Below are 394,410 nucleotides of genomic sequence, written 5' to 3' on the forward strand. Positions count from 1 at the left end.
GCGTAGAGCACGGCGATGCAGGCGCTCTCGGTCGCGGTGAACCAGCCGAAGACCTTGCCGCCGATGATGATGACCGGCGTCATGAGCGCGGGCAGTGCGACGAAGGCGGCGACGAAGGCCTCCCGGAGCCCGGACCGCGGATAGGTCGGGTAGCCGCGCGCCTTCGCGTAGGCGTGCACGGTTCCCATCTGGACGGCCGCGATCAGCAGGCCCGGCACGACGCCCGCCAGGAACAGCGCGCCGATCGAGACCGTGAGCACGCCGCCCCAGACGATCATCAGGATCGAGGGCGGGATGATCACCGCCAGCACCGCCGAGACCGCCGTGATCGCGACCGAGAAGCTGTCGTCGTAGCCTTCCTTGCGCTGCGCCTCGATGAAGATCTTGGACTGCGAGGCGGCGTCCGCGGTCGAACTGCCCGAGATGCCCGCGAAGAAGAACGACAGCACGACGTTGATCTGCGCGAGCCCGCCCGGGAAATGCCCGACCAGCGCGCGCGACAGCCGCACCAGGCGGTCCGTGATGCCGCCCACGTTCATCAGGTTGGCCGTCAGCAGGAAGAAGGGCACCGCCAGCAGGATGAAGGAATTGTAGGCGTTGAAGGTCTCCTGCATCAGCGTCATGGCGCCGAGGCGGGGCTCCAGCATCAGCACCGGCACGCAGGCGAGGCCGAGCGCCACCGCGACCGGGATGCGCAGCGCCAGCAGCGTGAAGAAGACCCCGAACAGGATCCAGGCTGCCTGCCCCGAGGCGAGCGTGTTGCCGCCCATCAGCCCTGCTCCCCGCGCATCAGGACGCGCATGTCGTCGACCAGCCTTTCGCCCGCGAACAGGATCCAGGAGAAGCCGAGCACGGGCCAGGCCAGATGGATGAGCCAGAGCGGCAGTTCCGCCAGTTCGCTGATGCGGAACCAGGCGAAGTCCACGAACTCGATCCCGAACCACAGGAAGACCGCGCCGAAGAGCAGGCCGAAGAGCCCCGATACGATGCCCATCGCTGCCTTGGGGCGCCCGGTCAGCTCGGGCCAGAGGTCGACGATGAAGTGGATGCCGTCGCGCTGCCCGACGATCGCGCCGATCATGATGGTCCAGACCAGCAGGAAGCGCGCCATCTCCTCCGTCCAGATGTAGTGCGGCAGCAGGTCCGTCTGCCGCGAGAAGACCTGCATCGCGACGGGGAAGACCAGGATCAGGACGGAGACGGCCAGCAGGACGGAAAGCGCGCGCGCATAGATGTCGGCGGCCTTCCGCACCAGGCCGCGGGGGCTGGTCGGGGGCATGGAGTGCTCCGATGCGAAGGAAGGCGGCCGGCCCGGGGCGGCGTGGCCCCGGGCCGGCGCGGGATCACGAGGAGAGCGCGTTGATGCGGGCGTAGATTTCCTCGGCGCCCACCTCGCGCGCATAGGCGGCCATGACCGGGTCCACCGCGCTCTTGAGCGCCGCGCGTTCGGTGAACTCGATGCGGCGGAGCCGCCCGGCGGTCTCGAGCGCCTGCAGCTTCTGGCCGTCCTCGCCGCTCTCGGCCTGGCGGCCGAAGGTCGCGGCTTCCTTGCCCGCGCGCTTCACCGCCTCCTGCAGCGCCGCCGGCAGGCGGGCCATGGTCTGGCTCGCGAAGCAGAGCGGGCGGATCGTGATCGCGTGCTGCGTCATGATCAGGTTGGGCGCGACTTCATAGAAGCGCATCGCCTCGACGCCCGCGGCCTCGTTCTCGCCGGCCTCGATGACGTTGTTCTGGATGCCGTTGTAGACCTCGTTGTAGGCAATGACCGAGGGCGACATCCCCGCCGCCTGGAAGGTGCGCGACCAGATCGGCGCGCCCTGCACGCGGACCTTGAGGCCGCGCAGTTCCGCCATGTTGGTGATGCGCTTGTTGGCGAAGATGTTGCGCACGCCGCCGCCGGCATAGCCGATCAGCGCCACGCGCGCGCGGCGCTCGATCTCCTGCGCCACGGGGGCGAACAGGTCCTGGTCGAGCACCTGGTTCCAGTGCGCGAGGTCGCGGAACAGGAAGGGCGCGTCGACGAAGGGCGCGGCGCGGCTGAAGGTCGACATGTGGGCGGGGGAGACGATGGCGTAGTCCACCGCGCCGCGACCGGCCGACATATACTCGAAATACTGCTTCTCGAGGCCGAGGGTGCTGTTCTTGTGCAGCACGAAGTTCACCGGGCCGGCGGTGTAGTAGCGCTTCACCAGTTCCTCGAACCGCACCAGGGCGCGGGTGAAGACATGGTCGTCGTTGAACTGCGACGCGCCGTTCAGCGTGATCGCGGCCTGCGCGCGCGCGACATGCGGGCTGGCAAGCAGCGCCGCGCCGGCGGCGGCACCGCCCAGCAATTGCCTACGGTTCATGGATCGCCTTCTCCCTTTTCCGATGCCGGCTTGGCGCCGGCTGTGGCGCGACTATAGGGGCGGAAGCGTCGGCATGGGAACCGTGCGGTTACCACCCCCCCTTCCCGCGCCCGCGCCGACGGCGGAGACTGCCGACCGCAACGGAGGGAACCGCATGAATCGCCTCGACCTCGAAGGCCGCGTCGCGATCGTCACGGGTGCCGCGCGCGGCATCGGGCTTGCCATCGCGCGGCGCGCGGTCGCCTCGGGCGCCGCGGTCGCGGTGTGGGACATGGACGCCGCCGCGGCCGCCGAGGCCGCCGCGGCGCTTGGCCGCGCGTCGGCCCATGTGCTCGACCTGACCGACGAGGGCGCCGTCGCCGGCGCGCTGGCAGCCACGCTGGCAGCCCATGGCCGCGTCGACATCCTGGTGAACAACGCCGGCATCACCGGCGGCAACGCGCCGTCCTGGGAATTGCCGGTCGCCGAATGGAGGCGCGTGGTCGAGGTGAACCTGGTCGCGCCCTACCTCGTGTGCCGCGCGGTGGTACCGGCGATGATCGCGACGGGCTACGGGCGCGTCGTGAACATCGCCTCGATCGCGGGCAAGGAGGGCAACCCGAATGCCTCCCACTACAGTGCGTCGAAGGCGGGGCTGATCGGCTTCACGAAGTCGCTCGGCAAGGAACTGGCGAAGACCGGCGTGCTCGCCAACTGCATCACGCCGGCGGCCGCCGAGACCGACATCTTCCGCCAGATGACACCCGAGCAGGTCGCCTGGATGCGATCCAAGATCCCGATGGACCGCTTCGTGACGGTGGACGAGATCGCCGCCATGGCCTGCTGGCTGGCCAGCGAGGAATGCTCCTTCTCGACCGGCGGCGTCTTCGACATCTCGGGCGGTCGCGCGGTCTACTGAACCTCGGCCAGGATCGGCAGCAGGTATTCCGCGAACAGCGGCGGGTTCTCGGTGAAGGGGAAGTGGCCGATCCCCTCCATCCGCGTGAAGCGGGCGCCCTTGATCCTCGCAGCCGTCGCCTCGCTCATCTCGGCCGTGCAGGAATAGTCGTACTCGCCGGTCAGCATGAACAGCGGGCAGCGCGCGGTGTCGATCCGGTGCACGCGGTCGCGCGCGTCCCACTCGCCGGAATAGAAGCCGATGTCGCGGTCGAAGGTGGCGTAGCCGCCCTGGGAATACTGCCACCAGATGGCGGCGGCGCACTCCGCCGGGGATTGCGGCGCCATCAGCCCATGGATCCATTCGGGCACGAAGATCGCCTGGTTGATGCGCGGGTCGTCCGCCCAGGGGCTGCGCCGCCCGGGGACGTGGTCGCAGGCCTCGCAGGCGATGATGGCCGAGAAGGCCTCCGGATGGCGCAGCGCGACCTCGAGGCAGATTTCGCCGGACATCGACGCGCCGAGCAGCACGGGCCGATCGAGCCCCGCCGCCTTCACGACGCCCATGATGATCTCGACGTAGCGGTCCGTCGTCAGGCGCCAGGACCCCGGCGCCTCGGCCGGCGGCGGGCTCTTGCCGTGCCAGGGCATGTCGAAGGCGGTGATGCGCCAGTCCTTCGTGATGCGCGCATCGGCCATCAGGCCGTGCGCCTGGCGGTTGTCGGCGCCGGCTGTGTGCAGGACCAGCAGGTCCCTGCCCTGCCCGGCCTGCTCGGCGTAGATGCGCCAGTCGCGCCCATCCGCCGCGACATCGAGGTAGCGGCCGGTCGGGTCGGCAGCCGGCATCGCGGGCAGCGCCGGGCGCGGGAAGGCCGGCACGGGCCCGTTGCCCCGCAGCACCAGCCAGCGGCCGATCTCGAGCACGCGGCGCGCCAGGTGGCAGTGCCGCAGGAAGGCGATCTCGTCCCCCGTCACGGCGAAGCCCGGCACGCGGTGGCGCATGGCGAAGATCGCGTGGTGGTGGCGCGGCGGGATGGGCAGCAGGTGCTTCGCCCAGATCTCCGGCGACGCCTCGAGCGCGAAGGCGGCTTCGCCCGCCGCCTCGCCGAAGGCGAATTCGGCGCGGGCATCGCCGCTGACGACCGCGAAGCGGATGGCCGCGCCGCGGCGCCATTCGCCCAGCACCGCATCCCCGGCGCAGGCCGCCTGCCAGCGGGCGACGAAGCCGTCCCATGCGCCGCCCTCGGGCCAGCCTGCCATGCGTTCCTCCGTGCCTTGTTCGGGCAGGAGGATGTCAGCGGCCCGCGGGCCCGGCAACCGGCGTTGCCAGCCCCCGCCCGCCCGCGCACATTGCCCGCCGTCCGGCACCAGCCAATGAGGAAACGCCCATGAGCACGTCCCCCAAGATCGCCGTCGTCACCGGTGCCGGCACGGGCGTTGGCCGCGCCGCCGCGCTCGCCCTGCTGGGCGGCGGCTGGTCGGTCGTGCTGACCGGGCGGCGCAAGGAACCGCTGGAGGAGACCATCGCGATGGCTGGCGACGCCGCGCCGCGCGCCATGGCGGTCCCCGCCGACGTCGCCGATCCGGCCTCGGTCGATGCGCTGTTCGCGGCGGTGAAGGCGAAGTTCGGCCGGCTCGACATGCTGTTCAACAATGCCGGCCAGAACGTCCCCGGCATGCCCTTCGAGGACCTGACGCATGCCGACTGGTCGCGCGTGGTGGCGGTGAACCTGACGGGGTCGTTCCTCTGCGCGCAGGCCGCCTTCCGCATCATGAAGGACCAGACGCCGCAGGGCGGTCGGATCATCAACAACGGCTCGATCAGCGCGCATACGCCGCGACCCGACAGCGCGCCCTACACCGCCACCAAGCACGCCATCACGGGGCTGACCAAGTCGCTGATGCTCGACGGGCGCAAGTACGACATCTGCGCCGGGCAGATCGACATCGGCAACGCCGCGACGCCGATGACCGCGCGCATGGCCAAGGGCGTGAAGCAGGCGGACGGCAGCACGGCGGTCGAGCCGACGATGGACGTGAACCATGTCGGCCAGGCGATCCTGCACATGGCGAACCTGCCGCTCGAATCGAACATCCTGACCATGACGATCAAGGCCACGAAGATGCCGTTCGAAGGGCGCGGCTGAACCCAGGCCGGGGGCGGAGGACCTCCGCCGCAGTTCGGCGTGCGTCGACCCGGCCACAGGCCGGCAGGGCAGCGGGGGGTGGATGGCATCGCGGGGAGCGTCGCCCGCCCCGCCCGTCCTCGCGGTCGCCCCGTTGCCGTGGGGGGGGCGTGGATCGCTATGCGCCCTGCATGAGCAGGGTTTTCGCTTCGCACCGCCACCCTGGGCCCGGCGCCGATGCTACCCGGCCAGGGGCACGACCTTGCCGGCCAGCCGGCCCAGGTCGTTGTGCGCGAGTTCGATGCCCTGCAGCGTCGTTCGCGTGACGCAGCAGTCGCGGACGACGGCCTCGCCCCCATACAGGACCAGCCGCACCCGGTCGCCCGGCCGCAGGCCCGCGACGCCGCCGACCACCGCATGCGTCGCCGACAGCATCCGCAGGACGCCATCGCGCCGGCGCCAGCCGATCAGGACCGAGCAGGGCTCGTCGAAGCTGTAGTGAAGGAAGGGATCCGCCGCGGTGCTCGCCGTGGCAAGCCCGGCATCGGCCGGTTGCAGCGCCGCCTGGGCGGGCATCGTGGTCATGCGTGGGGCCTCCTGCCGCCAGGGCGCATCGATCGCGCCACGCGCCATCATGCGCCGCGCCGGTTAACGGAGCGTTGCGTTCCGACCGCGGCCTCGGCCCTTCCGCGGGCCGGCGAGGCATGGCGCTCCGGGCGGCGGACGCGCGGCGCCGCCCGCGACGTCACGCCGCGAGGGCCGGGCTCTGCGCCGCGTCCGCCACGTCCTCCCAGCGCAGGTCGCCGGCGTAGCGATGCGCCAGGCGCCCTTCCGCGTCGATCGCGAAGAGATGCAGCCACCGCTTGTCGAACAGCGCCCGCACGCCCTCGTGCCGCGCGAGGATGTCCGTCATCGCCTCGCGCGGCGCCTCGATGCAGACGGTCAGGCGGAGCGGGTCGTGGACCAGCCGCTCGCCGTCATGCACCGACTGCCAGGGCAGGCCAGCGCGCATCGGGCCGCCGTTGCCCTCCAGCACGCCGATGCCGCCCACCACGTTGTGCAGCAGCTTGTTGCCGGACCCGAAGGCCTCCGGCGCGACGGCCGAGCCGTAGTATTGCAGGCTGATCCAGCTCGCGACGACGACCGGCGCGGTCATGATCAGCTCGAGCACGCCGAAGCCGCCCGCGTCGTCCTGCACCCAGTCGTAGTCGTGCAGGAAGGCGCGCCCCTCGAGGCTGCGCCCCGCCGTCCGCCGGCGCGGCGCCGCGATGAAGGCCTTGCAGCCCGCGAGGCCCCATTCGGGCCTGACCTCCGCCCAGTCGCGCGCGCGCCGCGCGATGTCGCCCGCCCCCGATGCCCGCGGCAGGCGCAGCGCGCGCTCGCCCTGCGCCACCACGCCCGCCGCCGCGAGCCAGGCGCGCGCCCGCGCGATGTCGGGCGCATGGCCGGGTGCGGGCGCGTCCTCGGCATAAAGGCTCACCGCATCCGTCGTCGTGTCGTGCAGCGCCGCCACGAACAGCGTGTCCTCCGGCACGGCGATGCCGCGCGCCAGGAGGCCCGCCCGCACCTCGGCGTCGTTCAGCAGCGCCGCGAGCAGCCGCGCGTTCACCTCGCCCGAATAGCCGCCGCAGGCGCCGCAATGGAGGCCGCTCGCATGCGGGTTGTTCACGACGTTCGCGCCATGGCCGGCCAGCAGCACCAGCCGCGCGAAGCCCTCGGTCAGCGACATCGCGCGCAGCACCGTCTCGGCCGCGCCGATGCGCGCCGCGGGGTCGAGCGCCGGGTCGAAGCGCGGCGCCGGGTCGTCCCGCGCCGGCATCCGGGCCAGGCCGAGCGCATCGCGCAGCAATTTTCCCGCATAGACCGGCCCCATCGCCTCGACGAAGGCGAAGGAGGAGACGGCGGCCAGCCGGAACCGCCCCCAGGCGCGCCGTGCGCGGGCCGCGTAGCGCGCGGCGAGGTCGGCCCGCGCGCTGCCCGCATCGCCGGAACGGGTCGATGCGGTCGGGTTCAGCAGCACGGGCAGGCGCAGTTCCTCGACGTCCGAGGCGAAGCGCCGGTGCCGCGCCGAGACGCCGAAGAACCCCGCGAAGCCGAGCGTACGGATCGACGGGTCGAGCGATTCCAGCGCGCGGCGGAACACCTCCGAGCGGACATCGATGCAGAAGGCGGCCTGCAGCGCCGGGCGGGTATCGGCCGGGGCGGGCGCCGGCGTCGCCAGCGTCCGGGCCAGCTCCCGCTGCGCGGCGCGCTCGGCCGCTTCCTGCAGGATGGCATCGACGAGTTCGGCCTCGCCTGGCGCCACCGGCGCTTCGTGGCAGCTGCGCGCCTCGGTCCAGGCGACGCCGATCGCCGCCTCGTGCCGCAGGAACAGAGCTTCCTCCCAGAGCAGCCGGATCGCGAGGAGATCGGCGATGGTCGTGTCCGTGCCGCCCGCCAGTTCGGCGCGCCAGAGCCGGTAGCGCGCGTATTGCGCCCAGCCGCCGAGCGAGAACAGCAGCCGGTGGAAGTAGTCCGCGGCCGCTGCGGGGCCGAGGCCGAGCCGGCTGGCGGCCCGCGCGATGGCCTCGCGCGGATCCGCGGGCGCATCGGCCACGAAGGCGGCGAAGCCCGTGAGGCCCATGATCTCGGGCGTCAGGTCGTGCGTCGCATGGGCGCGGAAGGCCGCCCAGGCGCGCCGGTCGCGCGGCGCGGCCCAGAGCGCCTGGCCCTCGTCGAAATACCCGGCCGCCCAGGCGCCGATGCGTTCGTCGACCAGGCCCGGCCAGTCCATGCCCGTGGCCCGCGCGGCGAGGTCGGCGACCGTCGGCACCGCCGCCGACGCCGGCCGCTCCCGCGCGGCCGCGGCCTTCAGCGCGCGGACATCGGCCGGCCTGCCCGCATGCGGGCAGGCGGCGAGCGCGCCGGCGAGGTCGGCCTGAGTGATCTCGCCCGAGGCGATGCGCCCGAGATACCAGCCGCGCGGCATCGCGACCGGCACGCCGCCGATGCGCCCGAGCCGCGCCCCCGCCTCGGCCAGCGTCTCCTCCGCCTGGCCGAGGAACGGGTTCACAGCGACATGGGACGCGAGCGGCCAGAGCGGCGGGATGCGGCGGGAGGCAGCGTCCACGGCGGCGTCCAGGCCCGTGAGCGGGGCCGACTGCAGGATGGCGTCGATCGTCATGGTCGCGGTCTCCTCTCGGGTGTCAGGCGGAAGGCCGGCCGGCCCAGTTGCCGACGAGGCGGTCGAAGACGGCATTGGCATAGAGCCCGTTCGCGAGGTGCACACGCAGCCCCGCGGCCGCCGGGTGGCCCGACCAGAGCGGGAACATCGCCTGCGCGACCGCGACCAGCCCGAAGCTCAGCACGGCGAGTGCCAGCAGCAGCCATTCGAGCGGCCCGGGCGCCGGCGTCGCGGGCAGCACGCCGGCCGTCAGCCATTCCGCGCCGGTCTGCAGCGCGAAGTAGCTGACGGAGGCCGCGACGGCGAAGGCCGCGGTGCGCCGCGTCAGGATCGCGGGCGCCGCATCCGCCAGCCCCTGCGCCAGCAGGTAGGCGACGCCGAGGATCAGGATCGCGCCGAGCGTGATCGCCTGCGCCGACTTCGCATCGAAGCCGAAGGCCAGACCGATCAGCGCATAGATGGCAAGCGCCAGCACGAAGGCGCGGCCGACCGCGCGGCCATCCGGGATGGCGACGGGGCCGGGGCGGCGGATTGCCGCGACCCTCTCCACCGCGCCGCCGGAGGCGAGGAAGGCATGCGCCTTGTAGAGCGAATGGGCGACGATATGCAGCAGCGCCAGCGGAAACAGCGCCAGGCCGCATTGCATCACCATGAAGCCCATCTGCGCGATGGTCGACCAGGCGAGCGAGGTCTTCACCGCCGGCTGCGCCAGCATGGCAAGGCCGCCGAGCAGCGCCGTGAAGCCGCCCAGGATGACGAGCACCGCGAGCACGCCCGGCGCCAGCAGCAGCACGTCGGCGAAGCGGATCAGCAGGAAGCCGCCGGCATTGATGACGCCCGCATGCAGCAGCGCCGAGACCGGCGTCGGCGTCTCCATCACCTCGGTCAGCCAGCCATGCGTCGGGAATTGCGCCGACTTCAGCACCGCCGCCAGCGCCAGCAGCGCCGCCGCCCAGGGCGCGATGGCGGGCGACGCGCCTTCGCGCGCGGCGGCCAGGATGGTCCCGATGTCGAGCGTGCCATGGCCGAAGGCCAGCAGGGCCGCGGCGCCCAGCAGCGCCGCATCCCCCGCGCGCGCGACGACCGCCTTCTTGCGCGAGGCGCGGATCGCCTGGACGCGGTCGCCGTAGAACAGCAGCAGCCGGTGCAGGCAGAGGCTGGTCGCGATCCAGGCGGCGACGAACAGCGCCAGGTTGCCCGCCTGCACGAGCAGCAGCACGGCGGCGAGCGTCGCCGCCATCCAGCCCATGAAGGCGCCCTGCCGCGCCTCCCCGTCGAGGTAGGCGCCGGAATAGCGCAGCACCACCCACCCAACGAAGGCGACCAGCACGAGCATGACCGCGCTGACGACATCGAGGCGCACCGAGAGCCCGACCCCCGCGATTCCCAGCAACGGGCTCGTGCCGCCGCCCAGCCAGGCGAGCAGCGCCGCCGAGACGATCGCGACGAGAAGCGCGAGCAGCGCCGCGGCCTCCATCCGCCGCGCCAGGCCCGCCGGGCGGCGACCCGGCTGCCGGCGCGCCAGAAGCGCGGCGCCCAGCAGGATGGCGGGCGCCAAAAGGGGGATGAGGGCATGGAACATGGCAGGTCGATTCCCCGGGCGATGCGACGCGGTGCCGGCTTCTAGGCCGCGCAGAACCATCGGAAAAATACATTGTCTTGGGTTTGTCGTTCTGTTTTATGGAACGTCATGGCCGAGCTGAACTTCCATCACCTGCGCTACTTCCAGACCGTCGCGCATGAAGGGAACCTGACGCACGCGGCGGCGCGGCTGAACGTTTCGCAATCGGCGGTCTCGACCCAGATCCGCCTACTGGAGGACAGGCTCGGCCAGGCGCTGTTCGAACGGCGCGGGCGGGCGCTCCACCTCACCGAGGCCGGCCGCATCGCGCTCGACCACGCCGACGCCATCTTCGCGACGGGACGCGAGCTGCTCGCCACGCTGCAGCAGCGCGGGGGCACGCGGCGGGCGCTGCGCGTCGGCTCGCTGGCGACGCTGTCGCGCAACTTCCAGCTCGCCTTCCTCCGGCCGGTGCTCGGCCGCCCGGACGTGGAAGTGATCCTGCGATCGGGCAGCGCGGCGGAGCTGTTCAGCGCGCTGGCCGCGCTCCATCTCGACCTCGTGCTGACGAACCAGGCGCCGCCCGCCGATGCGCTGACCGCCTTCATCGTCCGCCGGCTCGACGAACAGCCGGTCAGCCTGATCGGCGTGCCGAGCCTGTGCCCGCCGGGCCTCGGCCTCGCCGAGCGCCTCGCCGTCGCCGCGCTCATCCTGCCAACGGCGGCGAGCGGCCTCAGGGCGGGCTTCGACGCGCTGGCCGACCGGCTGGGCGTGCGGCCGCAGATCGCGGGCGAGGTGGACGACATGGCGATGATGCGGCTGCTCGCCCGCGAAGGCGTGGGCCTCGCGGTGCTGCCGCCGATCGTGGTGCGGGACGAGCTCGCGAGCGGCACGCTGGTCGAGACCGCGCAACTGCCGAACCTGACCGAGACCTTCTACGGCGTCACGGTCGAGCGCCGCTTCCCGAACCCGCTGCTGGCCGAGCTGCTCGACGCGCCGGCCCGGCCCTGAATTGCGGCCCCGCGTTCAGCGCCGCCGGAACCTTCGCGCCAGGTAGAGCACCTCCCCGCTTTCGAGCGCCCCGCGCAGCTTCGAGCCCCGCATCCCCGCGAATTCCCCGAGGATCCCGCGCAGCGGCGCGAAGCGCGCGATCTCACGCGCCTTCTCCGCCTCCATGGCATCGAGCGCGGCCAGCACGCCCGCGTTCAGCACCGCCTCCGCCTCCGGCACCAGATCCGGGTGGTCGAAGGCGCGCGCGGTCGCGGGCAGCATGGCGCGGCCGCGCATGTCGGCCCATGTGAGCCAGCCGCCCGGCCGCAGCACGCGCGCGGCCTCGGCCACGAAGCGATCCATCCGGCCGTAGCAGTGGGATGATTCGATGTTGACCACGACATCGAAGGATGCATCGGGGAAGGGCAGCGCCTCGGCATCCCCGGTTCGGAAGTCGAGGCACGGCACGCCGGGATTGAGCGCCCGCGCGCGCGAAACCGTGGCGCCGGACAGGTCCACCCCCGTCACGCGCGCCACGCCCGGCCGGCGCGCGAGCCAGGCCGCGCCGCCGCCATGCCCCGAGCCCACCTCCAGCACCGCCGCGCCGTCGAGCGGCAACCCCGCGAACGCCTGGTGATAGAGCCCGATGAAGGCGCGTTCCGCCTCATCCGCCGCGTCGAGCGCGAAGGGCACGCCCGGCGGCAGGTAGCCGTAGTTCATGAAGCGCCAGCGCGGCCGTCGCCAGAGGCTGGAAATGGCCGTGTAGGTCCCCTTCCACGCCGCGCGGCGCAGCCCCGGCAGCGCGCCGGTCTCGGTCGCGCGCAGCATGCGCGCGAAGATCGCGCTGCCCATCAGGCGGGCACGGCCGGCGGGTCGTCCCGCAGCAGGCGCCGGCCCTCGGCGACCAGCCCGGCATCCGCCGCGCCGCCGCCGCCCGGATAGCCAGGGCGCATGTAGGCGAACCAGGGCCCGACCAGCCCGCGCAGGAAGCCCGGTCGGCCGAACAGCAGCCAGGCGAGGCGGAGCCGCGTGCGGAGCCCCGTCCGCACCCCCGTCGCGCGCAGCATGACGTGCATGTTGCCGATCGCGAGCCAGATCATCTGCGCGAAGACCGCGTTCAGCACCGCGACGCGCAGCAGGTAGCGCTTCCAGGGCGCGAGCCCCGTCGGCGCCGCCCGTAGCACGCGGAGCGCGACGGCGGAATGCTCCAGCTCCTCCAGCGCATGCCAACGCCAGAGGCGCCGATAGGCCGGCGCCGCGGCGTCCATCAGTTCCGGCCGCTTCAGGATGAACCGCGCGAGGCTGTAGGTGACCTGCTCGATCGCGCAGGTGGACATCAAGCGGAGCACCGGCCCGATCTCGCGGCCGAGCATCCGGTTCAGCCGCGCCTCCATCCCGGCCACGTCGTAGCCGAGGGCACCGAGCGCCGCGTTGTAGGCTTCGTGTTCCCGCGTGTGGAAGGCTTCCTGCACGGCATAGCCGCGGATCTCGGCCTGCACCTCCGCGTCGTCGATGTCGGGCGCGTAGTGCTTGAGGGAGCGGATGAAGAAGCGTTCCCCCTCCGGCAGCATCACGGCCAGCGCATCGACCACCACGGACATCATGAGGTCGCCGCCGAACCAGGCGCGGTCTGCCTGCGCTTCGATGCCGAAGCGGATGTCGCGGGCGATGATCTCGTCTGCGGGGCTGGTCATTCTGTCGTGACGCTCGAAGGGTCGGCCGGGGATACCATGCCGATCCCTACCGGGTCATGACCGAAGGCGCCGGTCAGGCGCCGGCCAGCGCGCGCTTCGCGACCTCCGCCAGGTAGCGCGCCGCGGTCGGCAGGATCTCGTCGTTGAAGTCGTAGCGCGGGTGGTGCAGCTCGCGCCCGCCATCGGCAGGTCCGTTGCCGATCCAGACGAAGGCGCCGGGCACCTCGCGCAGGAACCAGGCGAAATCCTCCCCGGTCATGGCGGGCGCCAGGTCGCGGCGGCATTCGGTCACGGCTGAGGCGGCGGCGGCAGCCAGGTCGCGCTCGGCCACCGTATTGGCCGTCACGCCAACGCCGGCGCGGAAGGAGAAGGCGGCCGTGACGCCGAAGGTGGCCGCGACGCCATCCGCGATGCGCGCGAGACCGGCCTCGATGATCGCCTGGTCCTCGTCGCGCAGCCAGCGGGCGGTGCCCTTCAGCGTGACGCGGGCAGTGATCTGGTTCTGCGCCTCGCCGCCCTCGACCACGGTCACGCTGACGACGCCACCGGCCAGCGGGTCGAGGTTGCGCGCGACGATCGACTGGATCGCGACGATCGCGTGGCCGGCGGCCACCATCGGGTCGCGCGTCAGATGCGGCAGGGCCGCGTGGCCGGCATGGCCGTCGAACACGATCTCGAACCGCGCGCCGGCCGCCATCACGGCGCGGTCGTGCACCGCGACGGTGCCGGCGGGCAGGCCCGGCCAGTTGTGCCAGCCGAAGATGCGCTCCATCGGGAAGCGCTGGAACAGCCCGTCGGCGATCATGCTGCGCGCGCCACCGCCGCCTTCCTCCGCCGGCTGGAACACGAGGCGGACGGTGCCGGTCCAGGCAGGGTCGTCGAGCAGCATCCGGGCGGCGCCGAGGAGCGCCGTGGTGTGCCCGTCATGCCCGCAGGCGTGCATCACGCCGGGATTGCCGGATTTCCAGGGGAGGTCCTCGTTCTGTTCCTGGATCGGCAGCGCATCCATATCGCCGCGCAGCCCGACCGAGCGGTTGCCGCCGCCCCGCCGCAGGGTTGCAACCACGCCATGTCCGCCGACCTTCTCCTGGATGTCGGCCACGCCCATCTCCCGCAGCCGGGCAACGACGAAGGCTGCCGTTTCGCCCTCATGCAGGGTCAGGCCGGGGTTCGCGTGCAGATGGCGGCGCCACGCGGTAAGGGTCGCGGGAAGATCGTTGCTCATGATGCCTGAACCCTATCCCGCCGTTGCGCGGAGCACCATCGCCCGCGGCGCCCTGGCCGCGCTGGCGCTGCTGCTTGCCTGCCGCACGCCCGCGGCGCAGGAACAGGCGGCGCCGCCCGACCCGCCGGGCATCCCCTACGAGGCCGATTTCGCCGCGCCCGAGGATCTCGCCGCGCTTGCCCGCGGCGTGGCGCAGACCGTGACGCTGCGGGACCGCGCGCCGACCGACGCCTTCGGGCTGATCGGCCGGGTGCGCGCCGACCTGCCCCGGCTGCAGGAGGCGCTGCGCGCCGAGGGCTATTGGGGCGGCAGCGTCGCCGCGACCATCGCCGGCCGCCCGCCCGAGGACCCTGCCCTGCCCGCCCTGCTGCAGGGCGCGACCGACCCCGTCCCGATCACCTTCACCCTGACGCCCGGCGAGCGCTACGCCTTCGGGCGCATCGGCATCGCGGGCAGCCCGGCGCAGGCCGTCGCTGCCGCGCGCGCGGCGGCGACCGAGGCCGGGGCAATCGAGGGCGAGCCCGCCCGCACCGCCGCCGTCATCGGGGCCGAGGACGCGATGCTGGCCGCGCTCCGCCGCGCCGGGCATCCGCTGGCCGCCATCGACGACCGCCAGGTGCTGGTCGACCACGACCGCCGCGCCATGGACGTCGCCTGGCGGCTCGCCCCCGGTCCGACCGCGACCTTCGACCGGCCGAGCGTGAGCGGCCAGGTCCGCACCAATGCCGGGCTGATGGAACGGACCGCCGCCCGCCGGATCGAGGGCCGCGACTATTCGCCCGAGACGCTGGAACGCGGCCGGCGCGCGCTCGCCGCGCTCGGCGTCTTCGACAGCGTCCGCGCCGAGCCCGGCACGGCGCTGACGCCCGATGGCCACCTGCCGGTCAACTACGCCGTGTCGGAGCGGCCGCTGCGCGCCATCGGCGGCAACGTCTCCTACGAGACCAATTTCGGCCTCGGCCTCGGCGCCTACTGGGAACACCGCAACCTGTTCGGCGGCGCCGAGCGCCTGCGCCTGGAGGCGGAGGCCGCCCGGCTCGGCGAGAGCAACGCCGAGAACTTCACCTACCGCGCCTTCGCCACCCTGACGCTGCCCGAGATCTGGCGGCAGGAGGCGCGGCTGACGGCGCGCGTCGGCGCGGTGCGCGAACGGCTCGAAGCCTATGACCGCGACGCGGTGCTGGCCTCGGCGCTGGCCGAGCGCGCGCTGACCGAGCGGCTCGCGCTGCAGGCCGGCCCGCTCTATGAGGCCGGGCGGATCGGGCGCTACGGCAACCTCGACGACTTCGCGCTGGTGGGCTTCGTGGGCGGCGTCCGCTGGGACAGCACGACCAGCCTGCTCGACCCGACCTCGGGCCAGCGCGCGAGCCTGACCGTCACCCCCTTCTACGAACTGAACGAGGGCACGGTCTTCACGCGCATCCTGGCGACCGGCAGCGCCTATTTCGACGTCACCGGCGACGCGCGCGGCGTGCTCGCGCTGCGCACCGCGATCGGCGCCACCCTCGGCGCGACGCGGGACGAGATCACGCTCGACAGGCGCTTCTATTCGGGCGGCGGCGGCTCGGTGCGCGGCTACACCTTCCAGTCCATCGGCCCCCGCGATTCGGGCAACAAGCCGCTCGGCGGCGCGAGCGTGCTCGAAGTCGGCGCCGAGTGGCGCCAGCGCATCTCCGGCCCCTGGGGCATGGTCGCCTTCGTCGATGCCGGCACGGTCGGCGAGGACAGCGTGCCCGGCACCGGGGATATCCGGGTCGGCGTGGGCCTCGGCCTGCGCTACCTGACCGCGATCGGGCCGATCCGCGTCGATGTCGGCGTGCCGCTCAACGCCGACCGCGGCGACGCGGCCTATGCGCTCTATGTCGGCATCGGTCAGGCGTTCTGAGCATGCTGCGCGCGCTCCGCATCCTCGGCCTCACGCTGCTGGCGCTGCCCGTCCTGCTGCTGTTCGGCCTGACCGGCGCGCTGGTCTTCGCCAACAGCGAGGCGGGGCGCGCCATGATCGCGCGCCTCGCCGGCGACCTCGTGCCGGGCCTCACGATCGAGGGGCTGCGGGGGCCCTTCCCCGCGCGCCTCGGCGTCGCGCGCCTCGTCATGCGCGATGCCGAGGGCGCCTGGGTCGAGCTGGAGGACGCGCGCATCGTGCTCGACCTGCCGGCGCTGCTGCGGCGCGAGCTGCGGATCGAGGCCGTGACGGCGCGCCGCGTCGCGCTGCACCGCCTGCCGCCGGCCGACCCCGACGCACCGCCGCCGCCGCCGCCCGACCCCGATGCGCCGCTGATCCCGGCCCTGCCCGACCTGCCCGTGGCGCTGCGCCTCGACCACCTGGCGGTGGAGCGGGTCGAACTCGGTGAAGCGGTCGCCGGCATGGCGGCGGTGCTCTCGGTCGAGGGCGAAGCGGCGCTGGCCGGCGGCGCGCTCTCGGCACGGCTCGAGGTGCTGCGGCGCGACGCCCCGGCGGAGCTGCGGCTCACGCTCGACCTCGCCCCCGGCGCCGACCGGCTGACGGCACGCCTCGATGCCACCGAGCCCGCGGGGGGCCTCGTCGCGACGCTGCTCGGCGTGCCGAATCGCGCGCTCGCGGCGCGGCTCTCGCTCGACGGCCCCGCCAGCGGCGCCCGCCTGACGCTGGACGCATCGCTCGGCGCGGACGCGACGGTCACGGCCGAGGGCGAGGTGCGCGCCGCTCCGGACGGCTCGGCCGGTGCTGCGCTGACGCTGCGCGCCGCCGCCGCGCCGCTGCTGCCGGCGGACCTCCGCGCCGCGGCGATGCCCGTCGAGGTGACGATCGACGCCGCGCTCGATGCCGCGCAACGCCTGGCGCTGCGGCGGCTGGAGGTGCAGTCGCCGGCCGGCCGCGCGGAGGCCAGCGGGAGCGTCGACCTCGGCGCCGACACGGTGGATGTCGTGCTGCGGCTCGCGCTGGCCGAGAGCACCGCGCTCGGCCCTCTGCTGCCGTCCGCCGCGCGCTGGCGCGCGCTGACCGTCGAGGCGCGCGCGACCGGCGCGATGGCGGCGCCGCAGGTCGCGCTCGACCTCGCGGTGGAGGGCTTCGGCAGCGACACGCCGCAGATCGCCGCGGCGCTCGGGGAGACGCCGCGCCTCACGCTGCGCGCCGCGCTGCCGGATCGCATCGATACACTGACGCTGGAGGGCGGCGCGCTGCGCCTGACCGCCGAGGGTGCCGTCGGCGAGGTCCTGGACGCCACCATCCGCGCGCGTGTCGCCGACCTCGCGCCGCTGGTGCCGGGGCTGGCCGGCGGGCTCGCCGCCGAGGCGCGGCTGACCGGCCCGCGGACCGACCCCTCGATCGCGGTGACCGCGCAGGGCGAGCGGCTGGAGCGCGACGGCCAGGTGGTCGAGGCGCCGGAGCTGGTGCTCAACGTCGCGACGCCGTTCTCCGCCCCGCGAGCCGACGGGCGGCTGTCGGCGCGCTATGCCGGCCTGCCGGTCACGCTCGACCTCCGAGGCCGACCGGATGGCGCGCGGCTCCGGCTCGAACGGCTGGTCGCGGAGTTCGGCCCGGCCCGGCTGGAGGCGACCGGCCTGCTCGACCCCGAGGCCGCGACCTTCGCCGGCGAGGCCGCCTTCGAGGCGACGGACCTCTCGGCCTTCTCCACGCTGGCCGGCACGCCGCTCGCCGGGCGCGTCACGCTCTATGCCGCGCTGTCGGCCGAGGGCGGGGTGCAGGGCTTCGACGCCGTGCTCGACGTGCCGCAGGCGAGCGTCGCCGGCACGCCGCTCGGCGCGCGGCTCACGGCCGCAGGCACGCTGGCCGCGCTGGAGGCGGCGCTGGAGGCACGCGCGATGGATGCGCGGCTGACCACGCGGCTGCGGGTGACCGAGGCCGCCGGCGCGCGGCGGCTCGAGATTCCGGACCTGCTGCTGCGCCGCGGCGTCGACAGCCTGCGGCTGGCCGCCCCCGCGCGGGTCGTGATCGGCGCGGATGGCGGCATCGCGGTGGAGGCGCTGGCGCTGACGACAAGCCGCGGCGGGCAGCTCGCCGCCGAAGGGCGCTGGGGGCCGGAGACGGCGGACCTGCGCGCCACCCTGAGCGCCCTGCCGCTCGCCGCGATCACGGCCTTCGCCGCGCCGGACCTCGAGGCGCAGGGCACGATCGGCGCCGAGGCGCGCATCACCGGCCCCGTCGCCGACCCCTCCGCGCGGTTCCGGCTGGAGGCGACCGGCCTCGGCGTGGCGATGGAGGCGGCGCGCGGCCTGCCGCCGGCGCGGCTGCTGCTGGAAGGCACGGCCGGGGCGCGCGCGGCGGAGGTCAGTCTCGACGCCTCGGCCGGCCAGGTGCTGCGCGCGAACGGCATGGCGCGGCTGCCGGGCGGCTTCGCGTCGGGCGCGCCGCTCGCCGCGCGCATCGAGGCGACGGCGGATCTCGGTGCGCTGGCCGGGCCGATCCTCGCGGCCGGCGCGCAGCGCGTGACCGGGCGCGCGACCCTGACCGCCGAGGCCTCGGGCACGCTCGGCGCGCCGCGCATTTCCGGGCGCGCGACACTCGCGGACGGGTCCTTCCGCGACCTCGCGCAGGGCGTGACGCTGACCGGCATCACGGCCGCGCTGGCCAGCGACGGGGAGCGCGTGACGATCGAGCGCTTCGAGGCGCGCACGCCGGGCGGCGGGACGATCGGCGCGGAGGGCACGCTCTCTCCCCTGGCGCCGGGCCTGCCGGCGGAGGTGACGCTGACGGCGCGCAATGCCCGGCCGCTCCGCTCCGACCTGGTCTCGGCGGTGTTCGACGCCGACCTGCGGCTGGCCGGGCAGCTGCTGGAACAGGCGCGGCTCGAGGGACGGGTGGTCGTGCAGCGCATGGACGTGACGGTGCCCGAGCGGCTGCCGCAATCGGTGCAGACGCTGGAAGGCGTGCGCGAGCGCGGCGACCGGCCCGCAGGCACGCCGCCGCTCGACCCGCCTCCGCCGCCCGGCGCGCCCGCGGCGCTGCCCGACATCGCGCTGGCGGTGGAGGTCGCGGCGCCGCGCGCGGTCTTCGTGCGCGGGCGCGGCATCGACGCGGAATTCGGCGGCACGCTCAATGTCGGCGGCACCGTCGCGGCGCCCGAGGTCACGGGCGGGCTCGCGCTGCGGCGGGGCGAGATCTCGATCTTCGACCGCCGCATCGCCTTCCGGCGCGGCACCATCGCCTTCGATGCGGGAACGCTGGTGCCCACGCTCGACTTCCTCGCCTCCGCCCGTGCGCGGGAGGTGACGGCGAACGTGACCGTGACGGGGCCGGCCTCCGATCCGAAGCTGGAATTCTCCTCGACGCCCGAGCTGCCGCAGGACGAGATCCTGGCACGGCTGCTGTTCGACCGGCGGGCGAGCGAGCTCAGCCCCTTCCAGCTGGCGCAACTCGCGCAGGCGCTGGCCGGCGCGGCCGGGATCGAGACGCCGGGCGCCGGCGGCATCCTCGACCGCATCCGGCGCACATTGGCGCTCGACCGGCTGGCGGTGGGGGAGGACCGCCCGACCGATGGCGGGCGCAGCCAGGGTGCGACGCTCGAGACCGGGCGCTACGTGGCGGACGGCGTCTACCTTGGCGTGCGGCAGTCGAGCGAGGGGGGCGCGCCGCGCGTCGGCGTGCAGATCGACGTGCTGCCGCGCGTGCGCGTCGAGGCCGAGACCGGCGGCAACAGCGCCGCCGGGGACCGGGTCGGCCTGTCCTTCGAATGGGAATACTGACCCCTACGGCCTGACGTAGCCGAGCCAGTCCCACCAGGTCGCCGTCAGCAGCAGCACGAGCCCGTAGCCGATCAGCGTGATGACCACGCCCGAGCGCGTGAAGTCCCGCGCCCGGAAGGTGCCCGTGCCGAAGGCCACCATGTTCTGCGGCGCGCTCACCACCAGCATGAAGCCGAAGGAGACGGTGAACTGCAGGATCATGGTCAGCCCGACCACGTTCACCGGCACTCCCGCGCGCGACACCTCCTGCAGCACGGAGATCACGATCGGGATGAAGGCGGCCGCGAGCGCGGTGGCCGAGGCGAAGCCCAGATGCACCACGATCAGGAAGGCCGCCATCACCGCCACGACCACGAAGGGCGTCGCCTGGCGCAGCGCGAAGCCGTCCACGATCAGGTTCGCGAGCCAGGCGGCGCCGCGCGTCTGCACCAGCACCGTGCCGAGCGCGATGCCGACGGCGAACAGGATCAGCGTCCCCCAGGGCACCGCGGCCTGCGCCCGCTTCCACGACATCACGCCCACGCCCGGCAGCAGCAGCACCGTCACCGCGAGGATGGTGGAGGAGGCGGTATCGAGCGGATGCAGCCGGCCCTCGGTCGCCCAGAAGCCGAGCAGCAGCAGGCCGGCCAGCAGCACGCGCTTCTCGGCCCCGCTCATGGGCCCGAGGGCGGCGAGGTCGCGCGCCACGGCCTCCCGGCCGCCATTGGCCGGCATCGCCTCCGGCGTGTGGAACCGCCAGAGCACGACATAGAGGACCGGCACCATCAGCAGCCAGAAGGGCGCGGCGGCGATGAGCCAGTCGAACCAGGTGACGGTCGCGCCCGGCACGGCACGGCCGATCAGGCCGAGGAAGGTCGCGTTCTGCGCCGCCGCCGTCAGCACCCCGACGTTCATCACCGAGCAGACCTGCGCCGAGCCGATCATCAGCAGCGACGCCAGCCGGCTGTCGCGCTGGATGCCGAAGGCGGCGATGATGCCGAGCACGATCGGCACCACCGCCGAGACGCGCGCGGTGGCCGACGGCACGAGGAAGGCGAGCAGGACGCCGACCAGCAGCACGCCCGCGAAGATGCCGCGCGGCCCGGTGCCCACGCGCGCCAGCGTGGCCAGCGCGATACGCCGGTCGAGCCCTGTCGCCGTCACCGCCGCGGCGAAGACGAGCGCGGCGCCGACCAGCGCCACTGCATTGTTGGCGAAGCCCGCGATGGCCCAGTTCCGCGCCGTCGCGATGCCGACGAGGCGTTCCGCGTTCTGCGGGTCGGGCGCGGTGCCGACCAGCAGGATGACCAGCGCCGCGATCAGGAAGGCCGAGACCGTCAGGTCCACCGCCTCGCTGACCCAGAGAACGACGGCAAAGAGCAGGATGCCGATGGCGCGCTGCCCCGCAACCGGCAGCCCGGCCAGCGGCGGCGCCAGCACGACGCCCGCCAGCACCGCCAGCGCGAGGCCGAGGCCGATCCAGCGCCGTGCCCCGTCCCCGTTCTCCGCCGCCGTCGCCGCCATGCCCGCCCCTCCCCCGACCCTGCGCGGGCGGAGCCTCGGCTCAGCGGGGCCGGCGCGCCTTGCGGCGCATCAAGCGGGCGGGTCGCCCAGCGCCGCCATCACCGCCGCGCGCTTCTCCATCCACCAGCCATGCTGCGGCGGCCAGGGGGCGAAGACCTCCTCGGTCGTGCCGGGCTCGAGCACGCCGCGCGCCATCAGCGCCCAGTTCGGGTTGGCCATGGCCTCGCGGCCGATGGCGACGAGGTCGGCCTCCCCGTTCGACAGCACCGCCTCGGCCTGGTGCGGGCCGGTGATGAGGCCGACGGCCATGGTGGCGATGGCCACCTCGCGCCGGATCTCCGCCGCATAGGGCACCTGGAAGCCGTAGCCCCGCGGCACGCGCTTCGACCCGGTGGCCGAGCCGCCGATGCCGCCGGAGGAACAGTCCACGACATCCACGCCGAGCGGCTTCATGGCGGCCGCGAAGGCAAGGCTGTCCGCCATGTCCCAGCCGCCGTCCAGGCCATCGACCGCCGAGATGCGCACGAAGACCGGCCGGTCCTCGGGCCAGGCCGCGCGCACGGCGCGGATGACGTCGAGCGGGAAGCGCATGCGCCCGGCGAGATCGCCGCCATAGGCGTCGTTGCGCGTGTTGGACAGCGGGCTCAGGAACTGGTGCAGCAGGTAGCCATGCGCGCAATGGACCTCCACCGCCTCGAACCCGCAGGCGCGGGCGCGGCGGGCGGCGGCGGCGAAGGCATCGGCGATGCGCGCCATGCCGGCGGCGTCGAGCGCGGCGGGCGTCAGGAAGCCTTCCCCGATCGGCTGCGCGACCGCCGAGACGATGTCCCAGGTCACCTCCCCCTTCGCGAACTGATCGGGGCCGAGGGGCCCGTTCCCTTCCCAGGGGCGCTGCATCGACCCCTTCCGCCCGGCATGGCCGAGCTGGATGGCCGGCACCGCACCCTGCGCACGCACGAAATCCACCACCCGCTTCAGCGGCGCGATCTGGTCGTCGTTCCAGAGGCCGAGGTCGCCATGGGTGATGCGCCCGTCGCGCAGCACCGAGACCACCTCGCTGAACACGAGCCCGAAGCCGCCGACGGCGAAGCGGCCGAGCTGCACCAGATGCCAGTCGTTCGCCATGCCTTCGCCGGCCGAATACTGGCAGAGCGGCGGCACCACGGCGCGATTCGGAATGGTGAGGCCGCGCAGCGTGAGCGGCGAGAAGAGCAGCGAGGACATGCGGGGCGTTCTCCCAGGGTCGTCGGGGCCCCAGCATGGGACGCCGCGGCGCCGGCGGCCAGGGAACGCGGCGGGGCGCCGCGCGCGGCGCCGGCCGGGCTTACTCCCTGTTGCCGCTCGGGTTGCCGTCCAGGCCGACCTCGCCGGACGCGGCGGGATGGCCGGATACCACCAGCAGCGTGGGGCGGCTGGTGATCGGCAGCTTGTTCCAGGCCGCGTAGAAGCGCGGCGCATCCTCGGGCAGGATGCCGATGCAGCCCTGCGTGCCGAGGACATTGCCGTCCGGATGGATGCCGAGCCCGCCGCGCTCGATGAAGTCGATGCCGATGCTCTCGAAGCTGCCGCCGCCCTTCAGCCGCACCGTCTTGCTCACGGATTTCATCACCAGCGCGGGCTCGAGCGGGATGAAAAAGCCCATCTCCTTCGGCTGGCCCTTGCCGGTATTGCCGGTCGGGATGCGCATGCCCTCGTTGTCCGGGAGATTGACCAGGTTCTTCACCTTCACGGCATAGAGCCCCGCCTCGATGCCGCCATTGCCCCAGGGGCCGGTGCGGGCCGCGAATTGCTCGCCGCCGAGCGTCAGCACGCCCTGTTCCATCTTGCCGACGACACGCGAGGTCGGCGGCGTGCCCTTCCCCGCCCTTCCCCGCGAGATGACCGTCGCCGCCGAGAGCTTCTTGAAGGTGAAGGTGACGCTGGTGTCGGCCATGGTCCTCTCCGGGTGCTGTCGGTCGGCGGCGGCGCCGTGTCGCCGCTGCGTCCGGTTCTGAGAGATACCGCACCGCCGGCCCGCAGCGATCTGAAATCCTTCGGGCTGGCGCCATGGGCGTCGCCGCAGCGTCCAGGGATGGCGCCTCTCGACCGCTGCGGGAGTTCATCCCCGCCACGCCCGGCGCCTTGGCGAACGCGCGCCGCTACCCCGCCATATGCCGCCGGCGCAGCAGCCGCGGCAGCAGCCCATCGACCGGCCCCGCCAGCACCGACACCGCCCAGGCCAGGCCGGCCACCAGCACGATGGCCGGCCCCGTCGGCACGTCGGCATGGTAGGAGAGCAGGATCCCCGCGAGCGACGACCCGAGCGCGATGCCGACCGCGGCATAGGCCATGCCCGCGACCTCCGCCGCCCAGTGCCGCGCCGCGATGGCCGGCAGCATCATCAGCCCCACCGCCATCAGCGTCCCCAGCGCCTGGAAGGCCGAGAGCACGTTCAGCACCACCAGCGCCTGGAACGCCAGGTGCCAGGCGCCGCCACGCGCGCCGGCGGCGGCGGCGAAGGACGGGTCGAAGCATTCCAGCACCAGCGGCCGCCAGGCGAAGGCGAGGACGACCAGCGTGAGCGTCGCGACGCCCGCCATCAGCAGCAGCGCGGCGTCATCCACGCCGAGCACGTTGCCGAACAGGATGTGCGACAGGTCCGCCGCCCCGCCGCCGCCCATCGAGATGAGCGCGACACCCGCGCCCAGTGCCACGAGGTAGAGCGCGGTCAGCGTCGCGTCCTCCCGTCCCCCGGTGGCGCGGGAGAGCGCGCCGGCGCCGACCGCGACCAGCAGCCCCGCGACCAGCCCGCCGAACCAGAGCGCGGGCGCCGAGAGCCCCGCCAGCAGGAAGCCGACAGCGACGCCCGGCAGCGCGCCATGCGCCAGCACGTCGGCCGTCAGGCTCATCCGCCGCAGCACGAGGAAGACGCCAAGGACCGGCGCCGAGACGGACAGCGCGAGGCAGCCCACCAGCGCGCGGCGCAGGAAGCCGAATTCGGCGAAGGGGGCGATCAGGAGGTCGTGCATGGCGGATCCGAAGATGGGCTTCGCCCCTCTCCGGGCCTCACCCCACCAAAGGCCGACGGGCCTTTGGAAACCGATGATTGGTGCGGCGCCTCGAAAGGTCGGCGCCAAGGTGATGGTTTCCAAAGGCCTTTCGGCCTTTGGCCGGAGGGGTTTGGGGAGGGCGGAGTCCTCTCCAAGGGAATCTTCGGTTTGGGGAAGGCGGAGCCCTCCCCGTCGTCACGCCGCCCGGTGGCAGTGCTCCGCCTCGTCCGACCAGGCCTCGGCCATCATGCGGGCGCGGAGCCGGTTGGCCGCGCTCAGCGCCTGCTCCGTCGGGCCCCAGGCAATGGCATCGCGCGCGATCATCAGCGTGTCCGGGAACTCGCGGGCGACGAGGTCGAGGTCGTGCAGCACCGCGACGACGGTGCGCCCCTGCCCGTGCCAGTCCCGCACCAGGCGCAGCAGGTCGGCCGAGGTCTTGGCGTCCACGGCGTTGAAGGGCTCGTCCAGCAGCAGGATGTCGGCGTCCTGCACCAGCAGGCGGGCGAACAGCAGGCGCTGCGTCTGCCCGGCCGAGAGCGAGCCGACCGCGCGGCGCTCGAAGCCCCCGAGACCGACGGCGGCGAGCGCATGCTCCGCCCGGTGCCGGTCCTCGGTGGAGGCGCCGCGGAAGGCGCCGAGGCGCGGCCAGAGGCCCTGCATCACGACGTCGCGGCAGGCGATGGGAAAGCCGCGGTCGAGCGCGGCCAGCTGCGGCAGCAGCGCGATGCGGGCCGTGCCCTCGGCGGCGATCCGCCCGCTGTCGGGCTTGTGCAGCCCGGCGAGTGCGCGCAGCAGCGTCGTCTTGCCGGCGCCGTTCGGGCCGACCACCGCGGTCAGGCTGCCGGGCGCGAAGCGGCCGGAGACATGGTGCACGGCCGGGCGCCGGCCATGCGTCAGGGTCAGGTTCTCGAGCACCAGGCCCGCGGGGCTGCGGCGCGCGTTCATGCCGCCATGGCCCAGAGCACGGCCCCCCACACCACGGCCGCCACGCCGGCGGCCAGCAGCAGCCGGGGGGCCGCGCCGGAGGACAGCGCCAGGGGATCGGGGAAGCGGGACATGATACGATATGATGTAACATGAAGGCGACGCTGGGCAAGGTGCGCGCGGCGCCTTATCTGCGCGGACCATGCAGGGCAGCCCCGCGACCGACCCCGATGCCGACCTTCGCCGGAGCCTCCGGCGCCACCGGCTGCTGGCGACAGGGCTGCTCGTCGGCATGGGAGGCCTGCTCGCCTACACCTACCGCCTGCCGCCCGGCTACTGGACCGAGATGCTGCAGGCCAGCGCCAAGGCCGGGGTCGTGGGCGGCCTGGCCGACTGGTTCGCGGTGACGGCGCTGTTCCGCCGGCCGCTCGGCCTGCCCATCCCGCACACGGCCATCGTGCCGCGGCAGAAGGAAAGGCTCGGCCGCGCGCTCGGGCGCTTCGTCTCCTCGCATGTCTTCACGGAATCCGAGGTGCGGCGCGTGATCGCGCGGCTCGACCTCGCGCGGATCCTGCAGAGGTTCCTGGCGGACCCCGAGACGTCCCGCCCCGCCGCGGTGGCGCTGGCCGGCAGCCTGCCACGCGTGCTCGAGAGCCTGGAGGACGGACGCGCCAAGCGGCTGCTGGTGCGGCTGCTGCCGCGCATCGTCTCGGGCCCCGCCGGCGCCCGGCTTGTCGCGCGCGTGCTGCGCGCCTTCGTCGCCTCCGGCCGGCACCAGGAGGTGTTCAGCCTGGCCGCGACGCAGGTCAAGCTCATGCTGGCCGAGCGGGAGGAGACGCTGCGCACCGCCATCGCCGCGCGCATCCGGGCAGAGGGCGGCGCGGTGATCGGCTGGCTGGCGGGTGCCACCGTCGCCAAGCGCGTCCTCGCCGCCGTGAACGCGGAACTCGAGAAGATCGAGCCGGAGGATTCCGACCTCCGCGCCGCCTTCGCCGCCTGGCTGATGGCCGAGATCGATCGGCTGGAGACCGACCCCGAGCGCGCCGCGGCGATCGGCCGCGTGCTGCGCGAGGCCATGGCGAACCCCGCCGTGACGGCATGGCTGATGGATGTCTGGGCCCGGCTGCGCGCCGCGCTGGTGGCCGATGCGGCGCGGCCCGACGGGCGCACCGTCACGCTCATCGCGGGCTTGTTCGGCAACGCGGGCACGCTGCTGGCCGAGGACCCGGCGGCGCGCGAACGGCTCAATGGCGGCGTCGAGGGCGTGCTGCTGCGGCTGCTGCCATCCGCCCAGGCGCAACTGTCGGATTTCATCGCGGGCGTGGTCGGAAACTGGGACGCGGCGGCGATCGCCGACAAGATCGAACTGCGCGTCGGGCGGGACCTGCAATACGTGCGGATCAACGGCACCCTGGTGGGGTTCCTGGCAGGCGGCGCGCTGTTCGCGCTGCTGCATCGGCTGGCCGGCGGGGTGGCGCATTGAACGCCGCGGTGACCGTCATGGTGGAAGGTCGGGGGAGGAGAACCTCCCCCGAAGCCCCCTCCCTTCTTTGGCACTTGGCGACCGACCTCTCAGGACCTGCGCCAGGCGCCAAGGAAGGTTGGGGGGGAAGTTCTCCTCTCCCCCTGGCCTTCCGGTCCCACGACGGGGCCGACGGACAGCCAGCGCCGTGCTTCCCCGGGGGCGGATCCTGGCCTAGGCTTGGATAATTCCGCCTCCGAGGAAACGACCATGACGCTCCGCCGCCGCAGCCTCCTTGCCGCGGGTCTCCCAGCCGTCGCCGCGGCCACGCTTCCGGTCGGTCCCGCCGCCGCGCAGCAGCGCTTCGCAAGCCTCTACATGTTCGTCCCCGCCGGCCCGGGCGGCGGCTGGGACGGGCTCGCCCGCGCGATCGAGCAGGTGGCGCGCACGGCCGGCCTGGTCGGCAACTTCCAGTTCGAGAATGTCGGCGGCGCCGGCGGCATGGTCGGGCTGCCACGCTTCGTGGCGCAGCGGCGCGGGCGCGGCGATGCGCTGATGGTGGGCGGCTCGGTCATGGTGGGCGCGGGCATCACCAACCGCTCCCCGGTCACGATCAAGGACGTGGTGCCGGTCGCGCGCATGACCGAGGAAGTGGGCGTGGTCGTCGTGCCCGCGAATTCCGAGTTCACCACGATCGCGCAGCTGATCGCGGCGCTGCGCGCCAATCCGGGCGGCGTCGCGGTCGGCGGCGGCTCGGCCGGCGGCACGGACCACATCACGCTCGGGCTCATGCTGAAAGCACTCGGGCGCAACCCGCGGGAGGCGTCCTACGTCGCCTTCGCGGGCGGCGGACCGGCCCAGGCGGCCATCATGGGCGGCCAGGTCAAGGCCGGCATCTCCGGCTATTCCGAATTCGCCGAGCAGATCCGGGCCGGGCGGATGCGGGCGCTGGCCACCACCGGCGACAGGCGCTCGACCGCCGACCTGCCGACGCTGAAGGAAAGCGGGCTCGACGTCGTGACCGCCAACTGGCGCGGCGTGTTCGGCGCGCCAGGCATCAGCGCCGCGCAGCGCCAGGCGCTGTCGGACCTCATGAGCGCCGTGCACACCCTGCCCGCCTGGCGGGAGATGCTGACCACGCGCGGCTGGGACGACGCCTTCCTGACCGGCACCGCCTTCGGCGAATACCTCACGCGCGACATCGCCGCGACCGAGGGCGTGCTGCGCGACCTCGGCCTCGCCGGCTAGTCGCGCGTCGGTGCGCGGTCGCGGGGGCGCGGACCGGGCAGATCTCGGCGCGGCGCTGTTCGTGCTCGGCCTCGGGCTGGTGGGCGTCTGGCAGGCGCTCGCCATCCCGGTCTCGCCGCTCTATGCGCAGGTCGGGCCGAAGCTCGTGCCGTGGCTGGTCGCGGCCGGGCTGCTCGTGCTCGGCGCGCTGCTGACCGTCCATGCGGCGCGCGGCGGCTGGTCCCGCGGCATCGAGGACTTGCAGGACGCGGCGCCGGCCAACCGCCGGGCGCTCGGCCTGATGCTGGCGGGGCTGCTCGCGAACCTCGCGCTGATCGGGCCCTTCGGCTTCACCGTCGCGGCTTCCGCGCAGTTCGTGCTGGTGGCGGCGGCCTTCGGGAGCCGGGCGCATCTGCGCAACCTCGTCATCGCCTTCGTCGTGGCCCTTGGCGCCTATACGGTGTTTGTGAAGGTGCTCGGCGTGAACATCGGCGCGGGCGTGGTCGAGGGCCTCGTCTTCGGAGCCCCGGAATGACCGGGCCGCGCCACCCCCCGGGCCGCGCAGACGGCCCCGCGCACAAGGCACGCGACGGCGCGGGCGCCCCGGCGCGGCGGCGCGGAGGGCAAGCCACCGGAGGTGTCACGCCGGAGGCGTGCCTGCGGCACCACGCCCGCCGCCTGAGGGCAAGGTAAATGGACGCGATCTCGGGCCTGGCACTCGGCTTCGGCAATGCGCTGACGCTCGCCAATCTCGGCTGGGCGCTGCTCGGCTGCTTCCTCGGCACCGCGATCGGCGTGCTGCCGGGCATCGGCCCCGCGCTGACCATCGCGCTGCTGCTGCCCATCACCTTCACGGTCAGCGCGACGGGCGCCTTCATCCTGTTCTGCGGCGTCTTCTACGGCGCCATGTATGGCGGCTCCACCACCTCGATCCTGCTGAACACGCCGGGCGAGAGCGGCTCCATCATCACCTCCCTCGAAGGGGCGAAGATGGCGCGGAACGGGCGCGCGGGGCCGGCGCTGGCCACGGCGGCGATCGGCAGCTTCGTGGCCGGCACGGTCGGCACGCTCGGCATCGCCTTCCTCGGGCCGCTGATCGTGGACTACGCGCTGCTGCTGGGTCCGGCCGAGTATTTCTCGCTGATGGTGCTGTGTTTCGTCACCGTCTCGGCGGTGCTGGGGGGCAGCGCGCTGCGCGGGCTGACCAGCCTGTTCTTCGGGCTGATGCTGGGCCTGGTCGGCATCGACCTGCAGACCGGCCAGCCGCGCCTGACCTTCGGCATCGTGGAACTGCTGGACGGCGTCAACGTCGTGCTGGTGGCGGTCGCGCTGTTCGCGGTGGGGGAGACGCTCTACCTCGCCTGGCGCTACGTCGAGGGCGAGCAGAAGGTCCTGCCCGTCGGCTCGATCATGATGTCGAAATCGGACTGGAAGCGCAGCTTCTGGCCCTGGGTCCGCGGCGCGGGCCTCGGCTTCCCCTTCGGCGTCATGCCCGCCGGCGGCACCGAGATGCCGACCATGCTGAGCTACTACGCCGAGCGGAAGCTCGCCTCGCCCGAGGCGCGCGCCGAATTCGGCACGACCGGCGCGATCGAGGGCGTGGCCGGGCCGGAGGCCGCGAACAACGCCGCCGCGGCCGGCGTGCTGGTGCCGATGCTGACGCTGGGGCTTCCCACGAGCGCGACGGCGGCGATCATGCTGAGCGCCTTCCAGTCTTACGGCATCCAGCCCGGGCCGCTGCTGTTCACGACGCAGGCGGAACTGGTCTGGACGCTGATCGCGAGCCTGTTCGTGGCCAACGTCATGCTGGTCGTGCTGAACCTGCCGCTGGTCGGGCTCTGGGCGCGCATCCTGAAGGTCCCGCAGCCGCAGCTCTATGCCGGCATCCTGGTCTTCGCGACCATCGGCACCTACGGCATCAGCAATTCGGTCGTGGACCTCATGCTTCTCTATGGCATCGGCATCATCGCGATGTTCATGCGCCGCTTCGACTTCCCCGTGGCGCCCGTGGTGATCGGCATGATCCTCGGGCCGATGGCAGAACAGGCAATGCGCCAGGCGCTGACCATCAGCCAGGGGGACTGGACGACCTTCGTGACGCGCCCGGCGAGCCTCGGGATCCTGCTGGTGGCCGTGGCGGCGCTGGTCGGGCCGCGGCTCTACGGCGCCTGGCTGCGCCGCGCGGCGGGCTGAGGGTTCAGGCCCGGCGCCGCCCGACGCGGGCGAGGCCGAGCCCGAGCCCGACCAGGGCACCGACCGGCAGGCCGACCACCGCGCCGAGCCCGCCGAACACGCCGACGCCGATGGCGCAGTTCCCGCTGCCCACGCAGCTCGGGTTCAACGCCGAATTGCCGAGCCCGAACACCACCCCGAGCGCGAGCCCCGCCGCCAGGCCGAGGACCGCGCCGAGCAGGATGCGGAGCAACACGCCCCCCACGCCGATCGGCCCCGGCGGGCGGCGCTGCGGCATGGCCGCGAAGCCCGCCTGTTGCACGGCACCGAGCAGCGCGTGGTGCGGCGCGGCCGAGGCGATGGCGACCAGCCCCTGCGACCAGTCCCACCAGGTCCGGGCAGCCGGATCGCAGCGACGGATCGCGGCTTCCACCGCCGCGTGGTCGGCCGGGTCGCGCAGGTCGCGCAGGACCAGGACCAGCGCGCCGTCGGGCGGCGCGTCATGCATGGGCGCGGCTCCGCGCCGCCGCGGCGGCACAACGGGAATTGCGAGCCATGACCGGCCGTCCCTCCGGAATTTCCCCCGAGCCTGCGGCGCGGCACCGTCGTGGGCAAGCGCGGCAGCCATCCCGAGGCGTGGCTTCGCCGCAACAGGGTTGCCCCAATCGCACATCACGTGCGGTCAAGGATAGGTCCAGCAGGCTTATGCAACCCATACGGGAACAAAATCTTGTGCCTGCAATCACATGAACCCCCCACGGGTTGTGTTTGGGTGGCACCTCCGGATCGCATCGCAAGGCTTTGATTTCAAACACTTCGTCTGCTTATCCTTGGATGCTCGATCGACTTCGGGGGAAAGCGACGAATGAAGACCGCCCTGGTGGACTCACTGCATCGCGAGGAGCAGACGATCCTCGATCACCTGAACGCCTCGCTGCCGTTCCGGCGGCTCGAGGAGATCCGCCGCCTGCTCGCGCTCTATGACGCGCCGACGCCGGTCGGCGCCGATCTCGACGCCGTGATCTCGCGCAGCGTCACGCCGCCCGGCGGCGGCCGGGACGTCCTGCGCGGCATCGGCGCCGCGATGCGCGAGGCGCGGTCCGCCTGACCCGCACGGGGCGTCGGGCACGGCCGCTGGGGGGCGGCCGATCCCGGACACCCCGCCGGCGGAGTTGGCACTGGGGCAATCGCCGATCGGACGGAAACATCCGATCGGATGTCCCGCTTGGGAAAACATCGATTCCAGAGCGGCTTATGCCCGATCGACGGAACCGCGCAGCGGTTCCATCCGATCGGGCGCTGCTCTAGTGTCGGGGGCATGAGCGGCTTCACCCTCTCCGTCCTCGACCAGTCCTCCGTCGCCTCGGGCCGCACGCCCGGGGAGGCGATCCGCGAGACCCTGGCGCTCGCGCGGCATTGCGACGCGCTCGGCTTCCGCCGCTACTGGTGCGCCGAGCACCACAACAGCGCCTCCCACGCCGGTGCGGCGCCCGAGGTGCTGATGGCTGCCATCGCGGCCACCACGCCGCGCATCCGCGTGGGCAGCGCGGGCGTGATGCTGCCGCATTATTCGAGCCTCAAGGTCGCCGAGCAGTTCCGCGTGCTGGAGGCGATCGCGCCCGGGCGGATCGACCTCGGCGTCGGGCGTGCGCCGGGCTCGGACGGGCGCACCGCCTTCGCGCTGAACCCGAACGCCAACCAGGCCGCCGACCGCTTCCCGGCGCAGGTCATGGAAGTGCTCGGCTGGCATGGCGACGGGCTGCCCGAGAACCACCCCTTCCGCAGCATCGTGGCGCAGCCGGCAGTCGATACCCGGCCGGAGATGTGGATCCTCGGCAGTTCGGACTACGGCGCACAGGTCGCGGGGTATTTCGCCCTGCCCTACTGCTTCGCGCATTTCTTCAGCGACGGCGGCGGGTCCGAGCAGGCGATCGCCGTCTACCGCGAGAGCTTCCAGCCCAAGCCCGGCATGCCGGGGCGCCTGGCGGCGCCGCATCCGGCGCTCGGCGTCTATTGCCTGGTCGCGGACAGCGAGGCCGAGGCGCAGCGTCTGTTCCGCTCCCGCGAATTGTGGCGGCTCAAGCGGGACCGCGGCCTCTATCTGCCGCTGCCCAGCGTCGAGGAGGCCGAGGCGCACGCCTATTCCGACCTCGAGCTCGCGCGGCTCGAACGGATGCGGGCGGCAGCGATGGTCGGCACGCCGGAACAGGTGAAGGCAAAGCTCGAGGAGCTGTCGGCCGCGCATGGCGGCGTCGCGGAATTCGCCGTCATCACGCATTGCCACGATGCCGCGGCGCGGCGCCGGTCCTATTCCCTGCTGGCGGAGGTCTTCGGCCTCCAGGCAGGTGGCGTGCCGCTCGCTGCGGAATAGGCCGCGCCGGGGTCGTTCAGCGGCGGATCACGACGAAGCGTACGCCCTGCGGCGGCGCTGTGCCGTCGCGACGCGCGCGCCGGGCCCGCCACCAGAGCGAGCCCGCACCGACCGCGCCGGCCAGGATCGCGAGCGGCAGCAGGATGCCGATCGCGAGCAGCGCCAGCCCGGCCAGCAGCAGGCCCGCGCTGCCCGCCGCCACCAGGATGCCGAGGGCGCCCAGGCGCGCCAGCACGCGGTCCAGCGTGCCCGCGGGCTGCGTGGCGGGGGCCGCGTCGCGGAATTCCCCTTCCGGCGTCATGTCGATCACGGGTGGGCGTCGGTTCGTGCTCATGGCCTTCCTGACGTGGCCCGCGCCCGGATCGCGGTCAAGGCCTGTCACACTCCGTGACGCAGCGCGTCCAGCCGGGCAAAGAGGTCTGCCATCGGCAGGCCCGTCAGGTCGTGGTGGTCCTCCCCCGCCACGGCGGCGCGCTGCTCGGCGGGCAGGTGGTCGATCACCGCGCGGGCGACCGGCGGCGGGGCGACGACGACGACGCTGTCGATGCCGCCCGCGCGCAGCGCCGCGGCGAGGTCCCCGGCGATGCTCCGCGCCAGGTCGCGCTTGGCGTGCTCCTTCGGGCTGTCGTCGATGCCGTCGAATTCCATGGCGCTACGCTGTCCGGAGCCCGCGGATGGGAAGGTGCGGCCGGGCTTGTCCTCGCCGAGGGCCGAATCCGGGCGCCTGGCGTCGGGCTCATCCCATTCCATCACGGGATCGTAGCCGCTCTCGGCCAGCCGCTTGCGGTAGCCCTTGGCGCGACTGCCATTGGCCACCAGGAACAGGCGACGGGCGTGGCTGCCCTCGCGGGTCGTCTCGCGCATGGTCATGTCGATCCTCCATTGGGACGCAGCATGGCGTGGGCGCCGGCGCCCCGCCTTGATCCGCGACAAGGACGGAGCGTTCAGTCCGGCCGGACGATCAGGGTGGTGCCGTCCACGCCCTCGACCCGCACGCGGGTCCCGGCGGGGGTCGCGGCGACGTCCTTCGGCAGCCGCGCCGTCCAGTCGCTGTCGCCGAGCCGCACCCGCGGCCCAGCCTGGCCGGGTTCGATCAGCACGCCGAAGCGTCCGACGATGCCGGCATCGGGCGTGTTGACGCGCGGGCGCGGGTGCTCGGACCGGCGCAGCCTGAGCGCCACGGCAATGCCGGCCGCGAGCAGCGCGATGAAGACCGTGACGGTCGCCCAGAAGGGCGGCGCCGCGGCGAACAGCATGAGCCCCGTGCCGATCGCGGCGATGCCGATCCAGAGCAGAAAGACGCCCGGCAGGAGCAGTTCCGCGCCGAGCAGCACCAGCCCGGCGAGGATCCAGATCAGCGCGGCGTCCATGGCGAGGGCGCCTCCGGCGCAGGGGCGGCGGGCGGGCGCGGGGTCCCGGGCGGGCGCGCCGGGAAGGTGCCGTCCGGCCCGCGCAGCAATTCCATCGCCTGGGTGATGCCGCCGGCCAGCGCGCTGCTCTCCATCGGCACGATCACGAGCTTCTGGGCGGTGTTGCCCGCCAGCACCTCGAACGCCTTCACGTACTTGTCGGCGATGAAGTAGCGGAGCGCGTCGGTGCCCGCGCCGGCGGCGACCTCGGCCACCATGCGGGTCGCGTTCGCCTCGGCCTCGGCCGAGCGCTCGCGCGCCTCGGCATCGCGGAAGGCGGCTTCCTTGCGGCCCTCGGCCTCGAGGATGAGGGACTGCTTCTCGCCCTCGGCGCGCTTGATCTCGGCCTCCCGCTCGCCCTCGGCCTTGGCGACGGTCGCGCGGCGCTCGCGCTCGGCGGTCATCTGCAGGTTCATGGCGCGGATCAGGTTCTCGGGCGGCTCGATCTTGCGGATCTCGACGCGCGCGATCTTGACGCCCCAGGGGTCGGTCGCGCCGTCCAGGATGGCCAGCAGCGACGAATTGATGCGTTCGCGACCCGACAGCGTGGCGTCCAGCTCCATCTCGCCGATCACGGCGCGGATGTTGGTCATGGTCAGCGCAGTCAGCGCAACGTTCAGGTCCTGCACCGCATAGGCCGCCTTCGCCGGGTCCATGACGCGGTAGTAGACGATGCCGTCCACCGCGACCGTCGCGTTGTCGCGCGTGATGACCGACTGCTCGGGGATGTCGAGCACCTGTTCCTGCACGTTCACCCGACGCCCGACCCCGTCGATGAAGGGGATGATGAAGTTGAGCCCGGGGTCGAGGATGCGCGTGAACGCGCCGAAGCGCTCGACGGTCCAGACCTCCCCCTGCGGGACGGTCCGGATGCCGCGCGTCGCCGTCAGCATGGCCAGGACCAGCAGGACGACGAGCACGATGGTGGGCGCGGAGATGAATTGCAGGATATCCATGGCGCAGAGGTTACCCCGACGCCACGCGAAACGGAACGGCGCCCTTGCGACCTGGCGCACAAGGCGGAACCATGGGTGCCGCACCAGGGGGAAGCGGACATCCATGCGGGGCAGCAACGAGCCATTGACGGTGGACCTCGGGGGTCTGCGCGTCGCGATCAGCGCGGGCGCGGGCGGCATCGGGCGGGTGATGGCCGATGCCTTCGCCGCCCGCGGCGCGCGCCTTTTCGTCTGCGACGTGGATCCCGAGGCGCTGGCCGCCTGCCCGCACCCCGCGATCCGTGCCGACATGGCCGACGCGGCCGCCTGCGAGGGCTTCGTCGATGCCGCGGCGGCGCATCTCGGCGGGCTCGACGTGCTGGTGAACAATGCCGGCATCGCCGGCCCCACCGCACGGGTCGAGGACGTGAGCGCCGAGGCGCTCGACGCCACGCTGCAGATCGACCTCGCCTCCATGTTCCATTGCGCGCGGCGGGCGGTGCCGCATCTGCGCGCGGCCGGCGGCGGGTCGATCGTCAACCTTTCCTCCGCCGCCGGGCGCTTTGGCTTCGCGATGCGCAGCCCCTATGCCGCGGCGAAATGGGGCGTGGTCGGCTTCACCAAGTCGCTCGCGATCGAACTGGGCCCCGACGGCATCCGGGTGAACGCGATCTGCCCGGGGCTGGTCGCGGGGGAGCGCATCCGCCGCGTCATCGAGGCCAAGGCCCAGGCGCAGGGCGTCTCCTTCCGGGAGAAGGAGGCGGAGCTGCTGCGCGACGTCTCGATGCGCTGCTACGTCACGCAGCACGACATCGCCAACATGGCGCTGTTCCTGTGTTCGCCCTTCGGGGCCACCGTCTCGGGCCAGGCGCTGGCCGTGGACGGCGACATGCAGCGCCTCGGATGACGCCATGACCCGCCCTGCCAACCTGCTGTTCATCCTGTCGGACGAACACAACCCGAAGGCGCTCGGCTGCGCCGGGCACCCGTTCCAGGAGACGCCGGCGCTCGATGGGCTGGCCGCGCGCGGCACGCGCTTCACCGCGGCCGTCACTCCGTGCCCGATCTGCGTGCCGGCGCGCGCGGCCCTTGCGACCGGCCGGTCGATCGCGGCGATGGGCCGGCACAACGACAACGCCGACCCCTATGACGGCACGATCCGGTCCTGGCACCACGCGCTGCGCGACGCGGGCCACCGCGTCGTCTCGATCGGCAAGCTGCATTTCCGGGGGCTGCCGGGGGACGACCACGGCTTCTCGGAGGAACGCCGCGCCATGCACGTGGTCGACGGCGTGGGCGACCTTCTCTCCCTGATCCGCGACGAGACGGCGCCGAAGCGCAAGGGTGCCGCGAAGATGGCCGGCGCGGCGAAGCCCGGCGAGAGCGACTACACGCGCTACGACCGCGACATCGCCGCCGAGGCGCAGATCTGGCTGCGGGAGGAGGCGCCGAAGCACGACCGGCGCCCCTGGTGCCTCTTCGTCAGCCTGGTCACGCCGCATTTCCCGCTGACCGCGCCGCCCGAGCATTTCTACCGCTATCTCCGCGACGACATCCCGCTGCCGAAGCTGCACGCGCCCGAGGCCTGGCCGCGCCACCCGGCGATCCAGGACTACCGCGCGACCAACGCCTATCACGAGCATATCCACGACGAGGCGACGCTGCGCCGCATGATGGCGGGCTACCACGGGCTCGTCGCCTTCATGGACGAGCAGGTCGGCAAGATCCTGCGCTGCCTCGAGGAGACCGGGCTCGGCGCCAGCACGCGCGTCCTCTACGCCTCGGACCACGGGGATTCGATCGGCGCGCGCGGGCTCTGGGGCAAGTCGAACATGTACGAGGAGAGCGTCGGCATCCCGATGATCCTGGCCGGCCCCGGCGTGCCGGAGGGGCGCAGCGTGGCCACGCCCGTCTCCCTGACCGACGTCTTCGCGACCGTGGTCGAGGCGGTCGGCGCCGAGGCACCGGCGGCGGAGACGCTGTTCGCCATCGCCACCGCGCCCGACGACCCCGACCGCGCGGTGATCTCGGAATACCATGCGACCGGGTCGCGCCAGGGCGCCTTCATGATCCGCACGGCGCGCTGGAAATACGTGCGCTTCGTGACCTACCCGCCGATGCTCTTCGACCTCGCCGCCGACCCGGAGGAACTGACCGACCTCGGCGCCGACCCGGCGCATGCCGAGGTGCGGGCGGCGCTGGAGGCGCGGCTCGTCGCGATGCTGGGGGAGGATCCGGCCGCGCTCGACGCGCGGGCGAAGGCGCGCCAGGCGCAGATCCTGGCGGCGCATGGCGGGCGGGACGCGGTGATCGCGCGGGGCGAGATCCCGTATTCGCCGCCGCCCGGGGTGGCACCGGCCTGGTCCTGAGAGCCTGGAAATGAGGGGGACACGGGAACGTCTCCCCCCACGGGTCCCATCGACGTTGTCGCGCAACGCCGGTGGGCGCCCGTCCTGGGAGGCCGGCGCCAAATGACAAAGAAGGGAGGGGGATCGGGGGAGGTTCCCCTCCCCCCACCTTCCGACCGCCGGACCGGCCCTACCGCCCGAACAGCAGCGCCGCCGCGCTCTCCGCCATCCCGGCATTGGAATGCCCGACGCCCGGCACCGTCGCCACGCGCCAGGCGAAGGGCGCACCCGCATCGGCCGCGGCTCGGCGGGCCGCGTCGAAGAAGTTCCAGCCGCGCGCGAAGCGGTGGCTGCCCTGCGCCACGGCCCAGGGCTGGCGCGGCAGGCTCGAATGGTTCGGGTCGGTGTCGGCTTCGCCCAGTTGCAGGATGACGGGGCGGCCGAAGACCGCGCGCAGCACCTCGGGCCGCGCCAGCGTGCCGCCGAGGCCCTCCGGGAAGGGTCGGTCGAAGCGCGGCAGGGTGTAGGATCCGGAATTGGCGACCACGACCGCCTCGGCCACCGGCGCGCCGGTCAGCATCATGTAGCGGTGCACGAACTGCGCCCCGGCGGAATGGCCGAAGAGGGCGAAGCCCGCCCGCCGCGCGCCGGCCTGCTCCATGGCGGCGCTGACCACGCGGTCGAGGGCGGGATAGGTCCAGGCCTCCGGCGGCGTCGCGCGCCCCTCCGCATCGATGAGGTTGCCGAAATTGTAGAACCGCACGCCGGGGAACTTGGCCTGCGAGAATTCCGGCACGAGAAGCAGGAAGCCCTGCTGCTCGGCCAGGTCGCGCCAGTCGTCGCGATATCGGTCCGCGTCGCGCCGCAGCCCGTGCATGACGACCACGACGCGCCCGTCCGGCACCCATGCGGCCGGGCGATGGTACCAGACCGGCATGGGCTCGGTCGTCGCGCCGGCGGCTTCCGGCACCTCGAGCCGTCCGCTCCCGCCCGTGACGCGCGCGGACGCGACGCCGGGCAGCGCGAGCGCCAAGATGAGCAAACGACGCCTGTCCATGCTGCCCGATTCACCCTGGCGCCGGCGGGACCGGCCACCTCTCCATGCTGGGCGTCGATCTGGCGACGCGGGATGCGCCGCGTCAAGACGCGCCAAGCCTACAATGCCCGCATCCGGTTGTTGCGCGGGTTCCGTTCCACCTCGGCCAGGCCGAGCACGGCCAGGACCGGCGGCACATAGACGCCGAAGCGGCCGCGCAGCCCCTTTTTCAGCCCGTACCAGCCACCCGACGGGTTGCCGGGATCGCGGCCCCAGGCCTCGACGCTGTCCGCGGGTGCAGGCTTCTGCTCGTCGGTGCCGCCGAGCAACACCCAGTCGCCGCGCGCGCGCAGCATGGCGTGCAGGTCCTCGATGCAGCGCAGGCGGTAGCGGAGTTCGGTCTTGCCCACGCGCACCACGAGCGCGGGCGGGTCGGCCGCGGGATCGCGCCAGGCGGCAAACGCCGACCCGCCGCTCGGCGTCACCAGGCTCCAGGGGCGATCCGGCGTGCCGTCGGGTTCCGAGGTCATGGCCCGTTTCCTTCCGCGCGCCCGTGGATCAGTCGACCTGCGCACCCGACAGCCGGACTGCCTCGCGCCACTTCGTGTCCTCGCTGCGGAGAAAGTCGCGGAAGCCCGCCGCATCCATGCCGACCGCGATCGTGCCGTCGGCGGTGGTGCGGGCGCGGAAGCCGGGCTCGGCGAGCGCGGCGCGCACGGCGGCGTCGACCTTCGCCGCGGCGTCCTGTGGCGTGCCCGCGGGCGCCACCAGGCCGAACCACGACACCAGGTCGAAGCCCGGCAGCACCTCGGCGATGGTGGGCACGTCGGGCAGCGCGTGGTTGCGCCCGGGCGAGGTGACGCCGAGGCCGCGCAGCCGGCCCGCCTTGACCAGTTCTGTCGCCGTCGCAAGCGTCGGGAAGCCGAACTGCACCGTGCCGGACATCACGTTGTTGACGATGTCGGGCGCGCCGCGGAAGGGCACGTGCGTCGCCTGGACGCCGGCGCGCGCCTTGAACATCTCGGCCGCGAGATGCGCGCCCGAGCCGTTGCCGCCCGACGCGTAGCTCTGGTCGGGCCGCGCCTTAAGCCCGTCGATCAGCGCCTGCAGCGTGGCCGGCCCCGTGGTCGGCGCGATCAACAGGTGCGGCATGGCGAAGGCGAGCACGACCGGCACGAAGTCCCGGAACGGGTCGAAGCCGAGCGTGCGGCGATAGAGCGCCGGGTTGATCACCAGCGAATTGGTGCCGAGCAGGAAGGTGTAGCCGTCGGGGGCCGCGCGGGCCGCGACCTCGAAGCCGATGTTGCCACCCGCGCCGGGGCGGTTCTCGATGACGACCGTGCCGCCGATCGCGGGGCCGAGGCGTTCCGAGAGGTGGCGCGCGATGACGTCGGGCGCGCTGCCGGGGATGAAGGGCACCAGCAGGCGCACGGGGCGGGTGGGCCAAGCCTGGGCGCGCGCGGCGGGGGCGGCGAGCACGGCCGCGCCGCCCGCGATCAGGGTTCTGCGACGCATCATGGTGTCCTCCCGCCGCGGTCGCGGGGACCGCCGCGGGTAGCCTTGCGCCTTCAGGCCGCCCGGGCAAGCGGGCGCGACATCCGTGGCGCGGGCGGGTAGGGTCCGGGGCGATGATGGAACCCCTCGCCTCCCTCGACGACCTCGCGCCCGGCATGGCCTGGGACCTTGGCACGCTCACGCTCTCGGCGGAGGAGGTCGTGGCCTTCGCGTCGAAATACGATCCGCAATACTTCCACCTGGATGCCGAGGCGGCGCGGGAGAGCATCTTCGGGGAACTGGTGGCCAGCGGGCTGCACACTCTCTCGGCCGTCTTCGGCCGGGTGATGGGCTCGGGGCTGCTGGCCGGCATCTCGATGGGCGGCAACCAGATCGACACGAAATGGCCCGCGCCGCTCCGCCCGGGGGAGGAGATCGCGATCCGGACCGAGGTGCTGGAGGTGCGCCCGTCGCGCAGCGGCCGTCCGCTCGGCGTCGCGAAGCTCCGGCACACGGGCCGGCGGACCAGCGACGGGGTCGTCGTGATCGAGGCGGTCGGGACACATTTCCTGAGGCGCTGAGGCGCCTCAGCGGCAGGAGCAGGACGCGCCGATGCTGCTGAAGTTGCGCCGCGCGAAATTCTCGGCGTCCGACCGGTAGTCGAATTTCGGCCCCATCTGGCAGAAGGAGGAGCCGCGGGCGATCCGCATCTGGTCCGGGTCGCGGCTCTCGACCGCGATGCGGCCGCTGTCGCAATAGACCCAGTAATTCGCGAGCGCCGCGGCGGGCGCCAGGATGGCGGCGGCGAGCGCCAGGGCAACGAGGCGGGTCATGGCGGCGCCCTCAGCGGCACGAGCACGGGCGGCCGGCGCCGCCGAAATTGTTCCGCGCGAAATCCTGCGCCGAGGAGAGGAAGCCGAAGCGCGGCCCCATCTGGCAGACGCCCGAGCCGCGCGCGATGCGCATCTGGTCGGGGTTGCGGCCGTCCACCTCGATCCGGTTGTTGGCGCAGTAGACGTAGTAGTCGGCCAGCGCGGTGGCCGGCGCCAGCAGCACGGCGGCGACGGCGGCAGCGAGCAGGGTCCTCATGGCGGCGGTCCTCCCGATGCGGCCTGCCGGGACGCAGGCCGACGCGCAGGATGGGATCGCGCGGCCGCCCGCTGCAACTGGCCTGTGTAACGAAAACGGCGCGGAGGGCTTCCCCTCCGCGCCGTGCCGTGAAGCGTTTCAGGCCGCGAGGATCAGGCCGACTTGGCCATGATCTCCTCGGCCACGTTGCGGGGCACCGGGTCGTAGTGGTGGAACTGCATCGAGAACGACGCGCGGCCCTTCGTCATGCCGCGCAGGTTCGAGATGTAGCCGAACATCTCCTTGAGCGGCACGTGCGCGCGCACGATGACCGAGGTGCCCGCCATGTCCTGCGACTGGATCACGCCGCGGCGGCGGTTGAGGTCGCCCACCACGTCGCCGACATGGTCCTGCGGGGTGGTGACCTCGACGTCCATGATCGGCTCGAGGATCACCGGGCCGGCCTTCTTCATGCCTTCGCGGAAGCAGGCCTTGGCCGCGATCTCGAACGCCAGCGCGGACGAGTCGACATCGTGGTACTTGCCGTCGACCAGCGCGTACTTGAAGTCCACGGTCGGGAAGCCGGCGAGCACGCCGGTGTCGGCCTGCACCTTGATGCCCTTCTCGACCGCAGGGATGTATTCCTTCGGCACCGCGCCGCCGACCACGCCGTTCACGAACTCGATGCCCGTGTTGCGCTCCTTCGGCTCGAACACGATCTTCACTTCCGCATACTGGCCCGACCCGCCCGACTGCTTCTTGTGGGTGTAGGTCTCGGTGTGCGGCTTCGTGATCGTCTCGCGATACGCCACCTGCGGGGCGCCGATGTTGGCGTCCACCCCGTATTCGCGCTTCAGGCGGTCCACGATGATCTCGAGGTGCAGCTCGCCCATGCCGGACAGGATGGTCTGGCCGGTCTCCTGGTCGGTGCGCAGGCGCAGGCTCGGGTCCTCGCCGGCCAGCTTCTGCAGGCCGAGCGTCATCTTCTCGACGCCCTCCTTGGTCTTCGGCTCGACCGAGATGTCGATGACCGGCACCGGGAAGGCCATGCGCTCGAGGATCACGGGGTCGTCGTTCGACGCCAGCGTGTCGCCCGTGCCGGTGTCCTTCAGCCCCACGAAGGCGGCGATGTCGCCGGCGGAGACTTCCTTGATCTCCTCGCGCTTGTCGGCGTGCATCTGGAACATCCGCCCGATCCGCTCGCGCGAATCCTTGGTGGTGTTCTGGATCATGTCGCCCTGCTTCAGCGTGCCGCGATAGACGCGCACGAAGGTCAGGTTGCCGTACTTGTCGTTGATGATCTTGAATGCGAGGCCGGCAAACGGCGCGTCCGGGTCGGCCGGGATGTGGCGGCGCTCCTGCGTCTCGTCGAAGCCCTCGTCCGGCGCCACCTTGATGCCGGGCACGTCGACCGGGCTCGGCAGGTAGTCGATCACGGCGTCGAGCAGCGGCTGCACGCCCTTGTTCTTGAACGCCGTGCCGCAGAGCACCGGGCGGAACTCGCCGCTGATCGTGCCCTTCTTGATGCAGCGCTTCAGCGTCGCGACGCTCACGTCGCCCTTGTCGAAGTATTCCTCCATCGCCGTCTCGTCGACGCCGACGCAGGTGTCGATCAGGATCTGGCGGAACTCGGCCGCCTTCTCCTTGAGGTCGTCGGGGATCGGCGCATCGTGGTAGGCGGCGCCGAGCTCGTCGCCCTCCCAGATGATCGCCTTCATCTCGACCAGGTCGACGACACCCTTGAAGGTGTCCTCGATGCCGATCGGCAGCTGCAGCGTCACCCAGTTGATGCCGAGCTTCTCGGTCAGCGTCGCCGCCGCCTTGTAGAAATCGGCGCCGGTGCGATCCAGCTTGTTGATGAAGATGATGCGCGGGACGTTGTAGCGGTCGGCCAGGCGCCAGTTCGTCTCGGACTGCGGCTGCACGCCGGCCACGCCCTCGATGATGAAGATGGCGCCGTCGAGCACGCGCAGCGACCGGTTCACCTCGATGTTGAAGTCGATGTGGCCCGGGGTGTCGATGACGTTGATCCGGTGGTCGTTCCACACGGCGGTCACGGCGGCGGAGGTGATCGTGATCCCCCGCTCCCGCTCCTGCTCCATGTAGTCGGTCGTCGTGTTGCCCTCGTGGACCTCGCCGATCCGGTGGGACTTGCCGGTGTAGTAGAGGATGCGCTCCGTCGTGGTCGTCTTGCCGGCGTCGATATGCGCCGTGATGCCGATGTTCCGGATACGATCCAGCGGTGTACGCGCCACGATGGGCCTCCATAAGCAGAAACGGGCGCCCGCGCCGGAGCATAGGCTCCGCGCCGCCCGCAAGGGTTCTCGCCGATCAGTCGGTGCGGGTATCTGCTCTGTCCGGTCGGTCTTTGCAAGCGCAACATGCCACGACCCCGGATGCGGCCCGGGGGCGTCACGATTCGTTGCGTGCGGGAGACGGCGGAATCGCCTAGAGAATCCAGGGCATGGAGACCGCCCCCTTCGTCGCCGCGCTGCGCTTCGGCCAAGGCCGGCGTCCGGGCGATGCCCTGCCGGGCGACCCGCGCGCCTGGCTCGCGGCGCAACTCGCCCCCGGCCTGCCCGGCCCCACCCTGCCCGAGGGCCAGCCCGCAACGCTGCCCGAGATCTTCGCCGCCCAGCGCGAGGACAACGAGAGCGCCCGCGCCGGCATGGGCCGGCCCAACCAGCGCCGGATCATGCTGGGCGAATCGCATGCGGCCCTGGTCCATGCCGCGGCCAGCCCGCATGGCTTCCGGGAACGCCTGGTCGCCTTCTGGGCCAACCATTTCACCGTCTCCCGGCAGAAATCGGGCCTCTATGTCGGCCACCTGGTGCGGGAGGCGATCCGTCCGCACGTGACCGGGCGCTTCGACGACATGCTGGTCGCGGTGGCGCGTCACCCGGCCATGCTCTCCTATCTCGACAACCAGGGCTCGGTCGGGCCGAACAGCCGCGCCGGCCAGCGCGCGCGCCGCGGCCTGAACGAGAACCTGGCGCGCGAGATCCTGGAACTGCACACCGTCACCCCGGCCGCCGGCTACACGCAGCAGGACGTGACCGAATTCGCCAAGGTCCTGACCGGCTGGTCCTTCGCGCCGCAGCAGCCGCCCTTCGGCTTCGTCTTCCGCGACCCGGCCCACGAGCCCGGCCCCAAGACCGTCATGGGCCGCGCCTTCCCCGAGGGCCAGGAGGGCGGGCTGATGGCGCTCGCCTGGCTCGGCCGGCATGAGGCAACGCATCGCCACCTGGCCGCCAAGCTGGTGCGCCACTTCGTGGCCGACGAACCGCCGCCGGCCGCGGTCGGCCGTATCTTCGCCGTTCTGCGGGAGACCGGCGGCGACCTCGGCGCCGCCGCCCGCGCCCTGGTGGACCTGCCCGAGGCCTGGGACCCGCCGCTCGCCAAGCTGCGCACGCCGCAGGACTTCGTGCTGGCCACGCTGCGCGCGGTCGAGGCGCCGCCCGAGGCCGCGGAACGCGCCTTCGGCGCGCTGCAGTACCTCGGCCAGCCGCTCTGGAACGCGCCGGCGCCGATCGGCTGGCCCGATGTCGCACGGGACTGGGCGGCGCCCGAGATGATGATCCGGCGCATCGAATGGGCGAACGCCATCTCGGCCCGCGGCGCCGGGCGCGACGCCGCCGAACTGGCCGCGGCCGTGCTCGGCCCGCTGGTCCGTCTCGATACGCTGCGCGCCTCCGCCCGCGCGGGCTCGGCACGGGAAGCGCTGACCCTCGTCCTCACCAGCCCGGAGTTCCAGCGCCGATGAGCGCCCACCTCCCCGCCCTGGGCCGCCGGGCCCTGCTGCTCGGCCTCGGCGCCGCGATCGCCCTGCCGCAGGCGCGCGTCGCCTTCGCCGATGCCCCGGGGGAGGCGCGCTTCGCCGTCGTGCTGCTGCGCGGCGGCCTCGACGGGCTGTTCGCCGTGCAGCCCTATGCCGAGGCCTCCTTCGGCGAGTTGCGCGGACCCCTCGCCCTGCCCGAGCCGGGGCAGGAGGGCGGGCTGCTCGACCTCGGCGGGCGCTTCGGCCTGCATCCGGGCATGGCGAACACCCACGCCATGTACGCGGCGAACCAGGCGCTGATCGTCCATGCGGTGGCCGGCAACTGGCGCACGCGCAGCCATTTCGACGCGCAGGACCTGCTCGAATCGGGCGCCGACCAGCGGCTGGGCAGCGGCTGGCTGAACCGCGCGCTGGGCGCCCTGCCGCGCCGGCCCGGGGCGCAGAACACCGGCCTCGCGGTCGGCACCGACCTGCCGCTGCTGATGCGCGGCCAGACCCCGGTCGGCACCTATGCGCCGCGCGGCATGGGCGCGCCGGCGCCCGACCTGCTGGCCCGCGTGGCCGAGTTGCACGCCGCCGACCCCGTGACCGGCCCCGCCATCGCCGAAGGGCTGCGCGCGCGCGGCTATGCCGCGACCACGCTCGGCGACGATGCGCGGGCCCGGCCGCAGCCGGGCGGCGCCTTCCGCGCCCTCGCGATGGCTGCCGGGCGGCTGATGGCGCAGCCGGACGGGCCGCGCATCGCCGCCTTCGAGCTCTCGGGCTGGGATACCCATGCGCAGCAGGTAAACCGCCTGAACGGGCCGCTGTTCCAGCTGGACGAGGGGTTGGGCGCGCTCAAGGAGGCGCTCGGCGAGCATTGGCGCCGCACCGCGGTCCTGGTGGTGACCGAGTTCGGCCGCACGGTGCGCGTGAACGGCACGGCCGGCACCGACCATGGCACGGGCGGCGTGGCGTTCCTGCTGGGCGGCGCGGTGGCGGGCGGGCGCGTGGCCGGGGACTGGCCGGGCCTCGCCGAACGCAACCTGTTCCAGAACCGCGACCTGGCGCCGACGACGGACCTGCGCAGCCTGGCCAAGGGGCTGCTGCGGGATCACCTGAAGCTGCCGCCGCAGGCCGTCGCGCGCGCCTTCCCGGGCAGCGAGGCGGCGGCGCCGGCGGGCGGCCTCGTCATGGGCTGAGACCTGGCGCCGGGCGGGCCGAAAGGCGGAACGTCGCGCGCTTGGGATGAGACCTGGTGCACGAAGGTTTCGCCTTCGCGCCCCTCAGGCGCCGGGCCGGCCGCAGTCGCGGCCCTTGGCTTCACCGGACGACCGGTGGGCCGCAGTCGTGGCCTCGGTCCTTCGGGCCGCAAGGCGGAACGTCGCGCGCCTGGAATGAAGCGCCTCACGACCCCCGGTAGGTCGTGTACGACCAGGGCGTGCAGAGCAGCGGCACGTGGTAGTGCCCGCGCCCGTCGGCCAACCCGAAATTCACCGCCACCACATCCAGGAACAGCGGCTCCGGCGCGATGCCGCGGCCCTGGAAATAGGCGCCGATGTGGAAGCGGAGCTCATGCCGCCCGGCGCGGAAGGTGCCCGGCGGCAGCAACGGGTCCCGCGTGCGGCCATCGGCGTTGGTCACCGTCTCGCACAGCATCGCGGGCTCGGGGTCGAGGCGCCAGAGCTCGATGCGCACCCCCTCCGCCGGGATGCCCTGGGCGGTGTTGAGGACGTGGGTGGACAGCGTCCCGGGTCCGTTGCCTGTCATGATGGGTGCTCCCAGGGGGTCAGAAGCTCATGCCGATGCCGACGGAGGTGCCCGTCACGCCGCCATCGCCATAGAAGTAGCGCGCCACCAGGCGGACGCGACTGAGGTAGATGCCGACCGCGCCGACCTCGTAGCGGCCGACATCGACCTCGATCCCGCCGCCGGCCTTGACCGCCCATCGGAAGCCGATCGTGTCCGCCTGCTCGCCAATGTAGTAGCTCGCGGTGCCGTCCAGCACCCAGCGCACCGGCCGCCCGAAGGCCTCCCAGCCCGTCGGCCAGCGGTAGCGCGCCCAGAGGCCGATGGTCTGCGCGTCGGACCGCCCGCGCGCGGCGGGCACCGTGTCGCCCACCGTCTGGAGGTCGAGATACGTGTAGCGGAGCTCGACATCGATGTCGCGAGCCGGCTGGTAGTCGTAATAGGCCAGCATCAGCGAGCCGCCGAGCCCGAGCACGTTCACGTGCCGGTCCGACAGCGCCGCGATGTCGCGGTCCGTCCGGAACTGCACGAAGCGCGCAAAGAGCGATGCGTCCGAGGCCGCGTAGCCGCCCGCGACGTTGAAGATCGGCCGCAGCCAGAGGTATTCGCCGATCCGGATGTCGTAGCCGACGCCGATCGTGGCGGCGACGTTGTTCCAGCGCAGCGGCGTCCGGCGCGCGCTGGTGCCGGTGAAGACCGCGCGCGGGTCGTAGCGCGCGTAGCCGCCGTAGAACTCGGTGAACAGCGGGAAGCTCTCGCTCCAGGTGAAGCCGAAGCCGAACTGGCTCAGCGTCAGGGTGGAGGAGCCGAGGTCGCCGCTGACGTCGCTGCGGTTCACCGTCAGCGAATTGGCCGAGCCGTCGGGCGTCATGTTGTAGCCCATGAGGCCGAGCACGCCGGGGCCGCGGCTCGCGAGGCTAGCGCGGATCGCGTCGACGCGGGCCAGCACGTCGTCGAGGCGGTCGCCCGTCGGCTGCGCGGCCGCCGGCGCGGCCAGCAGCGCCGCCGCGACGGCGAGAAGGGCAACCGCCGTCCTCATGGCGCGGGCGTGGATGCGGACGGGGGCTGGGGCGTCCCGCGCGGCAGGGCGAAGGCGGTCCGGCGCAGGCGGTCCTCCTCGGCGCGGATCCGCTGCACCACCTCCTCGCGCGTGATGCGGCCGGCCTCCTCCGTGAGCAGGGCATGGCCCATGCCGATGCGGCGGATGGCGGCGGCCTCGGGGCTGCCGGGCGCGTCGCGCTCCAGCGCGCCCGACAGGGCTCCCACCAGCGCCTGCACGTCGGGGTCGAAGGTCCGGATGGCATAGCGCAGGTCGGGCGCCTGCCAGTTCTGGCGTGAGGCGAGGCGGAGCGTCCGGCCGATCCCGGCGACCGCCGTGCCGCCCGCGGCATCCGCCCGTGCCGCGCGCGGCGCGAGGTCGGTGAAGGGATCCTCGAGGTAGGGCAGCACGCCATCATCGGCCATGCGGCCGAGCGCTGCGAGGTAGGTCGCCAGCGCGTCCCGCATCGCGAGCGTGCCGTCGGCCGCCTCCGCCGCCGTGCCGGCGGGCGGGACCACGGCGGGATGGTCCGCGACGAGGCTCGCGACCCGCGCCCAGTCCCGGACCGGCGTGTAGTCCGGCGCGCTGCAGGCGGCGAGCAGCGCGAGCGCCACGCCAGCGAGGATCCGCCGCATCACGGCTGCACCACCCGGGCGACGGCGCCCGCGGCACCCGCCCGCCGCGCGACGGACGGGTCGGGCGGCAGCAGCAGGGCCAGGCGCAGCAGCCGGTCCTCGGCGGCCTGGACCTGCCGCGCGACCTCCCGCGCCTCGATGTGACGGGCCTGGGCGGCGATCATGGCGTGGTCCTCGGCAATGGCGGCGAGCAGGCGCAGGTAGACGGCGCGGTCGGCATCCGCGCCTTCGGCCGCGCCGAGGCCCTCCCTCAGAGTGGCGAGCAGCGCCTGCAGCGGCGGGTCCGCGGCGGCGACGAAGGGCGGCAGGCGGAGATCCTCGACGACGCGCGCCGGATAGGCGCTGTTGGCGCGCGCGTCGGGGGCGAGGTTGGCGTCCCGCGCGGTAGCGAGCACGGCGCCGAGCCCGCCGATCGCCGCCTCGGCACGGGCATCGGGGGCCGCACGCGCGCGGATCCGGGCGAAGGCGGCATCGTCGAAGGTCAGGCGCTGCTCGGGCCGCGCCAGGACCGACACCGCATAGAGATAGGCCGCCAGCGCCTCCTGCTGCGCCAGCAGCGCATCCTCGGAGGGCATGAGGCCGGGGCGGTCCGCCGTGACGCTCGCGGCGCGGGCCCAGTCGCGGAGCGCGGTGTTGGGCGGCAGCGCGCAGCCCGCCAGCAGGACCAGCAGCAGCGCGGCGCGGCCGGGGCGGAGGAACGGGGCCAACGGGCGAGGTCCTTTGCGGCGGGCCGGCAGCGCCTGGTGCTGGGCAGGCACGTTCCTCCCCCTGTAGCGGGGCGGGCGGCGCGGCGGCAATCCCCGGGTCACGCTATTCGGCGGGCGCGCCGGCGGCCACCCAGGCGAGCAGCTTCGCGCGTTCCTCCCCCGTGATCTCCGTGAGGTTGCCGGGCGGCATCGCCTCGGTGCCGATCTGCTGGCGCATGGCGGCGGCCCAGCGGCGGATCTGCTGCGGGGTTTCCAGCATCACTCCCTTGGGCGGCGCAGCGAAGGCCTCGTCGGTCGGGCGCGCGGCATGGCAGGACACGCAGCGCGCGGCGACGATGGACTGCACCTCGGCGAAGGGCGGTGCCTCGGCGGCGGTGCCGGTGGCGCGGTCGGGCGCGCCGGCCCAGATCAGCAGCGCCACCACCGCCGCCGCCGCGCCGGGCAGCCAGACGGGGTTCTTCCCCTTCTGCCGCAGCACGAAGAACTGGCGCGTGAGCGCCCCGGCGAGGCCGATCGCCAGCAGCACCACCCAGTTCCACTGCCCCTGGTAGGTCATGGGGTAGTGCGGCGAGATCATGATGAACAGCACGGGCAGCGTCAGGTAGGTGTTGTGCACGCTGCGCTGCTTGCCCCAGCGGCCGTATCTGGGGTCCGGCGCGTCGCCCTTCTGCATCGCCGCGACCATCTTCCGCTGGCCGGGGATGATGACCATGGCGACGTTCGCGACCATAATGGTGCCCGTCATGGCGCCCACCTGCAGGAAGGCGCCGCGACCGCCGAACACGTGGCAGGCGACGAAGGCCACGACCGCCAGCGCACCCGCGCCGATCGCGCCCAGCAGCGCCTCGTTCTCCCCCAGCCGCGACCGGCAGACCTGGTCGTAGGCGACCCAGCCGCCGGCCAGCATCGCCGCGCTGACCAGCACCGCGACCCAGGGGGCCATGTCGAGCACGGCCGGATCCACCAGGTAGGTCGAGGCCTGCCCCCAGTAGATCAGCACGAACAGCGAGAAGCCGCTGATCCAGGTCCAGTAGGCCTCCCATTTGAACCAGTGGAGGCGCTCGGGCAGGCGTTCCGGCGCCAGCAGGTATTTCTGCTTGTGGTAGAAGCCGCCGCCGTGGATCGACCATTGCTCCCCGGACACGCGCGGATTGCCGTCCTTCGGCCGGTCGAGTTGGTTGTCGAGGCCGATGAAGTAGAAGGACGTGCCGATCCAGGCGACGCCCGTGATCAGGTGCAGCCAGCGCAGCAGCAGGTTGGCCCAGTCCGAGAGGTAGGCAGCATCCATGTCGCGTCCCCGCGCGGCCGGCGGGCCCGCTGCGCCGCAGCATGAGACGCCGGCCCGCGCCGCGGCAAGGGGGCGACGCGCCCTTGCCGCGGCGCAGCGAAGCGGGCAGGAAGCGCGGCCCCCATCCCCCCGCCCGGTGCCCGCCCATGTCCCCTGCCCGCCTCTCCCTGCCCAAGGACAAGATCCGCATCCTGCTGCTCGAGGGCATCTCGGACAGCGCCGTCGAGCGACTGGCCGAGGCCGGCTATGCGAGCGTGAAGCGGGAGGCCAAGGCGCTCGACGGCGCGGCGCTCATCAAGGCGGTCAAGGGCGTCCACATCCTCGGCATCCGGTCCCGCACCCAGGTCACGGCCGAGGTGCTGGAAGCCGCCGACCGGCTGATCGCGATCGGCTGCTTCTGCATCGGCACCAACCAGGTGGCGCTGACCGAGGCGGCGATGCGCGGCGTGCCGGTGTTCAACGCGCCCTTTTCGAACACCCGCAGCGTCGCGGAGCTGACGCTCGCCGAGATCGTGATGCTGATGCGCGGCATCTTCCCGAAGTCGAACGCCGCGCATCGCGGCGACTGGGACAAGTCGGCCGCCAATTCGTGGGAGTTGCGCGGCAAGACGCTCGGCATCGTGGGCTACGGCAACATCGGCAGCCAGATCAGCGTACTGGCGGAAGCCTTCGGCATGCGCGTGATCTACTGGGACCACACCGGCAAGCTGCCGCACGGCAACGCGCAGCCCATGGCGTCGCTGCATGCGCTGCTGGCCGCCTCAGATGCCGTGACGCTGCACGTGCCCGAGACGCCCGACACGGTGAACCTGATCGGGGCCGCCGAGATCCGCGCCATGAAGCCGGGCGCGGTGCTGGTGAACAATGCGCGCGGCACTGTGGTCGACCTGGACGCGCTGGCCGCGGCTCTGCGCGACGGCCACGTGCTGGGCGCCGCGGTCGACGTCTTCCCGGTCGAGCCCTCGGGGAAGGACGAACGCTTCGTGAGCCCGCTGCAGGGCCTGCCCAACGTGATCCTGACGCCGCATATCGGCGGCTCGACCGGGGAGGCGCAGTGGCGGATCGGCGAGGAGGTGAGCCGCAAGCTGGTCGAGTATTCCGACACCGGCGCCACCTTCGGCGCGGTGAACTTCCCGCAGGTGCAGCTGCCTGCCCGCGCCGCCGGCGCGCGCTTCCTGCATGTGCACCGAAACGTGCCCGGCGTGCTGCGCCAGGTGGACGAGGCCTTCGCCCGGCGCAGCCTCAACATCACGGCGCAGTTCCTGCAGACCAGCGGCGGGGTCGGCTACGTGGTCATCGACAGCGACAATGTCCGCACGCAGGCCGAGGACCTGCTGGCGGAGCTGCGCGCCATCGAGGGCACGATCCGCGCGCGGCTGGTCTACGAGCGGCGCTGATTCCGGGCGGGGTGGCCCGCCCGGCGCCGGTCGTTCAGCGGATCGGCATGGCGTACATCAGCCCGCCGCGCGTCCAGAGGTCGTTCACCCCCCGCTGCAGCCCGATGGGCGAGCCGCGGCCGAGGTTGCGCTCGAAGATCTCGCCGTAGTTCCCCACCGCCTTGATGGCGTTGTAGGCCCAGCGCCGGTCGATCCCCATCAGCGGCCCGTGGTCGCCCGAATTGCCGAGCAGGCGGCGGATCGCGGGGTTCGGGCTGGCCAGCATCTCCTCCACGTTGGCCTGGGTGATGCCGAGCTCCTCCGCCTCGATCAGCGCGAAGACCGTCCAGCGGACGATGTCGAACCACTGGTCGTCGCCGTGCCGCACGGCGGGCGAGAGCGGCTCCTTCGAGATGATGTCCGGCAGGATCGTGTGCTCCTCCGGGTTGCGCAGCGCGGAGCGGATGCCGGCCAGCTGCGAGGCGTCCGTCGTGAAGGCGTCGCAGCGGCCGCTGATGTAGGCGTTGCGCGTCTCCTCGTTCTGGTCGAACACCAGCGGCTGCACGGCGATGTTGTTCGACCGCGACCAGTCCGCGAGGTTCAGTTCGTTCGTCGTGCCCGAGGTCACGCAGATGGTTGCGCCGGCCAGGTCGCGCGCGCGCGCGACATTGGCCGAGCGGCGCACCAGGAACCCCTGCCCGTCGTAGAAGGTGACGGCGGTGAAGTTCAGCCCGTTCGCGGTGTCGCGCGTCTGCGTCCAGGTCGTGGTGCGCGGCAGCACGTCCACCTGGCCCGACTGCAGCGCCGGCAGCCGCGCCTGGGAGGACAGCACGACGAAGCGCGCCTTGCTCGCATCGCCCAGCACGGCCGCGGTGACGGCGCGGCAGGTGTCGGCGTCGAGCCCGCGCGTGACGCCCTGGCTGTCGAGCGTACTGAAGCCGGGCGCGCCCGGATGGGAGCCGCAGATGACGGCGCCGCGGTCTCGGACGGCGGAGAGCGTGGGGCCCGGGCTCGCGGTCTGGGCGAGCGCGCCGCCGCTGAGCAGCAGCGCGGCGCCGATGGCGGCCGTGATTCGCATGGTGTGATGCCTCCCTTGCTTGCGTCGGCGTCGAGGTTAGGCGGGAAAGCGCCCGGGCGGGAAGTCAGGCGGGCCCGCGCGCCACGGCCCGCTGCCAGGCGAACACCAGCGCCAGCGCGCCGCAGCCGACGGCCAGGCGCGTCCAGTCCGGCACCGAATGGGCAAAGGCGACGGCGAGCCCCGTCGAGCCGACGACCACCCGCGCCACAGGCCCGAGCGGGCGCACCAGGTAGCCCGCATAGCCGGCCGTGATCAGCACCAGCGCCGTGACCTGGATGCCGGTCGCGCGGAAGGTGTGCAGCAATTCGCCCTTCAGCATGATCCCCGGGTCGTAGATGAAGGCGAAGCCCACGGTGAAGCCCGCGACCGCGAAGCGCGCCGCATGCAGCCCGGCCATCATCGGGCTCGACTTCGAGATGGCCGCGGCGGCGAAGGCGGCGGCGGCCACGGGCGGCGTCGCATCCGCCAGCACCGCGAAATAGAAGACGAACAGGTGCGCCTGCAGCGGCTCGACGCCGATGTAGCGGCCGAGTTCCAGGATCTGCGGCACGCCGATCGCGGCCGCGATGATGTAGGACGGCGTGGTCGGGATGCCCATGCCGAGCACGATCACGGTCAGCGCCAGCAGCACCAGCAGCAGCGCGAGGCTGCCGCCCGACATCTCCTTGATGATGCCACCGAAGGCCACGACCATGCCCGTGGCCGTGAGCGCCGAGACGACGACGCCCGCCCCGGCGATCGAGACCGCGAGCGGCGCCATGGTCAGCCCCGCATTCTCGAGCGCCTTCAGGATGTCGCGCCAGCTCATGCGCGTGCGCGCGCGCAGCCAGGATATGGCGACCATCGCGAGGCTCGCGCAGAAGGCTGCGTAGTTGCCCGACCAGCGTTCCACCATCAGCCAGACGATCAGCGCGATCGGGAAGGCCAGGTGGCTGTCCGCCAGAACCTCCCGCCAGGCGGGAATGTCGCGCAGGTCCATCGGCTGGATGCCGAGACGCTTGGCCTCGAAATGCACGGCGCAGAGGATGGCGAAGAAATAGAGGACGGCGCCGATCGCGGCGGCGACGATGATGTCCCCGTAGGCGATGGAGGCGATCTCGGCCATCACGAAGGCGGCCGCGCCCATCACCGGCGGCATCAGCGCGCCGCCGACCGACGCCGCGCTCTCGATCCCCGCCGCGACGCCGGGCTTGTAGCCGGTGCGCATCATCACCGGGATCGTCATCGAGCCCGTGGTGATGACGTTGGACACCGACGAGCCGCTCATGGTCCCGAACAGGCCCGAGGAGATGACCGCGACCTTGGCCGTGCCGCCGGAATAGCGCCCCGCGACGGCGGCGCCGAAATTCGAGAACAGCCGCCCCGTGCCGCTCGCCTGCATGAAGCTGCCGAAGATGATGAAGACCGCGATGGTGGTCGCGACGATGCCCGTGAGCGGCCCGTAGACGCCGCCCGCGGTCGGCACGAGCCATGCGGCCTCCACCACCTCGGGCACCGAGAAGGGGCGCGTGTTCAGCACGCCGGGCAGGAGGTAGCCCGTGAACATGTAGAGGATGCAGATCGCGACCATGACGGCGAGGCCGGGTTCCACCGCGCGGCGGATCGCCTCCAGCAGCGTGACCAGGCAGACGATCCCGAGCGCCATCATCGTGGGCGTGAAGGGATCGACGTATTCCATCCGGTCGTTCACATCGCCCGCATTCCACAGCACCCAGGCATGCGGCACCGCGGCGGCGGCGAACCAGAGCCAGTCCACGACGCTCGGCCGATGCTGGGGCGAACGCCGCTTGAAGGCCGGGTAGAGGAGAAAGAGCGGCGGCGTGAAGACGATCAGGTGGATCGCGCGCATCTCCACCGGCGCGGGGAACCCGAAGCCGCCGAAATAGAGATGCACGCCGGCCCAGAAGGCCAGCCACAACGTGACTGTCCCCCTGAGCCAGCCCGGAAGGTCGCGCACGCGGTGTCCGCGTCAGGCCGGCGGGTTCGCGCCCGCCGCCCGGAACGCGGCCGCGGCGCCGGGGTGGAACGGCACGCCGCGGTAGCCGACCGCCTGCTCGGGCGTCCAGCCGCCCATGCTGGCGTGGATGTTGGCCAGGCGCTGGCCCTTGTTCCTGATCAGCGTCGCCGTGATCTTCTGCACCACCTCGGCCGGGATGCTGTCATGCACCAGGATGACGCTGTCCATCATCGTGACCGGGATGTCGCCGCTCATCATGGTGGGGTAGGTGCTGCCGGGCAGCGTGCCCTGGGCATAGGCGTATTCCTGGGTCAGGTGGTCCATGATGTCGCGCGGGAAGGCCACCATCTGGCCGCCGCGGCGGCCGCGCGCGATTTCCTGCATCAGCGCCGCCGGCTTGGCGAGCGCCACGTAGATATAGTCCACCTGCCCGTCATTGTAGGCGGTGCCGAGGTCGGCGTAGGACCCGTTGAGGTAGCGCCCGCCTTCCTCGCGGATCTTGTCCGGGCTGCTGCCGAGGAACTTCAGGATCCGCTGCAGCGTCATCTCGTCGGTGCTGCTGCGCTGCGGCGCGCCGATCTTGAGGCCACGCTGCGTCAGGATCGCGCGCATGTCCGAGGGGCCCGCGCCGGTGTGGCGCAGGAAGTGGTGCTCGGTCGGCGAATAGCCGGTGCCGAGGCAGCGGATGCGCTCGTGCTTCGCCCGGTACGGCTCGGCGCCCGTGACGGCCGAGGCGGCAAAGGCGTCGATGCCCCAGCCGATCTGCGACTGGTTGTTGTTGATGCGCGTCGGGTTCGCGAGGCCGCCGCCCGGCACGACGCGGATCTGGATGTCCGCGTTCTCCTCCCGGATCAGGGAGGACAGGCCCGCGGCCATGGTGTACCAGCCCCCGCCGAGCGACCCCGCCACCCATTCCAGCGTCGTCTGCGCCGATGCGGTGCGGATGAAGGGCGCGGCGAGCGCCGTGCCGGCGACGCCCGCGACGAGCGCGCGGCGGCGGATGATCGGGGACATGCGGGCCTCCTCTGCCTTGAACCGGGGCGAGTATGGGCGCGGTTGTCACGCGACGGCAACGCCCGCACGGACCCGAGGAAAGCGGTTGCGCCCTCCGCCCGGCCGGGTCGACCATGACACACCCCCGATCCGGAGCCCCGCATGCACCGCCGGTCCTTCCTTGCCGTCGCCGCCCTGGGCCTCCATCGCCCGGCGCTGGCCCAGGGCGCCGCCGCCCATACGCTGCGCTTCATCCCGCAGGCCGACGTCACCGCGCTCGACCCCATGTCCACCACCTCCTAAGGCGTGCGCAACCACGGCCACATGTGCTGGGACACGCTCTATGGCCTCGATGCCGATTTCGTGCCGCGGCCCCAGCTGTGCGAAGGCCACGTGGTGGAACCCGACGGGCTGCGCTGGACCTTCACGCTGCGCGAAGGCATCCGATTCCACGACAGCGAGCCGGTCCGCGCCGAGGACGCCGTCGCCTCGATCCGCCGCTGGATGCCGCGCGACAGCCTTGGCCAGTCGCTGGCCGAGCGGCTGGACGACATCGCGGCGCTCGACGATCGCCGCTTCGCCATCCGCCTGAAGCGCCCCTTCGGGCCGATGCGGGCGGCCCTCGGCAAGCCGTCCTCCTACCCCTGCTTCGTCTTCCCGCGCCGTTTCGCGGAGGTGGACCCGGCGCGCCCCTTCACCGAGGTGGTGGGCTCCGGCCGCTATCGCTTCGTCGACGAGGAACGACTCTCGGGCGCACGCGCCGTCTATCACCGCTTCGAAGGCTACCGACCCGCGCCGGCCGCGCCGAGCCTGCTCGGCGGCGCCAAGCTCGCGCATTTCGAGCGCGTCGAATTCCGCATCATGCCCGATGCCGGCACCGCCGCCGCCGCGCTCCAGGCCGGCGAGAGCGACTGGTGGGAACAGATCGCCGCCAACCTCCGACCCGTGCTGCGCCGGCAGTGCGAGATCGTCATGCAGCGCGTCGATTTCGGCGGCCTCAACGCCATGCTGCGCTTCAACCACCTGCATCCGCCCTTCGACGATCCCGCGATCCGCCGCGCCCTGCCGCCGATCGTCGACCAGTCGGACTTCATGCAGGCGGTGGCGGGCTCCGACCGCGCGCTCTGGCAGGACGGCGTCGGCGCCTTCCCGCGCTCCTCGCCGCTCGCGAACGACGAGGGACTCGCGGCCGTGACCGGCCCACGCAGCGCCGACCGCGCCCGCGCCGCCCTCGCCGCCGCCGGCTATGGCGGGCAGAAGGTGACGGTGCTGCACCCGACCGATGTCGCGAAGAACAACGCCATGACGACGGTGCTGACCGACACGCTGAAGCGCGCCGGCCTCGATGCCGAAAGCGCCACCTCCGACTGGGGCACCGTGCTGCAGCGCCGCGCGCGGCGCGAACCGTCGGGACAGGGCGGCTGGAACGCGCTGGTGGTTGTGTTCGGCGGCATCGACCTCGTCAATCCGGGCCAGCACCCGCTGCTCCGCGCGAACGGGCTCAACGGCTGGTTCGGCTGGCCGGCCAGCACGGCGCTCGAGGCCCTGCGCGAGGCCTGGATCGAGGTGCCGGACCTCGCCGCGCAACAGGCCTTCGCGCGGCAGATCCAGGCGCAGTCCTGGGTCGACCTGCCCTTCATCCCGCTCGGGCAGTTCTTCACGGACAGCGCCTGGCGGCGCGGCATCTCGGGCGTGCAGCGGGGGATGACGCTGCCGATCAACGTGCGGCGCGGGTGACGGTGCGCACGCTCGGGGCGCCTCCTGCGAAACCAGGGACGTCCCGCGCGCCATGACCACAGCGACACCGCCGACCTCGAACGCCGCCAAGCGCTTCGCCCGCGCCATCGAGGACGCCGAGAACCTCCTCAAGCATTTCGACACGCTCAACGCCAGGCCGCCGAAGCCCGATGTCGAGGTCCTCAAGCGTGCCGGACTGATCATGGCCATGACGGCCTGGGAGACCTACGTCGAGGACCGGGTGCAGGAGGCCGCCGAAACGCGAATCGATGCGGTGCCCGATGCCACGATCCAGGCATTCGTTCACGCGAGGCTGACAGAAGACATCAACAGGCTGCACAACCCAACGGCCGAGAAGACGCGTCAATTGTTCAAGGACTATGCTGGCGTCGATCTCGGTGCATCCTGGTCCTGGAACCACTACGACAAGGAGAGGGTCACGAAGGACCTCAACGGCTATCTCAAACTCCGCGGCACCATCGCACACCGTGCCCGCGTGATCGAACCTGGGCCGACCAGGGCGCAGCCGGTGAAAAAGCAGGACCTGCAGACGGCAATCCGGTTCCTGAAGGACCTGGTCGCCGCGACCGAGAAGGCGCTTGCTCCGAACGCACCCTGAAGCACCGCACCGTGGCGATGCCGAAGCGTCGGCGGGCGGTCCGAACGGTGAAAGCGTCAGCACCGCATCGCAGCAAACACCTGCGTCGGCGCGACGAATTCCTCCTGCGCGGCGACGGTCAGGATCTCGCGCGACCCAGCCTCGGCCGTCCGGCGCAGCAGCCCGAAGACCGACGACGCCGCTGCCGCCAGCGCCACATCTGCCGCACCGCTGCGCAGCCGATGCAACAGGAACAGAGCCGCGATCGCATCCCCCGCGCCGTTGACCGCCAGCGGCAGCATGGGCGTGGCCAGCCGCCAGAACCGCCCGTCCTCGCCGGCCAGCATGCCGATCTCGCCCTCGGGCGTGTCGGCCAGGCGCAGCGAGGTGACCAGCACGCAGCGCGGCCCGCGCGCCTGCAGCGCCGCGACCGCCGCCTTGGCCTCGGCCAGCGTGGTGACGCGGAGGCCGGTCAGCCATTCCAGCTCGAACTGGTTCGGGGTGACGATGTCGGCCGCGGGCAGCGCCTGGTCGCGCAGGAACTCCGGGATGCCCGGGCGGACGAAGACGCCACGCCCGACATCGCCGATCACCGGGTCGCAGCACCAGAGCGCCGCGGGGTTGGCCGCCTTCACCCGCCGCGCGGCATCCAGGATGGCGGCGCCGATCTCGGCCGATCCCATGTAGCCCGACAGCACCGCGTCGCAGCGTGGCAGCGCGCCGCGTTCCTCGATCCCCTGGACGCAGTCGGCGATCAGCTCGGCGCCGAAGACCTGGCCGCGCCACGCGCCGTAGCCGGTGTGGTTCGAGAACTGGACCGTGTGGACGCCCCACACCTCGGCGCCCAGGCGCTGCAGCGGGAAGATCGCGCTCGCATTGCCGACATGGCCATAGGCGACCCAGGACTGGATGGACAGGATGGACGGCATCGCGAACCCCGCGGGCGAAGGGCGCGGACGCTAGGAAGCGCGGGAAGCGCGGTCAATCCGCCCTGGCGCCTTGCGCCGCACGGCGTGTCGCGTCCATCCTGCGCCACCGGAGCCTGGGACCAACCCGGCGCCGAACCCCTGAGGGAGGGACCCCCATGACCGCATCGCTCACGCGCCGCGAGGCGCTGGCAGCCGGCTTCGGCACCGTCATCCTGCCCGCAACGCTCTCCGCCCAGCCGGTCGCGAAGCCGGCGGAACTGAAGATCGGCGTCACCACCTTCCTGTCGGGCCCCGCATCCGTCTTCGGCGTGCCGTCGCGCCGCGCCTGCGAGATGCTGGTCGAGCAGATCAACGCCGCCGGCGGCATCGCCGGCGTGCCGCTCCGCCCGATCTTCGTGGACGAGGGGCCGGGCACCGACCACCTGGTAGGGGAGTTCCGCCGCCTGGTGCAGAGCGAGGGCGTGTCGGTCATCATGTCGGCGATCTCGTCCGGGTCCTGCCTCGCCTGCACGCCGCTGTCGCGCGAACTGTCGAAGGTGACCATCCTCTGGGACTGCGGCACGCAGCGCATCTTCGAGGAGGCGAACTACGACTACGCCTTCCGCACCCAGGGCTACGCGACGCCGGAGGTGCTGGCGCCGCTGTTGTATACGCTGCGCAAGAAGCCGGATCTGCGCACCGTCGCGGTGATCAACCAGGACTACGCCTGGGGCCGCGATTCCTGGGAGATCTGGAAGACCGCGATGGACGCCGTGAAGCCCGGCGTGCGCGTGGTGGCCGAGATGTTCCCCCGCTTCGGCTCGACCGACTTCTCGACCGAGATCACGCGCCTGCTGGCGCTGCGCCCGGACGTGGTGTTCTCCACCTCCTGGGGGGGCGAGCTCGTCACCTTCATCCGCCAGGCAACCGAGCGGCGCCTGCATGAACGCACCACCTTCGTCCTGCCGGTGGCCGAGGCCTCGCTGCAGATCCTCGGGCGCAACATGCCCGAGGGCCACGTGATCGGCGCGCGCGGTGACCACTGGAACAACCACCCCTCCCCGGCCAACCCGGCGCTGTTCAATTCCTTCGTCTCCGCCTACCGGCAGAAGTTCAACGAATACCCGATCTATCCCTGCCACCACATGGCGCAGGCGGTGTGGGCGCTGAAGGCGGCGCTCGAGAAGGCGGTCGCGGCCAAGTCCGGCGGCTGGCCGTCCGATGCCGAGCTCGCCGCCGCCTTCCGCGGCCTGACCTTCCCGACGCCCACCTCGACCATCACGCTGCGCGCGGATGGCCAGGGGCTCGAGGACCAGATCGTGGGCCTGTCGCATTTCGACAGCCGCTTCCCCTTCGCGGTGCCGAAGGAGATGATGCGCTACCCTGCCGCCCAGGTCTCGGCGCCGGCGGGGCAGAAGAGCGTGGACTGGCTCAAGACCCTGACGCCCGCCATGGTCCAGCAGGCCGGCGCGGCACTGTAGCGGGGCACGCGCGATGGCCGAATGGCTCCAGGACAATGGGCTGCTGCTCGGCCTCGCGCTGCTCGACGGGCTGTCCTCGGCGGGGCTGATCTTCCTCGTCGCGGTCGGGCTCAACCTGGTGTTCGGCGTGCTGCGCATCGTCAACGTCGCGCATGGCTCGCTCTATGCCATCGGCGCCTACAGCGCCGCCTCCATCGGCATCTTCGCCGCCAGCCTCGGCCTGCCGGCCTGGGCGTCGCTGCCGCTGCTCGTGCTCTCGGCCGCGCTGGTGGGCGCGGTCCTGGGGCCGCTGATCGAACGCCTGCTGCTGCGCCGCATCTACGCGCAGGAGGAAGTGGTGCAGCTGCTCGTGACCTTCGCGCTCTTCATGATCCTCGAGGACGTACAGAAGATCGTCTGGGGCGTGCAGCCCATCCACCACGATGCGGCGATGCGCCTGCTCGGCAATTTCGACGTGCCCTTCGGGGCCGACTTCATCCCCTTCACCGCCTACCAGCTGTTCGTGCTGCCGGGCATTGCGATCTTCACGCTGGTGGGGCTCGCCTGGTTCCTGCGCCGGACGCTGACGGGCCGCGTCATCGTCGCCGTCACGACCGACCGCGAAGCCGCGACCGCGATGGGCATCGACGCCACGCGCGTCTACCTGCTGACCTTCACGGCCGGGGCGGCGCTGGCCGCGCTCGGCGGCGCGCTGTCCTCCCCCACCGCGGCGCTGGTGCCGGGGATCGGCGCGCAGACCATCGTGCTCTCCTTCGCCGTGGTCGCGACCGCCGGGCTCGGGCAGATCGAGGGCGCGGCGCTGACCTCGCTCATGATGGGCCTCGGGCGCTCGATCGCCGTCTACTTCGAGCCGGAACTGGAAGTGGTCGTGCCCTACATCATCATGGTGCTGGTGCTGCTGGTCCGCCCACAGGGGCTGTTCGGCGTGATCGAGACGCGGCGGGTATGAGGCGCACCGAGATCCTTCTCGCGCTGGCGTTCGCCGGCGCCATCCTGGCCGCCGCCATCGCGGCGCCGTGGCTGCGCTTCGTGCTGACCATCGCGCTCGCCAAGGGCATCGCGGTTACCGGCATCCTGCTGCTGCTGCGCGCGGGGCAGGTCTCCTTCGGCCATGCGCTCTACATCGCCTTCGGCGCCTATACCGTGGCGTTCCTGGCGCCGGTGCTGAACGACGCGGTGCTGCTGCTGGGCGCGGCCGCCGGGCTGACCGGCCTGCTCGGCCTGCTGGTCGGGCTGTTCGTCACGCGCTACCGGCAGATCTTCTTCGGCATGCTGAACCTGGCGATGTGCATGGTGTTCTATTCGCTGCTCGAGAAGCTCTATCACTTCACCAAGGGCAGTGACGGCATCCGGGTCGAGGTGATGCCGATCGCCGGCCAGGCGCTGGAGCGCGTCGCCTACGAATGGACCATCTTCGGCATCGCGCTCGGCCTCGCGGTCGTGGTGGGCGTGCTGCTCCGGCTCTACCTCGCCTCCCCGATGGGCGAAGCGCTCAAGGGCATCAAGACGCGCGAGACCCGGCTCGAATTCATGGGCGTGCCGGCGCGCGGCGTGCTGCTTTCCGCCTATGTCATCTCGGCCGTGGTGGGCGGGGTCGGCGGCGCGCTGATCGCCATGACGTCGCGCCACGTGACGCCGCTGCTGTCCTACTGGACCGCGTCGGGGGAACTCGTCTTCATCGCCATCCTGGGCGGCGCGGGCGGCGTGCTCGGGCCCTTCCTCGGCGCCGCGGCCTATGAGCTGATCCGCGTCTACGCGGCGGCCTCCTTCGCCGATGCCTGGCAGATGATCCTGGGCGCGTCGCTCCTGCTGGTCATCCTGTTCGCGCCGGGCGGGCTCTGGGGCCTCGCGGCGCGCGCCGGGGGGCGCGGGCGATGACCGACGCGCTGCTCAGCGCCCGCGGGCTGCGCCTCGCCTTCGGCGGCGTGCGCGCGGCGGACGGCATCGACCTCGACGTCATGCGGGGCGAGTTCCTCGCCATCATCGGCCCGAACGGCGCGGGCAAGACCACCTTCATCAACATGACGACCGGCTACCTGAAGCCGCAGGACGGCGAGATCCGCTACGAGGGGCGGCGCATCACCGGGATGTCGCCCCGCGCCATCGTGAAGCTCGGCATCGCGCGGTCCTTCCAGCTGCCGCAGCTGTTCCTCGAGCACACGGTCGAGCAGAACCTCGCCATCGCGCTCGCCGCGCGGCACGGCATCTGGTCGCCGCTGGCGCCCCTGCTGCGGCCCGGCTACCGGGCGGAGGCGCGCGACCTGCTCGACCGCTTCGGCCTGGCCGCGCTGGCCGATGCCCGCGCCGATGCGCTGAACGAAGGGGCGCGCAAGCTCGCCGACATCGCCATGGCGGTCGCGCTGAAGCCGCGCCTGCTGCTGATGGACGAGCCCACCTCGGGCGTCGCGGCGTCGGAGAAGATGCACGTGGTCGAGACGCTCGCCCGCGTGCTGCGGGAGGCGAAGGTGACGGCCGTCTTCGTCGAGCACGACATGGACGTGGTCGAGCGCTTCGCCGACCGCGTCGCCGTCTGGAGCCAGGGGCGGATCGCGGCGCTCGGCCCGCCGCAGGAGGTCCTGGCCGACCCCACCGTGCAGCACGAGGTCATCGGCATCGAGCGCCACGCGACCCCGGGGGACGCGCATGCTTGAGCTCGCGGGCGTCTCGGTCTCGATCGCCGGCGTGCCGGTGCTGCGCGAGGTCTCGCTGAAGGTGCCGGCCGGCGGCCGCGTGGCGCTGATCGGCCGGAACGGCGCGGGCAAGACCACCACGCTGCGCACGCTGATGGGCCTGGTGCAGGCGTCCGCAGGCCGCGTCGTCATCGACGGGGAGGACGAGACGCGCCTGCCGCCGCACCACCGGCCGCGCCACGGCATCGGCTATGCGCCCGAGGACCGGCGCCTGTTCGGCGCCTTCACGGTCGAGGAGAACATGCTGCTGCCCGCGCAGGTGCTCGGCCTGCCGGCCGCCGAGACCCGCACGCGGCTGGAGCGCGTCTATTCCCTGCTGCCGGAGCTGACGGACCTGGCGCCGCGCAAGGCCGCGGGGCTGTCGGGCGGACAGGGCAAGATGGCCGCGCTCGGCCGGGCGCTGATGGTGGGCACCCGCGCGGTGCTGCTGGACGAGCCCTTCCAGGGCCTGGCACCGGCGCTCGCCATGCGCTACGCCGATGCGCTGAAGCGCCTGCGCGCCGCTCTGCCCGACGTCGCGATCCTGATCACCGAGAGCAACCCCGAGCTGCTGCGCCCGCTGGTCGAGCGGACCTACGTGATCGAGCGGGGCGAGATCACGGCGGGCTGAACGTGCGGGGCGGCCCGTCCCAAGGGCCGGATGCGCCAGGGGGCCCGGGCGGCGCCGGCCTGACCGGCACCGTCGATGCCGTCGTTCCATGCAGCGGCCTGTTCAATTGCTTTGACGCGCCGGAGTCCCGGCGCCTAGCGTCGCCGCCGATCACGAAGCCGCAAGTCGGCCCCGGTCGGTGACCGCAGCCGAAGGTTCCCGCAACCGGAGGTTCCACCATGTTCCGTCCGTTCCTGGCCGGGCTCGCGATCACCACGGGATTGTCCGTCCTGCCGCCGGACCCGGCGCGCGCCCAGGCGCCGCAGCCCGCCCCCAGCATGACCCACCGCGTGCTCGGCACCGTCAACTTCCCGGTGCAGTGCTCCGCGCAGGCGCAGGCCGAGTTCAACCACGGCATGCTGCTGCAGCACTCCTTCTGGTACCAGGTGGCCGCCGCCTCCTTCCAGGAGGTCCGCCGCCTCGATCCTGGCTGCACCATGTCCTATTGGGGCGAGGCGCTGGCGCTGCTGACCAACCCCTACGCGCCGCCCTTCGCGGCGAACCTGCGCCAGGGCCGCGCGCTGCTCGCCGAGGCCCGGCGCCTGGGCGCGCGCACCCCGCGCGAGGCCGCCTATGTCGAGGCCCTCGCCCTGGTCTTCGCCGGCGACGACGCGGCCGGCCATCGCGCCCGCCTGATCGCCTATCGCGACGCCATGGGCGCGCTGCGCGAACGCTTCCCCGACGATGCCGAGGCGACGATCCAGTACGCGCTGCTGCTCGGCGTCGCCTCCTCGCCGGCGGACCGCACCTACGCCGACCAGCTGCGCGGCGCCGAGATGCTGGAACGCGAGCTGGTGCGCCAGCCCGAACATCCCGGCATCGTCCACTACCTGATCCACCTCTACGACTACCCCGCGCTCGCGGGCCGCGGCGTGCGCTTCGCCGAACGCTACGGGCGCCTCGCCGCCGACGCGCCGCACGCGCTGCACATGCCCTCCCACATCTACACGCGCATCGGCCGGTGGGAGGATTCGATCGAGAGCAACACCCGCGCGGCGAACCTCGCCGAGCGCGCGGGCGAGGCCGACGACACGCTGCATGCGCTCGACTACATGGCCTATGCCTACCTCCAGACCGGGCGCGACGCCGAGGCGGCCGAGATCCTGCGCCGCGCCCAGGCCTTGAGCACGACGGGCCCGACCCGCGCGGCCTACGGCTTCGCCATGGCGGCGATCCCGGCGCGCTACGCGCTCGAGCGCGGCGCCTGGTCGGAGGCGGCGTCCCTCCCGCTGCGCCCGGCTGCGGCGCCGAACCTCGCCTATACGGAGGCGCAGACCCACTTCGCCCGCGCGCTCGGCTTCGCGCGCGGCGGCCGCCCGGCCGAGGCGACGCCCGACATCGCGGCGCTGGCGCGCATCGCCGAGGCCCTCGCGCCGCGCGACGCCTACTGGTCCGGCCAGGTGGCGATCCAGCGCGACGCGGCGACGGGCTGGCAGGCCTTCGCGGCCGGCCGGCGCGAGGAAGGCCTTGCCCTGCTGCGCGCCACCGCCGAGCGCGAGGCGCGCACCGACAAGCACGTCATCACCCCCGGCCCGCTCGCCCCGGCGCGCGAGCTCTACGCCGAGGCGCTGCTCGAAGCCGGCCAGCCCGCCGCGGCCCTGGCCGAGTTCGACGCGGTGCAACGCACCGAGCCGCGCCGGCTGCGCGCCATTGCCGGCGCGGCGCGCGCGGCCGATGCCGCGGGCGACCGCGACGAGGCACGGCGCCTCTATGCCTCGCTGCTCGACGTCGCCGGGAATGGCGACCCGACGCGCACGGAGATCGCGGCCGCGCGCAGCTATCTCCGGCAGTAGCCGCGGATCGCCCGCGCCATGGGCCGGGGGCGCGGGCCCTTGCGCGTGACCGGTGTTTCCACTAGATCGGCCGCTCCCGCGCCCGGCCCAAAAGGGCGCGCCATTGCTGTTGCGAGCGCCCCATGAAGTCCGACATCCATCCCGACTACCACGAGATCAAGGTCATCATGACCGACGGGACCGAGTTCACGACGCGGTCCTGCTACGGCAAGCCGGGCGACAGCATCCGCCTCGACGTCGATCCGAAGTCGCACCCGGCCTGGACCGGCGTGCAGCGCGTGATGGACACGGGCGGACAGATCGCGAAGTTCAACAAGAAGTTCGCCGGCATCGGCGCCCGCAAGAAGGGCTGATCTTCGCCCTCAGGCGCCGGGCGCGGGCTCAGGCCGTTTGGCTTGCGCGCCATGCGCCGGTGCGCTGGAAACCGCTGATGGTCTGGGCGCGGTCGCGCCTTGCGCTCCCGGCCCGAGGCCTTGCCTCGGGCCGTTTTTTGTTTCGCGCCGATTCTTCACGCCCCGCCCGCACCCCTTGAACGGCGCCCGGCGACGAAATACCTCAAGCATGCTGGCGGTGCCCTCCAGGGGCCGTCGGCGTGGACCGGCAGGGTCGCCCGACCGGGGGCCCGCGAGACCGGATCCGCAACGTCGAACCTTGCTACCGCAGGAGGTTCCATGAACGCGATCGACTTCTCCCCCCTGTTCCGCACCGCCATCGGCTTCGACCGACTGGCGCGCCTGATGGACAGCGCCCGCACGGTCCCCGAGGCGAACGGCTACCCGCCCTACAACATCGAGAAGACCGGCGATGACAGCTACGTGCTGACCATGGCCGTGGCCGGTTTCTCCGAGGCGGACATCGAGATCACCGCGCAGGAGAACACGCTGACCGTCGCCGGGCGGCCGCAGCCGCAGCCCGAGGATGGCCGGCGCTTCCTGCACCGTGGCATCGCCGGGCGCGCCTTCGAGCGCCGCTTCGTCCTGGCCGACCACATCGTGGTCGAGGGCGCGGACCTCGCGAACGGGCTGCTGCACGTGGCGCTCAGGCGCATGGTGCCCGAGGCGCTGAAGCCGCGGCGCATCCCGGTGCAGCCGGGCCGGCCGGTGCTCGAGGCCGGGCAGCCGCAGGCGGCCTGACCGCCCGAAGGTCGGGGGAGGAGAACCTCCCCCGAACCCCCTCCCTTCTTTGGTACTTGGCGCCGGTCCTGGACGGTCCAGCGCCAGGGAACAAAGAAGGTTGAGGGGGGTCCGGGGGGAGAAGTTCCCTTCTCCCCCCGCCTTCACGTCCCGCAGAAGGTCGCCCGCACCCTCTCCTCCTCCCGCGGCGGCAGGGTGAAGCGGTCGCCCGCCGGGCGTTCGTCGAAGGGCCGGCCGATCTCGGCCAGCAGCGCCTCGAAGGGTGCCAGGTCGTCGCGTTCCGTTGCGGCCGCCAGCGCCTCCTCGACCAGGTGGTTGCGCGGGATCACGGCCGGGTTCACGGCCCGCATCGCCGCCGCAGCCGTCCCGGGCTCGCGCGCGAGCCGCGCCTGCCAGCCCTCGGCCCAGCCGTCGAAGGCGGCGGGGTCCGCGAACAGGGCGCGCACGCCTTCGGGCCGGCCCTCGGCGGCGTCCGCCAGGCGCCGGAAGGTCAGGGTGAAGTCCGCCCCCTGGTCCGCCATGCGGGCGAACAGGTCCTGCACCAGCGACTCGTCGCCTTCCTGCGCGGTCCCGATGCCGATCTTGCCGAGCAGCCCCGCCCGCCAGGCGGCGCCGAAGGCCGGCGCAAAGCTGGCCAGCGCCGCGCGCGCGAGGTCGAGCGCGGCCTCCTCCTCCGCCGCCAGCAGGGGCAGCAGCGCCTCGGCCAGCCGCGCCAGGTTCCAGTGTGCGATCGCCGGCTGGTTCGCGAAGGCATAGCGCCCGCCATGGTCGATCGAGGAGAACACCGTCTCCGGATGATAGGCATCGAGGAAGGCGCAGGGGCCGTAGTCGATCGTCTCGCCGCTGATGGCGCAATTGTCGGTGTTCATCACGCCATGGATGAAGCCCACGAGCATCCAGCGCGCGACGAGCGCCGCCTGGCGCGCCACCACGCCCTCGAACAGCACGAGCGCCGGGTTCGCGGCCGTGGCGGCGGCCGGGTCGTGGCGCGCGATGGCGTGGTCGGCCAGCACGCGCAGCGCATCCGAGTCGCGCCGCGCGGCGAAGTACTGGAAGGTGCCGACGCGGAGGTGGCTCGCGGCCACGCGCGCCAGCACGGCACCGGGCAGCGCGTCCTCCCGCAGCACGTGCTCGCCCGTCGCGACGGCGGCCAGCGCCCGTGTCGTCGGGATGCCGAAGGCGGCCATCGCCTCGCTGACCAGGTATTCCCGCAGCACCGGGCCCACCGCCGCCCGCCCGTCCCCGCGGCGGGAGAAGGGCGTCGGCCCCGACCCCTTCAGCTGGATGTCGCGCCGCGCGCCGGCCGGCGTGACCACCTCGCCCAGCAGGATGGCCCGGCCGTCGCCGAGGCTCGGCGTGAAATGCCCGAACTGATGCCCGGCATAGGCCTGGGCGATCGGCTCGGCGCCCTCGGGCATGGCGTTGCCGGCCAGCATGGCAAGGCCGGCGGGCGAGCAGAGCCAGGTGGGGTCGAGGCCGAGTTCAACCGCCAGCGCCCGGTTCAGCCGCAGCAGCCGCGGCGCGCGGACCGGCGTCGGCGCCAGGCGGGCGAACAGGCGTTCGGGCAGGCGGGCGTAGGAATTGTCGAAGGCCGGGCGGGTTCCGGCGTCGGGCGGGGGGATCGGGGTGTCCGGCATGGTCCCTCGCAGATCGCGCCGCGAAGGCGGCGGCACAACCCCCTTCAGGGCTTGCGGAAAAAAGCCTCCGCCGCCGCGCGGTGGCCCTGGCGGGCGGCGATCCCGGCCTCGGCGCGGGCGATCTCGGCGCGCAGTTCCGCGATATAGTCCTCCAACTGGGCCACGTCCCACCCGTCGAAGCGCGGCTTCTCCAGGACCTGGCGCCGGCGCGGCAGGTTGTCGGCATCGGGCTCGGTCATCTTGCATCCTTTCCGATCAGGGCTTTGACCCTGCTGTCCCGCATCATTATACGAAGCCGCTCATTGTCGCGGGGGTTCGCTCCTGCCCCTCCCCCGGCCACCCGAGGTCCGCCCATGCCCCAGCCGCTCATGCCGAAGGCCACCGCCGTGTGGCTGATCGACAAGACGTCGCTCTCCTTCGATCAGATCGCCGAATTCGTGAACATGCACCCGCTCGAGATCCAGGCGATCGCGGACGGGGAAGTGGCGCAGGGCATCGTGGGCTTCGACCCCATCGCGTCTGGCCAGCTGACGCGGGAGGAAATCGCGCGCTGCGAGGCCGACACCGCGGCGCGGCTGCAACTGCAGGAAAGCACGCTCGTGCTGCCGAAGCAGCGCAGCAAGGGCGGCCGCTACACGCCCGTGTCCAAGCGCAACGACCGGCCGGACGCCATCGCTTTCCTGCTGCGCAACTTCCCGGCGCTGCCCGATGCGGCGGTGGCCAAGCTGCTGGGCACGACGAAGGACACCATCGCCAAGGTACGCGACAAGACCCACTGGAACAGCGCCAACATCAAGGCGCGCGACCCGGTGATCCTCGGCCTCTGCACCCAGGGCGACCTGAACGCCGCGCTGGGGGCGCATGGTGCCGCGCCGGCCGAGCCGCCCGCGGCCGCCGACGACGCGGCCTGATAGCCCCCGGCGCGGCAAGGCCGCGCCGGGCAGGCCCCTTCAGTGCATGCGGTCCGTCAGTGCACGCGGTGGTGCCGGAGCCGCTCCATCTCCTCCTTGAGCCGCAGCTTCTCGATCTTCAACCGGGAGAGTTCCATTGCATCCGGGGCAGGACGGCGATCCTCGTCCATGATCCGGCGCTCGAGGGCGGCATGGCGTTCCTCGAGGGAGGCAATCCGGGCATCAAGCGGCATGCGTGGCGCATCCTCATCCAGTGGCACGCCCCGGCAGGATGCCGGGGACGCGTGGGCGGGTCCGGGGAACGGACCCGTCGGAACCGGGGGCGCGACTGCCGGGAAGGGCCTGTCGCGCCCCGGCCCGGGCATGATAATGGGCTTTGCCGTGCGAATGCATCCTGAACTTCGTCCATCCCATACGCCCCGGGGCTGCCGGCCATGATCGCCGACCGTGACGCCATGCTCCGCCGCCTGCACGAGTTGCGCAGCGAGCACCGCGACCTCGACACCGTCATCGCGCGGCTCGACGGGTCCGCCGTCGACCAGCTGCAGCTGCAGCGCCTCAAGAAGCGGAAGCTGATGCTGAAGGACGAGATCGCCTGGATCGAGGGCCGGCTGGTTCCGGATATCATTGCGTGACCCTCATTCGTCGGGCGGCCGGCATCCGCCGGCCTTGGCTTCGCGCCGCGCCGTGTCGCGCGGTGACCGGCGGATGGTCCGGGCGCGGTCGCGCTTGGCGCTCCCGGCCCGAGGCGTCGCCTCGGGCCGCAGGAATGATGTGATCTTTTCAGGCAGGTTCCGATGACAGAGGTTCCGGGCGCTGCGCCCCTGGTCGGCATCATCATGGGCAGCCGCTCCGACTGGGAGACGATGCGCCACGCCGCCGAGACGCTGGAAAAACTCGGCGTGCCGCATGAAACGCGCGTCGTCTCCGCCCACCGCACGCCGGACCGGCTCGCGGCCTATGCCAAGGGCGCAGCGGGGCGCGGGCTCAAGGTCGTGATCGCGGGCGCCGGGGGGGCCGCGCACCTGCCGGGCATGGCGGCGTCGATGACCGCGCTGCCGGTGCTGGGCGTGCCGGTCGAGAGCCACGCGCTCAAGGGCATGGACAGCCTGCTGTCCATCGTCCAGATGCCGGCCGGCATCCCGGTCGGCACGCTGGCGATCGGCCGCGCGGGCGCGGTCAATGCGGGGCTGCTCGCAGCGGCTATCCTGGCGACCGCCGACGCCGCGCTGGCCGCCCGCCTCGACGCCTGGCGCGCGGCGCAGACCGAGGGCGTGCCCGAGGACCCGGCATGACCGGCGCGCCCCTGCCGCCAGGCGCGGTCATCGGCATCCTGGGCGGTGGGCAACTCGGCCGCATGTCGGCGCTGGCCGCGGCGCGGCTCGGCTATGCCTGCCACGTCTATGCGCCGGACGACGACAGCCCGGGCATGCAGGTCGCGGCGCACCGCACCGTCGCCGCCTATGAGGACCGGGACGCCCTGGCCCGCTTCGCGGCATCGGTCGCCGTCGTCACCTTCGAGTTCGAGAACGTCCCCGCCGCGGCGCTTGAGGCGCTGTCGGGCCTGGTCGCGTGCCGCCCGGGGCTCGCCGCGCTCGCCACCTGCCAGGACCGCGTCGCGGAGAAGGCCTTCCTGGGCCGCATCAGTGTGCCCGTGGCGCCCTGGCGGGCGGTGGAGACCGAGGCCGACCTCGCCGCCGCGGTCGCCGCCCTCGGCCTGCCGGCGGTGCTGAAGACGACGCGCCTCGGCTATGACGGGCGCGGCCAGGCGGTGCTCCGCACGCCGGAGGACCTGGCGCCAGCCTTCGCACGGCTTGCGCCGAAGCCCCTGGTGCTGGAGGCTTTCGTGCCCTTCGCCGCCGAGATCTCGGCGATCGCCGCGCGCGGCGCCGATGGCACGGTCGCCGTGTTCGACCCGGCCGAGAATCGCCACGCGCATCACATCCTCGACCTGTCCTTCGCGCCGGCGCGCGTGCCGGCGGCGGTGGCGGCGGCGGCGCGCGCCCACGTCGCGGCGGTGGCCGAGGGGCTCGACCTCGTCGGCGTCGTGGCGCTCGAGATGTTCCTGCTGCCCGACGGCACGCTGCTCGGCAACGAGATCGCGCCGCGGCCGCACAATTCCGGCCACTGGACCATGGATGCCTGCGCCGCATCGCAGTTCGAGCAGCACATCCGCGCCGTCGCCGGCCTGCCGCTGGCGCCCGCTACACGGCACCACGACGCGGTGATGAAGAACCTGATCGGCCCCGAGGGCATGGCGGCCTGGCCGCGGCTGCTCGCGGCGCCGGGCGTCGTGCCGCACCTCTATGGCAAGGCGCAGGCGCGCGCGGGCCGCAAGATGGGCCATGCGACGCGGCTGCTGGCCCCGGGCACGCTGGCGGCCGCGCCCGAGTCGGACGTGCTGGCGGGCCTTCTCTGACGCGCGCAGGCGCCGGACAATCGCGACGTGCGGGAGAAGCCTGCACTTTTTGGTGACGCTTCGCGTATAGTTTTCCGATCGTGACCAGAATGGCCGCCCCCCGCCTCCCCGCCGCCCGCCGTCCCGCTGCCCGCCCCGCCGGCCACGGGATTGCCGCCACCGCGCTGCTCGGCCTGCTCGCGGCCACGCCGCCGGCCGCGGCGCAGTTCGTCTCGGGCCCCTACATCGCGGGCGGCGCGGGCGTGAACCTCGTGCCGGACACCGACCTCAACCTCGACAGCGCGGCCATTTTCGGGCTCGGGCGCGCGGGCTACGGCGCGTCGGGCTCCGTCGGCTTCGACCCCGGCTTCGGCGGCGTGCTGAGCCTGGGCTGGGGGTTCGGCAACGGCCTGCGCGCCGAGATCGAGGGGAATTTCCGGTCGAACGGCGTGGACAGCGTCTCGGGAGTCGCCGGCTGGGCCGCGTCGGGCGTCGCCGCGGGCCGGCAGGACAGCTGGGGCGTGATGGGCAACGTGCTGCTCGACCTCGGCATCTTCGGGCCCGTCATCCCCTATGTCGGCATCGGCGCCGGCTATGTCGTGACGGACTGGAGCGGCGTGCGCGGCGTCGGGCAGGACGGCGCGCTCGGCTTCCGCGTGAACGACAGCGACGGGCGCTTCGCCTACCAGGGCATCGCGGGCCTCGCCTTCCCGCTGGGCTTCGCGCCGGGGCTCGCGGTCACGGCGGAGTACCGCTTCCTCGGCACGCTGCAGCCGCAATTGCAGGCGCGCTTCGACAACCCGACGACGGGCGCGCCCGTCGCCCGCGGCGTGGTCGAGCCCGATGTCTTCAACCACTCGCTGCTGCTCGGCCTGCGCTACGCCTTCGGCCAGCCCCCCGCCGCCGCCGCGCCGGCCGCCGCGGCACCCGCACCCAACCGCACCTTCCTCGTGTTCTTCGACTGGAACCGCGCCGACCTGACCGAGCGCGCCCGCCAGATCATCGGGGAGGCCGCGCAGCAGGCGCGCGCCCAGCGCAGCACGCGGATCGAGGTGGCCGGCCATGCCGACACCTCGGGCAACCCGCAATTCAACCAGGTGCTCTCGCGCCGCCGGGCGGACACGGTCGCGGCGGAACTCGTGCGCCTCGGCGTCCCGAGGGAGGAGATCGCCGTCACCGCCTTCGGCGAGACTCAGCCGCTGGTGGCGACCGCCGACAATGTCCACGAGCCGCAGAACCGCCGCGTCGAGATCGTGATCCGGTAGGGTCCGCTCCCGTCGGCGGCACGGCCCGCCGGGCATGAAAAAGGGCGGCGCGAGGCCGCCCTTTTCCGTTCCGATGCGGGGGGTTCAGCGCCGCGCGGTGCGCCGGGCCGGGGCCGCGGCGGCCGCGGTGCACTCGGCCGCGGTGTAGGTCTGCGGGATGTTCCGCTCGGCGGCGAACTTCGCGAGATCGGCGCCCGGGGTCGCCAGCGCCTGGCGGAACAGCGGGTCCGCGTCGCGGCAGAAGAAGGTGCCGCTGCGGATCGCGTCCTCGGAATGCTCGTTCGCCATTTCCGTGTTGTAGCCGTCGAGCTGCGTGCGGCCGCGGCCGCCGAAGCTGCGGGTGAAATGCGCGACGGCGGCGCGCTCGGCGGCGCCGAGCTCGCCCGTGAAGCGGCGGATGAACTGGTTGTAGCTCTCGCCCTTCTGGCAGTTCAGCGCGGTCACCATGAGGTAGGTGCGCAATGCGCGGATATCGAGCGCCGAGCGTTCCTCGGGGCGCAGACATGCATTGGCCAGGGCGGGACCGGCCAGGAAGATACCGCAGAGCGCGGCAAGGAAGGTGCGGGACTTGGTCATCGGGCGCCTTGCGCTCCCTTCTGGCTGGATGGGTCGATGCCGCCCGCGACTCGCCGCGAATGACCGATTCGACCCGATCTGCGGCTCATAGCCCGGCCGGCGCCGTCAAGGAAACGCTTTTTTGTTTCAACAGCAAGCTGAACCAAAGGCTTGCACGGCAGCGTGAAGACGCCGCCGTAACGTCAGGCCGCGCGGGCCGCCGGCGCCTTCCGCCGGCAGCGCCCGAGGCGCGCGAGATCTGCCAGGCGGCGGTCGAGGAAGTCGAGTGTCGGACCGATATCGTCCGATTCGTCGCGCAGCCAGAAGGCCAGCGTGGCCGCGTAGACGGCGCCGAGGCTGGCGCGGCGCGTGTACCAGGAGAAGTCGGCCGACCGGTCGCCGGCGGCGTACCACATGGCGCTCGTGGTGCGGGCGGCGCTGCGCAGGCCGATCCCGGCGTTCCAGGGCAGCGCCAGCAGCGCCAGGGCCTGGCGCACGGCATCGCGGTGCGGCGCCGCCTGGCGAAGCCGCGTCGCGATCAGCAGGCGGATGCGGTCGGGCGTGCGCAGGTCCGACAACTCGCCCGCGGCCTCTGCCATGTCCCGGTCCGCGAGGTCGAGCCACGCCTCGACGGCCGAGACCGCGCCGCGCGGGAACAGGAAGGCGGTGTCCTCCGGCGGCAGGCCGGCGTCCTCGAGCCCGGCCGCGATGGCGCGGCGCGTCCAGCCCATGGCGGGGACCAGCGGCAGGATGGCGCGGATGGCGGCGTCGCGCTCGGCGCGGTCGGCCTCGGTCATGGTGGTCATGCGTCGTCCTCCTTCGCGGCCACGGCCTGCTGGGCGGCGCGGGCGAGTTCCTCGGTGAAGCCGAACTGCGACAGGTCCTCCATCCGCATCGGATAGAGCACGCCGTCCAGGTGGTCCGTCTCGTGCTGCATGACGCGGGCGACGATGCCGGCGGCCTCCCCCTCCACCGGCCTGCCCGCGATGTCGAGGCCACGGAAGCGCAGCCGCGACCAGCGCGGCACGGCGCCGCGCAGGCCGGGGATGGACAGGCACCCTTCCCAGCCGGTCTCGACCTCCTCCCCCACCGGCTCCAGCACCGGGTTGACCAGCGCCGACACGCCGCCCGCGGCGGTGCGCCAGACGAACAGGCGCAGCGGCACATGCACCTGCGGCGCGGCGAGGCCAATGCCGCCGGCGTCCTCCATTGTCTCGGCCATGTCGGCGACGAGCCGGCGGATCTCGGGGGCGGTCGGGTCCTCCACCTCCTCGGCGCGCAGCAGCAGGACGGGGTGGCCCATGCGGGCGATCTTCAGGATGGCCATGGCGGTCCGGGCGCGGGGAAAAGGAGAGCGTCATCCCATATAGGGTCCGTCGCGCGCATGGGAGGGCTTCCGACGCGCCGCGAATCCATGCTAAAGGCTGCGCCGAAGCGGGCCGGGCGACCGGCCGCGCTGCCTTTCGTGCTTTCTTCCACTCAATCGCGCAGGAGGTTGCGCCGCGTGCAAGTCGTCGTTCGGGACAACAATATCGACCAGGCCCTCAAGGCCCTGAAGAAGAAGCTGCAGCGCGAAGGCGTCTTCCGCGAGATGAAGCTTCGCCGCCACTACGAGAAGCCCTCCGAGCGCCGTGCGCGCGAGGCCGCCGAGGCCGTCCGCCGCGCCCGCAAGGTGGAGCGCAAGCGCCTGGAGCGCGAGGGCTTCTGAAGCCCGGCCGCCGCCCCCGACAAGGGCGGCCCTGAGAAAGCCGAAGCCGCGGCGCGGGGGATGCCCCGCGGTCCGCGGTTTTTGCTGTTTCTCGTCTGCGGGATGCTGTCCCTGACTGACGGGCGGGGGGAGAAGGGAACTTCTCCCCCCACACCCCCCTCAACCTTCTTTGTGCCCTGGCGCCGGCCTCGGACGGCCTGGCGCCAGGGGACGAGGGGCGGAGGGCCTGGGGTCCCGGATCGGCGGAACTGCTCATCCCCCGACCGTCCCGGACTACCCGCCCAGCCTGTCCTTCACGGGAACCCCGCCCTTCAGGATCATGGCGAGGTGCGCCCCCTGGTCCTGCAGCAGGCCGAGATCGGCCAGCGGGTCGCCATCGACCACCAGCAGGTCCGCGAGATAGCCTTCCGCCACGCGGCCGAGCCGCCCCGCCATGCGCACCACCTCGGCGCCATGCACCGTCGCCTGGCGCAGCACCTCGGCCGCCGGCAGCGCCTCGGCGCGGATCAGCAGTTCCTCAGCCTGGTATTGCTTGGGCGCGCGGAACAGGTCGGTGCCGAGCGCCATGCGCACCCCGGCACGGCGCGCGATCTCGAGCGAGCGGGTGCCGGTCGCCAGCACCTCGCGCGCCTTCTCGAGGTGGAAGGCCGAGATCCCGACCTCGGCGGCATGCTGCACGACGCGCCGATAGACGACCAGCGTCGGCACCAGGATTGCGTCGCGGGCCGCCATCAGCGCGGCCGAGGACTCGTCCAGGAAATTGCCGTGCTCGATGGTGCGAACGCCGCAGCCGACGGCGCGCGCGATGGCAGTCGGCGTGTAGGCGTGCGCCGCGACGTACTTCCCCGCCCGCGCCGCCTCGTCCACCACCGCCTCGATCTCGGCCAGCGCGTACTGGTCGTAGTCGACCGGATCGGCCGGGCTCGAGATGCCGCCCGAGGCCATGATCTTGATCTGGTCGACGCCGCGGCGGATCTCCTCCCGCGCCGCGCGGCGCACCGCGTCCACGCCGTCGGCGACCACCATCATGTTGGCCTCGGCGCGCAGCGCGCAGGCGGGGCAGGCATCGGCGGGGTTGCGCATGTCGCCATGCCCGCCGGTCTGGCTCAGCGGCCGGCCGGAGACGAACATGCGGGGGCCGGGGAACAGCCCCTCCTCCACCGCGCGCCTGAGCCCCGCATCGGCGCCGCCCATGTCGCGGATCGTAGTGAAGCCGCGCGCGAGCGTCTGTTCCAGCAGCCGCGCCGCGCGCGCGGTCACGAGCGACGGGAACAGCGTTGGATAGGGCACCATGCCGTCGGCGCAGACATGCACGTGGCAGTCGATCAGCCCGGGCATGACGGTCCGCCCGCCGAGGTTCACCACGCGCGCGCCACCTGCCGCGAGGCCGGGCGCGACGGCCGCGATCCGCTCGCCCTCCAGCAGCACGTCGGCATGCACCAGCGCGCCGGCGGCGACATCGAGCACGGCGCCGCCGCGCAGCAGGGTCCGCATCGCGCGCTCAGCTCGCGCGGATGTTCGCTTCGCGGACCAGGCGCTCGAACTTCGCGTGCTCGCGCACCAGCATGGCCTGCACCTCGGCCGCGGGCGGCAGGGTCGCGGCGGGAATGGTGCCGACGCTGCGAAGCTTCTGCTGCACCGCCGGCGTGGACAGCACCTTCGTGTAGGCGCCGTGGATGCGCGCCAGCGCCGCATCCGGCAGCCCGCGCGGCGCGACCGCGATGTACCAGCTGTCCATGTTCGCCTCGGGCACGCCGGCCTCGGTCAGCGTCGGCACGTCGGGCAGGTCCGGCGAGCGCGTCGAGCCGATGGCGGCGACCGCGCGCATCGTCCCGCTCTGGATGTGCTGCTTGGCGAGCCCCGTGCTCAGCACCGCGAGGTCGAGACGCCCGGCCAGCATGTCGAGGATGCCGGGCGGCAGCCCGCGATAATCCACCGCCGTCACCTGGAAGCCCATGACGCGCTGCATGAGTTCCATCGACATGTGCGCGAAGCTGCCATTGCCGGCGCGGAGGTAGTTGAGCTGCCCCGGCCGCGCCTTGGCCAGCGCGGCCACGTCCTGGATGGTGCGCGCGGTCGAATCGCCGCGCACCACCACGACCGAGACGCTGTGCGAGACCAGCGACAGCCCCTGGATCGCCTCCACCGGGTGGAAGCCGGACGGCGTCAGGATGGGCGCCACGATGTTGCCGAGCGACGCCATGAGCCAGGTATGCCCGTCGGGTGCCGCCTGCACGAGTTGCTGCGAGCCGATCAGCCCGCCCGCGCCGGTGCGCACGTCGATCACGACCGGCTGGCCCAGTTCGGCCGCGAGTTCGTCGGTGTGCGTGCGCATCACCAGGTCGACGATGCCCCCCGCCGGGAAGGGGCAGATGAAGCGGATCGGCCGGCTGGGGAAGGCCTGGGCCAGCGCGGGGCGGGCCAGCGGCAACAGGGCGGCGGCGCCGAGCAGCGCGCGGCGCGGCATGAAGGCGGTCATGGGGGGGAGACTCCTTCCTGGGGTTCGACGAAGCGCAGCACGGTGACCAGGCCGCGCTGCATGTGGTGGCGGAGCTCGGCGCGCATCGCGTCGAGGTCGGGGCCGAGCGCGTGGCGGAGGTAGTCGTCATGCGCGTCGCGGCGCGGCCCCGGCCGGCCATGCGCGCGGTGATGCGCCGCCCAGTAGAGCGTGAGCCGCCCGCGGATCGCGCCCCAGGCCTGCAGCAGCAGCCCGTGCCCGGCGGCCTCGTAGACAACGCCGTGCAGCGCAAGCTCGGCGGCGATGCTGGCTTCGTCGTCGCCGGCGTCGATCGCCGCCGTCAGCGCGGCGTGGCGGTCCGCGAGCGCGGCGCGGAAGGCCGCGTCGCGCCGGTCCCAGGCGGTCTCGAAGGCGAAGGCCTCGAGCGTGGCGCGGAGCGTGTAGAGCTCCCGCGCGACGGTGGCGTCGAGCGGAGCCACGGTCACGCCGCCCCAGGCCCGCTGCTGAACGAGCAGCCCTTCGTCGAGCAATTCGCGGATGGCCTCGCGCAGCGGCGCCCGCGAAATGCCGAGCGCGCGGGCCAGCGCCGCCTCGACCACCGGCGCGCCGGGCGCGAGCCTTCCGGCCAGGATCGCGGCGCGCAGCGCATCGGCCGCGCCCTCGCGCAGCGTCACGCGCGGCAGGGGCTGCGAGCCGATGGCGGCGGCGCCGGTCATGTCGCCGCGCGGTCCTTCAGCGCGTCGTACAACCCGCGCAGCCGCGCCGTGACGGGGCCGGGCAGCGCGGCGGGCAGCCTGCGGCCGTCGATGGCGGAGACCGGCGTGAGGCCGCCGAAGGTGCCGGTCACGAAGGCTTCCTCCGCCGAATAGACGTCCTTCAGCGCGAAATTGGCCAGACGGATGGGGATCCCGTTGTCGCGGCAGAGCGCAATGACATTGGCCCGCGTGATGCCCTGGAAACAGAAATCCCCGGTCGAGGTGCAGACCTCCCCGCCGCGGACGAAGAAGAAGTTGGTCGCGTTGCAGGACGAGACGAAGCCGGCCGGGTCGAGCATCAGCGCCTCGTCTGCGCCGGCCTTGATCGCCTGGATCAGCGCGGTGATGAGGTTGAGCCGGCTGTGCGAATTGAGCCGCATGTCGAACATGTCCGCCGGCGAGCAGCGGATGGTGCTCGTGAACAGGCTGAGCCCCTGCGTCATCAGCGCCGGGTTGGGCTGCTTCCATTCGGCGACGATCACGACCGTGGCCGGCCCGATCGTGTGGCGCGGGTCCTGGTTCGGCGTCTTCTTGAGGCCGCGCGTGACCATGAGCCGGACGTGGACGCCGTCCTGCATGCCGTTGGCGTCGAGCGTCGCCTGCAGGGCGGCGACGACCTCGGCGCGCGTCAGGCCGATATCGAGGTCGATGGCGCGCGCACCCTCGAACAGCCGGTCGAGATGGGCGTCGAGGAAGACCATCCGCCCCCTGTGCAGGCGCACCCCTTCCCAGACGCCGTCGCCGAGCACGAAGCCGGCATCGAAGACCGAGACGCGCGCTTCGTCCCGTGGCACGAGCGCGCCGTTGACGTAGACGCGGACGGCCGCGTTGCGCGGGTCGGCGGGGAAGTCCTGGCTACCGGCCATGGGCGGCGTTCGGCGAGGGAGGCGACACGGGCGAGGCGTCCTGGAGGGTCTTTGACGACTGTCGACAGTAGGGTGCGGCCGAGCGCAGGGTCAATGACGGGCGGCGGGCCCCCGGCGCGGGCCGCAGGGGCGGCCTGGGCCGGATCGGATTGCGGGCAGAAGGCGGGGGGAGAAGGAAACGTCTCCCCCCGCCCGGCCTCGACCTTTCGTGTCCGTTGGCGCCGATCCATGGGGGTCCCGCAGCGGCGCCGTGGCACGCTGGGGCTTCCCCACCACCGGACCCTACGAGCGCACCCCCCCAGGACGGGATCAGCACCAGGCACCGGTGCCCGGCGTATCAGGCCACCGGCGCGTCTCCGACGCGCATCCCGGGCACGAAGCGCCGGATGGCGCCGCAGCCATCCGCCTTTGCCTGCCGCACCGCGAGATGCGCGGCGCGCAGCAGCCCCGCGGCATCAATCGCGTCATCGGGATAGATCGCGACGCCGACCGACGTGCCGATCACGACGCTGTGGCCATCCAGCAGGAACGGACGGCGCAGCACCTCGACCATCCTGGTGCTCACGGCCAGCGCGGCGGCACCGTCGCCCATGTCGTCCACGATCAGCGCGAAGGCGTCGCCACCGATCCGCGCGGCCAGGTCGCGTGCGCGGGTGCAAAGCCTGATCCGTTCCCCCACCGCCCGCAGCAGCGCATCGCCGACGTCGCGGCCGAAGGTGCCGTTCACTGCCCCGAAGCGATCGATGTCGAGCGTCACGACGGCGACGGCGCCGCCGGCGAGCCATGCATCCGCCACCGCGGCCTCGACCGCGATCAGGAAGGGCTCGCGCCGCAGGAGGCCCGTCAGGCCCTCGATGATGCCGTTGGGCGGGGCCGGAGATGCGGCGCGGGGGCGCAGGAGGCCGTAGGTCATGATGCGGCCCGAGTATCGGGACGCATCCTTAACAGGCTGCCAACAACCCCCGGCGCGTGGCGCGCGCCGGGGGCGGCAGGCGCTACCGCTGCAGCGCCTGCACGATCTCCTGCGTCACCTTCTTGGCGTCGCCGAAGAGCATCATGGTGTTCGGGCGGAAGAACAGCTCGTTCTCAACGCCGGCGTAGCCGGACGCCATGCCGCGCTTGATGAAGAACACCGTCTTGGCGCGCTCCACGTCCAGGATCGGCATGCCGTAGATGGCCGAGGACTTGTCGGTCTTGGCCGCCGGGTTGGTCACGTCGTTGGCGCCGATCACGAAGGCCACGTCGGCGTCGGCGAACTCGGGGTTGATCTCCTCGAGCTCGAAGACCTCGTCGTAGGGCACGTTGGCTTCCGCCAGCAGCACGTTCATGTGGCCGGGCATGCGGCCGGCCACCGGGTGGATGGCGTACTTGATCTCGACGCCTTCCTTCTTGAGCAGGTCCGCCATCTCCCGCAGCACCTGCTGGGCCTGCGCGACTGCCATGCCGTAGCCGGGCACGACGATGATCTTCTGCGCGTTCTTCATCATGTAGGCAGCGTCTTCCGCGCTGCCGGCCTTGACCGGCGGGCGGTCGGTGTCGCCGCCGGCGGCCGCCGTGCCGCCTTCCGACCCGAACCCGCCCAGCAGCACGTTGATGATGCTGCGGTTCATGCCCTTGCACATGATGTAGGACAGGATCGCGCCCGAGGCGCCAACCAGCGCGCCGGTGATGATGAGCAGCAGGTTGCCGATCGTGAAGCCGATGCCCGCCGCCGCCCAGCCCGAATAGCTGTTCAGCATGGACACCACGACCGGCATGTCCGCGCCGCCGATCGGGACGATCAGCAGGAAGCCGAGCGCGAAGGACAGGATCGCGATCAGCCAGAACAGGATGCCCCAGCCCGTCAGCGTGAACAGCAGGATCAGCACCGCCAGCAGGATGCCGAGGCCTAAGTTCAGCTTGTGCTGCCCCTCGAAGGTGATGGGCGCGCCCGACATCCGCCCGTCCAGCTTCAGGAAGGCGATGACCGAGCCCGAGAAGGTGATGGCGCCGATCGCGAGGCCGAGCGACATCTCGAGCAGCGAGGCGGTCTTGATGTTGCCGCGGATGCCGATGCCGAAGGATTCGGGGCTGTAGAACGCCGCTGCCGCTACGAACACCGCCGCCATGCCGACCAGCGAATGGAAGGCGGCGACCAGCTGCGGCAGCGCCGTCATCTGAATGCGCTGCGCGACCACCGTGCCGATGGTGCCGCCGATGGCGAGGCCCGCCACGATCAGCATGAAGCCGCCGAAGTCGATGCCGCCCTTGAAGATGGTCGCGACGATCGCGACGCCCATCCCGATCATGCCGTAGGTGTTGCCCTGCCGGCTGGTCTCGGGATGGCTCAGCCCGCGAAGCGCGAGGATGAAGAGGACCGACGCCGCCAGGTAGGCGAAGGTCGAGAGCGTGACGCCCATGGCCTCAGCTCCCCTTCTTCTTGAACATGGCCAGCATACGTCGCGTCACCATGAAGCCGCCGAAGATGTTCACCGCCGCCAGCGTCACGCCGAGGAAGCCGAAGACGCGCGCCGCCGTGCTCTCGGCCATGCCGGCCGCCAGGATCGCGCCCACCACGATCACGGAGGAGATGGCGTTGGTCACGCCCATCAGCGGCGAATGCAGCGCGGGCGTGACGTTCCACACCACGTGGTAGCCGACGAAGCAGGCGAGCAGGAAGATCGTCAGCAGATACAGGAAGGGAGAGACCGCCTCGGCGGCCGGGGCCGCGGCCTCGGCCATGCGGCGCGCCGTCTCGGCGAAGGCGGCCGCGCGGTCGGCGATCCCCTGCGCCTGTGTGGCAAGTTCAGTCGGGTTCATCTGTCGGTCCCCCTCACGCCGCCGGCTTCATCTGCGGATGCACCACCGCGCCGCCGCGCGTGAGCATGACACCCTTCACGATATCGTCTTCCTCCGGGAGCTTCGGGGCCTTGGCCTCCTTGTCCCAGAAGGTCGAGAGGAAGGTCAGCAGGTTGCGCGCATAGAGCGCGGAGGCCGCCGCCGGCAGGCGTCCCGGCCAGTTCGTGAAGCCGAGGATCTTGACGCCGTTCGGCGTCACGACCTGCTTGCCGGGCTTGGTCAGCGCGCAGTTGCCGCCGGCATCGGCCGCGATGTCCACCACGACCGATCCCGGCTTCATGGTGGCGACCATCTCGGCGGTGACCAGGGTCGGCGCCTTGCGGCCCTGCACCAGCGCGGTGCAGACGACCACGTCCTGCTTGGCGATGTGGGCTGCCACCACCTCGGCCTGCTTGGCGTAGAACTCGGCGCTGAGCTGCTTCGCGTAGCCGCCCGCGGTCTGGGCGGCCTTGCTCTCCTCGTCCTCGTAGCCGACGAAGGATGCGCCGAGGGACTTGATCTCCTCCTTCGCCGCGGGGCGCACGTCGGTGGCGGAAACCCGCCCGCCGAGGCGCCGCGCCGTCGCGATGGCCTGCAGGCCGGCAACGCCCGCGCCCATGATGAAGACATTGGCGGCGGGCACCGTGCCGGCCGCCGTCATCATCATCGGGAAGCCCTTGTCGTAGGCGGTGGCGCCCTCGATCACCGCGCGGTAGCCCGCGAGGTTCGCCTGGGACGACAGCACGTCCATCGACTGCGCGCGCGTGATGCGCGGCAGCAATTCCATCGAGGCCGCGTCGATGCCGGCCTCGGCGTAGCGCGCCGCGGCCGCGGCGTCGGCGGCCAGCGTGCCTATCAGCAGCGCGCCGCGCTCGACCGCGGCCAGCGCGCCGTCCTCCGGCGCACGCACCACCAGCACGATCCCCGCGCCGGCCAGCGCGGCGGCGGCATCGGCCGCGAGGCTCGCCCCCGCTTCGGCATAGGCGGCGTCGGGCATGCCGGAGGCATCCCCCGCCCCCTGCTCCACCGCCACCTCGAGCCCCATGCCGATGTATTTCTTCACCGTCTCGGGCGTCGCGGCGACGCGGGTTTCCCCGCTCCGCCTTTCCTTCAGGATCGCCACACGCATCCGGGATACCCCCCACGCGCCACAGGAACCGGCGCAGGTAAACGCAAGGCGCCGGGGTGTCCAGCGCCCAACTGAAGACATGCAAGGCCCGCGCCTCGGTCAGGAGGCACGGGCCGGTCGCGTCAAGGAGGGCCCGGCAGCCGGATTTTCAAGCCCCGGCCGGGTGCGGGTCGGGCAACCCGGCCTCGGCAAGCGCCGCCTGTTGCCGCCGCGCCAGCACCTCGCCGTCGAAGCCCTGGACCAGTTCCTGGAACAGGTCGTGCCAGTTGAGCTTCGCGCCGAGCCTGAGGAAGACCGAGCCCAACCCGATCGCCGCCCGGTCCATCAGCGGGAATTCCCGCGGCACCCGCACGCCGCCGGTGCGCTTGAGCCCGGCATGGACCTGCTCCGCGATCCGGCGGCCGTATTGCGGGTCGTCGTTCACCTGGATCGGGCGCACGCGGTCGTCGAGCAGCGGCTCATAGAGGAACTTCGCCCAGATATTGAGCACCTCGATCGTCTCGCGCTTGAGGTTCTGGAAGCCCCAGATGCGGTACGCCTCGGCCGCCTTGTCGAAGTCGTCGTCGCGGATCGCCTCGAACAGCATGATCACGCCGCCGATGAAGGACGGCGGGAAGATCCGCACCACCCCGAAATCGAGCAGGTTGATCCCCCAGCCGCCATTCTCCGGCGCATCGGCGCGCACCTGGTAGTTGCCGAGATGCGGGTCGCCATGGATCACGCCGTAGCCGTAGAGCGGCACGTACCACGCGCGGAACAGCGCGCGCGCGTAGGCCGCGCGTTCCTCCTCCGGCGGGTCCTCGTCGATTCGGGCCTGGATGGCGCTGCCGTCGAGCCACGTCATGGTCAGCAGGCGCTTCGTGCAGAATTCTTCGACCGGCACGGGCACGCGCACGCCGGGCACGCCCGCCAGCATCCTGCCATAGAGCTTCTGCTGCGCGGCTTCCCGCTTGTAGTCGAGCTCCTCCCGCAGGCGCTCGGAGAGCTCGACGTAGGCCTCCTCGTTCTCGAGCGTGCTGTCCATGCGCCGGTAGATCGACAGCGCGAGCTTGAGCTGCCGGAGGTCGGCGTCCACCACGCTCGCCATGTCCGGGTATTGCAGCTTGCAGGCGACGCGCGTGCCGTCGTGCAGCGTCGCGCGGTGAACCTGGCCGAGCGAGGCGGCGGCGGCGGCCTCGCGCTCGAAATTCGCGAACTTCCCTTCCCATGCGGGGCCAAGTTCGCTCGCCATGCGCCGGCGAACGAAGGGCCAGCCCATCGGCGGCGCGTTGGCCTGCAGCGTGGCCAGTTCCCTGGCGTATTCCGGCGGCAGCGCGTCCGGCACGGTGGACAGGAACTGCGCGACCTTCATCATCGGGCCCTTGAGGCCGCCGAGCACGGCCTTCAGGTCCTCGGCATTCGTCGCCTGGTCGCCCTTCACGCCGAACAGGCGCTTGCCCGCGTAGCGCGCCGCGATGCCGCCGACGGCGCCGGAGGTGCGCAGCATCCGCCGCGCCTCCCCGAAGAGGGTCGAGCCTTCCTTGTCAGCCATCGTCGCGCTCGAGTTCGTCGATGAATCCGGCGATGACGTCGAGCCCCTTGGCCCAGAAGGCGGGGTCGGCGGCGTTCAGCCCGAAGGGCGCCAGCAGCTCCTGGTGCCGCTTCGTGCCGCCGGCGCGGAGCATCTCGAGGTACTTGGCCTCGAACTCCGGCACGCTGCCGTCGCGGTAGACGCCATAGAGCGCGTTCACGAGGCAATCCCCGAAGGCATAGGCGTAGACGTAGAAGGGCGAGTGCACGAAATGCGGGATATAGGCCCAGTAGACGCCGTAGTCGGGCGTGAACTCGAAGGCGGGGCCCAGGCTCTCCACCTGCACCTGCATCCAGAGCTCGGCGATGCGCTCGGAGGACATCTCGCCCTTGCGGCGCTCGTCGTGCAGCAGCGTCTCGAAGCGGTAGAAGGCGACCTGGCGGACCACCGTGTTCAGCATGTCCTCGACCTTGCCGGCCAGCATGGCGCGGCGGCGGCGCGGGTCCGCCTCGGCGTCGAGCACGGCGCGGAAGGTCATCATCTCCCCGAACACCGAGGCCGTCTCGGCCAGCGTCAGCGGCGTCGACGACATCAGGTAGCCCTGCCCGCCCGCCAGGATCTGGTGCACGCCGTGGCCCAGTTCATGGGCCAGCGTCATCACGTCCCGCGACTTCCCGTGGTAGTTCAGCAGCAGATAGGGGTGCGCCGAGGGCACGGTCGGGTGCGCGAAGGCGCCGGACGCCTTGCCCGGCCGCAGCGCCGCGTCGATCCAGGGCTTGTCGAAGAAGCGCCGGCCGATCGCGGCCAGGTCCGGGCTGAAGGCGGCGTAGGAAGACAGCACGCGCTCCACCGCCTCGGGCCAGGGGATGTGCCGGTCGTCCTCGTCGGGCAGCGGGGCGTTGCGGTCCCATTGCTGCAGCTTCGGCAGGCCGAGCCACTTGGCCTTCATCGCGTAGTAGCGGTGCGACAGGCGCGGGAAGGCGTCGCGGACCGCGCCCACCAGCGCGTCCACCACCTCGTCCTCCACCATGTTGGACCGGTTGCGGTAGGAGCCCGGGCGCGGATAGCGGCGCCAAGTGTCCTCGATCTCCTTGTCCTTCGCGAGCACGTTCGTGATCAGCGAGAACAGCCGCGTGCGCTCCCCGAAGGCGGCCGAGATTCCCTCGGCCGCGGCCGCCCGCTTCGCCCGGTCGCGGTCCGACAGCAGGTTGAGCGCGGCGGAGACGGTCAGCTCCTCCTCCGATACCTTCACCTTCATGGTCGCGACGGTCTCGTCGAACAGCCGCACCCAGGAGGAGCGGCCCGCGACCTCCTTCTCGTGCAGCAGCTTCTCGAGATCGTCCGAGAGCTGGTGCGGGCGGAAGACACGCAGGTCGCGCAGCCAGGGGCGCCAGCGCCCGAGCGCGGCCGAGCCGCCGACCTTCTGCTCGAGCGCCGCGTCCTCGAGCCGGTTCAGCTCCAGCGTGAAGAACAGCAGGTGGGAGGAGATGGTCGTCACCCGCTCCTGCGTCGTCTGGTAGAAGCGCCCGTTCGCGGGGTCCTGCGCGTCGCCGCTGAACACCAGCCCGGCATAGGAGGTGACGCGGCCGAGGCGTTCCCACATCGCCTCGTATTCCGCGATCGCCTGCGCGAGCGCGTCGCCGCCGAGGCCGCCGAGGCGGCCGGCGAGCCGCGCCTCGAAGGCGCGGGCCTCGGTCTCGGCACGGTCGAGGTCGGCGGCCAGCCGCGGGTCGTCCGGCGCGGCATAGAGGTCCGAGAGGTCCCAGACGGGCAGCGCGGCGTCGTGGCCGGCGGCGGCGTCCAGCGGGGCGAGGGCGGGGGCGGGGAGATGCGTGCGGGTCACGCAGCCCATATAGGCCAAACGCCGGCATGGCCAAGCGGCGCGGCGCCCTCTACATCGGCGAAGGGGACGGCCGAGGGGAAAAGGGGACGCGATGCCCTACGCTGACGGAGGCTGGCCGACGCTGCCGGCGATGATGCTGGCGCGCGCCGCCGAATGGGCCGACCGGCCGCTGTTCCGCCACTGGCAGGGCGGCGCCTGGCAGAGCCTGCGCTGGGGCGACTTCGCGCTGCAGATCGCCTCGGTCGCCGCCTTCCTCCGCGCCCGCGGCATCGGCCCCGGCGACCGCGTGATGCTGGTCAGCGAGAACCGGCCGGAATTCCCGATCGCCGATACCGCCATCATGGCCCTGGGCGCCATCACGGTGCCGACCTACACGACCAACCTCGCGACCGACCACGCGCACATCCTGCGCGATTCGGGCGCGCGGGCGGCCATCGTGTCGACCGCGAAGCTGGCCGAGCGCGTGCTGGAAGGCGCGGCGCTCGCCGAGGGGCTCGACCTTCTCGTCTGCATCGAGCCGCCGCCCGCGCAGGACGGGCTCACCTGCCATGACTGGTCGGAGGCGCTGGCCGCGCCGGGCGACGTCGCCGCCCTGCTCGCGGAATGCGAGGCCGCGGCGCCGGACAGCCTCGCCTGCCTGATCTACACCTCCGGCACCGGCGGCCTGCCGAAGGGCGTGATGCTGCCGCATCGCGCGCTGCTCGCGAACCGCGCAGGCGTGCTGCCGCTGGCCCGGCGGCTCGAGCTCGACGGCAAGCCGTACCTGTCGTTCCTGCCGCTGTCGCATTCCTACGAGCACACCGTGGGCGGCTTCCTGCTGCCCTCCCTCGGCATGGAGGTGGTCTATTCCCGCGGCGCCGACCGCCTGTCCCACGAATTCACCGAGATCGCGCCCGCCGTCGTCACCGCCGTCCCGCGGCTGTTCGAGGTGCTGCGCGGGCGCATCCTGGCCGGGCTCGAGAAGGAAGGCGCCTTCAAGCGCGCCCTGTTCGACCGCGCGCTGGCCCTCGGGCTGCGCCGGATGGACGGGCCGCCGCTCGGCCTGCTCGACCGCCTGCAGGACGCGGTGCTGGACCGCCTGGTGCGGGAGAAGGTGCGCGCCCGCTTCGGCGGGCGGCTGCAGGCGCTGGTCTCGGGCGGCGCGCGGCTCGACCCCGACCTGTCGGGCTTCTTCATCGCGCTCGGCCTGCCGGTGATCCAGGGCTACGGCCAGACCGAGGCCGGCCCCGTGGTCAGCGTCAACCTGCCCTGGGCGAACCGGCGCGAGACGGTCGGTCCCCCGCTCGCGGGCGTCGCCTGCCGCATCGCCGAGGACGGGGAAGTGCTGATCCAGGGCGACCTGGTGATGACCGGCTACTGGAAAAACCCCGACGCCACCACCGCAGCGCTGAAGCCGCCGCCCGGCGAGACCGGCGCCTGGCTGCACACCGGCGATGTCGGCGTGATCGAGGGCGGCTACCTCCGCATCACCGACCGCAAGCGGGACTTCATCAAGACGCTCGGCGGCGACATGGTCAGCCCCGCCAAGCTCGAGAGCCTGCTGATGGCCGAGCCCGAGGTCCATCAGGCGCTGGTGGCGGGCGAAGGCAGGCCCGCCCTGGTCGCGCTGATCGTGCCGGCCGAGGGGATGGAGGGTCGGGTCGCCGATGCGGTGCGCCGCGTCAACGCGAAGCTGCCGACCATCGAGCGGATCCGGCACCACGCCGTGACCGAGCCCTTCACCATCGAGAACGGCTTGCTGACGCCGACCATGAAGGTGAAGCGGCGGATGGCGATCGAGGCGCGCGCCGCGGCGATCGAGGCGCTGTCGGGCTGAACGCCCTCGCCAAGGCAGGCGGCAGACGCCCCCGACTTCGGCACCAGGAGACAAGGAAGGGAGGGGGTTTGGGGGAGGTTCCCCTCCCCCGACCTTCCCGCTCCGCGGGCGCCCTGCGCCAGACCCGCCCCTGGACCGCGTCCGGGCAATGCGCGAGCGTCTGCCCATGGTGACCTCCCCGACCGCCGCCCTCACGGATATCTGGCAGCAGGCCGGCCTTGCGCCCGCCATGCGGCCCGCCGTCGCCCTCTCCGGCGCCGATCCGCTCGTGCCCTCGACCTTCGCGCTCGGCGCCGCGGCGCTCGCCAGCATCGGCGCGGCCGGTGCCGCCGCCGCCGCGATCCACGCCGCCCGCGGCGGCCCCGCGCAGCGCGTCGGCGTCGCGATCGACCACGCGCTCGCCGAGTTCCGCTCGGAACACCACCTCCGCATCGATGGCGCGCCGGTGCATGAGGGCTGGGACCGCATCGCCGGGCTGCATCGCTGCGGGGACGGGCGCTGGCTGCGCCTGCACACGAACCACGCGCACCACCGTGACGCCGCGCTCGGCGTTCTCGGCTGCGCCTACGACCGCGCGGCCGTGACGGCTGCGCTGCAATCCTGGCGCGCCGCCGACGCCGAGGACGCGATCTACGCCGCGGGCGGCGTCGCCACCATGACGCGCGGCGCGGCCGAATGGGCCGCGACCCCGCAGGGCGCCGCCGCCACCGCCCTGCCGGCGCTGGTCATCGAGCGCATCGGCGAGGCGCCGCCGACGCCGCTGCCGCCGCTGGCCGGGCGCCCCCTCGAAGGGCTGCGCGTGCTCGACCTGACGCGGGTCATCGCGGGGCCGGTGGCCGGGCGCACGCTGGCGGCGCATGGCGCGGAGGTGCTGCACGTCACGCAGCCGGGCGGCCCGTCGATCCCTGCCCTCGTGATGGACACCGGGCGCGGCAAGCGCTGCGCGGCGCTCGACCTGCGCGACCCGGCGCAGCGCGCGACGCTCGCGGGCCTCGCCGCCGGCGCGGACGTGTTCCTCCAGGGCTACCGCCCCGGCGCGATCGCGGCGCATGGCTTCGCGCCGGATGACCTCGCCGCGCTGCGCCCGGGGATCGTCTGCGTCTCGCTCTCGGCCTGGGGGCATCTCGGCCCCTGGTCCGGCCGGCGCGGCTTCGATTCGCTCGTGCAGAACGCCAACGGCATCAACGACGACGAGGCGGCGGCTGCCGGCGAGGACACGCCGCGTCCCCTGCCCTGCCAGGCGCTCGACCACGCCTCGGGCTACCTGCTCGCCTTCGGCGCGATGGCGGCGCTGCTGCGGCGGGCGGAGGAAGGCGGGTCGTGGCTCGTGCGCGTCAGCCTGGCCGGCACCGGGGAATGGATCCGGCGGCTCGGGCGCATCGAGGGCGGCCTTGCCGCGCCCGGCACGCCCGACCCGGAGGCGCTGGGCTGGATGGAGGAAGGCGACAGCGGCTTCGGCCGCATGCGCGCGCTGCGGCACGCGGCGATGCTTTCCGCGACGCCCGCGCGATGGGCGCTGCCGGCGATGCCGCTCGGCAGCCATCCGCCTGCTTGGCTGCGCGGCTGAGGCGGCGCGCCGTGGCCGGCCCGGACCCCGTCGGCGCGGCCATCGCGACGCTGGTGCCCGAGACGCTGGCCGCCTTGGCCCGGCTGGAAGCGGCGGCGCGCACACTGGACCCGGAGACGCTCGGCGCCCTGGCCGCGGCGTTCGACGGCGCGGGGGAGCCGCTCCGCGCCGCCCTCGCCGCCTCCCGCACCGCGCCGTGGCCGGATGGGCTCGTGCCACTGCGCGCCTGCCTCGAAGGCGCCGCCGCGGCGGCGCTCGGCGGTCTCGATGGCCTGGCGGCCCTGACCGATGCGCCGGACCCGCTGCGCGCCGCCGCGCGGGCGCTGCGCGCCCATGCCGAAGGCTGCGAGGCGATCTATCCGCTCGCCGCCTTCATCCCGGCCGTGAGCGAGCATTTCCTCGACCCGCCGGCGCGCGCGGACCGCGACCTCGCGCTGCGCCTCGCGGCCGTGCAGCCGGGGCGGGACGGCGCGGGCTCGCTGCATCTGGGCGGACCGCCCGGAACGCGCGGCGGCGCGGCGCTCTATGTCCCGGAATGGCTGGACCCGACGGCGCCGGCGCCACTCGTCGTCGCGCTGCATGGCGGCAGCGGGGACGGGCGGCGCTTCCTCTGGGCCTTCCTGCGCGCGGCGCGCAGCCGAGGCTGGGTGGTGCTGGCGCCGACCGCCGCCGGCCGCACCTGGTCCCTCGCCGAGCCCGAGGCGGATGGCGCCGGCATCCGGGCCCTGGTCGCGCAGGCGGCGGCGCTGCGGCCCCTGCTGCCCGCGCCGCGGCTGCTCGCCGGCATGAGCGACGGCGGCACATTCGCCTATACCTTCGGCCTCGGCGCGGGGGCGGCGGACTTCACGCACCTCGCGCCCGTCGCGGCGGCCTTCAACCGCTTCGTCATGGGCTTCGCGAACCCCGCCCGCGTACAGGGCCTGCCGGTCCGCATCCTGCACGGCGCGCAGGACTGGATGTTCCCGGCCGAGACCGCCCGCGACGCCGCCGCGGCGCTCGCGGCCGCCGGGGCGCGCGTCGCGCATCGGGAAATCGAAGACCTGGCGCATGCCTGGCCGTCGGAGGAAACCGGGGCGATCCTCGACTGGTGCGCCGCGCCCGGCTGATCAGGCCGTGACAGCGCTCCGCCCGGGAATCGCGCCGCCGCGCAGCGCCCCCGCCTCGACCCGCCCCCACTGCACCCGGTGCCCTTCCGGCAGGGCACGGCCGAACGGGACCGAGAGCCAGATCCGCAGCAGCACCCGGCGCTGCCCGGCCGCTGCATCGTCCGCATAGGCGGTGCGGCCGTGATAGGTGACGTGCTGGTTCAGCAACTGCAGGTCGCCGGGCGTGAAGGGCGCCTCGGCGCACAATTCCTCCGCCAGCGCGGCCAGCATGTCCATCGCCTCGACCTGCGCGGGCCGCGGCGGCGGGACGCCCGGCTCGGCATGCGCCATCTCGACGTAGGTGCGGCTGTATTGGCTGGTGAAGGCGCCATCCGGACCGCGCGCGAAGACCGGCATGCGGAACACGCGGTCGGCATGATCCGCGCCTTCCTCGTCCGCCGGGCGCATGCGCCAGAAATCCTCGTACAGCACCGCGAGCAGGTCGGGCCGGTGGCGCGCCATCTCGTCGTGGATCGCGACGGTCGAGACGACGCGCGACACGCCGCCCGCGATTCCGTTCGACGCGGCAAGCAGCGCCAGCACGTCGCACTTGTCGGTATGGAAGCGCAGCGGCCCGGTCGAGCGCGAGCGCGCCCGCGCCGAGGGCAGCGGCCCCGCGCCGTCGCCCGTCACGGCGATGCCCTGCCCGGTCTCGTCCTTCACCTCGGCCAGCACCTCGCCGGCGGTATTCTGGAACAGCGGCGTGCCGAGGGCGCAGCAGAAACCCCAGAACAGGCGCCGCAGGTCCTCGGGCGCGATGCGCCCGACCGGCAGTCCCGACAGGCGCACGACGCCCGCGCCATGCTCGAGTTCCGCCGCGACCTCGGCGAGCAGGGGCGCGAGGTCCGGCAGGGGGAAGTCCGCGTGCCCGAAGCCGGGCGGGCTGAGCCCGGCCTGCCGCGCCGCGGCGACCGCCCGCTCCAGCGCCGCGATCTCGGCCTCATCCAGGCGACGCGGCCAGAAGCCCCGCGCGGCAAGGTCCGCACCGCGCCACGCGGCGGCGCCGCCGATCGGGGCATGGGGGTGGTCCATGGCGGCCTCCTTGGGGCGGACGCGAGCCTCCGCCCGGGCGGCGGGGCGGTCAACGGCAGGCAACGTCGCGGGCGGAGAACCTCCCCCGATCCCGCGCCCTTCCGTGTCACCTGGCGCCGGACCTCCGGGGTCCGGCGGCGGGGCGCGTCAGTCCGGCAGCACGCTTGCATCCAGCGCCAGCACCGCGCCCATCCACATCGCGTGGCGCAGGTGGTCTGCCTTCTGGCGGCCGGTCTCGGGGTGCACAAGCACCGCAAGCCCGTCCCGGTTCAGCGCCAGGAAGGGTACCAGCGCGGGGAACAGCGCCGGCGCGAAGGCAACCTGGTACATCGCCTGCGGATGCGGGCCGACCGGCACCTCGTGCCAGCGGCCGAGGACCGCGTCGGGAAACGCCGCGGCGATGCCGTCGCGCAGCCTGGCGGCGGCGTCGCGCGTCGCGGCGTCGAAATAGACATGCGCGTGCCAGCCCTTGATCGCATCGGGAGGGGCGAACACGCGCGCGCCCCTCACATGCCGAGCGCGCGGCGATAGAGGTCGAGCAGCGTCTCCTGCTCCTCCACCTCGGCGGGCTCCTGCTTGCGGATGCGCAGGATGGCGCGGATCACCTTGATGTCGAAGCCGGCGGACTTGGCTTCCGCCATGATGTCCTTGATGTCGGAGGAGAGCGCCTTCTTCTCCTCCTCCAGCCGCTCGACGCGCTCGATGATAGAGCGCAGCCGGTCGGCCGCGATGCCGCCCACCTCGGTGTCGTCCTGCTTCTTCGCCGCCTGTGACATCGCCCTGCCCGCCGTCTGAAGGGAGGCGGGTTTAGCCCTCGGGGTGCGCGCCATCAATGCTTGCCCTTCAATGGCCGGGATTGGCGGCGGCGAAGCGCGCCTTCTGGTCGGCGCTCGCCTCGGTCTGGTGCTTCGCCTGCCAGTCCTTGTAGGGCATGCCGTAGACGATCTCGCGCGCATCCGGGGTTTCCAGCGCCTGGCCCGCCTCCCCGGCCGCCTCCTGGTACCAGCGTGACAGGCAGTTCCGGCAGAACCCGGTCAGATTCATCATGTCGATGTTCTGCACGTCGGTGCGCTCGCGCAGGTGCTGGACCAGCTTGCGGAAGGCCGCGGCCTCGATCCTCTCGCGCGCCGTGGCGTCGAGGGCTGCGGCGGCGCCGAGCGCCAGGTCGGCTTCGGGCTGGGGTGCGGGCATGGCGTGTGTCCCTCCTCGGTCCGCGCCTAGATGGCCCATCCGGGGCCGCTACGCCATAGCTCCGCCGGCGCCTGCACCATGGGCCGGCGGGCTCGACATGATCGTTGTGGACAACGCCGCTTACCTGTTACGATAACGGTCGAATGATCAGCTAGGATCCCATCCGTGCATGCCGGGCGCGGCAAGGTCCGATCCAGCCGTTCCGCTCTCCCGGGGATCGCAACGTGCAGTTGGGCGGCCGATCCCCGCGTCTGTCGGGGTGGCGGCGCCCGAGGGAACCGACCATGCCGATCAGCCTCGCCAACTGGGCCGCGCCAGTGACCCTGCAGCAGATGACGACGTTTCTTCAAACGGAGCCGGCAATACAGAAGCTGAACTTCGAATTCGCCGGGATCAGGATCTGGCCGGAGGCCTACTCGAAGCACCTGGTCAACGCCCTGTCCCGCGGCGACATCCAGTGCGTGGGCACGAACTTCATCGAGGACGGCGCGTCCGGGTCGTACAGCCCGGAACTCGACATCTTCAAGATGCGCTATTCGTTCAACCTGAAGAAGGTCGGGGACCAGGCGCTGACCATCCACGAGTTGACGCACGCCTTCCTGGACCTGACCGCCCAGACCGGCGTGACGCGAAAGACCTCGGAGGCGATCTCGTACCTGGCCCAGGCGACCTTCCTGGAGATCAACGGATACGACCCGCTCGGAAACGTAAAGGACATCCTCAACGTCGCGCTGCCGATCGCCCAGTTCACGGTCATTCCCGGAAACTACAGCGTGCGTGCCGCCGATGTCGCGGCGCTCGAAGCCGCGGTCGCCGCGAATCCACTCTACGCCGGCAGGGCCTCGGAGATCTTCCTGGCGAACGGCTTCACGCGCGGACGGCTCGCTTCCCTACAGCGCCTGGTGGCGGGCTCCCCGGCCAGATAGGCACCCACCCGCGGGGCGAAGGAGAGGGTCGGGCCCGGGCCGGGCCGCGCGATGACCGCCGGGCGCGGGCCGGCTTTCGGGCAACTGGCCAAGCATCACGCGCATGGCCCCTGCGCCGCAGCGACGCCATACTGCGCGCAGAGGGGAAATTCCTGCGCATGGCCTTCACCGACGCCGCGGCGCGCGCCGCGCTCCGCCGCCTGTTCGACGCCGCAATCGCCTCGGCCGACCCGCGCACGGTGCTCGCGCGCCACCTGCCGGAGCGGCCCAAAGGCCGCGTGCTGGTGCTGGGCGCCGGGAAATCCGCCGCCGTCATGGCCGCCGCGGTCGAGGCCGCCTGGCCCGAGGCCGACCTCGCGGGCCTCGTCGTCACCCGCTACGGCCACGGCCACCCGACCAGCCGCATCGAAGTCGCGGAGGCCGCCCACCCCGTCCCGGACGAGGCCGGCGCGGCAGCGGCGCGGCGGATGCTCGACCTTGCCGCCGCGGCGGGGGCCGGCGACCTCGTGCTGTTCCTGGTCTCGGGCGGCGGGTCGTCGCTGACCACGCTGCCGGCGCCGGGGCTGACGCTGGCCGACCTCGTTGCCGTGAACCGCGCGCTGCTCGCCTCGGGTGCCACGATCCACGAGATGAACTGCATCCGCCGCCACCTCTCGGCCTTCTCGGGCGGCAGGCTGGCGGCGGCGGCGCATCCGGCGCGGGTCGTGACGCTCGCGATCTCGGACGTGCCGGGGGACGACGCGACCGTCATCGCCTCCGGCCCCACCGTGCCCGACCCGTCCACCTTCGCCGAGGCGCGCGAGCTTGTTGCCCACTACCGCATGACGCTGCCCGAGGCCGTCACGGCGCATCTCGCGGCGGCGGCCGAGGAAAGCCCGAAGCCCGGCGACCCGCGCCTGCCCGCGCCCGACTACCGCTACATCGCGACGCCGCTGATGGCGCTGGAGGCCGCCGCGGCGGAAGCCCGCGCGCTGGGCCTGGCGCCGGTCATCCTGGGCGATGCGCTGGAGGGCGAGGCGCATGAGGTCGGCACCGTGCTGGCCGGCATCGCCCACGCGGCCCGCGCGCATGGCCATCCGGCGGCGGCGCCCTGCGTGCTGCTCTCGGGCGGGGAGACGACCGTCACCATCCGCACCGACAATCCCGGGCGGGGCGGGCGGAACGCCGAATGCCTGCTGGGCTTCGCGCTGGCGCTGGCCGGAACGCCCGGCATCTGGGCGCTGATGGGCGACACGGACGGCATCGACGGGTCGGAGGAGAATGCCGGCGCCATCGCCGCGCCCGACACGCTGGCGCGCGCGCGGGCCGTGGGGCTCGACCCGCGGGCGCTGCTGGCCGGGCATGACAGCCACCGGCTGTTCGCGACGCTCGGCGACCTCGTGACCACGGGGCCGACGCTGACCAACGTCAATGATTTCCGGGCGATCCTGGTGGGGTGAACGCAGGAGGTCGGGGGAGGAGAACCTCCCCCGAGCCCCCTCCCTTCCCTGGCACTTGGCGCCCATCCTCGAAGATGCGGCGCCAAATGCCAAAGAAGGTTATGGGGGGTCCGGGGGGAGAAGTTCCCTTCTCCCCCCGCCCTTTCCCTACCGGTCGCCGTACCCGCCCGGATGCGCCTCCCGCCAGGCCCAGGCGGTGCGCACGATGTCCTCCAGGCTGCCCAGGCGCGGCGTCCAGCCCGTCTCGGCGCGCAGCCGGTCGGATGCCGCGACCAGCACCGTCGGGTCCCCCGCACGGCGTGGCCCGACCGCATGCGGCACCGGCCGGCCGCCGACCCGCTCCACCGCCGCCAGCACCTCCTTCACCGAGGCGCCGCTGCCGCTGCCGACATTGTAGCGGCAGGACCCATGCGTCTCGAGCCGCGCGAGCGCGGCGAGATGGGCCTCCGCCAGGTCGGTCACGTGCACGTAGTCGCGGATGCAGGTGCCGTCCGGCGTCGGGTAGTCCTCTCCGAAGACCGTCAGCGGCGGGCGGCGGCCGAGTGCGGCGTCGATCGCGAGCGGCACGAGGTGCGTCTCGGGGTCATGGTCCTCCCCGGCCCGTCCCTGCGGGTCGGATCCGGCCGCGTTGAAATACCGCAGCGCGGCGACGCGCAGGCCGTGGATGCGCTCGGCCCAGGCGAGCCCTTCCTCGACCATGCGCTTGCTGTCGCCATAGGGGTTCGACGGCGCGATGCGGCAGGCCTCGTCGATCGGCACGCGGTCGGGGTCGCCGAAAAGCGCGGCGGTGGAGGACAGCACGAAGCGCAGGCAGCCCGCCTTGATCGCGGCCTCGGCCAGGCGAAGCGAATGGGACACGTTCTCCGCGATGTAGTGCAGCGGGTCGCGCATCGAGGCGCCGACGATGGACAGCGCGGCGAAATGCAGCACCGCGTCGAAGCGCCAGGCGGCGAAGACCTCCGCGACCCGCGCCGAATGGGCGAGGTCGGCCTCGACCAGCGTGGCCCCGGCGGGCACCGCCGCGCGGTGGCCCTGGCTGAGGTTGTCGAGCACCACGACCTCATGGCCGCGGTCGAGAAGGGCCAGCACGGCATGGCTGCCGACGAATCCGGCACCGCCGGTGACGAGGTAACGGGCCAAGGGGTCCTCCGCGGGCGTGCGGCCGCGAAGCCCGCACGGGATGATTTCAGCGGCGCACGATCTGCTCTAGCAATCGGGCATGGGCAAGGCATGGATCGGCGCCGTCATGGCGCTGCTGGTTCCGACGATGGCGGCGGCACAGGGCAATGGCCGCGCGGCGCCCTGGGGCGCCGTGTCCACCCCCGCGCCCGGGCCGGCGCGGGTGATCGGCGGCACCGGGCTCGGCTGCATCGCGGGCGCCGTGCGCCTGCCGGACGAAGGGCCGGGCTGGCAGGCGGTGCGCGTCTCCCGCAACCGGCACTGGGGGCATCCCGACACGGTCGCCTGGGTGCAGGCCCTGGCCGCTCGGGCGCAGGAGGCGGGCTTCCCGGACCTCTGGATCGGGGATCTCGCGCAGCCGCGCGGCGGGCCCATGACCTACGGCCATGCCAGCCACCAGACCGGGCTCGATGCCGACATCTGGCTCGATGTCTCGCCGAAGCCGCGCGTGCCGGCGGCGGCGCGGGAGGATGTCCGCGTCGCCTCCCTGGTGCTGCCGGACGAGACCGGCGTCGATCCGCGCCGCTTCACCGACCGCCACGCCGCGCTGATCCGCCTGGCCGCCCAGACGCCGGGGCTCGACCGGCTGCTGGTCAACCACGCGATCAAGCGGGAACTCTGCCGCCGCCACCGCGGCGAGGCCTGGCTGCGCCGCGTGCGCCCCTGGCGGGGCCACGATTCGCACATGCACATCCGGCTGCGCTGCCCGGCCGGCCAGACGGAATGCCGCGACATCCCGCCGCCGCCGGCCAGCGACGGCTGCGACGCGAGCCTCGACTGGTGGCTGAGCGAGGAGGCGCGCAACCCACCGCGCCGCGCGCCATCCGGCCCGCCGCCGCCGCTGCCGGCGGCCTGCGCCGGCGTGCTGGCGGCGCGCTGAAGCGGCGCTACCAGCGGCGCGCCGGGCCGCAATCCAGGTGGACGAAGCCGTTGCCGCGATAGAGCCCGACGCCGCCGGTCTGCAGGTCCGCCGCCAGCCGCGCGATGCCCATGGGCTGGCGCCCCGGCAGGCGCACATCGGCCGCCATGCCCGACATGTGCAGCGACACGCGGGAGACGCGGCGAGATTGCCGGGACCGCGCCGCATTCGTCTCGGGCGCGCGGTAGCCGCTCAGCACGTCCCACGCCTCATTCGCATCGAGGCGACGGGCGATGGTGTGCAGCACGTCGAACAACCGGGGGTCCATGGGCGTCGTCTCGTCGAGCCCCGGGTCGCGGAACACGAGGTCGAGGCGGCGCAGCGCGTCGCGGTCGTAGCGGCCGTCGCGCCAATAGACGCCGTCGAAGGAATCGCCCGTCTGCATGCGGCGCACGCTGAGCGAGCGCGTCGCGGCCCCCTGCGCCAGCGCCGCCGGCGTCACGACGAGTGCGGCGAGGCAGGACAGGCCCGCGCGGACCACTTCGCGCCGCTTCGCCACCGCCGGGTCGCAGCAGGGGCAGTCGAAGCGATGGAACAGGCGCGCCATCGCTCAGCGCGCCTGGGTGCCGCGCGCCGCCCCCCCTTCGGAGGACGCGATCCGCTGCCGTACCGGGCGGTCGAGCGCGCGGGCGTAGTCGGCATCGAGGCCATAGATGTCTGGACGCATGATGACCTGGCCCCCTTCCACGACGACAGTGGTGTAATGGAGCCGCACCAGGATGGAGCGCGCCATGGGCACGGTCCGGGTGACGCGGCTGGAGATGGCGCGGCTCATCTGCGCCTCATCCCAGCCGGACATGCCCGAGAAGGCGTCCGAAAGCAACTCCATGGGCTGCGCGAGCCGGATGCAGCCGGAGGAGAAGGCCCGCTGCCCGCGCGTGAACAGGTGCCGGTCCGGCGTGTCGTGCATGAAGATCGCTTCGCTGTTCGGCATCACGAACTTGATCTGGCCGAGCGCGTTGCGCTCCCCGGCATCCTGGCGGATGAAATACGGGAAGTAGTTGCGGTTGTAGTTCGTGAAGTCGATCTCGGTGGCATCGACCGGCACGACCTGCCCGTCCACGCGCTGGAACATGCGGTAGCCACGCGCCTGCATCCCCGCCGGGTCGCGGCGGAAGCGCGGCAGCAGGTCTTCCCGGGCGTTGCGGTCGGGCGCGCCCCAGGGCGGGTTGAACTGCACCGCGGTCATGCGGACGTTCAGCATCGGCGTCTGGCGGTCGCGCCGGCCGACGATGACGGCCATCTCCCGCATCACGCGGTCGCCTTCCAGCAAGCGGAGCTGGAAATGCGGCACGTTGACCTCGATGCGCCGCTCGGCGATCGGGCGCCCCTGCCCGCGGCGCATGTCGAGCGCCACGCGAAGCTGGTCGATCTTGGCCTCGACCGGCGTGTTCAGCACGGTCCAGGTGATGCTGCCGACGCGGCCATCGGCCTCGAGCCCCTCGCTCGCCTGGAAGGCGCGCACCGCGGTCTGCAGGCGCGCGTCGTAGAGCGGGCTGGCGGCGGCCTCCCCGGTCGCGATCGCCGGGTCGAACATCGCGAGGCGCGCGCGCAGCTGCGGCACGCGGGCGGCATCGGTGGCGCCGGGCTCGAGTGTCCGGGCCAGGTTGCCCGTGATCCGCGGCCAGCCGCCGGCGGCCGCGACGGCGCGGTGGCGGGCAAGCTCCGCCTTCAGCGCACGGGCTTCGGGCGGCAGGTCGGCGGCGCGGGAGATGACCTCGGCCGGCTCGCGCGCCGAGGCCAGCTCGGCCATCCAGCCCGCCAGGTCGACCGAGGACGGGTCCCGCCGCAGGTCGACGCGCCCCCGCAGGCTCGCGACGCGGCCGAGCAGGAGGTCCACCAGCGCGGCCTGCGCCGCACGCAGCGTATCGGCCCGGAATCGCGCCGGCTCCGCGGCCGCGGAGCCGGCCGCCGGCACGCCATAGAGCGACGGGTCGAGGCCATCCTCCGGCAGCCGGGCGAGCCGCTCGGCAAGGCGCGCGATGGCGGCCTCCGAGGCCACCTCCGACACGATGGCGGCCGGATCCGCGCCGAAGCCTTGCGCGACGGCGGGCAGGGCGAGGAACGACGGGGCGGTCAGCAGGGACAGGGCAAGAACGTGGCGCATGGGACGTGTGTAGGCCGCGGCACCGCCGATTCCAAGAATCCGGTGCGCCAGCGCAGCGTTACGCATCGGGCTGTTGCAGGGATTCCGCACTTCCGGCCAGGAGCGCCACGCTGACCGGCTTGTAGGGCGCGCGCGGGCGGAGCGGCGGCACGGCGGCGGGCGCCAACCCGCGGACCTCGGCGATCAGCGCGGCCACGGTCGGCGCGCACATCCGGCCCTGACAGGGCCCCATGCCGCAGCGCAGATAGGCCTTCAACTGGTTCGGCCCGGTCGCGCCGAGCGCGGCAGCGCGGCGGATCGCGCCGGCGGTCACCTCCTCGCACCGGCAGGCGATCGTGGCGTCGGCAGGCGCCAGCACCTCGGGCGGCGGCGCATAGAGGGCATCGAGGAAGGGCCGGAGCGCGAGCGCCGCCCGGCGCGTGGCCAAGGGTGCCGCGATCCGGGCCGCGAAGGCGTCCTCCGCCAGCGCGCCCGCCCGCCGCGCGGCATCGAGGCCGGCGAGCCGCCCGGCCGCCGCCGCCGCTTCCCAGCCGCCGATACCCGCGCCATCGCCCGCCACCGCGACCCGCGGGTGGGAGGAAGCGCCGAATTCGTCCGCCACGGGCCGCCAGCAGGCCTGCGCGGCATCCCAGGCATGATCGAGCCCGATGGCGCGCGAGACATGCGTCGCGGGGATCACGCCCTCATGCAGCAGCAACGTGTCGCAGGGGGCGGAGCCGCCGTCCCAGGCGACCCGCGCGACGCTTCCCTCTCCCTCGGCGCGCAGGCCGCGGACGCCGCGCACGACACGGACGCCATGCCGCCGCGCCTCGGCCATCAGCGCCAGTCCCTTGCGCAGCATCCCATGCCCCGCGAGCAGCCCGGCACCGGCCCGCATCGCCGCGGCGGCCACGGAGGTCCGGCGCGTCTCCAGCACCAGCGGCGCGGCGCCGGCGCGGGCAAGCTGCACGGCCAGGAGCCACGCCAGCGGCCCCTGCCCCGCCAGCACGATGCGCCCGGACGGCACGGCACCGGCCGATTTCAGCAGGATCTGCGCCGCGCCCGCCGACATCACCCCGGGCAGGGTCCAGCCGGGGATCGGCACCGGGCGTTCCTGCGCCCCGGTCGCGAGCAGCACGCGCCGCGCCGCGACCTCCTGCGACGCGGCGTCGGTCGCGAGCGACAGCACGCCCGCATCGGGGTCGAGGTGCCAGAGCGTCGTCGCGGGCCGGTAGTCCACGCCCGCCGCACGGAAGGCAGCGATGAGCGGCAGGCCGGGGGCGATGTCGGGGCCGGGCGCGGGATCGGCGGCGGCGGCCTCGGCGGCGCGGAAGACCTGGCCGCCGGGGGCCGGGTTCTCGTCGACCACCAGGACCGAGAGGCCCTGGGCACGGGCCTCGATCGCGGCGGCCATGCCGGCGGGGCCGGCGCCGATGATGGCGAGGTCGTGCGGGGTCATGGGGCGCGGGTGTCGAGAGGGGCCTTGCCCCCCTCGGGCTCCCCCCACCAAAGGCCGAAGGGCCTTTGGGAACCGATACTTTGGCGCGGATTGGGGGCGCGTGCGTCGGTTTCGGACAAATCGCGGTCGGCACGGCGGGGATCGGGGATCCGCGGCGACGGGCTCGGCAGGGCGCGGTTCCACGACATGGCGGCAGTATCCAGGAATTTTTTCCTTCGCTCAATCCCGAAGTGCCAAGTCATGGTTTCCAAAGGCCTTTCGGCCTTTGGCGGGTCCAGGGCGGCGCCCTGGCCGGGAGGTTTGGAGGGGCGGAGCCCCTCCGGCAGCGCGCCCGCCGCCCTCACGGCGCCACGCCCCGTGCCCCGCCCTGCCGTTCGATCCGCATCCCCGGCGTGACCGCGACCATGCAGGCCTGCCGGTTCGTCACCCCGTCGATGACCGCCAGGCAGTCGAAGCAGACCCCCATCATGCAGTACGGCGCCCGCGGGCTGCCCGAGATCGCGGTCTCCCGGATCGAGGGCAGCCCCGCCAGCAGCACCGCCGCCGCCGCCGAGGCACCCTCCGGCACCCAGACGGGCCGGCCTTCCACCATCACCTCGACCGTCGCGGGCCGCGCCTCAGGCCGCGTGCGGAACATCGAAGCGCTTCGCCGAGAAGGGTGCGAGGGAGGGGTCGAGGCTGCCCGCCGCGACCATCGGCGCGAAGATCCGCGCATGGGCCCCGGCCAGCGTCACGCCGGAATGGCAGTTCGCGGTGAAGGCGCCGGGGAAGCGGTCCGACTGGTCGTAGATTGGCAGCCCGTCCGGCGCCATGACACGCAGCGCCGACCAGGCGCGGATGACCTGCAGGTCGGCGATCCAGGGGAAGGACAGCGCGGCGCGGCGCGCGATCTCGGCCATCACGGGCGGCGACTGGCTTGTGTCGAAGCCGACCTCCTCCATGCTGTCGCCGAGCATGATGGTGCCCTCCCCGGTCTGGCGGATGGTGGTGGTGGGCATGGGCAGGACGGGGCGGGCGCGTTCCGTCACCAGGATCTGGCCGCGCTGCGGGCGAACCGGCGCCGCCAGGCCGAACAGCGGGGCGAGGTCGGCATTGCCGAGGCCCGCGGCGAGCACGATGCGCGGCGCAGCGAAGGCGCCGGCCGCGGTCTCGACCCGGAAGTCATGCGGCGCCGCGCTGCCGGCGGTGACCGTTGCGTCCGGGATGTAGGCGCCGCCGGCCGCCGTGAAGGCGCGGTGCAGCGCCTGCAGCAGCGCGAGCGGGCTCGCATGCCCGTCATAGGGAGTCCATGACGCGCCGACGACCGCGGGGCCGAGTCCGGGCAGCATGTCGCGCAACTCGGGTGCGCGGATCATGCGGTGGTCGAAGCCATGGTTGCCGGCCTCGGCCTGCATCCGGGCCATCTTGGCCGCGCGGTCCTCGAACTCGGCCTCGCTCAGGCAGAGATGCACGCCGCCCGGCTGGTGCAGCGCCAGGTCCAGCCCCGTGCGGGCGGCGAGGTCGGCCGCGAGCGCCGGCCATGCCTCGGCCGAGCCCCGCGTCCAGCGCTGGTACCAGGGCGCGCCGAAGCCCTTCGACTGCACCCACACCAGGCCGAAATTCCCGCGCGATGCGCGGTGCGCGATGTCGCCCTCGTCCAGCAGGACGGTGGCGACGCCCTGGTCGGTGAGCCCAAGCGCGATGGCGGCGCCGACCAGGCCGCCGCCCACCACGATGGCTTCGAAGGGCCTGGGTTGCATCCCGGCATGGGAAGGGGCGCGCGGCGCCGCGTCAACCGGCGCCGTCGCGCAACCGGTCACTGCCAGCGCCCGCCGGAGCCGACCAACAGCAGCATGAAGAAAAGGACGAAGCCCACCGCCGGCAGCGCGAGAACCAGCAGCAGCGCATTGGCCGCAGCGATGCGGCCCCGGCGGCCAAGCGCGATGCCCCCGCCGAGCACGACCGCCAGGGTCGCGAGCGTTCCGAACCAGAGCAGGCCGTTGAAGGACGAGACGGTGCCGTCGCCCAGCCCCTCCAGGAAGAACCAGGCGAAGACCAGCGCGACGAGGGCATCGATCCCGAGCAGGATTCGGTGGAACACCATGCGGCCGAGGCTGCGCCCGGCGGGCAGCCTCGGCAAGCGCGCTTAGGTTGACGGGAGGGGGCCGGCGGCGCGAGCCTTCGCCACCAGCCGGAGGATGCCATGAGCCCGCTCGACGCCCCGCGCGACCCGCGCAACAGCGACCTCGAGGCCGCGCTGGCCGAGGCGCGGGAGGCCTACACCGCCGCCCGCCCGGCCAGCGCCGCGATCCACGCGAAGGCACGCGAGGTGATGCCCGGCGGGAACACCCGCACCGTGCTGTTCTACACCCCCTTCCCGACCGCCATGGTGCGCGGCCAGGGCGCGCGGGTGTGGGACGCGGACGGGCGGGAGTATCTCGACCTCTGCGGCGAATACACCGCGGGGCTGTTCGGGCATTCCGAGACGCGCATCCTGGGTGCCGTGAAGGCGGCGATGGACCGGGGCGTGAACCTCGCCGCCGTCGGCGAGAACGAGGGCCGCCTCGCGGCGCTCATCTGCGGGCGGTTTCCCTCGGTCGAGCAACTCCGCTTCACGAATTCCGGCACCGAGGCGAACATCATGGCGCTGGCCGGCGCGCGCGGCTTCACCGGGCGGACCGAGGTGCTGGCCTTCCGCGGCGGCTACCATGGCGGCGTCTTCACCTTCCCGGTCGGCGTGCCGACCAGCCCCGTGAACCTGCCGATCCCGATGCGCTTCGCCGACTACAACGACGCGGACGGCGCGGCGGCGGCGATCCGCGAAGCCGGCGACGCGCTGGCCGCGGTGATCGTCGAGCCGATGCAGGGCTCGGGCGGCTGCATCCCGGCGACGCGCGAGTTCCTGGCGGCGCTGCGCGCGGCATGCTCCGAGACCGGCGCGCTGCTGGTGTTCGACGAGGTGATGACGAGCCGCCACGGCTTCGGCGGCCTGCAGGGCCGCATGGGTGTCACGCCCGACATGACGACCTTCGGCAAGTACATGGCCGGCGGCATGTCCTTCGGCGCCTTCGGCGGCCGGCGCGACGTGATGGCGGTCTTCGACGGACACCGGCCGGGCGCCATGCCCCATGCCGGGACCTTCAACAACAACGTGCTGTCGATGGCCGCCGGCTGCGTCGCGATGGGGGAGATCTTCGGCGCGGCGGAGGCGGAGGCGCTGTTCGCGCGGGGCGAGGGGCTGCGCGCGGCGCTCAACGCCGCCTGCGCCCGGCACGGCGTCGCGATGCACTTCACCGGCATGGGCTCGATGATGAACCCGCACTTCCGGCCCGCGCCCGTCACCGCGCCCTACAAGGCCGGCGTCGAGGAGGAGCAGATGCGCGAGTTGTTCTTCTTCGACATGCTCGCGGCCGGGATCTACCTGGCGCGGCGCGGCATGGTGGCGCTGATGCTGCCGGTGACGGAGGCCGACTGCGCGCGCTTCGTCGCCGCGGTCGAGGAATTCTGCGCGGCCCGGAAGCCGGTGCTGGCGGCGGCTTGAGGAAGGTCGGGGGAGGAGAACCTCCCCCGATCCGGGACCCCACGACGTTGCTGCGCAACGCCGAGGGGACCCCAAGCCCTCCCTTCCTTGGCACCTGGCGCCGGTCTTGGGCGGTCGGGCGCCAAGTGGCAAGGAAGGTTGTGGGGGGTCCGGGGGGAGAAGTTCCCTTCTCCCCCCGCCTCACCGCCCGCCGCCGACCGGCAGGCAGGCCGCCGTGATGTAGGACGCCGCATCGGAGGCCAGGAACAGGATCGCCTCCGCGACCTCCTCCGCCGTCCCCGCGCGGCCCATCGGCACGCCGGGGGACAGGCGCTCGATGCGGTCGGGCTGGCCGGAATTCGCGTGCAGTTCCGTGGCGATCAGGCCGGGGTTCACGGCGTTCACGCGGATGCCCTCCAGCGCCACCTCGCGCGCCAGGCCGACGGTGAGCGTGTCCACCGCGCCCTTGCTCGCGGCGTAGTGGACCCACTCCCCGCCGCTGCCGAGTTCCGAGGCGCGGGAGGAGACGTTGACGATCGTCCCGCCCTGCCCGCCCCGCTTCGTGGACATCCGCCGCACCGCTTCACGACAGGACAGCGCCAGGCCGATCACGTTCGGGTCGAACACGGCGCGCCACTCGGCCTCCGTGGTGTCGGCCAGCAGGCGCTTGCCGCCCGTGATGCCGGCATTGTTCACCACGACGTCGAGGCGCCCGAAGGTGCGCGTCGCGGCGTCGAAGGCCGCGACGATGTCCGCTTCCTTCGCCGCGTCGCCCTTGGCCAGCACGACGCGCGCGCCGGCCGCCTCGCAGGCGGCGCGCGTCGCCTCGGCGCGGGCGGTGTCCGACAGGTAGGTCAGCACCAGGTCGTGGCCGCGCCGCGCGGCCAGCAATGCCGTCGCCGCGCCGATGCCGCGGCCGCCGCCGGTGATGAGCATGACCTTGCGCGCCATCGTCGCCTCCATTCGTTCAGCCGGTCATCATCGGGACCGCGCGCCGCCTGTCCAGCCTGGACGCCTCCGACGCCGCGGGCGAGCATCGCGCCAGCCGAGGAGACGCCGCGTGACCCTGCCCCCACCCGAGACCTATTCGCCCGCGACCTTCCGCCCGCTGACCTTCCACGACGCGGTGCCGCGCTTCCGCGACGGGTCGGACACGCCGCGCGCGTGGCTCGAAGGCTGCCTCACGACGATTGCGGCGCTGGAGCCGCAGGTCATGGCCTTCGCGAGCCTGGGCGAGGACGCCGCGCGCGCCGCCGCCGACGCCAGCACCGCCCGCTACCGCGCGGGCGCGCCCCTGTCGCCGATCGACGGCATGCCGGTCGGCATCAAGGACCTGCTCGAGACGCGCGACCTGCCGACCGAGATGGGCAGCGCCTTCTACAGGGGGAACCGGCCGGGCCGCGATTCCGCGCTCGTGCAGGCGCTGCGCGCGGCGGGCGCGGTCATCGTCGGCAAGACCGTCACGACGGAACTGGGCATGTCGCATCCGGGGCCGACGCGCCATCCCTTCGACCTGCGCCGGACGCCGGGCGGGTCGTCCTCCGGCTCGGGCGCGGTCATCAGCGCGCGGATGCTGCCGGTCGCGATCGGCACGCAGGTGCTGGGCAGCGTGATCCGCCCGGCCTCCTTCAACGCGAACTGGGCGCTGAAGCCGACGCAGGGCGGCCTCAACAGGGGCGAAAGGCAGGGCTTCAGCCAATCGACCGTCGGCATCCATGCCGGCTGCGCGGAGGACATGTGGGCCGTCGCGGTCGAGATCGTGAAGCGCGTCGGCGGCGACCCCGGCGCGCCGGGGATGTATTTCACCGCCGAGGCGCCGCCGCCGCCCCTGAAGCCCCGGCGCCTCGCGGTGCTGGAGACCGAGGGCTGGCCGCTCGCCGAGCCCGCCGCGATCGCGGCCTTCGAGCGGGCGCTGGACGCGCTGCGCGCCGCGGGCGTCGCGATCCTGCGCCGCGGCGACCACCCGCTGCTGGAGGTGCTGGAGCAGCGCGTGATGGGCGCCATGGCGCTCGCGACCGATGTCTGCGCCTACGAGAGCGCCTGGTCGGTCGCCAACATGATGGCGAAGAACCCCGATGCGCTGAGCGAGAGCCTGAAGGCGCGCTTCGAGCTCGGCTGTTCGGTCACGCTGGCGCAGTACCGCGCCAGGCTGCACCAGCGCGACGAGATGCGCCGCGCCCAGGCTGCGCTGGCCGGCGAGGTCGACGCCTTCATCGGCCTGCCCGCCTGCGGCCCGGCGCCGCTGCCCGGCGACACGGGCGGCTCGACCAACCGCATCCTGCACACGACGGGCAACCCGATCATGAACACCGCCTCCTCCGGCCTCGGCTGCCCGGTCGTGACGGTGCCGCGTATGGCGGTCGGGGGGATGCCGCTCGGCATCGCGGTGACGGCGCAGCCGCACCAGGACGAGCGCGCGGTCGCCATTGCGCGCTGGATCGCGGACGCCATTCCGCCGATCATCGCGTGACGATCCGCGGAGGAAACGCATGAACGAGGTCCTGGTCACCGACGATGCCGGGCTGCGCACCATCCGGCTGAACCGGCCGGAGAAGAAGAACGCCCTGACTCGCGCCATGTACGCCGCGATGGCCGAGGCGCTACGGGAGGCCGCCGCGAGGCCGTCGGTGCGCGCGGTACTGATGACCGGCGGGACGGAGTGCTTCACCTCCGGCAACGACGTGGCGGACTTCAAGGCGCGCGGGGACCAGGCGGCGGACGTGCCCTCGCCCGCGCGGGAGTTCCTGGCGGCGCTGCGGGCCTGCCCGAAGCCGGTGGTCGCGGCCGTCGCGGGGTATGCGGTCGGGATCGGCACCACGCTGCTGCTGCATTGCGACTTCGTCTATGCGGCGGAGAACGCCATCTTCCGCATGCCCTTCGTCGATCTCGGCCTGTGCCCGGAGGGCGGCTCCTCGCTGCTGGTGCCGCAGCGCGGCGGGCAGTTGCTCGCGAACGAGTTGCTGATGCTGGGCGATGCCTTCCCGCCCGCCACCGCGCTGCGAGCGGGCGTCGTCAACGCCGTGGTCCCGGTGGACGAGATGATGGCGACGGCGGAAGGCGTGGCGCGTCGCCTCGCCGCCAAGCCGCCGGCGGCCATGGCGACCACCAAGCGCCTGCTGCGCCAGGCCGGCGAGGCGGCACTGACCGCCCACATGACCGAGGAATTCGCCGACTTCAGCGCGCTGCTGCGCGGCCCCGAGGCCGCCGAGGCCGTCGCCGCCTTCCAGGAAAAACGCAAGCCCGACTTCTCCCGCTTCCTGGCGGCGGAGTGACCCGCATGTTCCGCGACGACCTGTTCAAGGGCGCCCGCGTGCTGGTGACCGGCGGCGGCACCGGGCTCGGCCGCATGATGGCCGAGCGGCTGCTCGACCTCGGCGCCGCGGTCGAGGTCTGGGGCCGGCGCGGCGAGGTGGTGCAGGCCGCGGCCGACGCGATGAACGCGAAGCACCCGGGCATGGCGAGTGCCCGCGCCGTCGACATCAAGGATCCCGAGGCGGTGGAGGCCGCAGTCGCCGCCATGTGGGCGGAGGGCAGGCCCGCCACGCATCTCATCAACAACGCCGCCGGCAACTTCATCAGCCGCACCGAGGACCTCTCGCACCGCGCCTTCCACGCCATCGCCGACATCGTCTTCCACGGCACCTTCCAGGTGACGCAGGCGGTGGGGAAGCGCTGGATCAAGGACGGGACCGGCGGGTCCGTGGTGTCGATCATCGTGACCTGGGTGCGCACGGGCGCGCCCTTCGTCGTGCCGTCGGCCATGTCCAAGGCGGGGATCGACGCGATGACAAAGTCGCTGGCGGTGGAATGGGGGCGGCACGGCATCCGGCTGAACGCCATCGCGCCAGGCACCATCCCGACCGAGGGGATGTTCGCCCGCCTCCGCCCCGGGGAGAACAATCCCGAGCAGCGCCTGGCGGAGAAGAACCCGATGAAGCGCATCGGCACGCCGCAGGATATCGGCGACCTCGCCGCCTTCCTGCTGACCCCGGTCTGGATCAACGGGGAGACCATCGCGCTCGATGGCGGGTCGTGGCTGTCGGGCGGCGGTGGGTTCCAGGACTACCTCGCCTGGACCGACGAGGACTGGGCGGCGGCGCGAGAGCGCATCAAGGCGCGCAACGCGGCGGACAAGGCGCAGCGCGGCTGAGCGGAACCCCATCGCGCACCATTCGCTTTAGGGTTGCATGCCGCGCCGGCGCGGATCGATGCTTCCTCCAACGACAAGGCCCGGAGGAGGAAGCGCATCATGGAATTCGGCTATTTCACCATGCCGTCCCACCCGCCCGAGCGCGGCCTGAAGGAAGGGCATGACTGGGACCTGCAGGTGTTCCGCTGGCTCGACGCGATGGGCTTCTCCGAAGCCTGGGTCGGCGAGCACCACACCGCGCCCTGGGAACCCCACCCCGCCCCCGACCTGCTGATCGCGCAGGCGCTGCTGCAGACCAAGCGACTGCGCATCGGCCCCGGCGGCTTCCTGCTGCCCTACCACCACCCGGCGGAACTCGCGAACCGCGTCGCGATGCTCGACCACCTGTCCGAAGGGCGGCTGATGTTCGGCGTCGCGGCCTCCGGCCTGCCGTCGGACTGGGCGATGTTCAACGTCGATGGCATGTCGGGCCAGAACCGCGACATGACGCGCGAGGCGCTCGACATCATCCTGCGCATGTGGACCGAGGACGGGCCCTGGCACCATGAGGGCAAGTACTGGAAGGTCGACAAGCCCGACACGATGTTCGGCTTCCTCAAGCCGCACATCAAGCCGTTCCAGAAGCCGCATCCGCCGATCGGCGTCGCGGGTCTTTCGAAGAACTCCGACACGCTGAAGCTGGCCGGGGAGAAGGGCTTCCTGCCGCTCTCGCTGAACCTCAACCCGGCCTACGTGTCCTCCCACTGGGACAGCGTCGAGGCCGGCGCGCGCAAGTCCGGCCGCACGCCCTGGCGCGGCGACTGGCGCCTGGTGCGGGAGGTCTTCGTGGCCGAGACCGACGAGGAAGCATGGCGGCTGTCGGTCGGCTCGCACATGGGCCGGATGATGGGGGAATACTTCCTCCAACTGCTCGCGCAGTTCGGCTTCAAGGAATACCTCAAGCACAGCCCCGAGGTGCCGGATTCCGACGTCACGGTGGACTACTGCGCGAAGCACAACTGGATCGTCGGCAGCCCGAAGACCGTCGCCGAGAAGATCGAGCGCATCTACGAGGAGGTGGGCGGCTTCGGCCAGCTGCTGGTCTTCGGCTTCGACTACCTGGAAAGCCCGGAGGCGTGGAAGACCTCGCTCGGCCTGCTGCAGAGCGAGGTGCTGCCGAAGGTCAAGCATCTGGTGCCGCCGCGGCAGGCGGCGCTCGCCGCCGCGCAGTAGTTGCCGGGGCGCGGTCCGCGCCGCATCCTCCCGCACCCGGAGGACGCGCGCATGACCGCACACCTGCACCAATGGCCTGCCCAGGGCCGCGTCCACCACGGCGCGGCCCTGGCCGAGGCGCTGCCACGCGAGACCGCCGACGCGGCGCGCATCGTCCTCGTTACCACGCGCTCGCTGGCCGGCGGCGCGCTCGCAGCCTCGGCCGCCGCGGCGATCGGCGACCGCCTGGCCGGCACCTTCGCCGCCATGCGCGCGCACAGCCCGGTCGAGGACGTGCTGGCGCTGGCCGCGCTGCTGCGGGAGCAGGAGGCGGACCTCGTGGTGGCGCTCGGCGGCGGGTCGGTGATCGACGGGGCGAAGGTCGCCTGCCTCGCGGTCTGGCGTGGGATCACGGAGGCGGGCGCGCTGGTCGCGGCCGCCGGGTCGCGCGGCGCGGCGCCGGGCTTCTGGGACGGCGCGCCGCCGGCGCCGCGCATCGTCGCCGTGCCGACGACCCTGTCCGCGGCGGAGTTCGCACCGCATGCCGGCTACACGGACCTCGCGGCCGGCCGGAAGCATCGCGCGATCGACCCCTGGATGGTGCCGCGCGCGGTGATCATGGACCCGGCGGCGACGCTGGAGACGCCGGCGGAACTGCTGCTGTCCTCCGGCATCCGCGCGCTCGATCATGCGGCGGAACGCTGGTGCTCGACCGCGCCGCAGCCCTTCTCCGACGCCGTGTCCCGCCAGGCGATGCTGATGCTGGCGGACAACCTGCCGCGCATCCGCCACCACCCCGGCGACCTCGCGCCCCGCGCGGCCGCGCAGCAGGCGGCCTGGCTGTCGGTGATGGGGGGCTGGGCGGGCGTGCCGGTCGGCGCCAGCCACGGCATCGGCTACATCCTGGGCGCCGCGCGCGGCGTGCCGCACGGCATCACATCGTGCCTCATGCTGCATGCGGTCATGCGCTGGAACGCGCCGGTGAACGAGGCGCGCCAGCGGGACGTGGCGCACATCCTGGGCGGCGAGGACGCGGGGCCGGCGATCGAGGCCTTCGTGCGCGGACTCGGCCTGCCGACGCGGCTCGCCGAACAGGGCATCGCCGAAGCCGACATCCCGGACCTGGCGCGGCGCTGGACCGGGGATGCGCCGATCGCGACCAACCCGCGGCCGGTGCGAAGCCAGGACGACGTGGCGGCGATCCTCGGGCTGGCGCTGTAGCGGGGCGCGCCTCGGGCAAGGCAGAGCCCCCCGCCCGTCCCCGCTAGAACCGCTCCGCCGAGAACGGCGCGAGGTCGATGTTGGGCTTCTCCCCCGCGATCGCCGCAGCGACGATTGCACCCGTCGGCGCCGACCCCGTCAGGCCCAGATGCCCGTGGCCGAAGGCGCACCAGATGCCGTCCCAGGTCTTGAGCGGCCCCATCACGGGCACGCTGTCGGGCAGGCAGGGGCGGTGGCCCATCCAGGTGGTCGCGCCATCCGTGCGGACCTGCGGGAAGACCGCCCTGAGGTCGTCCAGCAGCAGCTGCGCGCGCGCCTCGTTGGGCGGCGCGTCCAGGCCCGCGATCTCGACCGAGCCCGCGACGCGCAGGCCCTCCTCCATCGGCGAGATGAACACCTTGCGGTCGGCGGGCGAGAGGATGCGGCCGGGCGTCACGCCGGCATCGGGCAGCATGACGTGGTAGCCGCGCTGGGTCTCGAGCGGGACCTTGATGCCGAGCGGCGCCAGCAGCCGCGCCGACCAGGCGCCGGCGGCGAGCACGACCTGCGTGGCGGGGATGTCGCCCGCATCGGTGCGCACGCCGTCCGCGCGCCGTCCGTCCATGCGGATCGCGCGAACCTCCGCCTCGCGGATCTCGCCGCCCATGCGGCGCACGCCCTGCGCCACGACCTCGGCGAAGCGCGCGGGGTTCACGCAGGACCCGTGGTCGGGGAGGAAGACGGCGCGGGTATAGGCGGGGGCGACATCGGGTTCGAGCGCGGCAAGCCCCGCGCGGTCCAGCACCTCGATCCGCAGCCCGTGGCGGCGGCGCAGCTCGAGGCCCGCCGCGTCCTTCGCCATCTGCGCCTCGTCCCGATAGAGGTACATCTGGCCCTGCTCGCGGATGAGGTCGGTGGCGCCCTCGGCGGCCAGGATCTCCTTGTGCCGCTCCAGCGCCCCGAACAGCAGGGCGGCGAGCGCCTCCGCCACGCCCTCGACCCGCGACGTGCGGGCGGAGGCCACGAAGCGCAGCAGCCAGGGCGCCGCGTGCAGCCAATAGCGGAGCGGGATGTGCAGCGCGCCGGCGCGGTCGGTCAGCATCCTCGGCACCTGGCGGAGAACGCCCGGCATGGCGAGCGGCGCCACCGAGCCGTGGCTGATCGCGCCGGCGTTGCCGGTGGTGGCGGCGTGCGGCTTCCGCGCCTCCAGCACCAGCGGCGCGAGGCCGCGCCGCGCCAGATGCCACGCGACGCAGAGGCCGACGATGCCGCCGCCGATCACGACGATCCGGGGCTGGTCCGATGCAATGTCCATGGGCGCCATGCTGGCGCAGCCGGGCGCCGTGCGGAAGCCGGCGCATGTTGACGGGCGCTCCGCCGCATCGCACCGTCCGCGCCAACGAACCCCGAGGAATGTCCCATGCGGATCACGCCCAACAATGCCGGGCTCGGTGCGCGCGTCGAAGGCATCGACCTGTCGCGTCCGCTTGCCCCCGAGGATTTCCGCACGGTGCTGCGCGCGCTCGGCCAGTATGGCGTGCTGTGCTTCCCGGGGCAGGACCTCGATGCCGCGGCGCTGTCGGCCTTCGGGTCGCGCTTCGGCGACCTCGAGGTCAACGTCGCCAACCTCTTCCACGCCGAGGGGCATCCCGAGGTGATGCACCTGTCCAACATGAAGGACGCGGCGGGCAAGCCCATCGGCCTGTCGGATGCCGGGCAGGGCTGGCACACCGACATGTCCTATTCGCGGGAGATCGCGCTGGCCAACGTGCTGCACGCCAAGCGCGTGCCGCGGCGCGACGGGAAGCCGCTGGGCTGCACGCAGTTCCGCAACATGCACGCCGCCTATGACGACCTGCCGGCCGAGGTGAAGCGGCGGATAGAGGGACGCACGGCGATCCACGACTTCCAGAAGTTCTGGGACATGATGCGGATCCGCCCCGGTTCGATCCGCGGGCCGCTGACGCCCGAGCAGCGCGCGAAGAAGCCGCCCGTGCCGCAGCCGCTCGTGCGCATCCACCCGATCACGGGCCGCCCCGTGCTCTACTGCAATTCCGGCTACGCCATGTTCGTCGAGGGCATGGACCGTGCCGAGAGCGACGCGCTGCTCGACTACCTGTTCCGCCACCAGGCGCAGGAGAAATACCTCTACAGCCACGAATGGACCGAGGGCGACGTGCTGATGTGGGACAACATCGGCACCGTGCACAACGCGGTGGCCGACTACGGGCCGGAGGAGCACCGCTTCATCCTGCGCGTGCAGGTGATGGCGAGCCTCGACTACGCGGCGCTCGCGGCATGAGGCTCGCCACGCTGGAAGGCGAGGTGCTGGCCGGTCTGGTGGGGGAGGAGGTCGTGGCGCTGCGCCCGGCGCTGACCGCGGCGATGCGCGCGGCGGGCGAACCCGACACCGCCGCTTCCGTCATCCCGGACGACATGGTCGCGCTGATCGGCGACGAGGCGGCGATGGTCGCGGCCGGCCGCGCGCTCGCCTTCGCCGCCCGTGCGGAGAACGCGGCGCTGCGCCGACCGCTTGGCGCCTTTCGCCTGTTGGCGCCGCTGAAGCCCGGCAAGATCCTGGGCGTCGGGCGCAACTACGGCGACCACGCGAAGGAGGTCGGCGGGCCGAGGCTCGAGATGCCGCGCATCTTCCTGAAGCCGACATCCTCGGTGGTCGGCCCGGGCGCCGCGGTGCGCATCCCGCCCGCGGTGGCGAAGCCGGACTGGGAGGTGGAGCTCGCAGTCGTGATCGGCCGGCGGGCGCGCGACGTGACGGAGAACGCCGCACTCGACCATGTTGCCGGCTACACGGTGCTGGACGACGTCAGCGCGCGGGAATTCCAGTTCGACGTGCCGCTGCCGATGACATCCTTCGCCAAGGGCATGGACGGGTTCTGCCCGATGGGCCCCTGGATCGCGACGGCGGACGAGGTGGGCGAGCCCTGGGCGCTGGATGTGCGCTGCTGGCTGAATGGGGAGGAGGTGCAGCACGGCAACACGCGCGACCTGATCTTCCCCGTGGCCACGCTGATCGCCTTCCTGTCGCGCTACATGACGCTCGAGCCCGGGGACGTGATCGCGACGGGCACGCCGGCCGGCGTCGGGCATTTCCGCGACCCGCCGCGCTACCTGAAGCCGGGCGACCGGCTGCGCATGGACGTCGAGCGCGTCGGCGTGCTCGAACACTCGATCGCTTGAGAACCACCGGGGGATACGACCGATGATCCGCAGAACGCTTCTCGGCGCCGCGCTGGCGCTGGCCGCGCTGCCGGCGCTGGCGCAGCCGCGCGCGCCGGGCACCGACTATCCGAACCGGCCGGTGCGGGTGATCGTCGCCTTCGCCCCCGGCGGCAATGCCGACATGAATGCGCGCATCATCTCGCAGGCGCTGTCGACGCGGCTCGGCCAGCAATTCGTGGTCGAGAACCGCCCCTCGGGCGGCGGGACCGTGGCGTTCGAGACGGTCGCGCAGACGCAGCCCGACGGCTACACGCTGCTGGTCGGCGCGCTCGGGTCGCATACGCTCAATGTCGGGCTCTATGGCGAGAGGCTGCGCGTGCATCCGCTGACCGGCGTGGACCACGTCACCATCTCGAGCCATTCGCCGATCGTGCTGGTCGTGCACCCCTCGATGGGCGTGCGCACGCTGGCGGAGTTCCGCGCCAAGGTGGCCGAGGGTGGCGGGCAGGTGCCGTTCGGCTCGTCGGGCAACGGCTCCACGGGGCACATCGCCTCGGCGCTGCTGCTGCACCTGGCGGGCGTGCAGGCGACGCACGTGCCCTATCGCGGATCGGCCGCGGCCTTCCAGGATCTGCTGGCGGGGCGGACGATGTTCCAGTCCGACACCGTCTCCTTCGTCGCGCCGCATATCCGGGAGGGTCGCGTCATCGGCATCGCCATCGGCACGCCGCAGCGCAACCCGATGGCGCCCGACGTGCCGACCGCGGCCGAGGCCGGCCTGCCCGGCTGGCAGGCCACCACCTGGACGCCATGGTCGGCGACGCTCGGCACGCCCGCGCCGATCCGGCAGTTCCTGTACGAGCAGATCGCCGAGGCGCTGAAGATGCCGGAAGTGCGGGACCGCATCATCGCGCTCGGCAACACCATCCCCGAGGGCATGACGCCTGACGCCACGCGCGCCTTTATCGCCGCCGAGATCGAACGCTGGGTGCCGGTCGTTCGGGCCTCGGGCGCGCGGGTGGATTGAGGAGAGCGGGGGGAGACGGGAACTTTTCCCCCCGCACTCTTTCTTGTCGTCTGTAGCCCGACTTCCGAGGTCCGGTCCCAAGAGACAACGAAGGGAGGGGGGCGGGGGAGGTTCCCCTCCCGCGCAACTTCAACAGGCCTTCACGCCCCCCAAAGCGCGCGGTCCCGCCAGGGTGCCGGCACATCGAGCGTGCCGGCGATGGGCGGCGCGACGGCCGCGTCGGGGCGAAAGCCGAAGCGGCCGTAGTAGGCGGGATCGCCGAGGACAAGGACGCGCGCCACGCCCTCGGCCGCCAGTCGGCGCAGCCCCTCCCGCAGCAGCGCGCCGCCGATGCCCTGGCGCTGGCGCGCCGGTGCCACCGCCAGCGGACCCAGCAGTGCGACACTGTCAGCCCGGCCGGTGACGCGGCAGCGTGTGAAGGCGACATGGCCCGCGAGGTCGTCGCCCGCGAGCGCCACGATGGAGAGTACGTCCCCGCGCCCGGCCAGCGCCCGTACCAGCGGCACGAGGTCCTCCCGCGGGAAGGCGGCGGCGTACAGGGCGGCGAGGTCGTCCGTCTCCGCCGCCGGACGGATGACAACGCCTGGCTGCATCCGCTTCAGTCCCGGACGTCGGTGCGAAACACCTTGCTCACGATCTTCCAGCCCTGCTGCGTCTTCAGGAACACCAGGTAGTCGGTGAAGAAGCGCGGCGGGATCTGGCAGGCGACCTTGGCGACGGCGGTCTCCGGCCCCGACTGGTCGAGCATCAGCACCCGGTCGTCGCGCGCCAGGCCCTTGGCCTTCGGGCTTTCGCGGGTGCGGACCCAGTCGAACCATTGTTCGCGCGGCAGGTCCTGCACCACGCCGTCCTTGTCGGAATATAGGTGCGCGCAGGGGTGGAAGGCGGCGTCGAGCTTGGTGGTGTCGCCTTCGTGCAGGCCGTCGAAATAGGTCTGCAGCACGGCCTCGATGGCGGCGATGTCGGTGGCGGGCATGGCGGGGCCTCCCTTGGCGTGGCGGCGCATCCTGGCGCGGAACGCGGGGCGTTTACAGGGGGCGCGGGGCGGGGGATTGTCGCGCCCCGGAGGAACCCGCCCATGACAATCCGTCGCCGCCCGCTGCTGCTGGCCGCCGCCGCGCTGGCCGCGCCCGCGCCGCTTGCCGCGCAGGCCGCCTGGCCCGCCCGCCCCGTGCGTCTGGTCGTGCCCTATGCCGCGAGCGGCGGCACCGACATCCTGGCCCGCGCCATCGCCGAGGCGCTGCGCCCCTCCCTCCCCCACCCCATCGTGGTCGAGAACCGCGCCGGCGCGGCGGGTGTGATCGGCTCCGAGGTCGTGGCCCGCGCCGAGCCCGACGGCCACACGCTGCTGATGGTGGTCAGCACGCATGTGATGAACCGCTACCACCTGCCCTCGCTGCCCTATGACCCGATCCGCGACTTCACGCCGGTCGCGATGCTGACGCGCAACACGATGGTGCTGGTGTCAGGCGCCAACCAGCCCTTCGACAGCCTGCGCGCCATGGTCGACTTCGCGAAGCGCAACCCGGGGCGCGTCGGCACCGGCAGCACGGAGGCGCTGTCCTCCTTCATCGGGCAGGAACTCGCGCGCCGCGCGGGGATCGAGACGCCGGACATCGCCTATCGCTCGGGCGGCCTGCTGATGAACGACATCGTGGCCGGGCACCTGCCCGCGGGCTGGACCAGCACGGTCAGCGCCACGCCGCATATCGGCACCGGGCGCGTGCGCGTGCTGGCGGTCTCGACCGCCACGCGCACGCCCTTCTTCCCCGATGTGCCGACGGCGGCCGAGCAGGGCGTTGCGGAATTCGACCTCTCGGGCTGGGTCGCGATGCTCGCGCCCCCGCGCATGGAGGCCGCGCTGGCCGGGCAGATCGGCGCCGCGGTCGAACGCGTCTTCGCCGATGCCGGCTTCCAGGAGCGCCTGCGCACGCTCGGCGTCGAGCGCGACTTCCGCCCGCCCGCCGCGCTGCTGGAGGCCATGCGGCGCGACGACCAGATCTGGGCCGCCGCCGCACGGGCCGGCCACATCCGACCGCAGCAATAGGACCGACACGTCATGGCCAATCCCGCCCTCCGCCGCGCCTTCGAGGCGAAGCGCTTCATCGTCGCCCCCGGCATCTTCGACATGATCTCGGCCAAGGTCGCCGATGGCATGGGGTTCGACTGCCTCTACGGCACCGGCTTCGGCACGGTCGCCTCGCATCTCGGCGTCGCCGATGCCGGCATCGCGACCTACACCGACATGGTCGCGCGCATGGGGCAGATGGCGCGCGGCGTGAAGACGCCGATGATCGCCGATGCCGATACCGGCTATGGCGGGCTGCTTAACGTGCGCCACACGGTGATGGGCTACGAGGCCGCCGGCATCTCGGGGATCCAGTTGGAAGACCAGGAGATGCCGAAGAAGTGCGGCCACACGCCCGGCCGCCGCGTCATCCCGGCCGAGGAGATGGCGCTCAAGATCAAGGTGGCCGTCGAGGCACGCACCAGCCCGGACTTCCTGATCGTGGCGCGCACCGATGCGCGCACCACGCTCGGCCTGGATGAGGCGCTGCGCCGCGGGCGGATGTTCGAGGAGGCCGGCGCCGACGTGGTGTTCATCGAAAGCCCCGAGAGCGAGGAGGAGATGCGCGCCATCGGAAAGGCGATCCGCAAGCCGCTGCTGGCCAACATGGTCGAGGGCGGGCGCACTCCGATCCTGCCGGCGCAGACGCTGAAGGAGATCGGCTATTCCATCGCGATCTATCCCGCGGTCGGCTTCCTCGCCGTGGCCGCGGCGCTGGAGCGTGCCTATGGCCACCTGAAGCAGCAGGGCGACAGCCTGGCGCTGGGCGAATCCTACGGCTTCAAGCGCATGACCGAACTGATGGGCTTCCCCGAGGTCTGGGACTTCGAGACGCGCTGGGCGCAGCAGCCCGCAAAGGCCGCGGAATGAGCGCGCTTCCGGGCGTCAAGGCGCTGGTCTTCGACACCTTCGGGACAGTCGTCGATTGGCGGGGCGGCATCGCGCGCGATGCCCGCACCTTCCTCGCGCGCCATGGCCGCGCGGATGTCGACCCGCACGGCTTCGCCGATGCCTGGCGCAAGCGGTACCAGCCGGCGATGGAGGAGGTGCGCTCCGGCCGCCGCCCCTTCACGCGGCTCGATGTGCTGCACCGGGAAAACCTCGACCTGGTGCTGCGCGACCATGGCCTCGACCCGGACGCGCTGCCGGCCGACGACCTCGACTGGCTGAACCGCGCCTGGCACCGGCTCGACCCCTGGCCGGATGCGATCCCCGGGCTGCTGCGGCTGAAGGCGCGGTACTTCATCGGGCCGCTGTCGAACGGCAACATCCTGCTGCTGGCCAACATGGCCAAGCGCGCGGGCATCCCGTGGGACGCGATCCTGGGCGCCGAGCCGGCGCGCGCCTACAAGCCGCAGCCGGAAGCATACACGCGCACGGCCGAGATCCTGGGCCTCGCGCCGGGCGAGGTGGCGCTGGTGGCAGCGCACAACGGGGATCTCGCGGCGGCGCGCGATGCGGGCCTCGCCACCGCCTTCGTGCTGCGGCCGCACGAGCACGGTCCGGGCCAGCGCACGGACACGCGCGCCGAGAGCGACTGGGGCGCGAGCGTGAATTCCTTCGAGGAACTGGCCGACCGGCTGGGCTGCTGAGCGCCCGGCGCGATCGCCGGGGCTACCAGCAATTCGCCCCGGCTGACGAGGAACGCGGCCAGAGGCCATGCCTCGGGCCGGGAGCGCGAAGCGCGACCGCGCCCAGACGTCCCGCGCCGCGAACTCGACAGCGCGTGGCGCGCAAGCCCAGCCGCCGCATGGCGGCGCCGGCGCCTGGGGCAAGAAAAAGGCCTCGCCGGCGCCTGAGGCCTCAATAAAACTCCTACTCCGCCCGGATGTTCCCCTCGCGGATCACCGGCGTCCACTTGGCGATGTCGCCCGCGATCAGCCTGCCGAAGTCGGCCGGCGAGCCGCCGATCACCTCGGCCGCCTGCCGGTTCTCGACGAAGGTCTTCACCTCGGCGCTGGTGATGATCGCCTGGAACACGCGGTTGATCTGCTGCACCAGGCCCGCCTCCATGCCGGCCGGGCCGACGATGCCGTGCCAGGTCATCGCCTCGAACCCCGCGAACTGCGTGGCGACGGCCGGCACGCCGGGCAGCGCCGGCACCGGGCGCGGCGTCCCGATGGCGATCGGGCGCGCCTTGCCGTCGCGGATGAAGGGCAGCGCCGTCGAGACGGAGGGGAAGGTGAAGTCCGTCTCGCCGGCCAGCAGGCTGCGCAGCACGTCGGCGCCGCTGCGGTAGTGTACGGCGGTGAACTTCACGCCCGCGCGGCGCGCCAGCATCTCGGGCGCCAGGTGCGTCACGTGGCCGACGCCGGGGGAGGCGTAGGTCAGGCCGTCCGGCTTGCTCCGCGCGAGGGCCAGCAGGTCGTCCAGCGTGCGGACGGAGGATTCGCTCCGCACGATGATGACGATCGGCAGGTTCACGAGGTGGATGATCGGCGTGAAGGCCGTGGCCGGGTCGTAGATCAGGCTCGGCTGCAGGACCTTGCCGATGGCATTGGCGCCGAGGTCGGCCATCATCAGCGTCGTGCCATCCGGGCGCGCCTGCGCGGTGAACTGCCCGGCGATGGTGCCGCCCGCGCCGGAGCGGTTCTCGACCACCATGGTCTGGCCGTTGGAATGCGGCCCGAAGCCGTTGGCCACGGCGCGGGAGAGGGTGTCGACCGCGCCGCCGGCGCCGAAGGGCACAACCAGACGCACCTGGGCGGTCGGCCAGGCGGCCTGCGCGCGGGCGAGGCTCGGCAGGCCGGCGGCCAGGGCGAGCGCGCCGAGCGCGCGGCGATCGAGGGCGATGGTCATGTGTTGTTCCTCCCGTGGACGATCGTCCTCATCTGCGGGGACGACCCCGGCTGTCAACAGCGCGCGGCCGGTGCAGGATGGCGCCCGACCCCGGAGGAGCCCGCCCATGACCTGGTCCATCGTCGCCCGCGACCCCGCAACCGGCGCCTTCGCGGTCGCCGTCACCACCTGCAACCTGGCGGTCGGCGCGTCCTGCCCGTTCCTGCGGACCGGCGTCGGCGCGGTGTCCACGCAGTCCATGAGCAACCGCTACCTCGGCCCCGCCGTGCTGGAGGGCATGGCGCGCGGGCTGCCGGCGCAACTGGCGCTGGATGCCGCGCTGGCGGGGGATGAGGGGCGCGGCCTGCGGCAGATCCACGCAGTCGATGCGCAAGGCCGCGTCGCCGCCCATACCGGCGCCAATTGCGTCGAATGGTGCGGCAGCCTGGCCGGCGAGGATTTCAGCGTCGCCGGCAACATGCTGGCCGGCGCGGCGGTCGTGGCCGCGACGGCGGAGGCGATGGCGAAGGGCACCGGCCTGCCGCTGCCCGAGCGCATGATGGCGGCGCTGCATGCCGGCCAGGCGAAAGGGGGGGACAAGCGCGGCACGCAGTCGGCCGCGCTGATGCTGACCACGACCGAGGACTTCCCCGACATCAACCTGCGCGTCGACGATCATGCGGCGCCGCTGGTCGAGCTCTCGCGCCTGCTGGCCTTGTGGCGCGAACAGGCGGAGCCGACGCTGCACACGCGCCCGTCGCGCGCCAACCCGGCGGGTCTCGTCGACCTCGACGCGATCGAGGCGGGCTGGCGGGCCCGTGGGATGGATCTGCGCCTCCCCCGCTGAGGGCTTGCGCCGCGGCCCGCGCGGCGGCAGTCAGGCGCCACGACACGGAGAGAGATGATGCGCCAGCACAGGATTGCCGCCATCGGCGGAGACGGGATCGGGCCCGAGGTGATCGCGGCGGGCTGTCGCGTGCTGGAGGCGACCGCCGCCGCACAGGGCGGCTTCGGCGTCGCCTTCCAGACCTTCGACTGGGGCAGCGAGATGTATCGCCGCACGGGGCTGATGATGCCCGCCGACGGGCTGCGGCAGCTGGAAGGCTTCGACGCGATCTTCTTCGGCGCCGTCGGCGCGCCCGACATCCCCGACCACATCACGCTCTGGGAATTGCGGCTCGCGATCTGCCAGGGCTTCGACCAGTACGCGAACGTGCGGCCGACGCGCCTGCTGCCCGGCGTGCGCGGGCCGCTGCGCGAGGATCTCGGCCGGCAGATCGACTGGGTGATCGTGCGCGAGAACAGCGAGGGCGAATACGCCGGCGTCGGCGGCCGCGCCCATCGCGGTCTGCCCATCGAGGTCGCGATGGATGTCGCGGTCTTCACGCGGGAAGGCGTCGCCCGCATCTGCCGCCATGCCTGCGAGGTCGCGATGGCGCGGCCGCGCAGGCACCTGACCGTCGTGACGAAGTCCAACGCCCAGCGCCACGGCATGGTGATGTGGGACGAGGTCTGCGCCGAGGTCACCGCGCAATACCCCGGCCTCACGGTCGAGAAGATGCTGGTCGATGCCATGACCGCGCGCATGGTGATGAAGCCGGGCAGCGTCGACACCGTCGTCGCGACCAACCTGCATGCCGACATCCTGTCGGACCTGGCGTCCGCGCTGGCGGGTTCGCTCGGCATCGGCGCGACGGGCAACATCGACCCGCAGCGGCGCCGACCCTCGATGTTCGAGCCGATCCACGGCTCGGCCTTCGACATCACCGGCAAGGGCATCGCCAATCCGCTCGGCGCCTTCTGGACGGCGTCGATGATGCTGGAGCACCTCGGCGAGGCGCCGGCCGCGCAGCGCCTGATGCGCGCGGTCGAAGCCGTGACGGCGCGGGGCGACGTGCTGACGCCCGACCTCGGCGGAACCGCGACGACCGCGCAGGTGACCGACGCGGTGATCGCAGCGCTGGCGGGCGCCAACGCGTAGCGGGTTGCGTCCCGTCCGTTTTCGTCGTCTGCTCGTCTTCCGGGACTACGCCGCGCGGCAAGCAACGACACAGGGAGACGGACGATGATGCGCACCAGCATCGCGGCCGGGCTGTTCGCGCTCGCGGCTATCGCAGCGCAGCCCGCCCGCGCCCAGGACAGGGTCCTGCTGCAACTGGATTGGATTCCGACCGGGGAACACGCGGCGTGGTTCGCGGGCGCGGCCCGCGGCGCGTGGCGGGACCAGGGGATCGAGATCTCGCTGACCCGCGGCTACGGCTCGGGCGACACGGTGAACAAGGTCGCGGCCGGCACGGCCCCCTTCGGCGTCGCCGACATCAGCGCGGTGATGGCCGCGCGCGCGCGGCAGGGCACCGCCGTGCGCAGCATCATGCAGATCTACACGCATTCGCCGCACTCGCTGTTCGTGCTGCGGTCTTCCGGCATCACGAATTTCCAAGGGCTCGAGGGGCGGCGCATCGGCATCACGCCGGGCAACAGCCACCGTCTTTACTTCCCCGAGGTCGCGCGCCGCGCCGGCACCAATCCCGACCGCATCACCTGGGTGAACACCGATGCATCCGCCATGGCGGCGTTGCTGATCAGCCGGCGCATCGACGCCGCGCCCTTCTTCGCCATCCACCACTACTACCAGAACAAGGCGGCGCAGCGCGCGGGGGAGGAGATCGTGGTTCTGCCCTTCGTCGAGACGGGCTTCGCCATCTACGCCACCACGCTGATGACGACCGACGAGGTGATCCAGCGCAACCCCGACCTGGTGCGGCGCTTCCTGCGCGGTGCGTCCAACGCGCTGACCTGGACGGAGGCGAACCAGGCCGAGGCCTGCCGGCTGCACGTGGCCCGCAACCGGGAGGTGGAGCAGGACGACTGCGAAGGCTCGCTGCGCGCGACCATGACCTACGTCTTCAACGACCACCAGCGGCAGACCGGGCTCGGCCGGCAGGACCCGGCGCGGATGCGCTTCACCTGGGAACAGATCGCGGCGTCGCAGCAGCTCGACGCGGCCTGGGACTACCGCCAGGCGATCGACCTCAGCCACCTGCCGTGATCCGCTTCCAGGGCACGGGCAAGACCTTCCGCGGCCGCGACGGGACGGCCGTGGAGGCGCTGCGCGACATCTCGCTCGAGGTCGCGGCCGGCGAATTCGTCGCCATCGTCGGCGCCTCGGGCTGCGGCAAATCGACGCTGCTGCGCCTCGCCGCCGGGCTCGCGGCGACGAGCACCGGGGAGGTCACGCTGGACGGCGCCCGCGTCACCGCGCCGCGGGCCGAGACCGCCATGGTGTTCCAGGCCGCGACGCTGCTGCCCTGGGCGGATGTGCTGCGCAACGTCACCTTTCCGCTGCGCCTGATGGGGCGCGTCGCGCCCGATACCGAGGCCAAGGCGCGCGCGCTCCTCGCGACCGCCGGGCTCGCCGGCTTCGAGACGAAGCTGCCGCGGGAGTTGTCGGGCGGGATGCAGCAGCGCGTCGCGATCTGCCGGGCGCTCCTGCAGGACCCGCGCCTGCTGCTGATGGACGAGCCCTTCGGCGCGCTCGATGCGCTGACGCGGGAGGAGATGTCGCTCGAACTTCTGCGCCTGTGGGAGGCGCGGCGCATGGCGGTCCTGTTCGTGACGCATTCCATCCCCGAGGCGGTGCTGCTCGCCGACCGCGTCGTCGTGATGTCGCCGCGGCCCGGCCGGATCGTCGACGTGGTGGAGGTCGGCCTGCCGCGCCCGCGGTCCTTCGACCAGGAAGGGTCGGACGAATTCCAGCGCTGCGCGCGGCGCATCCGCGAACACATCTTCGGCCAGCGCGCCGACCGCGCGGCCTGACGCCATGGCCCGCTTCCTTGCCGCGCTGCCCGCCTGGATCGCCGTGATCGGCCTGTTCGCGGCCTGGGAGGGCGCGGTCCGCTTCTTCGGGATCCGGGAATTCCTGCTGCCCGCGCCCTCCGTCATCTGGACCGCGACGGTCGCGGTCTGGCCGATGGTGCTGGAACATGCTTGGGCGACGCTGGTCACGGTGCTGCTGGGCTTCGCGGCCTCCGTGCTGGTCAGCCTGCCGCTGGCGATGCTGATCGCCTCATCCCGCGCGATCTCGGCCGCGATCTACCCGCTGCTGGTCGTCACGCAATCCATCCCGAAGGTCGCGCTGGCGCCGATCCTGATCGTGGCGCTCGGCGCCAACGAATTGCCGCGCATCATCGTGACGTTCCTGGTGGCGTTCTTCCCGCTGGTGGTGGCGTCCGTCGCGGGGCTGCTGGCAACGCCGCCGGAACTGGTGGAACTCGGCCGCGCCTGCCGCGCGGGGCGCATCCAGGAACTGCTGCGCATTCGCCTGCCCTTCGCCGTCCCCTTCGTGTTCGGCGGGCTGAAGGTGGCGGCCGCGCTGTCCGTCGTCGGCGCCGTCGTGGCGGAGTTCGTCGGTGCGGATGCCGGGCTCGGCTACCTGATCCAGACCTCGATGGCCTTCTTCCGCACGCCGCTCGCCTACAGCGCGGTGGTGATCCTGGCGCTGATGGGCATCGTGCTGTTCCAGGCCGTGTCACTGGCCGAGCGCATCTTCTTCCCCTGGTCGAGCGGGTCCGAGCATTCGGCCCCGCCCGCCGCCTGAGCCGAGAGACCCCGACCATGGCCGAGACCGAAGCCGGCACCATCCTCATCAAGGGCGCGCTGCTCGCCGATGCGGGCCTGCGACGCGCCGCGCCCGCCGACGTGCTGGTGAAGGACGGCGTGATCGTCGCCGTCGGCGCCGGTCTCGCCGCACCGGGCGACGCGAAGGTGGTCGATGCCGCCGGATGCCTGATCCATCCCGGCCTGATCAACGCGCACACGCACGGCCATGGCGGCCTCGCGCGCGGGCAGGGCGACAAGTGGACGCTGGAGCTGCTGCTGGCAGCCGCGCCCTGGATCGGCGGCAACCGCGCGCTTGCCGACAAGAAGCTGACGACGCAGATCGTGGCCGCCGAGATGGTGCTGAAGGGCTGCACCGCGGCCTACGACCTCTACTACGAATTCCCGGTGCCGACGGCCGAAGGGCTCGACGCCGTGGCCGAAGCCTACCACGAGGTCGGCATGCGCGCCGTGGTGGCGCCCATGGTCGCCGACCGCACGTTCTACGAGGCGATCCCCGGCCTGTATGACGCGCTGCCGGCGGCCTTGCAGGCGCGCGTCGACAGGCTCCGTCTGCCCGCCTGGGAACGCACGCTGGACGCGATGCGGGGCCTGCTGAAGGACTGGCGCTGGGGGGCGAAGGACATCCGCGCGGCGGTGGCGCCGACCATCCCGCACCATTGCTCGGACGCCTTCCTGTGCGGCTGCCGCGACCTCGCGCGCGAGTACAAGGTTGGCCTGCACAGCCATGTCGGCGAGAGCAAGGTGCAGGCGCTGACCGGCATCCGGACCTATGGCAGGACGCTGGTCGGGCACATGGACCATCTCGGCCTCATCGGGCCGGACTTCGTCGCCGCGCACGCCATCTGGCTCGACGACGACGACCTCAAGCTCATGCGGGACAAGGGCGCATCGCTGGCGCACAACCCGGGGTCCAACATGCGGCTCGGCAACGGGATGTTCCGCTTCCGCCGGGCGCGCGACATCGGCGTCAATGTCGGCATCGGCACCGACGGCGCCAATTGCTCCGACAACCAGAACATGTACGAGGCGATGCGCTACGCCTCCATGCTGTCCAAGGTGCAGACGCCCGACCCACGCCACTGGGCCGGCGTCGAGGAGATCTACGCCGCCGCGACGGAAGGCTCCGCCCGCGCGCTTGGCTTCGAGGACATCGGCGCGATCGCGCCGGGGATGAAGGCGGACATCGTCTTCCTCGACCTCGGCTCGATCAACTGGATCCCGCACAACTGGTCGGTCAACCAGGTGGTGCACACCGAGGACGGCACGGGCGTACGCCATGTCATGATCGGCGGGCGCTTCGTGGTGCGCGACCGGCGGCTGCTGACGCTCGACCTCGCGAAGCTGGCCGTCGAGGCGGAAGCGGCGCGCGAGCGGCTCGAGGCGCTGAACGCGGAGTTCAAGGACCTCTACGAGAAGCTCGAGCCCGTCGTCGCGTCCTTCTGCCCGGCCTTCGCCGCGCAGCCCTATCACCTGCGGCAGTATCTCTGCGACGCGCCCAACTGAGGACACGCCCATGGAATTCATCGACCTCAGCCGCGAGATCTTCCACCGCACCCAGACGCATCCGAGCCACCCGCCGGTGGTGATGACGGTCTGGAACGACCACAGCGAGAAGAAGCACGCGGGCAACACGGTCTTCAGCAGCAAGGCGATGTCGATCGCCTTCTCGGACCATGCGGGGACGCATGTGGACGCGCCGGTGCATTTCGACCCGCGGCCCGGTGCCGCCTCGATCGACGAGGTGCCGCTCGAGAAGTTCTACACCAGCGCCTTCTGCATCGACCTCTCGCATGTCCCGCTCAAGACCGCCGCGACGCTCGAGGAGGTGCAGGCCGCGGTCGCGAAATCCGGCCAAGCCATCCAGCCGGGCGACACGGTGCTGGTGTGGATGGCGACGAACGAACGCCTGCTCGGCAAGCCCGGCTACCTGCACGATTTCCCAGGGCTTTCGCTGCCCGCCATCCATTGGCTGGCCGACCAGGGCATCGGCATGTTCGGCGTCGAGGCGATCAGCCCCGCGCCGGAGGGCGAGCCCAATTTCCAGGCGCACATGGCCTGCGCGGAACGCGGCATCACGCACATGGAATGCCTCGCGAATCTCGACCAGCTGGTGGGGCGCGGGCGGTTCCGCTTCATCGGGTTCCCGCTGAAGATCCGCGGCGGCACGGCGAGCCCGATCCGGGCCGTGGCGCTGTTCGAGTAGGGCGCGTCGCGGAGGGGCGCCGCCCCTCCGCACCACCCCGGCAAAGGCCGAAGGGCCTTTGCAAACCAATACCTGGTACCGGTTTCCAAAGGCCTTTGGTGGGGAGGGTGCGGGAGGTGCAAGGCCCCTACCGCCGTCAGCGCTTCGCGCCGATGAACCGATGGATCTCCGTGTTGTCCACCGTGGGGCCCAGCGCGGCGACCGCCCCGGCCCAACGGTCCCGGCACAGCGCCAGCAGCCCCGCATCGAACCCCGTCTGCGCCGCGATGCTGCCCGCCGTATCGAGGTCCTTCCGCATCAGCCCGAGCTGGAACCCGCCCGCGTAGCGACCGCTGATGATCTCCTGCCGGGACTTGGTCTCGGTCGCGATGTTGCGGCCGGAGGACGCGTTCATCACGTCCGTCAGGATGCCGAGGTCTAGGCCCAGCGCCTCCCCCATCCGAAGCGCCTCGGCCGTTGCGAGCAGCCCCGCGGCGTAGACGAAATTGTTCAGCGCCTTCATCGCATGCGCGCTGCCGACGGCGCCGGTGCGGATGATCGCCTCCCCCATGCCGCGCAGCACGGGCTCCGCCTTGGTGAAGGCGGCGTCGTCGCCGCCCACCATGATGGCGAGCGTGCCTGTCCTGGCCTTCGCCACGCTGCCCGAGACCGGCGCATCCACCAGCGCCGCGCCGCGCGCGGCCGCCGCCTCGGCCAGGCGCCGCGTCTCGCCAGGCTCGGAGGATCCCATGTCGATCACGAGCATCCCCGGCCGCAGCGCCGCGAGCAGCCCGCCCTCGCCGTCCATGACCTGCGCCACGATGCGGCTGTTGGGCAGCATCAGCACGACGATGTCGGCCGCCGCCGCCACGGCGGCGGGATCCGGCGCGAAGGCCACCGCGCCGGGGGGCGCGCCCTCGGCCAGCGCGGCGCGCGCCGCATCCGAGGTATCGCAGCCGAGCACCCGGAAGCCGCGCGCGACCAGGCTGCGCGCCATCGGCAGCCCCATCATGCCGAGACCGATGAAGCCGACCTGCCGTTGATCCATCCGCGTTCCCTCCTGCGTCCTTGCGCGGATGGTCGGCCGCGCCACGCCGCAAGGCAAGGTCAGCCGCGCGTCAGCAGCAGCGCGCCGGATGCATGCATCTCGGCCGTCCATCCGGCGCCCAGCAGCGTCGTGGCGTCGAGCTGCGTGACAATGGCCGGGCCCGCGAAGCGCGCTCCGGGGCCCAGCCGCGCGCGGTCCAGCACCGGCGCCTCCACCGGCCCGCCGGCCAGCAGGATGATCTGCCGCCCCGTCTCGGCGCCCGCCGCGTCGCCGCCCGCGGGCGGGCTCGGCGCCGGGGCGGGCAGCAGGCCGGCGGCCTCGACGCGCAGCGTCACGATCTCGACCGGCACCTCCGGCAGGTCGAAGCCGTAGAGGCCGCGATGCGCGGCGCCGAAGGCCGCGCCCAGCGCCGCCGGGTCCTGCCAGGGGATGGCGAGCTCATGCCCCTGTTCCTCGTAGCGCATCAGCGCGACGCGGCGCGTGCGGCGGTCGGCCGCGGCGACCTGCTCGAGGTCGAACCAGGCGGCGGCCTCGGCCTCCAGCGCGCCGAAGGCCGCCTCGATGTGCGCCGTGTCGGCACCGTCCAGCGCGGTCGCGATGCTGCGCGTGAATTCCGCCTTGAGGTCGGCCGCCAGCAGCCCCTGCGCACAGAGCACGCCCGGCGCCGGCGGCACCAGCACGCGCGTGATGCCGAGCAGCTCCGCCAGCGCGCAGCCATGCAGCGGCCCCGCGCCGCCGAAGGGCACCAGCCAGAAGTCGCGCGGGTCGTGCCCGCGCTCGACCGAGACGACGCGGATCGCGCCCACCATGTTGTTGTCCGCGATGGCGAGGATGCCGCGCGCCGCCGCATCCGGTGCGAGGCCGAGCGGCGCCGCGACGCGCGCGACCGCCGCCCGCGCGCGTTCGGCGTCGAGCGCCATGCGGCCGCCGAGCAGCGAGAGCGGCAGGTGGCCGAGCACCACATGCGCGTCCGTCACCGTCGCCTCGGTGCCGCCGCGCCCGTAGCAGGCGGGGCCGGGCTCGGCGCCGGCGCTCTGCGGGCCGACCGTCAGCGCGCCATCCGTGCCGATGCGCGCGAGCGAGCCGCCGCCCGCGCCGATCGTCACCATGTCCACCATCGGCAGCGGCAGCGGCCAGGGGCCGACGCGGCCGGTCTGCGTCAGACCGACCTCGCCCTTGGCGATCAGGCAGATGTCGGCGCTGGTGCCGCCGATATCGACGGTGATGAGGTTCCCGATCCCCGCCGCCGCGGCCACCGCGCGCGCGCCGACCACGCCCGCGGCGGGACCCGACAAGGCGGTCTGCGCCGGCGCGCGGCGGATCGCCTCCGCCCCCGCCACGCCGCCGTTCGACTTCATCAGCAGGAGCGGCGCGGCGATGCCGGCCTCGGCGAGCCGCGCCTCGAGCCGCGCGATATAGGTCGAGACCGCGGGCATCACCGCGGCGTTCAGCACGGTCGCCATGCTGCGCTCGTATTCACGCACCACCGGGAAGACATCGACGGAGCAGGTGATCGCGAGGCCCGGCACCTCCTCCGCCAGGATCGCCACGGCGCGGCGCTCATGGGCCGGGTTGGCGAAGGCATGCAGGAAGCAGACGGCGATGGCGGCGACGCCCGCCGCCCTGGCCGCGCGTGCGGCGGTGCGCACGGCATCCTCGTCCAGCGGCGCGAGTTCGGCGCCGTCCGCGGCGATCCGCCCACAGGCCTCGAACACCAGGGATGGCGGCACGGGACGCTTTGGCTTGATCCAGGCCCAGAGGTTGTCGCGCCGAGGCAGGTCGGCGCGGCCGATCTCGAGCACATGGCGGAAGCCAGCGGTGGTCAGCAGCGCGGTCGGCGCGGTGCGGCCTTCCAGGATCAGGTTTGTCGCGACGGTCGTGCCGTGCAGCACGCGGCCGGTCTCCTGCGCCTGCCGTCCCGCGGCCTCCAGCGCGATCCGCACGCCGGTCACGAAGGCCTCCGACGGGTCGCGCGGCGTCGACGGCGTCTTCGCCGTCCAGGCCTCGCCCGTCGCGGCGTCCTGCAGCGTCACGTCGGTGAAGGTGCCGCCGATATCGACCGCGACGATCAGGTCACGCGACGGCATCGCGGTATCCCTTCCGGTGGAACGGCCCGGCCGCCGGGCGCGTGGCGCGCAGCGCCGCCGTCGCCGCCGCGTCCACCGCGCCGTCGCGGATGACGACGCCATAGTCGCGCTCGGCGCGCGCCACGGAGACGAAGCCGCCCCGCACATCCTCCAGCACCTGCGCCTGCGGACGGTCGTGCGGATGGCCCCAGCCGCCGCCGCCGCCGGTCTCGATGCGGAAGACATCCCCGCGCCGGAGCATCGTGCCGTCCGACAGCGGCGCCAGCAGGCGCTCGCGATCCGTGCCGGGGTTCACCACGGCGCGGCCCGATCCGCCATTCATCCCGCCGGCCACGCCCCAGGGCGGGTTCAGCACGCTGTCGATGCGCACGGCGAGCATCGCCTCCTCGGCCATCACCTCGAATTCGCGCACCACGCCGCAGCCGCCGCGGTAGCGCCCGGCGCCGCCGGAATCGAGGTTCAGCCCATATTCGCGCAGCCGCACGGGATAGGAGAGTTCCATGAACTCCGCCGGGTAGTTCTCCTGCGCGACGAAATAGACGGCGTCGGTGCCGTCGGCGAAGGGGCGGGCGCCATAGCCGACGCCGATGCCGTCGCTCAGCAGGAAGCGCTTGCCCTCCGCCGTGCCGCGCAGCGCGATGACCACATAGGCGGAATGCGCCGCCGGCGCCTGGCCGCCGCGCGCCACGGCCACGAGGCCATGCAGCGCAGCCAGCAGCCGCATCATGGTCAGCCCGCGCAGGCCGAGCGGCGCGGGCGGGCGCGGCGCCAGCAGCGAGCCCTCGCGCAGCCGCACCTCGTCGATCGCGTGCGGCGCGCCCGCGTTCAGCACCTGCCCCGCCTGCCCCTGCAGCACATAGAGGCCGAGCGCCATCCCCGGCACGTCCGGGTGCATCAGCAGGTTCACGGGGCCGGGCGCCTGGTCGTCGGTTTCCGTCGCGTCGAAGACGAAGCGGTCGTCCGGCGTGCGCGTCAGCGCCAGGCGCAGCGTGAAGGGCCCGTTCCCGTGCCCGTCCGTGTCGATGGCATCGGCGAAGCGCGTCGTGCCGACCGGAAAGATCGCCTTGAGCTGCGCGCGCACCGTCGCCTCGGTGCGCGCGAGCAATTGCCGGAAGGCATCGGCCAGCACGCCGGGGCCGAAGCGCCCCGCCATCTCGGCCAGCCGCTTCTCGCCGAGCCGCACGGCCGCCATCAGCGCGCGCGTGTCGCCCTGCGACTGCGTCGGGAAGCGGGAATTGCGCCAGAAGGTCCGCAGCAGGTCCTCGTTCGTCTCGCCGCCCCGCATCAGGCGGACCGGGGGCACGATGATGCCTTCCTGGAAATGGTCGGTGGCGTCCGGGCTGATCGAGCCGGGACGCAGCCCCCCGATGTCGGAGAAATGCGCCCAGCCCATCACGAAGCCGACGCGCCGCCCCTCGTGGAAGGCGGGTGCCAGGAAAACCTGGTCGTTGGAATGCGAGACCGCGCCGCGGCTGCCGTAGCAGTCATTGTACCAGTAGAGGTCGCCCTCCCGCATCCCGTCGATCGGGTAGTGCGCGGCGACGGGGGCCACGATGTCGCCGAAGATCGGCAGGTCGCTGCCGACCGCCATGGCGCCCTCGGCGTCGAACAGCGCGGTGTAGAAATCCTTCTTCTCACGGATGAAGGCGGACATGGCGGTGCGTTCGAGCAGCGCCTCCATCTCGGCCTGCGCGGCGCGCGCGGCGCCGCGGATGATCTCGAGGGTGACGGGGTCGCAGGTCGTCATGGGCGGGGCACCGCGGGAGGGGGTGAACGGCACGTCGGTCATCACGCCACCTCTCGCCAGCGCAGGCAGGCCACCGCATGGTCCGGGCCGGCGGCCTCGCGCACCGGCACGGTATGCGCGCAGGGTTCGCGGGCCTCGGCGCAGCGCGGATGGAAACGGCAGCCGGGCGGAACCGCGGCCAGGCTCGGCGGGTCACCGGGCAGCGACGGCCCGCTCTCCCGCCCGTCCAGGTGCGGCGCGGCGGCCAGCAGCGCACGCGTGTAGGGATGGCGCGGCGCGGCGAACAGCGCGGCGGCCGTGCCCTCCTCCACCACCTGCCCGAGGTACATCACGGCGACACGGTCGCAGACCCGCCGTACCACGGACAGGTCGTGCGAGATGAACACGTAGGTCAGGCCGAAGCGGGCGCGCAGGTCGCGCAGCAGCCGCAGCACCGCGGCCTGCACGGACAGGTCGAGCCCCGCCGTCGGCTCGTCCAGGATCACGACCTTGGGCCGCAGAAGCAGGATGCGCGCGAGCCCGATGCGCCGCTGCTGCCCGCCCGACAATTCATGCGGGTAGCGGTCCGCGAGCGCGGGATCGAGGCCGACGGCGGCAAGCGTCTCGGCGATGCGCGCCTGCTGTTCCGCGCGCGCCGTCACGCCATGGATGGCAAGCCCCTCGGCGAGCGTCGCACCCACGCGCCACCAGGGGTCGAGCGCCGCGCCGGGGTCCTGGTGGACATACTGCACCGCCTCCCGCACCCGGCGCGCCGCGCGCGGGTCGAGGCCGGAGACACGGCGGCCTTCGAGCCTGATCTCGCCGGCGCTCTCGCGCTGCAGGCCGAGCAGCGCGCGCGCGAGCGTGGTCTTGCCGCAGCCGCTCTCGCCCACGATGCCGAAGGTCTCGCCCTCGGCGATGGAAAGGTCGACACCATCCACCGCGCGCACGCCGGCGCGGTGGCGCAGCAGGCCCCGCCGCGCGCCGAGCTCGACGCGCAGGGCCGAGCAACCGAGGATCTCAGCCATCCGCCACCTCCGGCAACGGATCGGCGTGCCAGGGGCAGGCGACGCGATGGCCGTCCGGCAGCGTCACGAGCGCGGGCGGCTCGACCGGGCAGCCGGACCGGATGATCGGGCAGCGCGGATGGAAGCGGCAGCCGGAGGGCTGCGCCGTCGCCGCCGGCACCGTGCCCGGGATGCCGAGCAGGTCCGTCGCCCGGTCCGGATGGCAGGCGAGCAGCATGCGCGTGTAGGGGTGGCGCGGCGCGTCCAGCACCTCCCGCGTCGGCCCGGCCTCGATGACGCGGCCGGCGTAGAGCACCGCCACCTCCTCGCACACATTGGCCAGCACGCCGAAATCATGCGTGACGAACAGCAGCGAGAGCCCGCGCTCGGCGACCAAGCCGCGCAGCAGCGCCAAGATCTCGCGCTGCGTCGTGACGTCCAGCGCCGTCGTCGGTTCGTCCGCGACGACCAGCGAAGGCTCGCAGGCGAGCGCTGCCGCGATCAGCAGCCTCTGCCGCTGCCCGCCCGAGAACTGGTGCGGATATTTCCGCAGCGCGGCCTCGGGGTCCGGCAGCTGCACGGCGCGGAACAGGTCGAGGATCCGCGCCCGATGCCCGGCGCGCGGGCCCTTCGCATGGCGGCGCATGATCTCGAGGATCTGGTCCCCCGCGCGGAACACGGGGTTCAGCGACAGGTAGGGATCCTGCGGCACGAAGCCGATCCGCCCGCGGGCGGAGGCGGCACCGTCGGCGAGGATGTCACGACCTTCGAACAGGATGGCGCCGCGGGGCGGTTCGGCGCCGCGCGGCAGGATGCCGAGGATGGCGCGCAGCAGCGTGGACTTGCCGCAGCCGCTTTCGCCCACCACGCCGACCGTGCCGCCGCGCGGCACCGTCAGCGCGACATCGTCGAGAATGTCGGCGAGCCCGGCCTCCGTGCGCAGCCGCACGCCGAGGCCGCGCACCTCCAGCACCGGCACGCTCATCGACGGGACCGCCGGAGCCGCGGGTCGGCCGCGTCGCGCAGGCCATCGCCGAGCAGGTTGAAGCCCAGCACCAGCAGCAGGATCGCAAGCCCCGGGAAGGTCGGGAACCACCAGGCCTCCGGCAGATGCTGCCGCGCCTCGGCGACCGCGAGCCCCCAGTCGGGCGAGGGCGGCGCGGCGCCGACGCCGAGGAAGCCCAGGATCGCCGCCGTCAGGATGGTGAAGCCCATGCCGATGGTGGCGCGCACCAGCACCGCCGGCGCCGCGTTCGGCAGCACGTGCAGGAACAGGATGCGCGCGGGGCTCGCGCCGATGCCCGCCAGCGCATCCACGAACAGGGATGATCGCAGGCGCCGCGTCTCGGCGAAGACGGTGCGCGCGAAGAAGGGCCAGTAGGTCAGCGCCAGCGCCACCATCGCGGCCGTGATGCCGGGCGCCAGCAACTGGCCCAGCGCGAGCGCCAGGATCAGCTGCGGCACGGCCAGGAACACGTCGGTCACGCGCATCAGCGATTCCGACAGCCAGCCTTCGCGCCAGCCGGCCGCGAGGCCGATCGGCACGCCGATCGCCATGGCGGCGAGCACGACCGTGACCGCGACCGCCAGCGCGTTGCGCGTGCCGAGGATGACGCGGGAGAGGATGTCGCGCCCGAGATTGTCCGTGCCGAACGGGAACTCGGCCGAGGGCGCGCGCAGGCGCTGCATGATGTGGCTCTCGAAGGCGTCGTCCGGATAGGGCGCGATCCAGGGCGCGAAGGCGGCCACGATCACGGCGAACAGCACGATCAGGAGGCCGAGAAACGCGACGGGGTCGCGCGCCAGCAGGCGGAGCGCCGTCACTTCGCCTCCTCCGCCACGCGCGGGTCGATCAGCGCCTGCGCCACGTCCACCGCGACGTTCACCACCGCATAGACCACGCCGACGACCAGCGTGACGGCAAGCAGCGCCTTGTAGTCGGCCGACAGGATCGCCTGCACCGCATAGGTGCCGAGGCCCGGCCAGTCGAAGATCGCCTCGACCGCCACGGCGCCCGAGATCAGCGCGCCGAACAGCAGCCCGACCTGCGTGACGACCAGCGTCACGGCGTTGCGCAGCACGTAGATCGCGGCCAGCCGCACGCGCCCGTAGCCGGCGGCCCGCGCGTAGAGCACGAAGTCCTTCTGCAGCGTCTCCAGCACGCCGGACCGCGTGAAGCGCGCGATGGTGGCAAGCCCCGGCAGCGCGAGCGTGACGGCGGGCAGCGCCAGGTGCCGCAGCGCGTCGACGAACATGTCCGGCCGGCCGGCCACCAGGGTGTCGATCAGCAGGAACCCCGTGACACGCGGCGGCGGCCCCAGCGCGACATCGACGCGCCCGCGCAGCGGCAGCACGTCGAGGTCCATCGAGAAGACCAGTTGCAGCATGATCGCGAGCCAGAAGGACGCGACGGCCAGCCCGCCCACCGACAGCAGCCGCACCAGGTGGTCGATGGGCCCGTTGTGGTTCAGCGCCGCCACCAGGCCGAGCGGCACGCCGAGCACGGTCGCGAGGAACAGCGCCGCGAAGGTCAGCTCGAGGGTTGCCGGCAGGCGCTGCGCGATCTCCTCCGAGACCGGCCGGCCGGAGAAGATGCTGCGCCCGAAATCACCGGTCAGCACCTGGCGCAGATGGATCCAGGCCTGTTCCAGGATCGGCCGGTCGAGGCCGTATTGCGCGCGGATCTCGGCGATCAGCGCCGGCGTCGCGCCATCCCCGGCGAGCGTCGCCGCCGGGTCGCCGGGAATGACGCGGGACAACACGAAGGTCAGGATGACCAGACCGAACAGCGCCGGCAGCGCGAGCAGCAGCCGGCGCAGGATGTAGCGCGCCACCCGGCGCGCTCAGTTCGCCAGCGACATCAGCCGGATCTCGCCGCCCGAACCGACAGGGGAGAAGCTGTAGCCCTGCACGCGCCGCGTCAGGCCGCGCAAGTTCAGCGTGTTGTAGACCCAGATGTCCGGGCTGTCGGCCACGATCCGGCGCGTCGCGTCCTGATAGAGGCGCTCCCGTTCGGCGCGGTCGAGGCTGGCGCGGGCGCGGCGGAGCAGCGTGTCGACCTCGGGGTTCGTGTACCAGGCGCTCGCCTTCCAGGTGCCATGGAACTGGCTGTCGTACATCTGGCCGACCCAGTTCTCGGGATCGACGAAATAGGTCGAGACCCAGTGGATCCACATGTCGGGCGTCGTGTCGGCCGCGCGCGTGGCCGAGGTGATGTTCGCCCAGGTGTTCGGCACGATGCGAAGGTTGATGCCGATGCGGCGCAGGTCCGCCTGGAACATCTGCGCCGCCTGCGTCGTCTGCTCGAGCTCCGACTGGATGTGGATCTCGATCTCGCGGCCGATCGGCGCGCCGGCGGCCCGCGCCCGGTCGCAATGCTGGCGCGCGGTCTCGAGGTTGAAGGCGTAGGGCGCCAGGTCCGGCGGATTGCCCCAGAGGTTGTTCGGGTTGGGCCCGCCGTTGCGCACGACCAGGCCGCGCAGGATCACCTCGTTGAAGCCCTGGTAGTTGAAGGCATGCGCGAAGCAGAGCCGCGCGTCGCGGTTGTCGAAGGGGGGCTTGCGGTTGTTCATGCGGATGATGAAGACGCGCATGCTCTCGTCGCGCGCGACGCGCGTGCGGGCGTTGCGGTCGACGCGCTCCACCTGGTCGGTCGGCAGGTAGCTGTCGGTCGCGTCGATCTCGCCGCGCAGCAGCGCCAGCACGCGGGTCGAGGTCTCGAGCACCGGGCGGGCGCGCACCTGCTCGACCGGCGCCTGGTTGTGCGACCAGCCCATGAAGTGGCCGGGGAAGCGCGCCATGTCCATCGAGACGCGCGTCTGGTAGTTCGCCGGATCGACGCGGTAGGCGCCCGATCCCGCGCTGTTGTTCGCGAGCCATGCCGCGCCCCAGTCGTCATTGACCACATGGGGCTGGATGGCGCGCTGGTTCACGATCGCGACCAGCGGGATGGCCGCGAGGAACGGCGCATAGGGCGAGGTCAGCACGAAGCGCACCGTGCGCGGCCCGGTGGCCGTCACGTTCTCCGGCGGCAGCACGGGGCGGAAGGCGGCGGCCGGCGCGCGGTTCATCGCGAGCAGCCGGCGGAAGGAATAGACGACGTCCTCGGCCGTCATGTCGCTGCCGTCGTGGAACTTGATCCCCTGCCGGAGCGTGAATTCCCAGGTCAGGCCGTCGGCGCTCGTGGTGTGCCCCTCGGCCAGCCAGGGCACGAGGTTCGGCGGGTTGCCCTGGTAGCGGTACAGCCCGTCGTAGACGTTGAGCAGCACGAACTGGCTCGGCACGTCGAAGATCGCATGCGGGTCGAGCGTCGCGGGCAGCGTGTCGCCCCAGACCAGCGGGCGCTGCTGCGCGGCGGCGGGGACCGGCACGGTTGCCATCGGCAGGGCCGCGACGGCGGCGGCGAGGACAGCCGCGCGAAGCTGACGGAAGCCCATCACGCATTCTCCCTTGTTCTGACGCCGGGGCATCAGAACCCCGTCCGGAGGGGGGCGCAAGCCCCCGGCCGGCGCAGATCCGGCCGCGCGGCGCGCGAACTGCCGCGCTTGCCGGCAGGCTGCCTGCCGCGCGGTCAGCCGGCCCAGCGCGGCTTGCGCTTCTCGCGGAAGGCGGCGATGCCCTCCCGCGCTTCCTCGCCGGCCGCGCAGCGCGCGAAGGCCTGGGCGCCGGCCTCGGCATAGCCCACGGGCGAAAGCGGGCCGAGCGCCGCGATCAGCGCCTTGGTCTCGGCGAGCGCCAGCGGCGCGCCCTCGGCGATGTCGGCGACGACGGCGCCGACCGCCGCATCCAGCGCGGCGCGATCCGCCACCACCTGCTGCACGAGGCCGAGCCGCCCCGCCTCCGCCGCGTCGATCACGTCGGCGCGCAGCACCATGCGCGTCGCCGCGCTGCGGCCCATGCGGCGCACCAGCCAGGGCAGGATCTGCGCCGGCACAAGGCCGCGCCGCACCTCGGGCGCGCAGAAGCGCGCATCCGACGACGCGATGGCGATGTCCGCCGCGCAGACCCAGCCGAGCCCGCCCGCATGCGCCGCACCCTCGATCGCCGCCACCACCACCTGCGGCAGCGCGGCCAGCCGGACGAAGCGTTCGCCCGCGCGGCGGTTGCGATCCTGCGCCGCGGCAAGGCGCTCCGCCTCATCCGCCTGCGACCCCACCTCCGTGAGGTCGAGCCCGGCGCAGAAATGACCGCCCGCGCCCGACATCACCACCACGCGCAGCGACCGGTCGACGGCCAGTTCGTCGAGCGCGGCGTCCAGCGCCTCCCCCATCGCGCCGTTCATCGCGTTGCGCCGCGCGGGGCGGTTCAGCGTCAGCCGCGCGACCGGGCCCTCGCGCGTCAGCAGTACCGTGTCGTTCATGCGTTCCCCCTCCGTCACGGTCGCGGAGGATAGACCGCGCCGCGCAAGGCGGCGATACAGGCGCCCGCAACGCGGGAGGATCAGCGCATGGCGGATCGCATCGACCTCGGCATCGTGGGCTTCGGGATCATGGGGGAGCGCCTCGCGCGCTTCGCCACGCAGCACGACCAGGTCCGCCTGGCGGGCGTGTGGGACCCGGCGCCGGAGGCCGCGTCGCGCCTCGCCGCCGCCGTGCCGGGCGTCGCGATGCTGCCCTCGGCCGAGGACGTCATCGCCGCGTGCGACTGCCTCTATGTCGCCTCGCCGCCCGCCTTCCACCTGGCGCATGCGAAGGCCGCCTTCGCCGCGGGCAAGGCGGCGTTCCTGGAGAAGCCGCTGGCGACCGACGTGGACGCCGCGCGCGCCTTCGTGGAGGCAGCCGAAGCCTCGGGCGCACGGGGCGCAGTGAACTTCCCGATGGCGTCCTCGCCGGCCGTCGCGCAGCTTTCCGCGTGGCGGGAGGAAGGCGCGGTCGGCACGCCGCGGGAGCTTGCCATCACCCTCGCCTATGCCGCTTGGCCAAGGTCCTGGCAGCGCGACGCGGCATCATGGCTCGACCGGCCGGAACAGGGCGGCTTCACGCGGGAGGTGCTGTCGCATTTCCTGTTCCTGACGCGCCGGCAACTGGGCCCGCTCGCGCTGGAAGACGCGCGCGCCACCTTCGCCGTGCCGGGGCGGTCCGAGACCGCCATCGCGGCGCGGCTCTCGGCCGGCGGCGTGCCGGCCACGATCTCGGGCGGCGTCGGCACCACGCTGGCCGACGACCACAACACCTGGATCCTGGAAGGCCCGGCCGGCGCGATCCGACTGCGCGACTGGTCCTATGCCGAGCGCCGCGGCGCCGACGGCGTGTGGTCCGCCGCGCAGGACGCGCTGCCGAACGAACGCATGCGCCCGATGGTGCTGAAGCGGCAGCTGGACGGCGTCGCCGCCATGACCCGCGGCGAGGCGCATCACCTGGCGACGCTGCGCGAGGCCTTCGAGGTGCAGGCGGTGGTCGAGGGGATCCTCGCGCGGGGTGCGTGAAGGGCGGGGGGAGAAGGGAACTTCTTCCCCCGGAACCTTCGTTGTCACCTGGCGCCACACCTCCAAGGATCGGCGCCAAGTGACAAAGAAGGGAGGGGGATCGGGGGAGGTTCCCCTCCCCCGACCTTGCTGCCCGTCAGTACGCCGCCGCCCACCCATCCCGCCGCGGGTCGGACCCCGCCATCCGCACGCCGTTCTCCAGCACGCGGATCGCGGCGACGCTGCACGGCCCCTCGAGGTCGCCCACCACCTTCACTTCGTGCCCGCGTTCGCGCAGCCCGGCGATGGTGGTCTCGCCGAGGCCGCGCTCGACCGTCAGCACCTCCCCGCCGCCATGCGGGTAGTTGCTCTCCTGCCCGGGCTGGGAGGAGGTCCAGCGCGGCGCCTCGACCGCCTGCTGCGGGTCCATGCCGAAGACCGCGGCGGCGACCAGCACCTGGAAGTTGATCTGCACCTGGTTGTCGGCGCCGGGCGTGCCGAAGGCCATCCAGGGGCGGCCGTCCTTCATCACCATCGGCGCGTTCATCGTGTGCCGCACGCGCCGGCCGGGCGCGAGCGCGTTCGGATGCCCCTCGTCCAGATGCCAGTACGCCATCCGGTTGTTCAGCAGGATGCCCGTGCGCGCGCCCGTGACGCCCGAGCCGAAGGCCGAGTTGATCGACTGGATGGCCGAGACCGCGTTGCCCTCGGCATCCACGACGCAGAAATAGGTGGTGTCGGCCTCCGCCATGGCGCGGACCGGAAGGCGCGCGGCGCGCGGCCCGATCGCGGCGGCATGGGCGGCGATGCGCGACGCGGAGAACAGCGCGGCGAAATCCGGCGCCTCGCGCCCGGCCTCGGCCTCGCGGTCGAGGAAGGCGCGCTTCTTCGCCTCCACCATCAGGTGCACGAGCTCCGCGCTGCCCCAGCCAATCGCGGCGAGGTCCCGGCCCTCCACGATGGCCAGCATCTGCAGCAGCGCGAAGCCCATGGAGGGTGCGGGGGTCTGGCGCACCTCGAAGCCACGCCAGGGAATGGCGACGGGCTCGCCGCGCAGCGCCGCGACGGCGGCGAGGTCCGGCCCCGCGACCAGCGCGCCCGCGTCGTCGAGATCGGCGGCGAGGTCGCGCGCCAGCGCGCCGGCGAAGAACTCCTCTGCGCCGCCGGCGGCAAGCCGTTCCAGCGTCGCCGCCAGCGCCGGCTGCGCCACGACGGCGCCGAGCGCCGGCGGCGCGCCGTCAGCGGGCAGGAAGATCGCGCGGCTGGCGGGGCAGGCGCCGATCCGCCGCGCATTGTCGGCGGCGAATTTGCGCAGCATGTGCGTCGCCGCGAAGCCGTCGCGCGCCGCCTCGATGGCTGGGCCGAAAAGGGCGCCCCAGGGCCTGCCGCCATGCGCGGCGTGCAGCGCGGCGAGCCCCGCGAGCTTGCCCGGCGTCTGCACCGAGAGCGGGCCGTCGATCGGGATGCCGCCCTCGGCGCGGTAGCGCGCGATGGTGGCCGCCGCCGGTGCCTGGCCCGTGCCGGCGAAGGTCTCGGCGCGTCCCGTCTTCGCCGACCAATGGTGGTAGAAGCCGTCGCCGCCGAGGCCCGACATGTGCGGCTCGACCACGCCGAGCGTGAGCGAGACTGCGACCGCCGCATCGGCCGCCGAGCCGCCGGCCTTCAGCACCTCCATCCCCGCGGCGGTCGCGACGGGGTGGTTGGTCGCCACCGCGCCGCGGCGGCCCATGATCAGCGGACGATGCGCGCGCATGGCGCTCAGCCCGCCTGGCGGACGCGGTCGGCGATCGGCGCCCAGCGCTCGACCTCGGCCCGCACATGCGCGGCCGCTGCCGCCGCAGAGGTGTCGGGCCAGGTGTCCACATTCGCCGCGCGCAGCCGCGCCCGCACGGCGGGGTCGGCCAGCGCGCGCATCGCCGCGGCCTCGAGCGTCGAGACGATCGCCGGCGGCGTGCCGGGCTTCGCGAACAGCACCTGCCAGGCGGTCAGCTCGTAGCCCGCGATGCCGGCGCCCGCCATGCTCGGCAGCCCGGGCACGAGCGGCGACGGCTCGCGCGAGGTGACGGCGAGGCCCCTCACCTGCCCGCCCTGGATCAGCGGCGCCAGCATGGTCGGGCTGTCGATGGTCAGCTGCATCCGCCCCGCGACCAGGTCCTGCACCGCGAGCGCCGCCGTGCGGTAGGGCACGATCGTGTAGTCCACGCCCGTCATCTGCTTCAGCAACTCGCCCGCCATGTGGTTGGTGGCGCCGGGGTTGGTCGAGCCGAAATTCGCCGCGTCGCCGCGCTGGCGCAGCCACGCCATGAGCTGCGCCACATCCTGCGCCGGGACGGACGGGTGCACCGCCAGCACGAAGGGCTGCCGCCCCACCAGGGCGACCGGCACGAAGTCGGTGATCGGGTCGTGCGGGAAATCGGGCCGCAGCGCCTTCATCACCGGGTGGTTGTTCGTGCCGATGAACAGCGTGTAGCCGTCCGCCGCCGCGCGATGGAAGGCGGCCGCGCCGATCGTGCTGCCGGCGCCCGGCACGTTCTCCGGCACCACGGGCTGGCCGAGCTGCGTGCTCAGCGCCTCGCCGATGATGCGACCCGTTATGTCGGTCACGCCGCCCACGCCGACGGGGATGACGAGGCGGATCGGCCGGCTCGGATAGCGGTCCTGCGCGAGGGCGGGCACGGCGAGCAGCGCGGGTGCGGCAGCGAGGAGCGAGCGTCGGAGCATGATGGAACCCTCCCGGGGGCGGTTGGCGGCGAGGCCACGTTACGCCACCCTGTCGCCTTGGCCAGCCCCGGGGGATCCGCAATGCACCAGGTTACGCTCCAGGAACCCTTCCGCGCGCTGTTCTACGCGCCCTTCTACGCGGCGCTGGCGCGGGGCGCCTATGCCAGCGAGGGCGTCGAGGTGCGGCTGCTACCGGGCACCGTGCCCTCGCTCGCCAAGGACAGCGTGCTGGAGGGAATCGCGGACCTCGCCTGGGGCGGGCCGATGCGCCTGCTGCTCGCGCACGACAAGGACCATGCCTGCCCGCTGCGGCTGTTCGGCGCGGTGGTGATGGGCGATCCGTTCTTCCTGGTCGGGCGCGCGCCGCGGCCGGATTTCCGGCTGGCGGACCTCGCGCGCCTGACGCTCGGCACGGTCAGCGAGGTGCCGACGCCCTGGTGGACGCTGCAGGACGACCTGCGTCGCGCCGGCATCGACCCCGACGCCGTCGCGCGCGTGACCGACCGGAGCATGGCCGAGAATGCCGCCGCCGTCGCCGCCGGCACGCTCGATGTCGCGCAGCTCTTCGAGCCGCTGGTCAGCGCCATGGAGATCGCGGGCACCGGCCATGCCTGGTACGCGCAGGCGAGTCGCGGCGCGACCTCCTACACCGCCTTCTACGGCCGCCTCGACGTCATCGAGGCGAAGCGCCCGGCCTTCGAGGCGATGGTGCGCGGGCTCGCCGCGACGCTCGCCTGGTTCGCTGAGGCGGGCGCAGCCGAGATCGTCTCGACCATCGCCCCCTTCTTCGAGGGCCTGGACCGCGAGGCCGCCGCGCGCGCAGTCGACCGCTACCGCGCGCTCGGCGTCTGGACGACCGACCCGCGCTTCCCGCCGGAGGCGCTGGCGCGGCTGGAGGCAGCCATGCTCTCGGCCGGCGCGATCACCCATGCGCCCGGCTTCGCGGGGCTGGTGGCGGAGGACGTGACCGCGCGCGCGCTCGCCCCCTGACCCTTGCCGCGCGTCCGCCGCGGCCCAAGGTGGCGGGCATGATGCGCGTCCTGATCCCGTTCCTGATGCTGCTGCCGGCCTGCGCGGCGCTCGACCCGCGCCCGGTCGCGGTCGATCGGCGGATCGCCGCCCTGCCCGCCGCCGGCGCCGCGGTCGAGCAGCCGGTCACCATCCGCTGGAACGACCACATGGTCCCGTGGGTGGAGGCGGCGACTGATCGCGACCTGTTCTATGCGCTCGGCCTCGTGCACGGGCACCTGCGGGGTGCGCAGGTCGCGCTGCTGCGGCTGGCCGCGCGCGGACGGCTGTCCGAGGCGGCGGGACCCTTCGCGGCGGATATCGACCACGCGCTGCGCATCCTGGACTTCGGCCGCGCCGCGCCCGCCATCCGCGCGGCCTGGCCAGAGGAGACCAGGCGCCTGATGGCCGCCTTCGTCGCCGGCCTCAACCACGCGACCATGACCGGTGCGGCGCCGCCGGAATTCGCGCTGCTCGGCCTCAGGCCCGAACCCTACACCGAGGACGACCTGCTCGCGATCGGACGGCTTGCGGGAACGGACGTGAACTGGCTCCGCTACTTCGCGCTGCTGCCCGCGCGCGGCACGCCGGGCTTCGCACGGCTGTGGGAACGCACGGTCGCGGCCGGCTCCTCGGCGCCCGAGGCGGCGCTCGCAGGCCGGCGCCTCGCCGTGATCCGAGAGATCCTGGCCGGCACCTCCCGCGCCGGGTCGAACACCGTAGCCGTGGCAGGACGGCGCTCGGCGAGCGGCGGCGCGCTGATCGGCTCGGACCCGCATCTCGGGCTGAACCTGCCCAACCTCTGGCTGGCGGCGGGGATGCGATCCCCATCCTTCCACGCGGTCGGGCTGATGGTGCCGGGGCTGCCCATCATCGGCGTCGGCCGCAATGCCGAGATCGGCTGGGGCGGCACCAACATGCGCGCGGCGTCGTCCGACCTGTTCGACGTCTCGGCCCTGCCACCGGAGGATTTCCGCACCGAGACCGTGCGCATCGGGCAACGCCTCTGGTTCGCCACGACGCGCCAGGTGCGCATCACGCCGCACGGCCCGGTGCTGACCGATGCCGAGGTGGTGCCGCGCCGGGAGGGTGACGTGATCGCGCTGCGCTGGGTCGGGCACGAGCCGACCGACGAGATCACCGCGCTGCTGGCCGCGGCGCGCGCGCGCAACGGGCGTGACTTCCGCGCCGCCTTCGACCGCTTCGGCGTCTCGGCGCAGAACATGCTGTGGGCCGCGCGCGACGGCAGCATCGGGCAGTTCTACGCGACCACCATCCCGTCCCGCGCCGGCGCCGCGCCGGAAGACCCCGTGCTCGATGCGCGCGACCCGGCCGCAACCGCGCCCTGGGGGCGCCTGCTGCGCACGCCGGACCTGCCCTTCGTCGTGAACCCGCGGGAGGGCTTCCTCGCCAGCGCGAACAACCGGCCGGAGCCGCTCGGTGGCCGGGCGCCGCCGCCGATGGGCTTCTTCTTCTCGGACAGCGACCGCGTCGAGCGGCTGCGCGAGATGCTGGTCGCGCTGCCGCGCGCGACGCCGGCCGACATCATGGCGATCCAGACCGACACACGGTCCCCCCGCGCGGGGCGGCTGGCGGCGGCGTTGCTGGCGCGACTGGACGACGTTGCCGAGGCCGCGCCCATCGCCGCCGCGCTGCGCGGCTGGGATGGCGACTACCGCGCCGATAGCCGCGCGCCCGTGGCCTTCGAGGTGCTGCTCGCGCGGCTCGTGCCGCGGCTCGCGGAGGCGGGGCGGCAGGACGCCACGGGCAGCCGCCGCGCGCCGGAAAGCCAGTGGAACTTCATCACGGCCTTCCTGCTGCCCGACCTCGACGCGCTCGATCCCGCGCAGCGCACGGCGCTGCTGCGCGACGCGGCTTCCGAGGCGGCGGCGGATCTCGCCGCGCTCGGCACCTGGGGGGACATGCATCGCCTGCGCGTCTCCCACTGGCTCGTGAACCTGCCGGTGGTGGGCGGCGCCTTCGCCTATGACGGGCACCCCGTCGGCGGTTCGCGCGAGACGCCGATGAAGACCAGCCACGGCCTGGTGACGCAGCGCCACAACGCCGCCTTCGGCTCGATGGCGCGGCATGTCAGCGACATGGCGGACCCGGACGCCAACTGGTTCACCCTCTGGGGCGGGCAGGATGGCTGGCTCGGCTCGGCCGCCTTCGCGGACCAGGTGCCGCTCTGGCTGGAACGCCGGTCCATCCGCATCCCGCTGACGCCGGCGACGGTCGCGGCGGAATTCCCGCGCGTGACGCGGCTCGACCCGCCATGACGCCGCCCTTCGACGCGACGCCCTGCCTCAGGCTGGTCGCGGCGCGTCGCGTCAGGCAGTTGCGCGCCATGGAGCCGGCCGCGACGCAGGCGGCGCTGCTGCTCGGACTCGTGCGCCGCGCGGCCGGCACGCGCTTCGGGCGCGACCACGGCTTCGCGGCGATCCGCAGCGTCGCCGACTTCCAGCGCGCAGTGCCGCTGCGCGGCTACGAGGCGCTGCACGACGCCTACCTGCGGGACGCGCTGCCGGTACTGGACGACGTGTTGTGGCCCGGGCGTACGCCCTACCTCGCGCTGTCCTCGGGCACCACCTCGGGGCGCACCAAGCACATCCCGGTGACGCGGGAGATGGTGCGCGCCAATCGTGGCGCCGCCCTCGACGTGCTGGCCTGGCACCTCGCCGCGCATCCGCGCGCGCGCCCCTTCGCAGGGCTGTCCTTCATGTTGGGCGGCTCGACGGCGCTGGAGGAGGTGGCGCCGGGTGTGCGCGCCGGCGACCTGTCGGGCATCGCGGCGCACGAGGTGCCGGGATTCCTCCGCCGCTGGTCCTGGCCGCCCGAGGAGATCGCGCTGATGGCGGCCTGGGACGCGAAGCTCGACCGGCTGTCACGCGAGGCGCCGGTCGGCGCGATCCGCGCGTTGTCGGGCACGCCCTCCTGGCTGCTGGTGCTGTTCGAGCGGCTGGCCGCGCTGCACGGCACGCCGCCGCTCCCAGCGCTCGAACTGCTGATCCATGGCGGCGTCGCCTGGGCACCCTATCGCGACCGCCTGGCCCCCTACCTGCCGCCGGGCTGCGCAACGCGGGAGGTCTATCCCGCGAGCGAGGGCTTCGTCGCCATCGCCGACCGCGGCGACGGGGAAGGGCTGCGCCTCGTCCTCGACCGCGGCTGCTTCTTCGAGTTCGTCCCGGTCGAGGAGTTGGCTGCGGCGGCGCCGACGCGCCACTGGGCGGCCACGGTCGAGCCGGGCGTCGAGTATGCCGTCGTCGTGTCCTCCTGCGCCGGGCTTTTCGGCTACGTGCTGGGGGACACGGTGCGGTTCCTGGAGCGCGCGCCACCGCGGCTGCTGGTGACGGGGCGGACCTCCTGGACGCTCTCGGCCTTCGGCGAGCATCTCGATGGCGCGGAGATCGAGGCGGCGCTGCTGGCCGCGGCGCGGGAGGCCGGGATCGCGGTCGCGGAATACGCGGTCGGGCCGGAATTCGACGGCCATGCCGGGCGGCACCGGTGGTGCGTGGAGGCGGCGGACGCCGCGCCGCCCGATGTCGCGGGGCGGCTGGCCGCGGCGCTCGATGCCGCGCTGCGCGCCGAGAACGACGACTACGCCGCGCACCGGGATGGCGGTCAGCTCGGCCCGCCCGCGGTCGTGCTGCTGCCGCCCGGAGCCTTCGCGGGCTGGATGCGCGCCGAGGGCAAGATGGGCGGGCAGCACAAGGTGCCGCGCGTGATGGCGGACCCGGACCGCTTCGCCGCCATGGCGGCGGCGCTCAGCGCGCCGCCGCCAGCATCGCCCGGATGATGTCGAGGCAGCGGCCGCACTGCGCCGCGCAGCCGCAGGCGGCATAGACCTCGCCCGGCCTGCGCGCGCCGGTCGCGATCGCCGCAGCGACCACCGCGTGCGTCAGCCTGTTGCAGTCGCAGAGGACATCTTCCGGCGCCATCCCGCGCAGGATGGCGCCGGGCGCGGGGTCAGCGCCAGCCCGCGCGCTGCATGACCTGCAGCGCCTGCGGCGCCATCGCGCCATAGCGCTGCGCGTTCAGCGCATCCGCACGGAAGGTGCCGAAGGCGGCGAGCGCCGGGTGCGGCTGCACGTCGGCCACCACCGGGTATTCGAAGTTGCCGTTGGCGAACATCTCCTGCGCGCGGGGGCCGGACAGGTACTCGATGAACTTCAGCGCCATCTCCTTGTTCGAGGATGAACGCACCACGCCGGCGCCGGAGACGTTCACATGCGTGCCGCGGTCGCCCTCGGCCTGGTTCGGGAAGATCACGCCGATCTTCTCGTACAGCGCCTTGTCGGCGGCGCGGTCGGAGGCACCGAAGCGCGCCAGGTAGTAGGTGTTCGCGATGGCAAGGCTGCCGACGCCGGCGGCCACCGCCTGGAACTGCGGCGTGTCGCCGCCCTGCGGCGGGCGGGCCAGGTTCTGCGCGATGCCGCGCGCCCAGGCCTCGGCCGCCTGTTCGCCATTGGCGACCATGACGCTCGCCATGAGCGAGGTGTTGTAGGGATGGGCCGAGGTGCGGACCAGGATCTGGCCGCGGAACTCGGGCTTCGCCAAATCCTCGTAGCGCGCGACGGCGGGCCGGCCGCGGGACTTGTCGTACATCACGACGCGGGCGCGGCGGGAGACGCCGTACCACTGGCCCTCGGGGTCGCGCAGGCTGTCCGGGATTCGGCCGGCGAGCAGGTCGCTGCGCGTCGGCGCCAGGATGCCGGCCGCGACGGCGCGCGCGAGCCGCGCGCCATCCACCGTGATCAGCACGTCGGCCGGCGTGTTCGCGCCCTCGGACTGGATGCGGGCGATCAACTGGTCGGCATCGCCCTCGATCAGGCGGATGCGCAGGCCGGTCTCGCGCGTGAAGCCATCGTACAGCGCGCGGTCGGTGTCGTAGTGGCGGGACGAATAGAGGTTGAGCGTGCGGTCCTGCGCCAAGGCGGGCCGCGCCAGCAGCGTGGCGGCGGGAAGGGCGAGGAGGTGGCGTCGCAGCATCGGATGACCCCGTTGGTTGGCGGAGGTGGTGGTACTGCAAATGAGAACCGCTCGCAAGATGAATTGCGAACGCTTCGCAAAATCGTCAACCCGCCGGCACGGCGCCAGGAGCGGCCTCCGACCCGATGGGGTCATCCGGCCGGAGGTCCCGCCCCGGCCGAGCCCGGCCCGCGCCGACGGCACCGCCCGGTCGGGCGCCGGGCGACGGCAGGATGCGCGACCGCATGCACCGCCGGGGCTTCAGGGCGCGGCCCGGCACGCCATCCATCCGGGCGGACGGATGGCGCCTCAGCGCTGCAGCCCGCGCAGGAACCTCGCCCGGCCGCCGCCGCCCGCCATCAGGAAGGAATGGTCCGAGCCGCTCAGCAGGAAGCGGGCACCGAGCGCGATGTAGTCCGGCGCCACCTTCTCGTCGTAGACGCCGCCCATGCCCATGTGCTTGCCCTCCGCCTGGCAGGCGCGGGCGACCTGGGCATAGGCATCGCGCACGTCGGGATGCCCGATCTGCCCCGCGATCCCCATCGAGGCCGTGAGGTCCGAGGTACCGATCATCAGGCAGTCGACCCCGGGCACCGAGGCGATGGCGGCGGCGTTCGCGACCGCGCGCGGGGTCTCGATCATCACGGTGATCAGGACCTCGCGGTTCAGTTCCGCCTGCGCCGCGGCGGTGTCCGCCACCACGAAGCCGTACTGCGCCGGCGGCCCGCCCCAGGACCGCTCGCCCAGCGGCGGGTAGCGGAAGGCGCGCACCACGGCCTCCGCCTCATCCCGCGTGTCGACGTGCGGCACGACCACGCCCATGGCGCCGTTGTCGAGGCAGCGCGTGCCCTCGAACAGCGCGTCCTTGCAGCAGCGCACGATGGGCGTGACGCCCTGGCTGAGCGCGGCCATGCACATGCGCGTGGCGTCGTCGACGCTCATCGCGCCGTGCTCCATGTCGACGAACAGCCAGTCGAAGCCCGACGCAGCCGCGATCATGCCGACCGCCGGCGTGCGCAGGTGGTGCACGCCGAAGCCGAGGGCGAGTTCGCCCGCTTCGAGGCGGCGGCGCGCGAGGTTGGGTGCGATCGGCATGGTTCGTTCCCCCGTGGTTCAGGCGGGGGAGCGCACCACGCGGCCAGGGGGCGGTCAATCCGCCGGGCGGACGCTCATGGCCAGCGTGTACTGGTCGATGCGCGGCACCATCGCGAGCCCCTGCCGCGCGCCCCAGTTGTTCACCTGCAGCAGCAGCGGCTGCATCACCGCCTCCGACAGCGCGAGGTCCGTCGCCTGGCGCAGCAGGGCAAGCCGCCGCCCGCGGTCCAGCTCCGCGCCCGCCGCGACCAGCAGGCGGTCGAGCTCCGCGTTGGAATACCGGATGCGGTTCGCCGCGCCGAGCCCCGTCTCCCGCGAGCGCGTGCCGAGCTGCGGCACGAGCGTATAGAGCGGCTCCCCCGTCTGGTTGCCCCAGGAGGAGAGGAAGACCGGCAGCTCGTAGCGGTTGCGCCGCGGCGTGAAGACCGCGTGCGGCATCATCTCGACCACCGTCGCCACGCCGATCCGGCTCCACATCTGCGCGATCGCCTGCACCTGGCGCGCCGCGTTGACGATCCGGTCGTTCGAGGTCGCGAGGGTCAGCCGGAAGCCGTTCGGGTAGCCGGCCTCGGCCAGGAGGCGGCGCGCGCCGTCCGGGTCGTGCGGCTCGACGGGAATGTCCGGGAAGTGGCCGAAGAAGCCCTCGGGCAGGAACTGCCCGGTGGCGATGGCCTGGCCCTCGTTGATGCGCTCGACGATCGCGCGCCGGTCGATCGCCATGGACAGCGCGCGCCGCACCCTTACATCGCCCAGTGGATTGGCGGTGAGCGCGGGGGCGCCCTCGGCCGCGCGGATCAGCCCGGTCGCGAGCGCGGCGTCGGTCCGGTCGAAGCCCAGGAAGACCAGCCGGTTCGACGACACGGTGAACAGCTGGAAGCGGCGGTCCGCCGCGAGCCGCGCGACGTCGGAGGACGGCACGTCGGCGATCAGGTCCACATCGCCCGACAGCAGCGCGGCCACGCGCGCGGGCGGGTTGGTGACGACGCGGAAGCCCACGCGCTCCCAAGGTTGCGGCGCTTCCCAATGGGTGTCGTTGCGGGTGAAGTGGATCTCGGTGCCGGGGGACCAGCGCGCGAAGCGATAGGGGCCGGTGCCGACCATCGCCCTGCCGGAATTGTAGTCCTCGGTGCCCGCGCCTTCGCCGTGCCGGCGGGAGACGATGAAGATGTTGGAGAGGTTCGACATCAGGAGCGGCGCCGGCGCGCGCGCCGTGATGCGGAGCGAATGCGGCCCCGTCACCTCGACCGTGCCGATCTCCCGCGTGTAGGTGCCGTAGGAGCCCGGGCTGTTCGGCACGTTGCCGGCCCGGTGCAGCGAGAAGGCGACGTCATCGGCCGTGAAGGGCGTCCCGTCGTGCCAGCGCACGCCCTCGCGCAGGCGGATCTCCCAGACGCGGCCATCGATGGTCGTCGCCTCCCGCGCCAGGCGCGGCTGGAGCTGCATGAGGTGATCCGGCGCGTGCAGCGTCTCGAAGACATGCGTGGCGGTGGCGCTGTTCTGCGCATGCGCGTGGTAGTGCGGGTCGATCGCGGTGGGCGCGGTGGCGAGGCCGATGGCCAGGCTTTGCGCCCCGGCGGAGGCGGCGGCAAGGACCAGGGCGGCGGCGAGCGGGGCGGCACGCATGGCGGGATCCTCCGGCTGGAACCTTCGCCGTCATGGGGGACCACGCCATGGCATGCGTCAACCGGAGCGCTTCTCCAATAGCGCCATCACCGCCTCCAGCCGGTCCGCCTCCTCCACCGGCTTGTCGCGCCGGATGCGCGCGATGCGCGGGAAGCGCAGCGCCACGCCGGATTTGTGCCGCGTGCTCAGTTGTGCCGCGTCGAAGGCCACCTCGAAGACGATGCCGCGCTCCACCTCCCGCACCGGGCCGAAGCGGTTCACCGTGTTGTTGCGGATCCAGCGGTCGAGCCAGGCGAGTTCCTCGTCCGTGTAGCCGGAATAGGCCTTGCCGATCGGCACCAGCTCCCCGTCGTCCCGCCAGACGCCGAAGGTGTAGTCGGAATAGAAGCTGCTGCGCTTGCCGTGCCCGCGCTGCGCGTACATCAGCACGGCGTCGACCGTCAGCGGGTCGCGCTTCCACTTCCACCAGAGGCCCTTCACGCGCCCGGCGACATAGGGCGCGTCGGCGCGCTTCAGCATCAGCCCCTCGATCGACGCGGCGCGGGCGCCGTCCCGGATGCGGGACAGCGCGTCGAGGCTGTCGAAGGGCACCAGGGCGGACAGCTCCATCCGCGCCGGCGCCGCGCGCGCATGCCAGGCTTCGAGCCGCGCCCGGCGGGCGTCGAAGGGCAGCCCGCGCAGATCCTCGGCACCCTCGAACAGCAGGTCATAGAGCCGCACCGCGGCGGGGAAGTCGCGCTGCATGCGCGCGGTCACGCCTTTGCGGTTCAGGCGCTGCTGCAGGTCGGCGAAGGGCGCGACCTCGCCGTCGCGCACCACCAGCAATTCGCCGTCCAGCACGCCGTGGAACTCCATGGCGGCCAGGATCTCGGGGAAGGCGCCGGAGATGTCCTCCCCGCCCCGCGACCACAGCCGCCGGCCGCCCGGCCCGGCCGTGATCTGCACGCGGATGCCGTCCCACTTCCACTCCGCGCGCCAGTCGGGCGCGTGCAGCGCCGCGAGGTCGGCCGCCTCCAGCGGATGGGCCAGCATCAGCGGGCGGAACACCGGCGTGTCGCGTGGGTCAGGACGGGGTGCCGCACCTTCCAGCCAGCGGAACAGCGGCGCATAGGGGGGTGCGACGCCGTGCCAGACTTCCTCGATCTCCTCGACCGGCCGGCCGGACCATTCGGCCAGCGCCACGCGCGCGAGCCGGCCCGAGACGCCGACGCGAAGCCCGCCCGTCACCAGCTTGATCAGCGCGAGCCGCCCGCCGGCATCGAGCGTGTCGAGCCAGCCCGCGATCAGCGCCGGGATCCCGGCCCGGGGCGTCGTCTCGAGCGCCTCGACCACCTCGGCCAGGGTCGGCGGCGGCGCGTTGGTGGCCTCCTCCATCGCCTGCGATTCACGCTCCGCGCCTGTGGCGCTGCGCGATCGCAGGCCCGCCCGCGGCTGCCAGACCAGCGCCAGCGTCTCCGCCAGGTCGCCGACATAGTCGTAGGACAGCCGCCACAATTCCGGATCGATCCGCGCCGCGCCCAATTCGCGGATCACGCCCGGCTTGGCGACGGCGAAGACCAGTTCATCGGTCATCGCCGCGAGGCCGATTCCGCGCTCCGGGTCCGGCTGGTCCGCGAACCAGCGCCCGAGCAGCGACAGCTTCGCGTTGCGCCCGGGCGTGAAGACCAGGCGTTCGAGCAGTTCGGCGAAGGCGGGCAGGCTCATGCGGCGGCCTCGGGCGCGGCGTCCTCGTCCTCCTCGCCGCGGCCGACCAGATGCAGGGCGCGGCCGCGGATGCCGCGCTGCGCCAGCGCGTGGATCAGCGCGTCCTCCCGCCCATGCGTCACCCAGACCTCGGGCGCCTGGACGTCGTCGGCCGTGGCGAGCAATTCGTCCCAGTCCGCGTGGTCCGAGATCACCAGCGGCAATTCGACGCCGCCCTGCTTCGCGCGCTGGCGCACGCGCATCCAGCCCGAGGCGACGGCCACCACCGGTTCCGCCAGCCGACGCGCCCAGCGGTCCGCCACCGCCGAGGGCGGCGCCAGCACGATCGCGCCGCGCAATTCGTCCTTCTTCGCGACCGTCGCGGCGCGGAGGTCGCCAAGCTTCACGCCAAGCGATTCATAGACGCGGCAGAGCGCGACATGCGCGCCGTGCAGGTGGATCGGGCGGTCCCACCGGGCTTCCCGCAGCAGCGCGACCAGCCGCTGGCACTTGCCGAGCGAATAGCAGCCGACGACGTGCGTCCGTTCGGGGAACAGCGCGACGGAGCGCAGCAGCCGCGCGATCTCGGCCTCGGCCGGCGGGTGGCGGAACACCGGCAGGGCGAAGGTGGCTTCCGTCACGAAGACGTCGCAGGGCTCGGGCTCGAAGCCCGCCGCGGTCGGGTCGCGGCGGCGCTTGTAGTCGCCCGAGACCACGGCGCGGGACCCCCGCCATTCGAGGCAGACCTGCGCCGAGCCCAGCACATGACCCGCCGGGCGCAGCCAGAGCCGCACGCCGTTCACGTCGAGAACCTCGCCGAGCGCCAGCGCCTGCTGGGTCGCACCGGCCCTGCCCTCCCCCATGCGCTGCGTCATGATGGCGAGCGTCTCGCGCGTCGCCAGCACATGGGCGTGGCCGGGGCGGGCATGGTCGGAATGGCCGTGGCTGACCACGGCGCGCTCCACCGCGCGCGTCGGGTCGATGTAGAAGCCGCCCGGTTCGCAGAACAGGCCGGACGGAGTGACCTTCAGCCAGGTCTCGGGATGGGGGGATGTCACGGGGCGCATATTGGGCGGCTTCCCGGAAGCGGGAACCGCCGCCATATTGCCCGCCGAATGAGAACATTGCCAGAACCTTTCGCCGGCTGGTTCGCGTCGCGCGGCTGGACGCCGCGGCCGCACCAGATGGCGCTGCTGCAGGCGGCGCAGCGCGGGGAGCACGCGCTGCTGCTGGCGCCGACCGGCGGCGGCAAGACGCTGGCGGGGTTCCTGCCCTCGCTCGTGGATCTGGCGGCGAACCCGCGGGACGGGCTGCACACGCTCTACATCTCGCCGCTCAAGGCGCTGGCGGTCGACATCGCGCGCAACCTGACCCTGCCGGTCGAGCAGATGGCCCTGCCCATCCGCATCGAGACCCGCACCGGCGACACGCCGGTGAACCGCCGCGCCCGGCAGCGGGAACGCCCGCCGCAGATGCTGCTGACGACGCCCGAGAGCCTGACGCTGCTGCTCTCGCTGCCCGATGCGCCCGCGCTGTTCGGCGGCCTCGGTGCCATCATCGTGGACGAGGCGCATGCGCTGGCCGGCACCAAGCGCGGCGACCAGCTGGCGCTCTGCATGTCGCGGCTCGCGACGCTGGCGCCCGGGGCGCGGCGCGTCGGGCTCTCGGCGACCGTCGCGCATCCGGAGCCGCTGCGCGCCTGGCTGTCGCCGACCGCGCGGCCCGATGACGTCCGGCTGATCGAGACGAAGGGCGGCGCCGCCCCGGTGTTCGACCTGCAATTGCCCGAAGGGCGCCTGCCCTGGGGCGGGCACATGGGCCTCGCCTCGGCGCCCGAGATCTACCGGCGGATCGAGGCGGCGCGCGTCACGATCGTCTTCGTCAACACGCGCGCCCAGGCGGAACTGGTGTTTGCCGCGCTATGGCGGCTGAACGAGGCGGCGCTGCCGATCGGCATGCACCACGGCAGCCTCGAGATCGGGTTGCGCCGCAAGGTGGAGGCCGCGATGGCCGAGGGCCGGCTGCGCGCGGTGGTCGCGACGGCCTCGCTCGACCTCGGCATCGACTGGGGCGACGTGGACCAGGTGGTGCAGGTCGGCGCGCCGAAGGGCGTCTCGCGCCTTCTGCAACGCGTCGGCCGCGCCAACCACCGGATGGACGAACCCTCCCGCGCCGTGCTCGTGCCCGCCAACCGCTTCGAGGTGGTGGAATGCGTCGCCGCGACGGAGGCCGCCGCGGCCGGGGAACTGGACGGGGAGCCGCCGCGGCCCGGCGGGCTCGACGTGCTGGCGCAGCACGTGCTCGCCATGGCGTGCAGCGCGCCGTTCCACCCGGATGCGCTCTATACCGAGGTCACGCGCGCGGGCCCCTATGCCGCCCTCGCGCGCCGCGACTTCGACGACGTGGTCGGCTTCGTCGAGGATGGCGGCTATGCGCTCGCCGCCTATGACCGCTTCCGCCGGCTGTTCCGCGATGCCGAGGGGATGCTGCATATCCGCGGCCAGGCGGCGGCGCGGCAGTTGCGCATGAACCTCGGCACCATCGTCGAGACGCCGATGCTCAAGGTCCGCATCCGTGGCGGCGGCGTGGTGGGCGAGGTGGAGGAATGGTTCGTCTCGACGCTGGAGCCCGGGGACTGCTTCCTGTTCGGCGGCCAGGTGCTGCGCTACGAGCGGCTCGACCCCGCCGCCGTCATCGTCTCCCGCGGCGGGGAGGGCGAGCCGCGCGTGCCCGTCTATGCCGGCACGCGCATGCCGCTGACGACGTATCTCGCCGCCCGCGTGCGCGCCATCCTGTCCGACCCGCGGCGCTGGACGCACCTGCCCGAGCCGGTGCGCGAATGGCTGCGGCTGCAGCGCCTGAAATCCGAGCTGCCGCCGCGCGACGGGCTGCTGGTCGAGACCTTCCCACGCGGCGGCAAGTGGTTCCTGGTGGCCTACACCTTCGAGGGGCGGCTCGCGCACCAGACGCTGGGAATGCTGGTGACGAAGCGGATGGAGCGGCGCGGGCTCGGCCCGCTCGGCTATGTCGGGACGGACTACGTGCTGACCGTCTGGTCCGCCTTTCCGCCGACCGAGATGGACGACCTTTTTGCCGAGGACATCCTGGGCGACGAGATGGAGGAATGGCTGGCGGAATCCTCGATGCTGCGCCGGACCTTCCGCAACGTCGCGACCGTGGCCGGGCTGCTCGAGAAGAAGCACCCGGGCCAGGAGAAATCGGGCCGCCAGATGACGATGAATTCCGACCTGATCTACGACGTGCTGCGCCGCCACCAGCCCGACCACATCCTGCTGCGCGCGACGCGGGCGGAAGCGGCGCAGGGGCTGACGGACGTGGCGCGCATCGCTTCCCTGCTGGCCCGCGTGAAGGGCCGCATCCGCCACCGCGCGCTCGACCGCGTCTCGCCGCTGGCGGTGCCCGCGCTGATCGAGGAAGGGCGAGAATGGGTGGCCGGCGGCGCCGAGGACGCGCTGCTGGCCGAGGCCGCCGCGCTGGTGGCGGATGCGACCGGTGGCGCCGAGCATTTCGCCGAGACGCTGGCCGAGGTGACCGAGGCCGTGCCGGTCCGCGGCACCTCCGTCGCACGGGAGAAGCGGCGGTCGAAATGGCGGCGCTCGGCGCCGCGCATGGTGACCGGCTGATGGCCGCGGCCCCCCTGCACATCGCGGGCGAGAGGCTGATGCTGGACCCGGCCGGCGTGCTGCACTGGCCGGCGCGGCGGCTGATGTGCGTGGCCGACCTGCATCTCGAGAAGGGCAGCGCCTTCGCCGCCCGCGGCCGCCTGCTGCCGCCCTGGGACACGCGGGAGACGCTGGCGCGCCTGGTGCCGCTGCTCCGCCTCTATCGGCCGCGGCGCGTCGTGTTCCTGGGGGACAGCTTCCATGACGACGACGGCCCGTCGCGTCTGGCGGCGGCGGATCGCGCGGCGGTCCTGCACGCGCTGGCCGGGATCGAGGCCGTCTGGGTCGCCGGCAACCACGATCCCTCGCCGCCCGCCGGCCTGCCGGGCATGGCGGCAGCGGAACACGCCGAGGGGCCCTTTGTCTTTCGCCATGTCCCGGCGACGCGCGCGAAGGGCGAGATCGCGGGCCACCTGCATCCGAAGGCAGCGGCGCCGACGCGCGCGGGCGGCATCGTGCGGCCCTGCTTCGTGAGCGACGGCGCGCGCGTGCTGATGCCGGCCTTCGGCGCCTTCACCGGCGGCCTGGACGTGGCAGACCCTGCGATCGCGTCGTTGTTCCCGCGCGGGGGTCGCGCCTTCCTGCTCGGCCCCCAGCGCCTCTATGCCTTCCCGCTGGCGCCCGGACGGCGGGCGCCGGCGTTCAGCGGCTGAACCCCGCGTCCGCGCCGAGCATCAGGACCGTGAGGGCCACATGCAGGCGCCGGACGGCGCCGATGTCGCCATCCTCATGCGCCTCGGCCAGGCAACGCTCGAGCGCGGCGACCGCGACGGCGAGAGGCGCCGCCGCGCTGCCGCCGCGACGTGCCGCCGCACGGAGGTCAAAGAGCGCGGCGGGCTCGACAACATGGTTCATAAAGGCATCCCCCGGTGGAACGACGCACGGACCGGCATCCCCAAATGCCGACCCGCCGACGCGCTGCCGGATCATGCGCCTACCGATTCGCACGCCACAATCGCGCTCACGCCCGCGTGTGGCCGATGCGTGCATCTCTGCCGCAGGTGTTGCATCAACGACTCACCCCCCCGGCGGGCGACGGCAAGTCCAATGCGCCGTGGTGCAGGGTCGGAGAATATTTCTCTCCAAGGTTGCAAACGCGCCCCTCAGGTCGATCAAACCGCATGGACAGGGTGCCGGCGAGCCACCGGAGATGCCGCCGGGGCGGCAACGCGATCCGCTGCCGCGAGACAGACGGCGGCGGCGCAATCGGGAACAGCACCAACCAGCCCATAACGCCTTGATATGCGTGAAAGTTTTCCTTGCACACGTCTACGCGTTCGCGAGATCGTGATCGTACGCAAAGCGGTCGCCCCCCGTCCGCAGCGCCTGTCCCTCAACCGCCGTCCCGACGCCCGGACGGCTCCGAACGCCCAGGAGCCGCCCCCCCGGCCATGGCCTCGCTCATCCACGACACCCACGCCCCGGCGCCCGGCACCAGCGCGGACGAGGCCGGCAGCATCGCCGCCGCCTGCTGCGACCGCTGGGCCGACGGCGCCAACCGCCCTGCCCTGCTGCACCTGCGGGCCGACGACACGGTCGAGCGCATCGGGTTCGACGCGCTGCGCGACGCCTCGCTCCGATTCGCCCGGGCACTGGCCGCGCGCGGCGCCGGGCGCGGCGCGCGCGTCGCGATCCAGCTGCCGCAAGGGCCGGAGGCGCTGGTCGCGCTGTTCGCGGCCGACCGCCTGGGCGCCATCGCGGTCCTGCCGGGTCCCGCCGCGGGCGGCGCCGTCCTGGCCCGGCGGCTCCAGGCCACGGGCGCCATGGCGCTGGTGACCGACGCGGCGGGCCTGGCCGACCTTGAGCCGGCCCTGCACCTGGCGCCGTCGCTCCGCCACGTGTTCTGCACCGATGGCGAGCGCGCCGGCGCGCTCGGCTTCTGGGCCGAGGCGCAGCACGCCGCGCACCGGGCGCCGTGCCGCGCCGGCGGCCCGGGTGCCGCGGCGCTGCTGCTGCTCGGCGCGGACGCGATGGGCCGCGAGCGCGGGGTGCTGCATGCCGCGCGCTCGGTGCTGGCGCAGGAGGCGGGCTTCGTCGCCCGCTTCGGGCCGCCCGGCGACAGCCCGGACCCAGTCTGGACCGCGCTGCCCTGGGGGCGCTGCGGCGGCCTGCTCGATGTCGTGCTGCCGGCGCTGGCGCTCGGCGTGCCGGTGGTGGCGCACGACATGCCGGCCTTCAACCCGGGACGGGCCCTGGAGGTCGTCGCGCGCCTCGGCGTCGGCGGCGCGCTGCTACCGCCCGAGGCGCTGTTCGCGCTGCGCGATGCAGGCGCCGCGTTGCCCACCGGGCACAGGCTCCGCCGGATCGTGACTCAGGGCGGCGCGCTGCCGCCCGGATTGCTCGACTGGGCAAGGGCGGCGCTCGGCGTCCCGGTGACGGATTCCCTGGTGCGCCCGGAATGCGGCGTCATCCTCGTGACCACCCCTGGGGTCGCGCCCGGGGCCGCCGGCGCTTACCCGCCGCCCGGCCGGGAGGTCGCCGCGGTCGATGCCGCCGGCCGGCCGCTGCCTGCCGGCCAGCCCGGGCGCATCGCGCTGCGCCGGCCGGATCCGGGCCTCTTCCTTGGCCATTGGGGGGATACGCCCGCCGCGCGCCCCACCCGCGGCGGATGGTTCGCGACGGATGCGACCGGGACCGTGGGCGCCGACGGCGGCGTGCGACTGGCCGCCGCGGCCTGCGAGGGCTCGGCGCCCGAGACACTGGAAGCCTGCCTCCGCGGCCATCCGGCCGTGGCCGGCGCGGCCCTGCTCCGTCCCGGCGCGCCCGAGGCCGACGGCCCGGCCACCGCCATCATCGTTCCGCGCCGCGAGGCGCTGCCCGGCGCCGGGCTGGCGGCGGAACTGCGCGACTTCATGCGCGCGCGCTTCCCGGACCGACTTTGCCCGCGGCGGATCGCCTTCGCGCGCGACCTGCCGGAACACCGCAGCGGGCTGCCGCTGGCGGCGCTGCTCGAAGGCACGGCGGGGCTCGGCGCCGGCGCGCCGCCGGCCTGAGGCCGGCCCGCGTACGCGGCCGCAGGACGTCGTCGAGGATGTGAGGTTCGGGAACGACAACCTCGACAACCTCCTCCGGCACCAGGGCCCGGGCAAGCTGCGCACCGGTCAGAGGGGGCGGACGGCCGCGCGTGGCGGTTCCAGCGGAGGATGCCGCATCGAGGCCGGATTGCGGGGCATGCCCTCGTCGCCCGCATGCGCCGCCTGCTCGCCATCCTCGGGACAGGTCAGCCATGGCGAAGCGCTCGACCGAAAAGACGGCCGCTCGACCTTCCTTCGATGTTCGCGTTTGGCAGGACGGGGCGGCGGGCGCAGGCCGAAAGGCGCCGCGTCAGCGCGGCCAGCGCGGATGCAGGTCGTCGATCACGACGGCATGGCGATGCCGGAAGCCGTCGGGCCCGGCCTCGATCGGGCCGCCGCCGGCCTCGCGGTGCGGATGCTCCGCCGGCAGCCCGGCATGGCGATGCTCGACCTCCGCCGGGTCGCCCCGCGGCCACAGGACGACGGCCGCGCCCAGCCCCGCAATGGCCGGCAGCGCCAGCACCAGGAAGGTCGGGCCCATCCCGGCCGCGGCGCCGAGCCAGCCGGCCAGCGGATAGGCCACCAGCCAGCAGGCATGGCTCAGCGCGAAATGCGCGGCGAACAGCGCCGGCCGGTCGCCCGCATGGGCCGATCGGCGCAGCAGCCGCCCGCTCGGCGTCAGCACCAGCCCGTTGCCGAGGCCGAGCAACGCCCAGACCGGCAGCAGCACCGGCCAGGACGGCGCCAGCGGCGCGACCAGCAGCCCCGCCACGAGCAGCACGCCACCCGTCAGCATCGCCGCGCGGTCGCTGACCGACCCGCCGAGCAGCCGCGGCAGCGCCAGCGCAGCCACCATCGACCCGAAGCCATAGGTCGCGAGCGTCCAGGCCACCTCCCGCTCGCCCAGCCCGAAGCCGGCCCGGACCAGCACCACGGTGTTCACGATCACCATTGCCCCCGCCGCCGCGACCGTAAGGTCGAGCGCCAGCAGCCCGCGCAGCCGCGGCGTCGCGAGGAAGATGCGCGCGCCCCGCGTCGTGCGCCCGAGCGCGCCTTCCTCCGTCGTCGGCGGCTTGGAGGACGGCAGCACGACCGACACCACCAGCACCGCCGAGGCGAGGAAGCCCAGCGCATTCAGCCCGAACAGCCAGTGGAACCCCATCACGCCGAGCAGCGCCGCGGCGATGGCGGGGCTCATCAGCGCCTCGAGGTCGTAGGCGAGGCGCGAGAGCGACAGCGCCCTGGTGTACTCGCCTCCTCCGGCAGGACGTCCGGGATGGTCGCCTGGAAGGTCGGCGTGAAGGCGGCCGAGCCCGCCTGCAGCAGGAAGATCAGCAGGTAGACCTGCCAGATCTCCGTCACGAAGGGCAGGCACAGCGCGACCGCCGCCCGCAGCACATCGAGCGCCACCAGCAGCGCGCGCCGCGGCACCAGATGCACGAAGGCGCCCGCGACCGGCGCGATGCCGACATAGGCGACCATCTTGAGCGCGAGCGCCGTGCCGAGCACCGCGCCCGCCTCCGCGCCCGCGAGGTCGAAGGCGAGCAGCCCGAGCGCCACGGTGGCGAGGCCGGTGCCGAGCAGCGAGAGCAGCTGCGCCGCGAACAGGTGCCGGTAGGTCCGGTCGGCCAGGGGGCTGAGCATGGGCGGGCCTTCGCTCTGGGTGGGCCCTGCGCGCGGCGCGGCGCGCAGGGCTGTCGGGCGCGGCGCCTCAGGGGCGGATCACGCGCTGGTAGTCTCCGTTGGTGCGCAGCGTGACCGTCACGTCGCGGCCCGACCGGTTGCGCCAGAACCAGCCATGCGTCCCGTCGAAGGCCGCCGTGAAGTCGCCCTGCTCACCGGAGCTGCCGCGGCCGTTGCGGTAGCTGTGGGAGAAGTTGCGCGGCGGATTTGGCGGTTCCCCGTGCAGGTCGAAATTGACCGGCCCGGTCGCCGACCAAGTGTAGGCAACGCGCGCGCCGCGCCGCATCTCGAGCTTCACCTCGAGCCCCTGGTTCGGGCGCAGCGCGATGGTCGTCTCGTCGCTGCGCGCCGCCGGGGCGGCCTGCGCCGCGGCCGAACCGATCACGAGCCGGGCGAAGACCGTCCCGATCAGGCTCGACCGCTGGTCGGGCGCGGCGGCCGGTGATGTCGCGGGGGCCGATGCCGGCTGCGGCTGGCTCGCGGCGCGGTCGGCGGCTGCCTCGGCGGCGAGCTGCATCTTGATCTCGCCCATCTCGGTCAGGCCGAGCGGGCGGCCGATGCCGGTCGGGTCGATGCCGTATTCGGCCGGCAGCACGATCGTGACGAGGATGCCCGCCGCCGCCACGACGGCGATGGCGGTGGAGCGCAGCAGCTGCCGCGAGGACGGCAGTTCCGCACGGGTCGGAAGGTCGGTGTTGTACATCTGCATGCTCCTCAGGAGACGAACCAGCCGGTGAGCTGAAAGCCGATCAGCACGAAGCCGGCGGTCATCATGACGACGTTGGCGGTGTAGGCATGGCGCAGGAAGGCAGGGCTGCGACGCCAGAAGCCCATGACGATCAGGATCGCGGCGAGCGCGAGCAATTGCCCGACCTCGACGCCCACGTTGAACGCGAGCAGGTTCGGCACCAGCCCGTCCGGCGAGATGTCGTATTCGAGGATCTTCGAGGACAGGCCAAAGCCATGGCAGAAGCCGAACACGAGCGTCGCCAGCCTGGTATCCGGCTGATGGCCGAACCAGCGCTGGAAGGCGCCGAGGTTGTCGAGCGCCTTGTAGACGATCGAGAAGCCGATGATGGCATCGATGATGTAGCTGTTGATGCCGATGCCGAAATAGACGCCGGCCAGCATCGTGGTGGAATGGCCGAGCGCGAACAGGCTGACATAGATCGCAATGTGCTGCAGCCGGTACAGGAAGAAGATCACGCCGAACAGGAACAGGATGTGGTCGTAGCCGGTGACCATGTGCTTGGCGCCGAGATAGACGAAGGGCAGCAATTGGATGCCCGAGATTTCCTTGATGTAGCCCTTGTCACCCTCGGCGACGGCGTGGGCGAGGGCTTGCGTCGTGGCAAGCGTCAGGCAGAGGCACAGCAGGGCCGCGAGGCGCCATGGCGTGCGCGTCAGGAGGCGTGCTCCTGGCAGGGTCAGGTTCATGTCGAGGACCGTTCGATACGGGATGCGGAGCGTCCGGGGACGGCGGAACGGCGCTTCACGCGGCCGGGCGCGGCGGACGCTCCAGCCGGGCCGTGAGGCGGGGTGTCAATTCATCCGCGGGCGCCATGGAGGGCGGGGCGCGCGCGGCGCCGCGCAACGGCCCGCCGCCCCCGGCGGGCATCGTGGCCTCATGCAGGTGGTCGGCCGGGCCATGGTGATGCCCGTGCCCCGCCCGGCGCGAAGGATCGGGCTCCGCCGCGGCATCGTGGTCGTGGTCATGCCCGTGCGGCGCCGCTTCGTCCGCGGATGTCGCGCCGAATGCGCCGAGCGCGATACAGGCGGCGAGCAGGAGACTGGCAAGGACACCGATCTGCGACCAGCGGTGCAAACGCCTCAACCCCTCCTGTCCGGCCGGCATCATCCGGCCGACGCGGACAGGTAGCATCGGGGACGGGTCGATGCCAGGGGCTCGGCGCGGCACCGCGACCGTGCCGCGCATCCGATCTCGGCGTCCGAGGGCGGCGTGGGGGCGCCTCAGCGCGCCGCCTGCGCCCGGATCCTGTCGGCCAGCCGCGCCACCGTCGCCTCGACCAGCCCTTCCTCCTCCGCCTCCGCCATCACGCGGATCACGGGCTCGGTGCCGCTGGCGCGGATCAGCACGCGGCCGCGCGCGCCGAGGGCTGCTTCCTCCGCCGCGATCGCGGCCTTCACCCCTTCGTCGAGCAGCGGCGAGGCGCCGGCGTAGCGCACGTTGACAAGGCGCTGCGGCAGGGGCGCGAAGCAGCGCAGCGCCTCGCTCGCCGGTCGGCCTTCCTCGACCAGCACCGCCAGCACCTGCAGCGCGGCGATCAGCCCGTCACCCGTGGTGCCGAATTCCGGCATGATCATGTGGCCGGACTGCTCGCCGCCGAGGTTGCAGCCCACCTCGCGCATCCGCTCGCCCACATAGCGGTCGCCGACGGCGGTGCGCAGCAGGCCGAGCCCGCGCGCGGCCAGGAACCGCTCGAGCCCCATGTTCGACATCACCGTCGCGACCACGGCGCCGCCGCTGAGCCTGTCCTGCGCGTGCCAGGACCGCGCGATCAGCGCCAGGATCTGGTCGCCGTCCACGACCTGGCCGGTCTCGTCGGTCAGCACCACGCGGTCGGCGTCGCCATCCAGCGCGATGCCGAGGTCGGCGCGCCGTTCCTGCACCAGCGCCGCCAGCTGCGCCGGCGCCGTCGAGCCCACGCCGCGGTTGATGTTGAAGCCGTCGGGCGCGACGCCGATCGGCACCACCTCGGCCCCCAGTTCCCAGAGCACCGTCGGCGCGACCTTGTAGCCGGCGCCATGCGCGCAATCGACGACGATGCGCAGGCCCTCGAGCGTGCGGCCGCGCGGGAATGAGGCCTTCGCCGCCTCGATGTAGCGGCCCGGCGCGTCGTCCAGCCGGCTCGCGCGGCCGAGCCGGCCGGCCGGCACCAGCGCGGCGGCGAGGTCGCCGGCCATCAGCGCCTCGATCGCCATCTCCTGGTCGTCGGTCAGCTTCAGCCCGTCCGGGCCGAACAGCTTGATGCCGTTGTCCTCGTAGGGGTTGTGCGAGGCGCTGATCATCACGCCGAGATCGGCGCGGAGGCTGCGCGTCAGCAGCGCGATGGCGGGCGTGGGGAGCGGGCCGACCAGCACCACGTCCATGCCCGCGCCGACGAAGCCCGCGGTCAGCGCGGGTTCCAGCATGTAGCCCGACAGCCGCGTGTCCTTGCCGATGACGACGCGGTGGCGATGCGCGCCCCGGTTGAAGTAACGCCCGGCCGCCTGGCCGAGCCTGAGCGCGGTGGCGGCGTCCATCGGCGCGGTATTGGCGGTGCCGCGGATGCCGTCGGTCCCGAAAAGGCGTCGCGTGTTCGACATGAAGACCCTCGTGGCCAGCCCCTGCATGCTCGCGCCGGCTCGGCGCAGCCTCTACAGCCGGCGTGGATGGCGGTCCACGGTCTCGCATTGCGGGCCCCGCATCCCCATCTTCCGATTGCTAGCCGCAACCTGACAGCCAGTGGAGGTTTTCCATGCTCAAGGTAGCCGCCCTCGCCTTCATTCCCATCGTCGCGGTCCTGCTCGGGACCCTCGCCATCCTCGTGACGTCGTTCCCGTCGTTGACGCGGGATTTCACGACCGGCGCCAGCCTGATCTACGGCGGCGCGGCGCTTTGCGTGCTCCTCGCCATCCCGCTGGCCTGGCTGGTGGCACGGCGCATGCTGCTGCGGCGCGAGAAGCGCCTGCTCGACGCGGCGGCCGGTCGCGGCGCCTGACGCGCGGCGGCCGGGCCGCCCGGTTTGGCGGCATCGGGCCGCCATGCTCTCCTGCCCCGCGCATGAACGGGGAGGAGCATTGCCGATGATCGCACCGCCGACGGAACAAGGTCCCGGTTTCCACCACCGCCGCGTCGGCGACATCGTCGTGACCTGCGTCAGCGACGGCTTCCTCGAAGGCTCCATGGCCGTGCTGCAGAACATCACGGTCGAGGACTCCTCGGCCATGCTCCGCGCCGCCTTCCGGCCGGTGCCGCGGCAGACGCAGCTCAACTGCTACCTGATCCAGGCCGCCGGGCGCGTGGCGCTGGTCGACACCGGCGCGGGGGTGCACATGCAGAAGACCTCGGGCCTGCTGCCGCGCAGCCTGGCCGCCGCCGGGGTCGCGCCCGCCGACATCGACACCGTGCTGCTGACCCACATGCACCCCGACCATTCCAACGGCCTCGCGGGGCCGGCGGGCGAAGCGCTGTTCCCCAATGCGGAACTCGTCATGCACGCGGCGGAGCCCGCCTACTGGATGGACGAGGCGATCGAGGCCGAGGTGATCCGCAGCGGCCAGGGCGTGACCTCGACCGGTCCCTATTTCCCGATGGGGCGCCGCCAGATCGCCCCGTACCGCGACCGCACGCGCCTCTTCACCGGGGGCGAGGTCTTCCCCGGCGTCACGGCCGTGCCGCTCCCCGGCCACACGCCGGGCCACACGGGCTACCTGGTCGCCTCGGGCGCCGAGAGCCTGCTGATCTGGGGCGACATCATCCACGTGCCCGAGGTGCAGGTCGCGCGGCCCGAGGTGACCATCCAGTTCGACGTCGACCCCGGGCAGGCGGCGACCATGCGGCGGCGGATGCTGGACATGGCGGCGAGCGAACGGATCCATGTCGCGGGGATGCATCTCCACTTCCCCGGCACCGCGCACATCCTGCGGGACGGCGACGGGTTCAGGCTGGTCGCGGATGCGTGGAGCGACCGGCTTTAGCGGGCGCGGGCGGGCCGGCGCGGGGAAGGTCGCGGGAGGAGAACCTCCCCCGAGCCCGGACGCCAAGCCCTCCCTTTCGTTGCCACCGGACCCCCAGGGCCGGCGCCAGGCGCCAAAGAAGGTTGAGGGGGCCCGGGGAGAGAACTTCCCTTCTCCCCCCGTTCTTGGCCGACCGCTCATTCATGGCGCTCGAAGGTTTCACCTTCGTGCCCCTCAAGCGCGGGCGGGCCGCATCCGCGGCCCTTGGCTTCGCCGGACAACCGGCGGGCCGCAGTCGCGGCCTCGGCCCTTCGGGCCGAACGTCGGAACTTCGTGCGCTTGGTATCAGCCCTCGGGCGCGCGCCCGGCCGCGCAGGCGCGCCAGACCGTCAGCGCCTGAACCGTCTCGGCCACGTCGTGCACCCGCAGCACCGAGGCGCCGCGCGCCGCCCCGGCCAGCGCCGCGGCGATGCTGCCGGGCACGCGCTGCCCCGCCTCCTCCACGCCGCTCAGCGTGCCGATGAAGCGCTTGCGGGACGCCCCCAGCACCACCCGGCAACCCAGCGCGGCCAGCAGCGGCAGCCGGTCGATCAGCGCCAGGTTGTGCGCCAAGGTCTTGCCGAAGCCGATGCCGGGATCGACCGCGATCCGCCCGCGCGGGATGCCGAGCGCCTCGCAGGTCGCGATCCGGTCGCGCAGGAAGCCCGCGACCTCGAGCGCCACGTCGTCGTAGGACGCGCGGGACTGCATCGTCGCCGGGTCGTCGCCCGGCATGTGCATCAGCACGACCGGCGCCTGCGACTTCGCGAGCAGTGTCAGTGCCGCCGGGTCGTGGCGGAGCGCCGAGACGTCGTTGACGATCTCCGCCCCGGCGTCGAGCGCGGCCTGCATGGTGGCGGCGTTGCGCGTGTCCACGCTGACCGGCGCGGCCTTCGCCAGTTCGCGCACCACCGGCAGGATGCGCGCGATCTCCTCCGCCGCGTCGATGGCGGCCGCGCCGGGCCGGGTCGATTCGCCGCCGACGTCGAGGATGTCGGCCCCGGCCGCCAGCATCGCATTGCCGGCGGCGATGGCGACCGCCGGGTCGAAATGCCGCCCGCCATCCGAGAAACTGTCCGGCGTCACGTTCACCACGCCCATCACCAGCGGCCGGTCCGAGGCGAGGCCCGCGAAGGGCACGGGCCGCTGCGCGATGGCGTGCATCGCGTCGTGCCAGTCCTCCGGCACCTCCTTGATCGGCCCGACGCCGAGATCCTCGCCGTCCTCGATCAGGCGCACGAAGGAAAAGGCGATGTCGCCGCCCTGCAGCGGCAGCGCGAAGCCCTCCCGCAGCGCGTGGAAGGCGACGGGGCCGGTCAGCAGGCCGAGCGGCTCGACGAAGCGGCCCGCGGTCATCGGCGCATCGGCGAGATGAAGCGCCAGGGCTCGCTTTCCTGGCCGATGTTGGTCGCAACCTCGATCAGGCAGGGTGCGTTGGCGGCGAGCGCCTCGCGCAACGCGACGCGCAGCCCATCGGCATCCGCGACACGCCAGGACCTGACGCCGAAGGCGCGCGCATAGACTTGGAAGTCGGGGTTGGTCAGTTCGGCGCCGGCGTGCCGGCCCTCGAACAGCCGCTTCTGGTCGCGCAGCACGTTGCCGTAGGCGCCGTTGTTGAACAGCACCGTCACCAGGTTGATGCCGTAGCGCACGGCGGTCGCGAGGTCCGATCCGCCGAACAGGAAGCCGCCATCGCCCGTGACCGCCACCACCGCGCGGTCCGGATGCGCGACCTTGACGCCGAGCGCCGTCGGGAAGCCTGCGCCGAGCGTGCCCGAGAAGCCCGAGGTGATGAAGCTGCGCGGCGTGTGCATCGGCAGCCCGAACCAGGAGACGTAGCCGACCTGCGTCATCTCGTCGCAGAAGATGCCGTCCTCGGGCAGCGCGTCGCGGATCGCCTCGATGAAGGACATCTGCGGCTGCAGGCTCAGGATCTCCTCGGCGATCGCGGCCTTGGCGGCGGCGATCGCCGCCGCGCGGCCAGGGTCGGCCTTCGCGGCGACGGCAGCGGCCAGCGCGCGCGCGCCTTCCGCGCTATCCGCCACGATGCCGAGGTCGACGGGCAGTCGGCGCATCTCCGCCGGGTCGATGTCGATGCGCGCGACCTTCAGCCCCGCGGGCAGCCCGCCCCAGCGCGCCGTCGGCACGTCGAGCCGCGTGCCGAAGGCGACCAGCAAATCAGTCCCTGCCCAGAGCCGGTAGCCCGCCGGCACCGTCAGTCCGAGCGGATGGCGGTCGTCCATGATGCCGCGCCCGCTGCGGAAGGCGACGACCGGCGCGCCGGTCTTCTCGGCCAGCGCGCGGATCTCGGCCGAGGCATCCTGCGCGCCGCCGCCCACCCAGATCATGGGCGCGCGCGCCGCGTCCATCATGGCGGCGAGGCGCGCGATCCTCTCCGGGTCCGGCACAGGGTTGGGATGCGGCGGCAGCGGGTCGCGCGGCGTGACCTCGGCCACCGCGGGCATCTGGTCGAGCGGCATCTCGAGCGCCACGGGGCTGCGTCGGCCCGACATCATCTCCTGGAAGGCGCGCGCGATCTTGGTCGGCGCCTCGGTCGGGTCCTCGATGCGGTCGGCGTGCTTGAGCAGCGTGCGCAGCGTCGCGAGCTGGTCCGGCAGTTCGTGCAACTGGCCCCGCAGCCGCCCGATCATCGCCGACGGCACCTGACCGGTCAGGCACATCACCGGCGCATTGACGCCCCAGGCGGTGGCGAGCGCGGCGGTGGTGTTGAGCACGCCTGGCCCCGGCACGACGGAATAGACGGCGGGCCTGCCGGTCGCGCAGGCATAGCCGAGCGCCATGTAGGCGGTGGTCTGCTCATGCCGCGCATTGATGACGCGGATGCGGTTGGCGTTGCGGGCCAGCGCGTCGAACAGCCCGTACATCTGCACGCCCGGCAGGCCGAAGACCGTATCGATCCCGTGGCGGAGCAGGCTGTCGACGATGGCGTCCCCGCCGGTCATGCGCGGCATGCGGTGCTTCCCCCTGGGTGTGCGGGCAGAGAGCAACAGGGGCGACGTTTCGCGTCAATCGTGCCGGAGGGGCGCTGCCCCTCCGGACCACCCAGCCAAAGGCCGAAGGGCCTTTGGAAACCGTGACTTGGCGCCGGGCATGGAGCACGCGCCAGAGCGGCCGCGGGGCACAGCGCGCCCCGAAGAAACGTTCGACCGAGGTGCCCGGCATGTCCGCGGACCTTGCGCGCAACCGCGGTGCCCGGCGCCAGGTATGGGTTTGCAAAGGCCCTTCGGCCTTTGCCGGGTCCAGGGCGGAGCCCTGGCCGGGAGGTCCGGAGGGGCAGCGCCCCTCCGCGACCCTTCAGGTCGCCGGAGCCGCCCCCGGATTGAGCCCCGGCGGCCGCGGCGTCGTCGGCCGTCCCGCCGCCGGCACGGACCCGCGGCCCGTGTTCACCGGCTCGTCCGGCCGGTTGCGCACGACCGGCTCGCCGCGGATCACCTGCTTGATCTCATCGCCCGACAGGGTCTCGTACTCCAGCAGTCCCTTGGCCAGCAGGTGCAACTCGTCCATGTGGCCCGACAGGATCTCCTTCGCCCGGCCATAGGCGCCGTCGATGATGGCGCGGATCTCGCTGTCGATCTTGCGAGCCGTATCCTCGGAGACATTCTTGGTCTGCGTCACCGAATGGCCCAGGAACACCTCCTGGCTGTTGTCGCCGTAGGCGATCATGCCGATCACGTCCGACATGCCCCATTCGGTGACCATCATGCGCGCCTGGTTGGTCGCCATCTTGATGTCGCCCGAGGCGCCGTTGGACACCTTGTCCGGGCCGAAGATGAGTTCCTCCGCGACGCGCCCGCCCATCGCCATGGCGAGTTCGGACTTCAGCTTGGACTTGTGCTTGGAGTAGCGGTCGCCCTCGGGCAGCGACATCACCAGGCCGAGGGCGCGGCCGCGCGGGATGATCGTCGCCTTGTGCACCGGGTCGCATTCCGGCTCGTGCATCGCGACCAGCGCGTGGCCAGCTTCGTGGTAGGCGGTCATGCGCTTCTCGGCCTCGGACATCACGAGGGAGCGGCGCTCGGCGCCCATCAGCACCTTGTCCTTGGCCGCCTCGAATTCCGCCATGCCGACCGTGCGCCGGCCGGTGCGCGCGGCCAGCAGCGCCGCCTCGTTCACGAGGTTGGCGAGGTCGGCGCCCGAGAAGCCCGGCGTGCCGCGCGCGATCACCTTCGGATCGACGTCGGAGGCCAGCGGGACCTTCCGCATGTGCACGCGCAGGATCTTCTCGCGCCCGTTCACGTCGGGGTTCGGCACGACCACCTGGCGGTCGAAGCGGCCCGGGCGCAGCAGCGCGGGGTCGAGCACGTCCGGCCGGTTGGTGGCCGCGATGATGATGACGCCCTCGTTGCTCTCGAAGCCGTCCATCTCGACCAGCATCTGGTTCAGCGTCTGCTCGCGCTCGTCGTTGCCGCCGCCGAGGCCGGCGCCGCGATGGCGGCCGACCGCGTCGATCTCGTCGATGAAGATGATGCAGGGCGCGTTCTTCTTGCCCTGTTCGAACATGTCGCGCACGCGGGACGCGCCGACGCCCACGAACATCTCGACGAAGTCGGAGCCGGAGATGGTGAAGAAGGGCACGTTCGCCTCACCGGCGATCGACCGCGCGAGCAGCGTCTTGCCGGTGCCCGGGGGGCCCACCAGCAGCACGCCCTTCGGGATCTTGCCGCCGAGGCGCTGGAACTTCTGCGGGTCGCGCAGGAAGTCCACGATTTCCTCGAGTTCCGCCTTGGCCTCATCGATGCCAGCGACGTCGTCGAAGGTCACGCGGCCCTGCTTTTCGGTCAGCAGCTTGGCCTTGGACTTGCCGAATCCCATGGCGCGCCCGCCGCCGCCCTGCATCTGGCGCATGAAGAAGATCCAGACGCCGATCAGCAGCAGCATCGGGAACCACGACATCAGGTAGTGCAGCAGCGGGTTGACGTCGCTTTCCTCGGGCCGCGCGACCACGCGCACGTTCTTCTCGGTCAGGCGGGACACCAGGGCCGGGTCTTCCGGCGTGTAGGTCTGGAAGGTGCGGCCGTCGCTCAGCGTGCCCGACAGGGTGCGGCCCTGGATCGAGACCTCGCGGACATGGCCGGCGTTCACCTCGTTCAGGAAGTCGGAATACGCCACCTGCTGCGCGCCCTGCCGCCCGCCGCCCGAAGGCTGGAACAGGTTGAACAGCGCCACCAGCAGCAAGGCGACGATGACCCAGAGCGCGAGGTTCCGGCCGAAATTGTTCACGTGCGGTTATCCGTCTCCGAGCCGGGCGGATCGGTCCGCCGGCTGTCGTCACTACAGATAAGGTCGGGTTGACCACCCTTGAATGGCTCGCCCGAAAACTCCCCCCGGCCGCCCGGCTCGAACACCAGGCGGAACGGATGGCAATCCAGTTCGGAAGGATAGTCCAGCGCAGGGACCGCGGCCAGCACGCCGTGCGGGTCGCGCAGCGCGGGCAGGCTGCGGAGCACCGCCGCGGGCAGGCCACGGCCCGGCATCCGGCCCGCCTCCGCCCCCAGCGCACCGATCGAGACCCCCTCCCGCCCCGGCCCCGCCAGGCGGAAGCGGCCATCCCAGACCGCGCCCGGCCGGGCCGGCACCGCCGCGCCCATCATCCCGGGGTCGCGCGCGAGCAGCCAGCGCCCCCCGGCGGCCGGCCGCAGCCAGGCGCCGCCGAGCGTGCCCGCCCCGCGCACCAGCAGCGCCGCCACCGCCGCAGGCCCCGGCGCGAAGCCACCGCCGCCGATGACGGCCACCAGCCGCGCCAGCGCCGCCGCGGCGGTCGCATCGGCGCCGAGCGCCCGGGGGACGATCCAGGCGAAGCCTTCCGGACGGATCTCCGCCGCCAGCGCCAGCCGCGCGGCCACCTCCGCCTCCGCGCGCGCCCGGCGCAGGCCGAAGGCCGCCGCGGCGACGCCGAGGGCGGCGATGCCCGGCCCCTCCCCGCCCGGATCGGCCAGCGCGCGTCGCAGCCGGATGCGGGCGAAGCGAAGGTCGGCGTTGGACGGGTCCCGCACGGGGGCGATGCCGGCCGCCGCCAGCACCGCCTCCAGCGCCGCGGGCGGGACGCCCAGCAGCGGGCGCAGCAGCAGCGCGGGCCCGGCATCGCGCGTCGGCGCCATGGCCGCGAGCCCGGCCGGGCCGCTGCCGCGCAACGCCCGGAACAGCAGGGTCTCCGCCTGGTCGGCGCGATGATGGCCGAGCAGCAGCCAGGGTCGCCCCGCCGCCGCCGCCGCGCGCGCCAGCGCCGCGAGCCGCGCCGCCCGTGCCCGCTCCTGCAGCCGCGGCCCGCCCGGCAGGCCGAGCGGCAGGACCCGCGCCGCGATCCCGCGCGCGGCAAGGCCCGCGGCGACGCCAGCCGCCTCCGCACCGCTGTCCGGCCTGATCCCATGATCGATGACGAGCGCCAGCAGGTCCCCGCCCCGCGCCCGCGCCCAGTCGTCGGCCAGCAGCGCCAGCGCCAGGCTGTGCGGTCCGCCCGAGACCCCGGCCGCGAGGCGCGGTGCGCGCCCGAACGGCCCGAGCGGCGCCATCAGCGCCGCGAAGGCCTCGGGGCTCAGGCGCGCGCTATCCCCATGACGGCGTCAGCGGCACTGCGCGCGGCGGCGCGCGTCCGCCACCCGCCGCGCCAGCGGCGCCGCGAGTTGCGTGTATTCCGAGCGAAGCTGGTCGAGCGTGTCGCAGGCCTCGCGCCGGGCGCCGAAGCCCTGAAAGGAATTGGCGAGGCCGAGCAGTGCCTCCGGCGCGCGGGACGACCGCCGGTTGGCGCTGTAGGCGTCGTTGAAGGCGAGCGCGGCGTTCTGGTACTGGCGCCGACCGAGCAGCGCTTCCCCCAGCAGGATGTTGGCGTCCTGCGCGCGGGGCCCCAGGCGGCCGCGCAAGGCCTCGCGCGCCGCGGCCTCGGCGGTGTCGAAATCGTCCCGCGCCAGGGCCGCCTGGCCCTCGGCGATGGCGCGTTCAGCGGTTCGCGGGGCGCCCTGTGCGGGCTGCGCCGGCGTTGCCGCCGGCGCCTGCGGAGGGCGCGCGGTGCCGCCGCGGCCGCCCCCTTCCAGCTGCTGCAGCCGGAAATCCATGTCGCCGCGCAGTTTCTCGACATCCTCGGCCAGGCGGCGGTTGGTGTTCTCCGCCACTTCAAGGCGGCCGCGCAGGCGGCGCACCTCCTCCTCCAGCTCGCCGACGCGGCCCAGCAGCTGCTGCACGGTCTCCTGCGGCGCGCCGCCGCCGGCGCCGCGCGGGGCGACCGGCACGGGGGACGGCGCGGCGCCGCCGCGGCGCAGCAGGTCGAGGTCGCGGCGCAGCTCCAGGATCTGGTTCTGCAGCGCGATGCCCTCGCGGCTGTCCAACTGCGCCGCGGCCGGCAGCGGCGCCAGCAGCGGCAGGGCGATCAGGGCGAGGCGGAGCGGCGCGCGCATGGCGGCACGGCTGGCCCGGCCGGGGCCGGGCCGCCTCCCTTACTGGACGACCGAGACCGCGCGGCGGTTCTGCGCCCAGGACGCCTCGTCCGAGCCCAGCGCCGCCGGCCGGTCCTTGCCGTAGGAGATGGTCGACAGCCGCGCGCCGTTGACGCCGGAGGCGACGAGCACGTCGCGCGCCGCATTGGCGCGGCGCTGGCCGAGCGCCAGGTTGTATTCGCGCGTGCCGCGTTCGTCGGCATGGCCCTCGACCTGGATGCGGACCTCGGCGTTGCGGCCCATCCATTCCGCCTGGCGGCTCAGGATCGGGCGCTGGTCGCCGCGGACCACGCTGCTGTCGAAGTCGAACAGCACGCGGTCGCCGACATTGGCCACCAGGTCTTCCTGGCTGCCGGGGCGGATGGTGCCGCCCGCGCCGGTCTGGGCCGCGTTCTGGTCGGTGGACGAACAGGCGGCGAGCAGCGCGAGGGCGGCAGCGGCGCTGAGCAGGCGAGTGGTCATGGCAGGGGCCTCCAGGGGCGGGACTGAGGGGGGGCGGCTAAGCACTCGCCGCGGGCAGGGTCAAGCGCGGGCCCGCGGCGCATCAGGACAGCAGGGGCGACCAGGCGGGGTCGGTCGCATCGGTCGGCGTCGGCACCGGGCGCTCGTTGAAGCCGGCGATGTCGATCGAGACGATGCGCGCGGAATATCCGCCGCCGCGCGAATCCGTGGCGCGCGTCTCGCGGTGGAACATCAGCACGCGGCCGTTCGGCGCGAAGGTCGGGCCTTCCATGGCCCAGCCTTCCGAGAGGATCCGCTCCCCCGAGCCGTCCGGGCGCATCACGCCGATGGCGAAGCCGCCGCGGCCGAATCGGGTGAAGGCGATGAGGTCGCCGCGCGGCGACCAGACGGGCGTCGCGTAGCGTCCGTTGCCGAAGGAGATCCGCCGCGGCGACCCGCCCGAGGCGCTCATCACGTAAAGTTGCTGGTCGCCGCCGCGGTCGGAATTGAACACGACCTGCGTCCCGTCGGGGGAGAAACAGGGGGAGACGTCGAGCCCGCCGCCGCTGGTCAGCTGCCGCTCGCTCCGGCTGCCGAGGTCGACCACGTAGATGTTGGCATCCCCCCCACGCATGGCCGAGAGCACGACCGCGTTTCCATCCGGCGCGAAGCGGGGCGAGAGCGTCATGCCGGGGAAGTTGCCCAGCACCTGCTGCCGGCCCGAGCCGATGTCGAACAGCACGACGCGCGGCTGGCCGCGGTCCTGGTACGACATGAAGGCGATCCGGTCGGCCGAGGGGTGGAAGCGCGGCGTCAGGGCGCTGAAGCGCCCGTCGGTCAGGTAGCGGTGGTTCTCCCCGTCCTGGTCCATGATGGCGAGGCGGCGCGTGCGCCGGTCGCGCGGCCCGGTCTCGCTCACATAGACGACGCGCGTGTCGAAATAGCCCTTCTCGCCCAGCAGGCGTTCGTAGATCACGTCCGAGATCAGGTGCGCGATGCGCCGCCAGTTGGCCGCCGGCGCCGAGAAGGCGGTGCCCTGCAGCTGCGTCTCGGGCAGCACGTCCCAGAGGCGGAACTCGACGCGCAGCCCGCCGCCCTGTTCCAGCACGCGGCCGGTCACCAGCGCCTGCGCACCGATCAGGCGCCAGTCCTGGAAGCGCGGCGTCTGGGCCGCGCTCTCGGCGGTCTGGATGAAGGCCGCACGGTCCACCGGGCGGAACAGCCCGGAATTGCGAAGGTTGGCCTGCACGACGCGGGCGATGTCGCGGCCGACGCGGGCGGCCTCGCCGGTGCCGGCCAGGTCCGGGACCGCGACCGGGATCGGGTCGGTGCGCGCGCGCATCACGTCGATCACGGCGCCCGCGGGAGCCTGGGCGGCGGCGGGCAGCGGCACGGCCATGATGCCGGGCGCCACGAGCCCGGCGCCCGCGCCGAGCAGCACGCGGCGCCGCGTGGGGGCGAAGGGGGAGGCAGGGTTCATCGCACGAGGCCCCTCGGGTTGAAGCGGAAGATCGAAGCCATGACGGTCTGGTACTTGGCCGGCGGCACGCGGAGCGGGTTGCACTGCGGCGACATAAGGGCACGGCGCGCCGATTCGTACACCGAACGCGCGCGCGGGTCGGCGGGCGGCGCCCCGTTCGGCACGACATTGCGCACCACGCCCTGGCTGTCGAGCGTGACGCGGAGTTCGACCACGATCTGGTCGAGCCCGAGCATGCCGCGGTCGACGTTCCAGCATTCCGCGATCTGGTCCGCAAGGCCGCGGATCTCGCCCTGCGTCAGCGCCGCCGTGCCGGTCGGGCTGCCGCCGCCCTGGCGCGGCGCGCCAGAGGGGTTGGGCCGCGCCTGCGGCGGGCGGTCCTGCTGCTGCGTGGTGCGCAGGCGCTCGAGCGTGTTGAGCACCGACTGGCTGCGGTCCTGCGGCCGCGCCACGGGCGGCGTCTGGCCGGTGCCGGCCTGCTGCGCGGGCTCGGGCGGCGGGGGCGTGGGCGTGGGCGGCAGGGGCAGCGGCGGGTCGGGCCGCGGCGGCGCGGCCGCCTGCTGCTGCTGGGGCGGCGGCGGCACGGGTGGCGGCGGCACGGGCTGGGTCTGGCGCGGCGCGGGCGTGGGCTCGGGCGTCGGCGCCGGGGGCGGCGCGGGCGGCGTCGGCGGCGCGCGGTCGGGCGTCGGCTGCGCCGGGGCGGGCGCCGGGGCGGGCGGCGGCGGTGGTGGCGGCGGGGGCGGTTCGGCCGGCCGGTCGCGTGGCGGCTCGGGCGCCGGGGGCTCGGGCGTCGGCGGCGTCTCGGGCGCGTCGGGGGCGGGCGGCGCGGGGGTCGGGCTCGGCACGTCGGCCTGGGCCAGCAGCGGCGGCCCGGGCGAGACGAGTTCGACCGCGATGCCCTGCTCGACCGGTTCCGGGATCGGCCGGGCGAGCGCGAACAACGCGCCGACCGCGAGGATCGTCACGTGCAGCACCCCCGAGACGGCCGCCCAGCGATGAAGCCGGGAGCCGTCGGGCCGGGGGGGAGCGATCACCCCGCCGCCTCCTGCCTCAGCCGCGCGGCTGCCCGGCGGCCGGGCGGCGCGGGGCTGCGGGGGCGGTCGCGGCGCCGGCCGGCTGCTCGGCCAGCAGCGCCACGCGGGTGAAGCCGGCCGCGGCGATGATGCCCATCACCTCCATCACGCGGCCATAGGCGATGGCGCGGTCGCCGCGCACGAAGATGCGCCGTTCCGGCTGGCCCTGCGGCTGCTGGCCGACGATGGCGCGCAGCCGCGGCACCAGTTCCTCGGTCGACACCTCGGTCTCCTGCAGGAAGACGCGCCCCTCGGGGTTCACGCTGATGGTCAGCGGCTCGGTTTCCTGGTTGATCGGGGAGGCCGCGGTGCGCGGCAGGTCCACCGGCACGCCCACCGTCATCAGCGGCGCGGCCACCATGAAGATGATGAGCAGCACGAGCATGACGTCGACCAGCGGCGTCACGTTGATCTCGGCCATCGGGCGATAGCGGGACCGCCGGTCCCGCCCGCCGCCGTTCAGCGCGCCGGCCATTTCGTTATTCCGCCGCGCTCGCGGCCGGTGCCGCGGTGTCGTTCGCCGCGACCTCGGTCTGGCGGGACAGGATGGCGCCGAATTCGGTCGCGAAGCTTTCCAGCCTTGCGGCGAAGCGCGCGAGGTCGGTGTTGAGCTTGTTGTACGCGAGCACCGCCGGGATGGCCGCGATCAGGCCGATGGCGGTGGCGAACAGTGCCTCGGCGATGCCGGGGGCGACCACGGCAAGGTTGGTGTTCTGCATCCCCGCGATGGCGGTGAAGGAATTCATGATGCCCCAGACCGTGCCGAACAGGCCGACGAAGGGGGCCACCGACCCGACGGAGGCCAGGAACACCATCCAGCGTTCCAGCCGCTCCATCTCCCGCCCGATGGTCACGCCCATGGCGCGCTCCACGCGTTCGCGCGCGCCGCCGAGGACGCTGCCCTGCCCGGCGCTCCGGCGCCATTCGCGCATCGCCGCGCCGAACACGGCGGCCAGCGGATGGGTGGGTTCCTCCCCCTCGCGCGCATAGAGGTCGTCGAGGCTGCCGCCCGACCAGAAGCGGTCCTCGAAGGCATCGGCCGCGCGGTTCGCGCGCCGGATGCCCGTGACCTTGTCGAAGACGATCGCCCAGACCCAGATGCTGGCGACCAGCAAGCCGATCATGACGGCCTTCACCACCCAGTCCGCCTGGAGGAAGAGCCCCCAGAGGGAAAGGTCGTGCGCCGCTGCCCCGAGCGCCTGGGCGGTCACGCTGCTGTCCACGCCTGATCTCCTTGCCTCGCCCCGACGTTCCTTGTTCCGTCGCGGGCGCCGGCGGCCGCGGCCGCCATCCTTACCTTGCGGGCGCCGCCCCTGCCGCCTCCGGCAGGACCAGCCCCTTCAGCACCGACCGCCAGGGTTCCGGCAGCGGCACCGGCCTCAGGCTGTCCTGGCCGACCGAAACCAGGCCGACCCGGAGCGCCGCGAGTCGGTCGCCCGGTGTGCCCGGCCCTTCCTCCGCCATGCGGACGGTCTGGTCGAGCAGGATCTGGGCGCCGGTCACCCGCCGGATGGCGGTCTCCACCACCACCCCGTCATCCAGCCGGGCGGGGCGCAGATACTCCACTTCGACGCGCCGCACCACGAGCAGCGCGCGATGACGTTCTATCATCAGATTGTGTGGCAACCCAATGGCACGCAAGGATTCCGTCCGCGCGCGCTCGGCCCAGTGCAGATACCGGGCGTGATAGGCCATGCCGCCCGCATCCGTGTCCTCGAAATACACGCGCAGGTTGAAACGGTGCACCAGGTCCTTCGCCGATGGCGCGGAGGTGCTCACGAATCATTGTCCGGCAGCAGGTCGAGCTGGGCCGACATGCCGGCCGGCGGCGCGAATCCGAGGTGGCGCCAGCCGGCCTCCCCCAGCATCCGCCCGCGCGGCGTGCGCAGCACCAGGCCTTCCTGGATGAGGAAGGGCTCGACCACTTCCTCGAGTGTGTCGCGGCCTTCCGCCAGCGCGGCCGCCAGGGTCTCGATCCCAACGGGGCCGCCGCCGTGATGCTCGGCGATGCGCCGGAGGTAACGGCGGTCCATGGCGTCGAGGCCGAGCGCATCGACCTCGAGCCGGTGCAGCGCGGCATCGACCATGGCGCGGTCGGCGGCGCGGTCCTCGACCATCGCGAAGTCGCGGATGCGGCGCAGCAGCCGGCCCGCGATGCGGGGCGTGCCGCGGGATCGCTTCGCGATTTCCAGCGCGCCGTCGTCCGACAGCGCGAAGCCGAGCTTGCGCGCGCCGCGCGCGACGATGCCGTGCAACTCCTCCGCCGTGTAGAACACGAGCCGGAGCGGGATGCCGAAGCGGTCGCGCAAGGGCGTCGCCAGCAGCCCCGCGCGCGTGGTCGCGCCGATCAGCGTGAAGGGCGGGATGTCGATGCGCACCGTGCGCGCCGCCGGCCCCTCCCCGATGATGAGGTCGAGGCAGAAATCCTCCATCGCGGGATAGAGGGTTTCCTCGATGGCGGGCTGCAGCCGGTGGATCTCATCCACGAACAGCACGTCGCGCGGCTGCAGGTTGGTCAGGATGGCGGCGAGGTCGCCCGAGCGCTGCAGCACGGGGCCCGAGGTCGCGCGGAAGCCCACGCCCAACTCCCGCGCCACGATCTGCGCCAACGTGGTCTTGCCGAGGCCGGGCGGCCCGTGGAACAGCACGTGGTCCATCGGCTCGGCGCGCGCACGCGCGGCGGCGATGAAGACGCCGAGATTGTCCCTGAGCGCCCGCTGCCCGGTGAAGTCGGCGAGCACCTGCGGCCGGAGCGCGTGCTCGCCGTAGTCGTCGTCCTGGCGCTCGGGGTCGGTCAGGCGCTCGCCTGCCCCGCCGGAGGGCGGCGGGGTCATCGCGCCATCTCCTTCAGCCCGTCGCGGATCAGCGCATCGAGCGTGGCACCCTCACCCAGGCGCTTGCCCGCGCGCGCGATGGCGGCCGCCGCCTGCGGCTGCTTCCAGCCGAGGTTGACGAGCGCCGAGACGGCATCGGCCTCCACGCCCCCCGCCGCCGCCGCGACGTCGAGCGCGCCGGTGCCGTCGGCCTCGGGCGTTGCGCGGCCGACAGCCCATTTCTGCATCGCGGGCTCGTCGACGATGCGGTTGGCCGTCGCGGCGCCGAGGCCCTTCACCTCCGACAGGCGCTTGCGTTCCTTGCCCGCGATGGCGCGCGCGAGCCCCTCGGGCGTGAGGGAGGAGAGCACGATCAGCGCCTTCTGCGGGCCGACGGTCTTGACCTCGATCAGGGCGCGGAAGGCCTCGCGCTCCGCGGCGTCGGCGAAGCCATAGAGGGTGATGGCATCCTGGCTGACGCGGGTTTCCACCAGCAGGCGGTGCACGCTGTCGCGGCCCGACAGGGCATCGAGCGTCTTACGCGAGCAGGCGACGAGATAGCCGACGCCGTTCACGTCCAGCACGCAGCCGCCGTCATGCGTGCTGTCCACGCGGCCCTTGAGGGCGCCGATCATGGCAGGCGACCAGAGAGGGGCCTTGCCCCTCTCCGGACCTCACCCCACCAAAGGCGGAGGGGCCTTTGGAAACCGACACCTGGCACCTGGCGCCAAAGGATGGTGTCCAGAGGCCTTTCGGCCTCTGGCGGGGTGGTCCGGAGGGGCAGCGCCCCTCCGGTGGCGCGCATCGGGTTCATGCCGGCTGATACCCGCGCGCCAGCGCCGCCCGCGACTGCCGGTGATGCGCGTGGCAGATCGCGACGGCCAGCGCATCCGCCGCATCCGCGCGCTTGAACGTCACGCCGGGCAGCAGGTGGCGCACCATCGCCTGCACCTGGTCCTTCGCCGCGTGGCCGTTGCCCACGACGGCGCGCTTCACTTCCATCGCGCCGTATTGCGCGACGGCAAGGCCCGCCAGCGCCGGCGCCAGCACCACGACGCCGCGCGCCTGGCCGAGCTTGAGCGCGCTGTCGGGGTTGCGCGCGACATAGGTGTTCTCGACCGCGGCTTCCTCGGGCACGTGCAGGTCGATCACGGCGGCGAGGCCCCGATGCAGCGCGAGCAGCCGGTCGGGCAGTTCCTCGGCCGGGGTGGTCGAGATCACGCCCTCGGCCAGGAAGCGCAGGCGGAAGCCGTCGTGTTCGATCAGCCCCCAGCCGGTGTGCTGGAGGCCGGGATCGAGGCCGAGGATGCGAATCGGGCGCCGCGTCATGGCGCGGGGGTTCTAGCAGATGCGGCGCGCGGGGGCGCTCAGCCGAGCAACCACCAGGCGCATCCCGCGGCGGCCGCGACCCAGAGCGCGACGATGGCGGCCGCGCCCGCCCGGCTGACGGGCCGCGCGGCCGCGGCCTCGGCGCGCGCGCGGCATTCCAGCAGCACCTCGGCCGGCACCAGCCGGATGGCGAGCAGGATGCCGAGCGGCAGCAGGATCGCGTCGTCGAGGTAGCCCAGCACCGGCACGAAGTCCGGGATCAGGTCGATGGGCGAGAGCGCATAGGCCGCGACGGCGACGGCGAGGCCCTTCGCGTACCAGGGCGTGCGCGGGTCCCGCGCCGCGAACCACAGCGCATGGACGTCGCGCCTGACCGCCCGCGCCCAGCGCTCCAGGCGCGCGAGCACGACGCCTCAGGCCGCCGAAAGCCGCTCGGCTGCCGCCGCGTCCACCTCGAAATTGGCCGTCACCACCTGCACGTCGTCGTGGTCATCCAGCGCGTCCACCAGCTTCAGCACGTCGCGCGCGCGGTCCTCGTCGAGGTCGATGGTGGTGGTCGGCCACCATTCGAGCTTCGCTTCCTGCGCTTCCCCGAAGCGCGCTTCCAGCGCGTCGCGCACGGCGGCGAAATCCTCGACCGAGCAGGACACCTCGTGGCCCTCGGCGTCGCTCTCGACATCCCCGGCGCCGGCCTCGATGGCGGCGTCGAGCATGGCGTCGGCGGTCGCGGCCTCGGCCTTGTAGCGCACGACGCCTTTGCGCTCGAATTGGAAGGCGACGGAGTTGGTCTCGCCGAGCGCGCCGCCATGCTTGCCGAACATCGAGCGCAGGTCGCCGCCGGTGCGGTTGCGGTTGTCCGTGAGCGCCTCGACGATGATGGCGATGCCGTGCGGGCCGTAGCCCTCGTAGCGCACTTCCTCGTAGCCCTCGCCCTGGCCGGCCTCCGACGCGCGCTTGATGGCGCGGTCGATCGTCTCGCGCGTCATGTTGGCGGTCAGGGCCGCCTTCACGGCCGCGCGCAGCCGCGGGTTCATCGCCGGGTCCGGCAGGCCCATCCTGGCCGAGACCGTGATCTCGCGGATCAGCTTGCCGAAGGCCTGGGCGCGCTTGGCGCCCTGGGCGGCCTTGCGGTGCATGACGTTCTTGGCGTGCGAATGGCCGGCCATGGCCGCTTCTCTCTCTCGAAATCCGGTGATCGGGGGTGCGGGGCTTCTAGCCGCCGCCCGCGTCCGGGGGCAAGCATGGGGCTGGCGGACCGGCCACAGGCCGGGCCAGACTGCGCCCATGGACACCCATGCCGCCCCCGACCCCTTCGCCGTGACCACCGAGGCCCGGCTGCGCGAACTCTACGACGCCCCGCTCGAGGGCCCGCTCAAGAAGGTCACGCACCGGATCGAGGCGACCGCGCGCGCCTGGATCGCCGCCTCCCCCTTCTGCATTCTGTCCACCGTCGGCGCGCGCGGCGTGCATGCGACGCCACGCGGCGACGCGCCGGGCTTCTGCGCGGTCGAGCCCGACGGCACGCTGCTGCTGCCGGACCGGCGCGGCAACAACCGGCTGGACGCGCTGCGCGATATCCTCGAGGACCCGCGCGTCTCCGTCATCTTCTTCGTCCCCGGCGCGTCGGAGGTGCTGCGCGTGCACGGGCGCGCGCGCATCACGGCCGACCCGGCGCTGACGTCCCGCTTCGTCGAGCGCGGCAAGGCGCCGGCCACGGTGCTGGCGGTGCGCGTGGAGGAGCTTTTCATGCAATGCGCGAAGTCGATCATGCGATCGCGCCTCTGGGGCGGCACGCCGCGGCCGGAAGCGCTGCCGACCATGGGGCAACTGATCGCCGCGCATCGTGCGGACGGCCAGGTGGATGCGGCCGACTACGACCGAGAGGCGCCGGAACGGCTGAACCAGACGATGTATTGAAGGCGGGGGGAGAATCCCGCACCCCCGTGCAGCACCGGCGCCAAATGCCAAGGAAGGGAGGGGGCTCGGGGGAGGTTCCCCTCCCCCCACCTTCCTACAGCAACCCCCTCGCGATCCCGCCATCCACGTTGACGGTCTGCCCCGTCACGTACCCCGCGCGCGGGCTGCTCAGCCAGACCACCATCGCCGCCACCTCCTCCGGCGCGCCGAAGCGGCCGAGCGGGATCTCGTGCGCGAATTCCGCGATCACCGCCTCGGCGGTCACGTTGCGCTCGGCCGCCATCTTCGCCGCGCGGTCGGTCCAGAGCCGCGTCAGCGTGCGGCCAGGTGCCACGCAGTTCACGCGGATGCCCTCGGCCGCGTATTCGCCGGCCAGCGTCTTGGTCAGGCCTAGCAGCCCGGCCTTGTGGACGTTCGACACCACCTGGTTCGGATAGGGCATGCGCGACGCCGCGGCGCCCAGCAGCACGACCGAGGGTGCCCTGCCCTTGCGCAGCAGCGGCAGCGACGCCCGCACCACGCGCACGGCGCTCAGCACGTTGAAGGTGTAGTTGCCGATCCAGTCCGCGTCGCTCAGCGCCTCGAAGCCCGACCGGATCGAACCACCGACCGCGTCCACCAGCGCATCGAGCGCGCCCCAGCGCGACGCGACCTCGGCCAGCAGCCGGTCCGCGCCGTCCTCGGTGGTGATGTCCGCCACCGCATGTGCGGGGCGCCGGCCGGTGGCGGCGCCGATGCGCTCGGCCGCCGCCGCGATGCCGGCCGGATCGCGCGACGCGATCATCACCTCCGCGCCGTCCTGCGCCAGCAGTTCCGCCGTCGCGAAGCCGATGCCGGCGGAGGCGCCGACCACCAGCACCCGCCGTCCCTGAAAGCCGAGATCCACCGCGTCCTCCCCCATCCACAAGGCCGCGGACCATGCTGAAGCGCGCCGCCGCGATCAAGCCGCCCCGTTGACGGCGCCGTGAAGCGGCGTCTACTTGCCCGCACTTCCAGCCGCGGCGCCGCCGTGAGCAGGGACAAGACGGGAGACGAACCAGAATGACCGCCACCGGGACGCCCATGCTCCGTCGCCGCGCGCTGCTTGCCGCCGGCACGGGCCTCGCCCTGGCCGCGCCCGCCGCGCATGCGCAGGCCTACCCCGACCGCCCGCTCACGATCCTCGTGCCCTTCGCGACCGGCGGCTACAATGACCGGCTGGCGCGCGCGATGGCGCCCTTCGTGCAGAAGCACATCGGCCAGCCGGTCACGGTGATGAACCGCCCGGGCGGCGGCACCGTGCTCGGCAACACCTTCTTCCTGCAGCAGCCGGACGACGGCTACATGGTGATGGTGCATTCCGCCGGCCCCTACATCCCGGTCTCCATCCTGACGCGCAACGCTCGCTACAAGGCGGACGACTTCTGGATGATCAACCTGCCGTCGCGCGACCTGACGCTGATGGCCTGCGCCACCGGCAAGCCGACGCAGAGCGTGGACGAGGTGGTCGCCAGCCTGAAGCGCGACCCACGCAGCCTCTCGGTCGGGCTGCAGCCGGCCTCGGCAGACCTGATCAATTTCGCGCTGTTCTGCCAGGCGCACGGCATCGACCGCTCGGCCGTCCGCGTCGTGACCTATGACGGCGGCGGGCCTGCCCGCAACGCGGTGGCCGGCGGGCATGTCGATGTCGGGCTGGTGGGCGGGGAAGGCTTCCTGCCCATCAAGGACCGCATCCGCCCGCTGCTGATGTTCACGGACGCCAAGGATTCCGAATACCCCGACACCCCCATCCTGACCGACCACGCCCGCGCCGCCGGCTTCGAGCCGCAATTCGTCGAGGGCTCGCAGCGCGGCTTCGTCACGTCGAAGCGCTTCGTGGACGCGCAGCCGGAGCGCTACCGCATCCTGCTCCAGGCGATCGAGCGCGCGACCAAGGACCCCGAATGCGTGACGACGCTGGGCGGCCAGCAGCTCGCCACCACCTGGTACGGGCCGGAGGCGTCGAACCGCGCCTATCTCGCGACGGCCGCGCTGATGGAGCGCTACGCCGACCTGCTGCGTTCGCGCTGAGACAGGGCGCATGACCCAGGGGGAGGCGCGCCGGCAGGTCGCCTGGGCGGAGCTCGGCTTCGTCACGGCAATCGCGGCCGGCGTGCTCGCCTTCGTGGTCGAGGCGCGCGGCGTCTCGCGCGACCCGCAGAACCTGCTGCTGCTGCAGCCGACGGCCTGGCTGGTGCTCGGGCTCTGGGCCGTGCTCGCCGCAGGCTGCGTGACGCGCCGCGTCGACCCTGCGGCGCCCCGCGAAAGCCGCGCCGACCTCGCGCGCGTGATCGGCATGGTCGCGGCCTTCGGGCTGTTCATCCTCGGGCTCGAGGAGGTCGGCTACGACGTCGCGATCCTCGTCTTCGTCCTTGTCGGGCTGATCATCGGGGGCGAACGGCACCCGGCGGCGCTGATCCTGTTCCCGCCGATCTTCACGCTGGCGGTGATCCACGGCTTCCGCCTGCTGATCCCCTACCCCTTCCCGACCAGCGTGCTCTGAGATGATCGACACCGTCGCCTTCGGCTCGGCCGTCGCGATGCTGGCCGGCTCGCTCGACGCGTGGCTCTGGGTCGTGCCCGGGCTGCTGATCGGGCTGGTGTTCGGCGCGCTGCCGGGGATCTCGGTCTCGATGGCGATGGCGCTGGTGCTGCCGGCGACGCTCTACATGGAATTCCTGCCGGCGATCATCTTCCTGACCTCGGTCTATACCGGGGCCGGGTTCGGCGGCTCCATTCCCGCGGTGCTGATCAACATCCCCGGCACGTCATCCGCCGTCGCGACCACCTTCGACGGCTACCCGATGGCGCGGGCCGGGAAGCACAACGAGGCGCTGGGCGCGGCGCTGTTCGCGTCCTGCATCGGGGTGCTGATCTCCTACATGATCCTGCTCGTGCTGGTGCAGCCGCTGGCGGAGGTCGTGCTCCGCATCGGGCCATATGAGATGGCGGCGATCGGCATCTGGGGGATGGTGCTGCTGGGCTCGATCGGCGGGTCTTCCGTGTCCAAGGGGATGTTCGCCGCGGGCCTCGGCATCCTGTTCGGCACGGTGGGCATGAACACCGCGGGCTACATGCGGGGCGACATGGGCATCCCCTGGCTGCTGGATGGCATTCCCACCATTCCCGCAATGGTCGGGCTGCTGGCCGCGAGCCAGTTGTTCGCGCTGGTGAACGCGAAGTTCATCGTGGAAGCCGAGGGCGACCGCGGCATCAGCCTGCGCCGCATCCTGGCCGGCGGCGCGATGGTGCTGAAGAACCCCGTCACGCTGCTCCGCGGCACGGCGATCGGCGTCTTCGTGGGCGCGGTGCCGGGCATCGGGTCGTCCATCGCGAACCTGCTGTCCTATGGGGAGACGCGGCGCACCTCGGCCGACGCCGAGACCTTCGGCACGGGCAATGTGAAGGGCGTGATCGCCGCGGAATCGGCCAATTCCAGCAGCGAGGGCGGCTCGATGGCGACCATGCTGGCGCTCGGCATCCCGGGCGGCGGCGCGACGGCGATCCTGCTCGCCGCCTTCGCCATGCACAACGTGATCGGCGGCCCGCGCTTCATGGAGCAGAGCCGGGACGTGGTCTACGCCATCATCCTGTCGAACTTCGCGCAGGCCGCGGTGCTGGTCGTGGTCGGCACGATCTTCGTCTATGGCGCCAGCACCATCGTGCGGCTGCCGCTGCGCTACCTGATCCCGTCGGTGCTCGTGGTCTCGACCATGGGCGCCTTCGCGATGGAGGGCTCGATCGCGGGGCCGATCACGCTTTATGTCTTCGCGGTGCTGGGCTGGCTGCTCTCGCGCTACGGCTTCCCGGTGGCGGCCGTGGTGGTCGGACTGCTGCTCGGCCGGCTGATCGAGACCGAGATGCTGCGCGCCTGGCAATTGGCGGGCGGCGACCTCTGGCGCGTGCTGGACTACCCCTGGGCGCTCGGCATCCTCGGGCTGATGGTGCTGTCGCTGGCACTCTCGCTGCGACGGGACCTCGCGAAGCGGCGCGCCCTCAGGGCAGCGGCATCGCCGGGCTGAGGCCGCCGCCCATGCGCAGCGGCTCCGCGCGCCGCGCGAGGCCCGTCGCGTCGTCGGTCTCCACGAACAGCCCGCAGACCGTGGCCTCCCCTTCCGCCGGCGCCAGGCGCTCGGCGGGCACCTTGCGCCAGAAGCGGATCGACGCGCCGCCCTTGCCCATGCCGATCACGCTGTCGTAGTCGCCGCACATGCCGGCATCGGACTGGAAGGCGGTGCCGCCGGGCAGGATGCGCGCATCGGCCGTCGGCACATGGGTGTGCGTGCCGATGACAAGGCTGGCGCGGCCGTCGAAGGAATGGCCCATGGCCTGCTTTTCGCTGGTGGCTTCCGCGTGGATGTCCACCACCGCCGCCTGCACGCTGCCGCCCGTGCCGAGGCTGTGCTGCGCGAGCACCGCCTGCACGGCGCGGAAGGGGTCGTCGAGCGGTTCCATGAAGAGCCGCCCCATCGCCTGCACGACCAGCGCGTGGCGGCCGCCCGGCACCTCGACCACCGCCACGCCGCGCCCGGGCGTGCCCGGCGGGTAGTTGAGCGGGCGGATCAGGCGCGGCTCCTCCTCGATGTAGGGGATGATCTCCTTGCGGTCCCAGGCGTGGTTGCCGAGCGTCAGCACGTCCGCGCCGGCCGCGAACAGCGCGCGCGCCATCTCGGGCGACAGGCCGAAGCCGTGCGAGGCGTTCTCCGCGTTCACCACCACGAGGTCGAGCGCCAGGTCGCGCCGCAGCGCCGGCAGCGCGGCCACCACCGCGTCCCGCCCGGACCGCCCGACGATGTCGCCCAGGAACAGGATCCTCACGCCGGACCCATGCAGACCACCACGCCCGTCTCCGTCGCCACGCGATCGAGGCGCATGTCGTTCGGCCCCGCCGGCACCTCCTGCATCTCCTGGCCGGCATAGGCAACCCCGATGGCGGTGGCGCCCGGCAGCGCCGCCAGCGTGCGGTCGTAGTAGCCGCCGCCGTAGCCGAGCCGCCGCCCCGCGCGGTCGAAGGCGAGCAGCGGCACGAGCAGCCAGTCCGGCACGACCTCGGGCGCGGCGGGCAGCGGCTCGCGCGTGCCCATGGGCCCGTGGCCGAGCGCATCGCCCGGCGCCCAGCGCCGGAACCGGAGCGGCTGCCCGCGCCTGGGCGTCACCGGCAGGCAGAGCGCCTGGCCGCGCGCGTGCAGCGCATCCAGCAGCGGCCGGACGTCGATCTCGGGCCCCATCGGCCAGAAGGCGGAGACCATGGCACCCGCTGGCGGCGGGCAGTCCCGCAGCACGATGGCGGCGAGCGCCTCTCCGGCCCCGGCGGGGTCGATCGCGGCGCGGCGCGCCAGCGCCACGCGTCGCGCCTCGGCCTTCATCTCGGCGAGCAGCACGTCGCAATAGGGAGCGCTGTTACTCATGCGGCATCACCACCCGACACCCGCGTCCGGACGGACCGCACCGGCGGCGCAACAGCGCGCGGCGCGGAAGCCAAGCCGGCGGATGCCGGCGCCGGCGACTGAGGCACAAAACAAGTGGCGAGATACAAACCCATCTCCCGAGGCCCTGCCTCGGGAATTGAAGTGCGGAGCCGCCCTGGCCGCTGGCGTCTCATCCTCCCAAGGCCTGCTTTCGCAGGTGGGCACCAGGTACCCGGACCAGGGTCCGGACAGAGCCAGTTCCCGGAGGATGTGCATTGGCCCCGGGGATGAAGTGCCTGGGCGCACCGGGCAGCCCCGCCACCTGAACCTAGGCGCCCTCGAGGGTCGCTGCAATGTTCTCGATCGCTTCCGCCACGCGGAGCAGCCGCGCGGCCAGCGCCGGGTCCGTTGCGGGCGCCGCGGGCGTCGCCGCCACCGCGCCGCCGGCCTTGAGCGCCGAGACCTCGGATTGCAGGTCCGACGTCTCGTCGGCCAGTTGCAGCGCCGCCAGCAGCAGCATCCGTGTCTCGCCGAACTGCATGCCCATGGCCTTGAGCGCGCCGATGCGGCGGTCCACCTCGGCCGCCATCTCGGTCAGGTGGCGTTCCTGCCCGTCCTGGCAGGCGACCGGGTGGGAATAGCCGCCGACGCGGACCGTGACCTGCGCCATCAGACGTCCTCGCCCAGCACGTTGCGCAGGCGCGCGATGGTCGCGTCGAGCCGCGCGGCCAGCGCCGCCACGGCCGCGGGGTCGACACCCGGCGCCGCGCCTTCGGGCGCCGCGGGCCGAGGCCGTTCCGCCAGGGCGCGCGACAGGCGGTCAACCGCCGCTTCCAGTCGCGTCGTGGCCTCCGCCACCGGGTCCGCCGCCTCGCTCATCCGCCCCCTGGGGATTCGTCATGCCCTTGCCCCGCAGGCACCGGCGGGACTACCCGAAAGCCTTGGCAGAGAGGGGCCTCGGGGTCAACGGTGACAGAACGCTTCAGCATGCCGGCGGTGACCGTGCACGGGCTGCACCAGGCCGAGGCCGCGCTCGCCGCCGCCGGGCCGCGCGGCGTGCTGCTGCTCTCGGCGCCCGGGGCGGTGGGCTTTGCGGGGCCGGCCTGGTTCCTGGCGCTGGCGGCCGAGGCGTCGCGGCGCCATCCCGGCCGGCGGATGGCGGCCGCGCTCGACTGCGCCGATGCGCCCGGCACGGCGCTGGCAGCGCTGCGCGCCGGGGCCACCATCGTGGTGCTGGACGGCGCCTGCCCCGCCTTCCCCGCCCTCACCGCCGCGGCGGCGGAAGCGGGCGCCCGCCTGCTGCCCGGACGCCCGCGGGCGCTCGACCTCGGCCGCCTGGACCTCCGGCGCCGGGCCGACCTTGCGCGCCTGGCCGCCTGGCTCGCCACGGAAGCGCCACAGGACGGCGCGATACCCCCGGCCCCGTGACAGGCCGGCCCGCCTGCGTTATCGCGCGGCACGGCCAAGACCGCACCCGAAGGAAGGACGCCACGATGAAGCTGACCCGCCGCGTGAAGGAAATCCTCTCCTGGTATGAGAGCGACAATCCCGGGACCAAGGCTAACCTCGCCCGCATCCTGATGCAGGGGAAGCTCGGCGGCACCGGGCGCATGGTCATCCTGCCGGTGGACCAGGGCTTCGAGCACGGCCCCGCGCGCTCCTTCGCGCCCAACCCCGCCGCCTATGACCCGCACTACCATTTCGAGCTGGCGATCGAGGCGGGGCTCAACGCCTACGCCGCGCCGCTCGGCATGATCGAGGCCGGCGCCGCGAGCTTCGCCGGCGCCATCCCGACCATCCTCAAGGTGAACAGCAGCAACAGCCTGTCCACCACCAAGGACCAGGCCGTGACCGGCTCCGTGTCGGATGCGCTCCGCCTCGGCTGCTCGGCGATCGGCTTCACCATCTACCCGGGCTCCGAATATCAGTTCGAGATGATGGAGGAGCTTCGCGAACTCGCCGAGGAAGCGAAGTCCGTCGGCCTCGCCGTCGTGGTCTGGTCCTATCCGCGCGGCCCGATGCTGGACAAGGTGGGCGAGACCGCCTTCGACATCTGCGCCTATGCCGCGCACATGGCGGCCCTCATGGGCGCCCACATCATCAAGGTGAAGCCGCCGATGGAGGCACTCTCCCTCGACGCCGCCAAGAAGGTCTACATCGAGCGCAAGATCGACGGCGCCGACATGGCGGCGCGCATCCGCCACATCGTGCAGGCCTGCTTCAACGGCCGGCGCCTCGTGGTGTTCTCGGGCGGCGAGGCCAAGGGCGCCGACGCCCTGCTGGCCGAGGTGCGCGCCATCCATGCCGGCGGCGGCAACGGCTCCATCGTCGGGCGCAACGCCTTCCAGCGGCCGAAGGAGGACGCGCTGAAGCTGCTCGCCTCCATGATCGAGGTCTACAAGACCAAGGCCTGACGACCGGACGCGGGCGTACCGGACGGGGCGCCCGCATCCGCCGCCGCCCGTCCCGCGTAGGGCGGGCATGATCACCGCCGCCATCCGCCTCGCCGCCCTCGTGCCGATCATGGCCGGCGGCGGCGGCGCCATCCTCGGCCCCGGCTTCCTCGGCGAGGCCGCCGGGCCCGCAACCGCCAGCCATCTGCGCTATTTGTCGGGGCTGCTGCTCGGCCTCGGGCTGCTGGCCTGGTGGTGCGCCGGCGCGCTCGACCGCAGGCGGCCGCTGTTCGAGGCGCTCTGCGCCATGGTGGTGCTGGGCGGCCTGGCGCGGCTCGCGGGCCTGGCCGCCGAGGGCGCGCCGCCCGCCCCGCATGTGCTGGCGCTGGCGATGGAACTGGGCATCGTCCCGGCACTCTGGCTCGCGACGCAGGCCCGCTGGGCGCGGCGCGTCATGGCCGGGGCGTCGCCGCCGGGGCTCGACGGCGCCGGGGAGGTCGGCCAGAAAGCGCCCCTCGGTCGCGACGGCGCGACGCGGGGCGGAGGACGGGCATGACGACCGGAGATGGCGCCGCGGCTAAGTGCCGCCTCTACCTCATCACCCCGCCGCGCCTCGACCCCGCCACCTTCCGCGACACCCTCGCCGCCGCGCTCGACGCCGGCGATGTCGCCTGCCTGCAGCTCCGCCTGAAGGACGCGACGACGGACGAGGTGAAGCAGGCGACTGAGGCACTGATGCCCGTCGCCCAGGCGCGCGACGTCGCCTTCATCCTGAACGACGACGCGGCGCTCGCCCTGCGCCTCGGCTGCGACGGCGCGCATCTCGGCCAGACGGATGGCGACCACGCCGGCGCGCGCGCTTTGCTGAAGGACCGCATCCTCGGCATCACCTGCCACGCGTCGCGCCACCTCGCCATGGAAGCGGGCGAGATCGGCGCCGACTACGTCGCCTTCGGCGCCTTCTTCCCGACCGGCACGAAGGAGACGGTGCACACCGCCGGCACCGACCTGCTCGAATGGTGGTCGGAGATGATGGAGATCCCCTGCGTGGCGATCGGCGGCATCACGGCCGCGAACTGCGCGCCGCTGGTGCAGGCGGGCGCCGATTTCCTGGCCGTGGTCGGCGCCGTGTGGAACCATCCGGAGGGTGCGGCGGCCGGCGTGCGCGCGATGAACGCCGCCATCGCCGCCGCATGACCCGCCCGGCGCTGGTGCCCGAACTGCTGGTCACGGACCTCGCGGCCAGCCTCAGCTTCTGGTGCGGCCTGCTCGGCTTCGCCGTGGTGTACGACCGGCCGGAGGACGGCTTCGCCTGCATCGAGCGCGACGGCGCGCGCGTGATGCTCGATACGATCGACCGCACGCGGGACTGGGTGGCGGCGCCGCTCGCGGCGCCCTTCGGGCGGGGCATGAACCTCGAGATCGCGGTCGCCTCGGTCGCGCCGCTGCTGGCCGCGCTCGACGCTGCCGGATGGCCGCTGTTCCTGGCGCCGGAGGAGAAATCCTACCGCGTCGGCACGGGCGCGGTGCGGGTGCGGCAATTCATCGTGCAGGACCCGGACGGCTACCTGGTGCGGTTCTCGGAGAACATGTCCCGGTCGGGGTGAAGGCGACGCGGGAAGATGATGCCAACGGCACGAGAATTCGGCTCGTGCCGAGGCCGCGAATGCGGCCCGCCGGAACTCCGGCGAAGCCAAGGAAACCTGAGTTTTCCGACCGGCGTCCGAGGGCAGGAAAGAACGAATGCCGGCGATCGAGGAATTCGGGCGCCGGTATGAGGTCGGGGGAGGAGAACCTCCCCCGATCCCCCTCCCTTTTCTGGATGTCGGGCGCGGGTGGGCAGGACGGCGAGGTCCGATCCCGGTGGCGCGGCAGCAACCTTGGCGCTAACGGCGCCCGTCCGCTTCACCGTCGCCGCGCCAGCGGAACTCGGCCACCTCCGGGTCCAGCGCGCCCGTCGCGGCACCCGCCAGCGCATCGGCCAGCGCGCCGATCTCCGCGCGCAACTCCAGCACCTCGAGCCATGCCGCCGGGATCGCCGCCTCGCCCCACAGCGCGCCGAGCAGGTTCCCCACCATCGCCGCCGTGCTGTCGGAATCGCCCGAATGATTCGCGGCCAGCCGCACGCCATCGGCGAAATCCTCGGCAACCAGCGCACATGCGACGGCGATCGCCAGCGCCTCCTCCGCCACCCAGCCGCCGCCCAGCGTCTCCAGCGCCTCCGCCGAGGGGCGCCCGCGCGCCGCCAGTGCCCGCGCCGCCGCCAGCGCCGCCTCGGTCTCGGCCGCGCCCTCCCGCCCCGCCAGCACGGCATCCGCGGCCGCCAGCGCCGGGCCGAGCGGCACGCCCGCCCGCAGCCCCGCGATGGTCGCGGCGAAATGCCCGGCCGGCAGGATGCCGCTGACATGGCCATGGGTCAGCGCCGCCGCCTCGCAGCCCAGCCGGAAGGCCTCCTCCGGCGTGCCGGGATGGGTCGGGAACAGCCCGCAGGGCGCGACGCGCATGACGCCGCCGCAGCCCTTGCTGTCGTTGCGCGCGGGCTCGCCGAGCCGCGTCGCGGCCAGCAGCGCCGAGAGGCAGGTGTTTCCCGGCGCACGGCGGCTGTTCATCTCGGGCAGCCGCGCGAGCCCGCCGATCCCGGGCGCGGCGAAGGCTGGCGCCTCCCCCTGCGTGCGCAGCCAATCCAGGTAGGCCGCGTGCATCATCGAGGGCGGATGGCAGATGCCGCGCAGCGCGCCGCGCCGCCAGGCGAGCAGCAGCCCCTCGGCGGTGAACAGCGTCATCTGCGTGTCGTCGGTGATGGCGCCGACCCGCCCATAGGCGGGCGCGAAGTCGCGGATGCCGTCCGGCCCGAAGCGCGCGCGGATCTCGTGAAGGCGCAGGAACTCGACCGGCGCGCCCAGCGCATCGCCGACCGCGCCGCCCAGCAGGCAGCCGCGGACCCGGTCACGCAGGCCGGGCGTGCTCATCGGTCGGTCAGGCGCAACTCGATGCGCCGGTTGCGCGCGAAGGCGGCCGCGCCGTCCCCCGGGTCGATCGGCTGCGTGTCGCCGAAGCTCGCCGCCGCGACGCGGTTGGGCGCCAGGCCCTCGGCGATCAGCAGCTGCGCCACCGCGATGGCGCGCGCCGCCGCGAGTTCCCAGTTGTTCGCGAAGCGCCCGCCGCGGATCGGGCTGCGGTCCGCATGCCCGTCCACGCGCAGCAGCCAGGGGATGTCGGAGGGGATCCGCGGTGCGATCTCGAGCAGCACGCGCGCCAGGTCGCGCACCTGCCGGCGCCCTTCGTCGGACAGCTCAGCCTGGGCCGGCGCGAACAGCACCTCCCCCTGGAAGACGAAGCGGTCGCCCACGATCCGCACCTCGGGCCGCTCGCCCAGCACTTCGCGCAACCGGCCGAAGAAGTCCGACCGGTAGCGCTGCAGTTCCTCGACCCGCTGCGCCAGCGCGGCGTTGAGCCGGGCGCCCAGCGTCGCGATCGTCGCCTCGCGGTCCCGCCCCGTGGCCTGCTCCAGGTTGAGCGCGGCGGACAGGCGCGCGATCTCCTCGCGCAGGCGGGACACCTGCGCGGTCAGCAGCGCCACCTCGGCGCGCGCGCTCTCGGCGAGCCGCGTCTGCTCGGTGGCCTGCGCCTCGGCCAGGCGGCGCTGTTCCTCGGCGAAGCCGGCGCGGCGCGCGGCGTCCTCGGCCGCGCGCTCGGCCGCGCCGGCGCGGATCGCCGCCGCCGCCGCCTGTTCCGCCGCGCCGCCCGCACGGGCCAGCGCGGCGGCCACCGCGCCCTCGGCATCGGCGCGGCGCGCCGCCGCTTCCCGCGCCTCGGCCGCTGCCTGGGCCGCGGCGGCCTCGGCCAGGCCGCGCGCGCGCCGCGCCTCGGCGGCCGCGGTCTCGGCGGCGCGGGCCTCGGCTTCGCGCGCCGTGCGCTGGCGGGCAGCCTCGGCGGCCTCGGCGACCGCCGCCAGGCGGGCTTCCTCGGCACCGGCCAGGCGCTGCAGCGCCGCGCGTTCCGAGGCCGCGAGCGCGGCGCGCTGGCGTTCCAGCTCCGCCATCGCGGCCGTGGCCTGCGCGGCGGATTGCTCGGCGGCGCGGCGGTTGCGCTGGTCCTGCTCGGCCTGGGCCATGGCGGTGCGCACGCGCGCTTCCAGCTCGTCGCGCAGCGCCGTCAGCGCCTGGACCTCCCGCGTCATGCGCGCGAGGTCGGACAGCCGCGCCTCGATCGTCGCGCGGTCGGCGCGCACCTGGCGGTCCATCGCGGCCGCCTCGGCCCGCAGCGCCTCGATTTCCGAGCGCGCGGCGGCGAGGCGGGACGCAGCCTCGGCGGCGCTGCGCTCCAGCGCGGCGCGGCGCTGCTCGGCCTCGGACAGGCCGCGGCGCGCCTCGGTCAGGTCGCGCGCGGTGCGGGCGGCATCGGCGCCGGCGGTCTCGGCGCGGGCCAGCGCCTCCCCCAATTGCCGTTCCAGCGCGGCGACGCGTTCCTCGGTGCCGCGCCCGGAGAGGCCGAGGTCGGCGAGGCGCGCGGCGAGGCGGTCGCGTTCCGCCACGGCCGCGTCGCGCTCGGCGCCGAGCCTTTCGCGTTCCTCCCGCGCCTGGCCGAGGCTGCGCAGCGCCGCGTCGCGCGCGGCGGCGGCGAGCGAGAGTTCGGCCACGGCGCGCGACGCGGCGCTCCGCATCTCCTCCGCCTCGCCGCGTTCCAGCGCCAGCATCTCGGCCAGTTCGGCCACCTGCCGGTTCAGCCGGTCGAGCGCCCGGTCGCGCGAGCCCAGCGCGACCGAGAGGAACCCCTGCGCCAGCACGAAGACCAGCAACACGAAGATGATGACCATGAGCAGCGTGGACAGCGCGTCGACGTAGCCCGGCCAGGCATCGAGCCCGCCGCGCCGCCTGTCCTTCTGGCGCGCCATGCGGCGTCAGCCCCGCGCCCGGGTGGCGGGCGCCGAGGGCCTTCCGACCCTTGGCGAGGGGTCCAGGGGGGCGGCGCCCCCCCGGATGCGCGGCGTCACCGCCCCTGCTCCCCGCCGATCGCCGCGATGGTGCGGGTCAGCACCTTGATCTCGTTCCGCAGCTCGGAGGTCGCCTGGATGCGCCCCTGCGCCACTTCCTCCGCCATGCGGGCGAGGTGGAGGTCGAGGCTGCGGATATGCCCGCGCGTCTCCTCGTCGATCGCGCCGGCGGCCTGGCCCTCGGCGATGCGCGTCAGCGCGGGGCCGAGATTCGCCTGGCCCTCCGCTACCCGCAGCATCAGGCGGTTGTTGGCGCGCATCTGCTCGGTCAGCACGGTCAGGCGCTCGGTCAGCGTGATCAGCGCCTGGGAGGTGGCGGCGCGCGCATCCTCCCCGCGGCCGAGGATCGCCTGCAGGCGCTCCATGTTCTCGGCCGTCTGCTCGAGCAGCGCGGTGACATAGGCGGGGACGTTGCCCTCGCTGTCCTGGCCGATGCCGGACGACAGGCGCGTCAGGCCCGCGAGCCATTCCTCGAGCTCGTTCGTGAAGCGGTTCTGCGCCTGGCCGGCCGTGAGGTCCATGAAGCCCAGCACCAGCGCGCCGGCGAGACCCAGCATGGAGGTCGAGAAGGCCGTGCCCATGCCCTCCAGCGGTCGCGCGAGACCTGTCTTCAACTGGTTGAACAGCTGGTTCAGGTCGCCCGAGCCGACGCTCATGGTCTGGATCACGTCCGCGACCGAGGAGATGGTCAGCAGCAGCCCCCAGAAGGTGCCGAGCAGGCCGAGGAAGATCAGCAGCCCGGTCATGTAGCGGGACAATTCCCGCGTCTCATCCAGCCGGGAGACGATGCCGTCCATCACCGAGCGCAGCGCGATGGCCGAGAGCGAGACGCGTTCCTGCCGCCGCGCCGCCAGCATCGACGCCATCGGCGCCAGCAGCCGGGGCTGCACCGCGGCCTCCCCCGTGCCGCGGACCGAACGGAAGCCCTCGAGCCAGGCGACCTCATGCCGCAGGGCCAGCACCTGGCGCAGGTTCCAGACGATGCCCGAGACGAGCACCGCCAGGATGATCCCGTTCAGCACCGGATTCGCGGCGAAGGCGACGGCCAGCTGCTCGGACAGCACGAGGGTCACCACCGCCACGAAGGCGAGGAAGCCCAGCATCCGCCAGAGATAGACCTTCGGCTGCGTCATCGCCCGCGTGCCTCCGCAGCCGGGCTTGCCACGCCGGGCGGCAGCACGTCCACCCGGTCCACGCCGGCGCCGACGCGGCCCAGCGGGCGCAGGTCGATCCGCGTCGGGTCGAGCCCGCCGGCGACGAGCGCCGCCTTCACCGCCTGCGCGGCGGAAAGCGAGGCGCGCCGCGCCATCGAGGCGTCGTTGATGGGGCCCGAGACCTGCGCCTCCACCGCCACGCGCCCGGCCGGCAGGGCGGCCAGCGCCCGGCCGAAGGCGGCGAGCGCCGCAGATTGCGCCGGGTCGAGCCGGCCCGGCGCGCCCGCGACTCGGAGCGCGCCGCCGGGCAGCGCGGTCATGCCGGGCGGCAGCGGCGGGCCGTCGGGCGGCACGGAGGGCGCGAGCGGCGCGCCTTCGGGCGCGAGCCGCGGCGGCGGCGGCGGCGCGGGCGGGGGCTCGGGCGGCAATTCCGCCGGCAGGTCCTGCGCGCGCGCCGACCCCGCGCAGGCCAGCAGCACGAGGGCCGCGCGGCGCCTCATCCGGCCTGGCGCGCCTGCACGGCGGCGATGCCCTCGGCCACCACCTCCCGCAGCTTCGGATGCAGATGCGGGTTGCCGGCCACGACGTTGCCGTGCGCGTAGGCGTCGCCGCCATCGGGGTCGGTGACGAAGCCGCCGGCCTCCTTCACCAGGATCAGCCCGGCGGCGATGTCCCACTTGTTCAGGTTGAGCTCCCAGAAGCCCTCGTACCGGCCGGCCGCGACCCAGGCGAGGTCGAGCGCCGCCGCGCCGAAGCGCCGCACGCCCGCGACCTGCGGCATGATGCGGTTGAGCACGGCGCTGAATTCCGCCTTGCGCGGCACACCGCCGAAGGGGATGCCGGTGGCGAAGACCGCGTCCTTCATCTCCCGCCGGCCGGAGACGCGCAGGCGCTTGTCGTTGAGGAAGGCGCCGACGCCCTTCTCGGCCCAGAACAGCTCGTCCGAGGCGGGGTTGTAGATGACGCCGGCCATGATCTCGGTGCGGCCGGGCTCGATGCGCTTCTCGATGCCGACGCTGATCGCCCAGTGCGGGATGCCGTGCAGGAAGTTCGTGGTGCCGTCGAGGGGGTCGACCACCCAGCGCCATTCCCAGTCCTCGGAGCCGGAGGCGCCCGATTCCTCCATCAGGAAGGCGAAGGCGGGGCGCGCCTTGGTCAGTTCCTCGCGCAGCGTCTGCTCGGCACGGAGGTCGGCGGTGGAGACGAAGTCGGACGGGCCCTTCACGCTGACCTGGAGCTGCTCGACCTCCCCGAAGTCACGCAACAGGCGACGCCCGGCCTTGCGGACGGCAGTGGTGACGACCTGCATGGCAGGCGAGAGGCGCGCGGAGATCGGCGACATGAACGGGGGACCTTGCGGGGAGAAAGAGCGAGGCAACGGGTAGCGGATGAGGGGAGTTCAGGCCAGGGGGCGCGGCCCCCTGGACCCCCGCCGGGGGCAGACGTGTCCCCGGACCCGCGGAAACCCGAGGTTCAGCAGCGATGCGGCGGGGGCTGCTGGCCGGCAGGAACGCCGGGGATCCAGGGGCGGCACTCGCCGGGAGGCGGGAGGTGCCCATGCGGCACGCGTGGTGCCGCCGGCACGGGCACCCAGCCGGGGGCGCGCGGCGGCGGCGGGACGGGCAGGAAGACCGCGCCGCGCGCGTCGCGATCGCGCCGGCCATTGCCGCTTTCGTCCTTCCAGGGATCGGCGGCCGCGATGCCCGGGACGGCAAGAACCAGCCCCAGGCAGAGCGAAAGGAACCTGCTGCGCATCCGATGCCTCCTTGTTCGTCCGCATGCATATGAGGACGACACGGCGCGACTCGGGCGCCGGCGAGGCATCAATGCGACGGCGGGCCTGCCGTGCGCGCCTTATTTCGCGCGTTCGTAATAGGTGCCGTCGGTGGTCTTCACGACGATCTTCTCCCCCGCCGTGATGAAGGGGGGGACCATGACCTTCACGCCGTTCGACAGGATGGCGGGCTTGTAGGAGGAGGAGGCGGTCTGGCCCTTCACGACGGGGTCGGCCTCCACGATTTCGAGCGTCACGAGCTCGGGCAGGTCCATGGAGACCGGGTCGCCCTCGATGAGCTTGACGTTCACGGTCATGTTTTCCTGCAGGTAGGGCAGGCGGTCGCCGAGGATGTCCTTCGGCACCATGGTCTGTTCGAAGGTCTGCGGGTCCATCAGGACCAGGTTGTCGTCGTCGGCGTAGGAGTAGGTGAATTCCTTGTCCTCGGTCGTCAGGCGTTCCACCGTGTCGGCCGTCCGCCAGCGCTGGTCCTTCTTGGCGCCGGTCTTGACGTTGCGCATGTCCACCTGGATGACCGCGGCACCCTTCCCCGGGATCATGATGTTCTGCTTGAGGATGGTGTAGCGCTGGCCCTCGAACTCGATGACCATGCCGGCACGCATTTGGTTGGCTTGCATCTTTGCCATTGGAGGGCCTGCATACTGAGGTTACGGACGGCTTCAGGGCCGCCACATCCCGGCGGTGTAGGGTGATGCCGCCATTTGAGCAACCTAGTGAGCCGCAGGAATATGGTCTGCGCAAACTCAAACCGTTGCCGCCGAAAACAATCCATCGTACCCTAACAATTGATAGGCTGCGGAAATTTTTATGTACCGAAGGGCAAATAAATGAATACATCGGTTAGGAGTAACGAAAAAATGGAAGACGAACCACCAAAATGCGGCGTAATAATGCCGATTTCTGCCATTGATGGTTGCACTGCTGAGCATTGGATCGAAGTAAAGACAATAATTTTTGAGGCGATCAAGGCGGCAAATTTTGTGCCGAATCTTGTAAGCGATGCTGATGATATCGGCGTCATACAACGGCGCATAATTCAAAATATATTTGATAATGAAATGTGCGTATGTGATGTAAGCGGAAAAAATCCAAATGTAATGTTTGAGTTGGGGATGCGACTCGCGTTCGACAAGCCAGTTATTATTATCAAAGACAATAAGACAGACTACAGTTTTGACACATCACCTATCGAGCATGTTTCGTATCCGAGGGACCTTCGATTTGCACAAATTCTTTCATTTAAGGAAGCCCTTCGAGGAAAGATCTCCGCCACATACGAGAAAGCAAAAAGTGATCCGAAATTCACAAGTTTTTTGAAGCATTTTGGAGAGTTTGAAGTCGCCAAAATCGACAAGCGGGAGGTCTCTGGACAAGATTTCCTTATCGAAAAAATTAATCTACTGAGTGAAGATATGCGGACTTTTCAACGGCATGTCCGAACCGAAATTAGGCGGTCCTATCTTTCAGAGCCACGCTCTGCAATTGAACGAAGCAGGCGAACATTTGAACCTCCCGGGAGTTCGCGTCCGATTGATTTGCAGCCTGAAAAGGGTGAGTCGGCGTTAGAATTCATCCATATTCCAAATGATCGGCTGCGTCATATGAATGCAAAGGAAATTCCGGAAAAGGCTTTTCTTGTCCAGCTGCTAGATGGAATAGAGGGAGTAAAGGTAAACCAGACACCAAATGGCGTTATGATTGCAATAACTGGTGACATTGATGCGGACGGAAATCGCCAGAAAATTAAAGAAATATTTGGTGATGAACCCACACCATTTTAGCCTTGTTATGAGTGTTTGGTAATTTTACTTTTTGGCTGTGTCGCGATGTAGAGGCCCGGCATCAGGCTCCCCTTAATCCTCAACACCCCACCGCTCCCACAAACCCCTCCGCCGCATGCGCCAATATCGCCCGGTCCCGAGTCACCACCGGCACCCCCATCGTCTGCGCCGTCGCCACGATGAACCGGTCCGCCGGGTCGGCATGGAACCCGCCGGGCAACGCGCTCGCCCGCCACATGATCTCGCGCGTCAGCGGCGCCTCGCGCAGCCCCGGTGCCGCGAACACGCGCGCGATCCATGTCTCCGGGTCCGGCAGCAGCACCAGCGGCGCCCGCTGTCCCCGCGGGCGGCACAATTGCCCGATCTCCCATGCCGTCGCGGCCGAGACATAGGCCCCGTCGCCCATCGCCGCCGCCCGGATGGCCGCGCGCCCGGCCTCGCTCATGGCCTCCCCCTGCGCCAGCCAGATCACCGCGCAGGTGTCGAGCAGGACCGCGCTCACCGATGCAGGATGCCCAGCTCCGCATCCGTGGGCGCATCCCCCCCGGTCGGCGCCGTCAGGTCGAGGTCGGGCGGAATGATGACGCTGCCGCGCAGGAACCCGTGCAGGTCCCCCGCCGAGGTCGCCGGCGGCTTCGTCACCACCGCCACCACCCTCCCCCGCTTCGTGACGTCCAGCCGCGCGATCGTGCCGTTGTTCACCTGGTCCAGCAGATCGAGGCACTTGGCCTTGAACTCGGTCGCGTTGACCTCGCAGACCTCTCCCATGACCACATCTCCTGACCAGTCATATTATATGGTCATATAACGCATCGCGCGTGCCCCCGCATCCAAATTCGGCGGGGTCCGGGGTGACCCGGTCACCCCGGCGGGGGTTGGGGGCGGCGCCCCCAGACTTCCCTACCATCAAGGACAAAATGCCTATACACTGCCCGCCATGCCGACCGGCACCCCCGCTCCGAGCCTGCCCATCCCGCCTCCGCCCGGAGTCCGCCCCCGGCGCATTTGTCCGAAACCTGCATTCCCGCGGAAAACCGGGGCGCTACGCACGCACCGGCTTCTTCCCGCCCCCGCCCGGCGTCTCCCGCACGAACACCGGCATCGCGAACCCCGGCACCCGCCCGCGCAGCGCCTGCACCAGCGCCACCCCCTCCGCGTCCGGCACGGCGAACCGCGCCGTCCCCGGCGCCGCGTCCAGCGCGTGCAGGTAGTACGGCCGCACCCGTGCCCGGATCATCGCGCGGACCAACCCTTCCAGCGCGTCCGCGGAATCGTTCACCCCCCGCAGCAGCACGCTCTGCCCGAGCAGCGGCACGCCGCCATCGGCCAGCCGGGCCAGCGCCTCGACGGCAGGAACAGAGAACTCCCGCGCGTGGTTCGCGTGCACCGCCACGAACACCGGCTTGCCGGCCGCGCGCAGCGCCGCGACCAGGGCCGCGTCCACACGCCCGGGGTCGGCTACCGGCACGCGCGTGTGCAGGCGCAGCGTCTCGATGTGCGGCGCCGCGCCCAACCGGGCCAGGATCGCGCCGAGGCGGCGCGCGCTCAGCATGAAGGGGTCGCCGCCGGTCAGGATCGCTTCCCGCACCGCGGGCGTGCGTTCGAACCAGGCGAGCGCCGCGTCCAGTTCCGCGTCCGTCAGCACGCCGCCGTCCGGGCCCACCACTTCGCGCCGGAAGCAGAAGCGGCAGTAGACCGGGCAGGCGAGCAGCGGCTTCAGCAGCGCCCGGTCCGGGTAGCGGTGGACCACGCCCTTGACCGGGGTGAAGGGGCCGTCGGCCGTCGGGTCGTCGGTCTCGCCCGGGGCGGTGATGAGTTCCGCGGGGTCGGGGATGTATTGGCGCGCGATCGGGTCGGCCGGGTCGGCGGGGTCGATCAGGCGGGCCACGTGGTCGGTCACGGAAATGGCGTAGCGGGTGGCGACGGCGGCGGCGCCGGCCTCGGCCCCGGGCGGGATCAGGCCTGCGGTGCGAAGGGCGCGCGCGGTCCGCAGCGTCGGTCCCTGGCGTGGCGTGGTTCCGTCCGGCATGGTCGGGGGCCGTACTGCAACCCCCTCGGCCCCGCAATGCCCGATGCTCCCTGGCGGCCTGGTCGCTTGGCCGCGCGCCTGCCCTTCCTCGACCGGCGCGCCGCGCTGGTGGCGGCGACGCGCGCCTTCTTCGCCGCCCGCGGGTATCGGGAGGTCGAGACCCCCTGCCTGGTCCCCGCCCCCGGGGCGGAGGTGCATATCCGCGCCTTCGAGACGCGGTTCGACCCGCACCTGGGCGCGGGCGCGGCGCGGCCGCTCTGGCTGCGGACCTCGCCGGAGCTTGCCATCAAGAAGCTGCTGGCGGGCGGCTGCGGGCCGGTCTTCGAGTTCGCGCGGGTCTGGCGGAACGGGGAGGTCTCGGCCCGCCATGCGCCGGAATTCACCATGCTGGAATGGTATGGCCCGGGCCTCGGCTTCGAGGGGCTGATGGAGGAGACGGAGGCGTTCATCCGCGCCGTCTGCCCGCCGGTGGTCGAGCATGGGGGGGTGCGGACCGACCTCGCCCTGCCGTTCGAGCGGCTGACGATGCAGGACGCCTTCGCGCGGCACTGCAACGGCCTCGACATCCTGGGGACGGAGGGGGATGCGGCGCGGCTGCATGCGGCCGCCGCCGCCGCCGGCCTGCCGCCGCGGCCGGATGAGGGGTGGGAGGACCTGTTCTTCCGCCTCCTGCTGGAGCGGGTGGAGCCCGCGATCGGGCGAGGGCGGGCGACGTTCCTGACGCATTGGCCGGCGCCCCAGGCGGCGCTCGCCCGGCGCGACCCGGCCGATCCGCGGGCGGCGCTGCGGTTCGAGGTGTTCGTGGCCGGGATCGAATTGGCCAATGCCTTCGACGAATTGACCGACCCGGCCGAGCAGCGCGCCCGGTTCGAGGAGGCGAACGCGGAACGCCGCCGGATCACCGGGGCGCGGGGCTGGGAGGTGGACGAGGACTTCCTGGCCGCCCTGGAACACGGCCTGCCGCCGACCGCCGGGATCGCGCTCGGTTTCGACCGGCTGGCCATGCTGGCGGCCGGCGCGCCGCGGATCGAGGACGTGCTGTGGCTTCCCGTGTCTTGACCCCGCGCCGCCCCCTCGCGTCTAAAGGCCCGGCCGGGACAGGTCACGGGAACGGATGGCGATCGGATCGAGATACAGCCGCGAGAGGCGTCGTCGGCGCGGGCAGTTCGTGCTGCGGCTGTCGAAATGGCTCATCGTGCTCGGCGTGCTGGCCGCGCTTGGCATCGCGGCCTACCAGAGCGGGCTCGAGCTCGCGCGGACCGAGGTGGACCGGCTGCAGGGGCGGCTCGACACGCTGGGCGGCGAGTTGCGCGACGTCAGGCTGCGCAACACGCAGCTGGATGCGGAGTTGCGCCAGGCGCGGACGGCCAACCAGGCGCTGCAGCGCCGGTATGACCAGGATGTGCCGCAGGGGGATGCGGCGGCGCTGTTTTCGTTGGCGCAGCAGCGGATCGGCGCCGGCATTCCCCGCGCGCGGATCGAGCAGGTGCTGCGCGACGCCGCCCCGGTGCGCCGCTGCGAGGGCCGCGGCACCGCGCGCCGCTTCGCCATCGCCTATGGCCGCGTGCCGGAGGGCGCCGGAATCGAATTGGCCGACGGCATGGTGCGCGTCGTGGTGAGCGCGCCGGCGCCGAACGACGACCTGGCCACGGCGGCGAGCGTGGTGGTCAACGTGGCCGGGCAGGACCCGGTGACGCTGACCGGCCTGCCGCAGCGCCATCCGGTGGTGCTGGGCAATGCGGAGCTGCTGCTGGAGGTGAGTGCGAGCACCGTGCGCGGCTTCGCCTCCGCGACCATCGCGAGCTGCGGGAGCTGAGGATGCGCGCGGCGCTGCCGATCCTCCTGGCGCTGGCCGCCTGCGGGCCTTCCGCCGACCGGCAGGAGGCCGCGCGCGGGGCCGCGCTGGCCGAGGCGGCCTGCGCCGCCTGCCATGCCACGGGCCGGACGGGGGCGAGCCCGCGGGCGGACGCGCCGGCCTTCCGCGACCTGCACCGCCGCTACCCGGTGGACCAGCTGGCCGAGGCGCTGGCCGAGGGCATCGTCGCGGGCCATCCCGACATGCCGCAATTCACCTTCACCGAGGCCGAGGTCTCGGCGCTCGTCGCGCATCTGCGCAGCCTCGAGCGGTAGGGGTGCGCGGCCCGCCGCCCGAGGGACCAACCTTCGCGCGGCGCCCCGGCACGGGCCGGGCCGTATTGTCCGGATCAGGCCGGCACGTCGCCGCGGAGCGTGATGCGGTGCATCTCCCGCCGGTGGCCGTGGTAATCATTGACCGGATAGTGCTGCACCGCGCGGTTGTCCCAGAGCGCGATGGAGCCCGGCGCCCAGCGGAAGCGGCAGGTGAATTCCGGGCGCGTGACATGGGCGAACAGGAAGTCGAGCAGCGGCTTCGATTCCTCGACCGTCCAGCCCTCGAACTGCGAGGTGTGGCCGAGGTTCACGTAGAGCGCCTTCCGGCCCGTCTCGGCATGCGTGCGCACCACCGGGTGGATGCCTTCCAGCACCTCGGCGTTGGTGACGGCGCCGCGTTCCTTCTGCCGGTCCTCCCGCGTCTTGGACGCATCGGCCTTGCGGGACGAATTCACCGCGCGCAGCCCGTCCAGCGTCGCGCGCAGCCCGGGGGAGAGTGCGTCGTAGGCCGCACGGGCATCGGCGAAGATCGTGTCGCCGCCGGCCGGCGGCACTTCCCGCGCCAGCAGCATCGTCGCCATGGGCGGGCGCTCGAGGTAGGCGGTGTCGGAGTGCCAGACGCCGCCGAAATTGATGCGCTCGTGCGGTTCCTTGATGACGGGCGTGATCTCGGGGAAGCCGTCCAGCCCGCGCACAAAGGGGTATTCGACCGGCGTGCCGAAGCGGCGCGCGAAGGCGAGGAAGCGTGCGGGTTCCATGGCGGCGTCGCGCAGGAACAGGACACCGTGCTCGAGCCAGGTGCCGCGGAGCTCCGCGATGGTGCCGTCGTCGAGGTCGCGGCCGAAATCGATGCCCGAGACCTCCGCCCCGCAGGAGCCCGAGGCGCGTGTGACGATGATGCGCTGAGCCGTGATGGACATGCTTCCCTCCGTTCGGCGCGCAGGCTACGCCGCGCCCCGGAGCCGCGCCAGCATCGCCCCCGCGTCCTCGCGCGGCAGCGCGTAGAAGACGAAGACATAGGGATCGGACGCCTCGAACACCGATGGATCCGGGGAGGCGCGCTGCATCGTCGCGCGGTCGAGCGCATCCAACGGGTGCCAGGCACCGTCCAGCTCGAACAGCACCTCGTAGCCGAGCGCATCGAGGTAGGCCGGCACCGCCCATGTGCTGCCCTCCCGGTGGCGTTCCTCGACCTCCAGCGTAATCACCGGGCGGCAGCGCAGCAGCGTCTCGCGGCTACCGCGCAGGATCTCGTATTCCGCGCCCTCGGCATCGACCTTCATGCCGGTCAGGTCCGTCAGGCCGAGATCATCAAGGCGCAGCAGCGGCACCGCGAAGCGCTCGACCGTCACGCGGGCCGAGAGATGGGCCGCGTAGTCCTTGGCCGTGCTCGCCCATTGCTCCTGCGCGACGCCGTCCAGCACGGGCATGGCCAGCGTGATCTCCCCCGCATGATCGCCGAGTGCCGCGGCCCGGCATTCGACCTGCGGCGGCACCTCGCCGAAGGCGTCCCGCAGCGCCGCCTGCAGGCGGGCGAAGGCGGGCGGCAGCGGCTCGAAGGCCAGCACGCGGCTGGCGGGCAGGCGCGCGAGCGGGATGGTAATGAGCCCGTCATGCGCGCCAACATCGACCAGCGTGCCGGGCCGGTGCAGCAGGGTGTGGAAGGTCATCTCATCCATGGCCCGACGGCCATATCAGGGCCGGTGCCATCGCCCCAGCATTTTTCGCCGCGCGCGGCGCGCCGGGCGCTATCCTGCGCATGCGCCACCGCTGCAACACGGAGGAAGCCGCGCATGACCGATCGTGCCCGGCGCGCCCTTTTCGGCGCCGCGCCGCTGGCGATAGGGGCGATGCCCGCCCTGGCGCAGCCTGCGCAAGGCCAGCCCGGCCGCACGACGCCCGAGGCCTTCGGCGCCGCAGGCGACGGCCGCGCCGATGACGCGCCTGCGCTGCAGGCAGCGATCAGCGCGCTCGGCGCTGCGGGCGGGATCGTGCTGCTCGGTGCAAGGACCTATCGGATCGACCGTGGCATCGTGCTCGACCCGACGCGCGTGTCGCTCAGCGGCGCACGGGCGGTGCTCGACGGCAGCCGCCTGCCGGACAGCGCCGCCTTGCTGACCCTTACGACGCCGGGCGGTGCATCGCACTACGACCACGCGCCGCAGGTCATCGAGGGGCTCGTGCTGCGCGGCCGTAGCGGCGCGTCCCGCACGACCGGGATCGCACTCGCGACCGCGGTCGAGGGGCTGTCGAGCCGGATCGCGCTGCGCAACGTCTCGATATCCGGCTTCGGGACCGGCATCGCGTTCGGTGCGCGAGCCTATCTCTGCCAAGGCTACAGCCTTCAAGTCCATGCCTGCGGCACGGCGCTCGCCTTCACGAGCAGCGAAGATGCGGGGGAGAACATCTCCTTCCATGGCTGCAGCTTCTTCAATTCGGACCTGGCGGTCGCCAACCGGGCCGGGGCCATGGCGACCTTCTTCGGCTGCGCCTTCGACTATTGCCGGCAGTGGTTCCTGGGCAGCGGCCTCAACCAGTTCTACGGCTGCTGGTTCGAGAAGCACCGCCCGCTGGCCGCGGAGGACATTCCCTTCGACCTCGTCTCGGGCGAGCTCATGCTGCAAGGCGGAGGCATCCAGATCTCCGGCGTCGGCTGGGAGGAGGGCAACCGCAACAGCCACATGTTCATGATCCGCGACAGGCTCGCGCGCGTGGTGCTGCGCGACTGCTTCGCGTGGAACTGGCGTACCGCATCCGGCGTGCTCGCGGGCGGGGAAGGCCGCATCGTGATCGACGGCCTGTCGGGCCACGGCAACCGCCACGTGCCGGCGGTCACGAAGGACGACCGCCGCCACAACGTGTTCGGCGATGCCGGGCGCTTCGCCGGGCCGTCGCTCGACCTGCCCTGCTGGATCACCGGGCAGGGCGCGATCCGCGAGAGCGCGCAGGCGCTGCGCTGGGAAGCGGACGGCCGTGCCTATGCCCGTGCCGAGGCGGCGCTTTCCACCGAGCGTCCGCGCAGCGGCGGGCGGTGCCTGCGCATCCTGAAGGGCATAGGCCCGGGGACGGGGTTCGCGCTGAATGTCGCTGCGCCCATCCGCCCCGGACAGGGCTTCGGCGCGGCGCTCTGGTACCGATTGGCGGGTCCCGGCCCGCTCGGTCCAGTCTGGTTCCAGATCTTCTGGGCGCGGCACCTGGCGACCGACGCGGACGGTGCGATGCGCTTCGGGGAACGACAGTTCTGGGGGGAGGTGCAGACGCCGCGGGAGGACTCCGCGCTTGGCGAGTGGCGGCAGGTGCGCTTCAACAGCCGCGCCCTGGATGCGACTGCGGCCGCGCCGGAGGAAGCGCCAGACTGGGCGACGCATGTGCTTCTGGTCGTCTCCCTGGTCGCGGCCGGCGCGGGGACAGAGCTGTTCCTCGACGATGTCGGCGGTTGGCTGATGTAGCGCCGGGCCGCTGGACCCGTTCGCGCACGCCACGCGTATCCGTCCTGCGACGCCCCGACCCGGGCAATGAAGAAAGATCGACGATGCGGCATGTCGCGACGGCGCTGGCGGCGGCCGCGATGCCAACCGGCACTGCGCGCCCGGAGGACTACGACGCCTGGCCGCCCCTGCCCCCGGTCTCCGAGAGCACCGGCGGCGGCGGCAACATGATCGGCGAATACGAGCCTGTCGTGATCGGCGCCCATTGCCTGACGCGCTTCACCGCCACGACGCCGGACGGCACGGTGTACCGCAACGTCGTGCTGTTCGACGCGGTGCCGGCGCAGGGCGGCGTGCTCTGCACCAACGGCGCCTGGCGCGCGCTCGACGGCGATGCCGAGGGCACGACGCCCTTCCGCGTCTTCATCCGCGACGGGGTGCGCCGGCGCGCGCCCTGACGCGGCGCTGGGCTTCGCGGCCCGGACGGTCCAGAATGGCGCAGCAGCAGGGAAGGCCACGCGATGCAATTGTCGCAACTGATCTATGCGTCCCGCCCCTTCGGCTTCGATGCGGGCATGCTCGACAACATCCTGGTGGCCGCCCGACGCCACAACGCGCGCAACGGCATCACGGGTTCGCTGGTCTGCCGGCGCGACCTGTTCCTGCAACTGCTCGAGGGCCCGCGACTCGCGGTGACCGCGACCATCGGGCGCATCATCGCCGACGACCGGCATGTCGAGGTCGCGATCCTGCATTGCGGCGACGCCACCGAGCGCATGTTCCCCGACTGGAGCATGCGCGACGACCCGCCGCAGTCCTGGATGTGGCCGGCCGATGAGGTGCGCTCCGGCGTCATCGGGGAGACGACGGCGGCGGATGCGATCGCGATCTTCCGGCGGCTGTCGGGCATGGCCCCGGTGGCGTAGCGCGCCGGGCGTCATGCCGGCGGCCGACGTCGTCGACCACTGGCATTCGGTCTTTCCTGTCCTCAGGCGCGTCGTGCCGGAGGCATGCCCATGGCGTGGCGCGGAGCCCTCCGGTTTCCGTGGCATGGTGCCAAGAGCACGCCTTCGGCGTGACGCCGGACGTCAGGCGGGCCGCAGGCGCGGCCTCGGCACGGCGTGAAGTCGCGTGCCGGGCGGTTCATACCAAGCGCACGAAGTTCCGACGTTCGGCCCGAAGGGCCGAGGCCGCGACTGCGGCCCGCCCGGCGTCCGAGGGGCACGAAGGTGAATCCTTCGTGCGCCAGGTCTCAGATCATCCGGGCCTCGAAGGGCGGCATGAGGTCGGGCGCCTCGAACTCCACCACCCAGAGGTCGGGATCGCGCTTCACCTGGCGCTCGACATAGGCGTCGGCGAGCGCCTCCTCGACCGGCGCGGCCCCGGTGCCGCGCAGCCAGGCCGGGCGGCCTTCCGCGTCGCGCGCCTGGGAGAGCACGACGACCCCGTCCCGGCCCCGCAGCACGGCCAGGATGCCGCCCGAATCCGGGTCCCCCTTGCGCAGCACGGCGGCCGGCCGGCCCGCCATGTCGGACAGCCGGACGGCCATCGACACCCAGATGCCGGCCTTGACCTTGGCTTCCATCAGCGGCGCCCCGGCGGGCAGCGGTCTGGACGGCGGGCGGGTGAGGTCAGGGCGGGCGGCATGGCGCGACCCTGCCACGCGAGGCCCCTTGCCGGAAGGCGCGGCGCGCGCCATTCACCGCGCGGCGATCGAGGATCCCGGCATGAGCGAACGAAAGATGACGGAAGCGCAACGCGCCTACGAGGCGGAGCGCGCGGCCAAGGCGGGCATGAGCCTCGAGAAGTGGCTCGCGCAGAAGGACAAGCGCGCCGCGGCGCGCGCGAAGGAGGCCGAGACGGCGGCGCCCAAGCCGGCAGAGCCCGCGAGGAAGCCCGGCTTCTTCGCCCGCCTGCTGGAAAAGGCGCAGAAGCCGCTCTGACCGCCGCGCCCGGCTCAGCGCGGCGCGGGCGGCGTGGGTCGCGGCAATTCGCGCTCCGCCGCGCAGGAACAGACGACGGTGCCGTCCGCCAGCGCGTTGGGCAGCGTCGGCTCCCCGCAATGCGGGCATTCGACCGGGTCGCGCGTCGTCCCCATCTAGATCATCCGCATCAGCGTGCCGTCGCGGCGCAGCGCGTGGTGGAAGATCGCCGCGCCGATATGGGCGGCCAGCAGCAGCACGAGCAGATAGCCGCCGATGGTGTGGATCCAGGACAGCACGCCCGCGAAGCCGACCGAAGCCTCCATGAACTTCGGAAGGTCGATGAAGCCGAGATAGGCCGTGCGCCCCTGCATCGGGAAGCCCCAGGCATTGGTGGCGAGGAAGCCCATCACCGGCTGGATGATGAGCATGGCATACAGGCCGTGATGCGTGGCCGTGGCGGCGATGCGCATCGGCGCGGGCAGGGTGGCGGGATGCGGCGGCGGCGGGTTGCGCAGCTTCCAGAGGATGCGCGCGATGGCGACGAGCAGGATGGTCAGTCCCGCGCTCTCATGGATGGCGTAGAAGCCCATCTTGTAGGCGCCGTCCGCCTCCCCGGTGATGAACTTGATGACGAAGCCGGTCGGCAGCGCGATGGCCATGAGCCCGACCGTGATCCAGTGGAACCATTTGGCCGTGCTGCCGTACTGGCCGTCCGGGTGGGCGGCGTCCTGGCCGGGAAGCGTGGCTGCGGGGGCGTCCATCGTCGGTCTCCGGCGGATCGGGTTGGTATCGTAACGCAGGCGGGGCGTCGGCGCACGTGCGGATGATCGCGGCCCATGCCGACTGGAGCACGGATCCGCGCAAGCGCTGGGTCTCGGTCGCGCGGCGCGGCGCCGGCGGCTGGCGGGCGGAGGCGCCGGCCCCGGTCGGCGACCCGGCGGCGCGCGTCGCGGCGCTGCTGGCCGAGGGCGTGCCCGTGGCTGTCGGGCTCGACCTGCCGCTCGGCGTGCCGCGCGGCTTCGCGCAAGGGCGGCCGGAGGCAGGGTTCGTGCCCTTCCTGGCGGGGCTTGCCGCCGCGCCCGGCTTCTTCGACGTGGCGGCGACGCTGGAGCAGGTCTCGCCCGCGCGGCCCTTCTACCCGGCGCGCGGCATCAAGGGCATGACGCGGGCGGCGCATGCGGCGGCGCTCGGGCTCGGCGACGCGGCCGGGCTCACGCGGATGTGCGACCGCGCGACCGCCGAGCGCCCGGCCGGAGCGCCTGTGTTCTGGACGCTCGGCGCGAACCAGTCGGGCAAGGCGGCGATCGCGGCCTGGCGGGACTGGCTGGCGCCGGGGCTCGCCGCCGGGGCGCCCTATGCGCTCTGGCCCTTCGCGGGCGGGCTGCACGGGCTGCTGGCGCCGGGCCGCGCCGTGCTGGCCGAGGTCTATCCCGCTGAGGCGCTGCGCCATTGCGGGCTCGTGCTGCGCGGGTCGAAGCGGGTGCGGACGGACCGGGCGGCGTTGGCGGAACCGCTGCGGGACGCCATGGCGGCGCGGCGCGTCGCACCCTCGGCCGCGCTGCGCGCCATGGTGGCCGACGGCTTCGGCGCCGATGCCGCCGGCGAGGACCGCTTCGACAGCGTGATCGGCCTGCTCGGGCTGGTCGGCGTGCTGGACGGGCTCAGGCCCGACTTCGTGCCGCCGGACGATGCGGTGCGGCGGTGGGAGGGCTGGGTGCTGGGCCAGACCGCGCTGCCGCGGGCGTAACGCGCACCGCCCGGCCGGCGAAAGGGGGAAGGAGATCGGCAGGAGAGCGCCATGCAGCACGACCCCCGCGGCACCGCGATCACGACCCCGAGTGCCGTCGCGGCGCGGGAGCTGGAGGCCGCGGTGATCGCGCTGCTCGGCCAGAAGGCGGAAGGCGGGGCGCGGCTTGCCGCGGCGCTGGCCGCCGACCCGATGCTGGTCGCGGGCCACGCCATGGCGGGCTTCGCGCAGATGATGTCGGCGCGCCGGCCGATCATGGCGGAAGCACCCCGCAGCCTGGCCCGCGCGCGCGACGCGCTGGAAGCCCGTGGCGGCACGCCGCGGGAGCGGGCCCTGACGCAGGCGCTCGCCGCCTGGGCCGAGGGCGGCGACATGGAGCGCGCCGCGGCCGGACTCGAGGCGATCGCGCAGCAGGACCCGCGCGACGCGCTGGCGCTTCGTCTCGCGCATGGCATCCGCTTCATGCTGGGCGACGCGCCGGCCATGCGCGCGGCGCTGGAAGCCGCGCTGCCGCGCTGGGACCCCGCGCTGCCGGGCCACGCCTACATGCAGGGCTGCCTCGCCTTCGCGCTGGAGGAGACGGGCGAGCCGGAGGCCGCCGAGACGCTCGGCCGCCGCGCCGTGGCCGCCGAGCCGGGCGACCTCTGGGGCGCCCATGCGGTGGCGCATGCGCTGGGCGCGCAGGGGCGGATGCGGGAGGGGCTGGCCTGGCTCCGCTGGCTCGAGCCGCATCTGGCCGGCGGCAGCAACTTCGTGCGCCACGTCCATTGGCACCGCGCGCTGTTCCACCTGGCGCTCGGGCAGGAGGACGCCGCGCTCGCGCTGCACGACGCCAAGGTCTGGGCGGAGCCGAGCGAGGATGTGCGCGACCTGATGAACGCGGCCTCGCTGCTCTGGCGGCTGGAGGCCGCGGGCGTCGCGGTGGGTGCCCGGCGCTGGCAGGGGCTGGCCGACATCGCGGAGGCGCGCGCGGCCGACCGCGCCTGGGCCTTCGCGGACCTGCACCATGTGCTCTGCCTTGCGGCCGCCGGGCGGCGGGAGGCGCTGGCGCGGATGCTGGCGGGCCTGGCGCGGCATGCGGGGTCGGAGGCCGACAGCCAGGCGCGCGTGCTGGCCGCGGTCGGGCTCGCCGCCGCGCGCGGCGTGGCGGCGGCGGTGGCGGGCGAGGCAGCGGAGGGCGCGCGGCTGCTCGACGCGGCCATCCCGCGCCTGCACGCGGCCGGCGGCAGCCACGCGCAGCGCGAGCTGTTCGTGGCGATGCGCGACCAGGCCGCCGAGCGGGCGCGTGCCGCGGGCCGGCAGCGGGGGTGACGCGGCGGCGGCGATGGGCGATGACATGCCCCGGTCATCGGGGGCAGGCACCATGCGCATCGCGGTCATCACCGACATCCACGGCAATGCGGCGGCGCTGGAGGCGGTGCTGGACGACATCGCGGCGCGCGGCGCCGACGCCACGCTCTGCCTGGGCGACATCGCATCCGGCGCCGGCTGGCCACGCGAGACGGTGGAGCGCCTGCAGGACGCGGCCATTCCCTGCATCAGAGGCAACCACGACCGCTGGATCAGCGAGCACGAGCCGGCGCGGATGGGCATGCAGGACCGCATCGCGCATGAAGGGCTGACGGGGCCGCAGCGCGGCTGGCTGATGGGCCTGCCGCTCACGCTCTCGCCCGCCCCCGGCGTGCTGGCGGTGCACGGCACGCCGGACTCCGACGTGCAGAACCTGATCGAGGAGGTGGTGGCCGAGCGGCTGCGCCCGGCGCCGATGGCCGTGCTGCGCGAAAGGCTCGGCGCGGCTGGCATGGCCGCGCGCGTCGTGCTCTGCGGGCACAGCCACCGCACGGGGATGGTGCAGGTGCCGGACGGGCCGCTGGTGGTGAACCCGGGCAGCCTCGGCCTGCCGGGCTTTCGTATCTCCCGCGAGCCCGCCCACCGGCAGGAGGCCGGCACGCCGCATGCACGCTACGCCATGGTGGATGTCGCGGGGGCGCGCGTGGCGGTCGAGCTGCTCGCGATCGGCTACGATTGGGAGCGCGCGGCCCGCCGTGCGGAGGAGCACGGCTTCAACGCCGCCTGGCCGCACGTGATCCGCACGGGGCTGCTGCCGGAAAGCGCCTGAGGCGGGTCGCTCAGCGCCGCTCGATCCTGACGCCGCTGCCGGTGATGGAGATGTCGACGCCGTCCTGACGGCGGTCCTGCATCAGCCAGATGCCGCCGCCGATCGCCGCTGCGACGACGAGCCCGGCCAGGAACCAGACGAGGTTCGGTTTCATCGCATGCTTCCTTGCGTCGCGCCGGTCACGGCACGGCCGGGCGATGGAGCCCCGGCGCCGCCGCCGCCAGCGTGGCCAGCCGGGCGCACAGCTCGAAGGTCGGCATCGCCACGCCCTTCTCCGCCGCCATCTGCAGCGGCACCGTGAACAGCGCGTCGACCTCCATCGCCCGCCCCAGTTCCAGGTCCTGCAGGATGGACGGCTTGTGCGCGATCATCCCCGACCGCCGGATGCGCTGCTCGGCCGAGGTCGCGAGGTCGTGCCCGTAGGCCAGCGCCAGCGCAGCACCTTCCTCGGCGATGCGCACGCCGGCGGCGAAGACCGCGGGGTCGGCGAAGCTCGTCATCATGTCCTGGCGCGACAGCAGGCAGAGCGGCCCGCTGGTCAGGTTGCCCATCAGCTTGCCCCAGACGCGGTGGCGGATGTCGGACACCACCGGCGTCGGCATGCCGCCCGCCTGCATGGGGTCCGCGATCATGCGCGCGCGGTCGCTGATCGTGCCGTCCGGCTCGCCGAGGAACAGCCGCAGGTCGGCATGTTCCGACGAGACGACACCGGGCTCGACCACCGCGCTCGCGGAATAGATCACGCCGCCCAGCGTGCGCGCGATGCCGACATGGCGCTCGATCTCCCCGCCCGGGTCGAGCAACGTCAGGCGCCGCCCTTCCATCTCCCCGCCATGGCGGAGGAAGTACCACCAGGGGATGCCGTTGGTGACGAAGGCGACCGGCGTGTCGGCGCCCAGCAGCGGCGCGATGGCGCGCGCGGCGGCGGGCAGCGCCGGCACCTTGGTCGTGACCAGCACGGCATCCACGGGGCCGATCGCGGCCGGGTCGGATTCCGCCTGCACGCGGACGTTCTTCACGCCGTCATGGGCGCGCAGCGTGATGCCCTTCGCGCGCACCGCCTCCAGGTGCGGGCCGCGCGCGACGATCGAGACTTCCGCGCCGCCGAGCGCGAGCCGGGTCGCGAGGTGGCTGCCGATGGCGCCGGCGCCGAAAACGCAGATGCGCGTCACGGCGCATGGTCCCGGAGCTGCGCGCACATCGCCGCACCCGCCGCGATCAGCCGTTCCGCGATGGCCGCGCCATGCGCGGCGTTCGCCCCGCGCGGGTCGGGCGCAGCGACGCCGCCGGGCGCCACCTCCTCCACCCACATCGGCACGGCGAAGTCCACGCCATGCGCGCGAATGGCGCCGAAGCCCGTCGGCGGGGTGCCGAGATAGGGGCCGGTCGCGTGCTTTTCCCGCGCGCGGTCGGGGCGGCAGAGATCTGGACGGAGATACATCGTGACCGACGCGACGGGATCCCCGCCGTGGCCGAAGGAGGTCGCCGCGCCGCCGAGCTCCCCATGCAGCCGCCCGGCCTCCCGCCACAGGTGCAGCGAGGGCACGATGACGCCGTGGCGGTGGCGGATGGCGCGCGCCGCGGCCTCGGCCGGCGCGATGGTGCCGGCGTGGCCGTTCACCACCATGATCCGGCGCGTGCCGATGCGGATGAAGGCCTCGGCCATCTCCTCGATCACCGCGGTCAGCGTCGGCACGCTGAGCGTGATGCCGCCGGCGACGCCGGCGAAGAAATCCTCGCCGCCGAAGGGGATGGCGGGCGCCACCAGCGCATCGGCACCTGCCAGGCGGGCAGCGGCGGCGATGCGCGCGGCGATCTCCTCGGCGACCACATAGTCGCCCATCGGCAGCGCGGGGCCGTGGGTTTCCAGACTGCCCATGGGCAGCAGCGCGACGGCGCCGGCGGCCAGGCGGTCGGCGACCTCGGGGGCGGTGAGTTCGGCGATGCGGTCGGTCATGGCAACTCCGGAAAGGAAAGGTCGGGGGAGGAGAACCTCCCCCAAGCCCCCTCCCTTCTTTGGCACTTGGCGCTGACCGCGGAAGGTCGGGCACCAGGTGACAAAGAAGGTTGTGGGGGGTCCGGGGGGAGAAGTTCCCTTCTCCCCCCGGTCTCGTCAGGACAGGATCTCGACGGCAGCCCGCGACAGCGCCTCCACGCCGAGCGCGATGCATCGCTCGTCGGGCTGGTAGAAGGCGTTGTGCAGCCGGTCGTCGCGCCCCGGCGCGCCGGAGCCGATGCGCAGTTGGAAGGCCGGCGCGCGCGCGGCGAACTCGGCGAAATCCTCGGCGCCCATGGAAGGCTCCCCCTCCTCCGGCGCTGCGCCCATCTGCAGCGTCACGGCGGCGAGCACAGGCTCCAGCACGCGGTCGTCGTTGACCAGCGGCGGCACCTTGCGCGCATAGGTCATCTCGCAGCGCACGCGCATCGTCGTCTCGAGCCCGGTGGCAAGGCGCTTCAGCGCGGCTTCCGCCGTGTCGCGCGCATCGGCGTGCAGCGTGCGCACCGTGCCCTTCAGGTGCACGCGCTCGGGGATGATGTTGTAGGTCGTGCCGCCCTGGACCATGCCGACCGTGACGACCGCCGGGTGCAGCGGCCGGATCTCCCGGCTCACCACGGTCTGCGCCTGGGCGATGAAATGCGCCGCGGCCACGATGGGGTCGACCGCCGCGTAGGGGTGCGCCGCATGGCCCGACTTGCCCTGCACCACCAGGTCGAAGCGGTCCGACGCGGCGAGGCAGGCGCCGCGGACATAGCCGAAGGTGCCGACCGGCATGTCCGGGTGGTTGTGGAAGCCGAGCGCCATGTCGACGCCATCCGCGGCGCCGTCGGCGATCATGGCGGCGGCGCCTTCCAGCACTTCCTCGGCCGGCTGGAACAGGAGGCGGACGGTGCCCGCGATCTGCGGCGCCATCTGCTGCAGCACGGCGGCGACGCCGAGCAGCGTCGCGGTGTGGATGTCGTGGCCGCAGGCATGCATCTGGCCGTCGATCGTGCTCGCGAAGTCGACAGCTGATTCTTCATGGATCGGCAGCGCGTCCATGTCCGCGCGGATGGCGAGCGTCGGGCCCGGCCGCCCGCCCTTGATCTCGCCCACCACCCCCGTGACGCCCACGCCCGTGCGGTGCGGGATGCCGAGCCGCGCGAGCTCGGCCGCGACGATCCCGGCCGTGCGCGTTTCCTGGAAGGCGAGTTCGGGCACGCGGTGGATGTCGCGGCGCAGTTCGACCAGCCGAGGCCCGATGGCGGCGGCGGCGTCGCGGATCGCGCGCTCGGGATCGTTCGGCAGCATGGGCGGATCCTGGTGCAGTGGCGGTGCCGCGAGCATAGGTCGGGGGCGACCGGTTACAAGACGTGCCGCCCCGATAAGGCCGCCCTGGCCGCTTGCGGCCCCTCGGACTGCATGCGATAGGCAGCACGGGAGTTCGGGGGAGGCAGGATGACCTGGAAACTTGGTCGACGCTGGCTGCTGGCCGCGGCTGTGCCGGCCGTTGCGGCAGCGCGTGGCGCATCGGCGCAGTCCTGGCCTGCGCAGAACATCAGGCTTGTCGTGCCCTTCGCGCCCGGCGGCACCACCGACATCGTCGCGCGCCTGCTCGGCGCCGGGCTCCAGGAACGCCTCGGCGTTTCGGTCGTGGTCGAGAACCGCGCCGGCGCCGGCGCCACGGTCGGCAGCGAGACGGTCGCGCGCGCGGCGCCCGACGGGTACACGCTGGTCGTCTCGAACATCGCGAGCCACGGCATCAGCCCGCATGTCTACCGCAACCGCATGCGCTACGACGCGGTGACCGACTTCACGCACATCGCGCTGGTCGTGACCAACCCGACCGTCTGGGTGGCCAACCCAAATTCCGGCATCCGCACGCTGGCCGATGCGGTCGCGCGGGCGCGGAGCGCGCAGGGCCTCGACGTCGCGACCTCGGGCGCTGGCTCGTCGAACCACCTGATGGTGGTGCGCATGGGGCAGCTGATCGGCAAGGAGCTGAACCACATTCCCTTCCGCGGCGCGGGGCCAGCCATGCAGGCGGTGATCGCGGGCCAGGTGCCGATGATGTCGGACAGCCTGCCGTCCGCCAGCTCGCATATCCGGCAGGGCTCGGTGGTGGCGGTGGCGATGGCGTCCGCCCAGCGGCACAGCGCCTTCCCCGACGTGCCCACCTTCCGCGAGCAGGGCTACGACCTCGCCAGCGATTCCTGGTTCGGGCTCTCGGCGCCGGCCGGCTTGCCTGCGCCGATCGTCGAGCGGCTGAACCGCGAGACGCGCGCCTTCCTCTCGACCGAGGCGGTGCGCGCGAGGTTCGCGGAACTCGGCGGCACGCCGGGCGACATGACGGCCGCGGATTACGCGGAATTCGTAAAGCAGGAGGTGGCGAAGTGGGCGCCCCTCGTGCAGGCTTCTGGCGCATCGGCGGATTGACGCAGGGCGACGCGGCTTGGCGGCGCCGATATCTCAGGGGTGGATGAACGAGCATGAAACTGAACGCCAAGGACCTGATCTCGGCGGGTCTGCTGATGTCATTCGCGGCGGTCGCGCTGTGGCTGAACCTCGACCATACGCTCGGCTCGGCCCGGCGCATGGGCCCGGGCTACATGCCCATGCTCGCCTTCTGGATCCTGATGGGGCTCGGGGGCATCACGCTCGTGCTCGGCCTGTTCAATGGCCCCGACCCGATCGAGACCTGGACGCCGTCCGAGGTCTGGTTCCTGATCGGCGGCGCAGCAGCGGGCACCGTGGCCGGGCTGGCGGCGGCGAGGATGCCGGGCTTCGCATCGGTCGGCTGGAACCCGCTCGGGATCGGCCTCTTTGTCGGCTGCATGGTGGCCAGCATCGTCCCGTCGTGGCGGCCGCTGTTCCTGGTCAGTGGGGCCTTCACGCTGTTCGGCATCGTGCTGGAGCCGCTCGGGCTGATGGTCGCGATCAGCATCTCGGTGATCCTCTCGTCCTTCGCGGACAAGACGCACACGCCGCTCGGCGTCGCGGGCCTGGTCGTGTTCCTCTGCGTGCTGTGCTGGGCGGTCTTCATCTACGAGCTCGACATCCGCGTGCCGGTCTGGCCGCAGTTCTGAAGGCAGGGAACGGACCGTCATGGATCTCATCCAGAACCTCGGGCACGGCTTCGGCGTCGCGTTCACGCTGAACAACCTGCTCTTCTGCTTCATCGGCTGCATCATCGGCACCGCCATCGGCGTGCTGCCGGGCATCGGACCGGTCGCGACCATCTCCCTGCTGCTGCCGATCACCTTCGGCCAGCCGGCAACCACCGCCATCATCATGCTGGCCGGCATCTACTACGGGGCGCAGTACGGCGGCTCGACCACGGCCATCCTGCTGAACCTGCCAGGGGAGGTCAGTTCGGTCGTCACGACCCTCGAAGGCTACAAGATGGCGCGCAACGGGCGCGCCGGCGCGGCGCTGACCGTCGCGGCCTGCGGGTCCTTCTTCGCCGGGTCGGTCGCGACCATCCTCGTCGCCGCCTCGGGCCCGCTGCTGACGCAGGTGGCGCTGTCCTTCGGCCCGGCCGACTACTTCTCGCTGATGTTCCTCGGCCTGATCATCTCAGCCGTGCTCGCGCAGGGCTCGGTCGCGAAGTCGATCGCGATGGTGGCGCTCGGCGTCTCCCTCGGCATGGTCGGCACGGACGTCCAGACCGGCCAGCAGCGCTTCACCTTCGGCATCCCGGAACTCTCGGACGGCGTCGGCTTCGTCTCGATCGCCATGGGCATGTTCGGCATCGCCGAGATCATCATCAACCTCGAGCGGCCGGAATCGCGGTCGGTCATGTCGGGCAAGGTCGGCAGCCTGATGATGACGCGGGCGGAGGTGCGGCGGTCCATCCCATCCGTGCTGCGCGGCACGGCGGTGGGCTCCATGCTCGGCATCCTGCCGGGCGGCGGGGCGGCGCTGTCCTCCTTCGCGTCCTACATGATGGAGCGCAAGCTCTCCTCCCACCGGCACGAGTTCGGCTCGGGCGCGATCGAGGGCGTGGCGGGGCCGGAAAGCGCCAACAACGCGGCGTCGCAGACCTCGTTCATCCCGCTGCTCACGCTGGGCATCCCGGGCAACGCCGTGATGGCGCTGATGGTCGGCGCGCTCATCATCCAGGGCATCCAGCCGGGCCCCCGCATGGTGGAAGCGCAGCCCGACCTGTTCTGGGGCCTGATCGCGTCGATGTGGGTCGGCAACCTGATGCTGCTGGTCATCAACCTGCCGCTGGTCGGCATGTGGGTGAAGCTGCTGGCCGTGCCCTACCGCTACATGTACCCGTCCATCATGATCTTCTGCGCGATCGGCGTGTATTCGCTGCAGAACAACGTGTTCGACGTGTACCAGACGGTGGTCTTCGGCATCTTCGGCTACCTCTGCTCGAAGCTCCGGCTGGAAGGCGCACCGATGCTGATCGGCTTCGTCCTCGGCCCGATGATGGAGGAGCACCTGCGCCGCGCCATGCTGCTGTCGCGCGGCGACTGGGGCGTGTTCATCGAGCGGCCGATCAGCGCGACGCTGCTTGCCATCGCGGCGATCGCGCTGGCCGCGATGCTCCTGCCCAACATCCGCAAGAGCAAGGACGCCGCGCTGCAGGAAGGCGGCTGACGCCGCGGCGCCGACACAGGACGGCAAGGCCGGGGGGGGGGGAAGGAAACTTCTCCCCCCCTTGTCATTCGCCCCCCCCACCTTCCGGGCCCGGCGCCAAATTCCAAGAAAGGGAGGGGGATCGGGGGAGGTTCTCCTCCCCCGACCTTCATCGACCATCCCCGCAGGTCAAGCCATGCGCCCTTCGCATCAGCCCTTCGGCCGCGGCAGGCTGAAGACGCCGCTGGCGCGCAGCACCGGCACGCCGTCGGCCAGGAAGCGACCGTCCACGAACATCAGCCGCGCGGTCCGCCGCAGCAGGGCCGGACGGCATTCCAGCCAGGCGCCGAGCGGCGCCGGCGCCAAGTAGTCGGTGACCAGGCTCACCGTGATGAAGTGGCCGGGCGTGCCCGCCTGCTCCGCGCCCCCGATGCCGAGCGCCAGGTCCGCGAAGGTCGCGAGCATCCCGCCATGCGCGACATCCTGGCTGTTGCAGTGCCGGCGTTCGATCCGCAGGCCGAAGGTGGCGCCGCCGTCATCCGGGCGGCGGAAGATCGGGCCGATCGGCTCCAGGAAGGGCCCGCCCGCCCGGCGCGGCGCGAAGCCCGGCGGGATGGCGCCTGGCGCCTCCGCCCCGTCCGCCGCCCTGCCATCCGCCATGCCCAACCTCCGCCGACGGTGCCCCGGGGGCAGGGCCGTCTTTTCTTCGCCCCGATTGCGTCGCATAGGACGGGATCGTCAGCAACCGGGCCTTCGCCGACATGAGCGCGCACGACACATCGATCCTTCCCGTGATCCTCTCCGGCGGCACCGGCACGCGGCTCTGGCCGCTGTCGCGGGAGGGCTACCCGAAGCAGTTCTGGCCGCTCGCCTCGGACCGGCCGATGCTGGCCGAGACCGCCGCGCGCGCCGAGGGCGCGGGCTTCCTGCCGCCCATGGTCATCTGCAACGAGGCGCATCGCTTCCTGGTGGCCGAGCAACTGCGCGGCCACGGCGCGCGCATCGTGCTCGAGCCCGCCGGGCGCAACAGCGCGCCCGCCATCGCCGCCGCCGCCCTGCTGGCGGAGGAAGCCGGCCCGGGCACCGTCCTCTGGATCATGGCCGCCGATTCGGCCATCACCGACGTGCCCGCGCTGCATGCCGCCCTGGCCCGTGCCGCTGCGGCGGCGCGCGCCGGGCGCATCGTGACCTTCGGCATGCAGCCGACGACACCCGAGACCGGCTACGGCTACATCGAGGCCGGCGCGGCCCTGCCCGGCCTCGAGGGCGTGCACGAGGTGGCGCGCTTCGTCGAGAAGCCGGACGCCGCGCGCGCGGCAGAATTCCTCGCCGGCGGCCGGCATCTCTGGAATTCGGGGATGTTCGTGGCCACCGCCTCGGTGCTGCTGGCCGAGCTCGAGCGCCACGAGCCGGCGCTGCTGGCGGCCGTGCGCGCCTCGGTCGAGGGGGCCCGGCGCGACATGGACTTCGTGCGCCTGGCGCCCGAGGCCTTCGCCGCCGCGCCCTCCATCAGCATCGACTACGCGGTCATGGAGCGCACGCAGCACGCCGCCGTCGTGCCCGCCGCGATCGGCTGGTCCGACATCGGCTCCTGGGACAGCCTCTGGGAGATCAGCGCCAAGGACGCCGCGGGCAACGCCGCGACCGGGCCGGTCGAGCTGCTGGACGCACGGAACTGCATCGTCCGCAGCGAAGGCATCCTGACCGGCGTCGTCGGGCTGGAGGATGCGGTGGTGGTGGTGACCGACGACGCGGTGCTGGCGATGCACCGGTCCCGCGCGCAGGACGTGAAGAAGCTGGTCGACGCGCTGAAGGCGCGTGGCCGGAAGGAGGCGACGGAGCACCGCCGCGCCTACCGCCCCTGGGGCCACTACGAGGGCCTGATCCTCGGCGAGCGCTTCCAGGTGAAGAAGATCCAGGTCCGCCCCGGCGCCAAGCTCAGCCTGCAGAAGCACTTCCACCGCGCCGAGCACTGGGTCGTGGTCTCAGGCACCGCCATCGTGCGCCGCGACGAGGAGGAGATCCTGCTGCGCGAGAACGAGAGCGTCTACCTGCCGCTCGGCTGCGTGCACCGGATGGAGAACCCGGGGATGATCCCGCTCGTGCTGATCGAGGTGCAGTCGGGCTCCTACCTCGGCGAGGACGACATCGTCCGCTTCGAGGACACCTACGGCAGGGCGTAGTTTCTTGCCCTCAGGCGGCGGGCGGCGGCTGTCCGGCCGCCTTGCCTACGCGCCCTGGGCTGCCGCGCCGGGGACCACGGGCGGGATGGGCGCGGTCGCGCTTCGCGCTCGCGGCCCGATGTGGGGCATCGGGCCGGGTGGGGGCGTGGCGCGCCCCCGCGCCCGCGCTCAACCCGCCCCGGCGACCGGCTCCGTCGCCGCTTCCCGCAGCACGCGCAGGATCTCGGCCCCGTAGCGCTCGACGCGCGACCGCCCCATGCCCGGCACCTCCAGCAACGCGTCGATCGAGGCCGGCCGCCGCGCCGTGATGGCGCCGAGCGTGCGGTCGTCCGCCACCACATAGGCCGGCACCGACTGCGCCTGCGCCACCGCGCGCCGCCACATGCGCAGCGCCTCGAAGACCGGGTCGCCCGAGGACACCGCCGGCGCGGCCACGGCGGCGCGGCGGGACGGCGGCTGCACCGTCTCCTCGCGCAGCATCACCTTGTCCTCCCCGCGCAGCACGGGGCGGGCGGCCTCGGTCGCGACCAGTTCCCCGTGGTTCTCGACCGCGACATCCAGCACCCCGCGCGCGACGAGCTGCCGCGCGACGCCGCGCCAGGCACTGTCACTCACATCGCGGCCGATGCCGAAGGTCGGCAGCCGGTCATGCGCGAATTGCGCGACCTTGTCTGTCATGCGCCCGCGCAGCACGTCGACCACGTGGCCCACGCCGAAGCGCTGCCCGGTGCGCACCACGGCCGAGAGCATCTTCTGCGCCGTGACGGTGCCGTCGAACAACCGCGGCGGCGTGCGGCAGACGTCGCAGGCGCCGCAGCGCTCGGCCGCCGGCTCCTCCCCGAAGCAGCGCAGCAGCATCGCACGGCGGCATGTCGCGGCCTCGGCGATCGCGATCATGGCGTCGAGGCGGGCGCGCTCGACGCGCTTCTGGTCGTCCGATGCCGGGCTTTCGGCGATGCGGTGCCGCGCGATCGCCATGTCGCCGGCGCCGAACAGCAGCAATGCCCGGGCCGGCAGCCCGTCGCGCCCGGCGCGGCCGATCTCCTGGTACCAGCTCTCGGGGCTGCGCGGCAGGTCGAGGTGGGCGACCCAGCGCACATCCGGTCGGTCGATGCCCATGCCGAAGGCGATGGTCGCCGCCATGATGACGTCGTCCCCGCGGGAGAAGCGCCGATGCGCGTCGCGCTTGGCGCCGGCATCCATGCCGGCATGGAAGGCGAGCGCGTCGTGCCCGTCGGCGCGGAGCCATTCGGCGGTGCTCTCGGTCTTCGCGCGACTGCCGCAATAGACGATGCCGCAGCCGCCCGCCGCGCGCACCAGGGCGCGGAGCTGGCCGCGCTCGCTCTCGCGCGGCGCCGCCTCGATGAAGATGTTCGGCCGGTCGAAGGACGCGCGGAAGACCGGCGCGTCGTCCAGCCCGAGCTGCCGGCGGATGTCGTCCACCGTGCGCGGGTCGGCGGTCGCCGTCAGCGCCAGGCGGGGCACGCCGGGGAAGCGCTCCCCCAGCACGCCGAGGCCGCGGTATTCCGGCCGGAAATGGTGCCCCCACTGGCTGACGCAATGCGCCTCGTCGACCGCGAACATCGCGATCCGCAGCGCATCGAGGCGCTGCAGCGTGCCATCCAGCGTCAGCCGCTCGGGCGAGACATACAGCAGCTTGAGCCGGCCCTCCCGCAGGTCGCGCAGCACGCCGCGCGCTTCCTCGGGCGGCAGGTCGGAATGCAGCGCGGCGGCGGCCACGCCCTGCTGGCGGAGTGCCGCGACCTGGTCCTCCATCAGCGCGATCAGCGGCGAGACGACGACGCCGACCCCGTCCCGGCACAGCGCCGGCACCTGGAAACAGAGGCTCTTGCCGCCGCCCGTCGGCATGAGCACGAGCGCGGAGCCGCCCTCGGCGGCATGGCGGATGATCTCCTCCTGCCGCCCGCGGAAGCCCTGGTGCCCGAAGACGCGGCGGAGGACCTCCCGCGGGTCCTCCGTGGTCATGCTCAGCCGCCCGCGCGGATCTCGACGCGGCGGCTCTCGGTCGGCACCGCCTCGAAGGGCACGGGGCCGCGCGCGACGATCCGGATGCGGTCCCGCGCGACGCCGTTGGCGGCCAGCGCGTCGGCAACCGCCTGTGCCCGCGCCTCGGACAGGGCGCGGTTCTGCGCCGTGCTGCCCGCGGGGCCCGCGAAGCCCAGGACCGTGACCGGACCGGTGCCCTGCCGGGCGGCGGCGGCGGCGCGGCGCACCACCTCGATCGCCTCGCCTTCCAGCGTCGCGCTGTCCTCGGTGAAGAAGACCGTCACCGCCGGGCGGGGCGCTTCGGTGGCGCAGGCCGCCGCCAGCAGGGCGGGGGCGGCGGCGAGGAGGTGGCGGCGGCGCATCGGGTCGACTCCAGGGTTCGCGATGCGCCTTGGTCGCGCGAAGCGCCCTTCCACGTCAACGGGCGCCTCGGGTCCTCAGGAACCGTTTAAGAATGCGCCTTCGGGCGCATTCCGATGTCCGGCACCGGCGCGCTCCCCCACCCGGCCAGCCAACGACAGTATCCAGGATGGGTGGCCGGGTGGGGGTGTGGGCCGGTGCCGGCACGCTCAAACGGTCTCTCAGCGCGAACAGGCCGCGCCGCCCAGCACGCAGAACTTCGCGCAATGGGGATGGTTCAGCGCGACGGGGCGGGATGCCTCGGCCAGCGTCGCGCCCAGTTCGAAGCGGGCGTCGTAGGGCAGCAGGGTGCAGGCCACGACCGCCGGGCCCGCCGCGCCCCTGCGCTTCACCACCATGCGCGACGACGCGCACATCATCTGGCCCGGCGCCTTGCCGAGGATGCCCCAGCAGGCCTCCGTGATCTCGGGGACGTCGACCTCGTCATCCATCTCGGGGAAGAGCATCAGCGCCACCGGGTCCGTCGCTTCGATCGCGACGCCGTGCGCGGCGAACAGCGCCGCATACCCCTGCCGCATGGCTGCCTCGTCGCCGCCGCCGAAGCCGGCGCGGCCGGCGACGTGCAGCGCGAAGCCATGGCGCGCGAGCCAGGCGAGACCCTCCATCGTCCTGGCGAAGGTCCCCTCCCCGCGCTCGAGGTCGTGCAACGCGGATTCGTGATGGTCGATCGAGACGCGCAGCGTCAGCCGCGCGCCGAATTCCTCGCGCAGCGCCAGCAGCGCCGCGGCATGGTTCATCATCGGCTTCATGGCGTTGGTCAGCACGAGCGCCCGGTGCCCGCGGACCAGCACGTCGCGCAGCATCGCGGGCAGGTCGCGGTTCAGGAAGGGCTCGCCGCCCGTGAAGCCCACCTCATCGAGCGGCGCGCCCATCGTTGCGGCCTCGTCCAGGTAGGCCGCGACCTCGGCGGCCGTGATGTAGGCCAGCGCGTCGTTCTTCGGGCTGCTCTCGATGTAGCAGTTGCGGCAGGTGATGTTGCAGAGCGTGCCTGTGTTGATCCACAGCGTCCGCAGCCCTTCGAGCGCCACGGCCGCGCGGCGCTCACCCTTCGCGGTCAGGACGGGGTTCTGGAACTTCGCGGGGTCCAGCGGCTTCGGCCTCGCAATGACAGTCGCGTTCAAGGGCGCGTCTCCGGCTTGATTGATCCAGGGCAAGGCATGGCCGCGACGGCGGCCGTAGATGCGGCGCGTCCGACCCGGGCAGGCGACGTGCCGCCGGGCGGTCTGGCAAGGAAGGAGAACGTCATGGCCTCGCGTGATCCCGTGCCTGATAAAGCGTCTTCGCCGGATGTCTTCGGGACGTTACAGCGCGAAGTGAACCGGGTTTTCGATCAGATGTTCGGCGGCGGCCCGGCCGCAAGGTTCGGCGCCTTCGCGCCTTCGCTCGAGATGAAGGAAGGCGACGGCGCCCTGGTCGTCACGGCCGAATTGCCGGGGATGGAGGAGAAGGACATCGAGCTCTCGGTGGACGGCGACATCCTGACCATCTCGGGCGAGAAGAAGCAGGAGAAGGCTGAGGAGAAGGAAGGCTTCCACCTCTCCGAGCGCAGCTACGGCGCCTTCCGCCGCAGCGTCCGCCTGCCCTTCGGCCCCGACCCGGCCAAGGCGGAGGCGTCCTTCGAGAAGGGCGTGCTGCGCGTGACCCTGCCGCGCCCGCCGGAAGCCGCGCCGACCACGCGGCGGATCCCGATCGGGGGCGCGACGGGGGGCTGACGGCTGGACGGGCGGGGTAGGAGAGACTTCTCCCCCCGTACCCCCCCTCAGTATTCTTTGCCATTTGGCGCCCCGCCTTCCAGGACCAGCGCCAAATGACAAGGCAGGGAGGGGGAACGGGGGAGGTTCTCCTCCCCCGCGCTTCACCAGCCCTTCGGGAAGCCCAACACGCGACGGAAGCCGGGCCGATCACCCCGCCGCCGCGATCGCCCGGCCGCCGACCAGCCGCAGGATGCGCCCCGGCCGCTCCACCCCGGTCAAATGGTGCAGGATCAGGATGACGCTGCGCCCGGCCGTCGCCTCGTCCAGCGTTTCGAGGAAGGCGCGCTCCGTATCGGCGTCGAGGCCCGCGGCGGGCTCGTCCAGGATCAGCACCGGCGCCGCCGAGAGCAGCACGCGCGCCAGCGCCAGCCGCCGCGCCTGCCCGCCCGAAAATCGCACCCCGCCTTCCCCGCACATCGTGGCGAGCCCGTCCGGCAGGCCGCGCACCACCTCGCCCAGCTGCGCGCGGTCGAGCGCGCGCCAGAGCTCCGCATCCGCGGCCTCGGGCGCGGCCAGGCGAAGGTTGGCCGCGATCGTGTCGTCGAACAACCGCGCATCCTGCGTCAGCCAGGCGATGCGGCGGCGCACCTCGGCGGCCGGCAACGCGGCGATGTCGACCCCGCCCAGCGTGATGCGCCCGGCCTCGGGGGCCGCGAATTTCAGCAGCAGCGCCGCCAGCGTGGACTTGCCCGTGCCCGAGGGGCCGAGCAGCGCCACCCGCGCCCCCTCCGGAACCTCGAGGTCGAGCCCCTCGAACACGCGGGGCCGGTCCGGCGCCCAGGCGAAGGTCACGCCCGAGACCTTCAGCGCATGGCCCTTGGGCGGCGCGGCCGGCGCGGCGGGATCGGGCACGGGCTCGGGCGTGTCGGCGGCCTCGAACAGGCGGCGCGCGCCGGCGCCGGCGGCGGCCAGCGCGGCGCCCGCGCGCGGCATCAGCCCAAGCGCCTCGGCCGCCGCGATGGCCAGGAACACCGCCATCAGCCCGGCCGCCAGCCCGTCCTGCCCCGCGGCCAGCGCCCAGGCCAGGCTGCCGAGCAGCGCCGCCTGCACCAGCAGCGACCCCGAGGCCCCGCCCCAGGCGGCACGCCGCGCCAGCGCGCGCTGCGCGGCGGCGAGCGCGGCACCCTCCGCCGCCACGCGGGCGGCGGCGCGGGCCTCGCCATTGGCGGCCAGCGTGTCCTCGATGCCGGTCAGCGGGTCCACCACGGCGCTGCGGAGCGCGCCCTGCGCTTCGGCGACCTGCCGGCCCGCCTCGGCGGCGGCGGGTGCCAGGACCAGCGGCAGCACCAGCGCGGCGGCCAGCGGCGCGGCCAGCAGCGCGGCCAGCAGCGGGTCGGTGGCGCCCACCACCAGCGCCATCGCCAGGATCACGGCCAATGAGGCGGCCGCCGGCACGATCACGCGCAGATAGAGCCCGTCGAGGGATTCGACATCCGCCACCAGCCGCCCGAGCAGATCCCCCGCGCGGCGCAGGCCGAGCCCGGCCGGCAGGCGCTCGGCCAGCCGGCCGAAGAACCAGACCCGCATGTCGGCCAGCGCCCGGAAGGTCGCCTCGTGCGTCACCAGGCGGTCGAGGTAGCGCGCCACCGGCCGGAACAGCATCACCGGCCTGAGCCAGATCAGCGCGGCAAGCCCGAGGCCCGCCAGCGCCACGCCGCCCGCCTGCCCGTCCACCACCGCGCCCGCGATGACGCGCCCCGCCAGCACAAGCAACGCCAGCCCGGCCAGCGCCGAGCAGACCGCCGCCACCACGCCGGCCGCAAGCCAGCCCGTCCGCCCGCGCCAGAGGCCGAGGATCCGGAGCAGGTCGCGCGCCATCCTCAGTTCCCCGCCATGCGGTCGGCCGCCGCGCCCGCCGCGCCGAGGTCGAGCGTGCGGCCGAAATAGCCCCGCGCGGCGCGCGCATGCGTCGCCACGATCGCCGTGCGCCCGACGCAGAGCCGGCGCAGCGCGTCCAGCACGGCGGCTTCCGTCCCCGGGTCGAGATGGGAGGTCGGCTCGTCCAGCAGGATCAGCGGCGTGTCGCGCAGGAAGGCGCGCGCGACCGCCACGCGCTGCGCCTGCCCGCCCGAAAGGCCAAAGCCGCCCTCCCCCACCAGCGTGTCGAGGCCCTGCGGCAGCGCATCGGCGAATTCGGCCACCTGCGCGGCGCGCGCGGCGGCCTCGACCGCGGCGTCGTCGGCCTCGGGCCGGGCGAAGCGGATGTTCTCCCGGATCGTGGCGCGGAAGACGTGCGCGCGCTGCCCGACATAGGAGGACAGGCGGCGAAGCTCGGCCGGCTTCAGCAGCGTCACGTCATGGCCGTTGATCGCGACGCGCCCGCCATCGGGCCGGCGGAAGCCCATCAGGATGCGCAGCACGGAGGTCTTGCCGGACCCGGACGGGCCGGTCAGCAGCAGCGTCTCCCCCGGCAGCACGCGGAAGGACAGGCCGTCGAGCGCCGGCGCGCGCGAGGCGTCGTACGACAGCCGCACCTCGTGGAAGGTGACCGTGACCTTGGGCGGCACTTCCTCGAGCAGCAGCCCCGCCGGCTCCGGCGCGCCGAGCAGCGGTGCGAGGTCCGCCGCGGCGCCGCGCGCCGAGAGCTGTTCGTGATAGGCGGCCGAGAAGGCGCGCAGCGGCGCGAAGAACACCGGCACCAGCAGCAGGCAGAACAGCGCCTCGACCGGCGCCGGATGCGTCCCCGCCACCAGGTGCCCATGCCGATAGGCGAGCGAGGCGAGCGCGATGGCGACGATGAGCTCCATCGCGCCGGTCGCGACGAAGGCGAGCCGCAGCACGCGCATGGTGCGCGACCGCAATTCCTCGGCCGCGGCGGCGAGCCGCCCGGCCTCGGCCTGCTGCTGGTTGAACAGCACGAGCACCGGCAGGCCGCGCATGCGGTCGAGGAAGCGGCCCGAGAGGCGCTGCAGCGCCGCGAATTGCCGCCGGCTGGCCACGCCCGCGCCGATACCGCTGATCGCCTGCGCCACCGGCACCATCAGCCCGGCGCCCAGCAGGATCAGCCCGCTGACCGGGTCCGCCAGCATGGCCACACCGGCCACCATCAGCGGCGCCAGCAGCGCGAGAGCTGCCGCGGGCAGCCAGCGGGCGAAGTATCCCTCCAGCACCTCGATGCGCTCGACCACCAGCGCGCTTTTTTCGCCGACCGCGCGCTCGTCGGCCGGGCCGGCGGCCAGCAGGCGGCCGAAGGCGGCGTCGCGCAGCCGCGCCTTCGCCTCCTCCCCCGCCGCGATCTGCGCGCGTTCCTGCGCCATGCCGAGCGCCGCCATGGCCAGCGCCAGCACGCCGGCCGCGATCAGTTCCGCCCAGCCCGCATCCGCGCGGCCGAGCAGCGTCGCCAGCAGCCGCGCGATCAGGAAGGCCTGCGCGACGCCGCAGGCGACGATGCCGAGGCCGAGCAGGATCGGGGGGATCAAGCGGGCACGGGCCTGCCGCGCCTCCCTGGCCAGGAGGGGTGCGGCGCCGGACTCCGCACCCGGCGGAAGGGAAGCCATGACCCGAGATTAAGGGATGATTGGCCGCCCCGCCACGGGCTGTCTTGCCAGCGTGACATTCCGTCGCCATCAAGGCGGGATAGGAGGCCCCGATGCTGCCGACCCATGGGCGCTACGACTACCACCCCTGGCCGGGGCGCCCGTCCTATGCCTGGCCGGACGGCGCGCGGCTCGCGGTCTATCTCGGCGTCAACCTCGAGCATTTCGCCTTCGGCGAGGGGCTGGGCGCGGAACTCGCGCCGGGCGGGCCGCAGCCCGACGTGCTGAACTTCGCCTGGCGGGACTACGGCAATCGCGTCGGCGCCTGGCGGCTGCTGGCGCTGCTGGACGAACTGGCCCTGCCGGCGACGGTGCTGCTGAACAGCGCGATGTACGATCACGCGCCCGCGCTGGTCGCGGCGCATCGCGCGCGCGGCGACGAGATCGCGGGCCACGGCCGGACCAATTCCGAGCGCCAGTCCGTGCTGGAAGAAGCCGCCGAGCGCGCCCTGATCGCCGAGAGCACCGCCGCCATCGCCCGGCACGAGGGGCGCGCCCCGCGCGGCTGGCTTTCCCCCTGGATCGCGGAAAGCCGCGCCACGCCCGACCTGCTGGCCGAATCGGGCTATGCCTACACCCTCAACTGGTGCGCCGACGACGCGCCCGTCTGGATGCGGACGCGGGGCGGGCGGCTGCTCGCCATCCCCTACCCGCAGGAGGTCAACGACATCCCCTCCGTCGTCGCGCGGAAGGACGGCGCGGCGGATTTCGCCGACATGATCGTGGACGATTTCGAGGAACGCCGCCGCCAGGTGGCCGACGGGCAGCCGCAGGTCATGGGCATCGCGCTGCATCCCTACATCGTGGGCCAGCCCTTCCGCATTCGGCAGCTGCGCCGGGCGCTCGCGCATGTCGCGGCGCGGCGGGACGATGTGTGGATCACGACCGCGGGCGGCGTGCTCGACCACGTGCTGGCGCTGCCGCCCGGCATCATCCCGGGAGACGTCGCATGATGCCCGGCAGACGATGTTCCGACCTGCGGGCCGAAGGCCCGGGCGCCCGGACGGGCGCCGCGGCTTGTGCCGCGCAGCCAAGCCGCGCGGATGCGCGGCGCCCGGCGTCTGAGGGGGACGAAGGTGAAACCTTCGTCCGATCGTCATGAGACGCCCCCTTCTCGCCGCGCTGCTGCTGCTCGGCGCCTGCGCCACACAGCCGGGCCCGGACACGCCCCGCACGGTGGGCCAGGTGGACCTCGCGCGCTATGCTGGCACCTGGTTCGAGGCGGCGCGCTTCCCGACCAGCTTCCAGGACAGCAGTCGCGTGCGCTGCGAGGGCGTGAGCGCCACCTACACGCAGCGCCCGGACGGGCGGATCGGCGTCGTCAACCGCTGCCGCAACGCACTCGCCGGCGGCGCCGAGCGCGCGGCCGAGGGCGTCGCCTACAGCGCCTCGCCGGGCAACGACCGGTTGCGCGTGTCGTTCTTCTGGCCGTTCTTCGGGGATTACTGGGTGATCGGGCTGGACCCGGACTACCGCTGGGCAGTCGTCGGCGCGCCGGATCGCGACTTCCTCTGGATCCTGTCGCGGGAGCGCGAGATGGCACCGGCCGACTACGCGGCGGCGGTCGCGACCGCGGCGCGGGAAGGGTTCGACACGGGGCGGATCAGGCGCACGGCGCCCTGAGCCGGGATGGGCGTTAAAGGTCGGGGGAGGGGAACCTCCCCCGAGCCCCCTCCCTTCTCTGGAACTTGGCGCCGGTCCTGAATGGTGGGGCACCAGGTGCCAAGGAAGGTTGAGGGGGGTGCGGGGGGAGAAGTTCCCTTCTCCCCCTGCCCTCAACGACCCGGCAGGATCACGAGCTCGAACTCGCCCGGCCCATCGCCCAACACGCCGGCGCGCAGCACGAAGAGGCCCTTCGCCGCGGCGCCGAGGTCGAGGCGGGACGCAAGGCCGCCGCCGCCGTCGTCATCCTCGGCCACGGTGCGCCCCGTCTCGTCGAGCAGTTGCAGCACGGTGTCGGTGCCGTCGCGCAGGTCGCGCGTCAGCGCCGCCTGCACGCCCGGCGCCAGCCGGAAGAACGCAGCCTGTCCACGGCGCAGGCGGATCGGCACGGTCGCCCCGGGCGGGAGCGGGGGGGCCGTGGCGGCCGCCTCCCGGGTCAGCGGGAAGGTCGCCGCGATGGGCGCATCGGCCTCGACCGCCAGGTCGAAGGCGCCGGTCGCCTCGCCCAGCAGGCGCGCGCGCACAAAGATCGGCCGCCGCTCGGACCCCGCCACCTCGAGCCGGGAGGCGAGGCCGCCGCCGCCATCGTCGTCCTCCGCCATCTCGCGCCCGTCGCCGTCGAGCAGCGTCAGCACCGTGTCGGCGTTGCGGCGAAGGTTGCGGGTGACGACGGCGATGTCGCCCTCCGGCAGCCGGAAGAAGGCCTCCTGGCCACGCCGCAGCACGATGGGCACGCTCTGGCCGACGGCCAGCGGCGCGGCGGAAGCGGCCTGGCGGAGGCTCGCCGGGAAGGTCGGCGCCGGGGTCGTATCGGGCTCGACGACGAGCTCGAAGGCGCCCTCGACACCCAGCACACGGGCGCGGACATAGAGCGGCCGGCGCTGCCCGCCGGGCACTTCGATCCGGGAGGCGAGGTTCTCGGCCCCGCCATCGTCGTCCTCGGCCAGTTCGCGCCCGTTGCGGTCATGCAGGGACAGCACCGTGTCCGTGTCGCGCTGGAGCCTGCGCGTCAGCACGACGAGGTCCCGGCCGCCAGGCAGGCGGAACCAGGCGTCCTGCCGGCCCGCAAGGCGCACCGCCACCGGCTGCCCGACGGCGAGCTCGGGCCGTGTCGCGGCGTCCGTCAGGCTGCGCGCGGGTCCGTTCGGGTCGGCGGGCGGCGCCTGTTCGAGGACGATCTCGAACCGGCCATCGCCGTCCTCAAGCAGGCCGACCCGCAGGAACAGCGGGCCGGCCTGGTCGGCCCCGATCTCGATCCGGGAGGCGAGGCCCTCGGCGCCGCCGTCGTCGTCCTCGTCCAGCACGCGGCCCTGGGCGTCGACCAGCGCCATGACCGTGTCCGTGCCGCGCGCCAGGTTCCGGGTCTGGGCCACGAGGTCGCCCGCGCCCTCGGGCAGGCGGAAGAAGACCGTCTCGCCGCGCCGGATCGCCACGGGAACGGCGGCGCCGGGCGCGAGCGCCGGGCGCGCCGCGGCCTCCGCCAGGTCGAGCGCGGCCGCCGGCGCCGCGGCGGCCGAGGGCGCCTTCACGGGCGGCGCGGTCTGGCTCCGGGCAGGGGCCGCGACCAGCACGACGCCCAGCGCCGCAAGGGACAGGAAACCGGCACGGCGCGGCCCGGGGATGGGTAGGGTTCGCATGGCGGGCTCTCCTGGTGGCAGGGGCGGCAGGGTTGACCCGGCGGCGTCGCGCGGTCAACCGGACGGCGCAACGATGCTGCGCCGCCCGATGGTGCATCCGCGCCAGGGGCCGGGACGCTCCGGCGACCGATGCCCGGGCGCCGTTCGATCGCCGTTCGCGTGGCCGGCCCCGGGAAGCGAACGCATGCCGCCGGACGGGCACGGGGTGCGCGCCGGCGTCGATCCCGCTGGAGCGATAACCCGCTAGCCGAGTTCGAAACTCGTGATGCCGTAGACGTGATCGCGCGGAATCCCCGGCGGGGTCCCCGCATACATGCGCGCCGTCTCGAAGGCGGGGGCCATGCCAGCGGCCTCGGCCATGGCGATGGCATCCCGGTTGGGCTCCGGCAGGTCTAAGAAGACCGGCCCGCGCGGCGCGGCGGCCAGCAGCGCCGCGAAGATCGCCCGCGCGGCGTCGGGCGTCGTCGCGAACAGCGGGCCGATCTTGGACCCCTCCCGGCACGGGCGCAGCACACCCAGGCCCTCGATCCCCGCCGCGCCGGCCGCGACGCGCGCGACATGGCCCGGCGCGGCGAGCCAGCCGCGCAGGAACGCCTCGCGCGGCGCCGGGAAGAAGCGTCGGTCGAAGGCCGCGATCTCGTCGAAGGGAAGGTCCGCGGCCGGCCGCGGCTCCGGCCCCGCGGACACCACCGGCGGGCGGGGCGCAGCGGCGCCGTAGCGGATGTTGCGATGCGCCAGGACGAAGCCCGATCGCGCATAGTTCGCCTGCTGCGCCACCACGCCGTCGAGCCCGACCGTGCCGGGTGCCAGGCGCGCCATCGCCGCCCGCCACAGCGCCATGCCGTGGCCCTGCCCGCGAAAGCCCGGGCGGACGATGTAGAAGCCGAGGAAGCCGAAGCCGTCCGGATATCGCACGGCCGAGACGCAGCCGACGGGCTCGCCCGCCACCTCGGCCACCAGGAAGCCGCCGGGGTCGGCCGCGTGGAAGCAGGCGGCGTCGTGCAGGCCGGGATTCCACCCCTCCGCCGCCGCCCAGTCGAGCGCGAGGGCGATCTCCGCCCGCGCCATGGCGCGGATCGTGGCGGTGCTCAATGCATCACGTCCCCGCCATTGGGGGAGAGGCAGGCGCCCACGTAGAAATCGCCGCCCGGGCCGGCCAGCAGCAGGGCGGTGGCGGCGATGTCCTCCGGCCGGCCGAGGCGGCCCGCGGGCAGTGCAGCCTCGATCGCGGCGCGCCACTCCGGGCCGCGGGACTGCGTCAGCGCGGTATCCACGGGCCCCGGGGCGATGCTGTTGACCCGCACGCCATGCGGTGCGGCTTCCAGGGACAGGGATCGGGTGAAGGACAGGATCGCACCCTTCGCCGAGGTATAGGGCGTCAGCAGCGGCGCCCCTTTGAACGCGAGCTGCGAGGAGAGGGTGATGATCCGCCCCCGCCCGCGCGCCTTCATCCCCGGATAGACCGCCTGCGCGGCGGCGACCGTGTGCATGAAATGAACATCCATGACGCGGCGGAACGTCTCCTCGGGGAGCGTCTCGAAGGGGCCGCGGATGTTCATGCCGGCATTGGCCACGAGGATGGAGCACGGGCCGAGCGTGGCCTGCGCGTCGTCGATGAAGCCGCGCAGCCGGGCGGTGTCGGCGACATCGAACCCGGCATGGTGGACGCGCCGGCCAAGCGCCGCGACGGCGGCGGCGGTCTCGGCCGCGCCGTCGGGGTCGTCGAGGTGGCAGAACGCGACGTCGGCCCCGGCGGCGGCGAAGGCGCGCAGGATGGCGGCGCCGATGCCGCGGCTGCCGCCGGTGACGATCGCGACCTCTCCGGCCAGGTCAGGCATGCGCTCTCCCCCGAATGCTGCGCCGCATCCTGCGCGCATCGGCGCGGCGCGGGCAACGGGGCGGCCGCTACGCGGCGGCGCCGCGCGCGACGAAGGGCCCGTTGCGCCAGGCCGCGCCTGGCTTGCCATAGCGGAAGGGCGCCCCCGCCGGCGTCGTGACGCGCCCGCCCGCCGCCTCGAGCACCGCCTGACCCGCCGCGGTGTCCCATTCCATGGTCGGGCCGAAGCGCGGGTAGAGGTCGGCCTCCCCCGCCGCCACCAGGCAGAATTTCAGCGAGGAGCCGACCGAGCGCAGCCCCGCGATCGGGAGGCCGGCGAGGAAGGCCTCGGTCTCGGCGTCGCGGTGGGACCGGCTGGCGACGGCCACGAGCCCCTCGGCCGGGGGCGGCCTCGCCGCGAGCGGGCGGGAGGCGCCCTCCCCCGTCGCCCGGCAGCCCGCCCCGGCGCCGGCCGCGCCCCACCAGAGCCGCCCGCGCGCCGGCGCCAGCACCACGCCCACCACCGGCGCGCCATCCTCGATCAGCGCGATGTTCACGGTGAATTCGCCATTGCCCGAGAGGAATTCGCGCGTGCCGTCCAGCGGATCGACAAGGATGAAGGCGCCGGCGGGCGGCGCCTCGGCGCGCGCGGCGTCCTCCTCCGAGACCACGGGGAATTCGGGGCAGGCCTGCGCCAGGCCGGCCAGGATCGCGTCGTGGGCGGCGAGGTCGGCTTCCGTCAGCGGGCTGCCGTCGGACTTGGCTTCGGCGCGGGCGCCGCCGTACCACGCCATGATGCGGGCACCCGCGGCCTCGGCGATGGCCGTGAAGGATTCGGCAAGCCGGAGCCGGGCAGAAGGTGTCGTGCTCATCCGTCGCGGCATCCGCTTGTTCGCGCCCCGCAACTTGCGCGAGGGTTGTCGCCATGGGAAGAGCGCGCGCTGTGCCGCGGGCGGCCCTCGCCGCGGCTTCGCCCGCCCGAGGACGCCGTGACGAGCCCCATGCCGACAACGAAGCTGCCGCCGCACCTCGCCCGTCTGGAAGCGGAATCGATCGCCATCATCCGCGAGGTCGCGGCGTCCTTCCGCAAGCCGGTCATGCTCTACAGCATCGGCAAGGATTCGGGCGTGATGCTGCATCTCGCGCTGAAGGCCTTCGCGCCGGGCAAGCCGCCCTTCCCGCTCATGCACATCGACACGACCTGGAAGTTCCGGGAGATGATCGCCTTCCGCGACGCCATCGCGAAGCAGGTCGGCATGGAGTTGCTGGTCCACACCAACCAGGACGGGCTCGCCCGCGGCATCAACCCGATCGCGTCGGGATCGGCGCTGCACACGCAGGTGATGAAGACCGAGGCGCTGAAGCAGGCGCTCGACCTGCACGGCTTCGACGCCGCCTTCGGCGGCGCGCGGCGCGACGAGGAGAAGTCCCGCGCGAAGGAACGCATCTTCTCCTTCCGCGGCCCCGGCCATTCCTGGGACCCGCGGGCGCAGCGGCCGGAGCTCTGGAACCTGTTCAACACCCGCATCCGCGACGGCGAGAGCATCCGCGTCTTCCCGCTGTCGAACTGGACCGAGCACGATGTCTGGGACTACGTGCTGGCCGAGGACCTGCCCGTCGTGCCGCTCTATTTCGCCAAGCCGCGGCCGGTCGTGAAGCGCGCCGGCACCTGGATCATGGTCGATGACGCGCGCCTGCCGCTCGAGCCCGGCGAGACGCCCGAGATGCGCATGGTCCGCTTCCGCACCCTCGGCTGCTACCCGCTGTCCGGCGCGGTCGAGAGCACGGCGGCGACGCTGCCCGAGATCATCGCCGAGATGCGTGCCGCCAAGACAAGCGAGCGCCAGGGCCGCCTGATCGATTCCGACGAGGAAGCCTCGATGGAGAAGAAGAAGCGCGAGGGGTATTTCTGACATGACCGCGCAGCACGCCCCCGCGCAGCATGAACTCCTCCGCTTCCTCACCTGCGGATCGGTGGACGACGGCAAGTCCACGCTGATCGGCCGCCTGCTCTACGACAGCCAGCTGATCTTCGAGGACACGCTGGCCGCCATCGCGCGGGACAGCCGCAAGCACGGCACGACGGGGGAGGACATCGACCTCGCGCTGCTGGTGGATGGGCTTGAAGCGGAACGCCAGCAGGGCATCACCATCGACGTCGCCTACCGCTTCTTCGCGACACCCCGGCGGTCCTTCATCGTGGCCGACACGCCGGGGCACGAGCAGTACACGCGCAACATGGCGACGGGCGCGTCCGGCGCGTCCCTCGCCGTCATCCTGATCGACGCGCGCAAGGGCGTGCTCACGCAGACCCGCAGGCATTCCTACATCTGCTCGCTGCTCGGCATCCGCGACATCGTGGTCGCGGTGAACAAGATCGACCTCGTGAACTTCAGCGAGGAGACCTTCGACCGGATCGTGGGCGACTACGTGACCTTCGCCGCGGGCCTCGGATTCCGGTCGGTCATGCCGATCCCGATGAGCGCGCGCTTCGGCGACAACGTCACGATCCGCTCGGGCAACACGCCCTGGTACCACGGGCCGACGCTGGTGCAGCACCTCGAGGAGGTCGACGTCAGCCAGGACCTCGGCGCCCGGCCCTTTCGCTTCCCGGTGCAGTGGGTGAACCGGCCGAACCTGGACTTCCGGGGCTTCGCCGGCACCATCGCCTCGGGCCGCATCGCGCCGGGCGACCAGGTGGTGGTCGCGGCCTCCGGCAAGCCGACCCGCATCGCGCGCATCGTCACCGCCGATGGCGACCTCGACGCCGCCGAGGCCGGCCAGGCGGTGACGCTGACGCTGACGGACGAGGTGGATGTCGCCCGCGGCGACGTGCTGGTGCGCGCCGCCGAGCGCCCGGCCGTCGCCGACCAGTTCGCCGGCCACCTGCTCTGGATGGACGAGGAGGCGATGCTGCCCGGGCGCTCCTACCTCATGCGCATCGGCAACATCTGGACGCCCTGTTCCGTCACCTCGATCCGCCACCGCGTGGACGTCAACACGCTGGAGGAACACGCGGCGCGGCGCCTGTCGCTGAACGAGATCGGCTTCTGCAACTTCTCGGCCGGGCAGGCGGTGCCGCTCGACCCCTATGCGGAGAACCGCGCGACCGGCGCCTTTATCCTGGTCGACCGCTTCACCAACCGCACCGCCGGCGCGGGCATGGTCGCCTTCCCGCTGCGCCGCGCATCCAACATCCACCACGAACACTTCACCGTGGACAAGGCGGCGCGCGCGGCGCTCACGGGCAACCGGCCGATGGTGCTGTGGTTCACGGGCCTGTCGGGGTCGGGCAAGTCGACCATCGCCAACATCGTCGAGCAGGCGCTGCACCAGGCGGGCCGCGCGACCTACGCGCTCGACGGCGACAACATCCGCCACGGGCTCTGCCGCGACCTCGGCTTCACCGCCGAGGACCGTGTCGAGAACATCCGCCGCGTGGGCGAAGTGGCGAAGCTCATGCTCGACGCGGGCATGGTCGTGCTCTGCTCCTTCATCTCGCCCTTCCGGGCGGAACGGCGGATGGTGCGCGACCTGCTGGCCCCGGGCGACTTCGTCGAGGTCTTCGTGGACACGCCGATCGAGGCCTGCATCGCGCGCGACCCCAAGGGCCTCTATGCCCGCGCGCAGGCAGGCGAGATCAGGAACTTCACCGGGATCGACAGCCCCTACGAACCGCCCGAGAACGCTGAACTGCACATCCCGACCGCCGGGCGGACGCCCGAGGATTGCGCGGCCGAGGTTCTGGACCGGCTCAGGGCGGCCGGCGTGGCGGTGTGAGGGGCGTCGGCGGCCACGCCTGACAGGGCGGGGGAGAAGGGAACTTCTCCCCCCGCACCCCCCTTCCACCTTCTTTGCCACTTGGCGCCCTCCGCCGAGGTCCGGCGCCAAGTGCCAGAGAAGGGAGGGGGATCGGGGGAGGTTCCCCTCCCCCGACCTTCAACGATGGTCCCGCATCAGGCCGGCCAGCCGAATCCCAGGCCGGGGTCGCCCGCCAGCGGATCCGGCCCGTCCGACAGCGCAACCGCCAGCGCGACGCCAGCAGCCGCCGACAGCGCGCCCAGGCGTCGGCGCCAGTCCGCCGCCACCTCCGGCAGCGCGCCCTCGGCGGCGTCCACGCCGCGGCCGAAGGCCTCGGGCAGCGCCGCCAGAAGGCGGAGCAGCAGCACGGCATCGCGCGGCGAGAGCCCGCCCGGCAGCGCAAGCCCGCCCCCGCCCCGCAGCGTGACACGGAGCGCCGCCCCGCCCGGCGGCGCGAGCGCCACCTCCAGCGCGTCGTCGAGCCCGCCCAGCGCGACCGTCAGGCGCGGCAGCGCGGTCGGGCCGAGCCGCGCGCCCTCGAGGTGCATCTCGGCGCCATCCCGCGACAGCACGAGGCGCGCGCGGCCGGTCGCGACCGGCAGGCGTTCGGCCAGCAGCCGCCGGCCGAGCAGCAGCGCCGCTGCCTCCGAGCCCGCTTCCGGCCCGTCCTCGGTCGCCTCGATCGTGAGCGTGGAGAGACGGAAGCCGACGCTGCGCATCCGCTGCCCCGGCGCGGGCAGCTGGATCATGCGGGCGGGCTGGAACCAGAACTCGGCCAGCGTCCCGCCCGCCATCGCCGCGGCATCCCAGGCGATGTCGAGCACGCCGAAGGCGCCGAGGCGCCGCGGTGCCGCGGCGACGGGCCGGCCGTTCAGGAAGACCGCGATATCGGGCGGCGCCTCCCCGGGCTGGAGCACGAGCAGCGCCTCGGCCCGCCCGGCGCCCGGCGGCGCGGGGGCGCGCAGGGTGGACAGCCGCCCCGGCCCGCTCCAGCGGAAGCCGACGGTCCCGGGCAGCAGTTCCGCCTCGTGCCAGCCGCTGCCATCGACCGGGTGCAGCAGGTCCACGACGATGCGCCGCGTCCAGGGCGCGGTCATGCCAGCCTCCAGGCGTCGCGCTCGAGGATGCGCACTACCTCCATGCCGAAGCGCGTGCCGGCGACGCTCATCATCTCCTCCACGCCATAGGCCTCCCCCAGATGCGGCGTCGCGGCCATCAGCAGGTCGACCGCCGCTTCCGCCACCGGGTCGAGGCCGAGCGCGCCGAGCGCTGCGCGCCGCGGCGCCAGGTGGCCGACCAGCACGGCCAGCGCGCGGCGCCGCGCGGGCTCGCTCCAGGCCTCCCGGTGCGCCAGGTGGCGCAGGCCCGCGCATTGCACGACGGCGACCGGCACGCCCTGCAGCACCGCGTCGAGCAGGATCCAGTAGTCCCACCACGGCACGCCGAAGGCGAAGCCCGTGAGGTCGAGCCCCGCCGCGACGCCGCGCGGCATCAGCATCAGGTCGTAGCCGTAGCGGTAGAAGGGCCCTTCGGCCTGTGAGGCATGCAGCACGTCCATGCGGTTGCAGGCGACGATCCCGCCCCGCGCGCGGTCGAGCAGCGCCGCGCGGCGGCCGGCATCGAGGTCGAACAGGATGTCTGCGTTCACCAGGCCGACCACTGGCGCGCCGGTCGCGCAGGCGGCGGCCAGCGCATCCGCGATCCAGGCACCGGGGCGCCCATAGGCGGCGGCGACGCCGGGCGCCGCGGGCGCGGGCTCGATGCCGGGGGGCAGCGCGGGCGCTTCCTCGGGCGGGTTCAGCGTCAGCACGCGCCAGCCCGGCGCGGGCCAGGACGCCATGCAGGCGGCGAGCCAGTCGCGCCCGGCCTCGGCGCCGCCCGGCCCGGTCCGGCGCAGGACGGGCGGGACGGAGGTGGCCAGCGCGACCTCAGTCACGCGCATCCATGCGGCGGAACTTCGCCTGGTTCCACGCGATGCCGAGCGCGCGGAAGGCATGGCCCGGAATGGTGCGCAGCCGCGTCTCGACCGGGGCGGCGATCTCGCGCAGCGCCGTGCCGTTCGACGCGCGCGCCATCTCCCGCCCCAGCGCCACGGCCAGCGCCACGCCTCGCCCGTTGCAGCCGGTCCAGGAGAGCACGCCGGGTGCCAGCTCATAGACATGCGGCATGCGGTCCGCCGTGCCGGCGACATAGCCCCACCAGGTGTAGTCGAAGCGAAGGTCCTCCCCGATCTGCGGGAAGACGCGGCGGACGCGTTCGGTGATGCGCGCGCGGATGCGGCCGTCCCAGCCGAAGGGCACGATCAGCCCGCCGCCGGTCACGAGGCGCCCATTCGCGTCGAAGCGGTAGAAATACAGGTCGCCCCGCGTGTCCGACAGCGCATGGCCTTCCGGCAGGATGGTCTTGCGGATGTTGTCCGACAGCACCGAGGTCGCCATCTGGTACGACCGCACCGGCACGATGGTGCGCTTCAGGCCGGGCCAGACATCATCGGTATAGGCATGCGTCGCGACGATGACGCGGTCGGCCGTGACGCGCCCCCGCGGCGTCGTCACGACCCAACCGGCCGGCGTCTTCTCGATGCCCGTGGCGGGGCTCGCGGTGTGCACCGCGGCGCCGGCGCGGATCGCGGCATCGGCGAGGCCGCGCGCGAGGGCCAGCGGGTTGATCCGCCCGCCGGTCGCATTGCCCCAGCCGCCGAACCAGTGGTCGGTGCCGGTCAGCGCCGCCATCTCGGCGCGCGAATACATCCGCACCGGTGCGCCGCGGCGGCCCCATTGCGCGGCGCGCTTCTCGGAGACCTTCAGGCGGCTTTCGCGATGCGCGGGCTGGATCCATCCGTTCTGCACGGCCTCGGCCGCGATGCCGTGCCGGCGGATCAGGTCGAAGGTCAGCGCGGCGCTGTCGCGGATCAGGCCGACCAGTTCCTCCCCCTTGTCGCGCCCGCCATGTTCGGGCGCGACGGAGGCCACGATGTCGTCGGGGTCGAGGCGCGAGAGGGTCGGGATGACCTGGCCGTTGTTGCGGCCCGATGCGCCCCAGCCGATCTCGGCGGCTTCGAGCAGCGTCACGGGCACGCCGGCCTCGGCCAGGTGCAGCGCGGCCGAGAGGCCGGTGAAGCCGCCGCCGACCACGGCGACGCCGGTCCGCGCATCGCCCATGAGCGGCGCCGTCGCGGGCGCCGGCGGCGCGGTGGCGGCCCAGAGGCTCGGCGGCATCGGAGGCGATATGGCTGTCATGCCGCTTTCCTTCCGGTGAACAGGACCGCGGCCAGCATGCCGCCGACGGCCACCGCCGCGCCGCCCCCCTGCAGCCAGGAGATCGGTTCGGCCAGCACGAGGGCGGCGAGCACAAGCGCGGTCACGGGCACCATGATGGACAGGGTGGCCGCGCGCGTCGGTCCGAGCAACTCCACCGCCCGCGCATAGAGGAACATCGACAGCGCGCCGAGCACGATCCCCTGCATCGCGAGGTGCAGCAGCAGCGCGCCGGTCGGCAGGTCCAGCACCGGGGCAAGTCGGAAGGGCATCCAGACCGGCAGCACCGCCAGCGCCGAGACGATGGTGACGGCCGCCGTGGCCGGGATGGCCGGCACCTGCCAGCGCCGCAGCAGCAGCGTGAAGACCGCCCAGGTGCACCCCGCGCCGAGCAGCAGGATATCGCCCCGCCAGGCGCCCGGATGGGCACCCGCCACGCCGTCCCAGCCGATCATCAGCACGCCCGCCGCCATGACGGCCAGTGCCGCGGCGCGCCCGCGCGTGGGCTTCTCCCCGATCAGCCAGACGGCGAGCACCGCGCCCGCGATCGGCACCGTCATCGGCGCGATGGTCCCGCCATGGGAGGCCGGCGCCCAGACGAGCGCCCAGAGGAACAGCAGCAGGTTCGGCGCGCCGCCGAACAGCGCCAGCGTCACGAGGCGCCGCGCCCCGATGCGCGCCAGCGTGGCGCGCGCCCGCCAGGCGAGCGGCGCCAGCACCACCGCAGCGGGCCCGTAGCGGAAGGCCGCGAGGTCGAAGGGCGAGAACCCCTGCCCCGCCAGCGCCGGCCGCGCGACCACGGCATGCCCGCCCCAGATGAGCGAGGCGGCGACGCCGAGTGCGAGGCCGAGCAGGATCTTCGGGTTCATCGCGCCGAGCCTGCCCTGCCGCGGCGCGCGGCGATACCGCCCGCGCCGGCGGGCCAGCCATGCCGCGCGGCGTCAGGCGGCGAGGATGCTGTTCAGGTCCGTGCAGAACCGGCCATAGGGCAGGCCATAGGCATGGATGGAGACGGCGGTCTCGGTGCCGAGGTTGGCCAGCCGATGGATCGCATCCGCCCGCGCCGGCCCGTGCGAGGTGTCGCCCGGGCGGCGGAGCGCGAGGCCGGTCGGCACGGGCGGATCGCCGGGGGCGTAGAAGGTCTCAGTCAGCAGGCCGCGATGGAAGCCGACGGCACACCAGGCACGGTGCGCATGGACCGGGGACATCTGGCCGGGGCGCCAGACGAGGGCGGCGACGGCCCAGCCTTCGGCTTCCTGCTCGTGCAGCAGGTGGCGGATGTAGGTCTCGGCCCGGCAGGGACAGTCACGGCCGAGCAGCAGCGTGGGGTCGGCCGCGTAGTGGCCGAGGACCTCGGCCACCGCGGCGGAGGGATCGCCGGCGGCCTCGCGCAACGCGTCCGATATGCCGGAAACCATGGCGTCGAGGGCGGTGCGGGCGGCGATGACGTTCATCGGCGGGGCTCCTCCGGCCGGTCCGGCGCACGCCGGAGAAAATGCCTGATGTCCAAGCATAACAGCCTGCCATAATATTCTTCAAGATTGAGTTTTGTGGGAACCATACTCTCTCCCGCTGGGGCACCAGAGATATCCCTCCCTTCTCGTCCCGCGCGCAGGCGCCCGGCGCACGGGCGCCGCCCGCGGGACCGTGCCGCCGGGGCAAAGGGGTGTCCGATCGGCGGGGTTGCGCGGCCCGTCAGGCCTGCGGAATGATCAGAAGGGCCTTGGCGTGATCCGGCGCGACGTCGATCACGAGCGGGTTCGATCCCGCGAACGCCGTCCGCCCGACGATGCTGGCCGGAACGCAGGCGCGGAATGCCGCGTCGTACCGGTCGACATCGGCCGCACGCGCGATGAACAGCTTCGCCCCGCCCTGCATCAGCGTGCCCTGGCGATCGACCAGGGCGAAGGCGCGCAGGCTCCGGTCGCGATCGAGCAAGGCGCCGGCGGCGAGCGTGATGTCCGGATACCAGGGATGCAGGACGTCATCGACGACGATCACGCCACCCGCGCCGAGCGCCGATGCCGACAGGCCGAGATCGTGCAGCGCCGCCGCCCGCGTGTGTTCGCCATCGACGTGGACGAGGCGCGCCGGCGCGCCGAGCAGGGCCGCCCATGCCGCGGCATCGATGTCGGCGGAACTGCCGCGGTGCAGGCGGAGGCGGTCCTCGGGCAGGTCGAAGCGGCGCCAGTTCGCGCGAAGCTCCGCCTCGAAATCACGGGCCCCGTCGATGAAGAGATCGACGCCGATCACCGTCTCGTCCGCCTGGGCGGCGAGGCCGAAGCCGATCAGCGACTTGCCGAGGTAGGTGCCGATCTCGGCGATCGGCCCATGGATGCGGTCGCGCCGCTGGACCTCGAGCACCGTCAGCAACGCGAAGGCGCTTCCCCGCGTCAGGAAGCCGCGGACCTCGTTCATGCCGGTATCGAAGTAGTCTATTGCGGCCTTGAGCGGCCGCGCCGGCTGGGATCCGCCCATGATGCCGGCTCCAGAAAAGCGCCCCCGGAGGTCACGGCCTCCGGGGGGTGCCGACGCGCATCAGCGGCTGTAGAACTCGACGACCAGGTTCGGTTCCATCTGGACCGGATAGGGCACGTCGGACAGCTTCGGCGCACGGAGGAACTTGCCGCGCATCGCGCGGTGGTCGATCTCCATGTACTCGGGCACGTCGCGCTCGCCGGACTGGGCGGCGTCGAGCACGGCGACCAGTTGCTTCGACTTTTCCTTCACCTCGATCTGGTCGCCGTCCTTGACCAGGTAGGAGGGGATGTTCACGCGCTTGCCGTTCACGGTGATGTGGCCGTGGTTCACGAACTGGCGGGCGGCGAAGGGCGTCACGGCCAGCTTCATGCGGTAGACCACCGCGTCCAGCCGGCGCTCCAGCAGCTCGATCAGGTTCTCGGAGGTGTCGCCCTTCCGGCGCACGGCCTCGTCGTAGTACTTGCGGAACTGCTTTTCGCCGATGTTGCCGTAGTAGCCCTTGAGCTTCTGCTTCGCCATCAGCTGCACGCCGAAGTCGGTCGGCTTCTGCTTGCGGCGCTGGCCGTGCTGGCCGGGGCCGTATTCGCGCTTCGCGATGGGGGACTTGGCGCGGCCCCAGAGGTTCACGCCGAGGCGGCGGTTGATCTTGTACTTGGATTCGGCGCGCTTGGTCATGCGCTTGGTCCCCGCCGCGTTGCGCGGTCGGGCCTTCTTGCTGCGTGCCCCGAGGGGCTGTTGTCCCGGTAGGCCCCCGCCCGCGACTGGACGGCGACGGGCGCAGGCCCCGAAGGCCTGTCCACGTTCCCGGAAGGAAGCGGCGCTATAGGGGGGCGCGGGCGCGGTTGTCAAACGCGCGACCGGGCGGGCCGGGCCGCAGGTCCTCCGGACACCATGGTGCCGGGTTCCGAGGGCCTTTCGGCCCTCGGCGGGGTGGGTCCGGGAGGGGCGGCCCCCTCCCGGTTCCCCATTCCAAGCCGGGCGCAGTTGCTCTACTGCGCCGCCATGGTCACGCGCGAAGAGATCCTGGTCCTCGGCCTCACGGCCGGGGTGGTCGGTTCACTGGTCGGCGGGTTGATGCTCGGCATCGGCCTCGGCCTTGTCATCAACGGCGCCCATGCCGGCTGGCTGCTCGTGCTGCCGGCGGCGCCGGCGGCAGGCGGGCTCGGCCTGCTGCTGGCGCGCAAACTCGCGCGGAAGCTCAATCCGGGCTGATCCCGGCGCGGCGGATCAGGTCCCGCTTCACCGCCATATCGCGCGCGATCATCGCGGCGAAATCCTCGGGCGAGGAGACGTGGACGGTGTAGCCGTTCGGCGTCAGGTGGCGGTCGCGCACGGCGGGCACGGCCATCGCGGCGGCGATCGTGTCGCGGATCGCGCGCAGCATGGCGGGCGGGGTGCCGGCCGGCGCCAGCACGCCGAACCAGGTGCGCGGGTCGATGTCGTCATGCCCGGCCTCGGCGAGCGTCGGCACCTCGGGCAGTTGCGGCAGGCGCGTCGGCCGGCCGACCGCCAGCGCGCGCAGCGTGCCGGCGTCGAGGTGCTGGCGGGAGGAGGCGACGCCCGCCAGCGTCATCTGCACCTCGTTCGCGAGCGTCGCGACGACGGCCGGCGTCAGGCCGCGATAGGGCACGTGCGTCATCTGCACGCCCGCCTTGGCGGCGAGCCCGCCGAACAGCAGGTGCGGCTGGCTCGCCGTGCCATAGGACCCGTAGTTGAGCCGCCCTGGCGCGGCGCGCGCCGCCTCGACCAGCCCCGCCATGTCGCGCGCGGGGACGGAGGGATGCACCAGCACCATCTGGTGCACGTCGAGCAGCCAGGTGACGGGCGCCAGGTCGCGCACCGGGTCGTGCGGCAGGTTGCGGATCAGGTTCGGGTTGCCGGTGATGGAATTGTCGGCGGTCAGCAGCAGGGTGTGCCCGTCCGGCGCCGCCTTGGCGACCGCATCGGTGCCGGGGACGGTGGCGCCGCCGGGGCGGTTCTCGATCACGACAGGCTGGCCCCAGGCGGCGGAGAGCTGCTCGGCCAGCGCGCGGCCCAGCGCATCGAGCCCGCCGCCCGGCGGGAAGGGCACGACAATGCGCACCGGGCGCGACGGGAAGCCCTGCGCGCGCGCCACGGCAGGAAGCAGAAAGGCAGCGGCAGCGAGTGCCCGGCGGGAGAGCGTCATGGCGTGAACCCCAGGAAGGTGCGCAGCAGCCCGAGCGTCATGGCCGGCGCCTCGATCTCCGGAAGGTGCCCGATGCCGGCCGGATGTTCCAGCCGGGCGCCGGCGATGGCGGCCGCGACGGCGGCGCCGACCTCGGGCGGGTTCACGCGGTCCTCGGTGCCGGTGACGACGAGCGTCGGCGCGGCGATGCGGGGCGCGAAGTCGGCGACGACATCGGCGACATCCGTCGCGCGCGCCGCCGGCATCAGCCCGCGCGCATCCGTCGCCGCCACCATCCCCTGCACCAGCGCGGCCACCGCGGTGCCGCTGCCGGGTGCCACCAGCGCCTGCCAGCGGGTGCGCGCCAGTGCGACGCCGCCCGCCTCGATCGAGGCCGCACGCATCGCGAGCATCCGCGCGCGTTCCCCATCCCCCTTCCATCGCTGCCCGCGCGAGGTGCCGAGCAGCGCGAGCCGCGCGACGCGCCCCGGATGCCGCGCCGCCAGCGCCGCGCCGATGAGCGAACCGAAGGAGGAGCCAATGACATGCGCCGGCCCAGCGACGCCCAGCGCATCGAGCAGCGCGGCGGCAACATCGGCGTAGTCCTCCGCGCGCGGCGCGTCCGACGCGAAGGGGTCCGACATCAGATAGCCCGGCGCGTTCCAGGCGATGACCCGCGCGACAGGCGAGAGGCCCGCGAGGACGAAGCGCCAGCCCATGCTGTTGGCGCCGATGCCGTGCAGCAGCAGCACCGGCGGCCCCTGACCCGCCTCCATGAACGACAGCCGCGGCCCGGCCAGGCCGAGCGCGGCGGCGTCCACCTCCACGAAGCGGAGGTCGGGCAGCGGGGGCACGGGCGTGCCGTCGGGATGCGCGTTGGTCATGCGGGATCTGTCCAGGGCAGCGGCGGGTCGGGCGTCTCGGGCCGGCCGCGGCGCATGCGGCCGCGGGAGAGTTCGGTGACGACGCCGTGCAGCGTGCGCAGTTCCTGCTCCGTCACCTCGCCGCGCTCGAACCAGTGGCGGAGATTCCGCACCATCCCGGGGCGCTTCTCGGCAGTGTCGAGGAAGCCCGTCGCGTCGAGTTCGGCCACCAGCCGGTTCAGGAAGATGTCGAGTTCGCCCTTGGTCGCGACGCGCGTCTCGTTCGTCATGAGCGCGCGGGGCGGCGTGGCCTCGGCCGCGGTCCACCATTCATAGGCGAGGATCATCACCGCCTGCGCCAGGTTGAGCGACATGTGCGCGGGGTTGAGCGGGTAGCGCACCAGGGTGTCGGCGCAGGCCATGTCCTCGTTCTCGAGCCCCGCGCGCTCGGGGCCGAACAGCACGGCGGCGCGGAGGTTGCGCGCGGCGATGGCGCGCAGGTCCTCGGCCGCCGCGCGGGCGGTATGGACGGGGATGACGATGTGGCGCGGCCGCGGGCAGGTGGCGAGCACGCGATGGCAGTCGGCGACCGCGGCCGGCACGCTGTCGAAGACCTGCGCGGCATCGAGGATGGCATCCGCGCCGGAGGCGGCGGGATAGGCGTCCGGCTGCGGCCAGCCGTCGCGCGGCGCCACGATGCGCAGGTGGAACAGCCCGCCATTGGCCATGGCGCGCGCCGTGCTGCCGATGTTGCGCGCCATCTGCGGGCGGACGAGGACAATGACGGGGCTTTCGCCCGCCGGCGGCGTCAGCGCCGCGCGCCCATCCTTCCGCCCGCCGGTCACGCGCGGCGCCAGGTGGTGCCGCCCGGCCCGTCCTCCAGCAGGACGCCGCGGGCCTTGAGGTCGTCGCGGATGCGGTCGGCCGCCGCGAAATCCCGAGCCTTCCGGGCGGCGAGGCGGGCGGCGATGGCGGCCTCGATCTCGGCCGCGTCGTCGCCGCCCTGCAGCCAGGCGGCGGGGTCGTCGGTCGCGATGCCGAGGATGCCGGCGGCCTGCCGGAAGGCCGCGGCCGCGACGCCCGGCGCGGGCGGCGCCGACAGCCCCGCGCGCTCCATCGGCAGCGCGGGCGAACCCCCGACGGTGACCGCGTTCTCGAGCGTGCGCAGGTCGCGCAGGCGGGCGAGCGCGAGCGGCGTGTTGAGGTCGTCCAGCAGTGGCGCCAGCGCCCAGTCGGCCAGGCGCGCGGCGGTCTCGCCGCCCGGCGCGGCCGGCGCGCGGGAGAGCATGGCGTAGTGGTCGTCGAGTTCCGCCTTGGCCTCCGCGAGCCCCTCCATCGTGAAGTCGAGCGAGGCGCGGTAATGCGTGCGCAGCAGCAGCAGGCGGAAGGCCTCCCCGGCCCAGGGGCCCTCAGCCAGGATGTCGCGCACGGTCATGAAGTTGCCGAGCGACTTCGACATCTTCTCCCCGTTCACGAGCAGCATGCCGTTGTGCATCCAGTAATGCGCGAAGGCGTGGCCGGGGAAGGCGCAGACGGATTGCGCGACCTCGTTCTCGTGGTGCGGGAAGATCAGGTCGTGGCCGCCGCCATGGATGTCGAATTCGGCGCCGAGGTGCTTCCACGACATGGCGGAGCATTCGATGTGCCAGCCAGGCCGCCCGCGCCCCCAGGGGCTGTCCCAGCCGGGCGTCGCGTCGTCGGACGGCTTCCACAGCACGAAATCCCCGGCGTCACGCTTGTAGGGCGCGACATCCACGCGCGCGCCGGCGAGCAGTTCGTCCGGGCTGCGGCCCGAAAGTTTCCCGTAGTCGGCGAAGGACGGCACGCTGAACATCACATGCCCGTCGGCGGCATAGGCGTGGCCATTGGCGATCAGGCGCTCGATCAGCGCGATCATCTCGGCGATGTGGCCCGTCGCGCGGGGCTCGACATCCGGCGGCAAGGCGCCGAGCGCCGCCATGTCGGCGTGGAAGTCGGCGGTGGTGCGGGCGGTGATGGCGGCGATCGGCTCGCCGCTCTCGCGCGAGCGGGCGTTGATCTTGTCGTCCACGTCCGTGATGTTCCGGGCGTAGGTGACGCGCGGATAGAGCCGCTTCAGCAGCCGGTAGAGCACGTCGAACACCACGACCGGCCGCGCATTGCCTAGATGCGCGAGGTCGTAGACGGTCGGGCCGCAGACATACATGCGGACATGGGCCGGGTCGATCGGGACGAAGCGGCGCTTCGAACGCGCGGCGCTGTCGTGGAGCATCAGGTCTGTCATGGCGGTCCGTCGTCGGCGGAGGTCTGGGGCGTCACGCGAAGCGCGCGGGACATCTGCATGCAGGCGCGCGGGGAAGGACCTTCCCCGGAAGGGAAGTTCAACAACAGGGCGCGGCTGCGCGGGGCCTGGACGCGGACATGGGTTGCTTTGTGCGCCGATCCCCGGTCGGATTCAAGCGCCGGCCGAGATGCGCAGCCGGAACGCCGCCCTGTCCCGCCCGATCAGCGGCAGCAGGGTCGCGAGGTCCGGGCCGTGCTCCTCCCCGGTCAGGGCCAGCCGCAGCGGCAGGAACAGCGCCTTGCCCTTGCGCCCCGTCGCTTCCTTCAGCGCGCCCGTCCAGGCGGACCAGGTGGCGCCGTCCCAGGGCCCGGGCGGCAGGGCGGCCAGCGCGGCGGCGAGGAAATCATGCTCGCCCTCCTGCAGCGGCGGCACGATGGTGCCGCGCACGATGTCGAACCAGGGGCGGGCTTCGCGCAGCAGGTCGAGGTTGCCGCGCACCGCGAGCCACCAGGCCTCGTCCGCGCCCTCGGGCAGCCGGTCCCGGACCGCGTCGAAGGGCGCTTCGTGCAGCACGCGGCGGTTCAGCACGAGCATCTGGCGCGTGTCGAAGCGCGCCGTGGCATGCGAGACGCGGGTGATGTCGTAGGCGGCGACGAGGTCGCGCGGCAGCCCCGGCACCGGGTCGGCCGAGGTGCCGAGCGCGGCGAGATACCCCGCCAGCGCCGCCGGCTCGATGCCGTCCTTGCGCAGGTGCCGGAGCGAGATCGAGCCGAGGCGCTTGGACAGCGCGCCGCCGGCCTCGTCGGTCAGCAGCGGCAGGTGCGCGAAGGTCAGGTGCATAGGGTTGCCGCCAAGCGCGGCATAGAGGTCGAGCTGGATGCCGGTGTTGGTGACGTGGTCCTCGCCGCGGATGACGTGCGTCACCGCCATCTCGAGGTCGTCCACGACCGAGGTGAAGGTGTAGAGCGGCGAGCCGTCCGCGCGCACCAGCACGGGGTCGGAGATGGCGGAGAGCTTCACGCTGCGCTCCCCCAGCACCAGGTCGCGCCAGCCGACCGTGCGAGGCGAGAGCATGAAGCGCCAGTAGGGCTGCTTGCCATTGGCGATGGCGCGGGCGACCTGCTCGGGCGTCATGCGCAGCGCCTCACGGTCATAGAGGGGCGGCTTGCCCTCGCGGCGGCGGCGCTCGCGCTTGTAGGCGAGTTCCTCCTCGGTCTCGAAGCAGGGGTAGAGGCGGCCGGCGGCCTTCAGGCGCTCGGCGGCGGCGGCATAGCGATCGAGCCGGTCGGACTGCGCGACGCGCTCATCCCAGTCGAGGCCGAGCCAGCGGAGGTCTTCCTCGATCGCGGCCGCGAATTCAGGCTTCGAGCGTTCGAGGTCGGTGTCGTCCAGGCGCAGCACGAAGGCGCCGCCGTGCCGGCGCGCATGTAGCCAGTTGGCGAGTGCGACGCGGGCGTTGCCGACATGCAGCAGGCCGGTGGGGGATGGCGCGAAGCGGAGTTTCATCGGTTGGGATCGAGTGCCTGGTAGTCGGTGTCGGCGCGGCGCGTGGCCGGGGTCGCGATGCAGTGGTCGAGCCAGGGCGCCAGGGTGAAGCCCGGCGCCATGGCGTATTCGCCGAACATCATGAAGGCCTGCCGGAGCGCCGCGGGATCGGGGTAGGCGGCGCGCAGGTGCTCGACCTGGTCGCGCACGAAGCGGCGGGCGTATTCGGCGGCGGCTTCCTCCGTGCGGAAGCCGTCCACCGTCCATTCCTCGTCCGGGTCCTGGTAATGGGCGAAGTCGCCGCAGAGGACGGCGTGGGTCACGCCTCCTCCTCCTCGTCGCCCTCGTCGCGGCGGGGGTCGAGGATGCGCCAGTTGCGTTCCTCGGCGTCGCGCACGGGGGTGTCGGCAAAGTCCTTCAGTTCCGACCGGCTTACCCAGGCGTCGTCGCCCGCGCCCAGCACCTCGGCGTCCTCGCCATAGGCGAACCAGGCGTCGAGCACGGCCTTGGCGTCAAGGCCGGGGGCGCGGCAGCGCTCGACGGAATCGCGGACGTAGCGGCGGGCGAAGGCGTTGGCGTGCTCGATGCCGGTGAAGCCCGTGACGGTCTCGACCGGCTCGGATCCGTTGGCGCCGGACAGGTCCATGATCTGCACGGCGCATTCGCCGCGGGGGAAGACCTCGGCCTCGAATTCGCCGGTCATGACACCAGCGCCGTAAAGCCATTGGTGATCGGATACCGGCGGTCGCGGCCGAAGGCGCGCGCCGTGATCTTCACGCCCGGCGGCGCCTGGCGGCGCTTGTATTCCGCGCGGTCGAGCAGCTTCCAGACGCGCAGGACCGTCGCGCGGTCGAAGCCTTCGGCCACCAGCGCATCGACCGACTTCTCGCCCTCCACCAGCCCTTCCAGGATCGCGTCCAGCACCTCGTAGGGCGGCAGGCTGTCCTGGTCCTTCTGGTCGGGGCGGAGTTCCGCGCTCGGCGGCTTGGTGATCACGCGCTCGGGCATCACGGCGCCGGTGGGGCCCAGCGCGCCCGCCGGCACATGCGCGTTGCGCCAGCGGCAGAGCGCGAAGACGGTCGTCTTGTAGACATCCTTCAGCACCGAATAGCCGCCCGCCATGTCGCCGTAGATGGTCGCGTAGCCGGTCGACATCTCGGACTTGTTGCCGGTGGTCAGCAGCATGTCGCCGAATTTGTTGGACAGCGCCATCAGCGTCACGCCGCGGATGCGGGACTGGATGTTTTCTTCCGTGATGTCGGGCGGGCGGTTGCCGAAGGCGGGCGCGAGCATCGCGCCGAAGGCCGCCATCGCGGGGCCGATGCCGATCGTGTCGTACCGGATGCCGAGCAGCCGCGCGCATTCGGCGGCGTCCTCCAGGCTTTCCGTGCTCGTGTAGGGCGATGGCATCATCACGCAGCGCACGCGGTCGGCGCCCAGCGCATCGACCGCGACCGCGGCCGAGATGGCGGAATCGATGCCGCCCGACAGCCCCAGCACCACGCCGGGGAAGCCGTTCTTGCCGACGTAGTCGCGCAGGCCCAGCACCATCGCGCCGTAGATCTGCTCAAGCCGCGGCAGGGGCTTCACGACGGCCCCCTGCGCGGCGACCAGCCGGTCGCCTTCCCGCCGCCATTCGGTCAGGCGCACCTCCTCGGCGAACATCGGCAACAGGTGCGCGAGGCCGCGGTCGGGGTTCATGACGAAGGACGCGCCTTCGAAGACCAGCTCGTCCTGGCCGCCCACCTGGTTGACGAAGACGAAGCCGAGGCCCGTCTCCACCACCCGCTGCACGGCGAGGTCGATCCGTGCCTCGTGCTTCTCCGCCTCGAAGGGGGAGCCGTTGATCGCGATCAGGATCTCGGCGCCCGTCTCGCAGAGCGTCTCGGAGACGCTCGGGAACCACCAGTCCTCGCAGATCATGAGGCCGAGGCGGAAGCCGCGGAACGGCACCGGGCCGGGCGCGGGGCCGGCGTCGAACACCCGCTTGTCGTCGAAGACGCCGTAATTCGGCAGTTCGTGCTTGGCGCGGTGCGCGACGATCCGCCCGCCATCCAGCAGGAACAGCCCGTTGTGCAGCAGGTCCCCGTTCCGCCAGGGGCCGCCGACGACCAAGCCCGGGCCGCCATCGGCGGTCTCGGCGGCGAGATTCGCGATCGCTTCCTCGCAGGCCGTCACGAAGGCGGGCTTCTTGACCAGGTCCTCGGGCGGGTAGCCGGCGATGGAGAATTCCGGCGTCACCACCAGGTCGGCGCCGAGGCGCGCGGCCTCGGCGCGCGCGCGGCGGATGCGATCCGCATTCGCGAGGATCGCGCCCTCATGCGGGTTGATCTGGGCAAGCGCGATCTTCAGCGTGTGGGCCATGGTGCGCGGAACCTAGGGAGCGGGGGGCACAGGGTCAACGCGCGCCGCCCATGCCGAGCAGCATCCCCGCCGAGACGAGCACGATGGCCAGCAGCGCCGGCAGGCCGAGCGCCTCCCCCAGCAGCGGCACGCCCGCGAGCGCGACCAGCCCCGGCACCGCCGCCCCGATCATGGTCGTGACCGCCGGCCCGAGCGCCGCGACCGAGCGGGTGAAGAGGATGCCCGCGAGCACCGCCGCCCCGCCGCCCTGGAAGGCCGCCTGCCCCAGCAGGGTGCCCCAGGCGGCGCCGGACATCCCGGAGGGCAGGAAGAACCACCAGACCGGCAGGTAGAGGGGCGCCGCGGCCAGCCCGATGGCCACGGTGGTGTCGAGCGCCGGAAGCCGCCAGCGCTGCACCAGGAGCGTATAGACGCCCCAGGAGGAGACGGCGGCGAGGAACAGCAGGTCGCCGCGCCAGGCGCCGGCCCAGTCCCCGCCGGACAGCCCGGCCAGGGCGAGGCTGCCCAGCGCGATCAGCCCGAGCCCGAGCGCCTGCCGCCCGCCGATCCGGCTCATGCCCACCAGGAGGCCGAGCAGCGCCGTGACCGCCGGCAGCCCCGCCGCCATGACCGTCGCCCCGTGCGCCGCCGGCGCCAGGTGGTAGCCGGCATAGGCAAGCAGCGGGAAGCCAAAGCCCGCGAAGGCCAGCACGGGCGGCAGGCGGCGCGGCGCGATCCGCGGCAGGCCGCGCAGCGCGACGAAGGGCAGCACGCAGAGGAAGGCGCCGCCGTAGCGCAGCGCGGCAACGTCCCAGGAGGTCAGCGTGTCCCGCACCACGAAGCGGGAGACGAGGTGGAATGCCGCCCACACGACCAGGAGCAGGCCGGCGCAGAGCCAGCCGACACGCCGGTCCTGCGCCGCGCTGCCGGTCATCGGTCGCGCGGCCGGCCGCGCCTCAGGCCGGGGATCCGTTCTTCCGCCGTGCCTCGCCGTGCCGGAGCAGGAACTCGCGGCCGACCTTCACGCGCGGGACGCCGTCGTACTCGACGATGTCCGCCGTGGCGTAGGTCTCGCTCCAGGCGTCGGGGATGAAGGACCCCGTGCCGACCACGTCGATCGGCGCGCGGGCCTCGGCCATGACGCGGCACTTGCCGACGCCGAAGCCGGAGGAGGCGACGATGCGCACCTTGGGGAAGCCCGCCTGGTCCAGCGCCTCGCGCATCTTCCAGATGGCGGCGGCCGAGACGCCGGTGCCGACCAGGTGGCGCAGTTCCGTCTCGCTGCGGTAGCGGCGGATCGCGCCCGGCGCGTGGCGTTCCAGCACGGCATAGGATTCCGCCGGGTCGAGCCCCTCGAGGAAGCGCCCGCCATGGGTGTCGAGGCGCATCGCCAGCCGCCCCTCGGCGGCCAGCGCCGGGAAGCGCTCGGCCACGGCCAGCGCATCCGTCACCTCCCGCCCGAAATAATCCACCAGCACGGTCAGCGGCTGGTCAGGGAAGGTCTCGTGGAACATCTCGGCGGCGCGGAGCGTGCTGCCGGCGTAGCCGATCAGGGCATGCGGCATCGTGCCGAAGCCGGCCTTCTGCCCGAACCAGTGCGCCGTCGCGTCGTTGGCGTTGCCGATGAAGCCCCGCGCCCCTTCCTTCTGCGCGGCGCGGGAGCCCACGGAGGCGGCGTAGGCCATCATCTCCTGCATCTCGGCGCCCGCGCAGTGGCGCGCCTCCATGGCGAGGAAGGCCACCTTCGGCAGCTCGGCGCACATCTGGTAGGCGTTGTGCGCCGCGACGCAGGCGGCGCCCAGTTTCTGCAGCAGGATGGTCTCGAGGTCCGACAGCGCGACGAAGGACCCGGTGATGTAGAGCAGCGGGTCGCCCGCGCCGACCCACTGGCCTTCATCGTGCATCACGTCGATGCGCACGTCGGTGCCGCGCGCGGCGGCGACGGCGCGCAGCCAGTCCAGCATCAGCCGCGGCGCCGAGACCACCGGGCGGCGCAGGAACACGGCGTAGGTGACGCGCGCATCGCCGAAGCGGGCCACGATCTGCTTCGTGCGCGTGAAGTAGCTGTCGGTGCGCGCCGTGATGTGGGCGTCCGAGGTCTCGGCCGGCGCCGCGGGCCCGTCCCGCCGTGCCAGCCCGGTGGCGAGCGCCGCGCCCAGCGTGCCGCCGCCGAGCGGGGCGGGCTTGTTCATTGCGCCGCCTGGGCGGGCGCCGCCTGGCCGGCGCCCTTGCGCGCCTTCAGCTCCTCGGCGATCAGGAAGGCGAGCTCGAGCGACTGCTCGGCATTGAGCCGCGGGTCGCAGGAAGTCGCGTAGTTGGCCGCGAGGTCCGTCTCGCTCAGCCGGTGGGCGCCGCCGAGGCACTCCGTCACGTCGCTGCCGGTCATCTCGACATGCACGCCGCCGGCGATGGTGCCCTCGGCCGCATGGACGTCGAAGAAGCCGCGCACCTCGGCCAGGATGCTGTCGAAGGCGCGGGTCTTGTAGGCGCCGACGGTCGTCGTGTTGCCGTGCATCGGGTCGCAGAGCCAGGTGACGTTGCGCCCGGCGTCGCGCACGGCGCGCACCAGGGGGGCCAGCTTCGCCTCCACCTTGTCGTGCCCCATGCGGGAGATGAGCGTGAGCCGCCCCTTCTCGTTCGCCGGGTTCAGGATCTCGGTCAGGCGCACGAGTTCGGCCGCGTCCATGCTGGGCCCGACCTTCATGCCGATGGGGTTCCTGACGCCGCGCAGGAATTCCACATGCGCGCCGTCCGGCTGGCGCGTACGGTCGCCGATCCAGAGGAAATGGGCGGAGCACGCATAGGCGTCGCCGGTGGTGGAATCGACGCGCGTCAGCGCCTGCTCGTAGGGCAGCAGCAGGCTCTCGTGGCTCGTGTAGAAGTCGGTCTCGCGCACCTGGGGCAGGTCCGACATGCCGCAGGCCTGCATGAAGTTCAGCGTCTGGTCGATACGGGTCGCGAGGTCGTCGTACCGCCCGGCCAGCGGGCTGCGCGCCACGAAGCCGAGGTTCCAGCGATGGACGTGGTGGAGGTCGGCATAGCCGCCCGTCGCGAAGGCGCGCAACAGGTTCATGGTGCCGGCCGACTGCATGTACGCGAATTCCATGCGCGCCGGGTCGGGGATGCGGGCCTCGGCCGTGAAGTCCGGGCCGTTCACGATGTCCCCGCGATAGGAGGGCAGCGTCACGCCGTCCTTGGTCTCGGTGTCGCTGCTGCGCGGCTTGGCGAACTGCCCGGCCATGCGTCCGAGCTTCACCACCGGCACCTGGCCGCCGAAGGTCAGCACGACCGCCATCTGGAGCAGCACGCGGAAGGTGTCGCGGATGATGTTGGCGGTGAAGTCGCCGAAGCTCTCGGCGCAGTCGCCGCCCTGCAGGACGAAGGCCTCGCCGTCGCCGGCGCGCGCAAGTGCTGACCGGAGGCGCCGGGCCTCGCCTGCAAAAACCAGCGGGGGAAATCGCGCGATCTTCCCTTCCATGGCGGCAAGCGCCGCCTGGTCCGGATAGTCCGGCACCTGCCGGATCGGCATCGCCCGCCATGAATCGGGGCTCCAGCCTCGCGCGGTCATTGTCTGGCACTCTCCCTCAACGAAGTCGGGCACCATAGCCGCGCGGCAGGGGATGGGGGAAGCCGCGCCGGCATGGCAGGGTGGCGGCTCAGCCATGGCGGGGGATCGGGGCGATGGACGGCAAGGACGCGGCGGCGATCCTGATGCAGGGCGCGGTGCAGGCGGGGAAGGTGCCGGGCATCGCGATCGCGGCCGGCGGGCGGGAGGAGGCCGGCTTCGCGGCCGGCTTCGGCGTCCGGCGGCTCGGCGCGCCGGAGGCCATGGCGCCCGACACGGTGGTCTGGATCGCGTCGATGACCAAGGCCATCACGGCGACGGCGGCGATGCGGCTGGTCGAGGCCGGGCGGCTCGCGCTCGACGCCCCGGCCGCCGAGGCCGTGCCGGCGCTGGGCGCCGTGCAGGTGCTGGAGGGGTTCGACGATGCCGGCCGGCCGCGGCTGCGCGCGCCGAAGCGCCCCGTGACGCTGCGCCACCTGCTGACCCATACCTCGGGCTTCGGCTACGACATGTGGAGCGGGGAGCTCGGCCGATACCGCAAGGCGACCGGCACGCCAGCCGTCACCACCTGCCGCGATGCCGCGCTCGGCCTGCCCTTGCTGTTCGACCCCGGGGAGGGCTGGACCTACGGCATCGGCATCGACTGGGTCGGCAAGATGGTGGAGGCCGCGAGCGGCGAGCGGCTCGGCGCGCATCTGGACCGCACGCTGTTCGCCCCGCTCGGCATGGCGGACACGGCCTTCCGCCTGCGCGACGACATGCGGGCGCGGCTCGCGCCGGTCCATGCGCGGGCAGCGGACGGGTCGCTGGCGCCGATCGCGCTCGAGGTCGAGCAAGACCCGGAATTCGAGATGGGCGGCGGCGGGCTCTATTCCACGGCGCGCGACTACCTCGCCTTCGCGCGCATGATCCTGAACGGCGGGCGGCATGGGCGCGACCGCCTGCTGAAGCCCGAGACGGTGGCCGAGATGGCGCGCGACCAGATCGGGCCGTTGTCCGTCACGCCGATGAAGACCGCCGCGCCGGCGGCGACGAACGACGTGGATTTCTTTCCCGGCCTGCCCTGCGGCTGGGGCCTATCCTTCCTGGTCAACCGCAAGACGACGCCCGAGGGGCGCTCGGCCGGCGGGCTGGCCTGGGCTGGGTTGGCCAACACCTACTACTGGATCGACCATGGGCGCGGCACGGCGGGGGTGTTCCTGACGCAGGTCATGCCGTTCTTCGACGCGAAGGCGGTCGGGCTGTTCCGGGCGTTCGAGGCGCGGATGAACGGGCTGTGAGGGGGCATGGGGGGCTCCGCCCCCTCTTCGCCTACTCCGCCGCCTGCGACCGCGTCGCGAAGAACCGGTTCTCCGGCCTCGGCAGCCCGAGGTGCTCCCGCAGCGTCGTGCCTTCGTAGTCCTGCCGGAAGATCCCGCGCCGCTGCAGTTCCGGCACCACCCGGTCGACGAAGGCGTCGAGCCCTTCCGGCACGAAGGGGAACATCACGTTGAATCCGTCGCAGGCGCGGCTTTCCAGCCATTCCTGCATCTCGTCCGCGATGGTCTGCGGCGTGCCGACGATGGCGGCGCCGCCGTAGCCGCCCAGGCGCTGGGCGAGCTGGCGGACCGTCAGGTTCTCGCGCCGGGCCATGGCGATGGCCCGCTCGCGGCCGGATTTGCTGGCCTCGGTGTCCGGTATCTCGGGCAGGGGTCCGTCCGGGTCGAAGGCGCGGGCGTCGACGCCGAGCGCGATGGAGAGCGCGCCGATTGCGCTTTCGTAATGGACCAGGCTGTCGAGCCTGGCGCGCTTCTCCTTCGCGGCCTCGACCGTGTGGCCCACCACGACCAGCGCGCCCGGCAGGATCCTGATGTGATCGGGGTTGCGGCCGACGGCCGCCGCGCGGGACTTCACGTCCGCGTAGAAGGCCTGCGCGTCGGCGATCGGGCCGCCGGCGGCGAAGACCATCTCGGCGGTCTCGGCCGCGAGTTGGCGGCCGGCATCCGATGCGCCCGCCTGCACGATCAGCGGCCAGCCCTGCACGGGGCGGGCGACGTTGAGCGGGCCGCGCACGCTGAGCTCCGGCCCGACATGGTTGAGCACGTGCATCTTCGCAGGGTCCCAGAAGATGCCGCTCTCGACGTCGCGGATGAAGGCGTCGTCGGCGAAGCTGTCCCAGAGCCCGGTGACGACCTCGTAGAATTCGCGCGCCCGCTTGTAGCGCTCGCCATGGGCCATATGGGCGTCATGGCCGAAATTCTGCGCCGCGTCCGGGTTTGCGGTGGTGACAACGTTCCACCCGGCGCGTCCGTTCGAGATGTGGTCCAGCGAGGCGAACTTCCGGGCTACGTGATAGGGGTCGTTGTAGGTGGTGGAGGCGGTCGCGATCAGACCGATGCGCTCGGTGACCGCGGCGAGCGCGGGCAGCAGCGTCAGCGGGTCGAAGGACGTGACGGTGTGGCTCCGGCGCAGCGCCTCGATCGGCATGTTCAGCAGCGCGAGGTGGTCCGCCATGAAGAAGGCGTCGAACTTGCCGGCTTCGAGCTTCTGGATGAGCGCCTTGAGGCGTGGGAAGGAGAAGTTCGCGTCCGGCCAGGCGCCGGGGTAGCGCCAGGCCCCGGCGTGGATCGAGACGGGGCGCATGAAGGCGCCGAGATGCAGGCGACGCGTGGCAGGCATGGGCTGTTCCTGAACGGGATGCCGGCCACGCAGGCCAGCACTGCTTGCCGGGGTAGGTCGTCTCTACGGCCGGGCGATGCAAGGTGCGCCGCGCGCCGCCGACGCAGCAGCGAAATCCTTGCGCCGGGGACGGAGCCGGGAGCGTATCCAGCCGTCCCGCGCCGGTTGCGGGGAAGGACCTTCCCCGCCCTATTGCGCTGCGGCAGCCTCGGGGACACCGGCTTCGCGCGTGCGCGTGCGCAGCGTCACGAATTCCTCGGCCGCCGTGGGGTGGATGCCGATGGTGCGGTCGAAATCCTGCTTGGTCGCGCCCATGCCGACCGCGATGCCGATGCCCTGCATGATCTCGGCCGAATCCTCGCCCAGCATGTGCGCGCCCAGCACCTTCTGGGTGCGCTGGCAGACCACCAGCTTCATCAGCGTCCGCCGTCCGTCGCGCTTGCTGATGGTGTGGCGCATCGGCGTGAAGCGCGTGACGTAGACATCGACGGGGCCGCGTGCGGCGGCGTCGGCTTCCGTGAGCCCGACGGTCGCGATCGGCGGGGTCATGAACACGGCGGTGGGCACGTTCTCGTAGGAGGCGCGGCGCGGGTTGCCGCCGAACAGCGTGTCGGCCAGCGCATGGCCGACGGCGGTCGCCATGGGCGTGAGGTTCACGCGGTCGATCACGTCGCCGATGGCATGGATGTGGGGCTGCGCGGTCCGGTGGTCGTCATCGACCGGGATGGCGCCACCGGCCGTCACCGCGATTCCCGCGCGGTCGAGCCCGAGTCCCGCCGTGTTCGGCGCGCGGCCGGTGCAGAAGAAGACGGCGTCGGCCTCCCGCATGAAGGTGCTGCCGCCGGTGACCATCAGCTGGTCGTCCACGCGTTCGATGCGCGCGGGGGTGACATCCGGGTTCAGGCGGATGCCGTTGGCGGCCAGCGATTCGGCCGCCGCGGCGCGCACATCCTCGTCGAAGCCGCGCAGCGGCAGGGCGGCGCGGTACATCAGATCCACCTCGGCGCCCAGGCCGCGCAGGATGGAGGCGAATTCGACCGCGATGTAGCCGGCGCCGATGACGATGGCGCGCTTCGGCAGCGCCTTCAGCGTGAACAGGTCGTCCGAGACCAGGCCAAGTTCGGCGCCGGGCATGTCGAGCCGCGTCGGCGTGCCGCCGGTGGCGACGACGATGCGCTCCGCCGTCACGCGCTGGCCGCCGACATCGAGCATATGCGGGTCGAGGAAGCTCGCGCGCGCGTCGAAGGCGGTGACGCCGGCGCCGGCCAGCAGCTTGCCGTAGATGCCCGACAGGCGGGCGACCTCGGCGTCCCGCGCCGCGGCCAGCCTGGCCCAGTCATGGCCGGCCACCGAGATGTCCCACCCGAAGGCGGCGGCATCCCCGGCCCAGGCGCCGTATTCAGCGGCGTTGACCATGATCTTCTTGGGCACGCAGCCGACATTGACGCAGGTGCCGCCCCAGAAGCGTTCCTCGGCCACCGCCACGCGGGCGCCGTGGCCCGCCGCGATGCGCGCCAGCCGCACGCCGGCCGAGCCGCCGCCGATGACAAACAGGTCGAAGTCGTAGGCCATGTGCGAGTTCCGTCCGGTCGGGCGCAGGATATGCGGCGCCGCGGCGCCGGTCAGCCCCCCGGCCGACGCGGGACGACGATGCGCGGGGAGAAGACCTGCACCTCCTCCCCATGCTGGTTCAGGGTGCGGATGCGCAGCACCGCGGCGCCCCGGTCGGGGCGGGACCGGGAGGGCGTGGCCTCCAGCACCTCGACCTCGACGCTGAGCGTGTCGCCCGGGCGCACCGGGCGGGGCCATAGCAGTTCCCCGCCGCCGCCGATGATGCCGCCGGCAAGCCCGCCCAGCGCCTGCACGACCAGCGGCATGGAGATGGCCGCCGTGTGCCAGCCGCTGGCGGCCAGGCCCTTGAACAGCGGATGCGCGGCCGCCGCCCCGGGGTCGGTGTGGAAGGGCTGCGGGTCGTAGCGGGTGGCGAAGTCGATGATCTCGGCCTCGGTGATCGTGACCGGACCGGCGGCGAAGCGCCGGCCCGGGGTCAGGTCCTCGAGGTGGATCGCCTCGGTCACGTCCCGATGCCGCCGAGCGCCAGGTACTTCATCTCGAGGTATTCCTCGATGCCGTGGCTCGATCCCTCGCGCCCCAGGCCCGACTGCTTGAAGCCGCCGAAGGGGGCCTCAGCGGTCGAGATGATGCCCTCGTTGATGCCGATGATGCCGTATTCCAGGGCCTCGGCGACGCGGAAGATGCGGCCGACATCGCGCGCGTAGAAATACGCCGCCAGGCCGAACTCCGTGTCGTTGGCGAGCGCGATGGCTTCTTCTTCCGTCTTGAAGCGGAACAGGGGCGCGACGGGGCCGAAGGTCTCCTCCCCGAAGATCTTCGCACCGCGCGGCACGTTGGCCAGCACGGTCGGCTCGAAGAAGTTGCCGCCGCGGGCATGGCGCTTGCCGCCGGTGACGATGCTCGCCCCCTGCGCGAGCGCATCGGCGATGTGTTCCTCGACCTTCGCCACAGCATCGGCGTTGATCAGAGGCCCCTGGGTCACGCCGGGCTCCATCCCCGGGCCGACCTTCAGCCCCTCGACCGCCGCCTTCAGCTTCGCGGTGAAGGCGTCGTACACGCCCTCCTGCACCAGCAGGCGGTTGGCGCAGACGCAGGTCTGGCCGGTGTTGCGGTACTTGGACGCCATCGCACCCTGCACCGCGGCGTCGAGGTCGGCATCGTCGAACACGATGAAGGGCGCATTGCCGCCCAGTTCCATGGACGTCTTCTTGATGGTGGCGGCGCATTGCGCGAGCAGCACGCGCCCCACCTCGGTCGATCCGGTGAAGGACAGCTTGCGGATGATCGGGTTGCCGGTGAGTTCCTTGCCCGTATCCCCGGACGGCCCGGTGATGACGTTGCAGACGCCGGCCGGCATGCCGGCGCGTTCCGCCAGCACGGCGATGGCAAGCGCGCTGAACGGCGTCTGGGACGCCGGGCGGATCACGCCTGTGCAGCCCGCGGCCCAGCCCGGGCCGGCCTTGCGCGTGATCATCGCGGCGGGGAAGTTCCAGGGCGTGATGGCGGCGAAGACGCCGATCGGCTCCTTCGTCACCAGGATCCGCCGGCCCTTGGCGTTCTGCGGGATGGTCTCGCCATAGACGCGGCGGCCCTCGTCGGCGAACCACTCGATGAAGGAGGCAGCATAGACCACCTCCCCCTTCGCTTCCGCCAGCGGCTTTCCCTGTTCGGCCGTCATGATGGCGGCGAGGTCGTCGGCGTTCTCGTGCATCAGCGCGGCCAGCCTGTGCAGGATGACGGCGCGGTCCTTGGCCAGCATGGCGCGCCAGGCGGGATACGCGGCATTCGCGGCCTCGATGGCGCGGCGCGTCTCGGCCTGGCCGAGCGCGGGGACATGGCCGATCACCTCCCCGGTCGCGGGGTTGCGGACGGCGAGGGTCTTGCCGCTGTCGGCCTGGACCCACTGCCCGTCGATGAAGTTCGCCTGGCGGAACAGGCCAGCGTCCTTCAGCGGAATCTTCGCGACGGCGTCGAGCATGGCGGACCCTCCTTCTGTTGCCGGCAACATAGGCGCCGCGCGGGCCGATGTCAGCCTTGCGCCCGGCCGCCGCGCGGTCATGATCCGCCCGCCGTCAGGAGAGAACGCCCATGCCCCGCCGGATCATCGACATCTCCTCCCCGCTCATGGCGGGGATCGCCTCCGACCCGCCGCATATGCTCCCCGAGATCGAGTACATCGACCACCGCATGAGCGCCCCGGCGCTGGCGCAGGAATTCGGCATCGGCGTGGACCAGTTGCCCGAAGGCCAGTACGCGGCGGTCGAGCGCGTGACGATCAGCACGCACAACGGCACGCACCTCGATGCGCCCTACCACTTCTTCTCCCGCATGAACGAGCGCAGCGTGCCCGGCGGCGAGCCATCCTGGCGCATCGACGAGGTGCCGCTCGACTGGTGCTTCCAGCCGGGCGTGAAGCTCGACTTCCGGCACCTGCCGGACGGCCATGTCGCGACGCCCGAGGAGGTGCAGGCCGAACTCGCGCGCATCGGGCACGTGCTGAAGCCGCTCGAGATCGTGGTGGTGAACACCGCCGCCGGCGCGCGCTACGGGCAGGACGACTACATCCACCGCGGCTGCGGCGTCGGCAAGGCGGCAACCCTATGGATGCTGGAACAGGGCGTGCGCGTGACGGGCACGGATGGCTGGTCCTGGGACGCGCCCTTTTCGCTGACGAAGCGGAAGGTGGCCGAGACCGGCGATGCCTCGCTGATCTGGGAAGGGCACCGCGCGGGCCGCGAGATCGGCTATTGCCACATGGAAAAGCTGAACAACCTCGATGCGCTGCCGCCGGACGGCTTCATGATTTCCTGCTTCCCGGTGAAAGTGCATCGCGGTTCGGCGGGGTGGACGCGGGCCGTCGCGATCTTTGACGAATAGGCGCGGTCCACGTCAGGGGGGCGTTTCCCAGAAGCAGACCTTGGCGCTCGCCTTGATGAGGCTCCCGCAATAAGTGAGATCGTCCGGGGTCCCCTTACCGCGGTAGATCTCGAGCCAAGTGCCATCGAAGAGGTCGATGTGGTCCCCGGTCGCCTGCGGCGTTGGCCTTGGCAGATCGCCTCTCGGATCGTCGGCCATGCCCCAGCCTATCGTCCGGATCGTGTTCATCGTGTCGTCGGTTGGGGTGACCCAGCAATCCTCGAGGTAGGCGACGCCGCGGCGGTTCGCCAGCCTTGGGAAGACCGCCCTGCCGGCGCCCTCGACGTCGGGCGCGCCGTGCCTCGCGGCGATGCCGTCCCTGAGCTGTCCGGCCTTCACGTAGAACTTGTCGAGGAAGGGCTGCTTCGGCATGGCGAGGTGACTGTTCGGAAGGTCCCTGAACGTCGTCTCGCCCAGCGCCTTGCGGGGCTGGATGCCGAGCGCGGTGCCGACCACGAGCGCGCAACGGTTGCCTTCGGTCACGTTGATCGCCCAGCTGCGGGCGTCGGCCAGCTTCTTCGCGAGGACCGCGTAGCTGATGGGGATCGGCATGGCGCATCTCCGGGCGATGACCGCCGACCATGGCGGCGGCGGGACTTCGGGAATCGGCCCGGCAGCCGCTGCCCAACACCGAAAAGATACCGGGCCCCGAAAGCGCCATCAACGGAATTTCCGCCCGGCCGCCGCCGTGCGGGGCAGCCGCGCGCTACTCGACCGTGACGCTCTTCGCCAGGTTCCTCGGCTGGTCCACGTCGGTGCCCTTCAGCACCGCGACGTGATACGCGAGCAGCTGCACCGCGATGGCGTGCAGGATCGGCGCGGCGAAGGGCGATGCATCCGGCAGCACGACCACGCGCTCGGCGAAGCCCGCGAGCTTCGGCGCGCCTGCGGCGTCGGTGAAGGCCATGATGCGCCCGCCGCGCGCCGCGGCTTCCTGCAGGTTCGACGCCGTCTTCTCGAAATTCGGCCCCGACGGGCAGAGCGAGATCACCGGCACGAGGCTGTCGATCAGCGCGATCGGGCCGTGCTTCATCTCGCCGGCCGCATAGCCCTCGGCGTGGATGTAGGACAGTTCCTTGAGCTTCAGCGCGCCTTCCATCGCGATCGGGAAGAGCGTGCCGCGGCCGAGGAACAGCACGTCCCGCGCCTTGGCCACCTCCACCGCCATGGCGTGGATGTCCCCGTCGCGCTCCAGCACGCTCGCCGCATTGGCCGGCAGTTCGAGCAGCGAGGCGATCAGCTCCGCCTCGCGCTCCGGCGCCAGCGTGCCGCGCGCGCGGCCGAGGCCGATCGCGAGGCAGGCCAGCACCGTCAGCTGCGCCGTGAAGGCCTTGGTGGAGGCCACGCTGATCTCGGGCCCCGCCACCGTCATCAGCGTGCCGTCGCTCTCGCGCGCCATGGTGCTCTCGGGCACGTTGACGATCGACAGGATCGTCTGCCCGCGCTGCTTCAGCAGCTTCAGCGCCGCCATGGTGTCCGCCGTCTCGCCCGACTGGCTGATGAGCAGCGCCGCGCCCCCCTCGGGCAGCAGCGGGTCGCGGTAGCGGAGCTCGGAGGCGAAGTCGGCCTCGGCCGGCACGCGCGCCACCTGTTCCAGCCAGTAGCGCCCGACCTGGCCCGCCAGCAGCGCGCTGCCGCAGGCGGTGATGGTGATGCGCGGCACGCCGGCCGGGTCGAAGGGCAGCGCCGGCAGGGTCACGCTGCGGCTCAGCGGGTCGATGTACTGCGTCAGCGTGTCGCCGAGGACGACCGGGTTCTCGTGGAGCTCCTTCTCCATGAAATGCCGGTAGTTGCCCTTGCCGGTCGCCGCACCCGAGACGGCGGTGAGCTTGACCTGCCGCTCGACCGGGCGGTCCTCCGCGTCGAAGAAGCGCGCGCCGGCATCGTCGACCACGGCCCAGTCGCCTTCCTCGAGATAGGCGATGCGGCGCGTGAGCGGGGCGAGCGCCAGCGCGTCGGATCCGACGAACATCTCCCCCTCCCCGAAGCCCACCGCCAGCGGCGCGCCCTGGCGCGCGCAGATCAGCGTGCGCGGATGGCCGGTGAAGACCATCGCCAGCGCGAAGGCGCCATGGACGCGCTTCAGCGCGGCGGCGGCGGCCGCTTCCGGCGCGGCGCCCTCCAGCAGGTGCTGGTCCACCAGGCGGGCGAAGGTTTCCGTGTCCGTCTCGGTCTCGAAGACCTGACCCTGCGCCTCGAGTTCCGCGCGCAGTTCCGCGTGGTTCTCGATGATGCCGTTGTGCACGACCGCGACCCGCGCCGTGCCGTGCGGATGGGCGTTGCGCTCGGTGGGCGCGCCATGCGTCGCCCAGCGGGTGTGGCCGATGCCGGTGGTGCCCGGCAGGGGGCTTGCATCCAGCACGGCGGCCAGGTTCGACAGCTTGCCCTCGGCGCGGCGGCGGTCGATGTGGCCGTTCACCAGCGTCGCGATGCCCGCGCTGTCGTAGCCGCGGTATTCCAGCCGGCGCAGCGCCTCCAGCAGCCGCGGCGCCGCCGCCTCGCGCCCGACGACGCCGACGATCCCGCACATGGCCCTACGCCCCCTTCTTTCCCTTGAAGCCGCGGCCCGGATAGACGCTCTGCCGCCCGCGCGCGATGGCCAGCGCGTCGTCCGGCACGTCTGCGGTGATGACGCTGCCCGCGCCCACCAGCGCGCGCGCACCGACCTTCACGGGTGCGACCAGCGAGGTGTCGGAGCCGATGAAGGCGCCCTCCCCGATCTCGGTGCGGTACTTGTTCACGCCGTCGTAGTTGCAGGTGATCGTGCCGGCGCCGATGTTGGCGCGCGGCCCGATCGTGGCGTCGCCGAGGTAGCTCAGGTGATTCGCCTTGGCGCCCTCCCCGAGCGTCGTGCCCTTCAGCTCGACGAAGTTGCCGACATGGGCACGCGCCTCGATGACGGTCCCCGGCCGCAGCCGGGCGAAGGGCCCGATCTCGGCCTGCCGCCGCACGGTGCAATGCGTGAGGTGGGAGAAGGCGCGCACGATCGCCCCCTCCTCGACCGTCACGCCCGGCCCGAACACGACATGCGGCTCGATCGCGGCATCCGCGCCGAGGCGCGTGTCGTGCGACAGGAACACCGTCTCCGGCGCCTGCATCGTGACGCCGGCCTCCATCGCGGCCTGGCGGAGCCGCGCCTGCACCTCGGCCTCGGCGGCGGCGAGCTCCACCTTGCTGTTGATGCCGCGCAGTTCCGCCTCCGGCGCCTCCACCGCGGCAACGCGCCGGCCCTCGGCCCGCGCCAGCGCCACGACGTCGGTCAGGTAGTATTCGCCCTTGGCGTTGTCACGGCCGACGGCGCCGAGCCAGCGGAACAGGTCCGCGGCCGCCGCGCAGACCACGCCCGCGTTGCACAGGGGAACGTCGCGCTCGGCCTCGGTCGCGTCGGCCCATTCGACCACGCGCTCGACCATCCCGGCGCCGTCGGTCACGACGCGGCCGTAGCGGCCGGCGTCGGCCGGGCGCATCGCCAGCAACACGAGGTCGGCGCCGGCGCGGGCGGCGAGCAGCCGGCCGAGCGTCGCCTCCGTGACCAGCGGGTTGTCGCCATAGAGCACCGCGACGTCGCCCTGGTGCCCGCCGAGCAGCGATGCCGCCTGCAGCGCCGCATGGCCGGTGCCGAGGCGTTCGCGCTGCACGGCCACCTGGTGCGGCGCGACCGCGGCCTCGAGCTCCGGCATGTCGGGGCCGACCACGACCACGACACGCCCGAAGCGCGCCTCGACCGCGGCCAGCAGGTGGCGGATCATCGGCCGCCCGGCGATCGGGTGCATCACCTTGGGGCGGGTCGATCGCATGCGGGTGCCGAGGCCGGCGGCGAGGACGATGGCGGCGGAGGTCATGCGCATCCGGTAACGCGCCGCACCGCGCCGCGTCCAGCGCCACGGCCGTCAACATGATTTGCCGGATGTATCGGGCCGCGCCGGGCGCCGGGCGCGTCTCAGCCGAGCAGCAGCCCGGCGACACCCGCGAGCAGCGCGCCGACCGCGACACCCATGGCGGCCGCAAGCGCGGGGCGGGACCGCACGAAGGCCCTGAAGCCCGGGCCCGAGACGCGCGCGAAGGTCACGCGCCAGACGCCGAAGGGCAGCGCGATGCGGATGTGCCGCCCGCCCCGCCGTTCGACCCCATCCCACCCGCCGAGCGTCTGCTGCAGGGCGAACAGCAGGCGCGCGTCGAGCCGCGCCGCCAGGTCGGGCGGCATGCCGGCCAGGACCCGGGCCGCGAAGGCAGGATCCACGGCAGGCGGCAGCGGCTGGGGCGGGTCCCGGGACATCTTGCTGAAGATAGGGACACCGCCCCCGGCGCGGTCAAGGATTGTCGCGGGCCCGCATTGATCCTAACCCCTGCGCCATGACCAAGGTTGCAGTCTTCGACCTCGACGGCACGCTGGTGCACAGCGCGCCCGACATCCACGCCGCGATGAACCGCGTCCTGGCGCGGCGCGGCCTCGATCCCTACGACCTGCCGGCGGTGCAGGCGATGATCGGCGACGGCGCGAAGGTGCTGGTCGAACGCGCCCTCGCCGGCCGCGGCCGGGGCTTCGACGAAAGCGCGCTGGCCGAGTTCGTGGCCGACGAGGACATCAGCGCCGCCCGGCTGACGGCGCCCTTCGACGGCATCGCCGAGGTCCTGGCCGCGCTCGAGGCCGCGGGCTGGCGGCTCGCGGTCTGCACCAACAAGCCCGAGGGCCCGGCGCGGGGGCTGCTGGCCTCCCTCGGCCTCGGCGGCCGGTTCGCCGCGATCGGGGGCGGCGATTCCTTCCCCGTGCGCAAGCCCGACCCCGCGCATCTGCGCGCGACGCTCGCCGCCGCCGGGGGCGAGCCCGCGACCGCGGTCATGATCGGCGACCACCGCAACGACGTGCTGGCCGCCGCGGGGGCGGGCGTCCCCTGCATCTTCGCCGCCTGGGGCTACGGGCCGCCCGAGATGGCCGATGGCGCGACGGTGGCCGCGCGGCCGTCCGACCTGCCCGCGCTGGTCGCCGCGCTACGGCCCTGACGGCCCGGCGCGGACCAGGTCCAGCCGGAAGGCACCGAGGAAGGTCGAGGGCAGTTCGACCCGCAGCGGCAGGGGCGGCTGCCCGGGCCCGACGACGCCGAGCCACGCCTCGGCCTGGCGGGGCCGGCCCGCCTGGGCGGGATCGTCGGTCCGCCGGAAGCCGCCGACGAGCCGGCTTTCCAGCGCGCAATGCAGCGCCCGGCCCGAGAAGCTCCGCATCGGCGGGCGCACCGTGCCGAGGGTCCGCGACGACCAGGCGAGGCGCCGCCTGCCGTCGAACACCGCCCCTTCGAGGTCGCAGCCGGCGGTCGCGGCGGCGTGGCGGGACAGCCTGAGCAGCGCCGAGAGCGTGTCGAGCGCGCCCTCGGCCTCCTCCGGCCGGACGGGGATGCGGTCCGGTCCTTCGGGCGGCTCCAGCACGGCCAGGCGCGGCGTGCGGCCCTCGAATTCCAGCAGGGTGCGCCGTGGCACGCCGCGCCAGTCGCTTTCGGTACGGTAGCGCGCGGGGTGGATCTCGGGGCCGACCAGCCCGCCCTCGGCTTCCGCCAACGACTGCTGTGGCAGGAAAAGGCGCCCGACGCCCCGCGGGCGGGACACGGTCTGGATGCGATAGCGCCCGTCGGCGACATCGAGCATGATCCGCACCTCCATCACTTGGAAGCCGGACTGGATCACCACGTATTCGGCCTCGACCGGCGCCGCGTGCAAAGGCGCCGCAACGCCGATCGCCGCCAGGGCGGCCATGAGGAGACGCACGAGCATGACGTGCAGATGGCGCGCGCCACGGCCGGGGCAAGGGCGGCTTGACACTGGCGGGCCGGCGCCTCTATCTCCGCGGCCCTGGTCGGGCGCGTAGCTCAGCGGTAGAGCATTCGCTTCACACGCGAAGGGTCACAGGTTCAATCCCTGTCGCGCCCACCATCCAGGCTTCCCGCGGCCGCTCCGTTTCCCATAGTCGCTTTCGCCGCTGCAATCACGCATGCGGGCCACGCGAGTCCTATCGACGCCGCGCGATCGCTTCGCCATGATCGCCCCCGCCGCGGCCGCGACGACGCGACACGAGGACCGGACGACATCCGTCGCGCACGCGGGGGACGCCCATGCCGACCATTGCGTACCAGTCGTTCAACGCGAATTCGAGCTCGGCCCACGGGCTGGCGTCGATTGCGAACCAGGGCTTCACCCGCGACACCAACGCGCACGCGACGGGCAAGGGCCACCAGGCGCTGGTGCTGCCGCACAATCCGCAGAACCTGCAGGACGCCTACGAGGGGCCGGCGCATCTCCGGCCGATCGAGACCCTGGCCGGCCCGCAGAGCGTGGGGGCCTTCGGCGCGCAGGTCTCCCTCGCCTTCCAGAACTTCTTCCGCGCCATCGGCGCGATGCCCGACATCATGGTGGTGGGCGAGTTCGACGCGTCTGACCCGGACTACGGCAACCTGCTGGGCGGCTCGAACATCACGATCACGCCGCATCCGGCCAAGAAGGCCTGCCAGTCCTTCACCGCGATCAGCCAGAACCCCGTCGCGTCGAACATCGGCGCCATCAAGCAGGGCGAAGGCTACGTGGCCTACACCATCGGCGCGATGACGGTCGTATTCGTCCATGTGCCGAACAAGGTCGCGGCGAAGGCGCCCGATACGCAGCAATTCTACCGCAACGTCGCCCAGTCGCTCGGCGAGCGGGGCAAGACCATCGACCTCTTCATCGGCGACACCAACCAGCCGAGCTTCGGCTTCAGCGCGCAGGCGCTCAACGCGGCCTTCAACACCAGCGCCTACGTGAACGCGAGCGGCCAGTCGGGCATCGACAAGTTCGACAACTACAATGTGCAGGAAGGCGGCACGAACAGCACCGGGACCAAGATGTACGACATCGCCGTCTACCGGTCCGACCTGGTGCGGCTGATCGCCGGGCCTGTCTACATCTCGCAGTCCTCCGGCGCCACGACGGTCACGGACCATTGCGGGCTCGCGGTCAGGATCGAGCGGAAGTAGGAGACGCGCCGGCGCCGCTCAGTAGGATTTCGGCAGGCCGAGGACACGCTCGGCGAGGTGGCTCAGGATCAGCTCCCGGCTGACCGGCGCGATCCGCGGGATCAGGCTTTCGCGGAGGTACCGCTCCACGTGGTATTCCTGCGCATAGCCCATGCCGCCATGGGTCATCACCGCGGTCTCGGCGGCGGTGAAGCCCGCCTCCCCGGCCAGGTACTTCGCGGCGTTGGATTCCGCGCCGCATTCCTGCCCAGCATCGTACAGCGACGCCGCCTTCATGGTCATCAGCCAGGCGGCCTCCAGATGCGCCCAGCAGCGCGCCAGCGGATGCTGGATCGCCTGGTTCTGGCCGATCGGGCGGCCGAAGACCTCGCGCTGCCTCGCATAGTCCGAGGCCCGGCGCAGCGCCGCGTGGCCGATGCCGACCGCCTCGGCCGCGATCAGCATCCGCTCGGGGTTCATCCCGTGCAGGATCATGCGGAAGCCCTGCCCTTCCTCGCCGATCCGGTCTTCCGCCGGAATCTCGTAGCCGTCGAAGAACAGCATGTTCGAATCGACGGCGTGGCGGCCCATCTTCTCGATCAGCCGCACCTCCACCTTCGTGCGGTCGAGCGCGGTGTAGAACAGCGACAGCCCGTCGGTCTTGCGCTTCACCTGGTCGAGCGGCGTGGTGCGCGCCAGCAGCAGGATCCGGTCGGCGACCTGCGCGGTCGAGATCCAGATCTTCTGCCCGGTCACGACGTAGCGGTCGCCGCGCTTCTCGGCGCGGGTCTTGAGCTCGGTCGTGTTGAGGCCGGCATTGGGCTCGGTCACGCCGAAGCAGGCCTTCTCCCGCCCCGCGATCAGGGGGGGAAGGAAGCGCCGCTTCTGCGCCTCGGTGCCGAAGACCACGACGGGGTTGAGCCCGAAGATGTTCATGTGGATGGCCGAGGCGCCGGTCATGCAGGCACCGCTCTCGGCGACCGCGCGCATCATCACGGTCGCTTCTTGCATGCCGAGGCCGGCGCCGCCGTAGTCCTCGGGCATGGCGATGCCGAGCCAGCCGCCCTCGGCCATGGCCGCGTGGAACTCGTGCGGAAAGACGCCGTCGCGGTCGCGCGCAAGCCAATAGGCGTCATCGAAGCGCGCGCAGAGGCGCAGGATCTGCGCGCGCAGCGCCTCCTGGTCGTCCGTCAGCGAATAGACCACCCTGGCTCCCTTCCCCGCGTTGGCATCGGCTCCGCGGGAACCTGCGGGCGGCGGGGCGGGCGGTCAATGCGCGGACGCCGCCGCAGGGATGCGGCGGCGTCCGGCCCGTCCGTCAGCGGGAGGGCTGCGCCGGCGCGCCCGGCTGGCCGGGCATGCCCGGGCCGCGCGGCCCGCGGGGGCCGTCGCCGCCGCGGCGGCGCAGCTCATCCCGCGCGAGCGCGCCGTCGGAATCGCGGTCGGCGGCGCGGAAGGCGGCCTCGGCCATCGGGCGCAGTTCGTCGAAGGTCACGCGGCCGTCGAGGTTGGCGTCGATGAAGCGGAACATCGCCGCGCCGCGTTCCTGCATGCGTGCGCCGCGCCCCTCGGGCGGGCCACGACGGCCTTCGGGCCGGCGGGACTCGTAGTAGGCGCGCATCTCCTCGATGGTCACGCCGCCGTCGCGGTTGGCGTCCATCTCGGTGAAGCGCCCCTGGAGCCAGGTCATGGCTTCCTCGCGCGTCACGCGGCCGTCGTTGTTGGCATCGGCGCGGGCGAAGGCCTCGCCCATCGCGAAGCCGCCGCCGCCGTGGCCGTCCTGGCGGCCGTGGCCATGGTGGTACCCGTAGCCACGCTCGCCGCGCTGCATGCCGGGACCGCCGCCCGGGCCCTGCCCCATCATGGGGCCCGGACCACCGCCCTGGCCCATCATCGGCCCCGGCTGGGCCACCGCGAGGCCCACGCCGCCGGCCGTCAACGCCAGTGCCAATGCCGCGATCGTCGTCTTGCGCATCGTCTAGGTCCTTCCGTACTGCGGCCCTCTGCCGCTTCAGGAAGACTGCGCTCCGATTGTAACAGGGCCATTGCCCCCGGGCGGCGAAGGGGTGAGGAAACGTAACACTCCAATTATATTATGGGGTGCCGCCTTCTCCAAGGTCCCACCACATCCCGGCGAAGGCGAGGATCCCTTCCCTTGCCGGCGCGATCAGGAAGTGCTCGTCCGGCCCGTGCTGCTTGCAGCCATTGTAGGAATGCGGGACCCAGACCAGCGGGACATGCAGGTGGTCGACGAACACGTCACCTGGCAGGCCACCCGAGGAGTTCGGGATGATCTGGACCTTCTTGCCGAGCGAGGCGGCCATGCTCCCCTGCGCCCAGCGCACCCAGGGGTGGTCGGGATCGGTGCGCGACGCCGGCATGCGCACGAAGGCGTTCTCGACCGCGATCTCCTGGAAGCCGTGCGCGTCCATGTGGTCGCGCACCGCCTGCGCGAAGGTGGCCGGGTCGCTGTCGACCGTGTAGCGCACCTGACAATGCGCCCGCGCATCGGGCGCGACGGCGTTCACCGGGTTCTCCGGCCGGCCGGAGATCATCGCCAGCACGATGAGGCTGTTCCAGCCGTAGATCTTCTCGGCGCTGGAGAGGCCCGGCTCGCCCCAGCCCGCGTCGATCGTGGCCGCGCCGTCACCGCCGCCGACGGGGCAGCCGTCCAGCACGGCGCGCACCGAATTGGGCAGGGACGGCGGCAGGATGCCGCGCACCAGCACGCGGCCGTCGCGGTCCATCATGGTCGTCAGCGCATGCGCCAGCAGGATGGCCGGGTCGCGCGTCAGCCCGCCCCAATGGCCGGAATGCACGCCGCCCGGGCGGAGCTTCAGCACCAGGTCGAAATGGAAGGTGCCGCGCGTGCCGGTGGCGATGGTCGGGATGGCGGGCTCGACGCGCGGTCCGTCGGAGGCGATCAGCACGTCGGCCGCCAGTTCACCGGCATGCGCGGCCACGAATTCGCGCAGGCCCTTGGAGCCGCGCTCCTCGGCCATCTCGAGCACGATCTTGACGTTGAAGCCGAGGCTGCCGCCGCGCTCCGCCAAGACCGCCTCCAGCGCGGCGATGTTGAGCGCGTGCTGGCCCTTGTTGTCGGCGGTGCCGCGGCCGTACCAGCGGCCGTCCTCCTCGATCAGACGCCAGGGCTCCAGGCCATCGCGCCACTGGTCCTCGAGGCCCCGCACCGTGTCGCCATGCCCGTAGAGCAGCACGGTCGGGCGCGCGGGGTCCTCCACGCGGATGCCGGTCAGGATCGGGCCGAAGCCCTCCAGCGGGTTCGGGCGCACCTGCACGGCGAAGCCGAGGCGTTCCAGCCACGGCCGGATGGCGCCGTTCAGGTAGCGGTCGAGATCCGCTTCCCGCCCTTCCTCCTGCGCGGTGGAGGGGATGGCGACGAGGTCCGTCAGCAGCGCCTTGAAGCCGCCGCCGTCGAAGAAGGATGCGGCGCGGGCAAGCGCGCCTTCGCGGGTGGCCATGATGCGACGCCTCTCAGACGATCTGGTTCACGAGGGCGGCCTCGCCGCGCTGCAGGCGGCCGATGTTCTCCATCATGAAGTCGAGCACGTTGTCCTCGTACATGTGGGTCTCGCCGCCCGTGTGCGGCGTGATCAGCACGTTCGGCATGGCCCAGAGCGGGCTCGCCTCCGGCAGTGGTTCCTCCGCCGTCACGTCGAGCGCGGCGCCGGCGATGCGGCCCGCCTGCAGCGCGGCGGTGATCGCCGCCTCGTCCACCACGCGCCCGCGCGCGACGTTGACGACCTGCGCGGTCGGCTTCAGCAGCGCCAGCGCCGCGGCATCGACCAGGTTGCGCGTCTCGTCCGTCAGCGGGCAGGCCAGGATGAGGAAATCCGCGCGCGGCAGCAGGGTGGCGAGGTCGCGGAAGGAGTGCACCTCGTCCGCGCCCTCGGCGCCGCCGGCGACGTTCTGGCGCACGCCGACGACGTTCATGCCGAGCGCCTTGCACAGGCGCGCGATGCGCCCGCCGATGCGGCCCAGGCCCACCACGACGGCGGTCTTGCCGCCGGCCTCGTCCTCGCGCTTCGCGAAGTCGCCCATCATGCCGCGCCAGACGCGCCTGGCCTGGTTGTCGCGCGCCTCGGGGATGCGCCTGAGCAGCGCCAGCATCAGCGCTATGGCGTGCTCGGACACCGCATTGGCGTTCACGCCCTGCCCGCTGGCCAGGCGCATGCCATGCGCGCGGAAGACGTCACGGTCGTACTGGTCGGTGCCAGCTGAGGCCGACTGGACGAATTTCAGGCGCGGCGCGATGGCCGGCAGGTCGTTGCGCCAGAGGCCGGAGCAGACCAGCACGTCGCAATCGCCGATGGCGGCATCGAGCGCCGCGCGGTCGCGCACCTCGACGAAGTCGATGCCGGTGTTCCGCGGCGCGAAGCGGTCGGCGAAGCGGTAGGCGACATGGGCGAAGCAGATCTTCAGTCGGTCGCGCGGCGGCAGCATGTCGGTGGGCTCTCCCGGTCGGTGGTCGCGCGCGACCGTGACCCCGGGGCGGCGCCGGCGCAAGGGGCCGTGGGCGGCCCTATCGCGTGCGCGACGGCGCCGCGGCAGCCGACCCGCCGGACCCGCCGCCGCCGCCCGCGCCCAGCAGCACCGCGATGGCCGCGGCGCCCGCGAGCCCGACGGCCGCGGCGGCGGTCGGGCCCGCCAGCGTCTCCCCGGTCGAGCGGGAGACCATCACGGCGCGGCGCTGCGTCCGCGTCGCCGGCGCGAGGCTTGGCCGCGGCTGGGCCTGGCCGCGCGGCCCGATGACGACCGCCGAGCCCGCCGGCACCACGACCGTCGCGGCCTGACCCAGCGCCACGCCCGGCACGATAAGCGCGATCAAGATGATGATAATTCTACCCATGGTTTAGATTCGTTAACACCTTCGTGCCGCCTCCGGCAAGCACGCATCGCGACGGGGAACGCATCGCGGTCCCGCCGCCCAGCCGCCCTTCGCCAACCCCCGGTGCCCGCTGCCACCGGCACCCGGCTGCCTTGCCAGCCTCGCGGGCCGCGCCTAATCCAAGGCGCGACGGGAGAAGACCTATGGACATGCAGATGCCCCAGGATGGCCACGCCGAGATCCGCGAGGAGGTGCGCAAGCTCTGCGCGCGCTTCCCCGGCGAATACTGGCGGGAACTCGACGCGCGGCGCGGCTATCCGACCGAGTTCGTCACCGCGCTGACCGAGGCCGGCTGGCTCGGCGCGCTGATCCCCGAGGAATACGGCGGCTCGGGCCTGCCGCTCTCGGCCGCCGCGGCGATCCTCGAGGAAATCCACGCGAGCGGCTGCAACGCCGCCGCCTGCCACGCCCAGATGTACATCATGGGCACGATCCTGAAGCACGGCAGCGCCGAGCAGAAGGCCAAGTACCTGCCCGGGATCGCGACCGGTGAGCTGCGGCTGCAGGCCTTCGGCGTGACCGAGCCGACCAGCGGCACCGACACGACCTCGCTCCGCACCTTCGCGAAGAAGGAAGGCGACAAGTACATCGTCAACGGCCAGAAGATCTGGACCTCGCGCGCCGAGCATTCCGACCTGATGCTGCTGCTGGCGCGCACGACGCCCAAGGACCAGGTGGCCAAGCGCACCGAAGGCCTGTCCACCTTCATCGTCGACATGAAGGCGACGCTCGGCAACGGGCTGACCATCCGCCCGATCCGCACGATGATGAATCACAATTCCTGCGAGGTCTTCTTCGACAACATGGAGGTGCCGGCCGAGAACCTGGTCGGCGTCGAAGGCAAGGGCTTCCGCTACATCCTGGATGGCATGAACGCCGAGCGGCTGCTGATCGCGAGCGAATCCATCGGCGACGCCAAGTGGTTCATCCAGAAGTCGGTCGAGTATTCCAAGCAGCGCGTGCTGTTCGGCCGCCCGATCGGCCAGAACCAGGGCGTGCAGTTCCCGATCGCCAAGGCCTATGCCCAGATGCGCGCGGCCGAAGCCCTGATCCAGAAGGGCCTGCAGAAGTTCGAGGCCGGGCTGCCCTGCGGCGAGGAAGCCAACATGGGCAAGATGCTCGGTGCCGATGCGGCCTGGGCGGCGGCGGAAGCCTGCGTGCAGACCCATGGCGGCTTCGGCTTCGCCGAGGAATACGACGTCGAGCGCAAGTTCCGCGAGGCGCGGCTCTATCAGGTGGCGCCGATCAGCACGAACCTCGTGCTGTCCTACATCGGCGAGCACGTGCTGGGGATGCCGCGGAGCTACTGACATGGCCGGGCTGCCGGTCGCCATCGCCTACGACTTCGACGGTACGCTGGCGCCGGGCAACATGCAGGAGCACGTGTTCCTGCCGAAGCTCGGCCTCGACCCTGCCGCCTTCTGGGCGCGGTCGAACCAGCTGGCCGAGGAACAGCAGGGCGACCCGATCCTGACCTACATGCACCGCATGCTGGTCGAGGCCGCCGCCGCGGACATCCCCATGCGACGGGAGGACTGGGCGCGGCACGGCGCCGGCATCACGCTGTTCCCGGGCGTCGAGACCTGGTTCGACAGGATCGACGCGGCGGCCGCCGCGCGCGGGCTGGCGGTCGAGCACTACGTGATCTCCTCCGGCCTGCGCGAGCTGGTCGAGGGTACGGTGATCCGCCCGCATTTCCGCGCCGTCTTCGCCTCGGGCTTCCTCTACAACGCGTCCGGCGCCGCGATCGCGCCGGCCATCGCGGTGAACTACACGACCAAGACGCAGTATCTTTTCCGCATCAACAAGGATGCGCTCGACCTCGCGGACAACACGGCGGTCAATGCCTACCGCCCGCCCGAGGACCGGCGCGTGCCCTTCGCCAACATCATCTTCGTGGGCGACGGCGACACCGACATCCCCTGCTTCCGCCTGGTGAAGGAACAGGGCGGGCACGCCATCGCCGTCCATCCCGCGGGCGATGCGACGCGCGCCGCGCGCACGCGCCGCCTGATCGACGAAGGCCGCGTCCATTGCGCGGTCCCGGCCGACTACCGCCCGGGCGCCGAGCTCGAAGGCCGCGTCCTCGCCATCCTCGACCTTCTCGCCGCGCGCGCGGCCATCACGCGCACCTTGCCGGAGACCTGAACGCATGAGCGGATCCCGCCCCCTGGAAGGGCTTCTCGTCGTCTCGATGGACCAGGCCGTGGCCGCGCCCTATTGCGCGTCGCGCCTGGCCGACGCCGGCGCGCGCGTCATCAAGATCGAGCGGCCCGAGGGCGACTTCGCCCGCGGATACGACACGGTCGCGAACGGCCTCTCCTCCTATTTCGTCTGGCTGAACCGCGGCAAGGAAAGCATCTGCCTCGACATCAAGGCCCCCGAGGACAAGGCGCTGCTCGAGCGCCTGATCGCGAAGGCCGATGTGTTCATCCAGAACCTCGCCCCGGGCGCCATGCGGCGCGCGGGCTTCGGCAGCGCCGAGCTGCGCGCGCGGCACCCGCGCCTGATCACGGTCGACATCTCCGGCTACGGGGAGGAAGGCGACTACGCGACGATGAAGGCCTACGACCTGCTGGTGCAGGCCGAGAGCGGCCTCGCCTTCGTCACGGGCCGCGCCGAAGGGCCCGGGCGCGTCGGCGTCTCGGCCTGCGACATCGCCTGCGGCATGCACGCCTATTCCGCCGTGCTGGAGGCGCTGCTCAGCCGCGGCATCACCGGCCAGGGGAAGGGCATCGCGGTCAGCCTGTTCGACGGCATGGCGGACTGGATGACGGTGCCGCTGCTGCAGTTCGAGGGCACCGGGAGGAACCCGCCGCGCATCGGCCTCGCGCACCCCTCCATCTGCCCCTACGGCGCCTTCCAGACCAAGGACGGGCACGACGTGCTCATCGCCATCCAGAACGAACGCGAATGGGCGACCTTCTGCGCGCGGTTCCTGGACGAGCCCGACCTGCCCCGAAAGCCGGGCTTCACGGTCAACAACGACCGCGTCGCGCACCGGCCGACGGTCGATGCCCACATCCAGGCGATGTTCGCGACCCTGACGCGGGACGAATGCGCGGCCAAGCTCCGCGGCGCCAACACCGCCTACGGCTTCGTCAACGATTGCGGCGGCCTGCGCGACCACCCGGTGCTCAAGCGCGCACCGGTCGAGACCGAGCGCGGACCGGTGATGGTCGCGCTGCCGCCGGCGCGGCTGTCGGACGGCACCAGGCCCTTCGGGTCGGTGCCGGCGCTGGGCGAGCATTCGGCGGCGATCCGGGCGGAATTCGCGGCCTAGGGGCGAGAGGGGCTTCGCCCCCCTCTGGCTCCCCCCACCAGGGGACGACGGTCCCCTGGACCCGCGGAAATGGGTTCAACGGGGGTGCGGAAGAACGCCAGCGGGCTGGGGCGGCCGGTCACGACGGGGGCCTGGCGCGCCACGGTCGGCGGCGCCACGGGGCGGCCCACCACCATGATCGGCGCCGAGCGATAGGCATCGAGGCCACGGCCACGGCCACCTTCGGGCATCGGCAGCACGCGCGCGCGATCGGCGCCATTCGCCAGCGCCGCCGCGCCACGCTGGCCGGCCAGCGCGGCCAGCGCCATGGCCTCGGCTGCCGGGTCACCACCGGGGCGCGCCTGCTCCTCGGCCCAGGCCGCCATGACGCGGGCGCGATAGCCGTCGGCCCGGTCGGGCGTCTGGGAATGGTAGTGGCCGGCGGATCGCGTCCAATCCTGCCGCGCCGCCTGCAACTCGGTCAGGAAGCGCGCGGCGTAGCGCGCATTGGCCAGCGGGTCGAAGGCCTGCTCCAGGCTCGCGAAGGCCTCCGGATGATGGCGCAGGTTCACCTGCATGCAGCCGATGTCGATCGAACGCATGCCCCCGGCCTGGAGTTGCCGCACCTCGGCAATCGCTGCCTCCCGCGTCGGGAAATACATGCCGCGGCCCTCGGCGTTGATCGTCCAGGGCCAGGGGGCGAATCGGCCGGTCGCCGGGTCGCGCCGGCCGGATTCGACGCGCCCGATCGCCTGCAGGAGGCCGGGCGGGATGGCGAATTCGCGCTCGGCCACCGCGATGGCGGCCCGGCAGAGATGGGCGGGGTCGGCCGCCGCCGGCGCCGACGCAAGGCCGAGCCCGGGCAGCGACGCTGCCAGCACCTGCAGGAGGAAACGGATCGGAGCGCGCATCGATCCGGTCTGGGCAAGCCGCATGCCGTGGTCGAGGCGAGCCCACGACCGTTACGCTGCACGCGGCGGCCATCCGGCGCAAGAAACATGCGCCATCATGCTGCGGCGCCGCATTTATGCTGCACCGCAAAAAGACTCTTGCGAGGCCTCCACAACCATCCTATCTAGGCCAGGACGGCGGCAAGACCTTGTCTTCCGCTGTCTTTCTTGGACGTTTCCTCCCTAAACTTGGCGGTGCCCTCGGGCACCGCCTTTCTTTTTTCCGACGCCGGCGCCGCGCATGAGACGCCTGCGCAGCATCATGCTGCGCCGCATCAAGCCCGCAGGAAGGACCAGTCGGTCGCGCAGAGCCGCGCCACCAGGCGCTGCATGTCGGCCGCGAAGCGGTTGAAGCCGGCGCCGCGCTCGATCCGCCCCTCGTCCATGTACAGCGCGCGGGCGATCTCGATCTGCAGCGCATGCACCCCGTCCCGCGGGCGGCCGTAATGGCGCGTGACGTAGCCCCCGGCATAGGGGTCGTTGCGCCGCACCCGGTAGCCGAGGCCGACCAGCGCCTCCTCGGCCAGGCGGGTCGCGCGCGGTGCGCAGGACGTCCCGTGGGCATCGCCCAGCACCATGTCGGGCGGGTTCGCGGCATGCGCCGGGTGCGACGGCATGGAATGGCAGTCGACCAGCAGGCAGGCGCCGAAGCGCGCGCGGGTTTCCGCGATCAGCCCCGCCAGCGCGGCGTGGTAGGGCTCCCAGCAGGCGCGGATGCGGGCCTCGGCCTCGGCGAAGGCCAGGCGGCGCCCGTAGACCGTCTCCCCCGTCGCGACGACGCGCGGGATGGTGCCGAGCCCGGCGCCGACGCGCGGGCTGGTCGTGTTGACCCAGGGCGGCAGAGGGCCGTCGAACATGCCCGGGTCGAGTTCCCAGGCTTCCCGGTTCACGTCGCACCAGACGCGCGGGAAGGTGGCCGCGATCAGCGGCGCGCCGTGGTCCGGGACGGAGGCGAACAATTCGTCGACGAAGCCGTCCTCGCTGCGCCGGAGCGCGAGCGGCGCCAGCCGCGCCTCGGCCAGCAGTTCCGCCGGATACTCCTGCCCCGAATGGGGGGAGGCGAAGACGATCGGCACGCCCTGCCGCGCCGGGCGGCGGACGGTCAGGGGCGCGGTCGCGCCGGGGACGGCGAGGCTGGCGGCGGGCAGGTCCATCGCCGGCGACGAAACCATAGCCCCCGGCCCGTGTCACGCGGCGCCGCACGGCGCGGTTAGCGAAATAGTCAGCAGGCCTGCGGCATCTGGCGAAGGATGGCGGGCAAGGGCAAGGACGGTGGCACGACCATCGTCATCCGGCGAGAGGAAGGCGGCGAGCACGGCCACCATGGCGGCGCGTGGAAGGTCGCCTATGCCGACTTCGTCACCGCCATGATGGCCTTCTTCCTCCTGATGTGGCTGCTCAACGCCACGACCGAGGAACAGCGCCGCGGCCTTGCCGACTATTTCGCGCCGACCAACCTGCTGGCGCGCTCGGTGTCGGGCTCCGGCCAGCCCTTCGGCGGCCAGACCCCGAACGACGACGGCAACCAGACCTCCACCAGCGGCGCCATCACCCTCCAGCAGGGCCGCCTGCCGATCGTCATGGACATCGAGGAGGATGACAGCGCGGTCGCCGCCCGCCCGATGCCCCGGCGCGAGGGCCCCGAGGGCCCCGAGGAGGCCGAGGACCCCCGCCTCGTCGCCGCCAGCCCGCCCGGCGCGGCCCAGGGCCCCGAGCGCCCGCGCGGCGGCCCGGCCGAGACGCCCGCGCCCGAGCCCGCGCCCGAGGCGCTGGGGGAGGCCGAGCTCCGCCGCGAACTCGCCCACCGCGAACGCGAGGCCTTCGAGCGCGCCGCCGAACAGATCCGCGAGACCATCGCCGCCGACCCCGCGCTGGCCGACCTCGCGCGGCAGTTGCTGGTCGAGCAGACGCCCGAGGGGCTGCGCATCCAGCTCGTGGACGCGGAGGGCCAGCCGATGTTCGCCCTCGGCGGTGCGGCGCCCAACGACCGCGCGCGCGCGCTGCTCGGCCGCGTCGCGCAGGCGGCGATGCGCCTGCCCAACCCGGTCGCGATCGAGGGGCATACCGACAGCACGCCCTTCCGCGGCGGCGCCGGGCGCAGCAACTGGGACCTCTCGGCCGAGCGCGCGAACACGACCCGCCGCCTGCTGCTCGAGGCCGGCCTGCCCGAGGCGCGGATCCGCAGCGTCGCCGGCCGCGCCGACCGCGAGCCCCTGCTGCCCGACGACCCCGCCGCCGCGGCCAACCGGCGCGTCTCCATCACCCTGATCCGCCAGGTGCGGGAGGAAGCGGGCCGATGACCACGATCCTCGGCACCGTCGTTCTGCTTGTCATGGTGTTCGGCGGCTACATGCTGGCCGGGGGCAAGTTCGACATCATCATCAAGGCCCTGCCCTTCGAGATGATGATGATCGGCGGCGCGGCCGTCGGCGCCTTCCTGGCGTCGAACTCGATGCACGACGTCAAGCACACGCTGGGCGGCCTCGGGAAGGTGCTCAAGGGCGGGCGCTTCCACAAGCAGGACTACACGGACATCCTGTCGCTGCTCTATTTCCTCGTGCGGCTCGCGCAGACCAAGGGGCCGATGGCGCTCGAGCCGCATATCGAGAAGCCCGAGGACAGCGCCGCCTTCCAGAAGTTCCCGCGGATCGCCGCCGACCGCCACGCGGTGATGATGATCTGCGACTACCTCCGCATGGTCGGCATGAACGCCGACGACCCGCACCAGATCGAGGACGTGATGGGCCGCGAACTCAAGAAGGTGAAGGAGGAGGAGATGCACGCCTCCCACGCGCTGCAGAGCGTGGCGGATGCGCTGCCCGCGCTCGGCATCGTGGCCGCCGTGCTCGGCGTCATCAAGACCATGGCATCCATCGACCAGCCGCCGGCGGTGCTCGGCAAGATGATCGGCGGCGCGCTGGTCGGCACCTTCCTCGGCGTGTTCCTGGCCTATGGCATCGTGGGGCCCATGGCCACGCGGCTGAAGGGCGTGGTGGACGAGGAAGCGCGCTACTACGACGTGATCAAGGCCGTGATCGTGGCCCACCTGCACGGCAACGCCCCGCAGGTGGCCGTCGAGACGGGACGCAAGCTGGTGCCGACCGGCTACATGCCGAGCTTCCAGGAACTCGAGCAGTCGCTGCAGGACCTGGTCATCGGGTGAAGGTGGGGGGAGGAGAACCTCCCCCGAGCCCCCTCCCTTCTGTGTCACTTGGTGCCCGTCCTGGACGGGCGGGCGCCAAATCCCAAAGAAGGTTGAGGGGGGTCAGGGGGGAGAAGTTCCCTTCTCCCCCCTTGCTACTTCACCCCATAGATCGTCCGCGCCGCCTCGGCGCTCACCAGCCCGTCCTCGACATCCCGCTGCACCAGCGCGGGGTCGCGATCCTTCGGGTCCCCCATGCCGCCGCCGCCCGGCAGCTTCAGCAGCAGGCGCCTTCCCTTCGGGATGATCTGGAAGCCCTTGGTGCGCAGCACGGTGCCGTTGGCGTCGTTCATCCCGACCCAGCCGGCCGCGCCCTCCCCGCCGCCGTCGCGGCCCTTGGGCGGGTTCGCCACGCGGTCGAAGATGGCGTTGACGGCGAATTCGGCGTCGCCCTTGGCGCCGATCTCCATCACCTGGCCGAAGCCGCCGCGCGTGCGCCCGGCGCCCGCGGAATCGGGGCGGAGCTGCTTCTGCCAGAAGATCACCGGCGCCACGTTCTCGGTCGCCTCCACCGGCATGGTGCGCACGCCGGACGGGAAGGCCGTGCCGTCCAGCCCGTCCTTCCCCGGCCGGGCGCCGGTGCCGCCCGAATTGAAGGTGATGATTTCGAAATCCTCGGTCTCGGCCGCCTGGCCCGAGACCTGGCTGCCACCCCGCAGCGGAGGGTTCCACAGCGCCGAGGAGCCCTCCGCGTTCACCCGCCCCGGCACCGCTTGGTGCAGGCAGCCCATCATCAGATCCGGCAGCAACTGGCCGACGACATGGCGCACGGACACCGGATAGGGCCGCGGCGCGTTGAGGATGCAGCCTTCCGGGATGTCCATCTGGAACGGGGCGAGGCTCGCCCAGTTGTTCGGCACTTCCGGCGCGACCACGACCTTGATGCCGAAGCAGGAATAGGCGCGGCAATAGGCGGGGGGCACGTTGATGCCGCGGCTCGAAAGCCCGCTCGTGCCCGCGTAGTCCACCACGATGCGGTCGTCGTGGATGGTCATGGCGGCCTTGAGCGTGACCGGCGCCTCGTAGCCGTCCGACCGGATCTGCCCGCTGAAGGTGCCGCGCGGCAGCTTCGCGATCTCGGCCAGCGTGGCGCGCGTGCTCGCCTCGAAGATGTAGTGCGCGAGGTCGTCGAGGGTCTCCATCGCGAACTCGTCCATCATCTCGACGAGCCGCTTCGCCCCCGCGTCGTTGCAGGCGCAAAGCGAATAGATGTCGCCTTCCAGTTCGACCGGCGTGCGGGAGCCCACGCGGATGAAGTCGAAGAAGGTCTCGTTCGGGACGTTGCGGTCGAAGCACTTCACGATCGGGATATAGAGGCCTTCCTCGAAGACGCTCCGCCCCTCCGGCCCCATGCCAAGGCCGCCGATGTCGATGATGTGCGCGGTGTTCGCGAACAGACCCACGATCCTGCCGCGCCGGAAGGCCGGCGTGACCACCGTCAGGTCGTGCAGGTGGCCGGTCGCGAGCCAGGGGTCGTTGGTGATGTAGTGGTCGCCCGGCTGCATCGTGTCGGCCGGGAACTTGGCCAGGAAGTGCGCGACCGATTCCGCCATGGAGTTCACGTGGCCGGGCGTGCCGGTCACGGCCTGCGCCAGCATCCGGCCTTCGAGGTCGAAGATGCCGGCGGACAGGTCGCCCGCTTCGCGCACCGTGGTGCTGAAGGCGGTGCGGATCATGGTCTGCGCCTGTTCCTCGACCACCGCGATCAGGCGGTTCCACTGGATCTGGCGCTGGATCTGCGCGAGGGCTCCGGTTTCCTTGCTCATCACGCGGCCTCCTGCACCAGGTCGAGATATCCGAGCCCATCCATCCGGCAGGTCCAGCCCGGCCCCACCAGCGTGCTCGTCTCGGCTTCCGCCACGATGGCGGGGCCGGGGATGGTGGCACCCGGGTTCATGTGGTCACGATCAAAGACGGGCCATTCCGTCACCTCGCCCGTCGCCGTGTCGCGCACCATCTGGGTGCGGCTCGGCTTCGGCGCAGGCGTGTCGGCCACGGGGGCAACCGGCTCCACATGCGCCTCCACGGTCCGGACCGTCACCGCGAAGGACAGGATCTCGACATCCGATCCCGGCACCGGGCGGTCATAGAAGCGCGTGTATTCGCGGTCGTACAGCGCGCGGATCTCGGCCACGTCGTGCTCGGTCAGCGCGCGCGGCGGCAGCGGAACCGAGATCTCGTGTCCCTGGCCGACGTAGCGCATGTAGGCGATGCGGGTCTCCTCGACCGGCGCGCCGAAGGCGCCTTCCGAGACGACCTTCGTCGCCTCCGCCGACATCGACGCCAGCAGCCCGTTCACCGCCTTGAGGTCGAAGGTGCCGAAGCGCTGGTAGAGCGACTTCACCACCTCATACGCCACCGGCGCGCGCAGGAAGCCGATGGCGGACCCCACGCCGGCACCGGACGGCACCAGCATCCGCTTCACGCCGATCTTCTCTGCCACGCGATAGCCATGCACGGGCCCGCCGCCACCGAAGGCGATGACGATGCGGCCCTCATAGCCCTTGCCGCTCTCGATCGCGTGGACGCGGGCGGCGTTCGCCATGTTCTCGTCCACCATCTCGACCACGCCGAGTCCGGCCATATCGCCCGACAGCCCGAGCCTGCCGCCGACATGCTCGGCCAGCGCCGCGCGCGACAACTCAGGCTTCAGCGGCAGCGACCCGCCGGCGAACAGCGACGGCTCGTAGCGGCCGAGTGCGAGGTTCGCATCCGTCACTGCCGGATGCGTGCCGCCGCGACCGTAGCAGGCCGGGCCAGGATCGGCGCCGGCCGATTCCGGCCCCACCTGGATGCGCCCCATGCTGTCCACCTGGGCGATGGAGCCGCCGCCGGCGCCGATCTCCACCATCTCGATCACCGGGATGCGGAGCGGCAGGCCGGAGCCGCGCTTGAACCGGCCCACGCGCGCCACCTCGAAGGTGCGCGAAGCCTGCGGGCGGTAGCCGTCGATCAGGCAGATCTTCGCCGTGGTGCCGCCCATGTCGAAGGACAGCACCTTGGAGAAACCTCGCTGCTTCGCAACATACGCCGAGAAGATGGCGCCGCCCGCCGGCCCGGATTCCACCAGGCGGATCGGGAAGCGCGACGCGGTCTCGATGGTGGTGAGCCCGCCGCCCGACAGCATCAGGAACAGCGGGCAGGCCACGCCCGCCGCGCGCAGCCCGGTCTCGAGCCGACCGAGATAGGTCGCCATGAGCGGCTGGACATAGGCATTGGCGACGGTGGTCGAGAACCGCTCCCATTCCCGCATCTCGGGCGACACGTCGCTCGACAGCGAGACCGGCAGGCCCGGCCACATCTCGCGCACGATCTCGGCCGCGCGGCGTTCATGCGCCGGGTTCACGAAGGCATGGAGGAAGCCGATGGCGAGGCTCTCGATCCCCTCCCCCTTCAGGAATTCCACCTGCGCCCGCACAGCGGCCTCGTCCAGCGGCACCAGCACCTGGCCGGTGTTGTCGAGCCGCTCGGGCACCGCCACGCGCCAGCGCCGGCGCACCAGCGGCTGCGGCAGGTCGATGTTGAGGTCGTACTGGTCGTAGCGGGCCTCGTTGGCCAGCGCGAGCACGTCGCGGAAGCCCTCGGTCGTCAGCAGCGCGGTCTTCGCCCCCTTGCGCTCGATGATCGCGTTGGTCGCGAGCGTCGTGCCGTGGATGACGAGCGAGAGATCCGCCGGCGCCATGCCGGCCTTGGCCAGCACCTGGGTCACGCCCTCCAGCACGCCCTTCTCGGGCGCGGCGGGGGTGGTCAGGACCTTGGTGGTCCAGCGCTGGTCGCCCTTCTCGATGGCGAGGTCGGTGAAGGTGCCGCCGATGTCGACGGCGAGCCTTGCGTTCGTCTGGTGCGGCCGATCCGGACCTCCGCGCCCTTCGGCGCTCCGATCATCGGACGCACTCACAGGCCGGCCTCCGCCGCCCAGCGCTGCACCACGGCCGAGGCCGCCGCGAAGTCTTCCATACGCATGTCTTCCTTCGGATTGTGGCTGCCGTTCTGGTTGCGCACGAACAGCATGCCGGCCGGAATTCTCGCCTCCGCGAAGGCGGCCGCGTCATGGCCGCCGCCGGAGGCCATCTCGCGACAGGGAATGCCGAGGTCCCGCGCAGCGCGTGCCAGGCCCTCGCGCACCGCGGCATCCATCGGGCTCGCGCGGCTGCCGGTCTCGGGGCCGCGCTCGAAGCGCACGCCGCGGCGCGCCTCGATCTCGGTCATGAAGCGGTGCAGCGCCTCGAACATCATGTCGCAGGCGTGCGGGCTGACGCTGCGCACGTCCAGCTGGAATGTCGCCTCGCCGGCGATCTTGGTGAAGCCGGCCTCCTCGGTCGTCGCCATGGTGCAGAAGGTGCAGACCAGCACATGTCCCATGGTCTCGAGCCGCACCCATTCCTCGTCCATGCGGTGCGCGAGTTCGGCCAGCGCGGCGGCGGCATCGCGCCGGTACTTCCGCGGCGTGCCGCCGGAATGGTTGTATTCGCCCACCACGCGCGCCTGGCGCAGCCGCCGGCTGCCGGGAATGCCGGTGACGATGCCGACAGGGATCCTCTCCGCGTCCAGCACCGGCCCCTGCTCGATGTGCAGTTCGAGATAGGCAGCCACGTTGTGCGGGCCGATCGCGTGCTCGCCCCGCGCCACGGCGTCGGGGTCGAAGCCTTCGTCCCGCATGTGGTCGGCCAGCATGCGCCCGCTGTCCTGCCGCCGGATCTCCAGCCCATCCGCCTTGAACAGGCCGAGCGCCATGCGCGACCCCGGATAGGACACGGGGAACCAGGCCCCCGCCTCCTCCGCCCGGATCGCCATGACGGTGATGTCGCGCCCGGGCACGAAGCCCGCGCGCTTCATCCCCGCCACGGCGGCCATGCCGGCCAGCACGCCTGCCGCGCCGTCGTAGTTGCCGCCCTGCCGCACGCTGTCGAGATGGCTGCCGAGGATGACGCGCTTCGCCGCCCGGTCCGCGCCGGGCAGCGTCATGTAGAGGTTGCCCGCGACATCGACCGTGCTTTCCAGCCCGATGCGGTCGGCGGCCGCGCGCACCAGCGCATGGGCCATGCGTTCGCCGGGGCCGTAGGCCTCGCGCGTCACGCCTTCCCCATCCGTGCTGCCGGCGCGCAGGCCAGCGAACAATTCGGCGGCGAGGTCCACATCCGGCGTCAGATTCGGCAGCATCGTTCGTCCTTTCTTCCACGCATCCGATTCAGACCTCCGGGTGCTCGGCGCCAGGGCGCCTCCGCCCTGCAGTCATCGGATGCATGTCAGAGCATGCTGCGGACGCGCCCGCCATCCACGCGGATCATCGACCCGGTGATGTAGGATCCCGTCTCGCCCGCGAGGAAGGCGCCCATCGGCCCGTATTCCGACGCCTGGCCGATGCGCCCGGCCGGCACTTCCTTGCCCGCGCGCGCGATTTCCTCATCGAGCGACAGGCCGGACTTCTTGGCGCGCACCGCGGCGGTCTGGCTGATGCGGTCGGTCAGGATCGAGCCGGGCGCGAGCACGTTCATCGTCACGCCATCCGCCGCGACCTCGCCCGAGAGCGTCTTGAGCCAGGCCCAGATCGAGGCGCGCAGCGTGTTCGACAGCGCCAGCGTCGGGATCGGGTGCTGCATGCCCGACGACCCCACCACGATCACGCGGCCCCACTTCTGCGCGCGCATCGCCGGCATCAGCCGCATGGTGATGCGGATCGGCGAGACGACGATGTTCTGGAACCACTTGGTGAGGTCCTCCTCCTTCATCTCGGAGGCGGTGCAGACCGGCGGGCCGCCGTGGTTCAGCACCAGGATGTCGACGCCGCCCATCGCCTTCGTGGCGGTATCGGCCAGCATGTCCATGTCCGCGCCGGAGGAGACGTCGGCCACGACCGTCACCACGCCCTGTGCGCCGAGGCCCTTGAGGTCCGCCGCGGCCGCTTCCAGCGCCGCCTGGTCGCGGCCGCTGATCGTCAGCACCGCGCCCTCGGCCGCCAGCGCATCCGCGATCGAGCGCCCGAGGCCCTTCGCCCCGCCCATGACCAGTGCGCGCTTGCCCTTCAGACCGAGATCCATCTGCCCATTCCCTGTGCGATGCCGTGGAACCGCGCGGACCCTGCCCCCTCCCCCGCCCCCTGGCAAGACGGGGCGGGGCGCGCTATGCGCGGCACGATCCAACCGTTGCATGCAGGAAGCGTTCCATGGCCAAGCCCGTCATCCTCGTCACGCGCAGGCTGCCCGACGGCGTCGAGGCGCGGCTCGCCGCCCTGTTCGACGCACGGCTGAACAGCGCTGACGAGCCCTGGTTCCGCGACGGCGCCGAGATCGCCCGCCGCGCGACGGAAGCCGGCGCCGCCGGTGTGCTCTGCGCCGCCGGCGACCCCATGACCGCGACGACCATCGCCGCCCTGCCGGACAGCGTGAAGATCGTCACCACCTTCAGCGTCGGCACCGACCACATCGCGCTCGACGCGGCCAAGGCGCGCGGCATCGCGGTGACCCACACGCCGGAGGTGCTGTCCTTCGCCACCGCCGAATGCGCCTTCACGCTCATGCTGATGGCCGCGCGGCGCGCCGGGGAAGGGGAGCGCATGGTCCGCGCCGGCAAGTGGGACGGCTGGGCGCCGACGCAGCTCATGGGCGTGACGCTGCAGGGCAAGACCCTCGGCGTGCTCGGCTTCGGGCGGATCGGGCGCGAACTCGCCGCCATGGCGCGCGGGATGCAGATGAACATCCACTACCACGACGTGCAGCGCCTGCCGCCGGAGCTCGAACAGGGCGCCACCTTCCACGCGACCGAGGACAGCTTCCTGCCGGCCATCGACGTCATCTCGATGCATGTTCCGGGCGGCGAGGGCACGCGCAAGTGGCTGAACGCCGCGCGGCTCGCGAAGATGAAGCGCGGCGCGCTGGTGGTGAACACCGGCCGCGGCCCCTCGGTCGACGACGAGGCGCTGGTCGCGGCACTTGCCTCCGGCCACATCCGCGCCGCCGGGCTCGACGTCTATGACGGGGAGCCGAAGGTCCACCCCGGCTATTTCGCGCTCGAGAACGTGGCGCTGCTGCCGCATCTCGGCTCCGCCACCATCGAGACGCGTGACGCCATGGGCGCCCGCTGCATCGAGAACCTGGAGGCGCTGCTGATCCACGGCCAGAACCCGCCCCACCGCGCCGCCTGACGCAAGGACCGCACCGATGCATTTCGACTTCACGCAGATCCCCTTCGACCAGGCCTACAAGCTGGTCGTCGCCTCGGTCGTGCCGCGCCCGGTCGCCTGGGTGGTCAGCCAGGACCGGGAGGGCCGGGTGAACGCCGCGCCCTATTCCTTCTTCAACGCCTTTTCCGATAACCCCGTCGTGGTCGGCATCGGCTGCGGCCCGCGCGCGCCGGGGGCGATGAAGGACACGCTCGCCAACATCGAGGCAACGGGGCAGTTCGTCGTGAACCTGGTCTCGGCCGGAAATGCGGAGGCGATGAACATCACCGCCGCCGACTTCCCCCCCGGCGTCAGCGAGATCGAGGCCGCGGGCCTCACCACCGCGCCGTCGCTCAAGATCAAGGTCCCGCGCATCGCGGAAAGCCCGGTCGCGCTGGAATGCGAGATCTTCCAGTTCGTCCCCGCCGGCCGGCACACCATCGTGCTGGGCCGCGTGGTGGCGCAGTACGTGCGCGACGATTGCGTGCTGGATGCCGCGAAGTTCTACGTCGACACGCCGAAGCTCGAACTCGTCGGCCGCATGCACGGCCGCGGCTGGTACGCCCGCACCACGGACCGCATCGAGATCCCGCGCATCACGGTCGCGGAATGGGAGGCCAGCCGGAAGGGCTGAGCCTCCCTGGACAGGGCGGCGCGCCGCGGTCAGTTTCCCAGCAAGCGAAAGCGCAGCGCGCGGGCCACGCCACAGGGGCAGGGCCCGCGCGACCGGAGGACCTGTCCATGACCATGTTCCGCGCCACGCGGCGCAGCCTGTTCGCCCTGGCGGCGGCGCTGCCCGCCCCGGCCCTGGCCCAGGCCTTCCCCGACCGGCCGATCCGCTTCGTCATCCCCTGGCCGCCCGGCGGCACGAACGACATCGTGGGCCGCCTGGTCGCGGACGGCATGGGGGCGCGGCTCGGCCAGTCGCTGGTGATCGAGAACCGCGGCGGCGCCGGCGGGGCGCTCGGCGCCGAGGTCGTCGCGAAGGCGCAGCCGGACGGCTACACGATCCTGCTCGGGGGCTCGGGCAGCCTGACGATCAACCAGCTGGTCCGCCGCCGCCTGCCCTACGACCCGGCCACCGCCTTCGCGCCGGTCGGGCTGATCGGCAGCGGCGCCAATGTCATCGTCGTGCATCCCTCGGTGCAGGCCACGACCCTGAGGCAACTGCAGGCCGTGGCGCGCGCGGCCAACCCGCCGCTCAACTACGCCTCCCCCGGCGTCGGCAGCACGGGCCATGCGGCGGGCGCGCTCATCACGCAGGTTCTCGACGTGGAGATGCAGCACGTGCCCTATCGCGGCACCGGCCCCGCCATGAACGACCTCGTCGCCGGGCGCATCCAGGTCTTCACCAATGCGCTGGCGCCGCTCCAGCCGCACATCGAATCCGGGCGCGTGCGGGCGCTCGCCATCGCCGGGCCGCAGCGCAACGCGGCGCTGCCGGACCTGCCGACGACCGGCGAGGCAGGCTTCCCCGATATCCAGGCCGCGACCTGGTTCGGCCTGCTGGCCACGGGCGGCACGCCGCCCGACCGGCTTGCCCGGCTGCACGCCGCGCTCAACGCGACGGTCGCTGACGAAGGCATCCACCGCAAGCTGCTCGACGGCGGCCTCGACATCGAGACCAGCGCGACGCCCGAGGATTTCGGCCGCTTCGTCCAGGCCGACCATGCGCGATGGGCGCCCGTGGTCCAGCGCGCCGGCGTCGCGATCGACTGACCTTGCGGCGATCTCCATCTGCGGCAGGATGTCCCGCACCGGGAAGGACGACGCCGATGATGCAACGCCGCCACCTCGCGCTCGCCGCGCTGCCGCTGCTCGCGCGGCCCGCCCGCGCGCAGGGCGAGGCCTGGCCCGCGCGGCCGGTCCGCCTGGTCGTGCCCTTCGCGCCCGGCGGCACCACGGATGTGGTGGGGCGGCTGGTCGCGGAACGCCTCGGCGCGCGGCTCGGCCAGCCCGTGGTGGTGGAGAACCGGGCCGGGGCGGGTGCCACCATCGGCGCGCAGGCCGTGGCGCGCGCCGAGCCGGACGGGCATGTGCTGCTCGTCTCCTCTTCGACCTCGCACGGCGTCTCGCCGGCGCTCTATCCGAACATCCCCTATGACGCGATGCGCGACTTCACGCACATCGCGATGATCGCGCGCTCGCCCTCGATGCTGGTGGTCAACCCCGCGCATCCGGCGCGGACAATCGCCGACTTCGCCGCCGCCGCGCGCACCGCCGGTGAGATCCGCTTCGCCGTCGCCGGCATCGGCACGTCGTCGCACTTGGCCGGCGTCAGGCTCGCCATGGCGCTCGGCGTGCGGACGGAAAGCGTGCCCTACCGCGGCGCCGGTCCCGCGCTGACCGACGTGATCGGCGGCGTGGTGCCGGCGATGCTCGACAGCCTGCCTTCCTCCGGCCCGCATGTGCGCAGCGGCGCGTTGCGCGCGCTGGCCGTCAGCGGATCCGAGCGTGCCGCCGCCTTCCCCGACCTGCCGACCTTCAGGGAAAGCGGCATCGACGTCGTCTCCTACGCCTGGTTCGGCATCTCCGGCCCCGCCGGCCTGCCGGCGCCGGTCGTCGCGCGCCTCGCGCGCGAGATCCGCGCCGTGCTGACCGATCCGGCGATGCACCAGCGGCTCGAGGATCTCGGCGGCGCGCCGCCCGAGACGACGCCCGAGAGCTACACCGATTTCGTCGCGGCCCAGATCGCCGCCTTCGCGCCCCTGGTCCGCGCCGCGGGCCTCCAGCCCCGATAGGGAAACGCCCCATGACCCGCACCGTCGGCCACCTCCTGGCCGAAAGCCTCGCCGCGCACGATGTCGACCTCATCTACTGCGTGCCGGGCGAATCCTATCTCGGCCTGACGGACGCGCTGACCGAGTTCCCGCAGATCCGCCTCATCGTCTGCCGGCACGAGGGCGGCGCCGGCTTCATGGCGGCCGCCGACGGCCGCATGCGCGACGGGCGGGCGGGTGTCGCCCTCGTCTCCCGCGGCCCGGGCGTGACCAACGCCATGATCTCGCTGCACACGGCCTTCCACGACGCGACGCCGCTCGTGATGCTGATCGGCCATGTGGAGCGAAAGGATGTCGGCCGCCTGGCGCTGCAGGAACAGAACTATTCTCGCCTGCTGTCCGACGTGACCAAGGGCGTCTTCGAGGTCATCCAGCCCATCCAGGCGAGCGAGGTGATCGCGCGCGCCTTCCACCTGGCGCAATCCGGCACGCCCGGCCCCGTTGCCGTCATCCTGCCCGAGGACATCTTCGACGAGCCCGCCGAGGGCCCCGTCGTGCGGCCCCGCACCCTGCCCCGCCCCGGCCCGCGCGCCGAGGACCTCGACCGCCTGGCCGAGATGCTCGCCGCCGCCGAGCGCCCGCTCGTGCTGGTCGGCGGCGCCATGGCCGCCTGCGGGGAGGCCGGGCTCGCCGACCTCAACCGCCTGGCGGAAGCCTGGATGCTGCCCGTCAGCCCGACGCACCGGCGCCCGCATCTGTTCGACGCCAACCACCCGAACTACGGCGGCTACATGGGCATCCGCGTGCCGAAGCCGCTGCTCGACGAGATGAAGAAGGCGGATCTCATGATCTGCCTCGGCGAGCGGCTGTCGGACAGCATCAGCCAGTCCTACACCTTCCCCGCCGCGCCCGAACCGCAACTCCCGCTCGTGCAGGTCTGGCCCGACGCCAACGAGATCGGCCGCGTCTGGCGTGTCGACCTGCCGATCGCGGCCGACCCGCACGCCGTCATCCGCGGCCTGCTCGCGCGCAATGCGCCGGAGCCGACCGACGCCCGCCGCGCCTGGGTGAAGGGGCTCAACACCATCCATCGCGGCCTGCTGGCGCCGGAATGGGACAGCATGCCGGACGGCGTGAATTTCGGCGCCGTCTGCGCGGCGATGTCGCGCCACATCCCCGCCGATGCCGCGGTCACGTCCGATGCCGGGAATTTCTCATCCTTCCTGCATCGCTACTTCCCGTTCCGGCAGACACACATGTTCCTCGCCTCCAACGTCGGCGCGATGGGCGCGGCCGTGCCGATGGCGGTGGCCGCCGCGCTGCGTCGGCCGGGCAAGCGCGCGGTCGCCTTCGTGGGCGACGGCGGCATCCTGATGACCGGCAACGAGATCGCGACGGCGGTGCGCGAAGGCGTGGCACCGGTCGTGATCCTGTCCGACAATTCCGGCTACGGCACCATCGGCATGCACCACGAAGGGCGCTACCCGGGGCGGCCCTACGACCAGGCGACGCGCCTCGTGAACCCGGACTTCGTGGCCTGGGCACGGTCCTTCGGCGCGGCGGCCTTCTCGATCACGGCGGAGGACCAGATCGAGGCGGTGCTGGCCGAGGCCTTCGCCGTCGATGACCGGCCGGTGCTCGTGCACGTGAAGTCCTCGGCGCTGCAGGCCTCGGCCTGGAAGAAGCGGAGCATGCCGCTGCCGGCCTGAGGCCGCCGTTCAAGAAGGTCGGGGGAGGAGAACCTCCCCCGATCCCCCTCCCTTCTTTGTCACCTGGCGCCGGTCCCGGGAGGCCGGGCGCCAAGTGACAAAAAAGGTTGTGGGGGGTCCGGGGGGAGAAGTTCCCTTCTCCCCCCGTACACCACCATGACACTTCCGCGGCGCGCCGCCTGCTGCACCGCGTCAAGCGCGGCGACGCCCGGGTCGCGGGCCGCCGCCGCTACTCCGCGGCCAGCTTGGCCTCGTCCAGCACCACCTGCGGCACGGCATAGGCCTCGAGATCCGCCCAGAGCCGCGGCAGGTCGGCCTCGAACAACCCGCGCGTGATGCCCGCCGCCACGCGCGGCGCCGAGATCGACATGGCGTTGATCGACGACCCCGCCGGGCCGAAGGACATGCTGGTGCCGATGCCGAACAGGTGGATGTCGCGGATCCAGGGCGTCTCGCCCGCGCGCTTCTCCAGGAAGGCGGACTCCGGCCCGAGATAGGGGAACATCGCCAGCCGCTCGTTCGCCTCCTCAGGCGGTGGGTCGTAGCGGTCGCGCCAGAGCGCGATGTTGTCCGCGCAGCCCGCCAATTCCGGCACCAGCGCCGGGTCCATCCGCACACCCGTGCCGCAGATCGCGAAGTCGGCGGCGAAGTCGCCCCGCGCCGTCTCCAGCACCGCCCGCCCGCCTTCCGCCCGCGCACCCGTCCAGGGCCGGCCGATATGCATGGTGAAATTCGCGAAACGGTTGGCGCGGTCGTAGGTGTCCTGCGCGAAGCCTTCCCGCATGCCCAGGATTTTCGCCATGAAGCGCCAGCGCCAGGCGTCGGGCATCTCGTGCAGGTGGCGGAGGAACCCCGCGAAGGTCAGCCAGCGATAGGGCTGCACCACCATCGGGTCCGCCCGGCGGCAGAACAGGTGGACCTCCGCCGCGCCGGCCTCGAGCGCGACCGCCGCATTGTCGAAGGCCGAGGCGCCCGCGCCGAGCACGGCCACGACCTTCCCGCGCAGCGCGGCGAAGTCGATCTCGTCCCAGGCATGGGCGCGCAGGGCCTTCGGCAGCGCCGCCACGAACTCCGGCATCCAGGTGCGGCCGACGCCTTCCTGGCCTGTCGCCATCACCACCTTGCGCGCGAGCATCGGCCCGGCGCTCGTCTCGACGCTGAGGCAGGGCAGACCGTCATCCGTGCGCGCGGGCCCGATCCGCCCGGCCGTCACGCCGTTGCGCACGGGCACGCCGGCAACGCGGCGGAACCACAGCAGGTAGTCGTTCCACAATTCCTTCGGGATCCAGCGCATGGCGGCGAAATGCGCCTGGCCGAACTGCGCCTCGTGCCAGGCCTGGTATGTCAGCGAGGGCGTCTTCAGGTCCGGCCCGGTCTGGTCCTTGAGGGAACGCAGGTTGTGCATCCGCGCATAGGTCACCCAGGGGCCTTCCCGCCCGTGGGCCGCGCGGTCGATAACCAGCAGGTTGTCCACCCGGTCCCGCTTCAGCGCGAAGCCGACCGCGAGCCCGCATTGCCCGCCGCCGATCACGAGGCAATCGAGCACCGGCGTCCCGCCCGAAGTCTTGGGCACCAGCCAGGGCGCGCGCGGATGCGCCGTCAGCGCGAGGTCGCGGGCGACATCGGCCTCGAGGTCGAGAAGGGTCCTGGGGATCGGCATGCACTCGGTCCGGTTTCGTCTCAGATGGCGGCGGGCGGCGCGGCGTGAAGGGCCTGGGAACTGCCGGGCCCGGACGTCGGACCGCGCGATGGGGGCGGTCTCGAACGGTCCCTCAGCCCGGCGCGTCCATCAGGCTCACATGCGCGGCGACGACCCGCCACCCTTCGGGAAATCGTACCCAGGATTGCTGCTGCCGCCCGATCCGCGCCGAGCCCTCCCGCCGGAAGGTGATCGACGCGGTCGCGAAGTCCCGCCCGTAGGTGGTGATCGCGGTGCGCAGGATCTCCCGCTGCAGGCCCTTCGGCGATCGGCCGGCGCGGAAGGCGGCGATCTCGGCCGCGCCGAACAGGTTCTCGGTGGCGCCGAAGCGGACGGTCTGCGGGCTCTGCCAGAACAACTCGTCCAGCACCGCCACGTCGTTTCCGACCAGCGCCGCCTCGTAGCGGGCGAAGGCGGCCTCGACCGCCTGCTTCACCTCGGGGATGTCGATCTGCATGCTCAGGCTCCGAAGGGGGCGACGGGGGCGCGGGCGACGCCTCGGGCTTCCAGCGCGCGCGCGACGCGCAGCGCGACGTCCTCCCGCCAGGGGGCGGCGATCACCTGCACGCCCATGGGCAGGGTGCCGGGCCAGACCGGCACCGCCACCACCGGCAGGCCGATGAAGGAAATGGGCTGGGTGTAGAGCCCGATATTCGGCCGGAGCGGCATCTCGACGCCGTCCAGCGTGACCGACTGCGTGCCGAGTGGCGGTGCGGCCATCGGCGTCGCGGGGGCGAGCAGCACGTCATGGTCGCGGAACACCGCCTCGGCCTGCTGCGCGAACCAGCGCCGGAAGCGTTGCGCCGCCTGCACCCAGGCCGCCGGCAGCAGGGCGCCGGCGATCAGCCGGTCGCGAACGGCGGGGTCGAACTCGGCCGCGCGCGCGCGGAGCCGCGGCAGGTGCAACTCGCCTGCCTCCGCCATGGTGATGAGGAAGGCGGCACCGCGGGCGCGCTCCGCCTCGGGCAGCGCGGCTTCCGCCGTGACGCCGAGCGCAGCGCAAGCGAGGTCGAGCGCCGCGTCGCTCTCGGCCATCCGGTGCCGCGCGAACCAGCCGCCGAGCCGCGCGATGCGCAGCCCCGCGATGCCGGCCTCGAAGCCCTGCCCGACGGGCTCGGCCGCGCGCCGCGTACAGGCGGGATCGGCCGCGTCGGGGCCCGCCAGCGCGTCGAACACCGCCGCCAGGTCGCGCACGGACCGCGCCAGCGGCCCGACATGGTCGAGCGAGGCGACGAAGGGGAAGGCGCCCGCCCGCGACAGCCGCCCATAGGTCGGCTTCAGCCCGAAGGTGCCGCAGAAGGCGGCGGGCACGCGGATCGAGCCATTGGTGTCCGACCCCAGCGCCACCGCCGCCATCCCGCCCGCCACCGCGCCCCCCGACCCGCCCGAGGACCCGCCCGTCATGCGCCCCGTGTCGTGCGGGTTGCGCGACGCGCCGTCATGCGCGTTCTCGCCGGTGAAGTCGTAGGCGTATTCGCCCATGTTGAGCGCGCCGAGCAGCAGCCCGCCGGCCGCCTCCAACCGCGCCACAGCCGTGGCATCCGTCGTCGCCGGCGGATGGTCGCGATTGATGCGCGACCCGGCGCGCGTGGCCAGCCCCGCGATGTCGAACAGGTTCTTGGCCGCGACCGGCGCGCCGGCCAGCGGCGGCAGCGCCGCCCCGCGCGCCCGCGCGGCGTCGAGTGCCACAGCACGCGCCCGCGCCCGCGCCGCCGTGACGTCGGTGAAGGCATTCAGCACCGGGTTGCGCGCCGCGATGCGCGCCAGCGCGGCCTCGGCCAGTTCGGCGGCGCTCGCCTCCCCGGCCGCGATGGCTGCCGCGATGCCGGTCGCGTCGCGGTCGAGCAGCTCCGCGACGCTCATCGGCCGGGCTCGAAGACCGGCGCGGGCTCGGTCGCGTCGGGCAATGGGAAGGCCTGCAGCGCGGCCGCGATGGCTCCCGCGACGCGCAGGTTGGCCGCGACCGCCGGCCGCCAGGCGGGGTCGAGCGGGATGCCGGTCGGGGGCAGAAGGGCGGCGAGCAGCGCCTCGGGGTCGGGGGGCATGGGATCGGGCATGGCGGCAGGCTCCGTGACGGCGGGATTCGATGCAATCCCCGCGCCGGACCCATCGACGCCTTGATTTGGCCCAAGCGGTGCGGTTCCTGGCGGCGATGGGCGGCAGGCGCCGCCCGGCCCTTCGGATCGCCCCATGACCAGCCCCGCCGCGCCCGCGCTCTCCATCGTCGTCCCCGCCTACAACGAGCAGGAGGTGCTGCCCGAATTCCACCGCCGCCTGGCCGCGGCGCTGGCGGACATCGGCATGGCCTGGGAGGTGGTCTACGTGAACGACGGCTCCCGCGACACGACGCTCGAGGTGATGCTCGGCCTGCAGGCCGGGGACCCCCGCGCCGCGGTGGTCAACCTGTCGCGCAACTTCGGCAAGGAGATCGCGCTGACCGCCGGCCTCGACCACGCGCGCGCGACCGAGGCGGTGGTCGTGATCGACGCCGACCTGCAGGACCCGCCCGAGGTGATCCCCGCCCTGGTCGCCGCCTGGCGGGAGGGCTTCGACGTCGTCTACGCCCAGCGCAACACGCGCGAAGGGGAAACTTGGCTCAAGAAGGCGACGGCGGCCGGCTTCTACCGGGTCATGCAGCGGCTTGGCGGCAAGGTCCACCTGCCGCCCGACACCGGCGACTTCCGCCTGATGTCGCGCCGCGCCGTCGATGCGCTGCTGAAGCTGCGCGAGCAGCACCGGTTCATGAAGGGCCTGTTCGCCTGGATCGGCTTCCCGTCCAGGGCGGTGCGCTACGACCGCGCGCCGCGCGCGGCCGGCACGACCAAGTGGAACTACTGGAAGCTCTGGAACTTCTCGCTGGAGGGCATCACGTCCTTCACCGTCGCGCCGCTCAAGGTCGCGACCTATCTCGGGCTGCTGACGGCGATCGGCGCCGTGCTCTACCTGACGCAGTTGCTCGTCCGCACCGCGCTCTATGGCAACCCGGTCGCGGGCTATCCGAGCCTGCTCGCAGTCGTGCTGTTCCTGGGCGGGGTACAGATGATGATGCTCGGCATCATCGGCGAATACCTCGGGCGCATCTTCAACGAGACCAAGGGCCGGCCGCTCTACATCACGGAACGCTACGCGCCGAGCCGGACGGAGGGCTGACGGCGGGCATCCGCTCGGGGGTCGAAAGGTGGGGGGAGGAGAACCTCCCCCGAGCCCCCTCCCTTCTTTGTCACTTGGCGCTGGTCCTGAAGGTCGGACGCCAAGAAGGCAAAGAAGGTTGTGGGGGGTCCGGGGGGAGAAGTTCCCTTCTCCCCCCGCCCTTCCTTCACCCCGCGTCGAGGAAGCTCATCCCCCCGGCATGACCCGGCACACGAGCAGCTCGCCGACCGCCCGGCACGCCGCGGCCGCCCCGGGCATGCCGGCCTCGACCGCCGCCCGCGCGCCCGGCAGCGCGATGCGCAGTTCCCCGGGCGCGAGCGGCGCGGCGATGGTGGCCGCGTCCCGGCAGGCCGGGCGCTCGCCGCGCCAGCGCGCGACGTACATGGTGTTGGCGGGCACGCCGCGCTCGGCGGCCAGGCTCAGCACCTGCAGCTGGAGCGCATGCGTGCCCATCGTGTCCGGCTTCGGCACACAGGGCCAACTCGGCAGCAGAGTCAGCCGGCCGGCCTCGGCCAGCAGGGCGCGCAGCGCCGGCGCGTCGACCGTCCAGGGCGCGCGCTGCTGCGCCCAGGCTGCGATCGCGGCGCGGTTCGGCGCGGCATCGGCGAATTGCACCAGGCCCAGCGCCAGCGCCGCCGCCGGCCCGATACGCGGCACCCGCGCGATCAGCGCGACCGTGCCCACCAGCAACGCGAGCCCGACCGGCCAGAAGAACCGGCCCGAGGCGCGGAACTGCTGCAAGGGCCCCGGCGCCTCCCCGAGGTCGAGCAGGATCGAGGCCCCGGCGCCGACGCGGAAGGACACCGCCAGCAGCGTCAGCGCCAGCAGCACCAGCGCAAGCCCGGCATGGCGCCGCAACGTCGCCGCCACCGCCCGCGGCGCCGCCAGCGCCAGCGCGGCGAGCCCCGCCAGCAGCCCGAGGCCGAGCCAGTTGTAGCCCTCCCACCCGCCATGGCCGGTCGCATCGATCTCCGCCGCGACGAGCCCGCCCAGCACCCAGGACCGATGCGGCCAGACCGGCGAGAGGAGGTTCAGCGCAAAGTCGCCATAGCCGCCGTCTCCGGCCGCGCCCAGGTAGCCGAAGGCCGCCATGGTGCCGCCCACCGCGACCGTGCAGGCCGCGACACCAAGCGCCGCGGCCACCCAGCCGCGGTCGCCCCGCAGCAGCAGCGTCGCCGGGACCGCGGCGAGCAGCGCCAGCGCCATCGCGGCCAGGTAGGGATGCACGAGCAGCGTCGCGACCGCCGCCGCGACCGCCGCCGCCCACATCAGGACGGTCTGGCCCCGCGCCAGCCGCAGATAGAGGCCGAGCGCCACGAGCAGCGTGAAATGCCCGACCAGCGCGGCGTGGCCGTAGCGGTTCAGGAAGGCCGGCATGGAGGCCGCCGCCAGGGCCACGCCCATCGCCGGCAGCAGGCGCCGTTCCCCGGTGCCGCGCAGGCACCAGACCGCGGCCACGGGCTGCATCACCCAGGCGATGGCGTACCAGAGGCCGATGCCGTGGAAGCCATCCGGCAGCCATCCGCGCAGCGCCTTCAGCACCAGCGCCAGCGCCGGGATGCCGTCGACGAAGGCGATGTTCAGCCCTTCGGGCGGGATCAGGTTCCGCGCCATCAGCGGCGGCCAGCGCCAGGCGTCGGCCAGGAAATAACGCTGCGCGATGGCGTGCTGCGCGGCGTCGCCCTGCGGCGCGAAGGCGGCACCCGCGCGCGGCACCAGGACATCCGCCGGGAAGACGGCGGCGACGAGCACCGCGCCGAGCAGCAGCGCGAATCCGTAGGACAGGGCGGTGACGAGGCGGGGGGACAGGGGCGCGGGCTCCGGCGGCAGGGTCAAGAGGCTGTAGAGGATGATGAGGTCCGCTGGATACCGCCTGCCGGACGACGGCCGTCATGCTGCGCCGCCACAATCCCGCCGCAACCGCGTCCCACTTCGGTCAGGCCCGCGGGTCATCGTCCGCTTCATCCAAGGCTCCTGCCGGAGTTCACGGTGCCCAGGCGGCGCCGCACCGGCGGGAGAAGCGGACACCCCTGGCCGCCGCCGGCCCCCCCGGCAGCGGTTTCGCCCAGAAGGCCGATATCGCTCATGTCCAGCGTTCCGGTTGGTCCCCTTTCCTCGCAGGGCGCGTCCTCTGTCGCGGTGCCCTCGGCCGGCGCGGGCGACCGCGCGGCCCTGCCCCGGGTCAAGCGCGCGATGGATGTCGCCCTCGCCGGCGCGGCCCTGCTGCTCGCGCTGCCCATCTTCCTTTTGATCGCCCTTGCGGTGCGCGTCGACGGCGGGTCCGCCTTCTACGCCCATCCGCGCGTCGGCCGCGGCGGGCGCCTGTTCGGCTGCCTCAAGTTCCGCTCGATGGTGGTGGACAGCCAGGCGCGCCTCGACGCGCTGCTCGCCGCCGATCCCGCGGCGCGGGCGGAATGGGAGGCGACGCGCAAGCTCCGCCGCGACCCGCGCGTGACGCGCATCGGCCGCTTCCTCCGCGCCACCTCGCTGGATGAACTGCCGCAGCTGCTGAACGTCCTGAAGGGGGAGATGAGCATCGTCGGCCCCCGCCCGGTGACGCAGTCGGAACTCGACCGCCACTACGGCGCGGCGGCGGCGCACTACCTGTCGGTCCGCCCGGGCATCACCGGCCTCTGGCAGGTGAGCGGCCGCAGCGAGACCTCCTACGACCAGCGGGTCGCGCTCGACGTCGCCTATGTCTCGCAGCCGTCGGTGCTGGCGGACCTGCGTATCCTGGTGCGCACCCCGGTTGCCGTGCTGTCGCGCCGCGGCGCACACTGAGCCTCAGGAGCAGTCGAGGCCCCATCCGATGACGATCGCGGCGTCCGAGGGCCCGGAGGACCGGGCCGGCGGGCGCAGGCTCGTCTCCGGCGTGCTGTGGAACGCGGCGGGACGCGGCGTGCCGCTGCTGCTGGCGCTGGCCCTGACGCCGGTGCTGGTCCACCTCCTGGGCACGGAGCGCTGGGGCCTGTTCACCCTGGCGCTGGCGCTGGTCGGCATCTTCGGCGTCTTCGACCTCGGCCTCGGCATGGCGCTGACGCGCGCGGTCTCGGAACGGATCGGCCAGGGCCGCGGGGCGGAGGCGCCGGCGCTGGTCGGCGCCACGCTCATCTCGCTGATGGTGCTCTCGGCCGTGATGGGCGGGATTGCCTTCGCGCTGATGCCGCTGCTGATCGAGCGCGTGCTGCTGGTGCCTCCGGCGCTGAAGGCGGAGGCGCTGGCCGCCTTTCGGCTGCTGGCGCTGGGCGCGCCGCTGGTCGTGCTGAACGCGGCGCTCTGGGGCGTGCTGGCGGCCTGGCAGCGCTTCCGGGCGGCGAACCTCGTGAACATGCCGGTCAGCATCTTCTACTACCTCGGCCCGGTGATCGCGCTGCTGGTCTGGGACAGCCTGGTCGCGGTCATGGCGGCGCTGGTGCTGGTGCGGCTCGCCAGCGGGCTGGCCTATGCTGCGCTGGCTTGGCGGCACGTGCCGGGGCTCGGTCTGGCGCAGGCGCGCTTCGCCCTGCTGCGGCCGCTGCTGCGGCAGGGCGGCTGGATGAGCCTCTCGGGCGCGCTGACCCAGGTGCTCCTTTATGCCGACCGCTTCCTGATCGGCGCGCTGATCGGGCTGACGGCGGTCGCGTTCTATGCGACACCGCTCGACCTCGTCATGCGCATGTGGATCCTGCCCGTGGCGGTGGCGCAGGCGCTGCTGCCGGCCATCGCCTCCTCCTTCCGGGTCGCGCCCGAACGGACGGCGCTGCTGCTGCGGCGCGGCGCGCTGATCGTGGCCGCGGTCGGCCTGCCGGCCTGCCTCGTGCTGGTCGCGGGCGCCGAATGGCTGCTGTGGCTCTGGCTCGGCACGGAATTCGCGGAAGGCGGCGGCATGGTGCTGCGCATCCTGTCGGTCGGCATCTTCTTCTCCTGCCTCGCCTTCGTGCCGGGCACCTTCCTCGACGCCATCGGCCGACCGGACGTGACGGCGAGCTTCTCGCTGGCGCAGGCGGCGGTGTTCCTGCCGCTCGGCGCGGGGCTGCTGGTGCTGGTGGGCATCGAGGGCGCGGCCATCGCCTGGGCGCTGCGCGCCGCGACCGACTGCGCCGGGCGCTTCCTGCTGGCCGCGCGCTTCTACCCGGCCGCGGCCACGAGCGGGCGGGCACTGCTGCCGCTGATGGCGGTGGCGGGCGCCGGGCTGGCGCTGATGGTGCCGCTGCCGGGGCTGCTGCCCGCGGCCGCGCTCGGCGCCGTGACGCTGGCGGCGGCCCTCGCGGTCGGCTGGCGCGCCGCGCCGGCCGAGGATCGCGCCACGATGCTGCGGCGCCTCCGCATGGCGCGCGCATGACGGGCCTCGCGATCAACGGCCGCTACCTGACGCAGGGCATGACCGGCGTGCAGCGATTCGCAACCGAGATCGTCGCGGCCGCCGATACCCTCGCCGGCGCCGGCGCATGGCCGGTGGCGCGGGTGCTGCACCCGCCGGGCGCGCGGGATGCCGGGCTGCGGCACCTGCGCGCGGAAGCCGTCGGCACGCGCGGCGGCCAGGCCTGGGAACAGCTCGACCTGCCGCGCGCGCTCGCCGGTGATGTCCTGGTCAACCTCGGCAACACCGCGCCGCTGCTGGCCGGCGCGCGGCAGGCGGTGGTGATCCACGACGCCGGCGCCTTCGACACGCCCGAGAGCTACTCCTTCGCCTTCCGCACCTGGTACCGGCTGCTGCAGCGGCGCCTGGCGCGCAGCGGCGCGCGGCTGCTGACGGTGTCGGCGTTCTCGCGCACGCGGATCGCGGCGGCGCTCGGCGTCGATCCCGCCGCGATCGGCGTGCTGCCCGAAGGGGGCGAGCACGTTCTGCGCATCCCGGCCGATGCCGCCGTGCTCGGCCGGCACCGGCTGGAGCCGGGCCGCTTCGCGCTGGTGGTCGGCAATCCGGCGGCGCACAAGAACCTGGCCGCGCTCGGTGCGGCGGCCGAGGCGCTCGGGCGGCAAGGCCTCACGCTGGCGGTCGCGGGAGCGGCGGACCCGGCGGTGTTCCGCGCCGGCGGCGGCGTGGCGGCCGATGCCGCGCGCGTGCTGGGCCGGGTCTCGGATGCTGAGTTGCGCGCATTGTACGAGGCCGCGCTCTGCCTCGTCTTCCCGTCGCGCTACGAAGGCTTCGGCCTGCCGCCGCTCGAAGCCATGACCTGCGGCTGCCCGGTCGTCGCCGCGCGCGCCGGCGCCGTGCCGGAGGTCTGCGGCGATGCCGCGCTCTGGTTCGACCCGGCCGAGCCCGCGACATTGGCCGAGCAGTTGCTGCGACTCGCGACCGAGGACGGCCTGCGCGACGGGCTGCGCGCAGCGGGCCTCGATCGCGCGCGGGGCTTCACCTGGGACCGCGCGGCGCGGGAGCTTCTCGCGCTGGTGCAGGAACGCATCGCATGAAGGTCGCCATCGTCCACGAATGGCTCGAAACCCACGCGGGGTCCGAGCGCGTGCTGGAACAGCTGATCGCGGAATGGCCGCAGGCGGACCTCTTCGCCGTCTGCGACTTTCTGCCCGAGGCCGAGCGCGGCTTCCTGCGCGGCAAGCCGGTGGCGACCACCTTCATCCAGCGCCTGCCCTTCGCGCGGAAGCACTTCCGGAAGTTCCTCGGCCTGATGCCGCTCGCGATCGAGCAGCTCGACCTCGCGGGCTACGACCTGGTGCTGTCCTCCTCCCACGCCGTCGCCAAGGGTGTGCTGACGGGGCCGGGGCAGCTGCATGTGTCCTACGTGCACAGCCCGATGCGCTATGCGTGGGACCTGCAGCACCAATACCTGCGGGAGGCGGGGCTCGAGCGCGGGCTCAAGGGGATGTACACGCGCAGCCTGCTGCACCGGATGCGGATGTGGGACCGCGCCAGCGCGCTCAACCCCGACGTGGTCGTGGCCAATTCCGGCTACATCGCCGAACGCATCCGCAAGTCCTGGCGGCGCGAGAGCGTCGTCGTGCATCCGCCGGTCGACATCGAGCGCTTCGCGCTGCGCGAGGCGAAGGAGGACTACCACCTCATCGCGTCGCGCATGGTGCCCTACAAGCGGATCGAGCTGATCGCCGAGGCGTTCCGGCGCATGCCCGGCCGCCGCCTCGTGGTGGTGGGCGACGGCCCGAACGCGCCCCGCGTGCGGGACGCCGCGGCCGGCGCGCCCAACATCGAATTCCGCGGCCGCGTCGGCCAGGAGGAACTGGTCGCGCTGACGCAATCCGCCCGCGCCTGCGTCTTCGCGGCCGAGGAGGATTTCGGCATCGCGACGGTCGAGGCGCAGGCCTGCGGCACGCCCGTGATCGCCTTCGGCCGGGGCGGAGCGCGGGACATCGTCGTCCCGCCCGGCGCCCCTCGGCCGACCGGCCTGCTGTTCGACGAGCAGAGCGCCGAGGCCATCGTTTCCGCCGTGGAACGCTGCGCGGGCCTGGCGTTCTCGCCACAAGATTGCCGCACCAATGCGGAAAGGTTCTCCCCAGTCGCCTTCCGCGGCGCGATGCGCCGCATCGTCCAGGAAGCGCGCGAGGGACAGTCCCGATGAAGTTCTCGCTCGTCGTCGCCACGCTCGGCCGCGACACGGAAGTCGCCGAACTGATCGACAGCCTGCTCGCCCAAGGGCGTGCGGACCTCGAGGTGATCGTCATCGACCAGAACGACGACGACCGCCTGGACGCCGTGCTCGCGGCGTATGAGGGGCGGGTCGACCTGCGCCGCTTCCGGTCGGCGGTGCGCAACGCGAACCACGCGCGCAACCTCGGCCTGCGCCACGCGCGGGGCGAGATCGTGTCCTTCCCCGACGACGACTGCCTCTACCCGCCCGGCGTCCTGGACCAGGTCGAGGCGGCCTTTGCGGCGAACCCAGGGCTTGGCGTGCTGACCGGCCCGGCGGCGTCGCCGGCCGGCGGGCTCGGCTCGGGCCGCTGGCGGGCGGAGAGCGGGGCGATCGACCTCGGCAACGTCTGGACCAGCGTCATCGAGTTCAACCTCTTCATGCCGCGCGCCACGGCCCTCAGCCTCGGCGGCTTCGACGAGGGGATGGGCCCCGGCACGCGCTTCGGCTCGGCGGAGGGCAACGACCTCGTCTGCCGCGCGATCGCCCGCGGGCTGGAGGCGCGCTACGAGCCGGAGCTGCGCATCGTCCACCCGGACAAGCGCCTGACCGAGGTCGCGGCGGCGCGCGCGGAACGCTACGGGCGCGGCCTCGGCTTCGCGCTGCGCCGGCACGGCGCCCCCATCGCGGCGTGGCTCGCCTTCATGGTGCGCCCGCTGGCGGGCGTGGCTCTCAGCCTCGCGCGGCTCAGGACGCACGACGCCGCCTACTACTTCATGACCTGGCGCGGCCGCGTCGCCGGTGCCCTCGCCGCCGAGGCCCGCCGGCCGCCGAGCCTGATGCCCCTCACCGAAGCGGCCTGATGCGCATCGCCATCGGGATCGCCACGCGCGGGCGCGCGGGCATCCTCGGGCATGTCCTGCGCGACCTCGGGCGCCAGACACGCCCGGCCGACCGCATCATCGTCTGCCACGTGACGCCGGACGACGTCGCAGGCTGCGAAGCGGTGCCGGGCGTCGAGTTCATCACCGCCGCCGCCGGCCTGCCACGGCAGCGCAACGCGATCCTGGACGCCGCGGATGACTGCGACGTGGTGCTGTTCCTCGACGACGACTTCCTCTGCGCGCCCGCCTACCTCGCCGTGACCGAGGCCGCCTTCGCGGCGCGACCCGACATGGTGGTCGCGACCGGCACGGTCGTCGCGGACGGCGCGAACGCGCCGGGCTATTCGCTCGAGGAAGGAGCGGCGCTGCTCGCCGCCGACGTGCCGCCCGCGGACGCCATGGCGACGGCGCCGCATTTCAACGGCTATGGCTGCAACATGGCGTTCCGGATGGATGTGGTCCGGGCGCACGGGATCCGCGTGGACGAACGCCTGCCGCTCTATGCCTGGTACGAGGACATCGACGTGACGCGGCAACTGGGCCGGCACGGCGCCATCCTGCGGCTGGCCGGCGCGCGCGGCGTGCATCTCGGTGCGAAATCGGGGCGCGTGGCGCAGGTGCGGCTCGGCTATTCGCAGGTGGTCAACCCGGTCTACCTGGCGCGCAAGGGGACCTTCCCCTGGAACCACGCGATCCCGAGCGCGGCGCGGCATTGCCTGGCGAACTTCGCGCGGTCGCTGAAGCCCGAGCCCTGGGCGGATCGCCGGGGACGCTTCCGCGGCAACATGATGGGCCTGTGGGATCTGCTGCGCGGCCGCGCGGCGCCGGAGCGCATCCTGGAGCTCTAGCGCCCCCCCTTCCGCTTCCCGGCCGTTCGGGCGACCATGCGGCCAACCGAAGCAGGAGGAAGCGCCGAGATGACGCTCGAACCAGGCCGCCCGCGGCCCGAGCCCACCCCCGAGACGAAGCATTTCTGGGAGGGCACGAAGGCCGGCAAGCTGCTGCTGCAGCGCTGCGGCGACACCGGACGGGCGTATTTCCCGCCGCGCCCCTTCAGCCCCTACACCGGCACCCGCAACGTCGAGGTGTTCGAGGCCTCCGGCCGCGCGACGCTGCATTCCTACGTCATCCACCACCGCGCGGTGCCGGGCTTCAAGCCGCCCTACGCGATCGCCGTGGTCGAGTTGGAGGAAGGGCCGCGCATGATGACCAACATCGTGGACTGCCCGCAGACACCGGAAGCCCTCGTGCTCGACATGCCGCTCGAAGTGGCGTTCACGCCGATGGACGACGACATCACGCTCGCGCTGTTCCGTCCCGCGCCCGCGGCGGAGCCGCAAGACGCCAGGCAGGGGGCCTGAGGCCATGACGATCAAGCCAGGCGAGATCGCCATCGTCGGCGCCGCCGAATCCACGCGCATCGGCGCCGTGCCCGACATGGCGCAGATCATGCTGCACGCCGATGCCGCGCTGAATGCGATGGAAGACGCGGGGCTCAAGCCCGCCGACATCGACGGCGTCGCCTGCGTCGGCCCGATGATGCCGCAGCAGATCGCGCATTACCTCGGCATCACCCCGAAATGGGTGGACGGCACCGGCGTCGGCGGCTGTTCCTTCATGCTGCATGTCCGCCACGCGGCGGCGGCCATCCATGCCGGCTATGCGAAGACCATCCTCATCACCCATGGGGAGAGCGGCAAGTCGCGCATCAACGGCACGCCCCGCCCGCCCGAGCCGCAGAGCCTGCAGGGCCAGTTCGAGATGCCCTTCGGCCCGATGGGCCCGCCCACGCTCTTTCCCATCCCCGTGCTGCGCTACATGAAGAAGTACGGCGTCACGCACGAACAGATGGCGATGGTCGCCGTCGTGCAGCGCGAATGGGCGGCCAGGAACCCGCGCGCGGCCTTCCGCGACCCGATCACGGTCGCGGACGTGCTGAACAGCAAGATGATCGCCTACCCGTTCCGACTGCTGCAATGCTGCCTCGTGACGGATGGCGGCGGCGCGCTGATCCTGACCTCCGCCGACCGCGCCAAGGACTTCCCGCAGAAGCCGGTCTACATCCTGGGCAGCGGTGAATCCGTCGAGACCACCATGGTCAGCCAGATGGAGGATTTCACCTCGAGCCGCGCCTTCCGCGTCGCGGGTCCCGAGGCGTTCCGCATGTCGGGCGTGAAGCACGCCGACGTGGATCACCTGATGATCTACGACGCCTTTGCGCACCTGCCGATGTACGGGCTCGAGGACCTCGGCTTCGTCGGCCGCGGGGAAGCCAAGGACTTCATCTGGGACGGCAACACCCGCCCGGGCGGGAAGCTGCCGCTCAACACCAATGGTGGCGGCCTGTCCTATACCCACACCGGCATGTACGGCATGTTCGCCCTGCAGGAGAGCGTGCGCCAGGTGCGCGGCATCGCCCCCGCGCAGGTGCCGGACGTCAAGGTCAGCGTCTGCCACGGGGTGGGGGGCATGTTCTCCGCCTCCGGCACCGTGGTACTGGCAAACCAGCGGCCCTGAGCCGCGCCCGGTCCCGCGCTGAACGCCGCGGGGCCGGCACGCAACGAACAAGCAACGGGAGCATTGCGTCCATGACCATCCAATCCACGCGCCGCGCCCTGCTGGCGGCCGGCGGCGCGCTGCTGGCGGCGCCCGCCGTCGCGCAGGCCGGCTTTCCCAACCGCCCGATCCGCCTGATCGTGCCCTGGCCGCCGGGCGGCTCGACCGACGGGCAGTTGCGCTCGCTGGCCGACCTCGCGCAGCGCCGGCTCGGCCAACCGGTCATCATCGAGAACCGCAGCGGCGTCTCGGGCACCATGGCGGCGCAGATGATGGCGGCCGAGGCGCAGGGCGACGGCTACCTGGTCGGCCAGATGCCGATCACGGCCTTCCGCCTGCCGCTGATGACGACGCAGCCGCGCTGGGACCCGCTCAAGGACTTCACCTACGTCATCCACCTGACCGGCTACCTGTTCGGCGTGGTGGTGCGGGCGGATGCGCCCTGGCAGACTTGGCAGCAGTTCCTGGACGACGCGAAGGCCAATCCTGGCAAGATCGCCTATGGCTCGCCCGGCGTCGGCAGCACGCTGCACATCACGATGGAGCGCATCGCCGCCGAGCGCGGCATCGAGTTCCTGCACGTGCCCTTCCGCGGCGGCGCCGACAATGCGCAGGCGATGCTCGGCGGCCAGACGCAGGCGATGGCGGATTCCAGTTCCTGGGGCCCGCTGGTCGAAGGCGGCCGGGCGCGGCTGCTCGTCACCTGGGGCGCGCAGCGCGCGAAGCGCTTCCCCGATGCGCCGACACTGCGCGAGACCGGCATCGACATCGTCTCGGCCTCCCCCTACGGGCTCGCCGGGCCGAAGGGGATGGACCCCGGCGTGGCGCGCGTGCTGCACGACGCCTTCAAGGCAGCGCTGGAGGACCCGGCGCATGCGCAGGTGCTGGAACGCTACGACATGCAGGCGGACTACAAGAACGGGGCCGACTACACCGCCTTCGTGGCGCAGATCATGCGCGAGGAAGGGGAGATGGTCCGCCGCCTGAACCTGCGGATCAATTAACCCTTCGGCAACTCGACCTTCCCGGTGTGGAGTTGGAGGCGCGAGAATTCCGGCGCCTCCTGCCCCGCATCGCGGAAGGCCTGCTTCAGCGCCGACATGTTGGGCGCGAAGATCGTCTGGCGGTTGGCGCTGACCCAGTCGCGCGACTGCTGCGGCATGGCGAGCGTGCCCTGGAAGCGCGGCATGACCCAGCGCGCGAACAGCTCGAAGGACCGCCAGGTGGCTTCCCGGTCCGCCCATTCATGGGCGCGGAACAGCACGCCGCCGGCGCCGCCCTCGGTGAAGGACAGAAGCCGCTCGATCCCCGCCGCGATGGTCTCGGGCGAGCCCACCAGCGTCGAGCCCTGCGCGAGCCCGTCGCGCAGCGGATCCTCCGAGCGCATCGGCGGGCGGCCGAGCGTCTCGCTGAAATAGGTCAGCGTCTCGAGCTGCTCGCCGATGCGCACGTCGCGCAGCGCGCGCTCGTCATCCTCGGCGCAGTGCATGTTGACCACGAGCCGCCACTTGGCGCGGTCCATGGCCTTGCCGTGCTTCGCGGCCTCGGCCTCGGCCATGCGCCACTGCTCGGCCAGCGCCTTCGGTCCGCCCGGCAGTCCGGCGCCGAGGGAGAGCAGCCCGAGCCCGTGCTTGGCCGCCGCCAGCGCGCCCGACGGCGTGGTGGAGGAGGCGACCGAGATCGGGAAGCAGGGTTCCGAATATGGAGCCAGATGGAGCCTCGCCTCGCGCAGCGTGAACCAGTCGGTCTCCATCGTGACCGGCTCCTCGCAGGCAAGCAGACGCGTGATGGCCGTCAGCGCCTCGTCCATCCGCCGCCGCTGGTGCGCGGGGTCGATCCCCATCATGTAGGCATCGGACACCAGCGCGCCCGGGCCGCAGCCCAGCATCACGCGCCCGCGCGTCATGTGGTCGAGCTGCACGAAGCGCTGCGCCACCAGCAGCGGGTGATGATAGGGGAGGCTGGTCACGCCGGTGCCGAGCCGGATGTGGCGCGTGCGTTCCGACAGCGCGCCGATCGCGATCTCGGGGCTCGCGATCGTCTCCCAGCCCGCCGAGTGGTGCTCGCCGATCCAGGCCTCATCGTAGCCAAGCTCGTCGAGCCACTCGACGAGCTTCAGGTCGCGCTCGATCGCGAGCGTCGGGTTGTCGCCCACCCGGTGGAAGGGGGCCAGGAAGATGCCGAAGCGCAAGCGGCGCGGTGCCATGGCGGCGTGTCCCTTCACATGGACGGCGGATCGCCCGCCAGGAATTCCTCGCCGCCATAGCCGGCGGCGGCGGGGATGCGGAGGATGCGGCCCGCCGGCGTCATGCGCATCTCCGGCAGCACGGTGACGACGGGCGTCGCGCGCGCGGCGGCGAAGGCTTCCGCCACGCTGTCGTGGCGGGCGAGCTTCGTCAGGTTCATCCGCGTCGGGAACACCACCTTGCGCGCCCCCGCTTCGGCGGCGGCGAGCGCGTCCGCCGGGCGGATCCAGACGCTGTCGACCGCTTCATGCCCGTCATGCAGCGCGTCCTGGTCCGCCGGCGCGGCGGCGAGGAAGAAATGCGTATCGAAGCGCTTCGGCACCGGCACGGGTGTGATCCAATGCGCGAAATGCGCGAGCCCGTCGCTTTCGGGCACCAGCCCGCGTGCGGCCAGCATGGCGGCAAACGCGCCCTCGGCCGCCGGCGGCGCGCCGGGCCTGGCCAGGAGGACGCCGCATTCCTCCCAGGTCTCGCGGACCGCGGCGACGCGGAAGGCGCCCTGGTCGTCCCCGCCGGCGAGGATCCGGTCCGCGGCATCGACGCTGCCACCCGGGAAGACCAGCGCGCCGCCGGCGAAGTCGGTCGCGGCGTGGCGCACCACCATGAACACCTCGAGCCCCGCCGGCGCATCGCGCAGCAGCAGGACGGTGGAGGCGGGGCGGGCCGGGGCGGGGGTCGACATCGGCGCATTGCAGCCCGGCGGCGCGCCCGCCGCAAGGCGCGTTGACGCGACCGGCCACGCGCAGCAGGCTTGCGCCGGGCGAAGGGGAGGATGGCGATGGCGCAGCTCGCCCGCTGGGCGCGGGAGACTCCCGGCAAGGTCGCGGCACATTTCCCGGACCTCGGCAGCAGCGTCACCTATGGCGCGCTCGACGCCCGCGCGAACCGCGTCGCGCAATGGCTGGTCTCGCTGGGCCTCGAGCCCGGCGACGGCATCGCCATGCTGATGGACAACCGCCCGGAATTCCTCGAGATCGCCTTCGCCTGCCGGCGTGCGGGGCTCTACTACACGCCGCTCTCGGTGCATCTGCGCCCGCAGGAGGTCGCCTACATGATGGGCGACGCGGCGGCGAAGGCGGTGATCGTCTCGCCGGCGCTGGCGGACCTCGCGACCGCCATGCTGCGCGACGGCGCGACCGGGGATGTGCCGCGCTTCGCGACCGGCGAGGGGCTGGCGGGCTATGCCTCCTTCGAGCAAGCGCTGGCCGCCTTCCGGGCGCCGGCGCCGCTGCCCGAACGGCCGGTGGGGCGGGAATTCCTCTATTCCTCCGGCACCACGGGCCTGCCCAAGGGCATCAAGCGTCCCCTCCTGCCCTTCGCGAGCCGCGAGGCCCCGGAATGGGACATGACCTGGAAGGCGCTCTACGGCTTCGACGCGGACACGGTCTATCTCTCGCCCGCGCCGCTCTATCACGCCGCGCCGCACGCCTATGTCCGGCGCACCATCATGGAAGGCGGCACGGCGGTGGTGATGGCGAAGTTCGAGCCGCTGCGCGCGCTCGAGCTGATCGAGCGCTTCCGCGTCACGCACAGCCAATGGGTGCCGACGATGTTCGTCCGCCTCCTGGCGCTGCCGGAGGATGCGCGCACGCGCTTCGACGTCTCCTCGCTGCGCTGCGCGATCCACGCCGCGGCCCCCTGCCCCGTCGGCGTGAAGCGGCGAATGATGGAATGGTGGGGGCCGGTACTTTGGGAATACTACGCGGGCTCGGAGGGGGTCGGAAACACCGTCGCCTCGCCGGCCGATTGGATGGCGCGGCCGGGCACGGTGGGACGGCCGGTGAACGGCGTGAAGCTGCACATCTGCGACGAGGACGGCGCCGTGCTGCCGCCGCGCGAGGTCGGCCGCATCTTCTTCGAGGGCGCGCCGCGCTTCGCCTACCACAACGCGCCGGAGAAGACCGCCGCGGCCTACGATCCGCGCGGCTGGGCGACGCTCGGCGACCTCGGCTGGGTGGACGAGGACGGGTGGCTGTTCCTCTCGGACCGCCGCGCGGACCTGATCCTGACCGGCGGCGTGAACGTGTATCCGGCCGAGGTGGAGGCAGTGCTGGTGCAGCAGCCCGGCGTTGCGGAAGCCGCCGTCGTCGGTGTCCCGAACGAGGATCTGGGCGAGCAGGTCCATGCCGTGATCGTGCCGCGCGACGCAACCGAAACGGCGGCGCTGCGGGAAGCGCTGGACGCGCGCTGCCGCGAGCACCTGGCCGGGCCCAAGCGCCCGCGGAGCTACGAATTCGCGGACGAGCTCCCGCGCAGCGAGGCCGGCAAGCTGCTGCGCAGGATCCTCAAGGAACGCTACCTGGCGCCGGCGGGCACGGGCGATACGGCGCGTCCCTGATCGGCGCGCAGCGTGGGGGGAGAAGAGAACTTCTCCCCCCAGACCCCCCTCAACCTTCGTTGCGACCTGGCGCCCCACCTCCGAGGTCCGGTGCCGAGTGCCAAAGAAGGGAGGGGGGGCGGGGGAGGTTCTCCTCCCCCGTAGCTTCAGCCTCAGCCCGTCCTGAGGCCGAGGCGCTCCACGCGCTGGCGCTCCTGCTCGTACACTTCGAGCATGTTGCGCGCGTAGTCCTCGCTGTTCAGGTATTCCAGCGGCTGGTCGAGCCGGCGCAGCGTCGCGATATGCGCGGGGTCGTGCAGCGCGGCCCGGAAGCCGTCATGCAGCGTGCGCAGCACGTCGGGCGGCAGGCCGGCGGGTCCGACCAGCCCATAGGGCGAGGTGACGACCATGTCCTGGTAGCCCAGCTCGCGCAGGGTCGGCACGTTCGGCCAGCGCGGCGAACGTTCGCGCGACCAGACGTTCAGGAAGCGGAGCTTGCCGTCGTCCACCAGCTGACCGACGCCCGAGCCGCTGCCACCTGCTTCGATATGGCCGCCGAGCAGCGCGGGCGTCAGGTCGCCCTCGCCGCGATAGGGGACGTGCACCACCTCGATCCGCTCGCGCGCGGCGAGGTCGACCAGCGTCAAATGCGGCGTGCCGTTGGCGCCGGTATTGCCGATGCGCACCTCGCCCGGCCGCCGGCGCGCATCCGCCACCAGGTCGGCCCAGCTGCGGTAGGGGCTTTCGTTCCGCACCGTCACGGCGAAGAGGTAGCCCGTCAGGTGGATGATCGGCGTGAAGTCCTTGGTCACGTCGTAGGGCATGCGCTGCATGTGCGGCAGACGGAGCGCGGGCAGCGTCATCTGGCTGACCGTGTAGCCGTCGGGCCTGGCGCGCGCGACCGCCGCGGCGCCGAGCGTGCTGCCCGCGCCCGGCCGGTTCTCGACCAGCACGGTCTGGCCCAGGTGCCGTGTCGCGGCCTCGGCGAAGGAGCGCATCTGGACATCGGTGGCGCCGCCAGCGGGGAATGGCACGTAGATCGTGATCGGCTTGTTCGGGAACCGCTCCTGCGCCGCGGCCCCCTTCACGAAAGGCACGGCGAGCGCGGCGCCGAGTGCGCCGCGGCGGGTGATGTCGTTCATTCATTGTCCTCCCGGTTGGTCCTGCCCACAGGCTACAGCGTGCGGGCGATGATTTCCTTCATGATCTCGGAGCTTCCCCCGTAGATCCGCCCGACCCGCGCATCGGCCCAGGCGCGGCCGATCTCGTAATCCGCCATGTAGCCGTTGCCGCCATGCATCTGCAGGCAGTCGTCGAGCAGGCGGTTCTGCATCTCGGTACCCATCAGCTTCGCCATCGCCGCCATCTCGATCGACAGCCCGCCATCCATGTGCAGCGCCAGGCACTGGTCGGCGAAGGCGCGGAACATGACGGACTGCGCCTTGAGCTCCGCCAGCTTGAAGCGGTTGTGCTGGAAGTCGAACACCGTCTGCCCGAAGGCGGTGCGGCCCTTGGCATAGTCGATGGTGCGCTCGAGCATCGCCTCCATGGACGCCGCGGCGCGGATCGCGATCACCAGGCGCTCCTGCGGCAGGTTCCTGATGAGGTAGGAGAAGCCGGCATTCTCCTCGCCGAGCAGGTTCCCGGCCGGCACGCGCACATCGTCGAAGAACAGTTCCGAGGTGTCGGCGGCGTGCATGCCGATCTTCTCGAGGTTGCGACCCTTGGCGAAGCCCTTCGTCCCTTCCTCGACGCAGATCAGGCTGATGCCGCGGCGCCCCGCGCCGGGATCGGTCTTGCAGACCACGACGACGAGGCCGCAATTCTGCCCGTTGCTGATGAAGGTCTTGGACCCGTTGATCACCCAGTCCGACCCGTCGCGCCGCGCATGGGTCTTCACCGCCTTGAGGTCGGAGCCCATGCCGGGCTCGGTCATGGCGATGGCGGTGATGATCTCGCCGCGCGCCATGCGCGGCAGCCATTCGCGCTTCTTCTCGGGGGCCGCGAATTCCTCGATGTAGGGCACGACGATGTCGGAATGCAGCGGGAAGCCCACGCCGGTCGCATTCGTCCGGCCGATCTCCTCCATGATGACGGCGGAGTAGCCGAAATCGGCGCCCGCGCCACCCCATTCCTCGGCCAGCATGGGGCAGAGGATGCCCTCCGCGCCTGCCTTCAGCCAGACCTCGCGCGGGACGATGCCGGCGCGTTCCCAGTCGCGGTGATGGGGCACGATCTCGCGTTCGAAGAAGCGGCGCACCTGGGTGCGGAACATCTCGTGCTCGGCGGTGTAGACCCTGCGCGCGCCGGCGGGGCGCGGGGCGTTCGTGTCCATGGGCGTGTCCTCGGTCCTGTGGCGGGAGCCTAGACCGCGCCGCGCGGCCTTGTCAGCCGGACATGGCCGCCGCGGCCGCCTCCGTCGTCAGGCCCCAGTCCAGCAGCGCCTGCGCGCCGTCGGCGCCGCGCCGCGGCGCCGGGCGCGGCTCGGCCGGCGCTGTGCGGGAGAAGCGCGGGCTCGGCGCCGGCTGCGCGCCCTCCCCGCGTCGGAAGAAGGTGCCGCGCGCGGCGTTGTGCGGATGCCGCGGCGCTTCCTCGAGGTCGAGCACCGGCGCGACGCAGGCATCGCCGCCCGCGAACACGCGCGCCCAGTGGTCGCGCGGGTGGCGGCGGAAGACCTCGGCGAACTCCGCCCGGATCGCGGGCCAGCGCGCGGGGTCCGTGCGGTCGGCGTAGCCTGCGGGGTCAAGGCCGAGGCCCTGCAGCAGCAGCGCGAAGAACTGCGGCTCCAGCGCGCCCACGGCGACGAACTTCCCGTCCGCGCAATCGTAGGTGTCGTAGTAGGGGCAGGCGCCGTCCAGCAGGTTCGCCTCCCGCGCATTGCGCCAGCGCCCCTGCGCCAGCAGGCCGTAGAAGGCGCCCATCAGCGTGGCGGAGCCGTCCGTCATCGCGGCGTCCACGACCTGGCCGCGGCCACTGCGCCCGGCCTCGAAGACCGCCGCCATGATGCCGAACGCCAGCAGCATGCCGCCGCCGCCGAAATCGCCCACCAGGTTGAGCGGCGGCACCGGGCGCTGGCCTGCGCGCCCCATGGACCAGAGCGCGCCGGTCAGCGCGATGTAGGTGATGTCGTGGCCCGCGACGGGTGCCAGCGGCCCCTCCTGCCCCCAGCCCGTCATGCGCCCGTACACCAGGCGCGGGTTGCGCGCGTGGCACGCCTCGGGACCGAGGCCGAGGCGCTCCATCACGCCGGGGCGGAAGCCCTCGACCAGAACGTCGGCCCGCGCCACGAGCGCGAGCGCGGCCTCGACCGCTTCCGGCCGCTTCAGGTCGAGCGCCACGCTGCGCCGCCCGCGCCCGAGCACGTCCTCCGGGTTCCCGCCCGGCGCGCCGTCCTGCCGGTCGATCCGCAGCACCTCGGCACCGAGGTCGGCCAGCATCATGCAGCAGAAGGGCCCGGGGCCGATGCCTGCGACCTCGACGACGCGCAGGCCCTCGAGCGGCCCCGGCACGGCTCAGCGCCCCTCGAAGCGCGGCGCGCGCTTCTCGCGGAAGGCGGCCTTGCCCTCGGCGAAGTCGGCCGAGCCCCGGATCGCGGCCATGCGCTGGCCGTGGATCGCCATCTGCTCGGACGGGCCGCGCGGCAGGATCTCCTCGGTCACCATGCGCTTGATCTCGTGCAGCACCATCGGTGCCATGCCCGCGAGGTCGAGCGCCCAGCCCTTCGCCGTCGCCAGCGCCTCCCCTTCCGGCACCACCTCGTTCACCAGGCCGATGCGCTCGGCGCGCTGCGCATCCACGGTGCGGCACAGCAGCATGATCTCCATCGCGACCTTGTGCGGGATGCGGCTGACCAGGCCGCTGATCATGCCGCCGGTCAGGCCGAGCTTCGCCTCGGGGTAGTAGAACTTCGCGGTCGATCCGCAGACCATCAGGTCGCACATCATGGCGAGCACGATGCCGCCGCCGACGCACCAGCCCTCCACCGCGCAGATCACGGGCTTGAGCGGGCGGAAGCCCACGGTCGGCACCGCGCGCCAGAGCTCCGGCGGGTCCGCAACATCGGCGCCGAAGGTAAAGGCGCGCGTGCCCGTCGCGGTCAGGATCGCGACGCGCAGGTCGTCGCGCCGGTCGAACTCCGCCATCGCCGCCTGCACGGCCTCGGCCATCGGCTTGCTGATGGCGTTGCCCTTGGCCGGGTTGTTCAGCGCGACGATGCGGATCGGGCCTTCGTCGGCGACGGTGACGTGCTCCACGGTGTCTCTTCCTTGTCCTGGAGGCGGCGAAGGCTGCGTCAGCCCACGGCATCCGCGCGAAAGCCGTTGCCCCAGCGCGACAGGCGCGCCGTGGACGGCGAAGGGAAATGCGCGAGGCAGAGCAGCGTGCGCGCCTCGCAGGCGCATTCCAGCACGTGCCGGCGCGTCCGCGCGGCCAGCGCCGGGGCGAAATCCGCGCGCATCGACATCTCCGGATAGCGCGCCTGCAGCGGCGAATGGATCAGGTCGCCGGTGAACAGCGCCTGCGTGTCGCCGCGCCCGACGCGCAGCGCGACATGGTGCGGCGTGTGCCCGGGCGTGGCTTCCAGGCGAATGTCGTCCGCGATCGCGTGGTCGTCGGAGACCAGGTCGGCCCGCCCGGCCTCGACGATGGGCAGCACGGAATCGGCGAAGGGCAGCACCGGAGCGCGCGCGTTCTCGGCCGCCCAATGGGCGTATTCGCCGGCCGAGAAGACATAGCGCGCCTTCGGGAAGGTCGGCACCCAGCGCCCGTTCTCGAGCCGCGTGTTCCAGCCGACATGGTCGACATGCATGTGGGTGCACATCACTACGTCGATGTCGGCGACCGTCAGGCCGAGCCGCGCCAGGCCGCGCATGTAGGCCTCCCCGCGCAGGCGGTGCCAGAAGGGGCGGTCCGGGCGTTCCTTGTCGTTGCCGACGCAGGTGTCGACCAGGATGGTGTGGTGGCGCGTGCGCACCACCCAGGACTGGATGCAGAGGATGAGCTTGCCCGTGACGGGGTCGAGCGCCGCGGGCTCGAGCCAGGCGCGGTTCTCCTCCAGCACGTCCTTCGTGAGCGTGGGCAGGAAGGTGAAGGGGTCGAAGAGCGGCGCCTCCTCCTCGACGATCCGCTGGATCGTCACCTCGCCCAGCGCGAAGCCGTCGGTCATCGGTTCTCTCCCTCGTTGCCTGTCGCGCGCAGGTTGCGCGTCGCGCGTAGCAGCACGATGCCCACCACCAGCGCCGGCAGGCCGCAGGCGGCGAAGCCGGCGCCGTGGCTGCCCGTCAGCACCAGCAGGCCCGAATACAGCAGCGGCAGCAGCAGGCCGCCCAGCTGCCCGAATGACAGCACGCCCCCGGTCGCCGCGCCACGCTGCCCGGCGGGCGCCAGCCGCGCCGCCTCGGACAGCAGCACGCCGTGCCAGGACATCACCGTGGCGCTCAGTACCGTCGCGACCAGGCCGATCAGCACCAGCGGCCAGGACGGGCCGAGCAGGCCCATCAGCGCCGTGCCCCCCGCCATGCCGAGCGCCAGCCAGCACATCACGACCGAGGGATCGACCCGCCCGCTGCCGAGCCAGCCCCAGAAGATGCGCCCCGGCACCGCGATCACCATCGCCACCGAGAACACCAGCCCCGCCGCCGCCAGCCCGTGGCCGAGCTCGACCAGCACCACGACGAAATAGGAGGTGAAGACCGTCTGCAGACCGTTGAAGGCGAAGCAGGCGAAGGAGAGCCGCCGCAGGTCCGCCGCCTTCAGCACGGCCGCGACGGTGGTGTGGAAATCCGACAGCCGGAAGGACTGCGTCGGCACGCGGTCGGCGTCGAACTCGGCGCGCAGCGGCTCCAGCATCAGCGCGAAGACGATGCAGGCGAGGCCCGCCACGATCATGGTGCCGCGCCAGCCGGCAAAGCCCGTCAGCCACGGCCCCAGGATGCCCGCCACCAGCAGCCCGGCCGGCACCGCGGTCTGCTTGATGGAGAACACGAGCGGCGCCTGCCGCGGCGGCGCATAGCGGCCGAGCAGGTGGGAGCTCGCCGGCGTCGACATCGCCGCCGCGCCGCCGCCGATCACGCCCGAGACCAGGAGAAGCAGCAAGGGCCCCGCGGTCGCGAGCGCCAGGCCAGCGCCGAGCAGCACGAGCGCCACCTGGCTCATGCGCATCGCGCCGTAGCGCAGGATGAAGGACCCGCAGCCGAGCTGGAACAGCAGCGCAGCCAGCGCCGCCGCGCCGACATAGACGCCGAGCCAGGCCGGGTCGAGCACCAGGTCCTGGAGGATCGCCGGCGCGATGATGGGCGGCATGGTGCGCCCGATCGTCGCGAAGGTCTGTTGCAGGAACATCGCGGCCAGCACGGTCAGCAGCAATCGCGTCGGTCTGTCCGCGGGCATCTTGCTCTCTCGATCCTTGCCGAGGATAGGCCGGGGGCGGCCGCGCTGCGAAGCCCCGACGGCCCGCTTCCGCCGCGCAGCGGGCTGCGGCACAGTCCGCGCGGGGACCGCAGGAGGGAGCCGCCATGCGCGAATTCGACGAGGCCAGCCTGACCGAGGCCGTGATCCGACGCTTCGGCGAGACGCCCGACCCGCGGCTCCGGCAGGTGATGCAGGCGCTGGTCGGGCACCTGCACGCCTTCGTGCGCGACATCGAGCCGAGCTTCGAGGAATGGCAGACGGCGATCGACTTCCTGACCCGCACCGGCCAGAAATGCGACGACAGGCGCCAGGAATTCATCCTGCTGTCGGATACGCTCGGCGTCTCGATGCTGGTCGACGCCATCAACCACCGCGTCGCGGCGGGCGCGACGCCGACCACGGTGCTCGGGCCCTTCTATGTCGAGAATCCGCCGGTGCTGCCGCTCGGCACGGAACTCGCGGCCAGGGCGCCGGGCGACCGCCTGCACGTCTCGGGCCGCATCGCCGCGGCCGGCGGCGGGCCGCTCCCCGGCGCCATCGTGGATGTCTGGCAGTCGGACGCCGAGGGCTTCTACGACGTGCAGCGGCCGGTGGGCGAGGCGCCGGAACTGCGCGCGCGCTTCGAGGCCGATGCCGAGGGGCGCTTCCACTTCTGGACCGTCGTGCCCTCCGCCTATCCCGTGCCGACCGACGGGCCGGTCGGCGAGATGCTGAAGGCGACCGGCCGGCATCCGATGCGTCCGGCGCACATCCACTTCATGATCTCGGCGCCCGGGCACGAGACGCTGGTGACGCATGTGTTCGCCGACGGCGATCCCTACCTCGACAGCGACGCGGTGTTCGGCGTGAAGGAGGCGCTGGTCCGTGCCTTCGAGCAGAACCCGCCCGGCACGGCGCCGGACGGGCGGGTCATGGACACGCCGTGGCGCTCGCTCACCTATGATTTCGCGCTGCGGCCGCTGGCCGGCTGATCAGCGCACGAGGATGGTCGCGATCTCGGGCACCAGCGCGATCAGCACGAGCGAGAGGCCCATCACCGCCACATAGGGCAGCGCGCCGGCGAAAATGGTCTCGATGCCGATGCGCGGGTCGGCCAGCGTCGTCTTCACCGTGAAGACCGAGATGCCGAAGGGCGGCGTGAGCAGCCCCATCTCGACCGCGATGATGACGACGATGCCGAAATGGATGAGGTCGAAGCCCATCGCCTGGGCGATCGGCACGCCGATCGGCACCATGATCAGCAGGATCGAGGTGCTGTCCAGGATCATGCCCATCAGCAGGATGATCGCGAGGAAGGCCGCGAGGAAGCCGTAGGGCCCGAGGCCGAGCTGCTCGACCAGGTCGCCGATCGCCTGCGGCACCCCGGCCATGGACAGCATCCGGGAATAGAGCCCGGCCGCGATCAGCAGGAACAGGATGGCGGCCGAGACCAGGCCGGTCTCCTTCAGCACGCGCCAGAAGCGCGACCAGGACAGGCGCCGCCGCGCGAGCGCGATCAGCAGCGCGCCCGCCGCGCCGACCGCGCCGGCCTCGGTCGGCGTGAAGATGCCGCCATAGAGCCCGCCCAGGATGAGCGCGACCAGCAGCAGGATCGGCACCGCCTTCACGACCATCTCGCGCGCCGGCATGATGCGCTCGCTGACCTGCAGCGCCGCCGCCTGGTCGTCGTAGACGAAGCGCGGCGCGAAGGTCGCCATCAGGAAGATCATCGCCGCGAAGCCGACCGCGAGGATCAGCCCCGGGATGATGCCGGCGATGAACATCTGCCCGATCGAGACCTCGGCCAGCACGCCGTAGACGATCATGAGCAGCGAGGGCGGGATCATCATGCCGAGGATGGACGACCCCGCCACGGTGCCGGTGGCGAAGCGCGCGGTGTAGCCGTGGCGCGTCATCTCGGGCACGGCCACCTTGGTGAACACGGCGGCCGAGGCGATCGAGACGCCGGTCACCGCCGCGAAGATGGCGTTGGCGCCGACCGTCGCCATGCCGAGCCCGCCGCGCACCCGGCGCATCATGGCCTGCGCGACCTCGAAGGTGTCCTTGCCGACATTGGAGATGCTGACCAGCAGCCCCATCAGCACGAACAGCGGGATCGTCGCGAACAGATAGTCCTGGATGCCGGAATAGGTCGCCATCGCGGTGAAGCGGAAGGCGAGGTCGGGGTTGTCGCGGATCAGCCAGACGCCGACCGCGGCGGAGGCGATCAGCGTGACGCCGATCGGCAGCCCGACCAGGATCAGCGCCACCATGGCGCCGACCAGCGTGAAGCCGAGGGTGATCTCGTCCATGCCGGTCAGCCCGGCCGGCCGAGGAGCAGGCGGCGCGCCTGCCCCAGCGCCAGCACCCCGTAGGCCAGCGCGCCCGCCGCGCCGCCCAGCACGATCAGCGCGCGGAACGGCCAGGTCGGGATGGTGAAGACACCCTGCACGCCGAAGAATTCCCGGAGGTCGATCGAGTTCCACAGGCCCGGCCAGCCCGCCTGGGCGATGAACGCCATGGCGAGCGCACCGATCACGAGGAACAGCGTCTCGATCGCCCCGCCGATCCGGGGCGCGGCGCGCGTGACGCGGTCGATCAGGAAATCCGCCCGCGTCATGCGGCGATGATAGATGGTCGCGCCGATCTGCAGGAACACGATGCCGACGACCGAATGGGCGGCGATCTCGGCCACGCCGGTGATCGGCGCGTTCAGGAAGGACCGCCCGACCACGTCGGCGCAGATCAGCAGCATGAGCCCGAAGGTCCAGATGGTGCCGACGGCGGCCAGGCCGTCGAGCAGCATCCGCACGGGGTCGAAGCCCTGCGCGGGCTCCTCGGCGTCGAGCGCCGCCAGGTCGATGTCGTCAGCCATGGCGGCGCCCTTCCGGTCCGGTCAGACCTCCTGGTCCCAGTTGCGGCCCGGCGTCTGGCCCGCGGCGCGGATGGCGGCGAAATAGGCGCGCAGCACCTCGGGCGCCGCCGGGCCGGAGCTGTCCACCCAGGTCTTGGCGATGTTGGGCAGGCCGGAGATCCAGCGCGCGCGCTCGGCCGCCGGCAGGGTCGAGACGACGGCGCCCTTGGCCACCATCTCGCGCTCCGCCGAGGCGATGCGCTGCGAGACGTCCTCGACGTGCTTCTGCGTCGTGGTCTTGCCGGCCGTGACCATGGCCTGGCGCACCGCCTCCGGCCACCGGGCGTAACGCTGCCGGTTGGCGGCGATGCCGCCCACGTACATCGCGCCGATGTCCACCTTGGTGATGTACTTCGCGATCTCATAGAGCCGCGTCGGCAGGATGCCCACGAAGAAGGACAGCGCACCCTCGATCACGCCGGTCTGGGTGTCGGTGTAGTAGGTGGTCAGCGCGCCATCGACGGGCGTCGCACCCGTGCCCTGCAGCCAGTTCGCGCTGGTGCCGGGCGCCGCGATCTTGCGGTTCCGCAGGTCGTCCACCGAGCGGATCGGGAAGGTGGTCCAGAGGTGGTAGCTGTCCGTGATGTAGGAGGTGAAGGGGACCATGTTCAGCCCCTCCCAGTTCTGCCGGATGGCGGGCACCGTCTCGTTCATGCGCTCGAAGGCGTTGGCCACGACGCCGTGGTCGCCGGTCGCGAAGGGCGTGAAGTAGGTGACGTTCTGGAGCGGCATGGTGCTGCCTTCCCAGAGCGTGCCGACGTAGCCGATGTCGGTGATGTTGTCGCGCACCGCCTCCATCGTGTCCTGGAAGCGATAGAGCGTGCCGCCATAGGCTTCCCGCCAGTTGATGCGGTGCGTGTTGCCGTTGTCGCGCAGCAGCTTGTCGACCTCCGGCTGGAACACGTTCTTCATCATCGCCACCCAGAACACCGCGACCGGGTGGCTGGAGGCGATGGTGATGTTGAGCGTGGACTGCGCCTGCGCGTGGACGGATACCAGCGGCAGCGCGGACGCACCCGCGATCAGGCTGCGGCGTTGGATGGTCATGTTTGTCGTTCCTCCCAGGGTTCGCGTCAGATTGTGCCGAGCGCGCGCAGGATGCGGGCCGGGGTGAAGGGCATTTCCGTCACGACGGCACCGAGCGGCCGCAGCGCGTCGTTGATCGCGTTCATCAGCGCGCCGGGCGCGCCGGCCGTGCCCGCCTCCCCCGCGCCCTTGGCGCCGAGCAGGCTTTCCTTCGTCGGCGTCTCGACATGGCCGACATGGATGTCCGGCATCTCGGCCGACATCGGCACCAGGTAGTCCGCCATGGTGGTGGTCAGCAGGTTGCCCTGGTCGTCGTAGACGCAGTGCTCGTACAGCGCGCCGCCCAGGCCCTGCACGATGCCGCCGCGCACCTGTTCGTCCACCAGCAGCGGGTTGATGACGCGCCCGCAATCCTCGACGCACCAGTGCTCCAGCACCCGCACCATGCCGGTCGCGGTGTCGACCTCGACCCAGCAGGCCTGGATGCCGTTGGTGAAGGCGAAGGGATAGTCCTTGGTGATGAAGTGCCGCGTCTGGACGAATTCGCGGGCGATGTCCTTGGGCAGCGTGTCGCCGCGGAAATAGACGATGCGCCCGATCTCGCCGAGGCTGATGCGCGGCGTGCCGGTCGCGCGGTCCACCACCTCGCCCATCACGATGTCGAGGCTGGCCGGTGCGGCCTGCAGCATGGTGCCGGCGACGCTCAGGATCTGCTCCTTCAGCGCGATCGCCGATTGCAGCGCGGCCTCGCCGCCGATTCCCGCGCCGCGGCAGGCCCAGGTGCCGCCGCCATAGGGGGTGTTCTGCGTGTCGCCCGTCACGACGCGCACCTTGCCGACCGGCACGCCGACGCCATGCGCCACGATCTGCGCGAGGATCGCCTCCGTCCCCTGCCCCTGCTCCGTAACGCCGGAGGCCACCACCACCGACCCGTCCGGATCCATCCGCACCGTGGCACCATCCTGCGCCGAGATGCGCGCGCCGCCGATGCCGTACATGAAGGGGGACGGGTTGGTCAGCTCGATGAAGGCCGCGATGCCGAGGCCGCGATATACGCCGCGCCTGCGCTGTGCCTCCTGGTCGGCGCGGATGCGCGCGACCGGCACCATCTCGAGCAGCCTGTCCAGCGACGCATGGTGCGACAGCCCCTCGAACTTCATCCCGGCCGGGGAGGTGAAGGGATAGGCGTCGTCGCGCACCAGGTTCCGCCGGCGCAGATCGACCGGGTCCATGCCGATCGCCTGCGCGGCCATATCGACCAGCCCTTCCGTCACCGCCGTCGCGATCGGATGCCCGACCGCGCGGTACTGGCAGGTCGGCACCTTGTTCTGCAGCACCACGGTCGTCGTGCAGCGATAGGCCGCGAAATCGTAGGGCCCGCCGCAGAGGTTCACCACCTGGTTCCCCTCCACCGCGCTGGTGCGCGGATAGACCGAATAGGGCCCGATCCCGGTCAGGTCGTCGATGTCGAAGCCGAGGATCCTGCCATCCGCATCCACCGCGATCCGGCCCTTGATGCGGTGGTCGCGCGCATGGATATCGCTGGCGAAGCTCTCGAAGCGGTCGGCCACGAACTTCACCGGCCGGCCCAGGATGCGCGACATGGCGGCGACGGCCACCTCGTCCGGATAGACATGCACCTTGATGCCGAAGGACCCGCCGACATCCTTGCAGATGACGCGGACACGGCCTTCCTCCATCCGCAATTGCTGCGCGAAGACGCCCTGCATCATGTGCGGCGCCTGCGTCGAGTGGTGGACCGTGAGCGTGTCGTCGGCGCGGTTATAGTCCGCGATGATCGAGCGCGGCTCCAGCGTCACGCCGGTGTGGCGCGCGGTGACGAAGGTCGCCTCCACCACCTTGTGGGCGGCGGCGAAGGCGGCATCGACATCGCCCTGCAGGGCCGTGCGCTGGAACACCAGGTTGTCGCCGAGCTCGGGGTGGATCACCACCGCGCCCGGCGCCAGCGCCGTCTCCATGTCGAGCTGCGCGGGCAGCGGCTCGAATTCCGCCTCCAGTGCCGCCACGCCGTCCTCGGCGGCCGCGCGGCTGTCGGCGACCACCGCGACCAGCGGCTCCCCCTGCCAGGTCGCGCGATCGAGCGGCAGCGGGTATTGCGGCGCCGACTTCATGCCCTTGAGATGCGCCAGCACCGCGACCCAGGGATCGCACACCTTGGCGAGGTCGGCGCCGGTGAAGACGCGCACCACGCCCGGCACGCGCAGCGCCGCCTTCGCATCCATAGACACGATCCGCGCATGCGCGTGCGGGCTGCGCAGGAAGGCCGCGTGCAGCATGCGCGGCAGCACCACGTCGTCGGTGTAGGTCGCGCGCCCCTGCACCAGCTTCGGCACGTTCGGCCGCGGCACGGACCGGCCGATGTAGGAATTCGGCAGGTCCTCCCGCGACAGGCCGATGCTGCCGGGCGTCGGGATCTCGTTCATCGCGTGCCCTCCCGCGCCTTCAGCGTGCCTTCGACCGCGTCCACGATGGACTGGTATCCGGTGCAGCGGCAGTAGTTGCCCGACAGGTGCTCCCGGATCTCCGCCCGCGTCGCCCCCGGATGGTGCCGCAGGATGTCGGCCGCCGCCATCACCATCCCCGGGGAGCAGAAGCCGCATTGCGCCGCGTTGCGGGCGACGAAGGCGTCCTGCAGGTCCGCCACCTCCCCGCTGTCGGTCAGGCCTTCGATGGTCGTGACCTCGGCGCCGTCGAGCGCCGCGGCCAGCACCAGGCAGCCGCGGACGATCTCGCCATCGACACGCACCGTGCAGGCGCCGCAAACGCCATGCTCGCAGCCCGCATGCGATCCCGTCAGGCCGAGGTCGAGGCGGAGGAAGTCGATCAAATGTCGCCGCGCCTCGACGCTGCGCGTCACGCGTTCCCCGTTCACGGTCAGGGTGATCTCCACGCGCGCGCTCATGCCGCGGCCTCCGTTTCGGGCTGGAACCCGGCCAGGACGCGCTGCACCAGCACGCGCGCCAGGTGCCGCTTCATCTCGGGCGGGCCATGCATGTCGGCCGGCGGGTCGAGGTCCTGCGCCAGCGAAGCCTGCGCGGCGGCGACCGCTGCGCCGTCCAGCACGCGCCCTTGCAGCGCGGCGCCCGCGCGCGCCGCCAGCACGGGCCCGGCGCCGACGCCGAAGAACACGAGCCGCGCCGCGCCCACGCGCGCCCCGTCCATCTCCAGCGAGGCGGCGAGCCCCGCCATGGCGTAGTCGCCGGACCGTCGCGCCACCTCGCGGATGGCGCTCCGCGTCGCCTGCGTCGCGACCGGCACCTCCACCGCGGCGATGATCTCGCCGGGCTCCAGCGCCGTCTCCAGCAATCCGGTGAAGAACGCCGCCGCCGGAATGCGCCGCCCGCCCGCGGCCGAGGCGGTCACGATGGTCGCGCCGAGCGCCACGACGCAGGCCGGCAATTCCGCCGCCGGATCCGCATAGGCGAGGCTGCCGCCGATCGTGCCGCGGTTGCGGATGGCCGGATGCGCGATCAGCGGCGCGGCCTCGGCCAGCAGGGGCGCATGCGCCGCGACCAGGCCGTCCCGCGCGAGCTCCGCATGGCGTGTCAGCGCGCCGATCCGCAGCACGCCGCCCTGCAGCTCCACGCCCCGCAGCGCCGCGATGCGCGTGATGTCCACGAGCAGCTTCGGGTCCGACAGGCGGAAGGCCAGCGTCGCGAGCAGCGTCTGCCCGCCGGCCAGCACCTGCGCGGCCGCGCCGTGCTCCGCCTGAATGCGCCAGAGATCGTCGAGGCTGTCCGCCCGCACGTATCCAATCGCCGGCCACTTCATCCGGAACGTCTCCCTTGCGACGCCCTTGCCGGGGCCGCCAGTTGTTGATCGTTTGATCACCTAAGGCCATGATCGTGTCAAGCAGGAGGACCGGAGGCATGCCCGCCCTGGACGGAACCGTCGTCCCACGGCGCCGCCGCCTGGAGCCCGAGGCGCGGCGCGAACAGATCCTGGCGGCCGCCGTCGCCTGGTTCGCCGAGGTCGGCTTCGCCGGCACAACGCGCGACCTCGCGCGCCGGGCGGGCGTCACGCAGGCGCTGCTCTACAAGTATTTCGCGAGCAAGGCCGAACTGACGGAGGCGGTGTTCGAGCGCGTCTACCTCGGCCGGCTCGACCCCCGCTGGCTGGACGAATTGCGCGACCGCCGCATGCCCCTCCATGCGCGCCTCTGCCGCTTCTACCGCCAGTACACGGCGGCGATCTTCACCTACGAATGGATGCGGATCTTCATGTGGGCGGGCCTCGCGGGGGATGCGCTGAACCGCCGCTACCTCGGCCATGTGGGCGAGCGGCTGCTGGCGCCGATGGGCCAGGAGATCGCCGCCGCGACCGGCCATGCGCCGGGGATGGAGGACCTCTGGAACCTGCATGGCGGCATCGTCTACATCGGCATCCGCCGCTTCATCTATCGGCTGCCGACGCCCGAGGATCCGGGCCCGGCGATCGACGCCGCCGTCGCGCGCTTCCTGCGCGCGCCATGATCGACATGCGCTTCCTGCGCGCGCCCTGATCAACATGCGCGTCCTGCGCGCGCCCCGAATGTGCGCGCGATTCCTCCGCGCCCCTTGATTTCGGGCAAGCCGCGGGCGCGCCACCTGCGGCATCCTTGGCGCCATGCGCCGCTACCTCCTGCTCGCGTGGGTGATCCTCGGCCTCCTGGCCGGTGTCGCCGCGACGTTGCTCGGCCACCCGGAGGCCGCGCCCTGGCTCTGGTCCGCCGCCGCGCTGCCGGTCGCGGCGCATGTTGGCCTCGGCCTCGTGCGCTCGCTGATGGGCGGGCGGCTCGGGGTCGATGCCGTCGCGCTGTTCGCCATTCTCGGCGCCGTCGCGCTGGAGGAGACCGCCGCCGCCGCCGTCATCGCCCTGATGGTCGCGGGCGGGGAGGCGCTCGAGGCCTGGGCCGAGGGCCGCGCCACCCGCGCGCTGACCGACCTCATCGCCCGCGCGCCGCGCCGCGCAGCGCGGCTCGAGGACGGCACCGTCGCCGAGATCGACGTCGCCGAGATCCGCCCCGGCGACCTGCTGCTGGTGCGCGCCGGCGAGACCGTGCCCGCCGACGGCACGCTCGAGGATGACGGCGCGACGCTCGACGAAAGCGCGCTGACCGGGGAGCCGCTGCCGAACGCCTTCCATCGCGGCGACGCGCTGCGCAGCGGCGGCGTCAATGCCGGCGCCGCCTTCCGCCTGCGTGCCGTACGCGATGCGGGCGCCAGCACCTACGCCGCGATCATCCGCCTGGCGCAGGACGCCGCCGCCTCGCGCGCGCCGCTCGCGCGCCTGGCCGACCAATGGGCCGTCGGCTTCATCACCTTCACGGCGCTGCTGGCGGGCGGCGCCTGGCTGGCCACGGGCGACCCGGTGCGCGCACTGGCCGTTCTCGTCGTCGCCACCCCCTGCCCGCTCATCCTCGCCGCGCCGGTCGCACTGGTCGCCGGGATCGGGCGCGCCGCGCGGCGCGGCATCGTCATCAAGGGCGGCGGCGCGCTCGAGCGCCTCGCGCGCATCCGCACCGTGCTGTTCGACAAGACCGGCACGCTGACGCCAGGTCGCCCGCGGCTCGCAGCGATCGACGCCGACCCGCTGCTGGGGCGGGAGGAGGCGCTGCGCCTCGCCGCCGCGCTCGCCCAGGGCTCGACGCATCCGGCCTCGGCCGCGCTGGTCGCGGCGGCCGGGCGGCGCGGCCTGGCCCTGCCCGTGCCGGAGACGGTCGCCGAGGTCGCGGGGGGCGGCGTCAGCGGCATGGTCGAGGGCCGCGCGGTCATGCTCGGCGCCGAGGGCTTCCTGCACGCCGCCGGCATCGATCCGAGCAACGGCTTCGCCCTGACGGCGGAGGTGGTCGCTGCGGCAGGCTCCATCGCCTGGCTCGCGGTCGACGGGCGCGTGGCGGCGGCCTTCATGCTGGCGGACGGCGTACGGCGGGAAGCGCCGCGCGCGGTGCGGCGCCTGCGTGCGCTCGGCGTGCGGCGCATCGTGCTGGTCACGGGGGACCGCGCCGCGGCCGCCGCGCCGCTCGGCCGCGCGCTCCGCCTCGACGAGGTGTTCGCGAACCAGTCCCCGGCCGACAAGATCGCGCGCGTGCGGAGCGAGGCCGCGAAGGCCCCCACCGCCATGGTCGGCGACGGCGTGAACGACGCGCCCGCGCTGGCCGCGGCCGATGTCGGCATCGCCATGGGCGCCGCCGGCACCGCCGCGGCGGCCGAGGCCGGCGACGTCGTGCTGCTGGTCGACCGCGTGGACCGCACGGCGGAGGCGATCGCCATCGCGCGGCGGTCCCGCCAGGTCGCGCTGCGCGCCATCGGCCTCGGCATGGGCATGTCGGGCATCGCCATGACGGTCGCGGCGGGCGGCTGGCTCACGCCGCTCGCCGGCGCGCTGGTGCAGGAGGTGATCGACGTCTTCGCCATCCTCTATGCGCTGACCGCGCTCCGCCCCGGCCCCGACGAACACGCCCAGGACGGCCTGCCGGCCGAGGCCGGGCTCGCGGAACGGCACGACGAGCATGCAGGGCTGCGCCAGCTCGCCGATGAGCTGCGCGGCATCGGCGAGGCGATCGGCGCGACGCCCGAGGTCGTGCCCGAGCTCGCCGCCGTCGAGGCGCGGCTACGCGACGAATTGCTGCCGCACCAGCGGGCGGAGGAGCGCGCGCTCTATCCCGCGGCGGCCGAGCGGCTCGGCGGCCAGGACCCGATGGCACCGCTGATCCGCATGCATGCCGAGATCGAGGGGCTGGCCGAGCGCGTCGGCACGCTGCTGCGCCTGGCGCAGCGTGACGAACGCTGGACCACGACCGCACCCGAGCTGCGCCGCACGATCTTCGCGCTGGAGGCGCTGCTGCGCCTGCACCTGGCAGTGGAGGAGGAGATGCTGGCCGACCTGCAAGGGCCGGAGCGTAGGGGAGCCTGAGCCGACATGCCGGCCGGCGCGTGTCTCGACGCGGCGCGCCCCGGTTCCTCCGCGGCTTCGATCTTCGGCGGATCCGCCCGTCGAAGCCGACGATCCCGGTCCGCGCGCGGGCCGCGCCGGCACCAGGCCACGCTGCCGCGCGCCGGTTCAGGGGGGCATGCGCCCTGGCGTCGCCGCCGGTCCGGGTGGTGTTCCGGAATGACGGAGCAGGATCAGGCGGAACGGTTCACGGCAGGTCGAAGCGGACCGCGATCGCGGCGGAGGCGATCACGGCAAGGTCGTGGCTGCCCTCCGCCGGCACATCCAGGCCGCCCTTGACCGCCTTGGCCGTCACGACCCCGTAGGGCAGGGATGCGCGGACCGCTTCGATATCCACCTGTTCGGGCCGCTGCACGCCGATGATGACCTCCACCTGCATGGCGCCGATGTCGAGGCCGAGCGTGCGGATGAACGCCAGGGAGGAATGGTGCAGGGCATCCTGCACCGCGCGCAGCGCCGCCTTGGTGTAGTCCCCGCCGTGCAGGTCGTTGCCGGTGCCCATTTCCAGGATGATGCGCTTCAAGGCCATGGTCCGGGGCGTCCTAGACGTCGAGCCGCACGATGGCGCAGCAATTGGCGATGACGGTCACGCCGGTGCCGTCGTCGTTCGGGACTTCGAGCCCTCCTTCGACGACGGTCACGACGCCCGTGCCATGGGGCAGGATGGCGAGCACCTGGGCCTTGTCGACCTGGTCCGGCCTTGGAACCCCGATCAGCACCTCGACCTGCATGGCATCTGCGGGTTGATCGACCGCCGCGCCGATCGACAGGGAGTTGTGCCAGAGCGCATCGCGCAGCGCGCGAACGGCGGCCTTGGTGTAGTCGGCACCGCGAATGTCGGTGCCCATCCCGATTTCGAGCACCATGCGCTCCAGCGCCATGACCGCTTGTCCCCAAAGGCCCACGGACCGGCCCGGTGCGGCCGGTCAGCCGGAAAGACTAGAGCAACATCCGATCAGATGGAGTCCATCCGGTCGGATTTCCTGCTCTGGAAAACATATCTTCTAGAGCAGCGTCGCCCGCCACGGCGGGGGGCGCTGCGCCGTGGCGGCGCCGGCCGGACCATCCGCACGCGCGCGGATGGTCCGGCGGTCGGGCCGCAACGACATGATCGCGGTCATCGCCTGGCTGTCGGCGCGGGCAGAGCGCAGGGTCCGTCACGCGGGTCGAAGGATGAAAGGCGCGGCTGCGCGACCGGCGAGATCCCGGGTGGGCGCTGTTTCAGCCTCATGGCCGTGCTCGAGTCCGGCGGGGCTGGCATCGCGCCGCGCGACGCCTCCCTCGCCTCGGGCCTCACGGGCAGGCTCGCAAGCCCGGCTCAAGCAGAACATACGGCGGAGGTTCTCCTCCCCGAACCTACGTCCCGCGCCGGACCATCGCCGCCGCCATGCGCCGTGCGCCTTCCACCTGCTGGCGCAGCCAGCCGCCCTTGGCGAGCGCCTCCGGCGCCCCCGGGTCGCCCGTGGGGGGAAAGACGTCGCGACGGAAATCCGCGGTGCCGAACATCCAGTCCCAGACCGGCAGCAGCACGGCGTAGTTGCGCCCCTGTTCGGCGACCGACAGCACGCCGTGATGCGCGCGGTGGAAGCGCGGCGAGACAAACAGCCTCTCCCCCACCCGGCCGAAGGAGATCCGCACATTGGCATGGCTCAGGCTCTCCGCCACGCGGGTGACCAGCACCAGCAGCGGGAACTGCCCCGGCGGCACGCCGATCAGCAGCGCGATGCCGCCGAACCAGAGCGCCGCGATCACGTCGTCCAGCAGGTGGTTGCGGTCATCCGTCCAGAAGGTCATCTGGGTCTGGGCGTGGTGGACGGAATGCAGCGCCCACCACCAGCCGACGGAATGCTGGAAGCGATGGCGCCAGTATTCCCCGAAATCGAGGATCACGAGATAGACCAGGAAGGCCAGCGCCGGCGCCTCGCGCAGCCCCGGGATCAGCGCGTCCAGCGTCGGCGCGACCAGGCCGTGCGCCATCAGCGTCGCCTCGATCCAGGACCTGATCGGGAACAGCAGCACGAAGGCGATCAGCGGCAGCAGGCCGAGCCGCGCGATCACGGTGTAGAGGATGTCGGTGCGCACCTGGCGCCCATCCTCCCACCGCTCGACCGGGCGCCAGGCCTCGAGCGGGCGGCAGATCGCGACGATCAGCGCGATCTGCAGCAGCCCCATCAGCGCGAAGTCGGTCCAGTCGAAGGCGTCCTCGGCCCAGTCCATCGCGCCCAGCGCGTAGAGCGCGGGCTGCACCACGCCCTCGAACACCGCATCCAGCATCGCGCGATAGGCATCGGCCACCCAGGTCCAGGGCATCACGCGCGCCCCCCGGGAATGCCGGCCGGCGGCAGCACGTCGAACCGGAAGCCGCGCGCGAGCAGCCCGTCGAGCAGCGGTGCGAAGACGCCCGCGAAGGGATCGCGGCGCGACCGCACGCCCCAATGCATCACCAGCACCTCCCCGTCCCGCACATTGGCGAGCGCCCGGCGCAGCAGCGCGGCGTTGGGATGCGCGTCGGAGTTCAGTTCGTCCCCCAGGAAACCATTGGCGGTCCAGCCCTGGTGCGCGAGGCCGCAGCGCCGCGCCATGGCGACCGCCTCGGCCGTCACGATGCCGCCGGGTGCCCGCCAGAGCGGCAGCACGGTGGCCGCCGGCACCATGGCGCGCAGCGCCTCGACCGGGCGGGCCAGTTCCGCGCAAAGCGCGGCCTGGTCGAGCACCTCCGCCCCCTCCCCGCCACGGGAGGCGTAGCGGATCCGCCCCGGCCCCGGCCCGGCCGCGACATACCAGTGGCGCCAGGTATGGCTCGCGAAGACATGCCCCTCGGCCGCGCGGGCACGCCAGAAATCCGCCCAGGACGCATCGAGCGTGCGGTCACCGCGCCAGGAACGTTCATGCGCCACGAACAGCGTCGCGCGGATGCGGCGCTCGCGCAGCATGGCGGCGATGGCCTCGGCTTCCCGCGACCAGCCGGTGTCGATGGTGAGGTAGAGCGTGCCGCCCGAGGCGGCGCGGGCCGGGAGTGCCGCGCCGAGGCCCGCCGCCAGCACCGCCCGTCGCGCGACGCCCTGCGCTCCGCCCGCCGTCACGCGCGCTTCGGCAGGAACAGGATGCCGTGCGGGGAGCGGCCGACGCGGATGCTCTCGACCGAGCCGGTCTCGGGGTCGACGCGCGCGATCCGGCCGATCCAGCGCTGCGTGACCCAGATGCGGCCTTGCGGGTCGAAGGTCACGCAATCCGGCCCGCCGGGCACGGCGATCGCCTGCACCGGCCGGAGGCTCCGCGCATCCAGGACCGTGATGCGGCTGTCGATCCGGCTCGTGACGTAGACGACCGACCCGCCGGGCGCCAGCCAGACCGTGTGCGCGCCGCGGCCGACCGGGATGCGGCTTTCGACCTCCTGCGTCGCCGGGTTCATCACCGCGACGTGGTCCGAGCCCATGTTGCAGACCAGCAGCCGGTCGTTGTGCCACATGATGCCGGCGGGCTCCGGCCCGACCGGCGCGGTCCAGAGCGGCTCGCCGCTCGCGACCGAGATCGCCGTGATCTCGCCCGAGCCCTGCAGCGTGATGTAGACCGTCGCGCCGTCGGGGCTGAAGGCCAGGTGGCTCGGCTTGGGCGGCGTTCGCAGGCGATGCGCGAGGGCGGGCGAGCGCCCGTCCCAACGGAAGATGTCCACCTGCGCGCGACGGAGGGAGCAGATCACGAAGTCCCGCCCCGACGGCCCGAAGCCGAGGTGATAGGGGTTGCCGATCGCCTCGCGCCGGCGGACCTCGGCCGTGGCGGGGTCGAGGTAGAACATCTCGTTGCCGCCGGAATCGGCGACCATCACCTCGCGCCCGTCGGGCGTCATGGCCAGGTGATGCGGCTCGCGCAGCATCGGGATGCGGCGCGTCTCGGCCATCTCGGCGGCATCGACCACGCCGATCGTGGCGTCGCGCGAATTCAGCACGAGCACGGTGCCGCCCTCGGACGGTGCGGTGGCCTCCGCGCGCGGCGGCGCGAGGCCGGTCAGAAGGGCTGGAAGGGCGAGCAGCGAACGACGACGCATCGGCGGGGCATCCGTGGGCAGGCGGCGGCCCGGACCGGGGGGATGGGCGCTCGCCGCGTTCTATCGCAAGCGCGCGCGCACTGCCACGGGAAGCGACGCCTCGTTACATTCCCGCGGCGGTCAATCCCCCGCCGGATCGAAGCCGAGCGAGACGCCGTTCATGCAGTAGCGCAGCCCCGTGGGCGCCGGCCCGTCCGGGAAGACATGGCCGAGATGGCCGCCGCAGCGCGCGCAATGCACCTCGGTGCGCGTCATGAAGAAGGACCGGTCCGACCGCGTGCCGACCGCGCCCTCGACCGGCGCGAAGAAGGAGGGCCAGCCCGTGCCGCTCTCGAACTTCGCCGCGGCGTCGAACAGGGGCTGGCCGCAGCCGGCGCAGGTGAAGGTGCCCGGGCGCTTCTCGGCATTGAGCGGCGAGGTGCCCGGGCGCTCGGTGCCATGCTGGCGCAGCACGCGGAAGGCCTCGGGCGAGAGCGCGGCGCGCCATTCGGCGTCGGTCTTCGCGACGGGGAAGGTCTCCTCGGGCTCCGCCTGGCGCTTCGTGAACATCGTCGTCCTCTCCTTGTCAGCACGGGGAAGGCCCCGCCCTCCCCAAACGTCTCGGCATCTCTTGGGAAGGGCTCCGCCCTCCCCAACCCCTCGTGCCACCCAACCGGCCGGGGTGGCGCGGCGTCGGGTTCCGAGGGCCTTCCGGCCCTCGGCGCGGGACCGCGAGGGGGCGGCGCCGCCCTCGCCGCGCCCGTCAGGCCGCCGGCTTCTTCACCCGGTCCGCGAAGACCTTGCGGAACTTCGCCACCTTCGGCGCAACCACCGCACGGCAATAGCCCGACCAGGGGTTGCGCGCGAAGTAGTCGTGGTGCTCGGGTTCGGCCGGCCAGAAGCGCGCCTCGGGCACCAGTTCCGTCACCAGCGGCGCGCCCCAGATGCCGGCGCGCTCGACCTCGGCCATCACGTCCCGCGCGGTCGCCTCCTGCGCCGGGGAATGGGCAAGGATGATGCTGCGGTATTGCGGCCCGACATCCGCGCCCTGGCGGTCCCGGGTCGTCGGGTCGTGGATGGTGAAGAACACCCGCAGCAGGTCGGCATAGGCGAGTTCCGCCGGGTCGAAGACCACGCGCACGACCTCGGCATGGCCGGTCTTCTTGCCGCAGACCTCCTCGTAGGACGGGTTCTCGACATGCCCGCCGGCATAACCCGACATCACCGAGACCACGCCCCTCAGGTCCTTGAACACCGCCTCGAGGCACCAGAAGCACCCGCCGCCGAGGGTCGCCGCCTCCTGCCCTGCCTGAGCCACCATGCCGTCCTCCGTTTCCACACCGACGCTGTTCGCCATGTGGGGTCGGACCGTCACGCGAGGAAGGCGAAATCTCCCGCGGACAACGCCGCCTTGGCGACGCCGGTCAGTTGCACGGCATCGGACGGGGAGAAATCGATGATCGCCCCGCCCCCCGCGTCCCGCGTGGCGGCCATGACGGCCGCGAAATCCGCGAAGCCCAGGCCCTGCAGCAGGATGCGGTCCGTCCCCGGCGTGAAGTCCCGGATGGCGTCCACGCCCGAGCCGGGGCCGAAGAGGAAGCTGTCCCGCCCGCCCTCCCCCCACATCAGGTCGTTGCCGCCGCCGCCCACCAGGGTGTCGTTGCCGTCCCGCCCGAGCAGCCGTTCGTCCAGCGCGCTGCCGGTGATGCGGTTGGACAGCGCGTTGCCGATCCCGGTGAGCGGCCCGGCGAAGAACAGTTCCTCGACGTTGTCGGGCAGGGTGAAGCCGGCGCCGCCCAGCGCGATGACGATGTCCCAGCCCTCGCCGGGGTTCTCGAAGATCGCCTCCACCTGCTGGGAGGCGATGAAGACGTCGTTGCCGAGCCCCCCGTACATGACGTCGTAGCCGCCGCCGCCATCCAGCCAGTCGTCGCCGTTGCCGCCATAGAGGTAGTCGGTCAGGATCTCGGCGTCGCCGTAGAGGCTGTCGTTGCCGTTCTCGCCGTACAGCGTGTCGCTGCCGAGGCCGCCCTGCAGCACGTCGGCGCCGTCACCGCCCAGCAGCACGTCGGTGCCGCCGTCGCCATACAGCCAGTCGTTGTCGCCGCGCCCCTCAATGCGGTCGTTGCCGTCGCCGCCGCGGATCGTGTCGTCGCCGCCATGGCCGATCAGGCGGTTGCGCCCCTCATTGCCGAAAATGGTGTTCGCCAGCGGGTTGCCGACGCCGAAGATGTCCCCCGTGCCGGCCTCCAGCACGATCCACTCGACATTGGCGCGCAGGAAGTAGCCCACCGAGGCGAGCACCGTGTCCTGCCCCTGCTCCTCGAGCTCGACCACCTTGTCGTCGGCATGATCGACGCGATAGAGGTCGTTGCCCGTGAAGCCCAGCATCTCGTCGATGCCGGCGCCGCCATCCAGCACGTCGTTGCCTTCCGATCCCTCCAGCCGGTCGGCGCCGGCCCCGCCGAGGACGGAATCATCGCCCGGCCCGCCGACGAGGCGGTCGTCGCCATCGCCGCCCAGCACGGTGTCGTTGCCGCCAAAGGCGACGATGGTGTCGTCGCCGCCCAACCCCTCCAGCAGGTCGTTCGCCTGCGTGCCGTCGAGCGAATCCCCGAAGGCCGACCCGCGCAGCGCCTCGAAGCCCGACAGCACGTCGCCGGCCGCCCACCAGCCGGCGGTGCCGCCCACGAACAGCTGCACGAAGACCGCCCCGGCGGCATCGGCGTAGGACAGCGTGTCGACGCCCGCGCCGCCGACCAGGAGGTCGCCGCCCGCGCCGCCCTCGATGAGGTCGTCCCCGGCGCCGCCATCCAGCGTGTCCGCCCCCGCGCCGCCGTCGAGCGTGTCGTTGCCGTCGCGACCCTCGATGCGGTCGTCCCCGGCGCCGCCGACCAGCCGGTTCCGGCCGGATGAGCCGAGCAGCGTCACGGCAAGCGTCACGGCCGAGGCGTCCACGCCCTCGAAGCCGCGGGTGATGCCGCCGCCCGCCACCTGGTCGATCGTGCTGTCGAGGGTGACCGAGACCGGCACCGTCACCACCAGCAGGTCGGTGTCGTCGCCGCCATCGGCGAAGGGGTCGGCCGGGTCGTAGTCCACGGTGTCGTCGCCGGAGCCGGCATCGATCGAATCGGCGCCCGGCCCGCCCTCGATCACGTCCGCGCCGTCGCCGCCGATGATGGTGTCGTTGCCGCCCTCGCCGCGCAGGGTGTCGAGGCCGATGCCGCCATAGAGCCAGTCGTTGCCGAGCCCGCCCGCGATGGAGTCCCGCCCGTCCGCGCCCCAGAGCCTGTCGTTGCCGTCGCCGCCGACCACCGTGTTGCGCGCGAGGAAGCCGTCCACCTCCGCGATCCCCGGCCCTTCGACGAAGATCTCGTCGTCGCCGGCGCCGCCGTCGAGCCAGTCGTTGCCGGCCCCGCCCCAGAGCTGGTCCGCCGCACCGCCGCCGAGCAGCGTGTCGTTGCCCGCGCCGCCGACCAGCCGGTCGGAAGCGGCGCCGCCGACCAGGCTGTCGGCGCCGCCGAGGCCGAAGACCTCCTGACCGGACGCGGCGGCGAGAAGGGTATCCGGCCCGGCACCGCCGACGAGCACGCTGAAGGTGCCGTCCAGGAAGGCCTCCGCCCCGAGCACGGTGTCGCCGCCGCTGCCGGGCCCGCCGATGCGGATGACCGCATCGTCGATGTCGAGCACCAGGTCCTGGTCGAGGTCGATCACGAACCAGCCGCCGGCCGCGACGCCGCCCGTCACGGCCGGCTGCCACCAGGCCTGGTAGTAGCCGGGGCCGATGCCCTCCCCCGGCAGCGCCGAGCCGAAGCCGACGCCCGATTCCAGCGTCCGCGGCGCCAGCGACCCCCGCCAGGCAAGCGGCCCCGGGCCGAAGGCGCCGCCGACCAGCCCGCCGGACAGGCCGAGCGAGATCCGGTCGCCCTCGGCGGCGCGGAAATCGACCAGCCAGTCGGCTGCCGCCCCGGTCGTCTCCGGCAGGGCGGCGCTCGAGAGGCCGACGATGAACAGGTCGGCGCCCGCCCCGCCCAGCATGACGTCGGCACCGAGGCCGCCGAGCAGCGTGTCGTCGCCTGCCCCGCCGTCCAGCCGGTCGGCGCCGTCCCAGCCGTAGACGAGGTCGTCCCCGTCGCCGCCGGACAGCCAGTCGTCCCCGAAATCGCCCCAGAGCAGGTCGTCACCGATGCCGCCATCCAGCGTGTCGAGGCCGAAGCCGCCGAACAGCTGGTCCCGCCCCGCGCCGCCGATCAGCATGTTGCGGTCGGACAGGGCCTCGGTCTCGGGCGCATGGGGGTCTGCGGCAAACAGCGTGTCCCAGCCGTCGCCGCCCTCGAGCCAGTCGCTGCCCGGCCCGCCGCGCAATTCGTCGGCGAGGTCGCCGCCGAACAGCGAATCATTGCCGAGCCCGCCGTCGAGCCAGTCGACGCCGTCGCCGCCCGACAGGACGTCGTCGCCGCCCTCCCCCCACATGACGTCGTCGGTTGCGCCGAGCCCGGCCAGGGTGTCGTTGCCCGCCCCACCCACGAACCCGCCGATCTGGCCGAGCAGATCGCCCACGACCAGCATCGTCGCCGGGTCGCCCTCGGGCACGGCGATGCGCAGGAACAGGTCGGACGGGCCGAAGCGCCCGTCGTCGTCGAGATCCGCCCAGAGTTCGAAGCGCCAGGCCGCGCCTTCCGCCACGCGCCAGAGGATGTCGGCGAAGCCGTCGCCGATGCGCTCGGGCGGCAGTTGCACGCCGGACCCGTCATAGCCTTCGAAGGCGAAGTCGGCGGCATCGACGTGGAAGGCGATGGCACGCCCGACGAGCAGCGTGGAGGGCAGCGCGATGCGGTCGCCGCCCGAGCGCCCCGCGCCCTCGAAGTCGAGGATGAGGTCGGGGGTGGCGGGCGGGCTCAGCACGCCGGCCTCGTTCCAGCGAAACAGGTCATCCCCGGCGCCGCCGGAGAGCACGTCCGCGCCGGCCCCGCCGGCCAGCGTGTCATCCCCCGCGCCGCCGGCCAGCATGTCGTCGCCCGCCCCGCCGGCGAGGCTGTCCGCGCCGGCCCCGCCCAGCAGGGAATCGTCCCCGCCGCCGCCCAGCAGCGCCATGCCCGCCGCGGCGACCAGGCTGCCGTCGACCGTGAGCCGCGACCCCACGCCCTGGGTCGTCGCATCGACCGTGAACCATGCGCCGGCCGCGGGCGTCGCGGTCGCGACGGTGGCGGGGTCGAGGACCAGGGCGACGTCGCCCGTGCCGACCTCGAACCGCTCGACGCCGATGACCGTGGTCGGACCGAGCGTGACCGACAGGGTGCCCGAGAGCGCGAGCCGGTCGCCCGTGCCCGCGCCGCCATCGAGGGAATCCCCCGCGTCGAGGGCCGCGCCGGCGACGATCAGGTCGTCCCCCGCCCCGGCCACCACGGTGTCCTGGCCGCCGCGGTCGGTGCCGATCCAATCCCCGTGTTCGGTGCCGTTGCGCAGGTTGCTGCCGCCCCCGCCGCCATCGAGGATCAGCACGCTGTCGTCGAGGAAGACGAGGTTCGCCCCGGTCAGCCCCGCGCCGCCGAGACCGATGCCGATCAGGCGGACGAAATCGCTGCCCGAGAAGACCAGCAGGTCGCTGCCGGAGGCGACGAAGCGCAGCGACGCGGCCGGCCAGCCGACCGGGAAGACGAGCAGGTCCTGCATCGGCGAGAAGACCAGGCTGCCGCCGGCGACGTCGGGGAATGCGTAGGAGGCCATGGCGTCCCGGGATATCCGCGATGGACATACATCCGGGACGACTAACCCCGCGGTTAATCGCCCGGCGGAGCTTGCCCCGCGGGCGCGGCGGTCGCTATGTTCAATCGAACATAGCGCCAGAACCCTCCGATGCGCCGACGCCTCCTCGCCGCCGCCCTCGCCCTGCCCGTCCTGTCGGCGGCGGGCGTCGCCTCCGCCGCCACGCCGCCCCTGATCGCCGGCGCATCCGACCTGCAATTCGCGCTCACCGAGATCGCTGCGCGCTTCCGCGAGACGACGGGGGAGGAGGTGCGACTCAGCCTTGGCTCCTCGGGCAACATCACGCGCCAGATCGAGCAGGGCGCGCCGGTCGAGCTCTTCCTCTCCGCGGACGAGGCCTTCGTCTTTCGCCTGACCGAGGGTGGGCACCTGCGCGACCGCGGCGCGCTCTATGGCGTCGGCCGGATCGTGCTGCTCGCGCCTCCCGCCTCGCCCGTCGACGCGATGCGGGGCATGGAGTCTATCCGCGCCGGCCTCGACGCCGGGCGCATCCGTCGCTTCGCCATCGCCAATCCGGAACACGCGCCCTATGGCCGCGCCGCGCGCCAGGCCCTGGAGGCATCGGGCCTCTGGGACCGCATGCAGCCGCATCTCGTCCTCGGCGAGAATGTCTCCCAGGCCGCGCAATTTGCCCTCGCGGGCGGCAGCCAGGGGGGAATCGTGGCCTATTCGCTGGTGCTCGCCCCGGCCATGCAGGGCCGTGGCACCTTCGCCTTGCTGCCGGACAGCCTGCACGCGCCGCTCCGCCAGCGCATGGCGCTGACGCGGCGCGCCGGGCCGATCGCCGAGCGGTTCTTCGCCTTCGTCCAGGCCGCGCCGGCGCGCGAGATCATGCGCCGCTACGGCTTCACCATGCCGGGCGAATAGGCACCGCATGGACTGGACCGCCTTCCGCCTGTCGGCGGCGCTCGGCTTCTGGACGCTCGTGCTGCTGCTGCCCTTCGCCGTCTGGCTGGGGCGGCTGATCGCGCATCGCCGCTTCGCCGGGCGGGGCTTCGTGGAAGCGGCGGTCGCGCTGCCGCTGGTGCTGCCGCCGACGGTGCTCGGCTTCTACCTGCTGAGCGCCTTCGGCACGGGATCGCCGCTCGGACGCGCATGGGAAGCGACCTTCGGCCAGGGGCTCGCCTTTTCCTTCAACGGGCTGCTGGCCGCGAGCGTGCTGGTCAACCTGCCCTTCGCCGTGCAGCCCGTGCAGAACGCCTTCGCCGCCATCCCGCCGCGCGTGCGCGAGGCCGGCGCGGTCTCCGGCATGGCGCCCTGGCGCGTCTTCCTGCGCATCGAGTTGCCGCTCGCCTGGCCCGGCATCGCGACCGCCGCGGTGCTGACCTTCGCCCATACGCTCGGCGAATTCGGCGTCGTGCTGATGGTGGGCGGATCGATCCCCGGGGAGACGCAGACCGTCGCGATCGCCATCTACGACCGCGTGCAGGCCTTCGACGAGGCCGGCGCGGCGGTGATGTCGGCGGTGCTGCTCGGCATCTCGGTGCTCGCGCTCGGGCTGACCAACACGCTGTCGCGCCGCGTCGGCCGGCAGGGCCGCGATGGTTGAGGCCGGCAGGGCCGCGATGGCCGAGGCCGGCAAGGCCTCGCTGGCCGCGGCCGGCCTCGCGCTGCGGCTGAAGGCGACCGCACCCATCCCGCTCGACATCGCGCTCGACGTCGCTCCGGGGGAGGTCGTGGCCGTGGTCGGCCCCTCCGGCGCCGGCAAGTCGACGCTGCTGCGCTGCGTCGCCGGGCTGCACCGGCCGCAGGACGGCGAGGTGCGCTGCGGCGCCGCGGCCTGGCTCGACACGGCAGCGGGCATCGCGCTGGCCCCGCACCGCCGGGCCGTCGGCCTCGTGTTCCAGGACTACGCGCTGTTCCCGCACATGACGGCCGAGGGCAACGTCGCCGCGGCGCTCGGCCACCTGCCGCGGGGGGCGCGGGCGGCGCGGGCGCGGGCGCTGCTCGCGCAGGTCCATCTCGCCGGGCTGGAGGGGCGGCGCCCGGCGGAACTCTCGGGCGGGCAGCAGCAGCGCGTCGCTGTGGCGCGCGCGCTGGCGCGGGACCCGGCCGTGCTGCTGCTGGACGAGCCCTTCTCGGCCGTGGACCGCGCGACGCGGCGGCGCCTGCAGGCGGAACTCGCGGCGCTGCGCCAGACGCTCTCGGTCCCCGTGCTGCTGGTCACGCACGACCTCGAGGAAGCGGCGCTGCTCGCCGACCGCATGGTGCTGATGCATCGCGGCCGCGGCCTGCAATCCGGCCGGCCGTCGGAATTGCTGGCGCGGCCGGCCTCGGCCGAGGTCGCGCGGCTGCTCGACCTGCGCAACCTGTTCCGCGCGCGCGTCGAGGCGCAGTCGAAGGCGGCGACGCTGCTGCGCTGGGGCCCGCATGTGCTGGAGGCGGCGCCCGCCCCCGGCTTCGCGCCGGGCACGGAGGTCGACTGGCTGGTCGCGCCCGGCGGCGTGCTGCTGCACCGCCGCGGCCGCCCCTCGGCCGGGGAGCGCGAGAACCCGGTCGCCGGGCGCGTGCTGGCCATGCTGGCGCTGGGGGAGGAGGCACGCGTCACCCTCGATGTCGGCGACGCCGGCGGCGGCACGCTCGGCTTCACGCTGCCGCTGCACGCGGCGCGGCGGAACGGGCTGGCACCCGGGGAGGACGTGACGGTCTCCCTGCTGCGGGACGCGATCCACGTGATGGCGCGGCCATGAGCGCGCCCTCGCTCTCGATCCGCGTCGATCTGCCGGGCGGGCGGCTCGGACCGGGCAAGGTCGCGCTGCTGGAGGCGATCGCGCGGGAGGGCTCGATCAGCGCCGCCGCGCGCAGCATCGGCATGTCCTATCGCCGCGCCTGGGCGCTGGTGGAGCAGGTCAACGCCACCTTCGGCGGCCCGGCGGTCGAGGCGAGCGCGGGCGGGCGGCAAGGCGGCGGCGCGGCGCTGACGCCGCTCGGGCGTGATCTCGTCGCCGCCTATCGCGCCATCGAGGACGCGGCGGCGGCGGCGGCGCGCGCGCATCTCGCGGTGCTCTCCCGCCGCTGGACGTGACGCGGGGCGCGCGCCAAGGTCGCCGCATGAGCATCGCCGCAGCCATCGTGCCCGTCACGCCCTTCCAGCAGAACTGCACCCTGGTCTGGGACGACGCCACGAAGGAGGGCGTGGTGGTCGACCCCGGCGGCGACGCCGACCGCATCCAGGAGGCGATCCGGCAGACCGGCATGACCGTGCGGCGCATCCTGCTGACCCATGGCCACCTCGACCATGCGGGCGCGGCGGCGGAACTGGCCGAGGCGCTCGGCGTGCCGGTCGAGGGGCCGCACCGGGCCGATGCGCCGCTGCTCGACGCCCTGCCCGAGCAGGGCGCGAAATACGGCATGGCGTGCCGCGCCGTGACGCCCGACCGCTGGCTCGAGGAAGGGGAGACGGTCGAGATCGCCGGCCAGGACTTCGACGTGCTGCATTGCCCGGGGCACACGCCGGGGCATGTGGTCTTCGTGAACCGGGCGCTGGGCTTCGCGCTGGTGGGCGACGTGCTGTTCCAGGGCTCGGTCGGCCGGACCGACTTCCCCTATGGCGACCACGACGCGCTGATCGCGGCCATCCGCGGCAAGCTGTTCCCGCTGGGCGACGGGATCCAGTTCGTCTGCGGCCACGGGCCGGGCTCGACCTTTGGCGCCGAGCGGCGATCCAACCCCTATTGCGGAGACGGCGCATGAGCGTGATCCAGACCGACCGGCCGCCCCTGCCGCCGGCGCGGCCCGAGGCGGTGGGCATGTCCTCCGCGCGGCTCGCGCGCATCCGCCCCGCCTTCGAGCGCGAGATCGAGGCCGGGCGCATGCCCGGCGCCGTGGTCGCGATCGCGCGGGACGGCCGGCTCGTGCACCTGGAGGCCATGGGCTTCCAGGACCCGGTCGCGCGCATCCCGATGCAGGCCGATGCGCTGTTCGCCATCGCTTCCATGACCAAGCCGGCCTGCGGCGTCGCGGCGCTGTCCCTCGTGGAGGACGGGCGCATCCTGCTCAACGAGCCCGTCGGCGCGCATGTGGCCCCGCTGATGGAGATGCGCGTCGCCACGCAGGCCGCACGGGCGATGACCGGCGACGGGCCGGTCGAGACCGAGCCGCAGCGCCGCCCCATGACGGTGCAGGACGCGATGCGCCACACCACGGGCTTCGCCTATGGCGGCGCTTTCGGCGCGACGGCGGTGCACCGCGCGCATCCCGGGTCCTCGCTCAACGTCGCGCGCGATCACGACGCAGGGAGCCTGGCCGCCGCGCTCGGCGCGACGCCGCTGCTGCACCATCCGGGCGAGGTCTGGGAATACGGCTTCTCGACCGACGTGCTCGGCCTCGTGGTGCAGGCCACGACGGGGCAGAGCCTCGGGACCGTGATGCGGGAGCGGATCTTCGCGCCGCTCGGCATGGAGGAGACCGGCTACGTGCTGCCCGCCGGCGGGGAGGCACGCTTCGCCCGGCCGCTGCCCGCCTGCCCGCTGACCGGCGCGCCGCAGGCGATCGCGGCACCCGTCGCACCGCCGCGGCTGGAGGTGGGCGGCGCGGGGCTCGTCTCGACCGCGTCGGACTACCTCCGCTTCGCCGAGATGCTGCGCGCGGGCGGCATCTTCGGGGCGGCGCGGGTGCTCTCGCCGGCGACGATCCGCTGGATGGCGTCGGACCACCTGCAGGGCATCGCCGAGGGGCCGGACAAGGTGGATCCGAGCCTCGGCGGCTACGGCTTCGGGCTGACCGTCGCGGTGCGCCGGGCCGCGGGCGGGTCGGCCTTCATGGGCGCGCCCGGGGCCTTCGGCTGGTCCGGCGTCTTCGGCACCTTCTTCTTCGTCGACCCCGTCGAGCGTCTGGCGGTGGTGCTGATGTCGGCGGTGCCGGGGGACATCCGCCGGCGCTTCCGCGTCATCGTGAATATGCTGGCATACCAGGCAATCGAACGCTGACCTGCCCGCGGCGACGGCAGCCCCGCCGTCGCGGAAGGCATGCGGGGCCGGAGCGCGCTGGCCAGACCCGCCCCAGGGGTTACAGTCCCTTCACGACCCATCGGAAGGAGGCCCCGTCATGACCACCAGCCGCCGCGCGACGCTCGCCGCCGCCCTCGCCCTGCCCGCGATCTGGCCCGCCGGGCGCGCCTTCGCCCAGACGCGCATCCGCATCGCCGGGAACTTCGCGACCGAGCATTCCTCCTCCGTCGCCATCGAGGCGTTCAAGGCGGAGCTCGCGCAGATCACGGGCGGGCGCCTGACGGTCGACACCTTCCCCGCGATGCAACTGGGCGGCGCGGCGGAGAATGTCTCCCAGGTGCGGTCCGGCACGCTGCTGATGACCTGGACCGGCATGGCCTTCCTGAGCCGCACCGTGCCGGAGCTGGAGGCGATCTCGCTGCCCTTCCAGTTCCCCTCCCGCCAGGCCGCCTTCCGCGTGGTGGACGGGCCGGTCGGCGAGCTGATGGACCAGAAGATGGCCGACAAGGGGTTCCTCTCCCTCGGCTACATGGAGCTCGGCTTCCGCCACGTGACGACCGGCGCCAAGCCGATCCGCACGGTCGACGACCTGCGCGGCCTGAAAATCCGCATGCAGCCGAACGAGACGCACCTCGCGACCTTCCGCGCCATCGGCGCCAACCCGCTGGCGATGGACATCCGCGAGCTCTATTCCGCGCTGCAGCAGCGCGTCGTGGACGGGCAGGAGAACCCCTACGCCATCATCCTGGCCAGCCGGTACTTCGAGGTGCAGAAGTACGTGACGAACACCGGCCACTTCTTCGACTTCATCTCGGTCGTCGCGCATCGGCGGTCCTTCGGCGCCCTGCCGGCGGAATTCCAGCAGGCGATCCGCACCGCCATGGGCAACGCGATCCGCAGCCAGCGCACCGCCGCGGCGGCGGGCGACGCCGCCGCGCTGGCCGAGCTGCAGGCCAAGGGCATGGAATACACGCCGCTGCCGCCGGCCGAGCTCGCGAAGATGCGCGAGCTGTCCTCCGGCGTGGTGGACCAGATCAAGACGCGCCTCGGCGCGGAGCTGGTCGACCGCGTGCAGGCCGAGGTCGCCCGCGCGGGGGCGTGACGCCATGGCGGCGCTCGACGCCCTCGACCGCGCGACGCGCGGCTTCCTCGTCATCGTCGTGGCGGTGATGGTCGCCGTCGTCTCGGCACAGGTGGTGGCCCGCTACGGGCTCAACACCGGCATCGGCTGGGCGGACGAGGTCTCGCGCCTCGCCTTCGTGTGGTGCGTCTTCCTGGGCGTCGCGGTCGCGGTGAAGGCGCGGGCGCATATCGGCATCGGGCTGCTGGTCGATGCCCTGCCCGCGGCGCTGGGCGGCGTGGTGCGGCGGATCGTGCTGCTGGCCTGCGCCGCGCTGTCGGCCGTGGTCTCCTGGCAGGCGAGCGCCATCGCGGCCGAGCAGTGGGACGAGCGGATGATCTCGCTCGAGCTCTCCTCCGGCTGGTTCCTGGTGCCGGTCGCCGCCGGCGGCGCGCTCTCGGCGCTGCATCTGCTCGCGGGCGCCCTGATGCGGGAACCCCCGGCATGAGCCTGACGGTGATGGCGGTCTTCATCGTCGCCGCCCTGCTCGGCGCGCCGCTCGCCTGGGCGCTCGGCTTCGGGGCGGTGGCGGGGGTGCTGGCCTCGGGCTTCGACCTCAACGTGCTGCCCTCCCGCATGATGAATGCGGTCAACGCCTTCCCGCTGATGTCGATCCCGTTCTTCGTCCTGGCGGGGGAGCTCATGATGCGCGCCGGCATCATGGAGCGGATCATCTCGCTGGCGAATGCCTGCGTGGGCCAGGTCAGGGGCGGCCTCGCGCATGTGACCGTGCTGGCGGGGATGGGGCTGTCCACCGTCTCGGGCGCCGCGGTCGCGGATGCCTCGGCGCTGGGCGCCACGATGCAGAAGCCGCTGGAACAGCACTACGGGCGCGGCTTCTCGGCCGCCGTCATCGCGGCCTCGGCCAATCTCGGACCGATCATCCCGCCCTCCGGCGCCATGATCGTCTATGCCTTCATGGCGGGGTCGAGCGTCTCGGTCGGCGGGCTGTTCCTGGCGGGCGTGGTGCCGGGGCTGATGCTGGTCGCGATCATGCTGGTCATGTGCTCGGTGATGGCGCGGCGGCTCGGGCTCGGGCCGACCGGGCAGGCCTTCGCCTGGGGCGCGGTCCTGGCCGAGATCCGGCGGTCCTTCATCGTGCTGATGATGCCGGTGATCGTGATCGGCGGCATCGTCGGCGGCGCCTTCACCGCGACCGAGGGCTCGGCCGTCGCCGTCGTCTATGCGCTGGCGGTCGGCTTCCTGGTCACGCGGCAGCTGACCTGGCACGGGCTGGTGGAGGCGATCGGCGCGACGGTCGTGACCACCGCCGTGGTGGGGGCGATGATCGCCTTCGCCTCGGCCGTCACCTACATGCTGACCATCGACCTGTTCCCGCAGCAGTTGGCGACCTGGCTCAAGGGCATCACGCAGGACCCGCTGGTCTTCACGCTGATGGTCGCGCTGGTGCTGGTGGTGGTCGGCTGCTTCCTCGAGAGCAACGCCGCCTACATCATGCTGGTGCCGCTGCTCCATCCGATCGCGCTGGAATACGGCATCGACCCGCTGCATTTCGGATTCCTGTTCGTGCTCAACCTCGTGATCGGCATGCTGACGCCGCCCGTGGGCGTCGTGCTGTTCGTGGTGTGCGGCATCGCCAGGATCGGCGTGGGGGAGATCTCGCGCCACATCTGGCCCTTCGTCGCCGCGATGTACGCGCTGCTGCTGGTCTGCATGCTGGTGCCCGAGATCGTGCTGTTCCTGCCGCGCCTCGCGGGATACTGAAGGAGGCCCGGCCGGCGCCAGGCCGCCGGCCGCCAGGAAGGGAGGAACCGCCATGGTGATCGTGCAGGTCAACTACACTCGCCCCGCGATGCCCAAGGCCGAATGGGAAGCCCGCTACACGCCCGAGCGCGCGCAGCAGTTCCTCGCCGTGCCGGGGCTGCAGTGGAAGATCTGGCTGGACGGGGAGGAGGAACGCCGCGCCGGCGGCATCTACCTCTTTGCCGACCGCACCGCGGCCGAGGCCTACGTGGCCGGGCCGATCGTCGCGCGCATGAAGGCGAACCCGGACGTCACGGAGCTGCAGATCCGCGTCTTCGACGTGCGGGAGAACATGACGGCCATCACGAACGGCCCGGTGCCGGGCCTCGCCCTGGCCGCGGAATAGGTCAGGGCAGGTCGCCGCGCCGGCGCAGCGCGGCGAGTGCCTTCTGCGTGACGGCGGGCGGATCGGCCTCGACCTCGATGTCGATCACGTCGGCCTCCGTCTCCGGCGGCTCCAGCGTCGCGAACTGGCTCGCGACGAGCGAGGCCGGCATGTAGTGGCCGACCCGCGCCGCCTGGCGCGCCATGATCAGCGCCGGCTCCCCGGTCAGGTGCAGGAAGCGCACATCCCCCTGCCCGTCGCGGAGCACGTCGCGGTAGGCGCGCTTCAGCGCGGAACACGCCACCACGACGCCGGTGCCCGCCGCGCGCGCGGCGGCGATCCGCGCCGCGATGGCGCCGAGCCAGGGCCAGCGGTCCTCGTCGGTCAGCGGCGTCCCCGCGCGCATCTTCGCTACGTTCTCCGGCGGGTGGAAGGCGTCGCCATCCTCGAAGGGCCAGCCGAGCCGCTCGGCCAGCAGCGCGCCCACCGTGGACTTCCCGGCGCCCGAGACGCCCATCACGACGATGCCGGCGAGGCTCATGCCTGGCGCACGAAGGCTTGACCCTCGTGCCCCTCATGCGCCGGGCGGGCCGCAGCCGCGGCCCTTGGCTTCGTGCGAGGAGCACGCCTCCGGCGTGACGCCGGACAACCGGCGGACCGCAGTCGCGGCCTCGGCCCTTCGGGCCGCAGGTCGGGGCTTCGTGCGCCTGGTATCATTCCTTCTTCGGCTCCAGGTGGCCGCCGAAGCCCGCGCGCATGGCGGACAGCGCGCGGGCGCCGAAGCGCGCGTCGTCGCGCGACGCGAAACGGGCGAACAGCGCGGCGGTCAGCACCGGCGCGGCGACGCCGGTCTCGACCGCCTGCTGCACGGTCCAGCGGCCTTCCCCGGAATCGCCAACGCGGCCGGCATATTTCGCGAGCGCCGGGTCCTCCGCCAGCGCGGCCGCGGTCAGGTCGAGCAGCCAGGAGGTGACGACCGACCCGCGCCGCCAGACCTCCGTGACGTCCGCGAGGTCGACGGCGATGCGGTGCCCTTCGGGCAGGTCCGGATTGTCGGCGGCGCGCAGCAGGTCGAGGCCCTCGGCCAGCGCCTGCATCATGCCGTACTCGATGCCGTTGTGGACCATCTTGACCAGGTGGCCGGCGCCATGGCCGCCGCAATGGAGCCAGCCGTCCTCGACATTGGGCGCGCGGCCCTCACGGCGCGGCGTCGCGGGGATGTCGCCCCGCCCGGGCGCCAGCGCGTCGAAGATGGGCGCAAGGCGCGCGACCGGCGCAGCCTGCCCGCCGATCATGAGGCAGTAGCCGCGCTCCAGCCCCCAGACGCCGCCCGAGGTGCCGATGTCGAGGTAGTCGACGCCCTTCGCGCGCAGTGCGGCGGCGCGGCGGACATCGTCCTTCCACTGCGTGTTGCCGCCGTCGATCGCGATGTCGCCGGGGGAAAGCAGGTCGCCCAGCGCGGCGATCGCATCTTCGGTGGCCGCGCCATGCGGCAGCATCACCCATACGGCGCGCGGCGCCGCGAGCGCGGCGACCACCCCCGCGAGGTCGGCCGCGCCGGTCGCGCCATCGGCCGCCACGGCGGCGATGGCGGCCGGGTCGCGGTCCCACACCACGCAGCGATGGCCCGCGCGCATCAGGCGACGCGCGATGTTGGCGCCCATCCGGCCGAGGCCGACGATCCCGATCTCCATGGCGGTCAGCCCTTCAGGGCCGCGCGCACGCGGTCGATGAACCCGTCCATCGCCGCCGGGTCGGTCCAGCGCAGCACGGCCACGATGCCGGAGGACGGATCGACCCAGGTGAGGTTGCCCCCCGCGCCGGAGGCGAAGAAGGCATCCCGCGCGGCGGAGGGGAAGCGCGTGCCGTCCGCGTTCAGCCACCAGAGGAAGCCGTATTGCGGGTTGAGCGGGCAGGGCTGCGTGGATTGCTCGAACCAGGAGGCCGGGACGAGTTGCCGCCCCGCCCAGGCGCCGCCGTTCAGCGCCAGCAGGCCGACGCGCGCCTGGTCCTCGGCATGGATCGAGACACCGCCGCCCCAATGCGTGCCGCCCGGGACCGACTGCACGCGCCGGCCATCCGCCAGCGTGACCCACGACGTGCGGTAGCCGTCCCAGCGCCATTCGGCCGAGCCGCCGATCGGCCCGAGCACGGATTCCCGGAACACATCGGGCAGCGGCCGCTGGAAGCGGCGCAGCAGCGCGAGGGACAGGCGGTTCACGCGGATGTCGTTGTATTCCCAGTGGGTGCCCGCGGCCTGGAGCGCGCGTTCCCCCTTCCTGCCCTGCCCCTCGACGCCGAGGTTGCGGCCGCGGTCGATCGCATCGGCCTTGCCGAACAACTCCCCTTCCCATTCCGAGGTGTTGGTCAGCAGGTGCCGCCAGGTCACGGGCGCGTTCTGGGGCGTGTCGAAGCCGCCATCCTCGACCGTCTCGCGGACCGGGCGGTCGATGTCGGGAATGAGGCCCTGCGCCACCGCGATGCCGGCCAGGATCGAGAGGTAGGATTTGGCGACGCTGAAGGTCTGGCTGACCTCGCGCGTGTCGCCCCAGCGCGCGACCAGGGCGCCGTGGCGCGTGACCATCCCCGCGGGGCCGCCGCGGGGCCAGAGCGGGCCCAGCACCTCGTTGTGCGGCGGCGGCTCGAAGGACCCGCGGCCGATGTGGCCGGCCAGGTCGCGCGGCCAGGGCGTCTCGTGCGCGGCGGCATGGGCGACGGCCTCGGCGAGCTTCGCGGCGTCGAAGCCCTGCGCGGCCGGGGCGGCCTCGGGCCAGGGGGCGGGGTGGGGGGCGGGGAAGATCATGCGCGGACCATGCGCGGAAGTCGGGCGCGGTCCAAGGGGGGTGGCCGCGTGGCGAAGCGGCGCGGCCTTTTCACCCTTTCCGGGCCCGCGCCTTGCGGCGCGCGGGGCACGGTCCCATCCTCCCATGGCACGCAAGACCAGGAGCCCGCCATGGACACCGCCCCCGCGACCGCCGGCCGGCTCGAGATCGTCTCGGACACGATCTGCCCCTGGTGCTGGATCGGCAAGGCGCATCTCGACGGCGCGCTCGCCCTGCTGCGGGAGGAGGGGCTGACCTTCGAGATCGGCTGGCTGCCCTTCCAGCTCAATCCGGACATGCCGGCGGGCGGCGTCGACCGGCGCGACTACCGGACGCAGAAATTCGGGTCCTGGGAGCGGAGCGTCGAACTCGACGCGCAGGTCGCCGAGGCCGGCCGCGCCGCCGGCGTCGCTTTCCGCCACGACCTGATGCTGCGGACGCCCAACACGGTGGAGGCGCACCGCCTGATCCGCCTGGCCGGCGATGCCGGGGTGCAGCACGACGTCGCGGAGCGCTTGTTCCGCGCCTATTTCCAGGAAGGCAAGGACATCGGCGACCCGGCCGTGCTGGCCGAGCAAGGCGCGGCCGCCGGCATGCCGGCCGACGCGCTGGCCGCCTTCACGGCCGGGGAGGCAGCGCGGGAGGAGGTCGTGGGCGAGAGCCTGGCCCTGGCGCGGGCCGGCATCTCGGGCGTGCCGTCCTTCCTGCTCGACCGGCACCTGCTGTTCTCGGGCGCGATGCCGGCGGAGCGCATGGCGGAAGGCTTCCGCCGCGCCGTCGCGATCCTGCGCAGCAAGGCGGCCTGACGCCGGAGCCGGGGCCCCGGGGCGCGCGCCTCAGGCGCCGCCGGCCCAGAGCAGGATCTCGGCGGCCGCCCAGGCGATTGCGAGGAAGCCCGTGAAGTCCCGCATCACGCGCCGCAACGGCGCGTGCGGCGGCCGTGCGGGCACGAAGCGGACCATCATCGGACAGGGCGGGATGCGGAGGGAGGCGTCGTTGGCGTTGCTCATGGCACGATAAGAACAAAACCAGAACATGAATGCAAGCCCCCTGAACGGCTTCACGGCCCGCAGGCCGCCAGCCTTGCGCTGGTTCCTCGGCAAGGCCGAGGATGCCGGAACGATTCCAACCGGAGAGCCGGCCCATGACCGAGACCCCCGACCACCGCCTCGGACGCCGCCTGCTGGTGCTTCGGGTCGCCGCGACCGGGGGTTCCGCGACCCTGGCAGGACCGGCGCTGGCCCAGGGGACGAAGGGCCCCACTGGCAATGGCGGCCAGGTGCCCGAACCGCCCCCGCCGCGCGCCCGCCCGGGCATCTCCGATGCCGATCCGAACGACCCGGCAGGCCAGGGGCGCGGCGGATCCGGCCCACGCCAGGGCGGCGTGTCCGACGCCGACCCGAGCGACCCGCCGGGCCAGGGGCGCGGCGGATCCGGCCCGCGCCGGGACGGCGTGAGCGACGCCGATCCGAACGACCCGGCAGGCCAGGGGCGTGGCGGATCCGGGCCACGCCAGGGCGGCGTGACCGATGCCGATCCGAACGACCCGCCGGGCCAGGGGCGCGGCGGGTCCGGCCCGCGCCGAGGTGGCGTGAGCGATGCCGACCCGACCGACCCGCCGGGCCAGGGGCGTGGTGGGTCCGGCCCGCGCCGGGGCGGCGTGAGCGATGCCGACCCGAACGACCCGCCGGGACAGGGGCGTGGCGGGTCCGGCCCGCGCCAAGGCGGCGTGAGCGACGCCGACCCGAACGACCCGCCGGGCCAGGGGCGCGGGCGAGGCGGCGGCACGCCTCCGCCCTCGGGCCCCTCGGACAGCGATCCGTCGGATCCGCCTGGGCGTGGGCGTGGCCGTCAGGGACCGATCAAGATCTGATCGGCCCCGGCGGAACGTATCCCATCATACGAGACAATTCTCAGAAATTCGTCCATTTTTAAAGACAATCGGCGAATCTCCGCTCATCCGGCGCCCATCGGCGCCGGCAAGGAGCCGGAATCGCTGTGTCGTCCGTCGTACTTCCCGAGGACCAGCCGAACACCGTCATCCTGGCAGGCTTCGACCGCCTGACGGGCGGCGCCTTCGCAGACCAGGTTACCGTTACCGGCTCGCTCGTCGATGCCATCGCGGAACTCGGCGCCGGCGACGACCTCCTCGACATCCCCGATGGCGGCAACCGGCTGTCGGTATCGGGGGTGGAGACGCTGAACGGCGGCAGCGGCGCCGACATCGTCACGCTGCTCGCGCCGGTCCAGAACATGCGCGTCCAGCTCCGCGGCGGCGCCGACATGCTGGTGCTCGCCAACGGCACGAACTCCGTCTCGATCTTCAACATCGAGACCGTCATCGGCGGCAGCGGCGACGACAACGTCGTCAGCACGGCGCGCACCGTGGGCTACTTCTCCCTGGGCCTCGGCCAGGACCGCCTGACCATCACGGCAGGCGGCGGAAACGACGTGGTCGTCGCGCCCGACATCGAGACCATCACCGGCGGCAACGGCAACGACCTCGTCGCCTTCACGGGCGCGGCCGCCGGCAACCGCGTCCTCCTCGGCGCGGGCGCCGACCGCGTCACCCTGACCGATGCCGCCGACCACATCATCCTGGGCGGGGTCGAGACGGTGATCGCCGGCGGCGGCGACGACACCATCGTCTTGGAAGGCCGCACCCAAGGCTTCATCGACCTCGGCGCCGGAGCGGACCTGCTGCTGCTCGGCGACGGGGGCAGCGAGGCGACGCTCGCCGGCGCCGAGACCATCATCGGCGGCGCCGGCCTCGATCTCCTGACCCTGTCGACGGCGGCCGGCACGCTGCATCTGAGCCACGTCGAGGGCCTCATCGCCACCGCCGGCGCAGCGGCCGTCATCCTGGCCGATGGCGGCAATGCCCTGACCCTCGGCGGCGCCCGCCAGGTGACGGGCGGCGCGGGGGCGGACAGCATCGTCCTCGCCGGGGGCGGGGACGTCCTGCTCTCGGGCGTGGAGACGGTGCGCGGCAGCGCCGAGGCCGACCGCATCACGCTGTTCGACCGCATGCAGGGCGGCGTCGTCGACCTCGGAGCCGGCGCGGACGGGCTCTGGCTCGCCGACGGCGGCAACACGCTGCGCGCCGGCGGCACCGAGACCCTGATGGGCGGCGGCGGCGCCGACCTCGTCACCCTGGGCGGCGCGATTTCGGACGGCATCATCGACCTCGGCGCCGGTGCAGACCGCCTGACCATCCGGGGCGGTCCCGTCCGGGCCCTGGTCCTGAACGTCGAGACGATCGAAGGCGGCGGCGGCGACGAGGACCTGACCCTGGGCACGCCGGTCAGCGGCCTCGTCGCCCTTTATGGCGGGCAGGACCGCCTGGCGCTCGCCGATGGCGGGAACACCGTGACCGTCGCGGGGGTGGAGACGCTGATCGGCGGGTCGGGCGCCGACATCGTCGTCGTGTCCGGCACCGGCCGCCTGATCAAGGCCGACCTTGGCGGCGGCGCCGACCGGCTGACGCTCGCCGTGGCCGGCACCCGGGCCGAGGTCGCGAACGTCGAGACGGTGGCCGGCAGCGCCGGCAGCGACGACGTCGTCTTCACGACCCCTGCGGCCGACGCGCTGGTCGCGCTCGGCCCGGGCCGGGACCGGCTGGTGCTGGGCGACGGCGACGACGCGGTGCGCCTGCGCGGTGTCGAGATCGTCCAGGCCGGCGGCGGCGACGACACGGTGACGATGCTCGAGACCCTCGACGGCGCCTATCTCCACCTCGGGGCCGGGCAGGACCGCGTCGTGCTCGCGAACGGCCACCAGTCCGTCACGGTCGTGATGGCCGAGACCGTGATCGGCGGCACCGGCAACGACGACATCACCCTCGGCGGCATCATGGGCCAGGCCTTCGTGGACCTCGGCGGCGGCGCCGACCGGCTGGTGCTCACGCGGGGCGGCACCCATGTCCGGGTCGCGAACACGGAAGTCATCGCCGGCAGCGCCGGGGACGACACCATCGAGCTTTCGGGCCGCGACGACGGCACCACCATCCGCATGGGCGGCGGGGAGGACCACCTCATCCTCGGCCCCGGACCCAACCGCGTCCTGGTCGCGGACGCCGAGCGCATCACCGGCGGCGGCGGCGACGACATCGTCGTCCTGCTGCGCGCCGGCGTCGGCACCACGATCGACCTCGGCGCCGGCATCGACCGCGTCGTCCTGGCCCAGGCGGCGAATTCCGTCGTGCTCTCGGGGGTGGAGGCGGTCATCGGCAGCACGGCGAGCGACCGCGTGACGCTGCTCGGCGCCGACGCGCCCGCGGTCGTGCAGCTCGGCGCCGGCCACGACATGCTGACGCTGGGCGATGCCGGGCTGCAGGTCACGACGCGCGACACCGAGGTGGTCCGCGGCGGCGCCGGCGCCGACCGCATCACCATCGCGCCGGGCAGCGGCGGCGCCTGGATCGAGGGCGGCGGCGGCAACGATACGATCAATGGCGGCGACGGCGCGGACACGATCTTCGGCGGCGCGGGCCAGGACTGGCTGGTGGGCGGCGCGGGCGCGGACCTCTTTCTCTACACGGCGGTCGGCCAGTCCGCGGCGGCGCGGCCGGACACCATCGTGAACTTCAACCCGCTGGACGGCGACGTGCTGGCCTTCGTCGGCATCGCCGACGGCGCCGGCTTCCGCTGGCGCGGCGCCTTCGCCTTCACCCGGGACGGCGGCATCGAGGGCCGCTTCGACGAGGCGACCAAGACGCTGCGCATCGACCTCGACGGCGACGGGGAAGCGGACATGTCCTGGTGGCTGCCGGGCTTCCCGCCCGAGGGCTTCGACGGCAACGCGGTGATCTGGGCGTAAGGCGCGTCAGCGCGCGCCGAGCATCTGCCGCGCCACGATCAGGCGCATGATCTCGTTCGTGCCCTCCAGGATGCGATGCACACGGAGGTCGCGCACGATCTTCTCGATCCCGTAGTCGGCAAGATACCCGTAGCCGCCGAGCAGCTGCAGCGCATCGTCGGCGACGCGCGAACAGGTGTCGGTGACGAAGCGCTTGGCCATGGCGCACCAGGCGGTCGCGTCCGGCGCGCCGGCATCCAGCATCGACGCGGCGCGCCAGAGCAGCGCGCGCGCGGCCTCGAGCTCCGTCCGCATGTCAGCCAGGCGGAACTGCGTGTTCTGGAATTGCGCCACCGCGCGGCCGAAGGCCCGGCGCTGCCGCACGTGGTCCAGCGCGATGTCGAGCGCCGCCTCCGCGCCGCCGAGGGAGCAGGCCGCGATGTTGAGCCGGCCGCCATCGAGCCCCGCCATGGCGAAGCGGAAGCCCTGCCCTTCGGCGCCGAGCAGCGCGTCCGCGGCCACGCGCGCATCCTGGAAGATCACCTGGCGCGTGGGCTGCGCGTTCCAGCCCATCTTGCGTTCCTCCGGGCCGAAGGACAGGCCCGCCGTCTCCTTCGGCACGAGCAGCGCCGAGATGCCGGACGGCCCCTCCCCCCCCGTGCGCACCATGGTCAGGTAGAGATCCGATGCCCCGGCGCCCGAGATGAACTGCTTCGTGCCGTTCAGCACGTAGCCCGCGTTGTCGCGCGCCGCGCGCGTGGCCAGCGCCGCCGCATCGGACCCCGAGCCCGGCTCGGTCAGGGCATAGGAAGCGACGCGCTCCATCGAGACGAGGGAGGGCAAGTGCGCGGCGCGCTGCGCGTCGTCGCCGAAGCGGTCGATCATCCAGGCGACCATGTTGTGGATCGAGAGATAGGCGGAGACGGTCGGGCAGCCGGTCGCCAGCGCCTCGAACACCACGGCGGCGTCGAGGCGCGAGAGGCCGGCGCCGCCGCTCTCCTCCCGCACATAGAGCGCGGCCATGCCGAGGGAGGCGGCCTGGCGCATCTCGTCCACCGGGAAGTGGCGGTCGCGGTCCCAGCGCAGGGCATGCGGCGCGAGAACCTCGCGGGCGAAGTCGCGGGCGACGCCCTGCAGGGCGCGGGTCGCTTCGGGCAGGTCGAAGGCGGTGGTCATGCGGTTGTCTCCCCCGGGACAGCATAGCGGGGGGAGAAGGGAACTTCTCCCCCCGGACCCCCCACAACCTTCTTTGTCACTTGGCGCTTCACCTTCCAGGACCGACGCCAAGTGCCAAAGAAGGGAGGGGGCTCGGGGGAGGCTCCCCTCCCCCGACCTTCACTCCGCCGCCACGGCCGGCGCCTCGATCGCCGCCAGCCGCCCGCGCGTCGCGGCCAGGTTGCGCGCCTTCACGTGCCCGAACCCCTTCACGCCCGCCCAGGCCTCGGCCCAGTCGCAGGCCTGCGCGTGGCGGGCCGGCAGCGCCGCGAGGAAGCCCTCGATCCCGGTGCGGAACTCGCCGGGCAGGGCGCGTTCCATGCGCCGCTCCTCGCTGCGCGCGAAGGGGTCGAGCGCCGTGCCGCGCACCGCCTTGCCATGCCGGAGCAGCGCCATGGCGCGCAGCATCCAGGGGCCGAAGGCGCGCTTGGCCGGCACGCCCGTCACGGGGTCGGGCTTCGACATGACCGGGGGGGCGAGATGCAGCTCGATCCGCTGCGTGCCCGAGAAGCCCTGCGCCAGCGTGTCCCGCCATTCCGGCAGGCTGTGCAGGCGGGCGACCTCGTATTCGTCCTTGTAGGCCATCAGGCGGTGCAGCTGGGTGGCGACGGCGCGCGACAGGCGTTCCTCGCCGGGGATCGCGGCCTGCTCCGCCGCCCGCACCCGCGCGACGAACGCCGCATAGCCCTGCGCATGGCGCGCGTTCTGGTAGGCGGTCAGGTCCGCGACGCGGCGCGCCACCAGCCCGTCGAGCGTCTCGGCGACATCGGCGGCGGGCGCGAGGTCGTCCAGCGCCGCGGCGCGGCCGCGCGCGAAGGCCTCGAAGTTCAGCGCCACCTGTGCGCCGTTCAGCTCCAGCGCGCGGCCGATCGCCTCGGACGAGATCGGCACCAGGCCGCGCTGGTAGGCGATGCCGAGCAGGAAGACGTTGAGGAAGACGGCATCGCCGAGTTCGTCGGCCACGCGCGCCGTCCCCGGCAGCGCGATGGTCTCGCGGCAGGCGGCGCGGATGCTCTCCAGCATCCCGGCCGCCTGGTAGCGGGTGCCCGTGTCCTTCACGAACTGCGCGGTCGGCGCCAGGTCGGCATTGACCACCGCGACCGTCCGCGCCGGGCCGAGCAGCGGGCGTGCCGTGGTGCCATGCGCCACCACCATGTCGGCGGCGATCAGCAGGTCGGCCGAGCCCGCGCCGATGCGCGCGCCGGCGATGGTCTCGGGCGCCGCGCCGGGCGCGCCGATGCGCAGCTGCGCATAGACGCCGCCCCCCTTCTGCGCGAGGCCGAGCAGGTCGAGGCTGCGCACCGGCCGCCCTTCCAGATGCGCCGCCTGCGCCAGGATGGCCGCGAGCGAGGAGACGCCCTGCCCGCCCACGCCCGCCATCAGCAGGTTCCAGGGCTCGTCCGTGACCTCGGGCCGGCGCGGCTCGGGCGGCGCGGCGGCGCCGGCGCCCGGGGCATGCTCGACCGGCCGCGCGCCGACCAGCGTGACGAAGGACGGGCAGAAGCCCTGCACGCAGGACAGGTCCTGGTTGCAGGCGGACTGGTCGATGCGGCGCTTGCGGCCGAACTCGGTCTCGACGGGTTCGACGGCCAGGCAGTTGGAGGCGCGGGAGCAATCGCCGCAATCCTCGCAGATGCGCGGGTTGATCATGACGCGGCGCTCGGCCTTGGGCGCCAGGTCGCGCTTGCGCTTGCGGCGGCGCTCGGTCGCGCATTCCTGGTCGTAGATGATGGCCGTCACGCCCTTCACCGCGCGCAGCTCGCGCCCGACGGCGTCGAGCGCGCTGCGGTGATGGAAGCCCGTGCCCGGCGGGATCAGCGGATGGCCGCGATGGCGGTCGGGGTCGTCGCCCACGACCTCGATGCGCTCGACGCCCTCGGCGCGGAGCTGCGCCGCGATGTGGGGGACGTCGATCTCGCCTTCCGGCGTCTGCCCGCCGGTCATGGCGACGGCGCCGTTGACCAGGATCTTGAAGGTCATGTTGGCCTTCGCCGCGACGGCGAAGCGCACGGTCAGGCTGCCGGAATGGCCCCAGGTGCCGTCGCCGATGTTCGCGAAGACATGCGCCTCGGTCGTGAAGGGCGCCTGGCCGATCCAGGGCACGCCCTCGCCGCCCATCTGGGTGAAGGCGTCCGAGTTGCGGTCCATGAAGCGCGCCAGGTAGTGGCAGCCGATGCCCGCCAGCGCGCGCGAGCCCTCCGGCACCTTCGTCGAGGTGTTGTGCGGGCAGCCCGGGCAGAAATAGGGGTCGCGCAGATGGAGCGGCGCCGCCGCGGCCGCGGCCAGCGCGTCGAGTTCCGCCAGCCGCGCGCGCAGGCGCTCCGTCCGCAGCGCCTCGGGCAGGCGCGCCGCCAGCGCGCGCAGCATCTGCCCGGTGTCGAGTTCCGTAAGGTCCGACAGCAGCGGCCGGCCGGCCTCGTCCGTCTTGCCGACGATGCGCGGGCGGGCGGGGGCGTGGAACAGCGCGTCGCGCAACTGCCATTCGAGCAGCGGGCGGCGGTCCTCGATCACCAGCACCTCCTCCAGCCCGTCGGCGAAGGCGCGCGCTGCCTCGGCATCCAGCGGCCAGGCCAGGCCCACCTTCCAGATGCGCAGGCCGTGCTCGCGCGCCATGGCCTCGGTGATGCCCGCCTCCTCCAGCGCCTGGCGGAAGACGGCATAGGCCTTGCCGCGCACGACGATGCCGAAGCGCGCGCGCGGACTGTCCAGTACCATGCGGTCGAAGCCGTTGGCGCGCGCGAAGGCGACCGCGTGCGGCAGCTTGAAGCGGCGCAGCCGCGCCTCCTGCGCGAGCGGCGTGTCCTGCAGCCGGATGTGCAGCCCGTCCGGCGAGGCGGGCAGCCCGGCCGGGTCGCGCGTCGCATACCGCGCGGGGTCGAGCAGCACGGTCATCGACGCGTCCATCGTGTCGGCCACGCACTTCATGCCGGCCCAGGTGCCCGCGAAGCGCGACAGCGCGATGGCCTTCAGGCCGAATTCCAGCACCTCGCCCACATCGGCCGGGTCCAGCACCGGGATCTCGGCATCCATGAAGGCGTATTCGCAGCCGGAGGTGATGGTCGACGACTTGCTGGCCGGGTCGTCGCCGGCCAGCGCCAGCACGCCGCCGCGCGGCGCCGTGCCGGCCGAATTGGCGTGGCGCAGCACGTCCCCCGAGCGATCCACGCCGGGGCCCTTGCCGTACCAGATGGCGAAGACGCCCTCGACCGTCGCGCCGGGCGTGAGGCCGACCTGCTGCGTGCCCCAGATGGCGGTCGCGGCCAGGTCCTCGTTCAGCCCGGGCTGGAAGACGACGTTGTGGGCGCGCAGCCGCTTCTGCTGCTTCGCGAGTTCACGGTCGAAGCCCCCGAGCGGCGAGCCGCGATAGCCCGAGACGAAGCCGCCGGTCGTCCAGCCCGCCGCCGCGTCCATCTCCCGGCGCAGCATCGGCAGGCGCACCAGCGCCTGGGTGCCGGTCAGCAGCACCGGTCCGCCCGTGGCGTCCCAGCGTTCGTCGAGCGTGGCGTCGGGTCGGATGATGCTGCCCATGGCGGTCATGTTGGTCGGAGCCCGTGCTTCTGCCAATGGCGGAATGATGGACCAGGGCGCGCAGCGGTTTCTTCCGTTTCCTGTTGTGCGATGCCGAAATTACGGAACATCCTTCCGCGATGGACGCCACCGACCGCCGGATCCTCCGCGCCCTCGCCCGCCAGGCGCGGCTGACCAATGCCGAATTGGCCGAGGAGGTGGGCCTGTCGCCCTCCCCCTGCTGGACGCGGGTTAAGCGGCTGGAGCAGTCGGGCGTGATCCAGGGCTATCACGCGGCTCTGGACCAGGCGGCGCTCGGCCTGCCGGACACCGTGTTCGTGGAAGTGATGATGGAGCGCCACGACGAGGACCACCTGAAGCGCTTCGAGGACGCCGTGACGGCCATGCCCGAGGTACTGGAATGCTGGCTCGTGACCGGCGAGTACGACTACGTCCTGAAGGCGGCCGTCGGCGGCACGGCGGGGGCCGAGCGGTTGCTGCGCGAGAAGGTCTATCGCCTGCCCGGCGTGCGCCACACGCGCACGGCCTTCACGCTGCGTTGCCTGAAGCGCGTGCTGTCCCCGGTGCCGTGAGGGGCGTCATACCGGCGGTCGCGCGGCCGCAGGCACCGCCTTGATGTCGCGCGCGGCCGCGCCACCAGTGCTGCGCGCTGATGCGTCCGGCGAAGGGCCAGGCCGTATCAGTGCGCCCGGCCGGCCTCGTCGTAATGCGCGCCGATGGTGCGGTAGGCGTTCAGCACGCCGAACAGCACCAGGCCCCAGCCGAAGATGGTGATGCCGACATCCTGCGCCGCCGCGGCCATGAACAGGCCGAGGAAGGCAAGCACGCCGTAGAACACCAGGAAGAACACGCGGGCACCGGTCATTCCGGGGTCTCCTTGCGGGGTTGGTCGTCGAACAGGATGCGGGCGGCGGCGCCGTCCAGGTCCTCGTACTGGCGCGAGCGCAGCGCCCAGAGGAAGCCCACGAGGCCGAGCAGCCCGAGGAAGAGCGAAACGGGAATGAGCAGGAGCAGGATGTCCATCGCCTAGTCCTTCGCCGCGCGCAGCGCGTTCAGCACGACGACGAGGGAGGAGGAGGCCATCACCACCGCCGCCACCAGCGGCGTGACGAGGCCGGCCACCGCCATCGGCACCGCGAAGGCATTGTAGGCGAGGGAGAAGCCGATGTTCTGCCGCGCGATCGCCTGCGCGCGCCGCGCGATGCGGATCGCCGCCGGCAGCGCCGAGAGGCCTTCGCGCTGCAGCACCAGGTCGGAGGCCGTCTGCGCGAGGTCCGTGGCGCCCGCCGGGCTGGCCGAGACATGCGCGGCGGCGAGCGCCGCGGCGTCGTTGATGCCGTCGCCCACCATCAGCGGCCGGCGGCCCTGGTCCTTCAGCGCGGCGATGCGCGCCTGCTTGGCGGCGGGGTCCGCGCCGGCGCGCCATTCGCCGATGCCGGCCTGCCAGGCGATGGCGGCGACCGCGCCCTCCCCGTCGCCCGACAGCAGTTCCGCCGGCAGGCCGAGCGAGGCCAGCGCTGCGACGGCCGCCGGCGCGTCCTCCCGCATCCGGTCGGCGAAGCGGAAGGCGACGGGCGGCTCCTCGCCCTCGCGCAGCACCAGCGCCATGCCGTCGCTCGAGGCGCCCAGGCCGCAGAAGGCCGGCGAGCCGAGCCGCGCCGCGCCGGCCTCGAGCCCCTGTCCCGGCACTTCCCGCACGCCCGGGGCGAGCGGCGCCTCGGGGCAGGCGCGCACCAGCGCCTGCGCCAGCGGATGGCGCGACGCGCGCGCGATCGAGGCCGCGCGCCGCAGCGCCGCGGGGTCCTGGCCGTCGGGCACCAGCACCGGGCGGCCTTCGGTCAGCGTGCCGGTCTTGTCGAGAACGGCGTGGTCGGCGGTCGCGAGACGTTCGAGCGCGGTGGCGGAGGTGACGAGCACGCCGCGGCGGAACAGCCCGCCCACCGCGACGACCTGCACCGCCGGGACGGCGAGCGCCAGCGCACAGGGGCAGGTGATGAGCAGCACGCAGACCGCGTTGACCAGCGCGCCCTGCCAGGGCGCTTCGAGCACGCCCCACCACAGCACGAAGGTCGCGGCCGCGATGGCATGGACCACCGGGACATAGAACCGCGAGGCGCGATCGGCGATGGCGACGAAGCGGCCGCGGGCCTGCTCCGCGCGTTCGAGCAGCCGCGCCATGGCGGCGAGCGAGCCGTCCTTCGCCGCCGCGGTGACCGTCATGGCGAAGGCGGCGCCCATGTTCACCGCGCCGGCGGGCAGCGCCTCACCGGCCGCGAAGGCGCGCGGCACGCTCTCGCCCGTGGTCGCCGCGGCGTCGAGCAGCGCCGGCCCGGCGGCGACGCCGTCGAGCCGCAGGCGTTCGCCGGCGGCGACCAGCACCTGCTCGCCCGCGGCGATGCGCCCGGCCGGCACCGCCTCGGTGCGGCCGTCGGGCAGCAGGCGCGTGGCCAGCCCGTCCTGCAGCGCCAGCAGTTCGGCGACCGACTGCCGCGCACGGCGCCGCGCCGCGCGATCGAAGACGCGCCCGGCCAGCAGCAGCGCCAGCAGCATCGTGGCGCCGTCGAACCAGGTGTAGGGGCCGTTGCGCAGGGTCTCGGACAACGACATCGCCGCCGTGGCCAGCACGCCGAGCGAGACCGCGAGGTCCATGGACGGCCGCCCCGCGCGCAGCGCCGCGACGGCCGAGCGGTAGAAGGGCATGCCCGCGACCAGCACCACCGGCAGGCCGATCAGCGCCGCCAGCCAGTGCAGCCCGTGGCGCAGCGCCGGGCCCATGTCGGTGCCGACCCAGACCGCGACCGAGATCAGCATGATGTTCATCGACCCGAAGGCCGCGATGCCGAGCGCCCGCGTCAGCGCCCGTCCCTCGGCGTCCTCGGTAGCGCGGAGGCAGGCCGGCGACCAGGGTGCCGCGCGGAAGCCGAGGCGTGCGAGCAGGCCCACGAGGTCGTTGCCGCGCGCCGCGTCCCCCCGCCAGGTGAGGGTGAGCCGGCGCGCCGAGAGCGAGGCGCGCGCCGAGAGCACGTCGGGCTCGGCCGCCAGCGCCTGCTCGACCAGCCAGACGCAGGCGCCGCAACTCAACCCCGCGACGACGAGGTCGAGGCGCTGCACGCCGTCCGGCAGCGCCTCGGCGAAGGGGGCGACGTCGAGGCCGGCCGGCGTCTCCTCCGGCCGCAGCGCGCCGGCGGCCGTCTCCCGGCGCCGGTAGAAGCCGTCGAGGCCGAGCCCGGCGACCAGGGCATGGGCGCCGGCGCAACCCGTGCAGCAGAATTCGTCCTGGCCCGGCGCCAACGGCGCCCCGCAATGCGTGCAGGCGGCGGCCGAGACCGCCGGCGATGCGGCAGGCGCGGCGCGGCCGATCACGCTCATGGGACGACGAACCTCCGCCGGATGTCGAAGGGGGTCTCGTCCGGGCCGAACAGCGTCAGGCGGGCCTCCCACTGGCCGCGCTGCGGCGGCGTGACCTCCGCGGCCCAGCGGCCGCCGCCGGTCGGCGCGAAGCGAAGCGCGATCTCGGTGCCCTCGAGCGGGCGCAGCAGCACGCCCTCGACGCGGCCGGGCACGGCGCGCCCGTCGCGGTCCGTCGCGACCACGGCAAGCCGCCCGCCGGCCAGCGTCACCTCCGCCCGCCAGCCGAGCGCATCCTGCCGGGCGGCCTCGGCCAGAACGGCGTCGTAGCCGCGCCCGCGCTCATAGGACCGCGGCACCGTCACCCCCGTGAAGGTCGTGACCGCGAACCAGACGAGCACGAGGTTCACCGCCACGACGATCGCCATGCCGCCCACGAAGGCCCAGGGAATCCAGCGGCCGCGCCGCGGGTCGTGGTCCTGCACGGTCGCGCTCATCGTCTCGGTGCCTGGAAGGTGCTCGACTGGCTCGTCGCGAGCTGACCGCCCGGCTCGAGCAGGCGAAAGGTGATCGGCGTCGATTCCGGCAGGCGCTGCCCGGGCGGCACCGTGACCAGCACGCGGTACTGCGAGATGCCGTCGGCGCGGCGCGCCAGCAGCGGCCGGCCCTCGGCGTCGTGGTCGGCGTCCTGCACGTCGAGGCGGAACCCCTCCGGCGCGCGCAGCGCCAGCACCAGGGGCGTGTCCTCCCGCCGCTTGTTCACGATGCGGACCGTGTAGCCGTTGCGGATGCCGCCGTCCGAGAGGCGGACATAGAGCGGCGCGCGGTCGCGCAACACCGTCACGTCGAGCGTCGAGCGCAGCAGGAAGGCGAGCAGCATCGCGAGCGCCACCGCCGTCAGCGCGCCCGCATACATGATGGTGCGCGGACGGATGAAGCGGGGCAGCTCGCGCGCCGCCATGCCTGCCGTCTGGCGTTCCAGCCCCGGCGCCATGCCGGCGGTCGCCGCCGCGCTGGCCGAGAGGTTCTTCAGCGTCTCGAAGGCCACGAGCCCCTTCGGCCGGCCGAGCTTCCCCATCACGCTGTCGCAGGCATCGACGCAAAGCCCGCAGCCGATGCATTCGAGCTGCTGCCCGTCGCGGATGTCGATGCCCGTCGGGCAGACATGGACGCAGGCGTAGCAGTCGACGCAGTCGCCCACATTGTCGGCCTTGGCCTTGCCGCGGGGCTCGCCGCGCCAGTCGCGATAGGTCACGACGAGCGAATTCTCGTCCAGCATCGCCGCCTGGAAGCGCGGCCAGGGGCACATGTAGGTGCAGACCTGCTCCCGCGCCCAGCCGGCCAGCAGGTAGGTGAAGCCGGCGAACAGCGCGAAGAAGAAATAGACCGTGACGCCGGCCTCGCCCGTGAAGAACTGCCGCGTGATGGTCGGCGCGTCGTTGAAGTACATGATCCAGGCGCCGCCGGTCGCGGCCGCGATCACCACCCAGACCGCATGGGTCAGCGCCTTGCGCGTCCACCAGTTCGCGTTGCGCGGTCCCTGGTCGAGCTTCATGCGCGCGTTGCGGTCGCCCTGGATCCAGCGCTCGACGAACATGAAGAGGTCCGTCCAGACCGTCTGCGGGCAGGTGAAGCCGCACCACAGCCGCCCGAACAGCGAGGAGACCGCGAACAGCGCGAAGGCGCCGAGGATGAGCGCCCCGGTCAGGAAATAGATCTCCTGCGGCCAGATCTCGATCCAGAAGAAGAACAGGCGGGCATTGGTCATGTCGACCAGCACCGCCTGGTCCGGCAGCCCCGCGCCGCGGTCCCAGCGCAGCCAGGGCACGACGTAGTAGAGCGCCAGGCAGAGCATGAGCACCGCCCACTTCACCGAGCGGACCTTGCCGAAGACGCGCTTCGGATAGACCTTCTGGCGGTCGGCGTAGAGCGCCTGCGCCTCGACCCTGGCCGGCGTCTGCAGCGGCCGGTCGGCCTTGGCGCGATGCGGGGCCTCGATGGTGCTCATGGCTGCTCCGGTCCCGGCGCGGGCCTCAGTTCACCCGGCCGAGCGACTGCACGTAGACGGTCAGCATGTTCACGACCGCCGGGTCGAGCCGCCCCTGCCAGGACGGCATCACGCCCATGCGCGGGTTGTGGATATAGGAAGCGATGGCGCGCCTGCCCTCGCCGTAGAGCCAGATCTGGTCGTTGAGGCGCGGCGCGCCGAACTCCCGGTTCCCCTCCCCGCGCTCCCCGTGGCAGGACGCGCATTGCTCGGCGAAGATGGTGGCGCCGCGGCCGGCCGCCGCCGTGTCCGTCGCGCGGCCCGTGAGCGACAGCACGTGCTCCGCCACGTCGTTGATCTGCGCGGAGGTGAGCAGCCCGTCGGCGCCGAAGCGGGGCATCATGCTCATGCGCTGCTCGTCGCTCTCGTTCGCGCGGATGCCGTGGCGGATGGTGTGCTGGATCTCCTCGAGGCTGCCGCCCCAGATCCACTCGTCGTCCGCGAGCGACGGGAAGCCGCCCACGGCGCCCTGCCCGCCCGCGCCATGGCAGGCGGCGCAGTTGTTGGCGAAGGCGATGCGCCCGCCGGCGAGCGCGAAGCCGCGCATCTCGTCGTCGGCCTGGATGGCGGCCGGCGTCGCCTCGCGCAGCCGCGCCATCATCGGCGCGTGGCGGGCCTCGGCCGCGCGGACCTCCTCCACGATCGCCTCCCGCGCGATCCAGCCGGAGGTGCCGCGCCAGAACGGCAGGGAGGGGTAGATCACCATCCACACGAGCCCGAAGACGATCGTCGCATAGAAGGTCCAGAGCCACCACTTGGGCAGCGGCGTGTTGAGTTCCTTGAGGCCGTCCCATTCGTGGCCGGTGGTCTCCTGGCCCGACAGGGTGTCCTTCTCGATCTTGGTCGGCATCCTCGGATGCTCCTCAGCGTGTGCCGTGGGCGCGACGGGCGTCGTCGTCGTCGCGCAGCGGGATGTCGGCCTGGGCCTCGAAGTGCTTCTTCTTCGAGGGCCGCATCACGAACCACAGCATCCCGAGGAAGAGCACGAAGAACCACACCACCCAGAGGGTGCGGAACAGCGGCAGGAGGTCGCTCAGCGTATCCATCGCATCCTCCTCAGGGCTGGCGCAGCTGTTCGGGCGTCACGTCGCGGAAGTCGACGAGCGTGCCGAGCATCTGCAGGTAGGCCACCAGCGCATCCATCTCGGTCACCACGGCGGGATTGCCGTCGAAGGCGGCCTGGCGGGCGCGGGCGTAGCGGCCCTGGAATGCCGCCGGATCGCTGTCCGGCGTCGCCTGGGCCACGAGATCGGCCCGCGCGTTCTGGATCATCTCATCCGTGTAGGGGACGCCAACCGCGCGCAGCGCCCGCATCCGGCCCTGGATGTCCGAGACGTCGAGCGGACGGTCGAGGAAGGCGTAGGGCGGCATGACCGATGCCGGCACCAGCGCGCGGGGGGACCGCAGGTGCGCCGCCTGCCAGTCGTCCGAATACCGGCCGCCGACGCGCGCGAGGTCGGGCCCCGTGCGCTTCGAGCCCCACTGGAAGGGATGGTCGTACATGCTCTCGGCCGCGAGCGAGAAATGCCCGTAGCGCTCGAGCTCGTCGCGGAAGGGGCGGATCATCTGGGAATGGCAGACGTAGCAGCCTTCCCGGATGTAGATGTCCCGCCCGCGCAGCTCGAGCGGCGTGTAGGGGCGCACCCCGGACACGCGCTCGATGGTGGTCTCCGCCGCAAAGAGCGGGACGATCTGTACGAGGCCGCCGATCGAGACCGTGATGAGCGTGAGCACGCCCATCAGGATCACGTTGCGCTCGATGATGCCGTGGTCGCGAAGCCAGGCGAACATGCCCATGCCCTCCCTATTCCGCCGCAACGGCGATGGCGCGGGACGGTGCGGCCTCGGGCTCCGAGGCCTCGCTGCTGGTCACCGTCTTCCACAGGTTGAAGCACATGATCAGCGCGCCGCTGAGGTAGAGCACCCCGCCCAGCGCCCGGATCACGTAGTAGGGGTGCATCGCCTCCACCGTCTCGACGAAGGAGTACTGGAGGAAGCCGAGCTCGTCGTAGGCGCGCCACATGAGCCCCTGCATGATGCCCGAGACCCACATCGCCGTGATGTAGAAGACGATGCCGAGCGTGGCCAACCAGAAGTGCCAGGCGATCAGCTTCTCGCTCCAGACCGCCTTCTTCCGCCACAGCACCGGGAACAGGTAGTAGAGCGCGCCGAAGGTGATGAAGCCGACCCAGCCCATGGCGCCCGAATGCACGTGGCCGATGGTCCAGTCGGTGTAGTGCGACAGGCCGTTCACCGCGCGGATCGACATCACCGGCCCCTCGAAGGTCGACATGCCGTAGAAGCCCACGGCCGTGACCGAGAAGCGGAGCGCCGCGTTGGTGCGCAGCTTGTCCCACGCGCCCGACAGCGTCATGAGCCCGTTGATCATGCCGCCCCAGGACGGCATCCACAGCACGACCGAGAAGACCATGCCGAGCACCTGCGCCCAGTCCGGCAGCGCGGTGTAGTGCAGGTGGTGCGGACCCGCCCAGATATAGAGGAAGATCAGCGTCCAGAAGTGCACGATGGACAGGCGGTAGGAATAGACTGGCCGGTTCGCCTGCTTCGGGATGAAGTAGTACATCATGCCGAGGAAGCCCGCGGTCAGGAAGAAGCCCACCGCGTTGTGGCCGTACCACCACTGGATCATCGCGCTCTGCACGCCGGCCGGCGCCGAGTAGGAGGCCGAGGAGCCGAGGCTGATCGGGATCGAGATGTTGTTCCCGATGTGCAGCATGGCGATGGTGATGATGAAGGCGAGGTAGAACCAGTTCGCCACGTAGATGTGCGGCTCCTCGCGCTTCATCAGCGTGCCGCCGAAGACCACCAGGTAGGCGACCCAGACGATGGTCAGCCAGAGGTCCACGTACCATTCGGGCTCGGCGTATTCCTTGCCCTGCGTGATGCCGAGCACATAGCCGAGCGCCGCCATGACGATGACGAACTGGTAGCCCCAGAACAGGAACCACCCCGCATCGTCGCCCCCGAACAGCCGTGCGCGGCAGGTCCGCTGCACGATGAACAGGCTGGTGCCGAGCAGCGCATTGCCGCCGAAGGCGAAGATCACCGCGCTCGTGTGGAGCGGGCGCAACCGCCCGAAGGTCGTCCATTCGAGGTCGAGGTTCAGCAACGGGAAGGCCAGCTGAAGGGCGATGACCACGCCCACCAGGAAGCCGACCACGCCCCAGAAGGCGGTGATGATGGCGAAGGCGCGCACCGGCGCCTCGACATAGGCCACCTCCCCCGCCCTCGATGCCTGCCCCGGAGCCAGGGCGGCGGTTGCCGTTGCTGCTGCCACGACCGATCTCTCCCACGCCGGCGGCGGGGCGCGATTCGCCCTGCCCGCCATGCCGGGCAAGGAACCCTGGCGGCACCGTTCCGTCCTTGATCCGGATCAAGTCTTCCGCGCTGCAACACGATAGGCTGCAGCCGGAATCGCGGCCGAAGCGTCGCGCTCACAGGGAACGCCTGCCATGCCAAGCGATGCGGAAGCCGCGCCCCATGCGCCCGTCACCATCCGGGCCGTGACCCCCGACCGCCCCTGGGCGTGGGTCACCGCCGGCTGGCGCGACCTGATGGCCAATCCGCAGATCGGCTTCTTCTATGGTGCCGCCCTGACGGTGGCGGGGTGGGTGCTGGCGCTGCTGTTGCTCTGGACTCAGACGGCCTGGGCCATCCTGCCGGCCTCGGCCGGGTTCTTCATGGTGGCGCCGCTGCTGGCCGCCGGCCTCTATGAAGCGTCGCGCCTGCGAGAGGAAGGCCTGCCCGTCACCTTCGCGGCGTGCCTCGGGGGCTTCAGCCGGAACGGCGGGCAGCTTGCCTTCATGGGCGTCGTGCTGCTGGTGCTGCACCTGTTCTGGGTGCGGGTCGCCGCGCTGATCTTCATGCTGATGTTCGGCATCAACTTCGCGCCGTCGCTCGAAGCGCTGCCGATGGCCATGCTGCGGTCCGACATGCTGCTGCCCTTCCTGATCGTGGGCACCGGCGCGGGCGCGGTGCTGGCCACCGCAGCCTTCGCGATCTCGGCGGTCTCGATCCCGATGCTCGTCGACAAGCCGCAGATGACGGCGATCGAGGCGATCATCGTCTCGATCCGGGCGGTGATCGCCAACCCCGGCGCGATGGTGTTCTGGGCGGGCCTCATCGTCGTCTTCACGGCCTTCGCGCTGACGCCCTTCTTCCTCGGGCTCGCGCTCGTCATCCCGCTGGTCGGGCACGCGACCTGGCACGCCTACCGCGACCTCGTGTCCTGAAGCATCGCGCGGCCCGCCGTCACGCGGCCACGCGCACCGCCATCGCCGCCAGCACGATCCCGTTGATCGCAAAGAGCACCGCGCCCGCGGCCCGCATCCCGGGCCCCGCGCGCCGGCCGAAGAAGCGCCCGACCAGCGCGACGCCCACCAGTGCCGGCACCGTCCCCGCCACGAAGGCCGCCATGGCCATCGCCCCGCCGAGCGCCGAGCCGGTCGCCGCCGCCCCCGCCACCGCCCCGTAGAGCAGGCCGCAGGGCAATGCGGAGAGCATGAGCCCGAGCATCACGCCGCGCAGGCCCGTCGGCGCCGCGACCAGGCGGCCCAGGCGACGTTCCAGCGCGGCCGGCAGGCGGGGCGCCGGCAGCCGGGGCAGCAGCGCCGCGACGCGCGAGGATGCCTGCGCGAACATCAGCAGCGCCGCCAGCGCGAGCAGCGCCGCAAGGAGGAAGCGGAACCCGCTGCCGAGCGCGACGATCCCGGCCAGCCCGCCCGCCAGCGCGCCGAGCGCGCCGTAGCCCAGCATCCGCCCGAGGTGATACGGCGCCAGCGCCGCGCCCGAGAGCCGCGCGAGCGCGCCCCCGCCGGCCGCGCGGTCCGCCACCGCCGCCGCCTGCGCCAGCACGAAGGGCCCGCACATCCCGGCGCAATGCGTGGCGCCGCCCGCCAGGCCCGCCAGGAACAGCGCCGCCATCACCGCGGGCAGGCCGCCGGGGCCGAGCGCGGTGAGGTCGTGCAGGCAATTCGCCAGGAACTCCATGCGCGTCTTCTACCATGCGCGCGACGCATCGGCTTGCGGCGCCGCAAGGCCTCGTCAGCCGGCGCGCAAGGCCGTAAACGGCAGGGGTCATGCGACCGCTCGCGATCACCATGGGAGAACCCGCCGGCATCGGCGCCGAGATCGCCGCCGGCGCCTGGGCGGCGCTGCGCGGCACCGGCCCGTGCTTCTTCCTGATCGACGACGCGACACGCCCCTTCGCCGCGCCGGTCCGCGTCATCGCCGCGCCGGAGGAAGCCGAGGCCGCCTTCCCGGACGCGCTGCCCGTGCTGCACCGCCCGCTGCCCCGCGCGCCCGTGCCGGGCACGCCGGATGCCGCGAACGCGCCCGCCGTCATCGCCGCCATCGCCGAGGCCGTGGACCTCTGCAAGGCGCGCCGCGGCGCCGGCGTCGTGACCAACCCGATCCAGAAGGCGACGCTGACGGCCGCCGGCTTCCGCCATCCGGGCCACACGGAATACCTGGGCGAGATCGCGGGCACCGGCGTCCCGCCGGTGATGATGCTGGCCTGCCCGGAGCTGCGCGTCGTGCCGGTCACGGTGCACGAGCCGCTGGCGCGCGCCATCGCCCGCCTGACACCGGGGCTGATCGCGGGGACGGCGCGCATCGCCGCGCGCGCGCTCCGCGAGGAATTCGGCATCGCGCATCCGCGGCTCGCCGTCGCTGGCCTCAACCCCCATGCCGGTGAAGCCGGCACCATGGGGCGCGAGGACATCGAGATCGTCGCCCCCGCCGTGGCCATGCTGCGGGCGGAGGGCATCGACGCGCGCGGCCCGCTGCCGCCGGACACGATGTTCACCGCCCTCGCGCGGCCGACCTACGACGCGGCGATCGGCCTCTATCACGACCAGGTGCTGATCCCGATCAAGACGCTCGACATGGCGGGCGGCGTGAACGTCACGCTCGGCCTGTCGATCGTGCGCACCAGCCCGGACCACGGCACCGCGCTCGACATCGCAGGCACCGGGCGGGCCGATCCGTCCTCGCTCATCGCGGCCATCCGCCTCGCGGCGGAGCTCGCCCGCGCCAGGGGTTTCGCATGACGCATCTCGACCTGTCCGTGAACGTCGACCACGTGGCGACGCTGCGCAACGCGCGCGGCGGCACCTTCCCCTGCCCGGTCGAGGCCGCGCGCGTCGCGGTCGAGGCCGGCGCGGACGGCGTCACGGTCCACCTGCGGGAAGACCGCCGGCACATCCGCGATGCCGATGTCGAGCGCATCCGCGCCGAGGTCGCAGCCCCGCTCAACTTCGAGATGGCCGCGACCGAGGAGATGGTCGCCTTCGCCGAACGCATCCGCCCGCCCTATTGCTGCATCGTGCCCGAGAAGCGCGCGGAGCTGACCACTGAGGGCGGGCTCGACGTACTGCGCGCCGGCTCGTTCCTGGCCGAGGCCATCGCGCGGCTGCGCGCGGCCGAGGTGCGCGTGTCGATCTTCATCGAGGCCGACCCGGCGCAGATCGAGGCCGCCGCCAGGCTCGGCGCGCTCGCGATCGAACTGCACACCGGCACCTATGCCGAGGGGCCGGTCGCGAACCGCCCGGCGCAGCTCGCGCGCCTCAAGGCCGGCGCAGCGGCGTCCAGGGCGGCGGGGCTGCTCTGCCATGCCGGCCACGGGCTGACCTACGAGACCGTCGGCCCGATCGCCGCGATGCCGGAGGTGACGGAGGTCTCGATCGGCCACTTCCTGGTCTCGCAGAGCGTCTTCGAGGGCCTGCCCGCCGTCGTGCGCCGCTTCCGCGCGCTGATCGACGCGGCGCGCGCAGCCTAGGGCGGCGCACGCCACGGGGCAGGCATCCTCGCCCCCGCCGTCCCTCGGTTCCCGCCGGGGTCGCGACCCCGGCCGTCCGGCGTCAGCCGCCGAGGCGCCGCCGATAGAGCGCGACCAGCCTTTCCCAGTGGCGTTCCGCGGCCTGCTTGTCGAAGCACCAGCGCTGCGGGAAGGCGAAGCCGTGGTGTACGGCGGGATGGATCTCGACCTCGCCCGCCGCGCCCGAGGCCGCGAACAGCCGGCGCAGCTCCTCGACCATCGGCAGCGGCGCCAGCTCGTCGTGCTCGGCGCAGGAGATGTAGAGCTCGGCCCGCCCCTGGCCGAGCGTGAGATGCGGGCTTTCCTCGGCGTCGCTGACCAGCCAGGTGCCGTAGAAGGACGCCGCGGCCGCGATCCGCCCCGGATAGCGCGCGGCGGCCGCCAGCGCGTAGGGGCCGCTCATGCAGTAGCCATGGGCGCCGACCGGCCCGGGCGCCGCGATGCCGGTCCGGTCCAGGAAGCCCAGCATCGCCGCGACATCCGCCATCACCGGCGGGATCGTCATATTCGTGCGGATCGCGCGCATGCGGTCGCGCTCCGGGTCGCCCTGGACCAGCACGCCCGGGCCGAACTTCGTGTCGCGGCCCGCGCGGTAATAGAGGTTCGGCAGCAGCACGCAGTAGCCCGAGGTGGCCAGGCGCCGCGCCATGTCGTGCAGTTCCTCGCGGATGCCGGGCGCGTCCATCAGCATCAGCACCGCGGGCGCCGGCACGCCGCGCTCCGGGCGGACGACGAAGGTCTCCATGGCACCGTCGCGCGTCGGGATGTCCTCGGTGGCCTCGATCATCGGTCGGTCCCTCTTGCCCGCGGGACGGTAGCCGCCGCCTGGACGGATGGCGATGGGCGCGGGAACATCGGGCATCCGACCAGGAGGACGCGCCATGAAGCTCGCCTATTCGCCCAACAGCCCCTACGTCCGGAAATGCCATGCCGTCGCGATCAAGCGCGGCATCGAGGACCGGCTCGACCTCTGGTCCGTGCCGACGACCGATCCCGACCTCGCCGCCGTGAACCCGCTGTCCAAGGTGCCGACGCTGCTGATCGAGGACGGCCAGGCGCTCTACGACAGCCCGGTGATCTGCGAATACCTCGACAGCGTGGGCGACGCGCCGCGCGTCATCCCGGCCGAGGGCCCGGCACGCTGGCGCGCGCTGACGCTGGCCGCCCTCGGCGACGGCATCCTGGACGCGACGCAGCCCCGCCGGCGGGAAGTCGCGCTGCCGCAGGACGAGGGGCGGACCAGCTACATCATCCAGCAGCAGGCCAAGGTCACGCGCGCCCTCGACGTGCTGGAGAAGGAAGCGGACAGCCTCGGGGACCTCGACACCATCGGCGAGATCACGGTCGGCTGCGCCCTCGGCTACCTCGACTTCCGCTACCCGCACGAGCCCTGGCGGCCCGGCCATCCGAAGCTCGAGGCCTGGTACGCGCGCGTCTCGGCGCTGCCGCCGCTGGCGCGCACCGTGCCGCCGGGCTGAGAGACTGCGCGAGGATGCGCCCCCGAGCGCATCCTCGCCCCCGGCGCCGGGCGGCTCCCCGATCCTGGATGCCGTCGGCGGGGGGCGGGTGGCGGCCCGGGCCCGGGCCGTTTCCGCCGCCGCGAAAAACGCACTAGCCTCCGCCCAACGAACCCGGAGGAACGACCATGCGCCGTGCCCTGCTCGCCGCCGCCGCGGCGGCGCTGCTCGCCCTGCCTGCCGCCGCGCAGGATCGCAGCATCCGCGTCATCTCCGGCTTCGCGCCCGGCGGCGCGGGGGACCTCATGGCCCGCCTCATCGCCGAATACGTGCCGCCGCAGATGGGCGCGCGCGGCGTGGTCGAGAACCGCACCGGCGCCAATGGCCTGATCGGCGCCGAGGTGGTGGCGCGCTCCGCCCCCGACGGCAATACCGTGCTGCAATGCCCGATGGGCAGCATGACGATCACGCCGAACCTGCCCGGCGCCGCCCTGCCCGTCGACCCGCGCACCGAGATGACGGGGGTCGCGAACGTCGCGCTGTCCACCTACGCGCTGGTCGTCGCGGCGCGCGGGCCGCACCGGGACGTGCCGGGGCTGCTCGCCGCGGCGCGGGCGCGGCCGGGCGGGCTGACCTATGCCTCGGCCGGGGTCGGCTCGGCGCAGCACCTGTCGGTCGAACTGCTGAAGGCGCGCGCGGGGCTCGACATCGTGCACGTGCCCTATCGCGGCGCCGCCGTCGCGGTGATCGACATCCTGGGCGGGCGCACCGACTTCATGATCACGAACCTCGGCGACATCATGCGCCAGGTGACGGGGGGCGAGTTGCGCATCCTGGCCATGGGGGACGATGCGGGCTCGCCGCTGTTCCCGGACGTGCGGCCGATCTCGGCCTTCGTCCCCGGGCTGCAGATGGCCGGCTGGTTCGGCATCTGTGGTCCGCGCGGCATGGGGGAGGAAGCGCTGGCGCGCTGGAGCGAGGCGACGCGCCGCGCGCTCGAGAATCCCACCTTCCGCGAACGCCTGCTCGCCAACGGCCTGACGCCGAACTTCGAGGACACGCGAACCTTCAACGCGCGCATCGCGTCCGACCTGCGGTCCTGGGGCGAGGTGATCCGCGCCGCGGGCGTGCGGGGCGACTGAGGTGCCGCGCATCGCCGCCTTCACCAAGAACGGCGTCAACCCGAACTACCAGGCCTTCCTGCGCGGCGTGGAGCGCGCCGCGGAAGCCGGCGGCGCGGCCGCGACGCGCCACTTCCCCGCGACGCCCGACGATCCCGCCGAGCAGGTCGCACTGCTGCGCCGGGTGGTCGCGGAACGGCCGGACGCCATCCTGTTCGCGCCCGCCGACGACCGCCTGCTGGAGGCCCCGGTCGCCGAGGCGATCGCGACCGGCATCCCCTTCGTGGGCTTCGTCAACCGCATGGCGGGCGGCTTCGTGTCCTTCGTCGGCGCCGACGACGAGGACATGGGCCGCCGCTGCGCCGCCTTCATGATCGACGCGCTGGGCGGCCAGGGCGATCTGGTGCTCATCGAGGGGCCCGACAGCGCGCCCACCAGCCGCGACCGCGGCCGCGGCTTCCGCGCGGCGATCGCCGCGGCGCCCGGCATCCGCCTGCTCGGCACCGCACCGGGGCGCTACCTGCGCGAGCCCGGCCGCGCGGCGATGGCCGCGTTGCTCGCGCAGCACGCGCGCATCGACGGCGTGATCTGCACCAACGATTTGATGGCGCTGGGCGCCCTCGACGCGCTGGACGACGCCGGGCGCACCGCGCTCGTCGCCGGCAACAACGGCACGATCGAGGCGGCGGAGCAGATCGCGACGGGCCGGCTGCTCGCCTCCATGGACTATGACGGGCAGCGCATGGGCGCCGTCGCCGCCATGGCGGCGCTGCGCCACCTGCAGGGCCTGCCCGTACCGCGCGAGATCCTGCTGCCCGCGGCCGTCATCCACCGGGGCAACCACGCCGCCTGGCTCACGCCGATCGAGGCACGTCCCCTGCCCCGCTGGCAGGACGTCGTCGGCGACTGACGCAAGAAACGACACCGGGAGGACCCAGACCATGACCATCGCCATTACCCGCCGCGCGCTCGGCACCGCCGCCCTCGGCGGCCTCGCCGCGCCCGCGCTCGCGCAGGGCGCCTGGCCGAGCCGGCCGGTCCGGCTGATCAGCCCCTTCGCGCCGGGCGGGCCGCAGGACGTGCCGGCCCGCTATTTCGTCGAGCACCTGACGCCGCGCCTCGGCCAGCCGGTGGTCTACGAGAGCCGCGCCGGGGCGGGCGGCCAGGTGGGGATGCAGTTCGTCGCCTCGGCGACGGACGGGCATACCTTCCTGATCACCTCCAACTCCGTCGCGACGTTGCCGGCGCTGAAGCGCAATCTCGGCTACGATCCGCTGGTCGACCTGCTGCCCATGACGATCGTGACCGAGGCGCCGCTGATCTACTGCGTGCGCGCGAACGGCCCGGCCGACCTCGGCGCCTTCCTCGCGCACGCCAGGGAGAACCCGGGCAAGGTCTCGGTGGGCAGCTCGGGCATCGGCTCGGCGACGCACCTGACCAGCGCGCTGCTGATGCAGAAGGCGGGGATCGAGCTGCTGCACGTGCCCTATCGCGGCGCCGGGCTGATCATGAACGCGCTGCTCGCCGGCGATATCGACTGCTTCGTGGGCGACGTCTCGCTCGCGCTCGAGCATATCCGCGCAGGCACGATCCGCGGCATCGGCGTGACGACGGCGACGCGCGCGCCGCTGCTGCCCGACGTGCCGGCGGTGGGCGAGCGCGTGCCGGGCTTCGCCGTGCCCTTCTGGTTCGGCCTGTTCGCCGCCAAGGCGACGCCGCCCGAGGCCATCGCGCGGGTGCTGGCCGAACTCGCGCCGCTGCGCGCGCCGGAAAGCGAGCTCTACCGCCGCATGGCCGCGCGCGGCTCGCAGCTGATGCTGACCGGGCCCGGCCCCCTGGCCGAGCGGTTGCGCGCGGAGATCCCGCAATGGCGCCAGGTGGTGCAGGCGGCGGGGATCACGCCGGAGTAGCGGATCCCGCACCAGACAAACGATCTGGCAGGCGCAGCCGCCTCACGCGCCTGCCGCGGGATGCGCCACGACAAGGCTGAGCGGCGAGCGCGTCGGAATGATCTCGCGCAGGGCGAAGCCGCCCTGCGCCAGCAGGTCGCGGAATTCCGGCCCGGTGCGCTCCAGCGCGGCATACTGGACCATCATGTTTAGGTCGGAGAATTTCCGTTCCGCATCCTCGTTTGGCGGGCCGACAACGCGTTCGATCACGATCAGCGTCGCCGAGGCAGCCATGGCGCGGCGGCAGGTCCGCAGGATCTCGATCGCCTCGCGGCCGTCCCAGTCATGCAGGATCGCCTTCATGACATAGGCGTCGCGCTGCGCCGGCACCGCGTCGAAGAAGCTTCCGGCCACCACCTCGACGCGATCCGCCAGCCCGTCCGCGGCGAATGCCGGCGCGGCCGTCGCGACGACCTGAGCTTGGTCGAACAACACGCCCCGCAGCGCCGGCGCGGCCAGCAGGATGGCCCTGAGCAGGTGCCCCTGTCCGCCGCCGACGTCCACCACCGAACCGAACCGGCCGAAATCGAATGCCGCGAGCACCGCCTCGGCCTCGGCGCGCGAATTGCCGGTCATCGCGCTGTCGAAGATGGCTCGCTCCTCCGGATTCTGCGCGCGGTAGGTCCAAGCATCCACGCCGCAGGTGAACTTCGCGGCGCTTTCACCGGTGCGGATGCAGTGCAGCAGGTTGCCCCAGGATCGCCACTGGCCGGGCGTTCCAATCCAGCGCGCGTAGTTCCGCCGCGATCCGGGCGCGTCGCCCGTCAGGCAGGCGCCAAGCGGCGTGAGCGAGAAGACCCGGTCCGTGCCTTCGTGGAAGACGCCGACGGCAGCCAGCGCGCGCATCAGCCGGTAGAGCGAGGGCATATGCGACCCGGAGGTCTCTGCAAGCGACGCGACGTCCCTCGGTCCGTCGACCAGCAGGTCGGCGACGCCGAGCGTGGCGGCGACATGCAGCGCCTGGGAAACCTGGTAGGCGTTGACCAGCCGCATCAACTCGGCCGAAGGCGACATCTCCTCCGTCGCGCCGGCGTTTGTGGAAGGGGTTGCAGCCATGGCCGTCGCCTCTCCGGCCTCCAGGGAAGGAGGCCGCATAGCGTGCTCCGGCAGACAGGTATGCTAGCCCGGCCGGCACGGCGATGCACGCGCCCCGTCAGGGGCGCATCGTGAAGGCGGCCGTCCCGGTCGCCCGCAGCGGCTCCGCCAGCCGCGCGAATTCGCACAGCAGCCGCCTCGTGTCCCGCGGGTCGATGATCTCCTCCACCCAGAACGCCTCCGCCGTGCGGAAGGGGGACCGCAGCTTCTGCAGCCGCGCCTCGATCTCGGCCACCTTGGCGTCGCGGTCCTCCGCTGCCGTGACCTCCGCCGCGTAGGCCGCCTCCACGCCCCCTTCCAGCGGCAGCGACCCCCAGCGTGCCGAAGGCCAGGCGTAGCGGATCGAGTATCGCCCCGCCGGCTGGTGCACCACGCCCGCGACGCCGAAGGCGTTGCGCAGGATCACCGTGCACCAGGGCTGGCGGCACTGGTTGACCGCCGCCATGGCGCGCACGCCCCAGCGTATGGTGGCGTTGCGTTCCGCCTCCAGCCCCACGGCGAAGCCGGGGCAATCCATCAGGTAGACGACCGGCAGGTGGAAGGTCTCGGCCAGGTCGACGAAGCGGATGATCTTCTGGCAGGCATCGGCGGTCCAGGACCCGCCCTGGAAGACAGGGTCCGACGCCAGCACCGCGACCGCCCGCCCGTCGAGCCGCGCGAGGCCCGTGACCACCGGCCGGCCGAACCAGCGCCCGGTCTCGAAGAAGCTGCCCTTGTCCACCAGTGTCTCGATGATGGGCCGCACCTTGTAGGCGGCGCGCGGGTCGCGCGGGATGGCGGCGATCAGCGCCTCGTCCCGCCGCGCCGCGTCGTCGCGTGGGCGCATGTTGGGCGGCAGCGCGAAGACCGAGGACGGCATGTAGGACAGGAAGCGCCGCGCCAGCGCGAAGGCCTCGTCCTCGGTCTCGGCCGCGTCGTCCACCGCGCCCGCCTTGCATTGGATCTCCCAGCCGCCGAGGTCGCGCTTCTCCAGCGTCTCGCCCAGGCGCGCGACCACCGGCGGCCCGGCCACGAACATCGCCGACGCCTTGGTCATGACGGCGTAGTGCGCCGCCGCGAGCCGCGCGGCCCCCAGCCCCGCGACCGAGCCGAGGCCGAGCGCCACCACCGGCACCAGCCCGAGGTTCGCCGTGGTCTGCGCATAGAGCTGCGTGCCGCCGACGCCGCCCGGCAGGTTGGCCCGCCCCGTCGTCTCGATCGTCTTGACCGACCCGCCGCCGCCCGAGCCCTCGATCAGCCGGATGATCGGCAGGCGGAGCTCGGCCGCCATGCGCTCGGCCATGATGGGCTTGTCGCGGATGGTCGCGTCCGCGCTGCCGCCGCGCACGGTGAAGTCGTCGCCCACCACGACCACGGGGCGGCCGTCCACCATCGCCCGCCCCATGACGCAGTTGGACGGCGTGAACCCCGCGAGGTCGCCCTGTTCGTCGTACTCCGCGCGGCCGGCGATGGCGCCGACCTCGTGGAAGGTGCCGCGGTCGACCAGCGCGTCCACGCGCTCGCGCACCGTGAGGCGCCCGCCATCGTGCTGGCGCTTCACCTTGTCCGGCCCGCCCATGACGCGGGCCAGCGCCTCGCGCCGACGCAGTTCCTCGAGTTCCGGTTCCCAGCTCATGCGCGCGGCGTTCCCTTCTGCCGCGGCGAGTGTCCCGTTGCCGCGCGGCGGCGTAAAGCCGGGCTCAGGGCGCGACGACGTCCTCGCGCAGGAACCAGAGCTCCAGCGCCGGTCCGTTCATCAGCCGGAGCCGGACCAGGTCCTCCTCCGTCCCCTCGAACGCCCATTCGTTGCGCCGGAAGGTGGTACGGCAGCCGCCGGCGAGGCGCGCCTGCGCGCGCAGCCGCGGCGCCGCATCCTCGCCGTTGCGCACGAGGCGGAGCGGCCCGGGCTCCGCGCAGCCGAGCGTGCCGTCGCGCGCGACGCGCCAGACCGGAATGGGTGCCTGTGCCTGCTCCGGCGTGCCTTCGGGCTCATCCCCGTTCATCTGCGCGGCCTCGGCGCCGCCTGGCGGCGTGCCGGCGGCGGGGCGCGCCAAGGGTGGCACGCGCGCGGGCGGCACCGGCGGCACGGGCAGCGGCTCTGGCTCCGGCGCCGGCGGCGCGCAGGCGGCCAGCAGCAAGAACGTCGCCCCGGCAAGACCTGGCAGGATTCGGCTCATGGCTATACCGTAGATTAACTTTTGCCGCCGCGGAATCGCCACGCGGCGGCATCCTCCTGCGCGACCGCCCGACGACGGTATCCAGGATGGGCGGGCGGGTGCCGGTATGCGAAGCATGCTCCGCGCCGGTCGTCGTCGGGCGGCAATCATCCCGTGGCCCCGGCGCCCCGACGGCGGCGGCGCGGCCCCGGATGCCGCGAACGTGATGGCCGGGGCGCGGTCATCTCCCGGGCGGACAACGCTTGGTTGACGCATTCCCGATGTATACACTTGCCATCGGTGGCGGGACGGGCAACGGGTCTCCGGGTGCAGGGCATTCGACAGGGTATGGCCGCGGAGGCCAGAAGCCGACGTGTGCTCGGCCGGCGCCTGCTGGTCGTGGCGGCGGCGGGGCTGCTTCCGCTCGCGCTCGGCGCGGCAGCGCTCGGGCTGGCCTCGCGGCATTGGAACGAGGCCGCGACGGGCCGCGCGGTCGTCGCGGCCGCCGGCCATGCGGCGCAATCCGTCGATGCCGAGTTCGAGGCGCGCCGCACCGCGCTCCGCGCCTTCGCCGCGGCGCTGGATGGCGGCCGCGGCCTCGCGAACCTCGAGGAAGCCGACGCCGCGGCGCGCCGCCTCGCGGAGACGCTGGGCGGGCCGGTCGGCGTGCTTGACCGCAGCCTCGGCCTTCTGGTGGACACGAGCGAGCCCTTCGGCACGCCGCTCGGCTCGACCCCGGCCGTGGCCGCCGGCCTCTGGGCGCTCGAGACCGGCCGCGCGCGCGTGAGCGACGTGCTGCCCGGCCCCGCGGACAGCGCCGGCCAGCCGATGCTGATGCTGCCCCTGCTGCGCAGCGGGCGGGCGGAGGCGGTGCTGAGCCTGCGCATCGACACGGCGCGGCTCGTCGCCGCCATCGGCCCCGGCCCCGCCGCGCTGCTGGACAGCCGCGGGCGCCTTGTTGCGAGCCAGGGCGCATCGGCCGCCGTGCTGCCGGACTGGCCGGTGCTGTCGGGCCTGCCGCGCGGCGAGGCGCGCGTCGTGCCGGGCGCCGATGGCCGCGACCTGCGGCTGGCGGTCAGCTACCTGTCGGAAGCACCGGAATGGCGGGTCGTCGCCTGGCGCCCCGCCTCCGCCGGGCTGCTCCCGTGGATGAACCTGCTCGCCTGGCTGGGCGGGGTGGTCCTGCTCGCGGCGCTGGCGGCGGCGGCCGCGGTGCGCCGGGCGCGCGGCGCGCTGCTCGGCCCGATCGAGGCGCTTTCGCACCATGCCGCGGCCGCGGCCGCGGCGCTGCGCGCCGACGCCATCGTGCCCGCCGTCCCGCAGATCCCGCCGTCGGGGGAGTTCGCCGCCCTCGGCGCGGCGCTGGCCGAGGCGCAGGCGGCGGCCCAGCAGCGCGAACGCCGGCTGCGCGCCCTGGCCGAGGCCGGCGCCATCGTCCTCTGGCGCGCCGATGCCGGCGGTGGCTGGACCGAGGCAGCGGGCTGGGCCGGCCTCACCGGCCAGACCGCGCCCGCCTTCCGCGGCGACGGCTGGATCGAGATGCTGCACCCCGACGACCGCGCGCCGACGCTCGCCGAATGGGGCCGCGCGCTGGTCGCGCGGAGCCAGATCGGCGTCGAGTTCCGCCTGCGCTCCGCGGGGGAGGACGGCACCTGGCGCTGGGTGCGCGCGACGGGCGTGCCGATCGCGAACGACGACGGCACGCCGCTCGAATGGGTGGGCGCGATCCACGACATCACCGATGCGCGGGGCGCGGGCGCCGCGCTGCGCGTGAACGAGGCGCAGGTGCGCCAGACCGTCGCCGAGCTCCGCGCCGTCTACGACACCGTCCCCGTGGGGCTGGCGCTGGTCGATGCCTCGCTGCGCTTCGTCAACGTCAACGCCCGCTTCGCCGCCATCAGCGGATTGCCGACCGAGGCCCATATCGCCCGCGCGCCGCACGAGGTGATGCCCGAGGGCCTGGCCGAGCCGCTCGAGAAGGCGCAGCGCGAGGTGCTCGCGACCGGACGGCCGATGCTCGACGTGAGTTGCACGGGACAGGCGCCGGGCGCGGTGCAGCACCTGCGCCACTGGCTTGCCTCCTGCCACCCGGTGAAGGACGCGGCCGGCGCGGTGACCGGCGTCTCGGCCGTGCTGCAGGACGTGACGGACCGCGTGCGCGCGGAACGCTCGCGCGAATTGCTGGTCACAGAGCTCAATCACCGGGTCAAGAACACGCTGGCGACCGTGCAGTCCATCGCGGCGCAGTCCTTCCGCCGTGCCGGCGCCGGCGCGCCGGGCGCCGCGCGGGACTTCGTCGGCCGCCTGCAGGCACTGACGCGCGCGCACGACCTGATGGCGGGCGAGGGCTGGGACCGCGTCGACCTGCTGCGCGTCGTCCGTGCGGGGCTGCAGCCCTGGCTCGAAGGCGGCCGCGCGGTGCGGATCGGCGGATCCGGACGTATCCAGGTCGATGCCGGCCAGGCCCAGGCGCTCGTCCTCGGGCTGCATGAACTGGCGGCGAACGCAACCCGCTACGGCGCGCTCTCCCGCCCCGGCGGGGAGGTCGAGGTCACGTGGTCGCTCGGGGAGGACGGCGTCGCCGCCTTCGACTGGCGCGAAAGCGGCGGGCCGCCGGTCACGCCGCCGGCGCCGGACCGGCGCGGCTTCGGCATGCGGCTGCTCGAGCGCGGGCTCGCGCACGACCTCGGCCCGGGGGCGGAGGTGCTGCTGACCTTCCCGGAGGACGGCGTGCGCGCGGCGCTGCGTTTCCGCACCGGCCTGCCCACGCTCGTGTCAGAGCCCGCCGACTGACCTGGCCGATGCCCCGGCCAGCCCCGGAATCCTTGCCGCCGGGCGCCCGCCGGGCCAGAAACGCGCCGCGGCGCCGGCACGGCGTCCGTGCGGCCGGTCCGCGGCCATCACGAGGGGAATGACGGCATGATCTCGCGCAAGCGCGTGCTGGTGACGGGGGGCGCGGGGTTCATCGGATCCCATCTGTGCGAGCGGCTGCTCGCGCAGGGGCACCAGGTGCTCTGCGTCGACAACTACTTCACCGGCACGCGCGACAACATCGCCCACCTGCTGCAGCACCCGCAGTTCGAGGCGATGCGCCACGACGTGACCTTCCCGCTCTATGTCGAGGTCGACGAGATCTACAACCTGGCCTGCCCGGCCTCCCCGGTGCACTACCAGTTCGACCCGGTGCAGACGACCAAGACCTCCATCTCCGGCGCGCTCAACATGCTGGGCCTGGCCAAGCGCGTGAAGGCCAAGGTGCTGCAGGCCTCGACCAGCGAGGTCTACGGCGACCCCGAGGTCCATCCGCAGACCGAGGACTACCGCGGCAGCGTCAACCCGCTCGGCCCCCGGGCCTGTTACGACGAGGGCAAGCGCTGCGCCGAGACGCTGTTCTTCGACTATCTCCGCCAGCACAAGGTCCGCATCAAGGTCGCGCGCATCTTCAACACCTATGGCCCGCGCATGCACCCGGAGGACGGGCGCGTGGTGTCGAACTTCATCGTCCAGGCGCTGCAGGGCAAGCCGGTCACGATCTACGGCGAGGGCACGCAGACGCGGTCCTTCTGCTTCGTGGACGACCTGGTCGAGGGGCTGATGCGCCTGATGGCGACCGACGACGACGTGACCGGGCCGGTCAACCTCGGCAATCCGCACGAGATCACGGTGCGCGAGCTGGCCGATCGCGTCATCGCTCTGTGCGGCGACGGCGCCGGTCTCGAGAAGCGGCCGCTGCCGCAGGACGATCCGGTGCGCCGCTGCCCGGACATCGGTCTCGCGAAGCGGCTGCTGGGCTGGGAGCCGAAGGTGCCACTCGAGGACGGGCTGCGCCGCACGGTCGCGTATTTCGACGCCGTGCTGCGGCGGGGGAACGCGCCAGGGTGAGGCGGGGGGAGAAGGGAACTTCTCCCCCCGAGCCCCCCCTCAACCTTTTTTGGCACCCGGCGCCCCACCACCCAGGGACAGCGCCAGGTTCCAGAAAAGGGAGGGGGATCGGGGGAGGTTCCCCTCCCCCCACCTTCGGACCGCCGCCGCTACTTCAGCGGGAAGCCCAGCGAGACCAGCGCCTCCTTCAACCGGTCGCGCCCCGCCAGCGCCTTCATGGTGCCGAGCCGCGCGATGACGCGCTGCGTCCAGCTGTCCGCCCCGCCCATCTCGTTGCGGCGGGAGAAGGCGGCCATGCGCGGGTCGTAGGCGGCGCGGTGGCCGGCGTCGTCGGCGTCGTAGCGTTCGTGGTGCAGCACGGCGGCCTGCGGCAGGCGGGGCTTCACCTCCCCTTCCCGGCCCGGCGCCGCATGGCCGACGCAGAGGCCGAAGACCGGTGCCACGCCCGGCGGCAGGCCGAGCAGCTCCGCCACCCGCTTCACGTCGTTGCGCAGCGCGCCGATGTAGACATTCGCGAGCCCGAGGCTCTCGGCCGCCACCACCGCGTTCTGCGCCGCCAACGCCGCGTCGATCGACGCGACGAGGAAGGCCTCGAGGTAGGGCAGGCCCACGAGTTCCACCTTCTCCTGCTCCGCGAGCCGCGTGTTGCGCGACACGTCGGCCAGAAACACGAGGAAGACCGGGCATTGCTCGATGTGCTTCTGGTTGCCCGCGATGGCCGCCAATTCGCGGCGCACCGCCGGGTCGTTCACCGACACGACCGACCAGGTCTGCAGGTTGGACGACGTCGCGGCGGATTGCGCGGCGGCGACCAGCGTCTCGACCGTGCCGTCCGGCACCGGGTCGGAGGTGTAGCCGCGCACCGAGCGGTGCGAGAGCAGCAGCGCGATGGTGTCGTTCCACGGGCCGGCCTTGGGCTCGGCGCCGGCGCCGTAGCGGGCCGTCAGCGCCGCCTGTGCGGCCGGCATCTGGGTTCCGTCCATATCGATCTCTCCTCGGGAGTTCGCCGGAACCTAGAGCAGCATCCTGCCGAGGGAAACCGGGCGACAATCCGGAGACGGATCGTGCACCGGCGCGATCCGGGCGCGCGAAGCGCGACCGCGCCCAGGCCGCCTGCCGGGCAAGGCGCAGCAGTGCGCGGCGCGAAGCCAAGCCGGCGGATGCCGGCGCGCGGCGCCTGCGCGCGCAACACGACGCTCAGCGCGCGACGGCGGCGGCAGGATGCGGGGCCGCGAGGCGCGGGCCGGCACCGAACAGCTTCTCCCGATAGGTGCCGGGCGCATGGGCGCGCTTGTAGCGCCCGCGCTCCTGCAGCGCGGGCACCAGCAGCGTCACCACGTCCTCCAGGCATTCGGGCGTGACGGTGCGGGAGAGGTTGAAGCCGTCCACATCAGCCTCGTCCTGCCAGGCGATCAGCGCGTCGGCCACCTCCTCGGCGCTGCCCAGGATGGGCGGCTGGCGGCTGCCGAGCACCATGCGGTCGATCAGCGCGCGCTTGGTCGCGCGCGGCGCGGCGGCGCGCAGCGCCTCGACATTCGAGCGGATCGCCTCCGACGCCGACGGCAGCTCGTCATCCATGCCGTACCGCGCGAGGTCGATGCCGAGGGAGGCCGAGGCATGGACCAGCGCCGCCTCCACGCTGGCGTGGCGGCGGTAGTCTTCCAGCCTGTCGCGCGCCTCGGCCGCGGTGCGGCCCAGGATCACGGTGGCGCCCATGAAGGCCCTGATCGGCCGCGGCGCCGCGCGCGCGCGGAGGTCCGCGACCAGCGCCGCGACATGCGGCTTCGGCCCGCCGTTCAGGAACACGCATTCCGCATGCCGCGCGGCGAAGGCGCGGCCGCGATCGGATGCGCCCGCCTGGTAGAGCACCGGCGTGCGCTGCGGCGAGGGCTCGACCAGATGCGGCGCGTCAAGGCGGTATTGCGGCCCCTCGTGCCGGATGCGCGCGACGCGCGCAGGGTCGGCATGGACGCCCGCGGCGCGGTCGCGCTTCACCGCATCCGACGCCCAGGATTCCTCCCAGAGGCGATAGACGACCGTCATGAACTCGTCCGCCATGTCGTAGCGATCGTCATGCGCCATCTGGCGGTCAAGGCCCATCGCCCGCGCGGCGCTGTCGAGGTAGCCCGTGACGATGTTCCAGCCGATCCGGCCCTTGGTGAGATGGTCGAGCGTGGAGAAGCGCCGCGCCAGCAGCGCCGGCGGTTCCCAGGCGAGGTTCACGGTCACGCCGAAGCCGAGATGCTCCGTCGCCGCCGCCATGGCGGGCACGAGCAGCATCGGGTCGAGCAGCGGCACCTGCACGCCGTGGCGGATCGCCGCGTCCCCGCTGCCGCCATGGACGTCGTAGATGCCGAGCACGTCGGCCAGGAACAGCCCGTCGAACAACCCGCGTTCGAGCAGGCGCGCGAGCGATGTCCAGTGGTCGAGGGAGAGGTAGTCGGCCGCATGGTCCCGCGGATGCGTCCACATCCCCTGCTGGATGTGGCCGATGCAGGCCATGTCGAAGGCGTTGAGGCGAATCTCGCGCATGCGGGGAAGGTGGCAGGAAGGGCGGGGGAGGTGAACCTCCCGCACACCCCCTCCCTTCTTTGGGAATTGGCGCCGGTCCTGGGATGCCGGTCACCAGGTGCCGAAGAAGGTTGAGGGGGTTCGGGGGGAGACGTTCCCTTCTCCCCGCGACCTTCAGTTCTCGGGTCGGAACCCGCTGTCGCGCACCACCTGCGCCCAGCCGTCGCGTTCGCGCCGGATCCGCTCCGCGAAGGCGGCGGGCGTGTCGGAGGTGGTCGGCAGGTATTCCAGCCGGTCCAGCGCCGCGACCATCTCGGGTGCCGCGGCGGCGGCGCGGATCGCGCGGTGCAGCGCCTCCACCACCGGCGCCGGCGTGCGCGCCGGCAGCAGCACGCCGAACCATTCATCCTTGTCGAGGTCGGGGTGCCCCAGTTCCCGGAAGGTCGGCACGTCCGGGAAGCGCGGGTTGCGCGCGGCGGAGGATACGGCGAGCAGCCTCAGCCCCGTGCCGTGATGGGGCGAGACATCGCCCAGCACGCCGATGAAGCAGGAAAGCCGCCCCGCGATCAGGTCCTGCACCGCCGGCGCCGCGCCACGGAAGGGCACGTGCGTCATGGCGAGCCCGGTCTTCTTCGCCAGCACGATGCCCATGAAATGCGGCGCCGATCCCGCGGCGGGGGAGGCCCAGGGCAGGTCGCGCCGCTCCGCCTTCGCCCAGTCGATCCAACCGGCGAGCGTCTGCGCCGGATGGTCCTTCGGCACCGCGAAGGCGAAGGGGAAGGTGCAGACGGTCGAGACGGGGATGAGGTCCGTCAGCGCGTCGTAGCGCACCTCCCGCGGGAAGACGTGCGGCTGCAGCGTCAGCATCGATGCGGGCGTCTGCAGGATGACCGTGCCGTCCGCGTCGGCGCCCTTGACGAATTCCACCGCGATTCGCCCGGCGGCGCCGACGCGCCCCTCCACGATCACCTGCGGCGCGAAGGCGCCGCGCAGCCGTTCGGCATAGAGCCGCGCGACGACGTCGGACGACCCGCCCGGCGGAAAGCCCACGATCAGGCGCGCCGGGCGCTGGAGCGTCTGCGCGGCAGCGCCCCCGGCGGCGAGCAGGCCAAGCGCGGCGCGGCGCCCGATGGCGAAATTCATGCGGTGGTCTCCTCCCTGGCCCGCTGCGGAGCCTGCGGCGGACATGCTATGGGCAGGGCGCGGGCGCCGCCACCCCGGCGCGGCCACCGGGGACGAGAGGGACGCAAGCGTGCCGCTCAGCCAGGGCCTGCTCGTCATCATGATCCTGGCGAGCTGCGCGCCGCCGCCGACCGCGACGCGGCACCACTGCGTGGCCATCCCGAACGGCCTCGTGGAATGCCACGAGGTCCCCCCGCCCGCACCCGCGCCGCGCTGAGGCCGCCGGCTACAGCCCGAGCCCTTCCACCAGCATCGCTTCCAGCGCCGCGCGCCGCGTCTCCGGAATCGCGATGGCGCGCCGCGCCGCCAGGTCGAAGGCGACGCCCACCGCCTCGGCCGCCGCGACCGGCGCGCCGGTCTCCCCGTCATGCAGCAGGTGCGTCCAGGTCGTGGTCTTCTCGGCCAGCGCGCGCAGCCCGCTGGTCACCGTCAGCAACTGTCCGGCGCGCAGCGGCGCCAGGTGCACCAGCCGGTATTCCAGCGCCGCGCTGCCGACCCCGTCCTCCTTCACGCCGAGGCCCGTGCCGCGGTTGCGCAGGTTCGGCACACCGTCCCAGACGCGGGCGATGACGCCGTCCGGCCGCATCACACCCGCGGCGTCGCATTCATGGGCGCGGACGGCACCGCGATAGCCCTCCGTCAGGCCCATGGCGCGGGCGGCCGCGCGGTCCGGCAGGGGGCGCGGGGCCGCGAAGGACAGGCCGCGCGGCGCCGCATGCGCGGGCAGCGCCACGCGCAGCGCCTCCGGCACCACGACCGGCGCCCCGGGCGCGATCCAGGTCGCGAAGGTCGCGGCCGGCGCCTCGGTCGCGGTGTTGCGGATCTCGCAGAAGGCGAGCAGCCGGTCGTCGCGCTGCTCCACGACGCCGCCCAGGATGGTGAAGGGCGTGCCCGGCGCCATCTCCCGCAGGAAGCGGATGTGCTGGTCCAGCACCGCGAAGCCGCCCGGATGCCCGGCCTCCAGCAACAGCCAGGCCAGCGCATCCGTCACGCGCGCAACGTAATGACGCACGTTCATGTGCCCCATCACGTCGCATTCCTCCTGCTGCACGCTGCCGCGGCCGATGACGATCATGCAGGGGCTCCATCCGTTCCGGTGCGCCAGATCAGCGCGGCGCGGCCCGCGCCGCAAGCCGTCCGGGGTTGCGCGCGGCCCGCCCTTCGCGTGACCATCCCCGCCAACGAGGGGAAGGAGACGCAGCATGGATGTCGGCCTGTTCTGCCTGATGGGCTACCGCACCCGCGGCACGCCGACGGCGGCGATCTACGACGACGCCGTGGCGCAGGTGAAGGCCGCCGAGCAGGCCGGCTTCGCCATCGCCTGGTTCGCCGAGCACCATTTCTCCAACTACTGCGTCTGCCCGTCACCGCTCACGATGGTCGCGCACATGGCGGCGCACACCTCGCGCATCCGGCTCGGCTCCGGGGTGGTGATCGTGCCGCTGTATCACCCCTCCCGCCTGATCGCGGAGGTGGGGATGGTCGATTCGCTGGCGCATGGGCGGCTCGTGCTCGGCATCGGCAGCGGCTACCAGCCCTACGAGTTCGAGCGCTTCGGCCAGGACCTGCAGGAGGCGCCGGCCCGGCTTCTGGAAGTCATGGCCATGATGGAGAAGGCCTTCGCCGCCGAGACCTTCGCCCACGACGGCGCGCACTACGCCATGCCGCCCGCGCACATCGCGCCGCGGCCCGTGCGCGGCATGCCCGACATCTACGTCGCCGGCGACAACCCCGACCTGCACCGCTACGCGGCCGAGCGGGACTGCGTGGTCATGGTGACGCCGCGCCACTTCACCCCCGCCATGCTCGCCGCCGCCCGCGCCCGCTTCGAAGGCACCCGCGCCCGCGCCGGCAAGCCGCCCGAGACGCTGCGCTTCGGCGCCATGCGCCCGTTCTGCGTCACGAGCGACCGGCAGGAAGCCGCGCGCTTCCTCGAGAACGCCCGCTGGCAGATCCGCCTCTCGCAATCCCTCCGGCGGCGGGAACAGGAGATGGACGGCGGCATGATCGTCGAGAAGCCCTGGGAGGGCGAGCCGACCCTGGAGGAAATGGCCGCCCACATGCTGGTCGGCGACGCCGCCACCGTCGCCGCCCGCATGGCCGCCGAGATCCGCGCCGCCAGCCCCTGCCACTACCTGCTGCAGGCGCAACTCGGCGACATGCCGCCGGGCACCGCGCTCCGCTCCATCGCCGCCTGGCAGGCCGAGGTCAGGCCGATCCTGGAACGGGAATTCGGCCCGCTCGACCGAATCGGGACGCCCGCGGCCGCAGCGGCCTGACGGCGCCGCGCCGCTTGACCGCGCCGGGGCGGATTTGCCACTGATTGCGGCGTGGGGATCCTGGTCAGCGTCCGCGGCGGGGATGACGACACGCTCTGGGCCGTCGTGGCGACGGTGGGGCGGAAGTCCCTCGTGGCCGAGGTGTTCCGATCCCGCGACCAGGCGCTGCGCGACAGCGCCTGGCGGGACCAGCAGGTGAAGGCCTACGCCGACTGGCTGGTCCGCGCCCAGCAACCCATCCCGAACTATTCGGTGGCCCCCATCCGGCGGTCGGACCTGCCGCGCAAATGGTCGCCGCTGCCCGCGCTCGGCTTCCTGCGCGGGCAGACGATCTGACACCCGGCCCACGAAGCACCGACCTGCGGCCCGAAGGGCCCGGGCCGCGACTGCGGCCCGCCGGTTGTCCGGCGAAGCCAAGCGCCGCGTCCGCGGCCCGCCCGGCGCCTGAGGGGCACGAAAGAGGCGCGCCGCGTCAGGCCGGCGCGGCCATCGCCCGCATGAAGCTCTCGCGGAACCGGATCGGGTCGCGATCCGTCTGCGTCCGCCCCGGCTCCCCGTCGATCTTCACGCCGATCACATGCGGCCCGTCGGTCCCGAGCGCCTTGGCCACCAGCGCATCGTACTCCGCCTCGTCCGCCGCCCAGGCGGCCGAGGCGATGCCCGAGGCGCGCGCGATCGCCACGATGTCGGTGCCCGAGGTCCGGGCCGGCGTCCCCTGCCCGCCCGTGATCTGGTAGATGCCGTTGTCCCACACGATGACGCAGAGGTTCCGCACCCCCTGCGCCGCGATGGTGGAGAGACACCCGAGCTGCATCAGCAACGACCCGTCCCCCTCCAGCGCGAAGACGCGCCGCCTGGGCTGCGCGAGCGCCACGCCCATCGCGATCGGCGCGGCAAGGCCCATGCTGCCCAGCATGTAGAAATTCTCGGCCCGCGACTTGTCGGCGCCCCAGAGGTCCCAGTTCGAATTGCCGATGCCGCCGATCACGGCTTCCCGATTCTTCAGTCCCGCGACCAGGCGCTTCGTCAGCGCCGCACGGTTCATCACATGCAGGTTGTCGGTCGTGTCGGTCACTTGCGGCCTCCGCTCAACAGCGGGGAAATGATGAGGCAGGCGGGCCACTTCGTGGCGAAGGCCTGGCGGATGGTGCGGTCGGCCATGAAGGCGGCCTCGTCCAGCCGCGTGATGGTGTGATGCTCGATGCCCATGCTGTCCAGGATCGGCCGCATGGTGCGGCAGACGATCGCCTGGCCGGGGTTGAATTCCCCCATCGTGCCGCGCTCGCTGACCACCATCACCACCGGCACCTGGAACGCGACGGGCAACGAAGCCAGCACGTTCGGCAGCGTCGCGAAGCCCGAGGTCTGCATCAGCACGACACCGCGCATCCCGGCCATGGTGGCGCCGGTCACGATGCCGACGGCCTCCTCCTCCCGCACGCAGGGGAAGGTGGTGAAGAACGGGTCGGCGTGACAGCCCTCGATCAACGGCCTGAGGACATTGTCGGGGACATAGGTCACCAGGCGGACATCATTGTCCTTGAAGGCCTGGCGGAGGATGGCGTGCCAGGTGGCAGGCGCGCCCTCGGCGCTGGTCATGGATGAGGCGTCCTCGCGTGTGGTGGGGGGAGGTATCGCATTGCGGGGTGGGGGCGCCAAGGCGGGGGGTGTGTCTCGCGCGGCGGTGGCCTGGCAGGGGCGCCGCCCCTGCACCCCGGCAGGAAACTCAGTTTCCTGCACCTTCGGTCATGGTGCAGTCTGTCCGGCGGATTGGAATTTCCCGGAAGCAGGGCAACGTTTCCGTCACCGAAAAGGATGCGTGATGCCAACGTTGACCATCGACGGCACCCCGATCGCATACGCCGAAGCCGGTTCCGGCAAGCCGCTGCTGATGGTGCATGGCACGCTTGGCGACCAGCGCTCCTGGGCCGCGCAGATGGCCGCCTTCGGCGCGGCGCATCACGCCATCGCCGTCAGCCTGCGCCATTGCTGGCCAGGGGAGTGGACTGACGGCGGCGACTTCACGATCGCGCGCCACACCGCCGACGTGGCCGGCTTCATCACGGCGTTGGGCGAAGGGCCGGTGCGGTTGCTGGGCCATTCGCGCGGCGGGCACCTTCCGCGTGGCGCAACATCACCCGGAACTGATTTCCGATCTGGTGCTGATGGAACCCGGCGGCGAACTCGACGCCACACTCGGCGGCACGGGGACTGTCAGGAATTCCGTGTGTGGCCGGTCATGATGGGAAAGAAGGAGCTCCCCCATGGCCCGACGGAAAGAGTTGATCATCCCTGACGCGATCCTGGACCAGTTGCTGTCTGGGTCGGAAGCGAGCGCTGCCTTTGATCAAGGCGGCCTGCTGGATCAGCTGAAGAAAGCGCTGGCGGAGCGGGCGCTGAACGCCGAGATGGACCATCACCTGGCGGGCGACGGCGGTGCCGGCAACAGCCGCAACGGCTACGGCCGCAAGAGCGTGGTGACCGACACCGGGCGGATGGCGCTGGAGGTGCCGAGGGACCGGCAGGCGAGCTTCGATCCGCTGCTGATCGCGAAGTACCAGCGGCGCTTCCCTGGCTTCGACGACAAGATCATCTCGATGTACGCGCGGGGGATGAGCACGCGCGAGATCGCGGGCCACCTGCTGGATCTGTACGGCGTCGAGGTCTCGCCCGACCTGATCAGCACGGTCACCGATGCCGTTTTGGACGAGATCGCCGCCTGGCAGGCGCGGCCGCTGGAGCCGGTCTACCCCTTGGTGTTCTTCGATGCGCTGCGGGTGAAGATCCGTGATGAAGGCCTGGTCCGCAACAAGGCGGTGCACATTGCGCTCGGCGTGCGGGCGGACGGAACCAAGGAAATCCTTGGCCTTTGGCTCGAGCAGAACGAGGGTGCGAAGTTCTGGCTGCGGGTGATGAACGAGCTGCGCAACCGCGGCGTCGAGGACATCCTGCTGGCCGTGGTCGACGGCCTGAAGGGTTTTCCCGAGGCGATCGTGGCGGTGTTCCCCGAAGCGACGGTGCAGACCTGCATCGTGCACCTGCTGCGCCACAGCCTGGATTTCGTCTCCTGGAAGGACCGCAAGCCGGTGGCCGCGGCCTTGAAGGACATCTACCGGGCCGTGGATCCCGCCGCGGCCGAGGCCGCCCTGGCGGCGTTCGAGGC

381 protein-coding genes, 1 tRNA gene, 1 other RNA gene and 3 pseudogenes (1 of these 386 only partly in view) are annotated in these 394,410 nt (G+C 72.7%); 154 read left to right on the top strand and 232 right to left on the bottom strand.

The genetic code is table 11. The features are described from left to right. The 3 genes from E8M80_RS01055 to E8M80_RS01065 all read right to left on the bottom strand — a co-directional run. A protein-coding gene (locus E8M80_RS01055; protein ID WP_137123790.1) for a TRAP transporter large permease crosses the window boundary here: on the bottom strand, nt 1-770 show its 5' portion. The gene continues 550 nt to the left of window position 1, outside the view; the window shows 770 of its 1,320 coding nt (coding positions 1-770); its start codon is at nt 768-770; its stop codon lies off the left edge, out of view. Continuing rightward, on the bottom strand, nt 770-1,279 hold the full coding sequence (locus tag E8M80_RS01060; protein WP_137123791.1) for a TRAP transporter small permease: 510 nt from the start codon (nt 1,277-1,279) through the stop codon (nt 770-772). Before E8M80_RS01060 ends, E8M80_RS01055 begins: the two co-directional genes overlap by 1 nt. A 64-nt stretch (nt 1,280-1,343) precedes the next feature. Then, nucleotides 1,344-2,348: a TRAP transporter substrate-binding protein gene (locus E8M80_RS01065; protein ID WP_137123792.1), complete on the bottom strand. Its 1,005-nt coding sequence runs from the start codon at nt 2,346-2,348 to the stop codon at nt 1,344-1,346. Between the two features lie 154 nt (nt 2,349-2,502). Between E8M80_RS01065 and E8M80_RS01070 the strand changes: the two genes are divergently transcribed. After that, complete coding sequence (locus E8M80_RS01070; protein ID WP_137123793.1) at nt 2,503-3,246, top strand: SDR family NAD(P)-dependent oxidoreductase; 744 nt, start codon at nt 2,503-2,505, stop codon at nt 3,244-3,246. Here E8M80_RS01070 and E8M80_RS01075 read toward each other — a convergent pair. Continuing rightward, complete coding sequence (locus E8M80_RS01075) at nt 3,240-4,484, bottom strand: alpha/beta fold hydrolase (protein WP_137123794.1); 1,245 nt, start codon at nt 4,482-4,484, stop codon at nt 3,240-3,242. The two genes, E8M80_RS01070 and E8M80_RS01075, sit on opposite strands and share 7 nt — an antisense overlap. A gap of 128 nt (nt 4,485-4,612) precedes the next feature. Between E8M80_RS01075 and E8M80_RS01080 the strand changes: the two genes are divergently transcribed. Further along, a complete protein-coding gene (locus tag E8M80_RS01080) occupies nt 4,613-5,371 on the top strand; it encodes an SDR family oxidoreductase (protein ID WP_137123795.1) in 759 nt (252 codons plus the stop codon). Nucleotides 5,372-5,590: 219 nt separating this feature from the next. Here the strand turns inward: E8M80_RS01080 and E8M80_RS01085 are convergent, their stop codons facing one another. The 3 genes from E8M80_RS01085 to E8M80_RS01095 form a co-directional block, all read right to left on the bottom strand. After that, the gene (locus E8M80_RS01085; RefSeq protein ID WP_137123796.1) at nt 5,591-5,935 is read right to left on the bottom strand and encodes a hypothetical protein; all 345 of its coding nucleotides are present in this window, start codon (nt 5,933-5,935) and stop codon (nt 5,591-5,593) included. Nucleotides 5,936-6,095: 160 nt separating this feature from the next. After that, nucleotides 6,096-8,513, bottom strand: coding sequence for a YbcC family protein (locus E8M80_RS01090; protein WP_137123797.1), 2,418 nt, complete (start codon nt 8,511-8,513; stop codon nt 6,096-6,098). Between the two features lie 22 nt (nt 8,514-8,535). Further along, nucleotides 8,536-10,095 (bottom strand): proton-conducting transporter membrane subunit, encoded by a 1,560-nt coding sequence (locus E8M80_RS01095; protein WP_137123798.1) that lies wholly within the window; start codon nt 10,093-10,095, stop codon nt 8,536-8,538. A gap of 108 nt (nt 10,096-10,203) precedes the next feature. Here E8M80_RS01095 and E8M80_RS01100 point away from each other — a divergent pair, with 108 nt between their 5' ends. Further along, nucleotides 10,204-11,085 carry a LysR family transcriptional regulator gene (locus tag E8M80_RS01100; RefSeq protein WP_137123799.1) on the top strand — a complete coding sequence of 294 codons (882 nt, stop codon included), beginning with the start codon at nt 10,204-10,206 and terminating at the stop codon, nt 11,083-11,085. 15 nt (nt 11,086-11,100) lie between these two features. On the opposite strand, the gene E8M80_RS01105 is transcribed toward E8M80_RS01100, so the two are convergent. From E8M80_RS01105 to E8M80_RS01115, 3 genes are all read right to left on the bottom strand, one after another. After that, nucleotides 11,101-11,916, bottom strand: a complete 816-nt coding sequence (locus E8M80_RS01105; protein ID WP_137123800.1) for a class I SAM-dependent methyltransferase — start codon at nt 11,914-11,916, stop codon at nt 11,101-11,103. After that, nucleotides 11,916-12,758 (bottom strand): metal-dependent hydrolase, encoded by an 843-nt coding sequence (locus E8M80_RS01110; RefSeq protein ID WP_137123801.1) that lies wholly within the window; start codon nt 12,756-12,758, stop codon nt 11,916-11,918. Before E8M80_RS01110 ends, E8M80_RS01105 begins: the two co-directional genes overlap by 1 nt. 73 nt (nt 12,759-12,831) lie before the next feature. After that, on the bottom strand, nt 12,832-13,983 hold the full coding sequence (locus E8M80_RS01115; protein ID WP_137123802.1) for an amidohydrolase: 1,152 nt from the start codon (nt 13,981-13,983) through the stop codon (nt 12,832-12,834). On the opposite strand from E8M80_RS01115, the gene E8M80_RS01120 reads away from it, so the two are divergent. Together E8M80_RS01120 and E8M80_RS01125 are read left to right on the top strand one after the other, a co-directional pair. Beyond that, on the top strand, nt 13,982-15,868 hold the full coding sequence (locus E8M80_RS01120) for an autotransporter assembly complex family protein (protein WP_137123803.1): 1,887 nt from the start codon (nt 13,982-13,984) through the stop codon (nt 15,866-15,868). The genes E8M80_RS01115 and E8M80_RS01120 overlap by 2 nt on opposite strands. A gap of 2 nt (nt 15,869-15,870) precedes the next feature. Beyond that, nucleotides 15,871-19,671: a translocation/assembly module TamB domain-containing protein gene (locus E8M80_RS01125; protein WP_137123804.1), complete on the top strand. Its 3,801-nt coding sequence runs from the start codon at nt 15,871-15,873 to the stop codon at nt 19,669-19,671. Between the two features lie 3 nt (nt 19,672-19,674). Here the strand turns inward: E8M80_RS01125 and E8M80_RS01130 are convergent, their stop codons facing one another. From E8M80_RS01130 to E8M80_RS01150, 5 genes are all read right to left on the bottom strand, one after another. Continuing rightward, on the bottom strand, nt 19,675-21,174 hold the full coding sequence (locus tag E8M80_RS01130) for a DASS family sodium-coupled anion symporter (protein WP_137123805.1): 1,500 nt from the start codon (nt 21,172-21,174) through the stop codon (nt 19,675-19,677). Between the two features lie 69 nt (nt 21,175-21,243). Then, entirely contained in the window at nt 21,244-22,398 is a 1,155-nt protein-coding gene (locus tag E8M80_RS01135) for an NADH:flavin oxidoreductase/NADH oxidase (RefSeq protein WP_137123806.1), read from the bottom strand. Between the two features lie 100 nt (nt 22,399-22,498). Beyond that, nucleotides 22,499-23,107 (bottom strand): hypothetical protein, encoded by a 609-nt coding sequence (locus tag E8M80_RS01140; RefSeq protein WP_137123807.1) that lies wholly within the window; start codon nt 23,105-23,107, stop codon nt 22,499-22,501. Between the two features lie 205 nt (nt 23,108-23,312). Beyond that, on the bottom strand, nt 23,313-24,182 hold the full coding sequence (locus E8M80_RS01145; protein ID WP_137123808.1) for a metal ABC transporter permease: 870 nt from the start codon (nt 24,180-24,182) through the stop codon (nt 23,313-23,315). Nucleotides 24,183-24,398: 216 nt separating this feature from the next. Next, nucleotides 24,399-25,148, bottom strand: a complete 750-nt coding sequence (locus E8M80_RS01150) for a metal ABC transporter ATP-binding protein (protein WP_137123809.1) — start codon at nt 25,146-25,148, stop codon at nt 24,399-24,401. A gap of 181 nt (nt 25,149-25,329) precedes the next feature. On the opposite strand from E8M80_RS01150, the gene E8M80_RS01155 reads away from it, so the two are divergent. The 4 genes from E8M80_RS01155 (at nt 25,330) to E8M80_RS01170 (ending at nt 30,009) form a co-directional block, all read left to right on the top strand. Next, complete coding sequence (locus E8M80_RS01155; protein ID WP_137123810.1) at nt 25,330-26,610, top strand: DUF445 domain-containing protein; 1,281 nt, start codon at nt 25,330-25,332, stop codon at nt 26,608-26,610. Between the two features lie 249 nt (nt 26,611-26,859). Continuing rightward, nucleotides 26,860-27,837: a tripartite tricarboxylate transporter substrate binding protein gene (locus E8M80_RS01160; protein WP_137123811.1), complete on the top strand. Its 978-nt coding sequence runs from the start codon at nt 26,860-26,862 to the stop codon at nt 27,835-27,837. A 10-nt stretch (nt 27,838-27,847) separates the two neighbouring features. After that, nucleotides 27,848-28,351 (top strand): tripartite tricarboxylate transporter TctB family protein, encoded by a 504-nt coding sequence (locus E8M80_RS01165; RefSeq protein ID WP_137123812.1) that lies wholly within the window; start codon nt 27,848-27,850, stop codon nt 28,349-28,351. A gap of 158 nt (nt 28,352-28,509) precedes the next feature. Beyond that, a complete protein-coding gene (locus E8M80_RS01170; protein WP_137123813.1) occupies nt 28,510-30,009 on the top strand; it encodes a tripartite tricarboxylate transporter permease in 1,500 nt (499 codons plus the stop codon). Nucleotides 30,010-30,013: 4 nt separating this feature from the next. Here E8M80_RS01170 and E8M80_RS01175 read toward each other — a convergent pair whose 3' ends face one another. Further along, nucleotides 30,014-30,496, bottom strand: a complete 483-nt coding sequence (locus E8M80_RS01175) for a hypothetical protein (protein WP_137123814.1) — start codon at nt 30,494-30,496, stop codon at nt 30,014-30,016. 357 nt (nt 30,497-30,853) lie between these two features. Here E8M80_RS01175 and E8M80_RS01180 point away from each other — a divergent pair, with 357 nt between their 5' ends. After that, complete coding sequence (locus tag E8M80_RS01180) at nt 30,854-31,096, top strand: hypothetical protein (protein WP_137123815.1); 243 nt, start codon at nt 30,854-30,856, stop codon at nt 31,094-31,096. 210 nt (nt 31,097-31,306) lie between these two features. Continuing rightward, nucleotides 31,307-32,359: an LLM class flavin-dependent oxidoreductase gene (locus E8M80_RS01185; RefSeq protein WP_137123816.1), complete on the top strand. Its 1,053-nt coding sequence runs from the start codon at nt 31,307-31,309 to the stop codon at nt 32,357-32,359. Nucleotides 32,360-32,375: 16 nt separating this feature from the next. Here E8M80_RS01185 and E8M80_RS01190 read toward each other — a convergent pair whose 3' ends face one another. From E8M80_RS01190 to E8M80_RS01205, 4 genes are all read right to left on the bottom strand, one after another. Continuing rightward, a complete protein-coding gene (locus E8M80_RS01190; RefSeq protein WP_137123817.1) occupies nt 32,376-32,693 on the bottom strand; it encodes a hypothetical protein in 318 nt (105 codons plus the stop codon). A gap of 44 nt (nt 32,694-32,737) precedes the next feature. After that, entirely contained in the window at nt 32,738-33,223 is a 486-nt protein-coding gene (locus E8M80_RS01195) for a host attachment protein (protein WP_206035541.1), read from the bottom strand. An 80-nt stretch (nt 33,224-33,303) separates the two neighbouring features. Continuing rightward, nucleotides 33,304-33,729, bottom strand: coding sequence for an NfeD family protein (locus E8M80_RS01200; RefSeq protein WP_137123819.1), 426 nt, complete (start codon nt 33,727-33,729; stop codon nt 33,304-33,306). After that, the gene (locus tag E8M80_RS01205) at nt 33,714-34,724 is read right to left on the bottom strand and encodes an SPFH domain-containing protein (RefSeq protein WP_137123820.1); all 1,011 of its coding nucleotides are present in this window, start codon (nt 34,722-34,724) and stop codon (nt 33,714-33,716) included. Before E8M80_RS01205 ends, E8M80_RS01200 begins: the two co-directional genes overlap by 16 nt. A gap of 103 nt (nt 34,725-34,827) precedes the next feature. Between E8M80_RS01205 and E8M80_RS01210 the strand changes: the two genes are divergently transcribed. Continuing rightward, entirely contained in the window at nt 34,828-35,610 is a 783-nt protein-coding gene (locus tag E8M80_RS01210; protein ID WP_170979139.1) for an SDR family oxidoreductase, read from the top strand. Nucleotides 35,611-35,614: 4 nt separating this feature from the next. After that, entirely contained in the window at nt 35,615-37,072 is a 1,458-nt protein-coding gene (locus E8M80_RS01215) for a sulfatase-like hydrolase/transferase (protein ID WP_137123821.1), read from the top strand. 169 nt (nt 37,073-37,241) lie between these two features. On the opposite strand, the gene E8M80_RS01220 is transcribed toward E8M80_RS01215, so the two are convergent. The 3 genes from E8M80_RS01220 to E8M80_RS01230 all read right to left on the bottom strand — a co-directional run bounded on the left by E8M80_RS01220 (nt 37,242) and on the right by E8M80_RS01230 (nt 39,605). Beyond that, nucleotides 37,242-38,108: an alpha/beta hydrolase gene (locus tag E8M80_RS01220; RefSeq protein WP_137123822.1), complete on the bottom strand. Its 867-nt coding sequence runs from the start codon at nt 38,106-38,108 to the stop codon at nt 37,242-37,244. A 98-nt stretch (nt 38,109-38,206) separates the two neighbouring features. After that, nucleotides 38,207-38,617, bottom strand: coding sequence for a DUF6855 family protein (locus E8M80_RS01225; RefSeq protein ID WP_137123823.1), 411 nt, complete (start codon nt 38,615-38,617; stop codon nt 38,207-38,209). A gap of 28 nt (nt 38,618-38,645) precedes the next feature. Next, nucleotides 38,646-39,605 (bottom strand): tripartite tricarboxylate transporter substrate-binding protein, encoded by a 960-nt coding sequence (locus tag E8M80_RS01230; protein ID WP_137123824.1) that lies wholly within the window; start codon nt 39,603-39,605, stop codon nt 38,646-38,648. 110 nt (nt 39,606-39,715) lie between these two features. Between E8M80_RS01230 and E8M80_RS01235 the strand changes: the two genes are divergently transcribed. After that, nucleotides 39,716-40,162 (top strand): MaoC/PaaZ C-terminal domain-containing protein, encoded by a 447-nt coding sequence (locus E8M80_RS01235; protein WP_137123825.1) that lies wholly within the window; start codon nt 39,716-39,718, stop codon nt 40,160-40,162. Between the two features lie 6 nt (nt 40,163-40,168). Here the strand turns inward: E8M80_RS01235 and E8M80_RS01240 are convergent, their stop codons facing one another. From E8M80_RS01240 to fusA, 3 genes are all read right to left on the bottom strand, one after another. Then, on the bottom strand, nt 40,169-40,414 hold the full coding sequence (locus tag E8M80_RS01240; protein ID WP_137123826.1) for a hypothetical protein: 246 nt from the start codon (nt 40,412-40,414) through the stop codon (nt 40,169-40,171). A gap of 10 nt (nt 40,415-40,424) precedes the next feature. Then, nucleotides 40,425-40,670 (bottom strand): hypothetical protein, encoded by a 246-nt coding sequence (locus E8M80_RS01245; protein ID WP_137123827.1) that lies wholly within the window; start codon nt 40,668-40,670, stop codon nt 40,425-40,427. 152 nt (nt 40,671-40,822) lie between these two features. Continuing rightward, nucleotides 40,823-42,904 carry an elongation factor G gene (fusA, locus tag E8M80_RS01250; protein ID WP_137123828.1) on the bottom strand — a complete coding sequence of 694 codons (2,082 nt, stop codon included), beginning with the start codon at nt 42,902-42,904 and terminating at the stop codon, nt 40,823-40,825. Nucleotides 42,905-43,113: 209 nt separating this feature from the next. Between fusA and E8M80_RS01255 the strand changes: the two genes are divergently transcribed. Together E8M80_RS01255 and E8M80_RS01260 are read left to right on the top strand one after the other, a co-directional pair. After that, complete coding sequence (locus E8M80_RS01255; protein ID WP_137123829.1) at nt 43,114-44,412, top strand: DUF1800 family protein; 1,299 nt, start codon at nt 43,114-43,116, stop codon at nt 44,410-44,412. After that, nucleotides 44,409-45,608: a DUF1501 domain-containing protein gene (locus E8M80_RS01260; protein ID WP_137123830.1), complete on the top strand. Its 1,200-nt coding sequence runs from the start codon at nt 44,409-44,411 to the stop codon at nt 45,606-45,608. Before E8M80_RS01255 ends, E8M80_RS01260 begins: the two co-directional genes overlap by 4 nt. 205 nt (nt 45,609-45,813) lie before the next feature. On the opposite strand, the gene uraH is transcribed toward E8M80_RS01260, so the two are convergent. The 5 genes from uraH to E8M80_RS01290 all read right to left on the bottom strand — a co-directional run bounded on the left by uraH (nt 45,814) and on the right by E8M80_RS01290 (nt 49,824). Next, the gene (gene uraH, locus E8M80_RS01265) at nt 45,814-46,176 is read right to left on the bottom strand and encodes a hydroxyisourate hydrolase (protein ID WP_137123831.1); all 363 of its coding nucleotides are present in this window, start codon (nt 46,174-46,176) and stop codon (nt 45,814-45,816) included. Between the two features lie 19 nt (nt 46,177-46,195). Next, nucleotides 46,196-47,194, bottom strand: a complete 999-nt coding sequence (locus E8M80_RS01270) for a hypothetical protein (protein WP_137123832.1) — start codon at nt 47,192-47,194, stop codon at nt 46,196-46,198. Continuing rightward, entirely contained in the window at nt 47,191-47,829 is a 639-nt protein-coding gene (locus E8M80_RS01275) for a hypothetical protein (protein ID WP_170979140.1), read from the bottom strand. The genes E8M80_RS01270 and E8M80_RS01275 overlap by 4 nt, the downstream gene beginning before the upstream one ends. Further along, a complete protein-coding gene (locus E8M80_RS01285) occupies nt 47,829-48,536 on the bottom strand; it encodes a hypothetical protein (RefSeq protein ID WP_137123835.1) in 708 nt (235 codons plus the stop codon). The genes E8M80_RS01275 and E8M80_RS01285 overlap by 1 nt, the downstream gene beginning before the upstream one ends. A gap of 103 nt (nt 48,537-48,639) precedes the next feature. Continuing rightward, nucleotides 48,640-49,824, bottom strand: coding sequence for a urate hydroxylase PuuD (locus tag E8M80_RS01290; RefSeq protein WP_137123836.1), 1,185 nt, complete (start codon nt 49,822-49,824; stop codon nt 48,640-48,642). Nucleotides 49,825-49,970: 146 nt separating this feature from the next. On the opposite strand from E8M80_RS01290, the gene serA reads away from it, so the two are divergent. Continuing rightward, nucleotides 49,971-51,221, top strand: a complete 1,251-nt coding sequence (gene serA, locus E8M80_RS01295; RefSeq protein ID WP_137123837.1) for a phosphoglycerate dehydrogenase — start codon at nt 49,971-49,973, stop codon at nt 51,219-51,221. 34 nt (nt 51,222-51,255) lie between these two features. On the opposite strand, the gene E8M80_RS01300 is transcribed toward serA, so the two are convergent. The 3 genes from E8M80_RS01300 to E8M80_RS01310 form a co-directional block, all read right to left on the bottom strand. Further along, nucleotides 51,256-52,278 (bottom strand): amino acid ABC transporter substrate-binding protein, encoded by a 1,023-nt coding sequence (locus E8M80_RS01300; RefSeq protein ID WP_137123838.1) that lies wholly within the window; start codon nt 52,276-52,278, stop codon nt 51,256-51,258. A gap of 64 nt (nt 52,279-52,342) precedes the next feature. Next, the gene (locus E8M80_RS01305) at nt 52,343-54,235 is read right to left on the bottom strand and encodes a TRAP transporter fused permease subunit (protein ID WP_137123839.1); all 1,893 of its coding nucleotides are present in this window, start codon (nt 54,233-54,235) and stop codon (nt 52,343-52,345) included. 12 nt (nt 54,236-54,247) lie between these two features. Then, nucleotides 54,248-55,249 (bottom strand): TAXI family TRAP transporter solute-binding subunit, encoded by a 1,002-nt coding sequence (locus E8M80_RS01310; protein ID WP_137123840.1) that lies wholly within the window; start codon nt 55,247-55,249, stop codon nt 54,248-54,250. Between the two features lie 141 nt (nt 55,250-55,390). Between E8M80_RS01310 and E8M80_RS01315 the strand changes: the two are divergent. Both E8M80_RS01315 and E8M80_RS01320 read left to right on the top strand, forming a co-directional pair. Beyond that, nucleotides 55,391-56,965 (top strand): annotated as a pseudogene (locus E8M80_RS01315) (ABC transporter substrate-binding protein). A gap of 52 nt (nt 56,966-57,017) precedes the next feature. After that, nucleotides 57,018-57,584 carry a HEPN domain-containing protein gene (locus E8M80_RS01320; protein ID WP_137123841.1) on the top strand — a complete coding sequence of 189 codons (567 nt, stop codon included), beginning with the start codon at nt 57,018-57,020 and terminating at the stop codon, nt 57,582-57,584. A gap of 56 nt (nt 57,585-57,640) precedes the next feature. Here E8M80_RS01320 and pdxY read toward each other — a convergent pair whose 3' ends face one another. Continuing rightward, nucleotides 57,641-58,492: a pyridoxal kinase PdxY gene (gene pdxY / locus E8M80_RS01325; RefSeq protein WP_137123842.1), complete on the bottom strand. Its 852-nt coding sequence runs from the start codon at nt 58,490-58,492 to the stop codon at nt 57,641-57,643. A 155-nt stretch (nt 58,493-58,647) separates the two neighbouring features. On the opposite strand from pdxY, the gene E8M80_RS01330 reads away from it, so the two are divergent. From E8M80_RS01330 to E8M80_RS01365, 8 genes are all read left to right on the top strand, one after another. Beyond that, nucleotides 58,648-59,952, top strand: coding sequence for an ABC transporter substrate-binding protein (locus E8M80_RS01330; protein WP_137123843.1), 1,305 nt, complete (start codon nt 58,648-58,650; stop codon nt 59,950-59,952). Between the two features lie 13 nt (nt 59,953-59,965). Continuing rightward, nucleotides 59,966-60,901 (top strand): branched-chain amino acid ABC transporter permease, encoded by a 936-nt coding sequence (locus E8M80_RS01335; protein ID WP_137123844.1) that lies wholly within the window; start codon nt 59,966-59,968, stop codon nt 60,899-60,901. Continuing rightward, complete coding sequence (locus E8M80_RS01340; protein WP_137123845.1) at nt 60,898-61,830, top strand: branched-chain amino acid ABC transporter permease; 933 nt, start codon at nt 60,898-60,900, stop codon at nt 61,828-61,830. Before E8M80_RS01335 ends, E8M80_RS01340 begins: the two co-directional genes overlap by 4 nt. Further along, nucleotides 61,827-62,603, top strand: coding sequence for an ABC transporter ATP-binding protein (locus E8M80_RS01345; protein ID WP_137123846.1), 777 nt, complete (start codon nt 61,827-61,829; stop codon nt 62,601-62,603). Before E8M80_RS01340 ends, E8M80_RS01345 begins: the two co-directional genes overlap by 4 nt. Then, complete coding sequence (locus E8M80_RS01350) at nt 62,596-63,252, top strand: ABC transporter ATP-binding protein (RefSeq protein ID WP_137123847.1); 657 nt, start codon at nt 62,596-62,598, stop codon at nt 63,250-63,252. The genes E8M80_RS01345 and E8M80_RS01350 overlap by 8 nt, the downstream gene beginning before the upstream one ends. 218 nt (nt 63,253-63,470) lie before the next feature. Next, the gene (locus E8M80_RS01355) at nt 63,471-65,084 is read left to right on the top strand and encodes a hypothetical protein (protein ID WP_137123848.1); all 1,614 of its coding nucleotides are present in this window, start codon (nt 63,471-63,473) and stop codon (nt 65,082-65,084) included. 122 nt (nt 65,085-65,206) lie between these two features. After that, complete coding sequence (gene rpmE, locus E8M80_RS01360) at nt 65,207-65,437, top strand: 50S ribosomal protein L31 (protein ID WP_137123849.1); 231 nt, start codon at nt 65,207-65,209, stop codon at nt 65,435-65,437. A gap of 318 nt (nt 65,438-65,755) precedes the next feature. Next, nucleotides 65,756-66,217, top strand: coding sequence for an Hsp20 family protein (locus E8M80_RS01365; RefSeq protein ID WP_137123850.1), 462 nt, complete (start codon nt 65,756-65,758; stop codon nt 66,215-66,217). 143 nt (nt 66,218-66,360) lie between these two features. Here the strand turns inward: E8M80_RS01365 and E8M80_RS01370 are convergent, their stop codons facing one another. Together E8M80_RS01370 and E8M80_RS01375 are read right to left on the bottom strand one after the other, a co-directional pair. After that, nucleotides 66,361-67,854: a YdiU family protein gene (locus E8M80_RS01370; protein WP_137123851.1), complete on the bottom strand. Its 1,494-nt coding sequence runs from the start codon at nt 67,852-67,854 to the stop codon at nt 66,361-66,363. A 44-nt stretch (nt 67,855-67,898) separates the two neighbouring features. After that, nucleotides 67,899-68,093, bottom strand: a complete 195-nt coding sequence (locus tag E8M80_RS01375; protein ID WP_137123852.1) for a DUF1192 domain-containing protein — start codon at nt 68,091-68,093, stop codon at nt 67,899-67,901. Nucleotides 68,094-68,207: 114 nt separating this feature from the next. Between E8M80_RS01375 and E8M80_RS01380 the strand changes: the two genes are divergently transcribed. Next, complete coding sequence (locus E8M80_RS01380) at nt 68,208-68,765, top strand: DUF1013 domain-containing protein (RefSeq protein WP_137123853.1); 558 nt, start codon at nt 68,208-68,210, stop codon at nt 68,763-68,765. Between the two features lie 56 nt (nt 68,766-68,821). Here the strand turns inward: E8M80_RS01380 and E8M80_RS01385 are convergent, their stop codons facing one another. Further along, the gene (locus E8M80_RS01385; protein WP_137123854.1) at nt 68,822-68,998 is read right to left on the bottom strand and encodes a YdcH family protein; all 177 of its coding nucleotides are present in this window, start codon (nt 68,996-68,998) and stop codon (nt 68,822-68,824) included. A gap of 201 nt (nt 68,999-69,199) precedes the next feature. Between E8M80_RS01385 and E8M80_RS01390 the strand changes: the two genes are divergently transcribed. The 4 genes from E8M80_RS01390 (at nt 69,200) to E8M80_RS01405 (ending at nt 72,428) form a co-directional block, all read left to right on the top strand. After that, nucleotides 69,200-69,400 carry a YdcH family protein gene (locus tag E8M80_RS01390; RefSeq protein WP_137123855.1) on the top strand — a complete coding sequence of 67 codons (201 nt, stop codon included), beginning with the start codon at nt 69,200-69,202 and terminating at the stop codon, nt 69,398-69,400. A 162-nt stretch (nt 69,401-69,562) separates the two neighbouring features. Continuing rightward, nucleotides 69,563-70,060: a 5-(carboxyamino)imidazole ribonucleotide mutase gene (purE, locus tag E8M80_RS01395; protein ID WP_137123856.1), complete on the top strand. Its 498-nt coding sequence runs from the start codon at nt 69,563-69,565 to the stop codon at nt 70,058-70,060. After that, nucleotides 70,057-71,184, top strand: coding sequence for a 5-(carboxyamino)imidazole ribonucleotide synthase (locus E8M80_RS01400; protein ID WP_137123857.1), 1,128 nt, complete (start codon nt 70,057-70,059; stop codon nt 71,182-71,184). Before purE ends, E8M80_RS01400 begins: the two co-directional genes overlap by 4 nt. A gap of 89 nt (nt 71,185-71,273) precedes the next feature. After that, nucleotides 71,274-72,428, top strand: a complete 1,155-nt coding sequence (locus E8M80_RS01405) for an OmpA family protein (RefSeq protein ID WP_137123858.1) — start codon at nt 71,274-71,276, stop codon at nt 72,426-72,428. Nucleotides 72,429-72,512: 84 nt separating this feature from the next. Here the strand turns inward: E8M80_RS01405 and E8M80_RS01410 are convergent, their stop codons facing one another. The 3 genes from E8M80_RS01410 to def form a co-directional block, all read right to left on the bottom strand. Further along, nucleotides 72,513-73,004 carry a hypothetical protein gene (locus E8M80_RS01410; protein WP_137123859.1) on the bottom strand — a complete coding sequence of 164 codons (492 nt, stop codon included), beginning with the start codon at nt 73,002-73,004 and terminating at the stop codon, nt 72,513-72,515. A gap of 182 nt (nt 73,005-73,186) precedes the next feature. After that, nucleotides 73,187-73,789, bottom strand: a complete 603-nt coding sequence (locus E8M80_RS01415) for a COQ9 family protein (protein ID WP_240789841.1) — start codon at nt 73,787-73,789, stop codon at nt 73,187-73,189. Continuing rightward, nucleotides 73,786-74,310 (bottom strand): peptide deformylase, encoded by a 525-nt coding sequence (def, locus tag E8M80_RS01420; RefSeq protein WP_137123860.1) that lies wholly within the window; start codon nt 74,308-74,310, stop codon nt 73,786-73,788. The genes E8M80_RS01415 and def overlap by 4 nt, the downstream gene beginning before the upstream one ends. A gap of 177 nt (nt 74,311-74,487) precedes the next feature. Between def and rpsU the strand changes: the two genes are divergently transcribed. Beyond that, nucleotides 74,488-74,691 (top strand): 30S ribosomal protein S21, encoded by a 204-nt coding sequence (rpsU, locus tag E8M80_RS01425; protein WP_007006360.1) that lies wholly within the window; start codon nt 74,488-74,490, stop codon nt 74,689-74,691. Between the two features lie 273 nt (nt 74,692-74,964). Here the strand turns inward: rpsU and E8M80_RS01430 are convergent, their stop codons facing one another. From E8M80_RS01430 to E8M80_RS01475, 10 genes are all read right to left on the bottom strand, one after another. Next, entirely contained in the window at nt 74,965-76,185 is a 1,221-nt protein-coding gene (locus tag E8M80_RS01430) for an amidohydrolase family protein (protein ID WP_137123861.1), read from the bottom strand. Between the two features lie 7 nt (nt 76,186-76,192). Next, complete coding sequence (locus E8M80_RS01435; RefSeq protein ID WP_137123862.1) at nt 76,193-77,170, bottom strand: tripartite tricarboxylate transporter substrate binding protein; 978 nt, start codon at nt 77,168-77,170, stop codon at nt 76,193-76,195. Beyond that, nucleotides 77,167-77,865 (bottom strand): GntR family transcriptional regulator, encoded by a 699-nt coding sequence (locus E8M80_RS01440; protein ID WP_137123863.1) that lies wholly within the window; start codon nt 77,863-77,865, stop codon nt 77,167-77,169. The genes E8M80_RS01435 and E8M80_RS01440 overlap by 4 nt, the downstream gene beginning before the upstream one ends. After that, nucleotides 77,862-78,770, bottom strand: a complete 909-nt coding sequence (locus E8M80_RS01445; protein ID WP_137123864.1) for an aminotransferase class IV — start codon at nt 78,768-78,770, stop codon at nt 77,862-77,864. Before E8M80_RS01445 ends, E8M80_RS01440 begins: the two co-directional genes overlap by 4 nt. A 337-nt stretch (nt 78,771-79,107) precedes the next feature. Beyond that, complete coding sequence (locus tag E8M80_RS01450; protein WP_137123865.1) at nt 79,108-79,683, bottom strand: GGDEF domain-containing protein; 576 nt, start codon at nt 79,681-79,683, stop codon at nt 79,108-79,110. Nucleotides 79,684-79,765: 82 nt separating this feature from the next. Then, complete coding sequence (locus tag E8M80_RS01455; protein WP_137123866.1) at nt 79,766-81,169, bottom strand: NAD(P)(+) transhydrogenase (Re/Si-specific) subunit beta; 1,404 nt, start codon at nt 81,167-81,169, stop codon at nt 79,766-79,768. Nucleotides 81,170-81,173: 4 nt separating this feature from the next. Further along, nucleotides 81,174-81,569 (bottom strand): NAD(P) transhydrogenase subunit alpha, encoded by a 396-nt coding sequence (locus E8M80_RS01460; protein WP_137123867.1) that lies wholly within the window; start codon nt 81,567-81,569, stop codon nt 81,174-81,176. A 13-nt stretch (nt 81,570-81,582) separates the two neighbouring features. Then, entirely contained in the window at nt 81,583-82,716 is a 1,134-nt protein-coding gene (locus tag E8M80_RS01465) for a Re/Si-specific NAD(P)(+) transhydrogenase subunit alpha (RefSeq protein WP_137123868.1), read from the bottom strand. 148 nt (nt 82,717-82,864) lie between these two features. Then, nucleotides 82,865-84,247, bottom strand: coding sequence for an AarF/ABC1/UbiB kinase family protein (locus E8M80_RS01470; protein ID WP_137123869.1), 1,383 nt, complete (start codon nt 84,245-84,247; stop codon nt 82,865-82,867). Further along, nucleotides 84,240-86,069 (bottom strand): M3 family oligoendopeptidase, encoded by a 1,830-nt coding sequence (locus E8M80_RS01475; protein WP_370287134.1) that lies wholly within the window; start codon nt 86,067-86,069, stop codon nt 84,240-84,242. Before E8M80_RS01475 ends, E8M80_RS01470 begins: the two co-directional genes overlap by 8 nt. A gap of 91 nt (nt 86,070-86,160) precedes the next feature. Between E8M80_RS01475 and E8M80_RS01480 the strand changes: the two genes are divergently transcribed. From E8M80_RS01480 to E8M80_RS01490, 3 genes are all read left to right on the top strand, one after another. Continuing rightward, nucleotides 86,161-87,885 (top strand): long-chain fatty acid--CoA ligase, encoded by a 1,725-nt coding sequence (locus E8M80_RS01480; RefSeq protein ID WP_137123871.1) that lies wholly within the window; start codon nt 86,161-86,163, stop codon nt 87,883-87,885. Between the two features lie 166 nt (nt 87,886-88,051). After that, nucleotides 88,052-89,452, top strand: a complete 1,401-nt coding sequence (locus E8M80_RS01485) for a CoA transferase (RefSeq protein ID WP_206035542.1) — start codon at nt 88,052-88,054, stop codon at nt 89,450-89,452. Between the two features lie 11 nt (nt 89,453-89,463). Further along, nucleotides 89,464-90,558, top strand: a complete 1,095-nt coding sequence (locus tag E8M80_RS01490; protein ID WP_137123873.1) for a phospholipase — start codon at nt 89,464-89,466, stop codon at nt 90,556-90,558. Here the strand turns inward: E8M80_RS01490 and E8M80_RS01495 are convergent, their stop codons facing one another. From E8M80_RS01495 to E8M80_RS01510, 4 genes are all read right to left on the bottom strand, one after another. Next, nucleotides 90,559-91,629: a TauD/TfdA family dioxygenase gene (locus E8M80_RS01495; RefSeq protein WP_137123874.1), complete on the bottom strand. Its 1,071-nt coding sequence runs from the start codon at nt 91,627-91,629 to the stop codon at nt 90,559-90,561. It lies immediately after the preceding gene. A gap of 147 nt (nt 91,630-91,776) precedes the next feature. Then, nucleotides 91,777-92,124 (bottom strand): DOPA 4,5-dioxygenase family protein, encoded by a 348-nt coding sequence (locus E8M80_RS01500; protein ID WP_137123875.1) that lies wholly within the window; start codon nt 92,122-92,124, stop codon nt 91,777-91,779. A gap of 11 nt (nt 92,125-92,135) precedes the next feature. Further along, nucleotides 92,136-92,405, bottom strand: a complete 270-nt coding sequence (locus tag E8M80_RS01505; protein WP_137123876.1) for a DUF2312 domain-containing protein — start codon at nt 92,403-92,405, stop codon at nt 92,136-92,138. A 67-nt stretch (nt 92,406-92,472) separates the two neighbouring features. Beyond that, on the bottom strand, nt 92,473-92,820 hold the full coding sequence (locus E8M80_RS01510; RefSeq protein WP_137123877.1) for a DUF1244 domain-containing protein: 348 nt from the start codon (nt 92,818-92,820) through the stop codon (nt 92,473-92,475). A 284-nt stretch (nt 92,821-93,104) separates the two neighbouring features. On the opposite strand from E8M80_RS01510, the gene E8M80_RS01515 reads away from it, so the two are divergent. Together E8M80_RS01515 and E8M80_RS01520 are read left to right on the top strand one after the other, a co-directional pair. After that, nucleotides 93,105-93,746 (top strand): hypothetical protein, encoded by a 642-nt coding sequence (locus tag E8M80_RS01515; RefSeq protein ID WP_137123878.1) that lies wholly within the window; start codon nt 93,105-93,107, stop codon nt 93,744-93,746. A gap of 158 nt (nt 93,747-93,904) precedes the next feature. Further along, nucleotides 93,905-95,185: a glycerate kinase gene (locus tag E8M80_RS01520; protein WP_137123879.1), complete on the top strand. Its 1,281-nt coding sequence runs from the start codon at nt 93,905-93,907 to the stop codon at nt 95,183-95,185. A gap of 147 nt (nt 95,186-95,332) precedes the next feature. Here E8M80_RS01520 and galE read toward each other — a convergent pair whose 3' ends face one another. Then, nucleotides 95,333-96,325 (bottom strand): UDP-glucose 4-epimerase GalE, encoded by a 993-nt coding sequence (gene galE, locus E8M80_RS01525; protein WP_137123880.1) that lies wholly within the window; start codon nt 96,323-96,325, stop codon nt 95,333-95,335. A 79-nt stretch (nt 96,326-96,404) separates the two neighbouring features. On the opposite strand from galE, the gene mepA reads away from it, so the two are divergent. Then, nucleotides 96,405-97,244: a penicillin-insensitive murein endopeptidase gene (gene mepA / locus E8M80_RS01530; protein ID WP_137123881.1), complete on the top strand. Its 840-nt coding sequence runs from the start codon at nt 96,405-96,407 to the stop codon at nt 97,242-97,244. Nucleotides 97,245-97,251: 7 nt separating this feature from the next. Here mepA and E8M80_RS01535 read toward each other — a convergent pair whose 3' ends face one another. The 6 genes from E8M80_RS01535 to E8M80_RS01560 all read right to left on the bottom strand — a co-directional run bounded on the left by E8M80_RS01535 (nt 97,252) and on the right by E8M80_RS01560 (nt 102,947). Further along, nucleotides 97,252-97,830, bottom strand: coding sequence for a DUF882 domain-containing protein (locus tag E8M80_RS01535; RefSeq protein WP_137123882.1), 579 nt, complete (start codon nt 97,828-97,830; stop codon nt 97,252-97,254). Nucleotides 97,831-97,833: 3 nt separating this feature from the next. After that, nucleotides 97,834-99,390, bottom strand: a complete 1,557-nt coding sequence (locus E8M80_RS01540; protein WP_137123883.1) for a murein L,D-transpeptidase — start codon at nt 99,388-99,390, stop codon at nt 97,834-97,836. Nucleotides 99,391-99,448: 58 nt separating this feature from the next. Beyond that, the gene (locus E8M80_RS01545) at nt 99,449-100,828 is read right to left on the bottom strand and encodes an NAD(P)/FAD-dependent oxidoreductase (protein WP_137123884.1); all 1,380 of its coding nucleotides are present in this window, start codon (nt 100,826-100,828) and stop codon (nt 99,449-99,451) included. A gap of 340 nt (nt 100,829-101,168) precedes the next feature. Further along, entirely contained in the window at nt 101,169-101,465 is a 297-nt protein-coding gene (locus tag E8M80_RS01550; RefSeq protein WP_137123885.1) for a 2Fe-2S iron-sulfur cluster-binding protein, read from the bottom strand. Then, nucleotides 101,446-102,567 carry an FAD-binding oxidoreductase gene (locus E8M80_RS01555; RefSeq protein WP_137123886.1) on the bottom strand — a complete coding sequence of 374 codons (1,122 nt, stop codon included), beginning with the start codon at nt 102,565-102,567 and terminating at the stop codon, nt 101,446-101,448. Before E8M80_RS01555 ends, E8M80_RS01550 begins: the two co-directional genes overlap by 20 nt. A 56-nt stretch (nt 102,568-102,623) precedes the next feature. After that, nucleotides 102,624-102,947, bottom strand: a complete 324-nt coding sequence (locus tag E8M80_RS01560; protein ID WP_137123887.1) for an osmoprotectant transporter permease — start codon at nt 102,945-102,947, stop codon at nt 102,624-102,626. A gap of 63 nt (nt 102,948-103,010) precedes the next feature. On the opposite strand from E8M80_RS01560, the gene E8M80_RS01565 reads away from it, so the two are divergent. Beyond that, nucleotides 103,011-104,348, top strand: a complete 1,338-nt coding sequence (locus tag E8M80_RS01565) for an aspartate aminotransferase family protein (protein WP_137123888.1) — start codon at nt 103,011-103,013, stop codon at nt 104,346-104,348. A 180-nt stretch (nt 104,349-104,528) separates the two neighbouring features. Here E8M80_RS01565 and E8M80_RS01570 read toward each other — a convergent pair whose 3' ends face one another. Beyond that, on the bottom strand, nt 104,529-105,278 hold the full coding sequence (locus E8M80_RS01570; protein ID WP_240789842.1) for an SDR family oxidoreductase: 750 nt from the start codon (nt 105,276-105,278) through the stop codon (nt 104,529-104,531). Between the two features lie 109 nt (nt 105,279-105,387). Between E8M80_RS01570 and E8M80_RS01575 the strand changes: the two genes are divergently transcribed. From E8M80_RS01575 to E8M80_RS01595, 5 genes are all read left to right on the top strand, one after another. Further along, nucleotides 105,388-106,797 (top strand): amidase, encoded by a 1,410-nt coding sequence (locus E8M80_RS01575; protein WP_240789843.1) that lies wholly within the window; start codon nt 105,388-105,390, stop codon nt 106,795-106,797. A gap of 19 nt (nt 106,798-106,816) precedes the next feature. Continuing rightward, nucleotides 106,817-107,599 (top strand): enoyl-CoA hydratase-related protein, encoded by a 783-nt coding sequence (locus E8M80_RS01580; protein WP_137123890.1) that lies wholly within the window; start codon nt 106,817-106,819, stop codon nt 107,597-107,599. Nucleotides 107,600-107,604: 5 nt separating this feature from the next. Then, complete coding sequence (locus E8M80_RS01585) at nt 107,605-108,477, top strand: SDR family oxidoreductase (RefSeq protein ID WP_137123891.1); 873 nt, start codon at nt 107,605-107,607, stop codon at nt 108,475-108,477. A 99-nt stretch (nt 108,478-108,576) separates the two neighbouring features. Further along, nucleotides 108,577-109,689 carry an LLM class flavin-dependent oxidoreductase gene (locus E8M80_RS01590; RefSeq protein WP_137123892.1) on the top strand — a complete coding sequence of 371 codons (1,113 nt, stop codon included), beginning with the start codon at nt 108,577-108,579 and terminating at the stop codon, nt 109,687-109,689. A 51-nt stretch (nt 109,690-109,740) separates the two neighbouring features. Then, nucleotides 109,741-110,889, top strand: coding sequence for an iron-containing alcohol dehydrogenase (locus E8M80_RS01595; protein WP_137123893.1), 1,149 nt, complete (start codon nt 109,741-109,743; stop codon nt 110,887-110,889). Nucleotides 110,890-110,932: 43 nt separating this feature from the next. Here the strand turns inward: E8M80_RS01595 and E8M80_RS01600 are convergent, their stop codons facing one another. Next, nucleotides 110,933-112,183 carry an FAD-binding oxidoreductase gene (locus tag E8M80_RS01600; protein ID WP_170979141.1) on the bottom strand — a complete coding sequence of 417 codons (1,251 nt, stop codon included), beginning with the start codon at nt 112,181-112,183 and terminating at the stop codon, nt 110,933-110,935. 105 nt (nt 112,184-112,288) lie between these two features. On the opposite strand from E8M80_RS01600, the gene E8M80_RS01605 reads away from it, so the two are divergent. The 3 genes from E8M80_RS01605 to E8M80_RS01615 are packed head-to-tail and all read left to right on the top strand — an operon-like array spanning nt 112,289 to nt 115,075. Further along, a complete protein-coding gene (locus tag E8M80_RS01605; protein WP_137123895.1) occupies nt 112,289-113,170 on the top strand; it encodes a TauD/TfdA family dioxygenase in 882 nt (293 codons plus the stop codon). Then, a complete protein-coding gene (locus tag E8M80_RS01610; protein ID WP_137123896.1) occupies nt 113,167-114,066 on the top strand; it encodes a fumarylacetoacetate hydrolase family protein in 900 nt (299 codons plus the stop codon). The genes E8M80_RS01605 and E8M80_RS01610 overlap by 4 nt, the downstream gene beginning before the upstream one ends. Nucleotides 114,067-114,088: 22 nt before the next feature. Then, nucleotides 114,089-115,075 (top strand): tripartite tricarboxylate transporter substrate binding protein, encoded by a 987-nt coding sequence (locus tag E8M80_RS01615; RefSeq protein ID WP_137123897.1) that lies wholly within the window; start codon nt 114,089-114,091, stop codon nt 115,073-115,075. A 140-nt stretch (nt 115,076-115,215) separates the two neighbouring features. Here E8M80_RS01615 and E8M80_RS01620 read toward each other — a convergent pair whose 3' ends face one another. Next, nucleotides 115,216-115,668, bottom strand: a complete 453-nt coding sequence (locus tag E8M80_RS01620) for a GNAT family N-acetyltransferase (protein WP_137123898.1) — start codon at nt 115,666-115,668, stop codon at nt 115,216-115,218. A 5-nt stretch (nt 115,669-115,673) separates the two neighbouring features. Further along, nucleotides 115,674-116,051, bottom strand: a complete 378-nt coding sequence (locus tag E8M80_RS01625) for a nuclear transport factor 2 family protein (RefSeq protein WP_137123899.1) — start codon at nt 116,049-116,051, stop codon at nt 115,674-115,676. Between the two features lie 102 nt (nt 116,052-116,153). On the opposite strand from E8M80_RS01625, the gene E8M80_RS01630 reads away from it, so the two are divergent. From E8M80_RS01630 to E8M80_RS01640, 3 genes are read left to right on the top strand one after another with little or no spacing between them, the layout of a single operon-like run. Beyond that, nucleotides 116,154-117,122 (top strand): tripartite tricarboxylate transporter substrate binding protein, encoded by a 969-nt coding sequence (locus E8M80_RS01630; protein WP_137123900.1) that lies wholly within the window; start codon nt 116,154-116,156, stop codon nt 117,120-117,122. 12 nt (nt 117,123-117,134) lie between these two features. Beyond that, entirely contained in the window at nt 117,135-118,013 is an 879-nt protein-coding gene (locus tag E8M80_RS01635) for an oxaloacetate decarboxylase (RefSeq protein ID WP_137123901.1), read from the top strand. Next, nucleotides 118,010-118,735: a haloacid dehalogenase type II gene (locus tag E8M80_RS01640; protein WP_137123902.1), complete on the top strand. Its 726-nt coding sequence runs from the start codon at nt 118,010-118,012 to the stop codon at nt 118,733-118,735. The genes E8M80_RS01635 and E8M80_RS01640 overlap by 4 nt, the downstream gene beginning before the upstream one ends. A 223-nt stretch (nt 118,736-118,958) precedes the next feature. Here E8M80_RS01640 and E8M80_RS01645 read toward each other — a convergent pair whose 3' ends face one another. Then, nucleotides 118,959-119,942, bottom strand: a complete 984-nt coding sequence (locus E8M80_RS01645; RefSeq protein ID WP_170979142.1) for a tripartite tricarboxylate transporter substrate binding protein — start codon at nt 119,940-119,942, stop codon at nt 118,959-118,961. 106 nt (nt 119,943-120,048) lie between these two features. On the opposite strand from E8M80_RS01645, the gene E8M80_RS01650 reads away from it, so the two are divergent. The 7 genes from E8M80_RS01650 to E8M80_RS01680 all read left to right on the top strand — a co-directional run bounded on the left by E8M80_RS01650 (nt 120,049) and on the right by E8M80_RS01680 (nt 126,744). Next, on the top strand, nt 120,049-120,768 hold the full coding sequence (locus E8M80_RS01650; protein ID WP_137123904.1) for a DUF1028 domain-containing protein: 720 nt from the start codon (nt 120,049-120,051) through the stop codon (nt 120,766-120,768). A gap of 57 nt (nt 120,769-120,825) precedes the next feature. Next, on the top strand, nt 120,826-121,902 hold the full coding sequence (locus E8M80_RS01655) for a tartrate dehydrogenase (RefSeq protein WP_137123905.1): 1,077 nt from the start codon (nt 120,826-120,828) through the stop codon (nt 121,900-121,902). Nucleotides 121,903-121,986: 84 nt separating this feature from the next. Next, a complete protein-coding gene (locus E8M80_RS01660) occupies nt 121,987-122,970 on the top strand; it encodes an ABC transporter substrate-binding protein (RefSeq protein WP_137123906.1) in 984 nt (327 codons plus the stop codon). Next, nucleotides 122,967-123,737, top strand: a complete 771-nt coding sequence (locus E8M80_RS01665) for an ABC transporter ATP-binding protein (protein ID WP_137123907.1) — start codon at nt 122,967-122,969, stop codon at nt 123,735-123,737. The genes E8M80_RS01660 and E8M80_RS01665 overlap by 4 nt, the downstream gene beginning before the upstream one ends. Nucleotides 123,738-123,741: 4 nt before the next feature. Then, nucleotides 123,742-124,518: an ABC transporter permease gene (locus E8M80_RS01670; RefSeq protein WP_240789844.1), complete on the top strand. Its 777-nt coding sequence runs from the start codon at nt 123,742-123,744 to the stop codon at nt 124,516-124,518. A 17-nt stretch (nt 124,519-124,535) separates the two neighbouring features. Then, nucleotides 124,536-126,044, top strand: a complete 1,509-nt coding sequence (locus E8M80_RS01675) for an amidohydrolase family protein (RefSeq protein WP_137123908.1) — start codon at nt 124,536-124,538, stop codon at nt 126,042-126,044. Nucleotides 126,045-126,054: 10 nt separating this feature from the next. Further along, nucleotides 126,055-126,744 (top strand): cyclase family protein, encoded by a 690-nt coding sequence (locus E8M80_RS01680; RefSeq protein WP_137123909.1) that lies wholly within the window; start codon nt 126,055-126,057, stop codon nt 126,742-126,744. A gap of 136 nt (nt 126,745-126,880) precedes the next feature. Here E8M80_RS01680 and E8M80_RS01685 read toward each other — a convergent pair whose 3' ends face one another. The 9 genes from E8M80_RS01685 to E8M80_RS01725 form a co-directional block, all read right to left on the bottom strand. Further along, on the bottom strand, nt 126,881-127,882 hold the full coding sequence (locus E8M80_RS01685; RefSeq protein ID WP_137123910.1) for an NAD(P)-dependent oxidoreductase: 1,002 nt from the start codon (nt 127,880-127,882) through the stop codon (nt 126,881-126,883). Then, nucleotides 127,831-129,858: a hydantoinase/oxoprolinase family protein gene (locus tag E8M80_RS01690; protein WP_137123911.1), complete on the bottom strand. Its 2,028-nt coding sequence runs from the start codon at nt 129,856-129,858 to the stop codon at nt 127,831-127,833. Before E8M80_RS01690 ends, E8M80_RS01685 begins: the two co-directional genes overlap by 52 nt. Beyond that, nucleotides 129,845-131,647, bottom strand: coding sequence for a hydantoinase B/oxoprolinase family protein (locus E8M80_RS01695; protein ID WP_137123912.1), 1,803 nt, complete (start codon nt 131,645-131,647; stop codon nt 129,845-129,847). The genes E8M80_RS01690 and E8M80_RS01695 overlap by 14 nt, the downstream gene beginning before the upstream one ends. Continuing rightward, nucleotides 131,647-132,612, bottom strand: a complete 966-nt coding sequence (locus tag E8M80_RS01700; RefSeq protein ID WP_137123913.1) for an ABC transporter ATP-binding protein — start codon at nt 132,610-132,612, stop codon at nt 131,647-131,649. Before E8M80_RS01700 ends, E8M80_RS01695 begins: the two co-directional genes overlap by 1 nt. Then, complete coding sequence (locus tag E8M80_RS01705) at nt 132,605-133,576, bottom strand: ABC transporter ATP-binding protein (RefSeq protein WP_137123914.1); 972 nt, start codon at nt 133,574-133,576, stop codon at nt 132,605-132,607. The genes E8M80_RS01700 and E8M80_RS01705 overlap by 8 nt, the downstream gene beginning before the upstream one ends. Beyond that, nucleotides 133,573-134,415, bottom strand: a complete 843-nt coding sequence (locus E8M80_RS01710; RefSeq protein WP_137123915.1) for an ABC transporter permease — start codon at nt 134,413-134,415, stop codon at nt 133,573-133,575. The genes E8M80_RS01705 and E8M80_RS01710 overlap by 4 nt, the downstream gene beginning before the upstream one ends. Beyond that, nucleotides 134,412-135,425 carry an ABC transporter permease gene (locus E8M80_RS01715; RefSeq protein WP_137123916.1) on the bottom strand — a complete coding sequence of 338 codons (1,014 nt, stop codon included), beginning with the start codon at nt 135,423-135,425 and terminating at the stop codon, nt 134,412-134,414. The genes E8M80_RS01710 and E8M80_RS01715 overlap by 4 nt, the downstream gene beginning before the upstream one ends. Before the next feature lie 9 nt (nt 135,426-135,434). Next, nucleotides 135,435-137,027, bottom strand: coding sequence for an ABC transporter substrate-binding protein (locus E8M80_RS01720; protein WP_170979144.1), 1,593 nt, complete (start codon nt 137,025-137,027; stop codon nt 135,435-135,437). 134 nt (nt 137,028-137,161) lie between these two features. Then, nucleotides 137,162-137,950 carry an enoyl-CoA hydratase/isomerase family protein gene (locus tag E8M80_RS01725; protein WP_137123918.1) on the bottom strand — a complete coding sequence of 263 codons (789 nt, stop codon included), beginning with the start codon at nt 137,948-137,950 and terminating at the stop codon, nt 137,162-137,164. Between the two features lie 87 nt (nt 137,951-138,037). Between E8M80_RS01725 and E8M80_RS01730 the strand changes: the two genes are divergently transcribed. Next, a complete protein-coding gene (locus E8M80_RS01730; protein ID WP_137123919.1) occupies nt 138,038-139,015 on the top strand; it encodes a Gfo/Idh/MocA family protein in 978 nt (325 codons plus the stop codon). A 136-nt stretch (nt 139,016-139,151) separates the two neighbouring features. Here E8M80_RS01730 and E8M80_RS01735 read toward each other — a convergent pair whose 3' ends face one another. After that, on the bottom strand, nt 139,152-140,747 hold the full coding sequence (locus E8M80_RS01735) for a gamma-glutamyltransferase family protein (RefSeq protein WP_137123920.1): 1,596 nt from the start codon (nt 140,745-140,747) through the stop codon (nt 139,152-139,154). A gap of 5 nt (nt 140,748-140,752) precedes the next feature. After that, on the bottom strand, nt 140,753-141,715 hold the full coding sequence (locus tag E8M80_RS01740; protein ID WP_137123921.1) for a tripartite tricarboxylate transporter substrate binding protein: 963 nt from the start codon (nt 141,713-141,715) through the stop codon (nt 140,753-140,755). A gap of 81 nt (nt 141,716-141,796) precedes the next feature. Between E8M80_RS01740 and E8M80_RS01745 the strand changes: the two genes are divergently transcribed. From E8M80_RS01745 to E8M80_RS01755, 3 genes are read left to right on the top strand one after another with little or no spacing between them, the layout of a single operon-like run. Continuing rightward, nucleotides 141,797-142,705, top strand: coding sequence for an ABC transporter substrate-binding protein (locus E8M80_RS01745; RefSeq protein WP_170979145.1), 909 nt, complete (start codon nt 141,797-141,799; stop codon nt 142,703-142,705). Nucleotides 142,706-142,743: 38 nt separating this feature from the next. Beyond that, complete coding sequence (locus E8M80_RS01750) at nt 142,744-145,002, top strand: penicillin acylase family protein (RefSeq protein ID WP_137123923.1); 2,259 nt, start codon at nt 142,744-142,746, stop codon at nt 145,000-145,002. Then, nucleotides 144,999-146,519: a GH3 auxin-responsive promoter family protein gene (locus E8M80_RS01755; RefSeq protein WP_137123924.1), complete on the top strand. Its 1,521-nt coding sequence runs from the start codon at nt 144,999-145,001 to the stop codon at nt 146,517-146,519. Before E8M80_RS01750 ends, E8M80_RS01755 begins: the two co-directional genes overlap by 4 nt. Here E8M80_RS01755 and E8M80_RS01760 read toward each other — a convergent pair. The 6 genes from E8M80_RS01760 to E8M80_RS01785 all read right to left on the bottom strand — a co-directional run bounded on the left by E8M80_RS01760 (nt 146,488) and on the right by E8M80_RS01785 (nt 153,159). Continuing rightward, nucleotides 146,488-146,661, bottom strand: a complete 174-nt coding sequence (locus E8M80_RS01760) for a bacterioferritin-associated ferredoxin (protein WP_137123925.1) — start codon at nt 146,659-146,661, stop codon at nt 146,488-146,490. The two genes, E8M80_RS01755 and E8M80_RS01760, sit on opposite strands and share 32 nt — an antisense overlap. Before the next feature lie 28 nt (nt 146,662-146,689). Next, nucleotides 146,690-147,712 (bottom strand): extracellular solute-binding protein, encoded by a 1,023-nt coding sequence (locus E8M80_RS01765; protein ID WP_137123926.1) that lies wholly within the window; start codon nt 147,710-147,712, stop codon nt 146,690-146,692. A 288-nt stretch (nt 147,713-148,000) separates the two neighbouring features. Further along, the gene (locus E8M80_RS01770; RefSeq protein ID WP_137123927.1) at nt 148,001-148,786 is read right to left on the bottom strand and encodes an HpcH/HpaI aldolase/citrate lyase family protein; all 786 of its coding nucleotides are present in this window, start codon (nt 148,784-148,786) and stop codon (nt 148,001-148,003) included. Nucleotides 148,787-148,840: 54 nt separating this feature from the next. Next, the gene (locus E8M80_RS01775) at nt 148,841-150,409 is read right to left on the bottom strand and encodes an ABC transporter substrate-binding protein (RefSeq protein WP_137123928.1); all 1,569 of its coding nucleotides are present in this window, start codon (nt 150,407-150,409) and stop codon (nt 148,841-148,843) included. Nucleotides 150,410-150,466: 57 nt separating this feature from the next. Next, nucleotides 150,467-152,113 carry a cisplatin damage response ATP-dependent DNA ligase gene (locus E8M80_RS01780; RefSeq protein WP_240789845.1) on the bottom strand — a complete coding sequence of 549 codons (1,647 nt, stop codon included), beginning with the start codon at nt 152,111-152,113 and terminating at the stop codon, nt 150,467-150,469. Further along, nucleotides 152,110-153,159: a ligase-associated DNA damage response exonuclease gene (locus tag E8M80_RS01785; protein ID WP_240789846.1), complete on the bottom strand. Its 1,050-nt coding sequence runs from the start codon at nt 153,157-153,159 to the stop codon at nt 152,110-152,112. The genes E8M80_RS01780 and E8M80_RS01785 overlap by 4 nt, the downstream gene beginning before the upstream one ends. Before the next feature lie 48 nt (nt 153,160-153,207). On the opposite strand from E8M80_RS01785, the gene E8M80_RS01790 reads away from it, so the two are divergent. After that, nucleotides 153,208-155,736 carry a ligase-associated DNA damage response DEXH box helicase gene (locus E8M80_RS01790; protein WP_137123930.1) on the top strand — a complete coding sequence of 843 codons (2,529 nt, stop codon included), beginning with the start codon at nt 153,208-153,210 and terminating at the stop codon, nt 155,734-155,736. Next, on the top strand, nt 155,736-156,428 hold the full coding sequence (gene pdeM, locus E8M80_RS01795) for a ligase-associated DNA damage response endonuclease PdeM (RefSeq protein ID WP_137123931.1): 693 nt from the start codon (nt 155,736-155,738) through the stop codon (nt 156,426-156,428). Before E8M80_RS01790 ends, pdeM begins: the two co-directional genes overlap by 1 nt. Here pdeM and E8M80_RS01800 read toward each other — a convergent pair. Further along, on the bottom strand, nt 156,418-156,630 hold the full coding sequence (locus E8M80_RS01800; protein WP_137123932.1) for a hypothetical protein: 213 nt from the start codon (nt 156,628-156,630) through the stop codon (nt 156,418-156,420). The two genes, pdeM and E8M80_RS01800, sit on opposite strands and share 11 nt — an antisense overlap. A gap of 536 nt (nt 156,631-157,166) precedes the next feature. Between E8M80_RS01800 and E8M80_RS01805 the strand changes: the two genes are divergently transcribed. Further along, nucleotides 157,167-158,768: an AMP-binding protein gene (locus E8M80_RS01805; RefSeq protein WP_137123933.1), complete on the top strand. Its 1,602-nt coding sequence runs from the start codon at nt 157,167-157,169 to the stop codon at nt 158,766-158,768. Nucleotides 158,769-159,099: 331 nt separating this feature from the next. Here the strand turns inward: E8M80_RS01805 and E8M80_RS01810 are convergent. The 5 genes and pseudogenes from E8M80_RS01810 to glmM form a co-directional block, all read right to left on the bottom strand. Continuing rightward, nucleotides 159,100-160,433, bottom strand: a pseudogene (locus tag E8M80_RS01810) (MFS transporter). Between the two features lie 67 nt (nt 160,434-160,500). After that, nucleotides 160,501-161,175, bottom strand: a complete 675-nt coding sequence (locus E8M80_RS01815; RefSeq protein WP_137123934.1) for a transmembrane anchor protein — start codon at nt 161,173-161,175, stop codon at nt 160,501-160,503. Between the two features lie 11 nt (nt 161,176-161,186). Beyond that, entirely contained in the window at nt 161,187-161,909 is a 723-nt protein-coding gene (locus E8M80_RS01820; RefSeq protein WP_137123935.1) for a HupE/UreJ family protein, read from the bottom strand. Nucleotides 161,910-161,964: 55 nt separating this feature from the next. Continuing rightward, on the bottom strand, nt 161,965-162,306 hold the full coding sequence (locus E8M80_RS01825; protein WP_137123936.1) for a hypothetical protein: 342 nt from the start codon (nt 162,304-162,306) through the stop codon (nt 161,965-161,967). Nucleotides 162,307-162,443: 137 nt separating this feature from the next. Then, the gene (gene glmM, locus E8M80_RS01830; RefSeq protein ID WP_137123937.1) at nt 162,444-163,799 is read right to left on the bottom strand and encodes a phosphoglucosamine mutase; all 1,356 of its coding nucleotides are present in this window, start codon (nt 163,797-163,799) and stop codon (nt 162,444-162,446) included. Between the two features lie 152 nt (nt 163,800-163,951). Between glmM and E8M80_RS01835 the strand changes: the two genes are divergently transcribed. Then, nucleotides 163,952-164,194: a hypothetical protein gene (locus E8M80_RS01835; RefSeq protein WP_137123938.1), complete on the top strand. Its 243-nt coding sequence runs from the start codon at nt 163,952-163,954 to the stop codon at nt 164,192-164,194. Nucleotides 164,195-164,279: 85 nt separating this feature from the next. Beyond that, nucleotides 164,280-165,173, top strand: coding sequence for an MBL fold metallo-hydrolase (locus E8M80_RS01840; protein ID WP_240789847.1), 894 nt, complete (start codon nt 164,280-164,282; stop codon nt 165,171-165,173). Nucleotides 165,174-165,497: 324 nt separating this feature from the next. Here the strand turns inward: E8M80_RS01840 and folP are convergent, their stop codons facing one another. The 16 genes and pseudogenes from folP to E8M80_RS01920 all read right to left on the bottom strand — a co-directional run bounded on the left by folP (nt 165,498) and on the right by E8M80_RS01920 (nt 180,941). Continuing rightward, nucleotides 165,498-166,547, bottom strand: a complete 1,050-nt coding sequence (gene folP, locus E8M80_RS01845) for a dihydropteroate synthase (RefSeq protein ID WP_137123940.1) — start codon at nt 166,545-166,547, stop codon at nt 165,498-165,500. Then, entirely contained in the window at nt 166,544-168,163 is a 1,620-nt protein-coding gene (locus E8M80_RS01850) for a thiamine pyrophosphate-dependent enzyme (protein WP_137123941.1), read from the bottom strand. The genes folP and E8M80_RS01850 overlap by 4 nt, the downstream gene beginning before the upstream one ends. Before the next feature lie 343 nt (nt 168,164-168,506). Then, nucleotides 168,507-170,432: an ATP-dependent zinc metalloprotease FtsH gene (ftsH, locus tag E8M80_RS01855; protein ID WP_137123942.1), complete on the bottom strand. Its 1,926-nt coding sequence runs from the start codon at nt 170,430-170,432 to the stop codon at nt 168,507-168,509. Continuing rightward, nucleotides 170,429-171,721: a tRNA lysidine(34) synthetase TilS gene (gene tilS / locus E8M80_RS01860; RefSeq protein ID WP_137123943.1), complete on the bottom strand. Its 1,293-nt coding sequence runs from the start codon at nt 171,719-171,721 to the stop codon at nt 170,429-170,431. Before tilS ends, ftsH begins: the two co-directional genes overlap by 4 nt. Nucleotides 171,722-171,772: 51 nt before the next feature. Continuing rightward, entirely contained in the window at nt 171,773-172,600 is an 828-nt protein-coding gene (locus E8M80_RS01865) for a hypothetical protein (RefSeq protein ID WP_137123944.1), read from the bottom strand. Between the two features lie 39 nt (nt 172,601-172,639). After that, a complete protein-coding gene (pal, locus tag E8M80_RS01870; protein WP_137123945.1) occupies nt 172,640-173,101 on the bottom strand; it encodes a peptidoglycan-associated lipoprotein Pal in 462 nt (153 codons plus the stop codon). 82 nt (nt 173,102-173,183) lie between these two features. After that, a complete protein-coding gene (gene tolB / locus E8M80_RS01875; RefSeq protein ID WP_137123946.1) occupies nt 173,184-174,560 on the bottom strand; it encodes a Tol-Pal system beta propeller repeat protein TolB in 1,377 nt (458 codons plus the stop codon). Then, nucleotides 174,557-175,594, bottom strand: a complete 1,038-nt coding sequence (locus tag E8M80_RS01880) for a hypothetical protein (RefSeq protein WP_137123947.1) — start codon at nt 175,592-175,594, stop codon at nt 174,557-174,559. The genes tolB and E8M80_RS01880 overlap by 4 nt, the downstream gene beginning before the upstream one ends. A 16-nt stretch (nt 175,595-175,610) precedes the next feature. Continuing rightward, on the bottom strand, nt 175,611-176,108 hold the full coding sequence (gene tolR / locus E8M80_RS01885; RefSeq protein ID WP_137123948.1) for a protein TolR: 498 nt from the start codon (nt 176,106-176,108) through the stop codon (nt 175,611-175,613). A 4-nt stretch (nt 176,109-176,112) separates the two neighbouring features. After that, complete coding sequence (gene tolQ / locus E8M80_RS01890; RefSeq protein ID WP_137123949.1) at nt 176,113-176,856, bottom strand: protein TolQ; 744 nt, start codon at nt 176,854-176,856, stop codon at nt 176,113-176,115. A gap of 70 nt (nt 176,857-176,926) precedes the next feature. Then, complete coding sequence (locus E8M80_RS01895; protein WP_240789848.1) at nt 176,927-177,412, bottom strand: YbgC/FadM family acyl-CoA thioesterase; 486 nt, start codon at nt 177,410-177,412, stop codon at nt 176,927-176,929. Beyond that, nucleotides 177,409-178,467 (bottom strand): Holliday junction branch migration DNA helicase RuvB, encoded by a 1,059-nt coding sequence (gene ruvB / locus E8M80_RS01900; protein ID WP_137123950.1) that lies wholly within the window; start codon nt 178,465-178,467, stop codon nt 177,409-177,411. The genes E8M80_RS01895 and ruvB overlap by 4 nt, the downstream gene beginning before the upstream one ends. Beyond that, on the bottom strand, nt 178,464-179,081 hold the full coding sequence (gene ruvA, locus E8M80_RS01905) for a Holliday junction branch migration protein RuvA (RefSeq protein WP_137123951.1): 618 nt from the start codon (nt 179,079-179,081) through the stop codon (nt 178,464-178,466). Before ruvA ends, ruvB begins: the two co-directional genes overlap by 4 nt. 175 nt (nt 179,082-179,256) lie before the next feature. Further along, nucleotides 179,257-179,775, bottom strand: coding sequence for a crossover junction endodeoxyribonuclease RuvC (ruvC, locus tag E8M80_RS01910; protein ID WP_137123952.1), 519 nt, complete (start codon nt 179,773-179,775; stop codon nt 179,257-179,259). 38 nt (nt 179,776-179,813) lie between these two features. Then, nucleotides 179,814-180,182 (bottom strand): annotated as a pseudogene (locus E8M80_RS01915) (YkvA family protein); the annotation flags it as partial. A gap of 6 nt (nt 180,183-180,188) precedes the next feature. Continuing rightward, complete coding sequence (locus E8M80_RS01920) at nt 180,189-180,941, bottom strand: YebC/PmpR family DNA-binding transcriptional regulator (protein WP_137123954.1); 753 nt, start codon at nt 180,939-180,941, stop codon at nt 180,189-180,191. A 118-nt stretch (nt 180,942-181,059) separates the two neighbouring features. Here E8M80_RS01920 and E8M80_RS01925 point away from each other — a divergent pair, with 118 nt between their 5' ends. After that, nucleotides 181,060-181,692 carry an MSMEG_1061 family FMN-dependent PPOX-type flavoprotein gene (locus E8M80_RS01925; protein ID WP_137123955.1) on the top strand — a complete coding sequence of 211 codons (633 nt, stop codon included), beginning with the start codon at nt 181,060-181,062 and terminating at the stop codon, nt 181,690-181,692. 94 nt (nt 181,693-181,786) lie between these two features. On the opposite strand, the gene E8M80_RS01930 is transcribed toward E8M80_RS01925, so the two are convergent. Then, nucleotides 181,787-182,578, bottom strand: a complete 792-nt coding sequence (locus E8M80_RS01930) for an SDR family NAD(P)-dependent oxidoreductase (RefSeq protein ID WP_137123956.1) — start codon at nt 182,576-182,578, stop codon at nt 181,787-181,789. Nucleotides 182,579-182,733: 155 nt separating this feature from the next. On the opposite strand from E8M80_RS01930, the gene E8M80_RS01935 reads away from it, so the two are divergent. Genes E8M80_RS01935 through E8M80_RS01945 form a run of 3 tightly spaced genes read left to right on the top strand, consistent with a single transcriptional unit; the run spans nt 182,734 to nt 185,732 of the window. Next, nucleotides 182,734-183,741 (top strand): tripartite tricarboxylate transporter substrate binding protein, encoded by a 1,008-nt coding sequence (locus E8M80_RS01935; RefSeq protein WP_240789849.1) that lies wholly within the window; start codon nt 182,734-182,736, stop codon nt 183,739-183,741. Between the two features lie 10 nt (nt 183,742-183,751). Then, nucleotides 183,752-184,213 carry a hypothetical protein gene (locus tag E8M80_RS01940; protein WP_137123957.1) on the top strand — a complete coding sequence of 154 codons (462 nt, stop codon included), beginning with the start codon at nt 183,752-183,754 and terminating at the stop codon, nt 184,211-184,213. Between the two features lies 1 nt (nt 184,214). Then, nucleotides 184,215-185,732, top strand: coding sequence for a tripartite tricarboxylate transporter permease (locus E8M80_RS01945; RefSeq protein WP_137123958.1), 1,518 nt, complete (start codon nt 184,215-184,217; stop codon nt 185,730-185,732). Here E8M80_RS01945 and E8M80_RS01950 read toward each other — a convergent pair. From E8M80_RS01950 to E8M80_RS01970, 5 genes are all read right to left on the bottom strand, one after another. Continuing rightward, nucleotides 185,707-186,528: a TIGR00282 family metallophosphoesterase gene (locus E8M80_RS01950; RefSeq protein ID WP_137123959.1), complete on the bottom strand. Its 822-nt coding sequence runs from the start codon at nt 186,526-186,528 to the stop codon at nt 185,707-185,709. The two genes, E8M80_RS01945 and E8M80_RS01950, sit on opposite strands and share 26 nt — an antisense overlap. Next, nucleotides 186,525-187,118, bottom strand: a complete 594-nt coding sequence (locus tag E8M80_RS01955; protein ID WP_170979146.1) for a 5-formyltetrahydrofolate cyclo-ligase — start codon at nt 187,116-187,118, stop codon at nt 186,525-186,527. The genes E8M80_RS01950 and E8M80_RS01955 overlap by 4 nt, the downstream gene beginning before the upstream one ends. A gap of 163 nt (nt 187,119-187,281) precedes the next feature. Next, nucleotides 187,282-187,437, bottom strand: a non-coding RNA gene (ssrS, locus tag E8M80_RS01960) — 6S RNA. A gap of 9 nt (nt 187,438-187,446) precedes the next feature. Further along, the gene (locus tag E8M80_RS01965; RefSeq protein ID WP_137123960.1) at nt 187,447-187,788 is read right to left on the bottom strand and encodes a cell division protein ZapA; all 342 of its coding nucleotides are present in this window, start codon (nt 187,786-187,788) and stop codon (nt 187,447-187,449) included. After that, the gene (locus tag E8M80_RS01970; RefSeq protein WP_137123961.1) at nt 187,788-187,997 is read right to left on the bottom strand and encodes a hypothetical protein; all 210 of its coding nucleotides are present in this window, start codon (nt 187,995-187,997) and stop codon (nt 187,788-187,790) included. The genes E8M80_RS01965 and E8M80_RS01970 overlap by 1 nt, the downstream gene beginning before the upstream one ends. Before the next feature lie 108 nt (nt 187,998-188,105). On the opposite strand from E8M80_RS01970, the gene E8M80_RS26920 reads away from it, so the two are divergent. The 5 genes from E8M80_RS26920 to E8M80_RS01995 all read left to right on the top strand — a co-directional run bounded on the left by E8M80_RS26920 (nt 188,106) and on the right by E8M80_RS01995 (nt 191,118). Then, a complete protein-coding gene (locus E8M80_RS26920; protein WP_206035544.1) occupies nt 188,106-188,546 on the top strand; it encodes a hypothetical protein in 441 nt (146 codons plus the stop codon). A 65-nt stretch (nt 188,547-188,611) separates the two neighbouring features. After that, nucleotides 188,612-189,532, top strand: coding sequence for a class I fructose-bisphosphate aldolase (locus E8M80_RS01980; protein ID WP_137123962.1), 921 nt, complete (start codon nt 188,612-188,614; stop codon nt 189,530-189,532). Between the two features lie 67 nt (nt 189,533-189,599). Beyond that, the gene (locus E8M80_RS01985; protein WP_137123963.1) at nt 189,600-190,067 is read left to right on the top strand and encodes a DUF4345 domain-containing protein; all 468 of its coding nucleotides are present in this window, start codon (nt 189,600-189,602) and stop codon (nt 190,065-190,067) included. Next, the gene (gene thiE / locus E8M80_RS01990; RefSeq protein WP_137123964.1) at nt 190,064-190,708 is read left to right on the top strand and encodes a thiamine phosphate synthase; all 645 of its coding nucleotides are present in this window, start codon (nt 190,064-190,066) and stop codon (nt 190,706-190,708) included. The genes E8M80_RS01985 and thiE overlap by 4 nt, the downstream gene beginning before the upstream one ends. Further along, the gene (locus E8M80_RS01995; protein ID WP_137123965.1) at nt 190,705-191,118 is read left to right on the top strand and encodes a VOC family protein; all 414 of its coding nucleotides are present in this window, start codon (nt 190,705-190,707) and stop codon (nt 191,116-191,118) included. Before thiE ends, E8M80_RS01995 begins: the two co-directional genes overlap by 4 nt. A gap of 279 nt (nt 191,119-191,397) precedes the next feature. On the opposite strand, the gene E8M80_RS02000 is transcribed toward E8M80_RS01995, so the two are convergent. The 7 genes from E8M80_RS02000 to efp form a co-directional block, all read right to left on the bottom strand. Next, a complete protein-coding gene (locus E8M80_RS02000; protein ID WP_137123966.1) occupies nt 191,398-192,480 on the bottom strand; it encodes an ADP-ribosylglycohydrolase family protein in 1,083 nt (360 codons plus the stop codon). Next, nucleotides 192,477-194,405, bottom strand: a complete 1,929-nt coding sequence (locus E8M80_RS02005; protein ID WP_137123967.1) for a peptidoglycan -binding protein — start codon at nt 194,403-194,405, stop codon at nt 192,477-192,479. Before E8M80_RS02005 ends, E8M80_RS02000 begins: the two co-directional genes overlap by 4 nt. A 95-nt stretch (nt 194,406-194,500) precedes the next feature. Then, complete coding sequence (locus E8M80_RS02010) at nt 194,501-195,637, bottom strand: flagellar motor protein MotA (protein ID WP_137123968.1); 1,137 nt, start codon at nt 195,635-195,637, stop codon at nt 194,501-194,503. After that, nucleotides 195,634-196,158, bottom strand: coding sequence for a hypothetical protein (locus tag E8M80_RS26925; RefSeq protein WP_137123969.1), 525 nt, complete (start codon nt 196,156-196,158; stop codon nt 195,634-195,636). Before E8M80_RS26925 ends, E8M80_RS02010 begins: the two co-directional genes overlap by 4 nt. Then, nucleotides 196,155-197,000: an inositol monophosphatase family protein gene (locus E8M80_RS02020; protein ID WP_137123970.1), complete on the bottom strand. Its 846-nt coding sequence runs from the start codon at nt 196,998-197,000 to the stop codon at nt 196,155-196,157. The genes E8M80_RS26925 and E8M80_RS02020 overlap by 4 nt, the downstream gene beginning before the upstream one ends. Before the next feature lie 131 nt (nt 197,001-197,131). Then, nucleotides 197,132-197,413 carry a hypothetical protein gene (locus tag E8M80_RS02025; RefSeq protein ID WP_137123971.1) on the bottom strand — a complete coding sequence of 94 codons (282 nt, stop codon included), beginning with the start codon at nt 197,411-197,413 and terminating at the stop codon, nt 197,132-197,134. 99 nt (nt 197,414-197,512) lie between these two features. Further along, complete coding sequence (gene efp / locus E8M80_RS02030) at nt 197,513-198,079, bottom strand: elongation factor P (RefSeq protein ID WP_137123972.1); 567 nt, start codon at nt 198,077-198,079, stop codon at nt 197,513-197,515. A 231-nt stretch (nt 198,080-198,310) separates the two neighbouring features. On the opposite strand from efp, the gene E8M80_RS02035 reads away from it, so the two are divergent. Then, on the top strand, nt 198,311-199,234 hold the full coding sequence (locus E8M80_RS02035; RefSeq protein ID WP_137123973.1) for a hypothetical protein: 924 nt from the start codon (nt 198,311-198,313) through the stop codon (nt 199,232-199,234). 79 nt (nt 199,235-199,313) lie between these two features. Here E8M80_RS02035 and E8M80_RS02040 read toward each other — a convergent pair whose 3' ends face one another. From E8M80_RS02040 to E8M80_RS02050, 3 genes are all read right to left on the bottom strand, one after another. Continuing rightward, on the bottom strand, nt 199,314-199,736 hold the full coding sequence (locus E8M80_RS02040; protein ID WP_137123974.1) for a type II toxin-antitoxin system VapC family toxin: 423 nt from the start codon (nt 199,734-199,736) through the stop codon (nt 199,314-199,316). Continuing rightward, nucleotides 199,733-200,002, bottom strand: a complete 270-nt coding sequence (locus E8M80_RS02045) for a type II toxin-antitoxin system Phd/YefM family antitoxin (RefSeq protein WP_137123975.1) — start codon at nt 200,000-200,002, stop codon at nt 199,733-199,735. Before E8M80_RS02045 ends, E8M80_RS02040 begins: the two co-directional genes overlap by 4 nt. Nucleotides 200,003-200,276: 274 nt before the next feature. Beyond that, entirely contained in the window at nt 200,277-201,263 is a 987-nt protein-coding gene (locus E8M80_RS02050; protein ID WP_137123976.1) for a lysine-2,3-aminomutase-like protein, read from the bottom strand. A gap of 36 nt (nt 201,264-201,299) precedes the next feature. On the opposite strand from E8M80_RS02050, the gene epmA reads away from it, so the two are divergent. The 3 genes from epmA to E8M80_RS02065 are packed head-to-tail and all read left to right on the top strand — an operon-like array spanning nt 201,300 to nt 203,393. After that, nucleotides 201,300-202,322: an EF-P lysine aminoacylase EpmA gene (gene epmA / locus E8M80_RS02055; protein WP_137123977.1), complete on the top strand. Its 1,023-nt coding sequence runs from the start codon at nt 201,300-201,302 to the stop codon at nt 202,320-202,322. Nucleotides 202,323-202,377: 55 nt separating this feature from the next. Beyond that, a complete protein-coding gene (locus E8M80_RS02060; RefSeq protein ID WP_137123978.1) occupies nt 202,378-203,079 on the top strand; it encodes a hypothetical protein in 702 nt (233 codons plus the stop codon). Nucleotides 203,080-203,081: 2 nt separating this feature from the next. Continuing rightward, nucleotides 203,082-203,393, top strand: coding sequence for a c-type cytochrome (locus tag E8M80_RS02065; protein WP_137123979.1), 312 nt, complete (start codon nt 203,082-203,084; stop codon nt 203,391-203,393). 74 nt (nt 203,394-203,467) lie between these two features. On the opposite strand, the gene E8M80_RS02070 is transcribed toward E8M80_RS02065, so the two are convergent. Further along, nucleotides 203,468-204,313, bottom strand: coding sequence for a TauD/TfdA family dioxygenase (locus E8M80_RS02070; RefSeq protein WP_137123980.1), 846 nt, complete (start codon nt 204,311-204,313; stop codon nt 203,468-203,470). A gap of 24 nt (nt 204,314-204,337) precedes the next feature. Further along, nucleotides 204,338-205,072, bottom strand: a complete 735-nt coding sequence (locus E8M80_RS02075; RefSeq protein ID WP_137123981.1) for an FkbM family methyltransferase — start codon at nt 205,070-205,072, stop codon at nt 204,338-204,340. Nucleotides 205,073-205,186: 114 nt separating this feature from the next. Between E8M80_RS02075 and E8M80_RS02080 the strand changes: the two genes are divergently transcribed. From E8M80_RS02080 to E8M80_RS02090, 3 genes are all read left to right on the top strand, one after another. After that, nucleotides 205,187-206,842, top strand: a complete 1,656-nt coding sequence (locus E8M80_RS02080; protein ID WP_137123982.1) for a hypothetical protein — start codon at nt 205,187-205,189, stop codon at nt 206,840-206,842. Between the two features lie 83 nt (nt 206,843-206,925). Beyond that, nucleotides 206,926-207,279 carry a hypothetical protein gene (locus E8M80_RS02085; RefSeq protein ID WP_137123983.1) on the top strand — a complete coding sequence of 118 codons (354 nt, stop codon included), beginning with the start codon at nt 206,926-206,928 and terminating at the stop codon, nt 207,277-207,279. Nucleotides 207,280-207,342: 63 nt separating this feature from the next. After that, nucleotides 207,343-207,747 (top strand): BLUF domain-containing protein, encoded by a 405-nt coding sequence (locus tag E8M80_RS02090; protein ID WP_137123984.1) that lies wholly within the window; start codon nt 207,343-207,345, stop codon nt 207,745-207,747. 326 nt (nt 207,748-208,073) lie between these two features. On the opposite strand, the gene E8M80_RS02095 is transcribed toward E8M80_RS02090, so the two are convergent. Then, complete coding sequence (locus tag E8M80_RS02095) at nt 208,074-208,406, bottom strand: DUF1491 family protein (RefSeq protein WP_170979147.1); 333 nt, start codon at nt 208,404-208,406, stop codon at nt 208,074-208,076. 142 nt (nt 208,407-208,548) lie between these two features. Here E8M80_RS02095 and E8M80_RS02100 point away from each other — a divergent pair, with 142 nt between their 5' ends. After that, complete coding sequence (locus E8M80_RS02100) at nt 208,549-208,764, top strand: hypothetical protein (RefSeq protein WP_137123985.1); 216 nt, start codon at nt 208,549-208,551, stop codon at nt 208,762-208,764. A gap of 14 nt (nt 208,765-208,778) precedes the next feature. Here E8M80_RS02100 and E8M80_RS25690 read toward each other — a convergent pair whose 3' ends face one another. Continuing rightward, the gene (locus E8M80_RS25690; RefSeq protein WP_170979148.1) at nt 208,779-208,919 is read right to left on the bottom strand and encodes a hypothetical protein; all 141 of its coding nucleotides are present in this window, start codon (nt 208,917-208,919) and stop codon (nt 208,779-208,781) included. Next, nucleotides 208,920-209,507: a cytochrome b gene (locus tag E8M80_RS02105; RefSeq protein WP_137123986.1), complete on the bottom strand. Its 588-nt coding sequence runs from the start codon at nt 209,505-209,507 to the stop codon at nt 208,920-208,922. A 62-nt stretch (nt 209,508-209,569) separates the two neighbouring features. Between E8M80_RS02105 and E8M80_RS02110 the strand changes: the two genes are divergently transcribed. Genes E8M80_RS02110 through E8M80_RS02120 form a run of 3 tightly spaced genes read left to right on the top strand, consistent with a single transcriptional unit; the run spans nt 209,570 to nt 212,612 of the window. Next, complete coding sequence (locus E8M80_RS02110; protein WP_137123987.1) at nt 209,570-210,493, top strand: hypothetical protein; 924 nt, start codon at nt 209,570-209,572, stop codon at nt 210,491-210,493. Nucleotides 210,494-210,544: 51 nt separating this feature from the next. Beyond that, complete coding sequence (locus E8M80_RS02115) at nt 210,545-211,804, top strand: tetratricopeptide repeat protein (protein WP_137123988.1); 1,260 nt, start codon at nt 210,545-210,547, stop codon at nt 211,802-211,804. 52 nt (nt 211,805-211,856) lie between these two features. Beyond that, nucleotides 211,857-212,612: a metallophosphoesterase gene (locus E8M80_RS02120; RefSeq protein ID WP_137123989.1), complete on the top strand. Its 756-nt coding sequence runs from the start codon at nt 211,857-211,859 to the stop codon at nt 212,610-212,612. A 10-nt stretch (nt 212,613-212,622) separates the two neighbouring features. Here the strand turns inward: E8M80_RS02120 and E8M80_RS25695 are convergent, their stop codons facing one another. From E8M80_RS25695 to E8M80_RS02135, 4 genes are all read right to left on the bottom strand, one after another. Then, complete coding sequence (locus E8M80_RS25695) at nt 212,623-212,766, bottom strand: hypothetical protein (protein ID WP_170979149.1); 144 nt, start codon at nt 212,764-212,766, stop codon at nt 212,623-212,625. 25 nt (nt 212,767-212,791) lie between these two features. Beyond that, a complete protein-coding gene (locus E8M80_RS02125) occupies nt 212,792-213,784 on the bottom strand; it encodes a ketopantoate reductase family protein (protein WP_137123990.1) in 993 nt (330 codons plus the stop codon). After that, complete coding sequence (locus E8M80_RS02130) at nt 213,781-214,569, bottom strand: creatininase family protein (protein ID WP_137123991.1); 789 nt, start codon at nt 214,567-214,569, stop codon at nt 213,781-213,783. Before E8M80_RS02130 ends, E8M80_RS02125 begins: the two co-directional genes overlap by 4 nt. 156 nt (nt 214,570-214,725) lie before the next feature. Further along, on the bottom strand, nt 214,726-215,901 hold the full coding sequence (locus tag E8M80_RS02135) for a M20 family metallopeptidase (RefSeq protein ID WP_137123992.1): 1,176 nt from the start codon (nt 215,899-215,901) through the stop codon (nt 214,726-214,728). 147 nt (nt 215,902-216,048) lie between these two features. Here E8M80_RS02135 and E8M80_RS02140 point away from each other — a divergent pair, with 147 nt between their 5' ends. Genes E8M80_RS02140 through E8M80_RS02150 form a run of 3 tightly spaced genes read left to right on the top strand, consistent with a single transcriptional unit; the run spans nt 216,049 to nt 219,201 of the window. After that, nucleotides 216,049-217,026, top strand: coding sequence for a tripartite tricarboxylate transporter substrate binding protein (locus tag E8M80_RS02140; protein ID WP_137123993.1), 978 nt, complete (start codon nt 216,049-216,051; stop codon nt 217,024-217,026). Between the two features lie 53 nt (nt 217,027-217,079). After that, nucleotides 217,080-217,676 (top strand): hypothetical protein, encoded by a 597-nt coding sequence (locus E8M80_RS02145; protein ID WP_137123994.1) that lies wholly within the window; start codon nt 217,080-217,082, stop codon nt 217,674-217,676. Nucleotides 217,677-217,695: 19 nt separating this feature from the next. Beyond that, nucleotides 217,696-219,201: a tripartite tricarboxylate transporter permease gene (locus tag E8M80_RS02150; RefSeq protein WP_137123995.1), complete on the top strand. Its 1,506-nt coding sequence runs from the start codon at nt 217,696-217,698 to the stop codon at nt 219,199-219,201. 189 nt (nt 219,202-219,390) lie between these two features. Here the strand turns inward: E8M80_RS02150 and E8M80_RS02155 are convergent, their stop codons facing one another. Beyond that, nucleotides 219,391-219,840, bottom strand: coding sequence for a PaaI family thioesterase (locus E8M80_RS02155; protein WP_170979150.1), 450 nt, complete (start codon nt 219,838-219,840; stop codon nt 219,391-219,393). Nucleotides 219,841-219,941: 101 nt separating this feature from the next. Between E8M80_RS02155 and E8M80_RS02160 the strand changes: the two genes are divergently transcribed. Further along, nucleotides 219,942-221,363, top strand: coding sequence for a mannose-1-phosphate guanylyltransferase/mannose-6-phosphate isomerase (locus E8M80_RS02160; protein ID WP_137123997.1), 1,422 nt, complete (start codon nt 219,942-219,944; stop codon nt 221,361-221,363). A 168-nt stretch (nt 221,364-221,531) separates the two neighbouring features. Here E8M80_RS02160 and recQ read toward each other — a convergent pair whose 3' ends face one another. From recQ to E8M80_RS02175, 3 genes are all read right to left on the bottom strand, one after another. Then, on the bottom strand, nt 221,532-223,349 hold the full coding sequence (recQ, locus tag E8M80_RS02165; RefSeq protein WP_137123998.1) for a DNA helicase RecQ: 1,818 nt from the start codon (nt 223,347-223,349) through the stop codon (nt 221,532-221,534). Nucleotides 223,350-223,351: 2 nt separating this feature from the next. Next, a complete protein-coding gene (locus E8M80_RS02170) occupies nt 223,352-223,732 on the bottom strand; it encodes an OmpA family protein (RefSeq protein ID WP_137123999.1) in 381 nt (126 codons plus the stop codon). A gap of 219 nt (nt 223,733-223,951) precedes the next feature. Then, the gene (locus E8M80_RS02175; protein ID WP_170979151.1) at nt 223,952-224,911 is read right to left on the bottom strand and encodes a radical SAM protein; all 960 of its coding nucleotides are present in this window, start codon (nt 224,909-224,911) and stop codon (nt 223,952-223,954) included. Nucleotides 224,912-225,103: 192 nt separating this feature from the next. Here E8M80_RS02175 and E8M80_RS02180 point away from each other — a divergent pair, with 192 nt between their 5' ends. Continuing rightward, nucleotides 225,104-225,502: an Hsp20/alpha crystallin family protein gene (locus E8M80_RS02180; protein WP_206035545.1), complete on the top strand. Its 399-nt coding sequence runs from the start codon at nt 225,104-225,106 to the stop codon at nt 225,500-225,502. Nucleotides 225,503-225,691: 189 nt separating this feature from the next. Here E8M80_RS02180 and cydC read toward each other — a convergent pair whose 3' ends face one another. Both cydC and cydD read right to left on the bottom strand, forming a co-directional pair. Further along, complete coding sequence (gene cydC / locus E8M80_RS02185; protein WP_137124001.1) at nt 225,692-227,362, bottom strand: thiol reductant ABC exporter subunit CydC; 1,671 nt, start codon at nt 227,360-227,362, stop codon at nt 225,692-225,694. Nucleotides 227,363-227,364: 2 nt separating this feature from the next. Then, nucleotides 227,365-228,963, bottom strand: a complete 1,599-nt coding sequence (cydD, locus tag E8M80_RS02190; RefSeq protein ID WP_240789850.1) for a thiol reductant ABC exporter subunit CydD — start codon at nt 228,961-228,963, stop codon at nt 227,365-227,367. 170 nt (nt 228,964-229,133) lie between these two features. Between cydD and E8M80_RS02195 the strand changes: the two genes are divergently transcribed. Together E8M80_RS02195 and E8M80_RS02200 are read left to right on the top strand one after the other, a co-directional pair. After that, nucleotides 229,134-230,033 carry a polysaccharide deacetylase family protein gene (locus E8M80_RS02195; RefSeq protein WP_137124003.1) on the top strand — a complete coding sequence of 300 codons (900 nt, stop codon included), beginning with the start codon at nt 229,134-229,136 and terminating at the stop codon, nt 230,031-230,033. A 145-nt stretch (nt 230,034-230,178) separates the two neighbouring features. After that, nucleotides 230,179-230,703, top strand: coding sequence for a lipocalin family protein (locus E8M80_RS02200; RefSeq protein ID WP_137124004.1), 525 nt, complete (start codon nt 230,179-230,181; stop codon nt 230,701-230,703). 152 nt (nt 230,704-230,855) lie between these two features. Here E8M80_RS02200 and E8M80_RS02205 read toward each other — a convergent pair whose 3' ends face one another. The 4 genes from E8M80_RS02205 to cysQ all read right to left on the bottom strand — a co-directional run bounded on the left by E8M80_RS02205 (nt 230,856) and on the right by cysQ (nt 235,067). Continuing rightward, the gene (locus E8M80_RS02205; RefSeq protein ID WP_137124005.1) at nt 230,856-232,379 is read right to left on the bottom strand and encodes a hypothetical protein; all 1,524 of its coding nucleotides are present in this window, start codon (nt 232,377-232,379) and stop codon (nt 230,856-230,858) included. Between the two features lie 243 nt (nt 232,380-232,622). After that, nucleotides 232,623-233,471 carry a GNAT family N-acetyltransferase gene (locus E8M80_RS02210; protein WP_240789851.1) on the bottom strand — a complete coding sequence of 283 codons (849 nt, stop codon included), beginning with the start codon at nt 233,469-233,471 and terminating at the stop codon, nt 232,623-232,625. Next, complete coding sequence (locus E8M80_RS02215) at nt 233,468-234,217, bottom strand: SDR family NAD(P)-dependent oxidoreductase (RefSeq protein WP_170979152.1); 750 nt, start codon at nt 234,215-234,217, stop codon at nt 233,468-233,470. The genes E8M80_RS02210 and E8M80_RS02215 overlap by 4 nt, the downstream gene beginning before the upstream one ends. A 67-nt stretch (nt 234,218-234,284) precedes the next feature. Continuing rightward, nucleotides 234,285-235,067, bottom strand: coding sequence for a 3'(2'),5'-bisphosphate nucleotidase CysQ (gene cysQ, locus E8M80_RS02220; protein WP_137124007.1), 783 nt, complete (start codon nt 235,065-235,067; stop codon nt 234,285-234,287). A gap of 129 nt (nt 235,068-235,196) precedes the next feature. Between cysQ and cysD the strand changes: the two genes are divergently transcribed. Then, nucleotides 235,197-236,108 carry a sulfate adenylyltransferase subunit CysD gene (cysD, locus tag E8M80_RS02225; RefSeq protein ID WP_137124008.1) on the top strand — a complete coding sequence of 304 codons (912 nt, stop codon included), beginning with the start codon at nt 235,197-235,199 and terminating at the stop codon, nt 236,106-236,108. 1 nt (nt 236,109) lies between these two features. Further along, nucleotides 236,110-237,975 (top strand): sulfate adenylyltransferase subunit CysN, encoded by a 1,866-nt coding sequence (gene cysN / locus E8M80_RS02230; protein WP_137124009.1) that lies wholly within the window; start codon nt 236,110-236,112, stop codon nt 237,973-237,975. A gap of 176 nt (nt 237,976-238,151) precedes the next feature. Here the strand turns inward: cysN and E8M80_RS02235 are convergent, their stop codons facing one another. The 7 genes from E8M80_RS02235 to rpsD form a co-directional block, all read right to left on the bottom strand. After that, nucleotides 238,152-239,093, bottom strand: a complete 942-nt coding sequence (locus E8M80_RS02235) for a hypothetical protein (protein ID WP_137124010.1) — start codon at nt 239,091-239,093, stop codon at nt 238,152-238,154. Beyond that, nucleotides 239,090-239,938 carry a hypothetical protein gene (locus E8M80_RS02240; protein WP_137124011.1) on the bottom strand — a complete coding sequence of 283 codons (849 nt, stop codon included), beginning with the start codon at nt 239,936-239,938 and terminating at the stop codon, nt 239,090-239,092. Before E8M80_RS02240 ends, E8M80_RS02235 begins: the two co-directional genes overlap by 4 nt. After that, nucleotides 239,925-241,235, bottom strand: a complete 1,311-nt coding sequence (locus tag E8M80_RS02245) for an FAD-binding oxidoreductase (protein ID WP_137124012.1) — start codon at nt 241,233-241,235, stop codon at nt 239,925-239,927. The genes E8M80_RS02240 and E8M80_RS02245 overlap by 14 nt, the downstream gene beginning before the upstream one ends. After that, entirely contained in the window at nt 241,232-242,122 is an 891-nt protein-coding gene (locus E8M80_RS02250; RefSeq protein ID WP_137124013.1) for a DMT family transporter, read from the bottom strand. The genes E8M80_RS02245 and E8M80_RS02250 overlap by 4 nt, the downstream gene beginning before the upstream one ends. A gap of 72 nt (nt 242,123-242,194) precedes the next feature. Then, entirely contained in the window at nt 242,195-242,707 is a 513-nt protein-coding gene (locus E8M80_RS02255; protein ID WP_137124014.1) for a cysteine dioxygenase family protein, read from the bottom strand. Nucleotides 242,708-242,948: 241 nt separating this feature from the next. Then, on the bottom strand, nt 242,949-243,731 hold the full coding sequence (locus E8M80_RS02260; protein WP_137124015.1) for a class I SAM-dependent methyltransferase: 783 nt from the start codon (nt 243,729-243,731) through the stop codon (nt 242,949-242,951). 60 nt (nt 243,732-243,791) lie between these two features. Continuing rightward, a complete protein-coding gene (gene rpsD, locus E8M80_RS02265) occupies nt 243,792-244,409 on the bottom strand; it encodes a 30S ribosomal protein S4 (protein ID WP_137124016.1) in 618 nt (205 codons plus the stop codon). 327 nt (nt 244,410-244,736) lie between these two features. Here rpsD and E8M80_RS02270 point away from each other — a divergent pair, with 327 nt between their 5' ends. Further along, nucleotides 244,737-244,946, top strand: coding sequence for a hypothetical protein (locus E8M80_RS02270; RefSeq protein ID WP_137124017.1), 210 nt, complete (start codon nt 244,737-244,739; stop codon nt 244,944-244,946). On the opposite strand, the gene E8M80_RS02275 is transcribed toward E8M80_RS02270, so the two are convergent. From E8M80_RS02275 to E8M80_RS02325, 11 genes are all read right to left on the bottom strand, one after another. After that, the gene (locus E8M80_RS02275; protein ID WP_137124018.1) at nt 244,933-245,901 is read right to left on the bottom strand and encodes a tripartite tricarboxylate transporter substrate binding protein; all 969 of its coding nucleotides are present in this window, start codon (nt 245,899-245,901) and stop codon (nt 244,933-244,935) included. The two genes, E8M80_RS02270 and E8M80_RS02275, sit on opposite strands and share 14 nt — an antisense overlap. After that, the gene (locus E8M80_RS02280; protein ID WP_137124019.1) at nt 245,898-246,764 is read right to left on the bottom strand and encodes an alpha/beta fold hydrolase; all 867 of its coding nucleotides are present in this window, start codon (nt 246,762-246,764) and stop codon (nt 245,898-245,900) included. Before E8M80_RS02280 ends, E8M80_RS02275 begins: the two co-directional genes overlap by 4 nt. Continuing rightward, entirely contained in the window at nt 246,761-247,588 is an 828-nt protein-coding gene (locus tag E8M80_RS02285) for an RNA methyltransferase (protein ID WP_170979153.1), read from the bottom strand. The genes E8M80_RS02280 and E8M80_RS02285 overlap by 4 nt, the downstream gene beginning before the upstream one ends. After that, a complete protein-coding gene (gene cysS, locus E8M80_RS02290) occupies nt 247,585-249,006 on the bottom strand; it encodes a cysteine--tRNA ligase (protein WP_137124021.1) in 1,422 nt (473 codons plus the stop codon). The genes E8M80_RS02285 and cysS overlap by 4 nt, the downstream gene beginning before the upstream one ends. Nucleotides 249,007-249,177: 171 nt before the next feature. Continuing rightward, nucleotides 249,178-250,512, bottom strand: coding sequence for a glutamate--tRNA ligase (gene gltX / locus E8M80_RS02295; protein ID WP_137124022.1), 1,335 nt, complete (start codon nt 250,510-250,512; stop codon nt 249,178-249,180). Further along, a complete protein-coding gene (locus tag E8M80_RS02300) occupies nt 250,509-250,814 on the bottom strand; it encodes a hypothetical protein (RefSeq protein ID WP_137124023.1) in 306 nt (101 codons plus the stop codon). The genes gltX and E8M80_RS02300 overlap by 4 nt, the downstream gene beginning before the upstream one ends. Continuing rightward, the gene (locus E8M80_RS02305) at nt 250,811-251,194 is read right to left on the bottom strand and encodes a hypothetical protein (RefSeq protein ID WP_137124024.1); all 384 of its coding nucleotides are present in this window, start codon (nt 251,192-251,194) and stop codon (nt 250,811-250,813) included. The genes E8M80_RS02300 and E8M80_RS02305 overlap by 4 nt, the downstream gene beginning before the upstream one ends. Continuing rightward, a complete protein-coding gene (locus tag E8M80_RS02310) occupies nt 251,191-252,855 on the bottom strand; it encodes an NAD+ synthase (RefSeq protein ID WP_137124025.1) in 1,665 nt (554 codons plus the stop codon). The genes E8M80_RS02305 and E8M80_RS02310 overlap by 4 nt, the downstream gene beginning before the upstream one ends. 34 nt (nt 252,856-252,889) lie before the next feature. Continuing rightward, nucleotides 252,890-253,768 (bottom strand): DMT family transporter, encoded by an 879-nt coding sequence (locus tag E8M80_RS02315; protein ID WP_137124026.1) that lies wholly within the window; start codon nt 253,766-253,768, stop codon nt 252,890-252,892. Between the two features lie 22 nt (nt 253,769-253,790). Beyond that, entirely contained in the window at nt 253,791-255,026 is a 1,236-nt protein-coding gene (locus E8M80_RS02320; protein WP_240789852.1) for a nicotinate phosphoribosyltransferase, read from the bottom strand. Beyond that, nucleotides 255,023-256,402 carry a class II 3-deoxy-7-phosphoheptulonate synthase gene (locus E8M80_RS02325; RefSeq protein WP_137124027.1) on the bottom strand — a complete coding sequence of 460 codons (1,380 nt, stop codon included), beginning with the start codon at nt 256,400-256,402 and terminating at the stop codon, nt 255,023-255,025. The genes E8M80_RS02320 and E8M80_RS02325 overlap by 4 nt, the downstream gene beginning before the upstream one ends. Nucleotides 256,403-256,515: 113 nt before the next feature. Between E8M80_RS02325 and E8M80_RS02330 the strand changes: the two genes are divergently transcribed. Further along, a complete protein-coding gene (locus E8M80_RS02330) occupies nt 256,516-257,679 on the top strand; it encodes a serine hydrolase (RefSeq protein ID WP_137124028.1) in 1,164 nt (387 codons plus the stop codon). Between the two features lie 31 nt (nt 257,680-257,710). Here E8M80_RS02330 and E8M80_RS02335 read toward each other — a convergent pair whose 3' ends face one another. The 4 genes from E8M80_RS02335 to E8M80_RS02350 form a co-directional block, all read right to left on the bottom strand. Beyond that, a complete protein-coding gene (locus tag E8M80_RS02335) occupies nt 257,711-259,057 on the bottom strand; it encodes an LLM class flavin-dependent oxidoreductase (protein ID WP_137124029.1) in 1,347 nt (448 codons plus the stop codon). A gap of 189 nt (nt 259,058-259,246) precedes the next feature. Beyond that, on the bottom strand, nt 259,247-260,629 hold the full coding sequence (gorA, locus tag E8M80_RS02340; RefSeq protein WP_137124030.1) for a glutathione-disulfide reductase: 1,383 nt from the start codon (nt 260,627-260,629) through the stop codon (nt 259,247-259,249). Between the two features lie 50 nt (nt 260,630-260,679). Next, entirely contained in the window at nt 260,680-261,135 is a 456-nt protein-coding gene (locus tag E8M80_RS02345) for a MaoC family dehydratase (protein ID WP_137124031.1), read from the bottom strand. Beyond that, nucleotides 261,132-262,610: an NAD-dependent succinate-semialdehyde dehydrogenase gene (locus E8M80_RS02350; protein ID WP_137124032.1), complete on the bottom strand. Its 1,479-nt coding sequence runs from the start codon at nt 262,608-262,610 to the stop codon at nt 261,132-261,134. Before E8M80_RS02350 ends, E8M80_RS02345 begins: the two co-directional genes overlap by 4 nt. A 110-nt stretch (nt 262,611-262,720) precedes the next feature. On the opposite strand from E8M80_RS02350, the gene E8M80_RS02355 reads away from it, so the two are divergent. Further along, nucleotides 262,721-263,509, top strand: coding sequence for a cyclase family protein (locus E8M80_RS02355; RefSeq protein ID WP_137124033.1), 789 nt, complete (start codon nt 262,721-262,723; stop codon nt 263,507-263,509). Between the two features lie 12 nt (nt 263,510-263,521). On the opposite strand, the gene E8M80_RS02360 is transcribed toward E8M80_RS02355, so the two are convergent. From E8M80_RS02360 to E8M80_RS02375, 4 genes are all read right to left on the bottom strand, one after another. Next, nucleotides 263,522-264,100 carry a hypothetical protein gene (locus E8M80_RS02360; RefSeq protein WP_137124034.1) on the bottom strand — a complete coding sequence of 193 codons (579 nt, stop codon included), beginning with the start codon at nt 264,098-264,100 and terminating at the stop codon, nt 263,522-263,524. A gap of 154 nt (nt 264,101-264,254) precedes the next feature. After that, the gene (gene glmS, locus E8M80_RS02365) at nt 264,255-266,078 is read right to left on the bottom strand and encodes a glutamine--fructose-6-phosphate transaminase (isomerizing) (protein WP_137124035.1); all 1,824 of its coding nucleotides are present in this window, start codon (nt 266,076-266,078) and stop codon (nt 264,255-264,257) included. Nucleotides 266,079-266,082: 4 nt separating this feature from the next. After that, the gene (gene glmU, locus E8M80_RS02370) at nt 266,083-267,390 is read right to left on the bottom strand and encodes a bifunctional UDP-N-acetylglucosamine diphosphorylase/glucosamine-1-phosphate N-acetyltransferase GlmU (RefSeq protein ID WP_137124036.1); all 1,308 of its coding nucleotides are present in this window, start codon (nt 267,388-267,390) and stop codon (nt 266,083-266,085) included. Between the two features lie 98 nt (nt 267,391-267,488). Then, nucleotides 267,489-267,824: a hypothetical protein gene (locus tag E8M80_RS02375; RefSeq protein ID WP_137124037.1), complete on the bottom strand. Its 336-nt coding sequence runs from the start codon at nt 267,822-267,824 to the stop codon at nt 267,489-267,491. 77 nt (nt 267,825-267,901) lie between these two features. Here E8M80_RS02375 and gph point away from each other — a divergent pair, with 77 nt between their 5' ends. Next, nucleotides 267,902-268,549 (top strand): phosphoglycolate phosphatase, encoded by a 648-nt coding sequence (gene gph, locus E8M80_RS02380; RefSeq protein WP_137124038.1) that lies wholly within the window; start codon nt 267,902-267,904, stop codon nt 268,547-268,549. Here gph and E8M80_RS02385 read toward each other — a convergent pair. Further along, nucleotides 268,538-269,311 (bottom strand): DUF3108 domain-containing protein, encoded by a 774-nt coding sequence (locus tag E8M80_RS02385; RefSeq protein ID WP_137124039.1) that lies wholly within the window; start codon nt 269,309-269,311, stop codon nt 268,538-268,540. The two genes, gph and E8M80_RS02385, sit on opposite strands and share 12 nt — an antisense overlap. Nucleotides 269,312-269,395: 84 nt before the next feature. Between E8M80_RS02385 and E8M80_RS02390 the strand changes: the two genes are divergently transcribed. Both E8M80_RS02390 and E8M80_RS02395 read left to right on the top strand, forming a co-directional pair. Further along, nucleotides 269,396-269,470, top strand: a tRNA-Val gene (locus E8M80_RS02390). Between the two features lie 179 nt (nt 269,471-269,649). Then, nucleotides 269,650-270,546 (top strand): hypothetical protein, encoded by an 897-nt coding sequence (locus E8M80_RS02395; RefSeq protein ID WP_137124040.1) that lies wholly within the window; start codon nt 269,650-269,652, stop codon nt 270,544-270,546. Nucleotides 270,547-270,564: 18 nt separating this feature from the next. Here E8M80_RS02395 and E8M80_RS02400 read toward each other — a convergent pair whose 3' ends face one another. The 5 genes from E8M80_RS02400 to E8M80_RS02420 all read right to left on the bottom strand — a co-directional run bounded on the left by E8M80_RS02400 (nt 270,565) and on the right by E8M80_RS02420 (nt 275,374). Beyond that, nucleotides 270,565-271,731 (bottom strand): acyl-CoA dehydrogenase family protein, encoded by a 1,167-nt coding sequence (locus E8M80_RS02400; RefSeq protein ID WP_137124041.1) that lies wholly within the window; start codon nt 271,729-271,731, stop codon nt 270,565-270,567. Between the two features lie 112 nt (nt 271,732-271,843). Beyond that, nucleotides 271,844-272,500: an EF-hand domain-containing protein gene (locus E8M80_RS02405; protein WP_137124042.1), complete on the bottom strand. Its 657-nt coding sequence runs from the start codon at nt 272,498-272,500 to the stop codon at nt 271,844-271,846. Nucleotides 272,501-272,618: 118 nt separating this feature from the next. Further along, nucleotides 272,619-274,007 carry a M20 family metallopeptidase gene (locus tag E8M80_RS02410; RefSeq protein ID WP_137124043.1) on the bottom strand — a complete coding sequence of 463 codons (1,389 nt, stop codon included), beginning with the start codon at nt 274,005-274,007 and terminating at the stop codon, nt 272,619-272,621. A gap of 13 nt (nt 274,008-274,020) precedes the next feature. Beyond that, nucleotides 274,021-274,989: a D-2-hydroxyacid dehydrogenase gene (locus tag E8M80_RS02415; RefSeq protein ID WP_137124044.1), complete on the bottom strand. Its 969-nt coding sequence runs from the start codon at nt 274,987-274,989 to the stop codon at nt 274,021-274,023. A 79-nt stretch (nt 274,990-275,068) separates the two neighbouring features. Beyond that, on the bottom strand, nt 275,069-275,374 hold the full coding sequence (locus E8M80_RS02420; protein WP_137124045.1) for a hypothetical protein: 306 nt from the start codon (nt 275,372-275,374) through the stop codon (nt 275,069-275,071). A 209-nt stretch (nt 275,375-275,583) separates the two neighbouring features. Between E8M80_RS02420 and E8M80_RS02425 the strand changes: the two genes are divergently transcribed. The 3 genes from E8M80_RS02425 to E8M80_RS02435 are packed head-to-tail and all read left to right on the top strand — an operon-like array spanning nt 275,584 to nt 278,717. After that, the gene (locus E8M80_RS02425; protein ID WP_206035546.1) at nt 275,584-276,744 is read left to right on the top strand and encodes an acyl-CoA dehydrogenase family protein; all 1,161 of its coding nucleotides are present in this window, start codon (nt 275,584-275,586) and stop codon (nt 276,742-276,744) included. A gap of 1 nt (nt 276,745) precedes the next feature. Further along, complete coding sequence (locus tag E8M80_RS02430) at nt 276,746-277,582, top strand: HAD family hydrolase (protein ID WP_137124047.1); 837 nt, start codon at nt 276,746-276,748, stop codon at nt 277,580-277,582. A gap of 4 nt (nt 277,583-277,586) precedes the next feature. Then, entirely contained in the window at nt 277,587-278,717 is a 1,131-nt protein-coding gene (locus E8M80_RS02435) for a CaiB/BaiF CoA-transferase family protein (RefSeq protein ID WP_137124048.1), read from the top strand. Here the strand turns inward: E8M80_RS02435 and E8M80_RS02440 are convergent. Continuing rightward, a complete protein-coding gene (locus E8M80_RS02440; protein ID WP_170979154.1) occupies nt 278,714-279,607 on the bottom strand; it encodes a lytic transglycosylase domain-containing protein in 894 nt (297 codons plus the stop codon). The two genes, E8M80_RS02435 and E8M80_RS02440, sit on opposite strands and share 4 nt — an antisense overlap. Nucleotides 279,608-279,921: 314 nt before the next feature. After that, complete coding sequence (locus E8M80_RS02445) at nt 279,922-280,800, bottom strand: N-formylglutamate amidohydrolase (protein ID WP_137124050.1); 879 nt, start codon at nt 280,798-280,800, stop codon at nt 279,922-279,924. A 96-nt stretch (nt 280,801-280,896) separates the two neighbouring features. On the opposite strand from E8M80_RS02445, the gene E8M80_RS02450 reads away from it, so the two are divergent. Continuing rightward, nucleotides 280,897-281,946, top strand: a complete 1,050-nt coding sequence (locus tag E8M80_RS02450) for a flagellar motor protein MotB (RefSeq protein ID WP_137124051.1) — start codon at nt 280,897-280,899, stop codon at nt 281,944-281,946. Next, a complete protein-coding gene (gene motA, locus E8M80_RS02455) occupies nt 281,943-282,809 on the top strand; it encodes a flagellar motor stator protein MotA (RefSeq protein WP_137124052.1) in 867 nt (288 codons plus the stop codon). Before E8M80_RS02450 ends, motA begins: the two co-directional genes overlap by 4 nt. Before the next feature lie 134 nt (nt 282,810-282,943). On the opposite strand, the gene E8M80_RS02460 is transcribed toward motA, so the two are convergent. From E8M80_RS02460 to E8M80_RS02475, 4 genes are all read right to left on the bottom strand, one after another. Next, nucleotides 282,944-284,614 carry a hydantoinase B/oxoprolinase family protein gene (locus E8M80_RS02460; protein WP_137124053.1) on the bottom strand — a complete coding sequence of 557 codons (1,671 nt, stop codon included), beginning with the start codon at nt 284,612-284,614 and terminating at the stop codon, nt 282,944-282,946. Continuing rightward, nucleotides 284,614-286,746: a hydantoinase/oxoprolinase family protein gene (locus E8M80_RS02465; protein WP_137124054.1), complete on the bottom strand. Its 2,133-nt coding sequence runs from the start codon at nt 286,744-286,746 to the stop codon at nt 284,614-284,616. Before E8M80_RS02465 ends, E8M80_RS02460 begins: the two co-directional genes overlap by 1 nt. After that, nucleotides 286,743-288,008, bottom strand: a complete 1,266-nt coding sequence (locus E8M80_RS02470) for a hydantoinase/carbamoylase family amidase (protein ID WP_137124055.1) — start codon at nt 288,006-288,008, stop codon at nt 286,743-286,745. The genes E8M80_RS02465 and E8M80_RS02470 overlap by 4 nt, the downstream gene beginning before the upstream one ends. A gap of 86 nt (nt 288,009-288,094) precedes the next feature. After that, complete coding sequence (locus E8M80_RS02475) at nt 288,095-288,886, bottom strand: SDR family oxidoreductase (RefSeq protein ID WP_137124056.1); 792 nt, start codon at nt 288,884-288,886, stop codon at nt 288,095-288,097. A gap of 125 nt (nt 288,887-289,011) precedes the next feature. On the opposite strand from E8M80_RS02475, the gene E8M80_RS02480 reads away from it, so the two are divergent. The 5 genes from E8M80_RS02480 (at nt 289,012) to E8M80_RS02500 (ending at nt 294,436) form a co-directional block, all read left to right on the top strand. Then, nucleotides 289,012-289,989: a D-glycerate dehydrogenase gene (locus E8M80_RS02480; protein ID WP_137124057.1), complete on the top strand. Its 978-nt coding sequence runs from the start codon at nt 289,012-289,014 to the stop codon at nt 289,987-289,989. Between the two features lie 16 nt (nt 289,990-290,005). Then, the gene (locus E8M80_RS02485; protein WP_137124058.1) at nt 290,006-290,641 is read left to right on the top strand and encodes a flavin reductase family protein; all 636 of its coding nucleotides are present in this window, start codon (nt 290,006-290,008) and stop codon (nt 290,639-290,641) included. 107 nt (nt 290,642-290,748) lie between these two features. Continuing rightward, a complete protein-coding gene (locus tag E8M80_RS02490; RefSeq protein ID WP_240789853.1) occupies nt 290,749-291,726 on the top strand; it encodes a tripartite tricarboxylate transporter substrate binding protein in 978 nt (325 codons plus the stop codon). 56 nt (nt 291,727-291,782) lie between these two features. Then, nucleotides 291,783-292,748, top strand: coding sequence for a tripartite tricarboxylate transporter substrate binding protein (locus E8M80_RS02495; RefSeq protein WP_206035547.1), 966 nt, complete (start codon nt 291,783-291,785; stop codon nt 292,746-292,748). An 11-nt stretch (nt 292,749-292,759) separates the two neighbouring features. Further along, nucleotides 292,760-294,436 (top strand): thiamine pyrophosphate-dependent enzyme, encoded by a 1,677-nt coding sequence (locus E8M80_RS02500; protein WP_137124059.1) that lies wholly within the window; start codon nt 292,760-292,762, stop codon nt 294,434-294,436. 229 nt (nt 294,437-294,665) lie between these two features. On the opposite strand, the gene E8M80_RS02505 is transcribed toward E8M80_RS02500, so the two are convergent. From E8M80_RS02505 to E8M80_RS02520, 4 genes are all read right to left on the bottom strand, one after another. Next, nucleotides 294,666-296,096 (bottom strand): NAD(P)-binding domain-containing protein, encoded by a 1,431-nt coding sequence (locus E8M80_RS02505; RefSeq protein WP_206035548.1) that lies wholly within the window; start codon nt 296,094-296,096, stop codon nt 294,666-294,668. Nucleotides 296,097-296,208: 112 nt separating this feature from the next. After that, entirely contained in the window at nt 296,209-296,592 is a 384-nt protein-coding gene (hpxZ, locus tag E8M80_RS02510; RefSeq protein ID WP_137124060.1) for an oxalurate catabolism protein HpxZ, read from the bottom strand. A 2-nt stretch (nt 296,593-296,594) separates the two neighbouring features. Next, nucleotides 296,595-297,998 (bottom strand): AtzE family amidohydrolase, encoded by a 1,404-nt coding sequence (locus tag E8M80_RS02515; protein WP_137124061.1) that lies wholly within the window; start codon nt 297,996-297,998, stop codon nt 296,595-296,597. Beyond that, the gene (locus tag E8M80_RS02520; protein WP_137124062.1) at nt 297,995-298,192 is read right to left on the bottom strand and encodes a DUF4089 domain-containing protein; all 198 of its coding nucleotides are present in this window, start codon (nt 298,190-298,192) and stop codon (nt 297,995-297,997) included. The genes E8M80_RS02515 and E8M80_RS02520 overlap by 4 nt, the downstream gene beginning before the upstream one ends. Nucleotides 298,193-298,325: 133 nt before the next feature. Between E8M80_RS02520 and E8M80_RS02525 the strand changes: the two genes are divergently transcribed. Beyond that, the gene (locus E8M80_RS02525; RefSeq protein ID WP_137124063.1) at nt 298,326-299,285 is read left to right on the top strand and encodes a glycosyltransferase family 2 protein; all 960 of its coding nucleotides are present in this window, start codon (nt 298,326-298,328) and stop codon (nt 299,283-299,285) included. Nucleotides 299,286-299,471: 186 nt separating this feature from the next. Here the strand turns inward: E8M80_RS02525 and E8M80_RS26930 are convergent, their stop codons facing one another. Then, nucleotides 299,472-301,121, bottom strand: coding sequence for a DUF6311 domain-containing protein (locus E8M80_RS26930; RefSeq protein ID WP_137124064.1), 1,650 nt, complete (start codon nt 301,119-301,121; stop codon nt 299,472-299,474). A gap of 249 nt (nt 301,122-301,370) precedes the next feature. Between E8M80_RS26930 and E8M80_RS02535 the strand changes: the two genes are divergently transcribed. From E8M80_RS02535 to E8M80_RS02575, 9 genes are all read left to right on the top strand, one after another. Next, the gene (locus E8M80_RS02535; protein WP_137124065.1) at nt 301,371-302,066 is read left to right on the top strand and encodes a sugar transferase; all 696 of its coding nucleotides are present in this window, start codon (nt 301,371-301,373) and stop codon (nt 302,064-302,066) included. A gap of 28 nt (nt 302,067-302,094) precedes the next feature. Then, nucleotides 302,095-303,606, top strand: coding sequence for a flippase (locus E8M80_RS02540; protein ID WP_170979155.1), 1,512 nt, complete (start codon nt 302,095-302,097; stop codon nt 303,604-303,606). Further along, nucleotides 303,603-304,679 carry a glycosyltransferase family 1 protein gene (locus E8M80_RS02545; protein ID WP_137124067.1) on the top strand — a complete coding sequence of 359 codons (1,077 nt, stop codon included), beginning with the start codon at nt 303,603-303,605 and terminating at the stop codon, nt 304,677-304,679. Before E8M80_RS02540 ends, E8M80_RS02545 begins: the two co-directional genes overlap by 4 nt. Beyond that, complete coding sequence (locus E8M80_RS02550; RefSeq protein ID WP_137124068.1) at nt 304,676-305,800, top strand: glycosyltransferase; 1,125 nt, start codon at nt 304,676-304,678, stop codon at nt 305,798-305,800. The genes E8M80_RS02545 and E8M80_RS02550 overlap by 4 nt, the downstream gene beginning before the upstream one ends. Continuing rightward, nucleotides 305,797-306,672 carry a glycosyltransferase family 2 protein gene (locus E8M80_RS02555; protein ID WP_137124069.1) on the top strand — a complete coding sequence of 292 codons (876 nt, stop codon included), beginning with the start codon at nt 305,797-305,799 and terminating at the stop codon, nt 306,670-306,672. The genes E8M80_RS02550 and E8M80_RS02555 overlap by 4 nt, the downstream gene beginning before the upstream one ends. Then, on the top strand, nt 306,672-307,541 hold the full coding sequence (locus tag E8M80_RS02560) for a glycosyltransferase family 2 protein (protein ID WP_137124070.1): 870 nt from the start codon (nt 306,672-306,674) through the stop codon (nt 307,539-307,541). The genes E8M80_RS02555 and E8M80_RS02560 overlap by 1 nt, the downstream gene beginning before the upstream one ends. 69 nt (nt 307,542-307,610) lie before the next feature. After that, nucleotides 307,611-308,054 (top strand): Zn-ribbon domain-containing OB-fold protein, encoded by a 444-nt coding sequence (locus tag E8M80_RS02565; RefSeq protein ID WP_137124071.1) that lies wholly within the window; start codon nt 307,611-307,613, stop codon nt 308,052-308,054. Nucleotides 308,055-308,058: 4 nt separating this feature from the next. After that, entirely contained in the window at nt 308,059-309,210 is a 1,152-nt protein-coding gene (locus tag E8M80_RS02570) for a thiolase C-terminal domain-containing protein (protein ID WP_206035549.1), read from the top strand. A 71-nt stretch (nt 309,211-309,281) separates the two neighbouring features. Beyond that, nucleotides 309,282-310,253, top strand: a complete 972-nt coding sequence (locus tag E8M80_RS02575; RefSeq protein ID WP_137124072.1) for a tripartite tricarboxylate transporter substrate binding protein — start codon at nt 309,282-309,284, stop codon at nt 310,251-310,253. On the opposite strand, the gene E8M80_RS02580 is transcribed toward E8M80_RS02575, so the two are convergent. Next, nucleotides 310,250-311,455: an LLM class flavin-dependent oxidoreductase gene (locus tag E8M80_RS02580; RefSeq protein ID WP_206035550.1), complete on the bottom strand. Its 1,206-nt coding sequence runs from the start codon at nt 311,453-311,455 to the stop codon at nt 310,250-310,252. The two genes, E8M80_RS02575 and E8M80_RS02580, sit on opposite strands and share 4 nt — an antisense overlap. Before the next feature lie 14 nt (nt 311,456-311,469). Beyond that, nucleotides 311,470-312,177, bottom strand: a complete 708-nt coding sequence (locus E8M80_RS02585; RefSeq protein ID WP_137124073.1) for an NUDIX hydrolase — start codon at nt 312,175-312,177, stop codon at nt 311,470-311,472. 96 nt (nt 312,178-312,273) lie between these two features. On the opposite strand from E8M80_RS02585, the gene E8M80_RS02590 reads away from it, so the two are divergent. Further along, a complete protein-coding gene (locus tag E8M80_RS02590) occupies nt 312,274-313,833 on the top strand; it encodes an AMP-binding protein (RefSeq protein WP_137124074.1) in 1,560 nt (519 codons plus the stop codon). Nucleotides 313,834-313,985: 152 nt separating this feature from the next. Here the strand turns inward: E8M80_RS02590 and E8M80_RS02595 are convergent, their stop codons facing one another. The 6 genes from E8M80_RS02595 to E8M80_RS02620 are packed head-to-tail and all read right to left on the bottom strand — an operon-like array spanning nt 313,986 to nt 320,199. Further along, complete coding sequence (locus tag E8M80_RS02595) at nt 313,986-314,954, bottom strand: tripartite tricarboxylate transporter substrate binding protein (RefSeq protein WP_137124075.1); 969 nt, start codon at nt 314,952-314,954, stop codon at nt 313,986-313,988. Nucleotides 314,955-314,986: 32 nt separating this feature from the next. Then, nucleotides 314,987-316,147, bottom strand: coding sequence for an acyl-CoA dehydrogenase family protein (locus tag E8M80_RS02600; RefSeq protein ID WP_137124076.1), 1,161 nt, complete (start codon nt 316,145-316,147; stop codon nt 314,987-314,989). A 52-nt stretch (nt 316,148-316,199) separates the two neighbouring features. Further along, nucleotides 316,200-317,321 (bottom strand): CaiB/BaiF CoA-transferase family protein, encoded by a 1,122-nt coding sequence (locus E8M80_RS02605; RefSeq protein ID WP_137124077.1) that lies wholly within the window; start codon nt 317,319-317,321, stop codon nt 316,200-316,202. 3 nt (nt 317,322-317,324) lie between these two features. Then, nucleotides 317,325-318,065, bottom strand: coding sequence for an enoyl-CoA hydratase/isomerase family protein (locus tag E8M80_RS02610; protein ID WP_206035551.1), 741 nt, complete (start codon nt 318,063-318,065; stop codon nt 317,325-317,327). A 38-nt stretch (nt 318,066-318,103) separates the two neighbouring features. Further along, nucleotides 318,104-318,976 carry an MBL fold metallo-hydrolase gene (locus tag E8M80_RS02615; protein WP_137124079.1) on the bottom strand — a complete coding sequence of 291 codons (873 nt, stop codon included), beginning with the start codon at nt 318,974-318,976 and terminating at the stop codon, nt 318,104-318,106. After that, complete coding sequence (locus tag E8M80_RS02620; RefSeq protein WP_137124080.1) at nt 318,973-320,199, bottom strand: MFS transporter; 1,227 nt, start codon at nt 320,197-320,199, stop codon at nt 318,973-318,975. The genes E8M80_RS02615 and E8M80_RS02620 overlap by 4 nt, the downstream gene beginning before the upstream one ends. 125 nt (nt 320,200-320,324) lie before the next feature. On the opposite strand from E8M80_RS02620, the gene E8M80_RS02625 reads away from it, so the two are divergent. Next, nucleotides 320,325-321,191, top strand: a complete 867-nt coding sequence (locus E8M80_RS02625) for an intradiol ring-cleavage dioxygenase (RefSeq protein WP_137124081.1) — start codon at nt 320,325-320,327, stop codon at nt 321,189-321,191. Here E8M80_RS02625 and E8M80_RS02630 read toward each other — a convergent pair whose 3' ends face one another. From E8M80_RS02630 to E8M80_RS02655, 6 genes are read right to left on the bottom strand one after another with little or no spacing between them, the layout of a single operon-like run. Continuing rightward, nucleotides 321,192-322,511, bottom strand: coding sequence for a TRAP transporter large permease (locus E8M80_RS02630; protein WP_137124082.1), 1,320 nt, complete (start codon nt 322,509-322,511; stop codon nt 321,192-321,194). It abuts the gene before it with no gap. A 5-nt stretch (nt 322,512-322,516) separates the two neighbouring features. Then, nucleotides 322,517-323,074 carry a TRAP transporter small permease subunit gene (locus tag E8M80_RS02635; protein WP_137124083.1) on the bottom strand — a complete coding sequence of 186 codons (558 nt, stop codon included), beginning with the start codon at nt 323,072-323,074 and terminating at the stop codon, nt 322,517-322,519. Nucleotides 323,075-323,095: 21 nt separating this feature from the next. Next, a complete protein-coding gene (locus E8M80_RS02640) occupies nt 323,096-324,160 on the bottom strand; it encodes a C4-dicarboxylate TRAP transporter substrate-binding protein (protein ID WP_137124084.1) in 1,065 nt (354 codons plus the stop codon). 26 nt (nt 324,161-324,186) lie between these two features. After that, the gene (locus tag E8M80_RS02645) at nt 324,187-326,583 is read right to left on the bottom strand and encodes a xanthine dehydrogenase family protein molybdopterin-binding subunit (RefSeq protein WP_137124085.1); all 2,397 of its coding nucleotides are present in this window, start codon (nt 326,581-326,583) and stop codon (nt 324,187-324,189) included. Next, complete coding sequence (locus E8M80_RS02650) at nt 326,580-327,062, bottom strand: (2Fe-2S)-binding protein (protein ID WP_137124086.1); 483 nt, start codon at nt 327,060-327,062, stop codon at nt 326,580-326,582. Before E8M80_RS02650 ends, E8M80_RS02645 begins: the two co-directional genes overlap by 4 nt. After that, nucleotides 327,059-327,931: a xanthine dehydrogenase family protein subunit M gene (locus tag E8M80_RS02655; RefSeq protein WP_137124087.1), complete on the bottom strand. Its 873-nt coding sequence runs from the start codon at nt 327,929-327,931 to the stop codon at nt 327,059-327,061. Before E8M80_RS02655 ends, E8M80_RS02650 begins: the two co-directional genes overlap by 4 nt. Before the next feature lie 98 nt (nt 327,932-328,029). Between E8M80_RS02655 and E8M80_RS02660 the strand changes: the two genes are divergently transcribed. Together E8M80_RS02660 and E8M80_RS02665 are read left to right on the top strand one after the other, a co-directional pair. After that, on the top strand, nt 328,030-328,632 hold the full coding sequence (locus E8M80_RS02660) for a TetR/AcrR family transcriptional regulator (protein ID WP_137124088.1): 603 nt from the start codon (nt 328,030-328,032) through the stop codon (nt 328,630-328,632). Nucleotides 328,633-328,765: 133 nt separating this feature from the next. Then, on the top strand, nt 328,766-331,054 hold the full coding sequence (locus E8M80_RS02665; protein ID WP_137124089.1) for a heavy metal translocating P-type ATPase: 2,289 nt from the start codon (nt 328,766-328,768) through the stop codon (nt 331,052-331,054). Between the two features lie 226 nt (nt 331,055-331,280). Here E8M80_RS02665 and E8M80_RS02670 read toward each other — a convergent pair whose 3' ends face one another. The 8 genes from E8M80_RS02670 to E8M80_RS02705 all read right to left on the bottom strand — a co-directional run bounded on the left by E8M80_RS02670 (nt 331,281) and on the right by E8M80_RS02705 (nt 340,844). Further along, nucleotides 331,281-331,616, bottom strand: a complete 336-nt coding sequence (locus E8M80_RS02670; protein ID WP_206035552.1) for a Lin0512 family protein — start codon at nt 331,614-331,616, stop codon at nt 331,281-331,283. A 19-nt stretch (nt 331,617-331,635) separates the two neighbouring features. Beyond that, nucleotides 331,636-331,974, bottom strand: coding sequence for a Lin0512 family protein (locus E8M80_RS02675; protein WP_137124091.1), 339 nt, complete (start codon nt 331,972-331,974; stop codon nt 331,636-331,638). Nucleotides 331,975-332,449: 475 nt separating this feature from the next. Continuing rightward, entirely contained in the window at nt 332,450-333,403 is a 954-nt protein-coding gene (locus E8M80_RS02680; RefSeq protein WP_170979156.1) for a sterol desaturase family protein, read from the bottom strand. Further along, nucleotides 333,403-334,176 carry a polysaccharide deacetylase family protein gene (locus E8M80_RS02685; protein WP_137124092.1) on the bottom strand — a complete coding sequence of 258 codons (774 nt, stop codon included), beginning with the start codon at nt 334,174-334,176 and terminating at the stop codon, nt 333,403-333,405. Before E8M80_RS02685 ends, E8M80_RS02680 begins: the two co-directional genes overlap by 1 nt. Then, nucleotides 334,173-335,138 (bottom strand): YncE family protein, encoded by a 966-nt coding sequence (locus E8M80_RS02690; RefSeq protein ID WP_137124093.1) that lies wholly within the window; start codon nt 335,136-335,138, stop codon nt 334,173-334,175. The genes E8M80_RS02685 and E8M80_RS02690 overlap by 4 nt, the downstream gene beginning before the upstream one ends. Nucleotides 335,139-335,258: 120 nt before the next feature. Next, nucleotides 335,259-335,687 carry a peptide-methionine (R)-S-oxide reductase MsrB gene (gene msrB / locus E8M80_RS02695; RefSeq protein WP_137124094.1) on the bottom strand — a complete coding sequence of 143 codons (429 nt, stop codon included), beginning with the start codon at nt 335,685-335,687 and terminating at the stop codon, nt 335,259-335,261. A gap of 193 nt (nt 335,688-335,880) precedes the next feature. Then, nucleotides 335,881-336,438 carry a peptide-methionine (S)-S-oxide reductase MsrA gene (gene msrA / locus E8M80_RS02700; protein ID WP_137124176.1) on the bottom strand — a complete coding sequence of 186 codons (558 nt, stop codon included), beginning with the start codon at nt 336,436-336,438 and terminating at the stop codon, nt 335,881-335,883. A 50-nt stretch (nt 336,439-336,488) separates the two neighbouring features. After that, on the bottom strand, nt 336,489-340,844 hold the full coding sequence (locus E8M80_RS02705; protein WP_137124095.1) for a calcium-binding protein: 4,356 nt from the start codon (nt 340,842-340,844) through the stop codon (nt 336,489-336,491). A 129-nt stretch (nt 340,845-340,973) separates the two neighbouring features. On the opposite strand from E8M80_RS02705, the gene modA reads away from it, so the two are divergent. The 10 genes from modA (at nt 340,974) to E8M80_RS02755 (ending at nt 349,062) form a co-directional block, all read left to right on the top strand. Then, nucleotides 340,974-341,750 carry a molybdate ABC transporter substrate-binding protein gene (gene modA / locus E8M80_RS02710; RefSeq protein WP_137124096.1) on the top strand — a complete coding sequence of 259 codons (777 nt, stop codon included), beginning with the start codon at nt 340,974-340,976 and terminating at the stop codon, nt 341,748-341,750. 7 nt (nt 341,751-341,757) lie between these two features. Next, entirely contained in the window at nt 341,758-342,432 is a 675-nt protein-coding gene (modB, locus tag E8M80_RS02715) for a molybdate ABC transporter permease subunit (protein ID WP_137124097.1), read from the top strand. After that, complete coding sequence (locus E8M80_RS02720) at nt 342,425-343,573, top strand: ABC transporter ATP-binding protein (RefSeq protein ID WP_206035553.1); 1,149 nt, start codon at nt 342,425-342,427, stop codon at nt 343,571-343,573. Before modB ends, E8M80_RS02720 begins: the two co-directional genes overlap by 8 nt. Further along, complete coding sequence (locus E8M80_RS02725; protein ID WP_137124098.1) at nt 343,570-343,908, top strand: winged helix-turn-helix domain-containing protein; 339 nt, start codon at nt 343,570-343,572, stop codon at nt 343,906-343,908. The genes E8M80_RS02720 and E8M80_RS02725 overlap by 4 nt, the downstream gene beginning before the upstream one ends. A gap of 26 nt (nt 343,909-343,934) precedes the next feature. Further along, the gene (locus tag E8M80_RS02730; protein WP_137124099.1) at nt 343,935-344,576 is read left to right on the top strand and encodes an MBL fold metallo-hydrolase; all 642 of its coding nucleotides are present in this window, start codon (nt 343,935-343,937) and stop codon (nt 344,574-344,576) included. Continuing rightward, nucleotides 344,573-345,811: a serine hydrolase gene (locus tag E8M80_RS02735; protein WP_137124100.1), complete on the top strand. Its 1,239-nt coding sequence runs from the start codon at nt 344,573-344,575 to the stop codon at nt 345,809-345,811. The genes E8M80_RS02730 and E8M80_RS02735 overlap by 4 nt, the downstream gene beginning before the upstream one ends. Nucleotides 345,812-345,929: 118 nt before the next feature. After that, a complete protein-coding gene (locus tag E8M80_RS02740; RefSeq protein WP_137124101.1) occupies nt 345,930-346,934 on the top strand; it encodes a TRAP transporter substrate-binding protein in 1,005 nt (334 codons plus the stop codon). Between the two features lie 4 nt (nt 346,935-346,938). Next, nucleotides 346,939-347,400: a TRAP transporter small permease gene (locus E8M80_RS02745; protein WP_137124102.1), complete on the top strand. Its 462-nt coding sequence runs from the start codon at nt 346,939-346,941 to the stop codon at nt 347,398-347,400. Beyond that, a complete protein-coding gene (locus E8M80_RS02750; RefSeq protein WP_137124103.1) occupies nt 347,397-348,677 on the top strand; it encodes a TRAP transporter large permease in 1,281 nt (426 codons plus the stop codon). The genes E8M80_RS02745 and E8M80_RS02750 overlap by 4 nt, the downstream gene beginning before the upstream one ends. A 52-nt stretch (nt 348,678-348,729) precedes the next feature. Then, nucleotides 348,730-349,062, top strand: coding sequence for a YdhR family protein (locus tag E8M80_RS02755; protein WP_137124104.1), 333 nt, complete (start codon nt 348,730-348,732; stop codon nt 349,060-349,062). Between the two features lies 1 nt (nt 349,063). Here E8M80_RS02755 and E8M80_RS02760 read toward each other — a convergent pair whose 3' ends face one another. The 3 genes from E8M80_RS02760 to E8M80_RS02770 all read right to left on the bottom strand — a co-directional run bounded on the left by E8M80_RS02760 (nt 349,064) and on the right by E8M80_RS02770 (nt 351,844). Continuing rightward, entirely contained in the window at nt 349,064-349,582 is a 519-nt protein-coding gene (locus E8M80_RS02760) for a gluconokinase (protein WP_137124105.1), read from the bottom strand. A gap of 172 nt (nt 349,583-349,754) precedes the next feature. After that, nucleotides 349,755-350,735 (bottom strand): phosphogluconate dehydrogenase (NAD(+)-dependent, decarboxylating), encoded by a 981-nt coding sequence (gene gnd / locus E8M80_RS02765; RefSeq protein WP_137124106.1) that lies wholly within the window; start codon nt 350,733-350,735, stop codon nt 349,755-349,757. A 5-nt stretch (nt 350,736-350,740) separates the two neighbouring features. Then, nucleotides 350,741-351,844: a serine hydrolase gene (locus E8M80_RS02770; RefSeq protein ID WP_137124107.1), complete on the bottom strand. Its 1,104-nt coding sequence runs from the start codon at nt 351,842-351,844 to the stop codon at nt 350,741-350,743. 150 nt (nt 351,845-351,994) lie between these two features. Here E8M80_RS02770 and E8M80_RS02775 point away from each other — a divergent pair, with 150 nt between their 5' ends. Next, complete coding sequence (locus E8M80_RS02775) at nt 351,995-352,669, top strand: DsbA family oxidoreductase (RefSeq protein WP_170979157.1); 675 nt, start codon at nt 351,995-351,997, stop codon at nt 352,667-352,669. Between the two features lie 30 nt (nt 352,670-352,699). Here E8M80_RS02775 and E8M80_RS25700 read toward each other — a convergent pair whose 3' ends face one another. After that, nucleotides 352,700-352,873, bottom strand: coding sequence for a hypothetical protein (locus E8M80_RS25700; protein ID WP_170979158.1), 174 nt, complete (start codon nt 352,871-352,873; stop codon nt 352,700-352,702). A 134-nt stretch (nt 352,874-353,007) separates the two neighbouring features. On the opposite strand from E8M80_RS25700, the gene E8M80_RS02780 reads away from it, so the two are divergent. Both E8M80_RS02780 and E8M80_RS02785 read left to right on the top strand, forming a co-directional pair. Further along, entirely contained in the window at nt 353,008-353,736 is a 729-nt protein-coding gene (locus E8M80_RS02780; RefSeq protein WP_137124109.1) for a hypothetical protein, read from the top strand. Between the two features lie 125 nt (nt 353,737-353,861). After that, complete coding sequence (locus tag E8M80_RS02785) at nt 353,862-356,681, top strand: calcium-binding protein (RefSeq protein ID WP_137124110.1); 2,820 nt, start codon at nt 353,862-353,864, stop codon at nt 356,679-356,681. A gap of 6 nt (nt 356,682-356,687) precedes the next feature. Here E8M80_RS02785 and E8M80_RS02790 read toward each other — a convergent pair whose 3' ends face one another. Continuing rightward, nucleotides 356,688-357,836, bottom strand: coding sequence for an acyl-CoA dehydrogenase family protein (locus tag E8M80_RS02790; RefSeq protein WP_137124111.1), 1,149 nt, complete (start codon nt 357,834-357,836; stop codon nt 356,688-356,690). A 159-nt stretch (nt 357,837-357,995) separates the two neighbouring features. After that, the gene (locus tag E8M80_RS02795) at nt 357,996-361,403 is read right to left on the bottom strand and encodes an indolepyruvate ferredoxin oxidoreductase family protein (protein ID WP_240789854.1); all 3,408 of its coding nucleotides are present in this window, start codon (nt 361,401-361,403) and stop codon (nt 357,996-357,998) included. Nucleotides 361,404-361,522: 119 nt separating this feature from the next. Between E8M80_RS02795 and E8M80_RS02800 the strand changes: the two genes are divergently transcribed. Further along, a complete protein-coding gene (locus E8M80_RS02800; RefSeq protein ID WP_137124112.1) occupies nt 361,523-361,975 on the top strand; it encodes an Lrp/AsnC family transcriptional regulator in 453 nt (150 codons plus the stop codon). A 107-nt stretch (nt 361,976-362,082) separates the two neighbouring features. On the opposite strand, the gene E8M80_RS02805 is transcribed toward E8M80_RS02800, so the two are convergent. From E8M80_RS02805 to ccoN, 9 genes are read right to left on the bottom strand one after another with little or no spacing between them, the layout of a single operon-like run. After that, on the bottom strand, nt 362,083-362,268 hold the full coding sequence (locus E8M80_RS02805; protein ID WP_137124113.1) for a hypothetical protein: 186 nt from the start codon (nt 362,266-362,268) through the stop codon (nt 362,083-362,085). Further along, nucleotides 362,265-362,426, bottom strand: coding sequence for a cbb3-type cytochrome oxidase assembly protein CcoS (ccoS, locus tag E8M80_RS02810; protein WP_137124114.1), 162 nt, complete (start codon nt 362,424-362,426; stop codon nt 362,265-362,267). Before ccoS ends, E8M80_RS02805 begins: the two co-directional genes overlap by 4 nt. Nucleotides 362,427-362,429: 3 nt before the next feature. Next, on the bottom strand, nt 362,430-364,772 hold the full coding sequence (locus tag E8M80_RS02815) for a heavy metal translocating P-type ATPase (RefSeq protein WP_137124115.1): 2,343 nt from the start codon (nt 364,770-364,772) through the stop codon (nt 362,430-362,432). Beyond that, a complete protein-coding gene (locus tag E8M80_RS02820; RefSeq protein WP_137124116.1) occupies nt 364,769-365,248 on the bottom strand; it encodes a FixH family protein in 480 nt (159 codons plus the stop codon). The genes E8M80_RS02815 and E8M80_RS02820 overlap by 4 nt, the downstream gene beginning before the upstream one ends. Then, complete coding sequence (gene ccoG, locus E8M80_RS02825) at nt 365,245-366,759, bottom strand: cytochrome c oxidase accessory protein CcoG (RefSeq protein ID WP_137124117.1); 1,515 nt, start codon at nt 366,757-366,759, stop codon at nt 365,245-365,247. The genes E8M80_RS02820 and ccoG overlap by 4 nt, the downstream gene beginning before the upstream one ends. A 25-nt stretch (nt 366,760-366,784) precedes the next feature. After that, nucleotides 366,785-367,648, bottom strand: a complete 864-nt coding sequence (gene ccoP / locus E8M80_RS02830; RefSeq protein WP_137124118.1) for a cytochrome-c oxidase, cbb3-type subunit III — start codon at nt 367,646-367,648, stop codon at nt 366,785-366,787. Nucleotides 367,649-367,661: 13 nt separating this feature from the next. Continuing rightward, nucleotides 367,662-367,844 (bottom strand): cbb3-type cytochrome c oxidase subunit 3, encoded by a 183-nt coding sequence (locus E8M80_RS02835; protein WP_240789855.1) that lies wholly within the window; start codon nt 367,842-367,844, stop codon nt 367,662-367,664. 10 nt (nt 367,845-367,854) lie between these two features. Then, nucleotides 367,855-368,589, bottom strand: coding sequence for a cytochrome-c oxidase, cbb3-type subunit II (gene ccoO / locus E8M80_RS02840; protein ID WP_137124119.1), 735 nt, complete (start codon nt 368,587-368,589; stop codon nt 367,855-367,857). Nucleotides 368,590-368,602: 13 nt separating this feature from the next. After that, nucleotides 368,603-370,096, bottom strand: coding sequence for a cytochrome-c oxidase, cbb3-type subunit I (gene ccoN / locus E8M80_RS02845; RefSeq protein WP_370287152.1), 1,494 nt, complete (start codon nt 370,094-370,096; stop codon nt 368,603-368,605). A gap of 175 nt (nt 370,097-370,271) precedes the next feature. On the opposite strand from ccoN, the gene E8M80_RS02850 reads away from it, so the two are divergent. Further along, on the top strand, nt 370,272-371,051 hold the full coding sequence (locus E8M80_RS02850; protein WP_137124121.1) for a DUF2189 domain-containing protein: 780 nt from the start codon (nt 370,272-370,274) through the stop codon (nt 371,049-371,051). 19 nt (nt 371,052-371,070) lie between these two features. On the opposite strand, the gene E8M80_RS02855 is transcribed toward E8M80_RS02850, so the two are convergent. Further along, on the bottom strand, nt 371,071-371,808 hold the full coding sequence (locus E8M80_RS02855) for a sulfite exporter TauE/SafE family protein (protein ID WP_137124122.1): 738 nt from the start codon (nt 371,806-371,808) through the stop codon (nt 371,071-371,073). 89 nt (nt 371,809-371,897) lie between these two features. Here E8M80_RS02855 and pdxA point away from each other — a divergent pair, with 89 nt between their 5' ends. Both pdxA and E8M80_RS02865 read left to right on the top strand, forming a co-directional pair. Continuing rightward, nucleotides 371,898-372,869 carry a 4-hydroxythreonine-4-phosphate dehydrogenase PdxA gene (gene pdxA / locus E8M80_RS02860; RefSeq protein WP_137124123.1) on the top strand — a complete coding sequence of 324 codons (972 nt, stop codon included), beginning with the start codon at nt 371,898-371,900 and terminating at the stop codon, nt 372,867-372,869. Next, the gene (locus E8M80_RS02865; protein ID WP_137124124.1) at nt 372,866-373,597 is read left to right on the top strand and encodes a pyridoxine 5'-phosphate synthase; all 732 of its coding nucleotides are present in this window, start codon (nt 372,866-372,868) and stop codon (nt 373,595-373,597) included. The genes pdxA and E8M80_RS02865 overlap by 4 nt, the downstream gene beginning before the upstream one ends. Before the next feature lie 82 nt (nt 373,598-373,679). On the opposite strand, the gene E8M80_RS02870 is transcribed toward E8M80_RS02865, so the two are convergent. Continuing rightward, nucleotides 373,680-374,423: a dienelactone hydrolase family protein gene (locus E8M80_RS02870; protein WP_137124125.1), complete on the bottom strand. Its 744-nt coding sequence runs from the start codon at nt 374,421-374,423 to the stop codon at nt 373,680-373,682. Nucleotides 374,424-374,517: 94 nt separating this feature from the next. On the opposite strand from E8M80_RS02870, the gene E8M80_RS02875 reads away from it, so the two are divergent. The 4 genes from E8M80_RS02875 (at nt 374,518) to E8M80_RS02890 (ending at nt 378,124) form a co-directional block, all read left to right on the top strand. Then, nucleotides 374,518-375,114, top strand: a complete 597-nt coding sequence (locus E8M80_RS02875; RefSeq protein ID WP_137124126.1) for a glutathione S-transferase N-terminal domain-containing protein — start codon at nt 374,518-374,520, stop codon at nt 375,112-375,114. A 167-nt stretch (nt 375,115-375,281) separates the two neighbouring features. Next, complete coding sequence (locus E8M80_RS02880; RefSeq protein WP_137124127.1) at nt 375,282-376,235, top strand: tripartite tricarboxylate transporter substrate binding protein; 954 nt, start codon at nt 375,282-375,284, stop codon at nt 376,233-376,235. Between the two features lies 1 nt (nt 376,236). Continuing rightward, nucleotides 376,237-377,124, top strand: coding sequence for a sugar ABC transporter substrate-binding protein (locus E8M80_RS02885; protein WP_137124128.1), 888 nt, complete (start codon nt 376,237-376,239; stop codon nt 377,122-377,124). A gap of 31 nt (nt 377,125-377,155) precedes the next feature. Further along, the gene (locus E8M80_RS02890; protein ID WP_170979159.1) at nt 377,156-378,124 is read left to right on the top strand and encodes a tripartite tricarboxylate transporter substrate binding protein; all 969 of its coding nucleotides are present in this window, start codon (nt 377,156-377,158) and stop codon (nt 378,122-378,124) included. A gap of 42 nt (nt 378,125-378,166) precedes the next feature. On the opposite strand, the gene E8M80_RS02895 is transcribed toward E8M80_RS02890, so the two are convergent. From E8M80_RS02895 to E8M80_RS02905, 3 genes are all read right to left on the bottom strand, one after another. Then, nucleotides 378,167-379,219 carry a methyltransferase gene (locus E8M80_RS02895; RefSeq protein ID WP_206035554.1) on the bottom strand — a complete coding sequence of 351 codons (1,053 nt, stop codon included), beginning with the start codon at nt 379,217-379,219 and terminating at the stop codon, nt 378,167-378,169. A 97-nt stretch (nt 379,220-379,316) separates the two neighbouring features. Continuing rightward, nucleotides 379,317-380,873: an acyl-CoA carboxylase subunit beta gene (locus tag E8M80_RS02900; protein WP_137124130.1), complete on the bottom strand. Its 1,557-nt coding sequence runs from the start codon at nt 380,871-380,873 to the stop codon at nt 379,317-379,319. 64 nt (nt 380,874-380,937) lie between these two features. Continuing rightward, complete coding sequence (locus E8M80_RS02905) at nt 380,938-381,414, bottom strand: hypothetical protein (protein WP_137124131.1); 477 nt, start codon at nt 381,412-381,414, stop codon at nt 380,938-380,940. 354 nt (nt 381,415-381,768) lie between these two features. Here E8M80_RS02905 and E8M80_RS02910 point away from each other — a divergent pair, with 354 nt between their 5' ends. Beyond that, on the top strand, nt 381,769-384,186 hold the full coding sequence (locus tag E8M80_RS02910; RefSeq protein ID WP_170979160.1) for a sensor histidine kinase: 2,418 nt from the start codon (nt 381,769-381,771) through the stop codon (nt 384,184-384,186). 126 nt (nt 384,187-384,312) lie between these two features. Beyond that, complete coding sequence (locus E8M80_RS02915; RefSeq protein WP_137124133.1) at nt 384,313-385,275, top strand: UDP-glucuronic acid decarboxylase family protein; 963 nt, start codon at nt 384,313-384,315, stop codon at nt 385,273-385,275. A 149-nt stretch (nt 385,276-385,424) separates the two neighbouring features. Here the strand turns inward: E8M80_RS02915 and E8M80_RS02920 are convergent, their stop codons facing one another. From E8M80_RS02920 to E8M80_RS02930, 3 genes are all read right to left on the bottom strand, one after another. Further along, nucleotides 385,425-386,258 carry an NADPH-dependent oxidoreductase gene (locus E8M80_RS02920; RefSeq protein WP_170979161.1) on the bottom strand — a complete coding sequence of 278 codons (834 nt, stop codon included), beginning with the start codon at nt 386,256-386,258 and terminating at the stop codon, nt 385,425-385,427. A gap of 214 nt (nt 386,259-386,472) precedes the next feature. Further along, nucleotides 386,473-387,807 (bottom strand): LLM class flavin-dependent oxidoreductase, encoded by a 1,335-nt coding sequence (locus E8M80_RS02925; protein ID WP_137124134.1) that lies wholly within the window; start codon nt 387,805-387,807, stop codon nt 386,473-386,475. 153 nt (nt 387,808-387,960) lie between these two features. Then, the gene (locus E8M80_RS02930) at nt 387,961-388,929 is read right to left on the bottom strand and encodes a tripartite tricarboxylate transporter substrate-binding protein (RefSeq protein WP_170979162.1); all 969 of its coding nucleotides are present in this window, start codon (nt 388,927-388,929) and stop codon (nt 387,961-387,963) included. 109 nt (nt 388,930-389,038) lie between these two features. On the opposite strand from E8M80_RS02930, the gene E8M80_RS25705 reads away from it, so the two are divergent. Next, a complete protein-coding gene (locus tag E8M80_RS25705) occupies nt 389,039-389,185 on the top strand; it encodes a hypothetical protein (protein WP_170979163.1) in 147 nt (48 codons plus the stop codon). 9 nt (nt 389,186-389,194) lie between these two features. Here the strand turns inward: E8M80_RS25705 and E8M80_RS25710 are convergent, their stop codons facing one another. After that, a complete protein-coding gene (locus tag E8M80_RS25710) occupies nt 389,195-390,043 on the bottom strand; it encodes a thioesterase family protein (protein WP_170979164.1) in 849 nt (282 codons plus the stop codon). Between the two features lie 127 nt (nt 390,044-390,170). Between E8M80_RS25710 and E8M80_RS02935 the strand changes: the two genes are divergently transcribed. Further along, nucleotides 390,171-391,247, top strand: coding sequence for an LLM class flavin-dependent oxidoreductase (locus tag E8M80_RS02935; protein WP_137124136.1), 1,077 nt, complete (start codon nt 390,171-390,173; stop codon nt 391,245-391,247). 51 nt (nt 391,248-391,298) lie between these two features. Next, nucleotides 391,299-391,583 carry a hypothetical protein gene (locus E8M80_RS02940; RefSeq protein ID WP_137124137.1) on the top strand — a complete coding sequence of 95 codons (285 nt, stop codon included), beginning with the start codon at nt 391,299-391,301 and terminating at the stop codon, nt 391,581-391,583. Nucleotides 391,584-391,719: 136 nt separating this feature from the next. Here the strand turns inward: E8M80_RS02940 and E8M80_RS02945 are convergent, their stop codons facing one another. Together E8M80_RS02945 and E8M80_RS02950 are read right to left on the bottom strand one after the other, a co-directional pair. Continuing rightward, entirely contained in the window at nt 391,720-392,322 is a 603-nt protein-coding gene (locus E8M80_RS02945) for a thiamine pyrophosphate-dependent enzyme (protein ID WP_240789856.1), read from the bottom strand. Beyond that, nucleotides 392,319-392,846, bottom strand: a complete 528-nt coding sequence (locus tag E8M80_RS02950) for a thiamine pyrophosphate-binding protein (RefSeq protein WP_137124138.1) — start codon at nt 392,844-392,846, stop codon at nt 392,319-392,321. Before E8M80_RS02950 ends, E8M80_RS02945 begins: the two co-directional genes overlap by 4 nt. Nucleotides 392,847-393,078: 232 nt before the next feature. Here E8M80_RS02950 and E8M80_RS25715 point away from each other — a divergent pair, with 232 nt between their 5' ends. Beyond that, on the top strand, nt 393,079-393,543 hold the full coding sequence (locus E8M80_RS25715; protein WP_206035555.1) for an alpha/beta fold hydrolase: 465 nt from the start codon (nt 393,079-393,081) through the stop codon (nt 393,541-393,543). Then, nucleotides 393,512-394,410 (top strand): IS256 family transposase (locus E8M80_RS02960; RefSeq protein WP_137124140.1); only part of this gene is annotated, 899 nt, incomplete at its 3' end. The genes E8M80_RS25715 and E8M80_RS02960, both read left to right, overlap by 32 nt.

It is taken from the genome of Roseomonas sp. HF4, from assembly GCF_005222755.1.
Classification (GTDB): Bacteria; Pseudomonadota; Alphaproteobacteria; order Acetobacterales; family Acetobacteraceae; genus Neoroseomonas.

Bases quoted from the DNA above. Each gene is read 5' to 3' on its own strand.
- E8M80_RS01060 (WP_137123791.1), bottom strand. From the start codon at position 1,279: ATGCCCCCGACCAGCCCCCGCGGCCTGGTGCGGAAGGCCGCCGACATC.
- E8M80_RS01065 (WP_137123792.1), bottom strand. From the start codon at position 2,348: ATGAACCGTAGGCAATTGCTGGGCGGTGCCGCCGCCGGCGCGGCGCTG.
- E8M80_RS01070 (WP_137123793.1), top strand. From the start codon at position 2,503: ATGAATCGCCTCGACCTCGAAGGCCGCGTCGCGATCGTCACGGGTGCC.
- E8M80_RS01075 (WP_137123794.1), bottom strand. From the start codon at position 4,484: ATGGCAGGCTGGCCCGAGGGCGGCGCATGGGACGGCTTCGTCGCCCGC.
- E8M80_RS01080 (WP_137123795.1), top strand. From the start codon at position 4,613: ATGAGCACGTCCCCCAAGATCGCCGTCGTCACCGGTGCCGGCACGGGC.
- E8M80_RS01085 (WP_137123796.1), bottom strand. From the start codon at position 5,935: ATGACCACGATGCCCGCCCAGGCGGCGCTGCAACCGGCCGATGCCGGG.
- E8M80_RS01090 (WP_137123797.1), bottom strand. From the start codon at position 8,513: ATGACGATCGACGCCATCCTGCAGTCGGCCCCGCTCACGGGCCTGGAC.
- E8M80_RS01095 (WP_137123798.1), bottom strand. From the start codon at position 10,095: ATGTTCCATGCCCTCATCCCCCTTTTGGCGCCCGCCATCCTGCTGGGC.
- E8M80_RS01100 (WP_137123799.1), top strand. From the start codon at position 10,204: ATGGCCGAGCTGAACTTCCATCACCTGCGCTACTTCCAGACCGTCGCG.
- E8M80_RS01105 (WP_137123800.1), bottom strand. From the start codon at position 11,916: ATGGGCAGCGCGATCTTCGCGCGCATGCTGCGCGCGACCGAGACCGGC.
- E8M80_RS01110 (WP_137123801.1), bottom strand. From the start codon at position 12,758: ATGACCAGCCCCGCAGACGAGATCATCGCCCGCGACATCCGCTTCGGC.
- E8M80_RS01120 (WP_137123803.1), top strand. From the start codon at position 13,982: ATGATGCCTGAACCCTATCCCGCCGTTGCGCGGAGCACCATCGCCCGC.
- E8M80_RS01115 (WP_137123802.1), bottom strand. From the start codon at position 13,983: ATGAGCAACGATCTTCCCGCGACCCTTACCGCGTGGCGCCGCCATCTG.
- E8M80_RS01125 (WP_137123804.1), top strand. From the start codon at position 15,871: ATGCTGCGCGCGCTCCGCATCCTCGGCCTCACGCTGCTGGCGCTGCCC.
- E8M80_RS01130 (WP_137123805.1), bottom strand. From the start codon at position 21,174: ATGGCGGCGACGGCGGCGGAGAACGGGGACGGGGCACGGCGCTGGATC.
- E8M80_RS01135 (WP_137123806.1), bottom strand. From the start codon at position 22,398: ATGTCCTCGCTGCTCTTCTCGCCGCTCACGCTGCGCGGCCTCACCATT.
- E8M80_RS01140 (WP_137123807.1), bottom strand. From the start codon at position 23,107: ATGGCCGACACCAGCGTCACCTTCACCTTCAAGAAGCTCTCGGCGGCG.
- E8M80_RS01145 (WP_137123808.1), bottom strand. From the start codon at position 24,182: ATGCACGACCTCCTGATCGCCCCCTTCGCCGAATTCGGCTTCCTGCGC.
- E8M80_RS01150 (WP_137123809.1), bottom strand. From the start codon at position 25,148: ATGAACGCGCGCCGCAGCCCCGCGGGCCTGGTGCTCGAGAACCTGACC.
- E8M80_RS01155 (WP_137123810.1), top strand. From the start codon at position 25,330: ATGCAGGGCAGCCCCGCGACCGACCCCGATGCCGACCTTCGCCGGAGC.
- E8M80_RS01160 (WP_137123811.1), top strand. From the start codon at position 26,860: ATGACGCTCCGCCGCCGCAGCCTCCTTGCCGCGGGTCTCCCAGCCGTC.
- E8M80_RS01170 (WP_137123813.1), top strand. From the start codon at position 28,510: ATGGACGCGATCTCGGGCCTGGCACTCGGCTTCGGCAATGCGCTGACG.
- E8M80_RS01175 (WP_137123814.1), bottom strand. From the start codon at position 30,496: ATGCATGACGCGCCGCCCGACGGCGCGCTGGTCCTGGTCCTGCGCGAC.
- E8M80_RS01180 (WP_137123815.1), top strand. From the start codon at position 30,854: ATGAAGACCGCCCTGGTGGACTCACTGCATCGCGAGGAGCAGACGATC.
- E8M80_RS01185 (WP_137123816.1), top strand. From the start codon at position 31,307: ATGAGCGGCTTCACCCTCTCCGTCCTCGACCAGTCCTCCGTCGCCTCG.
- E8M80_RS01190 (WP_137123817.1), bottom strand. From the start codon at position 32,693: ATGAGCACGAACCGACGCCCACCCGTGATCGACATGACGCCGGAAGGG.
- E8M80_RS01195 (WP_206035541.1), bottom strand. From the start codon at position 33,223: ATGCGCGAGACGACCCGCGAGGGCAGCCACGCCCGTCGCCTGTTCCTG.
- E8M80_RS01200 (WP_137123819.1), bottom strand. From the start codon at position 33,729: ATGGACGCCGCGCTGATCTGGATCCTCGCCGGGCTGGTGCTGCTCGGC.
- E8M80_RS01205 (WP_137123820.1), bottom strand. From the start codon at position 34,724: ATGGATATCCTGCAATTCATCTCCGCGCCCACCATCGTGCTCGTCGTC.
- E8M80_RS01210 (WP_170979139.1), top strand. From the start codon at position 34,828: ATGCGGGGCAGCAACGAGCCATTGACGGTGGACCTCGGGGGTCTGCGC.
- E8M80_RS01215 (WP_137123821.1), top strand. From the start codon at position 35,615: ATGACCCGCCCTGCCAACCTGCTGTTCATCCTGTCGGACGAACACAAC.
- E8M80_RS01220 (WP_137123822.1), bottom strand. From the start codon at position 38,108: ATGGACAGGCGTCGTTTGCTCATCTTGGCGCTCGCGCTGCCCGGCGTC.
- E8M80_RS01225 (WP_137123823.1), bottom strand. From the start codon at position 38,617: ATGACCTCGGAACCCGACGGCACGCCGGATCGCCCCTGGAGCCTGGTG.
- E8M80_RS01230 (WP_137123824.1), bottom strand. From the start codon at position 39,605: ATGATGCGTCGCAGAACCCTGATCGCGGGCGGCGCGGCCGTGCTCGCC.
- E8M80_RS01235 (WP_137123825.1), top strand. From the start codon at position 39,716: ATGATGGAACCCCTCGCCTCCCTCGACGACCTCGCGCCCGGCATGGCC.
- E8M80_RS01240 (WP_137123826.1), bottom strand. From the start codon at position 40,414: ATGACCCGCCTCGTTGCCCTGGCGCTCGCCGCCGCCATCCTGGCGCCC.
- E8M80_RS01245 (WP_137123827.1), bottom strand. From the start codon at position 40,670: ATGAGGACCCTGCTCGCTGCCGCCGTCGCCGCCGTGCTGCTGGCGCCG.
- E8M80_RS01255 (WP_137123829.1), top strand. From the start codon at position 43,114: ATGGAGACCGCCCCCTTCGTCGCCGCGCTGCGCTTCGGCCAAGGCCGG.
- E8M80_RS01260 (WP_137123830.1), top strand. From the start codon at position 44,409: ATGAGCGCCCACCTCCCCGCCCTGGGCCGCCGGGCCCTGCTGCTCGGC.
- uraH (WP_137123831.1), bottom strand. From the start codon at position 46,176: ATGACAGGCAACGGACCCGGGACGCTGTCCACCCACGTCCTCAACACC.
- E8M80_RS01270 (WP_137123832.1), bottom strand. From the start codon at position 47,194: ATGAGGACGGCGGTTGCCCTTCTCGCCGTCGCGGCGGCGCTGCTGGCC.
- E8M80_RS01275 (WP_170979140.1), bottom strand. From the start codon at position 47,829: ATGCGGCGGATCCTCGCTGGCGTGGCGCTCGCGCTGCTCGCCGCCTGC.
- E8M80_RS01290 (WP_137123836.1), bottom strand. From the start codon at position 49,824: ATGGATGCTGCCTACCTCTCGGACTGGGCCAACCTGCTGCTGCGCTGG.
- serA (WP_137123837.1), top strand. From the start codon at position 49,971: ATGTCCCCTGCCCGCCTCTCCCTGCCCAAGGACAAGATCCGCATCCTG.
- E8M80_RS01300 (WP_137123838.1), bottom strand. From the start codon at position 52,278: ATGCGAATCACGGCCGCCATCGGCGCCGCGCTGCTGCTCAGCGGCGGC.
- E8M80_RS01310 (WP_137123840.1), bottom strand. From the start codon at position 55,249: ATGTCCCCGATCATCCGCCGCCGCGCGCTCGTCGCGGGCGTCGCCGGC.
- E8M80_RS01320 (WP_137123841.1), top strand. From the start codon at position 57,018: ATGACCACAGCGACACCGCCGACCTCGAACGCCGCCAAGCGCTTCGCC.
- pdxY (WP_137123842.1), bottom strand. From the start codon at position 58,492: ATGCCGTCCATCCTGTCCATCCAGTCCTGGGTCGCCTATGGCCATGTC.
- E8M80_RS01330 (WP_137123843.1), top strand. From the start codon at position 58,648: ATGACCGCATCGCTCACGCGCCGCGAGGCGCTGGCAGCCGGCTTCGGC.
- E8M80_RS01335 (WP_137123844.1), top strand. From the start codon at position 59,966: ATGGCCGAATGGCTCCAGGACAATGGGCTGCTGCTCGGCCTCGCGCTG.
- E8M80_RS01340 (WP_137123845.1), top strand. From the start codon at position 60,898: ATGAGGCGCACCGAGATCCTTCTCGCGCTGGCGTTCGCCGGCGCCATC.
- E8M80_RS01345 (WP_137123846.1), top strand. From the start codon at position 61,827: ATGACCGACGCGCTGCTCAGCGCCCGCGGGCTGCGCCTCGCCTTCGGC.
- E8M80_RS01350 (WP_137123847.1), top strand. From the start codon at position 62,596: ATGCTTGAGCTCGCGGGCGTCTCGGTCTCGATCGCCGGCGTGCCGGTG.
- E8M80_RS01355 (WP_137123848.1), top strand. From the start codon at position 63,471: ATGTTCCGTCCGTTCCTGGCCGGGCTCGCGATCACCACGGGATTGTCC.
- rpmE (WP_137123849.1), top strand. From the start codon at position 65,207: ATGAAGTCCGACATCCATCCCGACTACCACGAGATCAAGGTCATCATG.
- E8M80_RS01365 (WP_137123850.1), top strand. From the start codon at position 65,756: ATGAACGCGATCGACTTCTCCCCCCTGTTCCGCACCGCCATCGGCTTC.
- E8M80_RS01370 (WP_137123851.1), bottom strand. From the start codon at position 67,854: ATGCCGGACACCCCGATCCCCCCGCCCGACGCCGGAACCCGCCCGGCC.
- E8M80_RS01375 (WP_137123852.1), bottom strand. From the start codon at position 68,093: ATGACCGAGCCCGATGCCGACAACCTGCCGCGCCGGCGCCAGGTCCTG.
- E8M80_RS01380 (WP_137123853.1), top strand. From the start codon at position 68,208: ATGCCCCAGCCGCTCATGCCGAAGGCCACCGCCGTGTGGCTGATCGAC.
- E8M80_RS01385 (WP_137123854.1), bottom strand. From the start codon at position 68,998: ATGCCGCTTGATGCCCGGATTGCCTCCCTCGAGGAACGCCATGCCGCC.
- E8M80_RS01390 (WP_137123855.1), top strand. From the start codon at position 69,200: ATGATCGCCGACCGTGACGCCATGCTCCGCCGCCTGCACGAGTTGCGC.
- purE (WP_137123856.1), top strand. From the start codon at position 69,563: ATGACAGAGGTTCCGGGCGCTGCGCCCCTGGTCGGCATCATCATGGGC.
- E8M80_RS01400 (WP_137123857.1), top strand. From the start codon at position 70,057: ATGACCGGCGCGCCCCTGCCGCCAGGCGCGGTCATCGGCATCCTGGGC.
- E8M80_RS01405 (WP_137123858.1), top strand. From the start codon at position 71,274: ATGGCCGCCCCCCGCCTCCCCGCCGCCCGCCGTCCCGCTGCCCGCCCC.
- E8M80_RS01410 (WP_137123859.1), bottom strand. From the start codon at position 73,004: ATGACCAAGTCCCGCACCTTCCTTGCCGCGCTCTGCGGTATCTTCCTG.
- E8M80_RS01415 (WP_240789841.1), bottom strand. From the start codon at position 73,789: ATGACCACCATGACCGAGGCCGACCGCGCCGAGCGCGACGCCGCCATC.
- def (WP_137123860.1), bottom strand. From the start codon at position 74,310: ATGGCCATCCTGAAGATCGCCCGCATGGGCCACCCCGTCCTGCTGCTG.
- E8M80_RS01430 (WP_137123861.1), bottom strand. From the start codon at position 76,185: ATGCGGACCCTGCTGCGCGGCGGCGCCGTGCTCGATGTCGCCGCCGGC.
- E8M80_RS01435 (WP_137123862.1), bottom strand. From the start codon at position 77,170: ATGACCGCCTTCATGCCGCGCCGCGCGCTGCTCGGCGCCGCCGCCCTG.
- E8M80_RS01440 (WP_137123863.1), bottom strand. From the start codon at position 77,865: ATGACCGGCGCCGCCGCCATCGGCTCGCAGCCCCTGCCGCGCGTGACG.
- E8M80_RS01445 (WP_137123864.1), bottom strand. From the start codon at position 78,770: ATGGCCGGTAGCCAGGACTTCCCCGCCGACCCGCGCAACGCGGCCGTC.
- E8M80_RS01450 (WP_137123865.1), bottom strand. From the start codon at position 79,683: ATGACCTACGGCCTCCTGCGCCCCCGCGCCGCATCTCCGGCCCCGCCC.
- E8M80_RS01455 (WP_137123866.1), bottom strand. From the start codon at position 81,169: ATGGGCGTCACGCTCTCGACCTTCGCCTACCTGGCGGCGTCGGTCCTC.
- E8M80_RS01460 (WP_137123867.1), bottom strand. From the start codon at position 81,569: ATGAACCCGACTGAACTTGCCACACAGGCGCAGGGGATCGCCGACCGC.
- E8M80_RS01465 (WP_137123868.1), bottom strand. From the start codon at position 82,716: ATGCGTGTGGCGATCCTGAAGGAAAGGCGGAGCGGGGAAACCCGCGTC.
- E8M80_RS01470 (WP_137123869.1), bottom strand. From the start codon at position 84,247: ATGGCTGACAAGGAAGGCTCGACCCTCTTCGGGGAGGCGCGGCGGATG.
- E8M80_RS01480 (WP_137123871.1), top strand. From the start codon at position 86,161: ATGCCCTACGCTGACGGAGGCTGGCCGACGCTGCCGGCGATGATGCTG.
- E8M80_RS01485 (WP_206035542.1), top strand. From the start codon at position 88,052: ATGGTGACCTCCCCGACCGCCGCCCTCACGGATATCTGGCAGCAGGCC.
- E8M80_RS01495 (WP_137123874.1), bottom strand. From the start codon at position 91,629: ATGGACCACCCCCATGCCCCGATCGGCGGCGCCGCCGCGTGGCGCGGT.
- E8M80_RS01505 (WP_137123876.1), bottom strand. From the start codon at position 92,405: ATGTCACAGGCGGCGAAGAAGCAGGACGACACCGAGGTGGGCGGCATC.
- E8M80_RS01510 (WP_137123877.1), bottom strand. From the start codon at position 92,820: ATGCCCGCACCCCAGCCCGAAGCCGACCTGGCGCTCGGCGCCGCCGCA.
- E8M80_RS01515 (WP_137123878.1), top strand. From the start codon at position 93,105: ATGCCGATCAGCCTCGCCAACTGGGCCGCGCCAGTGACCCTGCAGCAG.
- E8M80_RS01520 (WP_137123879.1), top strand. From the start codon at position 93,905: ATGGCCTTCACCGACGCCGCGGCGCGCGCCGCGCTCCGCCGCCTGTTC.
- mepA (WP_137123881.1), top strand. From the start codon at position 96,405: ATGGGCAAGGCATGGATCGGCGCCGTCATGGCGCTGCTGGTTCCGACG.
- E8M80_RS01535 (WP_137123882.1), bottom strand. From the start codon at position 97,830: ATGGCGCGCCTGTTCCATCGCTTCGACTGCCCCTGCTGCGACCCGGCG.
- E8M80_RS01540 (WP_137123883.1), bottom strand. From the start codon at position 99,390: ATGCGCCACGTTCTTGCCCTGTCCCTGCTGACCGCCCCGTCGTTCCTC.
- E8M80_RS01545 (WP_137123884.1), bottom strand. From the start codon at position 100,828: ATGACCCCGCACGACCTCGCCATCATCGGCGCCGGCCCCGCCGGCATG.
- E8M80_RS01550 (WP_137123885.1), bottom strand. From the start codon at position 101,465: ATGTTCCGCACGCGGCCTGAGGCGCGGCCCGCGACGGTCGAGGTGATG.
- E8M80_RS01555 (WP_137123886.1), bottom strand. From the start codon at position 102,567: ATGCAACCCAGGCCCTTCGAAGCCATCGTGGTGGGCGGCGGCCTGGTC.
- E8M80_RS01565 (WP_137123888.1), top strand. From the start codon at position 103,011: ATGAGCCCGCTCGACGCCCCGCGCGACCCGCGCAACAGCGACCTCGAG.
- E8M80_RS01570 (WP_240789842.1), bottom strand. From the start codon at position 105,278: ATGGCGCGCAAGGTCATGCTCATCACCGGCGGCGGCCGCGGCATCGGC.
- E8M80_RS01580 (WP_137123890.1), top strand. From the start codon at position 106,817: ATGAACGAGGTCCTGGTCACCGACGATGCCGGGCTGCGCACCATCCGG.
- E8M80_RS01585 (WP_137123891.1), top strand. From the start codon at position 107,605: ATGTTCCGCGACGACCTGTTCAAGGGCGCCCGCGTGCTGGTGACCGGC.
- E8M80_RS01590 (WP_137123892.1), top strand. From the start codon at position 108,577: ATGGAATTCGGCTATTTCACCATGCCGTCCCACCCGCCCGAGCGCGGC.
- E8M80_RS01595 (WP_137123893.1), top strand. From the start codon at position 109,741: ATGACCGCACACCTGCACCAATGGCCTGCCCAGGGCCGCGTCCACCAC.
- E8M80_RS01600 (WP_170979141.1), bottom strand. From the start codon at position 112,183: ATGGACATTGCATCGGACCAGCCCCGGATCGTCGTGATCGGCGGCGGC.
- E8M80_RS01605 (WP_137123895.1), top strand. From the start codon at position 112,289: ATGCGGATCACGCCCAACAATGCCGGGCTCGGTGCGCGCGTCGAAGGC.
- E8M80_RS01610 (WP_137123896.1), top strand. From the start codon at position 113,167: ATGAGGCTCGCCACGCTGGAAGGCGAGGTGCTGGCCGGTCTGGTGGGG.
- E8M80_RS01615 (WP_137123897.1), top strand. From the start codon at position 114,089: ATGATCCGCAGAACGCTTCTCGGCGCCGCGCTGGCGCTGGCCGCGCTG.
- E8M80_RS01620 (WP_137123898.1), bottom strand. From the start codon at position 115,668: ATGCAGCCAGGCGTTGTCATCCGTCCGGCGGCGGAGACGGACGACCTC.
- E8M80_RS01625 (WP_137123899.1), bottom strand. From the start codon at position 116,051: ATGCCCGCCACCGACATCGCCGCCATCGAGGCCGTGCTGCAGACCTAT.
- E8M80_RS01630 (WP_137123900.1), top strand. From the start codon at position 116,154: ATGACAATCCGTCGCCGCCCGCTGCTGCTGGCCGCCGCCGCGCTGGCC.
- E8M80_RS01635 (WP_137123901.1), top strand. From the start codon at position 117,135: ATGGCCAATCCCGCCCTCCGCCGCGCCTTCGAGGCGAAGCGCTTCATC.
- E8M80_RS01640 (WP_137123902.1), top strand. From the start codon at position 118,010: ATGAGCGCGCTTCCGGGCGTCAAGGCGCTGGTCTTCGACACCTTCGGG.
- E8M80_RS01645 (WP_170979142.1), bottom strand. From the start codon at position 119,942: ATGACCATCGCCCTCGATCGCCGCGCGCTCGGCGCGCTCGCCCTGGCC.
- E8M80_RS01650 (WP_137123904.1), top strand. From the start codon at position 120,049: ATGACCTGGTCCATCGTCGCCCGCGACCCCGCAACCGGCGCCTTCGCG.
- E8M80_RS01655 (WP_137123905.1), top strand. From the start codon at position 120,826: ATGCGCCAGCACAGGATTGCCGCCATCGGCGGAGACGGGATCGGGCCC.
- E8M80_RS01660 (WP_137123906.1), top strand. From the start codon at position 121,987: ATGATGCGCACCAGCATCGCGGCCGGGCTGTTCGCGCTCGCGGCTATC.
- E8M80_RS01670 (WP_240789844.1), top strand. From the start codon at position 123,742: ATGGCCCGCTTCCTTGCCGCGCTGCCCGCCTGGATCGCCGTGATCGGC.
- E8M80_RS01675 (WP_137123908.1), top strand. From the start codon at position 124,536: ATGGCCGAGACCGAAGCCGGCACCATCCTCATCAAGGGCGCGCTGCTC.
- E8M80_RS01680 (WP_137123909.1), top strand. From the start codon at position 126,055: ATGGAATTCATCGACCTCAGCCGCGAGATCTTCCACCGCACCCAGACG.
- E8M80_RS01685 (WP_137123910.1), bottom strand. From the start codon at position 127,882: ATGGACGGCCGAGATGCATGCATCCGGCGCGCTGCTGCTGACGCGCGG.
- E8M80_RS01690 (WP_137123911.1), bottom strand. From the start codon at position 129,858: ATGCCGTCGCGTGACCTGATCGTCGCGGTCGATATCGGCGGCACCTTC.
- E8M80_RS01695 (WP_137123912.1), bottom strand. From the start codon at position 131,647: ATGACCGACGTGCCGTTCACCCCCTCCCGCGGTGCCCCGCCCATGACG.
- E8M80_RS01700 (WP_137123913.1), bottom strand. From the start codon at position 132,612: ATGGCTGAGATCCTCGGTTGCTCGGCCCTGCGCGTCGAGCTCGGCGCG.
- E8M80_RS01705 (WP_137123914.1), bottom strand. From the start codon at position 133,576: ATGAGCGTGCCGGTGCTGGAGGTGCGCGGCCTCGGCGTGCGGCTGCGC.
- E8M80_RS01720 (WP_170979144.1), bottom strand. From the start codon at position 137,027: ATGGGCTTCCGTCAGCTTCGCGCGGCTGTCCTCGCCGCCGCCGTCGCG.
- E8M80_RS01725 (WP_137123918.1), bottom strand. From the start codon at position 137,950: ATGAACGACACGGTACTGCTGACGCGCGAGGGCCCGGTCGCGCGGCTG.
- E8M80_RS01730 (WP_137123919.1), top strand. From the start codon at position 138,038: ATGGCGGATCGCATCGACCTCGGCATCGTGGGCTTCGGGATCATGGGG.
- E8M80_RS01735 (WP_137123920.1), bottom strand. From the start codon at position 140,747: ATGCGCGCGCATCGTCCGCTGATCATGGGCCGCCGCGGCGCGGTGGCG.
- E8M80_RS01740 (WP_137123921.1), bottom strand. From the start codon at position 141,715: ATGCTCCGACGCTCGCTCCTCGCTGCCGCACCCGCGCTGCTCGCCGTG.
- E8M80_RS01745 (WP_170979145.1), top strand. From the start codon at position 141,797: ATGCACCAGGTTACGCTCCAGGAACCCTTCCGCGCGCTGTTCTACGCG.
- E8M80_RS01750 (WP_137123923.1), top strand. From the start codon at position 142,744: ATGATGCGCGTCCTGATCCCGTTCCTGATGCTGCTGCCGGCCTGCGCG.
- E8M80_RS01755 (WP_137123924.1), top strand. From the start codon at position 144,999: ATGACGCCGCCCTTCGACGCGACGCCCTGCCTCAGGCTGGTCGCGGCG.
- E8M80_RS01760 (WP_137123925.1), bottom strand. From the start codon at position 146,661: ATGGCGCCGGAAGATGTCCTCTGCGACTGCAACAGGCTGACGCACGCG.
- E8M80_RS01765 (WP_137123926.1), bottom strand. From the start codon at position 147,712: ATGCTGCGACGCCACCTCCTCGCCCTTCCCGCCGCCACGCTGCTGGCG.
- E8M80_RS01770 (WP_137123927.1), bottom strand. From the start codon at position 148,786: ATGCCGATCGCACCCAACCTCGCGCGCCGCCGCCTCGAAGCGGGCGAA.
- E8M80_RS01775 (WP_137123928.1), bottom strand. From the start codon at position 150,409: ATGCGTGCCGCCCCGCTCGCCGCCGCCCTGGTCCTTGCCGCCGCCTCC.
- E8M80_RS01780 (WP_240789845.1), bottom strand. From the start codon at position 152,113: ATGAGCCTGCCCGCCTTCGCCGAACTGCTCGAACGCCTGGTCTTCACG.
- E8M80_RS01785 (WP_240789846.1), bottom strand. From the start codon at position 153,159: ATGCGCCCCGTGACATCCCCCCATCCCGAGACCTGGCTGAAGGTCACT.
- E8M80_RS01790 (WP_137123930.1), top strand. From the start codon at position 153,208: ATGAGAACATTGCCAGAACCTTTCGCCGGCTGGTTCGCGTCGCGCGGC.
- pdeM (WP_137123931.1), top strand. From the start codon at position 155,736: ATGGCCGCGGCCCCCCTGCACATCGCGGGCGAGAGGCTGATGCTGGAC.
- E8M80_RS01800 (WP_137123932.1), bottom strand. From the start codon at position 156,630: ATGAACCATGTTGTCGAGCCCGCCGCGCTCTTTGACCTCCGTGCGGCG.
- E8M80_RS01805 (WP_137123933.1), top strand. From the start codon at position 157,167: ATGGCCTCGCTCATCCACGACACCCACGCCCCGGCGCCCGGCACCAGC.
- E8M80_RS01815 (WP_137123934.1), bottom strand. From the start codon at position 161,175: ATGTACAACACCGACCTTCCGACCCGTGCGGAACTGCCGTCCTCGCGG.
- E8M80_RS01820 (WP_137123935.1), bottom strand. From the start codon at position 161,909: ATGAACCTGACCCTGCCAGGAGCACGCCTCCTGACGCGCACGCCATGG.
- glmM (WP_137123937.1), bottom strand. From the start codon at position 163,799: ATGTCGAACACGCGACGCCTTTTCGGGACCGACGGCATCCGCGGCACC.
- E8M80_RS01835 (WP_137123938.1), top strand. From the start codon at position 163,952: ATGCTCAAGGTAGCCGCCCTCGCCTTCATTCCCATCGTCGCGGTCCTG.
- E8M80_RS01840 (WP_240789847.1), top strand. From the start codon at position 164,280: ATGATCGCACCGCCGACGGAACAAGGTCCCGGTTTCCACCACCGCCGC.
- folP (WP_137123940.1), bottom strand. From the start codon at position 166,547: ATGACCGCGGGCCGCTTCGTCGAGCCGCTCGGCCTGCTGACCGGCCCC.
- E8M80_RS01850 (WP_137123941.1), bottom strand. From the start codon at position 168,163: ATGCCGCGCATGACCGGCGGGGACGCCATCGTCGACAGCCTGCTCCGC.
- tilS (WP_137123943.1), bottom strand. From the start codon at position 171,721: ATGGCGCCGCTCGGGCCGTTCGGGCGCGCACCGCGCCTCGCGGCCGGG.
- E8M80_RS01865 (WP_137123944.1), bottom strand. From the start codon at position 172,600: ATGCGCGCGCCGCTCCGCCTCGCCCTGATCGCCCTGCCGCTGCTGGCG.
- pal (WP_137123945.1), bottom strand. From the start codon at position 173,101: ATGACCACTCGCCTGCTCAGCGCCGCTGCCGCCCTCGCGCTGCTCGCC.
- tolB (WP_137123946.1), bottom strand. From the start codon at position 174,560: ATGAACCCTGCCTCCCCCTTCGCCCCCACGCGGCGCCGCGTGCTGCTC.
- tolR (WP_137123948.1), bottom strand. From the start codon at position 176,108: ATGGCCGGCGCGCTGAACGGCGGCGGGCGGGACCGGCGGTCCCGCTAT.
- ruvB (WP_137123950.1), bottom strand. From the start codon at position 178,467: ATGACCCCGCCGCCCTCCGGCGGGGCAGGCGAGCGCCTGACCGACCCC.
- ruvA (WP_137123951.1), bottom strand. From the start codon at position 179,081: ATGATCGGCGCCCTCAAGGGCCGCGTGGACAGCACGCATGACGGCGGC.
- ruvC (WP_137123952.1), bottom strand. From the start codon at position 179,775: ATGACGCGGCGCCCGATTCGCATCCTCGGCCTCGATCCCGGCCTCCAG.
- E8M80_RS01920 (WP_137123954.1), bottom strand. From the start codon at position 180,941: ATGGCCGGCCATTCGCACGCCAAGAACGTCATGCACCGCAAGGCCGCC.
- E8M80_RS01925 (WP_137123955.1), top strand. From the start codon at position 181,060: ATGGACACCCATGCCGCCCCCGACCCCTTCGCCGTGACCACCGAGGCC.
- E8M80_RS01935 (WP_240789849.1), top strand. From the start codon at position 182,734: ATGACCGCCACCGGGACGCCCATGCTCCGTCGCCGCGCGCTGCTTGCC.
- E8M80_RS01940 (WP_137123957.1), top strand. From the start codon at position 183,752: ATGACCCAGGGGGAGGCGCGCCGGCAGGTCGCCTGGGCGGAGCTCGGC.
- E8M80_RS01945 (WP_137123958.1), top strand. From the start codon at position 184,215: ATGATCGACACCGTCGCCTTCGGCTCGGCCGTCGCGATGCTGGCCGGC.
- E8M80_RS01955 (WP_170979146.1), bottom strand. From the start codon at position 187,118: ATGAGTAACAGCGCTCCCTATTGCGACGTGCTGCTCGCCGAGATGAAG.
- E8M80_RS01965 (WP_137123960.1), bottom strand. From the start codon at position 187,788: ATGGCGCAGGTCACGGTCCGCGTCGGCGGCTATTCCCACCCGGTCGCC.
- E8M80_RS01970 (WP_137123961.1), bottom strand. From the start codon at position 187,997: ATGAGCGAGGCGGCGGACCCGGTGGCGGAGGCCACGACGCGACTGGAA.
- E8M80_RS26920 (WP_206035544.1), top strand. From the start codon at position 188,106: ATGCCGGCGGTGACCGTGCACGGGCTGCACCAGGCCGAGGCCGCGCTC.
- E8M80_RS01980 (WP_137123962.1), top strand. From the start codon at position 188,612: ATGAAGCTGACCCGCCGCGTGAAGGAAATCCTCTCCTGGTATGAGAGC.
- E8M80_RS01985 (WP_137123963.1), top strand. From the start codon at position 189,600: ATGATCACCGCCGCCATCCGCCTCGCCGCCCTCGTGCCGATCATGGCC.
- thiE (WP_137123964.1), top strand. From the start codon at position 190,064: ATGACGACCGGAGATGGCGCCGCGGCTAAGTGCCGCCTCTACCTCATC.
- E8M80_RS01995 (WP_137123965.1), top strand. From the start codon at position 190,705: ATGACCCGCCCGGCGCTGGTGCCCGAACTGCTGGTCACGGACCTCGCG.
- E8M80_RS02000 (WP_137123966.1), bottom strand. From the start codon at position 192,480: ATGAGCACGCCCGGCCTGCGTGACCGGGTCCGCGGCTGCCTGCTGGGC.
- E8M80_RS02005 (WP_137123967.1), bottom strand. From the start codon at position 194,405: ATGGCGCGCCAGAAGGACAGGCGGCGCGGCGGGCTCGATGCCTGGCCG.
- E8M80_RS02010 (WP_137123968.1), bottom strand. From the start codon at position 195,637: ATGACGCAGCCGAAGGTCTATCTCTGGCGGATGCTGGGCTTCCTCGCC.
- E8M80_RS26925 (WP_137123969.1), bottom strand. From the start codon at position 196,158: ATGAGGCGCCGCGCGGCCCTCGTGCTGCTGGCCTGCGCGGGGTCGGCG.
- E8M80_RS02020 (WP_137123970.1), bottom strand. From the start codon at position 197,000: ATGTCGCCGATCTCCGCGCGCCTCTCGCCTGCCATGCAGGTCGTCACC.
- E8M80_RS02025 (WP_137123971.1), bottom strand. From the start codon at position 197,413: ATGCGCAGCAGGTTCCTTTCGCTCTGCCTGGGGCTGGTTCTTGCCGTC.
- efp (WP_137123972.1), bottom strand. From the start codon at position 198,079: ATGGCAAAGATGCAAGCCAACCAAATGCGTGCCGGCATGGTCATCGAG.
- E8M80_RS02035 (WP_137123973.1), top strand. From the start codon at position 198,311: ATGGAAGACGAACCACCAAAATGCGGCGTAATAATGCCGATTTCTGCC.
- E8M80_RS02045 (WP_137123975.1), bottom strand. From the start codon at position 200,002: ATGGGAGAGGTCTGCGAGGTCAACGCGACCGAGTTCAAGGCCAAGTGC.
- E8M80_RS02050 (WP_137123976.1), bottom strand. From the start codon at position 201,263: ATGCCGGACGGAACCACGCCACGCCAGGGACCGACGCTGCGGACCGCG.
- epmA (WP_137123977.1), top strand. From the start codon at position 201,300: ATGCCCGATGCTCCCTGGCGGCCTGGTCGCTTGGCCGCGCGCCTGCCC.
- E8M80_RS02060 (WP_137123978.1), top strand. From the start codon at position 202,378: ATGGCGATCGGATCGAGATACAGCCGCGAGAGGCGTCGTCGGCGCGGG.
- E8M80_RS02065 (WP_137123979.1), top strand. From the start codon at position 203,082: ATGCGCGCGGCGCTGCCGATCCTCCTGGCGCTGGCCGCCTGCGGGCCT.
- E8M80_RS02070 (WP_137123980.1), bottom strand. From the start codon at position 204,313: ATGTCCATCACGGCTCAGCGCATCATCGTCACACGCGCCTCGGGCTCC.
- E8M80_RS02075 (WP_137123981.1), bottom strand. From the start codon at position 205,072: ATGGATGAGATGACCTTCCACACCCTGCTGCACCGGCCCGGCACGCTG.
- E8M80_RS02080 (WP_137123982.1), top strand. From the start codon at position 205,187: ATGACCGATCGTGCCCGGCGCGCCCTTTTCGGCGCCGCGCCGCTGGCG.
- E8M80_RS02085 (WP_137123983.1), top strand. From the start codon at position 206,926: ATGCGGCATGTCGCGACGGCGCTGGCGGCGGCCGCGATGCCAACCGGC.
- E8M80_RS02090 (WP_137123984.1), top strand. From the start codon at position 207,343: ATGCAATTGTCGCAACTGATCTATGCGTCCCGCCCCTTCGGCTTCGAT.
- E8M80_RS02095 (WP_170979147.1), bottom strand. From the start codon at position 208,406: ATGGAAGCCAAGGTCAAGGCCGGCATCTGGGTGTCGATGGCCGTCCGG.
- E8M80_RS02100 (WP_137123985.1), top strand. From the start codon at position 208,549: ATGAGCGAACGAAAGATGACGGAAGCGCAACGCGCCTACGAGGCGGAG.
- E8M80_RS25690 (WP_170979148.1), bottom strand. From the start codon at position 208,919: ATGGGGACGACGCGCGACCCGGTCGAATGCCCGCATTGCGGGGAGCCG.
- E8M80_RS02105 (WP_137123986.1), bottom strand. From the start codon at position 209,507: ATGGACGCCCCCGCAGCCACGCTTCCCGGCCAGGACGCCGCCCACCCG.
- E8M80_RS02110 (WP_137123987.1), top strand. From the start codon at position 209,570: ATGATCGCGGCCCATGCCGACTGGAGCACGGATCCGCGCAAGCGCTGG.
- E8M80_RS02115 (WP_137123988.1), top strand. From the start codon at position 210,545: ATGCAGCACGACCCCCGCGGCACCGCGATCACGACCCCGAGTGCCGTC.
- E8M80_RS02120 (WP_137123989.1), top strand. From the start codon at position 211,857: ATGCGCATCGCGGTCATCACCGACATCCACGGCAATGCGGCGGCGCTG.
- E8M80_RS25695 (WP_170979149.1), bottom strand. From the start codon at position 212,766: ATGAAACCGAACCTCGTCTGGTTCCTGGCCGGGCTCGTCGTCGCAGCG.
- E8M80_RS02130 (WP_137123991.1), bottom strand. From the start codon at position 214,569: ATGACCGACCGCATCGCCGAACTCACCGCCCCCGAGGTCGCCGACCGC.
- E8M80_RS02135 (WP_137123992.1), bottom strand. From the start codon at position 215,901: ATGCTGCCGAACGATCCCGAGCGCGCGATCCGCGACGCCGCCGCCGCC.
- E8M80_RS02140 (WP_137123993.1), top strand. From the start codon at position 216,049: ATGACCTGGAAACTTGGTCGACGCTGGCTGCTGGCCGCGGCTGTGCCG.
- E8M80_RS02145 (WP_137123994.1), top strand. From the start codon at position 217,080: ATGAAACTGAACGCCAAGGACCTGATCTCGGCGGGTCTGCTGATGTCA.
- E8M80_RS02150 (WP_137123995.1), top strand. From the start codon at position 217,696: ATGGATCTCATCCAGAACCTCGGGCACGGCTTCGGCGTCGCGTTCACG.
- E8M80_RS02155 (WP_170979150.1), bottom strand. From the start codon at position 219,840: ATGGCGGATGGCAGGGCGGCGGACGGGGCGGAGGCGCCAGGCGCCATC.
- E8M80_RS02160 (WP_137123997.1), top strand. From the start codon at position 219,942: ATGAGCGCGCACGACACATCGATCCTTCCCGTGATCCTCTCCGGCGGC.
- recQ (WP_137123998.1), bottom strand. From the start codon at position 223,349: ATGACCACGGAGGACCCGCGGGAGGTCCTCCGCCGCGTCTTCGGGCAC.
- E8M80_RS02170 (WP_137123999.1), bottom strand. From the start codon at position 223,732: ATGCGCCGCCGCCACCTCCTCGCCGCCGCCCCCGCCCTGCTGGCGGCG.
- cydC (WP_137124001.1), bottom strand. From the start codon at position 227,362: ATGGCGCGCGACCTGCTCCGGATCCTCGGCCTCTGGCGCGGGCGGACG.
- E8M80_RS02195 (WP_137124003.1), top strand. From the start codon at position 229,134: ATGCTGCCGACCCATGGGCGCTACGACTACCACCCCTGGCCGGGGCGC.
- E8M80_RS02200 (WP_137124004.1), top strand. From the start codon at position 230,179: ATGAGACGCCCCCTTCTCGCCGCGCTGCTGCTGCTCGGCGCCTGCGCC.
- E8M80_RS02205 (WP_137124005.1), bottom strand. From the start codon at position 232,379: ATGCGAACCCTACCCATCCCCGGGCCGCGCCGTGCCGGTTTCCTGTCC.
- E8M80_RS02215 (WP_170979152.1), bottom strand. From the start codon at position 234,217: ATGCCTGACCTGGCCGGAGAGGTCGCGATCGTCACCGGCGGCAGCCGC.
- cysQ (WP_137124007.1), bottom strand. From the start codon at position 235,067: ATGAGCACGACACCTTCTGCCCGGCTCCGGCTTGCCGAATCCTTCACG.
- cysD (WP_137124008.1), top strand. From the start codon at position 235,197: ATGCCGACAACGAAGCTGCCGCCGCACCTCGCCCGTCTGGAAGCGGAA.
- cysN (WP_137124009.1), top strand. From the start codon at position 236,110: ATGACCGCGCAGCACGCCCCCGCGCAGCATGAACTCCTCCGCTTCCTC.
- E8M80_RS02235 (WP_137124010.1), bottom strand. From the start codon at position 239,093: ATGACCGCGCCCTGGACGCGGCGCATCGTCGTGGACCTGCTGCACCCG.
- E8M80_RS02240 (WP_137124011.1), bottom strand. From the start codon at position 239,938: ATGCGCGTGACTGAGGTCGCGCTGGCCACCTCCGTCCCGCCCGTCCTG.
- E8M80_RS02245 (WP_137124012.1), bottom strand. From the start codon at position 241,235: ATGACAGCCATATCGCCTCCGATGCCGCCGAGCCTCTGGGCCGCCACC.
- E8M80_RS02250 (WP_137124013.1), bottom strand. From the start codon at position 242,122: ATGAACCCGAAGATCCTGCTCGGCCTCGCACTCGGCGTCGCCGCCTCG.
- E8M80_RS02255 (WP_137124014.1), bottom strand. From the start codon at position 242,707: ATGAACGTCATCGCCGCCCGCACCGCCCTCGACGCCATGGTTTCCGGC.
- E8M80_RS02260 (WP_137124015.1), bottom strand. From the start codon at position 243,731: ATGGGCGGATCCCAGCCGGCGCGGCCGCTCAAGGCCGCAATAGACTAC.
- rpsD (WP_137124016.1), bottom strand. From the start codon at position 244,409: ATGACCAAGCGCGCCGAATCCAAGTACAAGATCAACCGCCGCCTCGGC.
- E8M80_RS02270 (WP_137124017.1), top strand. From the start codon at position 244,737: ATGGTCACGCGCGAAGAGATCCTGGTCCTCGGCCTCACGGCCGGGGTG.
- E8M80_RS02275 (WP_137124018.1), bottom strand. From the start codon at position 245,901: ATGACGCTCTCCCGCCGGGCACTCGCTGCCGCTGCCTTTCTGCTTCCT.
- E8M80_RS02280 (WP_137124019.1), bottom strand. From the start codon at position 246,764: ATGACCAACGCGCATCCCGACGGCACGCCCGTGCCCCCGCTGCCCGAC.
- cysS (WP_137124021.1), bottom strand. From the start codon at position 249,006: ATGACAGACCTGATGCTCCACGACAGCGCCGCGCGTTCGAAGCGCCGC.
- gltX (WP_137124022.1), bottom strand. From the start codon at position 250,512: ATGAAACTCCGCTTCGCGCCATCCCCCACCGGCCTGCTGCATGTCGGC.
- E8M80_RS02305 (WP_137124024.1), bottom strand. From the start codon at position 251,194: ATGACCGGCGAATTCGAGGCCGAGGTCTTCCCCCGCGGCGAATGCGCC.
- E8M80_RS02310 (WP_137124025.1), bottom strand. From the start codon at position 252,855: ATGGCCCACACGCTGAAGATCGCGCTTGCCCAGATCAACCCGCATGAG.
- E8M80_RS02315 (WP_137124026.1), bottom strand. From the start codon at position 253,768: ATGACCGGCAGCGCGGCGCAGGACCGGCGTGTCGGCTGGCTCTGCGCC.
- E8M80_RS02320 (WP_240789852.1), bottom strand. From the start codon at position 255,026: ATGAACAAGCCCGCCCCGCTCGGCGGCGGCACGCTGGGCGCGGCGCTC.
- E8M80_RS02325 (WP_137124027.1), bottom strand. From the start codon at position 256,402: ATGACCGCGCGAGGCTGGAGCCCCGATTCATGGCGGGCGATGCCGATC.
- E8M80_RS02330 (WP_137124028.1), top strand. From the start codon at position 256,516: ATGGACGGCAAGGACGCGGCGGCGATCCTGATGCAGGGCGCGGTGCAG.
- E8M80_RS02335 (WP_137124029.1), bottom strand. From the start codon at position 259,057: ATGCCTGCCACGCGTCGCCTGCATCTCGGCGCCTTCATGCGCCCCGTC.
- gorA (WP_137124030.1), bottom strand. From the start codon at position 260,629: ATGGCCTACGACTTCGACCTGTTTGTCATCGGCGGCGGCTCGGCCGGC.
- E8M80_RS02350 (WP_137124032.1), bottom strand. From the start codon at position 262,610: ATGCTCGACGCCGTCGCGAAGATTCCGCTGAAGGACGCTGGCCTGTTC.
- E8M80_RS02355 (WP_137124033.1), top strand. From the start codon at position 262,721: ATGCCCCGCCGGATCATCGACATCTCCTCCCCGCTCATGGCGGGGATC.
- E8M80_RS02360 (WP_137124034.1), bottom strand. From the start codon at position 264,100: ATGCCGATCCCCATCAGCTACGCGGTCCTCGCGAAGAAGCTGGCCGAC.
- glmS (WP_137124035.1), bottom strand. From the start codon at position 266,078: ATGTGCGGGATCGTCGGCGTCGTCGGGCGCGAGGCGGCGGCGCCGCGG.
- glmU (WP_137124036.1), bottom strand. From the start codon at position 267,390: ATGACCTCCGCCGCCATCGTCCTCGCCGCCGGCCTCGGCACCCGCATG.
- E8M80_RS02375 (WP_137124037.1), bottom strand. From the start codon at position 267,824: ATGTCCCGGGACCCGCCCCAGCCGCTGCCGCCTGCCGTGGATCCTGCC.
- gph (WP_137124038.1), top strand. From the start codon at position 267,902: ATGACCAAGGTTGCAGTCTTCGACCTCGACGGCACGCTGGTGCACAGC.
- E8M80_RS02385 (WP_137124039.1), bottom strand. From the start codon at position 269,311: ATGCTCGTGCGTCTCCTCATGGCCGCCCTGGCGGCGATCGGCGTTGCG.
- E8M80_RS02395 (WP_137124040.1), top strand. From the start codon at position 269,650: ATGCCGACCATTGCGTACCAGTCGTTCAACGCGAATTCGAGCTCGGCC.
- E8M80_RS02405 (WP_137124042.1), bottom strand. From the start codon at position 272,500: ATGCGCAAGACGACGATCGCGGCATTGGCACTGGCGTTGACGGCCGGC.
- E8M80_RS02410 (WP_137124043.1), bottom strand. From the start codon at position 274,007: ATGGCCACCCGCGAAGGCGCGCTTGCCCGCGCCGCATCCTTCTTCGAC.
- E8M80_RS02415 (WP_137124044.1), bottom strand. From the start codon at position 274,989: ATGCTGCCGCCGCGCGACCGACTGAAGATCTGCTTCGCCCATGTCGCC.
- E8M80_RS02425 (WP_206035546.1), top strand. From the start codon at position 275,584: ATGCAGATGCCCCAGGATGGCCACGCCGAGATCCGCGAGGAGGTGCGC.
- E8M80_RS02430 (WP_137124047.1), top strand. From the start codon at position 276,746: ATGGCCGGGCTGCCGGTCGCCATCGCCTACGACTTCGACGGTACGCTG.
- E8M80_RS02435 (WP_137124048.1), top strand. From the start codon at position 277,587: ATGAGCGGATCCCGCCCCCTGGAAGGGCTTCTCGTCGTCTCGATGGAC.
- E8M80_RS02440 (WP_170979154.1), bottom strand. From the start codon at position 279,607: ATGCGCGCTCCGATCCGTTTCCTCCTGCAGGTGCTGGCAGCGTCGCTG.
- E8M80_RS02445 (WP_137124050.1), bottom strand. From the start codon at position 280,800: ATGGACCTGCCCGCCGCCAGCCTCGCCGTCCCCGGCGCGACCGCGCCC.
- E8M80_RS02450 (WP_137124051.1), top strand. From the start codon at position 280,897: ATGGCGGGCAAGGGCAAGGACGGTGGCACGACCATCGTCATCCGGCGA.
- motA (WP_137124052.1), top strand. From the start codon at position 281,943: ATGACCACGATCCTCGGCACCGTCGTTCTGCTTGTCATGGTGTTCGGC.
- E8M80_RS02460 (WP_137124053.1), bottom strand. From the start codon at position 284,614: ATGAGCAAGGAAACCGGAGCCCTCGCGCAGATCCAGCGCCAGATCCAG.
- E8M80_RS02470 (WP_137124055.1), bottom strand. From the start codon at position 288,008: ATGCTGCCGAATCTGACGCCGGATGTGGACCTCGCCGCCGAATTGTTC.
- E8M80_RS02475 (WP_137124056.1), bottom strand. From the start codon at position 288,886: ATGGATCTCGGTCTGAAGGGCAAGCGCGCACTGGTCATGGGCGGGGCG.
- E8M80_RS02480 (WP_137124057.1), top strand. From the start codon at position 289,012: ATGGCCAAGCCCGTCATCCTCGTCACGCGCAGGCTGCCCGACGGCGTC.
- E8M80_RS02485 (WP_137124058.1), top strand. From the start codon at position 290,006: ATGCATTTCGACTTCACGCAGATCCCCTTCGACCAGGCCTACAAGCTG.
- E8M80_RS02490 (WP_240789853.1), top strand. From the start codon at position 290,749: ATGACCATGTTCCGCGCCACGCGGCGCAGCCTGTTCGCCCTGGCGGCG.
- E8M80_RS02495 (WP_206035547.1), top strand. From the start codon at position 291,783: ATGATGCAACGCCGCCACCTCGCGCTCGCCGCGCTGCCGCTGCTCGCG.
- E8M80_RS02500 (WP_137124059.1), top strand. From the start codon at position 292,760: ATGACCCGCACCGTCGGCCACCTCCTGGCCGAAAGCCTCGCCGCGCAC.
- E8M80_RS02505 (WP_206035548.1), bottom strand. From the start codon at position 296,096: ATGCCGATCCCCAGGACCCTTCTCGACCTCGAGGCCGATGTCGCCCGC.
- hpxZ (WP_137124060.1), bottom strand. From the start codon at position 296,592: ATGCAGATCGACATCCCCGAGGTGAAGCAGGCGGTCGAGGCCGCCTTC.
- E8M80_RS02515 (WP_137124061.1), bottom strand. From the start codon at position 297,998: ATGAGCGTCGCGGAGCTGCTCGACCGCGACGCGACCGGCATCGCGGCA.
- E8M80_RS02520 (WP_137124062.1), bottom strand. From the start codon at position 298,192: ATGCCCGATCCCATGCCCCCCGACCCCGAGGCGCTGCTCGCCGCCCTT.
- E8M80_RS02525 (WP_137124063.1), top strand. From the start codon at position 298,326: ATGACCAGCCCCGCCGCGCCCGCGCTCTCCATCGTCGTCCCCGCCTAC.
- E8M80_RS02535 (WP_137124065.1), top strand. From the start codon at position 301,371: ATGTCCAGCGTTCCGGTTGGTCCCCTTTCCTCGCAGGGCGCGTCCTCT.
- E8M80_RS02540 (WP_170979155.1), top strand. From the start codon at position 302,095: ATGACGATCGCGGCGTCCGAGGGCCCGGAGGACCGGGCCGGCGGGCGC.
- E8M80_RS02545 (WP_137124067.1), top strand. From the start codon at position 303,603: ATGACGGGCCTCGCGATCAACGGCCGCTACCTGACGCAGGGCATGACC.
- E8M80_RS02550 (WP_137124068.1), top strand. From the start codon at position 304,676: ATGAAGGTCGCCATCGTCCACGAATGGCTCGAAACCCACGCGGGGTCC.
- E8M80_RS02555 (WP_137124069.1), top strand. From the start codon at position 305,797: ATGAAGTTCTCGCTCGTCGTCGCCACGCTCGGCCGCGACACGGAAGTC.
- E8M80_RS02560 (WP_137124070.1), top strand. From the start codon at position 306,672: ATGCGCATCGCCATCGGGATCGCCACGCGCGGGCGCGCGGGCATCCTC.
- E8M80_RS02565 (WP_137124071.1), top strand. From the start codon at position 307,611: ATGACGCTCGAACCAGGCCGCCCGCGGCCCGAGCCCACCCCCGAGACG.
- E8M80_RS02570 (WP_206035549.1), top strand. From the start codon at position 308,059: ATGACGATCAAGCCAGGCGAGATCGCCATCGTCGGCGCCGCCGAATCC.
- E8M80_RS02575 (WP_137124072.1), top strand. From the start codon at position 309,282: ATGACCATCCAATCCACGCGCCGCGCCCTGCTGGCGGCCGGCGGCGCG.
- E8M80_RS02580 (WP_206035550.1), bottom strand. From the start codon at position 311,455: ATGGCACCGCGCCGCTTGCGCTTCGGCATCTTCCTGGCCCCCTTCCAC.
- E8M80_RS02585 (WP_137124073.1), bottom strand. From the start codon at position 312,177: ATGTCGACCCCCGCCCCGGCCCGCCCCGCCTCCACCGTCCTGCTGCTG.
- E8M80_RS02590 (WP_137124074.1), top strand. From the start codon at position 312,274: ATGGCGCAGCTCGCCCGCTGGGCGCGGGAGACTCCCGGCAAGGTCGCG.
- E8M80_RS02595 (WP_137124075.1), bottom strand. From the start codon at position 314,954: ATGAACGACATCACCCGCCGCGGCGCACTCGGCGCCGCGCTCGCCGTG.
- E8M80_RS02600 (WP_137124076.1), bottom strand. From the start codon at position 316,147: ATGGACACGAACGCCCCGCGCCCCGCCGGCGCGCGCAGGGTCTACACC.
- E8M80_RS02615 (WP_137124079.1), bottom strand. From the start codon at position 318,976: ATGACCGACGGCTTCGCGCTGGGCGAGGTGACGATCCAGCGGATCGTC.
- E8M80_RS02620 (WP_137124080.1), bottom strand. From the start codon at position 320,199: ATGCCCGCGGACAGACCGACGCGATTGCTGCTGACCGTGCTGGCCGCG.
- E8M80_RS02625 (WP_137124081.1), top strand. From the start codon at position 320,325: ATGCGCGAATTCGACGAGGCCAGCCTGACCGAGGCCGTGATCCGACGC.
- E8M80_RS02630 (WP_137124082.1), bottom strand. From the start codon at position 322,511: ATGGACGAGATCACCCTCGGCTTCACGCTGGTCGGCGCCATGGTGGCG.
- E8M80_RS02635 (WP_137124083.1), bottom strand. From the start codon at position 323,074: ATGGCTGACGACATCGACCTGGCGGCGCTCGACGCCGAGGAGCCCGCG.
- E8M80_RS02640 (WP_137124084.1), bottom strand. From the start codon at position 324,160: ATGACCATCCAACGCCGCAGCCTGATCGCGGGTGCGTCCGCGCTGCCG.
- E8M80_RS02645 (WP_137124085.1), bottom strand. From the start codon at position 326,583: ATGAACGAGATCCCGACGCCCGGCAGCATCGGCCTGTCGCGGGAGGAC.
- E8M80_RS02650 (WP_137124086.1), bottom strand. From the start codon at position 327,062: ATGAGCGCGCGCGTGGAGATCACCCTGACCGTGAACGGGGAACGCGTG.
- E8M80_RS02655 (WP_137124087.1), bottom strand. From the start codon at position 327,931: ATGAAGTGGCCGGCGATTGGATACGTGCGGGCGGACAGCCTCGACGAT.
- E8M80_RS02660 (WP_137124088.1), top strand. From the start codon at position 328,030: ATGCCCGCCCTGGACGGAACCGTCGTCCCACGGCGCCGCCGCCTGGAG.
- E8M80_RS02665 (WP_137124089.1), top strand. From the start codon at position 328,766: ATGCGCCGCTACCTCCTGCTCGCGTGGGTGATCCTCGGCCTCCTGGCC.
- E8M80_RS02675 (WP_137124091.1), bottom strand. From the start codon at position 331,974: ATGGCGCTGGAGCGCATGGTGCTCGAAATCGGGATGGGCACCGACATT.
- E8M80_RS02680 (WP_170979156.1), bottom strand. From the start codon at position 333,403: ATGCCCTGGACCTGGGTGGCCGATGCCTATCGCGCGATGCTGGATGCG.
- E8M80_RS02690 (WP_137124093.1), bottom strand. From the start codon at position 335,138: ATGCGTCGTCGTTCGCTGCTCGCCCTTCCAGCCCTTCTGACCGGCCTC.
- msrB (WP_137124094.1), bottom strand. From the start codon at position 335,687: ATGTTCACGAAGCGCCAGGCGGAGCCCGAGGAGACCTTCCCCGTCGCG.
- msrA (WP_137124176.1), bottom strand. From the start codon at position 336,438: ATGGTGGCTCAGGCAGGGCAGGAGGCGGCGACCCTCGGCGGCGGGTGC.
- E8M80_RS02705 (WP_137124095.1), bottom strand. From the start codon at position 340,844: ATGGCCTCCTACGCATTCCCCGACGTCGCCGGCGGCAGCCTGGTCTTC.
- modA (WP_137124096.1), top strand. From the start codon at position 340,974: ATGCGCCGACGCCTCCTCGCCGCCGCCCTCGCCCTGCCCGTCCTGTCG.
- modB (WP_137124097.1), top strand. From the start codon at position 341,758: ATGGACTGGACCGCCTTCCGCCTGTCGGCGGCGCTCGGCTTCTGGACG.
- E8M80_RS02720 (WP_206035553.1), top strand. From the start codon at position 342,425: ATGGTTGAGGCCGGCAGGGCCGCGATGGCCGAGGCCGGCAAGGCCTCG.
- E8M80_RS02725 (WP_137124098.1), top strand. From the start codon at position 343,570: ATGAGCGCGCCCTCGCTCTCGATCCGCGTCGATCTGCCGGGCGGGCGG.
- E8M80_RS02730 (WP_137124099.1), top strand. From the start codon at position 343,935: ATGAGCATCGCCGCAGCCATCGTGCCCGTCACGCCCTTCCAGCAGAAC.
- E8M80_RS02735 (WP_137124100.1), top strand. From the start codon at position 344,573: ATGAGCGTGATCCAGACCGACCGGCCGCCCCTGCCGCCGGCGCGGCCC.
- E8M80_RS02740 (WP_137124101.1), top strand. From the start codon at position 345,930: ATGACCACCAGCCGCCGCGCGACGCTCGCCGCCGCCCTCGCCCTGCCC.
- E8M80_RS02745 (WP_137124102.1), top strand. From the start codon at position 346,939: ATGGCGGCGCTCGACGCCCTCGACCGCGCGACGCGCGGCTTCCTCGTC.
- E8M80_RS02750 (WP_137124103.1), top strand. From the start codon at position 347,397: ATGAGCCTGACGGTGATGGCGGTCTTCATCGTCGCCGCCCTGCTCGGC.
- E8M80_RS02755 (WP_137124104.1), top strand. From the start codon at position 348,730: ATGGTGATCGTGCAGGTCAACTACACTCGCCCCGCGATGCCCAAGGCC.
- E8M80_RS02760 (WP_137124105.1), bottom strand. From the start codon at position 349,582: ATGAGCCTCGCCGGCATCGTCGTGATGGGCGTCTCGGGCGCCGGGAAG.
- gnd (WP_137124106.1), bottom strand. From the start codon at position 350,735: ATGGAGATCGGGATCGTCGGCCTCGGCCGGATGGGCGCCAACATCGCG.
- E8M80_RS02770 (WP_137124107.1), bottom strand. From the start codon at position 351,844: ATGATCTTCCCCGCCCCCCACCCCGCCCCCTGGCCCGAGGCCGCCCCG.
- E8M80_RS02775 (WP_170979157.1), top strand. From the start codon at position 351,995: ATGGACACCGCCCCCGCGACCGCCGGCCGGCTCGAGATCGTCTCGGAC.
- E8M80_RS25700 (WP_170979158.1), bottom strand. From the start codon at position 352,873: ATGAGCAACGCCAACGACGCCTCCCTCCGCATCCCGCCCTGTCCGATG.
- E8M80_RS02780 (WP_137124109.1), top strand. From the start codon at position 353,008: ATGACCGAGACCCCCGACCACCGCCTCGGACGCCGCCTGCTGGTGCTT.
- E8M80_RS02790 (WP_137124111.1), bottom strand. From the start codon at position 357,836: ATGACCACCGCCTTCGACCTGCCCGAAGCGACCCGCGCCCTGCAGGGC.
- E8M80_RS02795 (WP_240789854.1), bottom strand. From the start codon at position 361,403: ATGGGCAGCATCATCCGACCCGACGCCACGCTCGACGAACGCTGGGAC.
- E8M80_RS02800 (WP_137124112.1), top strand. From the start codon at position 361,523: ATGGACGCCACCGACCGCCGGATCCTCCGCGCCCTCGCCCGCCAGGCG.
- E8M80_RS02805 (WP_137124113.1), bottom strand. From the start codon at position 362,268: ATGACCGGTGCCCGCGTGTTCTTCCTGGTGTTCTACGGCGTGCTTGCC.
- ccoS (WP_137124114.1), bottom strand. From the start codon at position 362,426: ATGGACATCCTGCTCCTGCTCATTCCCGTTTCGCTCTTCCTCGGGCTG.
- E8M80_RS02815 (WP_137124115.1), bottom strand. From the start codon at position 364,772: ATGAGCGTGATCGGCCGCGCCGCGCCTGCCGCATCGCCGGCGGTCTCG.
- E8M80_RS02820 (WP_137124116.1), bottom strand. From the start codon at position 365,248: ATGAGCGCGACCGTGCAGGACCACGACCCGCGGCGCGGCCGCTGGATT.
- ccoG (WP_137124117.1), bottom strand. From the start codon at position 366,759: ATGAGCACCATCGAGGCCCCGCATCGCGCCAAGGCCGACCGGCCGCTG.
- ccoP (WP_137124118.1), bottom strand. From the start codon at position 367,648: ATGCCGACCAAGATCGAGAAGGACACCCTGTCGGGCCAGGAGACCACC.
- E8M80_RS02835 (WP_240789855.1), bottom strand. From the start codon at position 367,844: ATGGATACGCTGAGCGACCTCCTGCCGCTGTTCCGCACCCTCTGGGTG.
- ccoO (WP_137124119.1), bottom strand. From the start codon at position 368,589: ATGTTCGCCTGGCTTCGCGACCACGGCATCATCGAGCGCAACGTGATC.
- E8M80_RS02850 (WP_137124121.1), top strand. From the start codon at position 370,272: ATGCCAAGCGATGCGGAAGCCGCGCCCCATGCGCCCGTCACCATCCGG.
- E8M80_RS02855 (WP_137124122.1), bottom strand. From the start codon at position 371,808: ATGGAGTTCCTGGCGAATTGCCTGCACGACCTCACCGCGCTCGGCCCC.
- pdxA (WP_137124123.1), top strand. From the start codon at position 371,898: ATGCGACCGCTCGCGATCACCATGGGAGAACCCGCCGGCATCGGCGCC.
- E8M80_RS02865 (WP_137124124.1), top strand. From the start codon at position 372,866: ATGACGCATCTCGACCTGTCCGTGAACGTCGACCACGTGGCGACGCTG.
- E8M80_RS02870 (WP_137124125.1), bottom strand. From the start codon at position 374,423: ATGATCGAGGCCACCGAGGACATCCCGACGCGCGACGGTGCCATGGAG.
- E8M80_RS02875 (WP_137124126.1), top strand. From the start codon at position 374,518: ATGAAGCTCGCCTATTCGCCCAACAGCCCCTACGTCCGGAAATGCCAT.
- E8M80_RS02880 (WP_137124127.1), top strand. From the start codon at position 375,282: ATGCGCCGTGCCCTGCTCGCCGCCGCCGCGGCGGCGCTGCTCGCCCTG.
- E8M80_RS02890 (WP_170979159.1), top strand. From the start codon at position 377,156: ATGACCATCGCCATTACCCGCCGCGCGCTCGGCACCGCCGCCCTCGGC.
- E8M80_RS02895 (WP_206035554.1), bottom strand. From the start codon at position 379,219: ATGGCTGCAACCCCTTCCACAAACGCCGGCGCGACGGAGGAGATGTCG.
- E8M80_RS02900 (WP_137124130.1), bottom strand. From the start codon at position 380,873: ATGAGCTGGGAACCGGAACTCGAGGAACTGCGTCGGCGCGAGGCGCTG.
- E8M80_RS02905 (WP_137124131.1), bottom strand. From the start codon at position 381,414: ATGAGCCGAATCCTGCCAGGTCTTGCCGGGGCGACGTTCTTGCTGCTG.
- E8M80_RS02915 (WP_137124133.1), top strand. From the start codon at position 384,313: ATGATCTCGCGCAAGCGCGTGCTGGTGACGGGGGGCGCGGGGTTCATC.
- E8M80_RS02920 (WP_170979161.1), bottom strand. From the start codon at position 386,258: ATGGACGGAACCCAGATGCCGGCCGCACAGGCGGCGCTGACGGCCCGC.
- E8M80_RS02925 (WP_137124134.1), bottom strand. From the start codon at position 387,807: ATGCGCGAGATTCGCCTCAACGCCTTCGACATGGCCTGCATCGGCCAC.
- E8M80_RS02930 (WP_170979162.1), bottom strand. From the start codon at position 388,929: ATGAATTTCGCCATCGGGCGCCGCGCCGCGCTTGGCCTGCTCGCCGCC.
- E8M80_RS25710 (WP_170979164.1), bottom strand. From the start codon at position 390,043: ATGATCGTCATCGGCCGCGGCAGCGTGCAGCAGGAGGAATGCGACGTG.
- E8M80_RS02935 (WP_137124136.1), top strand. From the start codon at position 390,171: ATGGATGTCGGCCTGTTCTGCCTGATGGGCTACCGCACCCGCGGCACG.
- E8M80_RS02950 (WP_137124138.1), bottom strand. From the start codon at position 392,846: ATGACCAGCGCCGAGGGCGCGCCTGCCACCTGGCACGCCATCCTCCGC.